Annotated in this window: 371 protein-coding genes, 9 tRNA genes, 2 other RNA genes and 1 pseudogene; 213 read left to right on the forward strand and 170 right to left on the reverse strand. The window is 71.8% G+C overall.

The genetic code is table 11. The features are described from left to right. Nucleotides 1-565: integrase core domain-containing protein (locus MJ604_RS10325; protein WP_243058262.1), on the forward strand; the 565-nt coding region annotated here is incomplete at its 5' end. Nucleotides 566-578: 13 nt separating this feature from the next. Here MJ604_RS10325 and MJ604_RS10330 read toward each other — a convergent pair. The 3 genes from MJ604_RS10330 to MJ604_RS10340 are packed head-to-tail and all read right to left on the reverse strand — an operon-like array spanning nt 579 to nt 2,575. After that, entirely contained in the window at nt 579-1,229 is a 651-nt protein-coding gene (locus tag MJ604_RS10330; RefSeq protein ID WP_243058263.1) for an N-acetyltransferase, read from the reverse strand. A gap of 12 nt (nt 1,230-1,241) precedes the next feature. Next, on the reverse strand, nt 1,242-1,724 hold the full coding sequence (locus MJ604_RS10335) for a GNAT family N-acetyltransferase (protein ID WP_243058264.1): 483 nt from the start codon (nt 1,722-1,724) through the stop codon (nt 1,242-1,244). Continuing rightward, the gene (locus MJ604_RS10340) at nt 1,721-2,575 is read right to left on the reverse strand and encodes an alpha/beta hydrolase (protein WP_243058265.1); all 855 of its coding nucleotides are present in this window, start codon (nt 2,573-2,575) and stop codon (nt 1,721-1,723) included. Before MJ604_RS10340 ends, MJ604_RS10335 begins: the two co-directional genes overlap by 4 nt. Nucleotides 2,576-2,664: 89 nt before the next feature. Between MJ604_RS10340 and MJ604_RS10345 the strand changes: the two genes are divergently transcribed. Together MJ604_RS10345 and MJ604_RS10350 are read left to right on the forward strand one after the other, a co-directional pair. Further along, nucleotides 2,665-3,282 (forward strand): TetR/AcrR family transcriptional regulator, encoded by a 618-nt coding sequence (locus MJ604_RS10345; RefSeq protein WP_243058266.1) that lies wholly within the window; start codon nt 2,665-2,667, stop codon nt 3,280-3,282. After that, a complete protein-coding gene (locus MJ604_RS10350) occupies nt 3,279-4,031 on the forward strand; it encodes a septum formation family protein (protein ID WP_243058267.1) in 753 nt (250 codons plus the stop codon). Before MJ604_RS10345 ends, MJ604_RS10350 begins: the two co-directional genes overlap by 4 nt. Here the strand turns inward: MJ604_RS10350 and MJ604_RS10355 are convergent. Beyond that, entirely contained in the window at nt 4,017-5,495 is a 1,479-nt protein-coding gene (locus tag MJ604_RS10355) for an MFS transporter (RefSeq protein WP_243058268.1), read from the reverse strand. The two genes, MJ604_RS10350 and MJ604_RS10355, sit on opposite strands and share 15 nt — an antisense overlap. A gap of 99 nt (nt 5,496-5,594) precedes the next feature. Between MJ604_RS10355 and MJ604_RS10360 the strand changes: the two genes are divergently transcribed. Together MJ604_RS10360 and MJ604_RS10370 are read left to right on the forward strand one after the other, a co-directional pair. Further along, nucleotides 5,595-6,047 carry a MarR family winged helix-turn-helix transcriptional regulator gene (locus tag MJ604_RS10360; RefSeq protein WP_243058269.1) on the forward strand — a complete coding sequence of 151 codons (453 nt, stop codon included), beginning with the start codon at nt 5,595-5,597 and terminating at the stop codon, nt 6,045-6,047. A 98-nt stretch (nt 6,048-6,145) separates the two neighbouring features. Continuing rightward, nucleotides 6,146-7,966 (forward strand): calcium-binding protein, encoded by a 1,821-nt coding sequence (locus MJ604_RS10370; protein ID WP_308194128.1) that lies wholly within the window; start codon nt 6,146-6,148, stop codon nt 7,964-7,966. Here the strand turns inward: MJ604_RS10370 and MJ604_RS10375 are convergent. Next, the gene (locus MJ604_RS10375) at nt 7,954-8,421 is read right to left on the reverse strand and encodes a Dps family protein (RefSeq protein WP_243058270.1); all 468 of its coding nucleotides are present in this window, start codon (nt 8,419-8,421) and stop codon (nt 7,954-7,956) included. The two genes, MJ604_RS10370 and MJ604_RS10375, sit on opposite strands and share 13 nt — an antisense overlap. A gap of 149 nt (nt 8,422-8,570) precedes the next feature. Here MJ604_RS10375 and MJ604_RS10380 point away from each other — a divergent pair, with 149 nt between their 5' ends. Next, entirely contained in the window at nt 8,571-9,245 is a 675-nt protein-coding gene (locus tag MJ604_RS10380) for a DUF4396 domain-containing protein (RefSeq protein WP_243058271.1), read from the forward strand. Between the two features lie 112 nt (nt 9,246-9,357). Next, nucleotides 9,358-9,777, forward strand: a complete 420-nt coding sequence (locus tag MJ604_RS10385; protein ID WP_279235796.1) for a DUF2243 domain-containing protein — start codon at nt 9,358-9,360, stop codon at nt 9,775-9,777. Nucleotides 9,778-9,785: 8 nt separating this feature from the next. Here the strand turns inward: MJ604_RS10385 and dnaB are convergent, their stop codons facing one another. Beyond that, complete coding sequence (gene dnaB / locus MJ604_RS10390) at nt 9,786-11,075, reverse strand: replicative DNA helicase (RefSeq protein ID WP_374458350.1); 1,290 nt, start codon at nt 11,073-11,075, stop codon at nt 9,786-9,788. 620 nt (nt 11,076-11,695) lie between these two features. Here dnaB and MJ604_RS10395 point away from each other — a divergent pair. Next, the gene (locus MJ604_RS10395; protein WP_243058273.1) at nt 11,696-13,024 is read left to right on the forward strand and encodes an MATE family efflux transporter; all 1,329 of its coding nucleotides are present in this window, start codon (nt 11,696-11,698) and stop codon (nt 13,022-13,024) included. Between the two features lie 102 nt (nt 13,025-13,126). Here the strand turns inward: MJ604_RS10395 and rplI are convergent, their stop codons facing one another. The 4 genes from rplI to rpsF all read right to left on the reverse strand — a co-directional run bounded on the left by rplI (nt 13,127) and on the right by rpsF (nt 14,963). Next, complete coding sequence (gene rplI / locus MJ604_RS10400; RefSeq protein ID WP_243058274.1) at nt 13,127-13,573, reverse strand: 50S ribosomal protein L9; 447 nt, start codon at nt 13,571-13,573, stop codon at nt 13,127-13,129. Between the two features lie 14 nt (nt 13,574-13,587). Further along, nucleotides 13,588-13,824, reverse strand: a complete 237-nt coding sequence (rpsR, locus tag MJ604_RS10405) for a 30S ribosomal protein S18 (RefSeq protein WP_011758085.1) — start codon at nt 13,822-13,824, stop codon at nt 13,588-13,590. Between the two features lie 184 nt (nt 13,825-14,008). After that, nucleotides 14,009-14,572: a single-stranded DNA-binding protein gene (locus MJ604_RS10410; protein WP_243058275.1), complete on the reverse strand. Its 564-nt coding sequence runs from the start codon at nt 14,570-14,572 to the stop codon at nt 14,009-14,011. Between the two features lie 100 nt (nt 14,573-14,672). After that, entirely contained in the window at nt 14,673-14,963 is a 291-nt protein-coding gene (rpsF, locus tag MJ604_RS10415) for a 30S ribosomal protein S6 (RefSeq protein ID WP_028643766.1), read from the reverse strand. Between the two features lie 166 nt (nt 14,964-15,129). On the opposite strand from rpsF, the gene MJ604_RS10420 reads away from it, so the two are divergent. Both MJ604_RS10420 and MJ604_RS10425 read left to right on the forward strand, forming a co-directional pair. After that, entirely contained in the window at nt 15,130-15,996 is an 867-nt protein-coding gene (locus MJ604_RS10420; protein WP_243058276.1) for a serine/threonine-protein kinase, read from the forward strand. 20 nt (nt 15,997-16,016) lie between these two features. Further along, complete coding sequence (locus tag MJ604_RS10425) at nt 16,017-16,952, forward strand: threonine dehydratase (RefSeq protein WP_243058277.1); 936 nt, start codon at nt 16,017-16,019, stop codon at nt 16,950-16,952. Here the strand turns inward: MJ604_RS10425 and MJ604_RS10430 are convergent. Then, complete coding sequence (locus tag MJ604_RS10430; protein WP_243058278.1) at nt 16,945-17,697, reverse strand: DeoR/GlpR family DNA-binding transcription regulator; 753 nt, start codon at nt 17,695-17,697, stop codon at nt 16,945-16,947. The genes MJ604_RS10425 and MJ604_RS10430 overlap by 8 nt on opposite strands. Before the next feature lie 66 nt (nt 17,698-17,763). Here MJ604_RS10430 and MJ604_RS10435 point away from each other — a divergent pair, with 66 nt between their 5' ends. Both MJ604_RS10435 and MJ604_RS10440 read left to right on the forward strand, forming a co-directional pair. Further along, the gene (locus tag MJ604_RS10435; RefSeq protein WP_243058279.1) at nt 17,764-18,144 is read left to right on the forward strand and encodes a DUF4406 domain-containing protein; all 381 of its coding nucleotides are present in this window, start codon (nt 17,764-17,766) and stop codon (nt 18,142-18,144) included. 10 nt (nt 18,145-18,154) lie between these two features. Beyond that, complete coding sequence (locus tag MJ604_RS10440; RefSeq protein ID WP_243058280.1) at nt 18,155-18,952, forward strand: deoxyribonuclease IV; 798 nt, start codon at nt 18,155-18,157, stop codon at nt 18,950-18,952. On the opposite strand, the gene MJ604_RS10445 is transcribed toward MJ604_RS10440, so the two are convergent. The 5 genes from MJ604_RS10445 to MJ604_RS10465 all read right to left on the reverse strand — a co-directional run bounded on the left by MJ604_RS10445 (nt 18,949) and on the right by MJ604_RS10465 (nt 24,526). After that, nucleotides 18,949-19,266, reverse strand: coding sequence for a hypothetical protein (locus tag MJ604_RS10445; protein WP_243058281.1), 318 nt, complete (start codon nt 19,264-19,266; stop codon nt 18,949-18,951). The genes MJ604_RS10440 and MJ604_RS10445 overlap by 4 nt on opposite strands. A gap of 62 nt (nt 19,267-19,328) precedes the next feature. After that, on the reverse strand, nt 19,329-21,626 hold the full coding sequence (locus MJ604_RS10450) for a CHAT domain-containing tetratricopeptide repeat protein (RefSeq protein ID WP_243058282.1): 2,298 nt from the start codon (nt 21,624-21,626) through the stop codon (nt 19,329-19,331). 166 nt (nt 21,627-21,792) lie between these two features. Next, on the reverse strand, nt 21,793-23,451 hold the full coding sequence (locus MJ604_RS24235; RefSeq protein WP_243058283.1) for a S8/S53 family peptidase: 1,659 nt from the start codon (nt 23,449-23,451) through the stop codon (nt 21,793-21,795). 8 nt (nt 23,452-23,459) lie between these two features. Beyond that, nucleotides 23,460-23,921: a hypothetical protein gene (locus tag MJ604_RS10460; protein WP_243058284.1), complete on the reverse strand. Its 462-nt coding sequence runs from the start codon at nt 23,919-23,921 to the stop codon at nt 23,460-23,462. Then, the gene (locus MJ604_RS10465) at nt 23,921-24,526 is read right to left on the reverse strand and encodes an RNA polymerase sigma factor (RefSeq protein ID WP_243058285.1); all 606 of its coding nucleotides are present in this window, start codon (nt 24,524-24,526) and stop codon (nt 23,921-23,923) included. The genes MJ604_RS10460 and MJ604_RS10465 overlap by 1 nt, the downstream gene beginning before the upstream one ends. 169 nt (nt 24,527-24,695) lie before the next feature. Here MJ604_RS10465 and MJ604_RS10470 point away from each other — a divergent pair, with 169 nt between their 5' ends. Then, entirely contained in the window at nt 24,696-25,817 is a 1,122-nt protein-coding gene (locus tag MJ604_RS10470; RefSeq protein ID WP_374458346.1) for a lipid II:glycine glycyltransferase FemX, read from the forward strand. After that, nucleotides 25,814-26,884, forward strand: a complete 1,071-nt coding sequence (locus tag MJ604_RS10475) for an alanine racemase (RefSeq protein ID WP_243058286.1) — start codon at nt 25,814-25,816, stop codon at nt 26,882-26,884. Before MJ604_RS10470 ends, MJ604_RS10475 begins: the two co-directional genes overlap by 4 nt. On the opposite strand, the gene MJ604_RS10480 is transcribed toward MJ604_RS10475, so the two are convergent. Beyond that, nucleotides 26,845-28,287 carry a glycosyltransferase family 87 protein gene (locus MJ604_RS10480; RefSeq protein ID WP_243058287.1) on the reverse strand — a complete coding sequence of 481 codons (1,443 nt, stop codon included), beginning with the start codon at nt 28,285-28,287 and terminating at the stop codon, nt 26,845-26,847. The genes MJ604_RS10475 and MJ604_RS10480 overlap by 40 nt on opposite strands. Continuing rightward, nucleotides 28,287-30,554 carry a transglycosylase domain-containing protein gene (locus tag MJ604_RS10485; protein WP_243058288.1) on the reverse strand — a complete coding sequence of 756 codons (2,268 nt, stop codon included), beginning with the start codon at nt 30,552-30,554 and terminating at the stop codon, nt 28,287-28,289. The genes MJ604_RS10480 and MJ604_RS10485 overlap by 1 nt, the downstream gene beginning before the upstream one ends. A 190-nt stretch (nt 30,555-30,744) precedes the next feature. Here MJ604_RS10485 and MJ604_RS10490 point away from each other — a divergent pair, with 190 nt between their 5' ends. The 3 genes from MJ604_RS10490 (at nt 30,745) to MJ604_RS10500 (ending at nt 33,949) form a co-directional block, all read left to right on the forward strand. Further along, on the forward strand, nt 30,745-32,049 hold the full coding sequence (locus MJ604_RS10490) for an LLM class flavin-dependent oxidoreductase (protein ID WP_243058289.1): 1,305 nt from the start codon (nt 30,745-30,747) through the stop codon (nt 32,047-32,049). A gap of 176 nt (nt 32,050-32,225) precedes the next feature. Next, nucleotides 32,226-32,816 (forward strand): PadR family transcriptional regulator, encoded by a 591-nt coding sequence (locus tag MJ604_RS10495; protein ID WP_243058290.1) that lies wholly within the window; start codon nt 32,226-32,228, stop codon nt 32,814-32,816. Nucleotides 32,817-32,863: 47 nt separating this feature from the next. Beyond that, nucleotides 32,864-33,949 (forward strand): inositol-3-phosphate synthase, encoded by a 1,086-nt coding sequence (locus tag MJ604_RS10500; RefSeq protein ID WP_243058291.1) that lies wholly within the window; start codon nt 32,864-32,866, stop codon nt 33,947-33,949. Nucleotides 33,950-34,012: 63 nt separating this feature from the next. Here MJ604_RS10500 and MJ604_RS24240 read toward each other — a convergent pair whose 3' ends face one another. The 3 genes from MJ604_RS24240 to MJ604_RS10515 form a co-directional block, all read right to left on the reverse strand. After that, nucleotides 34,013-36,979 carry an Ig-like domain repeat protein gene (locus MJ604_RS24240; RefSeq protein WP_243058292.1) on the reverse strand — a complete coding sequence of 989 codons (2,967 nt, stop codon included), beginning with the start codon at nt 36,977-36,979 and terminating at the stop codon, nt 34,013-34,015. 53 nt (nt 36,980-37,032) lie between these two features. Further along, nucleotides 37,033-41,913 carry a putative Ig domain-containing protein gene (locus MJ604_RS10510; RefSeq protein WP_243058293.1) on the reverse strand — a complete coding sequence of 1,627 codons (4,881 nt, stop codon included), beginning with the start codon at nt 41,911-41,913 and terminating at the stop codon, nt 37,033-37,035. Nucleotides 41,914-42,000: 87 nt separating this feature from the next. Continuing rightward, nucleotides 42,001-43,422 (reverse strand): CCA tRNA nucleotidyltransferase, encoded by a 1,422-nt coding sequence (locus MJ604_RS10515; protein ID WP_243058670.1) that lies wholly within the window; start codon nt 43,420-43,422, stop codon nt 42,001-42,003. Nucleotides 43,423-43,521: 99 nt separating this feature from the next. Between MJ604_RS10515 and MJ604_RS10520 the strand changes: the two genes are divergently transcribed. The 7 genes from MJ604_RS10520 (at nt 43,522) to trxA (MJ604_RS10550) (ending at nt 52,217) form a co-directional block, all read left to right on the forward strand. Then, nucleotides 43,522-45,690, forward strand: a complete 2,169-nt coding sequence (locus tag MJ604_RS10520) for a DUF6049 family protein (RefSeq protein ID WP_243058294.1) — start codon at nt 43,522-43,524, stop codon at nt 45,688-45,690. After that, complete coding sequence (gene murJ / locus MJ604_RS10525) at nt 45,687-47,333, forward strand: murein biosynthesis integral membrane protein MurJ (RefSeq protein ID WP_243058295.1); 1,647 nt, start codon at nt 45,687-45,689, stop codon at nt 47,331-47,333. Before MJ604_RS10520 ends, murJ begins: the two co-directional genes overlap by 4 nt. A gap of 12 nt (nt 47,334-47,345) precedes the next feature. Beyond that, nucleotides 47,346-49,220: a protein kinase family protein gene (locus MJ604_RS10530; protein WP_243058296.1), complete on the forward strand. Its 1,875-nt coding sequence runs from the start codon at nt 47,346-47,348 to the stop codon at nt 49,218-49,220. Next, nucleotides 49,217-49,897: an RNA polymerase sigma factor SigM gene (gene sigM, locus MJ604_RS10535; protein WP_243058297.1), complete on the forward strand. Its 681-nt coding sequence runs from the start codon at nt 49,217-49,219 to the stop codon at nt 49,895-49,897. Before MJ604_RS10530 ends, sigM begins: the two co-directional genes overlap by 4 nt. A gap of 49 nt (nt 49,898-49,946) precedes the next feature. Then, nucleotides 49,947-50,657, forward strand: a complete 711-nt coding sequence (locus tag MJ604_RS10540) for a hypothetical protein (protein WP_243058298.1) — start codon at nt 49,947-49,949, stop codon at nt 50,655-50,657. A 74-nt stretch (nt 50,658-50,731) separates the two neighbouring features. Beyond that, a complete protein-coding gene (gene trxB, locus MJ604_RS10545) occupies nt 50,732-51,742 on the forward strand; it encodes a thioredoxin-disulfide reductase (RefSeq protein ID WP_243058299.1) in 1,011 nt (336 codons plus the stop codon). A gap of 151 nt (nt 51,743-51,893) precedes the next feature. Continuing rightward, a complete protein-coding gene (trxA, locus tag MJ604_RS10550; RefSeq protein WP_308043123.1) occupies nt 51,894-52,217 on the forward strand; it encodes a thioredoxin in 324 nt (107 codons plus the stop codon). Between the two features lie 72 nt (nt 52,218-52,289). Here trxA (MJ604_RS10550) and MJ604_RS10555 read toward each other — a convergent pair whose 3' ends face one another. After that, nucleotides 52,290-52,916, reverse strand: a complete 627-nt coding sequence (locus MJ604_RS10555) for a GNAT family N-acetyltransferase (protein WP_243058300.1) — start codon at nt 52,914-52,916, stop codon at nt 52,290-52,292. Between the two features lie 62 nt (nt 52,917-52,978). Here MJ604_RS10555 and MJ604_RS10560 point away from each other — a divergent pair, with 62 nt between their 5' ends. Then, nucleotides 52,979-54,193 carry a pyridoxal phosphate-dependent aminotransferase gene (locus MJ604_RS10560; protein ID WP_243058301.1) on the forward strand — a complete coding sequence of 405 codons (1,215 nt, stop codon included), beginning with the start codon at nt 52,979-52,981 and terminating at the stop codon, nt 54,191-54,193. Nucleotides 54,194-54,197: 4 nt separating this feature from the next. Beyond that, nucleotides 54,198-54,965, forward strand: coding sequence for a 1-acyl-sn-glycerol-3-phosphate acyltransferase (locus MJ604_RS10565; protein ID WP_243058302.1), 768 nt, complete (start codon nt 54,198-54,200; stop codon nt 54,963-54,965). Between the two features lie 30 nt (nt 54,966-54,995). On the opposite strand, the gene MJ604_RS10570 is transcribed toward MJ604_RS10565, so the two are convergent. From MJ604_RS10570 to rpmH, 8 genes are all read right to left on the reverse strand, one after another. Continuing rightward, nucleotides 54,996-55,943: a ParB/RepB/Spo0J family partition protein gene (locus tag MJ604_RS10570; protein WP_243058303.1), complete on the reverse strand. Its 948-nt coding sequence runs from the start codon at nt 55,941-55,943 to the stop codon at nt 54,996-54,998. Continuing rightward, a complete protein-coding gene (locus MJ604_RS10575) occupies nt 55,940-56,884 on the reverse strand; it encodes a ParA family protein (protein WP_308194129.1) in 945 nt (314 codons plus the stop codon). The genes MJ604_RS10570 and MJ604_RS10575 overlap by 4 nt, the downstream gene beginning before the upstream one ends. 122 nt (nt 56,885-57,006) lie before the next feature. Next, nucleotides 57,007-57,756: a 16S rRNA (guanine(527)-N(7))-methyltransferase RsmG gene (gene rsmG / locus MJ604_RS10580; protein ID WP_243058304.1), complete on the reverse strand. Its 750-nt coding sequence runs from the start codon at nt 57,754-57,756 to the stop codon at nt 57,007-57,009. Nucleotides 57,757-57,763: 7 nt separating this feature from the next. Further along, nucleotides 57,764-58,270 (reverse strand): R3H domain-containing nucleic acid-binding protein, encoded by a 507-nt coding sequence (locus tag MJ604_RS10585; RefSeq protein WP_243058677.1) that lies wholly within the window; start codon nt 58,268-58,270, stop codon nt 57,764-57,766. Between the two features lie 11 nt (nt 58,271-58,281). Then, nucleotides 58,282-59,286, reverse strand: coding sequence for a membrane protein insertase YidC (gene yidC, locus MJ604_RS10590; RefSeq protein ID WP_308194130.1), 1,005 nt, complete (start codon nt 59,284-59,286; stop codon nt 58,282-58,284). A gap of 3 nt (nt 59,287-59,289) precedes the next feature. Continuing rightward, nucleotides 59,290-59,568, reverse strand: a complete 279-nt coding sequence (yidD, locus tag MJ604_RS10595; RefSeq protein WP_243058305.1) for a membrane protein insertion efficiency factor YidD — start codon at nt 59,566-59,568, stop codon at nt 59,290-59,292. Then, nucleotides 59,565-59,915, reverse strand: coding sequence for a ribonuclease P protein component (gene rnpA / locus MJ604_RS10600; RefSeq protein WP_243058306.1), 351 nt, complete (start codon nt 59,913-59,915; stop codon nt 59,565-59,567). The genes yidD and rnpA overlap by 4 nt, the downstream gene beginning before the upstream one ends. A 31-nt stretch (nt 59,916-59,946) precedes the next feature. Then, nucleotides 59,947-60,084, reverse strand: a complete 138-nt coding sequence (gene rpmH, locus MJ604_RS10605) for a 50S ribosomal protein L34 (RefSeq protein WP_011758123.1) — start codon at nt 60,082-60,084, stop codon at nt 59,947-59,949. A gap of 567 nt (nt 60,085-60,651) precedes the next feature. On the opposite strand from rpmH, the gene dnaA reads away from it, so the two are divergent. The 12 genes from dnaA (at nt 60,652) to MJ604_RS10665 (ending at nt 74,298) form a co-directional block, all read left to right on the forward strand. Beyond that, nucleotides 60,652-62,106 (forward strand): chromosomal replication initiator protein DnaA, encoded by a 1,455-nt coding sequence (dnaA, locus tag MJ604_RS10610; protein ID WP_374458347.1) that lies wholly within the window; start codon nt 60,652-60,654, stop codon nt 62,104-62,106. 401 nt (nt 62,107-62,507) lie between these two features. Beyond that, entirely contained in the window at nt 62,508-63,647 is a 1,140-nt protein-coding gene (gene dnaN / locus MJ604_RS10615; RefSeq protein ID WP_243058307.1) for a DNA polymerase III subunit beta, read from the forward strand. A 29-nt stretch (nt 63,648-63,676) separates the two neighbouring features. Continuing rightward, on the forward strand, nt 63,677-64,585 hold the full coding sequence (gene gnd, locus MJ604_RS10620; protein ID WP_243058308.1) for a phosphogluconate dehydrogenase (NAD(+)-dependent, decarboxylating): 909 nt from the start codon (nt 63,677-63,679) through the stop codon (nt 64,583-64,585). A 7-nt stretch (nt 64,586-64,592) separates the two neighbouring features. Further along, complete coding sequence (gene recF, locus MJ604_RS10625) at nt 64,593-65,705, forward strand: DNA replication/repair protein RecF (protein WP_243058309.1); 1,113 nt, start codon at nt 64,593-64,595, stop codon at nt 65,703-65,705. After that, nucleotides 65,698-66,219 carry a DUF721 domain-containing protein gene (locus MJ604_RS10630; protein WP_243058310.1) on the forward strand — a complete coding sequence of 174 codons (522 nt, stop codon included), beginning with the start codon at nt 65,698-65,700 and terminating at the stop codon, nt 66,217-66,219. Before recF ends, MJ604_RS10630 begins: the two co-directional genes overlap by 8 nt. 263 nt (nt 66,220-66,482) lie before the next feature. Next, nucleotides 66,483-68,603 (forward strand): DNA topoisomerase (ATP-hydrolyzing) subunit B, encoded by a 2,121-nt coding sequence (gene gyrB / locus MJ604_RS10635; protein WP_374458348.1) that lies wholly within the window; start codon nt 66,483-66,485, stop codon nt 68,601-68,603. 53 nt (nt 68,604-68,656) lie between these two features. Then, nucleotides 68,657-71,311, forward strand: a complete 2,655-nt coding sequence (gyrA, locus tag MJ604_RS10640; protein ID WP_243058311.1) for a DNA gyrase subunit A — start codon at nt 68,657-68,659, stop codon at nt 71,309-71,311. After that, nucleotides 71,311-71,829, forward strand: coding sequence for a DUF3566 domain-containing protein (locus tag MJ604_RS10645; protein WP_243058312.1), 519 nt, complete (start codon nt 71,311-71,313; stop codon nt 71,827-71,829). The genes gyrA and MJ604_RS10645 overlap by 1 nt, the downstream gene beginning before the upstream one ends. Nucleotides 71,830-71,899: 70 nt before the next feature. Then, nucleotides 71,900-71,976: transfer RNA gene (locus MJ604_RS10650), tRNA-Ile, on the forward strand. 45 nt (nt 71,977-72,021) lie between these two features. Next, the gene (locus MJ604_RS10655; protein WP_243058313.1) at nt 72,022-72,147 is read left to right on the forward strand and encodes a DLW-39 family protein; all 126 of its coding nucleotides are present in this window, start codon (nt 72,022-72,024) and stop codon (nt 72,145-72,147) included. Nucleotides 72,148-72,170: 23 nt separating this feature from the next. Continuing rightward, nucleotides 72,171-72,243 (forward strand) — tRNA-Ala (locus MJ604_RS10660). Between the two features lie 279 nt (nt 72,244-72,522). Further along, a complete protein-coding gene (locus MJ604_RS10665) occupies nt 72,523-74,298 on the forward strand; it encodes an ATP-binding protein (RefSeq protein ID WP_243058314.1) in 1,776 nt (591 codons plus the stop codon). Between the two features lie 29 nt (nt 74,299-74,327). Here MJ604_RS10665 and MJ604_RS24245 read toward each other — a convergent pair whose 3' ends face one another. Beyond that, nucleotides 74,328-75,275: an HNH endonuclease signature motif containing protein gene (locus MJ604_RS24245; protein ID WP_243058315.1), complete on the reverse strand. Its 948-nt coding sequence runs from the start codon at nt 75,273-75,275 to the stop codon at nt 74,328-74,330. 106 nt (nt 75,276-75,381) lie between these two features. On the opposite strand from MJ604_RS24245, the gene MJ604_RS10675 reads away from it, so the two are divergent. Genes MJ604_RS10675 through dcm form a run of 6 tightly spaced genes read left to right on the forward strand, consistent with a single transcriptional unit; the run spans nt 75,382 to nt 84,415 of the window. Further along, a complete protein-coding gene (locus MJ604_RS10675) occupies nt 75,382-77,988 on the forward strand; it encodes a Z1 domain-containing protein (protein ID WP_243058316.1) in 2,607 nt (868 codons plus the stop codon). After that, the gene (locus tag MJ604_RS10680; RefSeq protein WP_279235761.1) at nt 77,981-78,991 is read left to right on the forward strand and encodes a PD-(D/E)XK motif protein; all 1,011 of its coding nucleotides are present in this window, start codon (nt 77,981-77,983) and stop codon (nt 78,989-78,991) included. Before MJ604_RS10675 ends, MJ604_RS10680 begins: the two co-directional genes overlap by 8 nt. Further along, on the forward strand, nt 78,975-80,819 hold the full coding sequence (locus MJ604_RS10685) for a hypothetical protein (RefSeq protein ID WP_243058318.1): 1,845 nt from the start codon (nt 78,975-78,977) through the stop codon (nt 80,817-80,819). The genes MJ604_RS10680 and MJ604_RS10685 overlap by 17 nt, the downstream gene beginning before the upstream one ends. After that, entirely contained in the window at nt 80,816-81,703 is an 888-nt protein-coding gene (locus MJ604_RS10690) for a hypothetical protein (RefSeq protein ID WP_243058319.1), read from the forward strand. The genes MJ604_RS10685 and MJ604_RS10690 overlap by 4 nt, the downstream gene beginning before the upstream one ends. Nucleotide 81,704: 1 nt before the next feature. After that, complete coding sequence (locus MJ604_RS10695; protein WP_243058320.1) at nt 81,705-82,451, forward strand: hypothetical protein; 747 nt, start codon at nt 81,705-81,707, stop codon at nt 82,449-82,451. Between the two features lie 50 nt (nt 82,452-82,501). Continuing rightward, on the forward strand, nt 82,502-84,415 hold the full coding sequence (gene dcm, locus MJ604_RS10700) for a DNA (cytosine-5-)-methyltransferase (RefSeq protein WP_308194131.1): 1,914 nt from the start codon (nt 82,502-82,504) through the stop codon (nt 84,413-84,415). Between the two features lie 5 nt (nt 84,416-84,420). Here dcm and MJ604_RS10705 read toward each other — a convergent pair whose 3' ends face one another. Then, nucleotides 84,421-85,710, reverse strand: coding sequence for an ATP-binding protein (locus tag MJ604_RS10705; protein ID WP_243058322.1), 1,290 nt, complete (start codon nt 85,708-85,710; stop codon nt 84,421-84,423). 27 nt (nt 85,711-85,737) lie between these two features. On the opposite strand from MJ604_RS10705, the gene MJ604_RS10710 reads away from it, so the two are divergent. Next, nucleotides 85,738-86,250 carry a very short patch repair endonuclease gene (locus tag MJ604_RS10710; protein WP_279235764.1) on the forward strand — a complete coding sequence of 171 codons (513 nt, stop codon included), beginning with the start codon at nt 85,738-85,740 and terminating at the stop codon, nt 86,248-86,250. Between the two features lie 31 nt (nt 86,251-86,281). Next, nucleotides 86,282-86,660, forward strand: an RNA gene (gene rnpB / locus MJ604_RS10715) — RNase P RNA component class A. Between the two features lie 169 nt (nt 86,661-86,829). On the opposite strand, the gene MJ604_RS10720 is transcribed toward rnpB, so the two are convergent. Next, a complete protein-coding gene (locus tag MJ604_RS10720; protein ID WP_243058323.1) occupies nt 86,830-87,648 on the reverse strand; it encodes a site-specific integrase in 819 nt (272 codons plus the stop codon). A 211-nt stretch (nt 87,649-87,859) separates the two neighbouring features. Here MJ604_RS10720 and MJ604_RS10725 point away from each other — a divergent pair. From MJ604_RS10725 to MJ604_RS10735, 3 genes are all read left to right on the forward strand, one after another. Then, nucleotides 87,860-87,935, forward strand: a tRNA-Ala gene (locus MJ604_RS10725). A 219-nt stretch (nt 87,936-88,154) separates the two neighbouring features. After that, the gene (locus MJ604_RS10730; RefSeq protein WP_243058324.1) at nt 88,155-92,492 is read left to right on the forward strand and encodes a PKD domain-containing protein; all 4,338 of its coding nucleotides are present in this window, start codon (nt 88,155-88,157) and stop codon (nt 92,490-92,492) included. Nucleotides 92,493-92,671: 179 nt separating this feature from the next. Beyond that, nucleotides 92,672-99,877 carry an Ig-like domain-containing protein gene (locus MJ604_RS10735; RefSeq protein WP_243058325.1) on the forward strand — a complete coding sequence of 2,402 codons (7,206 nt, stop codon included), beginning with the start codon at nt 92,672-92,674 and terminating at the stop codon, nt 99,875-99,877. A gap of 3 nt (nt 99,878-99,880) precedes the next feature. Here MJ604_RS10735 and MJ604_RS10740 read toward each other — a convergent pair whose 3' ends face one another. Both MJ604_RS10740 and MJ604_RS10745 read right to left on the reverse strand, forming a co-directional pair. Further along, a complete protein-coding gene (locus MJ604_RS10740) occupies nt 99,881-100,594 on the reverse strand; it encodes a sterol desaturase family protein (protein ID WP_243058326.1) in 714 nt (237 codons plus the stop codon). Then, a complete protein-coding gene (locus MJ604_RS10745) occupies nt 100,591-101,310 on the reverse strand; it encodes a FadR/GntR family transcriptional regulator (protein WP_243058327.1) in 720 nt (239 codons plus the stop codon). Before MJ604_RS10745 ends, MJ604_RS10740 begins: the two co-directional genes overlap by 4 nt. Before the next feature lie 60 nt (nt 101,311-101,370). Between MJ604_RS10745 and MJ604_RS10750 the strand changes: the two genes are divergently transcribed. The 4 genes from MJ604_RS10750 to MJ604_RS10765 are packed head-to-tail and all read left to right on the forward strand — an operon-like array spanning nt 101,371 to nt 104,397. Beyond that, nucleotides 101,371-102,135, forward strand: a complete 765-nt coding sequence (locus MJ604_RS10750) for an SURF1 family protein (protein WP_243058328.1) — start codon at nt 101,371-101,373, stop codon at nt 102,133-102,135. Then, entirely contained in the window at nt 102,132-102,557 is a 426-nt protein-coding gene (locus MJ604_RS10755) for a DUF3817 domain-containing protein (protein ID WP_243058329.1), read from the forward strand. Before MJ604_RS10750 ends, MJ604_RS10755 begins: the two co-directional genes overlap by 4 nt. Further along, nucleotides 102,554-103,381: a patatin-like phospholipase family protein gene (locus MJ604_RS10760; RefSeq protein WP_243058330.1), complete on the forward strand. Its 828-nt coding sequence runs from the start codon at nt 102,554-102,556 to the stop codon at nt 103,379-103,381. The genes MJ604_RS10755 and MJ604_RS10760 overlap by 4 nt, the downstream gene beginning before the upstream one ends. Then, complete coding sequence (locus tag MJ604_RS10765) at nt 103,378-104,397, forward strand: 1-acyl-sn-glycerol-3-phosphate acyltransferase (RefSeq protein WP_243058331.1); 1,020 nt, start codon at nt 103,378-103,380, stop codon at nt 104,395-104,397. The genes MJ604_RS10760 and MJ604_RS10765 overlap by 4 nt, the downstream gene beginning before the upstream one ends. 41 nt (nt 104,398-104,438) lie before the next feature. On the opposite strand, the gene MJ604_RS10770 is transcribed toward MJ604_RS10765, so the two are convergent. Next, nucleotides 104,439-105,023 carry a hypothetical protein gene (locus MJ604_RS10770; protein ID WP_243058332.1) on the reverse strand — a complete coding sequence of 195 codons (585 nt, stop codon included), beginning with the start codon at nt 105,021-105,023 and terminating at the stop codon, nt 104,439-104,441. 159 nt (nt 105,024-105,182) lie between these two features. Here MJ604_RS10770 and MJ604_RS10775 point away from each other — a divergent pair, with 159 nt between their 5' ends. Together MJ604_RS10775 and MJ604_RS10780 are read left to right on the forward strand one after the other, a co-directional pair. After that, a complete protein-coding gene (locus tag MJ604_RS10775) occupies nt 105,183-105,695 on the forward strand; it encodes a peptidylprolyl isomerase (RefSeq protein ID WP_243058333.1) in 513 nt (170 codons plus the stop codon). A gap of 33 nt (nt 105,696-105,728) precedes the next feature. Then, nucleotides 105,729-106,628, forward strand: a complete 900-nt coding sequence (locus tag MJ604_RS10780) for a rhomboid family intramembrane serine protease (RefSeq protein WP_243058334.1) — start codon at nt 105,729-105,731, stop codon at nt 106,626-106,628. 360 nt (nt 106,629-106,988) lie between these two features. On the opposite strand, the gene MJ604_RS10785 is transcribed toward MJ604_RS10780, so the two are convergent. After that, nucleotides 106,989-107,447 (reverse strand): cell division protein CrgA, encoded by a 459-nt coding sequence (locus MJ604_RS10785; protein ID WP_243058335.1) that lies wholly within the window; start codon nt 107,445-107,447, stop codon nt 106,989-106,991. 84 nt (nt 107,448-107,531) lie between these two features. Here MJ604_RS10785 and MJ604_RS10790 point away from each other — a divergent pair, with 84 nt between their 5' ends. Next, nucleotides 107,532-108,350 (forward strand): DUF881 domain-containing protein, encoded by an 819-nt coding sequence (locus MJ604_RS10790; RefSeq protein WP_243058336.1) that lies wholly within the window; start codon nt 107,532-107,534, stop codon nt 108,348-108,350. Here the strand turns inward: MJ604_RS10790 and pknB are convergent. From pknB to MJ604_RS10825, 7 genes are all read right to left on the reverse strand, one after another. Continuing rightward, nucleotides 108,304-110,088, reverse strand: coding sequence for a Stk1 family PASTA domain-containing Ser/Thr kinase (pknB, locus tag MJ604_RS10795; RefSeq protein ID WP_243058337.1), 1,785 nt, complete (start codon nt 110,086-110,088; stop codon nt 108,304-108,306). The two genes, MJ604_RS10790 and pknB, sit on opposite strands and share 47 nt — an antisense overlap. Nucleotides 110,089-110,098: 10 nt before the next feature. Beyond that, nucleotides 110,099-111,523, reverse strand: a complete 1,425-nt coding sequence (locus MJ604_RS10800; protein WP_243058338.1) for a protein kinase — start codon at nt 111,521-111,523, stop codon at nt 110,099-110,101. Then, the gene (locus MJ604_RS10805) at nt 111,520-112,995 is read right to left on the reverse strand and encodes a penicillin-binding protein 2 (RefSeq protein WP_243058339.1); all 1,476 of its coding nucleotides are present in this window, start codon (nt 112,993-112,995) and stop codon (nt 111,520-111,522) included. The genes MJ604_RS10800 and MJ604_RS10805 overlap by 4 nt, the downstream gene beginning before the upstream one ends. Then, entirely contained in the window at nt 112,992-114,380 is a 1,389-nt protein-coding gene (locus tag MJ604_RS10810; RefSeq protein ID WP_243058685.1) for an FtsW/RodA/SpoVE family cell cycle protein, read from the reverse strand. Before MJ604_RS10810 ends, MJ604_RS10805 begins: the two co-directional genes overlap by 4 nt. 76 nt (nt 114,381-114,456) lie before the next feature. Continuing rightward, a complete protein-coding gene (locus tag MJ604_RS10815; protein ID WP_243058340.1) occupies nt 114,457-115,767 on the reverse strand; it encodes a PP2C family serine/threonine-protein phosphatase in 1,311 nt (436 codons plus the stop codon). A 3-nt stretch (nt 115,768-115,770) separates the two neighbouring features. Then, entirely contained in the window at nt 115,771-116,241 is a 471-nt protein-coding gene (locus MJ604_RS10820) for an FHA domain-containing protein (protein ID WP_243058341.1), read from the reverse strand. Beyond that, nucleotides 116,242-116,961, reverse strand: a complete 720-nt coding sequence (locus tag MJ604_RS10825) for a DUF3662 and FHA domain-containing protein (protein WP_243058342.1) — start codon at nt 116,959-116,961, stop codon at nt 116,242-116,244. A 190-nt stretch (nt 116,962-117,151) separates the two neighbouring features. On the opposite strand from MJ604_RS10825, the gene MJ604_RS10830 reads away from it, so the two are divergent. Together MJ604_RS10830 and MJ604_RS10835 are read left to right on the forward strand one after the other, a co-directional pair. Then, a tRNA-Leu gene (locus tag MJ604_RS10830) sits at nt 117,152-117,234 on the forward strand. 111 nt (nt 117,235-117,345) lie between these two features. Next, on the forward strand, nt 117,346-118,116 hold the full coding sequence (locus MJ604_RS10835; protein ID WP_243058343.1) for a hypothetical protein: 771 nt from the start codon (nt 117,346-117,348) through the stop codon (nt 118,114-118,116). A 4-nt stretch (nt 118,117-118,120) separates the two neighbouring features. Here MJ604_RS10835 and MJ604_RS24250 read toward each other — a convergent pair whose 3' ends face one another. Beyond that, a complete protein-coding gene (locus MJ604_RS24250; RefSeq protein ID WP_243058344.1) occupies nt 118,121-118,975 on the reverse strand; it encodes a M23 family metallopeptidase in 855 nt (284 codons plus the stop codon). A 71-nt stretch (nt 118,976-119,046) separates the two neighbouring features. Here MJ604_RS24250 and MJ604_RS10845 point away from each other — a divergent pair, with 71 nt between their 5' ends. After that, nucleotides 119,047-120,288 (forward strand): D-arabinono-1,4-lactone oxidase, encoded by a 1,242-nt coding sequence (locus MJ604_RS10845; protein ID WP_243058345.1) that lies wholly within the window; start codon nt 119,047-119,049, stop codon nt 120,286-120,288. Between the two features lie 18 nt (nt 120,289-120,306). Beyond that, nucleotides 120,307-121,191, forward strand: a complete 885-nt coding sequence (locus tag MJ604_RS10850) for a formylglycine-generating enzyme family protein (protein ID WP_243058346.1) — start codon at nt 120,307-120,309, stop codon at nt 121,189-121,191. Here MJ604_RS10850 and MJ604_RS10855 read toward each other — a convergent pair. Continuing rightward, entirely contained in the window at nt 121,158-121,688 is a 531-nt protein-coding gene (locus tag MJ604_RS10855; protein ID WP_243058347.1) for a potassium channel family protein, read from the reverse strand. The genes MJ604_RS10850 and MJ604_RS10855 overlap by 34 nt on opposite strands. A gap of 101 nt (nt 121,689-121,789) precedes the next feature. Here MJ604_RS10855 and MJ604_RS10860 point away from each other — a divergent pair, with 101 nt between their 5' ends. After that, nucleotides 121,790-122,743: a YhjD/YihY/BrkB family envelope integrity protein gene (locus MJ604_RS10860; RefSeq protein ID WP_243058348.1), complete on the forward strand. Its 954-nt coding sequence runs from the start codon at nt 121,790-121,792 to the stop codon at nt 122,741-122,743. Here MJ604_RS10860 and MJ604_RS10865 read toward each other — a convergent pair. From MJ604_RS10865 to MJ604_RS10890, 6 genes are all read right to left on the reverse strand, one after another. Then, nucleotides 122,655-124,001, reverse strand: coding sequence for a hypothetical protein (locus tag MJ604_RS10865; protein WP_243058349.1), 1,347 nt, complete (start codon nt 123,999-124,001; stop codon nt 122,655-122,657). The two genes, MJ604_RS10860 and MJ604_RS10865, sit on opposite strands and share 89 nt — an antisense overlap. Next, the gene (locus tag MJ604_RS10870; RefSeq protein ID WP_243058350.1) at nt 123,998-124,588 is read right to left on the reverse strand and encodes an HdeD family acid-resistance protein; all 591 of its coding nucleotides are present in this window, start codon (nt 124,586-124,588) and stop codon (nt 123,998-124,000) included. Before MJ604_RS10870 ends, MJ604_RS10865 begins: the two co-directional genes overlap by 4 nt. Before the next feature lie 347 nt (nt 124,589-124,935). Continuing rightward, nucleotides 124,936-127,518, reverse strand: a complete 2,583-nt coding sequence (locus tag MJ604_RS10875) for a LuxR C-terminal-related transcriptional regulator (RefSeq protein WP_243058351.1) — start codon at nt 127,516-127,518, stop codon at nt 124,936-124,938. 147 nt (nt 127,519-127,665) lie between these two features. Then, complete coding sequence (locus tag MJ604_RS10880) at nt 127,666-128,076, reverse strand: hypothetical protein (protein ID WP_243058352.1); 411 nt, start codon at nt 128,074-128,076, stop codon at nt 127,666-127,668. A gap of 135 nt (nt 128,077-128,211) precedes the next feature. After that, nucleotides 128,212-130,803, reverse strand: coding sequence for a LuxR C-terminal-related transcriptional regulator (locus MJ604_RS24255; RefSeq protein WP_243058353.1), 2,592 nt, complete (start codon nt 130,801-130,803; stop codon nt 128,212-128,214). Between the two features lie 122 nt (nt 130,804-130,925). Beyond that, nucleotides 130,926-131,417 (reverse strand): DUF1269 domain-containing protein, encoded by a 492-nt coding sequence (locus tag MJ604_RS10890; RefSeq protein WP_243058354.1) that lies wholly within the window; start codon nt 131,415-131,417, stop codon nt 130,926-130,928. Nucleotides 131,418-131,596: 179 nt separating this feature from the next. Between MJ604_RS10890 and MJ604_RS10895 the strand changes: the two genes are divergently transcribed. After that, nucleotides 131,597-131,785, forward strand: coding sequence for a hypothetical protein (locus MJ604_RS10895; RefSeq protein WP_243058355.1), 189 nt, complete (start codon nt 131,597-131,599; stop codon nt 131,783-131,785). A 3-nt stretch (nt 131,786-131,788) separates the two neighbouring features. Here MJ604_RS10895 and MJ604_RS10900 read toward each other — a convergent pair whose 3' ends face one another. Continuing rightward, nucleotides 131,789-132,862, reverse strand: a complete 1,074-nt coding sequence (locus tag MJ604_RS10900; RefSeq protein WP_243058356.1) for an AI-2E family transporter — start codon at nt 132,860-132,862, stop codon at nt 131,789-131,791. Between the two features lie 87 nt (nt 132,863-132,949). On the opposite strand from MJ604_RS10900, the gene cls reads away from it, so the two are divergent. Both cls and MJ604_RS10910 read left to right on the forward strand, forming a co-directional pair. Then, entirely contained in the window at nt 132,950-134,440 is a 1,491-nt protein-coding gene (gene cls / locus MJ604_RS10905; RefSeq protein ID WP_243058357.1) for a cardiolipin synthase, read from the forward strand. 57 nt (nt 134,441-134,497) lie between these two features. Next, a complete protein-coding gene (locus MJ604_RS10910) occupies nt 134,498-135,148 on the forward strand; it encodes a hypothetical protein (protein WP_243058358.1) in 651 nt (216 codons plus the stop codon). Nucleotides 135,149-135,158: 10 nt separating this feature from the next. Here the strand turns inward: MJ604_RS10910 and MJ604_RS10915 are convergent, their stop codons facing one another. From MJ604_RS10915 to MJ604_RS10940, 6 genes are all read right to left on the reverse strand, one after another. Continuing rightward, on the reverse strand, nt 135,159-135,932 hold the full coding sequence (locus MJ604_RS10915) for an ABC transporter permease (protein WP_243058359.1): 774 nt from the start codon (nt 135,930-135,932) through the stop codon (nt 135,159-135,161). Next, on the reverse strand, nt 135,929-136,672 hold the full coding sequence (locus MJ604_RS10920; RefSeq protein WP_374458349.1) for an ABC transporter ATP-binding protein: 744 nt from the start codon (nt 136,670-136,672) through the stop codon (nt 135,929-135,931). The genes MJ604_RS10915 and MJ604_RS10920 overlap by 4 nt, the downstream gene beginning before the upstream one ends. Next, complete coding sequence (locus MJ604_RS10925) at nt 136,669-137,004, reverse strand: DUF1048 domain-containing protein (RefSeq protein ID WP_243058360.1); 336 nt, start codon at nt 137,002-137,004, stop codon at nt 136,669-136,671. Before MJ604_RS10925 ends, MJ604_RS10920 begins: the two co-directional genes overlap by 4 nt. A gap of 1 nt (nt 137,005) precedes the next feature. Continuing rightward, entirely contained in the window at nt 137,006-137,335 is a 330-nt protein-coding gene (locus MJ604_RS10930) for a PadR family transcriptional regulator (protein ID WP_243058361.1), read from the reverse strand. Nucleotides 137,336-137,502: 167 nt separating this feature from the next. Further along, nucleotides 137,503-139,824 carry an MMPL family transporter gene (locus tag MJ604_RS10935; protein ID WP_243058362.1) on the reverse strand — a complete coding sequence of 774 codons (2,322 nt, stop codon included), beginning with the start codon at nt 139,822-139,824 and terminating at the stop codon, nt 137,503-137,505. Nucleotides 139,825-139,861: 37 nt separating this feature from the next. After that, complete coding sequence (locus MJ604_RS10940) at nt 139,862-140,455, reverse strand: TetR/AcrR family transcriptional regulator (RefSeq protein ID WP_243058363.1); 594 nt, start codon at nt 140,453-140,455, stop codon at nt 139,862-139,864. A gap of 117 nt (nt 140,456-140,572) precedes the next feature. Here MJ604_RS10940 and MJ604_RS10945 point away from each other — a divergent pair, with 117 nt between their 5' ends. Beyond that, nucleotides 140,573-141,949, forward strand: a complete 1,377-nt coding sequence (locus MJ604_RS10945) for an NAD-dependent malic enzyme (RefSeq protein ID WP_243058364.1) — start codon at nt 140,573-140,575, stop codon at nt 141,947-141,949. A gap of 98 nt (nt 141,950-142,047) precedes the next feature. Here MJ604_RS10945 and MJ604_RS10950 read toward each other — a convergent pair whose 3' ends face one another. Continuing rightward, nucleotides 142,048-143,007 (reverse strand): type IV toxin-antitoxin system AbiEi family antitoxin domain-containing protein, encoded by a 960-nt coding sequence (locus MJ604_RS10950; RefSeq protein WP_243058365.1) that lies wholly within the window; start codon nt 143,005-143,007, stop codon nt 142,048-142,050. Nucleotides 143,008-143,170: 163 nt separating this feature from the next. Continuing rightward, nucleotides 143,171-145,159 carry an MMPL family transporter gene (locus MJ604_RS10955; protein WP_243058366.1) on the reverse strand — a complete coding sequence of 663 codons (1,989 nt, stop codon included), beginning with the start codon at nt 145,157-145,159 and terminating at the stop codon, nt 143,171-143,173. Nucleotides 145,160-145,222: 63 nt separating this feature from the next. On the opposite strand from MJ604_RS10955, the gene MJ604_RS10960 reads away from it, so the two are divergent. Beyond that, nucleotides 145,223-145,702, forward strand: a complete 480-nt coding sequence (locus MJ604_RS10960) for a MarR family winged helix-turn-helix transcriptional regulator (protein WP_243058367.1) — start codon at nt 145,223-145,225, stop codon at nt 145,700-145,702. On the opposite strand, the gene ppgK is transcribed toward MJ604_RS10960, so the two are convergent. After that, nucleotides 145,678-146,433, reverse strand: a complete 756-nt coding sequence (gene ppgK / locus MJ604_RS10965) for a polyphosphate--glucose phosphotransferase (RefSeq protein ID WP_243058368.1) — start codon at nt 146,431-146,433, stop codon at nt 145,678-145,680. The two genes, MJ604_RS10960 and ppgK, sit on opposite strands and share 25 nt — an antisense overlap. 55 nt (nt 146,434-146,488) lie before the next feature. On the opposite strand from ppgK, the gene MJ604_RS10970 reads away from it, so the two are divergent. Further along, on the forward strand, nt 146,489-147,244 hold the full coding sequence (locus tag MJ604_RS10970; protein ID WP_243058369.1) for a maleylpyruvate isomerase family mycothiol-dependent enzyme: 756 nt from the start codon (nt 146,489-146,491) through the stop codon (nt 147,242-147,244). Nucleotides 147,245-147,263: 19 nt separating this feature from the next. Here the strand turns inward: MJ604_RS10970 and MJ604_RS10975 are convergent, their stop codons facing one another. Continuing rightward, complete coding sequence (locus MJ604_RS10975; protein ID WP_243058370.1) at nt 147,264-151,409, reverse strand: Ig-like domain-containing protein; 4,146 nt, start codon at nt 151,407-151,409, stop codon at nt 147,264-147,266. A 173-nt stretch (nt 151,410-151,582) separates the two neighbouring features. On the opposite strand from MJ604_RS10975, the gene MJ604_RS24405 reads away from it, so the two are divergent. Both MJ604_RS24405 and MJ604_RS10985 read left to right on the forward strand, forming a co-directional pair. After that, entirely contained in the window at nt 151,583-153,019 is a 1,437-nt protein-coding gene (locus tag MJ604_RS24405) for a fatty acid desaturase (RefSeq protein ID WP_243058371.1), read from the forward strand. Beyond that, entirely contained in the window at nt 153,000-153,563 is a 564-nt protein-coding gene (locus MJ604_RS10985) for a TetR/AcrR family transcriptional regulator (RefSeq protein WP_243058372.1), read from the forward strand. Before MJ604_RS24405 ends, MJ604_RS10985 begins: the two co-directional genes overlap by 20 nt. Here the strand turns inward: MJ604_RS10985 and MJ604_RS10990 are convergent. Further along, on the reverse strand, nt 153,560-153,886 hold the full coding sequence (locus tag MJ604_RS10990; RefSeq protein WP_243058688.1) for an Ig-like domain-containing protein: 327 nt from the start codon (nt 153,884-153,886) through the stop codon (nt 153,560-153,562). The two genes, MJ604_RS10985 and MJ604_RS10990, sit on opposite strands and share 4 nt — an antisense overlap. Beyond that, nucleotides 153,886-154,746, reverse strand: coding sequence for a GTP-binding protein LepA (locus MJ604_RS10995; protein WP_243058373.1), 861 nt, complete (start codon nt 154,744-154,746; stop codon nt 153,886-153,888). Before MJ604_RS10995 ends, MJ604_RS10990 begins: the two co-directional genes overlap by 1 nt. Nucleotides 154,747-154,817: 71 nt before the next feature. Here MJ604_RS10995 and MJ604_RS11000 point away from each other — a divergent pair, with 71 nt between their 5' ends. Beyond that, on the forward strand, nt 154,818-156,206 hold the full coding sequence (locus MJ604_RS11000; RefSeq protein WP_243058374.1) for an MFS transporter: 1,389 nt from the start codon (nt 154,818-154,820) through the stop codon (nt 156,204-156,206). Here MJ604_RS11000 and MJ604_RS11005 read toward each other — a convergent pair. The 3 genes from MJ604_RS11005 to MJ604_RS11015 are packed head-to-tail and all read right to left on the reverse strand — an operon-like array spanning nt 156,193 to nt 157,729. Further along, on the reverse strand, nt 156,193-156,813 hold the full coding sequence (locus MJ604_RS11005) for a pyridoxamine 5'-phosphate oxidase family protein (protein ID WP_243058375.1): 621 nt from the start codon (nt 156,811-156,813) through the stop codon (nt 156,193-156,195). The genes MJ604_RS11000 and MJ604_RS11005 overlap by 14 nt on opposite strands. Beyond that, nucleotides 156,810-157,274, reverse strand: coding sequence for a GNAT family N-acetyltransferase (locus MJ604_RS11010; RefSeq protein ID WP_243058376.1), 465 nt, complete (start codon nt 157,272-157,274; stop codon nt 156,810-156,812). The genes MJ604_RS11005 and MJ604_RS11010 overlap by 4 nt, the downstream gene beginning before the upstream one ends. A gap of 35 nt (nt 157,275-157,309) precedes the next feature. Beyond that, nucleotides 157,310-157,729, reverse strand: coding sequence for a VOC family protein (locus MJ604_RS11015; protein ID WP_243058377.1), 420 nt, complete (start codon nt 157,727-157,729; stop codon nt 157,310-157,312). 54 nt (nt 157,730-157,783) lie between these two features. On the opposite strand from MJ604_RS11015, the gene MJ604_RS11020 reads away from it, so the two are divergent. Beyond that, nucleotides 157,784-157,954, forward strand: coding sequence for a hypothetical protein (locus MJ604_RS11020; protein WP_243058378.1), 171 nt, complete (start codon nt 157,784-157,786; stop codon nt 157,952-157,954). Next, nucleotides 157,951-158,106 (forward strand): hypothetical protein, encoded by a 156-nt coding sequence (locus MJ604_RS11025; protein WP_243058379.1) that lies wholly within the window; start codon nt 157,951-157,953, stop codon nt 158,104-158,106. Before MJ604_RS11020 ends, MJ604_RS11025 begins: the two co-directional genes overlap by 4 nt. 4 nt (nt 158,107-158,110) lie before the next feature. Here MJ604_RS11025 and MJ604_RS11030 read toward each other — a convergent pair whose 3' ends face one another. After that, on the reverse strand, nt 158,111-158,962 hold the full coding sequence (locus MJ604_RS11030) for a hypothetical protein (RefSeq protein WP_243058380.1): 852 nt from the start codon (nt 158,960-158,962) through the stop codon (nt 158,111-158,113). After that, nucleotides 158,962-159,807 carry a formyltetrahydrofolate deformylase gene (purU, locus tag MJ604_RS11035; protein ID WP_243058381.1) on the reverse strand — a complete coding sequence of 282 codons (846 nt, stop codon included), beginning with the start codon at nt 159,805-159,807 and terminating at the stop codon, nt 158,962-158,964. Before purU ends, MJ604_RS11030 begins: the two co-directional genes overlap by 1 nt. A gap of 76 nt (nt 159,808-159,883) precedes the next feature. Between purU and MJ604_RS11040 the strand changes: the two genes are divergently transcribed. The 3 genes from MJ604_RS11040 to MJ604_RS11050 all read left to right on the forward strand — a co-directional run bounded on the left by MJ604_RS11040 (nt 159,884) and on the right by MJ604_RS11050 (nt 164,201). Continuing rightward, nucleotides 159,884-161,113 carry a M15 family metallopeptidase gene (locus MJ604_RS11040; RefSeq protein ID WP_243058382.1) on the forward strand — a complete coding sequence of 410 codons (1,230 nt, stop codon included), beginning with the start codon at nt 159,884-159,886 and terminating at the stop codon, nt 161,111-161,113. A 116-nt stretch (nt 161,114-161,229) separates the two neighbouring features. Further along, nucleotides 161,230-162,192, forward strand: a complete 963-nt coding sequence (locus MJ604_RS11045; RefSeq protein ID WP_243058383.1) for an NADPH:quinone oxidoreductase family protein — start codon at nt 161,230-161,232, stop codon at nt 162,190-162,192. Nucleotides 162,193-162,251: 59 nt separating this feature from the next. Beyond that, nucleotides 162,252-164,201: a M13-type metalloendopeptidase gene (locus tag MJ604_RS11050; protein WP_308194132.1), complete on the forward strand. Its 1,950-nt coding sequence runs from the start codon at nt 162,252-162,254 to the stop codon at nt 164,199-164,201. 120 nt (nt 164,202-164,321) lie between these two features. On the opposite strand, the gene MJ604_RS11055 is transcribed toward MJ604_RS11050, so the two are convergent. Continuing rightward, nucleotides 164,322-164,714 (reverse strand): hypothetical protein, encoded by a 393-nt coding sequence (locus tag MJ604_RS11055; RefSeq protein ID WP_243058384.1) that lies wholly within the window; start codon nt 164,712-164,714, stop codon nt 164,322-164,324. Nucleotides 164,715-164,764: 50 nt separating this feature from the next. On the opposite strand from MJ604_RS11055, the gene MJ604_RS11060 reads away from it, so the two are divergent. After that, complete coding sequence (locus tag MJ604_RS11060) at nt 164,765-165,460, forward strand: 2-phosphosulfolactate phosphatase (RefSeq protein ID WP_243058385.1); 696 nt, start codon at nt 164,765-164,767, stop codon at nt 165,458-165,460. Further along, nucleotides 165,457-165,906, forward strand: coding sequence for a pyridoxamine 5'-phosphate oxidase family protein (locus MJ604_RS11065; RefSeq protein WP_243058386.1), 450 nt, complete (start codon nt 165,457-165,459; stop codon nt 165,904-165,906). The genes MJ604_RS11060 and MJ604_RS11065 overlap by 4 nt, the downstream gene beginning before the upstream one ends. A gap of 22 nt (nt 165,907-165,928) precedes the next feature. Here MJ604_RS11065 and MJ604_RS11070 read toward each other — a convergent pair whose 3' ends face one another. From MJ604_RS11070 to MJ604_RS11080, 3 genes are all read right to left on the reverse strand, one after another. Then, nucleotides 165,929-166,519, reverse strand: a complete 591-nt coding sequence (locus tag MJ604_RS11070) for a hypothetical protein (RefSeq protein ID WP_243058387.1) — start codon at nt 166,517-166,519, stop codon at nt 165,929-165,931. A 71-nt stretch (nt 166,520-166,590) separates the two neighbouring features. Beyond that, nucleotides 166,591-166,986: a hypothetical protein gene (locus MJ604_RS11075; RefSeq protein ID WP_243058388.1), complete on the reverse strand. Its 396-nt coding sequence runs from the start codon at nt 166,984-166,986 to the stop codon at nt 166,591-166,593. A 57-nt stretch (nt 166,987-167,043) separates the two neighbouring features. After that, the gene (locus MJ604_RS11080; RefSeq protein WP_243058389.1) at nt 167,044-167,580 is read right to left on the reverse strand and encodes a hypothetical protein; all 537 of its coding nucleotides are present in this window, start codon (nt 167,578-167,580) and stop codon (nt 167,044-167,046) included. Between the two features lie 119 nt (nt 167,581-167,699). On the opposite strand from MJ604_RS11080, the gene MJ604_RS11085 reads away from it, so the two are divergent. Genes MJ604_RS11085 through MJ604_RS11095 form a run of 3 tightly spaced genes read left to right on the forward strand, consistent with a single transcriptional unit; the run spans nt 167,700 to nt 171,477 of the window. Continuing rightward, nucleotides 167,700-169,784, forward strand: coding sequence for a RecQ family ATP-dependent DNA helicase (locus tag MJ604_RS11085; protein ID WP_243058390.1), 2,085 nt, complete (start codon nt 167,700-167,702; stop codon nt 169,782-169,784). Between the two features lie 41 nt (nt 169,785-169,825). Continuing rightward, on the forward strand, nt 169,826-170,977 hold the full coding sequence (locus tag MJ604_RS11090; protein ID WP_243058391.1) for a CDP-glycerol glycerophosphotransferase family protein: 1,152 nt from the start codon (nt 169,826-169,828) through the stop codon (nt 170,975-170,977). A 53-nt stretch (nt 170,978-171,030) separates the two neighbouring features. After that, nucleotides 171,031-171,477: a hypothetical protein gene (locus tag MJ604_RS11095; protein ID WP_243058392.1), complete on the forward strand. Its 447-nt coding sequence runs from the start codon at nt 171,031-171,033 to the stop codon at nt 171,475-171,477. Here MJ604_RS11095 and MJ604_RS11100 read toward each other — a convergent pair. Then, nucleotides 171,474-172,871 (reverse strand): NAD(P)/FAD-dependent oxidoreductase, encoded by a 1,398-nt coding sequence (locus MJ604_RS11100; RefSeq protein ID WP_243058393.1) that lies wholly within the window; start codon nt 172,869-172,871, stop codon nt 171,474-171,476. The genes MJ604_RS11095 and MJ604_RS11100 overlap by 4 nt on opposite strands. Nucleotides 172,872-172,895: 24 nt before the next feature. Between MJ604_RS11100 and MJ604_RS11105 the strand changes: the two genes are divergently transcribed. Continuing rightward, the gene (locus tag MJ604_RS11105; protein WP_243058394.1) at nt 172,896-173,942 is read left to right on the forward strand and encodes a hypothetical protein; all 1,047 of its coding nucleotides are present in this window, start codon (nt 172,896-172,898) and stop codon (nt 173,940-173,942) included. A 129-nt stretch (nt 173,943-174,071) separates the two neighbouring features. On the opposite strand, the gene MJ604_RS11110 is transcribed toward MJ604_RS11105, so the two are convergent. From MJ604_RS11110 to MJ604_RS11120, 3 genes are all read right to left on the reverse strand, one after another. Next, on the reverse strand, nt 174,072-175,535 hold the full coding sequence (locus tag MJ604_RS11110) for a DHA2 family efflux MFS transporter permease subunit (RefSeq protein WP_243058395.1): 1,464 nt from the start codon (nt 175,533-175,535) through the stop codon (nt 174,072-174,074). An 89-nt stretch (nt 175,536-175,624) separates the two neighbouring features. Further along, nucleotides 175,625-176,113: a glutathione peroxidase gene (locus MJ604_RS11115; RefSeq protein ID WP_243058396.1), complete on the reverse strand. Its 489-nt coding sequence runs from the start codon at nt 176,111-176,113 to the stop codon at nt 175,625-175,627. 35 nt (nt 176,114-176,148) lie between these two features. Next, on the reverse strand, nt 176,149-176,439 hold the full coding sequence (locus MJ604_RS11120; protein WP_243058397.1) for a DUF2249 domain-containing protein: 291 nt from the start codon (nt 176,437-176,439) through the stop codon (nt 176,149-176,151). Between the two features lie 55 nt (nt 176,440-176,494). On the opposite strand from MJ604_RS11120, the gene MJ604_RS11125 reads away from it, so the two are divergent. Genes MJ604_RS11125 through MJ604_RS11150 form a run of 6 tightly spaced genes read left to right on the forward strand, consistent with a single transcriptional unit; the run spans nt 176,495 to nt 184,518 of the window. Next, nucleotides 176,495-177,190: a metalloregulator ArsR/SmtB family transcription factor gene (locus MJ604_RS11125; protein ID WP_243058398.1), complete on the forward strand. Its 696-nt coding sequence runs from the start codon at nt 176,495-176,497 to the stop codon at nt 177,188-177,190. Further along, entirely contained in the window at nt 177,187-178,257 is a 1,071-nt protein-coding gene (locus MJ604_RS11130) for a hypothetical protein (RefSeq protein ID WP_243058399.1), read from the forward strand. The genes MJ604_RS11125 and MJ604_RS11130 overlap by 4 nt, the downstream gene beginning before the upstream one ends. Then, entirely contained in the window at nt 178,254-180,770 is a 2,517-nt protein-coding gene (locus MJ604_RS11135) for a multicopper oxidase domain-containing protein (RefSeq protein ID WP_243058400.1), read from the forward strand. Before MJ604_RS11130 ends, MJ604_RS11135 begins: the two co-directional genes overlap by 4 nt. Before the next feature lie 33 nt (nt 180,771-180,803). Then, nucleotides 180,804-181,223, forward strand: a complete 420-nt coding sequence (locus MJ604_RS11140) for a hypothetical protein (protein ID WP_243058401.1) — start codon at nt 180,804-180,806, stop codon at nt 181,221-181,223. After that, complete coding sequence (locus tag MJ604_RS11145) at nt 181,220-183,874, forward strand: DEAD/DEAH box helicase (RefSeq protein ID WP_243058402.1); 2,655 nt, start codon at nt 181,220-181,222, stop codon at nt 183,872-183,874. The genes MJ604_RS11140 and MJ604_RS11145 overlap by 4 nt, the downstream gene beginning before the upstream one ends. Further along, on the forward strand, nt 183,871-184,518 hold the full coding sequence (locus tag MJ604_RS11150) for an SWIM zinc finger family protein (RefSeq protein ID WP_243058403.1): 648 nt from the start codon (nt 183,871-183,873) through the stop codon (nt 184,516-184,518). Before MJ604_RS11145 ends, MJ604_RS11150 begins: the two co-directional genes overlap by 4 nt. A 16-nt stretch (nt 184,519-184,534) precedes the next feature. On the opposite strand, the gene MJ604_RS11155 is transcribed toward MJ604_RS11150, so the two are convergent. Both MJ604_RS11155 and trxA (MJ604_RS11160) read right to left on the reverse strand, forming a co-directional pair. Further along, nucleotides 184,535-185,086, reverse strand: a complete 552-nt coding sequence (locus MJ604_RS11155) for a TetR/AcrR family transcriptional regulator (RefSeq protein WP_243058404.1) — start codon at nt 185,084-185,086, stop codon at nt 184,535-184,537. Nucleotides 185,087-185,105: 19 nt separating this feature from the next. Beyond that, entirely contained in the window at nt 185,106-185,486 is a 381-nt protein-coding gene (gene trxA / locus MJ604_RS11160) for a thioredoxin (RefSeq protein ID WP_243058405.1), read from the reverse strand. Between the two features lie 186 nt (nt 185,487-185,672). Between trxA (MJ604_RS11160) and MJ604_RS11165 the strand changes: the two genes are divergently transcribed. The 6 genes from MJ604_RS11165 to MJ604_RS11190 are packed head-to-tail and all read left to right on the forward strand — an operon-like array spanning nt 185,673 to nt 193,382. Continuing rightward, nucleotides 185,673-187,196 (forward strand): carboxyl transferase domain-containing protein, encoded by a 1,524-nt coding sequence (locus tag MJ604_RS11165; protein ID WP_243058406.1) that lies wholly within the window; start codon nt 185,673-185,675, stop codon nt 187,194-187,196. A gap of 5 nt (nt 187,197-187,201) precedes the next feature. Then, nucleotides 187,202-189,091, forward strand: a complete 1,890-nt coding sequence (locus MJ604_RS11170; RefSeq protein ID WP_243058407.1) for a biotin carboxylase N-terminal domain-containing protein — start codon at nt 187,202-187,204, stop codon at nt 189,089-189,091. Next, the gene (locus MJ604_RS11175) at nt 189,084-189,992 is read left to right on the forward strand and encodes a hydroxymethylglutaryl-CoA lyase (RefSeq protein ID WP_243058408.1); all 909 of its coding nucleotides are present in this window, start codon (nt 189,084-189,086) and stop codon (nt 189,990-189,992) included. The genes MJ604_RS11170 and MJ604_RS11175 overlap by 8 nt, the downstream gene beginning before the upstream one ends. Continuing rightward, entirely contained in the window at nt 189,989-191,086 is a 1,098-nt protein-coding gene (locus MJ604_RS11180; protein ID WP_243058409.1) for a hypothetical protein, read from the forward strand. Before MJ604_RS11175 ends, MJ604_RS11180 begins: the two co-directional genes overlap by 4 nt. Then, a complete protein-coding gene (locus MJ604_RS11185; protein ID WP_243058410.1) occupies nt 191,083-192,168 on the forward strand; it encodes a hypothetical protein in 1,086 nt (361 codons plus the stop codon). The genes MJ604_RS11180 and MJ604_RS11185 overlap by 4 nt, the downstream gene beginning before the upstream one ends. Next, complete coding sequence (locus MJ604_RS11190; RefSeq protein WP_243058411.1) at nt 192,168-193,382, forward strand: hypothetical protein; 1,215 nt, start codon at nt 192,168-192,170, stop codon at nt 193,380-193,382. Before MJ604_RS11185 ends, MJ604_RS11190 begins: the two co-directional genes overlap by 1 nt. On the opposite strand, the gene MJ604_RS11195 is transcribed toward MJ604_RS11190, so the two are convergent. Beyond that, nucleotides 193,343-193,972 carry an EcsC family protein gene (locus MJ604_RS11195; protein ID WP_243058412.1) on the reverse strand — a complete coding sequence of 210 codons (630 nt, stop codon included), beginning with the start codon at nt 193,970-193,972 and terminating at the stop codon, nt 193,343-193,345. The genes MJ604_RS11190 and MJ604_RS11195 overlap by 40 nt on opposite strands. 35 nt (nt 193,973-194,007) lie before the next feature. Here MJ604_RS11195 and aat point away from each other — a divergent pair, with 35 nt between their 5' ends. Both aat and MJ604_RS11205 read left to right on the forward strand, forming a co-directional pair. Beyond that, nucleotides 194,008-194,700, forward strand: a complete 693-nt coding sequence (gene aat / locus MJ604_RS11200) for a leucyl/phenylalanyl-tRNA--protein transferase (RefSeq protein ID WP_243058413.1) — start codon at nt 194,008-194,010, stop codon at nt 194,698-194,700. Between the two features lie 5 nt (nt 194,701-194,705). Beyond that, nucleotides 194,706-195,311, forward strand: a complete 606-nt coding sequence (locus MJ604_RS11205; protein ID WP_243058414.1) for a hypothetical protein — start codon at nt 194,706-194,708, stop codon at nt 195,309-195,311. Between the two features lie 2 nt (nt 195,312-195,313). Here the strand turns inward: MJ604_RS11205 and MJ604_RS11210 are convergent, their stop codons facing one another. Next, nucleotides 195,314-195,631, reverse strand: a complete 318-nt coding sequence (locus MJ604_RS11210) for a rhodanese-like domain-containing protein (protein ID WP_243058415.1) — start codon at nt 195,629-195,631, stop codon at nt 195,314-195,316. Nucleotides 195,632-195,639: 8 nt separating this feature from the next. Continuing rightward, a complete protein-coding gene (locus tag MJ604_RS11215; protein ID WP_243058416.1) occupies nt 195,640-196,506 on the reverse strand; it encodes an Fpg/Nei family DNA glycosylase in 867 nt (288 codons plus the stop codon). A 59-nt stretch (nt 196,507-196,565) separates the two neighbouring features. Here MJ604_RS11215 and MJ604_RS11220 point away from each other — a divergent pair, with 59 nt between their 5' ends. The 5 genes from MJ604_RS11220 (at nt 196,566) to MJ604_RS11240 (ending at nt 200,374) form a co-directional block, all read left to right on the forward strand. Next, nucleotides 196,566-196,820 (forward strand): hypothetical protein, encoded by a 255-nt coding sequence (locus MJ604_RS11220; protein WP_243058417.1) that lies wholly within the window; start codon nt 196,566-196,568, stop codon nt 196,818-196,820. Nucleotides 196,821-196,966: 146 nt separating this feature from the next. Continuing rightward, nucleotides 196,967-198,154, forward strand: a complete 1,188-nt coding sequence (locus tag MJ604_RS11225; protein ID WP_243058418.1) for an ATP-binding protein — start codon at nt 196,967-196,969, stop codon at nt 198,152-198,154. Between the two features lie 18 nt (nt 198,155-198,172). Continuing rightward, nucleotides 198,173-198,541, forward strand: coding sequence for a VOC family protein (locus tag MJ604_RS11230; protein WP_243058419.1), 369 nt, complete (start codon nt 198,173-198,175; stop codon nt 198,539-198,541). After that, complete coding sequence (locus MJ604_RS11235) at nt 198,538-199,329, forward strand: glycerophosphodiester phosphodiesterase family protein (protein WP_243058420.1); 792 nt, start codon at nt 198,538-198,540, stop codon at nt 199,327-199,329. The genes MJ604_RS11230 and MJ604_RS11235 overlap by 4 nt, the downstream gene beginning before the upstream one ends. Before the next feature lie 106 nt (nt 199,330-199,435). Then, the gene (locus MJ604_RS11240; RefSeq protein ID WP_243058421.1) at nt 199,436-200,374 is read left to right on the forward strand and encodes a DUF5926 family protein; all 939 of its coding nucleotides are present in this window, start codon (nt 199,436-199,438) and stop codon (nt 200,372-200,374) included. Nucleotides 200,375-200,487: 113 nt separating this feature from the next. Here MJ604_RS11240 and MJ604_RS11245 read toward each other — a convergent pair whose 3' ends face one another. Next, the gene (locus MJ604_RS11245) at nt 200,488-200,970 is read right to left on the reverse strand and encodes a MarR family winged helix-turn-helix transcriptional regulator (protein WP_243058422.1); all 483 of its coding nucleotides are present in this window, start codon (nt 200,968-200,970) and stop codon (nt 200,488-200,490) included. Nucleotides 200,971-201,054: 84 nt separating this feature from the next. Between MJ604_RS11245 and MJ604_RS11250 the strand changes: the two are divergent. Continuing rightward, a pseudogene (locus MJ604_RS11250) lies at nt 201,055-201,845 on the forward strand (SDR family NAD(P)-dependent oxidoreductase). Nucleotides 201,846-201,850: 5 nt separating this feature from the next. Here the strand turns inward: MJ604_RS11250 and MJ604_RS11255 are convergent. The 4 genes from MJ604_RS11255 to larB form a co-directional block, all read right to left on the reverse strand. Next, on the reverse strand, nt 201,851-203,059 hold the full coding sequence (locus MJ604_RS11255) for an arginine deiminase (protein WP_243058423.1): 1,209 nt from the start codon (nt 203,057-203,059) through the stop codon (nt 201,851-201,853). 81 nt (nt 203,060-203,140) lie between these two features. Continuing rightward, complete coding sequence (locus tag MJ604_RS11260; RefSeq protein ID WP_243058424.1) at nt 203,141-203,725, reverse strand: TMEM165/GDT1 family protein; 585 nt, start codon at nt 203,723-203,725, stop codon at nt 203,141-203,143. Further along, a complete protein-coding gene (gene larC, locus MJ604_RS11265) occupies nt 203,725-204,882 on the reverse strand; it encodes a nickel pincer cofactor biosynthesis protein LarC (protein ID WP_243058425.1) in 1,158 nt (385 codons plus the stop codon). Before larC ends, MJ604_RS11260 begins: the two co-directional genes overlap by 1 nt. Then, nucleotides 204,879-205,562 (reverse strand): nickel pincer cofactor biosynthesis protein LarB, encoded by a 684-nt coding sequence (gene larB, locus MJ604_RS11270; RefSeq protein WP_243058426.1) that lies wholly within the window; start codon nt 205,560-205,562, stop codon nt 204,879-204,881. Before larB ends, larC begins: the two co-directional genes overlap by 4 nt. A 69-nt stretch (nt 205,563-205,631) precedes the next feature. On the opposite strand from larB, the gene MJ604_RS11275 reads away from it, so the two are divergent. Continuing rightward, a complete protein-coding gene (locus MJ604_RS11275; RefSeq protein ID WP_243058427.1) occupies nt 205,632-206,402 on the forward strand; it encodes a VOC family protein in 771 nt (256 codons plus the stop codon). 21 nt (nt 206,403-206,423) lie between these two features. Here MJ604_RS11275 and MJ604_RS11280 read toward each other — a convergent pair whose 3' ends face one another. Next, on the reverse strand, nt 206,424-207,275 hold the full coding sequence (locus MJ604_RS11280) for a prephenate dehydratase (protein ID WP_243058428.1): 852 nt from the start codon (nt 207,273-207,275) through the stop codon (nt 206,424-206,426). A 34-nt stretch (nt 207,276-207,309) separates the two neighbouring features. Between MJ604_RS11280 and MJ604_RS11285 the strand changes: the two genes are divergently transcribed. From MJ604_RS11285 to MJ604_RS11300, 4 genes are read left to right on the forward strand one after another with little or no spacing between them, the layout of a single operon-like run. Then, nucleotides 207,310-207,723, forward strand: coding sequence for a hypothetical protein (locus MJ604_RS11285; RefSeq protein ID WP_243058429.1), 414 nt, complete (start codon nt 207,310-207,312; stop codon nt 207,721-207,723). 9 nt (nt 207,724-207,732) lie between these two features. Beyond that, nucleotides 207,733-208,374, forward strand: a complete 642-nt coding sequence (locus MJ604_RS11290) for an HAD family hydrolase (RefSeq protein WP_243058430.1) — start codon at nt 207,733-207,735, stop codon at nt 208,372-208,374. A 9-nt stretch (nt 208,375-208,383) separates the two neighbouring features. Beyond that, nucleotides 208,384-208,773: a DUF4446 family protein gene (locus tag MJ604_RS11295; RefSeq protein ID WP_243058431.1), complete on the forward strand. Its 390-nt coding sequence runs from the start codon at nt 208,384-208,386 to the stop codon at nt 208,771-208,773. A 9-nt stretch (nt 208,774-208,782) separates the two neighbouring features. Beyond that, entirely contained in the window at nt 208,783-209,250 is a 468-nt protein-coding gene (locus tag MJ604_RS11300; protein ID WP_243058432.1) for a nitroreductase family deazaflavin-dependent oxidoreductase, read from the forward strand. Here the strand turns inward: MJ604_RS11300 and MJ604_RS11305 are convergent. The 7 genes from MJ604_RS11305 to MJ604_RS11335 form a co-directional block, all read right to left on the reverse strand. Then, nucleotides 209,237-210,586 (reverse strand): MFS transporter, encoded by a 1,350-nt coding sequence (locus MJ604_RS11305; RefSeq protein WP_243058433.1) that lies wholly within the window; start codon nt 210,584-210,586, stop codon nt 209,237-209,239. The genes MJ604_RS11300 and MJ604_RS11305 overlap by 14 nt on opposite strands. Before the next feature lie 137 nt (nt 210,587-210,723). Next, nucleotides 210,724-211,401, reverse strand: coding sequence for a response regulator transcription factor (locus MJ604_RS11310; RefSeq protein ID WP_243058434.1), 678 nt, complete (start codon nt 211,399-211,401; stop codon nt 210,724-210,726). After that, nucleotides 211,398-213,890 (reverse strand): DUF4118 domain-containing protein, encoded by a 2,493-nt coding sequence (locus MJ604_RS11315; protein ID WP_243058435.1) that lies wholly within the window; start codon nt 213,888-213,890, stop codon nt 211,398-211,400. Before MJ604_RS11315 ends, MJ604_RS11310 begins: the two co-directional genes overlap by 4 nt. 2 nt (nt 213,891-213,892) lie before the next feature. Beyond that, nucleotides 213,893-214,507, reverse strand: coding sequence for a potassium-transporting ATPase subunit KdpC (gene kdpC / locus MJ604_RS11320; protein WP_243058436.1), 615 nt, complete (start codon nt 214,505-214,507; stop codon nt 213,893-213,895). 1 nt (nt 214,508) lies between these two features. Next, nucleotides 214,509-216,485 (reverse strand): potassium-transporting ATPase subunit KdpB, encoded by a 1,977-nt coding sequence (gene kdpB, locus MJ604_RS11325; RefSeq protein WP_243058437.1) that lies wholly within the window; start codon nt 216,483-216,485, stop codon nt 214,509-214,511. Next, the gene (gene kdpA / locus MJ604_RS11330; protein ID WP_243058438.1) at nt 216,482-218,131 is read right to left on the reverse strand and encodes a potassium-transporting ATPase subunit KdpA; all 1,650 of its coding nucleotides are present in this window, start codon (nt 218,129-218,131) and stop codon (nt 216,482-216,484) included. The genes kdpB and kdpA overlap by 4 nt, the downstream gene beginning before the upstream one ends. A gap of 835 nt (nt 218,132-218,966) precedes the next feature. Further along, nucleotides 218,967-220,538, reverse strand: a complete 1,572-nt coding sequence (locus MJ604_RS11335) for a diacylglycerol kinase family protein (protein ID WP_243058439.1) — start codon at nt 220,536-220,538, stop codon at nt 218,967-218,969. Between the two features lie 80 nt (nt 220,539-220,618). Between MJ604_RS11335 and serS the strand changes: the two genes are divergently transcribed. The 5 genes from serS to MJ604_RS11360 are packed head-to-tail and all read left to right on the forward strand — an operon-like array spanning nt 220,619 to nt 224,590. Next, nucleotides 220,619-221,893 carry a serine--tRNA ligase gene (serS, locus tag MJ604_RS11340; protein WP_243058440.1) on the forward strand — a complete coding sequence of 425 codons (1,275 nt, stop codon included), beginning with the start codon at nt 220,619-220,621 and terminating at the stop codon, nt 221,891-221,893. Next, nucleotides 221,890-222,726, forward strand: coding sequence for an HAD family hydrolase (locus MJ604_RS11345; RefSeq protein ID WP_243058441.1), 837 nt, complete (start codon nt 221,890-221,892; stop codon nt 222,724-222,726). Before serS ends, MJ604_RS11345 begins: the two co-directional genes overlap by 4 nt. Next, nucleotides 222,723-223,202: a GNAT family N-acetyltransferase gene (locus MJ604_RS11350; RefSeq protein ID WP_243058442.1), complete on the forward strand. Its 480-nt coding sequence runs from the start codon at nt 222,723-222,725 to the stop codon at nt 223,200-223,202. Before MJ604_RS11345 ends, MJ604_RS11350 begins: the two co-directional genes overlap by 4 nt. Next, a complete protein-coding gene (locus MJ604_RS11355) occupies nt 223,199-223,999 on the forward strand; it encodes a Cof-type HAD-IIB family hydrolase (RefSeq protein WP_243058443.1) in 801 nt (266 codons plus the stop codon). The genes MJ604_RS11350 and MJ604_RS11355 overlap by 4 nt, the downstream gene beginning before the upstream one ends. An 18-nt stretch (nt 224,000-224,017) precedes the next feature. Beyond that, entirely contained in the window at nt 224,018-224,590 is a 573-nt protein-coding gene (locus MJ604_RS11360; RefSeq protein WP_243058444.1) for a hypothetical protein, read from the forward strand. 22 nt (nt 224,591-224,612) lie between these two features. Here MJ604_RS11360 and MJ604_RS11365 read toward each other — a convergent pair whose 3' ends face one another. Genes MJ604_RS11365 through MJ604_RS11380 form a run of 4 tightly spaced genes read right to left on the reverse strand, consistent with a single transcriptional unit; the run spans nt 224,613 to nt 227,165 of the window. Beyond that, a complete protein-coding gene (locus MJ604_RS11365) occupies nt 224,613-225,200 on the reverse strand; it encodes a bacterial proteasome activator family protein (protein WP_279235776.1) in 588 nt (195 codons plus the stop codon). 28 nt (nt 225,201-225,228) lie between these two features. Beyond that, complete coding sequence (locus MJ604_RS11370; RefSeq protein WP_243058445.1) at nt 225,229-226,206, reverse strand: NAD(P)H-quinone oxidoreductase; 978 nt, start codon at nt 226,204-226,206, stop codon at nt 225,229-225,231. A gap of 24 nt (nt 226,207-226,230) precedes the next feature. Next, the gene (locus tag MJ604_RS11375; RefSeq protein ID WP_243058446.1) at nt 226,231-226,563 is read right to left on the reverse strand and encodes a DUF6457 domain-containing protein; all 333 of its coding nucleotides are present in this window, start codon (nt 226,561-226,563) and stop codon (nt 226,231-226,233) included. Nucleotides 226,564-226,607: 44 nt separating this feature from the next. After that, complete coding sequence (locus MJ604_RS11380; RefSeq protein WP_243058447.1) at nt 226,608-227,165, reverse strand: molybdenum cofactor guanylyltransferase; 558 nt, start codon at nt 227,163-227,165, stop codon at nt 226,608-226,610. Nucleotides 227,166-227,183: 18 nt separating this feature from the next. Here MJ604_RS11380 and MJ604_RS11385 point away from each other — a divergent pair, with 18 nt between their 5' ends. The 4 genes from MJ604_RS11385 (at nt 227,184) to MJ604_RS11400 (ending at nt 229,549) form a co-directional block, all read left to right on the forward strand. Beyond that, a complete protein-coding gene (locus MJ604_RS11385; protein WP_243058448.1) occupies nt 227,184-227,948 on the forward strand; it encodes a carbon-nitrogen hydrolase family protein in 765 nt (254 codons plus the stop codon). Nucleotides 227,949-227,959: 11 nt separating this feature from the next. After that, nucleotides 227,960-229,021 (forward strand): hypothetical protein, encoded by a 1,062-nt coding sequence (locus MJ604_RS11390; RefSeq protein WP_243058449.1) that lies wholly within the window; start codon nt 227,960-227,962, stop codon nt 229,019-229,021. An 80-nt stretch (nt 229,022-229,101) separates the two neighbouring features. Continuing rightward, entirely contained in the window at nt 229,102-229,341 is a 240-nt protein-coding gene (locus MJ604_RS11395) for a biotin/lipoyl-binding carrier protein (RefSeq protein WP_243058450.1), read from the forward strand. A gap of 120 nt (nt 229,342-229,461) precedes the next feature. After that, a tRNA-Ser gene (locus MJ604_RS11400) sits at nt 229,462-229,549 on the forward strand. Between the two features lie 102 nt (nt 229,550-229,651). On the opposite strand, the gene MJ604_RS11405 is transcribed toward MJ604_RS11400, so the two are convergent. Continuing rightward, on the reverse strand, nt 229,652-230,080 hold the full coding sequence (locus MJ604_RS11405) for a hypothetical protein (protein WP_243058451.1): 429 nt from the start codon (nt 230,078-230,080) through the stop codon (nt 229,652-229,654). 64 nt (nt 230,081-230,144) lie between these two features. Between MJ604_RS11405 and MJ604_RS11410 the strand changes: the two genes are divergently transcribed. Together MJ604_RS11410 and MJ604_RS11415 are read left to right on the forward strand one after the other, a co-directional pair. Further along, entirely contained in the window at nt 230,145-230,621 is a 477-nt protein-coding gene (locus MJ604_RS11410; RefSeq protein WP_243058452.1) for a hypothetical protein, read from the forward strand. 63 nt (nt 230,622-230,684) lie between these two features. Further along, a tRNA-Ser gene (locus MJ604_RS11415) sits at nt 230,685-230,775 on the forward strand. A gap of 600 nt (nt 230,776-231,375) precedes the next feature. Here the strand turns inward: MJ604_RS11415 and MJ604_RS11420 are convergent. Both MJ604_RS11420 and MJ604_RS11425 read right to left on the reverse strand, forming a co-directional pair. Then, nucleotides 231,376-232,398, reverse strand: a complete 1,023-nt coding sequence (locus tag MJ604_RS11420; protein WP_243058453.1) for a TrmB family transcriptional regulator — start codon at nt 232,396-232,398, stop codon at nt 231,376-231,378. Nucleotides 232,399-232,530: 132 nt separating this feature from the next. Beyond that, nucleotides 232,531-234,351, reverse strand: a complete 1,821-nt coding sequence (locus MJ604_RS11425; protein ID WP_243058454.1) for a phosphoenolpyruvate carboxykinase (GTP) — start codon at nt 234,349-234,351, stop codon at nt 232,531-232,533. 340 nt (nt 234,352-234,691) lie between these two features. Here MJ604_RS11425 and MJ604_RS11430 point away from each other — a divergent pair. Both MJ604_RS11430 and MJ604_RS11435 read left to right on the forward strand, forming a co-directional pair. Continuing rightward, a tRNA-Arg gene (locus MJ604_RS11430) sits at nt 234,692-234,764 on the forward strand. Between the two features lie 179 nt (nt 234,765-234,943). After that, nucleotides 234,944-237,469 carry a family 78 glycoside hydrolase catalytic domain gene (locus MJ604_RS11435; RefSeq protein ID WP_243058455.1) on the forward strand — a complete coding sequence of 842 codons (2,526 nt, stop codon included), beginning with the start codon at nt 234,944-234,946 and terminating at the stop codon, nt 237,467-237,469. 138 nt (nt 237,470-237,607) lie between these two features. On the opposite strand, the gene MJ604_RS11440 is transcribed toward MJ604_RS11435, so the two are convergent. Both MJ604_RS11440 and MJ604_RS11445 read right to left on the reverse strand, forming a co-directional pair. Then, a complete protein-coding gene (locus tag MJ604_RS11440; RefSeq protein ID WP_243058456.1) occupies nt 237,608-238,135 on the reverse strand; it encodes a cupin domain-containing protein in 528 nt (175 codons plus the stop codon). An 11-nt stretch (nt 238,136-238,146) separates the two neighbouring features. Next, the gene (locus MJ604_RS11445) at nt 238,147-239,076 is read right to left on the reverse strand and encodes an MBL fold metallo-hydrolase (protein WP_243058457.1); all 930 of its coding nucleotides are present in this window, start codon (nt 239,074-239,076) and stop codon (nt 238,147-238,149) included. Nucleotides 239,077-239,196: 120 nt separating this feature from the next. Between MJ604_RS11445 and MJ604_RS11450 the strand changes: the two genes are divergently transcribed. Next, nucleotides 239,197-240,465 carry a multidrug effflux MFS transporter gene (locus MJ604_RS11450; RefSeq protein ID WP_243058458.1) on the forward strand — a complete coding sequence of 423 codons (1,269 nt, stop codon included), beginning with the start codon at nt 239,197-239,199 and terminating at the stop codon, nt 240,463-240,465. Here MJ604_RS11450 and MJ604_RS11455 read toward each other — a convergent pair. Further along, nucleotides 240,356-241,291 carry a LysR family transcriptional regulator gene (locus MJ604_RS11455; RefSeq protein ID WP_243058459.1) on the reverse strand — a complete coding sequence of 312 codons (936 nt, stop codon included), beginning with the start codon at nt 241,289-241,291 and terminating at the stop codon, nt 240,356-240,358. The two genes, MJ604_RS11450 and MJ604_RS11455, sit on opposite strands and share 110 nt — an antisense overlap. A 41-nt stretch (nt 241,292-241,332) precedes the next feature. Between MJ604_RS11455 and MJ604_RS11460 the strand changes: the two genes are divergently transcribed. Then, nucleotides 241,333-242,256, forward strand: coding sequence for a LysR family transcriptional regulator (locus MJ604_RS11460; protein ID WP_243058460.1), 924 nt, complete (start codon nt 241,333-241,335; stop codon nt 242,254-242,256). On the opposite strand, the gene MJ604_RS11465 is transcribed toward MJ604_RS11460, so the two are convergent. The 10 genes from MJ604_RS11465 to MJ604_RS11510 form a co-directional block, all read right to left on the reverse strand. Then, on the reverse strand, nt 242,246-244,447 hold the full coding sequence (locus MJ604_RS11465; protein ID WP_243058461.1) for a DUF6351 family protein: 2,202 nt from the start codon (nt 244,445-244,447) through the stop codon (nt 242,246-242,248). The genes MJ604_RS11460 and MJ604_RS11465 overlap by 11 nt on opposite strands. 91 nt (nt 244,448-244,538) lie before the next feature. Next, nucleotides 244,539-245,294 (reverse strand): hypothetical protein, encoded by a 756-nt coding sequence (locus MJ604_RS11470; protein ID WP_243058462.1) that lies wholly within the window; start codon nt 245,292-245,294, stop codon nt 244,539-244,541. A gap of 86 nt (nt 245,295-245,380) precedes the next feature. Then, a complete protein-coding gene (locus MJ604_RS11475) occupies nt 245,381-246,004 on the reverse strand; it encodes a class F sortase (protein ID WP_243058463.1) in 624 nt (207 codons plus the stop codon). Between the two features lie 6 nt (nt 246,005-246,010). Beyond that, nucleotides 246,011-246,772, reverse strand: a complete 762-nt coding sequence (locus MJ604_RS11480; protein ID WP_243058464.1) for a DUF4397 domain-containing protein — start codon at nt 246,770-246,772, stop codon at nt 246,011-246,013. A gap of 118 nt (nt 246,773-246,890) precedes the next feature. Further along, entirely contained in the window at nt 246,891-248,195 is a 1,305-nt protein-coding gene (locus tag MJ604_RS11485; RefSeq protein ID WP_243058465.1) for an FAD-binding oxidoreductase, read from the reverse strand. After that, nucleotides 248,192-249,319 carry an FAD-dependent monooxygenase gene (locus MJ604_RS11490; RefSeq protein WP_243058466.1) on the reverse strand — a complete coding sequence of 376 codons (1,128 nt, stop codon included), beginning with the start codon at nt 249,317-249,319 and terminating at the stop codon, nt 248,192-248,194. Before MJ604_RS11490 ends, MJ604_RS11485 begins: the two co-directional genes overlap by 4 nt. A gap of 9 nt (nt 249,320-249,328) precedes the next feature. Next, the gene (locus tag MJ604_RS11495) at nt 249,329-250,288 is read right to left on the reverse strand and encodes an alpha/beta hydrolase (protein WP_243058467.1); all 960 of its coding nucleotides are present in this window, start codon (nt 250,286-250,288) and stop codon (nt 249,329-249,331) included. After that, nucleotides 250,285-251,070, reverse strand: coding sequence for an ATP-binding cassette domain-containing protein (locus tag MJ604_RS11500; RefSeq protein WP_243058468.1), 786 nt, complete (start codon nt 251,068-251,070; stop codon nt 250,285-250,287). Before MJ604_RS11500 ends, MJ604_RS11495 begins: the two co-directional genes overlap by 4 nt. Nucleotide 251,071: 1 nt before the next feature. Next, nucleotides 251,072-252,163, reverse strand: a complete 1,092-nt coding sequence (locus tag MJ604_RS11505) for an ABC transporter permease (RefSeq protein ID WP_243058469.1) — start codon at nt 252,161-252,163, stop codon at nt 251,072-251,074. Between the two features lie 5 nt (nt 252,164-252,168). Then, the gene (locus MJ604_RS11510) at nt 252,169-253,161 is read right to left on the reverse strand and encodes a sugar ABC transporter substrate-binding protein (RefSeq protein WP_243058470.1); all 993 of its coding nucleotides are present in this window, start codon (nt 253,159-253,161) and stop codon (nt 252,169-252,171) included. A gap of 205 nt (nt 253,162-253,366) precedes the next feature. Between MJ604_RS11510 and MJ604_RS11515 the strand changes: the two genes are divergently transcribed. From MJ604_RS11515 to MJ604_RS11545, 7 genes are all read left to right on the forward strand, one after another. Then, a complete protein-coding gene (locus MJ604_RS11515) occupies nt 253,367-253,657 on the forward strand; it encodes a putative quinol monooxygenase (RefSeq protein ID WP_243058471.1) in 291 nt (96 codons plus the stop codon). Between the two features lie 167 nt (nt 253,658-253,824). Next, the gene (locus MJ604_RS11520) at nt 253,825-254,805 is read left to right on the forward strand and encodes a fumarylacetoacetate hydrolase family protein (protein WP_243058472.1); all 981 of its coding nucleotides are present in this window, start codon (nt 253,825-253,827) and stop codon (nt 254,803-254,805) included. A gap of 1 nt (nt 254,806) precedes the next feature. Continuing rightward, nucleotides 254,807-256,150 carry an NAD-dependent succinate-semialdehyde dehydrogenase gene (locus tag MJ604_RS11525; protein ID WP_243058473.1) on the forward strand — a complete coding sequence of 448 codons (1,344 nt, stop codon included), beginning with the start codon at nt 254,807-254,809 and terminating at the stop codon, nt 256,148-256,150. Further along, nucleotides 256,147-256,569, forward strand: coding sequence for a VOC family protein (locus MJ604_RS11530; protein WP_243058474.1), 423 nt, complete (start codon nt 256,147-256,149; stop codon nt 256,567-256,569). Before MJ604_RS11525 ends, MJ604_RS11530 begins: the two co-directional genes overlap by 4 nt. After that, complete coding sequence (locus tag MJ604_RS11535) at nt 256,566-257,513, forward strand: VOC family protein (RefSeq protein ID WP_243058475.1); 948 nt, start codon at nt 256,566-256,568, stop codon at nt 257,511-257,513. The genes MJ604_RS11530 and MJ604_RS11535 overlap by 4 nt, the downstream gene beginning before the upstream one ends. Continuing rightward, a complete protein-coding gene (locus MJ604_RS11540; protein WP_243058476.1) occupies nt 257,513-258,244 on the forward strand; it encodes an SDR family NAD(P)-dependent oxidoreductase in 732 nt (243 codons plus the stop codon). Before MJ604_RS11535 ends, MJ604_RS11540 begins: the two co-directional genes overlap by 1 nt. 39 nt (nt 258,245-258,283) lie before the next feature. Further along, nucleotides 258,284-258,658 carry a VOC family protein gene (locus tag MJ604_RS11545; protein WP_243058477.1) on the forward strand — a complete coding sequence of 125 codons (375 nt, stop codon included), beginning with the start codon at nt 258,284-258,286 and terminating at the stop codon, nt 258,656-258,658. 4 nt (nt 258,659-258,662) lie between these two features. On the opposite strand, the gene MJ604_RS11550 is transcribed toward MJ604_RS11545, so the two are convergent. The 6 genes from MJ604_RS11550 to MJ604_RS11575 are packed head-to-tail and all read right to left on the reverse strand — an operon-like array spanning nt 258,663 to nt 263,431. Further along, complete coding sequence (locus MJ604_RS11550) at nt 258,663-259,061, reverse strand: hypothetical protein (protein WP_243058478.1); 399 nt, start codon at nt 259,059-259,061, stop codon at nt 258,663-258,665. 43 nt (nt 259,062-259,104) lie between these two features. Next, the gene (locus MJ604_RS11555) at nt 259,105-259,893 is read right to left on the reverse strand and encodes a nucleoside hydrolase (RefSeq protein WP_243058479.1); all 789 of its coding nucleotides are present in this window, start codon (nt 259,891-259,893) and stop codon (nt 259,105-259,107) included. Further along, nucleotides 259,890-261,110 carry a glycoside hydrolase family 1 protein gene (locus MJ604_RS11560; RefSeq protein WP_243058480.1) on the reverse strand — a complete coding sequence of 407 codons (1,221 nt, stop codon included), beginning with the start codon at nt 261,108-261,110 and terminating at the stop codon, nt 259,890-259,892. Before MJ604_RS11560 ends, MJ604_RS11555 begins: the two co-directional genes overlap by 4 nt. A 59-nt stretch (nt 261,111-261,169) precedes the next feature. Beyond that, complete coding sequence (locus MJ604_RS11565) at nt 261,170-262,198, reverse strand: LLM class flavin-dependent oxidoreductase (protein ID WP_243058481.1); 1,029 nt, start codon at nt 262,196-262,198, stop codon at nt 261,170-261,172. A 37-nt stretch (nt 262,199-262,235) separates the two neighbouring features. Then, nucleotides 262,236-262,883, reverse strand: coding sequence for a hypothetical protein (locus MJ604_RS11570; RefSeq protein ID WP_243058482.1), 648 nt, complete (start codon nt 262,881-262,883; stop codon nt 262,236-262,238). An 8-nt stretch (nt 262,884-262,891) separates the two neighbouring features. Next, nucleotides 262,892-263,431, reverse strand: a complete 540-nt coding sequence (locus tag MJ604_RS11575) for a hypothetical protein (RefSeq protein ID WP_243058483.1) — start codon at nt 263,429-263,431, stop codon at nt 262,892-262,894. 128 nt (nt 263,432-263,559) lie between these two features. Between MJ604_RS11575 and MJ604_RS11580 the strand changes: the two genes are divergently transcribed. Next, complete coding sequence (locus MJ604_RS11580) at nt 263,560-264,708, forward strand: S9 family peptidase (protein WP_243058484.1); 1,149 nt, start codon at nt 263,560-263,562, stop codon at nt 264,706-264,708. Nucleotides 264,709-264,711: 3 nt separating this feature from the next. On the opposite strand, the gene MJ604_RS11585 is transcribed toward MJ604_RS11580, so the two are convergent. Further along, on the reverse strand, nt 264,712-266,910 hold the full coding sequence (locus MJ604_RS11585; protein ID WP_243058485.1) for a family 78 glycoside hydrolase catalytic domain: 2,199 nt from the start codon (nt 266,908-266,910) through the stop codon (nt 264,712-264,714). Nucleotides 266,911-267,071: 161 nt separating this feature from the next. On the opposite strand from MJ604_RS11585, the gene MJ604_RS11590 reads away from it, so the two are divergent. Continuing rightward, nucleotides 267,072-268,913, forward strand: coding sequence for a phosphoenolpyruvate carboxykinase (GTP) (locus MJ604_RS11590; protein WP_279235783.1), 1,842 nt, complete (start codon nt 267,072-267,074; stop codon nt 268,911-268,913). A gap of 10 nt (nt 268,914-268,923) precedes the next feature. Here the strand turns inward: MJ604_RS11590 and MJ604_RS11595 are convergent, their stop codons facing one another. Both MJ604_RS11595 and MJ604_RS11600 read right to left on the reverse strand, forming a co-directional pair. Further along, a complete protein-coding gene (locus MJ604_RS11595) occupies nt 268,924-269,301 on the reverse strand; it encodes a DUF4267 domain-containing protein (RefSeq protein WP_243058487.1) in 378 nt (125 codons plus the stop codon). Between the two features lie 9 nt (nt 269,302-269,310). Next, on the reverse strand, nt 269,311-270,030 hold the full coding sequence (locus tag MJ604_RS11600; protein ID WP_243058488.1) for a phosphatase PAP2 family protein: 720 nt from the start codon (nt 270,028-270,030) through the stop codon (nt 269,311-269,313). Nucleotides 270,031-270,158: 128 nt separating this feature from the next. On the opposite strand from MJ604_RS11600, the gene MJ604_RS11605 reads away from it, so the two are divergent. Both MJ604_RS11605 and MJ604_RS11610 read left to right on the forward strand, forming a co-directional pair. Then, entirely contained in the window at nt 270,159-270,752 is a 594-nt protein-coding gene (locus MJ604_RS11605) for a TetR/AcrR family transcriptional regulator (protein ID WP_243058489.1), read from the forward strand. 1 nt (nt 270,753) lies between these two features. Next, the gene (locus MJ604_RS11610; protein WP_243058490.1) at nt 270,754-270,900 is read left to right on the forward strand and encodes a hypothetical protein; all 147 of its coding nucleotides are present in this window, start codon (nt 270,754-270,756) and stop codon (nt 270,898-270,900) included. Here the strand turns inward: MJ604_RS11610 and MJ604_RS11615 are convergent. From MJ604_RS11615 to MJ604_RS11625, 3 genes are all read right to left on the reverse strand, one after another. After that, nucleotides 270,893-271,903, reverse strand: a complete 1,011-nt coding sequence (locus MJ604_RS11615; RefSeq protein WP_243058491.1) for a LacI family DNA-binding transcriptional regulator — start codon at nt 271,901-271,903, stop codon at nt 270,893-270,895. The genes MJ604_RS11610 and MJ604_RS11615 overlap by 8 nt on opposite strands. Nucleotides 271,904-271,925: 22 nt before the next feature. After that, nucleotides 271,926-272,138 carry a hypothetical protein gene (locus MJ604_RS11620; RefSeq protein ID WP_243058492.1) on the reverse strand — a complete coding sequence of 71 codons (213 nt, stop codon included), beginning with the start codon at nt 272,136-272,138 and terminating at the stop codon, nt 271,926-271,928. A gap of 88 nt (nt 272,139-272,226) precedes the next feature. After that, a complete protein-coding gene (locus MJ604_RS11625) occupies nt 272,227-274,980 on the reverse strand; it encodes an alpha-amylase family glycosyl hydrolase (RefSeq protein WP_243058493.1) in 2,754 nt (917 codons plus the stop codon). A 138-nt stretch (nt 274,981-275,118) separates the two neighbouring features. Here MJ604_RS11625 and MJ604_RS11630 point away from each other — a divergent pair, with 138 nt between their 5' ends. Beyond that, nucleotides 275,119-275,700 (forward strand): hypothetical protein, encoded by a 582-nt coding sequence (locus MJ604_RS11630; protein WP_243058494.1) that lies wholly within the window; start codon nt 275,119-275,121, stop codon nt 275,698-275,700. Between the two features lie 31 nt (nt 275,701-275,731). Here MJ604_RS11630 and MJ604_RS11635 read toward each other — a convergent pair whose 3' ends face one another. After that, nucleotides 275,732-276,904 (reverse strand): acyl-CoA dehydrogenase family protein, encoded by a 1,173-nt coding sequence (locus MJ604_RS11635; RefSeq protein ID WP_243058495.1) that lies wholly within the window; start codon nt 276,902-276,904, stop codon nt 275,732-275,734. Between the two features lie 71 nt (nt 276,905-276,975). Here MJ604_RS11635 and npdG point away from each other — a divergent pair, with 71 nt between their 5' ends. The 3 genes from npdG (at nt 276,976) to MJ604_RS11650 (ending at nt 279,078) form a co-directional block, all read left to right on the forward strand. Further along, nucleotides 276,976-277,653 carry an NADPH-dependent F420 reductase gene (npdG, locus tag MJ604_RS11640; protein ID WP_243058496.1) on the forward strand — a complete coding sequence of 226 codons (678 nt, stop codon included), beginning with the start codon at nt 276,976-276,978 and terminating at the stop codon, nt 277,651-277,653. 227 nt (nt 277,654-277,880) lie between these two features. Next, nucleotides 277,881-278,543, forward strand: a complete 663-nt coding sequence (locus tag MJ604_RS11645; RefSeq protein WP_243058497.1) for a PQ-loop repeat-containing protein — start codon at nt 277,881-277,883, stop codon at nt 278,541-278,543. A 73-nt stretch (nt 278,544-278,616) separates the two neighbouring features. Further along, a complete protein-coding gene (locus tag MJ604_RS11650) occupies nt 278,617-279,078 on the forward strand; it encodes a PGPGW domain-containing protein (protein ID WP_243058498.1) in 462 nt (153 codons plus the stop codon). Nucleotides 279,079-279,090: 12 nt separating this feature from the next. Here MJ604_RS11650 and MJ604_RS23870 read toward each other — a convergent pair whose 3' ends face one another. The 3 genes from MJ604_RS23870 to MJ604_RS11665 form a co-directional block, all read right to left on the reverse strand. Beyond that, a complete protein-coding gene (locus MJ604_RS23870) occupies nt 279,091-279,927 on the reverse strand; it encodes a hypothetical protein (protein WP_279235784.1) in 837 nt (278 codons plus the stop codon). A 70-nt stretch (nt 279,928-279,997) separates the two neighbouring features. Further along, complete coding sequence (locus MJ604_RS11660; RefSeq protein ID WP_243058499.1) at nt 279,998-281,170, reverse strand: 4-hydroxybenzoate 3-monooxygenase; 1,173 nt, start codon at nt 281,168-281,170, stop codon at nt 279,998-280,000. A 36-nt stretch (nt 281,171-281,206) separates the two neighbouring features. Further along, the gene (locus MJ604_RS11665; RefSeq protein ID WP_243058500.1) at nt 281,207-281,947 is read right to left on the reverse strand and encodes an IclR family transcriptional regulator; all 741 of its coding nucleotides are present in this window, start codon (nt 281,945-281,947) and stop codon (nt 281,207-281,209) included. Nucleotides 281,948-282,017: 70 nt separating this feature from the next. On the opposite strand from MJ604_RS11665, the gene pcaH reads away from it, so the two are divergent. From pcaH to MJ604_RS11695, 6 genes are read left to right on the forward strand one after another with little or no spacing between them, the layout of a single operon-like run. Further along, complete coding sequence (pcaH, locus tag MJ604_RS11670; RefSeq protein ID WP_243058501.1) at nt 282,018-282,770, forward strand: protocatechuate 3,4-dioxygenase subunit beta; 753 nt, start codon at nt 282,018-282,020, stop codon at nt 282,768-282,770. Further along, complete coding sequence (locus MJ604_RS11675; RefSeq protein WP_243058502.1) at nt 282,767-283,282, forward strand: protocatechuate 3,4-dioxygenase subunit alpha; 516 nt, start codon at nt 282,767-282,769, stop codon at nt 283,280-283,282. The genes pcaH and MJ604_RS11675 overlap by 4 nt, the downstream gene beginning before the upstream one ends. Before the next feature lie 8 nt (nt 283,283-283,290). Then, complete coding sequence (locus tag MJ604_RS11680; RefSeq protein WP_243058503.1) at nt 283,291-284,355, forward strand: lyase family protein; 1,065 nt, start codon at nt 283,291-283,293, stop codon at nt 284,353-284,355. After that, nucleotides 284,352-285,074 (forward strand): alpha/beta fold hydrolase, encoded by a 723-nt coding sequence (locus MJ604_RS11685; protein WP_243058504.1) that lies wholly within the window; start codon nt 284,352-284,354, stop codon nt 285,072-285,074. The genes MJ604_RS11680 and MJ604_RS11685 overlap by 4 nt, the downstream gene beginning before the upstream one ends. Further along, nucleotides 285,071-285,442, forward strand: a complete 372-nt coding sequence (gene pcaC / locus MJ604_RS11690; protein WP_243058505.1) for a 4-carboxymuconolactone decarboxylase — start codon at nt 285,071-285,073, stop codon at nt 285,440-285,442. Before MJ604_RS11685 ends, pcaC begins: the two co-directional genes overlap by 4 nt. 34 nt (nt 285,443-285,476) lie before the next feature. After that, entirely contained in the window at nt 285,477-285,671 is a 195-nt protein-coding gene (locus MJ604_RS11695; protein ID WP_243058506.1) for a hypothetical protein, read from the forward strand. Here the strand turns inward: MJ604_RS11695 and MJ604_RS11700 are convergent. After that, nucleotides 285,668-286,537 (reverse strand): LysR substrate-binding domain-containing protein, encoded by an 870-nt coding sequence (locus tag MJ604_RS11700; RefSeq protein WP_243058507.1) that lies wholly within the window; start codon nt 286,535-286,537, stop codon nt 285,668-285,670. The genes MJ604_RS11695 and MJ604_RS11700 overlap by 4 nt on opposite strands. A gap of 70 nt (nt 286,538-286,607) precedes the next feature. On the opposite strand from MJ604_RS11700, the gene MJ604_RS11705 reads away from it, so the two are divergent. Genes MJ604_RS11705 through MJ604_RS11715 form a run of 3 tightly spaced genes read left to right on the forward strand, consistent with a single transcriptional unit; the run spans nt 286,608 to nt 289,056 of the window. Continuing rightward, a complete protein-coding gene (locus MJ604_RS11705) occupies nt 286,608-287,777 on the forward strand; it encodes a thiolase family protein (protein ID WP_243058508.1) in 1,170 nt (389 codons plus the stop codon). Next, the gene (locus MJ604_RS11710) at nt 287,774-288,427 is read left to right on the forward strand and encodes a 3-oxoacid CoA-transferase subunit A (protein WP_243058509.1); all 654 of its coding nucleotides are present in this window, start codon (nt 287,774-287,776) and stop codon (nt 288,425-288,427) included. Before MJ604_RS11705 ends, MJ604_RS11710 begins: the two co-directional genes overlap by 4 nt. Then, entirely contained in the window at nt 288,424-289,056 is a 633-nt protein-coding gene (locus MJ604_RS11715) for a 3-oxoacid CoA-transferase subunit B (RefSeq protein ID WP_243058510.1), read from the forward strand. The genes MJ604_RS11710 and MJ604_RS11715 overlap by 4 nt, the downstream gene beginning before the upstream one ends. A 3-nt stretch (nt 289,057-289,059) precedes the next feature. On the opposite strand, the gene MJ604_RS11720 is transcribed toward MJ604_RS11715, so the two are convergent. Further along, nucleotides 289,060-291,219, reverse strand: a complete 2,160-nt coding sequence (locus MJ604_RS11720; protein WP_243058511.1) for an alpha/beta hydrolase — start codon at nt 291,217-291,219, stop codon at nt 289,060-289,062. Then, entirely contained in the window at nt 291,216-292,295 is a 1,080-nt protein-coding gene (locus MJ604_RS11725; protein WP_243058512.1) for a class I SAM-dependent methyltransferase, read from the reverse strand. Before MJ604_RS11725 ends, MJ604_RS11720 begins: the two co-directional genes overlap by 4 nt. 103 nt (nt 292,296-292,398) lie before the next feature. Here MJ604_RS11725 and MJ604_RS11730 point away from each other — a divergent pair, with 103 nt between their 5' ends. Next, the gene (locus tag MJ604_RS11730) at nt 292,399-295,140 is read left to right on the forward strand and encodes an AAA family ATPase (RefSeq protein WP_243058513.1); all 2,742 of its coding nucleotides are present in this window, start codon (nt 292,399-292,401) and stop codon (nt 295,138-295,140) included. Between the two features lie 9 nt (nt 295,141-295,149). On the opposite strand, the gene MJ604_RS11735 is transcribed toward MJ604_RS11730, so the two are convergent. From MJ604_RS11735 to MJ604_RS11750, 4 genes are all read right to left on the reverse strand, one after another. Next, nucleotides 295,150-295,626 (reverse strand): hypothetical protein, encoded by a 477-nt coding sequence (locus tag MJ604_RS11735; RefSeq protein ID WP_243058514.1) that lies wholly within the window; start codon nt 295,624-295,626, stop codon nt 295,150-295,152. Nucleotides 295,627-295,635: 9 nt separating this feature from the next. Next, nucleotides 295,636-297,009: an NAD(P)-binding protein gene (locus MJ604_RS11740; RefSeq protein ID WP_243058515.1), complete on the reverse strand. Its 1,374-nt coding sequence runs from the start codon at nt 297,007-297,009 to the stop codon at nt 295,636-295,638. 33 nt (nt 297,010-297,042) lie between these two features. Further along, complete coding sequence (locus MJ604_RS11745) at nt 297,043-297,381, reverse strand: lipopolysaccharide assembly LapA domain-containing protein (protein WP_243058516.1); 339 nt, start codon at nt 297,379-297,381, stop codon at nt 297,043-297,045. Nucleotides 297,382-297,477: 96 nt separating this feature from the next. After that, a complete protein-coding gene (locus tag MJ604_RS11750) occupies nt 297,478-297,987 on the reverse strand; it encodes a cupin domain-containing protein (RefSeq protein ID WP_243058517.1) in 510 nt (169 codons plus the stop codon). Nucleotides 297,988-298,073: 86 nt separating this feature from the next. Here MJ604_RS11750 and MJ604_RS11755 point away from each other — a divergent pair, with 86 nt between their 5' ends. The 10 genes from MJ604_RS11755 (at nt 298,074) to MJ604_RS11800 (ending at nt 310,294) form a co-directional block, all read left to right on the forward strand. Next, on the forward strand, nt 298,074-298,988 hold the full coding sequence (locus MJ604_RS11755) for an ABC transporter ATP-binding protein (RefSeq protein WP_243058518.1): 915 nt from the start codon (nt 298,074-298,076) through the stop codon (nt 298,986-298,988). Beyond that, the gene (locus MJ604_RS11760; protein WP_243058519.1) at nt 298,988-299,806 is read left to right on the forward strand and encodes an ABC transporter permease subunit; all 819 of its coding nucleotides are present in this window, start codon (nt 298,988-298,990) and stop codon (nt 299,804-299,806) included. The genes MJ604_RS11755 and MJ604_RS11760 overlap by 1 nt, the downstream gene beginning before the upstream one ends. Nucleotides 299,807-299,947: 141 nt before the next feature. Continuing rightward, entirely contained in the window at nt 299,948-303,205 is a 3,258-nt protein-coding gene (gene recC / locus MJ604_RS11765) for an exodeoxyribonuclease V subunit gamma (RefSeq protein ID WP_243058520.1), read from the forward strand. Further along, on the forward strand, nt 303,202-306,450 hold the full coding sequence (locus tag MJ604_RS11770; protein WP_243058521.1) for a UvrD-helicase domain-containing protein: 3,249 nt from the start codon (nt 303,202-303,204) through the stop codon (nt 306,448-306,450). The genes recC and MJ604_RS11770 overlap by 4 nt, the downstream gene beginning before the upstream one ends. Next, entirely contained in the window at nt 306,447-308,192 is a 1,746-nt protein-coding gene (gene recD / locus MJ604_RS11775; protein ID WP_243058522.1) for an exodeoxyribonuclease V subunit alpha, read from the forward strand. Before MJ604_RS11770 ends, recD begins: the two co-directional genes overlap by 4 nt. 209 nt (nt 308,193-308,401) lie before the next feature. After that, nucleotides 308,402-309,031 carry an amino acid-binding protein gene (locus MJ604_RS11780; RefSeq protein ID WP_243058523.1) on the forward strand — a complete coding sequence of 210 codons (630 nt, stop codon included), beginning with the start codon at nt 308,402-308,404 and terminating at the stop codon, nt 309,029-309,031. A 76-nt stretch (nt 309,032-309,107) separates the two neighbouring features. Next, nucleotides 309,108-309,368, forward strand: coding sequence for a hypothetical protein (locus MJ604_RS11785; RefSeq protein WP_243058524.1), 261 nt, complete (start codon nt 309,108-309,110; stop codon nt 309,366-309,368). Further along, entirely contained in the window at nt 309,365-309,763 is a 399-nt protein-coding gene (locus MJ604_RS11790) for a phage holin family protein (protein ID WP_243058525.1), read from the forward strand. Before MJ604_RS11785 ends, MJ604_RS11790 begins: the two co-directional genes overlap by 4 nt. Continuing rightward, on the forward strand, nt 309,756-309,992 hold the full coding sequence (locus MJ604_RS11795) for a DUF3618 domain-containing protein (protein WP_243058526.1): 237 nt from the start codon (nt 309,756-309,758) through the stop codon (nt 309,990-309,992). The genes MJ604_RS11790 and MJ604_RS11795 overlap by 8 nt, the downstream gene beginning before the upstream one ends. Then, complete coding sequence (locus tag MJ604_RS11800; protein ID WP_243058528.1) at nt 309,989-310,294, forward strand: DUF4235 domain-containing protein; 306 nt, start codon at nt 309,989-309,991, stop codon at nt 310,292-310,294. Before MJ604_RS11795 ends, MJ604_RS11800 begins: the two co-directional genes overlap by 4 nt. A 3-nt stretch (nt 310,295-310,297) precedes the next feature. Here MJ604_RS11800 and MJ604_RS11805 read toward each other — a convergent pair whose 3' ends face one another. From MJ604_RS11805 to MJ604_RS11815, 3 genes are read right to left on the reverse strand one after another with little or no spacing between them, the layout of a single operon-like run. After that, nucleotides 310,298-311,602, reverse strand: a complete 1,305-nt coding sequence (locus MJ604_RS11805) for an MFS transporter (RefSeq protein WP_243058530.1) — start codon at nt 311,600-311,602, stop codon at nt 310,298-310,300. A gap of 18 nt (nt 311,603-311,620) precedes the next feature. Continuing rightward, on the reverse strand, nt 311,621-312,958 hold the full coding sequence (locus tag MJ604_RS11810) for a dienelactone hydrolase family protein (protein WP_243058531.1): 1,338 nt from the start codon (nt 312,956-312,958) through the stop codon (nt 311,621-311,623). A 43-nt stretch (nt 312,959-313,001) separates the two neighbouring features. Next, nucleotides 313,002-313,445, reverse strand: coding sequence for a nitroreductase family deazaflavin-dependent oxidoreductase (locus MJ604_RS11815; RefSeq protein WP_243058533.1), 444 nt, complete (start codon nt 313,443-313,445; stop codon nt 313,002-313,004). Between the two features lie 55 nt (nt 313,446-313,500). Between MJ604_RS11815 and MJ604_RS11820 the strand changes: the two genes are divergently transcribed. Beyond that, the gene (locus MJ604_RS11820) at nt 313,501-314,418 is read left to right on the forward strand and encodes a 1,4-dihydroxy-2-naphthoyl-CoA synthase (RefSeq protein ID WP_243058535.1); all 918 of its coding nucleotides are present in this window, start codon (nt 313,501-313,503) and stop codon (nt 314,416-314,418) included. Here MJ604_RS11820 and MJ604_RS11825 read toward each other — a convergent pair. Next, the gene (locus MJ604_RS11825; protein WP_243058536.1) at nt 314,412-315,059 is read right to left on the reverse strand and encodes a class I SAM-dependent methyltransferase; all 648 of its coding nucleotides are present in this window, start codon (nt 315,057-315,059) and stop codon (nt 314,412-314,414) included. The genes MJ604_RS11820 and MJ604_RS11825 overlap by 7 nt on opposite strands. A gap of 122 nt (nt 315,060-315,181) precedes the next feature. On the opposite strand from MJ604_RS11825, the gene MJ604_RS11830 reads away from it, so the two are divergent. The 3 genes from MJ604_RS11830 to MJ604_RS11840 are packed head-to-tail and all read left to right on the forward strand — an operon-like array spanning nt 315,182 to nt 317,630. Further along, nucleotides 315,182-316,330, forward strand: coding sequence for a GTPase family protein (locus MJ604_RS11830; protein ID WP_243058538.1), 1,149 nt, complete (start codon nt 315,182-315,184; stop codon nt 316,328-316,330). Then, nucleotides 316,327-316,947 carry a bifunctional 2-polyprenyl-6-hydroxyphenol methylase/3-demethylubiquinol 3-O-methyltransferase UbiG gene (locus MJ604_RS11835; protein WP_243058540.1) on the forward strand — a complete coding sequence of 207 codons (621 nt, stop codon included), beginning with the start codon at nt 316,327-316,329 and terminating at the stop codon, nt 316,945-316,947. Before MJ604_RS11830 ends, MJ604_RS11835 begins: the two co-directional genes overlap by 4 nt. Next, nucleotides 316,944-317,630 (forward strand): NAD-dependent deacylase, encoded by a 687-nt coding sequence (locus tag MJ604_RS11840; protein WP_243058541.1) that lies wholly within the window; start codon nt 316,944-316,946, stop codon nt 317,628-317,630. The genes MJ604_RS11835 and MJ604_RS11840 overlap by 4 nt, the downstream gene beginning before the upstream one ends. 53 nt (nt 317,631-317,683) lie before the next feature. Here MJ604_RS11840 and MJ604_RS11845 read toward each other — a convergent pair whose 3' ends face one another. Further along, the gene (locus MJ604_RS11845) at nt 317,684-318,451 is read right to left on the reverse strand and encodes a TetR/AcrR family transcriptional regulator (protein WP_243058542.1); all 768 of its coding nucleotides are present in this window, start codon (nt 318,449-318,451) and stop codon (nt 317,684-317,686) included. Nucleotides 318,452-318,572: 121 nt separating this feature from the next. Here MJ604_RS11845 and MJ604_RS11850 point away from each other — a divergent pair, with 121 nt between their 5' ends. From MJ604_RS11850 to MJ604_RS11870, 5 genes are all read left to right on the forward strand, one after another. After that, the gene (locus tag MJ604_RS11850; RefSeq protein WP_243058543.1) at nt 318,573-320,735 is read left to right on the forward strand and encodes an MMPL family transporter; all 2,163 of its coding nucleotides are present in this window, start codon (nt 318,573-318,575) and stop codon (nt 320,733-320,735) included. A gap of 68 nt (nt 320,736-320,803) precedes the next feature. Continuing rightward, nucleotides 320,804-321,352, forward strand: a complete 549-nt coding sequence (locus MJ604_RS11855; RefSeq protein WP_243058544.1) for a hemerythrin domain-containing protein — start codon at nt 320,804-320,806, stop codon at nt 321,350-321,352. Further along, nucleotides 321,349-322,056, forward strand: coding sequence for a hypothetical protein (locus MJ604_RS11860; protein WP_243058547.1), 708 nt, complete (start codon nt 321,349-321,351; stop codon nt 322,054-322,056). The genes MJ604_RS11855 and MJ604_RS11860 overlap by 4 nt, the downstream gene beginning before the upstream one ends. 27 nt (nt 322,057-322,083) lie before the next feature. After that, the gene (locus MJ604_RS11865) at nt 322,084-322,905 is read left to right on the forward strand and encodes a hypothetical protein (RefSeq protein WP_243058549.1); all 822 of its coding nucleotides are present in this window, start codon (nt 322,084-322,086) and stop codon (nt 322,903-322,905) included. Then, a complete protein-coding gene (locus MJ604_RS11870) occupies nt 322,887-323,495 on the forward strand; it encodes a hypothetical protein (RefSeq protein WP_243058550.1) in 609 nt (202 codons plus the stop codon). The genes MJ604_RS11865 and MJ604_RS11870 overlap by 19 nt, the downstream gene beginning before the upstream one ends. Here MJ604_RS11870 and MJ604_RS11875 read toward each other — a convergent pair. Further along, a complete protein-coding gene (locus MJ604_RS11875; protein WP_243058551.1) occupies nt 323,425-325,455 on the reverse strand; it encodes an acyltransferase family protein in 2,031 nt (676 codons plus the stop codon). The genes MJ604_RS11870 and MJ604_RS11875 overlap by 71 nt on opposite strands. A gap of 76 nt (nt 325,456-325,531) precedes the next feature. Here MJ604_RS11875 and MJ604_RS11880 point away from each other — a divergent pair, with 76 nt between their 5' ends. Further along, nucleotides 325,532-326,677 (forward strand): acyl-CoA dehydrogenase family protein, encoded by a 1,146-nt coding sequence (locus MJ604_RS11880; protein ID WP_243058553.1) that lies wholly within the window; start codon nt 325,532-325,534, stop codon nt 326,675-326,677. A 3-nt stretch (nt 326,678-326,680) separates the two neighbouring features. On the opposite strand, the gene treZ is transcribed toward MJ604_RS11880, so the two are convergent. The 3 genes from treZ to glgX are packed head-to-tail and all read right to left on the reverse strand — an operon-like array spanning nt 326,681 to nt 332,864. Then, nucleotides 326,681-328,417, reverse strand: a complete 1,737-nt coding sequence (gene treZ, locus MJ604_RS11885) for a malto-oligosyltrehalose trehalohydrolase (RefSeq protein WP_243058554.1) — start codon at nt 328,415-328,417, stop codon at nt 326,681-326,683. Beyond that, on the reverse strand, nt 328,414-330,675 hold the full coding sequence (treY, locus tag MJ604_RS11890) for a malto-oligosyltrehalose synthase (RefSeq protein ID WP_243058556.1): 2,262 nt from the start codon (nt 330,673-330,675) through the stop codon (nt 328,414-328,416). Before treY ends, treZ begins: the two co-directional genes overlap by 4 nt. A 2-nt stretch (nt 330,676-330,677) precedes the next feature. Further along, nucleotides 330,678-332,864 (reverse strand): glycogen debranching protein GlgX, encoded by a 2,187-nt coding sequence (gene glgX, locus MJ604_RS11895; RefSeq protein WP_243058692.1) that lies wholly within the window; start codon nt 332,862-332,864, stop codon nt 330,678-330,680. Between the two features lie 123 nt (nt 332,865-332,987). On the opposite strand from glgX, the gene MJ604_RS11900 reads away from it, so the two are divergent. From MJ604_RS11900 to thpR, 3 genes are read left to right on the forward strand one after another with little or no spacing between them, the layout of a single operon-like run. Beyond that, entirely contained in the window at nt 332,988-334,430 is a 1,443-nt protein-coding gene (locus MJ604_RS11900; protein WP_243058557.1) for an MDR family MFS transporter, read from the forward strand. 52 nt (nt 334,431-334,482) lie between these two features. Beyond that, entirely contained in the window at nt 334,483-335,214 is a 732-nt protein-coding gene (locus MJ604_RS11905) for a VIT family protein (protein WP_243058558.1), read from the forward strand. Nucleotides 335,215-335,227: 13 nt separating this feature from the next. Continuing rightward, nucleotides 335,228-335,896, forward strand: a complete 669-nt coding sequence (gene thpR, locus MJ604_RS11910; protein WP_243058559.1) for an RNA 2',3'-cyclic phosphodiesterase — start codon at nt 335,228-335,230, stop codon at nt 335,894-335,896. Here the strand turns inward: thpR and MJ604_RS11915 are convergent. Beyond that, a complete protein-coding gene (locus MJ604_RS11915) occupies nt 335,860-336,621 on the reverse strand; it encodes a GTP pyrophosphokinase family protein (RefSeq protein WP_243058560.1) in 762 nt (253 codons plus the stop codon). The genes thpR and MJ604_RS11915 overlap by 37 nt on opposite strands. A 55-nt stretch (nt 336,622-336,676) precedes the next feature. Here MJ604_RS11915 and MJ604_RS11920 point away from each other — a divergent pair, with 55 nt between their 5' ends. The 4 genes from MJ604_RS11920 to MJ604_RS11935 are packed head-to-tail and all read left to right on the forward strand — an operon-like array spanning nt 336,677 to nt 339,709. Beyond that, nucleotides 336,677-337,813: an NAD(P) transhydrogenase subunit alpha gene (locus MJ604_RS11920; RefSeq protein WP_243058561.1), complete on the forward strand. Its 1,137-nt coding sequence runs from the start codon at nt 336,677-336,679 to the stop codon at nt 337,811-337,813. Next, nucleotides 337,813-338,124: an NAD(P) transhydrogenase subunit alpha gene (locus MJ604_RS11925; RefSeq protein WP_243058562.1), complete on the forward strand. Its 312-nt coding sequence runs from the start codon at nt 337,813-337,815 to the stop codon at nt 338,122-338,124. Before MJ604_RS11920 ends, MJ604_RS11925 begins: the two co-directional genes overlap by 1 nt. Further along, on the forward strand, nt 338,124-339,503 hold the full coding sequence (locus MJ604_RS11930) for an NAD(P)(+) transhydrogenase (Re/Si-specific) subunit beta (protein WP_243058563.1): 1,380 nt from the start codon (nt 338,124-338,126) through the stop codon (nt 339,501-339,503). The genes MJ604_RS11925 and MJ604_RS11930 overlap by 1 nt, the downstream gene beginning before the upstream one ends. Before the next feature lie 29 nt (nt 339,504-339,532). Then, nucleotides 339,533-339,709: a hypothetical protein gene (locus MJ604_RS11935; RefSeq protein ID WP_243058565.1), complete on the forward strand. Its 177-nt coding sequence runs from the start codon at nt 339,533-339,535 to the stop codon at nt 339,707-339,709. A 114-nt stretch (nt 339,710-339,823) separates the two neighbouring features. On the opposite strand, the gene upp is transcribed toward MJ604_RS11935, so the two are convergent. After that, nucleotides 339,824-340,465: a uracil phosphoribosyltransferase gene (gene upp / locus MJ604_RS11940; protein WP_243058566.1), complete on the reverse strand. Its 642-nt coding sequence runs from the start codon at nt 340,463-340,465 to the stop codon at nt 339,824-339,826. Nucleotides 340,466-340,582: 117 nt separating this feature from the next. Here upp and MJ604_RS11945 point away from each other — a divergent pair, with 117 nt between their 5' ends. From MJ604_RS11945 to MJ604_RS11955, 3 genes are read left to right on the forward strand one after another with little or no spacing between them, the layout of a single operon-like run. Then, nucleotides 340,583-341,068: a tRNA adenosine deaminase-associated protein gene (locus MJ604_RS11945; protein WP_243058568.1), complete on the forward strand. Its 486-nt coding sequence runs from the start codon at nt 340,583-340,585 to the stop codon at nt 341,066-341,068. A 23-nt stretch (nt 341,069-341,091) separates the two neighbouring features. Beyond that, nucleotides 341,092-341,532 (forward strand): nucleoside deaminase, encoded by a 441-nt coding sequence (locus MJ604_RS11950; RefSeq protein ID WP_243058693.1) that lies wholly within the window; start codon nt 341,092-341,094, stop codon nt 341,530-341,532. A gap of 12 nt (nt 341,533-341,544) precedes the next feature. Next, on the forward strand, nt 341,545-341,688 hold the full coding sequence (locus MJ604_RS11955; RefSeq protein ID WP_243058576.1) for a hypothetical protein: 144 nt from the start codon (nt 341,545-341,547) through the stop codon (nt 341,686-341,688). Here the strand turns inward: MJ604_RS11955 and MJ604_RS11960 are convergent. Both MJ604_RS11960 and MJ604_RS11965 read right to left on the reverse strand, forming a co-directional pair. Then, complete coding sequence (locus tag MJ604_RS11960) at nt 341,649-342,323, reverse strand: hypothetical protein (RefSeq protein WP_243058577.1); 675 nt, start codon at nt 342,321-342,323, stop codon at nt 341,649-341,651. The genes MJ604_RS11955 and MJ604_RS11960 overlap by 40 nt on opposite strands. Nucleotides 342,324-342,364: 41 nt before the next feature. After that, a complete protein-coding gene (locus tag MJ604_RS11965) occupies nt 342,365-343,441 on the reverse strand; it encodes a class I SAM-dependent methyltransferase (protein WP_243058578.1) in 1,077 nt (358 codons plus the stop codon). A gap of 76 nt (nt 343,442-343,517) precedes the next feature. On the opposite strand from MJ604_RS11965, the gene MJ604_RS11970 reads away from it, so the two are divergent. Next, complete coding sequence (locus MJ604_RS11970; RefSeq protein WP_243058579.1) at nt 343,518-344,426, forward strand: LysR family transcriptional regulator; 909 nt, start codon at nt 343,518-343,520, stop codon at nt 344,424-344,426. Here the strand turns inward: MJ604_RS11970 and MJ604_RS11975 are convergent. Further along, complete coding sequence (locus MJ604_RS11975; RefSeq protein WP_243058580.1) at nt 344,395-345,228, reverse strand: LLM class flavin-dependent oxidoreductase; 834 nt, start codon at nt 345,226-345,228, stop codon at nt 344,395-344,397. The two genes, MJ604_RS11970 and MJ604_RS11975, sit on opposite strands and share 32 nt — an antisense overlap. 9 nt (nt 345,229-345,237) lie before the next feature. Further along, complete coding sequence (locus MJ604_RS11980) at nt 345,238-346,227, reverse strand: LacI family DNA-binding transcriptional regulator (protein WP_243058581.1); 990 nt, start codon at nt 346,225-346,227, stop codon at nt 345,238-345,240. A gap of 78 nt (nt 346,228-346,305) precedes the next feature. On the opposite strand from MJ604_RS11980, the gene MJ604_RS11985 reads away from it, so the two are divergent. From MJ604_RS11985 to MJ604_RS12010, 6 genes are read left to right on the forward strand one after another with little or no spacing between them, the layout of a single operon-like run. Further along, nucleotides 346,306-346,857 (forward strand): TRAP transporter small permease, encoded by a 552-nt coding sequence (locus tag MJ604_RS11985; protein ID WP_243058582.1) that lies wholly within the window; start codon nt 346,306-346,308, stop codon nt 346,855-346,857. After that, a complete protein-coding gene (locus MJ604_RS11990; RefSeq protein ID WP_243058590.1) occupies nt 346,854-348,128 on the forward strand; it encodes a TRAP transporter large permease in 1,275 nt (424 codons plus the stop codon). The genes MJ604_RS11985 and MJ604_RS11990 overlap by 4 nt, the downstream gene beginning before the upstream one ends. Continuing rightward, complete coding sequence (locus tag MJ604_RS11995; RefSeq protein ID WP_243058592.1) at nt 348,125-349,054, forward strand: shikimate dehydrogenase; 930 nt, start codon at nt 348,125-348,127, stop codon at nt 349,052-349,054. The genes MJ604_RS11990 and MJ604_RS11995 overlap by 4 nt, the downstream gene beginning before the upstream one ends. Next, complete coding sequence (locus MJ604_RS12000) at nt 349,054-350,085, forward strand: DctP family TRAP transporter solute-binding subunit (RefSeq protein WP_243058594.1); 1,032 nt, start codon at nt 349,054-349,056, stop codon at nt 350,083-350,085. Before MJ604_RS11995 ends, MJ604_RS12000 begins: the two co-directional genes overlap by 1 nt. 31 nt (nt 350,086-350,116) lie before the next feature. Continuing rightward, nucleotides 350,117-351,103 (forward strand): phosphotriesterase, encoded by a 987-nt coding sequence (locus tag MJ604_RS12005; RefSeq protein ID WP_243058596.1) that lies wholly within the window; start codon nt 350,117-350,119, stop codon nt 351,101-351,103. Further along, on the forward strand, nt 351,103-352,869 hold the full coding sequence (locus MJ604_RS12010) for a bifunctional sugar phosphate isomerase/epimerase/4-hydroxyphenylpyruvate dioxygenase family protein (protein WP_243058598.1): 1,767 nt from the start codon (nt 351,103-351,105) through the stop codon (nt 352,867-352,869). Before MJ604_RS12005 ends, MJ604_RS12010 begins: the two co-directional genes overlap by 1 nt. 3 nt (nt 352,870-352,872) lie before the next feature. On the opposite strand, the gene MJ604_RS12015 is transcribed toward MJ604_RS12010, so the two are convergent. Beyond that, nucleotides 352,873-353,886 carry a LacI family DNA-binding transcriptional regulator gene (locus MJ604_RS12015; RefSeq protein WP_243058600.1) on the reverse strand — a complete coding sequence of 338 codons (1,014 nt, stop codon included), beginning with the start codon at nt 353,884-353,886 and terminating at the stop codon, nt 352,873-352,875. 204 nt (nt 353,887-354,090) lie between these two features. Between MJ604_RS12015 and MJ604_RS12020 the strand changes: the two genes are divergently transcribed. The 10 genes from MJ604_RS12020 to arr all read left to right on the forward strand — a co-directional run bounded on the left by MJ604_RS12020 (nt 354,091) and on the right by arr (nt 365,969). After that, entirely contained in the window at nt 354,091-355,620 is a 1,530-nt protein-coding gene (locus MJ604_RS12020) for a sugar ABC transporter ATP-binding protein (RefSeq protein ID WP_243058602.1), read from the forward strand. Beyond that, the gene (locus MJ604_RS12025; protein ID WP_243058603.1) at nt 355,617-356,660 is read left to right on the forward strand and encodes an ABC transporter permease; all 1,044 of its coding nucleotides are present in this window, start codon (nt 355,617-355,619) and stop codon (nt 356,658-356,660) included. Before MJ604_RS12020 ends, MJ604_RS12025 begins: the two co-directional genes overlap by 4 nt. After that, entirely contained in the window at nt 356,657-357,754 is a 1,098-nt protein-coding gene (locus MJ604_RS12030; RefSeq protein WP_243058604.1) for an ABC transporter permease, read from the forward strand. Before MJ604_RS12025 ends, MJ604_RS12030 begins: the two co-directional genes overlap by 4 nt. A gap of 5 nt (nt 357,755-357,759) precedes the next feature. After that, nucleotides 357,760-358,794, forward strand: coding sequence for a rhamnose ABC transporter substrate-binding protein (gene rhaS, locus MJ604_RS12035; RefSeq protein ID WP_243058605.1), 1,035 nt, complete (start codon nt 357,760-357,762; stop codon nt 358,792-358,794). Nucleotides 358,795-359,014: 220 nt separating this feature from the next. Then, the gene (locus MJ604_RS12040; RefSeq protein ID WP_243058606.1) at nt 359,015-359,371 is read left to right on the forward strand and encodes an L-rhamnose mutarotase; all 357 of its coding nucleotides are present in this window, start codon (nt 359,015-359,017) and stop codon (nt 359,369-359,371) included. A gap of 1 nt (nt 359,372) precedes the next feature. Next, a complete protein-coding gene (rhaI, locus tag MJ604_RS12045; RefSeq protein ID WP_243058608.1) occupies nt 359,373-360,536 on the forward strand; it encodes an L-rhamnose isomerase in 1,164 nt (387 codons plus the stop codon). Between the two features lie 4 nt (nt 360,537-360,540). Next, nucleotides 360,541-362,586 (forward strand): bifunctional aldolase/short-chain dehydrogenase, encoded by a 2,046-nt coding sequence (locus MJ604_RS12050; protein ID WP_243058610.1) that lies wholly within the window; start codon nt 360,541-360,543, stop codon nt 362,584-362,586. A 233-nt stretch (nt 362,587-362,819) separates the two neighbouring features. Then, nucleotides 362,820-364,295: a rhamnulokinase family protein gene (locus MJ604_RS12055; RefSeq protein ID WP_243058615.1), complete on the forward strand. Its 1,476-nt coding sequence runs from the start codon at nt 362,820-362,822 to the stop codon at nt 364,293-364,295. Continuing rightward, nucleotides 364,292-365,524: an alpha-hydroxy acid oxidase gene (locus MJ604_RS12060; protein ID WP_243058617.1), complete on the forward strand. Its 1,233-nt coding sequence runs from the start codon at nt 364,292-364,294 to the stop codon at nt 365,522-365,524. The genes MJ604_RS12055 and MJ604_RS12060 overlap by 4 nt, the downstream gene beginning before the upstream one ends. A 19-nt stretch (nt 365,525-365,543) precedes the next feature. After that, on the forward strand, nt 365,544-365,969 hold the full coding sequence (gene arr, locus MJ604_RS12065) for an NAD(+)--rifampin ADP-ribosyltransferase (RefSeq protein WP_243058618.1): 426 nt from the start codon (nt 365,544-365,546) through the stop codon (nt 365,967-365,969). 9 nt (nt 365,970-365,978) lie between these two features. On the opposite strand, the gene MJ604_RS12070 is transcribed toward arr, so the two are convergent. Continuing rightward, complete coding sequence (locus MJ604_RS12070) at nt 365,979-366,926, reverse strand: hypothetical protein (RefSeq protein WP_243058620.1); 948 nt, start codon at nt 366,924-366,926, stop codon at nt 365,979-365,981. A gap of 86 nt (nt 366,927-367,012) precedes the next feature. Between MJ604_RS12070 and MJ604_RS12075 the strand changes: the two genes are divergently transcribed. Continuing rightward, complete coding sequence (locus MJ604_RS12075; RefSeq protein WP_243058622.1) at nt 367,013-368,887, forward strand: CocE/NonD family hydrolase; 1,875 nt, start codon at nt 367,013-367,015, stop codon at nt 368,885-368,887. Here the strand turns inward: MJ604_RS12075 and MJ604_RS12080 are convergent. Further along, nucleotides 368,884-369,303: a MarR family winged helix-turn-helix transcriptional regulator gene (locus MJ604_RS12080; RefSeq protein ID WP_243058625.1), complete on the reverse strand. Its 420-nt coding sequence runs from the start codon at nt 369,301-369,303 to the stop codon at nt 368,884-368,886. The genes MJ604_RS12075 and MJ604_RS12080 overlap by 4 nt on opposite strands. 98 nt (nt 369,304-369,401) lie before the next feature. On the opposite strand from MJ604_RS12080, the gene MJ604_RS12085 reads away from it, so the two are divergent. The 6 genes from MJ604_RS12085 (at nt 369,402) to MJ604_RS12105 (ending at nt 372,594) form a co-directional block, all read left to right on the forward strand. Continuing rightward, nucleotides 369,402-369,980 carry a TIGR03086 family metal-binding protein gene (locus tag MJ604_RS12085; protein WP_243058626.1) on the forward strand — a complete coding sequence of 193 codons (579 nt, stop codon included), beginning with the start codon at nt 369,402-369,404 and terminating at the stop codon, nt 369,978-369,980. Between the two features lie 42 nt (nt 369,981-370,022). Next, nucleotides 370,023-370,112 (forward strand) — tRNA-Ser (locus tag MJ604_RS12090). 102 nt (nt 370,113-370,214) lie between these two features. Further along, a complete protein-coding gene (locus MJ604_RS12095) occupies nt 370,215-371,153 on the forward strand; it encodes a hypothetical protein (protein WP_243058627.1) in 939 nt (312 codons plus the stop codon). A gap of 9 nt (nt 371,154-371,162) precedes the next feature. Then, nucleotides 371,163-371,288 (forward strand): hypothetical protein, encoded by a 126-nt coding sequence (locus MJ604_RS23880; protein WP_279235792.1) that lies wholly within the window; start codon nt 371,163-371,165, stop codon nt 371,286-371,288. A gap of 26 nt (nt 371,289-371,314) precedes the next feature. Next, the gene (locus MJ604_RS12100; RefSeq protein ID WP_243058629.1) at nt 371,315-371,842 is read left to right on the forward strand and encodes a gamma carbonic anhydrase family protein; all 528 of its coding nucleotides are present in this window, start codon (nt 371,315-371,317) and stop codon (nt 371,840-371,842) included. Continuing rightward, complete coding sequence (locus MJ604_RS12105; protein WP_243058630.1) at nt 371,839-372,594, forward strand: crotonase/enoyl-CoA hydratase family protein; 756 nt, start codon at nt 371,839-371,841, stop codon at nt 372,592-372,594. The genes MJ604_RS12100 and MJ604_RS12105 overlap by 4 nt, the downstream gene beginning before the upstream one ends. Here MJ604_RS12105 and MJ604_RS12110 read toward each other — a convergent pair. Next, on the reverse strand, nt 372,591-372,917 hold the full coding sequence (locus MJ604_RS12110) for a hypothetical protein (RefSeq protein WP_243058632.1): 327 nt from the start codon (nt 372,915-372,917) through the stop codon (nt 372,591-372,593). The two genes, MJ604_RS12105 and MJ604_RS12110, sit on opposite strands and share 4 nt — an antisense overlap. An 88-nt stretch (nt 372,918-373,005) precedes the next feature. Between MJ604_RS12110 and MJ604_RS12115 the strand changes: the two genes are divergently transcribed. Together MJ604_RS12115 and MJ604_RS12120 are read left to right on the forward strand one after the other, a co-directional pair. Further along, nucleotides 373,006-373,881 (forward strand): MoxR family ATPase, encoded by an 876-nt coding sequence (locus MJ604_RS12115; protein ID WP_243058633.1) that lies wholly within the window; start codon nt 373,006-373,008, stop codon nt 373,879-373,881. Next, nucleotides 373,878-375,245: a VWA domain-containing protein gene (locus MJ604_RS12120; protein WP_243058634.1), complete on the forward strand. Its 1,368-nt coding sequence runs from the start codon at nt 373,878-373,880 to the stop codon at nt 375,243-375,245. Before MJ604_RS12115 ends, MJ604_RS12120 begins: the two co-directional genes overlap by 4 nt. Nucleotides 375,246-375,272: 27 nt before the next feature. Here the strand turns inward: MJ604_RS12120 and MJ604_RS12125 are convergent, their stop codons facing one another. The 7 genes from MJ604_RS12125 to MJ604_RS12155 form a co-directional block, all read right to left on the reverse strand. Beyond that, a complete protein-coding gene (locus MJ604_RS12125; protein WP_243058635.1) occupies nt 375,273-376,544 on the reverse strand; it encodes a hypothetical protein in 1,272 nt (423 codons plus the stop codon). Beyond that, entirely contained in the window at nt 376,541-377,422 is an 882-nt protein-coding gene (locus MJ604_RS12130; RefSeq protein WP_243058636.1) for a hypothetical protein, read from the reverse strand. Before MJ604_RS12130 ends, MJ604_RS12125 begins: the two co-directional genes overlap by 4 nt. Beyond that, on the reverse strand, nt 377,422-377,766 hold the full coding sequence (locus tag MJ604_RS12135; RefSeq protein ID WP_243058638.1) for a hypothetical protein: 345 nt from the start codon (nt 377,764-377,766) through the stop codon (nt 377,422-377,424). Before MJ604_RS12135 ends, MJ604_RS12130 begins: the two co-directional genes overlap by 1 nt. A gap of 73 nt (nt 377,767-377,839) precedes the next feature. Further along, nucleotides 377,840-379,090 (reverse strand): hypothetical protein, encoded by a 1,251-nt coding sequence (locus MJ604_RS12140; protein ID WP_243058642.1) that lies wholly within the window; start codon nt 379,088-379,090, stop codon nt 377,840-377,842. Continuing rightward, nucleotides 379,090-379,386, reverse strand: coding sequence for a hypothetical protein (locus MJ604_RS12145; RefSeq protein ID WP_243058644.1), 297 nt, complete (start codon nt 379,384-379,386; stop codon nt 379,090-379,092). Before MJ604_RS12145 ends, MJ604_RS12140 begins: the two co-directional genes overlap by 1 nt. 60 nt (nt 379,387-379,446) lie before the next feature. Continuing rightward, nucleotides 379,447-380,628 carry a pyridoxal phosphate-dependent aminotransferase gene (locus MJ604_RS12150; RefSeq protein WP_243058646.1) on the reverse strand — a complete coding sequence of 394 codons (1,182 nt, stop codon included), beginning with the start codon at nt 380,626-380,628 and terminating at the stop codon, nt 379,447-379,449. 106 nt (nt 380,629-380,734) lie between these two features. Continuing rightward, a complete protein-coding gene (locus MJ604_RS12155; protein WP_243058647.1) occupies nt 380,735-382,192 on the reverse strand; it encodes an FAD-binding protein in 1,458 nt (485 codons plus the stop codon). Between the two features lie 114 nt (nt 382,193-382,306). Here MJ604_RS12155 and MJ604_RS12160 point away from each other — a divergent pair, with 114 nt between their 5' ends. Both MJ604_RS12160 and MJ604_RS12165 read left to right on the forward strand, forming a co-directional pair. Next, nucleotides 382,307-383,248, forward strand: a complete 942-nt coding sequence (locus tag MJ604_RS12160; RefSeq protein WP_279235889.1) for a TlpA disulfide reductase family protein — start codon at nt 382,307-382,309, stop codon at nt 383,246-383,248. Between the two features lie 215 nt (nt 383,249-383,463). Continuing rightward, nucleotides 383,464-384,954: a potassium/proton antiporter gene (locus MJ604_RS12165; protein ID WP_243058649.1), complete on the forward strand. Its 1,491-nt coding sequence runs from the start codon at nt 383,464-383,466 to the stop codon at nt 384,952-384,954. A 14-nt stretch (nt 384,955-384,968) separates the two neighbouring features. Here the strand turns inward: MJ604_RS12165 and MJ604_RS12170 are convergent, their stop codons facing one another. The 3 genes from MJ604_RS12170 to MJ604_RS12180 all read right to left on the reverse strand — a co-directional run bounded on the left by MJ604_RS12170 (nt 384,969) and on the right by MJ604_RS12180 (nt 386,045). Beyond that, entirely contained in the window at nt 384,969-385,469 is a 501-nt protein-coding gene (locus MJ604_RS12170) for a LytR C-terminal domain-containing protein (protein WP_243058650.1), read from the reverse strand. Between the two features lie 12 nt (nt 385,470-385,481). Beyond that, entirely contained in the window at nt 385,482-385,778 is a 297-nt protein-coding gene (locus MJ604_RS12175) for a type II toxin-antitoxin system VapB family antitoxin (protein WP_243058651.1), read from the reverse strand. A 108-nt stretch (nt 385,779-385,886) separates the two neighbouring features. After that, the gene (locus MJ604_RS12180) at nt 385,887-386,045 is read right to left on the reverse strand and encodes a hypothetical protein (protein WP_243058652.1); all 159 of its coding nucleotides are present in this window, start codon (nt 386,043-386,045) and stop codon (nt 385,887-385,889) included. A 129-nt stretch (nt 386,046-386,174) separates the two neighbouring features. Between MJ604_RS12180 and MJ604_RS12185 the strand changes: the two genes are divergently transcribed. After that, nucleotides 386,175-386,624 (forward strand): nuclear transport factor 2 family protein, encoded by a 450-nt coding sequence (locus MJ604_RS12185; RefSeq protein WP_243058653.1) that lies wholly within the window; start codon nt 386,175-386,177, stop codon nt 386,622-386,624. 69 nt (nt 386,625-386,693) lie between these two features. Here the strand turns inward: MJ604_RS12185 and eccCa are convergent, their stop codons facing one another. Beyond that, complete coding sequence (gene eccCa / locus MJ604_RS12190; protein ID WP_243058657.1) at nt 386,694-390,671, reverse strand: type VII secretion protein EccCa; 3,978 nt, start codon at nt 390,669-390,671, stop codon at nt 386,694-386,696. 61 nt (nt 390,672-390,732) lie between these two features. Between eccCa and MJ604_RS12195 the strand changes: the two genes are divergently transcribed. From MJ604_RS12195 to MJ604_RS12220, 6 genes are all read left to right on the forward strand, one after another. Continuing rightward, entirely contained in the window at nt 390,733-392,070 is a 1,338-nt protein-coding gene (locus MJ604_RS12195) for a hypothetical protein (protein ID WP_243058659.1), read from the forward strand. A gap of 150 nt (nt 392,071-392,220) precedes the next feature. Then, nucleotides 392,221-392,520 (forward strand): WXG100 family type VII secretion target, encoded by a 300-nt coding sequence (locus MJ604_RS12200; protein ID WP_279235893.1) that lies wholly within the window; start codon nt 392,221-392,223, stop codon nt 392,518-392,520. A 14-nt stretch (nt 392,521-392,534) separates the two neighbouring features. Continuing rightward, on the forward strand, nt 392,535-392,831 hold the full coding sequence (locus MJ604_RS12205) for a WXG100 family type VII secretion target (protein WP_243058661.1): 297 nt from the start codon (nt 392,535-392,537) through the stop codon (nt 392,829-392,831). Nucleotides 392,832-392,910: 79 nt separating this feature from the next. Beyond that, complete coding sequence (eccD, locus tag MJ604_RS12210) at nt 392,911-394,263, forward strand: type VII secretion integral membrane protein EccD (protein WP_243058662.1); 1,353 nt, start codon at nt 392,911-392,913, stop codon at nt 394,261-394,263. Between the two features lie 3 nt (nt 394,264-394,266). Further along, nucleotides 394,267-395,691: a type VII secretion protein EccB gene (eccB, locus tag MJ604_RS12215; RefSeq protein ID WP_243058663.1), complete on the forward strand. Its 1,425-nt coding sequence runs from the start codon at nt 394,267-394,269 to the stop codon at nt 395,689-395,691. After that, nucleotides 395,691-396,887 (forward strand): S8 family serine peptidase, encoded by a 1,197-nt coding sequence (locus tag MJ604_RS12220; RefSeq protein ID WP_243058695.1) that lies wholly within the window; start codon nt 395,691-395,693, stop codon nt 396,885-396,887. The genes eccB and MJ604_RS12220 overlap by 1 nt, the downstream gene beginning before the upstream one ends. Nucleotides 396,888-397,153: 266 nt before the next feature. Here the strand turns inward: MJ604_RS12220 and MJ604_RS12225 are convergent. Next, nucleotides 397,154-397,242: transfer RNA gene (locus tag MJ604_RS12225), tRNA-Ser, on the reverse strand. Nucleotides 397,243-397,346: 104 nt separating this feature from the next. On the opposite strand from MJ604_RS12225, the gene ffs reads away from it, so the two are divergent. Together ffs and MJ604_RS12235 are read left to right on the forward strand one after the other, a co-directional pair. Beyond that, an RNA gene (ffs, locus tag MJ604_RS12230) (signal recognition particle sRNA small type) lies at nt 397,347-397,437 on the forward strand. Nucleotides 397,438-397,584: 147 nt separating this feature from the next. Beyond that, nucleotides 397,585-398,888 (forward strand): DNA polymerase III subunit gamma and tau (locus MJ604_RS12235; RefSeq protein WP_243058665.1); only part of this gene is annotated, 1,304 nt, incomplete at its 3' end.

Raw genomic sequence — 398,888 nt, forward strand, 5'->3', positions numbered from 1 at the left:
CTACGAACGCGAGCGACCCGGCGAGCTGGCCCACATGGACGTCAAGAAGCTCGCCCGGATCCCCGACGGCGGCGGCTGGCGTGCCCTGGGCCGCGGCGACGGGTCGATCCAGCGCGACCGGTCCACCCGGGTCGGCTTCGACTACGTCCACTCGCTGGTCGACGACCACTCCCGCTACGCCTACTCCGAAAGTCTGCCCGACGAGAAGGGCCCCACCTGTGCAGGATTTCTCGAACGCGCCATCGCCGACTTCGCCGCGGCCGGCATCGCTCAGATCGAGCGCCTGATGACCGACAACGCCTGGGCCTACCGATACTCGCTGCGCGAGACATGTGCGGTCCACGGCATTCGGCAGGTGTTCATCAGGCCGCACTGCCCCTGGCAAAACGGGAAGGTCGAGCGACTCAACCGAACCCTGCTCACCGAATGGGCCTACCGGCAGGTCTTCACCGACAACGCCGAGCGCGCCGCTGCACTTGCGCCCTGGCTCGAGTACTACAACACTCAACGCCGCCACAGCGCACTCGGAGGGCTCCCACCCATCAGCCGACTGCGACCAACCTGATGGCTGGGTACAGCTAGTCGGTCGTCCAGACCATGGTCTGCTGGTGCATCCGCTTCCCGTCGTGGCGTGAGCCGGGGACGACGGGGTTGTCGCCGTGCTTCTCGAAGCCCATCCGCGCGAAGAACTTCACCGCCCGGGTGTTCTCGGCCGACGTCTGCAGGTAGCACCCGGGCGACCCGACCTCGCGGAGCCGGTCGAACCACAGGTTCATGACACCGTCGGCCGCGCCGGTGCCGCGCGCGACCGGCAGCAGGTCGATGTGCAGGTGCGAGGGCCAGCGCGGGTCGGAGAGCTCCCCCGCCGTCGGCTCCCGGCGCACCTTGAGCACCAGCGCGTCCCAGGCCGCCCGGACGAAGAACCGCCGCGACTCACGCCGCCGGAACAGCCGGTACTTCTTGATCACCGCCGTCAGCCGCTCCTCCTCGCTGGGGAACCGGCTGTCGTCGACGCACCCGACCAGGTAGCCCGCGAGCTGTCCGTCGACCACCGCGACGAACGCCGACTCCGGCTCGAGGTCGAGGTACGGCGTCAGGTACACCTCGTTGAGCGACTCCGTGTGGCCCCACACCTCGGACCCGGGCGCGCCCTCGCCCGCGCCGTCGAACAGCGCGACCAGGCCGGCGCGGTCGGCGGCGGCGTACGGGCGGACCTCCACGTGTGTCATGGGCCAAGACTGTCAGGCCGCGACCACGCGCCGCCGCTCGACCGGGAAGGTCCAGCTGACGCTGGCACCGTCGAGCGTCCGGTCGGCGCCCGGCGCCTGCCGGGCCACCATCCGGGGTACGGCGCGGTTGCCGGCACCGGTGTAGACCTCGACCTGCTCGATGCCGCGGGCGGCCAGGTCGGCGAGCAGCGCCGTGGCCAGCTCGGAGCCGAACCCCTGCCGCTGGTGACCGTCCGCGACCAGGATGCCGAGCTCGGCGGCCCGCCCGGCCCGCGCCCACATCCCGTGCGCGACCAGCTCGCCGCCCACGAACCCGAGCAGCGCGACGCCCCGGGTCGCCTCGGGCAGCAGGCCGTCGACCACCGGGCGCGACGGGTGCGCGCCGATCGCGGTCTGGAAGCGCTGGTACGCCGACTCCGCGGACAGCCCGGAGAGCAGGGCGACCAGCGCCGGGCGGTCGCGCCGGGTCGCGGCCCGGATCCGCAGCGCGCTCATGTGTCCAGGAACCCGACGGTCGCCGCGACCACGTCGGGGTCGCGCAGGATCCGGTTGTGGCCGAGCCCGGTGGTCTCCAGCAGGGTCGCGTCGGCGCCGTACGCGCCGAGGATCGGGTCCGACTGGCCCCGGTCGACGACCCGGTCGCCGGCGTCGTGGATGACCAGCAGCTCGCGCCCGGGCGCGCGGCCGACCGAGAAGCGCTCCCAGATGCTCGGGTCGCCGGCGAACCAGGTGCGCTCGATGGCCCGGCGCAGCTCGCGGTTGACCGTGGGAGAGGCGCCGAGCGTGGCGCAGAACGTGTCGACGAGGAACCCGAAGTCGCCCATCCCGCTGATGGCCACCACTCGGTCGGCGGCGAGACCCTCGCGCACGGCGTACAGCGACACCGGGACGCCGAACGAGTGCGCGACGACGCCCTCGAACGGTCCGTGCCGCCGGGCGATCTCCTCGATCACCGCCTGGTGGTCGAGGATCGTGCCGACCGCCCCGGGCGACGCGCCGTGCCCCCACGCGTCGTACGCGACCGGGCTCAGGCCGGCGTCGAGCAGCGCGGTCACGACGGCGGCGAACCGCGACGCCCGGGCGCCCCAGCCGTGCACCAGCAGCACGGGGCGGCGGCCGTCGCCCCAGGCGTAGGTGACGACCGGACCGATGCGGTCCCGGCGGGCCGCGTCGTGGACCTCGCGCTCGTCGTCGCGGACCGGGACCGGCTTGCCGGGTCGGCGCCACAGCTCGAGCGCGAGCCGGCCCCCCAGGCCGGGTGCGACCCGGGCGGTGGCGTTCAGGGTGGTGCCGATCGCGGCCGGCACGCCGTGGGCTCGCTGCGGCGGGTTCAGGGTCTGCGTCATGGGTCCCTCCCCGGGATGAAAAAACAATACGAACGATCGTACTATTTGTTTGTCCCTCCCCACCAGACCTCCGACATAGGCTGTGACCCATGGACCAGCAGGTGACCGACGGCCGCCTCCGCCGCGGTGACCAGACCCGCCGTGTGGTCCTCGGTCGCGCCGTCGACGTGGCGTCGGTCGACGGGCTGGACGGGCTCTCGATCGGCCGGCTGGCCGGCGAGCTCGACATCAGCAAGAGCGGTCTGATCGCCCACTTCGGGACCAAGGAGGAGCTCCAGCTCGCCACGATCCGGGCCGCCCGCGCGATCTTCGTGACCACGGTGATCCAGCCGGCGCTGGCGCACCCGCCGGGCAACGAACGGCTGCGCACGCTGCTCGAGGGGTGGCTGGCCTACTCCAGCGACCGCCGGTTCCCCGGCGGCTGCTTCTTCGCACGGGCGTCGCACGAGTACGCCGCCCGACCCGGTGCCGTGCGCGACGCGCTCGCCCAGGTGGACGAGGAGTGGGTGCGGCTGATCGCCGAGACCGTCGCGCAGGCCCAGGAGGCCGGTGAGATCGAGCCGTCGGTCGACCCTGCCCAGCTCGCGTTCGACCTCACGGCGTTCCTCGACGCGGCGAACCTGCGCTCGCTGCTCGGCGACGACAGCGTGTACGAGCGGGCCTACCGGTCCATGCGCGACCGCCTGGAGTCGGTGGCGCTGTCGTGATCCGCACGCTCGTCCTCGCCACGGCGCTCGTCGCCGGATCCCTCGCCGGCCCGGCTCACGCCGGCGACCGCGGCGGCCGTGGTGAGGTGGACGGTCCGGCGTACCAGATGCCGCTCGTGGGCGAGTGCCACCAGGTCACGTACGCCGCCCTCGCGTACCAGAGCGAGCCGAGCCCGGCCGTCGACTGCGCGACGAAGCACACCGCCCTGGTGGTCGCGTCGGTCCAGCTGCCGGCCGGCACCGACTGGAGCGAGGGCAGCGCCGACCTCGCCGCGGCGCAGACGGCGTACTGCGTGCCGGCGTTCAAGCGCGCGGTGGGCCGGTCGTGGCGGGTGATCGCACGGTCGGCGTACCTGTGGTCGTACTGGATCCCGACCGAGGAGCAGCGCGCCCACGGCGCGAGCTGGCTGCGGTGCGACGTCAACCGGCGCACCTACCGCGAGCTCCTCCCGGTCGGGGCGACCCCGCTGCTGAAGCGCGACACCCTGCCGCGCAACGTCCAGCGCTGCCTCCAGGTCCGCGCCGCAGGGTTCGACGAGAGCAGCTGCTCCGGCCGGCACACCCACCGCGTGGCGAAGGTGCTCCCGGTGCCGGGCAGCGGCTACCGCACCACGTCCGGCTTCCTGAGCTACGCCACGGCGCACTGCCCCGGGGCGCGGAAGTCCCGCACGTGGTACGCCACCTGGCGCAGCCCGGTCGGCTGGAACGCCGGGGACCACACGCTGGTCTGCTACCTACCGGCGCGTTAGCTCCGGCTCGTCGACCAGCGGGACCGCGTGCTCGATCGCGTCCTCGGCTGCCCGGCTCGCCTTGGTCGGGATCAGCACCGCGATCAGGGACGCGAGCGCGGCGACCGCGGCACCGATCAGCAGGCCGGTGACGAAGCCGGACTCGCTCGGGATCTCGACGCCCCCGAAGCTCGTGGTCATCTGGGCGAGCACGACGCCGATGACGGCGGCCGAGATCGTGGTGCCGATCGAGCGCATCAGCGTGTTCACGCTCGTCGCCGACCCGGTCTCGGAGATCGGGACCGAGCCCATGATCAGCGCCGGCATGGCGCCGTACGCGAAGCCGACGCCGGAGTTCGCGACGCAGACCGCGACCATCAGGCCCCACGTCGAGCCCATCAGCACGATCGCAGCGAGGTAGCCGATCGAGATCACGGCCGCGCCGAGGGCGAGGGTGACCTTCGGGCCACGGGCATGGGAGAGCCGGGCGCCGAGCGGCGACACGAACATCATCATGAAGCCGCCGGGCGCCATCCACAGGCCCATCTGCAGCATGTCCTGGCCGAGGCCGTAGCCGGTCTCGGTCGGCAGCATCATCAGCTGCGGGACGATCAGGCCGAGGGCGTACATCGAGATGCCGATGACCAGCGACGAGGCGTTGGTGAGCAGCACGACCGGGCGGGCGGTGACCCGCAGGTCGACCAGCGGGTCGCTCGTGCGCAGCTCGAACCAGCCCCACGCGAGCAGCACGACGACCGCGCCGACGAGGAGGCCGACGGTGGTGGTGCTGTCCCAGCCCCAGTCGGCGCCCTTCGAGATGCCGAGGAGCAGGAACAGCAGGCCGAGGCCGAGGCCGACGGCGCCGATCGGGTCGAAGCGCGAGGTCGAGGTGACCGGCGCGGCCGGGACCAGGAACCAGATCAGCGCGAGCACGCCGATGGCCATCACGGCGGAGGCCCAGAACAGGGCGCGCCAGTCGGAGTACTCCGCGACCGCGGCGGCGGCCGGCATGCCCAGCGCGCCGCCGATGCCCATCGAGGCGCTCATCAGGGCGATCGAGGAGCCGAGCTTCTCGGGCGGCAGCAGGTCGCGCATCGCGGAGATGCCGAGCGGGATGACGCCCATCGCCGCGCCCTGGAGCGCGCGACCGGCGATCATCAGCGTCACCGACGGCGCCAGCGCGCAGACGATGGAGCCGGCCACCATGAAGAGCGCGCAGATCAGCATGATCTTGCGCTTGCCGTACAGGTCGCCCAGGCGGCCGCTGATCGGCGTCGCGATCGCGGCGGCGAGCAGGGTGACGGTGATGATCCAGGACGCGTTGGAGGCGCTGGTGTCCAGGAGCCGCGGGAGGTCCCCGATCAGCGGGATGACCAGGGTCTGCATGACCGCGGCGGTGATGCCCGCGAAGGCGAGGACCACGACGATCGCGTTGGGACGGACCGGGGCGGCGGGGCTCGCGGGGCGGGACAGGACCTGGGACACGTTTGTGTACGATACATATGATGTGCATGATGCACAATCTGGGCTCCGCGTGATCCACGTCGCACGGGCCCTAGGCTGACGCGCGACACAGGAGGGTGCATGCGGGACCGCTACGACGAGCTCGAGCGCGAGACGACGCTGCTCGGCCGCTACCTCATGCCCCACCGCCGCTTCTCCGGCTCCGAGGAGCGCCTGGAGCGCAGCGCCTACACGCTGCTCACCCGGATCAACGCCCAGGGGCCGATGTCGATCGGCGAGCTCAGCGACGCCCTCGGCCTCGACGTCTCCACGCTCAACCGGCAGACCGCCGCGATGACCAAGGCCGGGTACGTCGAGCGCGTGCCCGATCCGGAGGGTGGCCTGGCCCGCAAGTTCCGGCTCACGGAGGTCGGCGCCGACCGCCTCGAGTCCGACCGGCACGCGAACATGGCCGGCCTGCGCCGGGTGCTCGTCGACTGGACCGACGGCGACGTCGACACCTTCGCGGCGCTGCTGCGCCGCTTCAACACCGACATCGAGCGCCTCGACGGGCGGCCCTGGCCCCGGGACTGACTCCCCGGCCCCAGCCTCAAGTCGGCTCCCAGTCGGCTTCAAGGGGCTCCGACGAGTCTGTCGTCATCACCCGACAGACCCGAACTGGAGCACCGATCGTGACCCGCACCCTCCGCCGCCCCGGCACCCTGCTGCTGGGCGTCCTCCTGGTGGCCGCCACCCCCGGCCTCACCCCCGCCGACGCGCGACCCGCCAAGCCGAAGTGCGACGTCTTCGTCGCCACCATCGTCGGCACCGACCGCCCGGACGACATCGTCGGCACCGCGGGTGACGACGTGATCGTCGGCCGCGGCGGCGCGGACGAGATCGACGGGGGCGGCGGCAACGACGTGATCTGCGGCGACGCCGGCAACGACACGCTGCGCTCCAGCGCCGACGGCACCAGCACGCTGTGGGGAGGCACCGGGGTCGACACCCTGTTCGCCCACGGCGACGGTGACGCGCTGCTCGGCGACGACGGCAACGACGACCTGTTCGCGGACGGCCGGTTCACGCTGCTCACCGGCGGGCCCGGCAACGACTTCCTCAGTGGCAGCGACCACCCCGACCACATGGACGGCGGTCCGGGCGACGACGAGCTCGACGCGCGCGGCGGTGACGACGTCGACGTACGCGGTGGCGAGGGCAAGGACCTGCTCCGCGGCGGCGAGGGCGCCGACATCCTCAAGGGCGACGCCGGCAACGACACCGTCCGTTCCGGCGGCGGCGAGGGCGGCCACCTGTACGGCGGTCCCGGCAACGACGTCATCGTCGGCGAGGGCGACATCGAGGCGCTCCTCGGCGGTGCCGGCAACGACTCGCTGAGCACCATCGGCGAGACCGCGCTGCTCGACGGCGGTGCCGGCAAGGACGAGATCACCGGCGGCGACCACGCCGACACGATCGACGCCGGCCGCGGCGACGACGTGGTGCGGGCCGGCGGCGGTGACGACGAGGCCGTCGAGGGCGGCACCGGCAACGACCGGATCGACGGCGGCGGCGGTCGGGACGTCCTCCACGGCGATGCCGGCAACGACGTGCTGCGCTCCGGCCCCGGCGGCGGCGACCACCTCTGGGGTGGCACCGGCAACGACAGCCTCGCCGCCGAGGCCGACATCGTGGCGCTGCTCGGCGAGGCCGGCAACGACAAGCTGACCACGAAGGCGGACACCACCCTGCTCGACGGCGGGGACGGCGACGACAAGATCACCGGCGGCCCGTACGCCGACACGGCCGAGGGCGGCGCCGGCAACGACAAGATCACCGGCGGCGCCGGCAACGACGACCTCAGCGGTGGCACGGGCATCGACTCCTGCTCCGGTGGCGACGGCACCGACGTCTGCGACGGCGGTACGCCGGGCCCGCAGCTGCCGACGCCGGACGACCCGGACACCTGCGCCGCCGACGTCGAGACCAAGATCTCCTGCCGCGGCGACGGGCTGCCCCAGCGCTGGACGGTGACCTTCCGCGGCGTCACGTCGTACCTGCCCGCCCCCGGCGAGCACGAGGAGATCACCACCTGGTCGTTCACGACCGTGCTGTCGGCCCGGCACGAGTACAACGGCGAGGTGCAGTTCCGGGCTGACCCCGGAGCCACCGGGACCTACTCGGTCGAGGGGTTCAACGACGACTGCACCATCACCGGCTCCGGCACCCTCGACGACGGCGACCTCAGCGTCGGCCTCTGGATCACCCCGGCCGCCGGCACCTACGAGTGGGACTGGGCGGGCCCGTACTCCGCGGACGACAGCACCTGGACCTGTCCCGACGAGGTCATCGAGGGCCGCAGCACCCCGGTCGACGCCAAGGAGATGGTCGGCGGACTGGAGTTCGAGTTCGACGACACGGGTGCGGTCACCGGCCACCGCGTCGTCGAGGGCATGAACGACCAGGTGCACGACTACTCCTGGACGCTGACGCCGCTGGGTCAGCGGGCGTAGCCCTCGGCCGCCACCAGCCAGGCGACCTTCTCGACGGCGAGGATCGCGCCGTTGAGGAGGTCGACGCTGGCCGGGTCCAGCCGCTCGACCTCCTCGCGTGCCGCCTGCACGGCGGCGACCGCCCGGCGGATGCCGCGGACGACGTGCGCAGCGGCCACGTCGACCGGGACCTCTCCGCTGGGCGCGGGAGCCAGGGTCGTGCCGGCGGCGACGTCCGCGGTCCGCCCGTTCGGGACGCCGCCCAGCGCCCGCATCCGCTCCGCGAGCTCGTCGGCGCGGGCGGCAGCCTCGCCGGCGACCGCGTCGAGCGTCGCGTGGAGCGAGGCGAACCCGGGTCCGACCACGCACCAGTGCAGCTGCTTGGCCTGCGCCTGGAGCTCGAGCAGGTCGGTGAGCACCGGCTGCAGGCAGGCGGCGGCGCGGCGGAGGTCGGACGGCGTGTCGAGGAGGGTCATGACGCCGATCCTGGCGAGCGAGCCGGAGCTCGGCATCACGCGCCGCACGTAGTCCGCGCGGTCTCCGGACCGGCGCCGCCTACGTGGGGAATATACCCCCTAGGGGTATCGTTCCTGTCACAGGACACGATCGAGGGGCGGAGCCAGCGATGAGCGAGGCGAACCAGCACGTGCACCACGCCGGTCACGACCACACCGGCCACGGCAACGTGAACACCATGGCGATCAGCGCCACCCTGCACTGCCTCACCGGCTGCGCGATCGGCGAGATCGCCGGCCTGATGATCGGCACCGCGCTGGGGCTGAGCACCGCGTGGACCGTCGTGCTGGCGGTCGGCCTGGCGTTCGCCTTCGGCTACACCCTGTCCACGCTGCCGCTGCTGAAGGCCGGGCTGGGCGTCGGCACCGCCCTGAGCGTCGTGCTGGCCGCCGACACCCTCTCCATCGCCACGATGGAGGTCGTCGACAACGCCGTCATGGCCGTCATCCCCGGCGCGATGGACGCGGGGCTGGTCAACCCCGTCTTCTGGCTCGCGATGATGCTGGCGCTCACCGTGGCGTTCTTCGCCGCTTGGCCGGTCAACCGGTACCTCCTGGCGCGCGGCAAGGGTCACGCCCTCACCCACCGCTTCCACGGCGACGCGGCCGAGGCCGTGGGCGCCCGCAGATTCATCCCGTCGTTCGGGACCGGCGCGCTGGTCGCTGTCATCGTCGCCTTCATGCTGGGCGGCCTGGTCGTCTCGATCGCCGACTCGGTCGGCGACTCGGTCGGCGGCGAGGAGACCGGCGGCAGCGGCGGCCAGCACGCTGCCGGTCATGGGTGAGTCCGGAGTTCGCTGACGCTCGATGCGCAGGACTCTGCACCTGGTGCTGCCCGCACCTGCAGGGATCGGTACCTGACGGGTACCTGCTCGCCAGGGCCGAGCGTGGCATCACCTGGTGAGCCACGTCGAGGACTACCCGACCGACACCGTGGCGGGGCTCGAGGTCAACACGCTGGCCGACGGTCTCTTCCACGTGGCGACCTGGATCTTCCTGCTGGCCGGCTCGATCACCGCCATCACGGCATGGCGCCAAGGGCGCCTCGCCCCGAGCTGGTCGTTCCACGTCGGGCTGGTCCTGGTCGGCTGGGGTGTCTTCAACCTGGTCGAGGGGATCGTCGACCACCACCTCCTGGGCATCCATCACGTCCGCGACGACGCCGGGTCACCCTCCTCGTGGGACGTGGCGTTCCTGGTCTTCGGCGCCCTGCTGGTCGTCGGCGGATGGCTGCTGCACCAATGCGGCCTCGCGGCCATGGAGCGACAGCGGGCGGAGTCGTCGGCACCCGCGAGCGTCGACCCTCGCCCGCACTGATCCGCCGGTCAGTGCGCCATGTCGACGAAGCGCGAGTAGTGGCCCTGGAAGGCCACGGTGATGTCGCGGGTCGGGCCGTTGCGGTGCTTGGCGACGATCAGGTCGGCCTCGCCGGGGCGGGTCGACTCCTTCTCGTAGACGTCGTCGCGGTGCAGGAGGACGACCATGTCGGCGTCCTGCTCGATCGAGCCGGACTCACGCAGGTCGCTGACCATCGGCCGCTTGTCGGCGCGCTGCTCGGGACCACGGTTGAGCTGCGAGAGCGCGATGACCGGGACCTCGAGCTCCTTGGCGAGCAGCTTGATCTGGCGGGAGAACTCCGAGACCTCGAGCTGGCGGGACTCGACCTTCTTGCCCGACGTCATCAGCTGGAGGTAGTCGATGACGACCAGGCGCAGGTCGTGGCGCTGCTTGAGCCGGCGGGCCTTGGCCCGGATCTCCATCATCGTCATGTTCGGGGAGTCGTCGATGAACATCGGCGCCGACGAGACCTCCCCCATCTTGCGGGCGAGCTTGGCCCAGTCGTCGTCGTTCATGTTGCCGTTGCGGATGTGGTTGAGCGGCACCTTCGCCTCGGCCGAGAGCAGGCGCATGGTGATCTCGGAGCGCGTCATCTCGAGGCTGAAGAAGACGCTGGTGAGGTTGTTGTGGATCGAGGCGGCCCGGCAGAAGTCGAGCGCGAGCGTGGACTTGCCCATCGCGGGACGCGCGGCGACGATGATCATCTGCCCGCCGTGGAAGCCGTTGGTCAGGTCGTCGAAGTCCGCGAACCCGGTCGGCACGCCGTAGATCCCGGCCTCTCGGTTGGAGATCGCCTCGATCTCGTCGAGGACGCCGTCCATGATGTCGCTCAGCGGGGCGTAGTCCTCCGCCGCGCGCTTGTCGGTGACCTTGTAGACCTCGGCCTGGGCCTCGTCGACGATGTTGTCGACCTGGCCCTCGCCGGCGTAGCCGATCTGGACGATCTTGGTGCCGGCGTTGACCAGCCGGCGCAGGATCGCCTTCTCCCGCACGATCTCGGCGTAGTAGGCGGCGTTCGCCGCGATCGGCACGTTGGCCGAGAGCGTGTGGAGGTACGACGCGCCGCCGACCCGCTGGAGCTCACCGCGACGCTGGAGCTCGGCGGCGACGGTGACCATGTCGACCGGCTCGCCGCGACCGTAGAGGTCGATGATCGCGTCGAACACCGTCTCGTGCGAGGGCCGGTAGAAGTCCGTCCCGCGGATCGCCTCGGTGACGTCGGCGATCGCGTCCTTCGAGATCAGCATCGCGCCGAGCACGGACTGCTCGGCGGCCATGTCCTGCGGCGGCGTGCGGTCACCCGGCGAGGTCGGCCGCTCGCCGGGCTCGTACGGCGCGGGCCCGTCGCCCCACTCGTCCATCGGCGGCTCGGGGATCCCCCGTGCATCCTGTTCGACGCTCACACTCGCCCTCTCGACCGGCTCGTCTCGATCATCTGTTCGAACACTAGGAGGCGGCGCCGACAACGAGGATCCGTCGTCTGCGCCGCCTCTACGATTCGGCCCAGCGCGGGGTCTCCCCCGTCCATCGCGTGCGACGCTATGCCGCCGGGCTATGTCTTCGGAAGTGCCGTATCCACAGGGCATGTGGATAACTGGTGCGGCCCCGTGGACGACACGCGGCGGCGTGTGTACCCAGATGGGGACAACCTGTGGACAGAACGTGCGCGGCGGTCCGAAACCACGGCCTGACCTGCGTGAACGCGTTTTCACAGCTGTGGGCGGAAAATAGTTCGCACCGAAGCGCGGTTCACCTGGAGGCCATCTCACGGCCACCGGACGCTTTGTCGACATAGCGTCCGATCCGCGGTATCCCCATTGTCATCCACAGGTGTTGAGGACTAGTCAGGTAGGAGTCAGATGAGAGCCCTGTCTCTTACGATGACTAGGCTGCGCCTGTGAAGGACAGCCGGGACCGGGAGATCCTGCGGCTCGCCGTCCCGGCCTTCCTGGCCCTGGTCGCCGAGCCGCTGTACCTGCTCACCGACGCCGCGATCGTCGGCCACCTCGGCACCGCCGAGCTGGCCGCCCTCGGGCTCGCCGCGGTGGTCCTCCAGACGATGGTCGGGCTGTGCGTCTTCCTCGCCTACGGCACCACCGGCAGCGTGGCGCGCCACCTCGGCGCGGGGGACCTGCGGGGCGCGCTCACCCAGGGCATCGACGGGCTCTGGCTGGCGGTGGCCATCGGCAGCGTCGTCACCGTGCTCGGGGTGCTCCTGGCGCACCCGCTCGTCAGCCTGTTCGGGGTCTCGGACCACGTCACCGACCTGGCGGCGACGTACCTGCGGATCGCGTTCCTCGGGACCGGACCGCTGCTGGTGATGCTGGCCGCGACCGGTGTGCTGCGCGGCCTGCAGGACACCCGGACCCCGCTGGTGGTCGCGGTCGCGGGCAACGCGCTCAACATCGTGCTCAACCTGGTGCTGGTCTACCCGGTCGGGCTCGGCCTGGCCGGGTCCGCGCTCGGCTCGGTGCTCGCCCAGGTGGCGAGCGCCGCGGCGTTCGTCGTGGTCGTGGTGCGCGCGGCCCGACGGCACGGCGCCCCCCTCCGCCCCGACCTGCCGGGCATCCGCGCGGCGGGCCGCGCCGGCGTACCGCTCGTCATCCGCACGCTGACCCTGCGCGCCGCGCTCCTCGTCACGACGTACGCCGTGACGCTCGCCGCGGTCGGCGCCCGCGACCAGGAGGTCGACCTCGCGACCCATCAGCTGGCGATGACGATCTGGGGGTTCCTCGCGTTCGTGCTCGACGCGATCGCGATCGCCGCCCAGGCGATCACCGGGCGCGCGCTCGGCGCGGGCGACGTCGCCGGGACCCGTGAGCTCACCGCCCGGATGGTGCGATGGGGCGTGTGGAGCGGGGTGGTCACGGGGCTGCTGCTGGCCCTGGTCAGCCCGGTGCTGGGCCGGCTGTTCACCGGCGACGCCGCCGTGCTCGACCTGCTCACTCCGGTGCTGCTCGTCGCGGCCCTGGGCCAGCCGGTCGCCGGCGTGGTGTTCGTGCTGGACGGCGTGCTGATCGGCGCCGGCGACGGGCGGTACCTCGCGTGGGCCGGGCTGCTCACCCTGGTCGTGTACGCCCCGGTGGTGCTGGCCTTCGCCGCGGCCTCGGCCGGGCTGGTCGCGCTGTGGGCGGTGTTCACCGTGGTGTTCATGGGCGCCCGCCTGGTCGTGCTGCTGCTCCGGGCTCGCGGCGACGCGTGGATGGTCACCGGCGCGACGGTCTGATCTCCACGTCAGTGGAGGTCACCTCGACAACGCGTCAGGGGCCGCCCTCCCGGAGGAGGACGGCCCCTGACGTTGGAACGTTGCCGCTGCGCTGAGCTGAGGTCAGGCCGGGATGACGTTGAGGGCCACCGTGGCGGACACCTCGTCGTGCAGCTTGACCGACACCTCGTGGGAGCCGAGCGACTTGATCGGGTTCTTGACCACGATCGTGCGCTTGTCGACCTGCTCGCCCGATGCCTCGGTCAGCGCGCCGGCGATCTCGCCGGTCGTGACCGCACCGAAGAGCCGGCCGCCGGCACCCGAACGGACCTTGACGCTGACCGCCGAGGCCTCGAGCTTGGCCTTGATCTGGGCGGCGTGGTCGTGGTCGCGGACGGCACGCGAGGAGCGGGCCGCCTTGATCGACTCGACGGTCTTCTCGCCACCCTTGGTCCACCGCAGCGCGAGGCCGCGCGGAACCAGGTAGTTGCGGCCGTAGCCGTCCTTCACCTCGACGACGTCGCCGGGGGCACCGAGACCGGTGACTTCCTGAGTCAGGATGAGCTTCATGTTCTCGGCTCCTCTCAGCGACCGGTGGAGGTGTAGGGCAGCAGGGCGACCTCGCGAGCGTTCTTGACCGCGATGGCGACGTCCCGCTGGTGCTGGACGCAGTTGCCGGTCACGCGACGCGCGCGGATCTTGCCGCGGTCGGAGATGAACTTGCGGAGCAGGGCGGTGTCCTTGTAGTCGACACCGGTCGCCTTCTCCTTGCAGAACTGGCAAACCTTCTTCTTGGGCTTGCGAATCACTGCCTTGGCCATTGTGGTGCTTCCTTTCTAGAAGCCCGGCCGGAGCCGGAATGGTTGAGGGTGAACGGATGGTGGTGTTGCTGGGATCAGAACCTGGCCTGGTCTCGATACGCGCGTCAGGACTTCGCTTCGCTCAGTCCTGGCGCTCCTCGACCGTCCCGCCTGGCCCGTGCCTCGCTTCGCGAGGCACGGAGCGTTAGAACGGAGGCTCGTCCGAGCCGACGCCCGGGGCACCCCAGGGGTCGTTCGCGGGCGCGGCCTGACCGCCACCCTGCTGAGGAGCCGGAGTCGCCCACGGGTCGTCGCCGCCGGACTGCTGCTGCCGGGGCTGACCGCCCTGGCCGCCGCCCTGGCCGCCGCCCTGGCCGCCGCCGTAGCCGCCGCCACCACCCGAGCGCGAGGCCCGGGTGACCTTGGCGGTGGCGAACGCGAGCGCGGGGCCGACCTCGTCGACCTCGAGCTCCACGACCGTGCGCTTCTCACCCTCGCGGGTCTCGTAGGAGCGCTGCTTCAGGCGGCCCTGCACGATCACGCGCATGCCGCGCTGCAGGGACTCGGCGACGTTCTCCGCGGCCTGGCGCCACACCGAGCAGGAGAGGAACAGCGCGTCGCCGTCCTTCCACTCGTTGGTCTGGCGGTCGAAGGTGCGCGGCGTCGACGCGATCCGGAAGTTCGCCACGGCCGCACCCGACGGGGTGAAGCGCAGCTCCGGGTCGTCGACGAGGTTGCCGACCACCGTGATGACGGTCTCGCCTGCCATGAATGCTCCCTAAGCGTTGGTTCTGATCAGAGTCGTCCGACCACGTCCGCACATCGTTGCCGCTGGCACCGACGGAGGGAAGTGGTCTTCCACAGGTCAATCAGTGAGCGTCGGGACGCATGACCTTCGTGCGGAGGATGGACTCGTTGAGGGTGAGCTGACGGTCGAACTCCTTGACCGTGGCGGGCTCGGCGTTCAGCGTGATGACGGCGTAGATGCCCTCGGCGTTCTTCTTGACCTCGTAGGCCAGCCGGCGGCGTCCCCACACGTCGACGGACTCGACAGAGCCGCCGTCCTTACGGATCACGTTGAGGTACTTGTCGAGCGAACCTTCGACGGTCCGCTCCTCGATGCTCGGGTCAAGAATGACCATCACTTCGTAGGCACGCATGTCGTTCTCCACCTCCTGTGGGCTAGGCGGCCACGGACTCTCCGTGGCAGGAGGAAAATGCGTCTGCTCTCGCGCCACCCGTCGGAGGGAGGACGCAGAGAACGCCCAAGGCTAGCAGCGGGCGCGCCGACCCATGAATTCGTCGCCGACGGGGTAGGAGCAGGCCGTGTCCCACCGTACGACGCTCCCGCCGGTCGCCGGCCGCTACGACCTCCTCGACCAGGTCGGCGCCGGGGCGATGGGCTCGGTCTGGCGGGCCCGCGACCTGCGCACCGGCGAGCTGGTGGCGGCCAAGGTACTGGGCGCCCACGACAGCAGCATGCTGCTGCGGTTCGTGCGCGAGCAGTCGGTCCGGATCGCGCACCCGCACGTGGTCGCGCCGACCGGGTGGGCGGCCGAGGACCACCGCGTGGTGTTCACGATGGACCTGGTCCGCGGCGGCTCCCTCGAGGCGCTGCGCGCCGAGCACGGCCCGCTGCCCCCGTCGTACGTCGCGGTGCTCCTCGACCAGCTGCTCCAGGCGCTGGAGGCCGTCCACGCCGCCGGCATCGTGCACCGGGACGTGAAGCCCGCGAACCTCCTCCTCGAGCCCGGCGGACCGCACCTGCGGCTCGGCGACTTCGGCGTCGCGGTCGTGCTCGACGACGTGCGGCTCACCCGCGGCCCCGGCGTGGTCGGGACCGACCGGTACATGCCGCCGGAGCAGGCGGCCGGCGCGCCGCCGGACCCGCGGCAGGACCTGTACGCCGCCGGCGTCGTCGCGGGCGAGCTCCTCGGCGACCGGACCGGCCCGCTGCGGCCGCTGCTCGACGCGCTGACCGATCCCGACCCGGAGCGCCGGCCGCCGACGGCCGCCGAGGCGCTGGCCCGCCTGCGCCGGATCGACGTCCCCCACGACCGGCTGTGGCCCGAGGTGCCGGACCGGCTCGGCGAACCACCCACGCCGCGCCACCGGTGGGCGAACGCCGTGATCGCGGCGTCGCTGGTCGTGATCGCCGCGTGCGTGGTGGCGAACCTGTTCCTGCTGTTGTGATCCCTCGCTAGCGTGGCCGGGTGGACCTCGCCGACCTCGCCGCCGCCCGCGAACGGGTCGCCGAGCACGTGCCGCCGACGCCCGCCCGCCGCTGGCCGCTGCTCGAGCGCACGACCGGCACCGAGACGTGGGTGAAGCACGAGAACCACAACCCGACCGGCGCCTTCAAGGTCCGCGGCGGCGTGAACCTCTGCGCGCGGACCACCAATACCCCGGGCCTGATCTCCGCGAGCCGCGGCAACCACAGCCAGAGCCTGGCGTTCGCCGGGAGCCGGTACGGCGTCCCCGTGACGATCGTGGTCCCCGAGGGGAACTCGCCCGACAAGAACGCCGCCACCGAGGCGTTCGGCGCGGAGGTGGTCGTCCACGGGCGCGACTTCCAGGAGTCGCTCGAGCACGCCGGCAGGCTCGCCGAGCAGCGTGGGCTGACCGTGGTGCCACCGTTCCACCCGTGGCTGGTGGAGGGCGTGGCGACGTACGCCGCCGAGCTGCACGAGGCCGTCCCCGACCTCGACGTGGTCTACGTGCCGGTCGGGATGGGCTCCGGGATCTGCGCGAACATCGCGGTCCGCGACCTGCTCGGCCGCGACACGGAGATCGTGGGCGTCGTCGCCGAGAACGCGCCGGCGTACGCCCTGTCCTTCGAGGCCGGCGAGGTCGTGCCGACGCCGTCCGCGGACACGTTCGTCGACGGGGTCGCGTGCCGGACGCCCGACCCGGAGGCGGTACGCCGGATCGTGGCCGGCGCGGCGCGCATCGTGCGGGTGTCGGAGGAGGCGGCCGCGGAGGCGATGGCGCTGCTGTACCGCAGCACCCACAACCTGCCCGAGCCGGCCGGGTCGCTCGCGCTCGCCGGACTGCTCGCCGAGAGGGACCGGGTGGCCGGCCGGCGGGTCGCGGTGGTCCAGACCGGCGGGAACGCGGACTTCGACGTGCTCGCGCGCGCGTTCAGCTGAGGATCTCGACGCCTGCGGCGCGCAGCTCCGCGACACCGCGCGGGTCGGCGCCGGAGTCGGTGATGACCGCGGTCGCGGCCGCGAGCGGGATCACCTCGAACGCCGAGGCGGCGCCGATCTTCTCGCCGCTGCCGAGCACGTAGGTCTCGGCCGAGCGCTCGGACCAGGCGCGCTTGATCGCCGCCTCGTCCGCGTCACCCGTGGTCAGGCCGGCGGTCGGGTGGATCCCGGTGACGCCGAGGAAGAAGGCGTCGGCGCTGACGCGGCCGATCGCCTCGTGCGCGACCGCGCCGGCGGCGACCACGGAGTGCTTGAACAGCCGGCCGCCGATGATGATCACCTCGACGGTCGGGTGGGTGGCGAGCTCGACCGCGATCGTCGGGCTGTGCGTGATGACGGTGGCCCGCAGGTCCGGGGGCAGCTGCCGGGCGAGCTCGCGCGCCGTCGTACCCCCGTCGAGGACGACCGTCTGGCCGGGCCGGACCAGCGCGGCCGCCGTCCGCGCCACCTCGGCCTTGGCGCCGGTGCCGATCGAGGTGCGCGTCGCGAAGTCGGCGACCGCCGGGGAGGCGGGCAGCGCCCCGCCGTGCACGCGGTGCAGGAGGCCGTCGGCGGCGAGCTCGCGCAGGTCGCGGCGGATGGTGTCCTCGGAGAGCCCGAGCTCCGCGGCCAGGTCCTTGGCCACCACACGGCCGTCGGCGCGGAGCGTGGTGAGGATCAGGTCCTTGCGTTGGGCGGCGAGCACGGGGCACACCCTATCCTGCACGTTCGTACTTGTTTTTGCACGTTTCTGCACGTTATTGTCGACATCATGACCACGCCCCTGCTGATCCTGATCGCCGGCCCCTACCGCTCCGGGACCGGTGACGACCCCGAGCTGATGGCGGCCAACCTGACCGCGCTCGAGACCGCAGCCTGGCCGGTGTTCCGGGCCGGGCACGTGCCGATGATCGGCGAGTGGGTGGCGCTGCCGGTGCTGAGCAGCGCCGGCGCCGCCGGACCGCTCGACCCGATGGCCGAGCAGGTGATGTACCCGACCGCGCACCGGCTGCTCCAGCACTGCGACGGCGTGCTCCGGCTGCCCGGTGACTCGACGGGCGCCGACCAGGACGTCGCGATCGCGCGGGAGCGTGGCATCCCCGTCTGGCACCGGGTCGAGGACGTGCCGGGGTACGTCGGAGGCGCCGCCTAGGCTTGGTTCCATGAGCATCGCGATCGGCGCCCACGTCGACCAGACCGACCCGATCGCCGAGGCGAAGGCCCGCAACGCACCGCACGTGCAGCTCTTCCTCGGCGACCCGCAGAGCTACAAGGGACCGGTCTTCAGGTACGACGGCGGCGCCGACGCGCTCAAGGCGGACGCCGAGGCCGCGGGCGTCGGGCTGTACGTGCACGCGCCGTACCTCATCAACGTCGCCACCACGAACAACCGCCAGCGGATCCCGAGCCGCAAGCTGCTCCAGCAGCACATGGACGCCGCCGCGTCGATCGGCGCACGGGGCCTGATCGTGCACGGCGGCCACGTGCAGGACGACGACGACCCGGCCAAGGGGTTCGACAACTGGCGCAAGGCGATCGACGCGACCGACATCAAGGTGCCGCTGCTGATCGAGAACACCGCCGGCGGCACCAACGCGATGACGCGCTACCTCGACCGGATCGCCGGCGTGTGGGACGCGATCGCGGCGACCGAGCAGTTCGACCAGGTGGGCTTCTGCCTCGACACCTGCCACGCGCACGCGGGCGGCAACCCGCTCGAGACGATCGTCGACGACGTCCGCAAGATCACCGGCCGGATCGACCTGGTGCACGGCAACGACAGCCGCGACGAGTTCGACACCGGCGCCGACCGGCACGCCAACCTGGGCGCCGGCAGGATCGACCCGGACCTGCTCGCGGCCGTGATCCGTGACGCCGGTGCGCCCGTGGTGCTCGAGACCCCGGGCGGCGCGACCGAGCACACGGCCGACACCGAGTGGCTCCGCTCGCGCCTGGGCTAGGTGTACTGATCGGGCACGAGGACGACGAGGTCGCGGACCTCGTCGCACCCCTGCCGGTCGACCCGGCGCCGCACGAGCCGCAGCGGCCGGTCGTCGGCGTGGTGGTGCCCGAACACGAGGAACACGAACCCGTGGTCGCCCTCCTCCAGCGGCACCAGGTGGCCGGGTCGGTCGATGAGGTGCCAGCGGCTCAGCCCGAGCCCGCGCCGGCGGAACTTCACCGCGAGCCGGGTCCCCGGCGTGACCGTGAGGACGTGACCCGGCTGGGGGTCATGGAGGACCTGGGTGGGGGCTGGCTTCGTCGTGACCGACATTCGTGGCTCTCCTCGTCGCTGGGTGACGTGGAGGAGGAGCGCGTCCCAGATCGCCTGATACGTCAGCCGAAGCAGATCAGTGGCACGGGAGCGGTGTCGGCCGAGACGGCCGGCACGGCCTCCGCCAGTGCGGCGGCGGGCTCGAGCCCGGCGGCCAGCCGCTGGTGCACGGCCACCAGGACGTCGTACGCCGCCTGGTCGTTGACCGCGGCGGGCGACGCGATCACGCAGCGGGCGCCGGCGTGCAGCCAGGCGGTCGTCATGCCGAGCAGCTCCTCGCCCCAGCGCACGTTCGAGCGGCCGACCTCGCAGGCCGAGAGCAGCACCACGTCGGGCGCACGCCGCAGCCTGTCGATGTCGTAGCCGAACCACGGTCCGTCGGCGAGCTGGAGACCCGAGAACAGCGGGTTCTCCGCCGAGTGCCGGCCGTGGGCGGCGACGTGCAGGACGTCGACGCTCTCCGCGAGCTCGCAGACGGCATCGGCGGTCGCGGCCGACTCGGTCAGCACCCGCGCGTCGCTCCACTCCTTCGCAGCAGCGGTGACCTCGTCCTCCGCGCGCGCGACCCGCGGGCCCGCCACGAACCCGGCGGACGCGGACCGCAACGGCGTCGTACGCCGTGCCAGCCACGACGTCGCGCTCTGGGCGACGGTGACCGGGCGACCGGTGAAGCCTGGGAGCAGGGTCCACGGCACACCAGCGAGCACGCCCGACGGCGTGAGCACGACACTCCGCCGGCCGACTGCCTCGAGTACCGGCGCGACCAGGCGCTCGGAGAACGCCTGGAGCCGGTTCGCCAGCTCCTGCCGGACGAACCGCCCCATGGCGTCGGGCATCTCCGCCGCGGCAACGTCCAGGTCCGGAAGCAGGCCGCCCAGCGGGTCCGTGATGGCCGACCGCTTCCCGAGGTCGACCCACGCCGTCTCCTCCGTCGTCACCACCAGCGCGACCACCTGCGCGGCGGTCGCGACGTACGCGACCAACGCGGTGTCCGCGTCCAGGCTCCCCCGCAGCTCGTCCAGCGTCGCCGGCTCGTCCACCTCGCCCGACCCTCGGTGCTGCCACGCCCGCTCGCGGACCCGCTGCCGCAGCTCGGCCTCGCGCTCCGGATCGCGCTGGCCACCCTCCGCGGCCATCTCGCGGAGCTCGGTCAGGTCGGAGACGATCTGCTCGTCCTCGGGCGCCCGCACCGGCTGCACCCGGCTCGCGAGCATCCGGGCGCGCTCGGACCACTCGAACAGGACGTGCGGCCGGCCAGATGCGACCGCGAGGGTCAGACCCCGCGCGGCGAGGCGTACGCCGTGTCCGGCTACCCCCGTCTGCAGATCCAGCGAGCCGAACGAGCTCTGCCACTCGTGGAGGTCGGCCAGTCCGGCGCGCACGTGGTGGAGGGCGTCGGCCCGCCGACCCGAGGCAGCGGCGAGCTCGGCCCGCACGTCGCGATCGGTCAGGCGTACCCCGATCGGGCCGCGCCGTGTCGAGCCGACGAGTCGCAGGGAGGACCTGGCGCCGGCAAGGTCACCGCGACGGGTCAGCACCTGGACCACACCGAGTCGGGCCAACGCCGCGTCCCAACGCAGGCCCTGGTCGTCCAGCTCCTGCGCCAGGTCCGCCCCCCGCCTGGCCAGCGCGGGCCCTCGTCCTCCGGACTCGACCTCCGCGGTCAGCAGGGTCGCCTCGGCGCGCACCTCCCACGCGCGTGCCTCGGTGCGCCGGAACCGACGAAGGGCGAGCCGAGCCGCCTCGCGAGATGCCCGCGGGTCGCGGGCGACCAGGCTTCTCGCCAGCGCCAGCTCGGCTTCGCCACGCCGCTGGTAGAGCCTGCGTCGCCCGTACGCGGTCGCCGCAGCAGCCAGGGCCACGGCGCCCTCCTCGTGGAGCCCCGCAGCGGTGAGCACCTCGGCTCGATCCTGCTCGACCATGGCCGTCATGACCGGGCCCTCGGCCGCGACGGTCGGGTAGGCGGTGGCGAAGTCCCGCAGCGCGGCGACGAGATCACCTGCGAGGAAGTGGGTGTAGCCGAGATTGTGCAGCGCTTTGGCTGCGCCGTACGCGTCATCCGCCTCACGGAAGGCCGCGAAGGAGCGCTCGAAGTCGGCGCCGGCGGCGACGACCTGCCTCCGCTGGAGATGGACGTTCCCACGGTTGAGATAGACGTTGGCGATGCGGCTCGACTCGTCGAGCCGCATCAGCGCCTCGTCGAAGTGCTCCATCGCGGGCGAGGTCTCGCCTCGCAGCATCAGGATCAGGCCCAGCTGCGCATGCAGCCCGCCCCGGCTGGACTCGTCGACGTCGTCGTAGGAGAGGACCTCGTGACACAGGCCCATCGCCTCGGCGTGCTCGCCCATCTCGGACAGCACATAAGCGAGGCTGGCTGCGATGCGAACACCCGTGTCCGAGTGAGCCTCACCCGTGCGGACGGCATCAGCGCGAGCCTGCTCGAGGAGGCGGCGCGCCACCCGGTGCCGTCCACGGTAAGCGGCGTGTGCGCCGCGTTCGTGCAGGACCTGGAGGGAGCTCACGCCCTCATGATCGCGCCAGACCGGTCGCCGTGGACACCGCGTTCCATGCTGCGGTGACCGCCGTTGCCGCATCGACGGGGGCGCCCACAGGCTCGGGAGCCTCCACCATCGCGGCCGCGACGTCTCCGGCGACGATCGGCGCGCTGAACGACGTGCCCGTCCAGACGCCGAACCCGCCACGGAAGTCGTCCGGGTCGATCGCCTCCCGGATCCGGTTGAACACGCGCGTCCGTGCCACCGGCTCGTACCCGCCTCGGAACGCGGGCATCGTGCTCATCACGGAGGCGCCCGCCGCGCGGGTGCTCACCCAGGGGCCCGTGTTGCTGAACATCGCCTCCGTCCGATTCGGGTTGAGCGCACCGACGGACACGATCGGTGCGATCGAGGAGTCGAACGGGATCGGGCCGACCCCCTCGGACCATCGGGCGAAGGCTGCTGGGAACGACGGCCGGCTGGTGGCGTCGTTCCCCGCCGAGGCGACCACGGCGACGCCGTTGCGGGCCATCTCCTCGAGGATGGCGTACATCGTCGGATCGAAGAGCTCGTCCTCGGGCGTCTCGTGGTAGTAGCCCATCGACAGACTGAGCACGTCGATCGCGTGGCCGCCTGGCTCGCCGGCGCGGTGCCGGCGCGCCAGCTCCGCGATCTGGGCGAGCGTCGCCACGAGATCGGACTCCACGATCGGCCCGTCCGACGGCATGATCCGCCACGAGATGATGTCGGCGTCGGGGCAGCGCTGACGGATCAGGCCGGCGATGAAGGTCCCGTGCCCGGAGAGCGGATCGATGGAGCCATCGAGCGCACCGGACTGGTCCCCGTCGTCCTCCGGCGCGATCGACGTCGCATCGGAGTATCCGATGGGCTGCCCGTCGAGGGTGACGTTCTCCTGGACGATGCCGTCGAGCCACGGGTGCGAGCCGCACCCGGTGTCGAGGATGGCGACCACCGGACGGCGCCCGTTGATGGCCTCGTCCGGTCGACGGAGCGGCGGCTCACCGACGTAGGCGACCGGCTGGCGTCCGCCTAGACCGATTCTCAGGTACGACTCGACCGCAAGGGAACGGCGTGCATCGGCCATGGGCTCGCCGTGGTGCAGCGGCTCGCCATGGTGGAGAGGCTCACCGTGGTGCAGCGGCTCGCCATGGTGGAGAGGCTCACCGTGGTGCAGCGGCTCACCATGGTGGAGAGGCTCACCGTGATGCAGCGGGTTTCCTCCGATCGACGGCGCCACCAGGTGGTCGAGACTGACGCCCTTGACCGCCTCGGCCCCGAACTGCGCCCGGGTCTGTTGCAACAGCGTCCAGGCATCGGGCGCGATCGTGGCTCGGTTCGACGCGACGACCAGTCGCGCCGGCAGGTAGCCGAACTTCAGGTTCGCGGTCCGCGGATCCTCCCGCTCGAGCACGACGTCCCACCCGAGCGGCTCGGCGACGAAGCGAAGCACCTCGATCGCCCCATCGACGGCGACCGACTTCGAGATCAGCAGCCTGGGGCCGACGTACACGGTCGGCCGCGGGACCACCCCGTTGACGATGAGGGCGGTCGCCGGATCGAGGATCCGGCCCTGCGCCGGAGCGATCACCGTGCGATGAGGCGGTCGCGGGTCGTGATCCAGGGGCCTGCGCTGCTTGCGGGCGGGAGTCTCGGGCTTCTCGGGGTCCACGGGATTCCTCAGATCTCGAAGGTGGGGGTGGCGAAGGCGGGGCGGCTGGTGTCGTGCGGCTCGATCCGCAGCCGCAGCATCCCGAGCGGCAGGTCGGTCAGCTCGAAGCGACCCGAGTCGCTGACCACGGCGCCGTGGCTGGCAGGCTCGGAGCCGGCGATGGCACGCACGGTCATCGGCTCGGGCGGGACGATCCAACCGTCCACGCGGGAGCGGGCGCCGTCGACGGCGACCCGCAGCAGCAGGTCGGTGTCGCCGTGCACGAAGCGGAGGGTGTACGCCGTGGAGCCGCGGACGCCGGCCAGCTCGGTGGACCGCTCGACCAGCTCCATCAGCTCGACGTCGAGGTCGGAGGCGGCCATCGCGGCCGTGGCCTGCATGGCGGTGACCAGGTGCTCGGGGACGGGGTCGTTCTTCTCCCACACGTCCCGGACGATGGCCAACAGGGCCTCCCTGCTCAGGTCGCTCATCACACGCCTCCTGCCTGCATCAGCGCCACGCGCAGCTTCGCCAGGCACCGGCCCCGGGTGGGACCGATGCTGCCGACCGGCATGCCGAGCTCGGTGGCCAGCTCCCGGTAGTCCGGCCGGTTCTCGAACGCCACGATCCGCAGCAGCCTCCGGCACCGCTCCGGAAGACCGTCCACGGCCGCCCAGATCCGGTTGCCCTCGTCCTCCTGCAGGACACTCTCCTCCGCGGAACGCTGGCGCGGAAGCATCGGCGCGAGGTCCTCGTCGTCGACCGGGGTCGCGCGGCTCGAGCCCGCGCTGCTCACCCGCCACGCCTCGCGGCGGGCGGTGGTCGTCAGCCAACCGCCGACCGCGACCGGGTCGACGATCGCCGCGCGGCGGCGCACCAGCGCCAACCACGTCGTCTGGATGACGTCCTCGGCGGCCTGCTCGGAGAGCCGGTAGGCGCGGACGACGTGCCACAGGACCGGCGTCATCACCGACACCAGGTCGTCCAGGCCCGCGGGGTCCCCCGCGACCCAGCGGTTGAAGCCGTCGGTGGCCTGACTCCAGACCGCGCCCGGGCGCGCGGAGTCGTACGGCGGCCCCGCTCCGATCCTGGTCATGGGACGACCTGCTCCCCGCTGTCGCTCGATCATGATCACGGCCTCGAGGAGGCTCGCGACCGCTCCCTGATACATCCTCCACCTACATATTCGGCCGGGACACGTCCTTCGTTCCTCGCCCGGACCGGGTGAGGAATGGGCGTCACCCCGGCTTCGGTAGCCTTCCACGGTGCTGACCGTCCGGGAGATCACGGCGAGCGACCACGTCGATTTCATCCGTGGCCGCCGCTCGGCGAGCTTCCTGCAGACCCCCGCCTGGGGCCGCGTGAAGTCCGAGTGGCGCCGCGAGTCCATCGGCTGGTTCCGCGGCGGCGAGCTGGTCGGCGCCGGCCTGGTGCTCTACCGCCAGCTGCCGAAGGTGCGCCGGTTCCTCGCCTACCTGCCCGAGGGCCCGGTGCTCGACTGGTCCGACGAGGACCTCGCCGCCTGGCTGACACCGATGGCCGCGCACCTGAAGTCGCAGGGCGCGTTCGGTATCCGGATGGGACCGCCCGTGGTGACCCGGCGGTGGGACACCGCGACGGTCAAGGAGGGCATCGCCGACCCCGCCGTACGCCGCCTCGGCGACCTCCCGCCCACCGAGCGCAGCCCCGAGGGCGCCCGCGTCGTCGCCCAGCTCACCGAGCTCGGCTGGCGCCCGCCGCCGGAGGGCGGCGGCTTCGCGGCCGGCCAGCCGCGGCACGTGTTCCAGATCCCGCTCGCCGGGCGCTCCGAGGCCGACGTCCTCGCGGGGATGAACCAGCTGTGGCGGCGCAACATCAAGAAGGCGGCCAAGGAGGGCGTCGAGGTGGTCTCGACGGGATCGACCTCCGGGCAGGACCTGGAGGCGTTCCACGAGCTGTACGTCCACACCGCCCAGCGCGACCACTTCACGCCGCGCCCGCTGTCGTACTTCCGCACCATGATCGAGGCGCTCGGCGCCGAGGACCCCGACCGGATCCGGCTGTGGTTCGCCCGCCACGAGGGCACGCTGGTCGCCTCCACGATCGCGATCCGCGTCGGCGCGCACGCGTGGTACTCCTACGGCGCCTCGTCGACCGAGAAGCGCGAGGTCCGCGGCTCCAACGCCATCCAGTGGCAGATGATCCGCGACGCCATCGCCGCGGGAGCCGACGTCTACGACCTGCGCGGCATCACCGAGACCCTCGACGCCGACGACCCGCACATCGGGCTGATCCAGTTCAAGGTCGGCACCGGCGGCGAGGCCGTCGAGTACGTCGGCGAGTGGGACCTGCCGCTGAACAAGGCGCTCTACGCTGCGTTCGACATGTACATGCGGCGGCGCGGATGACACTCTCCCTGACGGTCGACGGCGATCGCTGGCGCGCGCACCTGCGCGCCGTCGCCGACGGCACGCCCGGCCTGGTCCCGGTCGCGAAGGGCAACGGCTACGGCTTCACCAACGGCCGGCTCGCCCGCAAGGCCGCGTGGCTCCACCAGCAGACCGGGGCGGTCGACACCCTCGCGGTCGGCACGTACGACGAGCTGCCGCAGGTCGCGTCGCGGTACGACGGCCGGCTCCTGGTGCTCACCCCGTGGCGGCCGTTCGGCGCGGCGCTCGAGATGGACCCCGCGCTCGACCGCCGGGTGATCCACACCGTCAGCCGCCTCGACGACCTCACCGCGCTGCTGGCGCGCGACCCGGACGCGCGCTACGTGCTCGAGCGGGCCACCAGCATGCTCCGCCACGGGCTCACCGCCCGCGAGCTCTGGGCGGTGCCCCGCGTGCTCGCCGACCTGCCGAAGTCCGGCCTCCAGGGCGTCGCGCTGCACCTGCCGCTCGCCCACGGCGCGCACCTCACCGAGGTGCAGCGACTGGTGAACGACATCGTCGCGGCCGCGCTGCCGATCGACACCGTGTGGGTCAGCCACCTCAGCGCCGCCGAGCTGGCGACGCTGCGAGCGACGTACCCCGACTACACCTTCCGCCCCCGCATCGGCACCGACCTGTGGCTCGGCGACCGCAGCGTGCTGCGGGTGACCGCCACCGTGCTCGACGTGCACGCGGTCGAGCGCGGCGACGCCTTCGGCTACCGGCACCGTACGGCGCCCAAGGCCGGCCACATCCTGGTGGTGAGCGGTGGCACCGCCCACGGCATCGGCCTCGAGGCGCCGACCGGCGACGCGTCCATCAAGTCCCGCGCGGCGACCCTGGCGCGCGGCGGCATGGACGCGGCCGGGTTCGTGCGCTCGCCGTTCTCGATCGACGGCAAGCAGCGGCTGTTCGCGGAGCCGCCGCACATGCAGGCGTCGATGCTGTTCCTGCCGCACGGCGCGCGGGTGCCCGCGGTCGGCGACGAGGTGGACGTGCGGGTGCGCTACACCGCGACGGCGTTCGACCGCGTCGTGATCGCGTAGCCGGACGCGCGCACGGGGTCGTGGCGCGGGTACCAGATGTCGCGCACCACCACCGCCACGAGGTACAGCTCGGCCGCGACGCGGATCAGCGTCGCCGCCCAGTAGAAGCCCGGGTCGCCGCCGGCGGCGGGTGCGAGGAAGCCGCCGAGGTACCACCACACCGAGGCGAAGTAGACGAGCTCGCCGGCCTGCCAGATCAGCAGGTCGCGCCAGCGCGGCCGTGCGATCACGGCCAGCGGGAGCAGCCACAGGACGTACTGCGGCGAGTACACCTTGTTCACGATCAGGAACCCGGCCACGATCAGGAACCCGAGCTGCGCCAGCCGCGGCGCCGACGGTGACGTCATGCCGAGCACCAGCACGCCGACGCACCACGCGCCGAAGAACACCCACGACCCGACGTTGATCGTGTGCGGGTCGAACGCGAACAGGTGACCGGTCCGGTCCACCGCCTGCTGCGCGACCAGCCACAGCGACCCGAGATCGGCCCCGCGGTCGGAGTTGAACGACCAGAAGACCTTCCACTGCTCCGGCCCCGAGAGGTACGCCGGCAGGTTCGCCAGGACCCACGCCCCGGCGGCTCCCAGCGTCGCCAGGCCGAAGTCGCGGATCCGCTTGTTGCGCAGGCAGATCACGAGGACGCCGCCGAGCAGGAACAGCGGGTACAGCTTCACCGCCGTACCCAGCCCGATCAGCACGCCGGTGAGCAGCGGCCGTTCGCGCGCCCACGCCCACAGCGCCGCGGCGACCAGCGCCACCGCGAGTATGTCCCAGTTGACCAGCCCGGTGAGCAGCAGCGCCGGCGAGACCGCGAACGCGGCGGCGTCCCAGGGCCGGCGCGGGTTCACCCCCGCGAGCAGCCAGGTCGTGAGCAGCGCGAGGATCGCGAACCCGATCGCGTTGACCGCGACGAAGATCCGCTTCTCGCGCTGCACGTCCACGGTCGACGCGACGTCCCCGGTCGACTGCTGGTAGCGCTCCTCGATGTCCGGCGACCCGCTCAGCCAGTGCGTGACCCAGGCGGTGCCCCAGGCCCAGTAGGAGATCCCGACGGGGTACTCCATGACCTCGAAGCGTGCCCGGGTGCCCGGGTCGTCGCTGTAGGGCCAGTTCAGCTCGGCGAAGCCGCGGCCGGTGTAGAGGTAGGGCAGGTCGGAGTAGCACATGTGGGTGTAGCGGGCCTGCCCGTCACCCCAGGTGTCCTGGAAGCAGTTGTTCTTCTGGAACATCCCGAGCGCCATGCAGACCGCGGTCAGCGCCAGCAGGACCCGCACCGGCGTCCACCACGGGTGCCGGCTCGCGCGCGGGCCCATCGGCCCCCCGACACCGTCGCTGAGCGCGGTGACGACAGGGTCGTCGACGGAGGGGTGAACCCAGTCACCGCTCCCCGTCGACGTCGGCATCAGCGGCGCCGAGCCCGGCCGCGCGGGCGCGGCGACTTCGTCGCGCCGCCGGACGGCGTGGCCGTGCCGGTCGGCGTCGGGTCGTCGGTCGGCGACTCACACCCGAGCAGGCCACAGCTGGGCGACTCCGTCGGGGTCTCGCTCGGCGTCGGGGTCTCGCTCGGCGTCGGGGTCTCGCTCGGCGTCGGGGTGTCGCTCGGAGTCTCCGACGGCTTCGGCGTCTTGGTCGGCTTCGGCGGGGCCGTGGTCGGCGAGTGGCCGGGCGACGGCGCCTCGCCGTCGACGTACGCCGGCTCCGGGAACTCCTCGACGTCGAGGCCCTCCATGTCCCGCTTCATGACCGCGGTCCAGGTCTGGGCGGGGTAGGTGCCACCGAAGAACGGCTCGAGGTACCCGTCGAGCGGCTCGGCGCCCTTGCCGCGCACGTAGACGACCGAGGTCGCCAGCTGCGGGGTGAAGCCGCTGAACCAGGAGGAGACGACGTCGCCGTCGCTGTTGGTCGAGGTGCCGGTCTTGCCGGCGGCCGGCCGGCCGAGCTCCTGGGCGGCGTACCCCGAGCCGTACTCGACGACCTGCTGCAGCGCGTAGGTGACGTCGGCGGCGATGTCGGGCTCGACGGCGTCCCGGCTGTCGACCTTGTGGCTGTAGAGGCGCTCGCCGTTGGCGTTCGTGACCTTCTCGATGATGTACGGCTGCGCGGCCTCGCCGTTCGCGGCCAGCGTCGCGTAGGCGTTGGCCATGTTGATCGGGCTCACGGTCGCGCTGCCCAGCGCGACGCCGGTGACCGGCTCGAGGCCGGGCGTGGTCATCGGGAAGCCGAGCAGGTCCTGCGTGGCCTCCTTGCCCGGCAGGCCCATGTCGTTCATCGCCTGGATGATCTTCTGCGGGCCGTTCTCCATGCCGAGCGTCATGTCGATGAACGCGGTGTTGATGGAGTCCTCGGTCGCCTTGATCATGCTGACCGCGGAGCCGAAGCTCTCGTTGCCCTGGTTCTCGACGTCGCCGCCGTCGGGCAGGTAGTACGGCGAGTTGCCGTCGAAGGTGTCCTTGAGGGAGTAGCCGTCGCGGATCGCCGCGACCAGCGCGAACGGCTTCAGGGTCGAGCCGGCCTGGCCGCCCGAGACCGCCCAGTTGAGCTGCGACTTGAGGTAGTCCTGGCCGCCGAAGATGCCGCGGACCGCACCGGTGCCGGGCTCCACGCTGGCGACGCCGACGTGCAGCTCCTTGTCGCTGAGGCCGTCGGGGCGCGCCTCGGCGACACCCTCGGCCGCGGCGTCCATCGCCTTCTCGGTGAACGTGGTGGTGACCCGCAGGCCGCCACCGTCGATCTCGTTCTCCTTGAAGCCGAGGCGCAGCAGCTCCTTGCGGACCATCGTCAGCACGTGGCCCTTCTGGCCGGCGTACCGGCTCTCGGCCTCGATCCTCGGCAGCTTCGGGAGCTTCTTGGCGGCCTGCTCGGCCTCCTCCGCGGTGATGTTGCCGGCCTCGGCCATGCCGTCGAGGACGTAGCCGTAGCGGGCCTTGAGCGCGGCCTTCGAGTCCTTGCCGTTGGCCGGGTCGAAGCGCGTCGGGTTGTTGATGACGCTCGCGAGGACCGCGGACTCCCGCAGCGAGAGGTCCTCGGCGTCCTTGGCGAAGTACGCCTCGGAGGCGGCCTGGACGCCGTACGCGCCGCGGCCGAAGTAGATGGTGTTGAGGTAGCCCTGGAGGATCTCGGTCTTGCTCATCGAGCGCTGGATCTTGAGCGAGAGGATCGCTTCCTTGACCTTGCGCTTGTACGTGCGCTCCTGGCTGAGGTACAGGATCTTCACGTACTGCTGCGTGATGGTCGAGGCGCCCTGGGTGGTGTCGCTGGCGGCGTTGTTGAGGAACGCGCGGATCATGCCCTTGGGGTCGAGGCCCTTGTCGGTCCAGAAGGACCGGTTCTCGGCGGCGACGACGGCGTTCTGCAGGTTCTCGGGCATCTCCTTGATGCCGATGACCTCGCGGTTCTGCACCGCGAAGCTGCCGATCTCGTCCTTGCCGTCGGCGTAGAAGACCTTGGTGGTCTGGGTCTCGAAGTCCTTGTTCGGGTCCGGGATCTCGATCGAGCGGTACAGGAACACGAAGCCCGCAGCCGCGATCAGCGCCATCACCAGACCGGTGATGCCGACCCACTTCAGCACCCGCAGCGTCTTCTGCTTGCGGGTACGGGGAGGCTTCTTCCCGGGCTTCTTGCCGGGCTTCTTCTTCACAGCGGGGCCGGCGGCCCTGCGCGTACCACTCACGTCGTAGGCTCCGCGGGTCGGGGTCTGGTGCGCTCGTCAGCGTACGGGCCACGCGGGCAGGGGCCCAACACGACGCGGCGCGACGCGCGAGCGGGCAGGCGGGCTCTCGTGAGGGAGTTCACAAGATCACGCAGTGGCCCTCGGGAGCCTCTCAGGAATCGTTCATCGCCCGCTCAGCGTTGGGGGCGGCATGACCGACTACGGGCACGAGCTGCAGTTCGGCACGTTCCTCACGCCCGACGCCGCGCAGGCCGACCGGGTCGTGGAGCTCGCGCTGCTGACCGAGACGGCCGGGCTGGACCTCGCGACGTTCCAGGACCACCCGTACCAGCGGCGCTTCCTCGACGCCTGGGCGGTGATCGCGACCGTCCTGGCCCGTACGTCGTCGCTGCGCGTCACCGCGAACGTCACGAACCTGCCGCTCCGCCCGCCCCACGTGCTCGCCACGACGGTCGCCAGCCTGGACGTGCTGAGCCGCGGCCGGGTCGAGCTCGGCCTCGGCGCGGGCGCGTTCTGGGACGGCATCGTGCAGATGGGCGGCCCCCGCCGTACTCCCGGAGAGGCGCTGCGGGCGCTCGACGAGGGCATCGGCGTCGTGCGCGCGACCTGGGAGCGCGGCCCCGCCCCGGTGCACGACGTCCAGGTGTGGATCGGCGCGATCGGGCCGAGGATGCTCGAGCTGACCGGGCGGGTGGGCGACGGCTGGCTGCCGAGCCAGTCGTACGTGCCGCCCGAGAGCCTCGCCGAGCGCAACGCCCGGATCGACGACGCGGCCACCGCCGCGGGCCGCTCACCGGTCGACGTACGCCGGCTCTACAACGTCAGCCCGTCCGCCGACCCGGCGTGGGCGGAGTGGCTCGCGGAGCTCGCGCTGACCGAGGGGATGAGCACGTTCATCGTCGGCAGCGACGACCCGGCGGCCATCCACCGCTTCGGCGCCGAGGTGGCACCCGCCGTGCGCGAGCTGGTCGCGGCCGAGCGCGCCGGGGCACCGTCCCCCGCCCGCGCCGAGCCCGTGGTCGCGGGCGTCGGGAGCCACCTCGTCGACGTCCACGACCACCTCCGCGCGGAGCTGACCCAGGTGCTCGACCTGGTCGGCCAGGTCGAGGCGGGCACGCTCGACGCCGGCCGCGCCCGCGGCGTGATCAACGAGATGACGATGCGGCAGAACGAGTGGACGCTCGGCGCCTACTGCCAGTCGTACTGCCGGCTGGTCGCCACCCACCACACCATCGAGGACTCGTCGGTGTTCCCGCACCTGCGGCGTCGCGACCCGAGCCTCGGCCCGGTGCTCGACCGGCTCGAGCAGGAGCACCACGTCATCCACGGGGCGCTCGAGGACGTCGACCGGGCCCTGGTCGCGGTCGTGTCCGGCCCCGACGGGCTGGTCGAGCTCCGGGCCGCCGTGGACCGGCTGGCGCAGACGCTCACCGAGCACCTGGCGTACGAGGAGACGCAGCTGGTGGGGCCGTTGGACCGCTACGGCTTCGGCTGAGCACACCTCTGAGCACACCTCTGAGCACACCTCTGAGCACACCTCTGAGCACACCTCTGCGCACACCTCTGAGCACACCTCTGAGCACACCTCTGAGGAGGCCCATCGGCGGTCGGGCCTCAGACCTGAGACAACCGGTGTACACATCTGCGTGATGTATCGCTACGATATGTCGCATGGCACGTCGTGCGGAGACCATCGAGCTGGCAGTCCTCGGACTGCTGCACGAGGGACCCATGCACGGCTACGAGCTGCGCAAGCGGCTCAACCTGATGCTCGGCTGGGGCCGCGTCCTGTCGTACGGGTCGCTCTACCCCACGCTGAAGAAGATGCTTCGCGCCTCCCTCATCGAGGAGACGATGGCCACCAAGACCCCGGGCACCCCGGTGTCGAAGCGGCCGCGCATCACCTACCAGGTCACCGAGGCGGGCACGCGTGAGTTCGAGCGCCTGATGTCGGAGGTCGGTCCCACCGCGTGGGAGGACGACAACTTCGACATCCGGTTCGCCTTCTTCTCCTCCACCGACATGGAGATCCGGCTGCGCGTCCTCGAGGGCCGCCGCACCCGCCTCCAGGAACGGCTGGACCGGGTCCAGAGCCAGCTCTCGATGACCCAGAAGGAGGTCGACCGGTACGCCGCCGAGCTGCAACGCCACGGTGTCGAGTCGGTCGAGCGCGAGGTCCGCTGGCTGTCCGACCTGATCAACGCCGAGCGCAGCGGCGAGCAGCACCCTGCACCACCCCCCGAGGTCAGCGGCCAGAAGTAGCCGGCTCGCCCTCAGACATTCAGATTCATTCAAGGAAGGAAACCCCGATGGGTTCGGTTCGAGTAGCAATCGTGGGAGTTGGCAACTGCGCCACCTCCCTGATCCAGGGCGTGCACTACTACAAGGACGCCGACCCCGCGGGCACCGTCCCGGGTCTCATGCACGTGACCTTCGGCGACTACCACGTGTCCGACGTGGAGTTCGTGGCGGCGTTCGACGTCGACGACAAGAAGGTCGGCAAGGACCTCTCCGAGGCCATCAACGCCTCCGAGAACAACACGATCAAGATCTGCGACGTGCCGACCATGGGTGTCGACGTCCTGCGCGGCCACACCCTCGACGGCCTCGGCAAGTACTACCGCGAGACCATCGAGGAGTCGGCGGCCGAGCCGGTCGACGTCGTCGCGATCCTCAAGGAGCGCAACGTCGACGTGCTCGTGTCCTACCTCCCGGTGGGCTCGGAGCAGGCCGACAAGTTCTACGCCCAGTGCGCGATCGACGCCGGCGTGGCCTTCGTCAACGCCCTGCCGGTCTTCATCGCCTCCGACCCGGAGTGGGCCGCGAAGTTCGAGGCCGCGGGCGTCCCGATCATCGGTGACGACATCAAGTCCCAGGTCGGCGCCACCATCACCCACCGCGTGATGGCGAAGCTGTTCGAGGACCGCGGCGTCCGGCTGGACCGCACGTACCAGCTCAACGTCGGCGGCAACATGGACTTCAAGAACATGCTCGAGCGCGAGCGCCTGGAGTCCAAGAAGATCTCCAAGACCCAGGCCGTCACGTCGAACCTCACCGGCCCGCTCGCCGGTCTCAAGGACGACCGCAACGTCCACATCGGTCCGTCGGACTACGTCGCCTGGCTCGACGACCGCAAGTGGGCCTACGTCCGCCTCGAGGGCACCACGTTCGGCGAGGTCCCGCTGAACCTCGAGTACAAGCTCGAGGTCTGGGACTCCCCGAACTCCGCCGGCATCATCATCGACGCGATCCGCGCCGCGAAGATCGCCAAGGACCGCGGCGTCGGTGGCCCGATCATCTCGGCGTCGTCGTACCTCATGAAGAGCCCGCCGGTGCAGCTGCCCGACGACGAGGGTCGCCGCCGCGTCGAGGCCTTCATCCGCGGCGAGGAGTGATCCTCCGCTAGCACCTAGAACGGCCCCCGGGACCTGGTCCCGGGGGCCGTTCTGTTCGGGTCGTCAGCCCAGGGAGTACCGGCCGCGCACGACGGTGCGGTTGCCCGCCAGGTCGAGCGCGACCGCGCGGTAGCGCACCTGGTCACCGACGACGCGGGTCGTGACCCGGCAGGAGTCGATGCCGGAGATCCGGTCGCGGGCGATGCAGCGGAGCTGGGCGGGCGCCTGGGCGATCCGGCGCACCGTCACCTTCGGGTCCTTCCGGTCGACGCGGATGCCCTTGACGACGACCGTCGCCCGGCCGCCGTCGTCGGCCAGGACCGTGCCGGTGGCGCGCTGGGCGCGCTTGCGGCTCTTGCCGAGCACCACGGGGTCGGGGCAGTCACCGGCGAGCGGGGCGGTCGTCGACGCGCAGGTGAAGGTGACCGTCACCGGGGTGCGGTACCAGCCGTTCACCGGCTCCCGCTTGCTCGACACGGTGGCCGTGATCGTCGGGTCGTCGCGGTCGGCCGAGGCGGACGAGCCGCCGAACCGCTCGCTCCCGGAGTACGTCGCCGTCACCTCGTGTGCCGCGCCGGGGGCGATGACGTGGTCCAGCGTGGCGGTACCGCCGGCGAGCGGCGCCGTACCCACCGAGACGCCGTCGACCGCGAACTCGACCTGGCCACCGGGAGAGCCGGCGCCCGGGGCGACCACGGCGACCGAGGCCGTCAGCGACTCGGGAGAGATCGTCAGCGCGAGCGTGGTGCCGGCCTTGACGACGTCGATCCCCTGGGACGCCGTACCGGCGGAGACCGTGCACGCGCCGGGATCGGTGAACGTGACGACGCCGGCGGCGATCGAGCAGGTGCCGGAGGCGGTGATCGTGGCCGCGCCACCGGACACGGCGGGGGTGTAGGTGCTGCCGACCGGCGGGTTCACCGGGGCCGTGGTCGTGAACTCCACCGCCGGGGAACCGGGTCCGACCACGACCTCCTGGGTGGCGCTCGCGCCGAGGTAGTCGGCGGTGCTGCCCTGGTCCGCCCGGATCACGCAGGTGCCGGCGGCGGTGAACGTCACCACCCCGCCCGCGAGCGAGCACACGCCGGCCGACGCGGTCGCGACCTGGATCGTCACCTGTCCACCGGAGGAGCTGGTGGCGGTCGGGGTGTAGCTGTCACCGACCTTCGCGCCGTCCGGCGGGGTCGAGGTGAAGGAGACGGACGGCGCGCCCTTCGAGATCGTGACGGTGTTCTCGGCCCCGACCGTCGCGGTGGCGGCGTTCCCGGCCTGGACACGGAACGAGTAGACACCGGGCGTGGTCGGCCTGCCCGACAGCACCCCGGCCCCGCTCAGCGTCAGTCCAGGAGGCAGCTCGCCCTCAGCGAGGGTGAAGGTGGCGTCCCCATCGGCGGTCCAGGTGTGCGCGAAGGTCACGCCCACGGCACCGGTCGCGGGCGCGGTCGAGTCGTCGATCTGCGCTGCGGGCGCGAACACCGCGACGTCGTACGGACCCCGGTAGGTGAGGAAGCTGGGGTCCTCCAGCGGGTGGACCGGCTCGCCGAGCTCGAACTCGGTGGCACCCATCGGGGCCAGCTCGGTCCCGCCAGGTGCGAAGCGGCGGAGCTGACCCACGCCCGGGTCGGCGACCAGCACGTTCCCGTCGGCGTCGAGGACGAGCCCGTACGTCGAGTCGACCTCGCTCCACGGCACCGGGTCGCCGGCCCCGTCGGCGAGCACCGAGAGCTCGCTCGTGAAGGCGCCGCCGGTGTAGAGGTCTCCGCTGGTGGTGGTCGCGACGTCCCACAGGCCGAAGAAGCCGAACACCGCGTCGAGCGCCACGCCCGGGCCTCCGGACGCGGGAACCTTGATCAGGCTCTGGAACCCGTTGGCCCCGTAGAAGCTGTACGGGTCGGTGACGAACAGGTTGCCCGACGGGTCGAGGGCGATGCCCGCCGGAGTCACAGCGCCGGTGTTCACGAGCTCGCGGTCCCCGCCGTCGTGGTCCATGACGTAGACACCGCCCACGTCCTCGGAGAAGTCCGAGACGTAGACGCGCTCGGCGTCGGCGGCCACGCCGTACGGGACGTACAGGTCCGTGGCCAGGACCTCCTGCTCCATCCCGTCGGCGCTCACCTTGATCAGCCGGCCCTCGGGCGGGGCAGCCGTGTCGATCTCCTGCCGCGGCTGGTCGGCGATGTAGACGTTGCCGTCGGGGTCGACCGCCACGCCCTGCGGCGATCGCAGGCCGCGGCCGACGAGCGACGGCGCGCCACCGTCGGCGGGGAACCGCCACACCTGGCCGTGCTGCGGGTCGGCGACGTAGGTGTCTCCGAACGCCGCCGGCTCGGCGTACCGGGGCACGATGCCGACGCCGTACCCGTTCGCCCCCTGGTAGACCGCGCTGCCGTCGAGCCCGACCTCGGAGTCCTGGTCGTAGCAGGTCGTGCCGAAGGACATCGTGACCCGCCCCGCGCACCCAGAACCCGGGGTCGACTCGTCGACGAGGTCTCCGTCCTGGTCGTAGATCGCGTCCGCGCCGTCACCCGAGACCACGACGTTCCCGTTCGGGGCGACCCACAACGAGCTCGGCGCGTCGATGGTGGCGAAGTCCTCGATCTCGAACAGCCGGGGGAACTCGACGTAGGCGTACCTCCGGATCACGTCCTGGGCCGGGTACGACGCGTAGACGGTCCCGTCGGGGCCGACGGACACCCGGTTCGCCGGATCGCCGTCCACCTGGCCGTCGTAGCTGCCGTCGGGGTTGTAGTGGAGGAGCCCGTTGTCCGTGGCGACCCACAGGCTGCCGTCGCGACCGGCGGCGACGTCGTTCAAGGCGGGGACGGCGTTGAGCCTGACCCAGCTGTCACCGCCGGCGGCCGGGTGGACCACGACCTCGTCGAGGTCGCTGTCGGCGACGAGCAGGTCGCCCGGCTGCAGCACCGGAGGCAGCGCCGCCTGCGCCGCCGGCGCGAACGCGATCAGTGCGAACGCCGGGGCGAGCAGCACCGAGAGGACTGTGGACAGGACGAGGGCGCGACGACGAAGCACCGAAAGAAGGTAAAGGAAACCCTTCGGCTTCGAAGGAAGTGTCTGGACCGCCGTCAGCTCGGGAAGTACCGGCCCCGCACCACCGTCCTGTTGCCCGCCTTGTCGAGGGCCACCACCCGGTAGCGCACCCGGTCGGCCAGGTTCCGCGTGGTCACCGTGCAGTCCTTGATGCCCGACAGCTTGTCGCGCGCGACGCACCGCAGGACGCCGGGGTCATCGATCCGGATCGCCCGCTTGATGCCGCGGACCTTGACCTTCGGCTTCACCTTGTCGATCCGCACCGTCACGTCGACCTGGTCAGCGCCACCGTCCTCGGCCACGATGCCGAACGAGAGCGGCTGCTTGCCGCGCCGGTTCTCGGTCAGCGTGATCGGGTCGGGGCAGCCACCGACGAGCGGGGACGTGCCGAGCTCACAGCTGAACGTGATCGTGACCGGCGTGCGGTACCAGCCGAACTCGCTGATCGGCTTCCGGCTCGTCACCTCCGCCGTGATCGTCGGATCGGTGCGGGAGACGGCGGTCGACGACGAGCCGAGGTGGTCCGCGGAACCGGCGTACGTCGCCGTCACGGAGTGGGCCTCGCCCGTGTCGAGCACGCCGGTCAGCGTGGCGACGACGTCACCCGCCCCGTCGACGAACAGCTGACCGGTGCCGATCGGGGCGCCGTTGTCGCTGAACACGACCTCCCCGGTCGGCGTACCGCCGCCGGGCGCCACCACGGTGACGGTCGCGACGACGACGTCGCGGTCGATGTCCACGTCGAGCTGCGTGGCGGCCTTCTGCACCGCGATCTCCTGCGTCGCGTCGGCGTCACCCGCGGTGGCCTGCACGGTGCACGGGCCGGCGTGCTGGAAGGTGACGGTGCTGCCGGTGACCGAGCACCCACCGGTCACGGCGAGCTCGATCTCGCCGCCAGCCGGGATGGTGACCGCGGTGACGGCGTACTGCTGGCCCACCAGGGCCGGGCTCGGCAGGCTCGAGGTGAGCTGCACCGTCACCGGCGCCTTCTTCACGGTGATGGACTGCGTGATCGGGCCACCCGTGAAGCCGGACGCGTCCGCGCGGACCACGCACGTCCCCGGGGCGTCGAAGTGCACCAGGGTGCCGTCGAAGCTGCAGACCCCGGTGCCCGAGCTCGGGTCGATGCCGAGGTACGGCGCCGGCGCGTTGGTCGTGGGGCGGTAGGTCCCACCCACGACGGCCGAGGCCGGCGGGGTGGAGGTGAAGCCGAGAGGCGTGGTCCGGGCCGCGACGGCGATCGTCCTCGTCCGCTCGGGCGCGGGCAGGTAGTCGTCGTTCCCGGCCTGGTTCGCACGGATCACACAGCTGCCCACCGCGTCGAGGCGGACGGAGCCTCCGACCAGGGAGCACACGGCCGACGAGGCGGCCGCGACCGTCACGACCACGGTCTCCCCCGAGGCGCCACCGGTGGCGGTGAGCGGGAAGACGTCGCCGGGGAAGGCCGAGGAGGGAGCGGTGGTGACGATGGTGATCGCCTGCGCGCCCTTCCCGACCGTGATCGTCCGGGTGGTGGTCGGGGCCGCCAGGTAGTCGGTGTTCCCGGGGTGGTCCGCGTCGACCTCGCAGTCACCGGCGTGCAGGAAGGACACCGTCGTGCCGGACACCGTGCACAGTGCCGGCGTGCCGCTGCTGAACGTCACGGTGCCACCCGACGTGGCGTCCGCGGACACCGTGTCGTGGCCCCCGACGACCGCGTCCGACGGGACGTCCGAGGTGAACGCGATCGTCTGGGCGCCCTTGCCGATCGTGAAGGTGTGCTCGACCTGGGGCGCAGCGAGGTAGTCGGCCGAGCCCGCCTGGTTGCCGCGCACCACGCACGTGCCCACGTGCGTGAACGACAGGTGGTCGTCCGTGAGGGTGCAGTGGTCCGACGACCCCGACGCGAGCGACCACGCAACCGGGCCACCCGGGGCGGTCGCGGTGAGGTCGTACTGTCCGCCCACGGTCGCCTCGTCCGGCGGGGTGGGATCGAACGTGATCGCCTGCGCGACCTTGCCGACCTCGATCGTCTGCGTGGCGGTCCCGGCCTCGTACTCGTCGTCGCCCGCTTGGGACGCCTCGATCACGCAGCTGCCGTTCTGGTCGAAGTGCACGACGGCGCCGACGAGGTGGCAGATCTCCGAGTCGGGGTCGATCGACAGCTCGACCGCATGGGGAGACCCACCGCCGGTGACCACCGGCTCGTACTCACCACCCGCCACCGGGACGGCTGGCGGCGTTCCGAAGGTGATCGTCTGGTGCTTCTTGGTGACCGTGATCTCCTGCTCAGGCGCGTCCGTGTAGTCGCTGTTGCCGGGAATCCCGACCACGGTGCAGACGCCCGGCGCCTTGAAGTCGATCTCGTTGTTGTCCCAGTCGTACTCACAGACCGTGCCGTCCCCTTCGACGTAGAAGTAGGCCGTCGGGTCGTTGAAGGTCGGCTGGTAGCTGCTCCCGAGCTCGGCCGGCGACGGGCTGGCCGAGGTGAAGACCATCGGGATCGGTCCGACGGTGACGACCTGGGGAGCCGAGATGCCGGTCGCGTGCTCCTCGCTCGAGGCCTGCCGGCCGTACACCCGGCAGTCACCGACGTGCCGGAACGTCACCACGCCGCCGGCGACGGTGCAGACGGGATCGAAGGGGAACGAGTCCATCAGGCCGCCGACGGTGACCGACAGAGGGTTGCCGGTGGTGTCGTCGCCCTCCACCTCGGGCTCGTAGGTGTCCCCGATGACGGCGCCGGTCGGCGGGTCGGAGGTGATGACCACCAGCTGAGGGAGCTTGCTCACGACCAGGTACTGGGTCGCCGTCCCGGCGGCGTAGGTGCCGTCGCCGGCCTGGTCGGCGCGGATCTCGCAGGACCCGGCCTTGAGGTACGTCACGACGAGGGTGTCGGCGTCGAACGAGCAGCTGGCGGCTCCGCTCTGGAGCGAGTAGGTGATCGGGTTGCCCGACGCCCCACCGGTCGCGGACACCGTGAAGGTGCCTCCCGGGTACGCCCCCCCGGGCTGTGGCTCGAAGGTGATCTCCTGCGGCAGTCCGGCCACGTCCACGGTGATCTCGTCCGTCGCGACCGCCCGGCCGGGGTTGGCCGCCTGGATCCGGAACGTGAAGCTCCCGACCTCCGTGACCTCACCGGAGAGCTCACCCGTGGTCGGGTCCAGGCTCAGGCCGGTCGGCAGCTCGCCCGAGTGGACCGAGTACGTCACCCCGAGGCTCCCGGGGTCGGTCGCCTCGAAGGTGTAGTCGTAGTCGTCGCCGCTGGACGCGCCGGTGTCCGGTGACTGCGCCGTGAAGGCGGGCGTCGGGACGTACGTCGCGAGCTCGGCCAGCGACGGCACGGACACGGGCGGCTCCCAGGAACCCGGAGCGGTCTCACGGAGGATCACGCCACCGGCCTCGTCATAGGCGAGGTTGATGTGGCCCGCGGCGTCGACAGCCAACGCGCCCACCGCCGAGGTGAGGTTCTCCAGCGTGGACGACACCCCGGTCGCGGGATCGACCTTCACCAGATGGGTCGTCTGGGCGGCCAACAGCTTCCTGGTCGGATGCCAGGCGAGGGCCTGGACCCCGGCCATGGTCTTGACCAGCTCAGCGCCGCCGCCGATGACCTTGCGTACCGCGAGGTTGTCGGAGAAGTAGACGCTGCCGTCGGGGCCGACCGTGATCGAGGTGATGGCGTTGTACCCGCCCAGGCTGGTCGCCGTACCCCCGGGCAGGACGCGCAGCAGGTCTCCGTCGACGTTGCCGACGTAGACCTCGTCGTCGGGACCGACAGCGATGGCGGTCAGGGTGCCCAGGCCGTAGGCGAGCTGGGTCTGCCCGTCGGATCCGTCCCCCGCGATCTCGATCACCTCGTCGCCGGCGGCCACGAGGACGTCTCCGTCGTTGTCCACCGCGAGCCCGCCGATCGAGCCGAAGCCGCCGGCGACCACGCTCGTCGAGCCGTCGTCGTTGATCTGCAGGACCTGGCCGCCGAAGGACGCGCCGAAGCGGCTGCCGACCGGGTTCGCCAGCGGCGGTACGACGGCCACGCCGCTCGGGTGCAGCAGCGGGTCGTCGGTGGCGACGTCGGTCTGGATCGAACGGTCCGCGTCGAACCGCACGACTCGGTCGTTGAACAGGTCGGCGGCGTAGAGGACGCCGGTGGCGTCGTCCAGCGCCAGAGCCGCGGGCGTGTCGAGGTCGGTGCCGAAGGGCGTCACGCCGCCCGCTCCGTCGCTCTCCCAGATCTGGTCCGCGCCGTCGTCCGCGACGATCGCGTGGCCGTCGGCGGCCACCTCGACCGCGCGGATGTTGATCGGCGTGCTGCCGAACGGAGCGTCCGGGTCGTTGCTCAGCTCCGGGATCTCCACACGGTTCGTGCCGTCGGGGTCCAGGCGGACGACGTACTCCCCGTCGGTCAGCGGGAGCTCACGGGCGACGATGTCGCCGTCCGAGGCCACGGCGAGCGCGGGGTACCACGGCACCGGCCAGTCGTCGAAGAGGTTCTCGATGACCCCGCCGGTCAGCGGCACCCGGCCGATGCCGCCGAAGCCGGTGCCTGCGACGAGGACGTTGCCCTCTCCGTCGAGCGCGAGCGTGGACAGTCCCGAGACGTAATTGAAGAAGTTCAGCTGCTCGACGCCGGACCCGTCGGCGTGGACCAGCTGGATGTCGCCGCTGTTCATCTCGCCGACCACGACGTCGCCCTCGGGGGTGACCGCGAGCGGCCCCGGGGCGTCGAGCCCGGTCGCCAGGACCCGGTCCGGGCCACCGTCGGCCGGGACCACGATCACCTCGCCGTGCCCGCTGTCCGCGATGACCAGGTCACCCGCTTCCAGCCCGAGCGGGTCCGCCGCGTGGGCGGGAGCGGCACTCAGGCCGACCAGGGCGATGGTCTGCACGACCAGGGCGAGGACGACGGCGGGCAGCAGTGCGAGTCGGCGCAACACTCAGAAAAAGGTAAAGAAGACACTCAGCGTCCGCAGGAGTACGCGAGTCAACGGTCGCTGCGGTCTGGACCACGCGTCGTCGGCGAGCTACTGACGCTCGGCCCACCAGGCGAGGAGGGCGCCGCGCGCGTCCTCCTCGCTCATCGGGCCGTGATCGAGCCGCAGCTCGAGGAGGTGCTGGTAGGCCAGGCCGACCTCGCGGCCGGGGCCGATCCCGAGGATCTCCATGATCTGGTTGCCGTCGAGGTCGGGGCGGATGGCGGCGAGCTCCTCCTGCTCCGACAGCCGGGCGATCCGCTCCTCGAGGTCGTCGTACGTGCGCTGCAGCCGGTCCGCCTTGCGCTTGTTGCGCGTGGTGGAGTCGGCGCGGGTGAGGATGTGCAGCCGCTCGAGCTGGTCACCGGCGTCGCGCACGTAGCGGCGTACGGCGGAGTCGGTCCACTCCCCGGAGCCGTAGCCGTGGAAGCGCAGGTGCTGCTCGACGAGCTGGCCGACCGCCTCGATCTCGTCGTTGGAGAAGCGCAGCGCCTTCATCCGCTTCCGGGTGATCTTGGCGCCGACGACGTCGTGGTGGTGGAACGTGACGGTGCCGTCGTCCAGGAAGCGCCGGGTCCGGGGCTTGCCGACGTCGTGCATCAGCGCCGCGAACCGCGCCACGAAGTCCGGGCCGCCGCCCGGAAGCCGCGACTCGAGGTCGATCGCCTGCTCCAGCACCGTCAGCGTGTGCTCGTAGACGTCCTTGTGCCGGTGGTGCTCGTCGCGCTCCAGCTTCAGCGCGGGCAGCTCGGGCAGCACCAGCTCGGCGAGCCCGGTCTCGACGAGCAGCGCCAGGCCGAGGCGGGGGTACGGCGCGCAGATGAGCTTGACCAGCTCGTCGCGAACCCGCTCGGCGGAGATGATCTCGATCCGGCCGGCCATCGCGGTCATCGCCGCGACCACCTCGGGCGCGACCGCGAAGCCGAGCTGCGCGGCGAACCGCGCGGCCCGCATCATCCGCAGCGGATCGTCGGAGAAGGAGTCCTCGGGACGTCCGGGGGTGCGCAGCACCTGGCCGGCCAGGTCGACGATCCCGCCGTACGGGTCCTCGACCACGCGGCCCGGCACCCGCACCGCCATAGCGTTCACGGTGAAGTCGCGGCGCCCGAGGTCTCCGTCGAGCGAGTCGCCGAAGTCCACGTCGGGCTTGCGGGAGTCGGGGTCGTAGGACTCCGAGCGGTACGTCGTGATCTCGACCTGCCACTCGTCCTTGCGGCACCCGATGGTGCCGAACGCGCGACCCATGTCCCAGATCGCGTCCGCCCACCCCTTGAGGAGCTTCTCGGTCTGCTCGGGACGGGCCGAGGTCGCGAAGTCGAGGTCGTTGTGCTGCCGGCCGAGCATCGCGTCGCGGACCGGGCCGCCCACCAGGGCCAGCTCGTGCCCGGCGTCGGCGAAACGGCGACCGAGCTCGTCGATCACCGGCGCGATCCGGTCCAGCTCCGCGGTCACGGCGCGCTGGACGTCGGCCATCTGGAGCGGCGGGGGTGGGGCGTCGGGCACGGGAGTCAACTCTAGTGGGCCGAGCCCCGGTGCCCCGATTCGCGCAGGGTCGGCCAGTAGAGTCGCTGCGTGCTTCGCCCGGTGTCGCTGCTGCCTGCCCTCGTGGCGGTCGCGACCCTCGCGGCCGGTCTGCTCGTCGCGTCCCCGGCCTCGGCGGCCCCGGCGGCCCCGCGCTCCACGACCGAGGCGACCACCCCGCTCCTCGTCACCATCGACAGCATGAGCCCGTCGGTGGTCCCGAGGAAGGGCAAGATCCGGGTCAGCGGCACCGTCACCAACGCCGACGAGGAGACCTGGTCCTCGATCTCGCTCTACGCGTTCATGGGTGACCAGGGCCCGATGACCACCAGCAAACAGCTGTCCGACGCCGCGACCGCTCCGGAGGACGCGCTGGTCGGCCAGCGGATCACGACCGAGGGGACGTACGACGAGGTCACCGAGCTGCGTCCGGGCGAGTCCGCGACGTACTCGATCGCGGTCCCGCGCGCGGAGCTCGAGCCGTACCTCGCGGGCGACGGCGTCTACTGGTTCGGGGTGCACGCCCTCGGCTCCACCGAGGAGGGCGGCGACCTGTTCGCCGACGGCCGGGCGCGCACGTTCCTCCCGCTGATCTCGAGCGCGGGTCGCCCCGTGGAGACCGCGGTGGTCATCCCGCTGCGCCGGCAGATCCTGTACGCCCCCGACGGCAGCATCGACGACGTCGAGTCGTGGACCGCGTCGTTCTCGTCCGGCGGCGCGCTGCGCGCCCTCGTCGACCTCGGCATCGCGTCCGGCTCGCAGCCGGTCACCTGGCTCGTCGACCCCGCGGTGATCGACGTCGCGCGCCGGCTCGAGGCCGGCAACCCGCCCCGCTCGCTCGCCTCCACCGTCACCGACGACGACGGCGACGGTGACGGTGACGGCGGCGGCGAGGACGGGTCCGAGTCCCCGTCACCCTCGGCCACGCCGACCGAGGGCGAGGACGGCGAGGAGGAGGTCCCCGAGGAGGAGCTCGACCCGAGCACCGCCGCAGCGGCCGAGGCCGCCGCCAGCTGGCTGGAGCGGCTGCACGCGGGCCTCGAGGGCAACCAGATCCTCGCGCTGCCGTACGGCGACATGGACGTCTCGGCCGCGGCGGAGATCGACCCGGGGGCGTACCGCCAGGCCCGCAAGCGCGCGACCGGCGACCTCCAGCCGTGGGGACTGTCGACGACGCCCGCGGTCTCCTCGCCCACCGGCTACCTCAGCGTCGACGGGATCCAGCTGACCGACCCGGGCACGACCCTGCTCGTCACCGACAAGATGTTCAGCTCCGCGAACCCACCGGCGATCGCGCACACCCCGGGGCACACGCTCGGCGTCACCTCCTCCGGCGCCGTCAGCGGTGGGCCGGGACCCGACGACCGGCGCTCGGCGGTCGCGATCCGGCAGCGGATCGTGAGCGAGGCCGCCGTCCGCGCGCTCACCAGGGCGCGCAAGCCACTGCTGGTCGCGCTGCCCTCGACGTGGCGCCCGAACCCGGTCGACGGCTTCTTCAACGGACTCGACCTGCCGTGGATCGACCTGACCTCGGTCGCGTCCGCCCTGCAGCGGGTGGGCAGCGAGGTCGACTCGGCGGACCTGGACTACCCCGAGACCCAGGCCCTGCTCCAGCTCGACCCGGCCGCCTTCGCGGCCGCGACCGACCTGGCCGACGCCGGGGAGTCGCTGCAGAACCTGCTGACCGACAACGACGAGGTCGCCGGCGAGGTGCTCGACGAGTCGCTGACGACCACGTCGTACTCCGACCGGCTGCGGCCCGACTCCGCCCGCGTCGCGGCGTACCGCTCCCGCGCCTGGATCGCCGCCCGGCTCGGCGCGGTGCACGTCGAGGCGCCGCGAGCCGTCATCCTGTCCAGCGGCAGCGGCCGCTTCGCGGCCACCGTCATCAACACGCTCGACGAGCCGGTGACGGTGAAGATCCAGGCCCAGGCGGAACCGCCGCTCCAGGTGGAGGTCCCCGCCGAGCCGCTCGAGCTCGGACCGAACGCCCGCACGACCGTGCTGCTCAACGCCTCGTCGTCGGGGCTCGGGGTCCGCACCGTCACGCTGCGGATCACCGACACCGACGACGTTTTCCTCGGCTCGTCCGACTCACTGCCGATCCGGTCCAACCGGGTCAGCAGCGTGATCTGGCTGATCATCGGCACCGGCGTCGCGCTGCTGTTCGGCGCGATCCTGGTGCGCCTGTACCGCAGGATCCGGGCGGCACGCGCATGAGCGAGACCGAGCAGCAGCGGGTCCTCGCGAACACCGCCGTGATGGCGGCGGGCACGATCGTGTCCCGGATGAGCGGCTTCGTCCGCTCGACGCTGCTGATGGCCGCGCTCGGCCTGCAGCTGCACGCCGACATCTTCAACATCGCGAACACGATCCCGAACATGCTCTACATCCTGCTCGCGGGCGGGATGTTCAACGCGGTGCTCGTCCCGCAGCTGGTGCGCTCGATGCGCAACGACCCCGACGGGGGCGAGGCGTACACGAACCGGATCGTCACGCTCGCCCTGCTGTTCCTCGGCGGGGTCACGGTGCTGCTCGTCGTCGCGGCACCCTGGCTGATGCAGCTGCTGCTCGACGCGGACTTCAACGACCCGGAGCTGGCCGCGCAGCGCGAGTCCGCGATCGCGTTCGCGCGGTACTGCCTGCCGCAGGTGTTCTTCTACGGGATGTTCGTGCTGCTCGGGCAGATCCTGAACGCCCGCGGGAAGTTCGGCCCGATGATGTGGGCGCCGATCGCGAACAACGTCATCTCGGTCGCGGTCCTGGTGATCTACCTGTTCACCTTCGGCCCGGCCGAGGACGTCTTCGGCGCGTTCTCCGAGGGTCAGGAGCTCCTGCTCGGCCTCGGCGCCACGCTCGGCATCGCCGCCCAGCTCCTCGTGCTGCTGCCCTACCTGCGTGGCGTCGGCTACCGGTTCCACCCGCGCTTCGACTTCCGGCACACCGGCCTGGGCCACACGCTGCGGCTGGGCACGTGGACGGTGCTGTTCGTGGTGGTCAACCAGATCGCGTACATCGTGGTGGTGAAGCTCGCCTCGAGCGGAGCGCTGGGCGGCGACGGCACCGGCTACACGGTGTACTCCGGAGCCTTCCTCCTGGCGATGGTGCCGCACTCGATCATCACGGTGTCGCTGGCGACCGCGATCCTGCCCGGCATGTCGGCCAAGGCCGCCGAGCACGACCTGGACGGCCTGGCGCGGATGCTCGCCGAGACGCTGCGAACGGCGCTCGCGGTGGTGATCCCGTTCGTGCTGCTGCTGCCGTTCATCGCGACCGACCTGTCGAACGTCGTCTGGGGCCACGGCGCCTCGGCCCCCAAGTTCGACCTGTTCGTGCCGTCGCTCGCACTGTTCGGGCCCGGCCTGCTCTTCTTCACCGTCCACTACCTGATGCTGCGGGGGTTCTACGCGATCGAGCAGACGCGCACCGTGTTCTGGATCCAGTGCGCGGTGGGCGCCACGAACATCGTGGCCGCGGCGCTGCTGGTGCGGGCCACCAGCGCCGAGCAGACCTCCCCGGCGCTGGTCGCGTCGTACGCCGCGGCGTACCTGGTCGGCGCGGTCATCTCGTACGCCGTGCTGAGCCGGACCCTCGGCGGCCTGCGTACGGCGGCCCTGGTGCGGTTCGTGGTGCGCACGCTGATCGCCGCCCTGGTCTCGACCGCCGCTGCCGCGGGCGCGGCGTGGCTGCTGCACCAGCTCGTGACCGACCCGCACTGGCTGGTCGCGGCCGTCTGGCTGCTGGTCGTGACGGTCGTCGACGTCGCGGTGTTCCTCGTCATGGCCCGGCTGATGCGGCTGCGTGAGGTGACCGCCGTCGTCGACACCGTGACCCGCCGGTTGCCCCTCCCCCGGCGCTCCTGACAACGTCCTACGATGACCGTGGACGGGGAAGCGGACGAGGGGAGCTGCGTGCCGAGCTCGATCCGGCCCGGCGACGTGCTCGCCGACCGGTACCGCCTGGTCGACCTGCTCACGGAGAGCGGGGGCGGCCGGTTCTGGCGAGCCCACGACCGGGTGCTCGAGCGGCACGTCGCGCTGCACGTGATCCCCGCCGACGACGAGCGCGCCGACGCGCTGCTCGAGGCCGCGCGGCGCTCGGCGACCGTCCACGACCGGCGGCTGCTGAGGGTGCTCGACGCCGACCGGGCAGACGGCCTCTGCTACGTCGTCAACGAGTGGGGCTCGGGCGACTCGCTCGACATCATGCTCGCCAGCGGCGGGCCGCTCGGTCCGCGCCGGGCCGCCTGGCTGGTCTCCGAGGTCGCGGCGTCGATCGCGGTCGGCCACGAGGCCGGGGTGGCCCATGGACGGCTGATCCCCGAGAACGTCCTGGTCGACCACTCCGGGTCCGTGCGGCTGATCGGCTTCGCGGTCGACGCCGCGATGCACGGGCTCGGGCCGGGCCGGGTGTCGGCCGACGTGGCCGACCTCGGCGGGCTGCTCTACTGCTCCCTCACCGGCAAGTGGCCCGGCACCCAGTCCGCGCTCCCGCCGGCGCCGATCGAGGGCGGCCAGGTGCTGCGCCCGCGCCGGGTCCGCGCCGGGATCCCGCGCTCGCTCGACGCGCTGTGCGACGAGGTCGTGAACCCGTACGCCGGCGCCTGGGGCGACCGGCTGCGCGAGACCCACGACCTGGCCACCGCCCAGGGCATCGGCGACTACCTCTCCGCGTTCGTCGGCGACCCGACGGGGCTGGCCGCTGCTGAGGCGGCTGCCGGGCACCGCGACACCGAGGCGACCGTGACGCTGCCGGCGATCCCCGACCCGCCGGTCCGCGAGCCCGAGCCCGTGGCGCAGCCTGCACCGGCGCCCGAGCCGGCACCGGAGCCCGAGCCGGCGCCGGAGGAGCCCCCGGCCCCCGTCGACCAGCCCACCCAGGCCGGGCTGCCGATCTTCGACGACGAGAACGACGACGTCTCGTGGATCACCGCCCGGGCCGAGGCCGCGCCGCCTCCGCCGCCGTTCGAGGAGCCGCCCGAGCGGCCGCTGTTCGCCCCGGCGTCCGACGCCACCCGGACGCCACGCAACCCGGCCTCGGCGACCCCGGCCGCCGAGTACTGGCCGTTCGGCGACCCCGGCACCGGCACGACTCCGGTCGCTGCCGGCGCCGAGGCTCCCGAGGAGGAGGTCCCCGGCCGGAACTGGCTGCGGCTGGCCGCGGTGATCGCCGCCTGCCTGATCCTGCTGGTCGGGATCGTGGTCGCCTACAACCTCGGCCGCGGCCGGACCCCGCTCGGTGCGGTGCCCGACGACGACACGGCCTCGTCCCCCTCGGCTCCCACGAGCAGCGCGGCAGTCGACCCGCAGCCCCTCGAGGGCGTCACCGCGACCGACTTCGACCCGCAGGGCGAGCCGCCCGACGAGAACCCCGAGCTCGCACCCCTGGCGGTCGACGGCGACCCGGCCACGACGTGGCGAACGGCGACGTACCTCCAGAACCTCGGGCCCGGCGGCCTGAAGACCGGCGTCGGGCTGCTCCTCGACCTCGGCGAGGTCCACGACGTGGCCGCGGTCGACCTGACGTTCGTGGGCGAGCCGACCAGCTTCTCGATCTACGTCACCGACGAGGCGCCCACCGCGATCCAGGGCCTCGAGCCCGCCGCGACCGGCACCGCCGACACCACCCGCGCCCGGATCACCCTGGACGCGCCCGTCAGCGGCCGTTTCCTCACGCTCTGGCTGACGTCGATCCCCGCCGTCTCAGACGGCTTCCGCGGCGAGGTCGCCGAGATCACGGTCCGCGGATGAGCACCGAACCCACCGACCACGACCTGCTGCGCGCCCACGTCGACGGTGACCCGGACGCGTTCGGCATCCTCTTCCACCGGCACCGCGACCGGCTCTGGGCGGTCGCGCTGCGCACGATGGGCAACCGCGAGGATGCCGCCGACGGGCTCCAGGACGGCCTGGTGGCGGCGTACCGCCGGGCCGGCACGTTCCGCGGCGACGCCGCGGTGACCACCTGGCTGCACCGTGTCGTCGTCAACGCCTGCCTCGACCGCATCCGCGCCGCGAAGGTACGCCGCACCGAGGTGCTGCCCGACGACCTCGAGGAGTACCGCGACCGCGGCTCGCTCGCGGCCGCGACGCCCGCCGCCGAGGATCCCGCCGACCTGTCGGTCCGCGAGGAGCGGCGCCGGCTCGTCCTCGACGCGCTGGGCGAGCTGCCCGCCGAGCAGCGGGCGGCCCTGGTGCTGGTGGACATGGAGGGGTACCCCGTCGCCGAGGCCGCCGCGATGCTCGACTGCGCCGTGGGCACGGTGAAGTCGCGCTGCTCGCGCGGCCGCGCCCGGCTCGCGGAGCTGCTCGGCCCGCTGCTCGCCGACGGCTCGAGTGAGGCGGACCACGTCGTACCTCGGAACCCGGTCCCGCCCGCGCCCGTCGAATCCGACGATGCCCCGCGCGGGCCACCGACCCCCGCGTGACCACCCGCCCACCCGACCGCCTACCCGACTCCCGAGGAGGTGAACACCCATGACCGACGAGGACCAGGTCCGACGCCTGCTGGCCGAGGCCCGGCACGACGAGCCGATGCCCGACGACGTCGCCGCCCGGCTCGACGGGGTGATCGCCGACCTGCGGGAGGACAAGGCGCCGACGGCGCCGGTCGACCACGCCGCGCTCCTGCGCCGGCGCCGGGTCCGTTCCTGGGTCCTGGCCGCCGCCGCGGTCGTCGTCGTCGGCATCGGGATCAACCAGGTCGACTGGTCCGGGATGTCCATGGGCGGCGCCGACGGCAGCGGAGACAGCTCGGCCGCCGAGGCGGACGCCGGCTCGGTCCCCTCGACCGCGCTCGAGTCGGCCCCCGAGTCGCCGGCCGACGACGACGCTGCCCGGGCGCGCGGCGAGCTCCAGTGGCGCGAGGCCCGCGCTCGCCTGGGCCGGGACGACCTCGCCAGGCAGGCGATCGCGCTGCGGGCCACGCTCCCGGGGGTGACCCTGTCGTCCGCCACAGCCGAGGCGCAGGAGGAGTACGACTCCGATGGCACCGACTCCGGGGGCCTGAGCTACGACGTGCGGTGCGAGTTCGCGCCGACCGGGCCGGGTCGCGTGGTCTCGGTGACGTACGACGGGGATCGGGGCTGGCTGGTCTACCGGGCGCCCCAGGGCGAGTCCCAGGTCGTCGACCTGTACCTCTGCGGCCGGTCGAAGCCCACCCGGTCGATCACCCTGCCCGCCCCGTAGCCGGGAAGATTCCTCGCCTACGATCGGTTGTACTGGTCGCTGACCGCAACCCGATCCGAGGAGAGCCCTGATCCATGTCCGACGTCCGTGATGTCATCGTCATCGGCTCCGGCCCCTCCGGGTACACCGCCGGCCTCTACACCGCCCGCGCGAACCTGAAGCCCCTCGTCTTCGAGGGCTCCGTGACCGCCGGTGGCGCGCTCATGAACACCACCGAGGTGGAGAACTTCCCCGGTTTCCGCGACGGCATCATGGGCCCGGCCCTGATGGACGAGATGCGCGCCCAGGCCGAGCGCTTCGGCGCCGAGCTGGTGGCCGACGACGTCGTCGAGGTCGACCTCACCGGCGACGTCAAGGTCGTGAAGACCGCCACCGACACGTTCCAGGCTCGTGCGGTGATCCTGGCGATGGGCTCGGGCTACCGCAAGCTGGGCCTGCCGCGCGAGGAGGAGCTCTCCGGCCGCGGCGTCTCGTGGTGTGCGACGTGTGACGGCTTCTTCTTCCGCGACCAGCACATCGCTGTCGTCGGCGGCGGCGACTCCGCGATCGAGGAGGCGACGTTCCTGACCCGGTTCGGCTCCAAGGTCTCGCTGATCGTGCGCCGCGACGAGCTGCGCGCCTCGAAGATCATGCAGGAGCGTGCGTTCGCCGACCCCAAGCTCGAGATCATCTGGAACTCCAAGGTCGCCGAGATCAACGGCGCCGACCGGCTCGAGTCGCTGACGCTCGAGGACACCGTCACCGGCGAGACCAGCAACCTGCCGGCCACCGGACTGTTCATCGCCATCGGCCACGACCCGCGCTCGGAGCTGCTCCCCGGCCAGGTCGACCTCGACGAGAACGGGTACGTCGTCGTCACCCACCCCTCGACCGGCACCAACCTGCCCGGCGTCTTCGCCGCCGGCGACCTGGTCGACCACCACTACCGCCAGGCGATCACCGCCGCCGGGACCGGCTGCGCGGCCGCGCTGGACGCCGAGCGCTACCTGGCCGAGCTGGACCACGCCGCGTCCGGTCCGCGGGACGCCCAGGACCGCGCCGACGCCGAGATGGTCACCGAAGCAGTCCAGACCGCCGGGGCGTAGCCGGAACGCGCCAGCGGACCGACTGACGGTGGGCGTGTCGAGACCCGTCACGCGTCCGCTCGAGATCACCCAGCGCGCCGGGGAACAAGCGCCCCCGGCCTGCTGTTGACTGTGATCAGACCTCAGAGTTCACCGAAGAAGGGAATCATCCGTGGGCAACATCAACGCTGTGACCGACGCCGAGTTCGACGCGCAGGTCCTCAAGTCCGACAAGCCGGTCCTCGTGGACTTCTGGGCGGAGTGGTGCGGCCCGTGCCGCCAGGTCGCCCCGATCCTCGACGAGATCGCCTCGACCCACGGTGACAAGATCACCTTCCTCAAGATGAACGTCGACGAGAACCCGGTCACCCCGTCGAACTACCGGGTCACCGGCATCCCGACGATCAACGTCTACCAGGGCGGCGAGGTCGTGAAGACCATCGTCGGTGCCCGACCGAAGGCCGCTCTCCTCAAGGAGCTCGAGGACCTGGTCTGAGGTGCGGGCTCGGACTGAGCTTGCGAGGTCCGAGCACCCGTCACCGACGTTGAGGCGCTCCGCGCCGAAACGCTAGTTCTGAGCCCGTGAGGCCCGCGTCGACTTCGGCGCGGGCCTCAGTGCTCCCAGGACCTTGTCGAGCGCGGCGTCGACCTCGTCGCGCCAGGTGAGCGTCGTGCGGAGCTCCATCCGCATCCGGGGGCTCGTCGGGTGCGGCCGGTGCGTCTTGAAGCCCACACCGCCCAGGAAGTCGACCGGCACCACGCACCGGCCGGTCCGGCCGCGGGCGTCGCCGAAGGCCTCCACCGCGCCCACGTCCCCACGCTTGATGAGGTCGCGCGCCATGCCCTGCACGAGCATCCGGCCCAGCCCGCCGCCCTGCCACGCGGGATCGACGTACGCCGTGGTCAGCAGCACCGCATCGGGCGAGACCGGGGCGGTGGGGAAGGCCGCGGCCCCCGGCACGAACGCCTCGGGGGCGTAGACCAGGTAGCCCACCGGCACGTCGTCGACCAGCGCCACCCGTCCACACGAGCCCCACTCGCGCAGGACCTCCGAGACCCAGGCGTCCTTCTCCGCGGTCGGATCGCCCACGCGCTCGCGGCGTACCGGGTCGAGCTCCCAGAACAGGCAGGAGCGGCAGGGCGTCTCGAACGCGGCGAGGTGGTCCAGGGTCAGCCGGACGATCTTGCGTGACATCTCACCTCCCGCGAGACGGAACCCATGAGCCATGGTAGGCACCGGCCTGCGAGGATGGCGGCGTGCGCAAGATCCGACAGAGCAAGAAGCTGCAGAACGTCCGGTACGACGTGCGTGGGCCGATCCTCGTCGAAGCACAGCGGCTCGAGGCCGAGGGTCACCACATCCTGAAGCTCAACATCGGCAACACCGCACCGTTCGGGTTCGACGCTCCCGAGGCCATCGTGGCCGACATCGTGCACCACCTGCCCGACTCGCAGGGCTACAGCGACAGCCAGGGCATCTACCCGGCGCGCACCGCGGTCGCGCAGTACTACCAGAGCCGCGGGCTGCGCGACGTCAACGTCGAGGACATCTTCATCGGCAACGGCGTCTCCGAGCTGATCACGATGGTCCTGCAGACCTTCCTCGACGACGGCAACGAGATCCTGGTGCCGGCGCCGGACTACCCGCTGTGGACCGGCGCCGTCACGCTCTCCGGCGGCACGGCCGTGCACTACGTGTGCGACGAGAGCAACGGCTGGAACCCGGACCTCGCCGACATCGAGGCCAAGATCACCGAGAACACCCACGGCCTGGTGATCATCAACCCCAACAACCCCACCGGCGCGGTCTACAGCGAGGAGACCGTCAAGGGCCTCATCGACATCGCCCGCCGGCACGAGCTGGTCGTCTTCGCCGACGAGATCTACGAGAAGATCATCTTCGACGACGCGGTGCACCACCACGCGGCGACGTACGCCGGCAACGACGTGCTCTGCCTGACCTTCAGCGGGCTCTCGAAGGCCTACCGGGTCTGCGGCTACCGCGCCGGCTGGGTGATGATCTCCGGGCCGAAGGAGGTCGCGGAGGACTTCCTCGAGGGCCTCACCCTGATGGCCAACATGCGGATGTGCGCCAACGTGCCCGCGCAGCACGCCATCCAGACCGCCCTGGGCGGCTATCAGTCTGTCGAGGAGCTGATCGTGCCCGGCGGCCGCTTCTACGAGCAGAGCATGCTCGCCAGCAGGCTGCTCAACGAGATCCCCGGCGTCAGCAACGTGGCTCCGCGCGGTGCGCTCTACTGCTTCCCGCGGCTCGACCCGGACGTCTACCCGATCGAGAACGACGAGACGTTCGTGATCGACCTGCTGCGCGCCAAGAAGATCCTGGTCACCCACGGCACCGGCTTCAACTGGCCGCGACCGGACCACTTCCGGTTGGTCACGCTGCCCGACGTGCACGTCCTGGAGGAAGCGATCGGCAGGATCGCTGAGTTCCTGGCGACCAGGCGCTGACGGCATGCGCGACCTCACCTACCCCCCGGTCATCGGCACCGCCAAGACGGCGTTCCGCCTGCTCGGCCAGCGCTTCGACATGACCGGCACGGAGCACGTCTCGCGCGAGGGCGGAGTGCTGCTCGCGTGCAACCACATCAGCTACGTCGACTTCATCTACGGCGGTCTGGCTGCGAACCCGTCGCGCCGCCGCGTGCGGTTCATGGCCAAGCGCGAGCTGTTCGCGCACAAGCTCTCCGGCCCGCTGATGCGCTCGATGCACCACATCGAGGTCGACCGCGGCGCCGGCGAGGCGTCGGCGCGCACCGCGGTGGAGTACCTCCGCGCCGGCGAGGCCGTCGGCATCTTCCCGGAGGCGACCATCTCGCGGGCGATGGAGCTCAAGGAGTTCAAGACCGGCGCCGTCCGGATCGCTGCCGAGGCCGGGGTCCCGCTCGTCCCGGTCATCCTCTGGGGCACCCAACGGCTGATCACCAAGGACCACCCCCGCGACTTCTCGCGCGGCAAGACCATCGCCATCCGCGTCGGTGCGCCGATGCACCCGACCGGGGCCGACCCGGTCGCCGAGACGGCGCAGCTGCACGCGGTGATGACCGACCTGCTCGACGCGACGATCCGCGCCTACCCCGACGCCGAGCAGCCCCCCGGCTCCTGGTGGCTCCCGGCGTCGTACGGCGGCGCGGCGCCCACGCTGGACGAGGCGGCCCGGCTCGACACCGAGGAGCGCCGCAGGCGAGCCGAGCGTCGTGCCAATAAAGAGACTGGGCGATAAGTCGACAAACCGACTTATCGGTTCATCGACCTAGATCGGACGGTCGTCCCGGTCCCGCGGGTCCATGATGTCGACGATCCGCTGGAGGTCGTCCAAGGTCGCGAACTCGACGGTGATCTTGCCCTTGGCCCGGCCCAGGTCGACCTTGACCCGGGTCTCGAGGCGGTCCGACAGTCGTTCGGCGAGGTCGGAGAGCCCGGGGGCCACCGGCTTGGCCCGGGTCGCGCGCGGTGCCGGTGCGTCGGGGTCACGGACCGCGACGATCTCCTCGAGACCCCGCACGCTGATGCCCTCGGCGACCACCCGCTGGGCGAGACGGTCCTGCAGGTCCGAGTCGTCGATCGCGAGCAGCGCGCGAGCGTGGCCGGCCGAGAGCACGCCGGCGGCGACCCGGCGCTGCACGGCGGGGGTGAGCTTGAGCAGCCGGAGGGTGTTGCTGATCTGCGGACGGGAGCGGCCGATCCGCTGGGCGAGCTCCTCGTGGGTGCAGCCGAAGTCGTCGAGCATCTGCTGGTAGGCCGCGGCCTCTTCCAGCGGGTTGAGCTGCGAGCGGTGCAGGTTCTCCAGGAGGGCGTCGCGGAGCATGTCCAGGTCGTCGGTCTCCCGGACGATCGCGGGCACCGCCTCGAGCCCGGCCGCCTGGGACGCGCGCCAGCGGCGCTCGCCCATGACCAGCTCGAACTCCTCCGGCCCGTGCTTGCGCACCACGATCGGCTGCAGCACGCCGATCTCGCGGATCGAGTGGACCAGCTCGGCCATCGCCTCCTCGTCGAAGACCTGGCGCGGCTGCACGCGGTTCGGCGTGATCTGACCGACCGGGACCTCGGCGAAGTACGCACCGGCCACCGGCGTCAGGTCGCCCTGGTCCGGAGCGGTGTCGACGGACGGCCCGCCCTCGTCGGCGGGACCGGTCGGGATCAGGGAGCCCAGGCCCCGGCCGAGCCCGCGGCGCTGCGGCGGGCGGTTGGCGGCGTTCATCTGCTGGGCGCTCCCTTGGTGGCGATCTCGCGCGCGGCCTCGAGGTAGGACAGCGCTCCCGGTGATCCGGGATCGTAGGTCATCACCGTCTGGCCGTACGACGGGGCCTCCGAGACCCGCACCGAGCGCGGGATGAACGTCTTGAGCACCTGGTCGCCGAAGTGCTCGCGCACCTCGTCCGCGACACCGGCCGCCAGGCGGGTGCGGGCGTCGTACATCGTCACGAGGATCGTGGAGACGTCGAGTCCCTGGTTCAGGTGCGCGCGGACCATCTCCACGGTCTCGAGCAGCTGGCCGAGGCCCTCGAGCGCGTAGTACTCCGCCTGGATCGGGATCATCATCTCGTTGCCGGCCACCAACGCGTTCAGCGTCAGCAGGCCCAGCGAGGGCGGGCAGTCGACGAGCACGTAGTCGAACCGGTCCTCCCCCGCCTCCTCGGCGGTGCCGACCAGCGGGTGGCCGTGGATCGCCTTGCGCAGGCGGCTCTCACGTGCGACGACGGAGACCAGCTCGATCTCGGCGCCGGCCAGGTCGATGGTGGCGGGCACCACGAACAGGTTCTCCGACTCGGGGCTCGGGCTGGACACCTCCTCGAGCGGCACGCCGTCCACGAGGGCGTCGTAGGTCGAGGGGACGCCGCGGCGGTGCTCCACCCCGAGCGCCGTGGACGCGTTGCCCTGGGGATCGAGATCGACGACGAGCACGCGCTGGCCCAGCTGCGCGAGCGCGGCGGCCACGTTCACGGTCGAGGTGGTCTTGCCGACCCCACCCTTCTGGTTCGCGACCACGAAGATCCGGGTCGCCGACGGCCGGTCCAGCGGCGGACGCAGCCGAGCGCCGTGCCGGGCCAGGACCGTGTGCTCCGCGGCCTTCGCCAGCGGGGTGCCGGGATCGTGGTCGAAGTCCGGTGCGGCTACCGCGATGTCCTCGGCGGTACGCACCCGGAACGCCGTTTCACGTGAAACATCGGCGGCGGGGTCGTTATCCCCCGCTTGTGGATGAACTGGGTCGGTCTGTGGAAAACCACGCTCAGGGGGCAGGCCTTCACCGGTGGAAAACTCGGTCACGCCTGACGCCTCCGGTTCGATCGGCCGCCCTTGCGGCTCGCACGCTTCTTCGATGGTCCACCGCTTCGCGAGGGCGGAAGCGGCCAAGATACCTGGGCCGGATCGGCCCAGGCCACTCGTAGCGCCAGAGTGGGGGAGATCTCGCCGTCGGCCCCGAGCTCGAGCACCTCCGGCGACGCGCAGCCCCACCTGGCGAGCTCGTCCCGCGCCGTCTCGATCTCCTCGGCGACCGAGCTCCCCTTCATTGCTACCAGGGCACCGGTTGGCGCCACCAGCGGCATCGACCAACCGAGCAGCCGCTCCAGGGGCGCGACCGCGCGCGAGGTGACCACGTCGAACCGGCGCTCTCCGTGGATCGCGTCCGCGCGGCCGCGCACGACCTCGACCGTGCCCAGGTCCAGCGCGACCGCCACCTCCTCCAGGAAGGTGGTCCGGCGCAGCAGCGGCTCGACGAGCGTCACCGCGAGGTCCGGCCGTGCGATCGCCAGCACCAGGCCGGGCAGGCCGGCACCGGACCCGATGTCACACACGGTGGCGTCCTGAGGAATGAGGTCAGCCAGCAGCGCACAGTTGACCAGGTGCCGATCCCACAACCGCGGGGCCTCACGCGGCCCGATCAGCCCACGCACCACGCCCTCGGTCGCCAACAGCTCCGCATAGCGCTCGGCCAGCGGAAGGCGCTCAGACGAAAACACCCTCCGCGCCACGTCGGGCGCGGAGGGTGTTTCACGTGAAACATCGTTCATGGGGCCATCACGCCGGGAGGACCACCACGTAGCGACGCGGTTCGACGCCCTCGGACTCCGAGGTCAGTCCCGCCGCGGCGACCGCGTCGTGAACGACCTTGCGCTCGAAGGGCGACATCGCGCTGAGCGAGACCGACTCGCCGGTCTCCTTCACCTGCGCGACGGTCGCGTCGGCGAGCTTGACGAGCTCCTCACGCTTCTCGGCGCGGTAGCCGGAGATGTCCAGCATCAGCCGCGACCGCTCACCCGTCTCCCGGTAGACCGCCAGCCGGGTCAGCTCCTGCAGCGCGTCGAGGACCTCGCCCTTCGCGCCGACCAGCTGGTTCAGGTCCGCACCCACGATGGACACCGCGGCGCGGTCGCCCTCGACGTCCATGTCCAGGTCGCCGTCCAGGTCGGCGATGTCGAGCAGCTCCTCGAGGTAGTCGGCGGCGATGTCGCCCTCCTGCTCGAGCTGCTCGACGCGCGAGGTGGGCGCGTCGTCCTGCGTGGCCGTCTCCACGGCGTCGGTCACTGCCTCGTCACTCACTGCTGCTCCCCCTCGGGACTCTGATCCGTGGCGGGACGCGGCCCGCTGGACTTCTTACGCTGCTCTCGGGACTGCTTCTTCGGCTGCTGGCGCTGCTGCGGCCGGCGCTCGGTCGGCTCCTCGACCTCGGCCACGACCTCCGCGGCGGGCGCCTTGCCGTGCTTCAGGGCCTTCGCCCGGTCCCGGTCCTCCTTCGCCTTGGCGGCCGAGGTCCCCGGGGCGGGGTTGTTGCGGATCACGTAGAACTGCTGACCCATCGTCCAGATGTTCGAGGTGGTCCAGTAGAAGAGCACACCGATCGGGAAGGCGATGCCACCGACGGCGAAGACGACCGGGAGGACGTACAGCAGGATCTTCTGCTGCTGGGCGTACGGCCCGGACAGCGCGTCGGCCGGCATGTTCTTGCTCATCAGCTGGCGCTGGGTGGTGAACGTGGTCGCGGTCATCGCGACGACGAGCAGGGCCGCGACGAGCTGCACCGCGGCGGAGCCGCCGTTGTCGAGGAACGTCGCGCTCAGCGGCACGACCCCGAAGAGCTCGGACTCGCCGAAGCTCTTCGCGAGCTCGTCGGTGAGGAAGTGGATCCCGTCGCCGTTGGCCGCGTGGTGGTCGAGCAGCCGGAACAGCGCCAGGAAGATCGGCATCTGGATCAGGATCGGCAGGCACGAGGCGAACGGGTTGGTCCCGCTGTCCTTGTACAGCTTCATCGTCTCCTGGGCGAGACGCTCACGGTCGTGGCCGTACTTCTTCTGCAGCTCCTTCACCTTCGGCTGGATCAGCTGCATGTTCCGGCTGGACTTGATCTGCTTGACGAACAGCGGGATCAACGCGGCGCGCACCGTGATCGTGAGGCCGATGATCGACAGCACCCAGGTGCCGCCCGCGTTGGGGTCCATCTGGAGGACTTCGCTGAACAACCAGTGCCACCCCACCAGGACGGCAGAGATGACGTAGTACAGCGGCGTCATGATCAGGTGGCCGATGTCGCCGAGGATTCCCACGGATCAGGCTCCTTGCTGGGGTGAGGGAGATGAGCCCGCTCGCGGGCGGGAAGATCGATCGGGCACCGGGTCGTAGCCACCGGCGGCCCAGGGGTGACACCGCGCCAGCCGGCGCGCGGACAGCCACGACCCGCGCACGCTACCGTGCTCGGTCACCGCCTGGAGCGCGTACGCCGAGCAGGACGGGTGATAGCGGCAGACCTGCCCGTAGAGCGGGCTGATGAGCAGTCGATAGGCGCGCAGGAACCCGATCAGCAGGTAGCGCACCGGGTCGTACCTCATCCACTCACCTCCGCACGCACCCGACGAAGGCAACGCTCGAGATCGGCGCCGAGTTCCGCGTACGACGCGGTGGCGGCTGCGGGCAGCGCCCGGACCACGAGCACAGCAGAGCCCGGGAGCGACGAGAGGTGCTCCCGGGCCAGGTGTCGCAGTCGGCGCTTCACGCGGTTGCGAGTGACGGAGTTCCCCACGGCCTTGCTGACCACGAAGCCCACGCGCGGCGTCTCGGTGAGCGACGGATCGCTCGCCAGATGCACCACGACGGTGCGCGCTCCGCTACGGCGACCCTTGCGGGTCGCCTCACGAAACGAGGCACCGTCGGTCAGGCGGTGAGCCGAGGACAGCACGCGGCTGACCTGGGTCCGGCCGGCTGGGCCGTCAGACAGCGAGGCTCTTGCGGCCCTTGCGGCGGCGCGAGGACAGGATCGCGCGGCCCGCACGGGTGCGCATACGCAGGCGGAAGCCGTGCACCTTGTGACGGCGGCGGTTGTTCGGCTGGTACGTGCGCTTGCTCATGGGCTTCTCTCCATGGTGTTGTCAGGGCAGTCACGCCGGGCCGGAGCGGCACGGTGCTATCAGAGCCTTTCGGCTGGCACCGCGCGCCCACGAACCAGCGCCCAGATTCGAGCTGGGTTCAAGCTCTGGGCACTGCTCTGTCGTGGACATGCGGCACCGGTCGACACCGGGTGACCGAGCAACGGTACGCGCTGGGATTCCACAGGGTCAAACCGACGTCGACCAGGTCCGGGTCGGCCTGTGGATGACGGGTTGCCGCAGCCGTAGGCGAGTTGTTACGTTCGCGGCTACCGAGGTTCCCCGCCGCCCCTCGGACCGCACCGGATCCGCACCACGTGTGACCGCCGCCACATCCCTGGCAAAGCCACGCTGACCTGCGAAAACACCTCTCCGATGCGCCCGTCGCGCGGTCTCGGACCGGCTCTTTCCACAAGGCGAGGGTCGGGTTCACAACCTGTGGACAAAGTTGTGGAAGCGACTGGCCTCGAACGGCTGGCCGGTTCTCCTGCGCAAGTCGGAGCGACCGGCGACGATAAGGCCCTTCGAACGGCCGAGACAACCTAGGAAGTGGGAACGGTGGAGCAGAGCACCTCGGACCTCAGCATCGCGTGGCGAGGCGTGGTGGACGACCTCCAACCGAACCAGCGGGCCTGGCTGCGCGCCAGCGAACCGGTGACCCTGCACGAGAGCACCGCGATCGTCGCGGTCCCCAACGACTTCACCCGCAACCAGCTCGAGGGCCGGCTGCGCGCCCAGCTGGAGGACGCGCTCACCGTGAGGTTCGGTCGCGAGATCCGGATCGCGGTGACGGTGAACCCCCAGCTCGAGGAGCTGGTCACCGCCCCGGCGCCCGCGGACCTCACCGATCCGTCGACAAGTCAAGAAAGCGACATGTCGACAAATGAGGTGGAGACCGTCTCCCCCGCACCCGTGCCGGCGGCGTCGCTGCCGAGCGACTCCGGTGCCCGCCCCGCGAACGCGCTCGAGACCCGCCTCAACCCCAAGTACACGTTCGAGACCTTCGTCATCGGCTCGTCCAACCGCTTCCCCCACGCGGCCGCCGTCGCCGTCGCGGAGGCGCCGGGCAAGGCGTACAACCCGCTGCTCGTCTACGGCGACTCGGGACTCGGCAAGACCCACCTCCTGCACGCGATCGGTCACTACGTCCGCTCCCTCTACACCGGCGCCAAGGTGCGCTACGTGTCGAGCGAGGAGTTCACCAACGAGTTCATCAACGCGATCCGCGACGACCGGCAGGACCGGTTCAAGCGCCGCTACCGCGACGTCGACGTGCTGCTGATCGACGACATCCAGTTCCTGGAGGGGAAGACCCAGACGCAGGAGGAGTTCTTCCACACGTTCAACACCCTCCACAACGCCAACAAGCAGATCGTGCTCACCTCGGACCGCGCGCCCAAGCGGCTGGAGGCGCTCGAGGACCGGCTGCGCAACCGGTTCGAGTGGGGCCTCATCACCGACGTTCAGCCGCCCGACCTCGAGACCCGGATCGCGATCCTGCGCAAGAAGGCCGCGATGGACCGGCTCACCGCGCCGCCGGACGTGCTCGAGTTCATCGCGTCGAAGATCCAGACCAACATCCGCGAGCTCGAGGGTGCGCTGATCCGGGTCACCGCCTTCGCGAACCTCAACCGCCAGGAGGTCGACATGACCCTGGCCGAGATCGTCCTCAAGGACCTGATCCCCGAGGGCGGCGAGCCGGAGATCACCGCCGCGCTGATCATCGCCCAGACCGCGGCGTACTTCGGGCTCTCGATCGAAGAGCTCACGGGGCCCAGCCGCGGCCGGCACCTGGTGATGGCCCGTCAGATCGCGATGTACCTCTGCCGCGAGCTCACCGACCTGTCGCTGCCCAAGATCGGCGCCCAGTTCGGCAACCGCGACCACACGACGGTGATGTACGCCGACCGGAAGATCAACCAGCTGCTCGCCGAGCGCCGTGCCGTCTTCAACCAGGTCAGCGAGCTCACCAACCGGGTCAAGCTGCAGGCCCGCCAGGCCTGACGTCGGCCCGATCGGCCCGATCCGTGTCGTTCCCCAGCTGTGGACGACCTGTGGGTGGCCGTCACTCGCCGCGGGAGAAGCTGTGGACGAGCGGTCCGAACACCGATGCGCGCACCGCCGCCTCCACACGATCGCCGAGTCGTTCATTTGTCGTTCCACAATCACTGTGCACCGGACGAACCGCACCTGACCTGCGGAAACAGTGGTTATCCACAGATTCCACCGCTCCTATTACTCCGACCTACCTCTAGACATCTCGATCGCCCGTGAACATCCACCCGGGCCCCTTCCTGGGGACAACTCCCGGACGTCCCCGCTGCATGGCAGGATGCGCATCCCAAGATTTCTCCCGAGATCTGTAGTTCCTGACCCGTAGTTCCGACAGAACCGAAGGAACCATCGTGAAGTTCCGCGTCGAGCGCGACGTCCTGGCCGATGCCGTCGCGTGGGCTGCCCGCAGCCTCCCGGTACGCCCCAGCGTCCCCGTCCTGGCCGGTCTGCTCATCGAGGCGACCGACGAGGGCCTGGTGCTCTCCACCTTCGACTACGAGACCTCCGCGCGAGCCACCCTCGCCGCCGAGGTCAGCGACGAGGGCCGTGCCCTGGTCAGCGGTCGGTTGCTCGCCGACATCTGCCGCAGCCTGCCCGCGAAGCCGGTCGAGATGGTGCTCGACGGTGCCCGCGTCTCGCTCACCTGTGGCTCCGCCCGGTTCAGCCTCCAGACGATGCCCGTCGAGGACTACCCGAGCCTGCCGGACATGCCGGCCGCGACGGGGACGGTGGCGAGCGAGGCGTTCGCCCACGCCGTCGCCCAGGCGGTCACGGCCGCGGGCCGTGACGACATGCTGCCGGTGCTGACCGGCGTCCGCATCGAGATCGACGGCTCGACGATCTCGCTGCTCGCCACCGACCGCTTCCGCCTCTCGCACCGCGAGCTCGACTGGAGCCCGCGCACTCCCGACGAGTCCGCGGCCGCGCTGGTCCCGGCCCGCGTGCTAGGCGACACCGCCAAGTCGCTGACGGCGGGCGGCGAGGTGACCATCGCGCTGGCGAGCACCGGCAGCGGCGAGGGGATCATCGGCTTCGAGGGGCACGCGCCGGGCGGTCTGCGCCGTACGACGACCCGCCTCCTCGACGGCGAGTTCCCGAAGGTCCGCAGCCTCTTCCCGAGCGAGCACCAGACCACGGCCCTGGTCGACCGCGCCGCGCTGATCGAGTCGGTCAAGCGCGTCTCGCTCGTCGCGGAGCGCAACACGGCGGTCCAGCTCGCGTTCAGCGACGGCGTGCTGACCCTGGACGCCGGCTCCGGCGACGAGGCCCAGGCATCGGAGTCGATCGAGGCGAGCATCAACGGCGAGGACATCACCACGGGGTTCAACCCGCAGTTCCTCCTCGACGGGCTCACCGCCATCGAGCAGCAGGTCGTCGAGCTCGCGTTCACGCAGGCCTCCAAGCCGGTCGTGATCAGCGGCTCGGTGGCGGACGGGGAGACCGACCCCGCGTTCCGCTACCTGCTGATGCCGCGCCGCCTGCTCTCCTGAGGCGTCACCCACAGGGCTAGGGTCGCGGTATGGAACTTGGACTCGTCGGTCTCGGCAAGATGGGCGGCAACATGCGCACCCGGCTGCGCAACGCCGGGCACACGGTCGTCGGCTACGACCGCAACCCCGACCTGGCAGACGCGGACAGCCTCGCGGCAATGGTCGACCAGCTCCCCTCACCCAAGGTGGTGTGGGTGATGGTGCCGGCCGGCGACCCGACCCGGGACACGATCCGCGAGCTGGGCGAGCTGCTCGGCGACGGTGACCTCGTGGTCGACGGCGGCAACTCGAAGTGGACCGACGACCAGGCGAACGCCGCGCAGCTGGCCGAGAAGGGCATCGGCTTCGTCGACTGCGGCGTCTCCGGCGGGGTCTGGGGCCTGGAGAACGGCTACGCGCTGATGTGCGGCGGCTCCGACGCCGACGTCGCGAAGATCCAGCCGGCCTTCGACGCGCTCAAGCCCGAGGAGGGCGGCTTCGTGCACGCCGGCAAGAAGCCGGGCGCCGGGCACTTCGCGAAGATGGTCCACAACGGCATCGAGTACGCCATCATGCAGAGCTACGCCGAGGGCTGGGAGCTGCTCGAGAAGGTCGACCTCGTCGACAACGTCACCGAGGTGTTCGACTCGTGGCGCTCCGGCACGGTCATCCGCTCGTGGCTGCTCGACCTGCTGGTCGCCGCCATCGAGGAGGACACCCACCTCGACAAGATCGCCGGCTACGCCGAGGACTCCGGCGAGGGCCGGTGGACCGTCGAGGCGGCGATCGACAACGCCGTGCCGATGAACGTCATCGCCGCGTCCCTGTTCGCGCGCTTCACCTCGCGTCAGGACGACAGCCCCGCGATGAAGGCGATCGCCGCGATGCGCAACCAGTTCGGCGGCCACGCCGTCCACACCGAGCCGCCGGTCGGCGGCGACGCCCACCCAGCGCCGTGACCCGTTCGTGTACGTCTCGCACCTGACCCTGCACAACTTCCGTTCGTACGTCGCGGCGGACGTGGAGCTGTCGCCGGGCGTGACCGCGTTCATCGGTCGCAACGGTCAGGGCAAGACGAACCTCGTCGAGGCCATCGACTACCTGTCGCGGCTCGCGTCGCACCGGGTCGCCTCGGACGCGCCACTGGTGCGCGCCGGCGCCGACCAGGCCGTCGTGCGGGCGGCCGTCGTCCGTGACGGGCGGACCGCGGTGCTCGAGGTCGAGCTCAACCCGGGCAAGTCGAACCGGGCCCGGATCAACCGCTCGCAGCTGCCCCGGGCACGCGAGCTGGTCGGCCTGGTGCGCACGGTGGTGTTCTCGCCGGAGGACCTCACGCTCGTGAAGGGCGACCCGTCCGACCGTCGCAAGCTCCTCGACGACCTGCTGGTGCTGCGCACGCCGCGTCTGGCGGGGGTCCGTGCCGACTACGACCGGGTGCTCAGGCAGCGGAACTCCCTGCTCAAGACCGCGCGGATGAGCCGCGGGGCCCTCGACACCCTCGGCGTCTGGGACGACCACCTCGCGCGCACCGGCGCCGAGCTGCTCGCCGAGCGTCTCGCGCTGGTCGACGCCCTCCGGCCGTACGTCGGCAAGGCGTACGAGACCGTCGCGCGGGGCGCGACCCGCGACGACGCCGACATCGAGTACAAGCCGTCGTTCGACCTGGAGGGGCGTACCGGCCACGACGAGCTCACCGAGGCGCTGCTCGCCGAGGTGGAGCGGCGCCGTCCCGACGAGGTGGACCGGGGCGTCTCCCTCGTGGGCCCGCACCGCGACGAGCTGCTGCTGCGGCTGGGCGAGCTCCCGGTGAAGGGCTACGCCTCGCACGGGGAGTCGTGGTCGTTCGCGCTCGCCCTGCGGCTCGCGTCGTACGACCTGCTCCGCGCCGACGGCGACGACCCGATCCTGATCCTCGACGACGTGTTCGCCGAGCTCGACACCGAGCGCCGCGCACAGCTCGCCGACCTGGTCGCCGGTGCCGAGCAGGTGCTGGTGACCGCGGCGGTCGGCGCCGACGTGCCCGAGGCGCTGGCCGGCGTCCGCTACCGGGTCGCCGGCGGGGAGGTCACCCGTGAGTGACCCGGAGGAGCCGGCGGTCGAGCGCCAGGACGACGGTCTCGACCTGGCGAAGGCGATCACCCGCGCGACCGCGAAGTCGACCCCGGCCGCACGCAACCGGCCGCGCAAGAAGGACAGGCCGGCGCGGGGCCGGGTGACCGGTGCGCACCCCGACGACCGCGACCCCCAGCTCCTGGACAGCACCCTCGGGCGGCTGGTCGCTGACCACGGCTGGGAGCTGGACCTGCGCGTGCACGGCGTCTTCGGCCGCTGGGCCGAGCTGGTGGGCGACGAGGTCGCGGCGCACTGCACCCCCGAGTCGTTCGCCGACGGCAGGCTCGTGGTCCGCACCGACTCCACGGCCTGGGCCACCCAGCTGCGGCTCCTCGCGCCGACCGTCGTACGCCGCCTGAACGAGGAGCTCGGCCACGGCACGGTGACCGTGATCGACGTCCTCGGGCCGCACCTGCCGACCTGGAAGAAGGGCCCTCGCTCGGTGCGCGACGGGCGCGGACCGCGCGACACCTACGGCTAGCCACACCCCGGGTCGTCAGGAGGCTGCCTGAGGCGTCCCAGCGGCCCCGCGACCATACCGGGCCCTGTCCGCACCCCTCCTGGGCGCTCGGAGACGCGCTCACGGGGCCCGTGTGGCCCGATTTCCTCCACAGACACCCCTCCTGTGGAGGCGCACACGTGGAATCCGGCCCGCAGAGGGCTATCATGGCCGATGGCCGTCCAGCCCTGGTGCTGCGGCCATCTCCATGTCACGACAGGTCCACAGCCGCAGAAGAGGTACGCGTGAGCGACGTCAATCCCGTCGAGCCGGACGAGACCACCGCCCCCGAGGCGGAAGTGGCGGCGAACGTACCCGCCAACCGGGTCGACACCGAGTACGACGCCTCCGCGATCCAGGTCCTCGAGGGCCTCGAGGCGGTCCGCAAGCGCCCCGGCATGTACATCGGCTCGACCGGTGAGCGCGGCCTGCACCACCTGATCTGGGAGATCGTGGACAACGCGGTCGACGAGGCGCTCGCCGGCCACTGCGACCGGATCGTGCTGACCCTCCAGCCCGACGGCGGCGTCCGGGTCGAGGACAACGGCCGCGGCATCCCGACCGGGACCGCCCCGGGCCAGGAGCTCCCCGCCCTGACGCTCGCCCTCACGGTGCTGCACGCGGGCGGCAAGTTCGGCGGCGGCGGCTACAAGGTCTCCGGTGGTCTGCACGGCGTCGGCGTCTCGGTCGTCAACGCGCTGTCGACCCGGGTCCTCGCCGAGGTCAAGAACCGTGGCCACCTGTGGCGCCAGAGCTTCAGCGTGGGCGTGCCGGACGGCGACCTCGAGGAGGTGCGGCCGATGGAGGACGGCGAGGCCACCGGCACCGCGATCACGTTCTGGGCCTCGCCCGACATCTTCGAGACCACGACGTACTCCCTCGAGACGATCACCTCCCGCATCCGCGAGATGGCGTTCCTCAACAAGGGCCTCGAGATCGTCGTCCGCGACGAGCGGCCGGCCGCGGACGAGATCGTCGACGCCGTCGAGGACGACACCGTCGACGACGCGGTCGACCAGCGCCCCGACGAGATTAAGCGCGGCGAGGCGGGCGGCATCGAGCAGGTCTTCAAGTACGAGCGCGGCCTGGTCGACTACGTCGAGCACATCAACCGCAAGAAGCAGGCGGCGAACCCGACGATCATCTCGTTCGAGGCCGAGACGCCCGACACCGTCGAGAACCACATGAGCCTCGAGGTCGCGATGCAGTGGAACGTCTCGTACAACGAGTCGGTCCACACCTTCGCGAACACGATCAACACCCACGAGGGCGGCACGCACGAGGAGGGCTTCCGTGCGGCGCTGACCTCCCTGGTCAACAACTGGGGCGAGGAGTGGGGCCTGATCAAGAAGAAGGAGGACCGGGTCTCGGGCGACGACATCCGCGAGGGCCTGACCGCGATCATCTCGGTCAAGCTCGGCGAGCCGCAGTTCGAGGGCCAGACCAAGACCAAGCTCGGCAACACCGAGGCCAAGGGCTTCGTGCAGCGGATCGTCAACGACCAGCTCGGCGCCTGGCTGGAGCAGAACCCGACCGAGGGCAAGGACATCGTGCGCCGCGCCCAGGCCGCCGCGACCGCGCGCATGGCCGCGCGCAAGGCGCGTGACCTCGCGCGCAGCCGCAAGGGCCTGCTCGGCGGGGGCGGCCTGCCCGGCAAGCTGTCGGACTGCCAGTCGACCAACCCGTCCGAGTGCGAGGTCTTCATCGTCGAGGGCGACTCCGCCGGCGGCTCGGCACGTCAGGGCCGCGACCCGCGGATCCAGGCGATCCTTCCGATCCGCGGCAAGATCCTGAACGTCGAGAAGGCGCGCATCGACAAGGTCCTGGGCAACCAGGAGGTCCAGTCGATCATCTCCGCGCTGGGCACCGGCATCCAGGAAGAGTTCGACATCGAGAAGCTGCGCTACCACAAGGTCGTGCTGATGGCGGACGCCGACGTCGACGGCCACCACATCAACACCCTGCTGCTCACGCTGCTGTTCCGCTTCATGCGCCCGCTGATCGAGGGCGGCTACGTCTACATGGCACAGCCTCCGCTCTACCGGCTGCGCTGGAACAAGCCGCACGAGCACGAGTTCGTGTACTCCGACTCCGAGCGGGACGCGCTGCTGCGGGCCGGCCAGGAGGCCGGCAAGAAGCTGCCGAAGGAGAACCCGGTCCAGCGCTACAAGGGTCTCGGCGAGATGAACGCCAAGGAGCTGTGGGAGACCACCATGGATCCGGACCAGCGCCTGATGCTGCAGGTCACCCTGGACGACGCGGCGCACGCCGACGAGATCTTCTCGATCCTCATGGGCGAGGACGTCGAGCAGCGCCGCTCCTTCATCCAGCGCAACGCCAAGGACGTCCGATTCCTGGATATCTAGACGTCTAGCGACAGTCCTAGATTCCAGTAGAGCCGACGAGAGAGAACCAGATCGTGACTGAAACCCCCACTGACGGCGGCGGTACTCCCCCTACGGGCGGCCGGATCGAGCCGGTCGAGCTGCAGACCTCGATGCAGCGCGCCTACATCGACTACGCGATGGCGGTCATCGTGGGTCGCGCGCTGCCCGACGTACGCGACGGGCTCAAGCCCGTCCACCGGCGCGTGCTCTACGCGATGTACGACGGCGGGTACCGCCCCGACCGCGGCTTCTCGAAGTGCTCGCGCGTCGTCGGTGACGTCATGGGTCAGTACCACCCGCACGGCGACACCGCGATCTACGACACCCTCGTGCGCCTGGCGCAGCCGTGGGTGATGCGTGCGCCGCTCGTGCAGGGGCAGGGCAACTTCGGCTCGCCGGGCAACGACTCCGCCGCCGCGATGCGGTACACCGAGTGCCGGATGGCGCCGCTGGCCATGGAGATGGTCCGCGACATCGACGAGGAGACCGTCGACTTCCAGCCCAACTACGACGGTCGCTCCGAGGAGCCCGTCGTCCTGCCGGCCCGCTTCCCGAACCTGCTGGTCAACGGCTCGGCCGGCATCGCGGTCGGCATGGCCACCAGCATCCCGCCGCACAACCTGCGCGAGGTCGCCGAGGGCGCGAAGTGGGCCCTCGAGCACCCCGACGCGACGCGCGAGGAGCTGCAGGACGCGCTCATCGAGCGGGTCAAGGGCCCCGACTTCCCCAACGGCGCGCTGATCGTCGGCCACCAGGGCATCGAGCAGGCCTACCGCACCGGCCGCGGCTCCATCACCCAGCGGGCCGTGATCGAGGTCGACGAGGACGCCAAGGGCCGCACCTGCCTGGTGATCACCGAGCTCCCGTACATGGTCAACCCGGACAACCTGGCGCTGAAGATCGCCGAGCTCGCCGACTCCGGCAAGGTCCAGGGCATCTCCGACGTCCGCGACGACACCTCCGACCGCACCGGCCAGCGCCTGGTCATCGTGCTGCGGCGCGACGCCGTCGCCCGGGTGGTGCTCAACAACCTGCTCAAGCACACCGAGCTGCAGACCAACTTCAGCGCCAACATGCTGGCGCTGGTCGACGGCGTGCCGCGCACCCTGTCGATCGACCAGTTCATCTCGAACTGGGTCACCCACCAGATCGAGGTCATCCGGCGTCGTACGGAGTTCCGGCTCCGCAAGGCCGAGGAGCGCGCCCACATCCTGCGCGGCCTGGTCAAGGCGCTCGACATGCTCGACGAGGTCATCGCGCTGATCCGGCGCTCCCCCGAGGTCGACGACGCCCGCCAGGGCCTCATCGCGCTGCTCGAGATCGACGAGCTGCAGGCCAACGCCATCCTCGACATGCAGCTGCGCCGCCTGGCGGCCCTCGAGCGCCAGCGGATCATCGACCAGCTCGCCGAGATCGAGCTGGAGATCGCGGACCTCAAGGACATCCTCGCCAACGTCGCGCGCCAGCGGTCGATCGTCGCCGAGGAGCTCGACGAGATCGTCGAGAAGTACGGCAACGACCGGCGTACCCAGATCATCGCGGCCGACGGCGACCTCTCGATGGAGGACCTGATCCCCGACGAGGAGCTCGTCGTCTCGATCACCCGCGGCGGCTACGCCAAGCGGACCCGCGCCGACCAGTACCGCACCCAGCGCCGGGGCGGGAAGGGCGTGCGTGGCGCGACCCTGCGCGGCGACGACGTCGTCGAGCACTTCATCGCGACCACCAACCACCACTGGCTGCTGTTCTTCACCACGGCCGGCCGGGTCTACCGCACCAAGGCGTACAACCTGCCCGAGGCGTCGCGGGACGCCAAGGGCGGGCACGTCGCCGGGCTGCTGTCGTTCCAGCCGGACGAGAACATCGCGCAGGTGCTGGCGATCCGCGACTACGAGCAGGCGCCGTACCTCGTGCTGGCCACGCGCAAGGGCCTGGTCAAGAAGACCCGCCTCGGCGACTACAACAGCCCGCGCCAGGCCGGCGTCATCGCGATCAACTTCCGCGACGACGACGACGAGCTCATCGGCGCCGAGCTGGTCAGCGCCGAGGACGAGATCCTGCTGGTGTCCCGCAAGGGCCAGGCGGTGCGCTTCAAGGCCGACGACGGCCAGCTGCGACCGATGGGCCGGGCGACGTCCGGCGTCCGCGGCTTCGACCTCGGCGGCGAGGACAAGGTGCTCTCGATGTCGGTGATCCGGGCCGCGCAGGCGGCGACGGAGGAGTCAGAGGAGAACATCCAGTACGTCTTCACGATGACCGACGGCGGCTACGCCAAGCGCAGCCGGATCAGCGAGTACCGCCTGACCAACCGCGGCACCAAGGGCGTCAAGGCGATGACCCTGACGAACGAGGACCGCGGCGGCCTGGTCGGCGCGTTCATCGTCGAGGACGGCGACGAGATCCTCTCGATCACGCAGGGCGGCCAGGTCGTCCGCAGCCCGATCAACGCCGACTTCCGGCCGACCGGACGCTCGACACAGGGCGTGAAGTTCGTGACGCCGAAGTCCGGTGACGCGGTCGCGGTCGTCGCCCGCTCGGTCGAGGCGCGTGACGAAGATGAGGACGCCGTCGAGGCAACCGATCAGGTCGCCGAGTCGTCCGATACGGGTACGGATGCAACAATCGATGGGTCCGCCGGTGCGGAGCCCGAAGCCGGGTCGGACACCGACGGAGAGAGTGAGAGCTGATGACCGACGGCCAGGACACTGCCGTTCGCGCTCCCCTGGGCGAGCGGATCTCGGCAAAGCTGTCGAACGCGGCCGACGAGCACCGCGCGAACGCCGCGCCCGAGTCCACCAAGAAGGCGAAGAAGGCCGCGTCCGGGCGCAAGCCACCGCGTCGCGCCCGCCTCCGGCTGACCCGCATCGACCCCTGGTCGGTGATGAAGACCTCGTTCCTGCTGGCGATCGCGTTCGCCGTGGTCACCGTGGTCTCGGTCTTCATCATCTGGTCGGTCCTCGCGGCCGCCGGGGTCTGGGACTCCATCAACGACACCGTCCAGGACGTGGTCGGTGGCGAGGAGGCGGCCGGCTGGGACGTCGAGAAGTACGTCGGCATGTCCCGCGTCATGGGCTTCACCATGCTGGTGGCCGTGGTCGACGTGATCCTGATCACCGCGATCGCCACCCTCGGAGCGTTCCTCTACAACATGTCGGCGGCGCTGCTCGGCGGCGTGGAGCTGACGCTTGCGGAGGACGAGCGCTGAGCACCGGCCATCGCGCCGGCCCCGTTTTGTCGGTCGTTCGACCGCTGGGGTAGTGTTCAGCCTCGGTTCGGGGCCTATAGCTCAGACGGTTAGAGCGCTTCCCTGATAAGGAAGAGGTCACAGGTTCAAGTCCTGTTAGGCCCACCACCCGGCCCGGTCGCTCGGGCGAAGCCCGATCCTCTGGGAGTCACCATGAAGAAGATCCTCCTGCTGGTCCTCCTCGTGGGTGTCGGCCTCGTCGTGAAGCGCAAGATCGACGAGGGCAAGAAGGAGCAGGCCCTCTGGGCCGAGGCGACCGACTCGGTCTCCCGCAGCTGATCCTGGCTCCTCCCGGTCCACCCGGGGCCTTGGCGCAATTGGTAGCGCACCTGCTTTGCAAGCAGGGGGTTAGGGGTTCGAGTCCCCTAGGCTCCACTCGATGAAACCGCAGGCCAGCCTGCGGTTTCCTTCGATTTCGGGACTATCCCCCTGCTGTTGCATGTATTGCTGTGGGGGACGGGGACGGGTGGGGGAATCCCCTTGTGGCCAATCGGGCGCCTGGGAGGGGATCTTGAGGGCCGCGGTCAGATCTCCGAATATGCAATCAGGTTCAGAGCCGGCCTCCGGCGTGAGTCGTGGATGTCTGTCGCTAGGATTCCGGTCGAGACGGCCGCGGCTCCCAAGGCCCTACGTGAAGCCGAAAGGATCCTGCCAATGGTCGAGGGTTCGATGCCTAGTCCGCCTGTTCCGGACTTCCTCCGCGCTAAGAGTGATCGCGCCGTCAAGAGGGAACTGCGGGGCATCCTTCAGAGCTACCACCACTACTGGGATGTCCTTGCGGAACTTCTCCAGAACGCGCGGGATGCGATCGAGCGGCGGAAGGCTCTGCAGGCCGCCTCGGGCCTCCCAGTCGACGCTGGCAAGATTCACGTCATCGTTGACGCGACGCAAAGGTCGATCGAGGTAGTCGACAACGGCACGGGTATCCCTGCTTCCTTCATCGAAGAAGTTCTTGCTCCCGGAGGCGGGGACAAGTCGTCTACCGACGACGAGGTGGGCGAGAAGGGCGTCGGTCTGACGTATGTAGCCTTCAGCGGAGATGAATTCTCGCTGTCCACCGTTTCGGCCAACGATGCGACATCGTGCACCCTCACTGGTGCGTCTCGGTGGGTGACCGCGGACGATCAGTCCGTTCACCCCCCAAAGTTCGAAGTGCTCCAGACTTCAGGCGCACCCGACGGTTTCGATGGCGGCACTTTCACTGCGATCCGAGTCGCCGGCATTCCTCAGCGATCGTCGACCGACCTGTTCTCGCTCACAAGTGAGCAATTGAAGTGGATTCTCCGAACACGCACTTCACTTGGGGACACGCATGTGGTGCTCCGTGGGGAGTCGCTTCCAGATACCCAAGCGACGTACTCGTGGACTTCGGTAAACGGGGAGCACTTGGTTGCGCCGCTCGAGCTTGGGTATCCGGAGCTCGCGGGTGCGTCAGCGCTTCCTATTGAAGAGGTCAATAGCCACTTGGTCGGGAAGACCGATGCAGCTTCGAGGAAGTACCTCTCCGGGAAGGTGGTGACAGGGCACAAGGTGATCGGCACCGGGGCTGACGTCCTGCGTGTTTTCGGAGTCATGCTTCCTGGCAACAAAGCCGTTGATGCCTTGGCGGAGGCGTACCACTTGGGAGAGGACGCCGACGACGCGAGCCCGATGGTCAATGCGGGCATCTTCGTTGTCACGAAGTCGATGCCGACAGGCGTCCAGATCTCCCCCGCGCAGCGGGGTGCATATCCGGCCTACTACAAGCGCTGCATCTTCTTGGTGGAGTCAGATCGCATCGACTTTGACCTGGGTCGCAAGTCGATGCACTGGCAACACGAGCGCCGACTCCAGAACGCTGTGGCGGACCTTTTCGTTCAGTTCGAACGGGTCGCCAAGTTCCAGGCGCCCTCCGAGGACTCGCCGATCGCGCCGACGCCGGAGACATCCGCGGAGCGCAAGCTGCGCATTAAGAAGATGTGGGAGGAGGCGGAGGGGCGGCATCCCCTCGGATGGCCAGGTGTGGCCTTCGAAAAGGTTCCGACGAATCAGGAGGCCGCGGTCGCGGCCCTCTTCCACGAGCTCCTCGGTGCACAGAAGATCAAGGACATCCGGCCGCTTGCTGCTGGGTACGCGACGCAGTACGACCTGCTGGCCCATTACGTGGGCGGAGGAACCGAACTGCCAATCGTGATCGAGTTCAAGGACAAGCTGGAGAGCGTTCTTGCAGACTTCCGTGACGGCGTAAAGTCGATCGGTGATATCGATCTCTTGGTGTGCTGGGACGCTAACCAGAGCAAGATCGCGGAAGTTGGTTTGCAACTTGACCCTGAGCCTGCCCCGCCCTATGACGGAGTGACCCACCAGTTGCACCTTCCCGCCGAGATTAGCCCCGAGCCCATCCCGGTAATCGTGCTTAAGAGTCTTCTGGAAAAGTCGGTCGTGTCGTAGGAGAGCTTTGGCCGAGTCAGTCGGAACGCTCACCCTGTTCGGTGCTCGGACCAGTGGCGACTCAGCCAAGTGACTTGGCTGTCGCCAAGTTCTGCTCGAAGCCGCCGGCCTTCGAGCTTGGAGTATTGCGGGTATCGCGCAAGCGGGTCTGCGACGTCCACCCGAAGCGTCGTCGGATCGACGGCCAACCAGCCATCGTCGAACAGCCGGTGGATGTCACGACGGAGCAGCAACCCACCGTGTTCGTGATGGACGCCCAGTTGCGCGTAGCTGTACAGATGCCCGGCCTCCAGCGCGCGTGCCGGCGCCCCACCGGTGAACGCACAACTTTCTCCTTGTCGCGCGAGGAGGTGCTCTCGGAACTGACGCTGGCCCCGACGTACCCGAACGATCTCCAAGCGATGGCCTTGGGGAAAGAAGAGGTCAGGATGGCGATGATCGACACGTTCGACCGCGCGGTCAGCTCCCTTCGCGGCGATGGCGGCTCGGAAGTCATCCCACCGCATGGCCCGCATGCTCAACTGGCTGCGCGGCGACTCACACAGCGAGCGGAGATCAGGTCCTCGGAGCAGGTTGTCCAGTGACGTCCACGCTGCATCGTGCCGAGAGCGGTACTCGGTGACGATGACGGACTGGCTCGTGGGTACATCGAACTCAGCGCCACACTTGTAGCACTTGTAGAGTGGGCTCTTGTTCTTCCTGGCCTTGATCCCGGCCATGGCGCAGGCAGGACACTTGAAGAGGAGCTTCTCCTTGGTCTCCTGTGTGATCTCCTCGACCACCGAGATGCCGAGCAAACGGTCCTTGTCCCATAGGGCGATGCGATCACCGGGCCTGACGTTCGCATGGTTCGGGACGGTGCTGTCCCAGGTGTAGTAGACGTCGACCTGGTCGTCGTATCCGGCGTTGCCGCCGTGCTGCCGGTTGTCGCCGACTGTCATCAGCAGCCACGAACCCGGTCCCGTCCCGCCATCCACCTCTGAAGCTTGGCATTAGGACGGCCGCGCGGTGCAGATTCCTCGGTATCCGTCAGCCCTCGCCTATAGCCTGACCGGGTTCCGAGGTAACGAGAGAGGAAGCCGCGTGGAGCTGACCACTCGTGAGCAGGCAGCGCTCGGTCAGATCGAGATGCTGATCAGGCAGGGCAAGTCCGAGACCGAGGCAGCGGAGACGCTGAAGGTCTTGCTCGTCGGTGAGGCGGTGCTCGTCGACAAGGTCGTCCGGTTCCGGCATGAGGTCGCAGAACAGCGACGGACCATAGCGACGACCCACGCTCTGTTCGACCCCGAGGAGGAGGGCGAGCCCTGGTACGGGGGCCCGGGCGAGTATGATGTCTTCTGGCCGGATCTCCGCGCTGCTCTGGAAGCCGATCCCTCGTGGGTCGATGCCGTACCGAGCCTCGACGAGGCCTCGACAGACATCGTTGGACTCTTGGCGGATCCGCACAGCCCGTCGATCCGGACCCGCGGCCTCGTGCTCGGCTTCGTCCAGTCGGGCAAGACCGCCAACTTCACGGCGACGATCGCCAAGGCGGCCGATGCCGGATATCGGCTCTTCATCGTGCTGTCGGGTGTGCACAACTCCCTGCGTCGGCAGACCCAGTTGCGCATCGACGAGCAACTCGTGGAGCGGTATCCAACACGATGGGTGCCCCTCACCGACGAGCAGCGGGACTTCGGCAAGCCCGTGAAGGCGCTGCCTCTCCTGGGGGCCCCGGATCTCCGTTGCATCGCTGTCGTCAAAAAGAACGTGTCGCGGATGACTCACCTGCGGGACTGGCTCAGGGAGGCTCAGAAGCACGGCGGCCTGGAGAACTGTCCTATCCTCATCATCGATGACGAGGCCGACCAGGCCAGTCCGAATGCCGCGAAGGATCCTGAGCTGGATCGGACGAGGATTAACGAGCGATTGACGGAGTTGCTCGCACTCCCGAGAGTGGCCTACGTCGGTTACACGGCGACACCGTTCGCGAATGTGCTCATCAACCCCGCCGACGCGGCGGACATCTACCCACGGTCGTTCATCTACGCGCTGCCGAAGCCACCTACCTACTTCGGTTCGCGGGAGCTCTTCGGGGCGTCCGTGTCGGAGGACGAGTCCACGACCTCGGATCAGCCGCACGACATGATCCGGATCGTTCCGGACGATGAAGCTGAAGAACACTCCACGAAGAGTCTGCTCGCCGATGGCCCTCAGGTGACAGATTCGCTCGGCGAAGCGATCCGATGGTTCGTACTGGCCACGACGGCGCGGCGCGTGAGGTCCGGCGTCGCCAAGCACTCGAGCATGCTGATCCACACCACGATGCGCGTCGATCCGCAGCTCGCCTACATCGATCCGATCAGGTCGTTCGTCAAGAAGCTCGGGGTCGAGATCCTAGAGGGCAATCTGGCCCCGCTTCGAGACCTGTGGGAGCAAGAGAGCCTTGCGGAGCCGGCCTCGCGCCACGGACTCCGGTCGATGTCCTTCGACGAACTCGTGCCCGCACTCTCGATCACAGTCGACGAGCTCAAGGTCCTGGCGGACAACGGATTGTCGACCGATCGTCTCGTCTACGACCACGAGCCTGCCACCGTGATCGCTGTCGGCGGCAACACACTGTCTCGCGGGCTGACCCTGGAAGGTCTCGTCTCCTCGTATTTTCTGCGCAGTTCGAACACTTACGACACCTTGCTCCAGATGGGCCGCTGGTTCGGATATCGCCCGGGGTACGGCGACCTGCCACGCATCTGGACGACCCAACAGTTGGCCGACGACTTCGAGTTCCTCTCGGAGATCGAGGACGCCCTCCGGACTGAGATCACCAGGTACCGGACGATGGACAACGCGACTCCCGCCAACCTCCCCGTCCGCATCGGGCTCCATCCGCGCATGCAGGCGACGGCCAGGGTGAAGATGCACTTTGCGATCCGCGGAGAGGCGTCGTATAGCGCTCAGCGACCGCAGACGACCTACTTCGCGCATCGCGACGAAAGGACGATTGCTTCGAATCTTGGCGCTGGGCGCAAGTTGCTAGAGGGCGCGAAGGCCGCCGGAGTGGTCGAGGACGTCCAGGACAGCAGAGTGATCATGCGCGATGTGCCGGTGGACCTCATCCGTAGGTTCATACGCGACTACGCGTTCCATCCGGATAGCGAGATGACCTCGGACCTGTTGCTCAAGTACATCGACGGGCAGGCCAAATGTGGAGCTCTCCAGGTCTGGAACATCGCTGTCATGGGGATCCAGAAGCCGAAGAGCACTGTCCCACTCGGTCTGGACGCAGAGAGCGCGCTGATCACACGATCGAAGTTGAAGCGGCCCAGCACGGGAACGCGTGCGGTCATCGGAACCCTCATGTCGAAGCCCGACCGGGTGGCGGACCTTCTTCCCGCCGCGTCGGTGACGACCGCGACAACTGATGAGGAGCTGCAGGCCGCCCGCGACGAAGACGGCCGTGGACTCTTGGTTCTCTATCCGATCGACAAGAGATCCGAACCCAAGGCGAGCACCAAGGGACGAGTCGCCCTGGACGCTGTCGGTGACCTCCTCGGCGCTGCATTCTGCTTCCCGACTGCCGCTCAGAACAGTGAAGCTGCTGACACGATCCAGGTCGACGTGAGCCAGATCCAGGCCACTGACGACGAGGGCTTCCCCGCGTATGAGGACTTGGAGGGTTCACAGGACGAGGTGGACCTCGATCATGCCTAGTCAGGATCTCGAGGGGGTATGGACGGTCCTCGCGACAACACCTCCGGCGTCCGGCATCGAGGTCGCACCGACTGGCAATGCCGTCGCTGCCGGTGAGGTCCTTGTAGGAGTGGATCACCTCAGCCGACGTCATCTGCTCATCCCGCTGCTCCCAGGAGAGGCCGCCCGAACTGACACCAAGGGCCGTGGCGTCCACCTCGCCCGGCTGAGCCACGGCAGCACCGTCTACCTCACGGTCCTCTGCCTCCTTCCGGAGCTCCATCACGTATTCACGCAGTTCTGTCGCGAACTCATGGAGACGGTCGCAGGAGCCACGTCGCCCGCGAAGGAGACCGCGGCCGCTATCGACCGGTGGCGTGTGCTCTTCTCGGACGCCGATCGACGCGGCCTCGCCAATGACGAAGTGCTCATCGGACTGCTCGGAGAACTCCTTGTCGTGGAGCGTCTGCTCGGACTAGGGGCCCCTGCCGACCTCCGGTTTTGGGGCGGTCCGTTCAACGACATCCACGACCTCCGGAGCGCATCGCACGCGATCGAGGTCAAGGCGACCTCGGTCCGTGAGGGACGCATCGTCTCGATCTCGAGCGTCGATCAGTTGCAAGAACCCGCCGGCGCCGATCTCCTCTTGGTCCACATCCGGCTCGACAGCGATCCTGGCGGATTCAACCTGCCCGATCTGGTCGGCCGCAATCTCGATGCCGGGGCCGATCGCGATCAGATCGACCGCCGGCTCGGCGAGCTACGCATCGTTGCGAGTGATCTCGCCCCGTATGCAGGACGCAGGTTCACTGTCGCGGACAGTCGCGTCTACGACGTCACCAGCTACGCGTTCCCACGTCTGCTGAGATCGTCCTTCAGCGGGGGGGACATCCCATCGGGGACGCTGCGGATCAGCTACTCGATCGACCTCACGAACGAACCGCCCAACCCACTCCAACAGGCAGAGATCGACCTCGCCCTGACCGCACTCGCCACGGAGGCTGCCAGTGAAATGGATCCCTGAGCCGAAGCCGCCGACAGGCGGACTCGCCGCTGAGGGCTTCTACAAGTTGTTGGGCCGCCCTCGGCTCGATCCCCTCACGGTCCTGGTCCGGGAGACCGCGCAGAATAGTTGGGATGCCCGACTCCAGAACGACCTGCCCGTCGACTTCAGCATCCAGGGCTGGGTTCTCGACGACAAGGAACGACGAGCACTGCGCGACAGGGTGTTCGTCGATGCCGGCCGAGTCAAGGGCACTTCGCTCGCGGCGGAGCTGTCCCATCCGGTACTGCTCGGCCTCTACATCACGGACCGCAACACCAAAGGCCTCGGCGGCCCGCTCCAGGCCGATCAGGCCGACGCGCAGAACATCTACGACTGGGTCGACTTCGTCCTCAACGTCGGTGAGGCGAACACGCAAGGGCACACCGGTGGAACCTACGGGTTCGGAAAGACGATCTCCTACGTCGTCTCGGGAGCAAACGCCGTGGTGATCCACTCGCGGACCATGTACCGCGGGCGCATCCAAACGCGACTCATCGCCTGCGCGATCGGAGAGAAGTTCGCGCGTGGTGGCAAGCTGTTCACCGGTCGCCATTGGTGGGGAGAGACCGGCGATGAGGCTCCGCTCCCGGTCACTGGAGCGGAGGCAGACCGCATCGCGACGGCGATCGGCATGCCCGCGTTCGACGAAGGCGAGACCGGCACCAACCTCCTCGTCGTCGCACCTGATCTCGGTGGTCGTACGCCAGAGCAGGCGATGAGGTTCATCACGGAATCGGTGACTTGGCATCTCTGGCCGAAATTGACCCCGCGTAAAGGACGCGCCGATCCGATGACGATCCATGTCACTTGGAACGGGGAGCCGGTGCCAATCCCGCGTCCGGAGGATCGACCGCCCCTCCACGGGTTTGCGCAAGCGTTCAGAGCCGTGCTCGACGGCGAGGTCGCCAAGGATGTGCCCGGTCTCAAGGTGGACCCGATCCAATGTCTTCGGCCGAAGGCGCGGGTCGGCACCCTCGCCACCTTGCCGCTGATCCATCGTGATCGAGTTCAGGTGGACGACGGTCACGACCCGGACGATCCCGACTCGCCACGCGCCGCAGCAGCGATCACCGGCGTATGTCACCACGTCGCTCTGCTGCGGACGCCCGAGCTCGTCGTCGACTATCTGGAGGGACCGCCGCCGCCGGAGGGCGGGACCGAGTGGGCAGGCGTGTTCCGCGCGGAGGACGACCAGGACAAGCACTTCGCCCCGGCAGAGCCGCCGACGCACGACTCGTGGAATCCCGAGCTCCTCCCCAAAGGGCAGGGACGAACGATCGTCAACGTCGGTCTTCGCGAGATCAAGTCCGCGCTCGAGAACCGCTGGGCCAGTCGCAAGAGATCCAGTCACGCCGATGTTGCCAGCACCGCGCTGATCGCCGATGAGCTGGCCCATCTGGTCGGAACGGTCGATGGCCGGGGCCGGGGTCGGCGCCGCAAGGAGACCGGAAGTACGACGCCGGGCGCGGTGAGGCCGAAGGTGGACTTCGTCTACTCCGGCCCGATCGAGATCGCCGGCGAACTGGCGACCCTGGCTCGCGTGCGGATCACGCCGGCGCCGTCCTCACAAACCACTCGGCTTCACATCGCGGTCGCGGCTGCATTGGATGGGAGCTCGGCCGATACCGCACTCGACCCGTCTCTGGCCCTGGTAGCTGCGAAGGTAGCGGGCGAACCGGTCGATGTAGGCGGCCGGAGTCATGCCCTGACGCTGAGCCACTCGAGCTCTGTGGAGGTCGAACTTCTGGTACGCCGCGGGCCCGAGACGACGGTCCTATTCGACCTCGAGGCGGAGCCCGTTCGGTGAGGCGACCGATCGTTCCCTTCCTGACCCCGCCGGAGGCGGCCGTCAGCCACGGCGGGTGGCTCTTGCGCTCCGGGGAGGAAGACATCCCCCTCCCGACGGAGGTGCCGCACTGGGACTACCAGACCACGCTCCAATTGGCGGCACCCGTGTCTGTCGATCGCCGCACGGTCACCGAGGTCTGCCACCTCGACCGGGAGAGTGGACTTGCTGTCCTGGTGATGGTCAAGTCCAGCCATACCAATGCGGAGATCCTCGCCGCGCGTCTCGAGCTGCCGATGGCAGACACCTACGACCTCGCCGTCGAGCTCCAGCTGGATGGTCCGGAGCTCGGCGGTCGACTGACGTTGACCACGCTTCTCGTCGTCACTGAACCGAAGCCACTCGATCGGCTCGCGCCCCAGCACCCCGGAAGCATCATCTGGCGCACCAGTCACTGGACCGACCTGGAAGGTGTGGGGACCCAGTTCCCGACGGACACCGTCGACTTCGCGGCAGCCGGCATGGATCCCGATGCCGGCTGGCAGTTCAGGATCGACCTCGCCGACCCGGACGCGCGATTCATGGCAGCGGCACGACTGACCCTGAACTCCGGTCATCCCGCGATAGTTCGTCTGCTCGCCGGCGCCAAGGATGCAGGCACGGAGCAGCTGCTGCGCACTCTCAATTGGGATATCACCCGGCAGATGGTCTTCGCGGGATTGGACAGTGACGACGTGGTCGGGCTCGAGATCGACCATGACGCCACGAGCGTCGCCGCAGTGTTGCGCAACCTCCTCGGTCGGATATGGCCGACGGTCAGTACAGCGACGCTCAGGGAGTGGCGGCGATCCGATCCGTCGCGCATCGAGATCCATCTCCAGCACAATGTGAAGTTGGTGAAGTGATATGGGCTCTTTGCTTTATCCGCGGTTGCCTAGAGCAATCGCGCAGAGCCTGATCCTGGCCAGGACGAACGCGCTGCTGAGCGATCTTGCTGCAGAGTCCGTGCTCTCCCATCCCGACGCTGAGCCGTCAGCCACCGGTGGCCATCCCGTCGACGCGGACCGGCTCGGCGAGGTCCGACTGGCGATCCGGCACATCGCCGAAGAAGCTGGTTATCCGCGTCCGCTCGGCACGTCGACCCAGAGCTTCGACCGCCCATGCGGATCATCGCTCTTTCGACTCATGGACATAGTCCCGGCCGATGCGGCCGAGGAAGGCGTGTGGTCGTTCCTCACTCTGGTCGTCGTCCCGGAGATCGGACCATGGCGTTTCCCCGGGCGCTCCGAGGAACGCTTGCTCGGCCGTCCACGCAACGTCCTCCGCAGGACGTGGTGGCGTGCATGGGCCCTGGGGCCGGACTTGGAACGCGCACCGGACGGGTGCACCCCGCTCGGCGAGGACGAGTCCGTCCAGATCATGGAGCGGCCTTCATTGGGAGGAAATCGCCGAACCGCGCGTGCACTACAAGCGGCGTTGTGGCGTGCGGAACAGACGGGGCTGCCGGCGGCTCGCTCCGAAGTCATGCGTGAGCTGGCGCGCCGCCTTCGAGCCGTCAAGTCTCATATCTCCCTAGATGCACTCGACGACGACGCCCTGTCGGATCTGCTTGACCGCCTGACAGGTGAGGCATTGAAGAGTCTGAGCGCCTAGCTCGGCCCGGCGCCGCAGCCTTGTCGGTCGCCGACCCTAAACTCTGCCTAGTGACAGCCACGAGCCCGCCGATTCATCACCGCATCGATCGTGGTCAAGCGTTGCGCCTCCCACCGCACGAGGATCACTGCGACGAAGTCGAAGGTTTGGTTGTCCTCGCCCGCCGCTTACGGAAACAGAACCCGGGGCAGCTGCTCGCAGCAGATCTCTTCTCCGGTGCGGGCGGAATGAGTCTTGGCCTCGAGCACGCGGGAATGAAGGTCGTCTTCGGTGCCGACTTCGATTCCGAGGCGCTTCAGACTCACGCGCACCACTTCGGCGGCATGTCCGTCGGATGGGATCTCGGCGATCCCGCCAAGGTGGAGGAGGTCGGTCGGATCCTTCGCGCGATCAACATTGACGTTCTCGCGGGAGGCCCTCCGTGTCAGCCGTTCTCTAAGGCGGGCCGTTCCGGAATGCGCTACCTCGTACAGCACGGACTCCGAGAACCCCATGATCGGCGTCGAGACCTATGGCAGTCATATCTGGAGATCGTGCGGCTCGCCAAACCCCGCGCCGTGATCATGGAAAACGTTCCTGATATGGCGCTGGACCGCGAGATGTTCATCCTTCGCTCCATCGTCCGCAGGCTCGAGGATTGGGGCTACTCGGTCCAAGAGCGCGTTGTCGACACCTACCGGTACGGGGTCCCTCAGTTCCGGCAGCGCCTGATCCTCGTCGCGCTCGCGGGCGGCTTGGAGTTCGAGTGGCCCGCGGAGTCCAACAGGAAGGTCACGCTGGGGAACGCGATCCGTGACCTGCCGCCTGTCGGTCCCAAGGAAGGATGGCTCTCGGACGAGACGCGTCAGGTCTGGCGAAGGTACGACGGACCGCGGACCGCGTTCCAGCGGGAGATGCGAGCGGGAGTGCCGACAGGTCAAACCGATCGGATCTACGACCACGTCACTCGTCGTGTTCGGGACGACGACGTCGAGGCGTTCGAGTACCTGGACACGAAGACGAAGTACTCGGAGCTCCCCGACGAGCTGAAGCGGTATCGGGACGACATCTTCGACGATAAGTACAAGCGTCTCGACGCCGACGACCTTTCTCGAACCATCACGGCCCACATAGCCAAGGACGGGTACTGGTACATCCACCCGGAGCAGAACCGGACCCTGACGATCCGGGAGGCGGCTCGGATCCAGACCTTCCCCGATCACTTCCGCTTCGCCGGGCCACCGACAGCCGCATTCCGACAGATCGGTAACGCCGTACCACCCCGCCTGGGTCTGGCCATCGGATCCGCCGTAGCGCGCATTCTCGAAGACGGAGCCCGGGACGTCGCGGTGACGACCGAGATGACGCGGTCGGCCCTCGCCCGGTGGGGTCGCGAGTCGCACTTGGTGAGCCTGTGGTTGAGATCGGGCTCTCGCTGGCTGGTCGTGCTCGGCGACGCACTACTTGGGGACGAGTCGCAGACCACCGCGGCGGCCCTGTGGCCACTGCTTTCGAAGTGGTCGACGCCCGAACACTTCGTCACCGAATCCGACCGTGTCCTCGAAATCGGTTCCTGGCTACAGAAGGACCACGAGGTGCACGCGCTACTCGAGCTCGCCCGGACTGTCATGGCTGAGGGCGGCTCGCTCGACGACGATCACCTCGCACAACAGGTAGCGCGGGGTCTCCTGCGTCGCGCTGCCTCCGAACTCGCGATGATCGCCGACCCGGAAGGGGAGGAACCGGTGATCGCGAACACGGCAGCGCTCCGTGTCGCCGGGCGCTTCTTCCAGGGGACGGAGCGTTGGCTCAAGAACCGCAACTCAGATGGACGAATCGCTGTCAGCAGCCTCATCGGATTCGACGAGGAGAGTCGCCAGGCCCAAATCGCATTGATCGAACTCGGAGCGCGACTGTGCACGCCGAAGGCCCCGGGATGCGAGGCGTGTCCGCTGAACCAGTGGTGTCGCTACGCGGAGCGCTGACGCAGTCAGAGATCGAGCTGCTCGGCCAGTGCAGGATGCCGTGCGCGCAGAGTCTCAACGACACCACGGAACTCCGCCAGGGACGAGTCCTCGAGAAGTGCCGCCTTCAGCGCGATGCCGACGTCCCGCAGTGCCGTCTCAGATGCCTTCGAACTCTTCGTGGTCGAATCGGGTCGACCACCGGAGTTTGCTGACCGCCGGTAGGCGTCGTCTGCCAGCACGCAGAGCTCTTGAACGGGACGCTCCAGCATCTGACGGAGCGCGGGCGGTAGGTCGACACTCATCTTGGCCACGTTGATCTGGAATGACTCATCCAGGTCGGTGTGGAAGTCGATCGCTCCGCGTGCCAGCTTCATGTGCTCGTCGATGCCACGAAGACCCGACCATCCACCGTGTTGTACCAGCCGGTCCGCGCGATAGATGTAGAGCCCCTGCTGACGGTTCCACTTCAGGGGTCCGGACAGCCTCTCGAACTCCTCAAGTGACGAGAAACGATCTCGCGCTGGAAGCACGACTCCTCGGAAGCGGACCTCGGACGAGCCATTGGCGGTCTCGATCTCGAAGACGTGCTCCTCAAGCACCGTCCGTTCCGCCTCGTCGGGTGCGAACGGATCCCAAGGGCGGAGCTTCTCGTCATCGACGCAGATCACGACTTCGCCGCGGCCGGGGACGTCGCCGGCGATGAAGCGATGGAAGACCATGGCCAGATGCTCTGCTGTCTTACTTGCCAATGACCGGAGGCGACGGCGGCCCCACCCGCTCTCCGCATATCGCTCGGGCAGGACCCGATCGAGGTCCTCCCAGACAACCACGGTCCCCGGCGACTCGCGCAGAAGATCCTTCGCGCGCTCGATAGCAGCCGACGTCTCTCCGGCAGTGATGTCCCACCGATCGGTTCGGGCGATGCGGTTCAGGTCGAGTGTCATCACGTTGAATGTCGCGCGCTTGGGAGTGGTCCGTGTGACCACGGTCAGCCGGCGGCACTGCGAGAAGGTGCCGGTCTTCAACCCGAGTCCGAAGCGACCCAGCTCGTTCGTCTCGTAGCTACGCCTCGTTCCGAAGCGCATGGCTTCGATCAGGGCACGCTCCGTCATGCCGTCGCCGTCGTCGCTGATCAGCACGTAGGAGCCATTGGGTTCGAAGTGTGTATACACGTTCACCCGCGACGCGTTGGCGGTAACAGAGTTGTCGACCAGATCAGCGATCGCGGTCGGGAAGTCGTACCCGATGTCGCGCAGGGAGCCGGTGAGCCGCGCAGCAGACGGCGCGATCTCGTACGTCGTGGTTCCCGTCACCGGATCGATCCTCCTAGTGTTGAAAGCATGCCAGGCGAAGATGATCCCATCTGGATCCATCGCGGCGTGTCTGACCCAGCGTATTTCGTGCCACCGACAGCGGAGCCGCCCGTTACACCCGCCGTACGCCGCACGATGATGTCGAACAGGGGCCGAGACACTGGTCCTGAGCTGGCACTCCGGTCACTTCTGCATCGATCGGGCCTCCGGTTCCGGGTCGATCATCCTTTGCCGTTCGATCGCCGCCGACGCGCCGACATCGTATTCACTCGAGTGGGTCTTCACGTCTTCGTGGATGGTTGCTTCTGGCACGGTTGTCCGGAGCACTTCGTACTGCCTAAGACGCGGACCGAGTTCTGGAGTCAGAAGATCGAGACGAACCGTGTTCGAGACCGCGACACCGACGCTCGACTCCAAGCTCTTGGCCTCACTTCACTCCGCATCTGGGAGCACATAACGCCGGTGGAAGCAGCTGCGCTAGTCGCCCAGACCTATCGCGGCTGCTTGGATGCAGACCCGGCTCGGCATTCCGTTGGATGACCGCGAGTCGTCGTATGCTTACCGGCGCGGATGGGCTGGCCGGGCGATCGCGTCGCACTCTTCGGAGGACGTCGAGGAAAGTCCGGGCTCCACTGGGCAGGGTGGCTAACGGCCACCCGAGGTGACTCGCGGGACAGTGCCACAGAAATCAGACCGCCTCTCTCCGGAGAGGTAAGGGTGAAACGGTGGTGTAAGAGACCACCAGCGGTCTGGGTGACCAGGCCGGCTAGGTAAACCCCACCTAGAGCAAGATCAAGAAAGTTCGGCGCCTTCGGGCACCGGATGCGTGCACGTTCGAGGGCTGCCCGCCCGAGTGCGCGGGTAGATCGCTGGAGGCCGTCGGTAACGGCGGTCGGAGATGGATGGTCGCCCCTCTTCGGAGGACAGAACCCGCCATGGCTGCGTGGGATGCATGGCCAGCTCGAGCCTGCCAGCTCGGCCGCTGTTGCCCCGTGCTGGCCGGCGAGGGTGAGAGCGGTGTGCCGAAGGTGGTGGATCGTCAGGTCTGGCCGCCCGGCGGCTTCGCGAGCGGGACGGTAGCGATCCATTAGGTAGCGCGCGCTCATGTGGCCTGTGCGATCACCTGGGAAGAGAAGTCCCGCCGGGCCCGCCGCAGTGTGCTCGAGCAGGTGCTTCTGCAGCATCGGCAGGAAGTGCGGAGGGATGTGTACGGTCCGGATGCCGCTCGCCGTCTTTGGGGCGCTGATCGGCCGGCCGCAGACGGAACAGGCGCCTGGAGCGTCGCGCCGGCTGTTCTTTGTCTACCTTCCGGGTGACGTCGATGCGCCCGGTCATGCCGTCCACGTCGGATCGGCGCAGCTCGAGCGCCTCGCCCTCTCGCAGTCCGACGAAGGCGGCGAGCACGACGAAGAGCTTCAGCCGCTCGGGCATCTGCTCGATGATGACGGCGAGCTCGTCGAAGGTCGCCGGCTTCGCAACACGCTTCACCCGCGAAGTGCTCGCGCCGCGGATCTTCGGCGGAGCGCGGTGGATGAGCTCGTCCTCCTCCGCCGCTTGGAGGAGTGACCGGAGGAGTCGATAGGCGGCCGCGTTGGTGGCCTCGGTCCTCTGGTCGAGCGATCCGCGCCAGGACTTGATGTCGGCGAGGGTAACGTCGACGAGCGGGGTGTCGCGGAACGTCGGCAGGATGCGTGACTGCAGGAGCTGTCGGTAGCCGGCCAAGGTGTTCGGCCGGAGGTCGCGCTCGGAGAGGTAGCGCTCGGCGTAGCCGCCGACAGTATTGACGGCCGCCTCGTGCTGGCGCCACTCTTCCGCGTCCTGCCGTGCCCGCGGTGGGGTCCATGTGTCATGGTCGATGAGCGCGCGCTCAGCGGCGAGCCATGCCTCGGCGTCCATCTTGGTGCCGAGCGTCCGGGAGTAGCGGATGCCGTCGGGCATGGCGTACCGCGCCCGATACGTCACCTCGCCGGATCTGGCTGACGCGTCGCTCGACCTCACCGAACCCTCTGCGCCGCGCCATCCCGAGCCCTCCCGATCGCCAACCCCATGCTGCGATGGCAGGGACACTATGCCGTGGGGGACTGGTGGGGGAAGCGACGGACAATTGGGGCATCAGATGACCAGCCCTGAGCTGCGCATTTGTGCTCAAGGGTCCTCTTGCGAGGCATCCTGCACCTGGCTTTGCAAGCAGGGGGTTAGGGGTTCGAGTCCCCTAGGCTCCACCACCTCCGTTCGTCGAACCTGCTGAGGTCGGCCGCTTCTCGTCAAGGGCGCGCAACGGCCCCTTCTCCCCCGATCCGGGCGGTGCGGCGGCCCTCGACGGCAGCTCACCACCGGACCGGACCACCTCGCGGTCCCATGGACGCCCGTCCCGGGGAGCCCCTACTTTTCTTCTCCGGGGCCGGACGTCGGATGCGTCGGCATCGACGACCGGAGGTCACGTCATGCCGTCTGCAGGTCGACTGGGAGCGCGCCGCCTCACGGCGCTCGGCATCCTCACTGCGCTGGCCGCTGCGTCGCTCGTCGGTGTGACCGCTGCACCGGCCGCGGCGGGCTCGCTGAGCATCTCCAACCCGACGCCGATCATGATCCCCGACTCGGGTGATGCCAGCCCGTCGCCCGCGGCTGTCACCGTCAGTGGTCTCAGCGGGGTGACCAGCAAGGTCACCGTGCAGCTGACCGGGTTCACGCACGACTACCTGCAAGACGTCGGTGTGCTGCTCGTGGCGCCCAGCGGGACCGGGGTCATCCTCCTGAGCGACATCGCTCAATCACACGACGCTTCCGACAACACCATCGTCTTCGACGACGAGGCGACCGGGGGCGTGCCCAACGCCGACCTGGTCGACGGCGTGTACCGACCCTCGAACGACGGTATCGCGATCGAGCCCGACGTCTGGGGGGGCGCACCCGCCGGGCCCTACGGCGGCGCGCTGTCCGACCTCATTGGAGAGGACCCCAACGGAAGCTGGAGGCTCTTCGTCACCGACGAGAGCGCGGGTTCGGGCGGAGAGATCACCGGTGGGTGGACCCTGAACGTCGAGTCGGCCGTGCCGGCGATCAGCGCGGGCGGGCCGTACACCGTGCCCGAGGGATCGGGCGTCGAGCTGGCCGCCTCTTTCAACCTCAGCGGAGCGACCTATGCCTGGGACGTAGACGGCGACGGGCTGTACGACGACGCCACCGGCGCGAACCCGACCGTGGCCGCTGCCACCCTCGCCGCGATCGGGCTGGGTGACGGACCGGACAGCAGCAACGTCCGGGTCCGGGCCTCGGTGGGCGACGTGGTCGAGACCTCGTCGGCCACGATGCTGACGGTCACGAACGTCGCCCCGACCGCCACCCTCACCAACGGCGGGCCCGTCGAGGTGGGGAACACGACCGACGTCACCTTCAGCGGCCAGGCGGACCCCGGATCGGCGGACCCGGTCGCCGGGTTGCGCTACGCCTACGACTTCGACGACGACGGCGACTGGGAGGTCGGTGACGGCACGTACGCCGGCGGCAGCACCTCCAGCTCGGCCACGGTGCCGGCGGCGGTGCTCGACGAGGGCGGACCCCACGACGTTGCGGCCCGCGTCGTCGACAAGGATGGCGGCTTCGCCGACTACACGACCGCGATCCTCGTGAAGACCCCGCCGGTCGCACGAGCGGGCGATGATCAGGTGGTCGCCGCGGGCCAGTACGTGACACTCGACGGGACCGCATCCGGCGACAGCGACGGGGACTCCCTCACCTACGCCTGGACCCAGATCTCCGGGCCTCCCGTGACCCTCGGCGGCGCCAACACCGCGAGCCCGACGTTCTCGGCACCGACCGATCCGACGAACCTCTCCTTCCGGCTGACCGTCAGCGACGGGCAGTCAGGGGTGATCGACGACATGGCGGTCCGCGTCAACGGCGCTCCGGTCGCCGATGCCGGGAGCGACCTCGTGGTCAGCGCCGGCGACGCCGTCGAGCTGGACGGCTCAGGCTCGAGCGACGCCGACGGAGAGGGCCTCACCTATGCCTGGACCCACCACGCCGGGGAGTCCGTGACCCTCGACGACCCGGACACGGCGACGCCGTCGTTCACCGCGCCGGCCGCGGGCAGCACGGTCACGTGGGAGCTCACGGTGAGCGACGGCTTCCAGTCGGACGACGACCTCGTGACCGTGACGGTCAACACCCCACCCGCCGCCGAAGCCGGCGACGACCAGCGGGTGATCGCCGGCGAGACGGTCCACCTGGACGCCTCCGCCTCGAGCGATGCGGACGCCGACTCGCTGACCTACGTTTGGACGCAGGCGACCGGTGACCCGGTCACCCTGCACGACGCGACCACCGCGACGCCGTACTTCACCGCGCCGGTGGCGGGAAGCGTCATGACGTTCGAGCTCTCCGTGTACGACGGGCTGGTCGAGACCGACTCCGACGAGGTCGTGATCACGGTCAACCAGGTCCCGACCGCCGATGCGGGTGACGACCAGGTCGTGCAGGACGGCGCAACGGTCGGGCTGGACGGCAGCGAGTCCACGGACGACGACAGCGACACCCTGACGTACTCCTGGGACCAGCTCTCCGGCCCTGCGGTCGTCGTGTCCGGTGCGGGCACCGCCGCGCCGAGCTTCACGGCCCCGACCGGTCCCGCCACCCTGACGTTCCGGCTCGTCACCAACGACGGGGTTCAGACCGACCTCGACGTCGTGTCGATCCGGGTCAACGGGCGCCCCACGGCCGACGCGGGCGGCGACCTCGTCGTCAACGCCGGCGACGAGGTGCACCTCGACGGCACCGGCTCGAGCGACCCGGACGGCGACACCCTGACGTACGCGTGGGTCGAGACCACCGGAGTCGGCGTGACCGTGACCGGCGCGAACACGGCGTCGCCGTCGTTCTCGGCGCCCGCCGCCGGAAGCGTGCTGACCTTCGACCTCACCGTCAGCGACGGCGCCCGCACCCACACGGCCGAGGTGACGGTGATCGTCAACCGTGCGCCCGAGGCCGACGCCGGATCGGACCAGCTGGTCAACCACGACGACAGCGTGACCCTCGACGGCTCCGAGTCGAGCGACCCGGACGGCGACACCCTGACGTACGCCTGGGAGCAGATCGGCGGTGGGACCGTGGTGGCGTTGGACGGCGCGAACACGGCGACGCCCGCGTTCACGGCGCCGTTCGGCCCCGACGTACTGGTGTTCGAGATGACCGTGCACGACGGTCACGGCGGGAGCGACAGCGACAGGATCACCGTCACCGTGAACGCGCCGCCCGTCGCAGATGCGGGCGACGACCGGTCCGCGGCCGCCGAGGAGGACGTCCACCTCGACGGGTCCGGTTCGTACGACCCGGACGGCGACACCCTGACCTACTCGTGGGAGCAGACCGACGGCCCGACGGTGACGCTGGTCGGCGCCGCCACCGCGACCCCGTCCTTCGTGGCGCCCGCAGGGAGCGCTCCCCTGACGTTCGAGGTGACCGTGGACGACGGCAACGGCGAGTCGGACACCGACAGCGTGTCCATCTCGCGCAACCGTGCGCCGACCGCTGACGCCGGGGACGACCGGGGGGCGCACGCCGGCTCAGGCGTGACGCTCGACGGGTCCGGGTCGAGCGACCCGGACGGCGACGCGCTCACCTACAGCTGGGCGCAGACGGGCGGGCCGACCGTCACCCTGGGTGGCGCCACGACCGCGCACCCGTCATTCACGGCGCCCGGCGCGGGCAGCACCCTGACCTTCGAGCTCACGGTCGACGACGGGCTCGTCACCGACACCGACACGGTGTCCGTCACGGTCAACCCCGCGCCGTCCGGTGACACCACCAAGCCGGCGGCGACGGTGACCAGCGCTGCCGGCGCGCTGGTCAACGGCCCGTTCGTGGTGGACATCGGGTTCTCCGAGGCCGTCACCGGACTCACCGCCGGTGACCTCGAGACGACCAACGCGTCGGTCTCCGGCCTGACCGGGTCCGGGGCGTCGTACCAGGTGACCGTCACCCCCCTGGCCGACGGCGCCGTCACCGTGACGGTGCTGGCGGGCGCCGCAGCGGACGCCGCGGGCAACGCGAGCACGACCTCGAACCCGTTGACGCGCACGTACGACGGGACCGCGCCCACCGTCGCGGTTGACTTCGAGACGGACCTCGCGGATGAGCTCGTCTTCGCGGTCACGGCCAGCGAGCCGGTCGGCGAGCTCGCCGCCGGTGACGTCGAGATCACCGGTGACACGGGCGCCGACGAGGTCGTGGTCGCGCGGATGGGTGACCGGGCCTTCGAGGTGCGGGTGTCCGGGATGACGACCACCGGGACGGTGGGCGTGCGCCTCGCGCCAGGGGTGTTCCAGGACGCCGCCGGCAACGGGTCGGCGGTCGCCGAGGCCGCGACGACCTGGACCGCACCGGCGCTCCCGGTCCTCGCCCTGGGCACCGAGCACAGCTGCATCCGCTCGGTCGGAGCGCGGTTGGCCTTCACCGTGGAGTCCGAGGCACCGTTCACGCTCGACGTGAGCTCGAGCCCGGCAGCGCGACTCGACGGCACGGTCCTCACGCTGCTGCCGCGGGGCGCCGGCGTCGAGGCCGTCACCGTCACCGTGACGAACGCCGCGGGCAGCACCACCATGAGGGTCCGGGTCGTGTCGGGCACGGCAGGCGACGACCGGCTGCGAGGCAAGGCCGGCACCGACGTGCTCATCGGCCGAGCCGGCCACGACCGGCTGTCCGGTGGTCCCGGTGACGACCTGCTCTGCGGTGGCCGTGGCGAGGACGTGCTGCGTGGCGGGGCGGGGACGAACTGGCTGTTCTAGCCGTTCGCGAGAGCGGCGCCACTCCTCCGAGCTCGCGCAGCGCACCGCGCAGCCGTTCCTGCCGGGCAGGGCGCAGGCATTTAGGTCAACTAGTGACGGAATCTCCCTGACCGTGTGAGGCTGGCTCGAGCCGAAGGTTGGGAGACTCCATGGCCGGCACCACGCGTACCCCCCGGTGGATGGCTGCGCCGGTCGCAGCACTCCTGCTGCTCGGCGGCCTGACGACCATCGCAGCCGAGGCTGCACCTCCTGCGCCACGCACCTGCCTCGGTGCGCCGGTCACGATCCACGGGACGCCCGGCGACGACGTGCTGCGCGGGACCCGCGGCCCGGACGTGATCGTGGGCGGTGGAGGTGACGACCGCATCACCGGCCGTGGTGGCAACGACCTGATCTGTGGCGGACCGGGGCGCGATCGGATCGCCGGGTCCGCGGGCGCGGACCGGCTGGACGGCGGCGGCGGGAAGGACGCGCTCACCGGAGGGCCGGGCGACGACGCGCTCAACGGCGGCGCCGCCCGGGACCGGTGCGTCGGCGGGCCGGGCAAGGACGTCCTCCAGCACTGCGAGGGCCCGAACGCCGCCCCGAAGGCGGTCGCGGATGCGGCGTCGACCGACGAGGACACCGCGGTCACCGTGGCGGTCCTGGACAACGACTCCGACTCCGACCGCGACCGGCTGGTCGTGTCCGCGGTCGAGGACGCCCCTGCCCAGGGTGAGGTCACGGTCCTGAAGGACGGGACCGGCGTGAGGTTCGACCCGAGCGGTCAGTACGACGCCCTCGCCGGCGGCGCGACCGCGACGCGCACGTTCTCCTACACCGTGTCGGACCGCCACGGCGGCACCGACACCGCGAAGGTCACCGTCACGATCACGGGACTCGACGACCTCCCCGCAGCGGGCGACGACACCGCGACCGTGACGGAGGACGCCGGCGCGACCGCGATCGACGTACTCGCCGACGACGGCGACGCCGACGGTGGTCCGGTGACGATCACCTCGGCGACGCAGCCGGACCACGGCACGGTGGTCGTGGCGGACGGCGGCAGCGACCTGACGTACGCGCCGGATGCGGACTACTGCAACGACGGGACGCCGACCGACGACTTCACCTACACCGTGACCGGCGGCTCCACCGCGACGGTCGAGGTGACGGTGACGTGCGTCGACGACGCACCCACGGCGGTCGACGACACGAGGACGGTGGCCGAGGACTCCGGAGCGACCGCGATCGACGTGCTCGCCAACGACACGGACCCGGACGACGGGCCGCGCTCGATCACCGCAGTGACCCAGCCGGCCAGGGGCTCGGTGACGTTCACCGCGGCCGGCCTGAGCTACCGGCCGAGCTCGAACTACTGCACGAGCGGTTCGACCACCGACGACTTCACCTACACGCTGAACGGCGGGTCGACGGCGACCGTGCGGGTGACGGTGACGTGCGTCGACGATCCGGCGTCCGCGTTCGACGACGCACCCGCGGTGGCCGAGGACTCCGGCGCGACGACGATCGACGTGCTCGCCAACGACAGCGATCCCGAGGGCGCGCAGCTGACGATCACCGCCGCGACCGACCCGGCCAACGGCACGGTCGTGGTCGCCGGCGACCGCAGGAGCCTGACGTACGAGCCGGACGCCGACTACTGCAACGCGGGCCCGACCACCGACACCTTCAGCTACACCATCGACGGCGGGTCGACGGCGACCGTCCGAGTGCGGGTGACGTGTGTCGACGACCCGGGTGTCGCGACCGGTGACACGGCGACCGTCGTCGAGGACGTGGCGACGACGATCGACGTGCTCGCCAACGACGTCGACCCGGACGGTGGCGTGATCACCGAGGTGACCCAGCCGGCGCACGGGACGGTGACCATCACCCACGCCGGCAGCGACGTGCGCTACGAGCCGGATGCGGACTACTGCAACGACGGGACGACGACCGACGACTTCACCTACACGGTGAACGGTGGTTCGACCGCGACGGTCGAGGTGACGGTGACGTGTGTCGACGACGACCCGACGGCGGTCGACGACACGAGGACGGTGTCCGAGGACGCCGGCGCCACCACGGTCGACGTGCTGGCCAACGACACGGATCCGGACGGCGGCGCACTGGAGATCACGGGGACGAGCGACCCGACGCACGGCACGGTGGTCGTGGCGGGTGACGGCAGCGACCTGACGTATGCGCCGGATGCGGACTACTGCAACGACGGGACGACGACCGATGACTTCACCTACACGGTGAACGGTGGTTCGACCGCGACGGTCGAGGTGACGGTGACGTGTGTCGACGACGACCCGACGGCGGTCGACGACACGAGGACGGTGTCCGAGGACGCCGGCGCCACCACGGTCGACGTGCTGGCCAACGACGCCAACGCCGACGGTGGTCCGCAGACGGTCGAGTCGGTGACGCAGCCGACGAACGGGTCGGTGGCGTTCACGGCGGCGGACCTCAGCTACACCCCGGACGCGGACTACTGCAACGACGGCACGACCACCGACGACTTCACCTACACCGTGAACGGTGGTTCGACCGCGACGGTCGAGGTGACGGTGACGTGCGTCGACGACGACCCGACGGCGGTCGACGACGTCACGACCGTCGCCGAGGACACCCCGACGACGATCGACGTGCTGGCCAACGACACCGACGACGACGGTGGGCAGCTGACGGTCACCGGCGCGAGCGACCCCACGAACGGCACGGTGGTCGTCGCGGGCGACGGCAGCGACCTGACGTACACGCCGGACGCGGACTACTGCAACGACGGCACGACCACCGACGACTTCACCTACACCGTGAACGGCGGCTCCACCGCGACCGTCGAGGTGACGGTCACGTGTGCGAACGACGCCCCGGTCGTCGACCTCGACACCGGGAGCCCGGGCATCGACTCGGCGGCGACGTTCGACGAGACGAACCCGCACGCCGGCAACGGCGTCCTGGTCGCACCGGACGCGCAGGTCTCCGACTCGGACGACACCAGCATCGAGTCGGCCACCGTGACGCTGACCGACCGGCTCGACGGTGACGCCTTCGAGTCGCTGTCCGCCGACATCCCCGCCGGCAGCGGGATCACGCTCGTCGGCGGCTCGTACGACGCGGCCACGGGGACCCTCGCCTTCACGGGGACCGCGTCGAAGGCGGACTACACGACGCTGGTGCAGTCGATCCGCTACGACAACACCCAGAACCCGCCGGACCCGACCTCGCGCACGATCACGGTGACCGTCGGCGACGGAGACCTGACCTCCGACCCCGCCGACGCGGTCGTCGAGGTCCGCCCGATCAACGCACCTCCGGGCCTGGACCTGGACACCGTCGGCGCAGGTGACGACTCCGCCGTCACCTTCGTCGAGGACGGCGGCGCGGTGGCGATCGCCCCGGACGCTGCCGTGAGCGACAGCGACGACACCGACCTCGAGTCGGCGACCGTCGTGCTCACGGCCCGGCCGGACGGCAACGGCGCTGAGTCCCTGGAGTTCACGATCCCGCAGGGCAGCGGGATCTCGGCCGGCAGCGGGTACGACGCCGCCACCGGGACGCTGAGCTTCACCGGCACCTCGACGCTGGCGAGCTACGAGGCGCTGATCCGGTCGATCCGCTACGTGAACACCGACGACGACCCCGATGCGACCGACCGGACCGTCACGGTCACGGTCGACGACGGCCTCGCCGAGTCGTCGAGTCGCACCGCCACGGTGTCGATCACCGCCACCAACGACGAGCCGACCCTCGACCTGGACAGCAACGAGGCCGGCACCGGCTCCGCAGCGGCGTTCACCGAGGGTGACGCCGCCACGGCGCTGGCACCGGACGCGTCGATCGCCGACGTCGACAGCGCCACGCTGGTCTCGGCGACGATCACCCTCACCGCCCGCCCGGACGGCGGGTCCGAGTCGCTGGCGGTGACGATCCCCGGTGGCAGTCCCATCTCGATCGTGGGTGGCGCCTACGACGCGGGCACCGGCGTGCTCGCCCTCAGCGGCACCGCGACGAAGGCGCAGTACGAGGACGTCATCCAGACGCTGACCTACGCCAACACCGACCAGGATCCCGACGGCGCCAGCCGGAGCGTGACGGTGACCGTCAACGACGGCGACGCCGACTCCGCGGCGTCGACCGCGACGGTGACCGTTACCCCGGTCAACGACGCCCCCGCGGTCGACCTCAACGGCGCCGGCGGCGGCATCGACTCCGCCGCGGCGTTCACCGAGGACTCGGCGCCCGCGAACCCGGGATCCGGGGCGGTCGCCCTCGCCTCGCTCGCCGTCGTCACCGACGTGGACAGCGCGAGCCTGACGGGCGCCACGATCACGCTCACGAACCACCCCTACGCGGCCTCCGAGTCGCTGTCGGTCGTCACCAGCGGCACCTCGGTCGTGGCCGCGGTGTACAACTCGGCCACCGGCGTCCTGGCGCTGTCGGGGAGCGCGTCGAAGGCGCAGTACCAGCAGGTCATCCGGACCCTGAAGTACGACAACACCAGCAACACCCCGGGCACCGCCGACCGTGACGTCACCGTCGTCGTCACCGACGCGGGTCCCCTCGCCTCGCCGGTCGCGCACGCCACCGTCTCCGTGACGGCGACCAACGACGCGCCGGTGCCCGTCAACGACACCTTCGACGGCTCGAGCTCGGCGGTCGGCAACACCGCGCTCGCGGTGGGTACCTCGCACAACGAGCCGAGCAAGACCTTCGACTGCACGATCCCCACCACCTGCAGCGTGCTGACGCGCGGCACCGACGACTCCGACCCCGACGGGCCGGGACCCCTGGTGGTCGGACCGACCGGTGCGCAGGCGATCACGACCGCGGACGGCGGCAAGGTGACGCTGGAGGCCGACGGCAACTTCACGTACTTCCCGGCCGCCAACGATCCCGGGTGCGCCGACGGCTCGGACTCCTTCAGCTACACCCTGTCCGACCAGGGCACCAACGGCACCGCCACCGGCACCGTGACGATCGCGGTCGCCGACTGCGTCTGGTACGTCGACAGCGCGGTGGCCGGTCCCGGAACCGGCACCAGCACCGATCCGTTCAAGACGCTCGCCGGCATCAACGGCGCCGGCGGTGCCGGTGACGCGGACGGGACCGGCGACACGCTGATGATCCTGACCGCGACGTCGTACACCGGCGGGCTGCCGCTGGAGGGCACCCAGGCGCTGCGCTCCAAGCGTGCGGGCCTCAGCGTCGGCGGATTCACGGTGGTGACGGCGAGCGGCGCGAGCAACCCGACGATCAGCAACGCCTCGGGTCCCGCGCTCGCGCTGGCCTCCAACAACGCCATCCAGGGCGTCGACCTCGGCACCACCCCTGCCGGCAGCGCCGCGCTGTCCGGGAGCTCGGTCGGCACCGCGACGATGAACACGACCACCTCCGGGGTCATCAACAACACCACCGGCGGCGCGGTCGACATCTCCGGGGGCACCGTGGCGATGACGTTCACGAGCGTCACGTCGAACGGCGCCACCGGCGACGGGATCCGGCTCGACAACGTGGCCGGCACGTTCACCGGGTCGGGCGGGTCGCTGCAGAACGCCGGCGGCGAGGACGTCGACCTCAGCGGCAACGGGTCCTCCGACGACGTCGCCTTCACCTACAACGGCACCATCACCGACGACGTGGGAACGCTCGTCAACGTCTCCGGCCAGAACGGCGGGACCAAGGACTTCAACGGGTCCATCACCGACGGCAACGACGGTGACGGCAGCGGCATCTCGCTGGCGAGCAACACCGGCGCCACGATCCGCTTCGACGGCGGGGTCACCCTCTCCACCGGTGCCAATGCTGCCTTCTCCGCCACCGGCGGTGGCACCGTCGTGGTCGCCGACACCAACGCCGCCGGCAGCGCTCCGGACAACGTCGTCACCACGACGAGCGGAGCAGCCCTCACCGTCACGAGCACGACCATCGGTGCGGACGGCCTGGACTTCACGTCGATCTCGGCGAACGGCGCACCCAAGGCGATCACGCTGAACACGACCGGCTCGGCGGGCGGCCTCACCGTGAGCGGGACCGGAACGGCCGGCTCGGGCGGCACGGTCCAGAACAGCTCGACGCGCGGTGCAGAGCTGATCAGCACCTCCGCGGTGAGCCTGTCCAACATGAACTTCGTGAGCGCCAACAGCAGTGCGGACGGTGGCGGCGGCGGGGCGTGCGACGACCTCGTGATCACGGCGTGCAACGCGGCGATCTACCTCAACAGCGTCACCGGTGCCACGCTCAACCGGATCAACCTGAGCGGCACCATGGTCGAGAACGGGATCACCGGCGTCGGCGTCTCGGGCCTGGTGATGTCGAACAGCTCGATCACCGGCGCCGGCAACGAGGCACACGAGAGCGGGATGGAGCTCCAGAACCTCTCCGGCACGAGCTCGATCACCGACACCGAGATCTCGTTCTCGGAGACCAACAGCATCGACATCGTGAACACGGACGTCGGCCTCAACCTGACCCTCGACGGCGTCACCCTCCGCGACACCCAGACGGTCTCATCCGGGGGCGCGTCGAACGGCAACGGTGAGGGCGGCCTCCAGTTCCGGAGCTTCAGCTCCGCGGGCGGTCAGCCGACCACGAACCTCGACATCGTCGACAGCTCCCTGCTGCGGCTGCGCACCCAGGCCGTGCAGGTCGTCGGTGAGGACGACTCGATCGTGAACGTCGACATCACCGGGACCACCATCGACTCGGGCAGCGACATCGGGGCCGGCATCGACCTGAACGGCAACGACACGGCCGCGGTCCGGTTCAACGTGATCGGCAATCCGCTGATCCGCAGCCAGGGAGGGTCCGCGGTGAACGTCACGTCCTTCCTCAACGCCAGCATCATGGGACGGATCAACAACAACACCGACATCGAGGTGAACAGCATCGGGTCGGGGATCCGTGTCCTACCCCAGGAGTCCAGCACGGGGGTCGTCGAGGCGCGGAACAACGTGATCACCATGAACCCGGGCAACAACAGCACGCCGATCGACAGCCAGGCCCGCTTCGAGGACGCGCGCCTCGACCTGACCCTGGACAACAACACCACCACCGCCGACACGTTGGCGTTGGCGGACATCAACATCACTGCCGGTTCCTCGCTCGCCGGCGAGACGAACGTGGTGTGTGCGGACGTGAAGAACCACACCGCGGTCCCGCCCGGTGGGAACACGCTCAGGTCCCTCCGGCTCCGGGTCTCGGACCTGTCGAACACCATCCGGATGTACCTCGAGGGCTTCGTCACGGACTCGGAGTCGACCTGGGACGCGCCCGCGCGCAGCAACTCCCCGACGGCCGGGCAGAACGTGAACCTGAGCATCACCGGCTCCGGAGTGTTCCCCAGCGCGCCGCCGGGTGGCGTGTGCGCGGAACCGACGAACGCGATGCCGTGACGATCAGGTGCTCTCGCGGGCGTGCAGGTCACGCACGGTCGGCGACGTCTTCACCGTGCTCGGGTCCGGGTAGGTGCCGAGCAGCCGGTCCGCCGTACCGGCCGTGGTGACCGTGAACCAGTAGTGCTCGTTCTTGTAGTGGTGCAGCCGGTGGTTGCGCCACACCGAGCGGAACCACCGCGAGCGCGGCCGGTAGTCGCTGTGGACGAGGTAGTGGGTCCACTCGTAGCCGAGCTTGAGGCCGTAGACCGACACCAGCAGCGTGAGCATGCTCGAGGCCGTCGGCGTGACCAGCCACGCGACGACGACGTACGCCGGCAGCAGCCAGGCCAGCGCCCGCCAGGGGATGAACACCAGCGGCAGGTCGCGCGGGTCAGCGTGGTGCTCGCGGTGCTTGCGGGCGAGCAGCGAGTCGATCTCGACCGGGCCGACGCTGCGCGGGCGCCAGTGCAGGATGCCCACGTGGATCACCCACTCGATGAGGGGGAACGCCGCGACCAGGCCGACGGGGATCAGCAGCTCCCACCAGCCGCCGCCGGCGACCGCGATCCGCGCGACCACCGCGGCGACGAGGAACGACGAGATCATCCAGGGGCTCGGCGCCCGCCAGAACGCCCGCCAGGCGCCTGCGAGCGAGACGTTGGTGCGCCGGGACCCGGTGATCCGGGCCTCGTCGGCCGCCAGCCTCTCGGCGGCCAGTCGGTCGATGTCGGTCATGACTCCTCCAGTGCCTCCAGGGCGGACAGGATCGAGGTCGTCGCCGGGCGGAGCACGTGGTCCGCGGCGGCGCGGGCGGTCTCGGGGTCACCGGCGCCGATCGCGGCCGCGAGCAGCCGGTAGGCGCCGGGCTGGCCGACCTCGGCGGCCATCAGCGGCGCGAGCGCCTCGAGCGCCGGCTCGTACGCGGCGCGCAGGCTGTTGAACAGCAGCCGGAAGACGATCGAGTCGGCGGCGTCGACCACGTGGTCCCAGAACGCGAGCGCGTGCTGCTGCTGCTCGACGCCGTCCTCGGTCGCGGCCAGGGCGTCGACGGACTCGGCGAGCAGCGCCTCGAGCGCCGGTCCACCCCGCTCGGCGGCCAGGGCCGCCACCCCCGGCCCGACGGCCAGGCGGGCCTCGAGGATGCTGCGGGCGACCGCGGCGTCCACCCGGCCGCCGCGGACCAGCAGCATCGGCAGCAGGTCGAGGCCGCCGTACCGCCGGAAGTCGCGCACGGTGGTCGCACCGCCGTGGCGGACGTCGAGGAGCCGGGTCTGGGCCATCCGCTGCAGCGCCTCGCGGACCGCCGGGCGGGAGACCCCGAGCACCTCGGCCAGCCGGCGCTCGCTCGGCAGCGCCTCCCCGACCTCGATGCCGCCGTCGACGACCTCGGTCAGCACCTGGTCGAAGACGGCGTCGGGGACGGAGCGACGGGTGACGGGCTGGAGCGGCATCGCCCGACCGTAACAGGAGGTCAGGTGGTCTGACCAGTGGCCGCCGCGTACCCTGAGGGGGTGTCCAGCAAGCTCGCCCCGCGGTTCTGGGGCGCCCACCTGCTGGCGCTCGTCCTGGTCGGTACGGCGTTCGCGCTCGGGCTCTGGCAGTACGGCGCCTGGCAGGCGCACCGCGAGGCGGAGGCGACCGACCTGACCGGCGCGACCGCGGTCCCGATCGCCGACGTCCTCGGCCCGGACGACCCGTTCCCGGGCGACCAGGTCGGCCGGTCGGTGCTCGTGACCGGGGAGTGGGTCCCCGGCGGCACCGTCTACGTCTCCGGGCGCGAGCACGACGGCAGCTCCGGGTACTGGGCGGTGACCCCCGTGTCGGTGGCCGGCGGCGACGCCGCGATCCCCGTGGTGCGCGGCTGGGTCCCGACCGTGGAGGAGGCGCCGGCGCCGCCGACCGGACCGGTCACCGTCGAGGGCCGGCTCCAGCCCGGCGAGGGCACCGGCGAGATGGACGACGACCCGGCCGACGACGTCCTCCCCCAGCTGCGCCTGGCCGACGTCATCCAGCACGTCGACCAGGACCTGTACGGCGGCTACGTGGTCGCGACCGACCCGGGTGACGGGCTGGAGGCCGCCAGCCTCGAGCAGCTCCCCGAGGTGAGCGCGACCACCAGCCTCAAGAACTTCCTCTATGCCCTCGAGTGGTGGATCTTCGGGCTGTTCGCCGCGTTCATCTGGTGGCGGTGGGTGCGCGAGGTCACGGAACCGGCAGCCCCGGCGGTGGCCGGCGACGAGGCGGCGCAGGACGACCCGGTACCGTCGGGATCGTGAGCGAGAAGCCCTCCGTCGACCCCGATCTCCGGCGCCCGCTGCTGGCCTACCGCGTGATGGCCACGATCGTCGGAGTGCTGCTCGTCGTGCTCGTCCTGATCGGCGTACCGCTCGCGAACTTCGACGGCACCGGCATGTGGGGCATCTTCCCCAGCACGCCTGAGATCTGGGAGGCCGGCTCCGGCGCCCACGACCTCGGCGAGGCGATCACGGAGTACCTCGGCGTCGCGCACGGCTGGCTCTACATGATCTTCCTGGTCAGCGCCTTCATCCTCTCGCGCAAGGCGCGGTGGCCGATCGGCTTCACGCTGGTGACCCTCGTCTGCGGCACCATCCCGATCCTCAGCTTCTGGGCCGAGCACCGCGCGACGGCGCGGGTCCGTGCCGAGCACCCCGCCCGGGTGGAACACTCGCCGGTGTGACGACTGCGTTCGTGCTCGGCGGCGGCGGGGTCCTCGGCGCCGTCGAGGTCGGGATGCTGCGCGCACTCTTCGAGCGCGACATCCGTCCCGACCTGGTCCTCGGCACGAGCATCGGCGCCCTCAACGGCGCCCTGGTGGCCCGCGAGCCCGGCCTCGCGGTGATCGACAAGCTCACCGCGCTGTGGCAGTCGGCGGCCGGCTCCGGCCCCGACGTGTACGGCGACAGCCCGCTGCGCACCGTGCGCCGAGCCGTGAAGACCGGCACCCACCTCTGGTCGTCCAAGCCGCTGCAGCAGGCGCTCGAGGAGGAGTTCGGCGACGTCACCATCGAGGAGCTGCCGGTGCGGTTCCAGGTGTGCGCCGCCAGCATCGAGCGCGCCGCGGAGCACTGGTTCGACTCCGGCCGGCTGGTCGACGCGGTCGTCGCGAGCGCCGCCGTACCGGGTCTGCTGCCGCCGGCGAAGGTCGGCGACGAGCACTACCTCGACGGCGGCATCGTGAACTCGATCCCGCTCGGCCGGGCGGTGCAGCTCGGGGCGTCGCGGGTGTTCGTGCTCCAGGTCGGCCGGATCGACCGCCCGCTGAGCGTGCCGAAGCGGCCGTGGGAGGTCGCGCGGGTGTCGTTCGAGATCGCCCGGCGGCACCGCTTCAACCGCGAGCTCGAGGAGCTGCCGGCCAGCGTCGCGGCGCACGTGTTGCCGGCACGCGGTACGTCGACGAAGGACGACACGCTCTTCGGCAGCCGCGACTTCGCCGGCGTGCAGGAGCGGATCGACGAGACCTACGAGGCGTGCGTCGAGTACCTGGACGAGCACCTGCCATGACCTGGGTGCTGCGGCGGATGGTGATCGCCCCGCTCCTCGTGCTCGTGGTCGCGCTGCTGTGGATCACGCTGCCGCTGTGGCTGATCGCGGCGTGCGCCGCGTCGCCGATCCTGCCCGGGCGGTTGCGGCCGCTGCGCGTCATGTGGGTCGCGATCCTCTACCTCACCTGCGAGGCGCTCCTCCTGGTCGTCATGTTCGGGCTGTGGGTCGCCTCCGGCTTCGGCTGGAAGCTGCGGACGCCGTACTTCGAAGGCATCCACTACGACCTGGTGCAGGGCACGATGTGGCTCTTCTTCCGCGAGGCGCGCCGGGTGCTGCGGCTGACCATCGCGACCGAAGGTCCGGCGCCGGACGCGCACCCCGGCCGCCCGATCCTGGTCTGCTGCCGGCACGCCGGACCGGGCGACTCGTTCGTGCTGATCCACACGCTGATGGCGTGGTACGACCGCGAGCCGCGCGTGGTGCTCAAGGACACCCTGGCGTGGGACCCGATGATCGACGTGGTCCTCAACCGGATCCCGGCGCGCTTCATCACGCCGAACCCCAAGGCGGGCGCGGACCTCGAGGCGCAGATCGCCGAGCTGGCGACCGGGCTCGACGAGAACGACGCCTTCGTGATCTTCCCGGAGGGTGGGAACTTCACCCCCCGGCGCCGGCAGAGGGCGATCGACCGGCTGCGCAGGCTCGGCATGGAGCGGATGGCGCAGCGCGCCGAGCAGATGATCCACGTGCTCGCGCCGCGACCTGGGGGCTTCCTGGCCGCGCTGGACGCCGCGCCGGACGCCGACGTGGTGCTGGTCGCGCACACCGGCCTCGACCACCTGGTGTCGGTGTCCGACGTGTGGCGTGAGCTGCCCATGGACAAGCGCATCGTGATGCGGTGGTGGCAGGTGCCGCGCTCGGAGATCCCGGAGGCCCGGGAGGAGCGGATCGACTGGCTGTTCGCCTGGTGGGAGCAGATCGACGCCTGGATCGAGCAGAACCGGCCGGTGGATCTCTCCACCGGCCGGTCCTAAGGGCTGAGGAACAGGCGCTCGCTCCTCGACCAACGATCTCCTTACGGCGCCTTGTCGACGTCGACGACCTCGGCGGGCGCGTCGGGCGTCGTGGCGGGGTGCGGGGTGTCGGCCGAGTCGGCGATCGCCTCGGTCGGGGAGGCCCCACCCTCGTCCTTCGGCGGCACCGGGCGGGCCGGAGGCGCGGGGGTCGGCGTGTAGGAGGACTGCCAGTTCTGGCTCTCGGAGCCGCTGCGCAGCTTGTTCGCGACGAACGCCGCGAGCGCGGCGATGCCGGTCACCAGGACGAACTTGCGGAAGCGGTGCTTCTTCTTCGGCTGGGCGATCTCGTCGGCCTTGGTGGCCACGGTGTCGGCGGCCTGCTGGGCCTTGTCGGCGGCGAGGGCCGCACCCGTGGCGACCTTCTCGGCGGCGAGCGCCGCGCTCGAGGCGATCACCGGCGCGGCCTTGGCCTTGGCGTCGGCGAGCGCGGGGCCGGCCTTGGCCTTGGCGTCCGCGAGCGCCGGGCCGGCCTTGTCCTTCGCGGTGGCGACGGCCGTCTCCAGCTGGGGCTTCACCTGGTCGACGTACTGGCTGACGGTGTCGCTCGCCTGGTCGAGGAGGGACTTGTTCTTGCGCAGACCCATCTGGCACTTCCTCTCGTCGTGTCCTGTCTCATTCGATCATGGCACCCGGCCCCGAACCAGAGGCGCGGGGCGGACGGCTGGCGGCACGTGCAAGGATCGGACGGCACAACCAGATCGAGGTACGCCCTTCCGTGTACCCCTTTGACGTGAGAGGCACTCATGGCTGACCTGCAGGCCGTACTCAAGACCAACCGGGGCGACATCACGCTCAACCTGTTCCCGGACCACGCCCCCGAGACGGTCGCGAACTTCACCGGTCTCGCGGACGGCTCCAAGTCCTACGACGCCGGCAACGGCCGCTCGGGCCCGTTCTACGACGGCCTCGGCTTCCACCGCGTGATCGAGGGCTTCATGATCCAGGGCGGCTGCCCGCTCGGCACCGGCACCGGTGGCCCGGGCTACACCTTCAAGGACGAGCCGCACCCCGAGCTCACCTTCGACAAGCCGTACCTCCTCGCGATGGCGAACGCCGGCCCGGGCACCAACGGCTCGCAGTTCTTCATCACCGTCGGCGCGACGACGTGGCTGAACTTCAAGCACACGATCTTCGGCGAGGTCGCCGACCAGGCCGGTCGCGACGTCGTCGACGCGATCGCCGCGACCGCGACGGGCCCGGGCGACCGCCCCGTGGACCCGGTCGTGATCGAGTCGGTCGAGATCGTCCGCGGCTGACCCTTGACCGAGGTTCCACCCTCCGAGACCGGGGTGCCGACCTGCTATCGGCACCCCGGCCGGGAGACGTACATCCGCTGCCAGCGCTGCGACCGGCCGATCTGCCCGGACTGCATGCGCGACGCGTCGGTCGGCTTCCAGTGCCCGACCTGCGTGGACGAGGGCACGAAGGCCACGCGCAGCGGCCGGACGGCGTACGGCGGGCTGCGGCCCACGAACGCCTCGGTCACCTCGATGGTGCTGGTCGCCATCAACGCCGCCGTGTGGTTCGCGATCTTCGTGACCGGCGGCTCCGGCAGCCGCCTGGTCGAGGTCCTCGGGCTGCGGCCCAGCGGCCTGTGCGACGTCGGCAACGGGTACGTCAACGTCCGGGTCGGTGAGTCTGTCTGCTCGGCCGGTGGCGGCGAGTGGCTGCCCGGGTTCGCCGACGGCGCCTACTGGCAGGTGCTGACGTCCGGGTTCACCCACGTCGCGATCACGCACATCCTGTTCAACATGCTCGCCCTCTGGGTGATCGGCCCGCAGCTCGAGCTCGCGCTCGGCCGCGCCCGGTTCCTGGCGCTGTACCTGCTCTCGCTGCTCGCCGGCTCGGCCGTCGTGCTGTGGGCCAGCGGCGAGTACCAGATCACCCTCGGCGCGTCCGGCGCCATCTACGGCCTGTTCGCCGCGCTCCTGGTCGTGGCCCGCAAGGTCGGCGCGGACATGCGCTCGCTCTGGGCGCTGATCGCGGTCAACGTGTTCATCACGTTCGCGGTGCCCAACATCTCCTGGCAGGGCCACCTCGGCGGCTTCGCCGGGGGCGCCGTGGTCGCCGCGATCCTGGTCTACGCCCCGCGCGGCCCCCGGCGTACGACGTTCCAGGTCTGTGGACTCGTCGCGGTCGCCGGTCTCCTCGCGCTGGCGATGATCCTGCGCGCGGCCGCCCTCGCCTGAGCTGCCCCGCCCGCCCGAGCCGCTCCCGCTTGTAACGCGGGGTTTGACCCTCTGGTCACCCCGAAATCTCAGGGTCACCAGAGGACTGAACCCCGCGTTACAAGGGGCGGTTTGCCGAGCCGCGCGGCGGGGGAGATTCTCCACAGTTGTGTACACAGCTGTGGAGAACTACACGCATGTAGTTCTGCACAGGCTTGTCCCCAGATGTGAAGAAGCCGGCCGGTCCGTGAGGACCGACCGGCTTCTGTGGAGAACGAGCTGTCTCCGGTGGGTACGGGGCCTCGACACGCCGGTCGCGACCTCGCAGGCTCGGTCGCGAGCTCGCTCGACCACCATCGAGTGAGTCCGCTGGCGCGTCCGCTACTCCCAGCGCGTGGCGAAGGTGAAGCCGATCGCCATGAACCCGATGCCGACGAACAGGTTCTTCTGCCCCAGGTCGTTGAAGACCGGGATGCTCGAGATGTCGTCGCTGAAGATGTAGTAGGTGCAGATCCAGATCAGCCCGACCAGGAAGCAGCCGAGCATCCCGACCACGACACCGCGGCCGCGGCCGAGCGGGGTCGAGGGGTGCGCGGAGACCATCAGGCCGAGGAAGATCAGGCCGAAGCCGATCAGGTAGTTCCAGTTGCCGAGGTCGGCCATGAACTTCGGGGAGCCGGCCTCGGGGACCGGGAACGCCGTCGGGTCGACCCGGACCGCCACGTAGTAGTAGGCCATCCACGCGATGCCGAGGACCATCGCCACCAGGGCGGCGATGAACCGCTTCGTGAAGATGGGACCCCGGACGGGGGCGAGAGGATCCAGATTGGCCTTGGCCACGGGGTGCTCCTGGGGTCGTTCGTGATGCGTGACATGTCGTCGCCGGTGCGGAGGATGCACGGGCTCCGGGCTACCTTAGTCGTCGTGACCGGTGGATCCCACGCGCGGCCCCCGGAGCCGTCCGGCTCGGAGGGGACTTCGTCGCGCCTGTTCCGCCGTACGCCGCGCCGCCCGCGCGGCCGTTGGCGCGTGGGGACGCCGCTGGTCATCGCCCTCTGCGGCGGCCTGTTCGTCGTGAGCGCCGCGAACAGCGGCGGCACCGACCTGCGCCCCGGGCGCTACACCGATCTCGCGGCGCTGGTGAAGGACGAGGCCGACGAGACCGCCGAGCTGAAGGCCAAGGTCTCCGACCTGAACGACGAGGTCTCCTCGCTGAGCCGGTCGATCAGCGACCGCGACGTGAACCGCTACCAGCGCAAGGTCTCCGAGCTCCGGGACCCGGCCGGCCTGGTCGAGCGCCGGGGCCCGGGCATCACGGTGACCCTCTCGGACGCTCCCGAGGACGTCATCAACTCCACGACCGGCAACATCAACCCGCTGCTCGTGCACCAGCAGGACATCCAGGCCGTCGTCAACGCGCTGTGGAAGGGCGGAGCCACCGCGGTCACCATCGCGGGCCAGCGGATCGTGTCCACCACCGGCATCCGGTGCGAGGGCAACGCCGTCCAGCTCCAGGGTGTGCCGTACCCCCAGCCCTACGTCATCCAGGCGGTCGGCACCCAGGCCGACCTGTTGATGGCGCTCGAGGACGACGACTACGTCTCGTCGTACCGCGAGGACGCCGGGGACCCCGACATCTCGGTCGGCTGGGACCTCGAGCTCGAGGACGAGGTCAGAGCCCCCGGCTTCGACGGCCTCACCGACCTGAACTTCGCCGTCCCGCTCGCGACTCGCGGGAGCTGACCGGCGGCAGCCCGCGCTCGGTGATCGGCGGGATCGTCTCCGTCGGGGTCTCCGACGGCGTCTCGCTCGGCGTCTCGCTGGGCTCCACGAACGACGACACCTCGATGGTCACCGTCGAGCCCTCGGTCGGGGTGTCCCCCGCCGCCGGGCTCTGCTTGATCACGGTGCCGGCCGGCTCGGTGGTGTTGGCGTTCTGGATCACGCGCGGCACGAAGCCGGCGTTGCGGATCTCCTGCTTCGCGTCGGCCTCGGTCATCCCGACGACGTCCGGGACCTCCTCGCGGCCGTCGGAGAAGGACACGATCACCGTGGTGCCCTCGGCGACGATCTCGCCCTGCGACGGGTCGGTCGCGACGACGACGTCCTTGAGCTCGTCCGACTCGACCTCCTTCAGGGTGACGTCGAAGCCCATCGCGACCAGCCGGTCCTGAGCGTCGAGCTTGTCCTGCCCGATCACGAAGGGCACCTCGACCTCCGGCTTCCCGAGCGAGATCACGTAGCTCACCGGGGTGTCCGGGTCGACGAACTCGTCCGCCGACGGGGTCTGGCTGATGATCTTGCCGGCCTTGACCGTGTCGCTGTTCTCGCGCTCGGTCGGGCCGACGGCGAGGCCGGCGTCCCCGATCGCGGCGCGCGCCTGCTTGTCGGTCAGGCCGATCACGCTCGGCACCGACACCTGCTCGGGCGGCGACTCGAACAGCCGCGGCATGAGGTACGCCCCGGCCGCGATCAGCACCACGAGCAGCAGCCCGAGCGCGATCCACAGTCCGGTGCGGCTCCCGGAGTCGTCCTCCTCGGGCGGGTACGCCGCGACCGCGGCGGTCTGCCCGGTGTACGCCGGCTGCTCCATCGGGACCGCCGGCGGGATCGGGGCCTGCACGGGCAGCCCGGAGAGGTACCGCTCGATGTCGGTCCGCATGGCGGCCGCCGACTGGTAGCGGTCCTCGACCCGCTTGGCCAGCGCCTTCATCACGATCGCGTCGATCTCGGGCGCGAGCTCGGTGTCGTGGTCCGACGGGGGTACGGCGGGCTCGCGGACGTGCTGGTAGGCGACCGCGACCGGGCTGTCGCCCACGAACGGCGGGCGCCCGGTGAGAAGCTCGTAGAGCAGGCAGCCGGCGGAGTAGACGTCGGAGCGCGAGTCCACGGTCTCGCCGCGGGCCTGCTCGGGGGAGAGGTACTGCGCGGTGCCGACCACGGCCGCGGTCTGGGTCATCGTCGACGACGCGTCGCTGATCGCGCGGGCGATGCCGAAGTCCATCACCTTCACGTCGCCGCTCGGCGTGAGCATGACGTTGCCGGGCTTGATGTCGCGGTGGATGATCCCCGCGCGGTGGCTGTAGTCGAGCGCCGACAGGACGCCGCTGGTGATCTCGAGCGCGCGCTCGGGCAGGATCTTGCGGCCCTCGCGCAGGATGTCGCGCAGGGTGCGGCCGGCGACGTACTCCATGACGATGTAGGGCTGGGACACGCCGGATCCGTCGGCGGCCGGCTCCTCGCCGGTGTCGTAGACGGCGACGATCGCGGGGTGGTTCAGGGACGCCGCCGACTGGGCCTCGCGGCGGAACCGCGCCTGGAACGTCGCGTCGCTCGCCAGGTCCGTGCGCAGCCGCTTGACGGCGACCACCCGGCCCAGGCGGCTGTCGGTGCCCTTGCGGACCTCGGCCATGCCGCCCCGGCCCAGGAGCTCGCCGAGCTCGTAGCGCCCGCCGATCAGGGGCGGTTCTTGGTTGCTCATCCAGGGTGCCTTAGCTGCTCGGGGACGTGCTGTCGTCGGGGGTGGGCGTCGCGGAGTCGGTGGGGGTGGGAGTCGGGGTCGGGGTGTCCGACGGCGGCGGCTGCGGACCCCAGTAGCTCACGGTGATCGTGTCGCCCTGCTCGACCCGGCCGGTGGGGTTGAGCGCCGAGACGTCGCCCTCGATCCGGTCGCCGGGGTTGTCGACCTGGACGCTGTTGACCCGCAGGCCCAGCTGGCCGAGCTCGCGCTCGACGTCGCCGAGCGGTCGGCCGACGTAGTCGCCGGCGTTGAGCGTCACCGAGGTGTCCTCGGTGGTCGCCTCGGACGTCGGCTCGCTGGGCGTCGAGGACACGGTCTCGCTCGGGGTCTGGCTGGTCTCCTCGTCGGAGGGGTTCTCGTCGTCGTCGCCGCTGGTGATCAGCAGCACGACGAGGATCGCGACCGCGACCAGCGCGATCACGGCCAGCACCGGCCACACGGCACTGCGCCGGCGCTCCTCCGGCTCGTCGACCACCGGCATCGTGGTGGTCACCGGGGGCGGCGGTCCGGGGTGCACGGGCGCGACGGCGGCGGGCACGATCTTGGTCGCGGCGGTCGCCGGGTGCCGCAGCGCCTCGGCCAGGGCGTCGCCGTCCTGGAACCGGTCCTGGGGCAGCTTCGCCATCGACCGGTGCACGACGGCCGCGAGGTCGCTCGGCACCGAGTCGGGCAGGTCCGGCACCGGCTCGCGCAGGTGCGCCAGCGCGGTCGCCACGGCGGTGTCGGCGACGAACGGCCGGGTCCCGGCCAGGCACTCGAACGCCACGACGCCGAGCGAGTAGACGTCCGACGCCGGGGTGGAGGGCTGGCCCTGCGCCTGCTCGGGCGAGAGGTACTGCGGCGTACCCATCACCTCGCCGGTGCCGGTGAGGCCCATGCCCTCGGCGGCGCGGGCGATCCCGAAGTCGGTGACCTTCACCCGGCGGTCGGGGGTCACGATGAGGTTCGCGGGCTTCACGTCGCGGTGCACGATGCCGGCGGCGTGCGCGGCGCCGAGGCCGTCGGCGGCCTGGGCGAGCAGCTCGCGCACGGCGGCGGGCGACATCGCGCGGCCGCCCTGGATCAGCGCCGACAGCGGCTGCCCGTCGACGAGCTCCATGACGAGGTACGGACGGTGCGCGCCCGAGCCGTCGACGGTGTCGGTCTCGCCGAAGTCGTAGACCGCTGCGATGTTCGGGTGGTGCAGCGACGCGGCATGCCGAGCCTCGGTCTCGAAGCGCGCGCGGAACGTCGGGTCGTCGGCGTACTCCTGCTTGAGCAGCTTGACCGCCACCTCGCGGCCGAGCGTGGTGTCGGTCGCGCGCCAGACCTCGCCCATCCCGCCGGTGGCGATCCGGGCATCGAGTCGGTAGCGACGCTCGTTGTCGGCGTAGCCGTGCACCGGGGTCTCGCTCATCGGATCACCGCTTCCATGACTGCCTTCGCGATCGGGCCTCCGTAGACACCGCCGGCGATCTCACCGCGCGGGATGTCGGCCTTCTGGATCATCACCGCGACGGCCACCTCGGGGTTGTCCGCCGGGGCGAACGAGATGAACCACGCGTACGGCGGCACCGCGTCGATGCCGCTCTGGGCCGTGCCGGTCTTGCCCGCGACCGAGATGCCGTCGATCGCGCCCGGCGACGCCGTGCCGTCGTCGACGGTCGCGACCATCAGCTTCGTGACCTCGCGGGCCGTGGTCGACGAGACCGCCTGCGAGAGCTCCTCCGGGTCGGTCTTGCTGAGCACGTCGAGGTCGGCGGACTGCTGCTCGTCGACGAGGTACGGCTTCATCACCGTGCCGCCGTTGGCGAGCCCGGCGGCGACCATCGCCATCTGCAGCGGGGTCGCGGCGACCTCGAACTGGCCGAAGCCGGTCTGGCCGAGCTGGGCGTCGTCGAGACCGTCCGGGAACACCGACTCGACCTGCGGGAACAGGTCGTCGAGGTAGCCGCGGTTGAAGCCGAACGCCTCGGCGGTCTTCAGCATGTCCTCGGCCCCGACCTCCTCGGCGAGCTGGGCGAACGTCGTGTTGCAGGACTGCTCCATCGCCTGCGTGAACGGGATCTTGGTGTTGTTGGCACCGCACGAGCGGCCCTCGTTGTCGATCAGGCCGGTCTCTCCCGAGGTCAGCGGGAGCTGGTAGGTCACGCCGCCGGGCACCTGCGAGTCGGCGTCGTACAGGCCCGCCTCGATCGCGGCGGCCGCGGTGACGACCTTGAACGTCGAGCCGGGAGGCAGCCGGGTCTGGATGGCGCGGTTGACCAGCGGCTCGGCCGGGTCCTCGTTGAGCTTCTCGTACGTCCGGGCGACCGCGCCGAAGTCGTGCGAGGCCATGTCGTTCGGGTCGTACGTCGGCAGCGACACCATCGCCAGGACCGCGCCGGTGCTGGGGTCCAGCGCGACCACGGAGCCCTGGGTACCGGGGCCGAGCGCCGAGAGCCCGTCGTACGCCGCCTGCTGGGCGTCGGGGTCGAGGGTGAGCAGCACGTTGCCGCCCTTGGTCGGCTTGTTGCTGACCAGGTCGATCAGCCGGGTGACGAACAGCTGCTCGTCCTGGCCGGACAGGATGTCGTTCTGGGTGCGCTCGATGCCGGTCTGGCTGAAGTAGGAGAACCAGCCGGTGACCGGGGCGTAGAGGAACGGCTTCGGGTAGGTGCGCTGGAACTTGTACTCGTCGTCGGACGGCACGCTCTTCGCGATCGCGGAGTTGCGGCCGACGACGATCGCGCCGCGCTCGGCGGAGAACGACTCGTTGATCGCGCGCCGGTTGCGGACGTCGTCGTTGAGCGCGCCCGCGCGCCAGTACTGCAGGTAGGTGGCGTTGACGAGCAGCGCCAGGAACAGCACCAGGCAGAAGATCGAGATGGTCCGGATCGGCTTGTTCATCGGATCGCCTTCACCACCTGGGTGGCGTCGGAGTCGATGGCCGCGGTGTCGTCGGACAGCTGCGGCACCGGCCGACGCGCCTGGTCGGAGATGCGCAGCAGCAGCGCCACGATCACCCAGTTCGCGATCAGCGAGGAGCCGCCGTACGACAGGAACGGGGTGGTGAGGCCGGTGAGCGGGATCAGGCCGGTGACGCCGCCGATGACGACGAACACCTGCAGCGCGATCACGCTGCCGAGACCGGTGGCGAGCAGCTTGCCGAAGCCGTCGCGGCAGATCAGCGCGGTGCGCAACGCACGCTCGACGATCAGGCCGTACATCATGATCACGGCCATGACCGCGGTCAGGCCGAGCTCCTCGCCGATCGCGGCGATGATGAAGTCCGAGTTCGCGAACGGGACGCGGAACGGGTCGCCGTCACCGAAGCCGCGGCCGATCATGCCGCCCCAGCCCATGCCGAACATCGCCTCGACCGGCTGGAACGCCTTCTCGCTGGTGCCCTCGCCGTAGAAGTCGAACGGGTTCAGCCAGATCTGGAAGCGCTCGCGGACGTGGCCGAAGAGGGCGTACGCCGCCAGCGCGCCGCCGACGAAGAGCATCCCGCCGACCACCAGCCAGCCGGGCCGCTCGGTCGCGACGTACAACATGATCAGGAAGATCCCGAAGAACATCAGGCTGGAGCCGAGGTCGCGCTGGAAGACCAGGATGCCGAGGCTGACCAGCCACATCACGAGGATCGGGCCGAGGTCGCGGCCACGCGGGAGGTCGACGAACAGGACCCGGCGGCCCGCGAGCGCGAGCGCGTCGCGGTGGAGCACGAGGTAGCCGGCGAACGCGATCACCAGCAGCACCTTGGCGACCTCGCCGGGCTGGAAGCTGAACGGGCCGACCTGGATCCAGATGCGGGCGCCGTACACCGCCTTGCCGATCCCGGGGACCATCGGCAGCAGCAGGAGCAGGATCGCGGCCAGCGCGGACGTGTAGGTGAACCGCTGCAGCACCCGGTGGTCGCGGATCGCGACCAGGGTGACCACGAACAGGATCACGCCGAGCGTCATCCAGATCAGCTGCTGCTGGGCGTAGTCGTGCTTGCGGCCGACCGCCTCCGCGGCGAGGTCGAGCCGGTGGATGACCGCCAGCCCGAGCCCGTTGAGAGCGGCGACGAGCGGCAGCAGCACCGGGTCGGCGTACGGCGCGACCACGCGGATCACGACGTGCGCGCCGATGACCAGCGCGGCCAGCCAGCCGCCGTACCCGAGCAGGTCGGTCGGGACCTCGCCCTCGACGCCGAGCCCGACCGCGGCGTACGCGCCGATGCCGACGGCGAGCGCCAGGACCAGCAGGAACAGCTCCGCGCCCCGGCGACGCCGGTGCACGAAGCCCATCAGCGAGCTGTTGTTCTGCGCCGACTTCTGCGCCGACTTCTGGGCCGACTTCTGGGCCGACTTCTGGCCTGCCATCTCAGCCACCCGTGCTCTCGACGGGCTCCTGCCGGGCCGCGAGGTCCTGCACCTTGGCCTCGGCGTCGACCGGGTTGTCGTAGACGATGCCCTCACGGACCCGCTCGGCCTCGATCTCGCTGAGCCGGTCGATCTCGACGTCGGAGCGCATGTAGGGCTCGGAGAGGTCGAAGCCCGCGATCTCGGAGTTCAGGCCGCGGTAGATGATGACGAAGCCGTCCTCCTCGCCCACGTAGTACTGGTCCTGGCTCCACGACCAGGCCACGGCGAGCGCGATCCAGGCCAGGCCGATCACCACGAGGGCGGCCATCGCGCGCTTGAGCCACATGAACCGGCGCGGCGCCCGCGGGGCGTAGCGCGCCTGCTCGGGGTCGATCGGGTCGGTGGTGATCGCGAACGGTACGCCGGGGGGCGGGTCGAGGATCTCGGCCTGGATCGGCTCCAGCTCGCCGGTGTCGCCCGCGCGGTGGCCCCGGAACAGGCTGGACATGCCGCTCATCGGGCCGCGCTGCTTGATCGGCCGTGGGTCGGCCGCGGCGCCGACGACGAGCGGCTCCACGCTGACGCCGTTGTCGGGGGCGTCGGCGTCGACGACGTCGGCGACCAGGCAGGTCACGTTGTCGGAGCTGCCGGCGTCCAGGCTGGCGCGGACCATCTCGACCGCCGCGTAGTCCGGGCTGCCGGTGCTCAGGATGTCGGCGAGCCGGCGGTCGTCGAGCACGCCGCTGGCGCCGTCGCTGCACAGCAGGATCCGGTCGCCGACCGCGAGCTCGATCACGAACAGGTCCGGCTCGGCCTCGTGGACGCCGTCGAGCGCCTTGAGGATGAGGTTGCGGTGCGGGTGGACCCGCGCCTCCTCCTCGGTGATCCGGCCCTCGTCGATCAGGCTCTGCACGAACGTGTGGTCGGCGGTGAGCTGGGTGATCTCGCCGCTGCGGTAGAGGTAGGCGCGGCTGTCGCCGAGGTGGCCGAGGCCGATGCGGGAGCCGTCGAAGAGCGCGACGGTCGCGGTGGTGCTGGTGCCGTCGAGCGCCGGGTCCTCGTCGACCAGCTCGCCGATCCGGTCGTGCGCGCGGTGCAGCGCACCGGCGACCCGGGCCAGCAGGTCGTGGTCGGGGTCCGTCGAGGGCGGCGCGTCGAGGCGGCGCAGCTGCTGGATCGCGGTGCTGGACGCGACGTCACCGCGGGCGGCGCCACCGACGCCGTCGCAGACCGCGATCAGCCACGGGCCGACGTACCCGGAGTCCTGGTTGTCCTTGCGGACGCGACCCACGTCGGACGTGGCGGCGTACCGCAGGCGGAGATCGCTCATCGGCTACTTCCTGAGCTCCAGGATCGTCTTGCCGATGCGGACCTGCGTGCCGAGCGTGATCGTCGTGGGCTGGGTGATCCGGACGGTGCCGACGAACGTGCCGTTGGTCGAGCCGAGGTCCTCGACGAACCACTGGTCGCCCGAGGCCGCGATGCGCGCGTGGCGCGTGGAGACGTAGTCGTCGTCCAGGCGGATCGCAGCGTCGGTGCCGCGGCCGATGAGCACCGGCGCGTGGGAGAGGTCGGCGCGGGCGCCGACGTTCGATCCGGCGGTCACGATCACGTGGCTCGGGGCGCCACGGCCCTTCTTGGGCTGCTTGGCGGGCTTGGGCGCCTTGCCGCCGGTGCCGCGGGCGGCCTCGGGGACGCGCGCGCCGAACATGTCGGAGCGGATCACCGAGATCGCGGACAGCACGAAGATCCAGAGGATCGCGAGGTACGCGACCTTGATGAGGAACAGCGTCAGCTCCGACATTCAGCCCCCCTCGACGACGCGCACGGTCATGACGGTGGTGCCGATCTTGACCTGGGAGCCGTCGCGCAGGCGGGTGCGCGAGATCCGGTGGCCGTCGACCAGCATGCCGTTCGTCGAGCCGAGGTCGTGCACCTCGATGTTCAGGCCGTCACCGCTCTCGGTGGTCGAGCCTGTCGAGACCGTGAACTCCACGTGTCGGCGGCTCACGCCCGGGTCGTTGATGCGGACGTCCGCGTCGGTGCCGCGGCCGACGACCAGCCCTGGCGGCTGCAGCGGGTGCCGGGTGCCGTTGACCTCGAGGACGGCGCGTGCGCGACCGACCTGCGTGTGCGTGGCGTTGCCGGTGACCTTGGCGTGCGCCTGGCTGCGGATGCGGAACCGGCCGGTGGTGAGGTCCTCGGCGGGCTCGAACGCGATGCTGACCGGGCCGGGGAACACGTAGCTCTGCTGGTCGGCGTGCTCGCGCACCTGCCGTCCGAGGTCCTCGGCCAGCGCGCTGTCGTACGGCGCCAGCCGCTCCAGGTCGGTCTGGGACAGCTCGACGTGGAAGTCGTTGGGCACGATCCGGCGGTCGCGGGAGAGGATCTGTGCGTTGTTGTCGCACTCGCGCTGCAGAGCAGCGGCGATCTCGACCGGCTGGACCGCCGAGCGGAAGGCCCGTGCGAACGCGCCCGAGATCATCTGCTCGAGCTTGTGCTCCAGCTTCTGGAGACCGCCCACGCTGCCCTCCTTCCGTCCCCTGTCATCGGTGGTCGTGCGCGGACGGGGTCCGGGCACGCGTGCCACCCCGACCGGTGGCCGGGTGCCCCGATCGTATCGGTGCCCCCGTACCCGGGCCGGGACCCTCCATGGCCTGCCCGCCCCGGTTTGGGCCAAACCCAGCCGCTGGGATAGCCTTGCTCCGCTTCACGCGCGAGTGGCGGAACGGCAGACGCGCTGGCTTCAGGTGCCAGTGTCCGAAAGGGCGTGGGGGTTCAAATCCCCCCTCGCGCACGTGAAGAAGGCCCGCAGGTCATCGACCTGCGGGCCTTCTGTCATCTCTGACCGTGCGGAGCCTTCGCAGCCCGGATGTATCTCGGGCCGGCCCTCGGCGCTCCTCCCGACATGCCACTCGACACGTCGGACCTCGTCGACCTCGACCTCTGGTTCTACAACCTCGACAACGGTCGACCCGACCAGGTCGTGCAGGAGGAGCTCGAGGCGATCGCGAGCACCGAGCCCGCGTTCATCGGGACCTGCGAGGCGATCGGCTACGTGTTCGACCCGCTGCCCCGGCTCGAGCTGGTGCGGGACCGGTCGACGCCGAGCCGGGCGAACATCGCGACCTGGGTCCGCAAGGACCTGGCCGGCGACCTCGAGCAGCGCTGGCTGGACCTCTCCACGACCTGGCCCAGGACCGACCGACCGGGCACCCACGAGCCACGCAGCTTCCAGCGTGTCCTGGTGGGCCGGATCCCGGTGTTCACGGCGCACCAGCCGCCACCGCACGTCGGGACCGCCACCGCGGTCGGCCAGCAGGAGGGGGTCGACGCGCTCACCCGGGCGATCGCGCCGTGGCACCGCTCGGACTGGACCCGGCGCGTTCCCGCCGAGCAGGAGCAGGCCCGCGAGCGACCGCGGGTGCTGCTGTGGGACGCGAACCGCCGGCCCGGCGACGCGGGACCGGGTCCGACGCTGCTGGCCCGGCAGGTCCACGGCCGCTCGGTCGGGCACCGCATCGACGGCGCCGTCGTGAGCGGGGTCACCCGGGTCTCCCGGGTCGACTACCCCGAGCAGGTCGCGGGCGTGCCGCTGGGCTCGGACCACCACCACGCGTTCCGGTTCACGCTGAGCGTGCACCGGCGGTGGGTCGAGCCGTCGTCGGACCGCCGGTGACCGGCTAGGGCCGCAGGCCGCGCTGCTGGAGGGCGGTGTAGGGGTCGAGCGGTACGTCGCCGCTGCGGATCTCGAAGTGCAGGTGCGGGCCGGTGACGTTCCCGGTCCCGCCGACCTCGCCGACGACCGTGCCGGTGGCGACCGGGTTCCCCTCGGCGACGTACAGCTGCGACAGGTGGGCGTACCAGGTCTCGGTGCCGTCGGGGTGGGTGATCTCGATCTTGTTGCCGTAGGCGCCGTCCCACCCGGCGAACGAGACGGTGCCGCCGGTCGCGGCGCGGACCGGGGTGCCGGTCGGGGCGGCGAAGTCGAGGCCGGTGTGGGTGCTCGACCAGTGGCTGCCGGACTCGCCGAAGCGTGCGGTCAGGTGGTAGCCGGTCGTGGGGAGCACCCAGGTGGCGCCGCCGGTGAACCAGCTCATCGGCGACGGGGGCATCGTGCGGAGCATCGCCGCGATCTGCCGGTCCGCCCAGGTCTCGCGCTGGATGGTCGTCGGCTGCTTGCGGGCGGCGAGCGGGGCCCGTCCCGCCTTGTCGGGGCGTGCGGCCGGGGTCGCGGCCGGGGACGGCGGAGCGGCCGGCTTCGCGGGGCGTGCCTCGCTGCGGGAGGGCTTCGCCGGCTTCGACGGGGCCGGACGAGACGGCTCGGGCTCCGGGGTCGGCGTCGCGACGGGGGGTGCGGCGAGCGGAGGGGGGTCCGCGACCGCGACGGCGCTGGGGGTGTCGGGGCTGACCGTGTGGAACAGCTGCGCCCCGGTGAAGCCGACGTACGTGACCGCGCCGACGGCGAGGGCCGTGAGCACCGTGTGCAGGCCGAACCAGGAGCCGGCAGCCACGGCGTCCGTGCTGGGGTCGGGCACTACTACCTCAAGTCGGTCGGGGGAATGACTCAGCAGGTCCCATCGGCGCCGCATGCGCGATGCTGAGCGTTGTGACGAAGAACTGGGCCGGCAACCACGAGTACGCCGCGGCACGGGTGCAGGAGCCCGCGTCGGTCGGCGAGCTCCAGGACCTCGTCGGGAGCGCGGAGCGGGTGCGCGCGCTCGGCACCCGGCACTCCTTCACCGACGTGGCGGACACGACCGGCGACCTGGTCTCCACCGCGGGTCTCCCGGTCGAGATCGAGCTCGACGGCGACCGGCAGCAGGTGCGCGTCTCCGGCGGTGTCCGGTACGGCGACCTCGCGGCGACCCTCCAGGAGCGCGGCTGGGCGCTGGCGACGATGGCGTCCCTGCCGCACATCTCCGTCGCGGGAGCGGTCGCGACCGGCACCCACGGCTCCGGCGACCGCACCGGGTCGCTGGCGGCGGCCGTCGCGGGCCTCGACCTCGTCGGCGCGGACGGCGCGCTGCGCAGCACCCGCCGCGGGGACGACGACTTCCCCGGCCACGTCGTCTCCCTCGGTGCGCTCGGCGTGGCGACCCACGTGATCCTCGACGTGGAGCCGACGTACGACGTGCGCCAGGACCTCTACACCGACCTGCCGTGGGACGTCGCGGTCGCGCACTTCGACGAGCTGACGAGCAGCGCCTACAGCGTCAGCCTCTTCACCGACTGGTCCAGCGGCCGTGTCGGCCAGGTCTGGCTGAAGGGCCGCGGGGACAGCGCGCCGCCCGACCTGTGGGGCGCGCCGGCCGCGACCGCCACCCTGCACATGCTCTCCGGCGCCGACACCGCCGCGGTCACCCGCCAGGGCGGCGTCGCCGGCCCGTGGAACCGCCGGCTCCCGCACTTCCGGATGGAGTTCACCCCGAGCCGTGGCGAGGAGCTGCAGAGCGAGTACCTCGTCCCGCGCCCGCAGGTCGGCGAGGCGATCACCCGCCTGCGCGGGCTGGCGTCGCTGTTCGAGGGGCTGCTCCAGGTCACCGAGGTGCGCACGATCGCCGCCGACGACCTCTGGCTCAGCGGGGCGTACGGCGGCGACGCGGTCGGGCTGCACTTCACGTGGGTCCGCGACGTGCCCGGCGTGTACGCCGTGCTGCCCCGCATCGAGGAGGCGCTGCTGCCGCTCGGCGCGCGCCCGCACTGGGGCAAGTGCTTCCTGGCGACCGCCGAGCTGCTGCGGCCGGCGTACCCCCGGATGGGCGACTTCCACGACCTGGCTGAGCGGCTGGACCCCAGCCACAAGTTCCGCAACGCGTTCCTCGAGCGGCACCTCGGTCTGGCGCTCTGAGGTGTGTAGGAAGGACCTGTGACCCGCAAGATGGTGCTCGTCCCGGGTGGGACCACGACGATCGGCAGCGACCGCTTCTACCCCGAGGAGCGGCCGGTGCGGACGGTCACCGTGAGTGACGTGCACTGGGACGCGCACCCGGTCACCAACGCCGAGTTCGCGCGCTTCGTGGAGGAGACCGGACACGTCACCGTGCCCGAGATCGCCCCCGACCCGGCCGACTTCCCCGGGGCCGACCCGGCGCTGCTCGTCCCCGGCTCGCAGGTCTTCACGCAGACCGCCGGCCCCGTCCACCTCGGCGACTGGACGCAGTGGTGGCGCTGGCAGCCGGGCGCGTCCTGGCGCGCGCCGGAGGGCCCGGGCAGCTCCTGGGAGGACATCGCGGACCACCCGGTCGTGCACGTCGGCTGGGAGGACGCGACGGCGTACGCCGCCTGGGTGGGCAAGGACCTGCCGTACGAGGACGAGTGGGAGTACGCCGCCCGCGGTGGGCTGGTGGGCCGCGACTTCGCGTGGGGCGACGAGCTGTCGCCGGGCGGGGCGGTCCTGGCCAACACGTTCCGCGGCCCGTTCCCCTGGCGCAGCGAGGATCCGGACGGGTTCGACCGCACGTCGCCGGTCGGCAGCTACCCGGCCAACGGGTACGGCCTGCACGACATGATCGGCAACGTCTGGGAGTGGACGCGCACCCGGTGGACGCCGACCCGGGCCGCCGAGGAGCCGGCCCCGTGCTGCGGCGGCTCCGCCCGGCCGATGCTCGAGACCGACCGGATGGTCACGAAGGGCGGGTCACACCTGTGCTCGCCGGACTACTGCCAGCGCTACCGCCCGGCCGCGCGGCAGGGCCAGGGGGTGCGGGACTCCACCTCTCACGTGGGCTTCCGCTGCGTGTCCAGGTCCTGACGCCGGCTCTCGGCCTTCGCGGTCGCCCGGCTGCGGACCTGGTGACCGAGCGTGGTCGCCGCGGTCGTGAGGATCGCGACGTTGAAGACCATCTGCACCAGCACCAGGGCGCGGGCGCCCTGGCCCTCCGCGTGGATGTCGCCGTAGCCGATCGTCAGCAGTGTGGTCATCGTGAAGTAGAGGGAGTCGATGCGGGTCTCGAGCCCGACGATCTGGCCCGGGTCCGCCTCGGCCATCACGTAGAAGATGAGCGCGAAGCCCATGACGGCCACGGCCATGGCCAGCGCCAGGCGGTCGATGTTGCGGCTCTGGTCGGCCATCTGCTGGCGGACCTCCCACACGACCATGAACGCGAGCAGGATCAGCGCGACGGCACCGAGCGCCAGCTGCGCGACCTCGGTGCGACCGATCTCGCGGGTGAGCGGGATCGTGAAGTACACGACGGACAGCAGCACCACGGCCACGATGAACCGGAGCACGCGCCGGACTGGGGACATGGTCGCCTCCTCCATCTGCCGGTTTCACCCGCTACGGGTGAGCGGTGAGAACACCGCTCCAACCACGCTGTCCTCATCCTGCCGGATCGACCGGCCAGAGCATGGGAGGCGAGCACACGATGGACGTCGCCGCGTGGCGTGAGCGGGCGACCGCGACGTACCAGCTCCGCCGGGACCAGGCCAAGGACCTCGTCGACCGGATCCCGATCCTCGGCCGGCTGCTCAACGAGGTCATCCGGATCGAGTTCATCGACCGGTGCATGCTGATCGCGGCGCAGGGCCTGCTCGCGCTGATCCCGATGCTCGTGGTGCTCGCGGCATTCCTGCCCGACGTCACGGCCGCCGGCATCCAGTCGTTCTCCCAGGCGGCCGGCCTCGGCGATCGCGGCGAGGGCCAGGTGACCGCCCAGGTGAGCCCCGACCAGGTGCGCGCGCAGACCGGCTTGATCGGGCTCGCGATCGTCGTCTTCTCGGCGACCAGCTTCGCCCGCGCCATCCAGCGGATGTACGAGCGGATCTGGGAGCTGTCGCACATCGGCGGCGTCGGCGGTGCGCGCCGCTGCTTCCTGTGGCTGATCGGGTGGCTGATGACCCTGCAGCTGGTCGGCTCGCTGCGCGTGCTGATGGGTGGCGTCGACGGGCTGATCGCCGACGGCTTCCGGATCGTGATCCAGGCCCTGATGCTCAGCGCGCTGTGGTGGGTGACGTCGTGGGTGCTGCTCTTCGGCCGGGTCCCGTGGCACAAGCTCGCCCTGGGCGCGGTGCTGACCGGCGCCTTCGGGCTGCTCTACAACCGCGGCTCGACGCTCGTGATGCCGGCGTACGTCAACGCGAACGCCGACCAGTTCGGGACGCTCGGCGTGATCCTCGCGGTCTCCACCTGGCTGATCGGCTTCGCCGCCGTGATGGTGGCCTCGGCGCTGGTCGGCCGGGTGGTGTCGGAGGACCCGACCGTGGGCCGGCTGGTCAGCTCGGGCCTGGAGCTGGCGGGGGAGGTACGGCGTCAGCTGGTCCGGCTGCGGCCTCGGCCGGACGAGCCAGCAGCTCCACGATGAGCAGCAGCACCCCGGCGACCACCAGCAGCGTGATCGTGAACCCGCCCGTCGGGTGGTCCGCCATCGCGTAGAGCAGCAGCGCGAGGCCGAGCACCACGATCCGGATCATCGTCCGGTTGGCGTCGAGGAAGACCCCGAACCGGCCGGTGTTCAGCCCGACCCGGTTGCCGCCGCCGCGGGCCCAGGCGATCGCTCCCGACGTACCGCGCCGCAGCGCCAGCGCGTTCCGACCCGTGCCGGAGACCCACGCGATGAACGCGATCGCGAGCGTCAGCACCAGGATCGCGCGCAGGTTGAGCCGGATGAACCACACCATGTTGTCGTAGAACGCCGCGGCCGCGTCCTGGGGCAGCACGTCGGTCGGGATCGCGTCGAGGTAGACCACGCGGAACGCGTTCAACGCGACGCCGAGCAGCAGCATCGAGGCCGCACTCGCGAGTGCGGCGGTGATCAGGGCCCGCCGCCGCGAGCGGGCGACCGCGACGGCGCCGCCGAGCAGCAGCAGGGCCACGATCGGCAACGCGGTGTTGAGCCCGTTGAGCACGCGGAACGCGCTCTGCGCGGTGGCCAGGTCGTCGGACTGGAACAGCGTCAGCTGGAGGTTGATCGCCGGCAGCTGCCCGGCGAGGCTGAAGCCCGACTCGACCAGCCGCTCCTTCACCTGGTCGACCACCGGCCCCAGGTTGATCGCGACCGTGTTGTCGGTGACGTCCACGAGGTCCGACCCCTCGCCGGTGAGGACGGTGACGAGCTGGGCGTGCGCCTCCCGGTTCGCCTCCACCCAGGCCTGCTGGAACCGGGACGACTCGACGATCTCGAGCACCTTGTCCTCGACGAAGCCGCTGATCGCGTTGTTCAGCGGTGTCGAGAGGGCCTGCAGGCTGGTCGCGGCGAGCGGCGGCAGCCCGAGGTCGGCGAGCGCCTTCACGGCCTCCTCGGTGACCGCCTCGACCTGGAGGCGGGTCATGATCTCGGCGGTGATCTTGTCGGCGACGGCGCTCTGGATCGCCGGGTCCTGGGCGAGCGGCTCGATCGACTCGACGTACCGGTCGGTGTCGGCGACCTCGTTGTGCACCCACCGCGCGACGACGCCGAGCGGCAGCAGCACCGCGAGCAGCAGGATCAGCACGCCGCTGACGACCGGGCGCCACCAGCCGGTGCGCCGGCTCTGCTCCTGTTCCTGTGCCTGGAGCCGCGCGACCTCCGCGCGCAGCGCCTCGAGCTCGGCGGTGGTGGCGGGGTCGGGCTTGTTCGTCATGACGGAACCCTCTCGGAGCGGAGTCGGAAGGCGGCCATGGTGGCGAGGGCCCCGGCGAGGACCAGCCAGATGGCGACGAACCAGATGAGCAGCGTGAACGACAGGTCGGTGTACACGATCAGGAAGGCGCCGGCGGCCATGCTGATCAGGCCGATCGTGACGTCCCAGCCGCGCCCGCCCGAGCCGGGGCTGACGACCGCGCCGATGACGTCGATGAGGCCGGAGATGAGCCACCAGACGCCGAGGATCATCCCGAGCACGAGCACCGACTGCAGCGGCTCGCGGAGCACCAGCAGGCCGACCACCAGGGCGACCCCGCCGGAGAGCCCGACCAGGGCCCGCATCCCGACGTCGAACTTGCTCATCCCGAGCGCCTGCACGATGCGGTAGATGCCGCCTACGATCAGCTGGATCGCGATCAGGACCGCGAAGACCGCGATGGTCTCGTCGGGCCAGACCATCATCGCGACGCCGAGCCCGAGGGTGACCAGTCCGTAGGCGAGCACCAGACCCCAGTGCTCGGCCATCCGGTTCAGGCCGGTGATGACGTACGTGTCGGAGCTATCGGGTTCGACGGCGTGGCTCATGGGAGCGATCTTTCGCCCCCGGGGCTGTGAGCCCCTCGCCCGAATCGGGTGGACCTGGGGAGGGTGGGTCTCGATACGCCGGCCACGACCTCCTTCGTCGGGCTACTCGACCTGGCCGGTTCGTGTGCTCCGAGCACACGGCAGCTCGGTCTCGATACGCCGGTCACGACCTCCTTCGTCGGTCGTGCGGCTACTCGACCTGGCTGCCGGCCCCCGGGTCCTCGCACGCTCGGGCCGGGGCAGCTCGGTCTCGATACGCCGGTCACGCCCTCCTTCGTCGGTCGTGCGGCTACTCGACCTGGCTGCCGGTTCGTGTGCTCCGAGCTTCGCTCGGAGCACACGGCAGCTCACAGCAGGTTCATCGAGCGCGCGACGGCGAGGGCGGCGCTGCGGCGGTTCACCGAGAGCTTGCTGTAGAGGCTCGAGACGTGCGTCTTCACGGTGTTCTCGGAGACGAAGAGCGTCGCCGCGATGTCGGCGTACGTCGACCCGCGGGCCAGCTCGTTGAGCACGTCGCGCTCGCGCGGGCTGAGCGTGGGTGCGAGCGCGCCCGGCGGCAGCTGGGCCCGCTCGTGCGGCAGCGCGGTCGTCGGGGAGAAGAACGTCGAGATGCCCGCCATGCCCACGGTCCCGCCGACGAGCTCACGCACCCACGGCGACGGGTGGTTGCCGGCGTACCGCGCGAGCAGGTCGGCGACCGGGCTGCCGTGCCGGCTCCAGCCGAGGAACGGCACCGCGTTGCGGCGCACCTCGGTGGCCACGACGCCCTCGAACAGGAGGTCGCGCGCCGCGTCCTCGTCGCGCAGCCCGTCGCGCAGCTGGGCAGCGGTGATCAGGGCCAGCGCGCGCACCGGCGGCTGGGCGCAGGTGGTGCCTGCGGCCGCCTCCTCGAAGCGCGCGACGGCGGTACGCCGGTCGCCGGCGAGGTCGGCCCGGAGCCCGGTGACGAGCGCGGCCTCCGGGACCGCGCCCCGGCTGGTGAGGACCTGGGAGAGGCGCGACAGCGCGGGCTGGTCGCCCGAGAGCGCGGCGAGGAACGCGCGCTCGAGATCGAGCGCGGTGGCGAGGTGGTCGGGCAGCTCCGGGATCTCGAGCGGCACCTCCAGCGCCCGCTCGGCGGCGGAGACCGAGCCGGCGGCCAGCGCGAGCCGGGAGCGGCGCATCCGCGCCCAGAACTTCGTGGTCGGGTCGGCGGCGTGCAGCGGGAAGTCCGGCATCGGCGCCTCGATCCCGGAGACGGCCGACGGCAGGTCGACGAACGTCGCTAGCTCGCGGACGAGCCGGACCCGGCTCGCCGAGTAGGGCGCGACCAGCGGCAGCTCGTCGAGCATCGCGATCAGCTCGTCGGCGACCTCGATGGCGGCGGCCTCGCGGCCCTGCAGGAACTCGCTGAACGCCACGTGCGAGAGCGCGATCGCGGTGAGCGCCGGCAGGTCGCGCGAGCGGCTGAGCTGGAGCGCGCGCGTCAGGGTGGCGCCGGCGCCGTCGAGGTCGCCGAGCCAGTTCTGGGTGACCGCGAGCTCGGCCAGCAGGATCGGCAGCATCGGCGAGGCCTGGTCGGGCGGGTCGTCGGCGAGGACGCGCTTGGCGTGCCCCACCGCGGCCGGGATCGACTCGAGGCCGAGCCGGGCCCGCATCAGCTGGGCGGTCGCCACCTGGAGCGTGGAGGTCGTGGTGTCCGGCAGCGGATCGCTGACGACCCGGTCGAGCCAGTGCCGGGCGCAGCTGATCGAACCGATGACCCAGCGCTCCAGCGCGATCGCGAACCACGAGGCCGGGTTCACGTCAACGGCCGACGGGTGCTGCAGCGCGAACGCGTTGATGCCGTCGCCGTGGCCGCGCAGCAGCAGCGTCGGCCCGTGCTCGGCCAGCAGCGCCGCGGTCGTGGCGTGGTCGCCGACCGCGACCAGCCGGCGGAACGCGCCGTCGGTGTCGCCGCGCGCGACGTCGAGCTGGACGGCCCGGGCCACGGTGGCGGCCGCCCGCATCACGTCGACACCGCCGGCCGCCGTACGTCGGCGCACCACCTCGGTCAGCAGCGGGTGGATGGCGTAGCGGACCAGCTCGTCGTCCTCGACCGCCGTGCCCTCGGCGTGCCCGGGGGCCGGGATCCGGGTGACCAGCAGGCCGGTCGACTCGAGCTCGGCGAGCACCTCGCCGGCGAGCGTGTCGTGGGAGAGGTGAGCGGCGATCGCGGGGGTGACGTACGGCTCGCTCGCGACGCACAGCAGCACGTGGCGCTGCCGGGGCTGGAGGCTGGCGAACACCTCGCTGGCGACCCGGTCGGCGACCGAGACCCCGCCCTCGGCGTACCGCCGCGCCACGTCGAGCGGGTCGGGGGCGGCCGCGACCGCCCGGGCGGTCAGCACGACCGCGGCGCACCACCCGCGGGTGCGCGGCGCGATCGCGCGCGCGACCTCGGCGGCGTCGGTGTGCACGTGGGCCGCGACCAGCGCCGCCTCCTCGCCCTCGTCGAGGCGGAGCAGCTCGCCGCGCAGCGCGGTGTACTGGCCGAGCAGCTCGGGGGCGAGCCGGGTGAACGGCAGGTCCCAGCGCGACAGCATCAGCATCTGCAGCGACTCGGGGTCGGTGTCGAGCAGCGCGTCGAGCGCGCGGACCGTCGGCAACGGCAGGTCGTGGGCGTCGTCGACGACGACGAGCCCGGGCTGGGTCTCCACCAGGGCGAGCAGCCGCTCGGCGGTCCAGGAGGCGTCGGCCCGCACCCAGGCGACCGGCCGGTCGCCGGCGCGGTGGAGCCAGCCGCTCACGCCGAGGGTCTTGCCGGAGCCGGCCGGGCCGACCAGCACCGTCATCGGCGCCTCGGTGGCCTCGTCGAGGTGGGACCAGAGCCGGGGCCGGGGGACGAACGCGCGGGGCAGGCGGGGAAGATGCTCCGCCGCCTTCGTGCGCGCACGTGCGTTGCCCGCCATCCGCCCTCCCGCCGAGTGGAGCGATGTCCGGCACGTTACACCCGTTCGGGTGGAGATAGCGCCGCTCGCGGTCGGAATCTAGGGGTGGGCAGGACTAGTAGGACTCACCCGCGGCGGGTGAGACCAGGATGATCTTCGGTCGGTGGCTCAGGTGTTGCGCAGCAGCGACGTCAGGGCCCAGATCACGGCCACGTCGACGGCGATCACGAGGATCGACCACACGGGGTAGTAGGGAACGAACGCGAAGTTGGCGACCGCCGAGAGGATCGCGACCAGGATGCCGGTCGCGAGTGCCCAGGTCTGGCCGTAGAGGACCGCGATGCCGACCGCGACCGCGGCGGCACCGAGGAGCATGTGGATCCAGCCCCACCCGGTGAGGTCGATCGAGTACACGTAGTCCGGCGAGGTGACGAACACCGTGTCCTTGAAGACGGCCGAGAGGCCCTGGAGGAACTGGAACAGCCCGACCATGGCGAGCAGCACGCCGGCGAACGCCGCGATGCCGTAGGCCCAGGCGCCCTTCGTGGTGTTCTCGTAGTCCGGGCGGGGAGTGCTCATCTGGGATCGTCCTCCGGTGCGTGGGCGTGCCGTCGGTCTGGACCGTAGGTCACCCGTCGACCACGACGGCTCACCCGGAACGGACGAAACGGATGGGACCCGGTACGCCGGTCACGGCCTCCTCCGTCGGTCAGCTCACAGCAGACCGCGGGCCCGGGCGACGCGGAGGGCGTCGATGCGGCGGTCCACCTCGAGCTTGCGGTAGATCGAGGCGAGGTGGGTCTTCACGGTGTTCTCGCTGACGAACAGCGCGCGGGCGAGGTCGGTGTTGCCGCCGCCGAGGGCGAGCTGCCCGAGGACCTCCTGCTCGCGCGGCGTGAGCAGCGCGCGATCCTCGGCCGCGTCCGCCGAGCGCGCCGCCCGGTGCGGGGTGAGGTCCGGGTACGGCCGCGGGTGGTTGCGCAGCGCGGACGCCGCCTCGGCAGCGAACGGGTGGCAGTCGGGGGCGTCGGCGTGGGTCGCGATCAGGTCCACGAAGCCGGGGCTGATCATCGCGCCGATGGTGAGCATCCACAGCATCCGCTGGGGCGCGGCCCGGCAGAGCAGGTCCGGGACCAGCGCCAGCGCGGTGTCCACGCTGGCGGCCGAGCCCATCCGGTCCAGGAACGCGATCCGGGCGACGGCCGCACCGAGCGCGACGGTGACCGCCACCTCGGCCGGGTCGCGGAGCAGCACGTCGAGCATCCGCACCGCGCGCTGCTCGTCCCCGCCCAGCCCGGTGACGACGGCCTCCGCGAGGGCGGCCTCGGCGGCCAGGCCCTCGCGCCGGAAGTCGTGGACGACGACCTCGAGCCCCGCACGATCGCCCATCGCGGCCACGATCAGCAGCCGCACCAGCCCGTCGACGCGCTGCAGGAACCGCGGCAGCAGCTCGGGTACGTCGCCCCGCCCGTCGAGCAGCCGGCGCGCGGCCTCCACCTCGCCGGTGGCGGTCAGCACGCAGGCGCGCAGCAGCCGGGCGTACACCAGCGCGAGCGGATCCAGCTGCTCGCGCGGCGTGGCGTCGAACGCGAGCAGCGCCTCCGCGGCCCGGTGGAGCCGGAGCGCCTGCAAGGCGCTCCAGCCGCAGACCAGGTGTGCCCGGGCGGCGGAGATGTCGGCCGGGAAGCCGAGGACGCGGCCCATCGCGAGCGACCGCTCGGCGGTCACCAGGGCGGTCTGGTACGCCTCGGCCTGCATCTCGAGCACCGCCCGCTGGGAGAGCGCCCCGCGCTCCATCAGCGGGGCGTCGACCCGCTGGACGTACATCGCGGCGTCCTGGAGGTGGATCGCGGCGACCTCGAGCTCGCCGAGCCACCCCTCGAACGAGGCCAGCTCCAGCGTGAGCCAGGTGGCGCGCAGTGGCGAGATGCCGGAGATGTCGTGGGCGCTGACCTCGCCGTCGTGCCGGCAGCCGAGCACCCGCCGGGCGCGCGCGAGCGCCGGCGCGGCCTCGCGCCAGCCGTACCGCGCCAGCCACAGCTCGAGCGCCGCGAGCTCGGCGTCGACCTCGCGATGGGTGCCGCCGCCGAGGCTGCGGGCGTCGGCGGCCAGGGCCCGGTCGATGGCGGTCTTGGCGGCGTCGACGCGGTTCTGCGACCGGAGCACGGTCGCGTGGAGGACCAGCAGCTCCTGGTGCCGGGAGCGGATGTCGACGGGGATCGCGGCGAGCGCGTCCGCCACGACGTCGGTGCGGCGGGCGACGAGCAGGTCGATGGAGAACTCGCGCAGCACCCGCAGCTGCAGGTCGAGGTCACCGGTGAACCGGGCGTGGTGCACCGCGCGCTCGGCGTCGCGGCGGTCGACGTACTCCGCGGTGGCGCGCTGGTGTGCCTCGATGACGCGGGTCCAGTCCGGCCCGCCGGGGGCGGTACGCCGGCGCAGCAGGTCGAGGAGCAGCGGGTGGTGGGTCCAGGAGGCAGTGCCGTCGGGTCCGTCGCGGTGCGCGGTGACGAGGAGCCCGGTCGCGGCGGCGCTGTCGAGCAGCTCGCCAGCGCGCGGGATGCCGGACAGCAGCGCGGCCTCGTCTGCGGTCAGCTCCGGCTCCTGGCAGGTCGCGACCAGGACCTGCGACAGCTCGGCCGGCAGTGGCTCGAGCACCTCCCGCAGGAGGTAGTCGAGCAGGGGCTGCCGAGCGGCGGCCAGGGCGGAGCGGGGATCGGCGCCCTGACCGGACGCCTGCAGGGTGCGGGCGCCGAAGACCAGCGCGGCGGCCCAGCCGCGGCTCTGGCAGAGGATCGAGGTGACCTCGTCCGGTGCCGCGTCGGGGTGGTGCGCGACCACCAGGTCGGTGGCCTCGGCGTCGGTGAAGTCCAGGCCGTTGCGGGGGAGGGTCCGGACCTGCCCGGCGAGCGTCAGGGCGACCGGGAGGAAGTCGAGCTCGCGGCGGCTCAGCAGCAGCACCCGCACGACATCGGCGTTCCTGGTCAGCGCGGAGGCGAGCAGCGCCGCCGAGTCTGGGTCGAGGAGGTGGGCGTCGTCGACCACGAGCACCGACGGCCGACCGAGATGGGCGGCGAGGTCCGCCGGCTGGTCGGCCCGCAGCCAGGCCACCGGCTGCCCGCCCTGGACGGCCTTCTCCGCCCAGGCCGCCGCGGCCGCGGTCTTCCCGGACCCGGCCGGGGCGACGACGACGCTGACCGGTGTGGCCGGCACCCGCTCGAAGAACGCGTCGAGACGGCGGCGCTCGACGTACAGGAACGGCGGCGGTGGCGGCGCGGTGGTCGACCGGTACACGCTCCCGCGCACCGGTGCTGTCCTCCTCGCGGCTCCCATCCGCCCTCCCCACTTCTGGCACGAGTGTCGAGGGTGCGGAACTTCCCAGCAACCCTGTCCGCATTCCGGCCCGATGACCGCACGGACGACACCCGTCAGTCGGCGAAGACCTCCCGCAGCGCGGCCTCCTGCTCGGCGGTGAGGTTGGTGAAGATCAGCTCGCCCTTCGGGCCCGTGGCGAACGCGTCGTGGATCTGGTCGAGCGCAGTGTCGGAGGTGAGGACGAACAGCGCCGACGTCCCGGGGGTCACGGTGTCGCGGACCCGGTTGATGAAGGTGTCGTCGATGCCGACGTCGGCCAGCGCGCCCGCCAGCGCGCCGGTGGCCGCGCCGATCGCCGCGCCGAGCAGCGGCATGAAGAAGATCAGCCCGAACAGCAGCCCCCAGAACCCGCCGCCCAGGGCTCCGGAGGCGGTCGTGCTCGGGCTCAGCTGGTGGGTCCGCGGCTTGCCCTGGCCGGGCTCCCACTCGACGGTTGCGGCGTCGTGGAGGACGAGCTTGTCCTTGCGTGCGAGGGACTTCAGGAGCTGCGCGGCCTGGGCGGCGCCGTCGACGGTGTCATACCTCCACACGGTCAGCGTGGCCATCGCTGGGTCTCCTCGGGACGGTTCGGGCGTTGCTCCCACGGTCCCCGCTCCTCGCCGGGTGGCGCCTCGCCCGTTTCCGGTGAGGCGTACGGCGCGGGTCCGGCTTAGCGTCGGAAACCGAGGCTGCCGGGTGGGTGGCTGGATCCAGGGGACACCGGGCGGGCGCTGCGATGACGAGGATGCTGATCCGTGTGGACGCGGAGCTGACGGACGAGCTGTCGGGCGCGTTCCCCCACCTGGTCGCGCGCACGCAGCGGGCGACCACGCTGACCGGTGAGATGGCCGACCAGGAGGAGCTGCAGGGCGTGCTGAGCCTGCTGAGCTCCCTGGGGATCTCGGTCGTCGAGGTCGTCGCCTTCCCCGACTGAGGCTCAGGTGACCGGCGCCTCGGCGTCCGGCTCGTCCTGGTTGGAGATCAGCGGTCTGAGCCACTTCGTGTCCGGGTCGGCGTCGACGAGCAGCGCCTTGGCGAACAGGGTCAGCGGGATCGCGAGGATCGCGCCGAGCGGGCCGATCACCCAGGTCCAGAAGATCAGCGAGAAGAAGCTGAGGGTCGTCGACAGCCCGACGGCGTCCCCGACGACCTTGGGCTGGATGACCGACTGGATCACCACGTTCAGCACGCAGTAGACCGCGATCACCGCGAGCATCAGGCTCGGGCCGCCCTCGAGGAGCGCCAGGATCGCCGGCGGGATCAGCCCGATGACGAACCCGATGTTCGGGATGTAGTTGGTGATGAACGCCAGCAGGCCCCACGTCAGCGCCAGCGGCACCCCCAGGATCACCAGCGCGGCGGTGTCGAGCACCGCGACGATCAGGCCGAAGACGGTGGCGACGCCGAGGTAGCGACGGGTGCCGTGGGCGAAGTCCTCGAGGCCCTCGATGATCGCCGGCTTGGCCGCCCGGGCCCGCTCGAGCTGGCGCGGGAAGCTGGTGCCGTCGACGGTCATGAACAGCACCAGCGCCAGGATGAAGAAGAGGTTCGAGACGAGGCCCATGAGCTCGCCGAGCAGGTCCGCGATGAACCCGCTGAGCTGCCCGATGTCGAACGAGGAGCCGACCTTCTCGATCTGCGCCTGGTCGACGCCGACGTCCTTGAGCCACTTCGTGAGGTCGTCCAGCCGGGACGTGAACTCGTCGGCGTACGTCGGCAGCAGCGTCGCGAACCGCGCCACCGACACCAGCACGGCGAGCGCGAACAGCACGACGCCGATGTAGACGACCGCGATGCAGACGGTCGACGCCACCCAGGACGGCATCTTCTTGCCGAGCCACCGGCGCAGCGGGTGCGCGAGCACCGTGAGGATCAGCGCGAGGAACAGCGGCGCGAAGATGTCCGCGATGCCGCGCAACCCGGCGATGACGATGGTCGCCGCCGCCAGGCCCACGAGGACGAGCACGCCGCGGGGGAGGGCCGATGTCCGGGCAGGAGTGGTCGACGACACGCCCACATCGTGCGGGTGCGGCACCGCTCCCTGGCTCACCCGACTCGGGTGACCTCCGACGTCCGCCGGATCTCTAGCGTGTCCGACATGTTCGAGTGGGGGCCGACCCAGGGTGCGATCCTGGGCGCGATCATCTTGGCGATCGAGATCGTGATCATCGCCGCGGCCCTGGTCGTGCTGCCGGGTGGCCGGCGCCCGCAGACCGCGATGGCGTGGCTGCTGCTGATCATCGCCATCCCGCTGTTCGGCTTCCTGCTCTTCCTGCTCTTCGGCCGGACCACGGTGGGGAAGAAGCGCCGGGCACAGCAGGAGGAGGTCAACGAGGCGATCCTCGCCGCCGCTCACCTCGAGGACATCGAGGACGAGCACAAGCGGCTCGAGCTGCCGCCGCTGGTGCAGACGTTCGCGAAGCTGAACCGGCGGCTCGGTGTCCTCCCGCTCAGCTTCGGCAACACCGTCGAGCTGATCGAGGACTACCAGGCGCAGATCGACGCGATGACCGCCGAGGTCGCGACCGCCACCGACTACGTGAACGTGCAGTTCTACATCTCGTCGTGGGACCACGTGACCGCTCCGTTCTTCGAGGAGCTCGTGCGCGCCACCGAGCGCGGCGTGACGGTCCGCTTCCTCTTCGACCACCTCGGCTCCAAGGGCATCCCGGGCTACAAGGACTTCCTCAAGAAGCTCGACGGGACGAAGATCCAGTACGCGCCGATGCTCCCGATCCGGCCGTTCAAGGGCGAGTTCCGCCGGCCCGACCTGCGCAACCACCGCAAGATCCTGGTCGTCGACGGCCGGGTCGCCTTCAGCGGCTCGCAGAACCTCATCGAGGCCTGCTACGACAAGCCGAAGAACCAGAAGCTCGGCCGCGCCTGGGTCGAGCTGATCGCGCGGGTCGAGGGCCCGGTGGTCCAGGAGCTGAACGTCGTCTTCGCGACCGACTGGTTCACCGAGACCGGCGAGAACCTCGGTCACGTCATCGGGTCCGTCCCGCCGCCGCCGTCCGACCGCCCCGGCGCCCTGACGGGCGTGGGCGTGCAGGTCGTGCCGAGCGGTCCGGGCTTCGTCACCGAGAACAACCTGCGGCTGTTCAACTCGATGATCTACTCCGCGGAGAAGCGGCTGTCGCTGACCAGCCCGTACTTCGTCCCCGACGACTCCCTGCTGTACGCCGTCACGACCGCCGCGCAGCGCGGTGTCGAGGTCGAGCTGTTCGTGGGCGCGACCGCCGACCAGTTCATGGTCGCCCACGCACAGCGGTCGTACTACGAGGCGCTGCTGACCGCCGGGGTCCGGATCTGGCTCTACCCGGAGCCGTTCGTGCTGCACGCCAAGCACTTCTCGGTCGACGACCAGGTCGCGGTGGTCGGCTCGAGCAACATGGACATGCGGTCGTTCGTCCTCAACTACGAGGTCGTGATGATGATGACCGGGCCCGAGGTCGTCGCCCGGCTCGCCCAGGTCCAGGACACCTACCGCGCGCTCTCGACCGAGCTCACGCTCGAGGAGTGGCAGCGGCGCAGCCGCGGCCAGCGCTACCTCGACAACCTGATGCGGCTGACCGCGACCCTGCAGTAGCCCGCGAGACCGCGCCGAGATACCGGGCCGAGATACTGGCCCGAGATACTGGGCCGCATGGCGCGCCAGATGAACCGGAGCAAACGCAACTCGCTGCTGCTGCTGGTCTTCCTCGCGGTCGTGGTCAACCTGCCGCTCCTGCACAGCACCTGGACCGACTCACGCGTCCAGGCCGACGGCGTCGACGTGACCGCGACGGTCACCGACGGGTCGACCCAGGACGGCAGCTGGGTGACGTTCCGGTTCCCCGAGGACATCGACCCCGACCAGCAGTCCTGGCACGCCGAGGTCGACCAGGAGACGTACGACGAGGCGCAGCGCACCGGTGAGCTGCAGGTGCGCGTGCTCGAGGACGACCCCGCGGCGTTCCGCGTCGACGGCCAGGTCGAGAGCAGCATCGTGCTGGTCTTCACGCTGGTCGCCGACCTGATCCTGCTGCTGGTGTTCGTGCTGCTGTGGCGCTCCAGCGGCCGGCTGCGCGGCCAGCTCCAGGCGATCGCCCTCCAGGACGTCGAGCGCGGCGACGCCGACGTACTCCTGGAGCGCCTGCAGGGGGAGGAGTACCTCATCAGCGGCGACGTCCTCGAGCTCGAGCCCGGCCGGGTCGTGCTCGACCTCGGCAACCGCAGCGTCGTGGTGCTGCTCGACGGCCACGCGAACCCGGTCGGCTACCAGCAGTCGGCCCGGGTCCGCGCTCGGCTCCTGTGAGCCGTTCGCGTCACGCGGTCTTGCGGCGGTACGTCGCGGTCGCCAGCGCGTAGGCGAGGACCAGGATCGCGACGCACCAGGCGACGGCGACCCAGCCGTCGGTGCCGACCGGCTGCTGCTCGAAGAGGCTGCGGATCGTGTTCACGATCGGGGTCACCGGCTGGTGCTCGGCGAACGCCTGCACCGGTGCGGGCATCGTCTCGGTGGGCACGAATGCCGAGCTGATGAACGGCAGGAACATCAGCGGGTAGGCGAACGCGCTCGCGCCGTCCACGCTCTTCGCGGAGAGACCGGCGTTCACCGCGAGCCAGGTCAGGCCGAGGGTGAACAGTGCCAGGATCCCGGCGACCGCCAGCCAGGCCAGCGGTCCCGCTCCGGTGCGGAAGCCCATCAGCACGGCGACGGCGACCACGATCACCAGGGAGACCGCGTTCGCGAGCAGCGACGTCAGCACGTGCGCCCAGAGCGCGGCGGAGCGGGCGACCGGCATCGACTGGAAGCGCTCGAAGATCCCGCTCTGCATGTCCGTGAACAGCCGGACGGCGGTGTAGGTGACGCCGGAGGCGATGGTGATCAGCAGGATGCCCGGGAGCATGTAGTCCACGCTCGCGGCGTCGCCGGTGTCGATGGCGCCGCCGAACACGTAGACGAACAGCACCATGATCGCGACCGGCATCACCGCGGTCGTGATGATCGTGTCCAGGCTGCGGGTGATGTGCCGGACCGAGCGGCCGGTGAGGACCGTGGTGTCGGCGATCGTGTGGTTGAGGGAGTGGGTGCTCATGCCGCTTCTCCGATGATCGCGAGGAAGATCTCCTCGAGGGTGGGCTGCTTCTCGACGTACTCGACCGTCGCGGGCGGGAAGAGCCGCTTGAGCTCGGCCAGCGTCCCGTCGGCGATGATCCGGCCGCCGTGGAGGATCGCGATCCGGTCGGCGAGACGCTCGGCCTCGTCGAGGTACTGCGTGGTGAGCAGGATCGTGGTGCCCCGCTCGGCGAGCGCCTCGACGGTGGTCCACACCTCCTGGCGCGACTGGGGGTCGAGCCCGGTGGTCGGCTCGTCGAGGAAGATCACCGGCGGGTCCCCGATCAGGCTCATCGCGATGTCCAGGCGGCGGCGCATCCCTCCGGAGTACGTCGCGACCCGGCGCGCGCCCGCGTCGGTCAGGTCGAAGCGCGCCAGCAGGTCGTCGGCGACCGCGACCGCGTCCTTGAGGTGCCGCAGCCGCGCCACCAGCACCAGGTTCTCCCGGCCGCTGAGGTTCTCGTCCACGGCCGCGAACTGCCCGGTGAGGCTGATCGTCTCGCGGACGTCGGCCGGCCGGGTGGCGACGTCGAAGCCGCCGATGGTGGCGGTCCCGGCGTCGGCCTTCAGCAGCGTGGCGAGGATCTTGAGCACGGTGGTCTTGCCCGCGCCGTTCGAGCCGAGCAGGGCGACGATGCTGCCCGGCGCCACGTCGAGGTCGACGCCGCGCAGCACCGCCAGGTCGCCGTACGACTTCTCGAGGCCCTGCACGCGGATCACGATCCGGCCGCCTTGTCGATGGCGTCGTTCAGCCGCGCGCGCTCCTTGTCGATCCAGTGCTTGCCGCTGTACGCCGCGGCGAACGTCTCGGCGAACTCGACCGGGTCGTCGCCGACGATCGCGCGCACCGACGTGCCGTCCACGGCCGCGCGCTCCCACAGGTCGGCGAGGTCGACGAACATCGCGACGCTCGTCTCGCCGTCGACGATGCCGCCGTAGTACATGAGGTACCGGTGCAGCGCCTTGGCGGTCGCGCCGTACGGCTCCGGGAGCGCGTCGATGCGGGCCTTGGCCGCCTTGTACTGCTTCTTCTGCTTCATCCACTTGGCCATGTCAGCTGTCTCCCTTTCGGAGCTGCTCCAGTCGTTCCGACAGGAAGCTCCACGTGGTCCAGAACTCGTCGAGGTACGCCTGTCCGTCGGCGTTGAGGGTGTAGACCTTGCGCGGCGGTCCCTTCTCGGACGGGACCTTCTCGACGTCGACGTAGCCGCGCTGCTCGATCCGGATCAGGAGGGCGTAGATGGTGCCCTCGGCGATCTCGGTGAAGCCCTTGTCGCGCAGCCAGGACGTGATCTCGTACCCGTACGCCGGCCGGCCCGCGAGGATCGCGAGCACGATCCCCTCCAGGGTTCCCTTGAGCATCTCGGTGACCTGCTTGCCCACGGGTCGCTCCTAACTACTCAGTGATGTTGACTACCGGTAGATAGTGACACTGAATAGCGGCGGACGCAAGCTGCACGACCTGGAAATGACCCAGGGGCTCGCGGGCGTGATCCCGCGAGCCCCTGGCTCTGTTTGTTTCGGCGTTCTTTCGGCGTTCGCCGGCCTGGCTAGACCCGGCTGTCGGCCGTCAGGTCGTCGAGCTCGTCGTCGATCGAGCGGCCCTTGAGGTGCGGCCGGTCGAGGTTCTCGCCCTCGACGTCGACGTTCGGCAGCAGCCGGTCGAGCCACTTCGGCAGCCACCAGGCGCGGTCGCCCATGAGGTAGAGCAGCGCCGGGATCAGCGCCATCCGGACGACGAACGCGTCGAACACGACGGCAACGGCGAGGGCGAAGCCCATCGACTTCACGATCGGCTCGTCCTGCAGCATGAACGCCGCGAAGACGGCGGTCATGATCGCGGCCGCGGCACTCACGACCCGGGCGCTGTTGCGGAACCCGTCGACGACCGCCTCCTTCATGGAGTAGCCGTGGACGTGCGCCTCGCGGATCCGGGTCACCAGGAAGACCTGGTAGTCCATGGCGAGACCGAACACCACGCCGATCAGGAAGATCGGCATGAAGCTGACGATCGGCTGGCCCTCCATCAGGCCGAACGCGCCCTCCTGGAAGACCGCGACGGTCGCGCCGAGGGTGGCGAGCACCGACAGCAGGAACCCGAGGGTCGCGGTCAGCGGGACCAGGATGGAGCGGAACACGATCATCAGCAGCAGGAACGCCAGCCCGATGACCACCGCGAGGTAGATCGGGAGCGCGTCGCTGAGCCGCTCCGACACGTCGGTCGTGATCGCGGTCAGACCGGTCACGCCGGTCGTCGTACCCGTCTCGGCCTCGATGCCGGCCTGGCCGTCGCGGAGATCGGCGAGCAGGTTCTCGGTCTCGGTCTCGTCCGGCCCGGAGGCGGGCGTGATCATGATCTGCGCGCCGGTGCCGGCCTCGTTCATGGCCACGACCTGGGCGTTGGCCACGTCCTGCTGGCCGGCTGCCCACGCGGTGACCTCGCCGATCGCGGCGCCGCGGTCGGCCTCGGCGACGTCGGTGGCGTCGACGACCACGAGCAGCGGACCCTCACGGCCCGGGCCGAAGGCCTCGGCCATCAGGTCGGAGGCCTGGCGCTGGGTCGTCTCGACCGAGGCGGTGCTGTCGGTCGGGAAGGCGAGGTGCAGGTCCTTGAGCGGCAGGGCCAGCGCGCCGAGGCCGACGACGACGAGCAGCACGACCGCGACCGGCCGGCGGCCGACGAAGCGCGCCCACCGGACGCCGTTGTTGAGGAGGTGGCCGTCGGGCTCGCGCCGCGGGCGGTACTTGCGGACCTGGCCGCCGAACGACTTCGACTTGAGCATGCCGAGGATCGCGGGCAGGAGGGTCAGCGCGACCAGGACCGCGATGAACACGGTGGCGGCTGCCGCGAGGCCCATGGCGGTGAGGAACGGGATCCCGACGACGGCGAGGGCGGAGAGCGCGATCAGCACGGTGAGGCCGGCGAACACGACGGCCGAGCCGGCGGTGCCGACGGAGACGCCGATGGCCTCCTCGCGGTCGTCGGTGTGCTCCAGCTCGGTGCGGTACCGGGCCAGGATGAACAGCGTGTAGTCGATGCCGACGGCGAGGCCGATCATCGTCGCCAGCATCGGGGTGCTGGAGCCGATGTCCATGACCGCGGTCATCGCGGTGATGCCGGTCATGCCGAGCGCGACGCCGAACATCGCGGTGATGATCGGCAGGCCGGCGGCGACCAGCGAGCCGAAGGTGAGCAGCAGGACGACCAGGGCGATCGCGATGCCGATCAGCTCCGAGGAGGCACCCGGCTCGCTCATCGCCGACGTACCGGAGCCGTTGGCCTCGGCGGTCAGGCCGTTGTCCCGGGCGGACTCGAGCACGTCGAGCAGCGCCTCCTGGGTGGCGGGCTCGACGTCAGCGACCGTCTCCACGTCGTACTGGAACGAGATGATGCCGACCTGGGCGTCCGCGGTCAGCGGGCTCAGCGCGGCGGCGTTCGCCTTCGCGACGTCCGGCGGCGTGCCACTCTGCCGGGCGGACTCGAGCATCGCCTGGCGCTGGGACTTGGCGGCGTCGACCGGGTTCTCGATCGGCGCGTCCTTCGCGACCTGCGGGAGGTTGCGGAGGTCGGCGACGAGGGAGTCGACCGCCTTGACGTACGACGGCTCGTCGAGCGAGTGGCCCTCGGGCGCCGCGACGACGACGTTGACCGAGGCCTCGTCGAAGGCGTCGGTGACGTTCGGGAACAGCTCGGCCTGGAGGTCGGCGGCCTTCTCGGACGGGATGCCCGGGATCGAGAAGGAGTCGGTCATCGGCTTCGACATGGTCGCGGCGACGGTGCCGACGGCGACCAGCGCGACCAGCCAGGCCGCAATGAAGAACGGCCACCGCCGGTAGGCGGTCTTGCCGAGCTTGTAGAACAGGGTGGCCATGGTGGCGATCTCCTGGGTTCGGGTTGAGCAGGGAAGGTCAGGCGAACAGGGCGCGGGCAGCGCCCAGGTGCTCGTCGAACACGTCGACGAGGGTGCGGCTCTCGTCCTCCTGGGCGAAGGCCTCGAGCGCGGAGTCGAAGAGGGTGAGGACCAGCCGCAGCAGGAGCCGGGCGCGGAACGGCTCGAAGCCGTCGCCCTCGCGCTCGAGCACCAGCGCGGCGAACTCCTCGGAGACGATCTCGAACCGCTGGTGCGCTGCTGCGAGCATCCGGGGGTCACGGGTGAGCACCCGCCGGCCGAGCTCGATCGACTCGCGGTCGGGCTGCTTGACCGAGAGCACCAGGTGGGCGAGCTCGGTCAGGTCGTCGACGAGCTTGCCGTGCGGGCCGCCGGCGCGGAACGCGTCCACGGCCGACTCGGGGATCTCCGGGATCTCGCCGAGGACGGCGTCGGCCTTGCTCGGGAAGTAGTTGAACAGGGTCCGCCGCGAGACGCCCGCCGAGGCGGCGAGGTCGTCCATGGTGAAGCCGTCCAGACCGTGCTCGTCGGTGAGCACCTGGGCGCAGCGCGTGATGCGGCGGCTGGTCTCCCACCGCTTCTGCTCCCGCAGGCTCGTTGCACTCTCGGTCATGGAGTGCATTCTTGCATTATCAACCAAAGAGTGCAAACTTGTGGCGGCCGTCACACGATGCCAGGCATTGCCGATGACGACTTGCCGGTAACCGAGCCGGGGGGAGAGGGTCGGGGCATGGCCGCCACCGCGTCGTCGTACTCGATCACCATGCGTCTCCACACTGACCCTGACCACGGGGTCGTCGGTGCCGTCGCCACGGCGATCGCGCAGGCGGGTGGCGTGGTCACCGCCATCGACGTCACCGACTCCAGCCACCAGCGCCTCGTCGTCGATGTGACCTGCTCGGCGGCCGACGCCGAGCACGCCCAGGACCTCCAGGTCGCCGCGGCCGCAGTCGAGGGCGTCGAGGTCTACCGCGTCAGTGACCGGACCTTCCTGCTGCACATCGGCGGCAAGATCGAGGTGACGTCGAAGGTGCCGCTGCGTACCCGCGACGACCTGTCGATGGCCTACACCCCGGGCGTCGGGCGGGTGAGCATGGCGCTGGCCGAGAACCCCGAGGACATCCCGAAGCTGACGGTGAAGGGCAACTCGGTCGCGGTCGTCACCGACGGCTCGGCGGTGCTCGGCCTCGGCAACATCGGGCCCGGCGCGGCGCTGCCGGTGATGGAGGGCAAGGCCGCGCTGTTCAAGCGGTTCGCCGACATCGACGCCTGGCCGATCTGCCTGGCCTCGCAGGACACCGACGAGATCGTGCGCGCGGTCGAGATGATCGCGCCGGGCTTCGGCGGCATCAACCTCGAGGACATCGCGGCCCCGCGCTGCTTCGAGATCGAGCGGCGGCTGCGGGCCTCGCTGGACATCCCGGTGTTCCACGACGACCAGCACGGCACCGCGATCGTCGTGCTCGCCGCGCTGACGAACGCGCTGCGCGTGGTGAAGAAGTCGCTCTCGTCCGTGCGCGTGGTCGTCTCCGGCGGTGGTGCCGCCGGTACGGCGATCGTCACGCTGCTGATCGCGGCCGGCGTGACCGACGTCGTCGTGGTCGACCGGGCCGGTGCCCTGTCCGCCGACGACGAGTCGCTGTCGCCGGCGCACCGTGAGCTCGCGTCGGCCACGAACCCGCGCCGGGTCCGCGGCTCGTTGCACGACGTCCTCGTCGGCGCCGACGTCTTCATCGGCGTGAGCGCGCCCGGCGTGCTCAAGGCGGAGTGGATCCAGGAGATGGCCCCCGACGCCGTCGTCTTCGCGCTGGCCAACCCCGACCCGGAGGTCGACCCCGCCGAGGCCGACAAGTACGCCCGCGTCGTCGCGAGCGGTCGCTCGGACTACCCGAACCAGATCAACAACGTGCTCGCGTTCCCCGGGGTCTTCCGCGGCCTCCTCGACGCCCGCGCCTCCGAGGTCACCATCGACATGCTGCTCCGCGCCGCCGAGGCCATCGCCCTGGTGGTCAAGGACGACGAGCTCAACCCGAACTTCATCATCCCGACCGTCTTCCACCCCGACGTCCCCAAGGCGGTCGCCGCCGCCATCCGCGGCGACGGCTGAGGTCTACTGTCGGTTTCACCGGTGCACCGGTGAAACCGTCACTTCCTGGGCATTGCAACGCCTGAGAAGTGACAGAACTGCCTGAGGAGTACGGATGATCAGGCAGCAGACAGCGGCGGGAACAGCTCGGCACGGATCATGGCGGCAGTTCGTGCCGGGTGCGACAGATCGGACCAGTCGAGGCGGATGCATCTCCACCCGGTCAGTCGACACACCAGCGTCTCGCGCTTCTTCTCGGCGAAGACGACATCGCCGGCCCGCTGCCCCGGCCGAAGCAGCTTCTCGTACTTCACCTTGCCGTCGAACTCCAGGTAGACCCCCAGGGATGGCCAAGCGAAGTCGACGCGGGCGACCTCTCGTCCCGAGGCATCGACGATCGAGTACTGCGGCTCGGGCGCGGGCAGCCCAGCGCTGAGAATCAGGTGCAAGGTGCGACTCTCGCCCACCGACTCGACCCGCTTGTCGGCGCGGTGCAGGACCAGGCTGGTGCGGAGTGAGTTCGGCCAATGCTCCATCACCGCGTACCTCTCGAGAAGCTCCTCCTTGGTGGTCATCCCGCAGTGCAGGAAGTGATTGACCACGACGAGGCCGGCCTCGGCCGTTGCGACCGTGGTCACCTCGAGCGCGAGACGCGTCGGCGTCATGACCTGAAGGCCGTGCCGCGGCGTGACGTCTCCGGGGAGCAGCCGGCCGCAGTGCTGGTGCACGCCGGCCTCATGTCGACCCGCCTTCTCGTCGGGCCGCGTGACGTGGACGTCGGTCAGGTCGAGGCCCCAGGTGGGCGCGTCGTACTCGGGGAGGCCCGACACGTGCGACAGGACTATCCGGGTCCGCGCCTGTTGGTGCACCGCCCGGGCGCGAAGGCCGTGGCGGCCCGCCGGATCGAGGCCGTCGTGCGTGGACTTGTCGGCGTACGCGCCTCGTCGCACCTTGACCAGCACCCCGTCGCTCACGAGCCGGCGGATGGACCGGTCGTCGTGTCCGTGGGCGAGCAGCGTCTTGCGCAGGTAGATCGGCGCGTTGCGCGGATCGTCGGCCGGTCGCTCGGGCGGAATCATCATGCCGTCACGTCTTCCCGGAGGCATCGCTCACGACGCCAGGAAGCAACGGACCTGTGGACAGCCCCTCACGTCGGGCCGACTACTCAGCCTCTCCTGGCACTTCCTGGGCGTTGCATCGGCTGAGAAGTGACGGATTCACCGGTGCACCGGTGATTTCGCCTCACACCCGCCGCGGCCACCAGAACCGGTCGCCCAGCAACACCGCCATGGCCGGCACCAGCATGGTGCGGACGACGAGGGTGTCGAGGAGTACGCCGACGCAGATGATCGTGCCGAGCTGGGCGAGCGCGACCAGGGGCAGGACGCCGAGGACGGCGAAGACCGCGGCGAGCAGGATGCCGGCGCTGGTGATCACGCCACCGGTGACGGTGAGGGCGCGGAGCATGCCCTCGCGGGAGCCGTGGGCCTCCGCCTCCTCGCGGGCTCGGGTGACGAGGAAGAGGTTGTAGTCGACGCCGAGGGCGACGAGGAACAGGAACGCGAAGAGCGGGATCTTCACGTCGATCGCCTCGAACCCGAACACGCCGGTGAAGATCCACCACGAGGCACCGAGCGCCGCGACGTAGGTGCCGACGACCGACAGCACCAGCAGCACCGGGCCGAGCAGGGACCGCAGGATGATCACGAGGCCGAGCAGCACCATGCCGAGGATGATCGGCAGGATCAGCAGCATGTCGCGGGCGGCCGCCGTGCGGGCATCGAGCGACTCCGCCTCGGTCCCTCCGACGTACGTCGAGGGCAGGTCGGCCACCGCGTCGCGGATGTCCTCGACGGTCGAGCGCGCCTCCTCGGAGCCCGGCTCGGCGGTGAGCACGACGTCGAGCTGGGTGACGCCGGCGCCGGAGGCGGTGACACGGGCCGACTCGACCCCGCCGACCCCGGACACGAGCGGCATGATCTCGTCCTCGGACGCCTTGGTGACCACCTGGGTCGGCTCGAGGTTGCCGGCCGGGTACGACTCGGCGAGGCGCTCGCCGGCGGTGACCGCCTCGGGGCGGTCGAGGAGCTGGTCGGCCTCGTCGAGACCGAACCGCGCTCCGGCGAGGCCGCTCGCGAGCACCGCGAGCAGCAGGATCGTGCTGACCAGCACCGCGCGCGGACGGCGCGAGACCAGCTGGCCGACCTTGTGGAAGAACGAGTCGCTGTCGACCGCGGCCTGGTCGCCGTGGTGGGGGACCTTGGGCCAGAAGACCCAGCGCCCGAAGAGCACGAGGGTCGCGGGCAGCACCACCAGGGCGAAGGTCGCGGCGACCACGATGCCGACGGCGCACGCGACGCCGAGCGCGCGGGTGGAGGGCACCACGGACAGCACCAGGGCCAGCACCGCGAGGAAGACCGTGAGCGCGCTGCCGATCACGGCCTCCGACGTACGCCGCAGCGCGTGCGCCATCGCCGCGTGCCGCGACTCGGTCGAGCGCAGCTCGTCGCGGTAGCGGGAGATCAGGAGCAGCGCGTAGTCGGTTCCGGCGCCGAAGACCAGGACGGACAGCACGCCGGTCGTGGTCCCGTCCCACGGCAGCCCGACGGCGTCGAGCGTCTGGGTCGCGGCGACGACCGCGAACCGGTCGGCGACGCCGACGACGACCAACGGGATCACCCAGAGGATCGGGCTGCGGTAGGTGATGACGAGCAGGACGGCGACGATCAGCATCGTCGCGAGCAGCAGCCGCATGTCGGCCCCGTCGAACACCTTGCCGAGGTCGGCGCGGATGCCGGCCGGCCCGGTGACGCCGACGCTGACCCCGTCGGGCGCGTCGGCGCGCAGGTCCTCGCGCAGCGCGTCGACCTTCTCGCCGATGTCGTCGGCGTTGCCCCCCTCGATCGGGATCACGGTGAAGACGGCCGTGCCGTCCTTCGACGGGATCAGCTCGCCCTCGGCCTGGTCCTCGATCTCGCCAAGAGCGGTCTCGGACAGCTTCCCGAAGTCGGCGGTCCACAGCACGATCGCGGCCTCGGTGGCCTCGTCGGGCAGCTCGTCGAGCAGGTAGGCCGCCGACGTGCTGTCGGCGTTCTCCGGCAGGTTGTCACGCGAGTCCGTCGCGTGCTCGGCCTCCCCGACGCCGCCGATGAGGGCGACGGCGAGCAGGATGGGGAGCAGGGCGAACAACCAGGCGGTACGGCGACCGGTGATGATCGGCGCGAGGGCCACGAGAACTCCTGACGAGTGGCGTACGATACCTAAGTAACTTAGCAACTAAGTGGGTGAGTGAAAATGTCAGGTCCGGCCAGCGCCTTCACCGACAGCTGGGAGCAGACCGGCAGCCTGATGGCGCTGCGGGAGGCGATCGAGCGCGGCGGCCGGCTGCGCCACGTGATCGCGCGCCGCGCCGGGCTCTCCGAGAGCGACCTGGTCGCGATGGAGCACCTGATGCGCGAGCCGCTCGGTCCCGGCGAGCTCGCCCGCATCCTCGACGTCACCACCGCTGCCTCCACGGGCCTGGTCGACCGGCTCGCCCAGCGCGGTCACGTCCAGCGGCACCCGCACGAGCTCGACCGACGCCGTACCCAGGTCGAGGTGACCCCATCCGGGCGCGAGGAGGTGCTGACGCACCTGCTACCGATGTTCCTGTCGCTCGACCGGCTCGACAAGTCGTTCGACGACGCGGAGCGCGCGGTCGTCGAGCGCTACCTGCGCGGGGTCGTCGCGACCTTCGACGAGCTGGAGGCTCAGCCGCCGCCCTCGGAGGCGTAGAGCGCGGCACCGACCACACCGGCCTTGTTCAGCAGCGTCGCCGGCACGATCTCGGTGTCGATGTCGAGCAGCGGCAGGAACTCCTCGGAGTCCTTGCTGACCCCGCCGCCGACGACGAACAGCTCGGGGGAGAACAGCATCTCCAGCGTCCGGTAGTAGCGCGTCAGCCGCGCGGCCCATGCCTCCCACGACAGCTCCTCGCGGGTGCGCGCGCTGTTCGCCGCGCGCGACTCGGCGTCGTGGCCGTCGATCTCGAGGTGCCCGAGCTCGGAGTTCGGCACCAGCAGCCCGTCGTTCACCATCGCCGAGCCGATCCCGGTGCCGAGCGTGGTCACGATGACGAGACCGTTGCGCCCGCGCGCGGCGCCGTACCGGACCTCGGCCAGCCCGGCCGCGTCCGCGTCGTTGACGACGTGCACCTCGCGACCGGTCGCCTCGGTGAACAGCTTGTCCGCGTCGGTCCCGATCCAGGCCTTGTCGATGTTCGCCGCGGACAGCACCACGCCGTGTCGTACGACGCCGGGGACGGTGACGCCGACCGCGCCCGTGCACGCGGGGAACTTCGCCAGCAGGTCGACGAAGATCTCGGCGATGTTCTCGGGCGTCGACGCCGCGGGGGTGCGGATCCGCTCCCGCTCGGCGGCGAACTCGCCGGCGTCGAGGTCGACCGGGGCGCCCTTGATGCCGGTGCCGCCGAAGTCGATGCCGAAGGGCTGCTCGGTGCTCGCCATGGACCCAAACCTAAACCGTTGGGCCGATCGCGTCCGCACCTGTCACGCTCGGTGGGTGCCCACCGAGCTCCCCCTGACCCGGCACCTGGAGGGTCTGCGCGCCGCGATGATCGCGTTCGTGCGGTACGCCGACCGGGCCGGTCTGCGCGCGCCGGTGCCGACCTGTCCCGGGTGGACCGTGCGCGACCTGGTGGCCCACCAGGGGATGGTGCACCGCTGGGCGGCCGCGCTGGTGCGTGGCGAGCACGACGTCGTACCGGACGCGATCGAAGCGGCGGGCCGCGCCGAGCCCGACCCGCTCGAGTGGCTGCGCGACGGCGTCATCGAGCTGGCCGAGACGCTGACCCGCGCACCCGCGGACACGCGGGCGATCGTGTTCCTGAACGACGCTCCCGCACCGCGCGAGTTCTGGGCGCGTCGGCAGTGTCACGAGACCACGATGCACGCGGTCGACGCGCTGTCGGCCGCTCTTGGGAGGCACCCGGACCCCGCCGAGACCTGGATCGAGACCGACCTCGCGGTCGACGGCATCGACGAGCTGCTCGGCGGCTTCATGACCCGACCGCGCTCCCGGCTGCGCTGCGACGAGGACTCGGTGCTCGTCGTCGCGCCGGACGACGCACCGGACTGGTGGCGGGTCGACCTCAGCCCCGGGCCGGCGGTGACCACCCGCCGGGTCGGACCGCGCGAGGACGGCGACTGGGCGCTGAACGGCACCGCGGTCGACCTCTACCTCGCGCTCTGGAACCGCACCGACCGCCCGAGCCTCGACGACACCTGGCGCGAGCGGGCGGCCGTGACCTGGTCCTGATCGACGTCGGCCGGCGGGCTCACGGGGTGGGGATGACGGTGATGTTCATGAAGCCGGTGGCGCCGGTGTTGGTGGTGTAGGTGACGAGTGGGAGGGCGCCGCTCCAACCGGGTGCCGGGGTGTAGGTGAAGTCGCCGTCGGGGTCGATGGTCAGGGTGCCGGTCGCGGGGTCGGTGTGGCTGGTCACCGAGAGCGTGTCGTCGGGGTCGATGTCGTTGGTCAGGACGTTGCCGGTCGCGGGCGTGTCCTCGGCGACCGTGACGATGTCGGCGATCGTGATGGTCGCGTCGTCGACGGGGGTGACGGTGATGTGCACCGTGGCGATCGCGGTGCCGCCGTGCCCGTCGTTGATCCGGTAGCTGAAGGATGCGGGGCCGGAGTAGCCGGACGCGGGGGTGAAGGTGATCGTCGACCCGTTGTAGAAGGCGATGCCGTTGGTCCTGGCCGTGAGCGCGTCGATCGCGAAGGTGTCGCCGTCGGGGTCGGAGTCGTTGGTGAGCACGTCGGCCGCCGCGATGACGATCGGGGTGTCCTCGTCGGTGGTGAAGCTGTCGTCGTGGGCGACGGGTGCGTCGTTGACGGACGTGACGGTGATGCTGATGAAGCCGGTGGCGCCGGTGTTGGTGGTGTAGGTGACGAGCGGAAGGGCGCCGCTCCAACCGGGTGCCGGGGTGTAGGTGAAGTCGCCGTCGGGGTCGATGGTCAGGGTGCCGGTCGCGGGGTCGGTGTGGCTGGTCACCGAGAGCGTGTCGTCGGGGTCGATGTCGTTGGTCAGGACGTTGCCGGTCGCGGGCGTGTCCTCGGCGCCCGTGACGATGTCGGCGATCGTGATGGTCGCGTCGTCGACGGGGGTGACGGTGATGTGCACGGTGGCGATCGCGGTGGCGCCGTGCCCGTCGTTGATCCGGTAGCTGAAGGATGCGGGGCCGGAGTAGTCGGACGCGGGGGTGAAGGTGATCGTCGACCCGTTGTAGAAGGCGATGCCGTTGGTCCTGGCCGTGAGCGCGTCGATCGCGAAGGTGTCGCCGTCGGGGTCGGAGTCGTTGGTGAGCACGTCGGCCGCCGCGATGACGATCGGGGTGTCCTCGTCGGTGGTGAAGCTGTCGTCGTGGGCGACGGGCGCGTCGTTGGCCGCGGTGACGGTGACGTTCACCGTGGAGGTCGCCGTGGCGCTGTTGCCGTCGTGGATCGAGTAGGTGAACGAGGCCGGCCCGGAGTAGTCCGCGGTCGGGGTGAAGACCAGGTTGCCGCCGACGGCGTCGAGGCTGCCGTTGACCGGGCTGCCGACCGAGGAGACGGAGAGGGTGTCGCCGTCGACGTCGGTGTCGTTGGCGGTCAGTGCGGTGAGGGGGAACGGGAGGGACAGCGTCGTGTTCTCGTCGATGGTGTAGCTGTCGTCGTGGGCGACGGGTGCGTCGTTGACGGGCGTGACGGTGATGTCGAGGGTTCCGGTGGCACCGGTGCTGGTGGTGTAGGTGGCTGTCTCGGTGCCGTGCCAGTCAGGGGCCGGGGTGTAGGTGAAGTCCCCGTCGGGCTCGATGGCGAGGGTGCCGTGATCGGGGTCGGTGTGGTCGGTGACGGTCAGCGCGTCGTCGGGGTCGATGTCGTTGGTCAGGACGTTGCCGGTCGACTGGGCGTCCTCGGCGACCGTGACGGAGTCAGTGACCGTGACGGTGGGGTCGTCGACGGCCGTCACGGTGATGTTCACCGTGGCGGTCGCCGTGGCGACGTTGCCGTCGTGGATCGAGTAGGTGAACGAGGCCGGCCCGGAGTAGTGCGCAGTCGGGATGAAGACCAGGTTGCCGCCGACGAGGGCGAAGCTGCCGTTGACCGGGCCGCCGACCGAGGAGACGGAGACGGTGTCGCCGTCGACGTCGGTGTCGTTGGCGGTCAGTGCGGAGAGGGGGAACGGCAGGGACCAGGTCGTGTCCTCGTCGATGGTGTAGCTGTCGTCGTGGGCGACGGGTGCGTCGTTGACGGGCGTGACGGTGATGTCGAGGGTTCCGGTGGCACCGGTGTTGGTGGTGTACGTGACCGTCTCGGTGCCGTGCCAGTCGGCGTCCGGGGTGTAGGTGAAGTCCCCGTCGGGCTCGATGGCGAGGGTGCCGTGATCGGCGTCGGTGTGGTCGATGACGGTCAGCGCGTCGTCGGGGTCGGGGTCCCTGTCGTTGGTCAGGACGTTGCCGGTCGACTGGGTGTCCTCGGCGACGGAGACGGAGTCAGTGACCGTGACGGTGGGATCGTTGACGCGGACGGTGACCGTCGCGCTGTCGCTCGAGCCGTGACCGTCCGAGGCGGCGTAGGTGAACGAGTCGGTCCCGCGGTAGCCGGGGTCCGGTGTGTAGATGATGCTCCCGGCCGGGCTCAGGACGAGGGTCCCGTGCGAGGGAGGGGTCACCAGCTCCGCGACCAGGGAGTCGCCGTCGCCGTCGACGTCGTTGGCGATCACGTTGCGGGCGACGGGGGTGTCCACACCGGTGGTGTAGCTGTCGTCGTGGGCGACGGGTGCGTCCTCGACCGGGTCGACGGTGACCGTGACGGTGACCGCGCTCGACTGCAGGTCGCCGTCGTCGGCGCGGTAGGTGAAGCTGTCGGTGCCGTGGAAGTTCGGGTCCGGCGTGTAGGTGACGGTGCCGCTCGGGTTGACGACGACGATGCCGTGCACCGGGTTCGTGACCAGGTCCGCGACCAGCGGGTCGTCGTCGACGTCGGTGTCGTTGGCGAGCACGTCGAAGCTCGTCGCGTCGTCCTCGTTGATGGAGTAGTCGTCGGCAGTGGCGACGGGTGCGTCGTCGACCGGGGTGACGGTGATGGTCAGGGCGCCGATGGCGCCGGTGTTGGTGGTGTAGCTGATGGTCGGGACGGTGCCGTTCCAGTCCGCTTCAGGGGTGTAGCGGTAGTCGCCGTCGGGGTCGATGGTGACGGTGCCGTGGGCCGGCGCGGTGTGGCTCGTGACGGTGAGGGGGTCGTCGGGGTCGGTGTCGTTGGCCAGGACGTTGCCGGTCGCCTCGGTGTCCTCGGCGACCGTGACGGCGTCCGCGACCGTGACGGTCGGCAGGTCGGCGGGTGGAGCAGCGTCGACCCGGACGTCGCGCTCGGCCCGTCCGGTCAGCCCGTCGACGTCCTCGATCTCGATCAGGACCCGGTGCGCGCCCGGGGTGGCCGACGCTCTCGCCTGCACGGCGATCGCCCGGATCGCCCGCTGGTACGCCGCTTCGCTCGCCCGGCCCACGAGCTCGAGGCGACCGGCGCCGGCGTCGTAGCTCGCGGTGATGCCGTCGGCGGTCGTCGCGGCGAGACCGATGCCCACCGCGGTACCGCCCGCGACGGTCACCGTGGCTCGGGTCAGCTCGGAGTCCGGGTCGACCACCTCCGCCTCCGGGGCGAGGAGGGCGGAGGAGCCGCCGGCGATGACAGCGGTGGCGCCGCCGCCCGGCCGGACGACCGGGCGGACCGCCGGGGGCGAGACCGTGATGCGCAGCGACGCCGGCGGGCTCGTGTCCGAGCCTCCGTCGGCCTCGCCGCCGTCGTCGGTGAGGACCACCCGGGCGGTCGCGGTGCCGTGCGCGCCCGGCGCCGGGGTGTAGGTGAGCACACCGTCCGCTGAGACGGCGGGCAGCCCGCCCGCGGCGAACAGGTCCGCGTCGGAGACCTCGTCGACCTCGAACGTCAGCTGCTGGCCGTGCTCGTCGGGCGCTCCGGCCTCGACGTCGGCCGCCCAGCCCGCGACGACCTGCGCCCCCGCGTCGGCGGCGACGACCTGGTCGGGTCCGGGCGTGAAGGACGGCGCGTCGTTCACCGGGACCACCTGGACGCGTACGACGGCGCGGTCTGTGCGGCCCCGGCCGTCCACGGCGCGGTAGACGAGGCGGATGGCGCCGTTCACGTCGGCATCGGGTCGGAGGCGAAGGCCGCCCCGGGCGCCGAGGCGGACGGTCGCGCCGCGAGGCTCGGCGAGGACCTCCGCGCGGAGCCGACCCGTGCCGTGGTCGTTCGCGAGCACGCCCGGGCGCGCCAGGCGCAGCACCGCGTCCTCGAGGATCACCGCGCGGTCGTCGCTCGCCACCGGACGCGGAGCCGGCTTCGCGGCGGCCGGGCCGGGGTTCACGACAGCCGCGGCGAGGGCGATCGACGCGATGACGCCGAGCGGAACAGACCTGCGCACCGAGTCTCCCGAGCCTGAGGACGTCAGCCGTCCCACCTGGGCTCAGGCTAGCCGTCCGGGGCGTCGGCGCGTCGCCGATTGCACGGATCGTCCTTGACAGATGCAAGGGTCTTGTCAAGGACCCTTTACATTTCGTAGTCTGATGTAAAGCGACCGAACTTGGAGGCATGGGGATGTCCGAACAGATCGCGAACAGCACCGTCCCGGACGGATCCACGGTGGCGTGGCGGGACCGCAAGCGGTACCTCTGGCTGATCGGGCTGGTGGTCCCGTCCCTGGCCTTCATCGGCTACGGCCTCTGGGCGGCCACCGGCTGGGGCATCTGGTTCTGGATCGGCCCGGTCGTGATCCTGGTGATCGTCCCCGCGATCGACCTGGTCGCCGGCCTCGACCGCTCGAACCCGCCCGACGACGTGATCGAGGCGCTCGAGCAGGACCGCTACTACCGGTGGATCACCTATCTCTTCCTCCCGATCCAGTACGCCGGCTTCGTTGGTGCCATGTGGTTGATCGGCGGTGGCGACGACCTGTCGACGCTCGCGAAGATCGGGCTCGCGGTCTCCATCGGCTGCATCGGCGGCATCGGCATCAACACCGCGCACGAGCTCGGGCACAAGCGCGAGGCCAACGAGCGCTGGCTGTCGAAGATCGCCCTGGCACAGAGCTTCTACGGCCACTTCTACATCGAGCACAACCGCGGCCACCACGTCCGCGTCGCCACCCCGGAGGACCCCGCGTCGTCGCGGGTCGGCGAGAGCTTCTACCAGTTCTGGCCGCGTACGGTGATCGGCTCGCTGCGCTCGGCCTGGCGGCTCGAGAAGCGCCGCTACGCGCGCCGCCAGCAGCACCCGTTCCGCCTGGGCAACGACGTGCTCAACGCCTGGCTGATGTCCGCGGTCCTCTGGGGCGCGCTGGTCGCCTGGCTCGGCGTCGAGATCCTGCCGTACCTCCTGATCCAGGCCGTGGTCGGCTTCTCGCTGCTCGAGGTCGTGAACTACATGGAGCACTACGGGATGCTGCGCCAGAAGGTCGGCGTCGGCGACCGGCAGCGCTACGAGCGGGTCGACCCCACGCACTCGTGGAACTCCAACAACATCGCCACGAACGTGCTGCTCTACCACCTCCAGCGCCACAGCGATCACCACGCGAACCCGACCCGGCGCTACCAGTCGCTGCGCGACTTCGAGGAGTCGCCGGTGCTCCCGACCGGGTACGCCGGGATGATCGTGCTCGCGATCGTGCCCGCGGTCTGGCGCCGGGTGATGGATCCGCGGGTGCTCGCGCACTTCGACGGCGACATGTCCCGGGCCAACATCTCGCCGCGGAAGCGGGACAAGGTGCTGGCGACGTACCCGCCGCCGGCGGCTCCTGGGGTCTCGACGAGCCCGACCACCGGAGCGGAGACCTCGACCACCGAGGACGTGCTCGCCGCGCGGTGTCCGGGCTGCGGGTACACCTACCGCGTCGAGGAGGGCAACGAGCTCGAGGGCTTCGCGGCCGGGACCGCCTGGTCCGAGGTGCCCGACGACTGGTGCTGCCCGGACTGCGGGGTCTGGGAGAAGGTCGACTTCCGATCCCTAGAATCGGTGCATGGTCTCCACGACGCGTGATCGCATCGTCGAGGCCGCGGTCGCGCTGACCACGGAGTCCGGCTGGTCCGCGGTGACCATGGCCGCGATCGCCGAGCGGGTGGGCGTCAGCCGGCAGACCGTCTACAACGAGCTCGGGTCCAAGGAGGGCCTGGCCGAGGCGATGATCCTGCGCGAGCTCGCGCGGTTCCTCGCGGTGGTCGAGTCCGCGTTCGACGCGCACCCCGACGACCTGGTCACCGCGATCCGCGCGGCGACGTACGGCGTCCTCGAGCTCGCTCAGGACAACAAGCTGCTGCACGCGGTGGTCTCGGCGACGCACGGCGCGGACACCGAGCTGCTGCCGCTGCTGACCACGCACGCCGAGCCGCTGCTCGCGGCCGCCAAGGTGGTGGTGACCGAGCGGGTCGCGCCGTACGACACCGGGCTCGAGGGGGAGCGGCTCGACGTCGCGATCGACGTGGTGGTGCGGGTCGTGCTCAGCCACGTGATGCAGCCGTCCGGTCCGCCGGCCGAGGCCGCCGACGGCATCGCCTGGCTCGCCGGTCGCGCGCTCCGGGCCTAGGGCATGTCTCCCACGTCGATGGCCTGCGACGCGCCGACGGTGACGCGCACCCAGCCGGCGTCCGTGCGGCCGCCCCGGTCGCGGATCGTGTAGCGGAACCGCGCCTCGCCGGTGAACCCCGGCGTGGGCACGTAGATCCCGTGGCCCCCGATCATCCGCACGGAGCCGTGGGTGGCGCGGGTGGCGGCCAGGTCGACCACCGCGAGCCGCCGGCCGCGGTCGTTGCGCAGCAGCTCCTCGTAGTGCACCGTCAGCAGCGAGTCGGCCGGCGTCGACAGGCGATCCGCGCGGGCGACCGGCAGGTGGCCGGCGTCGATGAGCATCACGCCGCCCGGCGCGCCTCGGCCAGCTCGACCGCCTCGCGGAACGCCTTGGTGACGTACGGCGGGACCGGCAGACCGCGCCGGTGCGCCCAGAGCAGCTCGCGCTCGACGCGGGACATCTGGGCGGCGAAGTCGTCGGCGTCGCGGTCGATGCCGAGGGAGAACAGCAGGTCGCCGAAGTCGGCCTTCTGCCTGTCGTTGTTCGCGCCGACCGGGCCGAAGGAGAAGGTGCGCATCCGGCGGACCATCCAGCGCTGCCAGGTGCCGAGCTCGGTCCAGAGCCCGCGGGCGGAGAGCTGGTAGAACGCGTAGTGCCCCGGCTCCTGGCGCTTGATCGGGGCGATCACGGTCTGCGCGATCGCGTCCTCGCCGAGCTCGACGACGCCCGCGTGGAGCAGGTTGTAGGCGAGCACCGCGGACCGCTCGGTGGCCATGCCGGTCAGGTAGTAGAGCATCCGGCACACGTCCTGGAACGCCGGCAGGTGCGCGAGCGCGCCCAGGATCTTGAGCTTCATGCCGACCGAGGTGAGGTCGGCCTCCGCCGCCGGCCGGCCGAGGTGCATCTGGAGCTCGTCGAGGATCAGCCCGTGGCGCGTCTCCTGCGGCTGCCACACCTCGGCGTAGAAGCGCCGGTCGATCTCGGGCGGATCGGGCAGCAGCGTGGTCAGCTCGAGGACGTTGCGGTCGACCTCGAGCTCCACGCGCGCCATGTAGTCGAGGACGTGGCCGTAGCGGCGGTCCAGCTCACGGGGGCGGCGTACGGAGTAGTCGACGCTCGCGAGGTCGATCGGCGGGTGCTCGAGACCGAGGCGATCGACGTGGTCCGCGAGCCGCGCTGCGGTCTGGGACGCCTGGGCCATTGCTGAATCTTAGAGGGGGGAGACGGGGGCGTTCATCGGGGTTTCCCCCGATCTCTCCTAGGCTCTTCGGAGTGAGCGACTCGGCGGGACTGGCAGGCGTGCGCCTCGGTACGGCGGCCGGGCGGGGCGTGGTGCTCGCCGCCGTGCTCGGCTCCGGCATGACGATGCTCGACGGCACCGTCGTGAACGTCGCCCTGCACACGATCGGCGAGGACCTCGACGCCTCGCTGGCCCAGCTGCAGTGGATCAGCAACGGCTACCTGCTGGCCCTGAGCAGCTTCATCCTGCTCGGCGGGTCGCTCGGCGACCGCTTCGGCCGCCGCCGCGTCTTCGTGGTCGGCACGATCTGGTTCGCGGTCGCCTCGCTCCTGTGTGGCGTGGCGCCGAACGCCGAGGTGCTGATCGCCGCGCGGGTGCTCCAAGGCGTCGGCGCCGCGCTGCTGACCCCGGGCAGCCTCGCGATGATCCAGGGCGCGTTCGTCCCGGACGACCGGGGCAAGGCGATCGGCGCGTGGTCCGGGCTCGGCAGCATCGCGGCCGCGATCGGCCCGTTCGTCGGGGGTGCCCTGGTGCAGTACGCCGACTGGCGCTGGATCTTCCTCATCAACCTGCCGCTCGCGGTGGCCACCGTCCTCATCGCGCAGCGGGCGGTGCCCGAGACCAAGGACCCGAACGCCCCCCGTGAGATCGACCTGGTGGGCGCGCTGCTCGCCGCGCTCGCGCTCGGCGGGCTGACGTACGCGCTGATCGAGTGGGGCAGCCCGGTCGCCCCGTGGGCGCTGGTCGTGATGGTGCTGGCGGTGATCGGCTACGTGCTCGACGAGCGGCGCAGCGACCACCCGATGCTCCCGCTCGGGATCTTCGCGAACCGCAACTTCAGCGCCGCGAACGCGATGACCCTGGTGGTGTACGCCGCGCTCGGTGCGGTCCTGTTCTTCCTGGTGCTGCAGCTGCAGACCGTCGCCGGGTACGGCGCTCTCGAGGCCGGCATCGCGACCCTCCCGATCACGATCTGCATGCTGTTCCTCGCCTCGAAGGGCGGCGAGCTCGGCGCCCGGATCGGCCCGCGGATCCCGATGACGGTCGGGCCGCTGGTGATGGCCGCGGGCACCCTCCTGCTGCTGCGGGTCGGCCCGGACGTGAACTACTGGACCGACGTGCTGCCCGGCCTGACGATCTTCGGCCTCGGCCTCGCGCTGATGGTCGCGCCGCTGACCGCGACGGTCCTCGCCTCCGCGGCCGACGAGCACGCGGGCATCGCCAGCGGCGTCAACAACGCGGTCGCCCGCGCCGGGTCGCTGCTCGCGGTCGCGGCGTTGCCGGTCGCGGTCGGCCTCGGCGGGGAGGAGTACACCGACGCGGTGGCCTTCGACGCGGCCTACGGAACCGCGGTCGTGGTCTGTGCGGTGCTGCTCGCGGTCGGCGGGCTCGTCTCGTGGGCGACGATCAGGAACCCGTGAGCCGCTGCACCGAGGGCGGCACCGGGAGGTGCTCGGCCCAGGGAGCCGGCTGCGGCGGGTCGAGCACGGTGCGCACCGGCACCAGCCCGCTCCACACACCGGGGTCCGCGTCGGCCTCCTCGGGCGTCGCCGGCCAGCCGCCGCTGATCTTCAGCAGCCAGTTGTCCGTGTCGATCGGGAGCGACAGCGCCATCGACGCGGCCAGCTCCTTGCGCGACGAGGGGCGCACCTCCGCCGTACGTCCCGGGATGATCGCCTCGGAGAACACGTCGAGCGCCGAGTCGTCCACGCGGGTCAGCGCACCGCGGATGGTCGCGGAGCGGTAGTTCACCGAAGACTCGAACGTCGTCGGCGCCACCGCGAGCGCGTCGACCGCGAACACCGTGAGGACCGCCGGCGCCCCGGCCGCCACCGCGCGCAAGGCCCCGGCGCCGGTCGAGCCGTGCAGGAGGACGCGGTCGCCGTCGCGCGCGTAGAGCAGGGGGACGGCGAGGGGCAGGCCGTCGGCGACGGTCGACAGCACCCCGGCCCACTGGGAGTCGAGGAAGGAGTCGAGGGCGGCGCGGTCGGTGACGCCGTACTCGGCCAGGCGGTTGAGCTCGGTCATGCCAGGGAGCGTGTCATGAACGTGCTCCACGGGCTGAGCACGTAGTCGCCGAACGGCCCGCACTCGGCGAAGCCGCGGCGCGCGTAGAGCGACCGGGCGGCCGCGAACCCGTCCGGCGTCCCGGTCTCGAGGCTGAGCCGGGTCATGCCGCGCTCGGCCGCGACGCCGACGAGGTGGTCGACGATCGCCGTTCCCACGCCGCGTCCGCGGGCGGCCGCGGTGGTGTGCATGGACTTGAGCTCGCCGTGCCCGTCGCCGAGGTCCTTGAGCGCGCCGACGCCGAGCAGCTCGCCGGCGTGGCGGTAGCCGACGAACGTCACCGACGGGTGCCCCAGCGCGTCGACGTCGAGCGCGTGCACCTCCTCGGGCGGGCTGAGCTCGTTCATCAGCTCCAGGTGCGTCTCGAGCAGAGCTCGTACGTCGGCTGCGCGCGGGTCGTCGGCCGTGATCGTTCCCTCCACGAGGTGGACGGTAGAGGTGGACGGTTTCGCGTTTGTTACGTGACGAAGATGCAGAACGGGTGGCCGGCCGGGTCGGCGAACACGTAGAGCGGCTCGTCCGGGTCGTCGGTGCGGTCGAACAGCACGGCGCCGCCGAGCTCGAGGACCCGCAGCCGCTGCTGCTCGAGGGCGTCGGTGTCGGCGACGCCCAGGTCCAGGTGCACCATCATCTGCTGGTCGCCGGACCGGTCCGGCTCCGGCGTCCACACCGGCGGGACGTACTGGGGGTTCTGCTGGAAGGCCAGGCCGTGGACGCCGGCCGGCGCGCGGAGCACCAGCCAGTCCTCGCCCTCCGCGGGCGTCTCGTCGCCGGGTCGGTAGGAGTACCCGAGCAGGTCGCGGTAGAAGTCGCCCAGCACGCGGGGCTCGCGGCAGTCGAGGACGGTCTGCAGGAGGGACGGGTACGGCGCGCTCATCTCGTCACCGTACGACGCTCGACTCTAAGTCGAGTAACACGCTAGACTTTATTCATGAGGAGGTCGGAACCACTCGACGTCGCACTGCTCGCGACCGGCGGCATCGTCCTCGTGGCGCTCGCGCTGACCGAGAGCTACGGGCAGCTGGTGGCCGCGCTGGCGGCGTACGCGATCGCGTGGTGGGTCCTCGGCCTCGAACGACCGCGATCGGGGGACTCGAGATGAGGAACAGCACCGTCGACCTCGCCCAGCTGCGGCAGCGGCGCGAGGCCGTTCGCACCAAGGAGCTCGCCGAGCTCCTGGAGCGACGCCCCGACCTGTGGGGCGTGCACCTGCCGGCGGACCTGGCGGCCGAGTACGTCCTCTGGTCCGCCTGACCGGTCAGGCGCAGCCGATCGGCTCCGTGGTCGCCGGCCACCGCTGGACGTCGGACGGGTCGTCGAGGCTCACGAGGTACGCCGCCTTCGGGTGGTCCCCCAGCCACAGCGCGCGGCCGTCGCGCTGCCATCCGGTGTCGGTGGCGTGGGCGGGCAGCGTCGCCGACGAGTCGGGCGTGGTGGTGAGGTAGTCGCTGAGCTCGCCCGAGTCGCCGCCCAGGTACGCGTCGTAGGTGCGGTCCCAGTCGGTGCGCTTGCCGACCCAGAGCCAGGTGAGGTCCTGCCAGTCGCAGTGCTCGGCGCCCGGGAACGACACGACCTCGGACGTCGGCACCGGCGAGCCCGCCGAGTCCTCCCACACCTCGAAGCCGAGGTCCTCGGCGACCTCGACGCCCAGCTCTGCCGGATCGCAGGTCGCCCACGCCTCGACGCCCCAGCCGGTGTCGTCCTGGTAGTCGGTGACGTCGTCGTGCACGACCACCGCGGCCTTGGTCTGCTCGCCGACGTCGTACGACAGCAGGGCGCGGCCGTCGTCGACCCGCTCGACCCGGTAGCCGTCGTCGGGCATCGCCGCCCACTCCTCCTCGAGCCAGTTGTCGAGCGCGTCCTGCGCGGAGTCCTGGACCTCGACGAGCCCGTCGTCGTAGCCCGCACCTCCACCGCGCCGCGGGTCGCCGGCGCACTCGAGCGCGAGCCCGGCGGCGCCGGAGGCCTCGAGCGCGGTGGCGCGGTCGCGGTAGTCGAGCTCGACGAACATCGGGCCGTCGTACGGCGCACCCGCCGGGTCGGCCTCGAGCGCGGCCTCGGAGCCGCACCCGGCGAGGAGCAGCGCGGCGAGGAGGACCGCGGGTCGCATCAGCGGAAGACCACCGTGCGGTGGCCGTTGAGCAGCACCCGCGACTGCGAGTGCCAGCGCACCGCGCGCGAGAGCACCTGCGCCTCGACGTCACGCCCGGCGCCGACCATCGCGTCCTGGTCGTAGCCGTGGTCGATGCGCATCACGTCCTGCTCGATGATCGGGCCCTCGTCGAGGTCACCGGTGACGTAGTGCGCGGTCGCGCCGACGATCTTCACGCCGCGGTCGAACGCTTGGTGGTACGGCTTCGCGCCCTTGAAGCTCGGCAGGAACGAGTGGTGGATGTTGATCGCGCGCCCGGACAGCTCGCGACACAGCCCGTCGGACAGCACCTGCATGTAGCGCGCGAGCACCACCAGCTGCACGTCGAGGTCCTTGACCAGCTCGAGCAGCTGCGCCTCGGCCTGCGGCTTGGTGTCCGGCGTGACCGGGACGTGGTGGAACGGCACGCCGTACGACGCCGCCATCGCGCCCGCGTCGGGGTGGTTGGAGACCACCGCGGGGATCTCGATCGGCAGCGAGCCGGTGCTGGTGCGGAACAGCAGGTCGTTGAGGCAGTGCAGGTGCTTGGAGACCATGATCAGCGTCCGGTACGGCGCCGCCGCGTCGTGGATCTCGACGTGCATGTCGAACCGCCCGGCGACCTCGGCGAAGTCCGCCCGCAACCCCTCGACGCCGGCCGGGGCCGGCACGTCCACGTCGATGCGCATGAAGAAGCGGCCGCTCAGGCGGTCACCGAACTGCTGGCTCTCGAGGATGTTGCCGCCGCGCTCGGCGAGGAACCCGGAGACGGCATGCACGATGCCGGGCCGGTCGGGACACGAGAGGATCAGCACGAAGGACACGGAGTAACTCTGGCACGTCCCGGGGTTGCCGACCGGCCGCAGGGGTAGACGTACCCTGGACGACGGGGAGGCACGGATGCGACTGGGGCGCGCACTCGGAGCGGCGACGCTGGCACTGGCGATCGCCGCGACCTCGGCCTGCTCCGGCTCGTCCGAGGCCGGTGACCCGGCGCCGGACGGGACGACCAGCGCCGCGGCCGCGACGCCCTCGCCCGACGCCGAGCCCGGCGCGGAGCCCACGCTCGACCCCGCGCACGCCGTCGACCCGCCCGGCAGGCGCACCGGCCTGATCGCGCCGGCCGACATCGTCGTCAACGGCGCCTCGACCATCCCGCAGGAGAAGGTCGCCGAGATCGAGAGGCTCCGGGGCGTCGAGGACGTCGAGCGGATCTCGCTGGTCCAGATCCCGGTCGAGAACCGGTCCCTCAGCATCGCGGCCGTGGACCCGGCGACGTACCGGAACTGGATCACCGACACCGACGACGCCAAGTTCGACGACGCCTGGGAGCGGGTCGCGGCGGGCGAGCTGGCGATCCCCGAGAAGACCGTGCGCCGGCTACCGGTCGACGACAACGGGTTCCTCCCGCTCGGCAGCACCAGCGACGCCCCGCAGGCGCACGTCGGGGCGTACACCGAGCAGTCCTGGCTGGTCGACGCGGTCGTGAACGACACCTGGGTCTCCACGCTCGACATGACCGAGGGCAACGCGCTGCTGATCCGCACCGGGGGCGTCGCGCCGGAGCCGCTGCGCAAGCCGATCCAGCAGATCCTCGCCGGCACCGACGCCACCGTGTCGATGACCGACGCCGTCGCGCGCAACGGACTCGACCCGGGCGTCGTGCAGACCGCGGTCGTCGTCGGCACCATCGCCGACGCGGTCGGCACCTACCGCTACTCCGTGCTGTCCGGCGGTCGGATCGCCCCCGACCCGGCCTGGGTGCGCGAGCACATCGTGACCGCGCCGGTGCCGATCCTCGGGAACGTCACCTGCAACAAGCTGCTGATCCCGCAGCTGCGGGCCGCGCTCGAGGACGTCGTGGCGCAGGGCCTGGCCGACAAGATCCATCCCGACGACTACGCCGGCTGCTACAACCCTCGGTTCATCGCCGGCTCCACGACGCTGTCCAACCACGCGTTCGGACTCGCCGTCGACCTCAACGTCGCCGGCAACGAGCGCGGCACCGTCGGCGAGATCGACCGCGGCGTGGTCGCGATCTTCGAGCACTGGGGCTTCACCTGGGGCGGCGACTGGGCCTACACCGACCCGATGCACTTCGAGATGAACCAGCTCGTCCAGCCCCGCTAGCGTCCTGAGTCGGAAGTCCGTGCGCGTCGCGCGTGCTCAGGGTGCGTGCCACGGGTGCGCGAAGCGCACCCGGAGCATTTGATTCAGGACACCAGCCACGCGCTAGCGTCGGGGCCATGCGTGCCGTTCGAGTCGTCAGCACCACCGGCCCCGCCGACGTCGTCGTGGGCGACGTCCCCGAGCCGGCGCCCGGTCCCGACGACGTCCTCGTCGAGGTGCATGCGGTCGGGGTCTCGTTCCCCGACCTGCTGCTGAGCAAGGGCGAGTACCAGCTCAAGCCGGAGGTGCCGTTCACCCTCGGCGTCGACTTCGCCGGCACCGTGGTCAGCGGACCCGGCTTCGAGCCCGGCCAGCGGGTCGCCGGTGTGGGCGGGTACGGCGGTGCGGCCGAGCGGGTCGCGAACCCGGCGATGTTCACGTTCGCGCTTCCCGACGAGCTGTCGTACGACGAGGGCGCCGCGCTGCCGATGAACTACCTCACCGCGCAGTTCGCGCTCGCCGAGCGCGGCCAGCTGAGGGCCGGCGAGACCGTGCTGGTGCACGGCGCCGCCGGTGGCGTCGGGACCGCGACCCTCCAGGTCGCGAAGGGGTACGGCGCCCGCACGATCGCGGTCGTCAGCACCGACGAGAAGGCCGAGGTGGCGCGGGCCGCCGGCGCCGACGAGGTCGTGCTGCTCGACGGGTTCAAGGAGTCGGTGCAGGAGCTCACCGGCGGCCGGGGCGTCGACGTCGTCCTCGACGTGGTCGGCGGCGACGCGTTCACCGACTCGCTGCGGGTGCTGGGCACCCAGGGCCGGCTGCTCGTGGTCGGCTTCGCGGCCGGGCAGGGGATCCCCGAGGTGAAGGTGAACCGGCTGCTGCTCAACAACGTCGACGTGCGCGGCGTCGGCTGGGGTGCGTACGCGATGCTGCGCCCCGGCTACATGCAGGAGCAGTGGGCCGAGCTGGTGCCGATGATGGCCTCCGGCGTCGTGAAGCCGCCGATCGGGGCGACGTACGACCTGGACGGGTTCGGGCAGGCGCTGCTGGACATGGCCGACCGCAGGACGCTCGGGAAGTCGGTCGTCCGCGTCCGCTGACGTTCGCCCTGCGCGAAGGCTGGCGACGGATCCCAGGGCCGACGGTTAGGGTCGGCACCGTGAGCACTCTCGACGCGGCCCGCTCGGGCATGGACCCCGCCATCCGTCCGCAGGACGACCTGTTCGGCCACGTCAACGGACGCTGGCTCGACGAGACCGAGATCCCGTCCGACCGCTCGAGCTGGGGTCCGTTCGTCCAGCTCGCGGATGCCGCGGAGGAGCAGGTCCACGCGATCATCGAGGACCTCGCGCGCCAGGTCGCCGCGGGTGCCGCGGTCGGCGACGACGCCCGCAAGATCGGTGACCTGTTCGCGTCGTTCATGGACACCGAGACCATCGACGCCAACGGCATCGCGCCGGTCCGGCCGTGGCTCGCCAAGGTCGACGCCCTGCAGGACGTCGGCGAGCTCGGCGCGTTCCTCGGCGGGTTCGAGCGGATCGGCGGCCACGGCCTGTTCGGGTCGTACGTCGACACCGACTCCAAGAACTCCGACCGCTACCTCTTCAACCTGCTCCAGGGCGGGCTCGGGCTGCCGGACGAGTCGTACTACAAGGACGAGAAGTTCGCCGAGGTCCGCGAGAAGTACGTCGCCTACCTGACCCGGCTGTTCACGCTCGGCGAGCACCCCGACCCCGCCGCCGCGGCCGCGACCGTGCTCGCGATCGACACCAAGCTCGCCGACGGGCACTGGGAGCGCGCGGAGACCCGCGAGGTCCAGAAGACCTACAACCTGATGACGAAGGCCGAGCTGGCCGAGCTGTGCCCGTCGTTCGACTGGGACGGCTACGTCGCCGCGCTCGGCGGCAACGACGCGACGCTCGCCGAGGCGTGCGTGCGGCAGCCGTCGTACTTCGCGCACCTGTCCGGCGTGATCGACGAGGTGCCGGTCGAGCAGTGGCGCGAGTGGCTGCGCTCGCACGTGCTGCGCGCGGCGGCGGCGTACCTCACCGACGACTTCGTCGAGGCCAACTTCGACTTCTACGGCCGCACCCTCAACGGCACCCCCGAGCTGCGGGCGCGGTGGAAGCGCGGGGTGGCGCTGGTCGAGGGCGCGATCGGCGAGGCCGTCGGCAAGGAGTACGTCGCGCGGCACTTCCCGCCGCGGTCCAAGGCGCTGATGGACGAGCTGGTGGGGAACCTGCTCGCCGCCTATCGCCAGTCGATCTCCAGGCTCGACTGGATGACCGACGAGACCAAGGAGCGCGCGTTCCAGAAGCTCGAGAAGTTCCGCACCAAGATCGGCTACCCCGACAAGTTCCGCGACTACTCCGCGCTCGAGGTCAGCGCCGACGACCTGTTCGACAACGTCGCCGCGGCGTCGGCCTTCGAGACCGACCGCGAGCTCGCGAAGATCGGTGCGCCGGTCGACCGCGACGAGTGGTTCATGCTGCCGCAGACCGTCAACGCCTACTACAACCCCGGCACCAACGAGATCTGCTTCCCGGCCGCGATCCTGCAGGCGCCGTTCTTCTCCCCGGACGCCGAGGAGGCCGAGAACTACGGCGGCATCGGCGCGGTCATCGGCCACGAGATCGGCCACGGCTTCGACGACCAGGGCGCGCAGTACGACGGCGCGGGCAACCTCAACGACTGGTGGACCCCGGACGACAAGGCCGCCTTCGAGCTGAAGTCCAAGAAGCTGATCGACCAGTACGACGCCTTCGAGCCGCGCAACCTGCCGGGCGAGCACGTCAACGGCGCGCTCACCGTCGGCGAGAACATCGGCGACCTCGGCGGGCTGACGATCGCGCACACGGCGTACCTCATCGCCCGTGGTGGAACGGCGTCGGTCGAGGAGCGCCGGGCGCTGTTCTCGAACTGGGCCTACTGCTGGCGGACCAAGCGCCGCAAGGAGCAGGAGCAGCAGTACCTCACCATCGACCCGCACTCGCCCTCGGAGTTCCGCGCGAACATCGTGCGCAACCTCGACGAGTTCCACGAGGTCTTCGAGACGGTCCCCGGCGACGGGCTGTGGCTCGACGCCGAGGACCGCGTCCGGATCTGGTGACCGCGTCTCGCGGTCCGCGTCTCGCGCGTCGGCTTCGCCGCCGCGCGGGCCGCGAGATCGGTCTCGGGCTTGATCGGTCAGCGGTGTGGTGCAGGTAGGCGCGAGGGCTGCGGGCCGCTGCTAGCAGCGCGCGAGATCACCGACCAGGAAGTCGCCGCCGGCACCCTCGCCGGTGATCTCGCCCATGCCGGCGGTGAAGTAGTCGCCGCGCTGCCAGACCAGCGACTTCACGCCGGACAGCCGGCCGGCCGCCGTACGGAAGGTGGCGTCGACCCGCTCCTCGCCGCGGGTGCGCGACATCCCGGCGACGTGGGCGTGGCTCGCGCCGCGGTTGTCGAGGCGGACCTTCACGCGGATCCGGCCGTCGCCGAGCGGCTCCTTGCAGAGCTGGAGCTTCGCGCCGTGGGTCCTCATCGAGGTGGTCCAGGCCGCGTGGGCGGCCGGGCCGGTGAGGGTCATCGTGGCGAGCAGGAGGCAGGTGAGCGCTCCGAGGACGGTCAGTCGCTGGGTCATGCTCCCGGTCTATCCGCAGGCAGGCATGGGGAAACCTCTAGGGTCGCGGGGTGGGCGTGCGATTCGAGTGGGGTCCGACCGGTGCGGCGGCGACCGCCGCGCCGTACACCGTCGTCGTGGACGTGCTGTCGTTCACCACGACGCTGTCGGTGGCCGTGGAGCGGGGGATGACGGTCTACCCGTTCCGCTGGAAGGACGAGCGGGCCGAGGCGTACGCCGTGGAGCGCGACGCCGTCCTGGCCCGCGGTCGCTCCGAGCGGACCGGCGTCAGCCTGTCCCCGGCGACGGTGCGGGCGGCCGAGGGTGTCGAGCGGCTGGTGCTGCCGTCGCCGAACGGCTCGGCGATCGCGTTCGGGCTCGCGGAGACCGGTGCGACCGTCGTCGGTGCCTCGCTGCGGAACGCGACGGCCGTCGCCCGGTGGCTCGCTGGCAGGGACGTCGCGGTGATCGCGGCGGGCGAGCGCTGGCCGGACGGCTCGCTGCGTCCGGCCGTCGAGGACCTCTGGGGCGCCGGCGCGGTGATCGCGGGGCTCGTCGACCTGGGCGCCACCGAGCTGACGCCGGAGGCGCGGACGGCCGAGCGCGCCTTCCGCGCCGCGGACCTTCCCGGCGACCTGGTCGCCTGCACGAGCGGGCAGGAGCTCGTCGACCTGGGCTTCCCGGGGGACGTCGACATCGCTGCCGAGCTCGACGCGGCCGACGTCGTACCCGTGCTCCGCGGTGACGCGTTCGAGGACGCGCGATGACCGGACCCCGTGACGCGGCGACCCGCAAGGCCGACACCCTGCGGATGTGGGCGACGCCCGAGATCGACGTCTGGGTGGCGACCGCCTCACCTGAGGGCGAGGCGCACCTCGTGCCGCTCTCGCTGGCGTGGGTCGAGGAGCGGTTCGTGGTCGCGCTGCAGGCGAGTGCCCGCACGGCGCGCGACCTGCGCGCGAACGGCCGGGCCCGGCTCGCGGTCGGGCCGACGCGTGACGTGACGATGATCGACGCGGTGCTGGAACGCGAGGTGCCGGTGTCCGAGGACGCCGGCCTGGGCGTCGCGTACGCCGCCCAGGCCGACTGGGACCCGCGGGGCTCCGACGGCTACGTCTTCCTCGTGCTGCGCCCGGAAAGGGTGCAGGCCTGGCGAGAGGCGGACGAGATCGCCGGCCGGACCGTGATGCGCCGCAGGTCCTGGCTGGTCTGACCCAGCACCTGGTCCAGCGGGGTCAGCTGGTCGCGTTGATGCACATGACCGCCAGCCGCAGGGTGTCGGTGCTCGCCTTGGCGTTGGTGCCGCCGGCCCACCACGACGTGGACGACGAGCCGCCGCCCGGGTAGACCTGCACGGCGGTCCACTGACCGTCCCACAACGCCCCGGCCCCGGTCGCGACCTTGCCCTGGGGGCACTGGGCGTTGACGGTGCCGAGCTGGTTGGCGTTCACCGAGACCGACGCCGTGACGACCTCGTAGCCGCTGACGCCGTTCGCGCCCGGGGCTCCCGCGGGCCCGGCCTCGCCTGCGGGCCCGGCAGGACCGGGCGCCCCGGCAGGACCCGGCGCCCCGGCGGGCCCGGCCGGACCCACGTCCCCCTGGGGTCCGGCCGGGCCGGTCTGGCCGCTCTGGATCTCGGCGATGGCCGCCGCGGACAGGTCGAGCGACTCGAGCGTGCCGTTCTTGATGTCCTTCGTCGTGACGGTGTTGTCCTTGATCTGCTTGCCGGTGATCAGCTTGGCGGCCATCGCTCCGCTCGAGAACGACAGGGCCAGCGCGACGGCAGCGATCAGGATGACGGGCAGGGTGCGTGGGATACGAGGCATCCCGCGACGCTAGGCCGGTCACCCGACCACTGCCATGGACCGACCGGGCTACCGCGGTCCTGGGGTCGGCCTCAGCAGCGCGCGACCATGCCCAGGCGGAGCATGTCGCCGGCCGCACCGCCGTTCGGCTCGTGCGTGGTGACCCCGGCCTCGTCGCCGCGGGCGAGCACCAGGGACTTCACGCCCGACACGGCGCCCGCCTCGGCGCGGACCGCCACCTCGTGGAAGCTCCCGTCACGGTCGCGGAACAGGCTGATCCGGTGCGCGTGCGCAGCACCGCGGTTGTCGAGGCGGAGCTTGACGCGCGTGGAACCACCGCTCAGCGGCACCTTGCACACCTGGGCCTTGGAGCCGTGGATGGTGCCCCAGGTGGTCCACGCGGCGTTCGCGGCGGGCGCCACGAGGACGAGGGCGGTCAGCAGGAGGCCGGTGAGTGCGCCGAGCGCGGTGAGGCGGGTCGTTGTCATGCCCGGAGGTCTCCCCCCGTCAGCCCGCCGCAAACGCGCCCGGCGCGCGCTGCCGGGTCAGCTGAACCGCTGGTAGCTGACGGTCGGGAAGTACAGCGTGGTCGCCCCGCCACCACCGTCGCTCACCCGGAGCGTGAGGGTGTGGTTGCCCTTGGGGATCTTCGTGCAGAAGGACACCGACGCCTGGTCGAGGACGTTGTTGTAGGTGAAGTACTTCGTGCCCTCGCTGGTGCCGACGCCGTCCTTGTAGAACGACACCGACGTGAGCTCGCCCGCGCCTCCGCTGGACGCCATCGCCGTGAGCGTGACGAGGACCGTGTCGGTGCCCTTCTTCGGGCCCTTGACCTGCCACTGGGAGCCCTCGACGTCGGTGGTCGTGCCGGAGGCGACGCTCTGGAAGTCCATGCTGCGGTAGAAGAGGCCGAGCGACGGGCCGCCGTTACACGTGGAGACGAGGGCCTTCTGGGCCGGACGGGCCGGCATCTTCGTGGCGCCGTCGTCGGCCGTGGCCGTCGATCCGGTCAGGGCCGCACCGCCGATGAGGGCGAGTGAGGCGGCGCCGGCTGCGGTGAGGGTGCGGAAGGTGGTGATCATGGCTGCTCCTGATCTCCGGCGGCCCTGAGTGGGCCGCGACACGGTTGAAGAGCGACCCCAGGCTGGTCTAGATACCCACCCGTTCGGGCCATGTCCGTGGCGGCTGGTAGACACTCGGCATGACCCGAGACCGCGCCGAAGCCCACCTCCGCGCGCTGGTCGGCAGCGACAGCGCGGTGCTCCGCGAGGACCAGTGGTCGGCCATCGAGGCGCTCGCCGTACGCCGTCAGCGCGCCCTCGTCGTCCAGCGCACCGGGTGGGGCAAGTCCGCGGTCTACTTCGTCGCGACCCTGCTGCTGCGCGAGCAGGGCGCCGGCCCGACCGTGATCGTGTCGCCGCTGCTCGCGCTGATGCGCAACCAGATCGCGGCCGCCGAGCGGGCCGGGATCCGCGCGGTCACCATCAACTCCACCAACATCGAGGACTGGGAGCCGATCCAGCAGGCGATCCTCGACGGCGAGGTCGACGTGCTGCTGGTCAGCCCGGAGCGGCTCAACAACCCCGGCTTCCGCGACGAGGTGCTGCCGCGGCTGGCCGCGACCTGCGGGCTGCTGGTCGTCGACGAGGCGCACTGCATCTCCGACTGGGGCCACGACTTCCGGCCCGACTACCGCCGGATCCGCACCCTCCTGGGCGACCTCCCGGAGGGCATCCCGGTGCTGGCCACGACGGCGACCGCGAACGCCCGCGTCACCGCCGACGTCGCCGAACAGCTCGGCACCGACGTGCTCGTGCTGCGCGGCTCGCTCGACCGCGAGTCGCTGCGCCTGGGCGTCGTCCGCCTCAAGACCGCGGAGCAACGGCTCGCGTGGCTCGCCGACCACCTCGCCGAGCAGCCCGGGTCCGGCATCGTCTACTGCCTCACGGTCGCGGCCACCCAGGAGATCGCCGACTACCTGCGCTCGCGCGGCCACGAGGTCGCGGCGTACTCCGGCCAGACCGAGACCACCGAGCGGCAGGCGCTCGAGCAGGACCTCATCACCGGCCGGGTCAAGGCGCTGATCGCCACCAGCGCCCTCGGCATGGGCTTCGACGCGACGCTCGGCTTCGTGGTCAACATGGGGGCGCCCGCGTCGCCGGTCGCCTACTACCAGCAGGTCGGCCGCGCGGGCCGCGGCACCGACGAGGCGACGGTCGTGCTGCTGCCGGCGATCGAGGACCGCGACATCTGGGCCTACTTCGCCTCGCTCGCGTTCCCGCGCGAGGAGCAGGTCCGCCAGACGCTCGAGGTGCTGGCCGCCGAGGGCCGGCCGCTGAGCACCGCCACCTTGGAGACGTACGTCGACCTCAACCGCAACCGCCTCGAGACGATGCTCAAGGTGCTCGACGTCGACGGCGCCGTCCGCCGGGTCAAGGGCGGTTGGGAGTCCACCGGCCAGCCCTGGTCGTACGACGAGGAGCGCTACCGCCGCGTCAGCGAGGCGCGCGAGCGCGAGCAGCAGGCGATGCTCGACTACATCGCCACCGACCGGTGCCGGATGCGCTTCCTGCGCGACCAGCTCGACGACACCCCGCAAGATCCTGGGGAGGCCGCCGACTGCGGCCGCTGCGACAACTGCGGCGGCCTGTCGCTCTCGGACGCGGTCTCCGACGCCGCCGTCGCGGAGGCCGAGGCGCGGCTGTCGCGGCCCGGTGTCCCGGTCGAGCCCCGCAAGATGTGGCCGACGTCGCTGGCCAACCTCGGCATCGACCTCAAGGGCAAGATCGCCGAGGGCGCCGAGGAGGGCCGCGCGGTCGCCCGGCTCACCGATCTCGGCTACGGCCAGGCGCTGCGCGAGCTGTTCGCGCCGGCGACCGAGGACGGACCCGTCCCGCTGCCGCTGGTGAACGCCGTGATCGAGGTGCTCGGCGACTGGCGGCCGCCGGTCGACGCGATCGTCGTCGTCGAGTCCCAGACCCGGCCCACGTTGACCGCCGACCTGGCCTCCGGGCTCTCGCGCTACCTGCGCGTGCCGGTGGCCGGCCGGTGGGCGATCGCCGACCCCGACGTCGCGCCGAGCCAGGGCTCCTCGAACTCCGCGCAGCGGGTCGCGGCGGTCGGCCGGCGCTTCACGTTGCAGGCCGACGAGTCGCTCGAGGGGCAGCGGATCCTGCTCGTCGACGACCTCGTCGGCACCGGGTGGACCCTCACGTTGGCGGCTCGCGCGCTGCGCCGGGCGGGTGCGGCCGAGGTGCGCCCGCTCGTGCTCGCCTCGACGACCTAGCCGATGCGGCCGATCGGGGGGTCAGGCCGTAAAATCTGCGAGTGAACCACGCAGTCCTCGCCTATTTCGCAGACGACACCACCCGTAGCTACCAACTCATCCAGTGGCTGCCCGTGCTGGAGCTCCTCGACCAGCAGCACCCGGTGGGCATCGTGGTCCGCAACGAGGAGACCGAGGAGCTGCTGCGCTCGCGGACCCACCTGCCGCTCATGATCGCGCCGTCGTTCCGCGAGCTGACCGAGATGTACGCCGCGCACGACGCGGCCGTGGTCCTCTACTGCAACAACTCGATGCTGAACTTCCAGTCGCTCCTGGACGGGCGCAAGCTGCACGTCCACATCAACCACGGTGAGAGCGACAAGCAGAGCATGGCCAGCAACAACGCCAAGGCCTACGACCGGGTGTTCGTCGCCGGACAGGCCGCCGTGCAGCGCCACGAGCTCGGCCTGCTCGAGTTCGACACCAGCCGGCTGGTCCGGATCGGCCGCCCCCAGCTCGACCTGCGTCCGCCGGCGCTGCTCGAGCCGAGCGAGCGCCGTACCGTCCTCTACGCGCCGACCTGGGAGGGCGACGCGGAGTACAACGACTACACCTCGGTCGACACCGTCGGCATCGAGATCATCCAGGCGGTGCTCGCCGTGCCCGGCGTGCGCGCGGTCTACAAGCCGCACCCGAAGGTGACCACCAGCCAGAACCCCGCGATCAGCGGCGCGCACCAGGCGATCCTCGCGATCCTCGCCGAAGCCGCGCAGCGCGAGCCCGAGGCCGGCCACCGCGCGATCACCAGCGGCGACATCCTGGCCCTGATGCCCGACTGCGACGCGATGATCACGGACGTCTCCTCGGTCGGGCTGGACTGGCTCTACCTGCGCACCGAGCGGCCGATCTTCATCACCGACCGGCACCACGACGCCGACCGGCTCCGCCAGGAGGTCCCGGTGAGCCGGTGTGCCGACGTGATCGACGGCGTGGAGGGGGTCGACGTCGTCGACCTCGCGGCCCTGATCACCAGCCGCCTCGAGCACGACGAGCACCACCTCGCCCGCGTCGCGATGCGGCACCACTACTTCGACGACGTCCAGGTCGGCGACAGCACGACCCGGTTCATCACCGAGGTGGCCGAGCTGATCGCCCTGCGCGACCGGCTGGTCGGCGCCGAGGGCGTCCGGCAGGGCGAGGCGATCATCGCCTGAACCGGGTACTCGTACTCATGTGACGCGGTGACCGCCCGGCCTAGCGTCGCGGCGTGACCCGGAACCGGCTGCCCGTTCGTCTGATCGTCCTCGGCGTCGTGGCGGTGCTCGTCGTCACCGGTGCGGCGGCCGCCTTCGCCGTCCTCCGCTCCGAGCCGTCGCCGTTGTACGACGCGATGCGCTCGGACCCGATGGCGTCCGAGGAGCTGCCGGGGATGGAGATCGAGTACGACCGCAGCTCGGACCGGACCGAGCCCCTGGGCATCCCGTCCCCGGCGACGGTCGACCGCTCCTGGACCATCACCGACGGGACGACGGAGCCCGAGAAGCTCGCCGAGCTCGCTCACCTCGCACAGACCTCCGGGTGGCGCCGCGGCCCGGACCCGGTGTTCTGCGGCTGGCAGAAGAGCGTCGACGGCCAGGACCTCTGCCTGGTGATCCGGTCGGGGGTCGGCGAGGGCGTGGTCCTCGTCGAGATCTCCGAGGACATCGGCTTCTAGGCGAGGTACGCCGCGACCGCCCGGGCCGCCCGCTCGCCCGACCAGACCGCCCCGTTCAGCGTCGCCCGGTTGTGGAACCGCGCGGTGTGCTCGCCCGCGAAGAACGCCGCGCCCTCGGGGCGGGCCTCGACGCCGGCGATGTCCGTCATCGTCCCGGCCCGGTAGTAGGAGTACGTCCCGCGCGTCCACGGGTCGTCGACCCAGCGGTCAACGCGGGCGAACCCGCCGTACGCCGCCCGCGAGCCGGCAAAGATCGTGTCGAGCGCGGCGAGGTAGGTGTCGGCCAGCGGCGCGGGCGCCTCGCCGTGCACGGGGGCGCCCGTCGCGTCGGGCATCGCGCGGGCGCCGGTCAGGCAGACGGTCAGGTCGCCGTCCGGCCAGGTCCAACCGGGCACCAGGTCGGTCACCGACTCGCCGCTGCCGGCCGGGTCGAGGAGCAGGTGCACCTTCATGCCGACCCCCATCCCGAGGGACCGGATCGCCCGCCGCTTCCGCGGGGAGAAGCCGGAGCGGGACAGGTCGACGTGCGCGAGCGCCGCGAACGGCAGCGCGAGGACGACGACGTCCGTGTCGACCGCGCCCTCCTCGAGCTCCAGGCGGTAGCCGCGCCCGCGCCGCTGGATCGCCGTCAGCACGGACCCGAGGTGGACCGACCCTTCCGGCAGCCGGTCCGCCAGGGTGGTGGCGATCCGGTCGGTGCCGCCGGTCACGACGTAGCGCTGGTCGTAGCTGCGGCCCTCGGTGCCGAGGTCGAGGACCGCCATCAGCGCGCTGGCCTCGTCGACCGGCGCGGTGTAGTCGGTCTCGAAGTACGTCCGCAGGAAGTCCGCGTACGCCGGTGCGCGCGCCTCGACGTACCTCTCGATCCAGGCCGCGACCGTCATCCGGTCCAGCCGCGCCGGGTCGACGTCGCGGTGCTGCCGGGCCGCCTCGCGCCAGATCGCGGCACGGCCGCGGAACACCTGCTCGCGGGTCAGGTCCCGGCCGTCGAAGCGGAACGTCGGTCCGCCCGCCGGCCACGTGCGCTCGAGGTCGGCGAGCGGCACCTGCAGCTCGCCGGCCAGGTCACGGATCGCGCGGTCGCCGGTGCTGATGAACTGGCCGCCGGCCTCGCAGCGCCGACCGCCCGGGAGGTCACGCACCGTGTACGCCCGCCCGCCGACCCGGTCGCGCGCCTCGAGGACGGTGACGGTGCGCCCGCTGTGGTGCAGCCGGTACGCCGCGGTCAGTCCGGCCAGCCCGGCGCCGACGACCACGATGCGCGGGCCGTCGCCGCGCGGCGGCGGCGCCGTACGGCACGAGGTCAGGGCGCCGGCGACCCCACCGAGGAGGACGCTGCGCCGGCCGACCGGGTGCACCCGCCGATCATCGCGCGCGGGGCTGGGCAAGAACATAGAACACGTTCTAGTCTGCGACCCATGGACCGACCCCTGCGCGTGATCCAGTGGACGACCGGCAACATCGGACGGCGGTCGCTGCACGCGATCATCGGCCGGCCCGACATGGAGCTGGTGGGCGTGTACGCCCATGGCGCCGCGAAGGTCGGGAAGGACGCCGCCGAGCTGTGCGGCTGGCCGGAGCCGACCGGCGTGCTCGCGACCGACGACATCGCCGCGCTGCTCGCGCTCGGTGCCGACGCGTGCTGCTACAACCCGTTGTGGCCGAGCATCGACGACCTGTGCGCGCTGCTCGAGTCCGGGGTCAACGTCTGCTCGAGCGCCGCCTGGATCACCGGCGGCAAGCAGTCACCGGAGGACCTCGAGCGGATCCGCAAGGCCTGCGAGCGCGGCGGCACCTCGATCTTCGGCAGCGGCGCTCACCCCGGCATGACCAACATGGTGGGCATGGTGCTCAGCGGCTCGTGCGAGCGCGTCGACGAGGTCCGGATCACCGAGTCGGTGGACTGCTCGACGTACGAGAGCGCCGAGACCCAGACGGCGATGGGCTTCTCGCAGTCGCCGGACACCCCCGGACTCGCCGAGAACGTGCGCCGCGAGAGCGAGGTGTTCGCGGAGTCCGCGGCGATGATGGCCGACGCGATGGGCGTGACCCTGGACCGGATGACGTTCGACGTCGAGTTCACTGCCGCCACGGGCGACAGCGACCTCGGCTTCATGACGATCCCGGCCGGCACCGTCGGTGGCGTGATGGGCTACCACCGCGGCTGGGTCGGTGACCGCAACGTCGTCAGCGTCGGCTTCAACTGGACCATGGGCGAGCACACCGTGCCGCCCAAGCCGCTGCAGCACGGCCACGTCATCCAGGTCTTCGGCGTGCCGAACATGCGCACCGTCCTGCACTGCCTGCCGCCGAAGGACTGGACCGAGGGCTTCATGGACCTCGGGATGATCTACACCGCGATGCCGGTGACCAACGCGGTGCCGTACGTCGTCGCCGCCGAGCCCGGCATCGTGACGCTCGCGGACCTGCCGCCGATAACGGGCCGTCTCTCGCCGGTCGAGTAGCGAGCGCCAGCGAGCATATCGAGACCGCGACTGAGATCTCGATACGCCGGTCGCGAGCTCGTGCCTCGCTCGCGCGGCTACTCGATCTGGCTGCTGATCCCGGCCCGCGCAAGCGCGGGCCGGGGCAGCTCAGTGCCCGACGAGCACCGCCGGGTCGACCTGGTGCTCGATCTTCTTGCGGGGCAGGAAGAACGCGGGGATCAGGACCAGCGCGACCATGACGGTCGCGACGACGAAGACGTCGCCGAACGCGTCGGCCGTCCCGGCCGGGGTCGGGGCGGAGTCCTCGAGGCCGTTGGTGAGCAGCACCGTGAAGACCGCGGTACCGATCGAGGCCGCGACCTGCTGGATCATGTTCATCAGCGTGGAGCCGCGGGCGATGGTGTGCTCGCGCAGGGTCGCCAGCGCCGCGGACATGATCGGCATCATGGTGCCGCCCATGCCGAGGCCCATGATGAACAGCGACAGCAGCAGGAACGAGTACGACGTGGTGTCGGTCAGCGTCGCGAACATCGCCATGCCGGCGGTGATCACGAGGATGCTGGTGATCACGATCTTGCCGGGGCCGATCTTGTCGGCGAGCACGCCGGCGATCGGCATCGTGATCATGGCGCCGAGGCCCTGCGGGGCGAGCAGCAGGCCGGCGTCCATGGCCTCCTCGCCGCGGACCAGCTGGAAGTACTGCGGGAACAGCAGGCCGGCACCGAAGAACGAGATCGCGAACAGCGACATCGCGATGATCGCGACCGTCATGTTGCGGTTCTGGAACAGGCGCAGGTCGACGAGCGGGTGCAGGTTGCGGCGGTTCAGCGCCCACGGCACGAACGCGATGATCAGCACGATGCCGAGGGCGGCCGGGCCCAGGACCTTGGTGGCGAACACGGTGCCGGTCTCGGGGATCGTCGAGACGCCGTACAGGAAGAGCGCGAGACCCGGCGAGAGCAGCACCATGCCGAGCCAGTCGAACGACTCCGACGGCTCGACGTGGTCCTTCGGCAGCACGATCGCGGCGTAGATGATCGCGGCGACGCCGATCGGGACGTTGATGAGGAAGATCCAGTGCCAGCTGGCGGTGTCGATCAGCCAGCCGCCGAGGATCGGACCGAAGATCGGGCCGAGCAGCATCGGGATGCCCATGATCGCCATCACCCGGCCGACCCGCTCGGGGCCGGCGGCACGGGTCAGGATCGTCATGCCGAGCGGCATCAGCATGCCGCCGCCGAGACCCTGGACGACGCGGAAGGCGACCAGCATCGGCAGCGTGGTCGCCAGCGCGCAGAGCGCGGAGCCGGCCACGAACAGCACGATCGCGAGCAGGTAGAGACGCTTGGTGCCGAACCGGTCCGCCGCCCAGCCGGTCAGCGGGATCACCGCGGCGAGAGCCAGCGTGTAGCCGGTCATCGTCCACGCGACCTGCGCGGGAGTCGCGTCGAACTCCTGCTGGAAGGTCTGCATGGCGACGGTCACGACGGTGATGTCGAGGATCGACATGATCGCGCCGAGGACGACGACGCCGGCGACCGCGATGACGCCCTTGTCGAGCTTGTCCGAGGGGCCGCCGGTGGGGGCAGGGGCTTGGGTCTGCGTACTCACCGAAAGAGGCTAGGTGGCTCCGCCGACAGGTTCATCCGACTTTCGTCTCCGGCGGACGTGGGCTCGGTCACCCCCGGAGTGCAAAGTGGCTACTGAGCGAGGGTCTCGATCGCGTCGACGAGACGCGGGTCCTGGGGCTCCACGCGGGGGGAGTACCGGGCGATGACGGTGCCGTCGGCGGCGATGAGGAACTTCTCGAAGTTCCAGGTGACGTCGCCGGCCTCGCCGTTCTCGTTGGGGGCGTCGACCAGGCCGCGGTAGATCTCGTGCCGGTCGTCGCCGTTCACGTCGATCTTCTCGGTCATCGGGAACGTCACGCCGTACGTCGCCGAGCAGAACTCGGCGATCTCCTCCGAGGTGCCCGGCTCCTGCCCCATGAACTGGTTGCAGGGCAGGCCGACCACGGTGAAGCCGCGCGCGGCGTAGCGCTCCTGCAGCTCCTCGAGGCCGGCGTACTGCGGCGTGAGCCCGCACTTGCTGGCCACGTTGACCAGGAGCGCCGGCTTGCCGCCGGTCAGGTCGCCGAGGGTGGTCGGGGTGCCGTCGAGCCGCGCGATGGGCGTCGAGAGGATGCTCATGCCCCCGAGCCTAGGGAACGGCGCCACGCCGTCGGTCAGCGGCGCACCAGAGCGAGACGCCAGGCCTCCGGGCCGCGGTCGAGGTACTCCACGGCGTAGCGGCCGGGCGTCTCGGCCTCGACCTGCTGCAGCAGCGGGACGGGGTCGTGCGGAGCGACCAGCACCAGGCCCGCGCCGGGCGCCAGCGAGCCGAGCGCGCCCTTGATCGTCGCGTGCCGGATCGCGTGCGGGATCGCGCGAGCGTCGAGCTCCGGCAGCGCGGTGTCCGCCTCGTGGCAGCCGCAGCCGCTGGTCTCGGTGAGGCCCAGGTCGGGTCCGATCGTCATCTCGTCTCCAATGTCACATCCCGATCGGCTGACCGGGCCCGATCATTTTGGCACAATGATCTCCGTGGAAAATAACGAGCGGGAGAGACGTGGGCCACGTCCGGCCCGGACCGCCAGCGGACGCCGGCTCTCGCCGACCCGCGCCGCGCTGCTCGAGACCCTGCAGGTGCAGCCCGAGCCGACCAGCCTCCCGGCCCTGGTGAAGACCACCGGCCTGCACGACAACACCGTGCGCGAGCACCTCGAGGGCCTGCGCCGCAGCGGGCTGGTGCGCCGTACGAAGGCGCCGGCGACGGGACGCGGCCGTCCGCGCTGGCTCTACGAGGCCACCCCGCACAGCCACGAGGACCCGCGGCCCGAGTACGCCGGCCTGGCGGCTGCCCTCGCCGCGGTGATCGTCCGCACCAGCCCGGAGCCCGCCGCCGAGGCCCGCCGAGCGGGCGCCGACTGGGGCCGCCGACTGGCCGCCGGGACGGCTCCGGCCGAGAGCGCCGAGGCCGCGCGCCGCGGCGTCACGGCGATCTTCGAGGACATGGGCTTCGAGCCGGAGGCGGACGCCGACGTGCGCGAGCTGCGACTCACCCGCTGCCCGCTGCTCGAGGCCGCGCACCAGGAGCCGGACGTCGTCTGCTCCGTGCACCTCGGCATCGCCCAGGGCGCGCTCGAGCGGTACGACGCCCCGACCGACGGGCTCGAGCTGCTGCCGTTCGTCGAGCCCGGCGCCTGCCTGCTGAGGCTGGGCCGGCCGTGACCGTCGCCGCGCCGTCGCGGGCCGCCACCTGGCGGCCGCTGCTCGTCGTGCCGGCCGGCCTGTCGCTGCTCGCCGGCCTCGACGCCGCGCTGCTGCTCCTCGACCTGCCCGCGCCGGTCGACACCGAGCGGCTGCCCCAGGTGCACGGCGTGCTGCTCGTGCTCGGCTTCGTCGGCACCCTGATCGCCCTCGAGCGCGCGGTGGCGCTCGGCCGGCCCCTCGGACTCGCGGCGCCGGCGCTCCTCGGGGCCGGTGCCGTGCTGACCCTCTCGCCGGCTCCCCTGCGCGCGGGTCAGCTCGTGCTGGTCGCGGGCACCGCGGCGCTGGTCGCGGTGTACGTCCCGCTCTGGCGCCGGCAGCACGACGAGGCGGTGCTGGTGCAGACGCTCGGCGCCGTCGTCGCCACCGGCGCCGCGGTCCTCTGGGCCGGCGGGGTCGACGTACCCACCCTGCTGCCGTGGCTGGTCGCGTTCGTCGTGCTCACCATCGCCGGGGAGCGGCTCGAGCTGGCCCGGCTGGCGATGGGGCCGACCGCCGGGCCGGTGCTCGTCCTGCTCTCGACCGCACTGGCGGCGGCCGTCGTCGCCTCGCTCCTGGTCCCGCGCGCCGGATCGGTGCTCCTCGGCGCGGCCCTCGCCGTCCTGACCGGGTGGCTGGCGAAGCACGACGTCGCGCGCCGTACCGTCCGGTCCACCGGGCTGCCGCGCTACATGGCGGTCTGCATGCTCGCCGGCTACGCCTGGGCGGGCGTCGCGGCCGCGACCTGGCTGCTGTCCGGCGCGGTCACCGACGGCGCGCGGTACGACGCGGTGGTTCATGCGGTCTTCCTCGGCTTCACCCTGTCGATGGTGATGGCGCACGCGCCGGTGATCCTGCCGGCGGTGACCGGCCGGCAGGTGCGGTACGGCCCGGTGCTGTACGCCCCGGTCGCGCTCCTGCACGCCTCCCTGCTGGTGCGGATCTGGCTCGGCGATGGCCTCGACGTACCCCATGCCTGGCAGGTCGGTGCGGTGCTCAACATCGTGGCGGTGCTGGGCTTCCTCGGTGTGGCCGGGACGCGCGGATGAGCCGGGGCTTCTCCCCGTGGCGGGACCTGCCGGCGATCGCCTGGCTAGCCGCGATCCCGGTCGTCGCGTTCGCGCACCCGTGGATCCCCGAGCCGCGCTGGCTGCTGCTGCACCTGCTGCTGCTCGGTGCGGTCACCCACTCGATCGTCGTGTGGAGCCAGCACTTCACCGACGCGCTGCTGCACGTCCCGTCGACGCCGCGCCCGCGGCTGCTGGCGCTGCTCGCGTTCGGCTCGGTCGCGGTCATGGCCGGCACCCAGACCGCGGTGTGGCCGCTCACGCTCGCCGGCGCGGCGGCTGTCGCGAGCGCCGTGCTGTGGCACGCCGTCCGGCTGACCGGCCAGCTGCGCCGCGCGCTGCCCGCGCGGTTCGCCGGGGTGGTCCGCTACTACGTCGCCGCCGCTGCGCTGCTGCCCGTCGGCGCCACCCTCGGCGTGCTGCTCGCCCGCGGCCTCCCGGACCCGTGGCACGAGCGGGTGCTGCTCGCGCACGTCGCGGTGAACCTCCTCGGCTGGGTCGGCCTCACCGTCGCGGGCACCGTCGTCACGCTCTGGCCGACGATGCTCCGCACCCGGCTCGGCGCGGGCTCCGACGCGGCCCTGCAGCGCGCGCTCCCGGTCCTCCTCGCCGGCGTCCTCGTGACCGCCGGCGCCAGCGTGCTCGGCCTCGGGGTGCTCGCCGCCGCCGGGCTGGCGGCATACGTGGGCGGCGCGGTGCTGCTCGGCGTACCCCTCGTCGAGGCCGCGCGCCGCAAGCCCCCGACCAGCCACCCGGCCTGGTCGCTCGGCGCCGGCCTGCTGTGGTTGCTCGGCTGCCTGGTCGCCTGGGCGGCGATCCTCGCGACCTCCGGCGAAGGGGCCGGCGAGGGGGTCGGCGAGCGGTTCGGCGTGCTGGTGCCGTTCCTGGCCGTCGGCTTCGCGGCCCAGGTGCTGCTCGGCGCGATGGGCTACCTGATCCCGATGGCGCTCGGCGGTGGCGCGACGGCGGTGCGCGCCGCCAACGAGGTCCTCGACCGGGGCGGTGCGTTCCGCGTCGTCGCGGTGAACCTCGGTCTGCTCGTGTGCCTCCTGCCTGCGCCCAGCGCCGTGGTCGCCGGCTGCTCCCTGGTCGTGCTGCTCGCGCTGGCGGCCTCGCTCCCGCTCGTGGTCCTGGCGATCCGGGCCTCCCGGCGACGCCGGCCGACGGCCCGCGTCGGGGGCCGCGGCCGCTCCCTCGGGTCGGCCGTCGCCGGCGCGTCCGTCGTGCTGCTCGTGGTCGCGGCCGGAGTCGCGGTCGACCCCGGCGCACTCGGCTCCGGAAACGTGGTCTCGGCCGCCGCCGGCGTGGCGCCGACCGGGCACACGACCACGGTCCGCGTCGAGGCCGCCGACATGCGGTTCGTCCCGGCCGAGGTCGACGTACCCGCCGGTGACCGGCTGGTCATCGAGGTCGTGAACACCGACAACCAGCTGCACGACCTGGTGCTCGAGACCGGCGTCGACTCCGGACGGCTGGCGCCGGGTGAGGAGACCAGCGTCGACGTCGGCGTGGTCGGCCGCGCCCTCGACGGCTGGTGCTCGCTGGTCGGCCACCGGCAGATGGGCATGACGCTGCGGGTCAACGTGACCGACGGCGACCACCACCTGCACCACCTGGACACGCCCGAGTCCGACCACGACGCGGTCGACGCCGAGCTGCCACCGCTGCGCGGTCACGGGCCACAGACCCACCGGGTGACGATGACGGTCGGCGAGGTCGAGCGCGAGGTCGCCCCCGGCGTGACCCAGCGGCTGTGGACGTACGACGGCCAGGCGCCGGGGCCGGTCCTCCACGGCCGCGTCGGTGACCGCTTCGTCGTGACGCTCGTGAACGACGGGACGATCGGGCACTCGATCGACTTCCACGCGGGCGCCCTCGCCCCGGACCGCCCGATGCGCACCCTGGAGCCGGGGCAGTCGCTGACCTACCGCTTCACGGCCCGGCGCGCGGGCGTGTGGATGTACCACTGCTCGACGATGCCGATGTCGGTGCACATCGCCAACGGCATGTTCGGCGCGGTCGTGATCGAGCCGCGCGACCTCGCGCCGGTCGACCGCACCTACCTGCTCGTCCAGAGCGAGCAGTACCGCGGACCCGAGACCGTCGATGCCGACAAGATCGCCGCCGAGGATCCGGACGCCGTGGTCTTCAACGGCTACCCGAACCAGTACGACGCCGACCCGCTGCGGGTCGACGCCGGCGACCGGCTGCGGATCTGGGTGCTGGACGCCGGACCCAACCGGGCGACGAGCTTCCACGTGGTCGGCGGGCAGTTCACGACGACGTACGCCGAAGGTGCCTACCTGCTGCGCGAGGGCCCCGAGGTCGACGGCGGCGCCCAGGCGCTCGCCCTGATGCCGGCGCAGGGCGGGTTCGTCGAGCTCGAGCTGGACGAGCCCGGCCACTACCCGTTCGTCTCGCACGTGATGGTCGACGCGGAGCGCGGCGCCCACGGGGTCATCGAGGTCGCCGAGGCACGGGACCTTCGTCCCTGACCACCACGGGCCGGAACGGACCAGGATGGGCCCATGCTCACCGGGACCGTTGCCGATGTCGTCGTCCGACTGCCCAAGACCCTGCCGCTGACCACGACGGTCGCGGAGGCCCGGGCCGAGCTCGCCGACGAGCACATGCACATGCTGCTGCTGACCGCGGGCGGCTTCCTGATGGGCACACTCGTGCGCTCCGACCTGGCCCAGGTCGACAACGACGCCGACCTGGCGCTCGTGTACTCGTCCCTGAGCGGGCGCACCGTGCCGCCGTCGGTCAACGCCGAGGTGATGCGCCGGGTCCTGGTCGCCAGCGGCGACCGGCGCCGCGCCGTCGTCGACCGGGAGGGTCGGCTGCTCGGGCTGCTGTGCCTCAAGCGCCGGCTGAGCGGGTTCTGCAGCGACCGTGACGTGGCCGCCCGGGCACGGAGGGTGGCCCCGGCTAGTTTCTCTGCGTGAGCTTCGTCCCCGTCACCGGCCCGGCGACCTTCCGCGCCGCCGAGCCGCCGCGGGACGGGGTCGTGGAGTTCACCGACGACCGGCGCACGGTGAGCCTGCCGATCCGCGCCGCGCTGCCGGTGCTGACCAAGGCGCGCACCCGCGACGACCTGCACCCGACCGTCAGCCTGCTCTCCGGCGCCGCCCTCCTCGGCATGCGGATCGTCGCCGCCGGGAAGTTCGCGCCCGCGGGCAACCACTGGGCGGCCGCGGGGCTGGACCGCGACGACGAGGACCGCATCGCGATGCTCGCGAACGGCGCCGCCGAGGACGAGCGGCTGGTCCGCGACCTCGTCGACGCGATCGCCGACGCGATGCCGCGCGGGGCGCCGACCACGACCGCGCGTCCGGTCCACCGCACGAACGCGCCGACGTTCGAGCAGCGCCTCCAGGCGAGGCTGGCCCGGCACCAGCGCCACGACCCGCGTGACCTGCCCCAGCTGGTGACGATCTCGCTGCGGGTCGAGGCCGACGAGGAGGAGCTGGTCGCGGGCGCCGTACGCCTCGTGCCGCAGGCCCACGACGAGCAGAACCCGCTCCACCTCTGCGACCTCGCGCTGCTGTGGACCGACAGCCCCGAGGAGCACGGCTTCGGCGAGCGTGCCCGCACCCACGCGACGATCGCGCTGCGTACGGCGGCCGACGCGTGGCCGGTGCTCGACCGGCTGCTCGAGCTGCGGGTGCCGGACGAGCTCGTGCTCGACACCGACGAGCTGGTCAGCCTCCTCGACGAGGGGGTCGGCGCCCTGCGCGGAGCCGGCGTCGACGTGCTGTGGCCCAGGAGCCTCGGGCGCGACCTCACCGCGACCACGGTCCTCGACCGCGCCGACCGGGCCGACCGGGGGCCGCGCGAGGGGCCGCTGAACGAGCCGACGCTCGGCACCGAGGCGCTGTTCGCGTTCAACTGGCAGATCGCGGTGCACGGCGACCCGCTCACCCCCGAGGAGATGGACCAGCTCGCCCGCTCGGCGACCCCGCTGCTGCGGTTGCGCGGCAACTGGACCGTGGTCGACCCCTCGATCGCGAAGAAGGCGAAGAAGCGGCTGGTCCGCACCGTCCAGCCGGCCGAGGCGGTCGCCGCCGCGCTGACCGGCACCGTCCAGGTCGCCGACGTCGAGGAGCAGGTGATCGTCGGGGCGTCGCTGCTGAAGGTGCGCGAGCGGCTGCTCTCGGCCGCGACCCGCGACCCGGTCGACGCGCCGGCCGCGCTGCAGGCGACGCTGCGCGACTACCAGCGGCACGGGCTGACCTGGCTCGCCGAGATGACCGAGCTCGGGCTCGGCGCCTGCCTCGCCGACGACATGGGCCTCGGCAAGACGATCACCCTGATCGCCCTGCACCTGCATCGTGCGCAGGGTCCGACGCTCGTGGTCTGTCCCGCCAGCCTGCTCGGCAACTGGGAGGACGAGGTACGCCGCTTCGCGCCCGGCGTGCCGGTCGTGCGGTTCCACGGCAGCTCGCGGGACCTCTCCGCCGCCGGGTCGGGCTTCGTGCTGACGACGTACGGCACCATGAGGAAGGACGCCGAGACGCTCGCGGCGGTGCCGTGGGACCTGGTCGTGGCCGACGAGGCGCAGCACGTGAAGAACCCCCGCACGTCCACCGCCCGCGCGCTCCGCTCGATCCCGAGCGCGGCCCGCGTCGCGCTGACGGGCACGCCCGTCGAGAACGACCTGACCGAGCTGTGGGCGATCCTCGACTGGACGACGCCGGGGCTGCTCGGCAGCCGCAACGCGTTCCGCCGGGCGTGGGCGGCGCCGATCGAGTCGGGGCTGGACCCGGCCAAGGCGCGGCAGTTCGCGGACCTGATCGGGCCGTTCCTGCTGCGCCGCCGCAAGTCCGATCCGGGCATCGCGCCGGAGCTGCCGCCGAAGACCGAGACCGATCACCCGCTGCGGCTGACCCGCGAGCAGGTGGTGCTCTACGAGTCGTTCGTCCGCGACACGATGGAGCGGATCGAGCGCGCCGGCCCCGGTGACGACGTCGCCCGTCGCGGCCTGGTGCTGATGCTGCTCACCGGGCTAAAGCAGATCTGCAACCACCCGGCGCACTTCCTCAAGCAGAGCGCGACGAAGCTCAGCGGCCGCTCCGAGAAGGTCGACCTGCTCGACGAGCTGGTCGGCACGGTGCTGGCCGAGGACGGCGCGGTGCTGGTGTTCACGCAGTACGTCGCGATGGCGCGGCTGCTCGAGGCGCACCTGGCGCGGGCCGGCGTACCGCACCAGCTCCTGCACGGCGGCACGCCGGTGCGCGAGCGGGAGGCGATGGTGAAGCGCTTCCAGGCCGGCGAGGCGCCGGTGTTCCTGCTGTCGCTGAAGGCGGGTGGCACCGGCCTCAACCTGACGCGCGCCGACCACGTCGTGCACGTGGACCGGTGGTGGAACCCCGCCGTCGAGGAGCAGGCGACCGACCGCGCCTACCGGATCGGGCAGACCAAGCCGGTGCAGGTGCACCGGATGATCACCCGCGGCACGATCGAGGAGAAGATCGCCGAGCTGCTGACCCGCAAGCGCGCGCTCGCCGACGCGGTGCTGGCCAACGGCGAGGCTGCGCTGACCGAGCTCAGCAACGACGAGCTCCGCGACTTCGTGGCGCTGCGGAACGACCCATGAGCTCGGTCCTCCACCCCCGGCTGGCGCCGCGGCGCTCGACCGCCCGGGCGTCGACGTGGTGGGGCAAGGCGTGGGTGCGTGCGATCGAGGAGGCGGCGTACGCCGAGTCCGACCTGGTCGCCTCGCGCACCCTCGCGCGCGGCGGGCACGTCGGGCAGATCTCGACCGAGCCGGGCCGGTTCGTCGCATCGGTCGAGGACCGGCGCGGGCTGTGGACGGTCGCCGGCGGCATCCCGGTGCTCGAGGACGCTGCCGTCTCCGCGCTCGTCGAGACGGTGGCCGCGGAGTCCGGGCGGGTCGCGGCGCTGCTCGCCGGCGAGCTGCCGTTCACCCTCGTCGAGCACGCCGAGGAGGCCGGGGTCGAGCTGCTGCCGTACGGCGGTGAGCTCTCGTCGACCTGCACCTGCGACCACTGGACCGACCCGTGCACGCACGCCCTCGCGGTGCTGCAGCAGCTGACCTGGCTGGTCGAGGCGGACCCGTTCGTGCTGCTCCAGCTGCGCGGGCTCCCGCGCGACGAGCTGCTGGGTCGGCTGCACGCGCGCACCGAGCCGGTCGAGGACGCGGACGTCGACCTCGACGCGGCGGTGGAGGCGGCGCTGTACGCCGCCCGCCTGCTCGGCGACGCCGAGCCGCTGGGCTGAGCGCGAGCGCGTCCGCTCAGGGCCGCAGCGCCCCCAGCGCCATCCGGCTGAGCACCTCGCGCATCTGCGGGTCGGGGAGCAGCCCGCTGTGCGGGGTGGAGTTGATCAGCCCGAACGCCGCGTGCGCCATCGCCCGCGCTGTCGGGAGGTCGAGGCTCTCGTCGGTCAGCAGCAGCTGGCCGGCCCACAGGTCGACGTACTCCCGCTGCAGGCTGCGCACCCGCTCGCGCGCCTCGGCGGGGAGCGACTCCCAGTCGCGGTCCTGCACCACGATCAGCGGGCGGTGCCGCAGCGCGAAGTCGACGTGCCACTCGACGAGCGCCGCGAGCGGGTCCGCCTCCTGCGCGCGCTCGGTGCCGACGCGGAGCAGCTCCTCGCTGATCGAGACCAGCATCTCGGCCAGCACCGCCTGCTTGGACGCGAAGTGCTTGTAGAGCGCAGGTCCGGAGATCCCGCACGCGGCGCCGATGTCGACCACCGAGACCCCGTGGAACCCGCGCGCGGCGAACAGGTCGGCCGCGGTCGCGAGGATCTGGTCGCGGCGGCTGGTCTGCTCGGTCTGGGTCACGACCTCAGGTTAGCGGTCACTAACCCTGCGGGGCGCCGCCGTCCTGCTGCTCGGCCAGCTGGCGTCGTACGTCGTCCATGTCGAGGTCCTTGACCGCGGTGATCACCTGCTCGAGCGCCGGCGCGGGGAGCGCGCCCGGCTGGGCGAAGACGAGGATGCCCTCGCGGAACGCCATCAGCGTCGGGATCGAGGTGATCTGCGCGGCCGCGGCGAGCGACTGCTCGGCCTCGGTGTCGACCTTGCCGAAGACCACGTCCTGGTGCTGCTCGGCCGCGGCCTCGAACACCGGCGCGAACTGACGACACGGACCGCACCACGCAGCCCAGAAGTCGACGAGCACGATGTCGTTCTCCACGACGGTCTGCTCGAAGGAGTCGGAGGTCAGGGCGATGGCGGTCATGTGGTCCCAACGACGGGTGGGTCCGGGATGTTCCGCGGGTCGGTTTCCCCGGTCGACCGGGGAATCTGTCACTTGACGGCCGTTGCAAACCCCAACAACCGTCGGATTACCCGGTCGACCGGGTATTCCGACGCAGCGGAGAACCAGCCGGTGGACCCGCAGGTTAATGATCGCTAACCTAGCCGGGTGAGCAACCTGAGGGAGCTGGTGGACGAGCTCCGCGACCGCCTGGCAGCAGCGAGGCAGGGCGGCAGCGAGGCGGCGCGGCAGAAGCACACGGACCGGGGCAAGCTGCTGGTGCGTGATCGGGTGGACCGGCTGCTCGACCCGGGCAGTCCGTTCCTGGAGCTGAGCCCGCTGGCGGCGTACGACATGTACGGCGGGGGAGTGCCCAGCGCCGGCGTCGTGGCCGGCATCGGGCGGGTCAGCGGCCGCGAGGTCGTGGTGGTCGCCAACGACGCGACCGTCAAGGGCGGCACGTACTACCCGATGACGGTCAAGAAGCACCTGCGCGCGCAGACGGTCGCGGCCGAGAACCGGCTGCCGTGCATCTACCTCGTCGACTCCGGCGGCGCGTTCCTGCCAATGCAGGACGAGGTGTTCCCCGACCGCGAGCACTTCGGCCGGATCTTCTTCAACCAGGCCAACCTGTCCGCGAAGGGCATTCCCCAGATCGCCAGCGTGATGGGCTCGTGCACCGCCGGCGGCGCCTACGTCCCGGCGATGGCCGACGAGACCGTGATCGTGCGCAACCAGGGCACGATCTTCCTCGGCGGCCCGCCGCTGGTGAAGGCCGCGACCGGCGAGGTCGTGACGGCCGAGGACCTCGGCGGCGGCGACGTCCACGCGCGTACGTCGGGCGTGGTCGACCACCTCGCCGAGGACGACGCGCACGCGCTGGCGATCGTCCGCAGCATCGTCGGCACCCTCGAGCGCCGGCCCGAGGGACCGTCGTACGAGATCGCGCCGGTCGAGGACCCGCACGACGACCCGAGCAGCATCTACGACGTCGTCCCGTCCGACACCCGCACGCCGTACGACGTCCGAGAGGTCATCAGAAGGGTCGTCGACGGCAGCCGGTTCCACGAGTTCAAGAAGCTGTACGGCGAGACGCTGGTGACCGGGTTCGCGCACATCTGGGGCCACCCGGTCGGCATCGTCGCCAACAACGGCATCCTCTTCAGCGAGTCCGCCCTCAAGGGCGCGCACTTCATCGAGCTCTGCAACCAGCGCGGCATTCCGCTGGTGTTCCTGCAGAACATCACCGGCTTCATGGTCGGCCGCGAGTACGAGAACCGCGGCATCGCCCGCGACGGCGCCAAGCTCGTCACCGCGGTCGCCTGCAGCGTCGTCCCGAAGTTCACCGTCGTCATCGGCGGGAGCTTCGGCGCCGGCAACTACGGGATGTGCGGGCGCGCCTACGACCCGCGCTTCCTCTGGATGTGGCCGAACGCGCGCATCTCCGTCATGGGCGGCGAGCAGGCCGCGAGCGTCCTCGCGACCGTCGCCGGCAAGCCGGACGACGAGGAGTTCAAGGCGCCGATCCGCGAGCAGTACGAGACCCAGGGCTCGCCGTACTACGCGACCGCCCGCCTCTGGGACGACGGCATCATCGACCCGGCCGACACCCGCCGCGTCCTCGGCATGGGCCTCGCGGCCGCCGCGAACGCCCCGATCCCGACGCCGTCGTACGGCGTCTTCCGGATGTGATCGGCATGCAGACACTCCTCATCGCCAACCGCGGCGAGATCGCCCTGCGCGTCATGCGCACCGCCAGGCGGATGGGCATCCGCACCGTCGCGATCTACACCGACCTCGACCGCACCGCGCCGCACGTGCGCGCCGCCGACGAGGCCCGGCACGTCGTGAGCTACCTCGACATCGACGCCGTCGTCGGCGCCGCGAAGGCCGCGAACGCCGACGCCGTGCACCCCGGCTACGGCTTCCTGTCCGAGCGCTCGGCGTTCGCCAAGGCGCTCGAGGACGCCGGCATCACGCTCGTCGGCCCGACCGCCGACGTCATGGACGCGATGGGCCGCAAGGACGCCGCCCGCGAGATCGCGGTCGCCGCGGGCGTGCCCGTCGTGCCGCGCGGCGAGGACGCCGGGTTCCCGGTGCTGGTGAAGGCCGCGGCCGGTGGCGGCGGCAAGGGCATGCGCGTCGTGCGCGAGGAGGCCGAGCTCGAGGAGGCCAAGGCGGCTGCGGCCCGCGAGGCGCTGAGCGCCTTCGGCGACGACACCCTCCTCATCGAGAAGTACGTCGAGCGCGGCCGGCACATCGAGGTGCAGGTCATGGCCGACACCCACGGCAACGTCGTGCACGTCTTCGAGCGCGACTGCTCCACCCAGCGCCGGCACCAGAAGGTGCTGGAGGAGGCGCCCGCGCCGACCATCACCGACGAGGTCCGCGCGCTGGTCACCAGCAGCGCGGTCGCGCTGTCGAGGCACGTCGGCTACCGCAACGCCGGGACCGTGGAGTTCCTGCTCGACGACGCCACCGGCGAGGCGTACTTCCTGGAGATGAACACCCGCCTCCAGGTCGAGCACCCGGTCACCGAGGCGATCACCGGCCTCGACCTGGTCGAGCTCCAGCTCCGCGTCGCCGACGGCGAGCCGCTGCCGATCGGCCAGGACGACGTCACCGTGACCGGCCACGCGATCGAGGCCCGGGTGTACGCCGAGGACTCGTTCGGCGGCTTCCTGCCCCAGGCCGGGCGTACGTCGATCGTGCGGTGGCCCGGTCTCGATACGCTCGCCGGCGCTCGCTACTCGACCACCGAGAACTCTGTGAGAGTCGATCACGCGCTGGAGCCCGAGCAGGTCGTGAGCACGTCGTACGACCCGATGCTCGGCAAGGTGATCGTGCACGGCGCCGACCGTGAGGCCGCCCGCCGCGCGCTCGTCGACGCGCTCGACAACACCTCGATCCTCGGCCTCACCACGAACACCGGCTTCCTGCGCGCGCTGGCCGCGAGCGACGAGTTCCGCGACGCCACCATCGACACCGCGTGGCTCGACCGGCACACCGTCGAGGCGCCTGACGACGAGCTCCCGCGGGTGTTCGTCGCGTGGGTGAGCGCGATGCTCGCGGCGTACGAGGGCAGCGGGCCGTTCCAGTCCGACGGCTGGCGCTCCGGCGCCGACCCGGCGCCGACCATCGTCGAGCTCGACCGCCCGGTCGTCGTGGACCGGCACTCCGGCCGCGTCGATGACCTCGCGGTCCGCCAGGTGCACGCCGCCCACCACACGCTGACGCTCGAGATCGACGGCGCGCTGCGCAGCGCCGTGGTCAACGTGCAGCCGCACGTCGCCGAGGTCGCCTACGAGGGCCAGCGCTTCGTGTTCGAGCGGCCCGACGTCTTCGGCGACCACGCGGTGGTCTCCGACGGCGCGATCACCGCGCCGATGCCCGGGACCGTCCTCGACGTACGTGTCGCCGACGGCGACCGGGTCGAGGCCGGCCAGGTGCTCGTCGTGCTCGAGGCGATGAAGATGGAGCTGGCGCTCAAGGCGCCGTTCGACGGCACGATCGCCGGCCTGTCGGCCACCACCGGCGGCCAGGTCGCGCTCGGCCACACGCTGCTGGAGGTGACCCCCGATGAGTGAGCTGCCCGCCGCCGTCACGATCTACGAGGTCGGTCCCCGCGACGGCCTGCAGAACGAGAAGACGCTGGTGCCGACCGGTGTGAAGGCCGAGTTCGTGCAGCGGCTCCGCCTGGCCGGACTGCCGATCGTCGAGGCGACCAGCTTCGTGCACCCGAAGTGGGTGCCCCAGCTCGCCGACGCCGCCGAGCTGATGGAGCTGCTCGGCGAGGCCGGGCGCGACTGCCCGGTGCTGGTGCCCAACGAGCGTGGCCTCGACCGCGCGCTCGAGCTCGGCGCCCAGCACATCGCGATCTTCGGCTCCGCCACCGAGACGTTCGCGCAGAAGAACCTCAACCGCAGCCTCGACGAGCAGTTCGCGATGTTCGAGCCGACCGTGCGCCGCGCCCGGGACGCCGGGCTCGACGTCCGCGCCTACGTCTCCATGTGCTTCGGCGACCCGTGGGAGGGCGCCGTACCCGTCGAGCAGGTGGTGAGCGTCGGCAAGCGGCTGTTCGACCTCGGCGCCAGCCAGCTCAGCCTCGGCGACACGATCGGGGTCGGTACGGCGGGCCAGGTGACCGACCTCGTCGACGCCTTCACCGCCGCCGGGATGGACACCGACCAGCTCGCGATGCACTTCCACGACACCTACGGGCAGGCCCTCGCGAACACCCTGTCGGCGCTGCAGTCCGGCATCACGACGTTCGACGCGAGCGCCGGCGGGCTGGGCGGCTGCCCCTACGCCAAGAGCGCCACCGGCAACCTCGCGACCGAGGACCTGGTGTGGATGCTCACCGGTCTCGGCATCGAGCACGGCGTCGACCTTCGCGAGGTCGTGGCGACCTCGGTCTGGATGGCGGGGCACCTCGGTCGCCCCAGTCCCTCGGCGGTTGTGCGAGCACTGGCAGAATCCGGAGCATGAGCCGGAGGGTCTACCTGCACATCGGTGCGCCGAAGACAGGGACGACGTACCTCCAGGACCGGCTCGCGCTGAACGCGAAGACGCTCGCCGAGCACGACGTCCACTTCCCGACCACGTCGCCGATGGTCAGCCCCGGGCTCGCGCACTTCCGCGGCGCGCTGGACCTGCTCGGCCAGGACTGGGGCGGCGCGCCCGGGCACGCCGACGGCAGCTGGGACGCGCTGGCGCGGCGCATCAAGAAGCGCTCCGGCTCCGTCGTGGTCAGCCACGAGATCCTCGCGCCGGCCGCGCCCGGCCAGGTGGCCCGCGCGATGCGCGACCTCGCCGGCGCCGAGATCCACGTCGTCTACACCGCCCGCGACCTCGGCCGGCAGCTCCCCGCGGCGTGGCAGGAGAGCATCAAGCAGGGCCGGCGGTGGAGCTACAAGCGCTTCCTCGACCGGTACGAGAAGGGCCGCACCTGGTTCTACCGCGCGTTCGACGTCCCGCGCGTGCTCGGCACCTGGGGCGCCGGGCTGCCGCCGGAGCACGTGCACGTCGTGACCGTCCCGCCGTCGTCGTCCCGCGACCAGCACGGCGACCAGCTCTGGCAGCGGATGTGCGAGGTCCTCGGCATCAACCCGGCCTGGGCGCCGCTCGACAGCGACCGCTCCAACCGCTCGCTGGGCATCGCCGAGACCCAGGTGATCCGCCAGCTCAACCGCCGGATGGACCGCACCGCGCGCCGCGAGTCGACGTACGACGGGCTGATCCGCGACATGCTCGCCCAGGGCGAGCTGGTCAAGCGCGAGTCGGCCGCCGTACGCCTGCCTCCCGAGCGCTACGACTGGGCCGAGGAGCAGGCCGAGCGCTGGATCGAGTGGATCGAGGGCAGTGGCGTCGACGTGGTCGGCGACGTCGCCGACCTGCGGCCGGTCCGCCCCGCCGAGGACGTGCCCTACAAGGACCCCGACAAGGTCCGCGCCAAGCGCCAGCTCGGCAGCGCGCTGGACGCGCTGGCCGCGATGACCCGCGAGGCCGCCCGGCGACCCGACCCCGAGCGCCAGCTCACGCACCGGGTCCGCGCGCAGGCCCAGCGCCTCCGGGAACGATGACGGAAGACGGCGTGCACCGCGCCTGGGGCTGGGTCGCGCACCTGCAGGCCGGCGGTACGACGCCGTGGCGCGACTGGACCGGCGCGGGCGACCCGCGTGGCCGGATCCTGCCCGGTGCGCAGCAGCTGGAGCTGCTGCGCCGGCTCAACGGGGCCGGGCCGACCTCGCCGGAGCTCGCCGCTCGGGTGCTGGAGGCCAGCGCTCCCGGCCGCGGCCGCCCCGACCTCGAGCTCGAGGGTGCGGTGCCGCCCCTCGAGTTCGGCCCGCGACCGGTCGACCCCGCCGACCTGCCCGACGACGAGCTGATCCGGGTCGCCACCATGCTGCTGGCCGAGGACGTGCACGCGGCCGGGCTGCCCGAGACGGAGCACCCGCCGAGGAAGCGGTGGCGGCGCCGGAAGTACCGCCTCGAGGGCGACGTGGTCCTCACCGGCCCGATCCGTGCGGACCTGGTCCGGCACGGCCGCCCGCCGGGCGGCCGGGGCGCGACAGTGCTCGTGCTCGGCACCGACCTCGGCACGATGTACACCCACGCGTGGACCGCGCGCAGCCTCTCCGCGGGCGCCCCGAGCTGGCGCGAGTGGCTGGACCCGCACGTGAAGCGCGGCACCGTGCCCGGCCGGATCGACCTGGTGAAGGTCGCGAAGGCCTGGAGCGACCGGGTCGGCAAGGAGCGGGTCCGGATCGTCCTCGACCCGGCCGAGGTCCCGCGGATCATCGGCGTACGCCGGCCCGCGCCCGCCGCCGAGCCGCTGTCCGCGGACGCCACCGACCTGGCACGCCGGGTCGGGCAGGCGCTCGGGCTGCTCGCCGTCCCCACCGAGCGGCGGGCGCTGCTGCGCGAGACCCTGCGCCCGCGCCTCGCCGCGCTGCCCGGGGCGCCGCTGGTGCTGCCCGCCGAGCACCTCGAGCGGGTGCACGAGCGGGCGACCCACCTGCGTGATGCGCTGCTGCGCGCTGGATACCCTGTCCACGGCGATCTGGACAGCCTGCTGCCCGCTGATCGCGCCGGCGTACCGGAACCCTCGGACGCCGGAGTCCTGGCGCACGCCCTGCGCCTGCTGCTGGAAAAGAAGAGATAGTGGCCACACGAGTCCTGCTGCACGTCGGCACCCCGAAGACGGGGACGTCGTACCTCCAGGACGTCCTGTTCCGGAACCGCCGCACGCTCGCGAGCGCCGGGATCCTCTACCCCGCGGACCGCTTCGACGCGCACTTCCTGGCCGCCCTCGACCTGATGCGGCTGCCCTGGGGCGGCCTCGAGGCCGAGGCCGTCGGCGCCTGGGACGCGCTGGCCGAGAAGGTCCGCAAGCACCATGGCACCGCGATCATCAGCCACGAGATCCTCGCGACCGCCTCCCGCGCCCAGGCCGGCCGGGCGCTCAAGTCGCTCGGGCACGGCGACGGCACCGAGGTGCACGTGGTGCTGTCGGTGCGCGACCTGGTCCGCCAGATCCCGGCCGAGTGGCAGGAGAACGTCAAGCACCGGCAGGCGCTGTCGTACGGCAACTTCCTCGACCAGATCCGCAAGCCGGAGCGCGACACCCGGATCGCCACCTGGTTCTGGGGCGTCCAGGAGCTGCCGGACATCCTCAACCGCTGGGGCCACGACCTGCCGCCCGAGCGCATCCACCTGGTGACGGTCCCGCCGCGCGGCGGCCCGAAGAACCTGCTCTGGAAGCGTTTCAGCGTCGCCTTCGGGCTCGACGGCCTCGACCTCGACCTCGAGGCGGAGCGCGCCAACCCGTCGCTCGGCGCCCCCGAGACCGCGCTGGTGCGCCGGATCAACCGCGCCGCCAACCGTGAGCTCAACCCGGGCGACTACCGCCCGCTGGTCCGCGAGCTGCTCGCCCACCAGACGCTGTCGGCGCGCACCGGCTCGCCGCGGCTGGCGCTGCCGCCGGACGTGCACCCGTGGGTCTCCGAGGTGACCTCGTCGTGGATCGCGGAGATCGAGCGACGCGGGTACGACGTGGTCGGCGACCTGCACGACCTGGTCGGCGCGCCGCCGGTCACGCAGTACGCCGACCCGGACAACCCGTCCGAGAAGCAGGTCTCCGCCGCTGCGCTGGACGCGATCAAGGCGCTGCTGCTGGAGAGCGCGCGGCTGCGGCACAACGAGGAGCGGCTCGAGCACGAGCTGCTCGAGACCCAGAAGGCGCTCGAGCGGGCGTACCTGCGGCCGACGTACCGCTGGCGCGAGAAGCTGGTGCGCCGGCTGCAGTCCGGGTCCTACGGCCGCGGCCTGCTCAAGGCCTACCGGCGGGTGCGGGGCCGGAGCTCGCGCGCGGCGTAGTCGCCGACCTGCCAGGTCCGGAAGCCGTCGGCACCCATCCCGAACGCGCCGCCGACGATCGGCACCTTCCGCGCGATCGTGATCGCCAGCCGCTTGCCCGCGACCCGGGTCATCAGCTCGGAGGCGACCTCGGCCGACAGCACGCGGTCCAGCTCGGGGTCGTGCACCGGGGCCGTCGCGATCGCCATCGGCGGCGCGGGGAGCTTGCGCTCCGCGATCAGCCGGTCGACCAGGTCCTCCCCGAGCATGCTGGCGAGCACCGCGTTGCGGACCCGGGGGTCGTCGAGGTCGTAGCCGCGCAGGTGCGCGATCCCGGCGACCATCCGCGCCTGCACGAGCGCGAGCCCGGCGAGGTTGGCGGGCATCGTGAACGCCGCGGCCAGGACGCCGCCGAGCCCGGTGAGCAGGCCCTGGGCGCCGGCGTACCGGATGTGGGTGTCGATCAGCTCGTGCACCGCGGTGTCCACGTCGCCGCGCGCGACCAGCAGCGTGTCGGCGGTCGGCCGTACGGCGGTGATCGCGCGGTCCAGCGTGTCGCGCACGAAGCTCGCGGTGAGCTCGGGCTGCCGCTCCACCGCCTTCCCGCTCATGCGTCGATCGTACGGACTGCCACTACCTTCGACCCGTGACCCCCGAGGAGCCGCCGCCGACCCGATGGTCGTTCGGCGACCCGTCGGCGTACGACGAGCTCGACGACCTCGTGGCGATCGGCGCCGACCTCCAGCCCGGCACCCTGCTCGAGGCGTACCGCCGCGGGCTGTTCCCGATGCCGTCCGGGCAGCGCGGCGACCCGATGTACTGGTTCTGCCCCGTGCGCCGCGGTGTGCTGCCGCTGGACCGGCTGCGGGTCTCGCGGTCGCTGCTCCGCTCCTGCCGCGACTTCGAGATCCGCGTCGACACGGCGTTCGACGAGGTCGTCGCCGGCTGCGCGGACCCGACCCGGCCGTCCGGCTGGATCGACCGCGACATCCGGGCGGCGTACGGCGAGCTGCACCGGCTCGGGTGGGCGCACTCGGTCGAGACGTGGCGCGACGGCGAGCTGGCCGGCGGGCTGTACGGCATCGCGATCGGCGGGCTGTTCGCGGGGGAGTCGATGTTCCACCGCGTGCGAGACGCGTCCAAGGTCGCCCTGGTCGCGCTGGTCCAGGGCCTGGCCGACGAGCACGCCGCGGACCGGCTGCTCGACGTCCAGTGGCTGACCCCGCACCTCGCCTCGCTCGGCGCGGTCGAGGTGTCGCGAGCGACGTACCGCCGCCGGCTGGAGCGGGCGCTGCCGCTGCCCGCCCCTGGCCTGTTCGCCGCCGGCCCGCCAGGATGAAGTCCATGAGGACAACAGCTCGGAAGGCAGCCGTCGCGCTGGCGGGCACCGCACTGGCGCTCGGCACGCTCGTGGGGTGTGGCGACGACGGCGGCGACGGTGCGTCCAGCGCTCCGGACAACGCCTCGGAGGAGGACTTCTGCGAGGCGTTCGGCTCGTTCTTCACCGACATCCTCGGACAGGCGATGGAGGGTGACCCCGGCGACGCCGTGGAGGCGATCAAGGACTGGGCCGAGGAGATGCAGGACGTCGGCCTGCCCGCGGACGCCCCCGACGAGGTGCGCGACGGCTTCGAGGTCTTCGTCGACGCCGCCCGGGACCTGCCCGACGACGCCTCGCTCGCGGACCTGCAGACCCTCGGCGACGACCTCAGCGAGGCCGACCAGGAGGCCGGCGACGCGTTCGGCGACTGGGCCGCCGAGACCTGCCCCGACGCCGTGCCCGGCCTGTCGGACCTGCCTACGGACCTGCCGACCGACCTGCCGACGGACCTGCCGAGCGATCTCGAGTCGATGATGAGCGACCTGCCGACCGAACTGCCGACCGACCTGGACCCGAGCGAGCTCGAGTCGATGCTCAGCGAGCTGACCGCCTCGATGGACGCCGGCTAGGGCTAGACGACCTGGGGAGGCCGGCCGGTGTCGCTCACCATCGGGCGCCCGGCCGCTTCCCAGTCGAGCATCCCGCCGGCGAGGTTCACCGCGTCGACGCCCTGCTGCTGCAGCCAGGCGGTGACCTGCGCGGAGCGGCCGCCGACCTTGCACACGACGAGGGTCTGACCCTCGGGGATCTCGGCGTACCGCACCGGGATCAGCGACATCGGGATGTGCACCGCCCCCTCGATGTGCGCGTGCTCCCACTCGACCGGCTCGCGCACGTCGAGGACGACGAGCCCGTCGGGCAGCGGGTCGGGGACCTGGTCGATGCTCACGGTGGGGATCATTTGAGGAGCTTGCTCATCCTTCGGTCGGCCAGCGGCTTGCCGCCGGTCTGGCAGGTGGGGCAGTACTGCAGGCTGGAGTCGGCGAAGGACACCTCGAGCACGGTGTCGCCGCAGACCGGGCACGTCTGGCCGGCCCGGCCGTGGACCGCGAGGTTCGACTTCTTCTCGCCCTTGAGCTCGCTGGCGTGCAGCCCGCGGGAGCGCTCGACCGCGGCGCCGAGCGTGTCGCGCACGGCGGCGTACAGCGTGGCGAGCTCGTCGTCGGTGAGGCTGTTCGACGGCTTGAACGGCGACATCCTCGCGGCGTGCAGGATCTCGTCGGAGTAGGCGTTGCCGATCCCCGCGATCGTCCCCTGGTGGCGCAGCACGCCCTTGAGCTGCTTGCGCCCCTCCTTCTCGAGGATCTCCTGCAGCCGCTCGATCGTGAAGTCGTCGGTGAGCGGGTCCGGCCCGAGGCTGGCGATGCCCCGGACGTCCTGCGGGTCGCGGACGACGTACGCCGCCAGGCTCTTGCGGGTCCCGGCCTCGGTGATGTCGAGCCCCGACTGGTCGTCGAGCACCACGCGGAGCGCGAGGGTGGACTTGGTGCTCGGCTTCGGCGGGATCGTCGGGACCTCGTCACGCCAGCGCACCCAGCCCGCGCGGGCGAGGTGGAGCACCAGGTGCAGCCCGGAGGCCTCGATGTCGAGGAACTTGCCGTGCCGGCTGACGTCGTCGACCAGCGTCCCCTCGAGCGCCGACAGCGGCGGGTCGAAGGTCTTCAGCGCGCTGAACGCCGCGATGTGGATCTTCGCGATGGCGTGCCCGTCGAGCCGGCCCTTGAGGTCGAGGGCCAGCGCTTCCACCTCGGGCAGCTCGGGCACGCCAGTGAGTCTAGGCAGAACCGGTGACAGAGGTTGAGGACGAGGCGCATGATGGAGGGGTGACCGTCGTCCGCCCGCTGCCGGAGACGGGGTCGATCTTCCTCGACGCCCGTGGTGGCGACCGCGCGCTGCGGGCCACCTGGCACCAGGAGTCCGGCCTGGTGGTCCTCTCGCTCTGGCGCGACAACGTCTGCGCGGGCTCCTTCCGCCTGGCGATCGACGAGGTCCCCGAGCTGATCGACATGCTCCGCGCCGGCCTGGTCCGCTCCTACGAGTCCGCCCGCGACCGGATCAGCGCCGTCGAGTCCGCCTGACCGCTCCTGGGCCGTTCCGCTTGTAACGCGGTGTTCTGGAGTCTTCTATCCCCGCAATAACGGGGTGACCAGAGCCCATAACCCCGCGTTACAAGCGGCGGCGAGTTGTCTAGGAACAACGCTAGACACCTGGATATCGTCCTGACATGGACCCGATCCGGAACCCGTACGCGCCGGGAGCGGGGCAGCGGCCGCCGCTGCTGGCCGGGCGCGACCGCGAGCTCCAGCAGTTCGAGATCACGCTGGAGCGGATCGCGGCGGGGCGCCCGGAGCGCAGCATGGTGCTGTTCGGGCTGCGCGGCGTGGGCAAGACGGTGCTGCTCAACACCCTCCGCGGCCAGGCGGTACGCCGCGCCTGGGGGACCGGCAAGATCGAGGCGCGGCCCGACCAGAGCATCCGGATCCCGATCGCCCAGGCGGTGCACGCCGCGATCCGCGAGGTCGGGCACCGCCACCGCGACCCGGACCGCCCGGACGAGGTCGCGGGCGTGCTGCGCAGCTTCGCGCTCCGCACCGAGCTGGACGCCCGCAAGGGCAGGCGGTGGACCCCGCCGCTCGACGTACCCGCCACCAAGGGCCGCGGGGACTCCGGCGACCTCGAGCTCGACCTCGTCGAGCTGTTCACCGACCTCGGGGGGCTCGCCCGGGACCTCGGCGTCGGCGTCGCGCTGTTCATCGACGAGATGCAGGACATCGCGCCGGTCGAGCTCGCCGCCTTGTGCGGCGCCTGCCACGAGATCAGCCAGCAGGGCGCGCCGCTGATCGTGGTCGGCGCCGGGCTGCCGCACCTGCCGGTGGCGCTGGCCGCGTCGAAGTCGTACGCCGAGCGGCTGTTCCGCTACGTCCCCGTCGACCGGCTCCCGCGCGAGATGGCGAACCCGGCGTGGACGCGCCCGGCCGCGACCGAGGGCGTGCAGTTCGAGCAGGACGCCCTGGACGTGCTGTACCGGCTGACCGACGGCTACCCCTACTTCGTCCAGGCGTACGGCAAGGCCACCTGGGACGCGGCCGTCACCAGCCCGATCACGGTCCGCGACGTGCTCACCGCGGCCCCCGAGGCCGGCGCCGAGCTCGCCGTCGGGTTCTTCGGCGCCCGCTTCGACCGGGCGACCCCGGCCGAGCGCGAGTACATGAGCGCGATGGCCGACCTGGGCGCCGAGCACGGCGACGCCGCGATCTCGACCGCCGAGGTCGCCAAGCACCTCGACCGCAAGCCGCAGTCGCTGTCGCCCGCGCGCGACGGGTTGATCAAGAAGGGCCTGGTGTACTCCGCCGAGCGCGGGAAGGTGTCGTTCACGGTCCCGCACTTCGGGATGTTCCTCCGCTCCCGCTGAGGCTGTCATCATCACGTCATGGACCCCGTCCAGATCGTCCAGGTCGCCCAGCACGCCGACGACCTCGACCGCGCGACCGCGTTCTACACCGAGCTCCTCGGCGCGGCCCCGGTCGCGACGTACGACCCGCCCGGCCTGGTGTTCTTCGACGTCGGCGGCGTCCGGCTGATGCTCAGCACCGGCAGCGAGCGCGCGACGATCTACCTCCGCGTCGACGACATCGACGCGGCTGTGGCGCGGCTGCGCGACCACGTCGAGTCCGAGCCGCACGTGATCTTCGGGCACGACGACGACGCCCTCGGCCCGGCCGGCACCGACGAGTGGCAGGCGTTCCTGCGCGACACGGAGGGCAACCTGGTCGGTCTCGTGGAGCACCGCGCCCGGTGAGGCCGCAGGTCGTCGCCCATCGTGGCGCCAGCCACGAGAACGCCGAGCACACGCTCGGGGCGTACGTCGCCGCGCTCGACGCGGGCGCCGAGGCGCTCGAGTGCGACGTCCGGATGACCGCCGACGGCCACCTCGTGTGCGTGCACGACCGTGACCTGCGGCGGACGGCCAGTACCAAGGCCGCCGTCTCCACGATGGAGCTCGCCGAGCTGGACGAGCTCGACTTCGCCGCCTGGAAGAACCCCTGGCGCGAGCTCGACGACGAGGCGCCGGCCCGCGACGAGCGGCTCGACCGGGTGCTGACGCTGCGCACGCTCCTGGAGGTGGTCGCCGACTACGACCGCCGGGTCGAGGTGGCGATCGAGACCAAGCACCCGACGCGGTACGGCGGCCTGGTCGAGCGCCGGCTCGTCGAGCAGCTGCGCCACCTCGGCTGGGACCGGCCGGACTCCCCGGCGCGGGTGATGAGCTTCTCGATCTCGGCGCTGCGGCGCGTGGAGAGGCTCGCGCCCGACGTCCCGCTCGTGCAGCTGGTCGAGAAGGCGCGGCACTGGCCGGCGCTCAGCAAGGTGATCGGCAAGGACTGGATCGTCGGCCCGGGGATCCGCGAGCTCGACGACCACCGGAAGCTGGGGCCGCGGATCACCAGGGCGGGGCACGACCTGCATGTGTGGACGGTGAACACCCCCGCTCACCTGGACCTGTGCCTCGAGCTCGGGGTGAAGGCCGTGATCACGGACCGTCCGGCGTACCTGCTGGACCTGCTGGATGAGCGGGAGGCCCGCTGACGCGGCCGGTGTCTCGACACGCAGGTCGCGACCTCGTTCCTCGGTCGCGCCGCTCGCTCGACCACCACCATCGGGTCCGCGACGCGATCCCGATAGCCTCTGGCCCATGGCCAAGAAGTCCCGCACCAAGTCCCAGCCGAAGCCGTCGACCGAGGGCGAGGTCGGCCCCCGTCAGCCCTGCCCCTGTGGGTCCGGCAAGCGGTACAAGGCCTGCCACGGCGCCGCGGGCGATGCGCCGACGCCGTTCGTGAGCCGACCGTTCGAGGGACTGCCGTCGGAGTGCGACGTCGTCGCGATGCGCGAGCTGGTGCCGGCCGCCACCGCCGAGCTCACCCTGAAGGACTCCGACCGCAAGGTCGTGCTCTGCTCGCTGCTGCCGATGGCGGTGCCCGCGATGGTCCGGGCGAGCGGCGAGATCTGGCTGGGGCTGCAGGTCCAGCACAACTTCGGTGACCCCGCGCGCGACCTCGGCGCGGTGCTGACCAAGGCGCTGGAGTCCGAGACCGGCCTCGTCGGTCTCACCGACCCGCCGGGCGAGGGCCCGCGGCTGCAGGACCTCGTGAAGGGCGACCGGCTGGCGGTGACCGTGCACGACGGCTTCGACTTCTGGGTCGCCGACGTCGAGGACGAGGACGAGCGCGCGGCGTTCGCCGCCTCCCTGGAGCACGCCAACGCCGCGGCCATGCCGACCGCCCGCCTCACCACCGTGGAGTCGGCGTACTGGACCAACGTCGGCTCGAAGGAGCACCTGCGCTGGGTGATGCCGGAGCCCGAGGACCAGCTGCTCGACGCGCTCGCGCGGCTGCACGCGGCCGGCAAGGACGTGCTGGTCGAGGGCTCGCGGTTCGTCGGGATGTTCCGCGCCCACGGCCTGCTCGCGCCGGTCTGGGACCTGCCGGTCGGCACCGGCCCGGAGGCGCTGGAGGAGCCCGCCGAGCGGTTCGCGGCCGACCTGAAGGCCGCGCTCGCCGACGACTCCGACCTCACCGGTGACGAGCGCTCCGCGCGCTCGGGACTCGCCAACCGCCAGGTCACGATCCGCTGAACACGCCGTACGGCGTGGTGGTTGTGCGCCGCGCCGTACGGAACGTAGATTCGTCACGCTCGGTCGTTGTCGTGTCCCCCGTCGACAACGGCCGAGCCTTTTCGTGCCACGGCTCAGCCGGACGGCGCCCAGCCGCCCTCGTCGCGGATGGCGCGCGCGATCCGCTGGCTGATCTCCCGCAGCTGCCGCGTCTGTGACGTCGTGAGCCGGTCGAGGACGAGCCGTCGCACCACCTCCACGTGGCCGGGGGTCGCCTGCCGGACCTTCTCCTGCCCGTCCTCGGTGATGATCGCCAGCGTGTAGCGACCGTCGGTGGGGTCGGGTGTGCGGCGCAGCCAGCCGCGGGACTCCAGTCGCGCGGCCGCGCGCGACAGTCGCGTGAGCGTGCTGTTCGCGTAGCCCGCCAGCACGCTCATCCGGAGCGTCCCTTCAGGGGCCGCGGCGAGCGCGTACAGGACGCCGTACTCGAAGTGCGTCAGCTGGGCGTCGCGCTGGAGCTGGGCGTCCAGGGCGGGCGGCAGCCACTCGAGCACCGTCGCCAGGGCGGCCCAGGTCTCGAGGTCCTCGCCGGTGAGCTCGGAAGGGGAGTCGGGCATGGCCACAGCGTACGTGACTTGCTTGAGCAAGTCATCCGACCTACCGTTGACTTGTCTGAGCAAGTCAACGAGAGGAAGAGAAGCATGGATCTGGGGCTGACGGGCAAGCGGGCCTTCGTGAGCGGATCGACGCAGGGGATCGGGTACGCCGTCGCGCGAGCGCTCGCCGAGGAGGGTGCGGCCGTCGTCCTCAACGGGCGGACCGCTGCGGGAGTGGACGCGGCCGTCGAGCGGCTCCGGGCGGTCGTGCCGGGCGCGGACGTGTCCGGGATCGCGGCCGACTTCGTGGACCCGTCCCAGGTGCGCGGGCTGCTGAGCTCGCTCGGCGACGTGGACGTCCTGGTGAACAACGTCGGCGTCTTCGACGTCGCCCCGTTCGACCAGATCGCGGACGACGAGTGGCAGCGGTACCTCGACGTGAACCTCATGAGCGGGGTCCGCCTGTCGCGCCACGCGTTGCCCGGCATGCTGGCCCGGGGCTGGGCCGGATCATCTTCATCAGCAGCGAGTCGGGCGTGAACGTCCCCGCCGACATGGCGCACTACGGGGTGACCAAGGCCGGCATGCTCGCCCTGGGCAACGGCCTGGCCAAGCTCACCCGCGGCACGAGCGTCACCGTGAACACCATCCTGGGCGGACCCACGTACTCCGACGGAGTCGCCGAGGCCGTCGGCGGCATCGCCCGGGCGCAGGGGATGCCCGCCGAGCAGCTGAAGAGCGCGATCGCGGCGGGCAACACGACGTCATTGCTGGAGCGCTTCCTCGAGCCGACCGAGATCGCCCACCTCGCGGCCTACCTGGCGAGCCCGCTGTCGTCGGCCACCAACGGCGCCGCTCTCCGCGCCGACGGGGGAGTGCTCACCGGCGTGCTGTGAGCCGATCAGCTCTCGGTGAGCGGCGCCCGCTCGACCGGACAGCTCATGCACCGCGGCCCGCCACGGCCCGAGCCGAGCTCGGAGCCGGCGATCCGCACGACCTCGATGCCGGCCTCCTCGAGCCGCGCGTTGGTCTCGACGTTGCGCTCGTACGCGACCGCCACCCGCGGCGCGATGGCCAGCGTGTTGTTGCCGTCGTCCCACTGCTCGCGCTCGGCGGTGACCGGGTCCAGGCCGGTGTCGATCTGGTGCAGCGTGTCGATCTCCATCGCCTTCGCCGCGGCGACCAGGAACGGCTCGGCACCGGCCACGGAGAGGGCCCCGTCGCCGTCGCTGTCCGGCGTGACGGCGTACGCCGTCAGCGTGTCCGCGACGGCCGGGTACATCACGATCTTGTCGACGTCGACCATCGTGCACACCGTGTCGAGGTGCATGGTCGCGCGCTCCTGCGCGATCGGTACGGCGAGCACGGTGTGCGCGAGGCCGTCGTGGAAGACCTGGCGGGCGAACCGCTCGACGCCGGCAGGGGTGGTGCGCTCGCCGACGCCGACCGCGATCACGCCCGGCGCCATCAGCAGGACGTCGCCACCCTCCACGTGCTCGTACTGCCAGCCGTGGATCGTGCGCGAGCCGCGGAAGCGGGGGTGCTCGGTGTAGATCAGCTCGGTCAGCTGGGTCTCGCGCGAGCGCGCGGGCATCGCCAGCGACGTGATCGCGACCCGGTCGCGCACCCATACCGACGAGTCGCGCGTGAACAGCAGGTTCGGCAGCGGGTCGATGAGGAAGTCGTCGCTGGCGAGCAGCGAGGTGACCAGGCCGAAGCCGCCGCGCACCTCGTCGTTGCGGATCCCCGCGGTGAGGTAGCCGGTCAGCTCCTCCGGCGCCGCCTCGCTGAGGTAGCGCGCGAGGTAGGCGCGCAGGGTGTCGCCGAGGTGCAGACCGGCCAGCGCGGTGGTGATCGCGTGGTTGCGGGCGTCGTCCTGGGCGAGCGTCTCGGTGAGCAGCTCGGTGAGGTACAGCACCTCGACGCCGCGGTCGCGCAGCGCCTGGGCGAACCCGTCGTGCTCCTCCTGCGCCCGCGCGACCCACGGGATCCCGTCGAACAGCAGCTTGTCGTTGTTGCGCGGCGTGAGCCGCTTCAGCTCGTTGCCGGGGCGGTGGAGGAGGACGGTCTCGAGACGGCCGACCTCGCTGTCGGCGCCGTGGATGCTCATGACCGGCACTCTAGATGGCCAGATTCCACGGGCTCGCACGCTCCGCGCCGCTCGCCGGCACGAGCCCCTGGAGCCACCCACCTAGAAGAGCAGGCCGTACGCCGTGACCCCGGCGAGCACCAGGCACACGGCGGCGCCGATGTAGTGCAGGACGTGCAGCTTCACGAACCGCTGCAGCTGCCGGCCCGCGACCACCGCGAGACCGCTGACGACGAGCAGGGCGCCGAGGGCGCCGATGAACACCGAGATCGGGTTCTCGTACTTCGCGACCAGGGAGATCGTCAGCAGCTGCGAGAGGTCGCCCCACTCCGCGGCGAACAGCACGAGGAAGCTGGCGATCACGGCCTGGAGGCCGTGCACGTTCTTGGTCTCGATCTCCTCGCCCTCGCTGGCCTGGTGGCTGCGGCCCTCGCGGATCAGGATCACCGCGCCGGCGAGGAACATCAGGGCCGCCGCGGCGTGCACGAGGGTCTCGGGCAGGAACGACACGGCATGGCCGAGCGCGACCGCGACCACGGTCTGCACCAGGAACGCCAGGCTGACGCCGACCCAGACGAGGATCGGGCGGTACTTCGTCGCCAGCACCAGCGTCGCGAGGAACGTCTTGTCGGGCAGCTCGACGACGAAGATGGCCAGGAACGTCAGGCCGATGACTGCGGGGTCCATCAAGGGAGGAACTTCCTAGCGAGGGCGGTGGCTTCGGCGAGCACGTCTGCGACCGGGCGCCCGAGCTCGACCGCGGCTCGAGCCACGTCGTCGTACTCCGGCTGCGCGTTCACGACGGCGCCGTCGTGGCGGGCGATCTTGACGGCCACTGCTCGGCCGTCGACCTGGACCTGAACCATCTCACGCTCGAGCGCGTGCTTCGTCAGCGGCTGCTCGCGCAGCCCGATCGTCGAGGTCTGCCGGAAGATCGCGGCGCGGACGTCGGCCGCGCGGTCGGCGTCGACGAGGGCGCTCAGCGTGTGCGCGGGGCGTCCCTTCTTCATGAGGATCGGGGTCAGCCACGCGTCGGACGCGCCTGCCTCGAGCAGCGCCGCGATCACGTTCGGCCACACCCTCGGGTCGAGGTCGTCGACGTTGCACTCGAGCAGGAGCGGGCCGTCGGGGGTCGAGCCCGCCGAGGCGCCGACGAACAGCCGCAGCACGTTCGCGTGCCCCTCCGGGTCGCGACCGCCGGCGCCGACGCCGATCGCCTCGACCGTCATGGCCGGCTGCGGCCCGTACGCCGTCGCCAGCGTGGTCAGCAGCGCGGCGCCGGTGGGGGTGCAGGCCTCCATCGCGACGGGGCCGGCGTACGACGGGACGCCGCGCAGCAGCTCGGCGACCGCGGGCGGCGGCACCGGCAGCGTGCCGTGCGCGGTCCGGACGGTGCCCGAGCCGACGGCGACGGGGGAGACCGTGACGCTGGTCCCGTGGCCGTGGCGAGCGCCGAGGTGGGCGAAGCCGGCGCAGACGCCGACCACGTCCGCGATCGCGTCCAGCGCGCCGACCTCGTGGAAGTGCACGTCCTCCGGCGTGGTGCCGTGGACCGCTGCCTCGGCGACGGCGAGCCGCTCGAAGACCGCGAGCGCGGTGCCCTCGAGCAGCGGCCGGAGGTCGCGCCAGGCGCGGTGGTGACGGGACTCGGTGCCCTCGACGTGCACCCGGGTCGCGGCCAGCCCGTTGCGGCGTACCTCCTCGACGCGGAGCGTCACCGGCTCGGGCGTGACCGCGTCGATCGCGTCCTGGAGGACGGTGAGGGGTACGCCTGCGCCCACGAGCGCACCGAGCAGCATGTCGCCGCTGGCGCCCGCGGACGCGTCGACCCAGATCGCGGTCATCGCACGGTCTGCCGGGCGACCCGGGCGGCGTGCACCCCGGCGCCGTAGCCGTTGTCGATGTTCACGACCGTCACGCCGGGCGCGCAGGAGTTGAGCATGGCGAGGAGCGCGGCGATCCCGCCGAGCGAGGCGCCGTACCCGACGCTCGTGGGCACCGCGACCATCGGGACGCCGGTGAGGCCGCCGACCACGGACGGCAGCGCGCCCTCCATCCCGGCGACCACGACCAGGCAGTCCGCGGCCTCGAGCCGCTCGCGGACCGAGAGCAGGCGGTGCAGCCCGGCCACGCCGACGTCGTCGATCCGGTCGACCCCCGCGCCGTGCACGGCCACGGTCAGCGCGGCCTCGGCGGCGACCGGGGCGTCGGAGGTGCCGGCGGCGACGACCGCGACCGTGCCGCGCGGCTCGGGCAGCGGCCCGAGCGTCACCGCCCGGGCGACCAGGTCGATGTCCGCGTCCGGCAGCGCCCGGCTGACGACGTCCAGCGCCTCGGGCGCCAGGCGGGTCGCGAGCACGGCCCGCTCGGGGTGCTTCTCGTGGAGCGCGCGGAGGATCCCGACCACCTGGTCGGGCGTCTTGCCGGCGCCGTACACGACCTCGGGGTCGCCGGTGCGCGCCGCGCGGTCGACATCGACGCGCGCGAAGCCGAGGTCCTTGGTGCGGGGGTCCTGCTGGTCCACGAGAGGAACCTACTCGGCCGCCCCGGCGAGGGCATTGCCACTGTCGGTGGTCGGGTGTTCCCTGGGTCCATGTCCAGGTTCGAGAGGTATGCACAGGGCACGCCGAGCTACGTCGAGCTCGCGACGCCCGACCAGGAGTCGGCGAAGGCGTTCTACGGTCCCCTCTTCGGGTGGGACCTCGAGGACGTCCCGATGGGGGAGATGGGCACGTACGTCGCGGTGAGCAAGGACGGCGCCGCGGTCGCCGGGATCACCGGGCAGCCGCCGGGGGTGACCGACCATCCTGCGTGGTGGGCCGTCTACCTGACCGTCGACGACGTGGACGCGGCCACCGCGAAGGTCGGGCCGGCCGGCGGGCGGGTCGACGCCGAGCCGTTCGACGTCTTCGACATGGGCCGGATGTCCGCGATCGCCGACCCGACCGGCGCCCGGGTGAACCTCTGGCAGCCCCGGTCCTCGATCGGCACCGAGATCGCGAACGAGCCCGGCACCCTGATCTGGAACGAGGTGATCACCCCCGACGTGCCGGCAGCGACGACGTTCTACGCCGACGTCCTCGGCGTCGCCTGGGAGGACCAGCCGATGGAGGGCGGAGCGGCGTACACCTGCCTGATGGTCGAGGACCGCCAGGTCGGCGGGGCGATGGCGCCGCCGGACGACGGCATCCCCCCGCACTGGAACGTCTACTTCAACGTCGAGGACGCCGACGCCACGATCGCGCGGGCGACCGAGCTGGGCGGCAGCGTGGTCGCGCCGGCCTTCGACGTGCCCGGCGTGGGCCGGATGGCGGTGCTCGCCGACCCGCAGGGCGGCATGTTCAACCTGATGCAGAACCCGTAGCCGGGCCGGGAGCTGGCCGTCTCAGCTGACCTCGGCGCGGAACGGGTCGGCGGGGTAGACGCCGAGGATCTTCACCTCGGTGGTGAAGAACGACAGCTCCTCGAGCGCGTTCTTCAGGCCGACGTCGTCGGGGTGCCCGTCGACCTCGGCGAGGAACTGGGTGGCGGTGAACTCCCCGCCGACCATGTAGCTCTCCAGCTTGGTCATGTTCACGCCGTTGGTCGCGAAGCCGCCGAGCGCCTTGTAGAGCGCCGCGGGCAGGTTGCGCACGTTGAAGATGAAGCTGGTGACGACGGGGCCGTTGCCGGCCGGCGCCTCGATCAGGTCGCGGGACAGCACCACGAACCTGGTGGTGTTGTGGTCCTCGTCCTCGACGTCCGCGGCCAGGATCTCCAGGCCGTAGATCTCCGCGGCCAGCGGCGGCGAGATCGCACCCTGGGTCGGGTCGTCGAACTCCACCACCTCGCGGGCGGCGCCGGCGGTGTCACCGGCGATCACCGGCTTGAAGCCGTGCTCGCGGATGAGCTTGCGGCACTGGCCGAGCGCGTGCACGTGGCTGTGCACGGTCGTGATCGTGTCCAGCGACGACCCCGGGAGCCCCATCAGGCAGAACCGGATGCGCAGGAAGTGCTCGGCGATGATGTGCAGCCCCGAGTCGGGCAGGAAGTGGTGGATGTCGGCCACCCGGCCGGCGATCGAGTTGTCGATCGGGATCATCGCCAGGTCGGCGTCCCCGGACTCCACGGCGGCGAAGACGTCCTCGAACGACGCGCACGGCACCGACTCCAGGTCGGGGTAGTGCTCCATGCACACCTGGTGGGAGTTGGCGCCAGGCTCACCCTGGTAGGCGATGCGTCGTGTCACGCCCGCCATGGTTCCACGTCCCGCGTCGGGCAGGATGGGGCGTGTGACTGGTGGACGCACCGCCGCGTGGGTCCGCGCGCACCCCGCCGACGTGGTCGACTTCTTCGTCTACGTCGTCGTGCTGAACCTCGCGGTGGAGTACCTGCCCGCGGTGATCAGCGAGGGGTTCACGCTGTCGCTGCTGACCGCGGCCCTGCTCAAGGGGGCCCTCGAGATCGTCATCCGGCTCAAGGGCGCGATCGTGGGGCGGCTGCGCAGCGCGCAGACGCGCACCGGCAAGGCCGTGGCCGCGGTCTCACTGTGGCTCGTCGCGGTCGGGAGCAAGCTGGTCGTGCTCTGGGTGGTCGACGTCGCGTTCGGGGGGCGGGTCAGCCTGGGCGGCTTCATCCCGGTGACCCTCCTGGTCCTGGCGCTGCTGTTCTCGAGGTCCACGGTCCGGCGCCTGCTGTTCACCTAGGCTCGGCGCGTGCCGACGTACGACGCCTGCCTGATCGACGTGTTCGAGACCGTGCTCAGCGTGGACAACGCCCGGCACGCGATCCGGTTCGCGGCGCGCGCCGGCGTCTCCCCGGGCGGCTTCGCGTCCGCGGCCGCCGAGTGGGGCGCGAAGCTCACCGACGGCCGGGCGACCCTCGCTGAGGCGATCACGGCCGTCGTCCGTGGCAGCGGTGGCGAGCCGGAGGAGGACGAGGTGGCGGCGCTCGTCGCCGCCGACCGGGAGCTCATCATCGAGCTCGCGGTGCTCCACCCCGACACGGTCCCGTTCCTCGAGGAGCTGCGCGCCGCGGGGGTCCGGACCGCCTTCGTCAGCAACTGCTCCGAGAACACCCGGCCCCTGCTCGACGCGCTCGGGCTCAGCGACCTGGTCGACGAGCTGGTGCTCTCGTGCGAGGTCGGCTCGGCCAAGCCCGAGCCGACGATCTACCAGGTCGCGCTCGACCGGCTGGGCGTCACCGCCGACCGGGCCGTCTTCGTCGACGACCAGCAGCGGTTCTGCGACGGCGCGACCGACCTCGGGATCACCGCGATCCGGATCGACCGGCGCGGGACCACCGGCGACGTGAACACGCTGGCCGGGCTCGCCGATCGCCTCTTCGCTCGCGCCTAGGCTCATCGGGTGGAGATCCTCGCGCTGGCCGTCGCCGTCGTCGCCCTGCTGGTCGCGCTCGTGGCGGTACGCCGGGCCGGGCGCCCCCGCGGCGGCACGGGCGTCGACGCGATGCCCGAGGACGTGCACGGGCTGCGCCAGGAGGTCGCGGCGCTGCGCGCGGAGGGCACCGACGCGCTGCGGCACGTCTCGGTGGTGCGGTACGACGCGTTCGGTGACATGGGTGGTCATCTCTCGTGGTCGATCGCGCTGGCCGACGACGGGGGCAACGGGTTCGTGCTCACCTCGATCCACGGCCGCAGCGAGGCGCGGACCTACGCCAAGAGCGTCGCCGGCTGGGCGTCGGACCAGCAGCTGTCCCCGGAGGAGCTGGAAGCGATCGAGCGCGCCCGCCCGTAGGGTCGGCGCATGAAGCTGTTCACGCCGGTCGCGGTGAGGCTCGGTGCCCAGCCCTGGCTGCCGAGGTACGCCAAGCTCATCGTCGGGATGGACCTGTTCCTGCAGAGGATCACCCGAGGCCGGCTCAGCGTCATGGACTTCGCCGGGCTGCCGGAGCTGCTGCTCCAGGTGCCGGGGCGGAAGTCCGGCATCCTGCGCACGACCCCGCTCCTGACCGTCCCGCACGGTGACGGCTGGCTGGTCGTCGGCTCGAACTGGGGCCGCCCCGAGCCGCCGGCCTGGGTCGGCAACCTGGTCGCCGCGCAGGACCCGATGGTCACCTTCAAGGGCCGCACCATCGCCGTCGACGCCAAGCTCCTGGCCGGCCCGGAGCGCGACGAGAAGTGGGCGGTCGCCACCGCGACCTGGCCGAACTACGACAAGTACGCCCAGCGCACCGACCGCGAGCTGCCGATCTTCTGGCTCACTCCGCGATGAGCGACGGCGGGGGCGGCGGGACCACCCCGTCGGCCCCGTAGGCCCCGTCGGCCCCGTCGGCACCGCGGTGGTCGCCCGCGCGGGCGTCGGCGAGCACCTCGGCCGGGACGTGCTGCTCGAGGAAGCGGCGCGCCAGTGCCGTCGACGGGTGGATGAGCACCGTCGCGACGACGATGATGCCGGCGATGAGCAGCCAGCCGGTGGCGCCCCAGTTCATCGCGAGGAACGTGAAGACCGCAGGCGCCCACACCTTGCCGAGCGTCGAGGTCAGCCCCGCCGCACCCTGGTAGGCGCCACGGCGCCGCGGGTCCATCAGCTCGGCCTCGAAGGCCCAGCTCGCCGCCGACAGGTAGAGCTCGGCGCCGGTCACGGTGACGTGTCCCAGCCAGACCAGCGCGATCGTCACCCAGCCGACGGTGTCGTGGGTGAACAGCGTGATCAGGCAGGAGATCACGAAGAACGTCGACGACACCCGGACCGCGCGGAGCGCGGTCGGTACGTCGTGCACGCCGCGGGAGGCGGCCATCGGCAGGAAGATGCACATCACGGTGTTCGTCCCGAACAGGAACGCGAGCAGCACGTGGGGTGCGTCGGTCTCCTGCACCAGCCACAGCGGGATCACGATGTTCAGCAGCACCTGGTTGGTCCAGAAGACCCCGGTGAAGAACGTCGTGAGCAGCCAGCCGACGTTCCGCATCGGTCCCGGTCCCGGGATGGTGACCTTCCGCTCCTCCGGGGTGAGCTCGTCGTGCGACGCGTTCGGCAGCCGCGTCACGAAGACCGCGTTGACGAGGAACACGGCCGACGTGAACCACGGCACGGCCTTCAGGATGCTGTCCGAGTCGAAGGCGAGCGCGATGCCGCCGCTCATCGCGCCGAGCGTGAAGCCGAGGTTGAGCGCCGAGTACATGTACGCGCGGGACCGCACGCGCTCGTCGGCCGGCAGCACGTCGATCGTGTACGCGTGGAACGCGACCTGACCGAGGACGCCGATGACCTCCATGCCGATCGCCATCAGCAGGTAGCCCTGGAAGTCGTCGATGAACGGCCAGAACACGAACATCCCGGCCTGCCCGGCGGCGCTCAGAGCCCACATCTTCTTCGGGCCGAACCGGTCCACGAGCTTGCCCATCGGCAGCGCGACGAGGAACGACGCGACCCCGGCGATCGTGAGTCCGAGACCGACCTGGGCGGCAGACAGGCCGACGATCTGCGTGAAGAACACCGCGGACCCGGTCATGAAGGTGCCGTCGCCGAGGGCGAACAGCAACGACTGGATCGAGAGCCGGCCGGCGAGCGGGGACGGGGGGCGTGCGTGGCGCAGGACAGCGAACATCAGGGCGAACTCTCCCCTGTCCAGGTGGCCGGTGTCGCCGGGTTTTCCTGCTCGGGCTCGGCACGCCGGTCGCGACCTCGCGAGCTTCGCGCGGCTCGCTCGACCGCCATCAGCGGATCCGCTTTCGCGTCTCCGCCCTACGGTTCCAGCGTGTAGCCCAGGCCCGGTGAGGTGACCAGGTGCCGCGGGTGGGCCGGGTCGTCCTCGAGCTTGCGGCGCAGCTGGGCGGCGTACACCCGCAGGTAGTTCGTCTCGTGCTCGTACGACGGTCCCCACACCTCGCGCAGGATCCGCTCGCGGGGCACCAGCCGCCCGACGTTGCGCGCGAGCAGCTCGAGGAACGACCACTCCGTGGGCGTGAGGCGTACGTCGGCGCCGCTGCGCGCGACGCGCTTGCGGGCGAGGTCGATGGTGAGCGCCCCGACCACGACCTCGGACTGCTCCGGCTCGCCGGCCTGGCCGCGGCGCACCGCCGCGCGCAGCCGGGCCATCAGCTCGTTCATCGCGAACGGCTTGGTCACGTAGTCGTCGGCGCCCAGGTCGAGCGCCTCGACCTTGTCCTCACCGTGCTGGCGCGCCGACAGCACCACGATCGGCACCGACGTCCAGCCGCGGAGCCCGGCCAGCACCTCGGTGCCGTCCATGTCCGGCAGGCCGAGGTCGAGGACCACGACGTCCGGGTGCTCGGTGGCCGCGGCGTCCAGGGCGGACCGGCCGTCGGCCGCGGTCACGACCTCCCAGCCGTGCGCGCGCAGGTTGATCGCGAGCGCTCGCGCCAGCGCGGGCTCGTCGTCGACCACCAGGACCTTGCTCATCCGCGCCTCATGCTCGCCCGCGGCACCGCCAGGATCATCGTCAGCCCTCCACCCGGTGTGTCCTCGGCACTGAGCCTGCCACCGACCGCCTCGGTGAGCCCGCGCGCCACCGCCAGCCCGAGACCGAGCCCGCCGGCGGAGGTGTCGCCGAGCCGTTGGAACGGCTCGAACATCCGCTCCCGCTGCGCAGGCGGCACCCCGGGACCGCGGTCGACCACCAGGATCTCGATGGTGTCCGGCAGCACGTGGGCGAGCACGCGGACCGGCTCGCCCGCGGAGACCCGGACCGCGTTGCCGACCAGGTTCGCGACCACGCGCTCCAGGAGGCCGGCGTCGGTGCGCACCAGCGGGAGCGACTCCTCGACGTCGAGGACGACCGCGTCGGCCGGGTGCCCGGCGACCGCGAGCGGGAGCACCTCCTCGAGGCTGCGCGCGCGCAGGGTCGGGTGCAGCAGCCCGGACTCGATCCGGGACAGGTCGAGCAGGTTGTCGATGAGCCGCTCGAGCTGCTCGGTGGACGTCTCGACCGCGGCGACGAGCTCCTGCTGGTCGGCGGGGTCGAGCGAGCCGGACACCAGCCCGTCGACGGACGCGCGCATCGTGGCCAGCGGCGTTCGCAGGTCGTGCGAGACCGCGCGCAGGATCGCGGTGCTGGTCGCCTCGGCCCCTTCCAGGGCGGCGGCGCGCTCGTCGCGCTCGCGCAGCCGGCGGTACTCGAGCACCAGTCCCATCTGGACCGCGAACCCCTCGAGCACCCGCCGGTCCGACGCGCGCAGCGGCCCGCCGCAGAGCACGATCACGTGGTCGTCGTCGACGGTGACCCGGGTGTCGGCCTCCTCGGGCTCGCCAGCGGGCGAGTCCCCGCTCGAGGCGACCACGGTCCAGCCGGCCGCGCCGCGCGCGAGCAACGAGGCGGAGCGTTGTCCGAACGTCTCCTGCAGCCGGGCGACCACCGCCTCCGCGGTGTCCTGGCCGGTCAGCACCGAGCGCGAGAGGGAGCCCATCGTGGCCGCCTCCGTCCGGGCGCGGACGGCGTCCGAGGCACGCCGCGAGGCGCGGTCGACCACGCTCGCGACCCCGATCGCGACGGCGACGAAGACCACCAGCGCCACGACGTTCAGCGGCTCGGAGACCGTGAGCCGGTTGACCGGTGGGGTGAAGAACCAGTTCATCAGCACGAAGCCGCCGAGCGCCGCGACCAGCGCCGGCAGCATCCCGCCGACCAGCGCGACCAGGACGGTGACCGCCAGGAACAGGAGCACGTCGAGCGGCAGCTGGTCGGGGTCGTCGGACAGCTGGAGCACGAACGTCAGCAGCACCGGCAGCAGGACCGACAGCACCAGTCCGACGACCTGGCGGCGCCGGCTCAGCGGTGAGGCGTACCAGCGCGGCCGGCCGACCTCGGCGCCCTGCTCGTGCGTGACGAGGTGGACGTCGATGGTGCCGGCGAGCGACGCGATCCGCTCGCCCGTCGTACCGGTGAAGAGGCGGCGCACCCGCCCGTGCCGCGAGATCCCGACGACGATCATCGTGGCGTTCGCGCCGGTCGCGAAGTCCACGACCGCCTGCGACACGTCCTCGCCGGCGACGGCGTGGAACGTGCCGCCGAGCGAGGAGACCAGCTGCTGCGCCCGCGCGATCCGGGCCTCGTCGGGGTTCGCGATGCCGTCGCTGGAGATCACGTGCACGGCCAGCAGCTCCGACCCGGCCGCGCGCTGGGCCAGCCGGGCGCCGCGGCGCAGCAGCGTCTCGCTCTCGGCTCCACCGGTGACCGCGACGACGATCCGCTCCTTGGCCGGCCAGGTCTGCTCGATCCGGTGCGCGCGCCGGTAGTCGCCGAGCGCGTCGTCGACCCGGTCGGCGAGCCAGAGCAAGGCCAGCTCGCGCAGCGCGGTCAGGTTGCCGACCCGGAAGTACGACGTGAGCGAGGCGTCGATCTGGTCGGCCCGGTAGACGTTGCCGTGGGCCATCCGGCGGCGCAGCGCGTCCGGCGCCATGTCGACGAGCTGGATCTGGTCGGCGGTGCGGACCACGTCGTCCGGCACGGTCTCCCGCTGCCGGACGCCCGTGATCCGCTCGACCTCGTCGTTGAGCGACTCCAGGTGCTGGATGTTGACCGTGGTGATCACGTCGATGCCCGCGCGCCGGATCAGCTCGACGTCCTCGGCCCGCTTCTCGCGGACGCTGCCCGGCACGTTGGTGTGGGCGAGCTCGTCGACACAGACCACCGCCGGCTTCCGGGCGATGATCGCGTCGACGTCCATCTCGGTGAAGGTGGTGCCGCGGTAGGAGACCTCCGCACGCGGCACCACCTCGAGCCCGGCGACCATCTCGGCCGTGTGCTCGCGCCCGTGCGTCTCGACGTACCCGACGACGACGTCGGTGCCGCGCTCGCGCCGGCGGCGCGCCTCGCCGAGCATCGCGTAGGTCTTGCCGACGCCGGGCGCGGCGCCGAGGTAGACCGTCAGCCGTCCCCGACGCTCCTCCATGCTCACGATCCTGCCAGCCCCCGGATCGCGATGTTCAGCAGCAGCACGTTGACCCGGGGCTCGCCGAGGACCCCCCAGGTCCGCCCAGAGGTGTTCTCGGCGACCAGGTCGCGCACCTCGTCCTCGCTGAGGCCGTTGGCGGCCGCGACGCGCGGCACCTGCAGGGCGGCGTACGCCGGCGAGATGTCCGGGTCGATGCCCGAGGCCGAGGCCGTCAGCGCGTCCGGCGGTACGGCGGCCGGGTCGACGTCCTCGCGCTCCGCGATGGCCGCTCGGCGCTCCTCGATCGCGGCCACCAGGTCGGGGTTGTTCGGACCGAGGTTGGAGCCGTAGGTGCTGAGCAGGTCGTAGCCGTCGCCGGCTGCGGACGGCCGGTTGTGGAACAGCGCCGGGTCGTCGCCGGCCTGCCCGACGATCGCCGAGCCGACGGCCTCGCCCGTGTCGGTCGTGCGGGCGCCGGTCGCCGTGACCAGCGAGCCGTCGGCTTGCCACGGGAAGGCCACCTGGGCGACCCCGGTCACCAGCAGCGGGTAGCCGACCCCGAGCAGGAGCGTCATCGCGACGAGCACCCGCAGCCCGGCGAGGCTGTGGCGGAACAGTGCGTAGATGTCCAACATGTCAGATCCCCGGAATCAGTGAGATGACGACGTCGAGCAGCTTGATGCCCAGGAAGGGGGCCACCAGGCCGCCGATGCCGTAGATGAGGAGGTTGCGGCGCAGCAGCGCGGTCGCCGAGGACGGCCGGTACCGCACGCCGCGCAGCGACAGCGGGATCAGCGCGACGATGACCAGCGCGTTGAAGACGACCGCGGAGACGATCGCCGACTCGGGGCTCGATAGCTGCATGACGTTGAGGACGTCCAGCTGCGGGAAGGCCACGACGAACATCGCCGGCAGGATCGCGAAGTACTTCGCGACGTCGTTCGCGACCGAGAACGTCGTCAGCGCCCCGCGGGTGATCAGCAGCTGCTTGCCGATCTCGACGACGTCGATGAGCTTGGTCGGGTCGGAGTCGAGGTCGACCATGTTGCCGGCCTCCTTGGCCGCGGTCGTCCCCGTGTTCATCGCGACGCCGACGTCGGCCTGGGCCAGCGCGGGTGCGTCGTTCGTGCCGTCCCCGCACATGGCGACCATCCGGCCGCCCTCCTGCTCCCGGCGGATCAGCGCCATCTTGTCCTCGGGCGTGGCCTCGGCGAGGAAGTCGTCGACGCCGGCCTCCTGCGCGATGGCGGCCGCGGTGACGGCGTTGTCACCGGTGATCATCACCGTGCGGATGCCCATCGCCCGCAGCTCGTCGAACCGCTCCCGGATGCCGTCCTTGACGACGTCCTTGAGGTGGATGACGCCGAGCAGACGACCCGTCTCCCCCGATCTCTGGGCCACGACTAGCGGCGTGCCACCGGTGGAGCTCACCCCCTGGACCAGCTCGTCCAGCTCCGGCGTCGTACCTCCGGCCCACGCGGTGACCGCCGAGCCCGCGCCCTTGCGGATCTCGCGCCCGCCCGGCAGGTCGATGCCGCTCATCCGCGTGGTCGCGGTGAACTCCACCAGGCTCGCGCCGGCCGGGACCGGCCGGCGGTCGCCGACCAGTGCCACGATCGAGCGGCCCTCGGGGGTCTCGTCGGCGAGCGAGGACAGCAGGGACGCCTCGGCCAGCTCCTCAGGTGAGACACCGGCCAGCGGCAGCAGCGCGGAGGCCTGCCGGTTGCCATGCGTGATGGTGCCGGTCTTGTCCAGGAGGAGTACGTCGACGTCGCCCGCTGCCTCGACCGCGCGGCCGGACATCGCCAGCACGTTGCGGCGGACCAGCCGGTCCATGCCCGCGATGCCGATCGCGGAGAGCAGGGCGCCGATCGTGGTCGGGATCAGGCACACGAGCAGCGCGGTGAGCACGATCAGCGACTGGTGGGCGTCGCTGTAGTCGGCGACGAAGTAGAGCGAGCCGACGACCACGAGGAAGATCACCGTGAGCGTGGAGAGCAGCACGTTGAGGGCGATCTCGTTGGGCGTCTTCTGCCGCTCGGAGCCCTCGACCAGCGCGATCATCCGGTCCACGAACGACTGTCCGGGGTCGGAGGTGATGCGGACGACGATCCGGTCCGACAGCACGACCGTGCCGCCCGTGACCGCCGAGCGGTCGCCACCCGACTCGCGGATGACCGGCGCGGACTCGCCGGTCACCGCGGACTCGTCGACCGAGGCGACCCCTTCGATCACGTCACCGTCGCCGGGGATCCGTTGGCCGGCCTCGACGAGCACGACGTCGCCGGCGCGCAGAGCCGTGCTGGCGACCTCGTCGTACCCGCCGTCCGGGCGCCGTCGCTGGGCGGTCGTCTCCTGCTGGAGGGCGCGCAGGCTGGCCGCCTGGGCCTTGCCGCGGCCCTCCGCGACGGACTCCGCGAGGGTGCCGAAGAGCACGGTGAGCCAGAGCCAGACCGTCACGGTCCAGGCCATCGTGCTCGGGTCGAGCACCGCCATCACGGTGGTGGCGGCGGCGCCGATCTCGACGACGAGCATCACGGGGGTGCGCCACAGCTCCCGCGGGTCGAGCTTCCGGACGGCGCCGGGCAGCGCCTCGGACAGGTTGATGTTCACGACAGGGACTCCGCGATCGGGCCGAGGGCGAGCACCGGGACGTAGGTCAGGCCGACCACGACCAGGGCGACGCCCGAGAGGAGAGCCACGAACAGTGGCTTGTGGGTGGGCAGGGTGCCGGCGCTCGGCGGCAGGTGCTGCTGGCTCGCGAACCGCCCGGCCAGGGCCAGGACGAAGACGATCGGCAGGAACCGGCCGAGCAGCATCAGCAGCCCGAGCAGGGTGTCCCAGAACGGGGTGCCGGAGGTGAGTCCGCCGAAGGCCGAGCCGTTGTTGTTCGCGGCCGACGTGACGGCGTACAGCGCCTCGGAGAGGCCGTGCGGCCCGCTCTCCTGAAGCCCGGCGAGGCCGTCCTGCGCGGTGATCGCGACCGCGATCCCCGTCAGCACGAGCACCGGGGTGGCCAGGACGTAGAGCGCGACGAGCACGATCTCGCGCTGGCCGATCTTCTTGCCGAGGTACTCCGGCGTGCGGCCGACCATGAGCCCGCACAGGAAGACCGTCACGATCGCGAGCATCAACATGCCGTAGAGGCCCGATCCGACGCCGCCGGGAGCGATCTCGCCGAGCATCATGCCGAACATCGCGACGCCGCCGCCGGGGGCGGTGAGGGAGTCGTGCATCGAGTTCACGGCGCCGGTGGAGGTGCCGGTCGTGGCCGCCGCGAACAGCGCCGAGGCGGCGGTGCCGAAGCGGACCTCCTTGCCCTCCATCGCGCCGCCCGCGGCCGCCGGGGCGAGGCCGATGCCGGCCATCTCCGCCCAGGTCAGCAGGGAGATCGCGACGCCGAGCAGCAGCGCCATCACCGACACGACGGCGATGCCCTGGCGGCGGTCCTTCACGATCAGGCCGAACGCCCAGGCCATCGCGAACGGGATCACCAGCATCAGGAAGATCTGGACGATGTCCGTGAACGGCGTGGGGTTCTCGAACGGGTGGGCGGAGTTCACGTTGTAGAAGCCGCCGCCGTTGGTGCCGAGCTGCTTGATCGCCTCCTGGCTGGCGACCGGGCCGCCGGTGATCACCTGCGTGCCGACGGTGCGGTTGCCGACGAGGTTCTGGATCGCGCCGCAAGCCACCAGCACCAGGGCGGAGCCGGCCGCGATCGGCAGCAGCACGCGGACGGTGCCGCGGACCAGGTCGGACCAGAAGTTGCCGACCCGGCCGTCCTGCATCGACCGCGCGAGGCCGCGGGCGAACGCCGCGGCGACGGCCATGCCGACCGCCGCGGACACGAAGTTCTGCACGGTCAGGCCGGACATCTGGAACAGGTGGCCGACGGTGGACTCACCGGAGTACCACTGCCAGTTGGTGTTGGTGACGAAGCTGACCGCGGTGTTCCAGGCACCGTCGGCGGGGAGGGCGGCGTACCCGAGGCTCAGCGGCAGGTGCTCCTGCAGCCGGCCGAGCGCGTAGAGCCCGAGCAGGCCGACCAGCGAGAAGCCGAGCACGGACGTCGCGTAGGTCTTCCAGTGCTGGTCGGCGTCGGGGTCGACGCGCAGCAGCCGGTACGACGCGCGCTCGACGGCGAGGTGCCGCTGCGACGTGTAGGTGTGGGCCAGGTAGCGGCCGAGGAACGGGACCGCGACGGCGAGCGCGATGACGAGCACCGCGATCTGGCCGAGGGCGGGGGCGAGGCTGCTCACGTGAGCCTCCGATCCAGGGCGCCCGCCAGGAGGGCGAGCAACCCGAAGACCGCGAGGGTCAGCAGCACGTAGATGAGGTCGGACACGCCCCAGTCCTACGTCCGCAGGAGGCGCCTCCCCAGCCGTCTTGACGGTTCCTTGACGGCCTCCCGGCCGCCGTTGACGCAACCCTGACGGTGGGTGGTCTCGAGGCCCGCTTCGCTCACACCTCGACCACCGCCAGGGGGCGTCGGTGGTCGATCCTGTCGAGACCCCGGTGCTCGACTGTCTGCGTCGGCCGACGGGGACTCGCTGCTCGACCAGCGGGGGCGTCGGTGGTCGAGCCTGTCGAGACCCCGGTACCCGTCCGTCTGCGTCGGCCTACGGGGTCTCGCTGGTCGCTGGCGCTCGCTGCTCGACCAGCGGGGGCGGTCGGTGGTCGAGCTTGTCGAGACCCCGGTGCTCGTCCGTGTGCGTCGGCCGACGGGGTCTCGACGACGCTCGCTGGCGCTCGCTGCTCGACCAGCGGGGGTCCGTCGGTGGTCGAGCCTGTCGAGACCCCGCACCCGACTGTCTTGCGTCGGCCGACGGGGTCTCGACGACGCTCGCTGGCGCTCGCTGCTCGACCAGCGGGGGCGGTCGGTGGTCGAGCTTGTCGAGACCCCCGTGCTCGTCCGTCTGCGTCGGCCTACGGGGTCTCGACGACGCTCGCTGGCGCTCGCTGCTCGACCAGCGTGGGCGGTCGCTGCTCGACCAGCGGGGCGGTCGGTGGTCGAGCCTGTCGAGACCCCCGCACTCGACTGTCTGCGTCGGCCCACGGCGCTCGCTGGCGCTCGCTGCTCGACCAGCGGAGGGGCTAGCGCGGGACGCGCACCAGCAGCCGGCCGTGGACGCAGGTCATCCGCAGCTCCTTGCCGGGGCCGATCGAGTCGCCGTCGAGCTGGCGCGGGGTGTCGACCGCGGCGCGGATGACGATCGTGTGGCCGGTCATCCGGTTGATCAGCTCGTCGGTGCGCGACCGCTTGGCCAGCACCCGGTAGGCGAGCGGGATCCAGGACAGGAACTTCCGCGGGTGCAGCAACACGACGTCGAGCACGCCGTCGTCGATCGCGGCGTCGGGCAGCAGCGGCATGCCGGCCTGGAGGAAGCCGACGTTGCCGACCACGACGGTGCGGGCGCGGTGCTTGGTGAACTCGCCGTCATCGACGGAGATCTCCAGCCGGACCGCCGGGAACATGAGCGACTTCATCCCGGACAGGACGTAGGCGAGCCAGCCGACCTTCTTCTTGATGTCCTCGTTGACGCCCTCCATGATCGCGGCGTCGAAGCCCATCCCGGCCATCACCATGAAGTGGGTGTCGTCGAAGCCGTCGCCCGAGACCTCGACCAGGTCGATCGCCCGGTCCTGGCCGGTGAGGGCGACGTCGATCGCGGCGCGGATGTACAGCGGGATGTCCAGGTTGCGCGCGAGCAGGTTGCCGGTGCCGGCCGGGATGATCCCGACCGGGATGCCGGTGCCCGCGAGCTCGGCGCAGACCTCGCGGACGGTGCCGTCCCCGCCACAGACCAGCACCAGGTCGGCGCCGGCCACCGAGGCGGCCTCCGCCATGCCCGTGCCGGGGTCCTCGATGGTCGTGTAGTGCCAGGTCGGCGTCGACCAGCCGGCCTCGGTCGCCATCGAGGTCACGATCGACTCGAACTGGCCGACGTCCTCGACCTTGATCGGGTTCAGCACGACGGCGAGCCTGCGCTCGGAGCCGTACACCTGGGGCAGCGGCTCGACGCTCGCGGCGTGGCTGCGCGGCAGCGGGTTGTAGAGCGCGATGCCGAGCAGCACCATGCCCGCGCCGAGGGCGACCCCGCCGACCACGTCGGACGGGTAGTGCCGACCCAGCAGCACGCGGTCCAGGCAGACGAGCACGACGACCAGCGCGACGCCGGCGTACGCCGCCCGGCGCAGGTTGGCCCGCCGGACCAGCATCGACACCAGGATGATCACGATCCCGCCGAACGCGGCGATGCCCGAGGCGTGGCCGGACGGGTACGCGCCGTTGTGCAGCAGCGCCTCGGTGCTCTGCCACGGCGGGCGGTCGCGGTCGGTCAGCGCCTTGAGCAGCGTCGTCGTCAGCGAGGTCACGAGCATCACGCCGGCGGTGAAGTACGCCGCCCGGCGGTGCTTGCGGAACAGCAGGCCGGCGAGCACGACCGTGTAGATCGTCATCGCGACCGTGCCGAAGGCGATCTCGATCACCAGGAGCACGTCGTGCAGCCAGTCGGTGTCGGTCGCCCACGCCCGCGCGGACTGGCCGCGGTTGTCGAGGTCGACCAGCCAGGCCCACTCGGCCGCGACGCCGACGGCGAGCAGCCCGCAGAGCGCGAAACAGACGCCGGCCCAGGTCAGGACGAGGGCGCGAGGGCGGTCGAGCATGGTGGGAAGTATGCCCGGCGGCTCCGGCCATGCCCGAACTGGCGAGCGTGGTCGCCGTGGCCCCGGATAGCCTCTGTCCCATGATCGACCCACGCATCCTCCGAGACGACCCCGACCGCGTGCGCGCCGCCCAGGCCAAGCGCGGACTGTCCGACGAGGTCGTGGATCGTGCACTGTCCGCCGACGCGGCCCGCCGAACCGCGATCAGCGCGTTCGAGACCAAGCGCGCGGAGCAGAAGTCGCTCGGCAAGCAGGTCGCGCAGGCGCAGGGCGACGAGAAGCAGGAGCTGCTGACCCGCACCAAGGCGCTCGCCGCCGAGGTCAAGGAGCTCGAGGCCGCGCAGGGCGAGGCCGAGGCCGCGTGGAACGACGCGCTGATGAGCATCCCGAACCTCGCGGCCGACGAGGCCCCGGCCGGTGGCGAGGACGACTTCGTCGTGCTGGAGACGATCGGCACGCCGCGCGACTTCGCCGCCGAGGGCTTCGAGCCCCGCGACCACGTCGAGCTCGGCCGGATCCTCGGCGCGATCGACCTCGACCGCGGCGCGAAGGTGTCGGGCTCGCGATTCTACTTCCTCACCGGCGTCGGCGCCGAGCTCGAGTTCGCGCTGGTCAACCTCGCCAACGAGACCGCCCGCGAGCACGGGTTCACCCAGGTCATCGCGCCGTCGATGGTGAAGCCGCGCGCGATGGAGGGCACCGGCTTCCTCGGCCAGGCCGCCGACGACGTCTACCGCATCGAGGGCCAGGACATGTACCTCGTCGGGACCTCGGAGGTCCCGATGGCGGCGTACCACTCCGACGAGATCCTCGACGGCGCCTCGCTGCCGCTGCGCTACGCCGCGTTCAGCCCGTGCTTCCGCAAGGAGGCCGGCTCGCACGGCAAGGACACCAAGGGCATCATCCGGGTGCACTGGTTCGACAAGGTCGAGATGTTCGTCTACACGACGACCGAGGAGTCGTACGCCGAGCACCAGCGGCTGCTGGAGATCGAGAAGTCGTTCCTCGACAAGCTCGAGCTGGCCTACCAGGTCATCGACACCGCGGCCGGCGACCTCGGCCTGTCCGCGCAGCGGAAGTTCGACTGCGAGGCGTGGATCCCGACGCAGGGCAAGTACCGCGAGCTCACCTCGACCTCGAACTGCACGGAGTTCCAGACCCGCCGGCTCGACACCCGCGGTCGATTCGGCCAGGACATCAAGCCGGTCGCGACCCTGAACGGCACGCTGTGCGCGATCCCGCGCGCGATCGTGGCGATCCTCGAGACCCACCAGCAGGCGGACGGCTCGGTGCGCGTCCCGATGGCCTTGCAGAAGTTCCTCGGCCGCGAGGTCCTGGAGCCGGTCGCGACGTGAGCACTCCCGACGGCTGGCGACCGAAGCTGGTCGCCCTCGACATCGACGGCACCATCCTGAAGTGGGTCGAGGGCGCCGGCATGACCCACGAGGAGGTCGAGCCCGTCGTCAAGGACGCCGTACGCCGCGCCCTCGACGCCGGAGCGCACGTGGTGCTGGCCAGCGGCCGCTCGCCGCACGGCATGACCCGGGTCGCGGACCTGCTCGAGCTCCACGACGAGGGCCGCGAGCGGCTCTGGATCGTGGCGTCCAACGGCGCGGTGGTGTTCCGCTACCCGCCGATCGAGGTCGTCCACGAGGAGAAGTTCGACGCCCGCCCGGCGGTCGACGCGATCCTCGCGCGGCAGCCCAACGCGATCGTCGCGGTCGAGGAGCGCGGCGTCGGCTACCGGGTCAGCCGGGCCTTCCCCGAGGGCGAGCTGTCCGGCGACATGATCGTCACCGAGGTCGAGGACCTGCTGGCCGCCGAGGTCAGCCGCGTGATCATCCGCGACCCCGACGCGACCGCCGAGGAGTTCGTGGCGATGGCCGCCGACCTCGGCCTGCACGGCACCAGCTACGTCGTCGGGTGGACCGCGTGGCTCGACCTGGCTCCCGTCGGCGTGTCCAAGGCGTCCGGGCTCGAGCACGTGGCGCAGGCGCTGGGCATCGACGCCGCCGACGCGCTCGCGGTCGGCGACGGCCGCAACGACCTCGAGATGTTCGAGTGGGCCGGGCGCTCCGTGGCGATGGGTCAGGCGATCCAGGAGGTCCTGGACGCGGCGGACCACGTGACCGGCAGCGTCTACGAGGACGGCCTGGCCACCGAGCTGAGCCAGTGGTTCCCGGCGTGACCCTCCCGGAGACGATCACCAGCGAGCGGCTCCGGCTGCCGCTGTGGACGCCCGAGGAGGCTGCCGACATCCTCGCCGGCCGGCAGCGGCCGACCTGGCACCGCGACTACCCGCGCCAGGACGACCGGGATGCCGCGACCATGTTCCACCCCGGCGACCCGTGGGCGCCGCGGCACATCGTCCGCGGTGAGACCGCCCTCGGCTCGCTCGGCTTCTTCGGCCCGCCGGAGGCCGCGCCGGACCAGGTGCCCGAGGTCGAGGTCGGCTACGGCCTGGTCGAGGAGGCCCGCGGCTGGGGCTTCGCCACCGAGGCGCTGCGGGCGGTGCTCGCCGAGACCGACAGGGCAGGCGTGCGCGTGCGCGCCAGCGTCGAGCCGACCAACGCCGCGAGCATCCGGGTGCTCGCCAAGTGCGGCTTCACCGAGCTGCGCGGCGGCAACGAGGACGGCAACCTCGTGATGGCCAGGCCGCTGTGACCGCACCGACCCCGCGCCTGGTCGCGACCGACCTGGACGGCACCCTCGTCCGCAGCGACGGCAGCGTGTCGCCGTACACCGCCGACGTCCTGGCCAAGGTCGAGGCGCTGGGCGTGCCGGTCGTGTTCGTCACCGGCCGGCCGCTGCGCTGGACCGAGGAGGTCTTCGAGCACGTCGGCTCGCACGGTCTGGCCGTGGTCAGCAACGGCGCGCTGGTGTGGGACGTCGCCCGCCACCGGCCGGCTCTCGAGCGTCCGATCGAGCCCGCGCTCGGGCTGGAGATGTGCACGCTGCTGCGCAAGGCGCTCCCCGGGACGGTGTTCGCGGTCGAGACGCTGGACGGGATCGGCCTGGAGCCGGAGTTCCTGGAGCGGCACCGGGTCCCCGAGGGAGCCCGGCGCGCACCCGTCGAGGAGCTCTTCGACGAGCCGGCGCTCAAGCTGCTCGCGCGGCACGAGGACCTCGCGCCGCAGGAGTTCTGGGACGCCGCCGAGCAGGTGGTGCTCGGCCGGCTGGTGATCACCTGGTCCTCGAGCACGTCGCTGCTCGAGATCAGCGCGCCCGGCGTCACCAAGGCCTCCACGCTCGCGCTGCTGTGCGCGGACCTGGGCATCGAGGCCGCCGACGTGATCGCCTTCGGCGACATGCCGAACGACCTGCCGATGCTCAGCTGGGCGGGCACGTCGTACGCCATGGCCGATGCCCACCCGACCGTGACCGCGGCCGCCAGCCACGTCGCACCCGGGCACGACGACGACGGCGTCGCGCAGGTGCTGGCTGGTGTCTTCGGACTGTGATCTGTTGAGATGGATCTCGTGACCCGACGCCTGCTCGCCCTCCTGCTGCTCGCCTGTGCGGGCGTGCTCGCGATCGGCGTGCCGGCCTCCGCGGCGCCCGCGTGCGTCAGGAACGCGCCCCCGCTGGCCCAGCAGACGATCCGCGCCGACGCGGTCTTCGCCGGCGTCCTCGGTGAGCCGTCCACCAAGGGCGGGGTCGTCACCTACACGGTCGACGTCGCCGACATCTACAAGGGCGACGTCGGCGAGGAGGCCACCGTCTCGACGCCGGCCACGGCGAAGGAGTGCGGCCTCCCGGACCTCCTGGCCGGCGCGGAGTACGTGATCTTCGGGACCGTCGACGGCGACCAGTTCACGACGACCGCCGACAGCGGTACGACGAGGGCCACGGGCGCGCACGTCGCGCAGGTCGAGGAGCTGCTCGGCCCCCCGAGGTCGCCGACGCCGCCGGAGCCCGTCGAGGCCACGCTGACGATGGTCGCCGAGGAGGCGCCCACCGTGCAGCGGCTGGTCGCTCCCGGCTTCGCGCTGGTGATCGTCGGCCTGCTCGGCTTCGTCCTGGTCAGCGCGATCAGCCGCCGTCGCGCCTGAGGCGCGGGCCGCGAGACGTGCCTCAGAGGTACATCCCGCCGGACTCACCGGGCGTCTGCGGCGGACCGCCGGGAGCCTGCGGACCGGCGGCACCGGCGCCGGGCGGCAGGCCGCGGCGGATCTGCTCGAACTGGGCCCGCGCGGCCATCTGCTGGGCGTAGATCGCGGTCTGGATGCCGTGGAACAGGCCCTCCAGCCAGCCGACCAGCTGCGCCTGGGCGATCCGCAGCTCGGCGTCGGACGGCGTCGCCTCCTCGGTGAACGGCAGCGACAGCCGCTCCAGCTCCTCGACCAGCTCCGGGGCCAGGCCGGCCTCGAGCTCCTTGATCGAGGCCCGGTGGATCTCCTTGAGCCGGTTGCGGCTCGCCTCGTCGAGCGGCGCGGAGCGGACCTCCTCCAGCAGCTGCCGGATCATCGAGCCGATCCGCATCACCTTCGCCGGCTGCTCGACCATGTCGGTGACCGAGCGCCCGTCGTCCTCGGCGTCGCCGTTCTCGGCCGCGGCGGCGAACTCGGAGGCCGACATCTCGGCCATCGGCTGACCGTCGGGACCGACGATGACGACGCGCTGCTCCTGCTCGGGGGCGCTGTCCTGGGGTTGCTCGCTCATGCGCCCAACCTAGATGACTGCGTGCAACTTAGAGGGTCAGCAGAATCTTGCCGCTGTGCGCACCGCTCTCCATCAGCGCGTGCGCCGCGGCCACCTCCGCGAGCGGCATGGTGCCGTGCACGACCGGCTGGACCAGTCCCTCGGCGACCAGCGGCCACACGTGCTCGACGACCGACGCGCAGATCGCGGACTTCTCGGCGGTCGGCCGCGACCGCAGCGTGGTCGCGATGACCGCGCCCCGCTTGCGCAGCAGCTTGTTGATGTCGAGCTCGGCCTTGGTGCCGCCCTGCATCCCGATGATCACCAGCCGGCCCTCGGTCGCGAGCGCGTCGATGTTCCGGTCGAGGTACTTCGCGCCCATGTTGTCGAGGATGACGTCGGCGCCGTGGCCGTCGGTCGACTCCTTCACGACCTCCACGAAGTCCTGCTCGCGGTAGTCGATGGTCACGTCGGCGCCGAGCGCGGCGCAGGCCGCGCGCTTCTCGGGTGTCCCGGCCGTGGTGAGGACCTTCGCGCCGAGCTGGTGGGCGAGCTGGATCGCGAACGTCCCGATGCCGCCGGCGCCGCCGTGCACGAGCAGCGTCTCGTGCGGCTTCAGCCCGGCGACCATGAACACGTTCGACCACACGGTGGCCGCGACCTCGGGCAGCGCGGCGGCGGTGACCAGGTCGACGCCGGCCGGGACCGGCATCAGCTGTCCGGCCGGCACGGCGACCCGCTCGGCGTACCCGCCCGCGGAGAGCAGTGCGCACGCCTCGTCGCCGACCGACCATTCGGTCACGCCCTCGCCGACCGCCGCGACCGTGCCGCTGCACTCCATCCCGATGATGTCGGAGGCGCCGGGCGGCGGCGGGTAGAAGCCCTGGCGCTGCAGGAGGTCGGCGCGGTTGAGTCCGGCCGCGGCCACCTGGAGGACCACCTCGCCGGGACCCGCCTCGGGGTCGGGCAGCTCGGCGACGGACAGGACCTCGGGGCCGCCGGCCCCGTCGGCGATCACGGCACGCATGTGCCCAGCCTAGGAGCGGACCCCTCAGTCCCTCTCGAAGACCTCGCCGGTGTGGTCGACGCCGCTGTCGTCGGGCACCGGGACGCTGACCTCCTGGTCCACCGGGTCCGGTGCGTTCGCCGGGCGGTCCCAGCCGTCGGCGAGGCGCTGCACCTTCGCGGCGAGCGCCTCGATCGCGTCCGGGTCGGCGTCCGCCGCACCGGCGGCGAAGCCGAGCAGGTACGTCGTGATGGGCGCCGCCGGGCGGGCGACGTTGTGTGCGGCGGTCCGGGCCAGGTCGAGGATCAACCCTTCGTCCAGCTCGGTGTCGAGATCCAGGACGTCGCTGACCTCGTCGATCCAGTCGTGGAGGTTCACAGGAGCCAGATTTCCCTTCCCCGCGCCAGACCGCAACCCCCGGGTCAGTCCTGCGTCAGGTCGCGCAGGTCCGCCCACGTGTCGACGTCGCGGCCCTCGTCGCCGTCCGGCCCGATGTCGACGAGGTCGAGCGCGCCCAGCAGCCGGTGCAGCGGCATGCCGTGCTGGCCCTCGTGGTCGGGCCGGACGGCGACGAGCCGCGCCGCGTCGACGACCCCCGCCAGCTGCCGGCGGCCGTCGGCATCGGTCAGGAACGCGCCGTCGTGGCCGGCCGCCGCCTCCTGCAGCCGGCGGAATGTCCACGAGGACACCCGGGGCATGTCGACCGCCAGCAGGCCGACCGTGCGCGGCGGGTGCACCAGCGCGTCCAGCCCGGTGAGCAGCGCGGCGACCGGCCCGCCGTAGCGCGGGTTCTCCCGGGTGAACGTGACCGGCTGGGTGGTCGGGACCGGGTCGCCGACGACCACGACCTCGTGCGCGTCGATCAGGGCGTCGAGGGCGTGCTCGAGCAGGGTCCGGCCGAGGTACTCCACCGAGGCCTTGTCGGCGCCGTCGAGGCGCACCGCACGACCACCCGCGAGGACGATGGCCGAGAACGTCATGTGTGGCAGTCTCGCACCGTGGCCAGCCTGCACGTCGCCCTCGTCCAGCACGCCTCCGGGCTCGAGCCCGAGGCCAACCGCCGGCTGCTCGACGAGCTCACCCCGCCCGACGCCGACCTCGTGGTGTTCCCCGAGGCGTTCGCGCGGGACTTCGGCGAGGCCGGCTCCGACGTGAGCCCGTACGCCGAGCCGGTGGACGGCGCGTTCGCGACCGAGGTCGGCCGGGTCGCGACCGACCGCGGGGCGACCCTGGTCGCGGGCATGTTCGAGCCGGGCGCGGACCCGGCGCGGCCCTTCAACACCCTGGTCGTCCGGGGCGGCGCGGAGGCGTCGTACCGGAAGATCCACCTGTACGACTCCTTCGGCTACCGCGAGTCCGACCGGCTCACGGCGGGTCCGACCGATCCGGTCCTCGTCGAGGTCGGCGGGTTCACCGTCGGGCTGATGACCTGCTACGACCTGCGGTTCCCGGAGCTGGCCCGCGCGCTGGTCGACCGGGGCGCCGAGGTGCTGGTGATCCCGGCGGCCTGGGTGGCCGGCCCGCGGAAGGCCGACCACTGGCGGACGCTGGTCCGCGCCCGGGCCGTGGAGAACACCGTGTTCGTGCTCGCGGCCGGCCAGCCCGGCCCGCGCTACACCGGCCACTCACTGGTCGTGGACCCGCTCGGCGACGTGCTCGCGGAGGCGGGGGAGGATGCCGCGGTGATCACCGCGACCCTCGATCGCGAGACCCTGACCACAGCCCGCAGGACCAATCCCTCGCTCGCGAATCGCCGAATGTAACCTCACCTCCCGTGTCCAGGTCCGCTCCGCGTCGTCGTGCCGAACGTCCGCCGACGCGTCGGACGCGTACGGCGAGCGACGCGCGCAACCGCGCCGAGCGGTTCGCGGGCTCGCGGGCACCTGTCGTCCTCGGCGTCCTGGTCGTGCTCGCCGGGCTCGGCGCCCTGGTGACCTGCCTCGCCGAGCTCGGGCCCGCCTGGTTGTGCGGCGCGGGCTCGGTGGCGATCGCCACGGCGTACTCCTGGGCGCTCGCCGCGCGCACCGGCGGCCGGCCGATCGTGGTGGCCGTCCTGGCCCTGGCGATGGGCCTGGCCGTGGTCATCACCGACGACGACCGGCTGCGCACCGGCGCAGCCGTCCTCACCTGCGTCGTCTCGGCGGTGCTCGCGGTGATGGCGACGGTCCCGGCCGTGCGGTTCCTGCAGACCGTGCGGGAGGTGGCGATCGCGGTGGTGATCGCCGCGATCGGCGCGCTGGCGACGATCGGCTTCGAGCCGGTCGTGACCGTGACCCGCTTCGAGTACGTCACGCTCGGGCTGGCGATGGTCAGCGTCTTCGCGATCGTCTACCGCCTCGGCGCCGGCCTGCACGGACTCGGCCGCCGCGGCATCGTGATCGTGCTGATCGGCACCGGGGTGCTCGCGCTGACGCTCGCGTACGCCGAGCTGCTGCGCCGGTACGGAACGCCCGGCCTGGTCGGCAACCTGCTCGACGCCGCCGCCTGGACCCGGGACAACCTCGGCGCGTTCCCACGCCCGCTCGTGGCCGTCCTCGGGGTCCCCGCGCTCGCCTGGGGCGTCCACATGCGCGCCCGCCGCCGGCAGGGCTGGTGGGTCTGCGCCTTCGGGGTGACCGCGACCGTCCGGACCGCGAACTCGCTGATCAACCCGGCGGTGACCCTCGAGGAGGCCGCCCTGTCGGTGCTGTACGGCGTCCTCGTCGGCCTGGTCCTCGGGTTCATCGTGATCCGCCTCGACGTCGCGCTCACCGGGCAGCCGGGCAGCCGGAGCCGCCGCGCGGAGGAGGCGAGCGCGTTGCGCCCCGAGCCACCGCGCACCCGGCCGCTGCTCTGAGCTGCCCCGGGCCGAGCTCGCGTCGGGCGTAACGAGATCACAGTTGTCGGGTACGGGCCGGTAACGGCTAGGTTCGCTGCGTGGCCCGAGAACAAGTGACCGAGATCGTCGCGGAGATGGTCGCCAACGTGATGAGCGTGGCGGTCGCACCGGGCGACCAGGTCGAGGCCGGCGACACCGTGGTGCTGCTGGAGTCGATGAAGATGGAGATCCCGGTCCTCGTCGAGGTGCCCGGCACCGTCCGGGCCGTGAAGGTCGGGCCCGGCGACGTCGTCCAGGAGGGCGACGTGCTGGTCGAGGTCTCTGCTGCCCGGGACTGAGCCTGCGAAGGCGCGGAGCCCGCAGCGAGGCAGCCCGCAGCGAGGCTGACGAGCCGCGACCGGCGTCTCGGAACCCCGCGCCGACACCTACACTCGTCGCGTCCGGCCTGTGCCGGACACGGAGGGGTGCCGGAGTGGCCGATCGGAACCGCCTTGAAAGCGGTCGTAGGGAGACCTACCGCGGGTTCGAATCCCGCCCCCTCTGCCATCTGCCGCCCCGAGCCTGAGCTTGCGAAGGCTCGGGACCAGCGGCGAGGTCGAGGAGCCGCGCGACCGACGCAGGAGGTCGCGACCGGCGTCTCGAGACCAGCTACTCCGAGCCGCCCAGCTCGAGCTCGACGTCGTCGTACACGAGGTCGTTGACCCGCTGGGCGTGGTGTGCGAGGTCGACGAGCAGGCGGTGCAGCTCGCCACGGACCGCCTCGGCGTCGGTGCACTCCAGCACCTGGGGACCCAGCACGCTGAGCCGGCCGAGGAGCGCGGTGCGCTCCCGGAGCACGGTGCCGCTGCGGGCGACCAGCCAGCCGTCGTGCGGGTCCTCGGCCTCGGCGACCAGCTCGTCGCGGACCGCGGCCATCCGTTGCCGCACCGTCCAGCGCCAGCTGCCGAGAGCTGCTCCGGTCCGGCCAGGGGCGTCGAGCGCCTCGTGCAGCGCCTCGGTCGCGGCCGCCATTCCGGTCATCGTGACGGTCATGGTGCCTCCCGGGGGCCCGGCGCGGTAGGGGACTTCGAGTGTCACCCCGGAGCGGTCTCCTCACAACCCCGGTGAGCCGGGCAATTGCGGTGTCTTGTTCAATCAGTTCGTGACCGCCCCGCTCGACGACCTCCCCGTGTCCGACTATCGACTCGCGCCGGCCGTGGGCGTCCGGTTCGTCGGTGGCCTCCTGGTGCTGGTCGCGGTCCTGGTCTTCGCCACCACCGTCGTGGTCGGGCTCCTCGAGCTGCCGAGCTGGCTGATGCTGGCCGCCGCCGGGCTGGGCGTGCTCGCCGTCCTCGTGGGCGCGTACGTCGTCACGAAGCGGATCGCCGTGGTCCGGCTCGGTCCCGACGGCTACCGGGTCCGCCTGGTCCGCGGCGTCGGGGTTCCCGCGGCGGGCTGGAAGGAGGTCCGCGAGGCGGTGACCAGCACCGACGGCGTCGGCGCCCCGGTCGTGGTGCTGCGGCTGCGCGACGAGCGGACGACGACGATCCCGGTGCAGGTGCTGGCCGCCGACCGGGAGGACTTCGTGCGGGACCTGCTCACCCACCTGCGGCACGGGCAGGGCGTCCGTCCGCTCTGACCGCGGCCCGAGACCCTGATTGGTCACCCGCGCCACCCTCCTTGTAGCCTGTGCGGGCTGTCGGGAGGCGTCGCCTAGTCCGGTCTATGGCGCCCGCCTGCTAAGCGGGTTTGGGGCTACAACCCCATCGAGGGTTCAAATCCCTCCGCCTCCGCAGTCACGAAACCCCGCCCGGGGACACTCCTGGGCGGGGTTTCGTCCGTCCGGACACCATCTCACTGGACGGAGACTCATTGCGGACGGTGCCGGACCGCTCGAGCCCCGAGCGAGAAATGCGCCGATCTTGCGGAGAGTCGGTACCGCCACGCGAGGATTTGGGGTACAACTTTTCGCTGGACATCTTCCTTGCGTCCCTCCTTCACGTGACTGCAGCATCCTGCAGTTATGTGCAATGCACATTTCTGAGGGACCATTCCGTTCGTGCTACCGGCACTCCACCCACGACACTTGTCGTACCGGGTCTTCCGTGGGACCCGATGACGAAAAGGTGGATGAGGGAACATGAACATTGCTCGCAGGATTGCCGTTGGGATTCTCACCGCGACGCTGAGCTTCGGTCTCGTCGGTATCGCCGCTCCGGCCCACGCCGACTTCGTGTGGAGTCGCGCTGGGCGCTGACGCAGACCAGTGATCGATTGAGCCGGGGGCCCGACTCACCCCCCACCTTGTCCGGCCCCAGTGCCACCCCCCAGGCCCGGCTCGATCCTCAACGAGGACAGTGACCAACCGGTCACTGTCCTCGTTGCATTTGCCCCTAGGGCGCGTCGGGCGCCTCGGCTCCGGAGATGCCGAGCCGGCCGAGCGTGTAGCCGAGCTGGAACCGGGTCTCCGCCTCGAAGTCGTCCTTGAGGTCCGCCACGTAGCCGGCGTAGGTGCGTGGGCTGACGCCGAGCCGCTTGGCCGAGACCGGGTCGGAGTGGCCCTCGATCAGCATCCGCATCGTCATCGCGCGCTGCTCCTCGGCGATGCCCTTCACCACGGCGGCGTCCTGGCTGGTGAAGGGCCGGGCCCGCTCCCAGGAGCGCATGAACACGTCGACCAGGTAGGCCACGATCGTGGGCTCCCGGATCGCGAGTGCGGTGTCGCTTCCCGAGGGCGAGGGGATGATGGCGGTGCGCCGGTCGACGATGATCATCCGGTTGAAGAACTCGTCCTGTGTTCGGGTCTCGGCGCCGAGGGGGCTGATCGCGGCGACGTAGGCCCGGATAACGGTGCTGCGCCGGGCGCTGTGCTGGTAGAGGTTGAGGATCCGGACTCCGCGTTCCAGGAGCGTCCTCTCGGCCTCGGTCACCGGGACGAGGGCTTCGCTCAGCTCCTCGGCGGCGGGCCGTCCGGTCTGGGGGTGAGCTGCGAGCACCTCCTCCTCGGCCTCTGGGACGATCGTGTAGAGGAACGCCTGGATCTCTTCGTTCCCGTGCAGGTAACGGAACGGGCCGCGCTCGTCGGTGTTCGGCGCTCGGCGCCAGGTCTGCGTGAGTCCGGAGACGGCCTGGGCCCACTGCGCGGACTCCTGCAGCAGCTCGGCGCCCTGCTGGCTCAGGGGGGTGACCACCCGAGCGTGGACGAGCGCTGGATCCTCGGCGACCCAAGTGTCGGCGGTGGGGTCGAGACGAACCAGCCCGAGGCGCCTCAGCTGCTCCAGAGCGTCGTGCAGCTCACCGCCCGGCTCGAGACGCGGCTCGCCGGCGACGATGCCGCCGGAGCTGACGATCTCTTCGTAGAGCGCAGTGCTCGCGGACTCGAAGAGCGCGCGGTCCTCCGGGCCGTACGTGTCCACGCAGCCCTTCCCCTCTCGCCCGAGCCCCCGTTCCGACGTGTGCGCCCCGATCCTTCCATAGGGCCCAAACAAGTCGGGCCCCGTCCACGCGACGGGGCCCGACTTGGTTAAGAGACTGTCTCCATCAGCGGGTCATCCGCCGAGACGCGCACGCAGCCCGTCGAGCTCGGTCCAGAGGACGGCCGGCAGGTCGTCGCCGAACTTCTCGAACCACTCCTGGATCTGCGGGAGCTCGGCCTTCCACTCCTCGACGTCGACCGCCAGCGCGGCCGCGAGGGCGTCGGGGGTCATGTCCAGGCCATCCACGTCGAGCGAGTCCGGGGTCGGCACGTGGCCGATCGGGGTCTCGACCGCGGCCGCCTGGCCGTCGATGCGCTCGACGACCCACTTGAGGACCCGGCTGTTCTCGCCGAAGCCCGGCCACAGGAAGCCGCCCTCGTCGTCACGGCGGAACCAGTTGACGTAGAAGATCTTCGGCAGCTTCGCCGCGTCGTTGTCCTTGCCGACCGAGATCCAGTGGCTGAAGTAGTCGCCGGCGTTGTAGCCGATGAACGGCAGCATCGCCATCGGGTCGCGGCGCACCACGCCGACCGCGCCGACCGCGGCCGCGGTGGTCTCCGAGGAGAGCGTCGCGCCGAGGAACGTGCCGTGGGTCCAGTCGCGGGCCTCGAAGACCAGCGGGACGGTCGTCTTGCGGCGGCCGCCGAACAGGATCGCGTCGATCGGGACGCCGCGCGGGTCGTCGAACTCGGGCGCCAGGATGTCGCACTGCTTGATCGGGGTGCAGTAGCGGCTGTTCGGGTGGCTGGAGTCGAAGTCCGACTCCGGGGTCCACTCCTCGCCCTTCCACGAGGTCGCCTTGGCCGGCGGGTTCTCGAGACCCTCCCACCAGATGTCGCCGTCCTCGGTGAGCGCGACGTTGGTGAAGACCGAGTTGCCCTTGTTGATGGTGGCCATCGCGTGCGGGTTCGTGTGCTCGTTGGTGCCGGGAGCCACGCCGAAGAAGCCGTACTCCGGGTTCACCGCCCACAGGCGACCGTCGTCGCCGATCCGCATCCACGCGATGTCGTCGCCGATCGACTCGACCTTCCAGCCGGGGATGGTCGGCTTGAGCATCGCCAGGTTGGTCTTGCCGCACGCCGACGGGAAGGCCGCGGCGATGTACTTCACCGTGCCCTCGGGCGAGGTGAGCTTCAGGATCAGCATGTGCTCGGCCAGCCAGCCCTCGTCGCGGGCCATGACCGAGGCGATGCGCAGCGCGTAGCACTTCTTGCCGAGCAGCGCGTTGCCGCCGTACCCGGAGCCGAAGGACCAGATGGCGCGCTCGTCGGGGAACTGCACGATGTACTTCGTGTCGCTGCACGGCCACGCGACGTCGGCCTGGCCCGGCTCCAGCGGCATGCCCACGGAGTGCAGGGCCGGCACGAAGTCGGCGTCCAGCTCGGTCATCCGCTCGAGCACCGGGGTGCCGACGCGCGCCATCACCCGCATCGACGCGGTGACGTACGCCGAGTCCGTGAGCTCGATGCCGAACATCGGCTTCTCGGCCTCAAGGTGGCCCATCACGAACGGGATGACGTACATGGTGCGGCCGCGCATGCAGCCGTCGTACAGACCCCGCATGAGGGTCTTCATCTCGTCCGGGTCCATCCAGTTGTTGGTCGGGCCGGCGTCGCGCTTGTCGACGGAGCAGATGTAGGTGCGGTCCTCGACGCGGGCGACGTCGATCGGGTCGCTCGCCGCGTAGAAGGAGTTGGGCTTGATCGCCGGGTTGAGCCGGGTGAAGGTGCCGGTCGACACGAGGGCGTCGGTGAGCTCGGTCCACTCCTCGTCGGAGCCGGTCACCCAGTGGATGCGGTCCGGCTGGGTCATCGCTGCGACCTCGGTGACGAAGTCGAGGATGCCCTGGTGGGTCGTCGGGTGGGCCGTGGTGGCTGCCTGGGTGGCGGTCATCAGCTGTTCCTTCTCGCGCGCTTCGCGGATTCGTCCGGCGTCGTTGTCGGCGACTGGAGGTACCCCGAGAGCGATGCCACAAGCGCGCCACGACCCCCGTGAGTGGGGCGACAGTACCCTCGGATTCTCGCGGCGCGACATTGGATCGATCAATGGACCGTGGGACGCGTCACATCCCTTGTTTTGAGCGGGATTCTCGCTCTTCGAGGTACCTATCTTCGGCCTTTTCGAGACCCAAGCCGAGGGCCGGTGCGTGCGGCCGAGGGGTGGCCCGGATTTCGTCCCGTCCCGCGGCGTCGGCTATCCTCGTCCAGTCGCTCACCCGCGTGGTGGGCGATGGGCGCCTGTAGCTCAACGGATAGAGCATCTGACTACGGATCAGAAGGTTTGGGGTTCGAATCCCTACAGGCGCGCAGGACCGGAACCCGCACCGCCAGGTGCGGGTTCTCTGCATTTGCGACAGCCGCTCCGGGGACCTGCTCAGGTCAGGAGCCGGTGGGCCGGTTCCGCTCCCGACCCATCGGCGCGGGTGATCCCACCCATCGCCCCGCAGTCGGTTCCGCCGGGTGGTACGGCGCGGTTGGGTGGGCGGGTGACCGCACCCTCGCACCTGCACGCCGAGCACCGGAACGACGCCCTCGGGATCGGCGAGCGCCGGCCCCGGCTGTCCTGGCGGCTGCCCGAGGGGGCGACCCGCCAGCTGGCCTACCAGCTGGCCTACGAGCTGGCCGACGAGCTGATTGCGGGGGAGCGCGTCGAGTCCGACGCCAACGTGCTGGTCCCGTGGCCCGGCGACGCGCTGCGGTCCGGGGAGCGACGAGAGGTGCGGGTGCGGGTCTGGACCGACCTGGGCGAGAGCGACTGGTCGGTGCCGCTGGCGGTCGAGGCCGGGCTGCTCGAGGCCGCGGACTGGACGGCGCAGTGGGTGGCACCGACCGCGGAGCCCGGCCGGGCTCCGCAGCGGCCGGCGTACCTGCTGCGCGGGGAGGTCGTCGTCGACCGGCCGGTCCGGCGGGCGCGGCTGTACGCGACCGCGCACGGGATCTACGAGGCCACCATCGACGGGGTCCGGGTGAGCGACGACGAGCTCACGCCCGGGTACACCGAGTACGCCGTCCACACGCACGTGCAGACGTACGACGTGACCGCGCTGCTGGCCGAGGGCCGGCACGAGCTCGGCGCCCTGCTCGCCGACGGGTGGTACCGCGGCCAGGTGGGGATGACCCGCGCCAGCGACCAGTGGGGCGAGGTGACCGCGTTCCTCGCGCAGCTCGTCGTCGATCACGAGGACGGGACGCGCACGGTCCACGGCACCGGCGTGGGCTGGGAGTGGGCGACCTCGCAGGTCGTCGTGGCCGACCTGATCGAGGGCCAGCACGAGGACCGCGGTCGTACGCCGGGCGACTGGGCGCCGGTCGCCGTCGTCGACCGGGGGTACGACGCGCTGTCGATCTCCCCGGCGCCGCCGGTGCGCCCGGTCGAGGAGCTCCGCCCGGCGTCGGTGACCGGGCTGCGGCCCGGGGTGCACGTGGTCGACCTCGGCCAGAACATCAACGGCCGGGTGCGCCTGACGCTGCACGGCTCCGACGCCGTGCTCACCCACGCCGAGGCGCTGGGGCCGGACGGCGACGTGACCACCGACCACCTCACGCCGGACGTGCCGTTCCTGCCCGAGCCGCTGACCGCCGGACAGGTCGACCGGGTGGTCGGCGGCGGCGAGGAGTTCGAGCCGCGGCTGACGACGCACGGCTTCCAGTACGTCCGCGTCGAAGGCCCCGGGAGGCTGACGTGCGACGACGTTACCGGCGTCGTGGTGCACACCGACCTGGAGCCGCGCGGGTCGTTCGGGTGCTCCGACGAGCGGCTGCAGCGCCTGCACGACGCGGCGGTGTGGAGCTTCCGCGGGAACGCGTGCGACATCCCCACCGACTGCCCGACCCGGGAGCGCGCGGGGTGGACCGGCGACTGGCAGATCTTCGCGCCGACCGCGACGTACCTCTACGACGTCGCGGGGTTCTCGCTGAAGTGGCTGCGCGACCTCGTCGCCGTGCAGTGGGAGGACGGCAACCTCGGCAACATGGCGCCGATGCCGCCGGCCGAGCGCGCCGGGTTCCTGGCGAAGCTCAACGGGTCGGCCGGCTGGGGCGACGCGATCGTGCTGGTGCCGTGGGAGCTCTACGGGGAGTACGGCGACACCGCGGTGCTGGCCGAGCTGTGGCCGGCGATGGTGCGCTGGCTCGACCGGGCCGAGCTGATGGCCGCGACCGCGCACCACCCCGACCGCGAGCCGAACCCGTACGTCTGGGACACCGGCTTCCACTGGGGCGAGTGGTTGGAGCCCGGGGAGGACCCGGGGGACTTCCCCGCGTTCGTCGCGGCGGACAAGTCGATCGTGGCGACGGCGTACCTCGCCTGGTCGACGCGGCACGCGGCGGCGGTCGCCGGGGTGCTCGGCGACGAGGAGGCGGCCGCGCGCTACGCCGCGCTGTCGGAGGGCGTGGTGGCGGCTTGGCGGGCCGAGTTCGGGGTGCCGACCACGCAGGCGAACCTGGTGCGCGCGCTGCGGTTCGGGCTGATCCCCGACGAGCTGATCGACCGGGCGGTCGCCGACCTCGTCCGGTTGGTCCGCGAGGCCGGGACGCACCTGGGCACCGGCTTCCTCGCCACGCCCGACCTGCTGCCGGTGCTCGCCGACCACGGTCACCTCGACCTGGCCTACGAGCTGCTGCTGCAGGACACGACGCCGTCGTGGCTGGCGATGATCGACCGCGGCGCGACGACCGTCTGGGAGCGCTGGGAGGGCATCGACGAGCACGGCGTGCCGCACGAGTCGCTCAACCACTACTCGAAGGGCGCGGTGATCTCGTTCCTGCACCGGTACGTCGCCGGGCTGGAGCGTCTCGAGCCGACCTGGCGCCGGTTCCGGGTGCAGCCGCGTCCGGGCGGCGGCATCACGTGGGCCGAGGCCGAGCACGTGACGCCGCACGGTCCGGCGCGGGTGAGCTGGCGTGCGGGAGGGCCGACGGTGGTCGTCGTACCTCCGGGGTGTTCGGCCGAGGTGGTGCTGCCGTCAGGCCCGACCGTCGAGGTCGGGCCTGGCGAGCATCACCTCGGGTGAGGGTCTGGCTGCGGCTCAGACGCCGCGACCCCCGCGGACCCGGCCCAGGATGAAGAGAACGAGGGCGACGATGGCAAGGATGATCAGAATGGTCCACAACATGGACTGTCGGTGCCCAGTCGCCTGACCCGCGAAACGTCAGTCGCGCGGACCGCCGAGCGTCAGGCGGTCGAGCGGCAGCGTGGCGGTCAGCTCCTCGTCGAACTCGCCGTCGACGAGGATGAAGGCGACCGACGCGGTCTCGGTGCCGCGGTTGGCCCAGGCGTGGTCGGTGCCGCGCTGCACGACGACGTCACCGGCGCGCAGGGTGACCTCCGAGTCGTCGAGGACGAGTGTGATCTCGCCTGCGAGCACGATCCCGTAGTCGATCGTCGCGGTCCGGTGCACCGGCGACTGCAGGCCACGCTCGTCGAGGTGCCCGGGCGCGAACTCGTTGATCCGGATCTTCGTGCCCCTCGGGGGAGGAGGTACGGCGAGGGTGCGCTGCGTGGGCTCGTCGGGCTCGACCGCGCGGACCACGGCCGGCGCGCCCTCGGTGTTCCAGATCTCGTGGAAGAGCACCCCGTCGTCGGGCAGCTCGCGCGAGACCGGGACGGGACCGTCGGACAGGACGACCGAGACGCCGTCGGGAGTGTGGCCGGTGACGACCCGGCGTGGGGTACTCATGTGGTGGCCCTTCATGCGTGGGTGGTGATCGGACGGCCGCCGTTCAGCGCGACCATCTCGGACCACAGGTGCGGGATGTTGAGCGGGTGGCCGGCGTCGTAGTCGGTCGTCTCCGCGTATGCACGGTGCAGGTTGCAGACGACGCGCTCGCTCTCCGGCCAGTCCCGGTAGGGACTGTCGGCCGCGGCCTTCTGGGCGGCCTCGAGCGGGGTCAGGCCGGCGGCGTACGACTGCGCTGCGAGGGCGGCGATCCAGTCGACGTACTGCTCCTGGCGGTCCAGCAGCTCCAGGACCTGCTCGCCGCGGCGTACCGGGCCGTGCCCGGGCAGCAGCACCTCGGGGGCGAGCTCGCGCATCCGCTGGGTGGCCCGCTTGAAGCCCAGCATCGAGCCGTCGAGGAAGATCGGGTGGCCCCCGGCGAACGCGAGGTCACCGGCGAAGAGCACCTTCTCCTCCGGCAGCCACACGCCGATGTCGTGCGAGGTGTGGGCCGGCCCGAGGATCGTCAGCTCGACCGGGCGCTCCTGCAGGTGCAGCGTGATGTCGTCGGTGATGGTGACGTCCGGCGGCCGGACGACGAGGTCGCCGTAGTCGGCGGGCAGCTCGTGGGTCGCGGCGAGGCCGGCGCGCAGCACCCCGTCGCGGCAGTGCTGGTGACCGATGATCGTCGTGGTCTCGGGCAGGAAGCCGTTGCCGTACGTGTGGTCGGGGTGGCTGTGGGTGTTGACCGCGATGCGGGGACCGCGGGAGACCCCGGCGACCTCGGTGAGGAACGCGCGGTTGCGCTTCTCCGTCGACGTCGTGTCGACGATGACGGCGTCCCCGGACGCGTCGGTGACGACGCCGCAGTTGTTCACCATCCAGCCGCCGTCGGGCTGCACGAAGGCGTAGACGCCCGGCGTCATCTCCTCGAGGTACGCGTTGCCGTCATCCCAGGTCATGGGCTCAAGTCAGCCCCAGGCGGGCGCGTGCGACAAGGGATGGGGGCATCGCGTACGCCGATCACTGGCATCCGCGATCACCGCGTTCCGGCAGCCGCCGGTCGTTGCGAGACTCCGTCGGTGTCGACCCCGGAAGAGAAGGCTGTTCGCTGGCCCACCCTGATCGTGCTGGCCTCCCTCGCGGCGGTCGCTCCGGTCGCCACCGACCTCTACCTGCCGGGCTTCCCCGACCTCGGCGACGACCTCGGGGCCGGCGCGAGCGCCGTCCAGCTCACGCTCACGGCGTTCCTGGTCGGGCTCGCGCTCGGGCAGCTCGTCATGGGTCCGCTCTCCGACCGCTACGGGCGTCGCCGTCCGTTGATCGCCAGCGCCGCGGTGTGCGTGGCCGCGGGCGTGGTGTGCGCGCTGGCGCCGAGCCTCGGCGTGCTCGTCGGCGCCCGGTTCCTGCAGGGACTCGCGGGCGCGGGCGGCATGGTGATCGGCCGCGCGGTGATCTCGGACCTGGTGACCGGCCGGGCCGCGGCGAAGGCGTTCACGCTGATGCTCACCGTCGGCGGTGTCGCGCCGGTGCTCGCGCCGTTCGTGGGTGGGCTGCTCAGCACGGTCGTCGGCTGGCGCGGCATGCTCTGGACGGTCGCCGGCCTCTGCGCCGCGATGCTCGTCGGCGTCGTGGTCGTGCTGCACGAGACGCGACCGCCGGAGGCCCGCACCGGCACCGGCACGTCGTACGCCGGCGCGATCCGCACCGTCGCCGGCACGCGGGGCTACTGGCCGCCGGTCGCGGTGCTCGCGCTGTCGTTCGCGATGATGATGGCCTACATCTCGGCCTCGCCGTTCGTGTACCAGAACGTCGTCGGCCTCTCCGCGATCGGCTACGGCATCGCGTTCGGCGTCAACGCCGTCGGCCTGATCGCGACCGGCTGGGTCTCCGCGCGGCTGGTCGAGCGGGTGGAGCCGCGCCGGCTGGTGCGCGCCTGCGTGAGCGTGCAGGTCGTCGCGACCGCGACGTTCCTCGCGCTCGCCCTCGCCGACGCACCCACCTGGCTGCTGCCGGTCCCGATCTTCGTCGCGGTCTCGATGAACGGCGGCGTGATGGGCAACTGCGCCGCGCAGGCGATGTCGCAGGTGCGCGAGGTCGCGGGCACCGGGAGCGCGGTGCTCGGCTGCACCCAGTTCACGCTCGGTGCCCTGGTCTCGCCGCTGGTCGGGCTCGGTGGCGAGCACTCGGCCGTCGTACCCGCCGCGGTGATGACCACCGCGTCCCTGCTCGGGTGGCTGGTCAGCCGAGCTCGTCCTCGAGATCGACAGCCACGTCGTGGAGCAGGTGTCGCAGCCACACCACTGCCGGGTCCTTCTCGCGCCGCGGGTGCCAGTGTGCCGCCTCGGTGATCCGCACCGGCGCGACCGGAGTCTCGGCGACCGCCAGGTCGAGTACGTCGAGGCAGCGCCGCGCCAGTCGCGAGGGGACGAACGCGCACATGTCGGTGCCCGCGACCGCGAACGGCAGCGTCAGCAGGCTGGTGACCTGCACGAGCACGGTGCGTCCGGCGAGGCCCTGGTCCTCGACGGCGACCTCGAGCGGGCGGCGCTGGTCGCCGGCGGCCGCGAACTCCGCGACCGCGTGCGGCATCCGGCGCAGGTCGTCGAGGCTCAGCGCGCCGTCGCGCAGCATCGGGTGGTCGCGCGCGACCAGGCAGACGAGGCGGTCGGTGAAGACCGGCTGGGTGCGGCCGGGGAACTCGAAGCCGAGCGGCGCCACCACCAGGTCGCGCCGCATCAGCTGGGTCTCCACCTGGTCGCGGCGTACGTCCAGCGGGTCCAGCGCCAGCGTGCAGCCCGGCGCCTGCTCGGCGAACACCCGGGTCAGGGGCTCGGCCAGCACCGTCATGGCGTACTCCGACATGCTCACCGTGAACCGCTTGGTGCTGGTCGCGGCGTCGAAGTCGCGCTGGTTGCCGAGCAGTGCCTCGGCCGCCTCGACCGCCTCGGCGACCAGGGGCCGGAGCTCCTCGGCGAGCGGGGTCAGCTCGAACCCGCGACCGGAGCGCACCAGCAGCTCGTCGTCGAACTGCTTGCGCAGCCGGGTCAGCGCGCCGCTCATCGCCGGCTGGCTCATCGTCATCCGCTCGCCGGCGTGCGTGAGGTTCCGCTCCTCGAGCAGGACGTGCAGGGAGAGCAGCAGGTTGGCGTCGACGCCACGCAGCCTCTCCTTCACTGTTGCACCATAGTGACCACCGTCACCGGAGAGGAGGAGGGATGGCACTCGGAGGCACCGACCTCAATCTGCTGCTGCCGTTGAAGGTCCTCCTCGAGGAGGGCAACGTGACCCGCGCGGGTCAGCGGCTCGAGCTGAGCCAGCCCGCGATGAGCGCCGCGCTGGCGCGGTTGCGGCGCCGCTTCGACGACGAGCTGCTCGTCCGGACCGGCCGCGACTACGAGCTCACGCCGTTCGCCCGCGACCTGCTGCCGGAGGTCCAGCACGCGGTCCGCCTGATGGGGACGGCGCTGCAGCTCGAGGACGAGTTCGACCCCGCGACCAGCGAGCGCACCTTCCGCCTGGCGATGAGCGACTACGCGATCGCCGTCGTCCACGAGCCGCTGGTGCGGCTGGTCGAGGCCGAGGCGCCCGGGGTGCGGTTCAGCATCGGTCACCTCGGCCCGGAGTCACGTACGTCGGACACGCTGCTGCTGGACAACGACGCGGTGATCGCGCCGCTCGGCTTCGGCTTCCCCGGCCTGTCGCGGCCGCTGTGGCGCGACCGGATGGTGCTGATCGCCGACCGCGGGAACCCCCGGCTGACCGACGGCGCGCTGAGCCTCGAGGACGTCGCCGAGCTGCCGCACGCGGTCGGCTCCTTCGGTCCCGGAGTGCTCACGCCGGTCGACCGGGTCTTCGGCGACCACGGCATCGAGCGCCGGATCGCCCTGCAGGTGTTCGGGTTCCTGCCGCTGCCGTTCGTGATCGAGGGCACCGAGATGATCGGCGTGCTGCCCGAGCGACTGGCCCGGATGCACGTCCGCGACGGCGGCGCGATCGTGGTCGTCGAGCCGCCGTTCGGCCAGGTGGTGCTGCCCGAGGGCTACTGGTTCGCCCCGGACCGGCTCTCCGACCCCGCCCACCACTGGCTGTTCGCGCGGCTGGACGCGGTCGGCGTGGAGCTCGCCGGCGCTACCGCCTGAACGACTTCGACACCGGAGCCTTGCCGAGCGGCGTGCCGCCGTACACGACCTCGCCGGCGGCGTCCTGGTAGGTCAGCCACGGCACCGTGCCCTGCTGCAGGACCCCCCGCTCGTCGAAGTCGCACACGCCCGAGTCGAAGAGGTCCTCCAGCTGCGCCCACTCCTCGTCGGTGAACGTCACGGCGCCGTACGCCGAGCGCTGCAGCGGCTGGAGCTGGCACTTGTTGGTGTCGGTGGCGATGGAGTCGCCGGCGACCATGCGCGGCGTCGGGTTGACGTTGACGACGCCGTCGGGGCACAGCTTGTTCGAGAGCTTCACGCCGAACGGGTCGTAGCAGCGGTCGGACAGCGTGGCCGGCTTGTTGACGACGACCTTGCGAGCCAGCGACCGCTTGCTGTGGTCGGCGGCGACCTTGGCGAGCCAGGTGTCGACCGCCCGGAAGCTGTCGAGCTCGCAGTTCGCGTAGGCCTTGAACGTCACGGGGCCCTCCCAGATCAGCTGGTTGGCGTGGGTGCCGTGCTCACGGTCCAGGCGCTCGCGGATGGCGAAGGCACGGTAGGCGTCGTGGAACAGCCCCGGGTTGGGCCCGCGGCAGTCGATGATCGGGACCGTGTCGAGGTTGTTCGTCTCGTTGATGAGGCCCGTGCGGTAGGCGTTGGCGAGCGACGCCGAGCCACCGTTGTCGATGCGCTCCGCCACCGTGTTGGCGTCGACGTCGACACCGCCGACCCGGACGTTGACGTCCACGAACTGCGCCGGGGTGATGGTGCCGTCGAGCAGCGCCTCGAGGCCGTACTGGACACCCACGTTGTCCACGGGCAGGCGGACGTAGCCGTGGCCGAGCGCCTTCTCGGCGTCGTTCCAGAACTTCTCCTCCTGGGGGCCGAGCAGGTTGATCGCCGCGTCCTGGATCGTGCAGCGGACCCCGCCCGGGTTCGTCAGCGGGTGGTAGCGCTCGGCGTCGGTGACGCCCTTGCACGCGGTCGTGGGTACGGCGGCGTGGAACTGCGCCTGCTCCGAGACCCGGGCGTTCTGGACCCCGTCGGACCCGCCCATCACGGCGTTCCTCTGGGCCGGCGTCCAGGCGGTCTCCATGCCGACGCCGTCGAAGTAGCCGAGCAGCAGGTGGTAGTCGAGGAACTGGGTGGCGGTGCTGTACGCGTCCGGGAAGGAGCACGTGGGCAGCAGGCCGTCGTACAGGCCGGGGTAGGCGTTCGCCATCCACTGGATCGCGAGCGAGCCGCCCGAGCAGCCGGTGCCGATGGTCCAGCGCAGCGTGCCGTAGTTCTCGATCACGTGCTCCTTGGCCATCGCGATCGACTCGGCCTGCAGGGCGACGTTGCAGTTGTGGACGCTGTTGTCGAGGCTCGTCGACATCACGACGAAGCCCTTCGCGAGCGCGTCGTCGGTCGTCGCGCTGCCGGTCGTGCCGGGCGCCGTGCCGGTCTTGTGCTCGACGCCGCAGCCGCCGCCATGGGTGACGAGCAGCTTGTTGCTGAACTGCTTCTGCGGCTTCACGCCCGTCCACGGCTTGCCCGGCTGGAAGAGCGCGGAGACCTGGTACTGGTCGCGGTTCATGTAGCCGGTCTCGGTGCGCACGATGAACGGCACCGTGACCCCGGACTGGGTCTTGACGGTCTTCACGTCACTCGGCGGGTTCGCCGGGTCGTACGGCTGCAGCTTGGCGCCGGTGGCGGTCGGCAGGTACTGGTACGTGAACGTCGCCGGCTGGTTGCACTGCTCGTCGACCGCGCCCTCCTGGCACACCCACGGCTGGAGCTGCGGGCCGGAGAACATCGGGCCGCTGGCCGAGTGGTTGACCAGGGTGATCTTCGCGCCGCGGTCGCCGAGCACGGCGGTCACCACGTTCTTGCCCTCCGCGAGCCCGCTCACCAGGCCCTCGAAGCGGCCGTCGGCGCGGAACGCGAACCGGTCGGTCACGTCCTGCTCGCCCACCGTGACGTGGACCTGCTTCGCGGCCTTCCGGTTCGGGAGGTCGATCGCCACCAGCGCGGAGCCGCCGCTGACCAGGTCCGCGCGGCTCGAGAGGACCTCGATGGAGATCTTCTTGGCGGGCTTCGGTGCCCGGGCCTCGGCGCCCATCGGGACGGCGGCGACGAGCCCGGCGACGAGGGCGGCGACGAGCGGGGCGGCCAGGACGGAGCGGACGGCGATGGAGCGTGACCTCATGAGAGGGGAACCTACTCCGCGGTAGGCATCAACGGACGGAGATCGCCCAGATGTCACGCGCCGGATCGGTCGGGCCCACAGCGCGCGGCCGCTAGGGCAGGTCGACCTGGGCGGTCACGATCTCGTCCCGGTGGCCGCCCGTCAGGCGGACCCGCCAGGCGGAGCCGTCCGGAGAGCCGCACGGACGCTGGATCGCGACCGACGATCCGGGGTCGGAGCAGGCGAGGTTGCGCACCACGCTGTCCGCCTCCGCGCCCGCGACCTCCACGACGACCGGGCCGGCGTCGTCGGCAGCGACCGCAGGAAGCGCGACGGCCTGCACCAGCAGCCGCCCGGGCACGTCGGAGCTGACCTCCGTCACCCCGTCCAGGACGTACGTCGCCCGGACCAGCCGGCTCGGGCCGTCGACCGGGACGCGCTCCGACGTGGCGCCGGCGCCGAACCCCTCCGCGAGCACGGTGCCGTCCTCGGCGACCAGCTGGGAGTCGGTGACCCGGACGCGCTCCGACGTGGCCGGGCTGGAGAACGTGACCGAGCCGAGTGGCTCGGGTCCGCGGATCCACTGCGTGACCGCGACCGTGCCGTCGGCGCGGACCTCGCTGACCACCAAGGAGCCCTGGGTCGGCATGGTGCTCGGCGCGACCAGCCGCTCGGGGCCGTTCACGACCGCCTCGTCCTCGGCGGACGCGATCGCCCAGGCGACCAGCAGCGCATCGACGACCACCACCGCGGCGACGGCCGCCACCACCTTCCGGCGGATCGTGCGACGCGGGGGCTCGCCGTGGTCGGCAGCGGGTACGGCGACCGGTGGCTCCGCGGGTGGCGGCTCCTCGGGCGGCGGAGCCATCCGCGGCACCCAGCGCGGCCGCGGCCGCCGGGCGGTCCCGCGCGCTCGAGCCGGATGGCTCGGGGCGACGGCTCGCGAGGTGGGCCTCACGTCCGGCCCCGGCGGTGCACGTCGTCGGCTGCCACGGCGGTCACGACGGCGAGGTTCTGGTAGCCCCCGTCGCCGGCGACGTAGGGCGGGGCGCAGGTGACCAAGGTCAGGCGCCGCGCACCGCGCACCGAGAAGATCCGGTCGGCGTCGGCGAGGCCGTCTCGGGGCACCAGCCACCGGGACTCGACCGTGAAGACCTGCTGCAGGTGGCGGGAGCGAAGCCGGATCCGCTGACCCGCCCGGACCTCGAGCAGCTCGGCGAAGGCGCCGTACCCCTGGTCGACGGCGTCGACGTGGCCGGCGAGCAGGGTCGACCCGAAGGGATCCCCGACCTTCGAGCCGCCCGGCCACCACCCGGCCTGCGCGATGTCACGCGGCACGTCGAGCAGTCCGTTGCGGGTCGTCCCGGCCGGGCTGACCGGTACGACGGTCCCGCTGGGCAGCCGCACACTCGCAGGCGGCTCTGCGGGCGGCGCCCCGGCCCGCTGCGCCGCGCCGGCGTCGAGCGAGCGGTCCGCGGCAGGAGGCGTTCCGCCGCTGTCGCCGTCCGTGCCGGTGGCACAGGCGGTCATGCCGAGCACCAGCACGAGGACCGGCGAGGTGAGGCGGCGCGAGCGCACGGGGCCTCAGCCCGCCCCGAACGTCACCGGGTGCCATCTGACCAGGCCCGCCGTGCCCGTGGCGATCACTCGGGGGCGCACCGTCGAGGCGGTGCGGGCCTGCTCCTGGTGGGTGATGACGTTCATCGAGCCGTTCTGCGGCGAGCCGACGGCGTAGACCATCGTCACGGTGCCGGCCGGCAGATCCACGTCGAGCGGGCCGAGGATCGGGTCCTGGGTGGTACCCGCGGGAACCAGCTCCGCGCTGTGCGGGCCGGCCGGTACGTCGGCGACGGCGAACTCGCCGTTCGCGATGTTCTCGAACACGGTCTTGCCGTCCACCCGCACGTCGGCGGGTGGCACGGTCGCGGTGTGCGCGACCAGCACGCGCGCCGTGTCGGGCGCGAGCGCGGTGGTCGAGACCTGGTAGATGTCGGCGACCGGGTCGCCGCCGTCCTCCGCCGGAAGGTGGAGGACGAGGTCACTGCTGCGGTCGGGTCGAACCGTCACGGTCGCTGTCAGCGGCTGGCCCTGGCCAGGCACGAACCGGACCGTGTGCTCGCCGGAGGGGAGCGCGAACGGTCCGAAGACCTCGCCGACGCCGGCCTCGCCCTTCTCCTCGCCGTCGACCTCGACGGCGTACGTCACGCCGGGAACCGCCAGGACCACGAACAGCTCACCCTGCCGCGGTGCGGACGCCGCCGGTGACGAGGAGACGGAAGCCGTGGCGGCGGTCGCGGCGAGCACCATGGCGACGGCCCACGTCGCGAACGTGCGTGTGGGGGACATGGCGACCTCGTTCCCTCGGGCGAGATGCGAAAGTGCGGATGTACGAGGAGTACCCGCGCGTTCGCCCCCGAGGCCGTCCGCCGTTGGGATTACCCGATGTTAGGGAGCGGGCTCGAGGTCAGTCGGCGAGGTAGCCGACGAACAGCCGCTCCGGGTCGCGGTCGGCGTACACCTGCTGCAGCCGCGCCCACGCCTCGTCGGAGAGGCACCGGTGCCGGCGGCGACGGAGGTCGCTGTCGCCGAAGTACTGCCCCGCGGTGACCGGCTCGAGGTCGGCGACCGCCGCGGCCAGCCAGGCCTGGTTGGTCTCGTCGTCGGCCGGGTCCTCCCAGGGGACGTACGCCGCCAGGTAGATCTCGGACTGGACCGAGAACGCCATGTCCGGCAGCTCGCGCAGCGGCGCCATGCTGAACCAGATCGTGAAGGCCTTCTCGTTCGGCAGCGTCGTGTAGGCGCGGCGCATCGCCGGGACGACCTCGGACGCGGGGCCGGACAGCCAGGCGTTGTCGACCGCCCAGCGATGTCCCTCGGGGTTGTCCTCGAGCTGGCGGGCGCGCTCGGCCTCGGGAGTGGTCGGCTCGTTGTCGAGCACGAGGAGCGCGCGATCGAGCGCGGGGTTCTTGCGGAACGGCGCGAGCGCCTGGTCGGCCTCGTGCTCGTCGTCGACCATCGCCAGCGCGGTCACCAGCAGCACCGGGCCGAGGTCGGGGTCGGTCTTGGTGAGCGCGACTATCTCGACCGTGTCCGCGACGGTGGCGTGGGTGTCGTGCAGCCACGTCATCACCTCGTCGAAGTCGTCGAGGCGGAAGGCCTGCACGGTGTGCGCGAAGTGCCGCGGCAGCGGGCGGGTCTGGAGGTGGAACCGGGTGACCACACCCGGGAAGCCGGGGCCGGCGCCGCGCGCGGCCCAGTACAGGTCGGGGTTCTGCGTGGCGTCGGCGCGCACCAGCTCGCCAGCCGCGGTCACGACGTCGACGGCGACGACGTACTCCGCCGCCCAGCCCCAGCCGCGGGCGTTCCAGCCCTGGCCGCCCTGGAGCAGGAAGCCGCCGATGCCGACGGTCGGGCAGTGGCCGCCGAGGAAGAACCGGCCGCGCTCGGCGAGGTACGGCGCGAGCTCGGCGCCGCCCTTCGTGGACGGCGAGGCGGTCACGATGCCGGTGGCCTCGTCGTACGCCATCTCCTGCAGGCCGCCGAGGTCGATGACCAGGGCGTCGTCGCGCACCGACCACTGCGCCCAGCTGTGCCCGCCGGAGCGGACGGTGACCCGCCAGCCGCGGTCGCGCGCGAGACGTACGGCGGCCACCACGTCCGCCTCCGTCTCGGGTCGCACGACCGCGGCCGGCTGCCGGTCGGGGAGGCGCCGGTTGAAGATCCGGTCGACCCGCGCCTCCTCGAAGCCCTCGGCGCCGCGCTCGATCACGCCGGTGCCACCAGCGCGTGCAGCGTCTGGCCCATGATCCGGCCGGGGTCGGCGCCCTCGGTCTCGGGGTGGATCTCCCACTCGGCCAGGGTGAGGCTGTTGTCGAGCACCATCTTCACGCGCGGGAAGCGTCGCTCCATGAACGCCGGCAGGACCTCGTCGACCGGTGCGCCGGAGGTGAGCATCTCGGCGAGGATCACCGCGTCCTCGGCGCACATTGCCGCGCCCTGGGCGATCAGCGGCGGGCACGCGTGGGCGGCGTCGCCGATGATGATCGACCGGCCGCGGTGCCACGGGGAGTCGACGCAGATCGCCTCGATCCACTGGTAGTTGACGACCGCGTCGTCCGGCAGGCTGTCGCGGATCGCGCCCCACGTGCCGCCGTACCCCTGGCCGCGCTCCTTGAGCTCGGCGCCGCGCGGGCCCTCGCCGAGGTACGACTGGTCGAGGTTCTCCTCGAGCAGGAAGGCGTAGCAGAGGTCCTCGGAGATCGGCGTGTAGCCGGCCTTGTACTTCGGGCCGCCGTAGTACATCTCCGAGCAGTCCATCTCGGCGGGCCGCTTGGCGATCGTGCGCCAGATGCCCATGCCCACCGGCGTCGGCTCGGCGTCGATCCCGATCATGCCGCGCACCTTCGAGCGGATGCCGTCGGCGCCGACCAGCAGGTCCACGGTCTCCGTCGAACCGTCCGACAGGGTGACGGTGACGGAGTCGCCGTGGTCGTCGATCGCGGTGATCGTGCTGCCGAGGCGTACGTCGACGCCGGCCTTCTCGACCTCCTCGGCGAGGATGCCGGCGATGTCGCCGCGGACCGCCCCCATCGTGCCCGGCAGGTCCGGACCGCCCATCGGCGGCGTGGGGATCTCGGCGATCACGTGCCCGTCGGCGGTGCGCAGCCGCAGGTGGCTGAACGGGAAGCCGCGCTCGGCGAGCCGGTCGTAGATCCCGACCGACTGGAACGCCTTGAGCGCGTTGCCCTGCAGCGTGATGCCGTGGCCGACGCCGCCGAGGGTCGAGCGCTGGTCGACGAGGACGACCTCGACGTCGCGCTGACGCAGGGCGAGCGACAGGACGCCGCCGGTGATGCCGCCACCGACGACGAGGACACGGGTGAGGTCGGACATGTGAAGCTCCTAGGCAGTGAGGACGGGCGCCGCGACGGCGTCGGCGATGAGCTGGAAGGCGTGGCCGACGGGTTCGATGTCGGCGGGCAGGTTGAGGAACCCGTGCATGACGCCGGGGACGACGTGCCGCCGCAGCGGCACGCCGGCCGCGGTCAGCTGCTGCGCGAAGGGCTCCTCGGAGCCGCGCAGGTCGTCACCCTCGGCATCGACCATCAGGACCGGGCATAGACCGGTGAGGTCGGCGAGGGCGGGCATGGCGTAGCCGTCGGCGGTGTCCGGCGCTGCGCCCAGGTAGTTGGCGGTGATGCCGGCGGTGCCCTCGGCGGTGAACCGCAGCATCGGCGGGACCGTCGCGAGGATCGCGTCGACGGCCGCCGGCACCGGGGGCAGGGTCGGGTGGAAGACGCCGTACGCCGGCACGAGCAGCGCGGGCAGCCAGTCGTCCTCGTCGCGGAGCCGCAGCACGGCCCCGGTCGCGAGGTTGCCGCCGGCGCTGGCACCGCCGACGGCGATCCGGGCGCCGTCGACGCCGAGGCCGGTCACGCCGTCGCGGACCCACCGCACCACGGCCACGACGTCGTCAAGCGGCACGGGGTAGTGGACCCCGCCGACCGCCAGCCGATAGTCGACGCTGACGACGACGGCACCGGCGCGCCGGCACACCTCGCGCGCGGTGCGGTCGGCCTCGGGCATGTCGAGGTCGCCGCCCATGAACGCGCCGCCGTGCATCCAGACCAGCGCGGGGTGCGGCCCGGCGGTGTCGGGCGTGTAGATGCGCACCGGCACGGGACCGTGCGGACCCGGCACCCTGCGGTCCTCCGCGTCGACCGCGGGCGGCGGCGTCGCGTCGCGCCACTGCATGTACGCGTGGAACCGCTCCTCGAGCGCCGGGTCGGACATCAGCTGCTCGAAGGACTCGATGCCGTCGAGCAGCGGGAACCGCTCGACGTACGACGGGTGCAGGCTCACGCGCTCGCCTCGGCGAACATCGAGGGCCGCGAGCCGGTGATCCAGCCGACGATGTGGTCGCGGTCGGCGCCGGCGGTGGGCAGGTCGGCGACCTTCCTGCCCCGGTTGAGGATCACGATCCGGTCGGTGACCTCGTAGCAGAGCGGCAGGTCGTGGGTGACGACGACGATCGCGATGCCCGAGTCGGCCATCCGGCGGATCAGGCTCTCGACGTTCTTGGTCTGCTCGTAGCCCAGTGCCGCGGTCGGCTCGTCGAGCAGCAGGATGCCCTGCGACTCACCGTTCACGCGGATGGCGCTGCGGGCCAGGGCGACGACCTGGCGCTGGCCGCCGGACAGCATCTCGACCGGCCGGGTCATCGGCGCCGTACGGACGCCGAGGCGGTCCAGCTCCTTCTCCGACGTACGTCGCATCTCCTTGCGGTCGACGAACCCCAGCCAGCCGAGCGGCCCCCGGCGGAGCGTCTCCTGGCCGAGGTTGAGGTTGGTCGCGATGTCCTGCGGCTCCACCAGGGAGAGGTCCTGGTAGACCATCTGGATGCCGGCGTCGGCGGCATCGCTGGGCGCGTGGAAGGACTGCTCCACGCCGTGCACGTGGATGGTGCCGTGCGAGGGGCGGTGCGCCCCCGACATCACCTTGAGCAGCGTGGACTTGCCGGCGCCGTTGTCGCCGAGCAGGCCGACGACCTCCCCGGGCTCGACGTGGAAGTCGATGCCGTCGAGGGCGCGGACGAAGCCGTAGTGCAGCTCGATGCCCGAGAGGGCGAGAGCGGGCGTACCCATGTCAGACCTTCTTCTCGTGGACGGAGAGGTTCGCGGTCATCAGCCGCTCGGACACGGCGGTCTGCAGCAGCCGCTCGACGAGGAGCGACCCGAGCAGCAGCGCGCCGGTGCAGACCGTGGCCCAGTAGGGCTGGACGCCACGGATCGTGAGGCCGTTGCTGATCGTGGCGAGGATCAGCGCGCCGACCAGCACGCGCGGCAGGCTGCCGCGGCCACCGGTGAGGGCGACGCCGGCCAGCGCCACCGCGGTCAGCGCGTTGAAGATGATCTGCGGGCTGGCGTTGGGGTTGGCCTCGGTGACGACCGCGGTGCTGACCAGGCCGCCGAGCGAGGCGAGCACGCCGGAGAGCACGAAGCCCAGGACCTTGTAGCGGTCGGCGTGGATGCCGGCGCGGCGTACCGCCTCGGCGTTGCCGCCCACCGCCATCAGCCGGATGCCGTCTCGGGTGCGGGTCAGGAAGATCGTGCCGACGAAGAAGACCGCCGCGACGATGAACACCGGAGCCGGGATGCCGGCGAAGCTGTCGCCCACCTTGAGGTAGCGGTGCGTGCCCATGAACTCGAGCTGCGTCAGGCCGGGGAACGTGTAGCCGCCGGCGATGACCGCGGCCAGGCCCGAGAGCACCGAGAGCGTGCCGATCGTGACGATGATCGGGTTGAAGCCACGGATCGTGATCAGCCCGTTGACCATGCCGACGACGACGCCGGTCGCGAGACCGGCGGCCAGGCCGAGCCAGGTCGCGTGACCGTGGGTCAGCACCCAGCCGCACACGCAGCTCGCGACGGCGGCGGTGCCGGGGAGCGAGAGGTCCAGGACGCCGGTCATGATCCCGATGCCGACGCCGGCGGCGAACAGCGCCGTCAGCGCCGCGGCGTTCGCGATCAGCAGCGCGTTGTCGACCTTGAAGAAGTACGGCGAGCACCAGAACGCGAAGACCGCGATCAGCAGCCCCCACAGCACGAAGATGCCGCGGTCACGGAAGAACACCAGGACCGACACCGCGCGCGGCATGTCCTGGCCGGCGCCGGCCGGGGCCGGCGCCGAGCCGGGGCTGTTGCCAGCCCCGGCCACGGTCGCTTCTGAACTGGTCACGATGCTCAACTCTCCGCCTTGACGACCTTCTGTGGCGTGACGAGCTGCACGCCCTCGGCCTCCGGGTCCTCGAGCATCTCGGTCAGCTTGTCGACGTTCTGCGTCATGTCGTCGGCGAACTGCAGCGCGACCACGGCGTAGAGGTCGCCGCTCTCGACGGCGGCGAGGGTCTCGTCGTTGCCGCCGGTCTCGGTGATGCAGGGGATGTCCTTGCCGGCGGCCTTGAACGCGCCGACGGTGCCGAGCGCGCCCTCGTCGTTCTGGGCGAAGACCGCGTTGATGTCGGGGTTGCCCTGGAGCGCGTTGCCGACGTCGGTCTGCGCGGCGCCGCGGTCGGTCACGGTGATGGTCGTGACGATCTCGGCGTCCGGAGCGGTCGCGGCGAGGGTGTCCTTGACGGCGCCCTCGTACTCCTCCTTGCCGGCGGTGCCGGGAGTGGACTCCGCGAACAGCACCTTGGCCTGACCGTCGTACTTCTCGTTGATGCAGTTGCCGAGCTCGGTGCCGGCGGCCTCACCCTGGGCGGCGTAGTCGATGGTCGCGAACGAGATGCCGGACTGCATGCCGTCCATGCCGTACGCCTCGGGCGTGCCGTTGACGACCATCGGGACGCCCTTCTCCTGCGCGATCGGCAGCAGCGAGGCGGCGGCCTCGGGAGCGACCATGATCGCCCAGACGGCGTCGGCCTTCCCGCTCTCGATCGCGGTCTGCAGGTCGGTGACCTGCTTCTGCGGGTCGAGGTTGGGGTCCTGGATGACCACCTCGTAGCCCTGCTCCTCGGCGTAGTGCTTCACGCCCTCGGAGAGCTGCTGCATGGCGGGGATCTTCAGCGCCAACGGCGAGAAGACGAGGGTCTTGGTGTCGCCCGAACCCGAGTCGGAGTCACTGCCTGCGGCGGGCTGGGTGTCGCTGCTGCCACAGGCCGCGAGCAGCGCGAGGCTGCCGACGGCGAGGGCGGCGGTGGCCACCTTGCCCAACGTGTTGGAACGGGACGTCATGAGTTCTCCTGGTCCTCGACGGCGGCCCCGCTGGCCGCCCTGTGTGGTCCGTCACAGGAAACCGCCGGTCGCGGGGATGCAGAACCCCGATCGGAGTGATGCCTGCCATAGCCGCCAGTGCTTTCCGCGGGCCCTCCGAGCCGACCTAGCGTGATCGGGCCAGCACTGGAACACCCATGCCACGAACCGCACACAGGAGACACCCATGGCTTTCGTCGTCAGCGCCACCTGGACCGCCCAGCCCGGTCAGGAGGGCGTCGTGCTCGACGCGATCGAGAAGCTCGGCCCGCTGTCGCGGGAGGAGCCCGGCAACCGCGTCTACCAGGCGTTCCAGGACCCGGCCGAGCCGCTCGTGTTCCGTCTGTTCGAGATCTACGACGACCAGGCCGCGGCTGACGCGCACTGGGCCTCGGACCACTTCAAGGAGTTCGCGCTCGACCAGGCCATCCCCGTGCTCGCCACCCGCGAGCGCGCCTTCTACGAGACGATCGGCTGAGTCGTGGTTGCCGCCGAACGGTCATCATGGGTGGCCCGTGCTCCGGGTGCGTGCATCGCAAGGCGCCGGAGCGAAGCCGTACCGGGTCGTCCAGCGAGCGACGGCAACGCCGCGGGGTGCGTGGCCGGGGTGCGGGACGCCCGACGACCGTTCGGTGGTGACCACTGATGCGTCTTGCCACCTTCCGCCGGCACACCGACGAGCCGCACCTGCGGCAGGTCGGCCTCGTGCTCGGTCAGGGCGACCACCTCCGCGTGCACCCGTTCGACGCCGGCTACGACCTCGTCGAGCTGCTCGCGGAGTCGCCCGAGTGGCGAGACTCCCAGGCCGACGTCGCGGCCGCCGGCGACGGGTACGCGCTCGACGAGATCGTGCTGCTGCCGCCGGTCTACCCGGTCGCGATGCGCGACTTCCTCACGTTCGAGGCGCACGTCGACGGCATGGAGCGCGGCCACGGCAACCCCGGCCCGCCGGCCGCCTGGTACGACGCCCCCGTCTTCCTCTTCATGGCGCCGCACGCGGTGACGGGCCCGTACGACGACATTGCGATGCCCCCGGACACCGAGCGGCTCGACTTCGAGCTCGAGATCGCCGCGATCGTCTGCCGCGACGTCCGCGACGTGACGCCCGGCGAGGCGCGGGCCGCGATCGGCGGGTACTGCGTGATGAACGACTGGTCCGCGCGCGACGTCCAGGGCAAGGAGATGTCGCTGAAGCTCGGGCCGTCGAAGGGCAAGGACTTCGCGACCACGATCGGCCCGTGGGTGGTGACCGCCGACGAGCTCGACGACTGCCGCGACACCGACGGCTTCCTCGACCTCGAGATGACCGTGAAGGTCAACGACGAGCGGATCGGCGGCGACCGGTCCGGCCACATGGGCTGGTCGTTCGAGCAGCTCGTCTCGCACGCGTCCCGCGCGTCGTGGGTCAAGGCCGGCGAGGTGCTCGCCTCGGGCACCTGCGCCTCCGGCTCGCTCGCCGAGTCGTGGGGCCGCACCGGCTCGCTGACCCCGCCGCCCCTGCAGGTCGGCGACGTCGTCGAGATGACCATCGAGCGGCTCGGCACGATCCGCAACACCGTCGTGGCGGGCGAGGAGCCCGTCGCCGCCGTCGCCCCCGCCCGGCGCCGCGTGCGTGAGGAGGTCTGACGTGCAGGTCGTCACCCGCAACCCCGCGACCGGCGAGGAGCTCGCGGCGTACGACGCGCACGACGAGGCGGGCGTCGAGACGGCCCTCGCCGAGACGCACGCCGCGAGCGGCGTCTGGGCCGCGACGCCGCTCGACGGGCGGCTGGCGCTGCTGCGCGGCGTCGGCAAGCTGCTGACCGAGCGGCGCGAGGAGTACGCCGCGCTGATCACCGCCGAGATGGGCAAGCCGCTCGCGGAGTCGCTCGGCGAGATCGACAAGTGCGCGTGGAACTGCGAGGTCGTCGCCGACCTCGCGCCCGCGTGGCTGGCCGACCACGAGGTCGCGTCGGGTGCGTCGCGGTCGTGGCTGTCGTACGAGCCGATCGGCGTCGTGTTCGCGGTGATGCCCTGGAACTTCCCGTTCTGGCAGGTCCTCCGCTTCGCGTCCGCCGCCCTGGCGGCCGGCAACGCCGCACTGCTCAAGCACAGCCCGGACGTCACCGGCTGCGCGCTGGCGATCGAGGAGCTGTTCGCGGACGCGGGTGCCCCGGCCGGGCTGTTCCGCTCGCTGGTCGTCGCGGCCGACGACGTCGCGGAGGTGTCGCGCCGCGTGGTCGAGGACCCGCGGATCGCGGCGGTCACGCTGACCGGCAGCGAGCGCGCGGGCTCGTCGATCGCCGCCGTTGCCGGCGCCTCGATCAAGAAGACCGTGCTGGAGCTGGGCGGATCCGACCCGTACGTCGTCCTCGCGGACGCCGACCTGGAGGTCGCCGCAGCGACCGCCGTGAAGGCGCGGTTCACCAACACCGGCCAGAGCTGCGTGTGCGCGAAGCGGTTCATCGTCCACGAGGACGTCGCCGACGCGTTCCTCGAGCGGTTCGTCGACCACATGTCCCTGCTCGAGATCGCGCCGATGGCGCGCGAGGACCTGCGCGACGGCATCCTGCGCCAGGTCGCCGAGACCGTCGCCCAGGGCGCCCGTCTCGTCGTCGGCGGCCGCGCGATCGACGGTCCCGGCTGGTACGTCGAGCCGACGCTGCTCACCGACGTCGCGCCCGGCATGACCGCGTTCGACGAGGAGACGTTCGGCCCGGTCGCCACGATCACCCGCGCCCGCGACGACGACCACGCGGTCGAGCTCGCGAACGCGACGACGTTCGGCCTCGGCGCCTCGGTGTGGGGCTCGTCCGAGCACGCGCTGGCGGTCGGCCGGCGGATCCGCTCGGGCGCGCTGTTCGTCAACGCGATGGTCGCCTCCGACCCGCGGCTGCCGTTCGGCGGCATCGGCCGCAGCGGCTACGGCCGCGAGCTGTCCGCCGAGGGCGTCCGCGAGTTCACCAACGTCCGCACGGTGGTCGTCGCATGAGGCTGGACCACGTCGGCCTCAACGTCGCCGACCTCGACGCGATGACCGCCTGGTACTGCTCGTCGCTGGAGCTCGCGGTCGAGTTCGAGTTCGCGCTCGACCACGTCGACCTCCGGGGCGCGATGCTGTGCTCCGCCGACGGACACCGCGTGGAGCTGCTGACCCGCGCCGGCAACACCGCCGGCCTCCAGGCCGCGAGCCCGGTCGAGGCCGCGCTGACCCGCGGCTTCGGGCACGTGGCCGTCGACGTACCGGACGTGGACGCGGCGTACGACGCGCTCGTCGCCGCCGGCGCGGCCGACCGGATGTCGCCGCGCCCCTCACCCGAGCCCGGGGTCCGGATGGCCTACGTCGCCGACCCCGAAGGCAACCTCATCGAGCTGCTGGACCGCACCACACGACAGGGAGAGAAGTCATGAGCCACCTCAACGAGCACGGGATCACCCACCTGCGCCACGTCGACCTCGCGGTCAACGACTACGAGACGCAGCGCAGCTTCTACAAGGACACCTGGGGGCTGACCGAGGTCGGCACCGACGGCAACCTGTCGTACCTCGCGGCCGAGGGGTCGCCGGAGCAGTACGTGATCCGGCTGCGCCAGGGCGAGGACAAGCGCCTCGACCTGATCTCCTTCGGCTCCGAGAGCGTCGAGAGCGTGGACGCGCTCGCGGCGAAGCTCGGCAGCCAGGGCGTGCAGCTGGTCAGCGAGCCGGACAAGCTGCAGACCGCCGGCGGCGGCTACGGCTTCCGCTTCTTCGACATCGACGGCCGCACCATCGAGATCTCGACCGACGTCGAGACCCGGCAGCACCGCGCGATCGAGGAGGGCGAGGCGATCCCGGTCCGCATCTCGCACGCGGTGATGAACAGCAACGACCCCAACAGGACCCGCGACTTCTACGCGAACGTCCTCGGCTTCAAGCTGTCGGACACGCTCTGGGGCCAGCACATGGGAGAGATGATGCACTTCATGCGGTGCAACGACTGGCACCACAGCCTGGCGATCGCCCGCGGCCCGCACACCTCGGTGCACCACGTGTCCTTCGAGATGCGCGGACTCGACGAGTACATGCGCGGCACCGGTCGCGTGATGCGCGCCGGCATCAAGAAGATCTGGGGCCCGGGCCGCCACAACGCCGGCAACAACACGTTCACGTACTTCCTCGACCCGTCGGGCAACACCATGGAGTACACGACCGAGCTCGAGAAGATCGAGACCGACGAGTGGCACCCGGCGGTCTACGACATCGCGGACCCGATGACCCAGGACGTCTGGGGCACCGCCGACCCGATGTCGGAGATCATCGCCCGCGACTCGTTCAACGACCCCGACAAGGGTGTCTTCGTCGCTCCGCCGGTCTGATGGGTGACCTGTCCGGCAAGGTCGTCGTCGTCACCGGCGCGGCCCGCGGCCAGGGTGCGGCCGAGGTCTCGGCGTTGGCCGCGGCCGGGGCCACGGTCGTCGGCACCGACGTCCTCCCCTTCGAGGGGCGACACCTCGACGTGACCGACCCGGAGGGCTGGGCCTCCCTCGCCGAGTCCCTGCGGGAGGAGTACGGCGCGGTGCACGCGCTGGTCAACAACGCCGGCGTGGCCGCCCGCGAGCGGCTGCCTCATGTGTCGCTGGACGCCTGGCGCCAGACGTTCGACATCAACGTCACCGGGCCGATGCTGGGCATCCAGGCGCTCGTGCCGCTGATGCCGCCCGGGTCGTCGATCGTGAACATCTGCTCGGTGGCGGCGGTCTCCGGCCACGCGGCGGCGGCGTACACCTCCTCGAAGTGGGCGCTGCGCGGCCTGACCCGCTCGGCCGCCCTCGAGCTCGGCTCGACGCGCGGCATCCGGGTCAACGCGGTGATGCCCGGCCTCATCGACACCCCGCTGATGGAGTCGGCGCCGGACGCGTTCTTCGACGCCGCGGTCGCGGAGATCCCGCTCGGCCGCGTCGGCGTGCCGGCCGACATCGCGCCGACGGTGGTGTTCCTCGTGTCCGACGACTCGACGTACTACAACGGCGCCGAGCTGGTGATCGACGGCGGCCTCACCGCGCACGTCTCGCACAAGGCGATCGCGGACGCGACCCGGGCTCGATAGCGGTCAGGAACTGACCTGATCGGCTCCTAGCGTGGAGCCATGGACTACAGGATCGAGCTCATCCCACTCGCCGTCGGGGACGTCGACCGGTCGGTCGAGTTCTACGGCACCACGCTCGGCTGGAGCGTCGACCACGACCAGGTGGTCTCGCCGGACCTGCGCTTCGTGCAGGTGACCCCGCCGGGGTCGGCCTGCTCCATCTGCTTCGGCATCGGTCTCGACATGATGCCGACCGGGTCGTCGCAGTTCATCCAGGTCGTCGTGGACGACGCCGACGCGGCGCTGGCCGACCTGCGCGGGCGCGGCGTCGACGGTGAGGGCGTCGACGAGCAGCCGTGGGGCCGGTTCGTCTACTTCACCGACCCCGACGGCAACCGCTGGGCGCTGCAGCAGATCGTGCGGCCCGCCGCCTGACCGGTCAGCTGCTGATGGAGCAGTAGCTGGTGTCGTAGCCCCGAGTGCCGGGTTGGCAGAAGGACTCGCTCGCCCGCCAGGTCGTGCCGACGATGGTCAGGGTCGAGACGACCAGCAGGACCGCGCCGCCGCCGATGAGCGTGGCCGCGCGCCCGCTGCGGGCGCCGAGGACCAGCACGACGACACCGGCTCCGGCCAGGATCCACTGGGTGATCCCGCCGGCATTGATCCAGCGTTCCGTGGTGCCGCACGGCGGGCACCCGGTCTCGGTGCAGCTGTAGTTGTTCGTGCAGTCGGTCATCATCCCGAACCCGACGGCGAACCATCCGAGGCTGCCGAGCAGCATGCAGACGCCGATCGCGAGGGACACCAGGACGACGCCGAGCACGTACGAGATGCGCATGGTGCGAGTCTCGCCGCGAGCGGGGCCGACCGGCTGAGTACTCCTACTCAACTCCCGCGTGGAGCGACAGCTTCGCGACCAGGTCGCCGACCAGCAGGCGTACGTCGACGCCCGTGCAGACGCGCCGCTTGTCGTACCCCGTCCAGGTGCAGGTCGAGTCGTCGAGGGCGGTGACGAGGACCGGCGGGCTGTCGCCGAGCGGCCACACCTCGCCGAGCTCGATGAAGTCGGGCAGCGGGAGCTCGACGTACTGCCGCCACAGGAACTCGCCCACCTCGCCGGCGTCCCCGAGCCAGCGCTCCAGCTCGGAGACCGTGACCGCCGCCTGGCGGTAGCTCTCGACGGGGAACTGCGTGATCGGCAGGCAGGCGTGGTCGAAGACCGCGGTCGCGGCCTCGGGGTCGGTGTCGCGGTTGTACTCCTCCCGACCGGGGTCGATGCTGCCGCCGACCCACACCAGGTGCATCCGGGTCGCGATCGCGGGGTCGGTCGCGAGCGCCTCGGCGACGTTGGACAGCGGACCGCCGCAGACGACGTACAACGGCAGGTCGTCGTCGGCGAGCGCGGCGTCGACGATCGCCCGGCCGCCGTCGCCATGCACGGGTACGTCGAGGCCGAGCAGCTCGACCAGCTCGTGGGCGACGGCCGCCCCGTCGGGAGGCATCGACCGCGGCGAGCCGAACCTCGGGTCAAGCCCGGTGCTGGTGACCGCGACGACCCGGTTCGCCGGCGACAGCAGGTGGTGCGCGAGGGCGACCAGCCCGTCCGGGTCACCGGCCCAGTCGTTGTCGACGACGACCCGGCAACGAGGCCGGATCCGCAGACCGGTCACGACCGGAAGGACTTCACCAACGCGGCATAGACACCGGCGCTCGGCTTCGGCGTGCGCTCGAACGTCTCCCGGTCGACCTCGTGCAGCCCCAGCTGGTGCTGGTAGCCGAAGACCCACTCGAAGTTGTCGAGCAGCGTCCAGTGGATGTAGCCCAGGACCGGCACGCCCTCGTCCATCACGGCGTGCAGGCCGGCGAGCGACGGCTCGAGGAAGTCCGCGCGCTGGGTGTCGTCGGAGGTGCTCATGCCGTGCTCGGTGACCAGGATCGGCACGCCCGCGACCGAGTGCGCGTAGCGGACCGCGCCCGCCAGCGACAGCGGCTCGATGGCGGTGCCCATCTGGTTCACCGGCACCCCCTCCGCGGGCGGCACCTGGCCGGCGCCGTCGTACGGCACCTGCTCGTAGTTCTGCACACCGAGGAAGTCGTCGTCGCGGGCCAGCTCCAGCCAGCGCCGGTAGACCTCCGCGCGCTTGCGGTCGCGCACCGACGCGTCGTCGCCCTCCACGACGTCGTCCATCACCGCGAGCGAGAACCCGACCGGCAGCTCGGGCCGCCGCGCCTTGATCACCGCACGGGCGGCGACGTGAGCGGCCTCGAGGCCGTCCTCCATCGGGGTCAGCTCCTCGGGGAGCACGACGTTCGCGAGGCGGTACGCCGGCACCCCTGCCTTCTCGCTCGCCGCTTCGAGCGTCGCCCGCTCCACCTGGCGCACGAAGTCGGGCAGGTTCAGCCAGGACAGCAGGTGCGGGAGGTTCGGCTCGTTCAGCGTGACGGCGTACGCGATCCTGTCGCCGAAGCGCTCCATCAGCTTGTCGCAGTAGCGCGCGAAGAGCGCGGGTGCCTCGGGGTCGAGCCAGCTGCCGCGCATCGCGAACCAGTGCGGCGCGGTGAAGTGGTTGAACGTCACGACCGGTGCCAGTCCCTGCGCGAGACACTCGTCGACCATCGCCTCGTAGCGGTCGAGCGCCTCCTCGTCCCAGGCTCCCTCGGTGGGCTCGACCCGGGCCCACTCGACCGAGAAGCGGTACGCCGTCAGGCCCATCGCGACGACGAGGCCGATGTCCTCGCGCCAGCGGTTCCAGCTGTCGCACGCCTTCCCGGACGGCTCCTGGAACACCGTGGGCGTCACCAGCTCGGCGAACCAGGTGTCGCTGTTGTCGTTGTCGCCCTCGATCTGGTGGCCGGCGCCGGCAGCGCCCCACAGGAACTCGCTCATGGGGACCAGCGAACGTCGCCTACGTCACTTCCGGAAGCAGCGCTTCGCGATACCTGGCATCAGATGTCGGCGACGAGCGGGGCCACCTCGGTGCCGAGCAGCTCGATGCCCCGCAGCAGGTCGCCGTGGGCGAGACGAGGGTTCGTCATCTGCAGAGACAGCCGGTCGACGCCGCCGAGCTGCTCGGAGACCCGGCGGATCTTGTCGGCGACCGTCTGTGGGTCGCCGAGGAAGAACGCTCCGTTCGGTCCGGAGGTGGCGTCGAACTGCTGCCGGTTCGGCGCGGAGAAGCCGCGCTCGCGGGAGACCTTGGTGAACATCTCGTGCCAGCCGGGGTAGATCGTGTCCGCGGCGGTCGCGGTGCTCTCGGCGACGAACCCGAAGACGTGCAAGCCGACCTTCAGCCGCTCCGGCGGGTGTCCGGCCTCGGCGCCGGCGCGACGGTAGAGGTCGACGAGCGGGGCGAACTGGCGCGGCTCACCGCCGATGATCGCGACCATCAGCGGCAGGCCGAGCCAACCGGCTCGCGCGAACGACTCCGGCGTACCGCCGACCCCGACCCAGATCGGCAGGGGGTCCTGGACCGGACGCGGGTAGACGCGCTGACGGTTCAGGGGCGGCCGGTGCCGGCCGGACCAGGTGACCTCGTCCTCGTCGCGGATCCGGAGGAGCAGCTCGAGCTTCTCCGAGAAGAGCGTGTCGTAGTCGGCGAGGTCGAGCCCGAACAGCGGGAACGCCTCGGTGAACGAGCCACGGCCCACGACGAGGTCGATCCGGCCCTTCGAGATCAGGTCGAGGGTCGCGAACTGCTGGAACAGGCGCACGGGGTCGACCGCGCTCAGCACGGCCACGGCGCTGCCGAGCCGGATCCGCTCGGTCCGGGCGGCGGCGGCCGCGAGGATGACCGGCGGCGCGGAGTCGTAGTACTCGCTGCGGTGGTGCTCGCCGATCCCGAACGAGTAGAGCCCGCTGCGGTCGGCGAGCTCGATCTCCTCGAGCAGGTGCTCCATCCGCTCCACGGGCCCGACCACGTGGCCCGTGCTCGGGTCGGTGACGGTGGAGACGAAGCTGTCGACGCCCAGGTGCATGTACAGGATTCAACCACCCACGCGGGCGCCGACCGCCTCAGCTGTTCTTGCGCTCCCGCTTCTTGGCTGCGGCGAGATCGCTGAGGCGCGCGGCGTCGGCGCGTGCCTCGGCGGCGGCCCGCTTGGTCTCGCGCGCCTGCTCCAGCTCGGACTTCGGCTTCGCCTGGCGGGTCTTCTTCCTCGCGGTGGCGGCGGAGGTGGCGGCCCTCTTGCGCTGCTCGGCGGAGGTGGTGCGCGTCGAGGCCTTCTCGTTCGCGGCCGCCTTCTTGGCCGCGGCGGTCCTGGTCGCGGCGGCCTTCGCCTGCTGCTTGCCTCGAGCCTCGGCGACGTCGGCCTCCTCGAGGCCGGAGGCGGCGCGCTTCTGGGCGGCCGTGCGCTTGCGGGCCGCCTGACGACGGCCGGCGGCGGCGGTCTCGCGCGCCCGGTCACGCCGTACGCCGGCCTCGTCCTCGAGCTGCGCTGCGGTCGCGAGCTTGGCGGACCGGTCGAGCCGGTCCGCGCCGCGCGTGGCGATCTCGTCGTCGCGGAGGATCGAGCCGGCGAGCGTGTCGGCGGTGCCGATGACCCGGTCCAGGCCGAGCCGGATCGGGGCGTCGTCCGGCAACCGGCCGGACAGGGTGTTGCCGACGACGGCCAGCGGCAGCCGGGCGAGCTCGTAGGGGAGGGCGATGAGGGTGCGGATCATGGTGGTCCTCACTTCGTGATCTGGTCGCGCAGCTGCGCGGCCTGCTGGTCGGCGGCGGCGGCTTCGCGCTGGAGGCGAGCCGTCTCCTGGGCGGTCTGCTGCTCGGTGCGGTCGGCGTCCTTCTCGAGCGCTTCGGCCTCGCGGAGGCGGCGCTCGGCCAGCGCGTCGGCCTCGCGCTCGGCGGCCGCGCGTCCCGCGGCCTCCTGCCGGTCGGCGGCGTCGGCGGCGGCCGCGTGCTCGGTGGCGCGCTGCTGCTCGGCGACGGACTTCTCCCGGGCGGCCTGGGTGCGCGCCGTGGTCTCGCGCTGGGCCGCCTCCCGGTCGGCCTCGCGGATCTCCTGGGTGGCCTCGGCGCGCTTCGCGTCGGCGACGGCCTCGTCGGCCACGGCCTCCTTGCGGTTGCGGGCCTCGGCCTGCTGCAGCTGACCCTCCTCGACGAGGTCGTCCTTGCCGGTGACCGCGCCGACGACCTCCTTCGCCTTGCCGGCGACGCTGTCGAACATGCCTTCGCGGGCCTGAGCCGCCTTGTCCGTGCTGTCGTTGGTCATGTCCATCGGTGCCCGATCCACCTGGCTCCAGACGAGATCGGCGCTGTGACACGTGCCTCCTTGCGCCGATACCTCGCATCACGAGTCGCAGGTTCCGCTCACGGGTGACGCCCGGCACAGTCGGGGACATGTTCGAGTACTTCACCGGCCCCAAGTACGTCTGGAACCTCGGCGTCTGCGCCACGCTCAACAACGGCGGCGCGATCGACGAGGTGGACCGGGCCTGCCGGCCCGCGCGCGAGGCCGCCGACGTCGACTCGGGCAGCACGATCTTCATGCAGTCGTGGAAGGCCGTCGCCGACCAGGTCGCCGACCAGGCGCGCGCCTCCGAGGCAGCCGGCCACCTGCGTACGGCGGGGCAGCAGTGGTACCGCTCCGGCCTCTACATCTGCCAGGCCGAGCGGATGCTGAGCAACACCGACCCCGGCCGCCGCGAGTTCTACCAGCAGGCGCTGGACGCGTTCGAGAAGGTCTTCGAGATCGCCGACCCGGCGACCACGCGCGTGGAGATCCCCTTCGAGGGCACCACGCTGCCCGCGTACTTCTCCAACGCCAGCAAGGCCGGCGAGCCGGTCCCGACCGTGATCATGTGGAACGGCCTCGACTCCACCAAGGAGCACATGTACACGTCGGGCTGGGCGCAGGAGATGCGCGAGCGCGGCGTCTCGGTGCTGATGATCGACAACCCCGGGTCCGGTGAGGCGCTCCGCTTCCAGGACCTCACGTCCCGCATCGAGTCCGAGGAGTGGGCGAAGGCCCAGGTGGACTGGCTCGAGTCCCGCGCGGATGTCGACAGCGACCGGATCGGCCTCGTCGGCTGGTCGCTCGGCGGCTACTACGTCCCGCGCGCCGCGGCGTTCGAGAAGCGGATCAGGTTCATCGCGGTCTGGGGCGCCAACCACAACTGGGGCGAGGTGCAGAAGAAGCGCCTGCAGCGCGAGGGCGAGAACCCCGTCCCGCACTACTGGGAGCACGTGCTCTGGGTGTGGGGCTTCGACGATGTCGACACGTTCATCGCGTACGCCGAGGGCGTCAACCTCAACGGTGTCGTCGACAAGATCACCGTGCCGTTCCTCATCGCGCACGGCGCGAACGACCGTCAGATCTCGGTCGACTACGCGCACCAGTCCTACGACCAGGCGGTGAACAGCCCGAAGCGCGAGCTGCGGATCTTCACCGTCGAGGAGGGCGCGGCCGAGCACGTCGGCCTCGACCACATGCCGCACATCAACGCGTACATCGCCGACTGGGTCGAGGACACCCTCGCCGGGCTCTGACGCTCAGAGCTCGCGCTCGGTCCCGTCCGGCAGCGAGAGCAGGCCGGTGACACCCGGCGGCAGCGTGACGTCGACGTCCAGCTCGTCGTCGGTGAGCTCCCAGCGCACCGAGACGGTGCCGTGCCGGGTCTCGAGCGAGGCCTCGGCCCAGGTCAGCCCGCCACCGGGGCGCGGCGCGACCAGCACGCGGGAGTAGCCCGCCTCGAGAGGCGCGATGCCCGCGACCGTGCGGTGCATCCAGTCGGCGACCGCGCCGAGGGCGTAGTGGTTGAAGCTGGTCATCTCGCCGGGGTTGATCGAGCCGTCGGGGAGCATCGAGTCCCAGCGCTCCCACACGGTGGTCGCGCCCATCGTCACGGCGTACAGCCACGACGGGCACGCGCGCTGCATCAGCAGGCCGTACGCGTCGTCGACGCGGCCGGTGCGCGTCAGCGCCTCGGTGACGTACGGCGTGCCCGCGAACCCGGTCGAGATCCGGTGCCCGCTCGCGGCCACCAGCTCGGCGAGCCGTCGGCCGGCCCGCTGCGACGTCGCCTCGTCGAGCAGGCCGAAGACGATGGCCAGCGTGTAGACGGTCGTGCAGTCGGACGTGATCGTTGCGTCGGCGCTCACGTAGGCCTCGTTGAAGGCCGACCGCGTGCGCTCGGCGATCGCGCGGAACTCCGCGTCGTCGCGCCCGAGCACCACGGCGGCGTCGGCGAGGATCCGCGCGGAGCGGTACTTGGCGGCGGTCGCGACGACGGACGGGTCCGCCTTCGCCGCCCACGGCTGGTCCGGCGGAGCGTCGGGATCGAGCCAGTCGCCGAACTGGAAGCCGGTGTCCCACAGGCCGTTCGGCGAGGACAGCGCCTCGACGCGCCGCACGTGCCCGGCCATCGAGTCCCACTGCCGCTCGAGGACCGACGCGTCGCCGTACGCCTCGAAGAGCGCCCACGGGACCCAGACCGCGGCGTCGCTCCAGATCGCGGCGGTGTCCGGCGCCGGCACGCCCTTCGGGTGCGGCACCTTCTTGAGCACGTCGGGCACCACGAACGGCACCTGGTCGTCGGCGTGCGCCTGCTCGACGGCGAGGTCGAGGAGCCAGTCGGAGAGGAACGCCTCGACGTCGTAGAGGTATGCCGCGGACGGCGCGAACACCGCGAGGTCGCCGGTCCAGCCGAGCCGCTCGTTGCGCTGCGGGCAGTCGGTCGGCACGTCGAGGACGTTGCCGCGCAGGCCCCACACGATGTTGCGGTGCAGCTGCTCGAGGTCCGGGTCGGAGCACGCGAAGGTGCCGGTCCGGCGCAGGTCCGAGTGCACGACGACCGCCTCCAGGGACGCGGGATCGACCGGCCCGGTGACCTCGACGTACCGGAACCCGTGGAACGTGAACGTCGGCTCGAAGGTGTCGTCGCCGCCGCTGAGGATGAACCGGTCGGTGGCCTGCGCGTCGCGCAGCGGCCGCACCCCGAGCTCGCCGTCCTCGAGCACCTCGGCGTGCCGTAGCCGGATCTCGTCGCCGCGCGGGCCGCGCGCGCTGAACCGCACCCAGCCGACGAGGTTCTGCCCGAAGTCGACCAGCGTCCGGCCGGACGGTGACGTCCAGACCCGCTGCGGGCGCAGGGACTCGTGACGGACCGCCGGCGGGCCGACGTACGGCGTCAGCAGACCGGTGTCGAACGGCAGCTCGTGGACCGGGTGGAACTGCGACTCGGGCCCCTGGGCCGCGAACGTCTCGCGGCGCCGGGCGTCGATGGTCTGCCCGTCGTAGAGGTCGTCGGCGAGCGTCTCCGACGGCCCGGCCTCCCAGGTGTGGTCGGTGCCCACGACCTGCCGGTGGCCGTCCTCGAAGCAGACCTCCAGCTGAGCGATCAGCCCGAGCCGGTCGCCGTACAGCGCCCGGCCGCCCTGGAAGCCGAGCCGGCCGCGGTACCAGCCGTTGCCGAGCGTCGCGGTGATCTCGGTGCTGTCGTCGAGGAGAGCGGCGACGTCGTGCGTGCGGTAGCGCAGCCGCCACTCGTAGGCGCTCCACCCCGGTGACAGCACGTCCGCGGCGACCGGCGTACCGCCGAGACGGACCTCGTGCACGCCGAGGCTGCTGACGTGCAGCAGCGCCTCGGTGACGGGGCCGTGGCCGGCGTCGAGCTCGACGGTACGGCGGAACATCGGGGCGGTGAGGTCGACGGCCGGAGTGACCATCCGGGCCTGCCACGTGACGGACATGCCGCCACGCTAGGAGCGCGCCCGGCGGTGCGGAACGGCGTTGCTCGTGATGGGAGGCATCGGCGGCCGAGGTGACGTTGGTCCCTACCCGACGGTGCCGGGAGACGGCAGGGTGGGTACGGTGCCGCAACGGACGGGCTTGACCGAAAGGCGTGCAGTTCATGGTCGATGTGCAGAGCGTGCTGGATGAAGCGGGCGTGACGAACTCCCAGGTGCGTGAGTACGTCGCGCACTGGGCGGCGATCACCGAGCCGGAGCGGATCGAGGTCGTCAGCGCGGCCGACGACGCCCGGCTGGTGCAGGAGGCGCTCGACGCGGGCGAGCTGCTGCCCGCCGGCGAGGGCCTCTACTACTCGCGCAGCTACCACAAGGACACCGCGCGCTCGGAGGAGCGCACGATCGTCGCGACCAGCAACCCCGACGACCGGGGCGTCTACAACAACTGGCGCCCGGCCGACGAGATGAAGCCGATGCTGATCGAGCGGATGCGCGGCACCTCGCGTGGCAAGACGATGTACGTGATCCCGTACCTCATGGCCCCTCCGGGCTCGCCGCTCGAGCAGTTCGCCGCCGGCGTCGAGCTCACCGACACCCGCACGGTCGTGCTGCACATGATCCGGATGTCGCGGGTGGGCGCGCAGTACGTCAACGAGCTCGCCGAGCCCGACAGCTTCGTGCGCGCCGTGCACGTCACCGGCGACCTGCCGAACCTCGGCCAGGGCACGCCCGACGACCAGCGCTACTTCGTCACCGTCGCCGACGAGCGGACGATCCTGCACTACGGGTCGTCGTACGGCGGCAACGCGCTGCTCGGCAAGATCGCGCACGGCCTGCGCCAGGCCTGCTACGACGGCTGGGCGTCGGGCGGCTTCCTCGCCGAGCAGTTCATGCTGCTCGGGATCATCGACAACCAGACCGGCAAGCGCTACCACGTCTGCGGCGGCTTCCCGAGTGCGTCGGGCAAGACGAACCTCGCGATGACGCTGGCGCCGGACGCGCTCGGCGACCGGTACCGCGTCGAGTTCTACGGCGACGACATCGCGTGGCTGTGGGTCAATCCGGACGACGGCCGGGTCTACGGCATGAACCCGGAGAACGGCGTCTTCGGCGTCGCCAAGGACACCAACGAGAAGACCAACCCGACCGCCCTGGACTCGATCCAGCCGGGCAGCGGCGCGATCTTCACCAACGTCGCCTACAACCCCGGCACCCACGAGGTCTGGTGGGAGGGCAAGACCAAGCAGCCGCCCGCCGACGTGACCGGGTGGCAGGACTGGAAGGGCGAGCTGATCTCCGAGCGCGAGCCCGGCGACACCTCCCCGTGGGCGCACCCGAACAGCCGCTTCACCACCACGCTTGCCAACGTCCCGAACGTCGCGTCGAACTTCGAGGACCCCGCCGGCGTCCCGATCGACGCGATCATCTTCGGCGGCCGCACCAGCGACCGCGAGCCGCTGGTCCGTGCGATCCATGACCTCGCCGAGGGCGTGTACGACGGCCTCACGCTCGGCGCCGAGGCGACGTTCGCCGCCGAGGGCGTCGACGGCCAGCTGCGCTACGACCCGATGTCGATGCGGCCGTTCATGGCCTACTCCGAGGGCGAGTACGCCGCGCACTGGCTGCGGATCATCGGCCAGGCGACCGACCAGCCGATCTTCGCGCACGTGAACTGGTTCCAGCGCGACCCCGAGGACGGCCACTTCCGCTGGCCCGGCTACCGCGAGAACCTGCGCGCGCTGCTGTGGCTGTGCCAGCTCAAGGACGGTCTCGTCAGCGGCCGCGAGACGCCGGTCGGCGTACTCCCGACGAAGGACGAGCTGCGCCTCGACGGCCTCGAGATCGACGCCGCCGACCTCGACGTGCTCCTCACGATCGACACCGAGCGGTGGCGCCAGGAGATGGGCTTCCGCGAGGCGCACCTCGAGCAGTTCGACAACCTGCCCGAGGAGATCTGGGAGGCGCACCGCCGGGTCGCGGCCGCCCTCGACGACTCCGACGACTGACCGCTCCGCGTCAGCGGCGCGGGCGGAGGGCGCCCCAGAGGCCGACGCCGATGCCGACGACCGCGCCGCCGAGGCCGATCGCCTTCTGGGACCCGGTCATCTGGTCGTGGACGGCCAGCCCGCCGAGCAGGTCGGCGGCGTCGGCGCCACCGGAGGCGAGGAACCAGCGCCGGGTGTCGGTGCCGCGCAGCGAGGTGACGACGAGAGCGCCCCCGATCAGGGCGTCGCGGTAGCCCATCGAGCGCAGCAGCAGCCGTGTGGTCGGGACCGGATCCTCGTCCTTGTCGCCCCAGAGCTGGTTCGCCCGCACCGGGGAGACGAGGAACGAGACTCCGGACGCGAGGCGGATGGACCCGGCGACGAGGCCGGCGCGGTCGACGCGTGACATGGCCGGAGGCTAGCGGTTGGTGCGGCTCCGGGTCAGCCACAGCGCGCCGAGGACCAGCGCGGATCCGGCGATGCCGTCGAGCCAGTAGTGGTTCGCGGTGCTCACCACCACGAACAAGGTCGCCAGCGGGTGCAGCAGCCACAGCCAGCGCCACCGGGTGTGGCACGCGGAGATCATCACGACCGCGATCAGCAGGGCCCAGCCGACGTGCAGGCTGGGCATCGCGGCGTACTCGTTCGACATGCTGCCCAGCACGGGCGCCTGGTAGATCGAGATCCCGCCGGCGTGCCCGGTGTCGACCATGCCGAGCGAGGTGAGCAGCCGCGGCGGGGTCACGGGCACGAGCACGTGGAAGACCAGCGCCGCACCGGTCGCGGCGAGCAGCGCGCGCTTCGCCCAGTGGTACGCCGGGTGCCGGTAGCGGTACAGCCACACCAGCACCGCGATCGTCAGCGGGAAGTGGACCGAGACGTAGTAGCGGTTGGCCAGGTCGATGAGCCAGTCGTGGCCGAGCGCCCAGACCTGCACCGACGCCTCGGTGGGCATCCGCAGCCAGCGCTCGGCGTCGAGGATGCGGTGCGCGTGGGCGTCGGCCTGGCCGAGCTCCTGCGCCGCCAGCATCCGGCCGAGGTTGTAGAGGAGGAACGCGCCGAGCACCTGGGCCAGCTCGCGCAGCACGTCCGTGCTGGCGGTACGCCGCGAGCTGGGCGCGACCGTGCTCACCGCCATGTGCGTCGTACGTCCTCTCGAGATAACTTACATCTGTAAGATAGCCGGGGATCGGGTAGAACCCCACATCGGGTCCGACCCGGTTCACGGGCCGAACTCATCGGCTGTCTCGCGGAGAAGGAGGGGCGATGGGCGCGCCAGATACCTCCGACCTGACCTCCCCTGTTCGGCCTTCCGCGGATCCGCGCAGTGCGCGGAGCCGGGCGCAGCTCGCCGACGCGCTGCGGGTGCTGCTCGCGACCCGCGATCCCGAGGACATCTCCGTCTCGGCGCTCTGCGCCCAGGCGGGCGTGAGCCGGCCGACCTTCTACCAGCACTTCGCCAGCGTCGACGACGTCGCGGTCGCGGGGGTCGAGCGGCGCTTCGTGCAGCTGAGCGCGGAGCTGCCCGACGGCCCGGACGCGTCGTACCGCCTCGTCACCCGGTTCCTCGAGGAGCTCGACGCCGAGCGCGGCACGTGGCGACGCACGATCGGCACCGGCTCGGCGTTCGCGGGGTCGCGCGACGCCGTCGAGAACTGGTTCGCCGCCCGCCTCGCCGAGCGCGCGCCCGCCGCCAGCCCCACCGCGGTGCGGTACGCCGCGGCCGGGTTCTTCGGCGTCGTCCGGGCGTGGCTGCGCGAGGACGACGGGCCGCAGCGGCGTACCGCCGACGAGCTCGCGACCGACCTCGCGGAGGTGTCGGCCCGGGTGCTCGGGCGGGAGAGCGGCCTAGGCTGCTGACATGAAGACGCGATTGAGCTGCCCGTGCGGTGAGGTGATCAAGGGCCAGGACGAGGACGAGCTGGTCGAGCTGACCCAGCAGCACCTCGCCGAGGCGCATCCGGGGATGTCCTACGGCCGCGACGAGATCCTCTTCATCGCTACCTGACCGGCGCGGCGGTGCTCTCGCGCACGACCAGCTCCGTCGGGAGCATGACCGGGTCCGGTTGAGCGCCGTCCATCACGGCGGCGATCGTCGCGACCGCGGCGCGGCCCTTCCCGGCCACGTTCTGCCGCACCGTGGTCAGGGGCGGCCGGCTGTTCGCAGCCGGTGTGCTGTCGTCGAACCCGACGACCGAGACGTCGGCCGGGACCTGCAGGCCGAGCGACTCCGCCGCACGGATGGTCGCGAACGCGAACGCGTCCGAGAAGCAGAGCACGGCGGTGGGTCGGTCCGGCCGGTCGAGCAGCGCGCGCGCGCTGTCGAACGCCGCGGTGCTGGGGTGGTACGGCGTCGTGACCACGACCGGCTCGATCCCGGCGGGGTCGAGCGCGTCGTGCCAGCCGAGCATCCGCTCGCGGGCGGGGTAGTTCAGCATCTCGGGGTCGGTCTCGAGGGTCACGATCCCGATCCGGCGGTGACCCAGGTCGAGGACGTGCTCGGCGGCCAGCCGCGCGCCGCCGCGGTCGTCGACGTTGACCGAGGCGGTGCCCTCGCTCAGGTTGTGGTCGACCACGACCATCGGGAGCTTGCGGCGCTCGAGCCAGCCGATGTCGGGAGCCGTCGGGTCGCAGATGTAGACGAGCACCCCGTCGACGGCGACGTCGCGGGCGGGCACGAACGACTGCGTGGCCGACGACGGCATCACGGTGAGCGCCATGCCGCGGCCGGCGAGCTCGTCGGACACCGCGGCGAGGAAGGCCGCGGAGACGGCGTCCTCGAACGCCTCGCTCAGGCTGCCGTTGATCAGCAGCCCGACGGATCCGGTGCGCCCACGGGCCAGGGCCCGGGCCGACGGGTCGGGGCCGACGTACCCGAGCTCGTCGGCGGCGGCCAGGATCCGCTCGCGCAGCTCGGCCGAGAGCTGGTCGGGCCGCGAGAACGCGTTCGACACCGTCATCCGGCTCACGCCGACGCGGTCCGCGATCGACTGGAGGGTCACCTTGGCCATCGGGACCCAGTATGAGTGGTGCTCACGCCCGGCTCGTGCGGCAGGTCTCGGCCGGCCGGGGCTCCATCCATCGGGCGAGGGCGTGCAGGGCCGCGGCCGAGCGCAGCCGGGTGCCGGCCAGGCGGGGTTCCCGCGGCTCGGGGTCGGGGACGACGGGGGCGTCGGGGCGGGCGCTGCCCGCGGTGGCGCGAGCCGCGTGGACGGCCAGCTGGCCGGCGATGGGGTCGAACGTCATGGCTCCTCCTTCGTGGACTCTTGACCGGTACAGTAGTCCACCACGCCTTTACCGGTCAAGTGACCGGTAAAGATGACGTTCGGCGGAGTCAGTCCGCGGGGACGACCGAGGGCTCGTGCGTGATCGGGTCCCAGGTGAAGACGTAGCTGCCGCCACCCTCGGGCACGACCAGCGTCAGGTTGCCGCCACCCGCGGCTCCCCCGGAGCCGTAGTTCACGGTCCACGAGTCGTCGATCGCGACCTTCCAGTCGTAGCTCCCGGCGGGCAGCGTGAACGTGCCGTGCCACAGCCCGTCGCCGGCGTCGAACGCCAGGTGCGTCGTGTCGCAGCCGGGTTGCCAGTCCTCGGGGCAGCCGAGCTCGCTCTGGAGGCTGCCGGCGACCGTCACCGAGTCGACGCTCGGCTCCGGAGCGGAGACGAAGACCTGGATCGTCCTCGTCACGGTGGATCCGCTCGGCTCGGTCAACGTCGCGCGGTAGCGGACCGAGGTCCCGCGCGCGAGGTCGGACACGTCGTCGACCACGGTGTACACCGGCGCCGACGAGTCCCGGCCGAGGCTGGTCCACGGACCGCCCTCGACCGAGCGCTGGAACCTGACCACCTGGAGCGGCCGCTCCGGGTCGACGGTCGCCGTGACCGTCACCGGGTAGACGTCGCCGACCCCGCCGTTGGGAGCCGGCGACGTCACGCGAAGCACCGTCTCCGGCACCCGCACAGTGATCGGCGACGTGCCGCGGGTGTGCCCGGCGTTGTCGAGCACCGCCGCCCGGTAGCTGACCCGGTCGCGGGGCAGCAGGTCCGTCGCGGTGTCGTCGAAGACCCGGTAGGGCGCGGTGTCGTCGACGCCGATGGTCTGCCACCGGCCGAGGGGCTCGAGGCGCCGCTGGAACGTCACCTCGTAGAACGACGAGCCACGCACGTTCGCGCGGACCGCGATCCGGCCGTCGGAGACGTTGCCGGTCGTGACGCCGAGCCGGGTCTGGGGCGCCCGCTTCGACCGCGGGATCTTCGTCCTCGACTCGTAGACGACGCTCGACAGCCCCGGGACGAGCACGTCGAGCCGGCGCTCGGCGTTCGTCGTCAGCGTGGCCGGACCCTCGCCGTACACCTTCCGGAACGCACCCTTCGGCACCCACGTCGGGATCGTCGCCGATCGCGCCTGGGTGCTGTTGTTGAGGACCACGACGTACTCGCGCTGCTGCGCGTGATCGATCCGCGAGAACGCGAACAGTCCCGGACGCTTCTCGTGGAAGCGGACCTGCTGGGCGCCGTCGGCCAGCGCCGGGTGCTCGGAGCGCAGCGCTGCGAGCGCAGCGATGTCCTCGTACAGCGGATGGTCGGTCACGAAGTTGTCGTCGGCGCCGGTGTTGTCGGTGCCGAGCTGGTCGCCCTGCTGGTACTCCTCGACCTGGCTGGCGAACATCGTCTGCCGCGCGGACTGGTCACCGCCGAGCCCGGCGAAGCCCTGCTCGTCGCCGTAGTAGACGACCGGGTTCCCGCGCGAGAGGTACATGAGCTCGTGGGCCAGCCGGTCGCGCGCCAGCAGCTCGGCGTCGTCGGCGCCGGGGTTGTCGGTCTTCAGGAAGTAGCCGATCCGGCCCATGTCGTGGTTGCCGAGGAACGTCGGCAGTGAGTACGCGTTCGAGTCGGAGTCGGTGTAGACGTCGTCGTCGAGGAAGAACTTCACGAGCCGCTTGGTGCGCACGCCCTTCGAGGCGAAGTCGCGGGCGGCGGCCTGGAACGGGAAGTCGAGGATCGCCTGCATCCGGTCGCGGGTCGTGTAGTGCGACGTGAACTGCTTCGCCGCCAGGTCGTAGCCGTCGAGCGCGACCTCGCCGAACATGAAGAAGTCGGGGTTGCCGTCGGCTGCGGCGATCTTCTGCAGGCGCGGGCCGAACTCCTGCCAGAACTCGTCGTTGACGTGCTTCATGGTGTCGATGCGGAAGCCGTCGATGTCGAAGTCCTCGACCCACGTCTTGTAGATGTCGACCATCCCGTCGACGACCTCGGGCTTCTCGGTGAAGAGGTCGTCGAGACCGAAGAAGTCGCCGTACTGGCTGTCCTCGCCGGTGAAGGTCGTGTTGCCGCGGTTGTGGTAGTTCGTGACGTCGTTGAGCCAGGCCGGGACCTTGAGGTCCTCCTCGCCGGCGTCGAGCTCCGGCACGTACGGGAACGACCTCTCCGGGTCGAGCTCGGGGAACTCCTCGGTGCCGGCGTGGTCGCGGTCGTCGAAGACGTCGCCGGACGCGTCGCGGTAGGGCACGGCGTCCTTCGAGACGTATGCCGTGCGGTCGCCGTCGGTGTAGCCGATGACGTCGGCGGTGTGGTTGGTGATGATGTCGAAGAACACCTTGATGCCGCGCTCGTGCGCGGCGTCGACGAGGTCGGTGAGGTCCTGGTTGGTGCCGAGGTGCGGGTCGACCTGGGTGAAGTCGGTGATCCAGTAGCCGTGGTAGCCGGCGGACGGCCCGTCCTCGAGCTGGACCGGCTTGTTCTCGAAGATCGGTGTCAGCCAGATCGCGGTCGTGCCCAGCCCCTGGATGTAGTCGAGTCGCGAGCGCAGGCCGTCGAGGTCGCCGCCGTTGTAGAACCCCTTGCTGGTCGGGTCGAAGCCGGTGGTGTTGGGGTCGCCGGCCAGGCCGCCGGTGTCGTTCGCGGGATCGCCGTTCTCGAAGCGGTCGCCCATCACGAAGTAGAAGTTCTCGCCGGTCAGGTCGGGGCGCGGCATGTGCCGCGCGTAGGAACCGCCGGTGTCGGGCTCCGCCGAGGCCGGCGGGGCGGCGATGCCGAGCGCGACGGCGACGGCGAGCGGGGTGGTGAGGAGGGCGAGGCGACGATGCATGAAGACTCCCGAGAGGTGACCTGGATCACGTTGGGAGCAACCTAGGCGGGGCCGCCGACACAGGCAAGGGAGGTTTGCCCGCCCCGTGACGGGGCACGGGGGCGGGAGGAGGGAGCACCCCCACACGAGGAGCTCCAGATGAAGCACCGCACCGCCCTAGCTGCCGCCGCGACCGCCGCTCTCTGCTCGGGGAGCATGCTCGCCGCCGTCCCACCCGCCGGCGCGAACGGTGACCACGACGGCGACCACGACGGGTACGACGTCGTCATCCCCCTGACCGAGCGGGCCAGCAAGCAGCTGCGCGACGGGCAGAACCGGGTCGCCGCGACCGGCAAGGCCGACGCGTGGGCCGACGACGGCCAGGTCGTGCTGAGCTTCCCGGTCGCCGGCGGCGACCACCGTCGTCACGGCGACGGCGGGGACCGCGCGATGGCCCTCAAGGGCGGGGTCGCCTACACCGGCGCCGGCCCGGACATCACGTGGGAGCGCCTCAAGGTCAAGGACAACGGCGTGATCACCGCGCAGCTGCGTGACGGCACCCGGTCCGCGATCCTCCGGGTCGCCGGCGACCGGCACCACCGCGGCGGTGACCACGGGGGTGACCACGGCGGCTACACGCTGGTGCTCACCGCTGTCGGCGCGGCGTCGCTCAACAACGCGGCGCAGGGTGCGCCGTTCTCCGCGGGCGACGCGTTCGCCGGCGGGAACGACTGCCGCTGAGCCCGCTCCGACCAGCGCAGCGGCTGTTCGGTCAGTCGGTGGCGCGGGACAACGTGCCCGCGCCACCGCGGTCGAGGGAGCGCCCGATCACCATCCGCTGGATCTGGTTGGTGCCCTCGAAGATCTGCATCACCTTGGCCTCGCGCATGAACCGCTCCACCGGGAAGTCGCGCGTGTAGCCGTAGCCACCGAGCACCTGCACCGCGTCGGTGGTCACCTTCATCGCGTTGTCGGTCGCGACCAGCTTGGCGATCGACGCCTCCCGGCTGAACGGCAGGCCCTGGTCCTTCAGCCGCGCCGCGTGCAGCATGGTCGCGCGCGCCGACTGCACGGCGGCCTCCATGTCGGCCAGCACGAACGCCAGGCCCTGGTGGTCGATGATCCGCTCGCCGAACGTCTCGCGGTTCTTCGCGTAGGCGACCGCGTGGTCGAGCGCCCCCTGCGCGAGACCGGTCGCGACCGCCGCGATGCCGAGGCGCCCCGAGTCGAGCCCGGCGAGCGCGATCTTGAGGCCGTCGCCCTCGGCGCCGAGCAGCCGCTCGGCCGGGACGCGTACGTCGTCGAAGCGCATGGTCGCGGTCGCGGAGCCGGTGAGGCCCATCTTCTGCTCGGGCGGGTCCGCGAACAGCCCGTCGGAGTCGGCGTTCACCAGGAAGCACGAGATGTCGTTGCGGCCGTCGCCGGTGCGCGCCATCACCTTGTAGAAGTCGGCGTGCCCGCCGTGCGTGGTCCACGCCTTCGCGCCGGTGATGACGTACTCGTCGCCGTCGCGGCGAGCGCGCGTGGTCATCGCCGCCGGGTCGGAGCCGGCGTGCGGCTCGGAGAGGCAGTAGGCACCGAGCAGCTCGCCGCCGAGCATGTCCGGCAGCCAGCGCTGCTTCTGCTCCTCGGTCCCGGCGGTGGCCAGCCCGAAGCAGCTCAAGGCGTGCACGGAGACGCCGACGCCGACGCTCGACCACACCGAGCCGATCTCCTCGAGCACCTGGAGGTAGACCTCGTACGGCAGCCCGCCGCCGCCGTACTCCTCCGGGTAGGGCAGGCCCAGCAGGCCGGCGCGCCCGAGGGTGCGGAACGCGTCGCGCGGGAAGGTCTCGGTGCGCTCCGCCTGGGCGACCTGGGGGCCGAGCTCGTTGGTGGCGAGATCGCGCACCAGCGCGATCAGGTCGACGGCCTCTTCGGTGGGGAGCAGGCGAGATGCGGGCATGCCCCCAGTGTGGCGCGTGACACCTCCCGGCGGCCTCCCGGGTGTGGGCGCGGGCTGAGAGAGTGGCCGCCATGACGAACCTCCCCGAGTCCCTCGCAGGTAAGACCGTCGCCGTCCTGGGCGGCACCGGCCCGCAGGGTCGCGGCCTGGCCCGGCGGTTCGCCGCCGCCGGCGTGCCCGTCGTGATCGGCAGCCGCAGCGCCGAGCGTGCGAGCGAGACCGCGGGCACCCTCGCCGAGGCGACCGGCGGCCAGGTGAGCGGCGCCGACAACGCGGGCGCTGCTGCGGCCGGTGACATCGTCGTGGTCGCCGTCCCGTGGGACGGGCACGGCGAGCTGCTCGCCGAGCTGGCCCCCGCGCTCTCCGGCAAGGTCGTCGTCGACTGCGTGAACCCGCTCGGCTTCGACAAGCAGGGCGCCTACGCCCTGCCCGTCGAGGAGGGCTCGGCCGCGCAGCAGGCGCAGGCGATCCTGGCCGACAGCACCGTGGTCGGTGCGTTCCACAACGTCAGCGCGGTGCTGCTCGAGGACCCCGAGGTCGCCTCCGTCGACACCGACGTCCTGGTGCTCGGCGACGTCCGCGAGGCCACCGACCTGGTGCAGGACCTGTGCGGCACGATCCCCGGCGTCCGGGGCGTGTACGGCGGCCGGCTCCGCAACGCCCACCAGGTCGAGGCGCTCACCGCCAACCTGATCAGCGTGAACCGCCGCTACAAGGCGCACGCCGGGGTCCGGGTCACGGACATTTAGGCGGTTTCACCGGGATGTGCGGGAGATCACCCCGCCTGACGGGCTGTCGACCTTAAATTCGGTCGGGAAGTGCCCGATAGGACGGTAAGATCTTCGGTGAACCGGTCGGCTGACCATCCGCCGCCGGTCCCACCCCTAACCGCTTCACACGACGCGGTCGTCTGCCACCTCGGTGGCGGCGGCCGCGTCGTCATGTGCGCGCCCCGGCGCAGAGAGACAGAACCACCGTGAACATCACCATCGCGACCGTGCTCGGCCTCGCCGCCACGCTGCTCGCGTTCGCCTGCACCGTCCCCCAGCTCGCCAAGCTGATGCGTGGCCGCTCCGCCGCCGGCATCAGCGTCGCCGCGCTCGCGAACTCCACGATCAGTGGCATCGCCTGGACCGTCTTCGGCCTCGCCGAGGGCGAGGTGTGGGTCGCGCTGCCGGCGCTCGTCGCGCTGCCCGCGACCGCCGGGGCGATGGTGCTGGCCTGGCGCGACGGCGGCAGCCGCGCGCGGATGTGGCTCCCGGTCGTCTGGCTCACCGTGATCCTGACCGCGACCGCGCTGGTGCCGCTGGCCGGGATGGTGCCGATCACGGTCGTCCTCGGGTGCTCGGTCGCGCTGCTGATCACCCCGGCCGCGATCACCGCCTGGCGCAGCCACGACGTGTCCGGCATCGCCGCCTCCGGCTGGGTGATCCTGGTGTTCGACGCGCTGCTCTGCGGTGCGTACGGCGTGATCGCCGGTGTCGACGCCAACGTGCTCTACGCGATCACGGCGACCGTCGGCGCGGTCGCGATCCTCACGCGGATCAGCCTCCCGGCCCACGTGCACGCCCGGATCGTCCCGCTGCCCGCGGGCATCGACCCGAACGTGCACCGCGAGGACCTCAGCCTCGCGGCCTGACCGGTCGGTGGTGCGAGGCTCGCCCCGCTCACACCTCGACCACCGGTTTGCCCGGTTCTGACAGGCTGACGCCATGAAGGACCGGGTCCGGCGGGTGGTGCTGGAGGTCGTCGGCTGGATGCTCGTCGTCGCCGGGGTCGCCGCCCTGGTGCTGCCCGGGCCCGGCCTGCTGATGCTGGCCGGGGGCCTGGTCGTGCTCTCGCAGGAGTACGAGTGGGCCGAGCGCCGGCTCGATCCGATCAAGGTGCGGGCGCTGCGTGGCGCCGCCGAGGGCGTCGAGAACTCGCTGCGCATCGCGATGTCGGTGACCCTGGCCCTCGGCCTGATCGCGTGCGGCGTGCTCTGGATCTGGGGCCCCGAGGACCCGCCGTCCTGGTGGTCGCTCAGCGACATCCTGTGGCTTCCGGGCGGCGCCGCCACCGGGGTCACCCAGATCGTGTCCGGGCTGATCGCGTTGAGCCTGATCGTCTACAGCTACCGCCGCTTCCGCGTGCGGGGGGAGCCAGTCCCCGAGCTCCCGTCGGACGGGGACTGACTCCTCCTCAGGTCACGCGCGCCCGGTGCTGCAGATCGGGAGCGGCACGAGGTCGCACGGGTCGGGCAGTCCGGGGATGTTGCCGCCCCCGCCGCCCCCGCCGTCGTCCCCGCCGCCACCGTTGTCCGGTACGTCGCAGATGGGCAGCGGCAGGCCGAGGTCGCAGACCGGGTCGAGCACACCACCCGGGTCCGGGATCTCGCCACCGCCACCGCCGCCTCCGGGGTTGGCCTGGTCGCAGATGTCCTGCGGGAGGCCCGCGTCGCACAGCGCCTGGATCGGGCTGGTCCCGCCCGCGCCCGGCGGCAGGGTGGCCGCGTCGCAGATCGCCTGGGGCAGGCCCGCGTCGCAGAGCGCCTGGATCGGGCTGTCGCCTCCGCCGGTCGGGATCGGCAGCGTCTCGAACGCGTCGCAGATCGCCTGCGGAAGACCCGCGTCGCATGCCGGCTGCAGTGGGCCGTCGGTGCCGCCACCGCCACCGCCGCCACCGCCGCCGCCGCCGTCACCGCCGGCCCGGCACTTCTTCAGCTTGGCCTGGGCACGCGTGAGCTTCTTCTTGGCCTTCGCCTGCTGCTTCTTGGCCTTCTTCAGCTTCTTGTCCGCGGCCTGGCGCTGCTGGACGCTGTCGGCGTTCCGCTTGGCCTTCTTCGCCTTCTTGACCTTGGCGTTCGACTTCTTGACCGCCTTCTTGGCGGTCTTGACCTGCTTCTTCTCCTTGGCGCACGACGCCGCGCGCTCTCCGCTCGGTGCGCCGCTCGCAGCGTGGGCACCCGTGCTGACCAAGCCGGTGAGGGTCAGCGCGAGCGCGACCCCTCCCGCCAGGACCAGCCGCACCGCGTACCTGATCATCCGACCTCCCTCATCCGGTGCGACGGGATGTGCCCTCCGTCACACTGGCTCAAACGCCGGTCTAGCCAGGTCAGAAGCCGATCGGCAGGCCCGCGTAGTTCTCGGCCAGCCCGGCCGCGCCCGCGCGGCTGCTCGCGACCCAACGCAGCTGCGACAGCTGGAGCTCGCGGTCGAAGGGGTCGTCGTTGCTGTGCAGCATCGTGGTCATCCACCACGAGAAGTGGGTGCACCGCCAGACCCGGCGCAGCGCGGCGTCGGAGTAGGCGTCCGCGAGCGCGGCGTCGCCCTTGAGCAGCGCGGTTAGCGCCGGTGCGAGCAGCGCCACGTCCGCGACGGCGAGGTTGAGGCCCTTCGCGCCGGTCGGCGGCACCAGGTGCGCGGCGTCGCCCGCGAGGAACAGCCGGCCGTGCCGCATCGGCTGCTGCACGAACGACCGCATCGGCAGCACGCTGCGGTCGGTGATGGTCCCGGTCGCCAGCTCCCAGCCGTCCTGCCCGTGGCCGAGCCGCGTCGCGAGCCCGTCCCAGATCCGGTCGTCGGACCAGGTCGCGACGTCGGTGTCGTTCGGCACCTGGAGGTAGAACCGCGAGACGCTCGACGAGCGCATCGAGTGCAGCGCGAAGCCGTCGGGGTGCCAGGCGTAGATCAGCTCGTCGGTCGAGGGGGCGACGTCGGCGAGGATGCCCAGCCAGGAGTAGGGGTAGGTGCGTCCCCAGGTACGCCGCACGCGCTCCGGTACGGCGCCGCGCGACGGGCCGAACGAGCCGTCGCAGCCGACGACCACGTCGGCCTCGAGGCGCTGCGAGGCGCCGTTCGCGTCGGTGTAGGTCACCGACGGCCGGTCGGTCTCGAGGTCGTGCAGCGCGGTGTCGGAGATCTCGTAGACGAAGGCCTGGCTGCGTGCGTGGGCCGCGGCGACCAGGTCCTTCTGCACCTCGGTCTGGCCGTACACCCAGACCGACCGGCCGACGAGGTCGACGAAGTCGAGGTGGTGCCGCTCGCCGGGCCACTGCAGGTAGATCCCGTGGTGCTGGTCGCCCTCGCGCGCCAGGCGGTCGCCGAGTCCGATGTCGGTCAGCAGGTCGACCGTGGACTGCTCGAGGATGCCGGCCCGGATGCGGCTCGCGACGTACTCCTCCGAGCGGGTCTCGAGCACGACGGACTCGATGCCGTCCGCGGCCAGCAGGTGGGAGAGCAGCACGCCGGCCGGGCCCGCGCCGACGATGGCGACTTGAGTTCGCATGCCGCGAGTCAACGGTGGGTCAGGCGGGCGCTGCCATCACTCGCTTCCACTGGCCGAAAGTGCGCGCCCGATGCCGCGCGAGGCGACCTGGAGCGCGCCGACCAGCCGCGGCCGCTCGCGGCCGAGCGACGGGAGCACCATGCCGAGCGCCGCGACCACGTCGTCGCCGCGCCGGATCGGCACCGCGACCGAGCAGCCGCCGAGGCTCATCTCCTCGACGGTCGTCGCGTAGTCGTCGCGCAGCACCCGGGCGAGCTGGCGGCGCAGCGTCCCCGGCTGGGTGATCGTGTACGCCGTCACGCGCGGCAGGTCCGCGAGCACCGCCTGCTGCACGTCGGCCGGCGCGTGCGCGAGCAGCACCTTGCCGACGCCGGTCGCGTGCATCGGCAGTCGCGAGCCGATGCTGCTCACGACCGGGACCGAGGCGTGGCCGGAGAGCCGGTCGAGGTAGAGCACCTCCGTGCCGTCGCGCACCGCGAGGTGCACGGTCGCCAGCGTCGCGCCGTACAGGTCGTGCAGGTACGGCGACGCGAGCTGCCGCAGCCCCGTCTGCACCGGCGCGAGCAGGCCGAGGTCCCAGAGGCGGCGGCCGACGACGTACTCCCCGGACGGCGTCCGGGCCAGTGCGCCCCACGCGACCAGCTCGCCGACCAGCCGGTGCGCGGTCGGCAGCGGCAGCTCCGCGTGCCGGGCCAGCTCGGTGAGCGTCAGTCGGCGGTGGTGCTCGTCGAACGCGGCCAGCAGCGAGAGCGCGCGGGACGTGACCGAGGCAGCCATGGACCCAGTCTTCCACTCACCGGAAGCAGTCGGTCGTCTTTCCCGCGTGCGGCTCCCTAGCGTTCGGCAGGTGACGGAGACCCAGGGCGACATCAGCGCCGAGATCGAGGCGATCTCGAAGGAGTACGACGCGTCCGGCACCGTGGAGCACGGCGTCCGGCTGGACTACCCGCCGTACCGCTCCAGCATCCTGCGGCACCCGACGAAGGCGCCGTTCCAGCTCGACCCGGAGGAGCTGGAGCTGTGGGCGCCGGTCTTCGGGCAGCGCGACGTCGACCCGCTGGAGGCGGACCTCACGATCCAGCACCGCGGCGAGCCGGTCGGCGAGCGGATGACCGTGACCGGGCGGGTGACCGACGGCGAGGGCCGGCCGGTGCGCCACCAGCTGGTCGAGATCTGGCAGGCCAACGCGGGCGGGCGCTACATCCACCAGCGCGACCAGCACCCGGCGCCGCTCGACCCGAACTTCACCGGCATGGGCCGCTGTCTCACCGACGGCGACGGCACCTACCGCTTCACCACGATCAAGCCCGGGCCGTACCCGTGGCGCAACCACCAGAACGCCTGGCGGCCCGCGCACATCCACTTCTCGCTGTTCGGCACCGAGTTCACCCAGCGGCTGATCACCCAGATGTACTTCCCGGGCGACCCGCTGTTCGCGCTCGACCCGATCTACCAGGCCATCGTCGACCCGGCCGCGCGCGACCGGCTCGTGGCGACGTACGACCACGACCTGACGACGCCCGAGTGGGCGACCGGGTACCGCTGGGACATCGTGCTCACCGGCTCGCACCGCACCCCCGTCGAAGGAGACGTCGAGTGACCGCCGCCCCCACGCCCGGCCAGACCGTCGGGCCGTTCTTCGGCTACGCCCTGCCGTTCGACGGCGACAGCGAGCTCGTGCCCCTCGGCCGCCCGGACGCGGTCCGGCTGACCGGGCGGGTGCTCGACGGCGCCGGCGAGGGCGTGCCCGACGCGATCATCGAGCTCTGGCAGCTCGCACCGGACGGTTCGGTCCCGCGGGCCGAGGGCTCGTTCCAGCGCGACGGCTACACGTTCACCGGGTGGGGCCGGGCGTCGACGGACCGCACCGGACGCTACTCGTTCACGACCCTGCGCCCGGGCGGGCCAGCGCCGTACTTCGGGCTGACGATCTTCGCCCGCGGCCTGCTGCACCGGCTCTTCACCCGCGCCTACCTCCCGGGCGCCGCGCCCGCCGGGCTGCGGAGCCTGGACGCCGAGGCCGACGACCGCGGCTTCGTGTTCGACATCCGCCTCCAGGGCGAGGGCGAGACCGTCTTCCTGTCGTACACGCACGACGCCGTGCCCCTTTAATGGGGTCCATGGCGGACCTGTTCTGGCCGGGCGACGAGCGCGCCGACGGGCACTTCACCGACGCGGCCTTCCTCCGCGCGATGGTCGAGGTCGAGTCGGAGTGGCTCGGCCGGGAGCTGGAGGTGCCCGAGCTCGACCCGGCCGCAGCCGAGGCCGGCGGCAATCCGGTCATCGCGCTGGTCCGACTCCTGCGCGAGCAGGACCTCGAGGTCCATCGTGGGCTGACCAGCCAGGACGTCGTCGACACGGCACTGATGCGGATGGCGATGCACGCCGTCGCCGACGTGCGCCTCGACCTGGCGGCCATCGGCCACGGGTTGACGGGGCTGGCGGAGCAGCACCGCGACACCCCGATGGTGGCGCGGACGCTGACCCAGCACGCCGTCCCCACCACGTTCGGCTTCCGGGTCGCGGCCTGGCTGACCGCGGTGCTGGACGCGGACGAGGACCTGGCCCGGCTGACCTTCCCGCGGCAGCTCGGCGGCGCGGCCGGCACCCGCGCGGCGATGGTCGAGCTCGGTCGCGAGCTGCCGACCGGCATACCGCGCTGGCACACGACCCGCGCTCCGGTCACGCGGATCGGCGACGCGCTGGTCGGCTGCACCGACGCCTGCGCGCGGATCGCGAACGACGTCGTCACGATGTCGCGTCCCGAGATCGGCGAGCTCGCCGAGGGCTCCGGGGGCGGCTCCTCGACGATGCCCAACAAGGCGAACCCGGTGCTGTCCGTGCTGGTCCGGCGCGCCGCCCTGACCACCCCGCAGCTCGCCGCGACGCTGCACCTCGCCGCAGCGCAGCAGGTCGACGACCGCGCCGACGGTGGCTGGCACGCCGAGTGGGCGACGCTGCGCGACCTGGTCCGCCGCACGCTGGTCGCGGTGTCGCAGACCGCGGACCTGGTCGCCGACCTCCGCGTCGCCCCGGACCGGATGGCTGCGAACCTCGCGGCCGCCGGCGATGCGGTGCTCGCCGAGCAGCGCAGCATGACCGACGACCCGGCGCCGACGTACCTCGGCGACGCGGGGGCGTACGTCGACCAGGTGGTCGCGCGAGCGAAGGCGGCTCTCGGATGAAGCCGGTGCTGGTGCTCGGGCCCTCGCTGGGCACGTCGTCGGTCACGCTGTGGAGCGCGTGCGCCGCGCTGCTCGCGGACGACTTCGAGGTGCTGGGCTGGGACCTGCCCGGCCACGGTGACGAGCCCGTCGTCGGCGACGTGACGATCGCGGACCTGGCCCGCGGCGTCCTCGACGAGGTCGAGGGGCCGTTCTTCTACGCCGGCGACTCCGTCGGTGGCGCGGTCGGGCTGCAGCTCGCGCTCGACGCGCCGGACCGGGTCCGCGGCGTGGTCGCGCTCTGCACCGGCGCGAGGATCGGCACCGCCGAGGGCTGGACTGAGCGCATCGAGCAGGTCCGCGCGTCGGGCACCCCGTCGCTGGTGAGCGCGTCGGCCGGGCGCTGGTTCGGCCCCGGGTTCGTGGAGCGCGAGCCGGACCGCGCGTCGGCCCTGCTGCACGCGCTGAGCGACGCCGCCGACGAGGGCTACGTCGCGGTGTGCGGCGCGCTCGCGCAGTTCGACGTGCGTGACCGGCTCGGCGAGATCGCCGTACCCGTGCTGGCCGTGGCGGGCGCCGAGGACGCGGTCTGCCCGCCCGACCTGCTGCGCGAGATCGCCGACGGCGTACCGGGCGGTCGGTACGCCGAGCTCGCCGGCGTCGCGCACCTCGCGCCCGCCGAGGCCCCGGATGCGGTGGCCACCCTGATCCGCGAGCACTGCCGGGAGGCGATCCGATGACGTACGACGACGGCATGAAGGTCCGACGGGAGGTGCTCGGCGACGAGCACGTCGACCGGGCGACCGCGAACGCCACCGACCTCACGCGGGAGTTCCAGGAGCTGATCACGACGTACGCCTGGGGCGAGATCTGGACCCGCCCCGGCCTCGACCGGCGCAGCCGCTCGATGATCACGCTGACCGCGCTGATCGCCCGGGGGCACCACGAGGAGCTCGCGATGCACCTGCGCGCCGCACGGCGCAACGGGCTCACGGTCGACGAGATCAAGGAGGTGCTGCTGCAGAGCGCGATCTACTGCGGCGTACCCGACGCGAACACCGCCTTCCGGGTCGCGCAGCAAGTCCTGTCCGAGGAAAACGGTCCGTAGGTACACTCGGCGTACTCGGACGAACGGGGACGTCATGTTCACCTACTTCTTGATCGCTGCTGCGGTGGTGCTCGTCGGCGCCGCGATCTGGGTCCAGGTCCGCGGGCGCAACCGTCCCGGCCGGCACATCACGCAGAACGCCCCGATGGACGACACCAAGAACTCGTGGGCCAAGTGGCAGCACGACGCCACTCAGAACGGCCAGATCTCCGGCGGCGGCCCGGCCTAGACGCAGCGCTCCACGATCGCGGCCACCTGGCGGGCGGCCGGCGACGCGTCGGCGCGTGCCGCCAACGCGAGGTCGATGGTCGGCGCGTCGGTGAGCGCGACGTAGGCGACGCCCTCGAGGCCGAGGGAGCGCACCGGCTCGGGCACCAGCGCGACGCCGAGGCCGGCGGCGACGAAGACGACGAGGGTCGCGGTCTCGGACGCCTCGAGGACCGAGGCGGGCTGGAAGCCCGCGGACGCGCAGGCCTCCAGCACGCGCGCGTGGATGGACGAGCGGTGGCCGGACGGGTGCATCACGAACGCCTCGTCCTTCAGGGCGGCGAGCGAGATCCGGCGCCGGCCGGCGAGCGGGTGCTGTGCCGGCAGCACGGCGACCAGGCGCTCGGTGCGCAGCGTGCGGGCGCCGAGGCCGGGCTCGGGCGGGCGCAGCAGCGCGAGGTCGTAGGTCCGGTCGGCCAGTCCCGCGACCAGCTGGGGCGACAGCAGCTCGCCGCGCAGCTCGAGCTCCACGCCGGGCAGCTCGCGGCGTACCTCCTGGGCGACCCGGGGGAGGACGTCGTACGTCGCCGTCCCGACGAACCCGACCGAGACCCGGCCCGCATGGCCCGAGGCCAGCGCGGCCATGTCGTCGCGGGCGCGGTCGACGTCGCCGAGCACCGCGCGCGTGTGCCCGACGAAGCGCGTGCCGGCCTCGGTGAGGTCGACCCGGCGCGTGGTCCGGGTGAACAGCTCGACGCCGAGCTCACGCTCGAGCTGCTTGACCTGTTGCGACAGCGCCGGCTGGGCGAGGTGCAGCCGCTCGGCGGCGCGGCCGAAGTGCCGCTCCTCGGCGAGCACGGCGAACGACCGCAGGTGCCGCAGTTCCATGAATTCAGGTTATCAATCGAGCATGATTCAGTATTGGAGATGATCGGCGGTGCCGACCTAGGCTCGCGGCATGAGCTCCGCGTTCCTGTACGCCGCCGCCCGCACGCCGTTCGGCCGCTTCGGCGGCGCCCTCGCCGAGGTGCGCCCCGACGACCTGGCCGCGATCGCGATCCAGGGCGTGCTGGCGAAGACGCCCGACCTCGATCCCGCCGCGATCGGCGACGTCGCGTGGGGCTGCGCCAACCAGGCCGGCGAGGACAACCGCAACGTCGGCCGGATGGCCGTGCTGCTCGCCGGGCTGCCGGTGTCGGTGCCCGCGACGACGGTGAACCGGCTCTGCGGCTCGTCGCTCGACGCCGCGATCATCGGCTCGCGGGTGATCGAGTCCGGCGACGCCGACGTCGTGCTCACCGGTGGCGTCGAGTCGATGACGCGGGCGCCGTGGGTCCTGCCCAAGCCGTCGCGCGCGTTCCCGGCCGGCAACGTCACGGCGGTCTCCACGACCCTCGGCTGGCGGCTGGTGAACGAGAACATGCCGGCCGAGTGGACGGTCTCGCTCGGCGAGGCCAACGAGATGCTCGGCGACCGGTTCTCGATCTCGCGCGAGCGGCAGGACGAGTTCGCCGCCCGCTCGCACAACCTCGCGGCGGCCGCGTGGGACGCCGGCTTCTACGACTCCCTGGTCGTGCCGGTGGCGGACCTCGCCCGCGACGAGGGCATCCGCCCCGGGTCGACCGCCGAGAAGCTGGCCGGGCTGAAGCCGTCCTTCCGCAAGGACGGCACGATCACCGCCGGCAACGCGTCCCCGCTCAACGACGGCGCCTCCGCCGTCCTGCTCGGCTCCGAGAACGCCGCGATCGGCGTCGACCCGATCGCCCGGGTCGCCGGCCGCGGTGTCGCGGCGGTGGAGCCGCAGCTGTTCGGCTACGCGCCCGTCGAAGCCGCCGACCGGGCCCTCGCCCGGGCGGGGATCACGTGGGACGACGTGAGCGCGGTGGAGCTCAACGAGGCGTTCGCCGTGCAGTCCCTCGCGTGCGTCGATGCCTGGAAGATCGATCCGGAGATCGTGAACAGCAAGGGTGGCGCGATCGCGATCGGTCACCCGCTCGGCGCGTCCGGCGGCCGCATCCTCGGCACGCTCGCCGCGCGCCTGACCGAGTCCGGCGACCGGTACGGCGTGGCCGCGATCTGCATCGGCGTGGGCCAGGCGCTGGCCGTCGTGCTGGAGAACGTGTCGTGAGGATCTGCGCCAGCGCGGCCGAGGCGGTCGCCGGCATCGAGGACGGCTCGACCGTGCTGATCGGCGGGTTCGGGATGGCCGGGATGCCGGTGGCGCTCATCGATGCGCTGATCGAGCAGGGCGCCTCCGACCTGACCGTGGTGTCGAACAACGCCGGGAACGGCGACACCGGCCTGGCCGCGCTGCTCGCCCAGGGCCGGGTCCGCAAGATGATCTGCTCGTTCCCGCGCCAGCACGACTCGTGGGTGTTCGACGGGCTCTACCGCGCTGGGAAGATCGAGCTCGAGCTGGTGCCCCAGGGCAACCTCGCCGAGCGGATGCGCGCGGCCGGCGCGGGGATCGGCGCGTTCTTCACCCCGACCGGGGTCGGTACGCCGCTCGCGGAGGGCAAGGAGACCCGGGAGATCGACGGGCGGACCTACGTGCTCGAGTACCCGATCCGCGGCGACGTCGCCCTGGTCGGCGCGCACCGCGCGGACCGGATGGGCAACCTGGTGTACCGCAAGACCGCCCGCAACTTCGGGCCCGTGATGGCGACGGCGGCCGCGACGACGATCGCGCAGGTCAGCAGGGTCGTCGAGACCGGTGACCTCGACCCCGAGGCCGTCGTGACGCCGAGCATCTACGTCGATCGGGTGGTGGCCGTATGAGCCTCAGCAAGGACGAGATGGCCGCCCGGGTCGCGGCCGACATCCCGGACGGGTCCTTCGTGAACCTCGGGATCGGCCAGCCCACGCTGGTCGCCGACCACCTCACCTCCGGCTCCGGCGTCGTGCTGCACACCGAGAACGGCCTGCTCAACATGGGCCCGGCCGCGGTCGGCGACGCCATCGACCCGGACCTGACGAACGCCGGCAAGCAGCCCGTCACCGAGCGGCCGGGGTCGTCGTACTTCAGCTCGGCCGACTCGTTCGCGATGATGCGCGGCGGCCACCTCGACGTCTGCGTGCTCGGCGCGTTCCAGGTCTCGGCGTCCGGCGACATCGCCAACTGGCACACCGGCGAGCCCGATGCGATCCCGGCCGTCGGCGGCGCGATGGACCTCGCGATCGGTGCCAAGCGGGTGTTCGTGATGATGACGCTGTTCGCCAAGGACGGGACGCCGAAGCTGGTGCCGTCGTGCAGCTACCCGCTCACCGGCGTCGGCTGCGTCGACCGCGTCTACACCGACGTCGCGGTGTTCCAGGTCGGCGCCGGCGGTGTGCAGGTGCTCGACACGTTCGGGATCACGTTCGACGAGCTCGCGGAGCGCCTCGACGTCTCGCTGCGGCCGGCCTGAGCCCTACACGAGCTCGGCGAGCAGTCGCGCGGCTCGCTGAGCACCGCCGGTCTCCACCGGCCGGTACGCCGTGGTGTCCCGCCCGAGCTCACGGAGGATCGCCGATGCCAGCGCCTCGGGATCCCGCGCGACGTCGTAGTCGAGGCAGGTGCCGGCGCCGTACCGCTCGAGCCGGCGGCGGACATGGAAGCTCTGCTCGAAGTGGTGGCGCAACGGGAGGTAGAGGAAGGGCTTGCGCAACGTCGCCAGCTCCATGCAGGTCGTCAAGCCACCCTGGACCACGGCGATGTCGCAGGCGGCCAGGCGGCTCGTCAGGTCGGGCAGGAAGCCGTGGACCCGCGCGCCCTGACGTCGCGGCAACGACCGCGGGTCGATGCGGGGACCGGCGACGATCTCGAAACGCAGGCCGGGGTCGAGCCGGCGTGCCAGTGGCACGGCATCGAGCACGCGGCGCAGCAGCGGGGTTCCCACCCCGGAGCCGCCGACGCTGACGACGCACACGCGCTCGTCGCTGCGCCAGCCGAACCGCTCGCGCAGCTCGGCCGGATCGCCGAGCACGGACGGTTCGAACCCGGTCACGTACCCGACGAAGTCGAAGTTCTCCTCGGTCCACGACCGGATCGACGGCAGCCCGGGCCCGAAGCTGTCGGGCACCACGTCGTCGGGGTTGCCGACGAAGATCGAGTGGTCTCGCAGCCGTCGGTAACGGGCCCGGTGCTCGATCATCTCGGCGTTGAGGTCGGCCGTCAGAGCGGCCTCCTCCGCACCGCCGTCGGGCATCGGCAGCCAGCCCACGAAGTCGGTGAGCCAGGCGTACGCCGAGCGCTTGAGCCGTGGGTTCTCATGGAGGAAGTAGTCGACGTCCCAGGCCTCGTCGCCGATCACGAGGTCGTAGGGCTCGGTCTCGAGCAGCTCGTCGAGGACCATGAAGTTGTTGACCAGGATCTCGTCCATCCGGCGGATCGCCTGGAACGCGTGCAGGTCGTGCTCGCCGCACTCCGCCTCGATGTGCCCGGACTCGCTCGCCAGGTGGGCCGATGCCGGGTGGATGCGCTCGCCGTGGTGCGCCAGCACCCGGGTGACCGGGTCCTGGGCGAGCCAGTCGACCTGGAGGTCGGGGTGCAGCTCGCGCAGCGCACCCGCGACCGCGACGTCGCGGCGCGCGTGGCCCAGGCCGATCGGGGAGGAGATGTAGAGCGCCCGCTTCGGTCGCGCGAGGCTCCGGGTCCGGCCCCGTGGCGTCGTGGGCGCGAACCGCTCGGCGAAGTCCCGGATGAGGTGGTTGATCCACACCGGCTCCCGCCCCGGCAGGCCGTGGCCGCCGCCCTCGGCGAGCACGAGGTCGCCGGCGGTGAGCTCGGCGAGCCGCTCGCCGATCTGGTGGCCGCGGATCCGGTCGTCGGTGCCGTGCACGACCAGGACCGGGCACTTCACCCCGGCGCAGAGCGGCTCGACCGAGGCGCAGGTCGCGCCGTCGCAGCCGAGCCGCCCGGCAGTCGTGTCGACGAGCGTCCGCGGCCCGACGTCGAGACCCCAGGCGATCGAGTCCTCGATCTGCTTGGTCGAGTGCGGCTCGGAGTACATCGTGGTGAAGAAGAACTCGAGGAAGTCTCGATAGTCGCCCTCGAGCCAGTAGTGCTTGTTGTACTTGGCCCAGCCGCGGGCGTGCGGATGACGGTCGGACCAGCCGAACTCCTCCCGAGCGTCGTCGTGCACCCCCAGCCCGCAGGCCGGGGCGATCGAGAAGAGCCCCTCGACCCGGTCCGGGTGCCCCGCGGCGACGTGCACCGACCAGGTGCCGCCGCAGGACAGCGACACCAGGACGGCCCGGTCGACGCCGGCGTCGTCCATGACCGCGACGGTGTCGGCGGCGTACTCCACGTCGGTGTACGCCGCCGCCCCCACCGGTCGGCCAGAGGCGCCGCTGCCGCGCCCGTCGAACGTGACGACGCGGAAGTGTCGGGCCAGGTAGGGGACCTGTGCCTTCCACATGCGCGACGGCACGATCGACCACGTCGGCATCAGCAGCAGGGTCGGCGACCCGGTGCCGTACGACGCCCAGGCGAGCTCGACGCCGTCGCGCACCGCGACGCCCGACCGGTCGGGGAGCCGCGCCCGGGCGGCCGGGTCGACGGCGTCGCCGTACGGTGCGGGCAGGGTCACTTCCGCACCTCCAGCACATTGTTGAACGGCGTCTGCGCGGCGATCCGGAACTGCGTGAAGCCGGCGGCCGTCACGATGTCCCGGATCCGGGCGGGGCCGGCCTGGGTGCCGATCGCGAGCCCGACGTCCTGGGAGAGCGACGAGGGCGTGCACAGCAGGGTGGAGAACCCATAGTAGGCCCGACCGACGGGGTTGAAGTTGTCCTCGATCCGGTCACCCGCGGCCGGCTCGACGATCATCCAGGTGCCGTCGTCGGCGAGCATGTCGTGGACGCGGCGGGCGCAGCCGACGGGGTCGCCCATGTCGTGCAGGGCGTCGAAGATCGTGACCAGGTCGAACCCGGTGCCCGACACCTCCGTGGCCTTCGCGGCGGCGAACTCCACCCGGTCGGAGACGCCGGACTCGGCGGCGCGGTCCTGGGCGACGCCGATCGAGCCGGGGTGGGCGTCGCTGCCGACGAAGCGCGACTCGGGAAAGGCCTGTGCCATCAGGATGGTGGACGACCCGTGCCCACACCCGATGTCGTGCACCCGCGCGCCGCGCTCCAGCTTCGGGACCACGTCGGTGAGCGCCGGCAGCCAGGTCGACACCAGGTTGGCGGCGTAGCCAGGGCGGAAGAACCGCTCGCAGCCCTCGTGGACGTCGTGGTTGTGGTCGCCCCAGCCGAGGCCGTCGCCGTCGCGGGCACGGTCGAAGATCTGCGAGGCGTCGCTGATCGTCCCGAAGGCGATCTGGAAGAACCCGGGCAGGTACGCCGGGCTGCTCGAGTCGGTGAGCGCGACGACGTGCTCCGGGGGCAGGGTGAAGCGGCCGCTCGCCGGGTCGTAGCGCACGAAGTCGCCGGCCGCCTGGGCGGCGAGCCACTCGGCGGCGTACCGCTCGCCGGTGCCGGTCGTCTCGGCGAGCTCGGTGGCCGTCCGCGGACCATCGGCGAGCGCGCGGTAGTAGCCGAGCCGGTCGCCCATGACGACGAGCGCGCAGTTGAGGGCGGCCCCGACCTCGTCGACGGCGCGGAAGACGAACGACATCAACGCGTTCTCGTCGATCACGGGAGCGGCGGTGGCGTGGGTGGTCATGGTGAATCTCCTGAGGATCGGTGCAGGCCAGGTGCCGGCGTCCCTCCGACCGTGGATCGGCGACGGCACCCGTCGCATCGGGGGTCCCCCCTAGACTCCGAAGATGCTGGTCGGGCGGCTGCCGGCCCAACGCGACGTCGAGGCTCTGCTCGCGGGTGCACGTCTCGGTCAGAGTGGCGTGCTTGTGGTCCGGGGCGAGGCAGGGATCGGCAAGAGCGCCCTGCTCGAGGATGCGGTCGCGCGTGCAGAAGGGCTCCGGGTGCTCCGGACGAGCGGGACGGAGTCCGAGCACGACCTGCCGTTCGCCGGCCTCGCCACCCTGCTGCGTCCGCTCCACGACCGGATCGACGACCTGCCGGGTCCGCAGGCCGAGGCACTCGGGGTTGCGCTGGCGCTGCGCGCTGGCGCCGGTCGAGACCGGCGCACCGACCGGTTCGCGGTCTCGGCCGGAGTGCTCACGCTGCTGACCCGGGTGGGCGAGGAGTCCCCGACGGCCGTCGTGGTCGACGACGGTCACCTGCTGGACCGGCCGTCGGCCGAGGCGCTGGCCTTCACGTGCCGCAGGCTCCTCGCCGATGCGGTGCTGGTGCTGGTGGCCGTGCGCCCGGACGAGACCGACGCCTGGGACGGCCTGCCGACGCTCGACGTCGGTCGTCTGGGTCCGGCCGAGGCGCGCGAGCTGGTGTGTTCGCTGAACCTGCCGCTGGTCGAGGAGCAGGTCGAGCGGATCGTGCAGCTGGCGGACGGCAACCCACTGGTGCTGCACACGCTCGCGGGAGAGCCGGACTCGCTCGTCGGCCTCCCCGACCTGCCCGTCGGCGCCGCCACCCTCTCCTCCGTGGCGACCGCCGCCTTCGGCGTCCGGCTGGAGCGGCTGGAACCCGCCGCCCTCGAGGCGGTGCGGGTCGCCGCGGTCGCGGGCGAGGACCTGGCGGTCGTCACCCGTGCCTGCGCCGTCGCGGGGGTGCCGGCCGGGAGCCTCGCCGGTGCGGAGGAGGCGGGTCTGCTCACCGTCGGACCGGGGCGGGTGGCTTTCGTCCATCCGCTGGCGCGGACCGCGGCGTACGCGGACGCGCCGGCCGGCGTACGTCGGCGGCTGCACGCGCAGGTCGCCGAGGTGCTGGGCGCCGGCGACGTGGACCGGCGGGCCTGGCACCTGAGCGCCGCGGCCCTGGGGCCGGACGAGGCCGCCGCCATCGAGCTCGACGGGGTGGCGGCGCGGGCCGCCGCCCGGGGTGCGCACGCCGTCGCCTCCTCGGCGAGCGAGCGGGCGGCGCAGCTCTCCGAGGGGCGTGCCGACGCGGGACGCCGGCTCCTGTCTGCTGGAGAGTCCGCCTGGCTCTCCGGTGACGATGCGCGTGCCGGACGGGTGCTCGACGAGGCCCTCCGGCGTGTTGACTCGCCGACGCTGCGGGCCCGCACCCGCGCTGTCACCGGCCTGGCGGCCCTCCGGGCCGGCCGGCTCGGACCGGCGTACGCCGACCTGGTGGCGGCAGCCGAGGAGGCCGCGGGTGACGCCGTCGGGGAGGCGCTGCTGCTCTACGCCGAGGCGATCGAGGTCTGCTACTACCAGCTGGACGTCCCGGGGGCGACCGCCGTCGCGGACCGGGTCGAGGCCCTGCTCTCCGGCCCCGCCTGCGGCCCGCGGGCCGAGGCGATCGCCTCGATCGCGGTCGGCGTCGCACGCACGCTGGCCGGTGGATCCGGGGTGGAGCATCTGCGTCGCGGCGTCGCGCTGCTGGCCGTCCTCCCGATCGACGAGCCGCGCGCCCGCTCGGCGTGGGAGCTGGTCGGGCCGCTCTATCTGCGCGAGTCGGGCGCGGGACGCGAGCTCGTGCAGCGCGCGGTGACCGAGCGCCGGGAGGCGGCCGCGATCGGCGACCTCCCGCACCTGCTCTTCCACCTGGCCCGCGTCGACGCCACCGGTGACCGGTGGACGCGCGCGGAGGCGTCGTACGGCGAGGCGGCGGCGTTGGCCCGCGAGAACGGCCAGGCCACGGAGCTCGCGGCCAGCCTCTCCGGCTTGTGCTGGTTGCAGGCCCGCCAGGGCCGGGTCGAGGAGTGTCGCGCGACGGGCGCGGAGGCGCGTCTGGTCGGCGAGGCGCGCGACGTGCACGTGGCCACGGCGTGGGTCGACCTCGCCCTGGCCGAGCTCGACCTCTCACTCGGCTCGGTCGCTGACGCTGCGACCGGCTTCGCTGCCGTGATCCGCCTGCTCGCCGAGCGCGAGGTCGGCGACCCGGACCTGTCGCCGGTGCCGGAGCTCGTCGAGGCGCGGTTGCGGGCCGGCGACGACCCGCGCACCGATCCGGCGGTGGACGACTACCTGCGCCGCGTCGAGCTGAAGGCGCGTCCGTGGTCGCTCGCGCGCGGCGCCCGCGTCCGCGCCCTGCTGTGCGCCGACGACGAGGCCGACGCGGCGTTCGAGGCGGCGCTGAGCCACCATGCGGCCGCACCCGAGCCGTTCGAGGCGGCTCGGACCCGGTTGCTGTACGGCCAGCGGCTGCGCCGGATGCGGCGCCGAGTCGACTGCCGCGAGCACCTGCGGACGGCGCTCGACGAGTTCGAGCGTCTGGGAGCGCGGCGCTGGTCGGACGTGGCGCTCGCTGAGCTCGACGCCAGCGGGCTCGCCGTACGCCGTCGGGAGACCGGTCCGGTCGTCGACCTCACCGCGCGCGAGCTGCAGATCGCGCTGCTCCTCGCGGACGGACACACGACCCGTGAGGCCGCGGCCGCACTGTTCCTGAGCCCCAAGACGGTGGAGCACCACCTGCGACACGTCTACACCAAGCTCGACATCGGCTCGCGCGCCGAGCTCACCGAGCGGATGCGGGCGCGGGGCTGAACGGATCGCTCAGGAGAGCTTCGTGAACCGCATCTGCCAGTTGAGGTACCAGCTCTCACCTCCGTCGTAGGAGAAGGACTGCTGCCACAGCGGCTGGTCGGCGAACCACTCGAAACGCACCTGCGCAGGGCGCCCGGCGATCGTGTCGGTGGCCTCGAAGACGCCGTGGCCGTCGACGAACCGGCCCACCACCGGGACGTCCAGGACGCCGGGCGCGCGCGTGGAGCTCCACCAGATCCGCCAGCACTGGTCGCTCGGGTCGAACAGCCGCAGCGTGAACCCGACGAACGGCTCGCCGCCGTCGGACGGCGTCGCCACCGTCATCTCGTCGGTGTGGCCAGCGCCGTTCAGGATCGGGCCGACCTCGCTGACCGCGTCGAACTCGACCCACTCGGTGCACCCCGGGTCGGTGGTGTCCACGAGCTTGCGGTTGCGGACCGACCACCGGCCGAAGATGAAGTCGAAGTCGTGCTGCGAAGAGGTCATGCCGCGACGCTAGAGACGACCACCGACAAGCTCGGCCAGCCGCGCGATGCCGGGTCCCGTGTGCGCCGCCAGCCGGGCGAGCGCGTCGTCGAGCTCCGCTGACGGCACGGTGTCGGGAGCGACCCGGGCCGGGTTGAGGGCGACCCTGCTCGCCCACTCCCTGATGTCGGGCTCGGCACCGAACGACGCGGTCGCGCGGAAGCCGGTCACGTTCATCACCGCCCAGTCCTCGAGCGTGTTGCCGTACGACGACGGCGGGCACAGCCGGTTCTTCTCGGTGTCGTCGTCGCGGGTCGCCTCGACGTACCCGGTCACCGCGGCGCCGAAGCAGGGGAACCCGGCGCGCACGGCCTGGAGCGTGATCCTGTCGGGCTGCCAGAGCGGGATCCGGCCGGGCAGCTTGAGCCCGTCCGCCGCGCAGTGCACGACGATCGCGTCGTCGGCGATCGGGACGTCGCCCTGCTCCATCTCGAGCCGGCCGCGGTGGACCGCGCGGATGTGGCCGCGGCGGACGACGTTCTCGATGCTCTGCAGCTGCTCGAGCTCCCAGGTGCCGAGGGTCGGCGCCTTCGCCATCGTCGGCGTGACGGCGGGGTCGATGCGGAGCATGATGCCGAGCTCCTCGAGCCGCAGGAACAGGTCGGGCAGGGACGGCGCGGCGGCCGACGCCTCGAGCATGTTCGCGACCATGGCGAGGTAGATCGCCGGGTTCGGCTGGATCAGCGCCCGGTTGAGCATCCACGGGTCGCGCGGGCGCACCCAGCAGATCGCGTCGGGGTCGACGCCGTGGGCCAGCAGCCAGATGCAGGTGTCGGTCGCGGTCTTGCCGGACCCGACCACGACGTACTGGCTCGGCGCCTCCTCGACGCCCACGACACCGTTGGCCGGGATGACGTGCACGTCGTCGGCGACCGCGAACGGCGGCGGCGTCTCGGCCGGGATGTCGGGGGAGAGGTAGCGCGCGTCGACGACCCGGGTCGTCTCCGAGACGGCGTACGTCGTGCCCGACACCCGCGAGGTGACGGCGCGGTCGTGGTAGTCGCAGCCGCCGTACAGCTCGACCCTCCCGGTGTCGACCATCCGCTGCAGGGCGCGGCTGTAGTACGCCGTGATCGTCGGCTGGTCGGCGCGCTCGTGCAGCCCCGCCTCCGGGCCGTGCTCCTGGAACCGGCCGCCGAGCACGGTCGACGGGACGCCGTAGAACGTCGAGGCCTGGTGCAGCCGGACGAACGGGTACGCCGACAGCCAGTGCCCGCCCGCGGCGTGGCGCCGGTCGACCATCGCCACCCGCACGTCGGCGTGGTCGATCAGCGCGTCGGTGAAGGCCATGCCCATGGCGCCGGCGCCGACGACGAGGTAGTCGGCCACGATGGTGCGTGTCACGCTGTCACGAAAGCACCGCGGGACGGGCTACGTCTACCGGCGGTCGCGGTGGACCCGTCGGCGCAGCTGCAGGATCCGCAGCGAGCCGACGACCGCGGTGAGCGCGATCCCGATCACCGCGGCGATGAGCAGCGCCACCGAGAGCGGGGTGCTGCCGTCCCAGACGAGGAACGACAGGTGCACGTCCTGGGTGTTCTGCGCGATGAAGATGACGAGCAGGAGCAGCAGCACCGCGGCCGCGACGACCGCCACCCACGCGCCGCTGGTCCGCGACCGGCGTAGCGGGTCCTGGGCAGGGCGGTCCTGGGCAGGGCGGTCCTGGGCAGGGCGGTCCTGGGGGGTCGGCTCGGCGTGCGGCTGCTGCTCGGTCATGTCCGAGCGGTACCCGGTCGTCTCCCGTCGAGACACCCGGAACGGCCCCCGAAAAGACGCATCAGGGGCCGTTCCTGGTGTCTCGTCGGTCCCGGATCAGTCCGGGATGGCCGACGGCGAGCCGGTGCGGGTCAGCGACGAGATGTAGATGACGATCGGGACGTCGCCCCGGTTGCTGGCGTGGTGGACCTCGCCCTGCTCCTCGACCAGCCACTGGCCGGGCTTCACGTGGACGGTCTCGCCGGGGCCGATGTTCTTCATCAGCGTCGGGTCGTCGCCGCGACCCTTCATCAGCTGGGCGCGCCCGGTCTCGACGGTGTAGGTGAGCACGCCCTCGGCGACGTACCCGAGCTGGGTGCCGGGGTGGTGGTGCGACGCGAGCTCGGCGCCCGGCATCACCACGACGCGGGCCAGGCCCAGGGTGCGCTTGGGGGCACCGGAGGGGCCGGGGGCCTCGGCGAGCGGGTCGCGCGTGACGGTGACCGGCTCGCTGGCGCCGGCCCGGGCGGCCGTGTCGTCGGCGGCCGTCGCGGACACCGCGATGCCGGCGCCGAAGCCGGCGGCGACGAGGGAGAGGCTCGCTACGGGGAGGAGGAGTCGCTTCATGCGACGAACCCTAGGGACATTGTCAGGGGTTGTCTCAGGGATCCGCCCCGATGTCGGGACCCGTTCGCCGCAGCAGGCTTGGGCCCATGATCCGTGCCCACCAGCTCACCAAGCGCTTCGGCGACCGGACCGCCGTCGACGGCGTCGACTTCGTCGTCGAGCCCGGTCGCGTGACCGGTTTCCTCGGCCCCAACGGCGCCGGCAAGTCCACGACGATGCGGATGATCCTCGGCCTCGACGCGCCGACGTCCGGCACGGTGAGCGTCAACGGTCATCGGTACGCCGCTTCGCCCGCGCCGCTGCGCGAGATCGGCGCACTCCTCGACGCGCACGCCATCCACCCCGGGCGGTCCGCCCGTGACCACCTGCGGTGGATGGCGGCGTCCAACGGCATCCCGACCACGCGCGTGGGCGAGGTGCTCGACCTGGTCGGCCTGGAATCGGTCGCCGGTCAGAGGGCGGGCCGGTTCTCGCTCGGCATGGGGCAGCGACTCGGCATCGCGGCGGCGATGCTCGGCGACCCGCCGGTGGTCGTGCTCGACGAGCCCGTCAACGGACTCGACCCCGAGGGCATCCGTTGGGTGCGCACCTTCGCGCGCCAGCTCGCCGACGAGGGCCGGACCGTCTTCATCTCCAGCCACCTGATGTCCGAGATGGCGCTGATGGCCGACCACCTGCTGGTGATCGGCCGGGGCACGATCCTCGCGGACTGCTCGATGGCGGAGTTCATGTCCGACCACGCGGCGTCGTACGTCCGCGTGAAGGCGCCCGCCCTCGGCGACGCCGCGAACCTGCTGCGCGGTCGCGGCCTGGACGTCTCGCGCGTCGACGACGAGATCCGGGTCACCGGCCTCGACGCCGCGGCGATCGGCGACACGCTGTTCAAGCACGGCCTGGCCGTGCACGAGCTGACGCTGGTGCGCTCCTCGCTCGAGGACGCGTTCATGACGCTGACCGCCGACAGCGTCGAGTACCACGCCGTCGTGGAAGGAGCCGCGTGATGTCCGCGTCGGTGATGGAGTCCGGGACCGTCGTCGAGCGCACCGACGTCGCGCGCCCGTCGTTCGCTGCGGTGCTGCGCGCGGAGTGGCTCAAGCTGCGCTCGGTGCGCTCGACCTGGTGGACGCTGGTCACGACGTTCGTGCTCGGCGCCGGCCTGACCACGCTGATCTGCTGGGGCAACGCCGACTGGCTGGCGTCCTCGGAGGCCGACGAGTCGCCGGGCTCGTTCATCACCTGGGGGATGATGATCGCCCAGATCACCGCGGTCGTGCTGGGTGCGCTGGTCGTCACGACGGAGTACGGCACCGGCATGATCCGTACGACGTTCGCCGCCGTCCCGTCGCGCGGCCGGGTGCTCGCCGCGAAGTCCGTCGTGGTCGTCGCGCTGCTCGGCGTCGTCGGCACCGTGACCGCGTTCGTCGGGTACGCCGGCGGCAACTTCTTCCTCGACCGCGAGGGCATCGGGCTGTCGCTGTCCGGGGACGTCCTCCGCTCGATGTACGGCTCGGGCCTGTACCTCGCCGGCATCGGGCTGTTCACGGTCGCTGTCGGCTTCCTCATGCGGCACACCGCGGGCACGATCTCGAGCGTCCTCGCGCTGATGCTGATCCTCGGCAACATGGTGAACCTGATCCCCGGCGCGTTCGGTGAGTGGGTCACCAAGCTGATGCCCGGCAACGCCGGCTCCGGGATCTCCACGCCGGTCTCGTTCAACCCGAACCTGCTCGACCCGTGGGTGGGCTTCGCGGTCTTCTGCGCGGAGACGGCCGTGCTGCTCGCGGCGGCGTACGTCGTGGTGAAGCGGCGCGACGCGTAGATGGGCCGGTGTCAGTTTCACCGGTTCACCGGTGAAACTGGCACTTCTCGGCCGTTGCAACGCCTGAGAAGTGACGGAATCACCGGTGAACCGGTGATTCCGACAACCGGCCCTGTCGGACCGGCCGAATAGGGTCACCCCGTGACCCTGCAGATCCACCGAGCCGCGCGCACCGACGCGCTCGCCGAGCGCCTCGGGGATCTGCTGGCCACACCCCTCGACGACCCGTTCGCCGAGGAGGTCGTGGTGGTGCCGGCCCGCGGGGTGGAGCGCTGGCTGACCCAGCGCCTCTCGCACCGGCTCGGCACCGGCCCGCGCGGCGGCGACGGGGTGTGCGCGGGCGTGCGGTTCCTCAACCCGCGCAGCCTGGTGAGCCTGCTGCTCGGCCGTGAGCGCGACGACCCGTGGGACCCCGAGCGCCTCGTCTGGCCACTGCTCGCGACCATCGACGACTGCCTCGGCGCGCCCGGGTTCGAGACCCTCACCGCGCACCTCGACGGCGAGATGCGGCGCAACCGGCGGTACTCCGTCGCGATCCGGCTGGCCGGCCTGTTCGCGTCGTACGCCGTCCAGCGGCCCTCGCTGATCACCGGCTGGCGCGTGGGGGACGACGGCGACCTCGCCGACGACCTGCGCTGGCAGGCCGAGCTGTGGCGCCGGCTCCTCACCCGGGTCGACGCCCCCGCGCCCGACCTGCGGCACGCCGAGACCGTCGCGGCGCTGCAGGCGGGTGGGGCCGACCTCCCGTTGCCGGGGCGGCTCAGCCTGTTCGGCCACACCCGGATCCCGGTGACCGAGGTCGAGCTGCTGGCCGCGCTCGGCGAGCAGCGCGACGTGCACCTGTTCCTCCCGCAGCCCTCGCCGCAGCTCTGGGACGACCTGGCCGGCCTCGGTGGCGTCGTGCCGCGCGACGAGGACACCTCCGCCGAGCGGGTCGGCCACCCCCTGCTCGCCTCGCTTGGCCGCGACGCCCGCGAGCTGCGCCGCACCCTCGACGGCGTCCCGGCCGAGCTGGTTGCCCCGACGAGCCCGACCGACGCGTCGATGCTCGGCTGGCTCCAGCACGACCTGCGTGCCAACCACGCCCCGACGTACGACGAGCGCGCGGCCCGCCACCTCGACCCGGCCGACCGGTCCCTCCAGGTGCACGCCTGCCACGGCCCGGCCCGCCAGATCGACGTGCTCCGCGAGGTGCTGGTCGGGATGCTCGAGGACGACCCGACGCTCGAGCCGCGCGACATCCTCGTGATGTGCCCGGACATCGAGACGTTCGCGCCGCTGATCTCCGCGGGCTTCGGGCTCGCGACGACCGACGGGCACCCCGCGCACCAGCTGCGCGTGAAGCTCGCCGACCGGGCGCTCACCAGCACCAACCCGCTGCTGTCGGTCGCCGGTGACCTGCTGGAGCTGTCCGGCGGCCGGGTGACCGCGGCCGACGTGCTGGACCTGGCGGCGACCGAGCCGTGCCGGCGCCGGTTCGGGCTCACCGACGACGACCTCGACCGGGTGAGCCGCTGGGTCGCGCAGGCGGGCGTGCGCTGGGGGATCGACGAGGAGTCGCGCAAGCAGTTCCAGATGGACCGGTTCCCCCACAACACCTGGCGGATGGGCCTCGACCGGATCCTGCTCGGCGTCGCGATGAGCGGCGACGACCACCGCTACCTCGGCCGCGGGCTGCCGCTGGACGACGTCGGCAGCAACGAGATCGACCTGGCCGGCCGGATCGCCGAGCTCGTCGACCGTCTCGACACCTGCCTGACCGGGCTCGCCGAGGCGACCACGGTCGCGGAGTGGACCGACCGGCTGCGCGCCGGCGTCCGCGGCCTGACCGACGTCGCGGCCGACGACGCCTGGCAGCTCCCGCAGTTCGAGCGCGAGCTGGCCCGCGCCGCGGCGTCCGCGCACGAGGGCGAGATCGAGCTGCGGCTCTCCGACATGCGGGCCCTGCTGCAGTCGCGGCTGGCCGGCCGGCCCACGCGGGCGAACTTCCGCACCGGCACGCTCACCGTCTGCACCATGGTCCCGATGCGCTCGGTGCCGCACCGCGTGGTCTGCCTGGTCGGCCTCGACGACGGCGTCTTCCCGCGCGCGGGCGCGGTCGACGGCGACGACGTGCTCGGCCGGAGGCCGCTCACCGGCGAGCGCGACGCCCGCAGCGAGGACCGGCAGCTGCTCCTCGACGCGGTCCTCGCCGCGAACGAGCACCTCGTCATCACCTACACCGGCGCCAACGAGCAGTCCGGCGCGCGCCGGCCCCCCGCCGTACCCCTCGGCGAGATCCTCGACGCCGCCGACCGCTGCACCGCCGAGCCGGTCCGCACGCACGTGCTCACCGAGCACCCGCTGCAGCCGTACGACGCCCGCAACTTCGTGCCGCAGCGCCCGTTCAGCTTCGACACCGCCGCCCTCGCCGGCGCGCGGTCGGCCTGGGGTGAGCGCCACGAGCCGCCGCCGTTCCTCACCGGCGCGCTGCCGCAGCGGCGGCGCGAGGACGTGTCGCTCGCGGACCTCAAGGCGTTCCTCGGTCACCCGGTGCGCGCGTTCGTCCGCGACCGGCTCGACGTGGCGACGCCCTTCGCGCCCGACGACCTCGCCGACGCGATCCCGGTGGCGTTGGACAGCCTCGAGAAGTGGCAGATCGGCGACCGGCTGCTGCGCGAGCTGCTCGCCGGGCAGGACCCGGTCGCGGTGATGACCGCCGAGCAGCTCAGCGGCACGCTGCCGCCGGGCGGCCTCGGCACCGGTGCGTTCAACGAGGTCGTCGAGGAGTGCCAGAAGCTCTGGGCGCGCACCGCCGAGATCCGTGACGGCGAGCGCCGGTCGGTCGACGTGGACGTCGATCTCGGCGACGGCCGCCGCCTCACCGGCACCGTGCCCGGCGTCTACGGCACCCGCGTCGTGTCGCTCGGGTACTCCCGCCTCAATGCCCGCCAGCGCCTCCACGCCTGGGTCGACCTGCTTGCGCTGAGCGCGTCGTACCCCGACCAGCACTGGACCTCCCACGCCGTCGGCAAGGACCGCGCCGGGCCGAAGCGCGCCCTGGCCGGGCCGCTCGACCACCGCGCCGCCGACTGGCTGCGCGACCTGGTCGACCTGCGCGACCGTGGGCTGTGCGCGCCGCTGCCGGTCCCGGTGAAGACCGGCGCCGCGTGGGCGGAGGCGCACCTGCGCGAGCAGATGGGGCAGGACCTCACGCCGTACGCCGCCGCGAACCGCGAGTGGGAGACCGACCCGTTCAACCAGTTCGGCATCCAGGGCGAGGACGCCGACGGCTACCACCAGCGGGTGTACGGCGCCCGCGCGGCGCTCGACGTGCTGGTCGAGGCCGGCCTCGGTGACGTCGCGTGGCGGATCTGGGAGCCGCTGCTCACCGGCGCCGAGAAGGTGGGCCCGCTGTGAAGCCGTTCGACATCACCGCCGACCTCCCCACCGGCACCGTGCTGCTCGAGGCGAGCGCCGGCACCGGCAAGACCTGGACGATCGGCGCGCTCGTGACGCGGTACGTCGCCGAGGGGCACGCCACGCTCGAGCAGATGCTCGTGGTGACGTTCGGCCGCGCCGCCAGCCAGGAGCTCCGCGAGCGGGTGCGTGCCCAGCTCGTCGAGGCGGAGCGGGTGCTCAGCGACGACCCGGCCGCGGGCGACGTCTCCGACTCCGACCTCGTGCAGCTGCTGCGGTCGTGGGGGCCCGACGAACGTCGGCTCGGGCACCGCCGGGTCACGGAGGCCCTGGCCGGCTTCGACGCGGCGACGATCGCGACGACCCACCAGTTCTGCTCGCTCGTGCTCGACTCGCTCGGCGTCGCCGGCGACACCGACTCCCGCGCCCGGCTGGTCGAGGACCTCGACGACCTGGTCAAGGAGACCGTCGACGACCTCTACCTCCGCGCGTTCGCGTTCGACCCGAACGGCCCGGTCTTCGACCACGCCGAGGCGCTGGCGATCGCGCGCACCGCGGTCGGCGATCCGCAGGCCCGCCTCGAGCCCGCCGGTGAGGACCGCTCCACGCCGGCCGGTCGCCGCGTGAGCTTCGCCGACGCCGTCCGCACCGAGCTCGACCGGCGCAAGCGCCGCCTCGGGATCCTGTCGTACGACGACCTGCTCACCCAGCTCGCCGATGCGCTCGCCGACCAGGATGGCGCCGCGGCCCAGCGGATGCGCGCGCGGTGGAGCATCGTGCTCGTCGACGAGTTCCAGGACACCGACCCGGTGCAGTGGCAGGTGCTCGACCGGGCCTTCTCCGGCCACGCCACGATGGTGCTGATCGGCGACCCGAAGCAGGCGATCTACGCGTTCCGCGGCGGCGACGTGACGACGTACCTCCAGGCCGCCGCGACCGCCACCACCCAGCAGACGCTGTCGGTGAACTGGCGCAGCGACGCCCCGCTGCTCGACTCGTTCCAGGCGCTGCTGCGCGGTGCCGCGCTCGGCGACGAGCGGATCGTCGTGCGCGACGTGGAGGCGCACCACCGCGAGAGCCGGCTGTCCGGGGACGCCGCGCCGTTCCGGGTGCGCGTGGTGCGGCGCGACCAGTTCCGCCGCAGCGGCAACGCCACGCTGCCGGTCGCGCAGGTGCGGCCGCACGTCGCCCAGGACCTGGCCCTCGACGTCCGCAGGCTGCTCGCCTCCGGGGCGACGTACTGCGACGAGCCGATCCGGCCCCGCGACATCGCGGTGATCAGCTACCGGCACGCCGACCTCGCCGACGTGCGCGAGGCGCTGCTGGCCCAGGGCGTGCCGGCCGTGATCGCGGGCGGCGGCAGCGTGTTCGCGACCCCCGCCGCGGTCGAGTGGCTGACGCTGCTGGAGGCGCTGGAGCAGCCGCACCGCAGCGCGCGGGTCCGCTCGGCCGCGCTCACCTGCTTCCTCGGGCACACCCCGGCCGAGCTCGACGACCGCGGCGACGACCTGACCGACGAGGTCGCGGACACCCTGCGCACCTGGGTCGAGCTGTTCACCAGCCGCGGCATCGCTGCGGTGCTCGAGGCCGCGAACGTCGCCGGCCTGCCCGAGCGGGTCCTCGCCGAGGTCGGCGGCGACCGCCGGCTCACCGACCTGCGCCACATCGGCGAGGCGCTGCACGAGGTCACGCTCAACGAGCGGCACGGCCTGGTCTCCCTGCTGACCTGGCTGCGCGACCAAGTCTCCGAGGGCCGCGCCGGGCGCGGGGTCGAGCGCACCCGCCGGCTCGACTCCGACGCCGCGGCCGTGCAGCTGGTGACGATCCACGCGAGCAAGGGGCTGGAGTACCCCGTCGTCTACCTCCCCGCGCTCTCCGACCGGTTCGTGCCGAAGCCGACCCGGCCGCTGTTCCACGACGACGACGGCAACCGCTGCCTGAACGTCGGGTCCGGCGGCGCCGACTGGAGCGACCACTGCCGGCGCTGGGCCGACGAGGAGGCCGGCGAGTGGCTGCGGCTGCTGTACGTCGCGATCACCCGCGCCAAGTCCCAGGTCGTCGCCTGGTGGGCGCCGACCAAGAACGCCGTCGCCTCGCCACTGCACCGGATGCTGATGCGAGACGCCGAGTCGACGGACGTCCCCGACAGCCCGCCTGTCCCGAACGACGACGACGTGGTCGCACTGTTCACCCGCTGGCGCGACCGCGGCGGGCCCTCGCCCGAGGCGGCCATCCACGCCGACCCCGGCGCCGATCCGCCACGCTCCGCCCCGCCCGAGCTCGCCGCCCGCGCGTTCACCCGCGAGGTCGACACCGAGTGGAGGCGTGCGTCGTACTCCTCGCTGAGCAAGCTGGAGACGACCGCGGCCGTGACCAGCGAGCCGGAGGTCAGCGCCAAGGACGACGAGGAGCTGGAGCCGGCCGCCCTGGAGTTCGTGCCGCCGGCCGACGACGTGCCGTCGCCGATGGCCGGGCTGCCGGTGGGCGCGACGTTCGGCTCGCTCGTGCACGCGGTGCTCGAGCACACCGACCCCGACGCCCCCGACCTGCGCGCGGAGCTGCTCGGGCACATCGACGAGCAGCTGGGCTGGTGGCCGGTCGACCTCGACCGCGAGGAGCTCGCCGACGCGCTGGTCGCGGTCTGCGACTCGCCCCTCGGCCCGCTCGCGTCGGGCCTGACGCTGCGGCAGCTGTCGCTCGCCGACCGGCTCCGGGAGATGGACTTCGAGCTGCCGCTCGGCGACAGCCGGCTCGGCGACATCGGCCCGCTGCTGGAGCGGCACCTGCCGCCCGGCGACCCCGTGCGCGAGTACGCCGGCGCCCTCGCCGGGCCGCTCGGCGAGCAGACCCTGCGCGGCTACCTCACCGGGTCGGTCGACGTGGTGCTCCGGCTCCCCGGCCCGCGCTACCTCGTCGTCGACTACAAGACGAACTGGGTCGGTCCGACCGACGCGCCGCTGACCGCGCACAGCTACCGCCCCGAAGCGCTGGACGCCGCGATGGGTCACTCCGACTACCCGCTCCAGGCGTTGCTGTACGCCGCGGTGCTGCACCGGTTCCTGCGCTGGCGGCAGCCCGGGTACGACCCGTCCGTGCACCTCGGCGGGGTGCTGTACCTCTACCTGCGCGGCATGTGCGGCCCCTCCACGCCGCTCGTCGACGGTGCGCCCTGCGGCGTGTTCGCCTGGCAGCCGCCCGTCGCCCTCGTCGAGGGGCTCTCCGACCTGCTGGACGGTGTCCGATGACGGAGCTCTTCGAGCCGGTCGGCGAGCACGACTGGCGGATCGCGACCACCGCGACCGGCCTGCTCGCCGCCTTCAACGAGGCCGGCGTGCTGACCTCCTCCGACGTCCACGTCGCGACCCGGATCGGCGCGCTCGGCGGCGAGGCCGACGAGCGGGTGCTGCTCGCCGTCGCGCTCGCGGTCCGGGCGGTACGCCGCGGCTCGGTCTGCCTCGACCTCTCCGCGGCCCGCGAGACCGCGCCAGAGCTGGCCTGGCCGGACGAGTGGCCGATCGAGCAGTCCCCACTGCTCACCGCGGGCGTGATCCGCTGGGAGCGGGGGCTGCTCTACCTCGACCGCTACCACCGGCTCGAGACGCAGGTCCACGACGACCTCGCCGCCCGCCTCGCGCTCGCGCCGCCTCCGGTGGACGAGGCCCGGCTCGACGCCGCGCTCGCTCGCCTCGGGGGAGACCACTTCAGCGACGAGCAGCGGGCGGCGGTCGTCGCCGCGCTGCGCCGACGTACGACGATCCTGACCGGGGGCCCCGGCACCGGGAAGACCACCACGGTCGCCCGGCTGCTCGCGCTGCTCGCCGACCAGGCCGGCGGCGGTCTCTCGATCGCGCTGGCCGCGCCCACCGGCAAGGCCGCGACCCGCCTCCAGGAGGCCGTGGTCACCGAGCTCGAGTCCGTCGCGCGGACCTGGCCGGAGGCGGCGGGCCTGGTCGGCCGGGTCGACGGGCTGACGCTGCACCGGCTGCTCGGCTGGCGGCCCGACAACGCGACCCGGTTCCGCCACGACCGCAGCAACCGCCTGAAGTACGACGTGGTCGTCGTCGACGAGTCCTCGATGGTCGAGCTCACGATGATGGGCCGCCTGCTGGAGGCGCTGCGCCCCGAGAGCCGGCTGGTGCTGGTCGGCGACCCGCGCCAGCTCACGTCGGTCGGCGCCGGCGCGGTGCTGAGCGACCTGGTCGCCGGGTTCGAGGGCCGGACCGACTCGCCGGTCGCCGCGCTCAACGTGAACTTCCGCTCCGAGCAGGACATCAAGGAGCTCGCCACCGTGCTCCGCGACGGCGACGCCGACGACGTGCTCCGGGTGCTGCGCACGCCGTCGGAGCAGGTGTCGTTCGTCGAGGCCACCGACCAGGCCTCGATCGAGGCCGCGCTGCGCCCCGACTCCCTTGCCGCCGCCCGCGCCGTCTGGCAGGCGGCCGTCGCCGAGGACCCGGCCCGCGCGCTCGACGAGCTCGACCGCTACCGCCTGCTCTGCGCGCACCGCGAGGGCCCGTACGGCGTCCGCCGTTGGAACCAGCTCGTCGAGCGCTGGCTCGCGGAGGACCCCGAGGTCGAGATCTACGGGCTTTGGTACGTCGGCCGCCCGCTGCTGGTCACCAGCAACGACTACGCCCTCGACGTCTACAACGGCGAGACCGGCGTGGTCGTGCGCCAGGGTGGTCGGCCGCGCGCGTTCGTCGCCGGCTCCGAGCGGCTCAAGGAGTTCGCGCCCGGTCGCCTCGACGCGGTCGAGACCATGCACGCGATGACGATCCACAAGAGCCAGGGCAGCCAGGCCGACCGGGTCACCGTGCTGCTGCCCGACGAGGGCTCCCGGCTGCTCACCCGCGAGCTCTTCTACACGGCCGTCACCCGCGCCCGGCACCACGTGCGCGTCGTCGGCAGCGAGGCCGCCGTACGCGCCGCCGTCGAGACCCGCGCGCAGCGGGCGACCGGCCTGCGGCTGCGCCTGGCCGAGGGCTGAGCTGGCGTCGCGCGGCTGCTGGTTCACCATGTTAAGTGGGCGAACCGTCACTTCTCATGGCGTGCACGCCGTGTGAAGTGCAGGTTCACCCACATCACATGGTGAACCTGTGACGCCACGCCGCCACGCCGCCACGCCCCCCACCCCCACCGGCCGAGGGCTGAGAACTCAGAAACCCCACCGCAACCTGCTCCGGCTAGGGTCGAGACATGCCGTACCTGCTGCGCGTGGAGCTGCCCGACGTCCCGGGGTCGCTGGGGCGGCTGGCGAGCGCCATCGGTATGTCCGGCGGTGACATCGAGGCGATCGAGATCGTCGAGAAGCGGCACGGCGACGGCATCGCCGTCGACGACGTGCTCCTCGAGATGGCGCCGAACGCGATGCCCGACTCGATCGTGTCGGCCTGCAACGCGCTCGACGGGGTCCAGGTCGTCTGGATCAGCCGGTACGCCGCCGGCGGCAACCTGTTCCTCGACCTCGAAGCCGTGGAGGAGCTGACCGCCGATCCCGAGGGCTCGCTGAACCGGCTGGTCGATCTGCTGCCGGTCACGTTCCGCGCGGACTGGGGCGCGCGCGTCTCGAAGATCGACGGCGTCGTGCACGCGACCGCGGCAGCCCCGTCGGAGCTGGCGTGGCAGCAGATCGAGCGCGCCGAGCTGATCGAGTCCGACGACGAGAACGCGATCGTCGCCGCTGCCCGGCTCAACAAGTCCGAGATCGTGGTGATCGGCCGCCGCGGCGGCCCGGAGTTCCTCGACTCCGAGCTGGCCCGCCTCGGCCACCTCGTCGGCCTGGCGATGTCGATCTCGCGCACCGCGAACAAGGCCACCGCGCACTAGCCACGACGGGCGCATGCCGCCAGCCCCGATGGGCACTGCTGATCCAAGAGCAGATGCCGCACGGTTGGAGGGTCAGATGGCCAAGTTGTCGTTTCTCGCGGGGTTCGGTGCCGGCTACGTGCTGGGTGCGCGGGCGGGCCGCGAGCGCTATGACCAGATCGCAGACAAGGCGCAGGGCGTGTGGCGCGACCCGCGCGTCCAGGAGAAGGCCGACCAGGCCCAGCACCTGGTGAAGGAGAAGGTCAGCGAGGCGGGCTCCGCCGCCGGTGACCTCGCCACCGCCGCCGGCGCCAAGGTGACCGGGCACGGCGACGTCAGTGGACAGGCCACGCCGTGACCCACTCCACCCAGTCGACCGGTGACCTGGTCTCCCAGCTGTCGAGCGAGATCTCGACGCTGGTGCGCGACGAGCTCCGGCTCGCGCAGGTCGAGGTCACCGGGAAGGCCAAGAGGGCCGGCATCGGCGCCGGGATGTTCGGCGCGGCCGGCGTGCTCGCGCTGTACGGCGTGGGCGTGCTGATCGCGGCCGCCGTACTCGCCCTGGCGCTCGTCCTCGACGCCTGGCTCGCCGCGGTGATCGTCGGCGTCGTGCTGCTCGCGATCGCCGGCGTGGTCGCGATGCGGGGCAAGCGCGAGGTGGCGCAGGCGGCGCCGCCCGTGCCGACCCAGGCCGTCGAGAACATCAAGGCGGACATCGACACGGTCCGCCACCCCAGGAGGGACCATGAGTAACGGCACCAGCCCGGATGCCGCCGAGCTCCAGGCGGAGATCGAGCGGACCCGCGAGGACCTCGCCGAGACCGTCGACCAGCTCGCCGCGAAGCTCGACGTGAAGTCGCGCGTGCGCGAGCGCGTCACCAGCCCGGACGGCAAGCCGACCCCGGCCGTGACCAGCGTCGGCGCGGGACTGGTCGCGGGCCTCGCCGCGATCGTGCTGCTGTGGCTGTGGGGTCGCCGATGAGCGCCGGGAAGCCCGAGAAGAAGACCAGCAGGAGCGCCAGCCTCCTCTACCGGCCGTGGGGCCTGGTCGCGAGCCTGCTCGGCGGCCTCGTCGCCGGCCAGATCTTCCAGCAGGTCTGGAAGCGGCTCGACCCGCAGAGCGCCGACGCCCCGCCGAAGCCTCTGGAGTCGGAGTACCGGCTGCGCAAGATCCTGATCGCAGCCGCCATCCAGGGCGCGATCTTCACCGTCGTCCGGGCGCTGATCAACCGCGGGGGCGCGCGCCTCTTCGAGCGCTGGACCGGTGAGTGGCCCGGCGACTGACGATCAGCGCACCGAGCGGATCCGGGTGACGAACACCGAGCCCAGGATCGCGGAGGCGAACGCGCTCGCGTAGACCGCGCAGTACCCGACCGAGAACGCGTCGCCGTTGGTCTCGGTGAGCCCGCCGAACGCCTCGACGACCACGAGGATCACGCCGGCGATGCCGGGCGCGACCACCTGCGGCAGGGCGTTGGCGATGTTGATGACGCCGAGGTCCTTGCCGCGGTCGGCGGCGCCCGGGAGCACCTGGGTGATCAGCGCGAAGTCGACCGACGTGTAGATGCCGTACCCGATCCCCATCACGACCGCCGCGACGACCGCGGCCGGCCACGTCTGCGCGACCGCGAGCAGCCCGGACGCGAACGCGCCGACGATCCCGGACCAGATCACGAACACCTTGCGCCGGCCGCTGCGGTCGCTCCAGATGCCGAACGTCACCGCGGTCACCATCAGCGCGAGGGCGTACGTCGCCGTCAGCACGAACACGCTGTCCTCGGCCTCGTCGGACGTCATGCCGATCGCGTCCTGCAGGTAGTAAAGGAGGTACAGCAGGCCGAGCGCGTTGCCGAGGTTGACCAGGAACCGGGTGATCCAGGCCCACGCGAAGTCGGGGTGCTCGCGCGGCGAGACCCAGAACGACCGCACGAACGCGCCCCAGTCGAACGGCTCCGGCCGCTCATCGGGGGCGAGCGGGAGGTCGCGGGAGCCCAGGCAGTACGGCACCGCGAGCACGAGCAGCACGACCGCGGTGACGGCGTACCCGGCCGCGATGCTGCCGGTCGCCGATGCGATGCCGACGCCGCCGACCACGCCGAGGGTCTGCGCGAGCGCGAGGATGCCGCCGATCTTGCCGCGCGACCCGACCGGGACCTGGTCGGGCACGGTCGCGGTGATCGCGGCGAGCATCGCGTTCAGCGTCGCCTGCACGCCGCACCAGCCGAGCGCCATCACGACGACGTTGTCGGCGACGGCGAGCAGGAGCAGGGACAGCGCACCACCGACCGCGCCGCCGACCACCCACGGGAGGCGGCGGCCGGCGCGCAGCGTCGTCCGGTCCGAGAACGCGCCGAACACCGGGTTGCAGACGACCGACACGAACGCGCCCAGGCCCAGCACGACCGCGAGCACCAGCTTCTTGTTCGCCTCGTCGATCGACTCCGCCTGCTGCGCGAGCAGCACCTGGATCGGGCCGAAGAACCCGGCCCACAGCCCGATGCTGGCCAGCGTCAGGTACGCGACCCAGCGACCCGGCGGGTTGTCCGTGGGCTCGGCGAGGGCCGAGCGGCGCGCGCCTGTGTCCGTCGTCACAGGCGCAGGATGGCACGGCTAGCAGCCCACGTCCGCGATGTCGCCGTTCTCGACGCCGCCGAAGGAGTACGCCGAGCAGTAGTAGCTGCTCAGCAGCTCGTCGCGCTGGAGCCTCACCGGCTTCCACACGCCGTTGCCGACGGGCTCGAGGTAGCGGAACGAGGTGTCGAGCAGCGGCGCGGCCGACGCGCCCTTGAGGTAGTGGGCGAGCCAGCGCTGCACGTACACGCTGGTGAGGTCCTGGCCGTACCGGCTGGCCGGCAGCACCAGCGGGATGTCGGTGTACTCCAGGTGGGTCGACGCGCGCGGCACGACGAGCATGGTGTCCACGCCGGCCTTCTCCCAGGCGTCGTACCCGGTCGCCCGCTCGCGGCCCGGGTCCGGCTGCACGCCGGCGGGCGTCGGCTCGAAGAAGTACTCCGACTGGATCGCCAGCGCCGGCACCCGGGGGGTCACGCCGTCGCTGCTGAGCTTGTCCAGCGCGACCACGGTCGCGACCCGCTCGTCGGTGCCCTGCACCTGCGAGACGGCGGTCGCGCCGAGCGAGTGCCCGACGATCGCGACCGGCTTCGCGTCGTACGACCGCCAGAACGGGTTGTACGGCGACGTCGAGCTCGCACCCTCGGAGTTCTCGTTCGGGTACTGGCGCTTCGGGCGCGACACGAAGAAGTCGAGCGCGTCCTCGGTGCCGGTGGTGAAGTTGCCGAGCTGCTGCGACGGGACGCCGTGGCAGTCGAGCGGGTTGCAGAACGGCACCATCGGCTGGTTCAGCGGCGAGTCCTCGTGCGGCAGCGTCTCGCTGGTGCCCTGGCCCTGGACGTCGTAGGTCAGCACGACGTAGCCGCGCTCGGCGAGGTCCTGGGCGAGCCACTCGTACATGCCCTGCGAGCCCTGGATCGAGCCGGTCGTGATGACCACGCCGGGGAACGGACCGGTCAGCTTCCTCCCCGTGTACGGGTCCGTGGCTCCCGGCAGCGGACGCCACACGGTGCCGCGCAGGAGAGCGCCGTACCGGTTCGTGAACGCGACGCGGCGCGACTGCCCGCGGGTGTCGGTCCAGCCGGCGCGCAGCGGGTTGCCGACGTTCCAGCCCGGGACCAGGTTGCCCGCGGTCAGCGACAGGCGCAGCGGCGACGCGACCTGGGTGAGCAGCTGCTCGACGTACCGCCCCGTCGTCGCCGCGATCAGCGACGGGAGGTACGCCGGGTTCTGCAGCTGGCCGCCGGGACCGGTGATCCGCCCGTAGGAGTCGGCCATGTTCTGCAGGTCGGCCTGCGGGTCGGCCGGCGCGGCCGAGGCCGGGGCCGCCAGGGCGGCGGTGACGACGAGCGAGAGGGCAGCGGTCAGCAGGCGCATGGTCGCTCAACGAGCGACCCGCGCCCCGGTGACGTCAGGTGCGTCAGACCCGCTCGAGGAGGAAGACCGGGATCTCCCGGTCGGTCTTCTCCTGGTACTCGGCGTACGGCGAGTACTGCGCGACCGCTCGCTCCCACCACGCGGCGCGCTCGTCGCCCTCGGCGATGCGGGCGCGGTACGTGTGCTTCTCGCCCTTGTCCTGGAGGTCGACCTCCGGGTTGTTGAGGAAGTTGTCGTACCAGGCCGGGTTCTCCGGCGTGCCGCCCTTGGACGCGACCGCGGCGTACACACCGTCGTGCTCCACTCGCATGACCGGGTTCTTGCGGAGCTTGCCGGACTTGGACCCGACCGACGTGATCACGACGATCGGCCACTCGGGCTTGCCCTGGAGGATGTTGGCCCGCTCGCCGTTGGAGGACTCGAACTCCTCGACCTGGTTGCGGACCCAGTCCCACTGACTCGGTTCGTACTCGCCTTGAAGTGCCATACCTGAACAATGCCCGGTCGAGCCGTGCGCATTCCCCGGCGATAGCGTCTCCTCCATGAGCGCAATCGACGGGGTGTCGGAGATCTTCGACGCCGAGCAGTGGGACGCGGTCCCGGGCTTCGACGACCTGACCGACCTGACCTACCACCGCGCGAAGGCGCACGGCACGGTCCGGGTCGCGTTCGACCGCCCCGACATCCTCAACGCGTTCCGCCCGCACACCGTCGACGAGCTGCTCCGCGTCCTCGAGCACGCGCGCACCTCCAGCGACGTGGGCTGCGTGATCCTCACCGGCAACGGCCCGAGCGCGAAGAACGGCAAGTGGGCGTTCTGCACCGGCGGCGACCAGCGGATCCGCGGCCGGGCCGGCTACCAGTACGCCGAGGGCGAGACCGCCGAGACCGTCGACAAGGCCAAGCTCGCGCGGCTCCACATCCTCGAGGTGCAGCGGCTGATCCGCTTCATGCCGAAGGTCGTCGTCTGCGTCGTCCCCGGCTGGACCGCCGGCGGCGGCCACAGCCTGCACGTCGTCTGCGACCTGACCCTCGCCTCGCTCGAGGAGGCGCGCTTCAAGCAGACCGACGCCGACGTGGGCTCCTTCGACGGCGGCTTCGGCTCGGCGTACCTGGCCCGCCAGGTCGGCCAGAAGTACGCCCGCGAGATCTTCTTCCTCGGCCAGGAGTACTCCGCCGAGGACGGCATGCGGATGGGCACGGTCAACAAGGCCGTCCCCCACGCCGAGCTCGAGGCGACCGCCCTCGAGTGGGGCCGCCTGATCAACGGCAAGTCGCCCACCGCGCAGCGGATGCTGAAGTACTCCTTCAACCTGCTCGACGACGGCCTGGTCGGCCAGCAGCTCTTCGCGGGCGAGACCACCCGGCTGGCCTACATGACCGACGAGGCCCAGGAGGGCCGCGACCAGTTCCTCGAGAAGCGCGAGCCGGACTGGTCGCCGTACCCCTGGTACTACTGAGTCGCCGGCTGGGCGGCGATGACGATCGCGCCCGGCAGCTCGTCGTCGGGCCGCATCAGCAGCTCCGACTCGATCCGGAAGCCGGCCTCGCGCAGCCACTGCGAGATCTGGGCCGGCTGCCGGCGGTGGCTGTCGACCCGGATCGGGCGGCCCGAGTAGCCCTCGGTCGTCGTGCGTGTTCCCTCACCGACGTGGAAGCCGACCAGCACCGGGCCGCCCGGGCGCAGCACCCGGTGGAACTCCGAGAACGCCTGAGGCACCAGCTCGTCGGGCACGTGGATCACCGACCAGAACGCGAGCACGCCGGCCACGGAGTCGTCGGCCAGGTCGAGGTCGGTCATCGTGCCCACCTCGAACCGGAGGTCCGGGTGGTCGCGTCGTGCGACCGCGACCATCGCGGGGGACAGGTCGATGCCGAACGCGTCCACCCCGAGGTCGTGGAGGTGCCGCGTGACGTAGCCCGGGCCGCAGCCGAGGTCTGCGACGGGACCGCCGCCGGCCTCGCGCACCAGCTCGGCGAACAGGGACAGGCTCGCGCGCAGGGCGGGACTCCCCTCCAGCAGACCGCGGACCTGGTCGGCGTAGGCATCAGCGTCGGCGTCGTACGACGTCCGGGTGTCGTCCAGCCAGTCATCTGTCATCGAGGGGTGGACCGGCCGGGCGCCGCCGACTCATCGGTGCGGGTCGTCCGCCTGAGGCGGGTGTATAGACACTCGAGAGGCGGACGACCAGGAATTTAGGAGCCCTCTGAGACCATTTCTGCATGGCGAAGCCCACGGACGCGTGGTTCGGCCAGGCCTTCGGGAAGGCCTGGAAGGACAAGGCGGAGGAGATCGGTCGGTTCAACCTGGCCATCTTCGGCAAGACCGGCGTCGGCAAGTCGACGTTGGTCAACGCGATCTTCGGCGAGGAGATCGCGGCGACGGGCATCGGCCAGCCGGTCACGAAGGCCGCGCACCTCTACCTGCACCAGAGCGGGACGCTCGGGGTGCTCGACACCCGGGGTCTCGAGGTCGGCAAGGACAACGCGGAGCTGATCACCGAGCTCCAGGACTACCTGCACGGGATGCGCCGACGGGCGCTGTCGGAGCAGGTGCACGTGGCCTGGTACTGCGTGCGGGCCGGAGACCGGCGCTTCGAGCCGAGCGAGGCCGACTTCATCCGGGCGCTGCACGCGATGGGCCTGCCGGTGGTGATGGTGCTGACCCAGGTCCCGAGGTCCCTCGGATCTGGGGGAGGCGACCGGGTGCACCCCGACGCGGAGGCGCTGGCGGCGCACATCTCGGCGATGAACCTGCCGATCCAGGACGGCCTGATCCACTACACGATGGCGAAGGCCGACGAGTTCACCGGGCAGGCGGCGTACGGCCTCCAGGAACTCCTCGATGCCACCTTTCAAGGCGCGCCCTCCGGCGTCGCCCACGCGATCACGGCGGCGCAGCAGATCGACTTCGACCGCAAGCAGGAGCGAGCCGAAGCGGCGATCAAGCTGGCGACCGGGGCGGCAGCAGCCGCCGGAGCCTCCCCCATCCCCTTCTCAGACGCCGCCATCCTCGTCCCCATCCAGCTCGGGATGATGGCGTCCATCGCGGTGACGTACGGCATCTCGATCGAGCGGTCGACGGCCGCCTCGATCGCCGCCACCGCGGCGGCGACCACGGCCGGCCGGTCGGTGGTCGGCAACCTGCTCAAGTTCGTGCCCGGCGCCGGGACCGCCGTCGCCGGCACGATCAACGCGACCGTGGCGAGCACGTTCACGTACGCGATCGGCCATGCCTGGGTGAGGGTCTGCGAGCGTCTCGCTCGCGGTGAGCTGCGAGCGGTCGGAGGGGCCCTCGACAGCGACAAGATCCACCGCCTGTTCATGGACGAGTTCAAGGCACAGGCGAAACGGAGGTCGCTGAAGAAGTGAGCACGCGGTGGGAGCGGATCGCTCGGGAGACCGCCGGGGAGGACTACGCGAGGGAGTACGCCGAGCGCTTCCGCGCGCTCGCGGCGCGCGGTGAGGACGTGCACGGCGAGGCGGCGTTCCTGGAGGCGCTGGTGCGGGCTCCGGCGCGGGTGCTGGACGCCGGCTGCGGCACCGGCCGGATCGCCGTACGCCTGCGCGAGCTGGGGTACGACGTGGTCGGCGTGGACGTCGACATCGCCATGCTCTGGGTCGCCGCGGGCGACAAGCCGGAGATCGAATGGCTGTGGGCGGACCTGTCGACGCTGGACCTGGAGGCGACGTTCGACGTCGTCCTGGTCGCAGGCAACACGATCCCGCTGCTCGAGGAGGGCACGCTGGCGGCCACCTGCGAGCGGCTCGCGGCGCACACGGAGCCCGGCGGGCTGGTCATCTGCGGCTTCGGGTTGGACGAGGCGCACCTGCCGCCCGGCTGCCCGGTGACGACGCTGACGGACTTCCAGGCGGCGATGGCGCTGGCCGGGCTGGACGACGTGGTCGAGTTCAGCAGCTGGGACCGGGGTGAGTTCGACCCCGCTGGTGGGTATGTCGTCTCCGTGCACCAGAGGCCAGAAGAGTGAGGGTCGTCGTGCTGACCGGCGCCGGCATCTCCGCGGAGAGCGGCGTACCGACGTTCCGGGACGCCGACGGGCTGTGGGAAGGGCACCGGGTCGAGGACGTCGCGACCCCGGAGGCGTTCGACCACCAGCCGTCGGTCGTGCACCGGTTCTACGACGCCCGCCGTGCCGCGCTGCTCGCCGTCCAGCCGAATCCCGCGCACCACGCGCTGGCCCGGCTCGAGGCGGCGCTCGGCGACGACCTGCTCGTCGTCACCCAGAACATCGACGACCTCCACGAGCGCGGCGGCTCGACCCGGGTGCTGCACATGCACGGGGAGCTGCGCTCGGCGCTCTGCCGCGGCTGCGGCGGCCGCTCCCCGTGGGACCACGAGCTCGCGGACCTGCCGCCGTGCCCGCGCTGCGGGGTGACCGAGCTCCGCCCGGACGTCGTCTGGTTCGGCGAGGTGCCGTACGAGATGGAACGGATCCAGCAGACCCTCGACCGCACCGACCTGTTCGTCTCCGTCGGCACCTCCGGTGCGGTCTACCCCGCCGCCGGCTTCGTGCAGTACGCCGGCCGCCGCGGCGCCCGGACGCTCGAGCTGAACCTGATGCCCAGCGAGGGCACGCACCTGTTCGACGAGGCCCGGCACGGCCCGGCGTCCGAGCTGGTGCCCGCCTGGGTGGACGAGGTTCTGGGGTAGTCCCTGACGTTTCCGGGGTGGATCCGGGCGATCGACCCCGAGAACGTCAGGGACTACCGCCCCGAAGAATCGGCGAGCCGGGCGCGCACCATCGCCTCGAGGCGCGGCCAGTCCTCGGCGAGCCCCACGCGCGGGACGAAGTTGCGGATGGTGTCGATGAACATCTCGCCGGACTCGATCACGCGCGGGTCCATGTGGCCGAAGACCTCGAGTGCGACCACGCCGTAGAGCGCCGTCCAGCCCTGCATGTAGACCCAGATCAGGCCGCGCTCGTCGGGCTGCAGGCCCTCGGTCTCGGCCGGGATGACCGGGTCGGTGACCGCGTCGCGGACGGCGGGCGGGAGCTCGTCGACCGCGGGGATCGGGTGGTGGTTGTGCTGCCACAGGGCGCGCATCTGTCCGGTGAGCAGGTGGCCCGACGAGGCGAGCGTGAGCATCTCCCGGCGGATGCAGTTGGCGTCGGCGACGGGGTTGGCGAACACGAGGCCGAACTCGCGCGGGTTCGCCAGCGCCCACTGGCGGAACTCGGTGGTCGACATCAGCAGCCGGCCGGCGTAGTCGTCCTCGGGGAGCTCGTCGGCCGCGGCGCGGAACCGCCCGGTCGCCGCCTTGTCGATCTCGAAGGCGACCAGGTCGACGAGCTCCTGGTAGTTCGCCACGTAGCGGTACAGCGCCGGCGGGGTGACGCCCATCCGCCCGGCCACCGCACGCAGGGAGAGCTCGGCGCCCTCGGCGAGCAGCTGCCGGGACACGGCGACGATCTCGTCGTACGTCTCCTCGCGCTGGCGCTCGCGTCGAGTCGGCTGCCGCAGCGTCCCCATGTGCTCTCCCTTCCGGGCGAGATCTTGGCACCCGACCGTTGACGAGTGGAGTTTACACCGTTTACGGTTAACACCGTTCACAAACTTGTCGGGTGTTCACGAACGACGTGAGGAGACGGTGATGCTGGATCGATGGGGTGGCTTCGTGGCCCGCCGGGCGGTGCTGGTGCTGATCACGGCGGTGCTGGTCACCGTCGGTGCCGCGGCCTACGGCAGCGGGGTCTTCGACTCCCTCAGCCAGGGCGGGTTCGACGACCGCGGCTCGGAGTCGGCGCGCGAGCTCGACGCGGAGCGGGACACGTTCGGCAACCGCTCGGTCGACGTCGTCGCGATCTACGCGAGCGACGAGCTGACCGCCGACGACCCGGAGTTCCGCGGCGCGGTCGAGGACGTGCTGGCCGGGCTCCCGGAGGGTACGACGGCGCAGGTCGTGCCGTACTGGGCCGCTCCCGAGGCCGGGCTCGTCTCCGGCGACGGCCACGCCGCGCAGGTGCTGATCTCGCTGGCCGGTGACAGCCAGGACGAGTACCTCACCCACTACGACGAGATCGAGCCGGGTCTGCACGCCGAGGGCATCGACACCGAGCTCGCGGGGTCGTTCGCGGTCTACAACGACGTCAACGAGATCACGTCGGAGGACCTCGAGCGCGCCGAGCTGATCTCGCTGCCGCTGGTGATCCTGCTGGCGCTGCTGATCTTCGGCAGCGTGGTCGCGGCGCTGATGCCCGCGATGGTGGGCGTGGTCGCGATGGTGGGTGCGCTGGCCGTCGTACGCCTCCTGACGAACGCGACCGAGGTCTCGGTGTTCGCCGTGAACGTGATCTCGCTGCTCGGCATCGGCCTCGCGATCGACTACGCCCTGTTCGTGATCAGCCGGTTCCGCGAGGAGCTGGCGCTGCTGCCGGCCGACCACCCCGACGCGTCCGCGATCGCGATCCGCCGCACGATGGCGACCGCCGGCCGCACCGTGATGTTCTCCGGCCTCACCGTCGCCGCGGCGCTGGCGAGCCTGCTGATCTTCCCGCAGGCGTTCCTCAACAGCATGGGGTACGGCGGCATCGCGGCGGTGCTCGTCGCGATGCTGGCCGCCCTCACGATCCTGCCCGCGACGCTGAAGCTGCTCGGCCGCCGCATCGACGCCGGCCGGCTGCCCTGGCGCCGCCACCAGGCGGTCACGGGTGCCGACGAGCACGGCCGCTGGGCCCGGCTCGCGCGCGCGGTCATGCGTCGCCCCGTGGTCGTGATCGTCGTGACGGTCGCCGCGCTGCTGGTCATCGCCTCGCCGTTCCTCGGTGCCCGCTGGGGCAGTGTCGACCACCGCGTGCTGCCCGAGGACGCGCCGGCCCACCAGGCGCAGGTCCTGCTCAGCGAGGAGTTCGGCGCGGAGACCTCGACCGCGAGCCTGCTGCTCCAGGGCACCAGCGAGGCGGACGTGACGGCGTACGTCCGCGCGGCCGAGCAGGTGCCGGGCGTCGTGCTCGTCACGCCGGTCGACCAGTCCGGTGACACCACGCTGCTGCGGGCGACGTGGGAGGGCAACAGCCAGTCGGAGGCCTCGCAGGCGCTCGTCGAGGACCTGCGCCAGCTGGACCCGGGCTCCGGCACCGCGCTGGTCGGCGGGCTGACCGCCGACACCGTGGACCTGATCGACTCCGTCGGCGCGCACCTGCCGTGGATGGGCCTGATCGTCGCCGTCGTGATGCTCGGCCTGCTGTTCGTCGCCTTCGGCTCGATCGTGCTCCCGGTGAAGGCGGTGGTGATGAACCTGGTCTCGATCACGGCGTCGTTCGGCGTCGTCACCTGGATCTTCTCCGACGGCCACCTGGCCGAGCAGCTCGGGTTCGTCTCCCAGGGCTACCTCGACGCGACGATGCCGATCCTGATGCTGGCGATCCTGTTCGGCCTGTCGATGGACTACGAGGTCTTCCTGCTCTCGCGGATCCGGGAGCAGTACGACCTCACCGGCGACAACGACGAGGCGGTCGTGACCGGCGTGCAGAAGACGGGCCGGATCATCACCAGCGCCGCCCTCCTGCTGGCCGTGGTCATCGGGGCGTTCGGGTTGTCGGGGATCGTGTTCATGAAGATGCTCGGCATCGGCATGCTCGTCGCGCTGCTCATCGACGCGACCGTTGTACGCGCCATCCTGGTGCCGGCCACGATGAAGCTGCTCGGCCACTGGAACTGGTACGCCCCCGGCCCGATGCTGCGCTGGTGGGAGCGGCACGGCTTCCGCGAGAGCGACGCGGAGCAGCCGGAGCGGGAGCCGGTCGGCGTGGCCTGACGGCGTGGCCTGACGGCGTGGTCTGAACCGGTCTGGTCGCCGTTCCGGGACGGGCCTACCGTCCCGGAATGGCCCCGACCGTCCCGACGTCGACGAACCGGGTCGTCCACGACGGGGTACGGCGGGACCTGGCCCGGCTCGACGCGGCGCTCGGTGGCTTCCAGGACGGTGACGCGGGCCGGGCGCGCGACCTCGAGCGCGCCTGCGCCACGCTGCGAGCGGAGCTGACGAGGTACCACGAGCACGAGCACGACCTGGTCGGGCCGGTGCTCGCCCGCTTCGAGGTGGACCCGGCGCTGCTGGCGACCCTGGAGTGCGAGCACCACGCGACGGCCGACGCGCTGCGCGAGGTGGCCGAGGCGCTCGGCCACCTGGTCCAGCACCCCACCGCCCGTGCGGCGCACGAGGCCCGGCGGGTGGCCGACGCCGCTCGCGAGGTCGTCGACCAGTACCTCGTCCACCAGGAGCGAGTCGTCGAGCCCAGGCTGGTCGACCTGCACGGAACGGCGGAGTGGAGGGCGGTGGAACGGCGGCTGCGGGCGCGGCTACAGACGCGAAGTCGCCGGGGTCTGGCACGGTTGGGGCGCAAGCACGCCAACCCAAGGAGACTTCCATGACCCGGATCGGACTCGCTGTCGCGAGTGTCGGCCTCGCCACCGCCCTCACTGCCTGCGGCGGGAGCGACAGCTTCACCGACCAGTCCGCCGAGGACATCGCCAACGCCTCCAAGGACGCGATGGGCGACCTGAAGGCGGTCAAGGTCGCCGGCTCGGTCACGACCAGCGGGCAGCAGGTCGACATCGACGTGCAGACCAACGCCGAGGGCGACTGCGTCGGCAGCATCGGGATCGACGGCGCCAGCGCGGAGATCGTCGGCGTCGAGGGCAGCACGTGGTTCCGCCCGAGCCAGGAGTTCTGGGAGAAGTCCGCCGGCGAAGCCGCCGAGCAGATCATCACCCTGGTCGGCGACAAGTGGGTCGTCGTCCCCGAGGGTGAGGACGGGTTCGGTCAGTTCTGCGACCTCGACGAGCTCCTCGACCAGATGCTCAAGGACGACGACGAGGACGACAAGGCGACGTTCTCGAAGGGCGACACCGAGGACATCGACGGCGACGAGGCGATCGCGATCGACCAGGAGGACCCCGAGGACGGGACGTCGACCGGCTACGTCCTCGTCGACGAGCCGCACTACCTCGTGAAGATCGAGAAGACCGACGGCGACGACTCCGGCAGCGTGACGTTCTCGGAGTTCGACGAGGACTTCGACGCCGAGGCGCCCGCGGAGGAGGACACCATCGACCTCGACAACCTGTCGAGCTAACGTGAGCGGATAGCAGGAGGACGGACCATGCCCGAGGCCACGCAGCCAGTTCCCACTGAGACGAGCGAGTCCGGGCCACTGGCCCGCCGCGGCCTGGTCATGGGCGGTGTCGCCCTGGCCGGTGCCGCGGTGGCCGGGGTCGCGACGGCCGATCCGGCCGTCGCCGGCCACAACACCAACATCGCCTACGACACGCAGACGGTCGTGCACACCGACGTCACGAACACGACGGCCGGCAGCACCCGCATCTCCTCGAACATCTCCGGCACCGCCGCGTTCGTGGCGCTCAACAACTACCCGGTCGGGATCAGCCGGCCCGACGGCATGCTCGGCCGCACGATGTACACGACGTCCAACTGCGCCGGGGTCGCGGGCTCCTGCGAAGCCGCGTCCGGCGGCATCGGCGTGCTGGGCACGTCGGTCGCCGCGACCGGGGTCGGGGTGTACGGCTACAGCGGCTCCGCGGTGCCGAGCGACCCGGCGCCGGCGGGCACCGGCGTGTACGCCTCGGGGCCGGCGTTCGGTCTCGTCGCCGAGGCCCGCAACGACGACGGCGTCGCGGGTCGGTTCCAGGGCGACGTGACGGTCGAGGGCACGCTCGAGGTCGAGGCGCTGCAGGTCGCGGCGAGCTCCAGCGGCGTCACCAAGACGACCAAGGCCGCGAAGACCCTCACCCTGACCTCGGTCGCGCTCGACGCCGCCAGCTTCGTCGTGGCGACCCTGCAGGCGCCGAAGAAGGGCGTGTACGTCGCCGCGGCAGTCCCGCACCCCGCCGACGGCACCGTCACGATCCACTTCAACCAGAAGGCTCCGAAGGGCACGAAGGTCGGGTGGCTCGTCGTCAACTGATCGTCGCTCTCGTCATCGGCCTGGTCGCCGGCCTCCTGCTCGGGGTCGCGATCGGCCGGCTCGGGAGTGACGACGACCCGGCGGTGGCCGTCCCCGAGGGCGACACCGGCTACCTGCTCGCCGTGCAGGAGCTGCGCACCACGCTGGCGGCGTACGGCGCGCTCGCGCAGTCGATCGACGACCACGAGCAGGTGCGGGCGCTCGGCGCCGCGCTCCAGCGCCAGGAGTCGTCGCTCGACGACGTCGCCTCGCGCGCCCGGGCGCTCGGCACCGACGCGGGTGACGCGCTCGCCGTCCTCGCCGAGACGGTCCGGGACCGGGCCGCCGTGGTCCGCGAGCTCGCGCTGCCGGAGGACACCGCGGAGGAGGGCGTGCTCGCGATGCAGGCGCTGGGCCGGGAGGCGGGGGTGCGGGCCGCCGGCATCGAGTCGGCGCTGGCGTCCGGGGCCCTGGCCGACGTGGCCGCCGCGGTCGAGCGGCCCTGGCCGCCCGCGGGCGCCGAGGGCGGGGACACCCCGGTCAGTCGTGCGGGAGCACGCCGTCCACACGCAGCAGGTCGGGCAGCACGTGCTCGACCCAGTCGACGCTGAGGTGGTCGCCGTTGGCGTACACCATCCGCCCGCCCGCGACCACGGGACAGCGCCGGTCCAGGCAGACCAGCGGCGTGATGTCGACGTACGTCGCACCCGCGTCCCGGGCCGCCTGCCGGATGAGCCGGTTCGACTCGCGGACCGGCTCGATCTCCTCGTCGGTGCAGGTCGCCATCGTCGCGTCCAGGTCGGTCAGGCAGTCGATGGGATCGAAGTCGAAGCGGGTGGTGTCGGCGATCAGGCGGACGTCGGGCGTCCCCTCCTGGAGCTCGGCGACCAGGCTGTCGACGCCGGCGCGCCACACCTCCGCGCGGTCCTCCTCCGGGACGACGTAGTTGCCGGGCATCCCGCGGCCGCTCACGTAGACGACGTCGGGGTCCAGCTCCTTGATCTTGTCGGTCGCCCAGCCGCGGAACGCCGTGCACTCGTCGTACGGCCGCGAGAGGTCGTCGGTCACCAGCGGCACGTCGTACGGCACGCACCCGAGCTTGATCAGCGGGACGACCCGGTAGCCGTGCTCCTGCCCGATCCGGTCGAACGCCGGCAGCCACTGCCCCGCGTGGGAGTCGCCGAGCACGACCAGGGTGCGGTCGCTGTCGACGTCGCCGATCGGACAGATCCGGGCGACGCTGCGGTCGTGCCCGACGAAGCACTTGTAGCGGAAGTTCCACAGGTCGTGGGCGAGGTCGTCGACCTGCGCGATGCTCTCCAACGGGAACGCGACCGGCGCCTCGTCGTCGGCGAGGCCCAGGGAGACCGCCAGCTCGTCCGCCACTGGCACCTGCTCGGAGCGCAGTGACTCGTACTGCTCCATCTCGTCGAGGCGCTGCTCGAGCTGGTGGGTCGCGACCGCCCGGCCGCCGATGACCGCCGCCGCCACGACCGCGATGGCGGCCGGCCACAGCAGCAGCCCGCGCGGACGGGAGGCGCGGAACCAGCGGCCGTTGCGGACCGGGTTCTCGACGAGGTAGTAGCTCCCGACCGACAGCACCAGGGTGATGCCGAGCAGCACGGGGGTGCTGGCGTGCGGGTCGCCGTACACGAGCACCGGCCAGTGCCAGAGGTAGATCGAGTACGACAGGTCGCCGACCCAGGTGAGCGGCCGGACCGACAGCAGGCGGCCGGCTCCGTCGCCGGCGCCCGTGCCGGCGGCGAGCAGCGCGGCGGTGCCCAGGACCGGCAGCAGCGCGTGGTACCCGGGGAACGGCGTCGCCGCGTCGAACGCCAGCACGGCGAGCACGACCGCCGCGAGGCCCGCCCACCCGAGCACCGTCCGGGAGCGGGACCCGAGCCGCGCGAGGTGGGGCGCGCTGATCGCCAGCAGCGCGCCGGCTCCCAGCTCCCAGCCGCGGGTCAGCGAGGAGAAGTACGCCGCGGTCTCGTCGGTGCGGGTGAGGACGACCGACCACGCGAGCGACGCCAGGCAGAGCACGCCGAGCACGGCAGCGATCCTGCGGGGGGCGACCGCCAGCAGCAGGATCAGGAGCGCCGGCCAGACCAGGTAGAACTGCTCCTCCACCGCCAGTGACCAGAAGTGCTGGACCGGCGAGGGCGGCAGACCCTCGGCGAAGTAGTCGGTGCCCAGGCGGGAGAACCGCACGTTCGCCAGGAACGCCGCCGCCCACGCCGCGTCCGTCGTGATCCGCTCGACCGCGCGGTAGGAGAGCTCGGCGGCGGCGTACGCCACGATCGCCACGAGCACCAGCGTCGACGCGGGGAGGATCCGGCGGGCCCGGCGCGCGTAGAAGCCGCCGAGGCTGATCCGCCCGTCCCGGTCCTTCTCCCGCAGCAGCAGCCCGGTGATCAGGAACCCGGAGACCACGAAGAAGACGTCGACGCCGACGTACCCGCCGGTGAATCCGGGCAGGCCGGCATGATCGGCGACCACGGCGAGGACCGCGATCGCCCGCAGGCCCTGGATGTCCAGCCGGTTGTGGCTGGGTGTGGTGGTCGGCGACATCGCACGGACCTTAACCCGGCGCCCGGCCGATCCGGGGATCGCTGGCTCCTGGTTACCGAAGAGTAGTATCCGGCCCATGAAGCGCTCCATCTACGACGAGGACCACGAGGCGTTCCGCGCCTCCGTGAAGGAGTTCCTCGACCGGTCGGTCGTCCCGCACGTCGAGCAGCACGCCGCGGACAAGGCGATCCCACGCGAGTTCTGGCTCGAGGCGGGCAAGCAGGGCTTCCTGGGCCTCGAGATCCCCGAGGAGAACGGCGGCGCCGGCGCGGACGACTACCGCTTCAACGCGGTGGTGTTCGAGGAGCTGAACAAGGTCAACGCCGCGCTCGGCTCGTGCGTCGGCATCCACGCCGACATCACGGCGCCGTACCTCGTGGAGCTCGGCACCGAGGAGCAGAAGAAGCGCTGGCTCCCCGGCGTCGCCGCCGGCGAGATCCTGCTCGCGATCGGCATGACCGAGCCCTCCGGTGGCTCGGACCTGGCTGCGCTGAAGACCACCGCAGTGCGCGACGGCGAGCACTGGGTCGTCAACGGCTCGAAGACGTTCATCACCAACGGCTACTCCGCCGACCTGGTGATCACCGCCGTGCGCACCTCCCCGGAGAAGAAGGCGCGAGGCATCACGCTGTTCGCGATCCCCGCGACCGCCGAGGGTTACTCCCGCGGCCGCAAGCTCGACAAGGTCGGCCAGGACGAGTCCGACACCGCCGAGCTCTTCTTCGAGAACGTCCGCCTCACCGACGACGACATCGTCGGCGAGCTCGACGGCGGCTTCATCCACATGATGCAGAAGCTGCCGCAGGAGCGGCTCGGCTGCGCGATCTCCAACCTCGCCCACGCCCGCCAGATCCTCGAAGAGACGCTGGTGTACGCCAAGGAGCGCAAGGCGTTCGGCCAGGGCATCGGCTCGTTCCAGCACAACAAGTTCCTGCTCGCCGAGCAGTTCACGACCGTCGACGTCGCCCAGGCGTACGTCGACCAGTGCGTGGTCGCCCACGACGCCGGCGAGCTCACGCCGATCGACGCGGCCAAGGCCAAGTGGTGGACCTCGCAGGTGCAGAACGACGTCCTCGACCACTGCGTGCAGATCTACGGCGGCTATGGCTTCATGAACGAGTACCGCGTGGCCCGCGCCTGGCGCGACGCCCGGGTCTCCAAGATCTGGGCCGGCTCGAACGAGATCATGAAGGAGCTGATCGGGCGCGACCTGGGCCTGTGAGCCTCAGCCGGCGACCGCGCCGGCGTGAGCCGGGAGCACCAGGCGCCCCTGGTCGAGCCTCGCGCCGGCCGGTGAGGTGAACAGCACGTCGGTGGCGTCGGTCGGGACCGTCGCCTCGGCGTCGCCGAAGTTCACTGCGACCAGCAGGTCGCCGCGGCGCATCGTGAAGACCCGCGTCTCCTCGTCGGCGGTGCACGCCACCGACCCGAACGCCGGGTCGGTCAGCTCCTGACGCTCGCGGCGCAGCCGCGCCAGGTCCCGGTAGACGTCCAGCAGCACGGCGTGCCGGCCGCGGGTCGCCTCGGACCAGTCCAACTTCGAGCGCTCGAACGTCGCCGGGTCCTGCGGGTCGGGCACGACGGCGGGGTCCCAGCCCATCCGCTCGAACTCCGCGATCCGGCCCTCGGCCGTCGCCGTCCCGAGCTCCGGCTCGGGGTGCGAGGTGAAGAACTGGAACGGCGTCGAGGCCGCCCATTCCTCGCCCATGAACAGCATCGGCGTGAACGGGCCGCACAGCGTCAGCAGCGCCGCGCACGCGAGCTGGTCGTCGTCGAGGACCTCGGTCATCCGGTCCCCGCGCGCCCGGTTGCCGATCTGGTCGTGGTTCTGGCTGCACACCACCAGCCGCCAGGTCGGCATCGCGCGCAGGTCCACGGGGAACCCGTGCGCCCGGCCGCGGAACGACGACCAGGTGCCGTCGTGGAAGAACCCGCGCTCGCACACCTTGGCCAGCGCGCCCAGCGGCTCGAAGTCCGCGTAGTAGCCCTCGGTCTCTCCGGTCAGCGCCACGTGGACCGCGTGGTGGAAGTCGTCGCTCCACTGGGCGTCGAGCCCGTAGCCGCCCGCCTCGCGGGGCCGCACCAGCCGCGGGTCGTTGAGGTCCGACTCCGCGATCAGCGTGAGCGGCCGGCGCAGGTGCGCCGACAGTGCCGCCACCTCGACCGCCATCTCCTCCAGCAGGTGCTGGTGCGTGGCGTCGTTGAGCGCGTGCACGGCGTCCAGTCGCAGCCCGTCGACGTGGTAGTCCTCCAGCCACATCCGCACGTTGTCGAGGATGTAGCGCCGGACCTCCGCCGAGCCGGGGCCGTCGAGGTTGAGGAGGTCGCCCCACGTGTTCGCGCCCTGCTTGAGGTAGGGCCCGAACTCCGGCAGGTAGTTCCCCGACGGTCCGAGGTGGTTGTAGACGACGTCCTGGATCACGCCCAGGCCGGCCGCGTGGCAGCCGTCAACGAACCGCTGGTAGCCCTCGGGACCGCCGTACGGCTCGTGGACCGCGAACCAGCCGACACCGTCGTAGCCCCAGTTGTGGGTGCCGTTGACCGCGTTGACCGGCATCACCTCGACGAGGTCGACGCCGATCTCGCGCAGGTGGCCGAGCTTGCCGAGCGCGGCGTCGAACGTCCCCTCCGGGGTGAACGTGCCGATGTGCAGCTCGTAGACGACCGCGCCGGCCAGCTGGCGGCCGGTCCACGTCACGTCATTCCAGACGTGCGCGGACGGGTCGTGGGTTCGCGAGCGCTGGTGGACGCCCGCCGGCTGACGCCGCGACCGCGGATCGGGCCGCGGCGTGTCCGAGTCGTCGATCAGGTATCCGTAGTCGACCCCTCCTTCCGAGATGTCGGGGATCGGTCCGGCCGGCGTCCACCAGTCGCCGGCGCCGCGCTCCATCTCGACGGTCTCATCGCCCACCGACAGGCGGACCCGGGTCGCGTTCGGCGCCCACACGTCGAAGGACGTCACGACTGCTCCTCGACCAGGAGGGCGACGGGGTGGGTCGCGAGCAGGTCGGCCAGCCGCCCGGTGGTGGAGGACCCGGTGAGTACGTCGTGCCACCTGCCGGGCGGCAGCTCGAGCGTCGTGTCACCCCAGCCGCCGGCAGCCGCCAGCCCGACGGGCAGCCGGGTCGCCACCGCGACCGCGCCGCCGCGGTCGAACGCGAGGACGTGGCCGGCGGCGCTGCCGCTCGCGAGCACGGGTGCGTACGTCGTGAAGAGCTCGGGCCGGTCGCGGCGCAACCGCAGGGCGCTGGTGGTGACGTGCAGCTTGTCGGCCGCGTCGTCGCCGTCCTCGCCGGCGAGGATCGCGACCCGCTGGTCGAAGTCGACCGGGCGTCGGTTGTCGGGGTCGACCAGGGAGGTCTCCCACAGCTCGCTGCCCTGGTAGACGTCGGGGACGCCGGGCATCGTCAGGGCGACCAGCTTCGCGGCGAGCGAGTTCGAGCGGCCCGGCTCGTCCACGCGGGCGCACAGGTCGGCGAGCACGCGGCGCACGTCGTCGGACTCGAAGATCGCGTCGACGGCGCGGTGGACGGCCGCTTCGTACGTCGCGTCGGGCTCGGTCCACGTGGTGCGGTCGCCGGCCTCGCGCATCGCCTTCTCGGCGTACCCGTGCAGCCGGTCCGGGAGGTCGGGCAGGTGGTCGGGCGTCCAGGCGCCGAGCACGGCCTGCCACAGCAGCGCGCCGAAGCCGGGGTCGGGGACCGGCGCCAGCCGGAGCAGCTCGTCGAGCGCGGCCGCCCAGACGTCGGGCATCTCGGCGAGCGTGGTGATCCGGGCGCGGACGTCCTCGCCGCGCTTGGTGTCGTGCGTGGAGAGTGTGGTCATGGCGTACGGCCGGTCCCGCTGCCGCAGCGTCATCGCGTGGTGGAAGTCGTCGACGCCGATCGCGAACACCGCCGGGTCGCCACCGACCTCGTTCAGCGAGGTGAGTCGGGACCAGCGGTAGAACGAGCAGTCCTCGACACCCTTGGCCATCACCATGCCGCTGGTCTGCTGGAACCGACGCGCCGCCGGGGTCCAGGGGTCCGACAGGACCGGGAGCAGCTCGTCGAGGGTCGCGGCCAGGTCGGGTCGGTGCTCGCGGGCGAGCGTGAACGCCTCGTCGAGGTGCTCGCGTCCCTCGGGCAGGTAGGAGCGGTAGACCGGGAAGCAGGCGAGCAGCTCGGCGACCGCGTCCTCGGTGTGCTCGTCGCCGTCGAGCTCGCGGTTGATGCGGCGCACCTCCGAGTGCAGGATGCCGTCCGCGACCGCGCGCTTGTTGTCGTGCACCATCGCGGCCCAGTCCACGGGCGCGCCGCGGAGCGAGGTCTCGAGGGCGTCGAGCGGCTTCTCGCCCAGGGGGTCGGTGAGCACGCGGTCGACCAGCGCGAGAGCGTCGTACCCCGTGGTCCCGGCGGTCGCCCAGGACGCGGGCAGCGTCTCGCCGGTCTCGAGGATCTTCTCGACGAGCACGTAGCTGTCGCCGGTGAGGTCGGCGAGGTCGTCGAGGTAGCGGCCCGGGAAGCGCAGCCCGTCGGGGTGGTCGACGCGCAGCCCGTCGACGAGCCCCTCCTCGAACCAGCGGCGGATCTCCGCATGGGTCTCGGCGAAGACCTCGGGGTCCTCGACGCGGACGGCGGCCAGCGTGTTCACCGCGAAGAAGCGGCGGTAGTTGAGGCCGTCGTCGGCAACGTGCCAGTTCACGAGCTCGTAGTGCTGCTCCTCGAGCGTCGTGGTGCCGGGCGCCATCGGGAAGCGGTGGTGGTGGTAGCGGACCTCGCCGTCCCCGGAGTCCGACAGGGCCACCTGGATGGCGTCCTCGTCGTCGTCGCCGACCACCGGGATCCGGATCTTCCCGTCGCCCTCCTCCCAGTCGATGTCGAACGCCGTCGCGTGCTCGGACTCGCGTCCCAGCCGCAGCAGGTCCCACCACCACGGGTCCTCGGACGGCGTGGCGACGCCGACGTGGTTCGGCACGATGTCGACGAGCACGCCCATCCCGAGCCGGCGCGCCTCGGCGGACAGCGCGGCCAGGCCCTCGGCACCGCCGCGCTGCGGGTCGACGTGGTCGAAGGCGACCACGTCGTACCCGTGCTGGCTGCCCGGCTCCGACGCGAGCAGCGGGGACAGGTAGACCCAGTCGACGCCGAGGTCGTGCAGGTACGACAGCCGGCGCGCGGCCTCGAAGAGGTCGAACTCGGGTGTGATCTGCAGGCGGTACGTCGACACCGGGATGCGCATCGTCAGGCCTTTCGCGCCTGCGCGACCGACGCGGCGACCGACGAGTCCGGCTCGGCCTCGGGCTCGCGGTGCTCCCGCAGCACGACCATGCTGCGGTGCGGGATCGTGAAGGTCTCGCCTGCCGCGAAGGTGCCGTCCTCGTCCGCGGAGCCGCCGGTGTCGATCACGACGTCCCACGCGTCGGCGTACTCGTTCGGCGGCAGCGTCACCGTGGTCTCGCCGTCGGCGTTGAAGTAGAGCAGGAAGTGCTCGTCGACGATCCGCTGCCCGCGGGCGTCGCGGCCGGCGATGCCGTGGCCGTTGAGGTACATGCCCAGCGCCTGGGCGCCGTCGGTCCAGCCGCCGTCCTCCATCGGGCGCCCGTCGAGGTGGAGCCACACGATGTCGTTGAGCCGGTCGCCGTCGCCGCCGTCGGGCACCCGCACGGTGCCGCCGGTGAAGAAGCGCTTGCGGCGGAACGTCGGGTGGTCGCGCCGCAGCCGCGCCACGGCCGCCGTGAACTCGACCAGGGGCTGGTCGGCGTCCTCCCAGTGCACCCACGAGAGCTCGTTGTCCTGGGCGTAGGTGTTGTTGTTGCCCTGCTGGGTGCGGCCGAGCTCGTCGCCGTGCAGCAGCATCGGGACGCCCTGGCTCAGCAGGAGGGTCGCGATGAAGTTGCGTTGCGACCGGGCGCGGGCGGCGAGGATCTCGGGGTCGTCGGTCGGGCCCTCGGCGCCGTGGTTCGAGGAGCGGTTGTGGCTCTCGCCGTCGTTGTTGTCCTCGCCGTTCGCGTCGTTGTGCTTCTCGTCGTACGACACGAGGTCGCGCATCGTGAACCCGTCGTGGGCGGTGACGAAGTTGATGCTCGCGACCGGCCGGCGCCCCGAGTGCTCGTAGAGGTCGGAGGAGCCGGCGATCCGCGACGCGAACTCGCCCAGCGACGGCTCGCCGCGCCAGAAGTCGCGGACGGTGTCGCGGTACTGGCCGTTCCACTCGGTCCACTGGGGAGGGAAGCCGCCGACCTGGTAGCCGCCGGGGCCGATGTCCCACGGCTCGGCGATCAGCTTCACCTGGCTGACGACCGGGTCCTGCTGCACGAGCTCGAAGAACGTCGAGAGCCGGTCGACCTCGTAGAACTCGCGCGCCAGCGTCGAGGCGAGGTCGAACCGGAAGCCGTCGACGTGCATCTCGGTCACCCAGTAGCGCAGCGAGTCCATCAGCAGCTGCAGCGAGTGCGGGTGGCGCACGTTGAGGCTGTTGCCGGTGCCGGTGTAGTCCATGTAGTAGCGCTGGTCGTCCTCGACGAGCCGGTAGTACGCGGCGTTGTCGATGCCCTTGAAGCTCAGCGTCGGGCCGAGGTGGTTGCCCTCGGCGGTGTGGTTGTAGACCACGTCGAGGATGACCTCGATGCCCGCCATGTGCAGGTCCTTGACCATCGACTTGAACTCCTGGACCTGCTGGCCCAGTCGCTGCTCGTCGACCGCGATCGAGGAGTACGCCGCGTGCGGCGCGAAGAACCCGAGGGTGTTGTAGCCCCAGTAGTTGCGCAGGCCCTGGTCGAGCAGCGTGCTGTCCTGGATGAACTGGTGGACCGGCATCAGCTCGATCGCGGTCACGCCGAGCTTGGTGAGGTGCTCGGTGACCGCGGGGTGGGCGACGCCGGCGTAGGTCCCGCGCAGCTCCTCCGGCACGTCGGGGTGCAGCTGGGTCAGCCCCTTGACGTGCGCCTCGTAGATGATCGACTCGTTGTAGGGGTAGTCGAGCCGACGGTCGCCCTCCCAGTCGAAGAACGGGTTGATGACGACGCCGTACGTCATGTGCGGCGCGGAGTCGTCGTCGTTGCGCGAGTCGCTGTCCTCGGGGGCACCGAAGTCGTAGGAGAACAGCGCCTGGTCCCAGTCGATCTCGCGCGCCGTCGCCTTGGCGTACGGGTCGAGCAGCAGCTTGTTGGGGTTGCAGCGCTGCCCCTGCTTCGGGTCCCACGGGCCGTGCACGCGGTAGCCGTAGCGCTGCCCCGGCTGCGCGGTCGGCAGGTAGCAGTGCCAGACGAACGCGTCCACCTCCGACAGCGCGATCCGCGTCTCGGCGCCGTCGGCGTCGAAGAGACAGAGCTCGACGCGCTCGGCGACCTCGCTGAACAGCGCGAAGTTCGTCCCGCTGCCGTCGAACGTCGCCCCCAACGGATAGGCGCTCCCGGGCCAGACCTCCACCACGTCCTCCACCTGCAGTCCTCCACTTGGATCGATCAAAACACACAGGTACCCGTTGGGGGACGGCCCGAACCATGGACGGCGCCGGGAACACGACCCGACCGGCGTAGGTTGGCGATCGTCGTGGCAGTCAACGAGGTGAGCAGGGCGAGCGTCGGCCTGCGCAGCGAGCGCGGCCCGGTGCTGCTCGCGGTCATGCTCAGCATGAGCCTGGTGGCGATCGACTCGACGATCCTCGCGACCGCCGTGCCGGCGGTCGTGAGCGACCTCGGCGGCTTCTCGCAGTTCCCCTGGCTGTTCTCGGTCTACCTGCTGACCCAGGCCGTCACCGTGCCGATCTACGCCAAGCTCGCCGACCTCTACGGCCGCAAGCCGGTGATGCTCGTCGGCATCGGGCTCTTCGTCCTCGGCTCGCTGCTGTGCGGGATCGCGTGGGGGATGACGTCGCTGATCGTGTTCCGGGCCCTGCAGGGCATCGGGGCGGGCGCCGTGCAGCCGATCGGCCAGACCATCATCGGCGACATCTACACCGTCGAGGAGCGGGCGAAGGTGCAGGGCTACCTCGCCAGCATCTGGGCGATCTCGGCGGTTCTGGGACCGACGCTCGGCGGGCTCTTCTCCGACTACCTGTCGTGGCGCTGGGTGTTCCTGGTGAACCTGCCGGTCGGCATCGCTGCCGCCGTGATGTTCTGGCGCGGCTTCCACGAGAACGTCGAGCGCCGCCAGCACCGCATCGACTACGCGGGCGCCGTGCTGCTCACCGTCGGCGGGCTGCTGCTCCTGCTCGCGCTGCTCGAGGGCGGGGTGCGCTGGTCCTGGACGTCGGCCACGAGCATCACGCTGTTCGCGGCGGCCGTCGTCCTGCTGACCGGGTTCGCGTTCGTCGAGCGGCGTGCAGCCGAGCCGGTGCTGCCGTCCTGGGTGTTCCGGCACCGCGTGGTCGTCGCGGCGATGACCACCACGCTGATCGTGGGCGTGCTGATGATGGGCATGACGACGTACGTCCCGCTGTACGGCCAGAGCGTGCTCGGCCATGGCGCGGTCGCGTCCGGCCTCGCGCTCGCGGCGATAGCGCTGGGCTGGCCGCTGTCGGCGTCGAACTCGGGCCGCCTCTACCTCACCGTCGGGTTCCGTACGACGATGCTGATCGGCGGCGCGGTGTCGACGGCCGGTGCGTCGCTGCTGCTGCTCGTCGGTCCTGGCAGCTCGATCTTCGTGCTGGCCGCGCCCTGCTTCGTGATGGGCCTGGGCTTCGGGCTGGTCGCGAGCCCGGCGATCATCGCCGCGCAGTCCGCGGTGTCGTGGCAGCAGCGCGGGGTCGCGACGGGGTCGACGATGTTCTCGCGCTCGATCGGCAGCGCGGTCGGTGTGGCCGCCTTCGGCGCGATCGTGAACGGCGTGGTCGCATCGCACGTCGGAGGCGGCATACCCGATCTCGAGCACCTGACGCCGACGGTCCTGGAGCCCGCGATCCACGCGGTGTTCGTGGCGTCCGCGGTCGTCGCGGTCGCGCTGCTCGTCGTCGGGTTCCTGATGCCGCGCCGGATCGAGGAGCCGGAGGCGTGAGGCAATCCAAACCTTGGTTGCGGCACCCCTCCGAGCGGCGTTGGATGCGGGCATGACCGCAGAGCTGGACGTCCCGGTCGGCCCCCACGACAGCGAGCCGCACCAGGGCGGGTTGAACAACCGCCTGAACTGGCTGCGCGCCGCCGTGCTCGGCGCGAACGACGGCATCGTGTCGACCGCCGGCATCGTGATCGGCGCCGCCGGTGCCACCAGTGACCGCACCGCGATCGTGATCGCCGGTGTCGCGGGCCTCGCCGCCGGCGCCATGAGCATGGGTGCGGGGGAGTACGTCTCGGTCAGCACCCAGAAGGACTCCGAGCTCGCGCTGCTCGCCAAGGAGCGCCGCGAGCTGCGCGACGAGCCGGACGAGGAGCTCGCCGAGCTGGCGGGGATCTACGTCGAGAAGGGGCTCAGCGAGGAGCTCGCCCTCGAGGTCGCCGAGGCGCTGACCGCGAAGGACGCGCTCGCCGCGCACGCCGAGGCCGAGCTCGGCATCGACCCCGACGACATCGCCAGCCCCTGGCACGCGGCCTGGGCCTCGATGCTGTCGTTCACGATCGGCGCCCTGCTCCCGCTGCTCACGATGACGCTCGGCGACTCGGGCTACCGACTCTGGCTGACGGTCCTGGCGGTCGTCGTAGCGCTCGGGTTCACCGGGTTCGTCAGCGCCCGCCTCGGCTACGCCCGTCCGGGCCCGGCCGTTGCGCGCAACATCGTCGGCGGGCTGTTCGCCATGGCGGTCACCTACGGCATCGGATCCCTGCTGGGGACCCAGATCGGGTGAGAGCGCGGCCCTGATGCGCCTCTTCGTCGCCCTGGTCCCGCCTCCCGAGGCCGTCGAGCACCTCGACGCGTTCCTCGACGTACGCCGGTCGGCGGGGCAGTTCCGCTGGGCGACGGCCGAGCAGTTCCACGTGACCCTGGCGTTCCTGGCCGACGTGGAGCAGCGCCGGCTCGACGACCTGGGTGAGCGCCTGGAGCGAGCGGCAGCGAAGCGGACCGCGTTCGAGACCGCGATCGCCGGGGGTGGTGCGTTTCCGAACGCCGCCCGCGCGCGGGTGATCTGGGCGGGTCTCGACCTCGACGAGGGCGCTGGGTCTCGAGACGCCTCGCGCGCTCCGTCGCTTCGCTCCGACACGAGCCGACGCTCCTCAACCTCCGCCGCTGATCGCGGTCCTCGCGAGCTCGGCCCGCGGCGGCTCGAGCTCGATCGGCTCGCCACCGGCTGCCGGGCCGCGGCCAACCGCGCCGGCGTACCCGTCGACGGTCAGCGGTTCCGCCCGCACGTCACCGTCGCGCGGCTCGGGCACCCCGCCGAGGTGTCGAGCTGGGTCCGGCTGCTGGACGGGTACGCGGGTCCGCGCTGGACCGCGGACCGGGTCACGCTCGTGGATTCCCACCTGGGGGAGGGGCCGCGCGGACGGCCGCGCTACGACCCGGTCGAGGAGTTCCCGCTGTCGGGCTGAGCCCCGATCCGCCGCAGCGCGGCCAGCAGCGCCGCGTCCGGCGACTCGGTGGGCATCCCGTCGACGACGTCGGCCGGGAGCGGGTCGAGGCCGCGCACCTCCTCGTGCAGCCGCTCCATGTCGGAGTCGAGCGCGTACGCCGTCTCGGCCGCGTCGCGGAGACCCGCGAGGAGCTCGGCCGGGACCTCCCGCCGGTACTTGTAGTAGATCTTGTGCTCGAGGCTCGCCCAGAAGTCCATCGCGACCGTGCGGAACTGCACCTCGACCCCGACCGGCCTGGTGCCCTCGGACAGGAAGACCGGCACCTCGACGAGCGCGTGGAGGCTGCGGTAGCCGTTCGGCTTCGGCTCGATGATGTAGTCGCGCACCTCGACGATGCGGATGTCGGGCTGGTGGGCGAGCACGTCGAAGACCCGGTAGACGTCCGAGGTGAAGCTGCACACGACGCGGACGCCCGCGACGTCGACCACCCGTTGCCGGATCTCGTCGAACGACGGGTGGTCGTCGAGGTCGAGTCCCTTGCGCTGGATCTTCTCGAGGAGGCTCTCCGGCGACTTCAGCCGCGACGTGACGCTCTCGATCGGGTTGTAGTCGTGCAGGTGCAGGAACTCGTCACGCAGGATGTTCAGCTTGGTGACCACCTCGTCCATGCCGAAGCGGTGCTCGAGCATGAAACGGCGGAAGTCCTCCTCGCTCGAGGCGCCGCTCTGCGGATGGGTGGTCACTTCGCCACCCTACGAAGTCCCAGAAGTTGGCCCGGACTCGGCTAGGTTGCGACGGGTGAAGATCGCGGTAGCCAGGGAGACCAGGGACGGCGAGGCCCGGGTGGCGATGGTGCCCGAGCTGGTCGGCAAGCTGACCGGGCTGGGTTACGACGTCCTGGTCGAGCCCGGCGCGGGTGCGCACGCGCTGATCGCCGACGCCGACTACGAGTCCGCCGGCGCGACCGTCGACGCGGACGCCGTCGAGAAGGCCGACGTGCTGGTCTCGGTGCAGCCGCCGGGGACCGACGTCGTCCGCCGGCTGCGCAGCGGCGCCGCGACCGTCTCCTTCCTGCCGACCGGGCAGGAGCCCGAGATCGTCACCGCGCTCCGCGACGCCGGCGTGACGTCGTTCGCGATGGAGCTCGTCCCGCGCATCTCCCGCGCCCAGTCGATGGACGCGCTGTCCTCGCAGGCGCTGGTGTCCGGCTACCGCTGCGCGATCGTCGCGGCCGGGATGCTGCGCCGCTTCTTCCCCCTGAACATGACCGCGGCGGGCACGGTTCCGCCGGCCGAGGTCGTGGTGCTCGGCGCCGGTGTCGCGGGACTGCAGGCGATCGCGACGGCGAAGCGGCTCGGCGCGGTCGTGAAGGCGTACGACGTGCGCGCCGCCGCGGCCGAGGAGATCCGCTCGATGGGCGCGCAGGCGATCGACCTCGAGCTCGACACCCTCGAGGGCGCGGGTGGCTACGCCCGCGAGATGACCGAGGAGCGGGCCGCGCTGCAGATGGAGCGGCTGACGCCGTACGTCGCGAACGCGGACGCGCTGATCACCACGGCGGCGGTCCCCGGCCGCCGGGCGCCGGTGCTGGTCACCAGCGCGATGGTCGAGCAGATGCGGCCCGGCTCGGTGGTGGTCGACCTGGCCGCGGAGAGCGGCGGCAACGTCGAGGGCGCGGTCGCCGGCGAGGTGGTGCGGATCGGCAACGCGCAGGTCTGGGGCGGGCGGAACGTGCCGTCGCAGATGCCCGGCCCCGCCTCGAAGCTGTACGCGCAGAACATCGTCAACATCGTCACGCTGATGACCAGCTCCACGGACGAGGGAGGCGCGTTCCTGCCGGACTTCGACGACGAGATCGTCGCGGGCTCGTGCGTGACCCACGACGGCGTCATCCGGCACGAGCCCACGCGAGCGGCCCTGGAAGGTGGCAACTGATGGACGAGGCAGTCGTCTGGCTGACGATCTTCATCCTGAGCGTGTTCGTCGGGATCGAGGTGATCTCGAAGGTGTCCTCGACGCTGCACACGCCGCTGATGTCGGGCGCGAACGCCATCCACGGCATCATCCTGCTCGGCGCCGTGCTCGTGACGGGCTCGACGGACAACGACGTCGCCCTCGTGGTCGGGCTGGTCGCGATCGTGCTGGCCGCGGTCAACATGGTCGGCGGCTTCGTGGTCACTGACCGGATGCTCCAGATGTTCGTGCGCAAGAAGAAGCCGGCGCCGACCTCGGGAGAGGGCGCCTGATGCCGACCTGGGTGCAGCTGGTCAACCTGCTCTGCGCGATCTGCTTCGTCCTCGCGCTCAAGGGCCTCTCGGGTCCGAGGACCGCGCGCGCCGGCAACCTGCTCGGCGCTGCTGCCGCGGTCGTCGCCGTCGTGCTCCCGTTCATCTACCTCGACCTCGAGCACGTGCCGCTGATCGTCGCCGCGATCGCGGTCGGCTCGGTCGGCGGTGTCATCGGCGCCCAGAAGGTGCAGATGACGCAGATGCCCCAGATGGTGGCGCTGTTCAACGGCGTCGGCGGCGGCGCGGCCGCGCTGGTGGCGCTGGTCGAGCTGCACGAGATGGTCCCGCACGCGGATGCCGTGAACTGGTTCGTGCTCGCCGCGACCGCCTTCACGATCGCGGTAGGCGCGGTGTCGTTCGCCGGCTCGATCGTCACCTTCGCCAAGCTCCAGGAGCTGATGACGTCGCGGCCGGTGATCTTCCCGGGCCTGCCGATCGTGTTCGGCGCCTCCGGGATCGCCGCGATCGTGCTCGGGGTGCTGACGGTGACCCAGCCGGCCGTGTGGATCGGCATCGCGCTCGCGCTGCTCGGCCTGCTGGTCGGTGTGCTGCTGGTGCTCCCCGTCGGCGGCGCCGACGTGCCGATCGTGATCTCGCTGCTCAACGCGTTCACCGGCCTGACCGTCGCCGCCGGCGGCTACGTGCTGTCGAACGTGGTGCTGCTGGTGGCCGGCACCCTGGTCGGCGCGTCCGGCACGTACCTCACGCTGCTGATGGCCAAGGCGATGGGCCGCTCGGTCGCGAACATCCTCTTCGGCGCGCTCAAGGGCGGCTCGACGCTCGGCGCCGGCGAGGCGTCGGACCGGCCGGTGCGCAGCGCGGGTCCCGAGGACGTCGCGATCCTGCTCGGGTACGCCGAGCGCGTCATCATCGTCCCCGGCTACGGCCTGGCCGTGGCCCAGGCCCAGCACACCCTGCGCGAGCTGGTCGACGTACTCAGCGCGCGCGGGACGCAGGTCGACTACGCGATCCACCCGGTCGCCGGCCGGATGCCTGGACACATGAACGTGCTGCTCGCCGAGGCGCAGGTGCCGTACGAGCAGCTGGTCGAGATGGACGACATCAACGGCGACTTCAAGCACACCGACGTCGTGCTGGTCGTCGGCGCCAACGACGTCGTGAACCCGGCCGCGAAGACCACGCCCGGCGCCCCGATCTACGGCATGCCGATCCTCGACGCCGACGAGGCGAAGCAGATCGTGTTCATGAAGCGCTCGATGCGCCCCGGCTTCGCGGGCATCGAGAACGAGCTGCTCTTCGACCCCAAGACCACGCTGCTGTTCGGCGACGCGAAGGACTCGCTCGGCAAGCTGCTGAACGCGGTCAAGGCCCTGTGACGTCTGAGCCCCTCTGTCGTTGGAGGGGCATGACGGACGATGAGGACGACCGCCTCGGCCGCCCCGACGGGCACCGCTACGACGCCCCCGAGTCGGACGAGACCCGGGTCAGCAAGGAGTGGGTCTACGGCGCACTCGGCCTGCTGGTCGTGGTGCTGATGGTGCTGATCGCCACCGGGAAGGTGCAGATCTTCCCGGGTGGGTGATCCGCGCTGTCGGAATCCCCGGTCGACCGGGGATTCCCTCGCTTGACGGCCGTTGCAACGGCCTACAGGTGACAGTTTCCCCGGTCGACCGGGGATTCCTGTGACGCGTGGGACTCAGCCCACCACGCCGTACAACCGGTCCCCGGCGTCGCCGAGGCCGGGGACGATGTAGCCCTTCTCGTTGAGCTTCTCGTCGAGGGCGGCGGTGACGACGGTGACGGGGACGTCGAGCCCCTCGAGCTCCTGCTCCAGGCGCGCGCAGCCCTCGGGGGCGGCGAGCAGGCAGATCGCGGTGATGTGGTCGGCGCCCCGGTCGGTGAGGAACTTGATCGCCGCGGCGAGGGTGCCGCCGGTCGCGAGCATCGGGTCGAGCACGTAGCACTGGCGGCCGGACAGGTCCTCGGGCAGGCGCTCGGCGTACGTCGACGCCTCGAGGGTCTCCTCGTTGCGGATCATGCCGAGGAAGCCGACCTCCGCGGTCGGCAGCAGCCGCATCATCCCGTCGAGCATGCCGAGGCCGGCGCGCAGGATCGGGACCACGAGCGGGCGGGGCGTGGCCAGCGTGGTGCCGGTCATCGGGGACACCGGCGTCACGATCTCGTGGGCGGTGACGCGGACGTCGCGCGTCGCCTCGTAGGCCAGCAGCGTGACCAGCTCGTCGGCCAGCCGGCGGAACGTCGGCGAGTCGGTGTTCTCGTCGCGGAGGTGGGTCAGCTTGTGGGCAACGAGCGGGTGGTCGACGACGTGCGTGCGCATGGTCGAACCCTAGGGCACGCACGACCCACTCGCGCAGCCGCAAAGGGGTTGGCCCCGCACCGCTCGTCTGACACTCTGGAGGACGGGCGAGAGGCGAGCGAGGACAGGAGGACCGACATGAGCGACCAGCTGGACGGAGTCGACTTCGCACTGGCCGCCTACCGCGAGGAAGGTGTGTGGACGGTCCAGGAGCTCGTCCACGACGTGCTCGAGGACGTCGACAAGCTGTCGCACGCGCTGCGCCGGTTCCCCGGCGACGGCGGCGCGGTCGGGCTGGTGGCGATGGACGAGGACTTCTTCGTGATCGTCCGTGTGGCCGGTCCGACGACCCGGGTGCTGCTCTCCGACATCACCGCGGCCGACGAGTGGGAGCTCGCCAGCTCCGCCGTCGAGTTCCTCGGCCTGCCGCCGCCCGAGGACGAGGACGACCAGGCCCCGGCCGGCGACCTCGACCTGCTCGGCGACCTCGGCATGCACGCGATGGACATGGGCGTGCTGCTCGACGACTTCGACCTCTACCCCGACGAGATGCTCTCGGACGTCGCGCGGCGGCTCGGCTTCGGCGAGCTCTTCGACGACGCGGTCGGCCTGACCTCTGCGTGAACAGGCAGGCCTGGGAGGCGGCGATGCTGGCCGCCCTCGACGAAGCGCGGTCTGCCCTTGCGACGGGCGACGTCCCCATCGGCGCCGTCGTCATCGGCCCGGACGGTAGGACCGTCGGCCGCGGGCGCAACGTCCGCGAGGCCGAGCACGACCCCACCGGCCACGCGGAGGTGGTCGCGCTGCGCGAGGCCGCCCGCGCGCGCGGCGAGTGGCGCCTCGAGGGCCACACGCTGGTGGTCACGCTCGAGCCGTGCACGATGTGCGCCGGCGCCGCCGTGCTCAGCCGGGTCGACCGCGTGGTGTTCGGCGCGTACGACGAGAAGGCGGGCGCGGTGGGCAGCCTGTGGGACGTGGTCCGCGACCGGCGGCTCAACCACCGGCCGGAGGTGCTCGCCGGTGTCCTCGCCGACGAGTCGACGACGCTGCTCGAGGCCTTCTTCGCCGAGCACCGCGGCACGCCCTAGTACGGTTCCCCCATGAACGAGACCGTCGCGCTGATCGTGGCCTGCGCGGTCGCCGTCGTGCTGATGGCGGGCCTGGCGTACTGGGGCCTGCGTGCGATGGGGATGAACTCGGACTATCAGGGTCGCGTCGACGACGCCGACGACGACCTGGAGTAGCTCAGCTCGACCTCCGGCGTACGACGCGTCGCCGTCTCGATCCCCGTGACCAGCAGGTCGCGCAGCCGGGCGTCCGGGTCGGCCGACGCACCGGTCGCGATGCCCAGCACCGAGCACCGGATCATCGTCGGCGCGGTGTTGCGGCGGAACTGGGCGGACGTGATCGGGCCTGGCGTCAGGAACGTGCGCGACCACGCCACGGCCATCGGCACGTCGGCGAGCGCCTGACGCATCGCATCGACACCGTGTACCTGGTCCGGGCCGAGCTCGACGGCGAGCTCCTCGCAGCGGATGAGCCCGGAAGCCAGTGCACGCTGGCGTTCCTCGGGTACGTCGAGGATCGCCTCGACCGCGACGGCCGCGACCAGCGACACCTCCCAGCCGAGCCCGTCGCCCTGCACGCCGACGACCGACGGGATGTGCTCGACGAGGCCCCGTCGCCCGTGGTCGCTGGTGCTGTCGTTGACCAGCCGGGCCAGCCCGGCCAGCAGCGGGTGGGTGCACTGCGGCTGGTCGCTCCACTTCTCGCCGGCCAGCACCGACGCCATCTCCATGAAGCACGCGCCCGAGCGCGGGGTTCGGTGCTTGCCGCGGGCGAGCACCGGGAGGCCGTCAGGAACCACGTTTTTGGCCATACCTCACGATCCGCCTGCACCGGCGCCCGCGCAAGGGGGTATCAGGGCCGCACCTCGTAGACATTGTTGAACGGCGTCTGCGCGGCGATCCGGAACCGGGTGAACCCGGCCCGCTCGACGACGTCGCGGATCCGCGCCGGACCGGCCTGGGTGCCGAGCGCCGCCCCGACCGGCTGCGACAGCGAGGCCGGGGTGCAGAGCAGCGTCGAGAAGCCGTAGTAGGCGCGACCGACGGGGCTGAGGTTGTCCTCCACCCGGTCGCCGGCGGCCGGCTCCACGATCATCCAGGTGCCCTCCGGGTCGATCGCCTCGCGCACGTGCCGGGCCGCGCCGAGCGGGTCGCCCATGTCGTGCAGGCAGTCGAACATCGTCACCAGCTCGTAGCCCGCGCCACCGAACTCGGTGGCCGACGCGACCTCGAACCGGGCACGGTCGCCGACGCCGGCCTCGCCGGCGCGCTCGCGCGCGGTGGCGACGGACCCGGCGTGGTAGTCGAAGCCTGAGAACGTCGAGGCGGGGAACGCCTCGGCCATCAGGACGGTCGACGACCCGTGGCCGCAGCCGACGTCGGCGACCCGCGCCCCACCCCCGAGCTTCTCGACGACGCCGTCGAGGGCCGGCAACCACTCGGCCACCAGGTTCGCGGCGTAGCCCGGCCGGAAGAACCGCTCGCAGCCGTCGTGCACGTCGCCGGTGTGCTCGTGCCAGCCGACGCCGGTCGCCGAGCGGGCGGCCTCGATCACCCGGTCCGCGTCGTGGACCGTGCCGTAGGCGATCTGGAAGAACCCGGGCAGGTACGCCGGACTGGTCTCGTCCGCCAGCGCCACGGCGTGCTCCGGCGGCAGCGTGTAGCGGCCGGAGGCGGCGTCGTACGTCACGAACTGTCCGGCCGCCTGGGCGTTGAGCCACTCCCGGGCGTAGGGCAGGCCGGTCTCGGTGCGCGCGGCCAGCTCCTCCGGCGTCGTCGGGCCGTGGGCGGCGAGGTCGCGGTAGTAGCCGAGGCGGTCCCCGAGGTGCACGAGCGCGCAGTTGAGGGTGGCCCCGACCTCGTCGACGGCGCGGAACACGAACGCCATCAGCTTGTCGGTGTCGATCTGGGTGGTTGCGTCGGTGGTCATCCAGTGACGGTAGGAAGCCGCGCCATTAGCATCAACACTGATCACTTGAGGGAGTGAAGTGAAACTAATAGGTCAGGTGCGCGCCGTCCGGGTGCTCTGCGAGGTCGCGGAGCAGGGCTCGTTCTCGGCCGCGGCGCGATCGCTCGGGATGACCCAGTCGGCGGTCAGCCAGCACGTCGCCGGCCTCGAGCGCGAGGTCGGGCTCCCGCTGGTCGAGCGCGGGACCCGGCCGCTCGAGCTCACGGAGGCCGGTGCCGTCGTGGTCCGGCACGGACGCGCCATCGCCACCCATCTCGGCAACGCCGAGCATGCACTCGACGAGATCAGCGGCCGGCTGGCCGGCCGGCTCCGGGTCGGCAGCTTCCCGACCGCGCTCACGACCTTCGTGCCGTCGGCGATCGCGCGGTTCCGCGAGGAGGCGCCCGAGGTGGTGCTGACGATGGTGGACGACCACATGCAGGGCCTGGTGCCGCGGCTCGAGCACGGCGAGCTGGACCTGGCGGTCATCTACGAGAATCCCGTCCTGCCCGGCGGGGTGCCCGCCGGGCTCGAGCTGGTGCCGCTCTTCGACGACCCGTACCGCGTCCTGCTGCCCGAGAGGCACCGGCTCGCCCGGCGCCGGAACCGGCTGCGACTCACCGACCTCGCCGAGGACGCGTGGGTCGGAGGCCGGGTCGGCAGCACCTGGTTCCGGATCCTGCTGCACGCCTGCCGGACCGCCGGCTTCGAGCCGCGCACCCAGCTGGCGACCGACGACTACCGGGCGGTGCAGGCGTTCGTGGCCGCGGGCCTGGGTGTCGCCGTGGTGCCCGGGCTGGCGGCGACCAACCCGCTTCCCGGGGTCGAGGTGCGCGACCTCGCGGCCGGAGGTCCGGTGCGCCGCATCGGCGTCGCCCACCTGTCGGGGACACCGTCGGTGCCCGTCCGCGCGATGACCGCGATCCTGCGCGACGTCACCGGACGAGGGGCACGACCTCGCGCATGACCCGCTCGAGCTGACCCTCGTGGTCGGCGACCGGCCACAGCAGGAGTTCGTCGACCCCGGCTGCGGCGTACGCGCTCAGCAGCTCGGCGCAGGCCTCGGGTGGTCCGACGGGCAGCTGCGCGGCCAGCTCGTCCTCGGGCCGGTTGAGCAGCGCCGACAGCCGGGTCAGCCAGTCGCGCCGCTCCCGGTCGCTGTCGGTCACCCAGGTCCACATGGTCGCCACCGCGCAGGTGAGGTCCGGCGGCAGCGCCGACCGTCCGGCGGCGACCAGGGCCGGCGTCGTGTTGTACGCCGAGGCCAGCCACCCGTCGCCGAGCCGAGCGACCCGTCGCAGTCCGGCGGCCGACCCCCAGCTCGCGACCCAGATCGGCACCGGACGGGCCGGCCGCGGCTCCAGCGAGTCGAGGTACGACCGTACGTCCCGCACGGCCGCCTCGAACCGTGGCCAGCGCTCCGCGAAGTCCAGCCCGGCCAGCGCGTAGTCCGCGGCCGACGACCCCGGTCCGACGCCGAGCGTGAAGCGCCCGCCCGACACGGTGGCGAGCGCGGCCGCCGCCTTCGCCGTCGCGGCCGGGCCGCGGACGACCGGCAGCGCGGCCGTGGTTGCCAGCCGGAGGTCGCCGCTGGCCTCCACGACGCTGGAGAGCGCCACGATCCCGTCGAGCCACGGGCGGCTGAAGACCAGGTGGTCGTTCGCGGCCAGGGTGCTGAACCCCAGGCCGGCGGCGGTGCGGGCGTACGACGTCAGGCCCGGCAGGCCCGAGCCGAGATCGGCGAGCGGCAGATGCGCGCCGTAGCGCATCTGCCGAACCTAGGCCGTCGCGACCGTCCCGGTCGACCCGCGCAGCACGAGCTCGGTGGGGAGCACGACGCGCGGCGGGTCGTCGGCGGCGCGCGACCCGGCGGTCAGCAGCAGCTCCACGGCCGTGCGCCCGAGGTCGGTGTGGGCTCCGCCGAGGGTGGTGAGGCCGGGTGTGCACACGTCCGCCGCGAAGATGTTGTCGAAGCCCACCACGCTCACGTCCTCGGGCACGCGCAGGCCGCGCTGGGCCAGCCGCTGCATCACGCCGATCGCGAGCAGGTCGTTGTGGGCGACGACCGCGGTGGCCCGGGCGTTGACGGCAGCGTCCGCTGCCGCGCCGCCCTGGGTGACCTTCGGCGTGAACGGGCCGATCCGGCGTGCACCCACGCCGATCTGCTCGGCCGCCCGCTGCAGCGCGGCCCACCGGGTGCTCGCCATCCAGGAGTTCCGCGGTCCGGCGAGGTAGACCAGGTCCCGGTGGCCGAGCGAGGCGAGGTGGGAGACGACCTGGTGGCACCCCTCGACGTGGTCGAGGACGACGCTGGTCAGGTCGGGCAGCTCCCGGCTCATCAGCACCACGGGGCGCTGTGCCGCGACCTGGCGCAGGTTCTCGTCCGGGAGCCGGCTGGCCGCGAGCAGGAACCCGTCGACGGCCGGGGAGAGCCGCTGGATCTGCTCCCACTCCACGCGCGGTGACTCCTCCGCGTTGACCAGCAGCAGCGTGTACTCCGAGACCCGGGCCCGCATCTCCGCGCCGCGGATCATCTCGAAGTAGTGCGGGTTCGCGATGTCGGAGACGACCATCGCCACCGTGTGGTGCTTGCCCGAGAGCAGGGCACGCGCGTGCGGGTTGGGCCGGTACCCGAGCTCCGCCGCGACCGCGACGATGCGGTCCCGGGTGGCCGCCGACACCCGCCCGGGCTGGGAGAACGCCCGGGAGACGGTCGAGGTCGCGACGCCGGCGGCGGCGGCGACGTCGTAGATCGTGGGGCCGGACACGGGCACAGCCAACGCGATCTGGCAACAACTTGGCAACCCCTTGCCATCATTTGCCACGGGTCCGTACGTTCGGCCGCTGTGACCGCCGACACACTGCACGCGACCCGGCTGCCGGGCTGGTTGACCCGGACCGGCCGAGTGCTGACCGCCATCGAGCTGAGCATCGGCGTCGCCGCTCTCCTCATGATCTTCGGGCTGGTGCTGCTCCAGGCGACCCAGCGCTACCTGCCGTTCGACGGCTGGCCATGGACCGGCGAGCTGGCCCGCTTCTGCCTGGTCTGGCTGACGTTCGTGGTCGCGGGCGTCCTGGTCACCACCGACTCGCACATCTCCATCGAGATGATCGACCTGGTGCCCGGCGAGATGATGCGCCGGGTCGTGCGCGTCATCTCCTGCCTGGTGATGGCGGCGATCGGCCTCGCGCTCTGCGCCGAGGCGTGGGAGCTCTGGCAGACCCAGGACATCCTCAAGTCGCCCGCGATGCGGATGCCGATGTCGTGGCTCTACCTGGTCTCGATGGTCGGCTTCGTCAGCGTCGTGCTCCGCTCGCTCATCGCCGCGGTCCAGTACGCCGTCGTCGGAGCGCCCGCGCCGGCGTACGCCGACGAGGAAGGGCTGCCGACCGCATGAGCCTCGTCGTCCTCTGCCTGCTGATCGCCGCGCTGCTGGTGATCCGCGTCCCGATCGCGTTCGCGTTCTTCGGCCCGTGCCTGGTCTGGATGCTGACCAACGACCAGTCGACCGGCCTGGCGCTCCGGCTGGTCGCGAACTCGATCGCGAGCTTCCCCCTGCTCGCCGTGCCGCTGTTCATCCTGCTCGGCTGCGTCGCGAACCAGGCCGGCATCGCCGACCGCCTCTTCGACTTCGCGCTGGCCCTGCTGGGCCGGGTGCGCGGCAACCTGGGCTACGTCAGCGTCGGGGCGAGCGTGGGCTTCTCGTGGATGAGCGGCTCGGCGGTCGCCGACGCAGCCGCGCTCGGCAAGGTGCAGATCCCGGCCATGCTCCGCGCCGGCTACCCGCGACCGTTCGCCCTGGGTGTCGTCGGCTCGTCGGCACTCATCGCACCGGTGATGCCGCCGAGCATCCCGGCCGTCATCTACGCCGGCCTCGCGGGCGTCTCGACCGGCGCACTGTTCGCCGCCTCGGTCGTGCCCGCGATCCTGATGGCCGTCGGTCTCTGCATCGTCGTGTTCCTCTGGGTGCGCCGGATGCCCGACCTCGAGCGCACGGAGTTCAGCTGGGCACGGGTCCGGTACACCGGCCGCCGGGTGATCGCGCCGCTGGGCGCGCCGATCGTGATCCTCGGCGGCATCCTCGGCGGGTACTTCACGCCGACCGAGGCGGCGGCCGTGGGCGCGGCGTACATGTTCGTCCTCGGCTTCGCGTTCCGCACGCTCAAGGTCCGCGACCTGCCGAAGGTCCTCGTCGAGGCCACGGTGACGACCTGCAGCATCATGCTGATCGTCGCCTCGGCCAGCCTGCTGGGCTACATCTTCGCCCGCGAGCGGGTGCCGCAGGAGATGTCCGAGGCGCTGCTGGGGATGACGAGCGACCCGACCGTCTTCATGCTGATCGTGCTGGCGCTGTCGTTCGTCCTGGGCACCGCCCTCGACGCGGTCGCGGTGCTGACGCTCACGGTGCCGATCCTGCTGCCGATCGCCACCCAGTACGACGTCGACCCGATCGCGCTCGGCGTGCTGATGATCCTGTCCCAGATGATCGGGCTGCTCACGCCCCCGGTCGGCACGGTGATCTTCGTCCTGCAGGCGATCGCCAAGGCCCGGATGTCCGAGGTGTTCTGGGGCTCGCTGCCGTTCCTCGTCCCGCTCACCCTGCTCTGCCTGGGGATCGTCTTCTGGCCGGACGCGATCCTCTACCTCCCCGACAGGCTGGGGCTGTGAGCGCCCCGCAGGAGCGGCGCTCCTGGCTGGCCGGGCTGATCGGCCACGGCGTGGGGCCGTCCCTGACGCCCGAGCTGCACGAGCGGGAGGCGGCGCGGCAAGGACTCCGCTACGTCTACAAGGTCGTCGACCTGCCCGACGGGACGGTCGAGCCGACGCGGCTCGAGCAGCTCCTGGACGGCGCTCGCGACCTCGGGTTCGACGGCCTCAACATCACCCACCCCGTCAAGCAGGCGATGGTGCCGCTGGTCGACGAGTGCGCCCCCGCGGTGGCCGCGATCGGTGCGCTCAACACGGTCCTGATCCAGGACGGCCGGACGACCGGGCACAACACCGACGTCACGGGGTTCGAGCGCGCCTTCGCCGACGACCTCCCCGACGCCGACCGCGACACCGTCGTGCTCCTCGGCGCCGGTGGCGCCGGCACCGCGGTCGCCCACGCCCTGGCCGACCTCGGCGTACGCCGGCTCCTGGTCGTGGACCTCGACGGGGAGCGCGCCGGCGCGCTCGCGCGGACGCTGGCCGACCGCTCGGTCGCCGTCGACCTGGTCGCCGCTACCCGCGATGACCTCGTCACCGCGCTCGCCCGGTCCTCGGGCCTGGTCAACGCGTCGCCGATGGGGATGGCCGCGCACCCGGGGTCGCCGGTGCCCGCCGACCTGCTCCACCCCGGGCTGTGGGTGGCCGACATCGTCTACCGCCCGCTGGACACCGCGCTGCTCACCGTCGCGCGACAGCGTGGCTGCACCGTGCTGAGCGGCGCCGGGATGGCCGTGCACCAGGCCGCCGACGCGTTCGAGCTGATCACCGGCCGCCCGGCCGACCGCGGGGCGATGCACCGCGACTTCGACGAGCTCGTGGCGGCCGAAGCCGCCACGCGCATGGGGGAACCCGCTCGGGACACCACCGGAGAAAGGAACCGATGATGGCAGTGCAGAACAAGAGGAGGGGCACGGCGCTGGCCGCCTGCCTCGTCGCGCTCCCGATGGCCCTCGCCGCGTGCGGCGACGACGAGGACAGCGCCGGCGGCTCCGAGGCCGGCGGCGAGGTCACGATGCAGCTGGCCCACAGCTACACCGAGACCCAGCCGCAGCACCGCTGCGGCGCCCAGGTCATCGCCGACGAGGTGGCCAACGCCGACGTCGGCCTGACCATCGAGGTCTTCCCGGCGAGTGCCCTCGGCGCGGACGCCGACCGGATCGCGTCCGTCGTGTCGGGCGACATCGACATGGACATCCAGGGTGCGTCCGCCCTGGGCGCGGTCTACGAGCCGGTGTCGGTGCTGGACGCGGTGTACGCGTTCGACGACAGCGACCACCTGGCCCGGTACTTCGACGGTGACGCCTCCGACGACCTGCTGCAGGGCTTCGAGGACGAGGCCGGGGTGCACACGCTGGGCGCGTGGTCGGCCGGGATGCGCGAGTTCACCGCCAACGAGCCGATCCGGTCGCCGGAGGACCTCGACGGGCTCCGGATGCGGTTCCCGAACTCGCCGCAGTACCTGATGAACGCCGAGGCGCTGGGCGCCGACGCGACCGAGGTCGCCTACGAGGAGCTGTTCCTCGCGTTGCAGCAGGGCACCGTGGACGGTCAGGAGAACCCGATCACGAACATCGCGGCGAGCAGCCTGCAGGACGTCCAGGACTACATCTCGATGTCCGACCACCAGGCGAACTCGAACCTGGTGATCATCGGGGTGGATGCCTGGAACGACCTCTCCGAGGAGCAGCAGGATGCACTCGACGACGCCGTGGAGGCGGCCGAGGAGCAGGTGCCCGGCTGCGTCGCGGAGGACGAGGAGGCGACCCTCGCCGAGTGGACCGAGAGCGGTGACATGGAGGTCGTCGACGACGTCGACGTCGAGGCGTTCCGCACCCAGGCCGACGCCTACCTCCGCGAGAACTTCAACGAGGAGCAGCTCGCGATCTACGAGGCGATCCGGAGCGAGGCGAACTAGAAGTGGTCACCACCTCGGGCGGCGGTCAATGATGCCGGGAGAGGTCCAGACGTTCCGGGGGCCGGTGCGACCGGACGACCTGGGCACGACGCTCATCCACGAGCACGTGTTCGTCGGCCACCAGGAGCTCGACCTGAACCTCCCCCACCCCGAGTGGAGCGAGGAGGCCGCGATCGAGACCGCGGTCGGCGGGTTCGAACGGCTGTGGGAGCTCGGGATCCGCACCGTCGTCGACCTGACCGTGCTCGGTCTCGGTCGCGACGTCGCCCGGGTGCGCGAGGTCGCCTCGCGCACCCGGGTGCAGCTGGTGGCGTCGACCGGCTACTACACCGCGGACGTGCTGCCGGCGTACTTCTCGACGCACGGTCCGGGCCGCCTCGTCGGCGGTCCGGACCCGCTGGTCGAGCTGTTCCGGCGCGACATCGAGATCGGGATCGCCGACACCGGCGTGCGGGCCGGGATGCTCAAGGTGGTCACCGATCGAGCCGGCGTCACCCCCGACGTCGCCCGGGTGATGGAGGCGGCCGCCACCGCCCACCGGCGTACCGGCGTCCCCATCACCACCCACACGCACGCGCCGTCCCACAGCGGCCGGGCCCAGCTCGCGTTCTTCGGCGAGCGCGGGGTCGCGCCGGAGCGCCTGGTGATCGGCCACTGCGGGGACTCCGAGGACCTGGACTACCTGCGTGAGCTGATGGACGCCGGGGCCACGATCGGCATGGACCGCTTCGGCATGGAGCACGTGCTCCCCGACGCCGCCCGGATCGCGACCGTCCTGGCGTTGCTGCGCGAGGGGTACGCCGACCGGATGGTGCTCTCGCACGACGCGGCGTTCTTCAGCCGCGTCACGCCGCCGTCGTGGCGGGCCGCGAACGTCCCGCACTGGAACATGCAGCACCTGCCCCGCCGGGTGCTCCCGGCGCTGCTCGCCGGCGGCGCCACCGAGTCCCAGGTGCACCAGATGATGGTCCTCAACCCCGCGCGGGTGCTGGCCCCGTCGCCGCCGGTCGAGGCCTGATGCGGACCTCGATCGCCACCGTCTGCCTGAGCGGCACGCTGACCGAGAAGATGCAGGCGGCCGCGGAGGCCGGCTTCGACGGCGTCGAGGTCTTCGAGCCCGACCTGGTCGCGACCCCGGCCAGTCCCGAGGAGGTCCGCGCTCTGGCCGCCCGACTCGGCCTGAGCCTCGACCTCTACCAGCCCTTCCGCGACGCCGAGGGGGTGAGCGAGGAGGAGTTCGGCCGGGTGCTGCACCGGGCACGGGCGAAGTTCCACCTCATGCAGCGCCTGGGGATCGACACGATGCTCGTGTGCAGCAACGTCGGCACCGCGACCGTCGACGACGACGAGGTGTCCGCCGAGCAGCTGCGCCGCCTCGGGGACGTGGCTGCCGAGCACGGCGTCCGGCTGGCCTACGAGGCGTTGGCCTGGGGGCGTTACGTCGACGACTACCGCCGCGCCTGGCGGATCGTGGAGCTCGCGGACCATCCCGCGGTCGGCGTCTGCCTGGACAGCTTCCACATCCTCTCCCGCGGGCACGACCCGGCGGCCATCGAGGACATCCCGGGCGCGAAGGTCTTCTTCCTCCAGCTCGCGGACGCGCCGGCTCTCACCCTGGACGTGCTGTCCTGGTCGCGGCACCACCGTCTGTTCCCGGGCGAGGGCGCGTTCGACCTCGGGGCGTTCGTCGGCCACGTGCTGCGGACGGGGTACGACGGCCCGCTCTCGCTCGAGGTCTTCAACGACGTGTTCCGGCAGACCGACGTGCACGACACGGCCCGCCAGGCGCGGCGGTCGCTGACCTGGCTCGAGGACCTGGTCGGCACCCGCCCGCTGCCGCCGGTCGGAGAGCCGGTGGCGTTCGACTTCGTCGAGGTGCGTGCCGAGGACACCGGCGAGGTGGACGTGCTGCTCGGTCAGCTCGGCTTCACGTTCCGCGGGCGACACCGCAGCAAGGACGCCCGGCTGTGGAGCGAGGGCACCGCGCGCATCGTCTGCAACGAGCAGCACGCCCGGGACCGGGCGCCGACGCTCGCCGCGGTCGGCTTCGAGGTGCCCGACCCGGCCGCCTCGGCGGATCGGGCGCGGGCCCTCCAGGCCCCCACGGTCTACCGCCGCACGCTCGCCTCCGAGCAGGAGCTGCCGGCGTTCCGCGCCCCCGACGGCACCGAGGTCTTCCTGGCTCCGGTGGCGAGCGGCGAGGCGCCGTGGGTCCCGGAGTTCGGTGGTGGGCAGGAGCCCGGACCGGCTCTGTTGACCGGGATCGACCACGTGAACCTGGCGCAGCCCTGGCAGGCCTTCGACGAGGCGGTCCTGTTCTACAGCAGCCTCCTCGGCCTCGTCGCCGAGAGCAGCAGCGAGGTCGCCGCCCCGAACGGCCTGGTCCGCAGCCAGGTCGTCCGCTCGGCGACCGGCGCGTGCCGGCTCGCCCTCAACGTGGCGCCGCTCGTGTCGCGCGACGGCTTCCCCCAGCACGTCGCGTTCCGCACCGACGACGTCGTCGCGGTCGCCCGTCGCGCGATCGACCGCGGGCTCCGGCCGCTGGCGATCCCGGCCAACTACTACGACGACCTGATGGCCCGGTTCGACCTCCCGGCGGACGAGGTCGAGGCGATGGCGTCCCTCGGGCTGCTGCACGACCGCGACGCGTCGGGCGAGTTCACGCACTTCTACACGGCCACGGTCGGGGGCGTGTTCTTCGAGGTCGTGCAGCGCCGCGGTGGGTACGACGGCTACGGAGCGCCGAACGCCGGGGTCCGGTTGGCCGCGCAGCACCGCGGCTGACCGTCAGCCCAGCGTGGACGCCCGCGCGACCAGCTCGGGGGTGAACAGCACCTGCCGGTGCCCGTGCGCCGGGTTCGCCGCCTCGTCGAGGACCAGCTCGGCGGCGGTGCGGCCGAGCTCCTGCCGCGGCTGCCGCACGGAGGTGAGAGGTACGGCGGCCGCGGCCGCGAACTCGATGTCGTCGTACCCCACGATCGCGAGGTCGGCGGGCACCTGCTGGCCGGCGCCGATCGCCTGCTGCAGCAGGCCGAGCGCGACCAGGTCGTTGGCGCAGAACGCCGCGGTCGGGCGGCGCTGGGCGGCCATGCCGGCCAGGCGCTGGCCGGCCTCGCGGCCCTGCGCGACGTCGAGCGCGGTCGTGGAGATCTCGACCAGGTCCTCCCGGGGGAGGCCGGCCGCCTTCCACGCGGCGCGGGCGCCCTGGCGCCGGTCGCGGACCTGGCCGAGGGTGGCCGGGCCGCCCACGAACGCGACCCGCTCGTGGCCGCGGTCGATGAGGTGCTCGATCGCGAGCCGGCCGCCGAGCACGTCGTCGACCGCGACCGAGCAGAACGACTGGTCGGACCTGGTGCGGTCGACGATCACGACCGGCGTACCGCGCTGCGCGAGCTCGTCGAGCGCGGGGGAGTCGGGGTCGACCGGCGTGACCAGCACGCCCTGCACGCGCTGCTGCTCCAGCAGCGCGAGGTGCGAGTGCTCGCGGTCGGAGGAGTTGCGGCTGTTGAACAGCATCAGCGAGAGGTCCGCGGCCTCGGCGGCCACGTCGATGCCGGCGGCGACGTCGGTGAAGAACGGGTTGCTCGCGTCGAGCATCACGTAGGCGAGGGTCCGGCTGGTCCCGGCCCGCAGCTGCCGGGCCGACTCGTTGCGCACGAACCCGAGCTCGGCCATCGCCCGCTGCACCCGCTCCCGGGTGTCCGGGCTGACCCGGTCGGGGCGGTTGAGCACGTTCGACACCGTGCCGAGGGAGACGCCGGCATGGGCGGCGACGTCCTTCACCGAGGCGCTGCGTGCCATCCGACCCCTCCCTCCTTGAAACGATCTAGCAGAGGATACGGCCTCGGTCAGACCGGCCGTTGTCGAATCGTGTCCGAGGATTTTTCTCGGGACCTGTTGACTCTTGTGACGGTCGCCACTTACGTTGACGTCACAAGATTGAAACCTTTCAACAAATCGTTTCAACGACAGATCGCTCTCACCGCTACACCTCCAGGAGACCCGATGACCGACAGCCCCGCGCTCGTGCTGCGCGACGTGGCCAAGTCGTTCGGCGCCGTCGTCGCACTCCGCTCCGGAAGCCTCGAGGTCGAGCCCGGCTCGATCCACGCCCTCGTGGGCGAGAACGGCGCCGGCAAGTCGACGCTGGTGAAGATCGTGGCCGGCGTGCACCGCCGCGATGCCGGCACCTTCCAGCTGCACGGCACCGACGTCGACTTCGGCTCGACCGCCGAGTCCAAGGCCGCGGGCGTCGCGGTCATCTACCAGGAGCCGACGCTGTTCCCGGACCTCTCGGTCACCGAGAACATCTTCATGGGCCGCCAGCCGCTGGGCCGCGGCCGCCGCATCGACCGCGCGGCGATGTACGCCGAGGCCGAGCAGCTGTTCAACCGCCTCGGTGTCGCCATCGACCCGCGCCGCCCGGCGAAGGGCCTGTCGATCGCCGACCAGCAGATCATCGAGATCGCCAAGGCCATCTCGCTCGACGCGAGCGTGCTGATCATGGACGAGCCGACGGCGGCGCTCTCCGGCGTCGAGGTCGAGCGGCTGTTCGCGGTGGCCCGCAGCCTCCGCGACGAGGGCCGCGCGCTGGTGTTCATCTCCCACCGCTTCGACGAGGTCTTCGAGCTCTGCGACACCGTCACCGTGATGCGCGACGGTGACTACGTCTCCACCGACGCGATCGCCGACACCTCCGTCGACCGGATCGTGTCCCGCATGGTCGGCCGCGAGGTCGCCGAGCTGTTCCCCAAGACCACCGCCGAGATCGGCGACGTCGTCCTGGAGGTCGATGGCCTGAGCTCGCTCGGCACGTTCCACGACGTGTCGTTCACCGTCCGGTCCGGCGAGATCGTCGGCCTGGCCGGCCTCGTCGGTGCCGGACGCAGTGAGATCGCGCGCGCCGTCTTCGGCGTCGACACGTACGACACCGGCTCGGTCCGGATGTCCGGGAAGTCGGTCGCCGCCCACAAGCCCCGCGCGGCGATCCGCGCCGGCATCGCGTTCGTCCCCGAGGACCGCCGCAAGCAGGGCCTGGTCACCGACGCGTCGGTCGCGCGCAACGTCGCCGCGGTGATCCGCCGCGGCCTCACCCACGCCGGCCTGCTCACCAACCGCGACGAGAACCGCGCCGCCGGCCCCTGGGCGGGGCGGCTCGAGGTGAAGACCAGCGCCCTCGACATGACCGCCGCGACCATGAGCGGCGGCAACCAGCAGAAGGTGGTGCTGGCCAAGTGGCTGGCGACCGAGCCGAGGCTGCTGATCATCGACGAGCCCACCCGCGGCATCGACGTCGGCACCAAGGCCGAGGTGCACCGGCTGCTGTCGGACCTCGCCGGTCAGGGCCTGGCGATCCTGATGATCTCCTCCGAGCTCCCCGAGGTGCTCGGCATGGCCGACCGCGTGCTGGTCGTCTGCGAGGGCCGGATCACCGCGGAGCTCTCCCGCGACGAGGCCACTCCTGAGCGCGTCATGCACGCCGCCACCGCGAACGTCACCCACACCGGCGAGCTCCACCAGGAGGCCACAGCATGAGTGACACCCTCCTCGTCGAGCCCAGCGCCGTGTCGCCGACCCAGCGCGTCGTCGGCGGCCTGCTCCGCTCCCGCGAGATCGCGGTGGGAGCCGTGCTCGTGCTGGTCGTGGTGCTGACCACGATCAAGAACCCCAACTTCCTGTTCAGCAGCGACGGCTGGCGCGACCTGCTGCTCTCGCCGTCCCTGCTGCTCCTGCTCGCGGTCGGCCAGACGGTCGTGATCATCACCCGCAACGTGGACCTGTCGGTCGGCTCGATCCTCGGGCTCACGGCGTACTTCACCGGGAAGCTCTTCGTGGACCACCCGGGCCTCCCGATCTGGGTCGTCTTCCTGGCGGGCACGGCGATGGGCGCGCTGCTCGGTCTGGTCAACGGCGCCCTGGTCGCGTTCGGCAAGGTGCCGGCGCTGGTGATCACCCTCGGCACGCTCTACATCTACCGCGGCATCTTCCTGAGCTGGGCCGGCAGCGACCGGATCAACGCCGGCGACATGCCGAGCGACTTCCTCGCCCTCGGCACCAAGACGATCCTGACCATCCCGGTGCTGACGATCATCGGCTTCGTCGTGCTCGCCGCGGTGGGCTACTACCTCTACACCGCCCGCGGCGGCCGCGAGCTCTACGCGATCGGGTCGGACCCGGACGCCGCGGTGCTCTACGGCCTCCCGACGAGGACGCGGGTGCTGAGCGCGTTCGTCCTGTGCGGCGCCCTCGCCGGCCTGGCCGGCGTCGTGTACGCCGCGCGGTACGGCACCGTGAGCTCCGGGGCCGGCTACGGCATGGAGCTGCAGGCCGTCGGCGCCGCGGTCATCGGCGGCGTCGCGATCTTCGGTGGCAGCGGCACCGTCTGGGGCGCCGCGATCGGCGCCTTCCTGCTGGTCACGATCAACCGCGCGCTCCCCGTGGTCGGCATCTCCGACTTCTGGCAGCGGGCCGTGGTCGGCGCGCTGATCATCGCCGCGATCGTCCTCGACCGGGTCTTCTCGGCCCGGGAGGAACGCCGGCTCGTGGCCGCCCGCGACGAGATGAGGAAGTCATGACCTCCGCGACCCTGGACCGGAGCGCCTCGCGCACCTACCCGGCGTACTCCCGCCCGCTGTGGCGCCGCGCGCTGTTCACCCGCGAGTTCGCGGTGATCGCGCTGCTGATCGCCGTGCTCTTCTACTCCAACGCCAACGTGCCGAACTTCGACAGCCCGTTGACGATGTACTACCTGTTCCTCGACATCGCGCCGATCCTGCTGATCGCGCTGCCGATGACGATGATCATCATCACCGGCGAGATCGACCTGTCGGTCGCGAGCGTGGTCGGCCTGAGCAGCGTCCTCGTGGGCGTCCTGCACCAGGACGCCGGGATGTCGATCCCGGTCGCCGGCGCGGTCGCGATCCTGGTCGGCGCGGTGTGCGGAGCCTTCAACGGCTTCCTGGTGGCGTACGTCGGTCTCCCGTCGCTGGCCGTCACCATCGGCACCCTCGCCCTCTACCGCGGCATCGCGGTCGGCCTGCTCGGCACCAAGGCGGTGACCGACTTCCCCGAGAAGTGGACCGACCTGGCCAAGGAGCGGATCACCGAGGGCTCGTCGTACCCGATGATCCTGGTCCCGTTCCTCGTCCTCGCGATCGTGTTCGTGGCGCTGCTGCACTTCTCGCCGTTCGGCCGCGGCGTGTACGAGATCGGGCTCAACGACGAGGCCGCGCACTTCAGCGGCGTCGACGTGGAGCGCACGAAGTTCTGGCTGTTCGTGATGGCCGGTGCGGTCTCGGCGTTCGCCGGCATCTACTACACGCTGCGCTTCGGCAGCGCCCGCGGCGACAACGCCACCGGCCTCGAGCTCCAGGTCATCGCGGCCGTGCTGCTCGGCGGCGTCTCCATCTTCGGCGGACGCGGTGCCCTGCACGGCGTCCTCGCCGGCGCCGTCCTCATCGGCGTCATCTCCAGCGCGATGCGGCTGGAGAGCTACACGGTCAACGTCATCAACATCGTCATCGGCACGCTGCTGGTGCTCTCGGTGATGTCGACCAGCCTCCTCGCGTGGGTCCAGGGCCAGCTGGCCCGCCGACGCGTGTCCCACAGCTCGGAAACCGGTCAGCGCCGACAGGCGGCCGCGGCCACTGATAGCACCAACGAAAGGTGAGCACCATGAAGATCCGGAACGGGCGCCTCTCCGCCCTCGCCGCGCTGGCGCTCGCCGCCAGCATGGCGCTGACCGCGTGCGGCAGCGACTCCGAAGGCGGCAGCGACAGCGGCGACGGTGGTGGCGGCGCAGCCGCGATCACCATGCTGCCGAAGAACCTCGGCAACCCGTACTTCGACACGAGCACGGCCGGCGCCGAGAAGGCCGCCGACGAGTTCGGCGGGTCCATCGACGAGGTCGGCCCGGACGCCGCGTCCCCCGACGCCCAGGTCCCGTTCATCAACACCGCCGCCCAGCAGGGCGTCGACGCGCTCATCGTCTCGGCCAACGACCCGGAGGCGCTCTGCGACGCCCTCGACGAGGCCAGCTCGGCCGGCGTCAAGGTCGTCACCTTCGACTCCGACACCAACCCGGAGTGCCGCGACCTCTACATCAACCAGGCCACCGCCGAGGGCATCGCCAAGTCGCAGGTCGACCTGATCGCCGAGCAGATCGGTGACGCCGGCGAGATCGCCATCCTGTCGGCCGCGGCCAACGCGACGAACCAGAACGCCTGGATCGAGATGATGGAGACCGAGCTCGAGGCCAACCACCCCGACATCGAGCTCGTCGACACGGTGTACGGCGACGACGACGACCAGACGTCGTTCGACAAGACCGCCGCGCTGCTGCAGTCGCACCCGAACCTCAAGGGCATCATCTCGCCGACCACCGTCGGCATCGCGGCCGCCGCTCGCTACCTGTCGACCTCGGAGTACAAGGGCAACGTCGCGCTGACCGGTCTCGGCACCCCGAACCAGATGCGTGACTACGTCAAGGACGGCACCGTCGAGGCGTTCGCCCTCTGGAACCCGGGCGACCTCGGCTACCTGGCCGCCTTCGCCGCGCAGGCGCTGGTCGACGGCGACATCTCCGGCGAGGAGGGCGACACCTTCGAGGCCGGCGACCTCGGCGAGTTCACCGTCGGCGCCGACGGCGTCGTGCTCCTCGGTGAGCCGTTCGTGTTCAACGCCGACAACATCGACGACTTCGACTTCTGAGCGCCCCTCTCCCGGAGCTAGCTCCGGGAGATGGGCGGGCGCCAGGTCGAGTGGTCGCGCGAGTGAGCTTGCGAGCTCGCGACCGGCGTATCGAGACCCCCGCAGCCAACGCACCTACCGGGTGCGGGGGTCTCGACAAGCTCGACCAGCGAATGAGGTCTCGACCAGCTCGACCAACGATTTCTCAACCCACCCGTCCCCACACCGGAAGGCCGGATCGATGCCGCGCGTCTGCTTCCAGCTCCAGGTCAAGCCCGACCGGATCGCTGAGTACAAGGAGCGGCACGCGGCGGTCTGGCCGGACATGCTCCGGGCGCTCCACGAGACGGGTTGGCACAACTACTCGCTGTTCCTGCGCGAGGACGGTCTCCTCATCGGCTACTTCGAGACCCCCGACTCCGTCGCGGCCGCCCAGGCCGGGATGGCCGCCACCGACGTGAACGACCGGTGGCAGGCCGAGATGGGGGAGTTCTTCGAGGAGCTCGACGGCCGGGCCCCCGACGAGGGGTTCCTGGTCCTGGAGGAGGTCTTCCACCTGGAGGACCAGCTCATCGGCACCGACAGAGAAGTGAACTGACATGAGCACGTTCAGCGAGATCGCCCCGCTGCTGGAGGGCCAGGCCATCGAGGTCCCCTCGTGGGCCTACGGCAACTCCGGCACCCGGTTCAAGGTCTTCGGTACGCCGGGAACCCCGCGCACCGTGGAGGAGAAGGTCGCCGACGCCGCGACCGTGCACCGCTTCACCGGGCTCGCGCCGTCGGTGGCCCTGCACATCCCGTGGGACCTGGTCGACGACTACGCCGCGCTGCGCCGCTACGCCGAGGACCTCGGCATCCGGCTGGGCACCATCAACTCCAACACGTTCCAGGACGACGACTTCAAGCTCGGCGCCCTGACGCACACCGACAAGACGATCCGCCAGAAGGCGATCGACCACCACTTCGAGTGCATCGAGGTCATGAACGCGACCGGCTCGCGTGACCTGAAGATCTGGCTGGCCGAGGGCACCAACTACCCGGGCCAGGGCGACATCCGCGGCCGGCAGGACCGCCTCGCGGAGAGCCTGCGCACGATCTACGACCGGCTGTCGGACGAGCAGCGGCTGGTGCTCGAGTACAAGTTCTTCGAGCCGGCGTTCTACCACACCGACGTCCCGGACTGGGGCACGTCGTACGCCCACGTGGCCGCCCTCGGCGAGCGCGCGATGGTCTGCCTCGACACCGGCCACCATGCCCCGGGCACGAACATCGAGTTCATCGTCGCCCAGCTGATCCGGCTCGGGAAGCTCGGCTCGTTCGACTTCAACAGCCGCTTCTACGCCGACGACGACCTCATCGTCGGGTCGGCAGACCCGTACCAGCTCTTCCGGATCATGTTCGAGTGCATCCGGGGCGGCGCGTTCGGTCCCGACAGCGACGTGGCCTACATGCTCGACCAGTGCCACAACATCGAGAAGAAGATCCCCGGCCAGATCCGGTCGGTCCTCAACGTGCAGGAGATGACGGCGCGCGCGCTGCTCGTCGACCGTGACGCGCTGACCGGGGCCCAGGAGAGCGGCGACGTGCTGCTCGCCAACGAGATCTTCATGGACGCCTTCTACACCGACGTACGAGCCGACCTCGCCGCCTGGCGCGAGGGCCGGGGCCTGCCCGCGAACCCGATGCGGGCCTACCTCGAGAGCGGCTACCAGGAGCAGATCGAGGCGGACCGCGTGGGCGGTACGCAGGCAGGATGGAACTGAACCGATGAGCACGCCCGCCAAGAACGCAGCTCAGGAGCTGATCGCCCGGTCGAACCGGCTGGGCGCGGACCCGAAGAACACCAACTACGCCGGGGGCAACACCTCCGCGAAGGGCACCGAGACCGACCCGGTCACCGGTGAGCCGGTCGAGCTCGTCTGGGTCAAGGGCTCCGGGGGCGACCTCGGCACCCTGCAGGAGTCCGGCCTGGCCGTGCTCCGCCTGGACCGGATGCGCGCGCTGGTCGACGTCTACCCGGGCATCGACCGCGAGGACGAGATGGTCGCGGCGTTCGACTACTGCCTGCACGGCAAGGGCGGTGCCGCGCCGTCGATCGACACCGCGATGCACGGCCTCGTCGACTCGGCCCACGTCGACCACCTGCACCCCGACAGCGGCATCGCGATCGCGACGGCCGCCGACGGTGAGGCGCTGACCCAGAAGATCTTCGGCGACAAGGTCGTGTGGGTGCCGTGGCGCCGCCCCGGCTTCCAGCTCGGCCTCGACATCGCGGCGATCAAGGAGCAGAACCCGAAGGCGATCGGCTGCATCCTCGGTGGCCACGGCATCACCGCCTGGGGCGACACCAGCGAGAAGTGCGAGAAGAACTCGCTCTGGATCATCCGCACCGCCGAGAAGTACATCAAGGCGAACTCCAAGAAGGACCCGTTCGGCCCGCGCGTGAAGAAGTTCGAGCCGCTGAGTCCCGCCAAGCGCCGCGCCCGCGCCGCCGAGCTGGCCCCCACCCTGCGCGGCGTGGCGTCACAGGACCGTCCGATGGTCGGCCACTTCACCGACGACAAGGTCGTGCTCGACTTCCTCGCCAGCCGCAACCACCAGCGCCTGGCCGAGCTCGGCACGTCGTGCCCGGACCACTTCCTGCGCACCAAGGTGAAGCCGATGGTCGTCGACCTCCCGGCCGACACCCCGCTGGAGAAGGTCAAGGCCCGCGTCGCCGAGCTGCACGAGGCCTACCGCGCCGACTACGCCGGCTACTACGACCGCAACAAGGTGAAGGGCTCGCCCGCCATGCGCGGCGCCGACCCGCTGATCATCCTGGTGCCCGGCGTGGGCATGTTCTCGTACGGCGCGAACAAGCAGACCGCCCGCGTGGCCGGCGAGTTCTACGTCAACGCGATCAACGTGATGCGCGGTGCCGAGGGGCTCTCGACGTACGCCCCGATCGACGAGGCGGAGAAGTTCCGCATCGAGTACTGGGCGCTCGAGGAGGCCAAGCTCCAACGGATGCCGAAGCCGAAGCCGCTCGCCACCCGCGTCGCGCTGGTCACCGGTGCCGCGTCGGGCATCGGCCTCGCGACCGCGCAGAAGCTCGCGGCCGAGGGCGCCTGCGTCGTGATCGCCGACCTGTCGCTCGAGAAGGCGCAGTCCGCCGCGGCCGAGATCGGCTCCGCGGACGTCGCCGTCGGGGTGCAGGTGGACGTCTCCGACGCCGCCGCCGTGCAGGCGATGGTCGACGAGACCGTGCTCGCGTTCGGTGGCGTCGACCTCGTGGTCAACAACGCCGGCCTGTCGCTGTCGCGCTCGCTGCTCGACACCACGGAGCGGGACTGGGACCTCCAGCACGACGTGATGGCCAAGGGCTCGTTCCTCGTCGCCCAGGCGGCGGCGCGCGCGATGATCGACCAGCGGATGGGCGGCGACATCGTCTACATCTCGTCGAAGAACTCGATCTTCGCCGGCCCGAACAACGTCGCGTACGGCGCCGCGAAGGCCGACCAGGCGCACCAGGTCCGGCTGCTCGCGGCCGAGCTCGGTGAGCACGGCATCAAGGTCAACGGCGTGAACCCCGACGGCGTCGTCCAGGGCTCGGGGATCTTCTCCAGCGGCTGGGGCGCCAACCGGGCCGCGGTGTACGGCGTGAAGGAGAAGGACCTCGGCAAGTTCTACGCGCAGCGCACGATCCTCAAGCGCGAGGTGCTGCCGGAGAACATCGCGAACGCCGTCTTCGTCCTCTGCTCGGCCGAGCTCAGCCACACCACCGGTCTGCACATCCCCGTCGACGCCGGTGTTGCGGCGGCCTTCCTGCGATGACGATCCCGACGTCGGTCGAGCTTGTCGAGACCTCCGCAGCCGACGCGCTGCCGTGCCTGCGGGGGTCTCGACGACGCTCGCCAGGGCTCGCTGCTCGACCTACGGGTGGATGCGATGAGTGAGCCCCACGTTGGTCGAGCTTGTCGAGACCCCCGCAGCCGACGCGCTGCCCTGGCTGCGGGGATCTCGACGACGCTCGCCAGCGCTCGCTGCTCGACCTACGGGTGGATGCGATGAGTGAGCCGATCCGCGTCGCAGCGGTCGACCTCGGCGCGACCAGCGGCCGCGTCATGGCCTGCCGGGTCGGCGCGCGGACGCTGCACCTCGAGGAGCTGCACCGGTTCCCGAACGGCGCCGTGCCCGTGCAGGGCGGCCTGTTCTGGGACGTGCTCGGGATCCACCGCGAGCTGCTCGCCGGGGTCCGGGAGGTCGCCCGCACCGGGCCGCTCGACGGCATCGGCATCGACTCGTGGGCGATCGACTACGGCCTGCTCGACGCGCGCGGCGGACTCCTCGGCAACCCCCGCAGCCACCGGGACCCGCGCACCGAGGGAGTGCCGGCGCGGGTGCGGCGCACCGTCTCGGATGCGGAGCTGTACGACGTCACCGGGCTGCAGCAGCTGCAGTTCAACACGATCTACCAGCTCGCGTCCGAGGCGTCGTTCGACGGCGTCGACCGGATGCTGCTGCTCCCGGACCTGCTGACCTACTGGCTGACCGGAGAGGTGGGTGCCGAGCGCACCAACGCCTCGACCACCGGTCTGTACGACGTTCGCGCGCGCGACTGGTCACTCGACCTGACCAAGCGGCTCGGACTGCCCGGCGCGATCCTGCCGGCGCTGCGCGAACCCGGGTCTGTGGTGGGCCCGGTGCTGGCCGAGGTGGCGGAGTACGTCGGCGTCGCCGGCGTACCCGTCATCGCGGTCGGGTCCCACGACACGGCGTCCGCCGTGGTCGCGGTGCCGGCCGAGGAGGAGTCGTTCGCGTACATCTCCTCGGGCACGTGGTCGCTGGTCGGGCTCGAGCTCGAGGCGCCGGTGCTGACCGAGGACGCGCGGCTCGCGAACTTCACCAACGAGGGCGGCGTCGACGGCACCGTCCGGTTCCTCAAGAACGTGATGGGGCTCTGGGTGCTGTCGGAGTCGCTGCGCACGTGGGCCGACAAGCGGCTGCGCGACGTGACGCTGCCCGGCCTGCTGGCTGGCGCGACCGAGGCCCCGCCGCTGCGCACGGTCATCGACATCGACGACCCGCGGCTGCTCGCTCCCGGTGACATGCCGGCGCGGATCCAGCAGCTCGCGCAGGAGGCCGGCGAGCCGATCCCGCGCACCCCGATCTCGATCACGCGGTGCATCGTGGACAGCCTGGTGCTCGCGTACCGGCGCAACGTCCGCACCGCCGCCTCGCTCGCGGGGCGGGGCGTCGACGTCGTGCACCTGGTGGGCGGCGGCTCGCAGAACGCGCTGCTCTGCCAGCTCACGGCCGACGCCCTCGGCGTCCCCGTGCTCGCCGGGCCGGCCGAGGCGGCCGCGCTCGGCAACGGACTCGTGCAGGCCCGCGCCCTCGGGGCGGGCCTGCACGACCTCGCCGCCATGCGCGCGCTGATCCGGCGTACTCACGACGTACGCCGCTACGAGCCCCGACCGGGGCTCGACTGGGACGCGGCGGAGTCGCGCCTGAACGCCAGAGATGATGGAGTCGGACGATGAAGCGGCAAGCGCCCAAGCCCCGTGACCTGCGGCCTCTGCTGAAGTTCAAGAAGCCGACGATGTCGGCGCGCAAGCGGCGACTCGACGCGGCGCTCACCGTCGACGACCTGCGGGCCATCGCGAAGCGGCGTACGCCCAAGGCCGCCTTCGACTACACCGACGGCGCCGCCGACGGTGAGGTGTCGTTGGGCCGGGCGCGCGAGGCGTTCGGCGACGTGCAGTTCAACCCCGCGATCCTGCGCGACGTGTCGAAGGTGGACACGTCGCGGGTGGTGCTCGGCGAGTCGGTGGCGTGGCCGTTCGGCATCGCGCCCACGGGCTTCACCCGGATGATGCACGCCGAGGGCGAGATCGCCGGCGCGCAGGCCGCGAAGGCGGCCGGGATCCCGTTCTCGCTGTCCACGATGGGCACCACCTCGATCGAGGACGTCGCGGCCGCGGCGCCGGGCGGGCGGCACTGGTTCCAGCTGTACATGTGGAAGGACCGCGACCGGTCGATGGCGCTGGTCGACCGCGCCGCGAAGGCCGGGTACGACACGCTGCTGGTGACCGTCGACGTGCCGGTCGCGGGAGCGCGGCTGCGCGACGTGCGCAACGGCATGACGATCCCGCCCACCCTGACCCCGAAGACCGTCGTGAACGCGATCCCGCGGCCGGAGTGGTGGTGGAACTTCCTCACCACCGAGCCGCTGGCCTTCGCCTCGCTCGACGCGTGGTCCGGGACCGTCGCGGACCTGCTCGACACGATGTTCGACCCGACGGTGACGTACGCCGACCTCGCCTGGATCAAGGAGCAGTGGCCCGGCAAGGTCGTCGTGAAGGGCGTGCAGACCGTCGACGACGCCCGCCGGCTCGCCGACGCGGGCGTGGACGCCGTGCTGCTGTCGAACCACGGCGGCCGGCAGCTCGACCGCGCCCCCGTGCCGTTCCACCTGCTGCCGCAGGTCGTGCAGGCGGTCGGGAAGGACGTCGAGGTGCACCTGGACACCGGGATCATGTCGGGCCAGGACATCGTGGCCGCGGTCGCGCACGGCGCGGCGTTCACGCTGGTCGGGCGCGCGTACCTCTACGGGCTGATGGCCGGCGGCCGCCCGGGCGTCGACCGGATGATCGAGATCCTCACCGGCCAGATCACCCGCACCATGCGGCTGCTGGGCGTCGCGTCGCTCGACGAGCTCAACCCCGAGCACGTCACGCAGCTGGTGCGGATGGCGCCGCGTCCGCTGTAGGGGCGGCTACGGTCGGCACATGACTGAGCCGGTGCCGTTCGAGGTCTACCAGGACGGCGTGTACCTCCACGGGACCAAGGCCGACCTGAGGACGGGCGACCTGCTGGTGGCGGGTCGGGAGTCGAACTTCGAGGCCGGCCGGATGATGAACTACATCTACTTCACCGCGACCCTGGACGCCGCGACGTGGGGCGCGGAGTTCGCCCTGGGGGAGGGGCGCGGGCGGATCTACCTCGTCGAGCCGACCGGTGAGTTCGAGGACGACCCCAACGTCACGGACAAGAAGCTGCCCGGCAACCCGACCCGGTCGTTCCGCAGCCGCGAGCCGTTGCGGGTGGTCGGCGAGGTCGAGGACTGGGTCGGGCACGCGCCGGAGAAGATCCAGGCGATGCGCGACGGCCTCGATGCGCTGCGGCAGCGGGGCGAGGCCGTCATCTACGACTAGCCCCCGCGGTCAGCCCTGCGGCTCGTCCACGACCTGGTAGAGGTCGTCGTTCCAGGTGAAGTAGACGACCTTGTTGCCGTCCGGCCGGTCCTCGACGTAGGGGACCAAGGGGGAGCCGCCGGTGGTCAGGGTCGCGACGACCTCGGGGGTCCCGCCGATCGGCAGCCGCACCAGCTCACGGGTGCACGGGGATGGGCACCCCTGCTGCCACCGGAAGTAGTACATCGTCCCGTCCGAGCTCACCGCCGGGACCCACTGGCGCCACCCGTCCTCGTTGTAGAGCTCGACCGACTGCTTGGTCTCGATGTCGTAGAGGTTGAGGCTCGTCGTCCCGGTGTCGTCCAGGTATTCCCACAGGTAGGTCGCGTACCTGCCGTTGACCTGGCCGGCATAGGCGTCGTACCAGTCGCTCGACGCGGAGGCGAGCGTCCGGAGCTTGTGGGTGACCCGGTTGTAGAGGACGACCGTGTGGTACGGGTAGCCGAACTGCCCGCGGAGCTTGGTGCCGTTGTAGAGCAGCCACGGCCCGCTCACGCTCAGCGACCCGCGCACGCGGTAGTCGAGGCGGTGGTTCACCTTCTTCGGCAGTGCCGAGCGCTTCCCCGTTCCGAGGTCGAAGCGGTTGATCCGCGGATGGTTGTCGCGCAGCTGCTGGACGTAGAAGGCGCTGCGCCCGACGATGCCGCCGCTCAGGCCCTGGGTCCGGGGCGCGTTCACCTTGACCCGGGGTCCGGCTCCGCGCTGGACGTAGAAGTTCGAGCGCTCGGGCTCGCTCCCGGTGACTCGCGCCCAGCCGAACCACGCACCGTTCGTGGCGGGAGCGCGCTCGATGACCGCCGGATCGTCCTTGACCGGAACCGGATCCACCGGCGCGGCCCACCCGGCGGTCGCGACCGCGGCCGTCGCCACCAGGGTGAACACCGACAGGGCCCGGCCGACGCTGCGCGATGTCCTCATGCACCAACCGTGCCCGACCAGCACGCCAGCAAACAACGCGCCTGGCCTGCACGTAACCCGCCGTTACAACTTCTCGTTGGTCCGGCATGAGCCACCGGATCCTGACTCGTCTCGCCGCCGCGTTCGTCGCAGGTCTCCTCGTGAGCCCGCTCCCGGCGCTGGCCTCCTCAGGCCCCGCCCACGGGGCGGTGCCGCAGGCGCGGACGGGCTGGGAGCCGCGTCCGGCGACGTACCCGAACACGGTGAAGCAGACCGACCTCGCGATCCCGATGTCGGACGGCACGGTGCTCCGCGGCGACCTCGAGCTGCCCGCGGATGCCGACGGCCACGCGATCGACAAGCGCTTCCCGGTGATCGTCACGATCACGGCGTACAACAAGTCGTCGGGCGGCCTGAGCGGCGGCCTGACCGGCGGCAACCCCAGCTACCTCGTGCAGCGCGGCTACGCGCAGCTCACCGTCGACGCGCGTGGCACCGGCAGCTCCGAAGGCACCTGGGCGGCGTTCGACAAGCGTGAGGACCAGGACGCCGGCGAGATCGTCGAGTGGGCGCACTCGCGCCAGCGCCCGTGGAGCAACGGCCGGATCGGCATGAGCGGGCCGTCGTACCTCGGGATCAGCCAGATCTTCGCGGCCGGCGCCCGGCCGGCGGGGCTGAGGGCGATCTTCCCGCAGGTCCCGGCGTACGACGTCTACCGCGACGTGGTCGCGTCCGGCGGCGCGATCGACGTCGGCTTCATCCCGCTCTGGCTCGGGCTGGTCACCGGCACCGGGATCATCCCGCCGGCCGTGACCGCCACCGACCCGGAGTCCGGCTTCGGCGCGCTGCTCGACCACCTGACCGCGGCGGCGACGTTCACGGTCCCGCTGATGCTCGAGGCGGTGACCGGCGGGGATGCGGCCTACGACGGCGAGTTCTACCGCGACCGCTCCCCGGAGCGGGTGATCAACCGGGTGCAGGTGCCGACGTTCCTGGTGGGCGGGGAGTTCGACATCTTCCAGCGCGGTACGCCGCTGCTGTTCGAGAACCTCCAGAGCCGCGGCGTTCCGGTGAAGATGATCATCGGCCCGTGGAACCACCTCGAGGGGTCCTCGGCCGCCGACATTGACCAGGCGGGCTACGGCAGCCTCGGCGAGCTCCAGCTGCGGTGGTTCGACCGCTACGTGCGCGGCGTGCCCGACCCGACGCTGGACGCCGACATCGCGCCGCTCACGTACTACGAGCAGGGCAGCGGCGACTGGACCCAGGCGAAGCGCTGGATGGGCGACCAGCACGCCGAGCAGTTCCGGCTCACCGGCTCGGCGGCCGCGGGCGGCGGGATCGGCCTGCTGACGCGGGGCAGGACCGTCGACGGTCGCGCGTACGTCCCGCCGGTCCCGGTCTCCGGGCTGTGCACCCGGTCCGCCAGCCAGTGGACCGCCGGCGTGCCGCAGGCGCTGCTCGCCGACCTGCCGTGCTGGACCGACAACGGGCCCAACGACAAGACCGGGGTGGTCTTCCAGACCGATCCCCTGACCGAGCCGCTGCGACTGCGCGGGCCGATCAACGCCCGGCTCTACACCTCCTCGCCCAGCGGCGACGGCATGCTCTCGGTGTCGGTGTCCGACGTCGCACCCGATGGCACCGTCACCCGGCTCACCGGCGGCTGGCAGGTGATCTCGCACCGCGCGCTCGACAAGGGCCGCACCCGGTTCCTCGACGGCAAGATCGTGCAGCCGTACCACCCGTTCACGCGGGCGGCGAAGAAGCCGCTCGGCGCCGGGGAGATCGCCCCGATCGACGTCGAGGTCTTCCCGACCGCGGCCCGGATCGCGCCGGGGCACCGGCTCCGTGTCGCGATCCAGGCGTTCGACGTCCCGCACCTGCTGCCGAACGCCACCGACCTGCCGCGCGCGCTGACGGTGCTCAAGATCTTCACCGGCCCCGACCACCCGTCGGTGCTGACGGTCCCGGCGCTCTAGACGAGCCGGCCGAGCAGCTCCTGCAGGCGCCGGCGGTCGCGGGCGGGCAGTGCCTGCACCAGGTGCCGGCGTACGGCGTCGGCGTGGACGGGCCGTGCCCGGACGGTGGCGGCGCGGCCCATGGTCGTCAGGCGTACCTCCGCGCCTCCCGGCACCTCCGAGCGGGCCACCAGGCCGCGCTCGGCCATCCGGCGCAGGTGATGTGACAACCGGCTGCGGTGCCAGCCGGTGAGCGCGCAGAGCTCGCTCTGGCGGAGCACGCCACCGTCGGCATCATGTAGACGTGTCAACACCGTGAAGTCCGGATCGGAGAGGCCGGTCGCCTCGGTGACCTCCGCGCTGACCTGCGACAACGCTTCCGAGGCGGCCTGCCAGGCGTCCCAGAGGGCCCGCTCGTCGTCGGTCAGCTGCTGCACGGGCCCATCCTAGGGCGCCTCGTTGTCACGTCAACGCGGTGGATGTTGTCATGTCAACGAATCCGATGAGTTTTCGCGCCGCGGCGGGTCGTCCTGGCATGGAGACCATCGACTTCGGCCCCGCCACGAGCGCGGTCGCCCACCTCGTGCGCGGTGTCCGCGACGACCAGCTGGGTGCGCCGACCCCGTGCCCGGACTACACGGTCGGCGACCTGCTCGACCACCTCGGCGGACTGGCGATCGCGTTCCGCGACGCGGCCACCAAGGACACGCCGCCCGGGGGCGCGCAGCCGCAGGCGGACGGCGCGAGCCTGGACGACGGCTGGCGGGGCCGGATCGCCGCCGACCTGGACGCGCTCGCGGCCGCCTGGCGAAACCCGGCGGCGTACGCCGGGATGACGATGGCCGGCCCGATCGAGATGCCGGGCGAGGTCGCGGCGCTGGTCGCGCTGGACGAGGTCGTGGTGCACGGCTGGGACCTCGCGCGGGCGACCGGCCAGGACTACGCGCCCGACGAGGGGGTCGTGCTCGCCTCGCTGGGGTTCGCGCAGAGCTTCGAGGTGCCCGAAGGCGTCACGGACGGTCCGTTCGGCGCGCCGGTCGCCGTACCCGCCGACGCGCCGGCCCTGGACCGGTTGGCCGGCGCCACCGGGCGCGACCCGGGCTGGACCCCCTGACCGATTTCTCGACCGCCGAGGGCCTCCGGTAATCTCTCCCGCGGTGGCGTGTCCGAGCGGCCGAAGGTGCAACACTCGAAATGTTGTGTGGGGTCAAACCCACCGTGGGTTCAAATCCCACCGCCACCGCCATGAGAACCCCCGGAGAGCCGAGCTCCCGGGGGTTCTTCCATGTCCGGGTCGCCCGAAACGGGGGACTGACGCCACCCGTTGCGAGGACTAGCGTGGCTCGGCGTGACCGGATCGCGGAGATCGCTCGCGTCGTTGGCCGTCCTGGCGCTCCTCGCCGCCCCGCTCACCGCCTGCGGCAGTGACGGGGAGATCTCGTTGCCGACGCCCACCGGGTCGGTCACCTTCTCGCCCACGCGCACGCCGTCGCTCCCGTCGCTGCCGACCCGCACGCCGTCCGAGTCGCCGTCCGAGACCCCGAGCGAGACCCCGCCGCCGAGCGAGACCCCGTCGGAGGCGCCCTCCGAGACACCCTCCGAGACGCCGTCGGAGTCCCCGACCCCGACGCCGACCCCGAGGCCGACGAGGACGCCCACCGAGACCGTGACCGTCACGGAGTCGCCGACCCCGTCGGAGACGCCCACGGAGACCCCCACGGGGACCCCCACGGAGCCCCCCACCGAGACACCCTCGGAGACCGCGACACCGACGCCCTCGGAGTCGCCGAGCCCGTCCGAGGAGCCCGAGGCGGACGAGACGTCGAGCGACGTGGAGGAGGACCCGGCGCCGGCCTGGGTGTACTGGCTGTTCGGCCTGGTGCTGCTCGCCGCCGCGATCGGGATCCCGCTGTACCTGTGGACGAAGCGCCGCAACCGGTGGCGTGACGACCTGGGTGCCGCCGAGGCGGACCTGGTCTGGCTGGCCCGGACCCACCTGCCGGAGCTCCGGCTGAAGGCCGACTCGCCCGACCGGGTCACCGGCGGCTGGGAGGTCGCCGGCGAGGGCCGCGCCAGCGCCGCCGAGGACCACCTGACCGCGCTCGAGGCCTCGGCGCCGAACGACTACGCCGCCGCGCAGGCGCGGACGCTGCGCGACGCCGTCCGCGCCGCTCGCGGACGCCTGGCCGCCCTGGACGGCGCCACCGACGCCGCGAGCGTCACGGCCACGCTCGACGCCGCGATCGCCGACCTCGAAGCCGCGCTCCGACCGCCCGCGCAGGCGTAGGTTGGCGCTGTGCGCACCCAGGACGAGCGTGACCAGCAGACCCTCGACATCGCCATGAAGGTGTTCGGTGCCGGTGTCTGCGCGCTGCTGCTCTTCCTCCTCATCCTCGTGGGCAGCGCCCTCGTCGGCCGCTGAGCTCGGCCGGGGTGTGGAATGACCCCATGCCGAGCTTCGAGTTCGAGGGCAAGCGGCCCTCCGTCCACCCCGAGGCGTTCGTCGCGCCGACTGCTACCCTGATCGGCGACGTGACCGTCGAGAAGGGCGCCAGCGTCTGGTACGGCGCGGTCCTGCGCGCCGACATCTGCACGATCGTGGTCCGCGAGGGCGCGAACGTGCAGGACAACTCGGTCCTCCACGCGGCGCCGGGCGAGACCCTGGTGATCGGGCGCAACTCCACCGTCGGGCACGGCTGCGTCGTGCACTGCGCCGAGGTCGGCGAGCAGGCGCTGGTCGGCAACGGCTCGACGCTGCTCGACCACGCGACCGTCGGCCCGCGCACCCTGGTCGCCGCCGGGTCGGTCGTCACCCCGGGCACCCAGCTCCCCGGTGGGATGGTCGTCGCGGGCATCCCCGCGAAGCCGACCAAGCCGATCGAGGGCACCTCGTCGGAGTTCTGGGTCGAGCAGAACCCGCCGTACTACCAGGAGCTCGCCCAGCGGCACCGCGACGGGGCCAAGGAGGTCTCGTGAGCGTTCGCGTCGAGGTCGACGGCCCGGTCACGACCGTCGTGATCGACCGGCCCGAGGCGCGCAACGCCGTCGACGGGCCGACCGCAGTGGCGCTCGCGGACGCGTTCCGCGCGTTCGACGCGGACCCGGAGCAGCGGGTCGCAGTCCTGTACGGCGACGGCGGCACGTTCTGCGCGGGCGCCGACCTCAAGGCGATCGGGACCGAGCACGGCAACCACGTGACTGAGGGAGGGGACGGCCCGATGGGCCCGACCCGGATGCGGCTGTCCAAGCCGGTGATCGCCGCGATCGAGGGGTACGCCGTGGCCGGCGGCCTCGAGCTCGCGCTGTGGTGCGACCTCCGGGTGGCGGGCGGCGACGCCGTGCTGGGCGTGTTCTGCCGGCGCTGGGGCGTGCCGCTCATCGACGGCGGCACGGTCCGGCTCCCGCGGCTGATCGGCGAGAGCCGGGCGATGGATCTCATCCTCACCGGCCGCCCGCTCGACGCCTGGGAGGCCGAGCGGATGGGGCTGGTCAACCGCGTCGTCCCCGTCGGCACCGCCCGGGCCGAGGCCCTGGTGCTTGCGCACACGCTCGCGGAGCTGCCGCAGGAGTGCCTGCGCCAGGACCGGCTCTCGGTGCTCGAGCAGGCCGGCCTCTCCGAGGACGAGGCGATGGCGAACGAGCTGCGGCACGGGATCGTCTCGCTCGAGGCGGGCGCGATCGAGGGCGCGGCCCGGTTCGCGGGCGGCGCCGGTCGGCACGGGGCCTAGGCCGGCGGCTCGTCCAGGCAGAGCGCGACCAACGTGGTCGCACCGCGCGCGGTGAAGATCCGCCAGCCGGTGTCGAAGTCGACGAAGCGGAGCCTCCCTGCGGGAGAGCGGACCACGGCGGACAGCGGCTGCTGCCCGGGATCGAAGCCGGTCGTCGAGCAGGTGTGCGCGTCGAGCATCCGGTAGGTCCGCGTGGAGCTGTGGTCGACCGAGGGCGGCGCGGGCGACGGCCCGAGCGCGCCGAGTGCCAGGACGGCCCCGGCGACCGCGACCTTGACGCCGGTGGTCGCCAGGCGGGCGGGGCGAGGCAGTCCCTGCGGCATCGGTCCTCCTTGCGGTCTCCGGGCCAACGAGCAGGACCGCCGGGAGGTGACGGGCCGCATTGATCCAGGGATGGGTGAGGATGGGGGCATGCCGCAGCCGAGCCCCTGGTTCTCCTCGCCCACCGACGCCGTCGACCGGCTGGCCACGTCGGGCTACCTCGCCGACCCCGCCACCGCGACCACGGCGTACCTCGCGGGCGCCCTGGAGAAGTCGCTGCTGGTCGAGGGGCCGGCCGGCGTCGGCAAGACCGAGCTGGCCAAGGCCGTCGCGAGGGTGACCGGCGCCGAGCTGGTGCGGCTGCAGTGCTACGAGGGCCTGGACGAGGCGCGCGCGCTGTACGAGTGGAACTACAAGAAGCAGCTGCTGCGCATCCAGTCGTCGCAGGGGGCCGACCAGACCTGGTCAGAGACCCACGACGACATCTTCACCGACGAGTTCCTGCTGACGCGGCCGCTGCTGACCGCGATCCGCCGCGAGCAGCCGACCGTGCTGCTCATCGACGAGGTCGACAAGACCGATGTCGAGGTCGAGGGGCTGCTGCTCGAGGTGCTGTCGGACTTCCAGGTCACGATCCCCGAGCTCGGCACCATCGCCGCCGTACGCCGTCCGTTCGTGGTGCTCACCTCGAACGCGACCCGCGAGCTGTCGGAGGCCGTCAAGCGGCGCTGCCTGTACCTCCACCTCGAGTACCCGGACGCCGAGCGGGAGAAGGAGATCGTCACCTCCCAGGTGCCCGACCTCGAGGACCGCGTCGCCGCCCAGCTGGTCGCTGCGATCGGGCAGCTGCGCGAGCTCGACCTCAAGAAGGCGCCCTCGATCGCCGAGTCGGTCGACTGGGCGCGCACGCTGGTCGCGCTGGAGATCGGTGAGCTGGACGAGAAGGCGATCACCGACACCCTCGGTGTCGTGCTCAAGCACGCGTCCGACCAGGAGCGGGCGATCAAGGAGCTCCGGCTCAGGTGACGTCCGGACTCGTCGACCGCCACATCTCCTTCCTGGAGGCGCTCCGCGCCGCCGGGATGTCGGTGTCGCTCGCCGAGGACCTGGACGCCGTCGCCGCGCTCTCCGCGGTCGGCTGGGACCAGCGCGAGACGGTGCGGACGGCGTACGCCGCCACCCTGCTGAAGAAGCAGTCCCAGCGGCCGACCTTCGACGCGCTCTTCGACCTCTACTTCCCGCGGATGGTCGGGGACGGGGTCGCCCGCGAGCAGGAGGACGACCCCGGCGGGGTCGCCGACAACGCCGAGGCGCTGTCGCAGTTCCGCGACCAGGTCGTCGACGCGCTGGCCGAGGGCGACCGGCAGTCGATGCTGGACGTGGCGGCGGAGATGCTGGCGCGCTTCGGCGCGATGCCCGGCCGCGGGCCGGGTCTGTCGTCGTGGTCGGCGTACACCGCGCTGCAGCGGGTCTCGCCGCAGGAGCTGGTCGACCGGATCGCGCAGGCGCTGCTCGGCGAGGGCCGCCTCGAGGACGCCCGGGTCGAGGCCCGGCGCCGGGTCGGGGAGCTCACCGGGCTGGTCGAGGCCGACGCCCGGCGCCGGATCGCGGAGGAGAAGGGGCCGGAGCACGTCGCGAACGTCGCGATCCGCCCCACCATCGACCGGCTCGACTTCATGGCCGCCCGTCGCACCGACCTCGAGGAGATGCGGCGCGAGATCTACCCGCTCGCGCGCCGGCTGGCGACCCGGCTGACCCAGGAGCACCACGCGCGTCGCCGCGGCCCGCTCGACTTCCGGCGTACCGTCCGCGCCTCGCTCTCGACCGGCGGCGTCCCGCTGGTCACCCACCACAAGCCCAAGCGGCCGCACCGCACCGAGCTCGTGGTGCTCTGCGACGTGAGCGGCTCGGTGGCGAACTTCGCGCAGTTCACGCTGCTGCTCGTCTACGCGCTGCGCGACCAGTTCGAGAAGGTGCGCGCGTTCACGTTCATCGACCACGTGCACGAGGTGACCCACCACTTCCGCCCGGGCGCCGACCCCGTCGACGTGATGGCCGACCTGGCCGCCAGCACCGCGCACGCGGCGCTGTGGGGGCGCACGAACTACGGGCGGGCGCTGACGAAGTTCGAGGAGCAGTACGCCGACGCGCTCGGCCCGAAGTCGTCGCTGCTGATCCTCGGTGACGCCCGGTCCAACTACGCGGACCTGCAGCTCGACGTGCTGAAGCGGCTGGCCGGCTCGGCCCGGCACGCGTGGTGGCTGAACCCCGAGCACCGCCGGCACTGGGACACCGGCGACTCCGCGGCCAGCCGGTACGGCGACGTCGTGCCCATGGTGGAGTGCCGCAACCTCACCCAGCTCGGTGAGTTCGTCCACGACATCCTGTAGCCCCGAGCCTGGTCTCGCTGGCGATTGCTATTCGACCGACGACGACGCGAGGTAGCCGAGCTCCCGGAGCCGCTCCAGCTCGCCGCGCAGCGCCGGATGCGTCGCCGCGTCGGCCGCGCGGGCGCCGGCCACGTAGTCGTCGCCGTCGACCACGACGGCGAGCCGGTTCTCGGTGTCCGCGTTGACGAGCGCGCCGAGCTGCGCCACGGGATCGCGGCGGTCCTCGAGCGACAGCACGTGCACCCCGCTCGGCAGCCGGGGGACCAACGCAGGCGGGGCGCCGACGGTGACCACCTGGTCGACGACGAACGGGTCGTGACCGTCGAGGGCGGCGATGTCGACCGCGGTCACGCCGCCGTGGCCCGCGCCGACCAGCGTCACCCGGGCCGGCTCGGTCCCCGCGCCGACGGCGGCCTCCAGTGCGCGCACGACCAGGTCGGCGTACCCCTGGTGGTCGCCGCTGACCAGCCGCAGCCGAGCGCCGTTGCCCTGGGGGCCGGGCAGGTAGGCGACGTAGCGGTGCGGCGCCACCTCGTGCACCGCGACCGGCTCGGACGTCGCGCCGAGCGTGGCGATCAGGTCCTCGAGCCCGCGCGGGCGCTCGCGGGGGAGGGTCGCCGGGACGGGCACGTCGGACGGCTGCCCCACGACCTCGCCCGCGACGTCGCGCAGCGCGGCGCCGAGGTCGGTCGGGAAGGCCTGCGCGCCGGCGGCCCGTAGGCCGCCGCGGGCGGCGGCCGACCACGACTCGCCGACCGGCACCCCGGCGGTGAGCAGCGAGCGCATCTGGAGCCCGTCGAGGAGCCCACCGCCGCTGGCGACGTGGTCCATCAGCTCGGGGTTGCTCGCCGCGAGCTCGTCGAGGTACGCCGCGACGCCGTCCCGGTCGAGTGCGTCGGTCTCGATCAGACCCGCGGAGACGACCGCGCCGCCGAGCGCGACCTCGGGCGCGAGGTAGCCGATCGCGCGGGCGGCGATCGAGCCGAGCGTGCGGTAGGCGGCTTCCTGCAGCTCGTCGATCCAGAGGTAGGTCTGCACGGTGGCCCGCACGATCAGGGCGTCGGCGGCGAGCTCGACGGAGCGGGTCAGCAGCCCGTGCTGCCCGGTGGTCGCGCCCCGGACCGCGTCGTCGAGCCGGGCGTACGTCGCCGGCGCGAGCTCGGCCGAGTCGGCGACCGCCGGGTCGCCGAGCACCTGCTCGCCGAGGCCGGCGCGGCCGCGCAGGTCGGCGCCGGAGCTGTCGAAGAGCGCGGCCAGCATCATCAGCTGCTCGTAGGGGCGGTCGTCAGTGGCGGTCACGGGGTCACCTCCGCGAGCACCGGCGCCAGCTCGGCCGCGAGGTCGCTCGGGTGCCTGGCGCGCACCTCGACCCGGTCGACGCCGTCGACCCGCCGCGGCCGCAGCGCCCGCCAGCCGTCGGCCAGCAGCACCCACGACACGACGCCGACGACGGTCGTGGCCGAGGTCGACACGTCGGCGACCAGTGCCCGCAGCCGGCCGGTCGGCTCGGTCGCGAGCGCGGTGAGGACCGGCACCAGCTCGAGGTCGTCGGCCACCAGGACCGACAGCAGGTCGGACCGGTGGGACCGGACCGCCTCGACGGCGGCGTCGACCAGCTCGTAGGGCAGGTCCAGCCGGCTCGGCGCGGCCGAGGGGCGGGACGCGTGGTCCTCGGGGAGCACGGCGACCCGCGCGAGCTCGTCGGCCCACTTCTCGGTCGGGAACCACGCGAGCTCGAACACCAGCCCGTCGGTCGTGGCCAGGCTGGCGACCGCGCCCTCGCGCTGCCGGTGCCAGGCGCGCACGCGGGACGTCCCCACGGACACGTCGAGATCGATCGCGACGGTGGGCGTGGCGAGCAGGCCGACCGCGCCGAGCAGGCCCTCGTCCGCCACGGTGTCGACCAGCAGCCCGCGCCTGGCCAGGGACGAGCGTGGCTCGTGGAGCGCCTGGACCGCGGCGGCGTACGCCTCGTCCTCGCTGTCGGCCGGCGTCCGGCCGAGCCGTCCGCCGAGGGTGAGGTCGGGCTCGCCCGTCACGTCGAAGGGCAGCGGCGCGCCGCCGGCGCTCTCGGCGAGCACGCGCAGCTCGGGGAGGGTCAACGAGATCCGTCGCGGCAGCGACGCGAGGAGTCCGAGGGGTGCCGCGGGCGGCGTACCGAGGTCGATGATCGCCATCAGCGGCCCGGGAGGTCGAGGGTCAGCCAGTCCTTGTGCCCGGACGGCGGGACCTCGCGTCCGCCGTCGGCGCGGCGCTCGGCGTCGGCGATGGCCTCCTTGAGCCGGTCGACCTCGACCACGTGCGTATCCATCGACTCGGCGGCGTCGTCGTGGCGCGACGCGACGTCGCGCAGGTGCGTGGCGCGCTCGCGGATCCGCTCGGCCAGCGCGTCGGCGGCGCGTCCGGCCCAGCCGGCGCTCTCCGTCTGGGCGACCAGCCGGTCGGCCAGCGCGCGGAGGTCGACGCCTTGTTCTCGTAGCCGATCAGCGTGTCTGCGCATCACGTCGGTGTCGCCGTACATGACCCACCTTCCCTCCGAGATCGTTCGGGTGGTCCGTCTTCGCATTCCCCGTATCCCCACCACGAAACGCCCGTCACGGTGCGCGCACGACCTGGAAGACCTGGCTCGTGACGGTCGCAGGAGCCCGCCCCGGACCGGCCAGGAACCCGTCCGCGTGCAGGCTCTCGAGCTGCTCGCGCACCGACGGATCGGTCGACGCGTCGGCTGCCGCGGCGCCCTCGACGTACGGCGCGTACGCGTGGCGGTCGACGATGCCGGGGCCGCTCTCGGCCTCGAACCGCACGGTGACCTGCTCGACGGTGTCCGGGTTGGGCGCGCCGTCGGTGAGGGGTACGACGTCGCCCTGGTGCTCCAGCGAGAGGACGTGGCTGCCGTCGGGGAACGACGGCACCTGAGCGGTCGGCGACCCCGCCGTCACGACGTGCGTGACGTCGAACTCGCTGCCCCGACCGAGGATCGCGGCGGCCGCCATGCCGCCCATCGAGTGCCCGACGAGCAGCACCGGCTCGTGTGCGGCGACACCGGCCTGGGCCATCGCGTCCAGGATGCCCTGCTGGTACGGGTCCTCCCGCCCGGCCATCAGCTGGAAGTCGGTCGGCAGGTCGCGGACGTCACCGTCCTGGGTCCACGGCAGCGTGGCCATGTCGTCGGTGCCGGGGAGGTACACGATGTGCCGCGGGCCGTCACCGCCGTCGATGGTCTGGATCTCGATCGTGCCGTTGAGCGGCGAGCCCGCCTCGGGCGACAGCGCGGCCACGCCCTGCAGGTGCGTGACCAGTCCCTCGAGGTCGGCGGGCTGGGCGCTGGGCTGCCGGCCGATCCGGGTGACCGCGGCGGTGCCGGCGCCGCCGTACGCCGCCGCGAGCAGGCCGGCCGTCAGTCCCGGTTGGAGGCCGTTCAGGAGGTTCTCGACGACGACGTCGGGCATGCCGGGGACGACGGCGAGCGCGACCAGCGGCGTGCGGGCGAGGGTCCGGTCGACCTGGTCGAGGTGCGCCTGGGCCGCGGCGTCGGCGACCTCGAGGGCGGTGAGCGCGGCCCGGACGAGCACGGCGTCCGCCTCCCACGCGCAGGACTCGACGAGCAGGCCGTCAGGCCCGGTCGTCGCGGCGAGGACGGTCGCCTCGGCCTCGGCGAACGTCAGCGGTGACAGGGGTGCGGACGCGAGCAGGGCAGGGTCGGCCATGGTGCGGGCTCCGAGGGTGGACCAGCCGCGCAGCGCGCTGCCGGCGTCGTCGAACGTCGCGGCCAGCGCGCGGATCGCGTCGTGCACCGCCTCGATGCCGCCGGCGCCTCCGGTGACGTCCGTGATGTCGGCGGACATCAGCCGAGCCCCACGACGTCGAGCAGTGACGGGACGAGGTCGGCGAGGTCGTCGAGGTGGTCGACCCGGCGGGCGTGCCGGTCGAGCGCCTCGGCGGCGTCGTCGTGGAGCAGGGCGGTACGCCGCAGCGCGGTCGCCCGGTCGCCCACGTGGTGCCGCATCGCGTCCGCGGTCAGGCCCTCCCACGGGACCCGGTCGGCGCTCGCGACGAGCCGGGCGGCGAGGTCCCGGACCTCGTCGGCGCGCTCGCGCAGGTCCTCGGCCAGGGCCCGGATCCGGGTGGTGTCTGCGTACATGGCGTCCCCCTTCGGTGATCGGTCACCGCAGGGTCGCCGGGCTCCGGCTGTGGAGAAACGTCAGCGGTCGAGCGCTGTGGAGAGCCGCTCCAGGGACTCCTCGATCACGCTGCCGGGGCCGGCGAAGCTGAGCCGCACGAACCGGTGGCCGTCGACGGTGTCGAAGTCGACCCCGGGGGCCATCGCCACGCCGGTGCGCTCGAGCAGCTCGTGGCAGAACCGCATGGTGTCGTCGGTCAGGTGCCCGACGTCGGCGTAGACGTAGAACGCCCCGTCGGCGGGCGCGAGCTCGGTGACCCCGATCCGCGGTAGCCCGTCGAGGAGCAGCCGGCGGTTGCCGGCGTACCGCCGCACGTGGCCGTCGAGCTCGTCGTACGACGCGTCGCTGAAGGCCGCGAGGCAGGCGTGCTGCGCGATCACTGGCGGGCAGATCGTGAAGTTGCCGGTGAGGATGTCGACCGCGCGGCGCAGCCGGTCGGGCACGAGCATCCAGCCGATCCGCCAGCCGGTCATGGAGAAGTACTTGGAGAAGCTCGAGAACACGACTGCCTCGCGGCTGGTCTCCCAGGCGCTGCGTGCCAGGTGGGGCTCGGCGTACTCGATGCCGTGGTAGATCTCGTCGCTGATCAGCTGGATCCGCTCGGCCTCGCAGTAGCTCGCGAGGGCCGCGAGCTCGCTCGGGAGCAGCATGGTGCCGGTCGGGTTGGCCGGGCTCGCGACCACGAGGCCCTTGATGTCTCCCCCTGATGACGCGAGCTCCTGGAGCTGGTCCACCGTGGGCTGGAAGCGGGTCTCCGGGCCGGTCGGGATCTCCACGACCTCGCAGCCGAGTGCGGTCAGCACGTTGCGGTAGCAGGGGTAGCCGGGCCGCGCCATCGCAACGCGGTCGCCGACCTCGAACGCCGCGAGGAACGCCAGCAGGAACCCGCCACTGCTGCCGGTCGTCACCACGACCTCGTCGGGGTCGACGTCGATCCCGTGCATCCGCTTGTGATGCCCGGCGATCGCCTCCCTGAGCTCGAGGATGCCCGCGGCCGGCGTGTAGCCGAGCGGGTCGGTCCCGTCCAGCAGCCGCTTCGCCTCCGCGCGCACCGGCGCCGGCGCCCCGGTCATCGGCTGGCCCGCCAGCAGGTTCAGCATGTCCCCGTGCGTCCGCTGCCGCTGGGTGGCCGCCGCGAGCAGGTCCATCACGTGGAACGGCGGCACGTTGGCCCGGCTGGCCACCTGGAAGCGGTCGGTCATGGGGCGAGGCTACGCGGTGTCGGAATCCCCGGTTGACCGGGGAAACTGGCACTTGACGGCCGTTGCAACGGCCGTCAACCGTCGGGATCCCCGGTCGACCGGGGATTCATGCACGGCTTCCCGCAGCGTGCCGCCCAGCCCGCCGCCCGAAGAACGACCCCTCACCCAGCTGGGTGCCGGAGCAGTAGCCCTTGCCGTCCTGGGCGATGTTCGACGCGCACGCGCCGGCGGCGTACAGGCCGGCGATGACGGAGCCGTCCGACCGCAGCGCTTCGCCGTCGACCGAGACGCGGATGCCGCCGAGGGTGAAGCCGGCGTACATCGCCTTGCCGAGCCGCAGGTCGAAGGCCGCCCACGGGCCGGTGTCCTGCGGGGCGAGCCAGTCGGCGGACTTGTGGAAGTCGAGGTCCTCACCGGCGGCGGCCATCTTGTTGTAGCGCTCCAGCGTCGCGGCCACGGAGCCGGCGGGCAGCGAGAGCGCGGACTCGAGCTCGTCGATCGTGTCGTACGCGTCGATCATCGGCACCAGCATCGAGTAGCTCGCGAGCTCGCCGTGCTCGCTGTCGACGATCAAGTACGCCGCCGAGTGCGGCTGCTCCATCACGAACTGCGAGGTCCGCGAGTGGTAGCTGTCCTCCGCCACGAACCGCTCGCCCTGCTCGTTCACGATGAAGCCGGTCATCAGCGTCGACGGCGGGTAGAACGGCGCCGTGATGAACGGCTCCTCCATGTGCTTGAGCTCCGCACCGGCCGAAGCGCCGAGGCGGATGCCGAGGCCGTCGTCGTACGTCGACCCGAGCGTGAACAGCTTCGAGCCGAGCGCCGGGGTGTACTCCGCGACCATCTCGGGGTTCATCACGAAGCCGCCGGCCGCCATCACCACTGCGGAGGCGGCGATCACGCCGGACTGCTCGAACGACCGCCACGCGACGCCGACCACGGACCCGGAGTCCACGACGAGGTTGGTCGCGCCGGTCTCGTAGCGGACCTCGACGCCGGCCTCCTCGAGCCGGTCGCGCAGCAGGTCGAGCACGATCCGGGTGCCCTCGGTGTCGCCGGGGACCGGCACCTTGTGCCCGCGCGGGGCCGGCACCGCCTGCTCCTTGAACGGCCACACCTTCTCGTTGCCGGTGAACATCAGCCCCTCGGTGCCGGGCTGGATCACCGCCTTCCCGGGGAAGAACGACCGCTCGAACTCGAAGCCGAGCGCCTCGAGCCAGTCGAAGTGCTCCACCGAGCCGTCGCAGTAGGCGCGGATCTTGTCGTGCTCGGGCTCCTTGGACACCGAGACGAGGTACTTGTACATCTCGTCGGCGCTGTCCTCCCACCCCGTCGCCTGCTGCACCGCGGTACCGCCGCCGAGGTAGAAGTGCCCGCCCGACATCGAGGACGTCCCGCCGTGCACCGCGGCACGCTCCAGCAGCAGCACCCGCGCGCCCTCGCGGGCCGCCTCGAGCGCGGCGCAGCCGCCGGCGATCCCGAACCCGACGACGACGACGTCGTACGACGGCGCCCCGTCCAGGGCCGAGGCGGGGAGGACGTTGGGAATGGCAGTGTTGCTCATGCTCGTACTCGCTTCGCTCCGTGCGCGCATGAGGCACGCGCCGCACAGTCTCGAATGATTCGCTCGCTGCGCTCGCTCATGCGCTCAATCTAGAACATGTTCCAGTTTCGTGCGATGCTGACCGGCGTGGTGATCCTCATCGACGTCGACGGCCGCGAGCACCAGGTCGAGGTGAAGGACGTCGGCCTCTGCTGGGGTGACGTGTGCATCCCGAAGGCCGGCCTCGAGGACCTCGACGACTGGGCTGCCGGCGCCGGCTACCTGGTCGCGCGCGACACCGACGTGGTCGCGCTCGCGCCCTCCGCCGAGCTGCACCACCGCGAGACCGCCGACGGCCGTGCGCCGGAGCTGACGCTCAACGACGTGGACGGCAACCCGGTCTCCTTCGACGACTTCTCCGGACACAAGCGGGTGCTCGTGACCTGGGCGTCGTGGTGCGGCTGCCGCCACGAGCTCGGCGGCTGGCAGCAGCTGCAGGACGAGCTCGCCGACAGCGGGCTGAAGCTGTTCTCGGTCGCGCTCGACGCCGACCCCGAGGACAGCCGGCCGTGGATCGAGGCCGCGAGCCCGTCGTACCCGGTCGCGGTCGACACCGCCCACGTCACGGCGGAGAAGTACGGCATCACCAACGTCCCCTCGGTCGTCTGGATCGACGAGCAGGACCGGATCGTGAAGCCGCCGACGATCGCGCCGGGCGACGACCAGTTCGTCGACTTCACGAAGATCAGGGCCGACCAGCACCACGACCTGCTGCGCGCGTGGGTGCGCGACGGCGTGCTGCCGGAGAGCGCCGCGGGGACGACGCCGGAGCGCACCGACGAGGAGCAGCTCGCCCTCGCGCACCGGCGGATCGCGGCTCACCTGCAGCGGGCCGGGCGGACCGAGGACGCCAAGCGGCACCTCGCCACCGCCCAGGAGCTCTCCCCCTGGGACTGGACCGTGCGCCGCGGCGGCATCGCGATGACCGGCGGCGACCCGTTCCTCGGCGAGGAGTTCACCTCCTTCTGGGAGGAGTGGGACGCCTCCGGGCGTCCTGGCTACACCCCGACGGTGTGAGGGCCCCTCGCCCCGGCGGGCGGCCTGCTGCGCGCCGCCCAGCACGACGCTGGCTGCGTTGCCGTCGCTCGAAGGACGTCCAGCCTGAATTCGCTCCGGCGCCTTGCCATCGCACGTTCTGGACGACGCCCGCGACGGCTGCACCGGGGCGACGGGCCCTCCGAGCGGCACCGATAGACTGCGTACCCGCCGCCCCGACGCAGCCGAGGTGACTCTTGTCGTTCGACGTCCACGAGCTCGACACGTTCGTGCTCGTGGGGTCTGCCGTGACGCTGCTGGCCATCCTGGCCGTGCGGGTGACCGCGGGTGCCGGCCTCCCCAGTCTGCTGATCTACCTGCTGATGGGCGTCGCGCTCGGCGAGCAGGGTCTCGGCATCGAGTTCGAGAACGCCGAGGTCGCGCACGCGCTCGGCTTCATCGCCCTCGCGGTGATCCTGGCCGAAGGTGGTCTCACCACCTCCTGGCGCGAGATCAAGCCCGTGATGCGGCTCGGGGTCTCGCTGGCGACCATCGGCGTCGCCCTCTCCGTGGCGATCGTGGCTCTCGCGGCGCACTTCCTGCTCGGCCTGTCCTGGCAGGTGTCGATCCTCCTCGGCGCGGTCACCTCGCCCACGGACGCCGCCGCGGTGTTCTCCGTGCTGCGGCACCTGCCACTGCCGCGCCGGCTGACCGGATCGCTCGAGGCGGAGTCCGGGCTCAACGACGCGCCCACGGTCGTGCTCGTGACCCTCGTGTCGACCGGCGCGGTCTACGACCACGGTGTCCTCGCGGTCGGCGGCATCATCCTCTACGAGCTCGTCATCGGCACCGCGATCGGCCTCGCCGCCGGCTTCGGCGGCGCCTGGATCATGCGCCGGGCCGCGCTGCCGTCGTCCGGCCTCTACCCGCTCGCGGTCATGACCCTCGCGTTCCTGGCGTACGGCGGCGCCGCTGCGGTGCACGGGTCCGGCTTCGCGGCCGTGTACGTCGCCGCGCTGGTGCTCGGGAACGCCGACCTGCCGCACCGGGTGGCCACCCGCTCGTTCGCCGAGGGTGTCGCGTGGCTGGCCCAGATCGGGCTGTTCGTGATGCTCGGGCTGCTGCTGTCGCCGGGACGGATCACCCTGCACACCGTCGGCCTCGCGATCGCCGCCGGCCTGGTCCTCACGCTGGTGGCCAGACCGATCTCGGTGCTGGTCAGCGCGGTCGTCCAGCCGATGGCGAAGCGCGAGCTCGCCTTCCTGTCGTGGGCCGGCCTGCGCGGCGCGGTCCCGATCGTGCTCACCACGATCCCGCTCGCCGAGGGCGTGGAGGGGTCGACCGAGCTGTTCGACCTGGTGTTCGTGATGGTGATCATCTACACGCTGCTCACCGGGCCGACGCTGCCGTGGGTGGCGCGGGTCCTCAAGGTCGCCCGCCGCTCCGAGCCCCGCGGGCTCGAGATGGAGGCGGCACCGCTGGAGAAGGTCGCCGCCGACCTGCTGCAGGTGACGATCAGCCCGGTGTCGCAGATGCACGGCGTCGAGGTCGGCGAGCTCCGGCTGCCGCGCGGCGCCTCGGTGTCGATGGTCGTCCGCGACGGCGAGACGATGGTGCCCGAGCGGCGTACCGTCCTGCGCCACGGCGACGACCTCATCGTGGTCACGCCGCGCCGGCTACGCGAGAAGACCGAGGAACGGCTGCGCCAGGTCAGCGAGCACGGTCGCCTCGCCCAGTGGCTGGGCTGACGCCCCAGCTACAGCTAGGCGATCGGCGGGCTGCAGATCTCGGCGTCGGACTCGACGACGACCGCCTTCTTGCCCTTGACCAGCTTCTCGAAGTCGTCGCCCACCACGACCGCGACGCCGTCGCCGGGCGGCTGGCGGCGCTGGACCTCGACGTCGTCGCCCAGGTGGCTGGCCACCAGGGCGACCGCGGGGCTCTCGGGGTCGAGCGTCCAGATCTGGACGACGCCGACCTGTCCGGGCACGTTGCCGCTGCTGCCCTCGGCGAAGCCCACGTCGGTCAGCAGCTGCATGGTCCGTCCGGCCAGGCCGTCGCGGTCACTGGCGTTGTAGACGCTGATCGTGACGTCCTGCGGGAACACCTTCTCGCCGGCGTCGATGGTCTTGTCCACGCAGATCGGTGTGTCGACCTTCGCGGGCAGCGGTTTCATCGCGGCCGTCCAGCCCCACAGGCCCGCGATCGCCAGCACCACGCAGAGCACGGAGAGGGTGATCGCCGTCCGCGCTCCCCTCGACATCAGAGGCACGCTCTACGCCCCCATCGAGTGGACGCGCGCGTGCAGCACGTTGCGCTGCTGCAGGGCGGCGCGCAGGGCCCGGTGCAGTCCGTCCTCGAGGTAGTACTCGCCCTCCCACTCGACCACGTGGGCGAACAGGTCGCCGTAGAACGTGGAGTCCTCGTCGAGCAGCGCGGCGAGCTGCAGCGTGTCCTTGGTCGTGACCAGCTGGTCGAGGCGCACCTGGCGCGGCGGCACCGCCGCCCACGCCCGCGAGGACAGCCCGTGGTCGGGGTACGGCCTCCCGTCACCGACGCGCTTGAAGATCACGCGGCGACTATAACGACGGCCCCCGCACGCGGGATCACCCGCAAAGGGCGGCTAGCGGACCCGGTCGACGGTCTCGCACGCGTGCGCGACCTCGCTGGTCCGGGCCCGCTAGGCCGACCAGCGCACCGCTTCGTCGAAGTAGTCCGCGAGGGCGTGCACGCCGCGCAGGTCGGTGCGCTCCTCCATCAGGCTGGTGATCGCCTGGGCGTGCCGCAACCGGAGGTTGGTACGCCGCTCGCGGAGCTGGTCGGTCGTCTTCTCGTCCATGTCGGCCTCCTTGACTGGGCTTCTGCACTGATCGTGCCGAAGTCAGGTCGCCGGGACGTTGACGCGACGTTACGAGGAGGTCAACGAACTTCGTGACGTCGCGGCAAAACTAGAATACGTTCTAGTTTTGTGGACGACGTGACCCAGATCAGCCAGCTGAAGTACCGCTACCTGCGGACCCTGGACACCAAGAAGTGGGACGAGTTCGAGGCGTGCTTCCTCCCGGACGCGACCGGCGACTACAACGGCCTGCTCTTCGACGACCGCACCGCGCTGGTGGCCTACATGAAGGAGAACCTCCCCGAGGGCTTCCTGACCATGCACCAGGTCCACCACCCCGAGATCGAGGTGGACGGCGACACCGCGACCGGCCGCTGGTACCTCCAGGACAAGGTCATCGTCCCGGCCTTCCAGTTCATGCTCGAGGGCGCGGCGTTCTACGAGGACCGCTACGCGCGCACGCCGGAGGGCTGGCGGGTCGCGCACACCGGCTACCGGCGCACGTTCGAGGTGACGTACGACCTCAAGGACCTGCCCGGCACCAAGGTCAACGGCCCCGGCGAGCACACGCACAAGTAGCGAGGACGCGTCAGCGGACTCGCCGATGGTGGTCGAGCGTGTCGAGACCCCGTCAGCGCAGAGGCGACATCACACCGACGGCTCGCGCCAGGCCATCTGCACGACCTCGACCCCGCGGTCGCGGGTGACCAGGCGACCACGTCCCGGCGCGGCCGGCTGCGGCTTCACGTTGCCGAGCAGCGGGCCCTCGTCCGGGCTGCCGGAGAGCAGCAGGCCGGGCATCGCGAGGTCGCGCAGCGACTGGATGATCGGCTCGTAGAGCGCCCGTGACGCGCCGCCCGAGCGGCGCGCGACCACCAGGTGCAGGCCGACGTCGCGGGCCTGGGCGAGCAGCGGCTGCAGCGCCTGCAGCGGCGAGCTCTGCTGGGTCGCGACCAGGTCGTAGTCGTCGACGAGGACGAACACCTCGGCGCCGCTCCACCACGACCGGTTGCGCAGCTGCTCGGGCGTGACGTCGGGGCCGGGGATCCGGGACTCGAGGTACGACGCGAGGTCGCGGATCGCCGCCTGTGCCTGCGGGGCCGACGTCAGGTAGTGCAGGAGGTAGTCCTCCGGCACCTCGCCGAGCAGCGAGCGCCGGTAGTCGACGACGACGAGCTGCGCCTGGTCGGGCGTGCGGGTCCGCATCATCTCGTCGGCGTACGCCCGCAGCACGCTGCTCTTCCCGGACTGGCCGTCGCCGAGCACCAGCAGGTGCGGCTCCGCGTCGGCGTCGATGCCGACCGGGCCGAGGTCGCGCTCGCGGATGCCGAGCAGCAGCCGCCGGTCGTCGGGAGCCAGGTCGCGGACGTCGGCCAGGTCGATCCGCTCGGGCAGCAGCCGGAGCTTCGGGCCGCTCGGGCCGGTCCAGGCGGCGGCGACCCGCTTGACCAGGTCGTCGACGCCCTCGCCCAGGCTCTCGACGTCGGCGGACGAGTCGATGCGCGGCAGCGCGGCGAGGAAGTGCAGCTTGCTCTGCACGAGACCCCGGCCGGGGCGGCCGGTGGGGACCAGCGCGGCGACCTTGCGGTCGATCTCGGAGTCCATCGGGTCGCCGAGCCGCAGCTCGAGCCGGGTGCCGAACTGGTCGCGCATCGCGGCGCGGAAGTCCGCCCACCGGGCCGCCCCCGCCACGATGTGCAGGCCGAAGGTGAGGCCCCGGGTCGCGAGCTGCTGGATCTCCAGCTCGAGGTCGTCGAAGTCGGCGCGCAGCGTGCTCCAGCCGTCGATGACCAGGAACACGTCACCGTACCCGTCGTCGACGCGGCCCGCCGCCCGGCGCGATCGGTAGGTCTCGATGGAGTCGATGCCGTTGGCGCGGAAGTACTCCTCGCGGCCGTCGACGACCCCGCGCACCTCGGCGACGATCCGGCGGACGACGTCGGGCTCGCTGCGGGTGCCGACGCCGGCGACGTGCGGCAGGTCGACGTACGGCGAGAACGTGCCGCCGCCGAAGTCGAGCACGAAGAACTGCGACTCCAGCGGCGTCGTGGTCAGCGACAGGCTCGCGACGACCGTGCGCAGCAGCGTGCTCTTGCCGCTGCGAGGTCCGCCGACGACCGCGGCGTGGCCGCCGGAGCCGCCGAGGTCGACGGTGAGGGTGTCGCGGCACTGCTCGCGCGGGCGGTCGACGGTGCCGAGGGGCACGACGAGGCCGCCGAGTGCGCGCCACTGCGGGGAGACGAGGCCGAGCCGGGGGTCCTCCACGAGGTCGGCCAGCAGCGCGTCGAGCGAGTCGGGCAGCTCGAGCGGCGGGAGCCAGACCTGGTGGGCGGCCGGGCCCTGCCCGGTCATGTGGCGGACGGCGATGCCGAGCAGCGACTCCTGGTCGCCGGGCTGCTCGACGACGACCGGCTCGGGATCCGGCTCCGGCTCGGGGACGTCGAGCGCGAGGACCTCCGAGATCGTGAACGGCAGGATGCCCTGGATGTGGCCGCCCTCGTCGCGGCGTACCCGCACCCGGCCGGACGGCGGACCCGAGACGTACGCCGCCTTGAAGCGCAGCATCGTCGACGGGTCGGGCTTGAGGTAGCCGAGCCCGGGGTCGGCCGGCAGCTCGTAGGCGTCCGGAACGCCGAGGACCGAGCGCGACTCCGCGGCGCTGAACGTGCGCAGCCCGACCCGGTAGGAGAGGTGCGACTCCAGTCCGCGCAACCGGCCCTCCTCCAGGCGCTGCGAGGCGAGCAGCAGGTGCAGGCCGAGCGAGCGGCCGAGCCGGCCGATCGCGACGAAGAGGTCGATGAACTCCGGCTTCGCCGACAGCATCTCGGAGAACTCGTCGACCACGATGAACAGCGACGGCATCGGGGCGAGGTCCTCGCCGGCCAGCCGGGCCTTCTCGTAGTCGCGGATCGAGGCGAAGTTGCCGGCCTCGCGCAGCAGCTCCTGGCGGCGCACCATCTCGCCGGACAGCGCGTCCTGCATGCGGTCGACGAGCGTGAGCTCCTGGGCGAGGTTGGTGATCACCGCGGAGACGTGGGGGAGCTCGGACATGCCGGCGAACGTCGCGCCGCCCTTGAAGTCGACGAGCACCATGTTCAGCTGCTCGGGGGAGTGCGTGAGCGCCAGCCCCAGCACCAGCGTGCGCAGGAACTCCGACTTGCCGGAGCCGGTCGCACCGATCACCAGGCCGTGCGGGCCCATGCCCTGCTGGGCGGACTCCTTGATGTCGAGGTGGACGACGGTGCCGCCGTCACCGACGCCGATCGGGACCCGCAGCCGGTCGCGTGCGGGCCGGGGACGCCAGGCCGCGCCGGGGTCGAACGTGCGTACGTCGCCGAGCGCGAGCAGCTCCATGAAGTCGGCCGGCCCGGTCAGCTCGCCGCTGCTCGACTCGACGGTGCCGGTGGCGACCGCGTGCAGCGGCGTCAGCCGGCGGGCGAACGCCTCCGCGGTCGCGGTGCTGCACTGGTCGGCGCGGGCCTTGATCGGCTCCTCGCGCAGCCGCAGCGCGTGGACGGGGTAGCGCCCGTCGGCGGCCGGCTCGCCCGCGAACTGGATGCGCAGCCGCGTGGAGTCCTCGAGCTCGTCCCACCGCGCGGGCAGGTCGAGCAGCGTGACGCCGTGCACGCCGTCCGGCGGCACGACGTGGTTGCCCGGCGGCAGCTCGCCGCCGTCGATCACCAGCAGCAGGTGCGGGGTGGCGGGCCGCTCGTCCGCGCCGAACCGGGGGCGCTCGCTGAGGTCGGGTGGCAGCAGCGGGGCCAGGTCGGCCAGCGACGTGGCCACCATCCGCATCGGCCCGACCGCGTCGGACTGCTGCGCGCTCTGGCTGTGCGGCAGCCACTTCACCCAGTCCCAGTGCGCGAGGTGCTGCTCGGAGGTCAGCACCGCGACCACCAGCTGCTCGGGGGAGTGGAACGCCGTGGCCGCGCAGATCAGCGAGCGCGCCAGGGACCGGGCGGGCTCCTCCGGCCCGCACACCTCGACCCGGTCGAAGGCGCGCAGGTCGATCGACGCCGGCAGGTCCGGCTGGAGCCGGTGGACGACGAGCAGCCGGTGCAGCGCCGAGGCCGCGGCCGGGTCGACCTGGTCGATCGGCGTGCTCTCGGGGGGCACCAGCTCGAGGGCGAGCGGCTGCGCGCACACGCCGTACCGCACGTGGAGGAAGCCGGGGTCGGACGAGCTGCGCTCCCACACGCGGGACCGCTCGTCGGCCAGCGGCGGCAGCGCGGCCGGCTCCGGGTGCTGCCAGGTGAGGGCGCGGCGCTGCTGGTCGGCGGCGTCGCGGGCGACCTTGCGGACGGTGGCGAGGTAGCGGAGGTACTCGGTGCGCGAGCCGGTCACCTGCTGCGCGCGCTGCTTGCGCTGCCGGTCGATCTGCACGATCACGAAGCCGAGCGTCGCGAACAGGAACATGCCCGCGGCGATGAAGCCGCGGCCGCCGGTCGAGCGGCCCATCGTCGCCACCAGCACGATCGAGCCGAGGCTGCCCAGCATCGGGATCGCGTTCATGAGCACGCCGCTCGCACCCTCGTTGGGCTCGATCTGGGGCGGCGGCTGGAGGTCGATCCGCCCGGTCGGCATCTCCGGCGCGTCGAGCCGGGTGCCGCGCAGCGTCGTAGTCACGGGCCTTGCATACCCCCGCGGAGCGGGGTTGACGCCTGGGAAATCCGGGGAAGGTGCGCCCGTGGACATCCTCGCTCTCTCGGTGCACGGCCCCGCGGGCGTCCTCGACCTGGCCGTACCGGCCAGCGCCGACGCGGCGGACGTCGCCGAGGAGTACGCGCGCCGCTCCGGCCTGGCCTCGGTGCCCGAGCTGCACACCCGCACCGGCGCCCCGATCCCGAGCGGCACCGAGCTGACCCGGGCGGGGATCGGCGCCGGCGACCTGCTGGTCGCGACCACCGGGATCACGCCCGCCGTGACCTCGCGGGGGGTCTCGCACCAGGAGGTACGCCGGGAGCCGGGCGGGCTGTCCACCCTGTGGTTCTGCGTGGCTGCTGCGGCCGCCGCGCTCGCGGGCTGGTGCGCGCGCACCGAGCCGGAGCCGACGGTCTGGGTGCTCCTCGCCGCGGCCGCGATCGGCGTCGTGCCCACCGGTCGGTTCGCGGCGCACCGGGTGGTCGCGGCGCCGGCGTTCGCGGCGGCCGCGGCGTTCGCCGCCGCGTGGGACCCGCACCCGGTCCGGCTGCCCATGGTCCTCGGTGTCACCGGCCTCGCGGCCGCGCTCGCCGCCGCGGTCGGTCGGGCGCTGGCGCCGCGCGCGGAGGAGGCGCTGCGGATCTGGATCATCGTGGGCGCCGGCGTCTTCGTGCTCACGGGTCTCTGCGCCCTGGCGGGGGCGCCACCGCGGATGGCGTGGGCGCTGCTGCTGATGGGCGCGCTGCTGGCCGCGCGCTTCGTGCCCGGCCTCGCGATCGACGTGCCCGACCAGTACCTCATCGACCTCGAGCGGCTGGCGGTCACCGCGTGGTCCGCGCGCGAGCAGCCGAGCGGGAAGCGCGGCCGCTCGGTCGTGCCGGTCGACGCGGTCGGCGTGGTCGCGGCCCGTGGGACCCGGCTGGTCACCGCGGCCTGCGCCGCGATCCTCGTCGTCGCGGTGGTCAGCTCACCGCTGCTGCTGGCCACCGCCACCCTGCCGATCGACCGCGTCGGCGCCCGGTGCCTGGTCGGCTTCGCCGGCGCCGGGCTGCTGCTCGCGGCCCGCAGCTACCGGCACGCCGCCGCCCGGGCCCTGCTGCGTACGGCGGGCCTGGGCTGCTGGGTCGCGCTGCTGGCCGTCCTGCTCGGCGACCTGCCGGACGGCACCGCCCGCTGGTTCGTCGTCGGCGCGGTCGCGCTTGCCGTCGTCCTCGTCGTGGTGGCGGTCGCGGTCGGCCGCGGCTGGCGCTCGGCGTGGTGGTCGCGCCGGGCCGAGGTGGCCGAGAGCCTCAGTGTCGCCTTCGCCCTGGCGTCGGTCGTGGTGGCCGTCGGGTGGTTCCGCCAGCTGTGGGAGCTGGCGAGCCTGTGGGAAATGAGTTCTTGAGGTTTACCTCAGGGGGGCCCGGGTAATCGACCGTCTGTCCGGCTCGGGCCGACACCGAACCGGTATCGCCATACATACATCGAGAGTCTCGAAGCGGTGGGAAGCCGCCACGGGGGAAGGGTTGGCGACATGTCGCAGGGCGCACCGGAGATGGGACAGGGTGAGGGCACACTCACCCGAGCGGCAGGCTTGGTGGCCGATGCCAAGGCAGACTTCGACAGCTTGAGCAACGCGCTCTCGGGCCAGATCCAGGGGCTCCAGGGCCGCTGGGCCGGCGCCGGTGGGTCGGCGTTCTTCTCGCTGCACACGGCGTGGACCGAGAAGCAGATGGTCATCACCAACGCCCTCAACGAGTTCGAGGCTTCGCTGACGTCGACCGAGCGCGACAACGTCAGCACGGACCAGAGCCAGTCCTCGAACTTCAACAACTACGCATCCCGCCTGGGCTGAGGAAGGTGACTGAGATGTCTCTCGACGGACTCCGCGTCAACCACGCAGGTCTCGACACCGCGGCCGACGACCTGGCCCGTGCGGTCAAGCAGATCGACGACCGCCTGAACCGCCTCGAGTCGGAGCTCGCGCCGCTGCGCAGCGACTGGACCGGTAACGCCCAGCAGGCCTACGTGGTCGCCAAGACCAAGTGGGACACGGCGATGCAGGAGATGAAGACGCTCCTCGCCGACACGAGCGCTGCTGTCGTGAACTCCAACGCCGAGTACCGCGCCGCCGACGCGCGCGGTGCTGCGTCGTTCGAGATCTGACGACGACACCAGACACGAGGGGGCTGGCGCACCGGGCGCCGGCCCCTTCGCGACGACAGATGGTCTGAGGGAGGGGACGATGAGTCAGGCGACCGTGAGCACGTCCGGGATGGTGCGGGTGACCGTCGCCTCCGGCACTCGCCGCGTGGACCTCGTCCTCCCCGGCGCCGTCCCGGTCGCCGAGCTCGTGCCCGAGCTGGCGCGCAGCGTCGGCCTGCTCGACCCGGCGACCGTGTACGGCGGCTACCGGCTGGTGACCGCCGACGGGCGTCGCCTCGAGCCGGACGCCGGCCTGATCCTCCAGGGCATCGAGGACGGCGGCGTCATCACCGTCGCCGCCGGCGTCGACGACGAGCCGCCACGTGTCTACGACGACGTGGTCGAGGCGATGACCGACGTCGTCGAGCACGACCTCAAGCCCTGGGACCCGACGTCCGGGCGGGCGACCGCCCTCGCCGCCGCCGGGATGCTGATGGCGCTCGGCGCGATCGCGCTGCTGATCCAGCGCGGCTCGGTGCTCGCCGGCGTCGCCGCGGTCGTGGTCAGCGTCGCGCTGGTCACCGGTGCGATCGTGCTCTCCCGCGCCCAACGCGAGCCGCAGGCCGCCGTGGCGGTCGCCTGGACCGGCTCGCTGTACGCCGCGGTCTCCGGGCTGATGCTCGTCACCGACGACCCGTTCTTCGGGATGCCGGTCGCGGCGGCCGGGGCCGGCGCGATGGCAGCCGGCCTGGTCTGCCTGCTCGGCCTCGGCGAGGGCCGGGCGCTGGTGATCCCGCCGGTCGTCGTCGGCGCGATCTTCCTCGCCACCGGCCTGGTCATGCAGGCCGCCGAGTTCGACCCCGCGATCGTGCTCACCGTCGTGCTCGTGCTCGTCGTGATGGCGGGCAGCGTGTTCCCCTGGCTGGCGCTCGGTGTCACCGGCACCGCCGTCGACCAGCTCTACACGACCGCGGACATCACCGCGGAGCCGCGCGAGATCGACCCGGCCCGCGTCGGCACCGACGCCCGGGTCGCCCACGAGATCCTGGTCGCGGTCACCGCGACCGTCGGCCTGCTGCTGGTGCTGCTCGCGCCGCTCGCGGTCTCGCTCGGCGTCTCCGGAGCGATCCTCGCGGTGCTCTGCTGCGTGGTGGTCATGCTGCGCACCCGGCAGTACCGCACCGGCACCGAGGTGCTGGTCGGTCTCGTCTCCGGCATCCTCGGGCTCGCCTCGATCGCGGTCTCGACGCTGGTGCTCCACCCGGACTGGCGGCCCACGGTCGCGGTCGTGCTCGCCGGCAGCGGTGCCGCCCTGCTCGCGCTGACCCTGCTGCCCGCGACCCCGTCGGTACGTCGCGGCCGTCTCGGCGACGTCGCCGAGAGCGTCGCGCTGCTCGCGCTGCTGCCGCTGCTCGTCGTCGCGGTCGGCCTGTTCTCCGCGATCCGCAGCTGACCCATGGCCACCAAGAAGGACCTCGTCGAGGCGTACTCGTTCAGTCGACGCCGGCTGGTCACCGCATTCGTGTCCGGAGCACCCGGCGGCCGCGAGGTCGAGCCGGCCAGGCCCGGCCGCACCATCGTCGGCGGGCTCGCGCTCGCCGTACTCCTCGTCGCCGGAGCCGCGATCGCGGGCGTCTTCGCGCCGCGCACGCCCGACGACTGGACCGAGCACGGGCTGATCGTCTCCAAGGACACCGGCCAGGCGTACGTCATCGTGCCCGACTCCGAGTCGAGCGAGATCGAGCTGCGTCCGGTCATCAACATCACGTCGGCGGCGCTGATCCTCGGGCCGGACGTCGAGCCGATGCTGATCTCGCAGGACACCATCGACGACCAGCAGATCGGTGAGGACATCGGGATCCTCGGGGCGCCGGCCAGCGTCCCCGACGCAGGCCTCCTCGTCGACGACGGGTGGACGGCGTGCACGGCCGCGGGCAGCGGCATCCGCACCCGCGTCGCGGTCGAGCCCTCGGTGTTGCCGGCGTCCGGGCAGCAGGTGCTGGTCGAGAGCGACGGTGAGTACTGGCTGATCGCGCAGCCGGCGGAGACCTCCACCGGCCGCAGTGGCGCCTACGCCTACCAGGTGGTGCGCCAGGAGGGCGACCGCGACGAGACCGACCCGATGCTGCTCGACCTCGGCGCCGGCACGCTCGGCACGGCGGTGCCGGTGCCGCGGGAGTGGCTGGACCTGTTCCCGCGCGGCGCCGACCTCGACTACTCCAGCGTGGAGGTCGAGGGGCTCGGCGACCCGCTCGGCTACAGCGACGACGCCATCCCGGCGGGCGCGCGGGTGGGCGACCTGCTGACCGCCGACGGCCGCACCGTGCTGCTGCTCGAGGACGGGCCGGCGCTGCTGGACCCGTTCGCCGCCACCGTCTACGAGCACCTGGCCACCCCGGCCGGCTTCCACGAGCCGCTGCCCGCGTCGAGCTTCCCGGGCCTCGACTTCGAGGACCCGCCGCTCGCGGACTCGCAGTGGCCCACCGAGCTCCTCACCTCCCTCGACGGCCCCGCCGAGCCGTGCGCCCAGCTGTTGGCCGAGCCCGGCGCCGCGCCCCTCGCCCAACTCGCGCAGGCGCCCGGCGACGACGCCAGCGCCGCCGGCCTCGGGCCGGAGACCAAGGCCGCGACCGTCGACCCGGGCCGAGGGGCGTACGTGCTCTCCGGCGGATGGACCGACAGCGACGCAGGAGCGCCGTACGTCATCGACGGGAAGGGCCGGGCCAACCCGCTCGGCGGCACCGGCGCGGCCGAGCAGCTCGGGTACGCCGGCCACCCCGTCGTCGTGGTGCCGGACAGCTGGATCGGGCTCTTCGAGGACGGCGTCGAGCTCTCCGAGGACGCGGCGCTCTGCCCGCCCGGGAGCACCTCGTGCGAGTGATGCTCGCGGGCGCGCTGCTCCCGCTCGCCCTGGTGTCACCCGCGTCCGCCGAGACCACCGGGTCACCGTGCACGGGCGTGAGCCCGGGGCAGACCGTGGTGCCGGTCGACGGACCCAGCGAGCCGCTGGTCACCCTCGGGATCGCCGACCTCCAGGACCGCGTGCCGGCCCTCGGCGCCGGTCGGAACGTCGCGGTCGTCGACTCCGGCGTGTACGACGGCGCCCGGCTCGACGTGCTGGCGAGCGAGTCGTTCACGGGGAGCCGCGAGCTGCTGGACGGTCACGGCACCGCCGTCGCCGGCGTGATCGCGGGGCAGCCGCGCGAGGAGGGGCAGGCCGTCGGCATCGCGCCGCGCGCGAGGATCATCGACGTCCGGGTGTACGACGAGGCCGGCGACGGCCTCGACCCGGACCGCGTCGCGGCCGGGCTGAACTGGGTCGCCGACAACGCGAAGCGCTACGACATCGCCGTCGCCAACGTCTCGCTCGCGTTCGACCGCGACGTCCCGGCGATCGAGCGCGCGGTGCGGCGGCTGTGGAACCGCGACGTCGTCGTGGTGGCGTCGTCCGGCAACCGGCCCACCGAGGAGGGGGAGCCCGGCCTCCCCGAGCTCGCGGCGCCGATGAAGCCGGGGGAGGACGCCGAGGGGCTGTTCCGCCCCGCGGCGTACCCGCACGTCCTCGCGGTCAACGCGAGCGGCCGCCCGGGCGAGGACGTCACGCAGTTCGTCGTCCAGAACTCCGACACCGACCTGGCCGCGCCCACGTTCGGGCTGGTGTCGCTCGCGGTGACCGGTGACTACTGCGTGATCGACGAGATCGCGACCTCGTGGTCGGCGGCCGTCGTCAGCGGCGTGGTCTCGCTGTTGCGCTCGGCGTACCCGAAGGACACCGCCGCCCAGACCGTCGCCCGGCTGCTCGAGACCGCCAACGGCACCGCCGGCACCCGCACCCGGCTGACCGGGCACGGCGTCATCCAGCCGCTCGAGGCCCTCACCCGCCCGCTCGCCCCCGCGTCCGACGGCACGCTCGCGTACGCCGCCGCCGACACCGACCAGCCGCGCGCCACCGCCCCCGAGCCCGCGGACGACCTGCTCGCCAGCACCCGCGACGACGCGGTGTGGTGGGGGCTGATCGGCGGCGGCGTGCTCGTGGTGGCGCTGCTGCTGCGGCCGGTCCTGTCGCGGCGCCGCTGAGCGGATCTCGAAATGCACGAACGGCGCCGCACCTGCGTGCGACGCCGTTCCGTGTGGCGGAGGTAGGGGGATTCGAACCCTTCCCGAGATCGGGGGAGCGCTCTTGACCCAACCCGCGAACCACGAACGGCGCCGCACCTGCGTGCGACGCCGTTCCGTGTGGCGGAGGTAGGGGGATTCGAACCCTTCCCGAGATCGGGGGAGCGCTCTTGACCCAACCCGCGAACCACGAACGGCGCCGCACCTGCGTGCGACGCCGTTCCGTGTGGCGGAGGTAGGGGGATTCGAACCCCCGAGGGCTATTAACCCAACCCGCTTTCCAAGCGAGCGCCATAGGCCACTAGGCGATACCTCCGCGGAGGAGGTTACCGGTCGGCGTACGGCGCCGTGAAATCGGCCGGGTGGGCGACCGAGGGGCCCGTCTTGGTCTGCTCCCGGCCCTCACCTAGACTTCGGGCCAACCCCCCGTGTGGCGGCACCTCGCCCAACTCCCCCAGGGCCGGAAGGCAGCAAGGGCAAGCGAGCTCTGTCGGGTGCGCGGGGGGCCTTTGCATGTCCGGGTCCGGACAGCTGAAACCCGGGGTTACGGGACTACCCACCCCGTTCCGGCAGGGTGAGTAGTCCCCGAAACCCCGCGTTGCACGTGGTGCCGGCCGCCCCGCTACCGACTGTCGGGGGCTGTGGTTAGGGTTCATGCGTGGAGTCACCCCTCGCGCTGTACCGCCGCTACCGGCCCGAGACGTTCGCCGAGGTGATCGGTCAGGACCACGTCACGGAGCCGCTGCGGTCGGCGCTGGCCAACAACCGGGTGAACCACGCCTACCTCTTCTCCGGCCCGCGCGGCTGCGGCAAGACCACGAGCGCGCGGATCCTGGCGCGGGCGCTCAACTGCGAGCGGGCGCCGATCGCCGACCCGTGCGGCGAGTGCGAGAGCTGCCGCGACCTGGCGCGCGGCGGTCCGGGGTCCATCGACGTGATCGAGATCGACGCCGCGTCGCACGGTGGTGTCGACGACGCGCGCGACCTGCGCGAGAAGGCGTTCTTCGCCCCGGTGAAGAGCAAGTACAAGGTCTACATCATCGACGAGGCGCACATGGTGAGCCCGCAGGGCTTCAACGCGCTGCTCAAGCTCGTCGAGGAGCCGCCGCCGCACCTGCGCTTCATCTTCGCGACCACCGAGCCGGACAAGGTGATCCCGACCATCCGGTCGCGCACGCACCACTACCCGTTCCGGCTGATCCCGCCGCGGCTGCTCTCGTCCTACCTCTCCGACCTCTGCGAGCGCGAGGGCGTCTCGATCGACCAGGCGGCGCTCCCGCTGGTGGTCCGCGCCGGCGCGGGCTCGGCCCGCGACACCCTGTCGGTGCTCGACCAGCTCCTCGGCGGCGCCGGCCCGGCCGGGGTCACCCACGAGCTCGCGACCGGACTGCTCGGCTACACGCCCGACACCCTGCTCGACGAGGTCGTCGACGCGTTCGCGGCCGGCGACGGCGCGGCGGTGTTCGGGGTCGTCGACAAGGTCGTCGAGACCGGCCAGGACCCGCGCCGCTTCACCGAGGACCTGCTCCGCCGCCTGCGCGACCTGGTGATCGTCGCCGCGGTGCCCGACGCCCCCGCGACCGGCCTGATCGACGTCTCGGAGGACCAGGGCGAGCGGCTGGTCGCCCAGGCCGCCCGCTTCGGCGCCGCCGAGCTGAGCCGCGCCGCCGACATCGCCGCGACCGGCCTGACCGAGATGCGTGGCGCGACCGCGCCCCGGCTGCTCCTCGAGCTGCTCTGCGCGCGGATCCTGCTGCCCGGCGCCGACCACGCCACCGACGGCGTGCTGGCCCGCCTCGACCGCCTCGAGAAGCGGCTCACGATCACGGGTACGCCGACGCCGACCGTCGCGGCCCCGCAGCCGCCCGCCCAGGACCGTCCGGCCCCACCGTCGTCGCGCCCGGCCGCCCCCGACCCGGCCGCCGAGCGGCCCGAGCGGCCCGAGCCGGCCGCCCCGCCCCC

The organism is Nocardioides sp. SR21 (assembly GCF_022761125.1).
GTDB lineage: Bacteria > Actinomycetota > Actinomycetes > Propionibacteriales > Nocardioidaceae > Nocardioides.

Excerpts from the sequence above, each read along its gene's own strand:
- MJ604_RS10330 (WP_243058263.1), bottom strand. The coding sequence starts at position 1,229 with ATGACACACGTGGAGGTCCGCCCGTACGCCGCCGCCGACCGCGCCGGC.
- MJ604_RS10335 (WP_243058264.1), bottom strand. The coding sequence starts at position 1,724 with ATGAGCGCGCTGCGGATCCGGGCCGCGACCCGGCGCGACCGCCCGGCG.
- MJ604_RS10340 (WP_243058265.1), bottom strand. The coding sequence starts at position 2,575 with ATGACGCAGACCCTGAACCCGCCGCAGCGAGCCCACGGCGTGCCGGCC.
- MJ604_RS10345 (WP_243058266.1), top strand. The coding sequence starts at position 2,665 with ATGGACCAGCAGGTGACCGACGGCCGCCTCCGCCGCGGTGACCAGACC.
- MJ604_RS10360 (WP_243058269.1), top strand. The coding sequence starts at position 5,595 with ATGCGGGACCGCTACGACGAGCTCGAGCGCGAGACGACGCTGCTCGGC.
- MJ604_RS10375 (WP_243058270.1), bottom strand. The coding sequence starts at position 8,421 with ATGACCCTCCTCGACACGCCGTCCGACCTCCGCCGCGCCGCCGCCTGC.
- MJ604_RS10380 (WP_243058271.1), top strand. The coding sequence starts at position 8,571 with ATGAGCGAGGCGAACCAGCACGTGCACCACGCCGGTCACGACCACACC.
- dnaB (WP_374458350.1), bottom strand. The coding sequence starts at position 11,075 with ATGGCCGCCGAGCAGTCCGTGCTCGGCGCGATGCTGATCTCGAAGGAC.
- rplI (WP_243058274.1), bottom strand. The coding sequence starts at position 13,573 with ATGAAGCTCATCCTGACTCAGGAAGTCACCGGTCTCGGTGCCCCCGGC.
- rpsR (WP_011758085.1), bottom strand. The coding sequence starts at position 13,824 with ATGGCCAAGGCAGTGATTCGCAAGCCCAAGAAGAAGGTTTGCCAGTTC.
- MJ604_RS10410 (WP_243058275.1), bottom strand. The coding sequence starts at position 14,572 with ATGGCAGGCGAGACCGTCATCACGGTGGTCGGCAACCTCGTCGACGAC.
- rpsF (WP_028643766.1), bottom strand. The coding sequence starts at position 14,963 with ATGCGTGCCTACGAAGTGATGGTCATTCTTGACCCGAGCATCGAGGAG.
- MJ604_RS10435 (WP_243058279.1), top strand. The coding sequence starts at position 17,764 with ATGACCACGCCCCTGCTGATCCTGATCGCCGGCCCCTACCGCTCCGGG.
- MJ604_RS10440 (WP_243058280.1), top strand. The coding sequence starts at position 18,155 with ATGAGCATCGCGATCGGCGCCCACGTCGACCAGACCGACCCGATCGCC.
- MJ604_RS10445 (WP_243058281.1), bottom strand. The coding sequence starts at position 19,266 with ATGTCGGTCACGACGAAGCCAGCCCCCACCCAGGTCCTCCATGACCCC.
- MJ604_RS10460 (WP_243058284.1), bottom strand. The coding sequence starts at position 23,921 with ATGAGCGACCTGAGCAGGGAGGCCCTGTTGGCCATCGTCCGGGACGTG.
- MJ604_RS10465 (WP_243058285.1), bottom strand. The coding sequence starts at position 24,526 with ATGACCAGGATCGGAGCGGGGCCGCCGTACGACTCCGCGCGCCCGGGC.
- MJ604_RS10475 (WP_243058286.1), top strand. The coding sequence starts at position 25,814 with ATGACACTCTCCCTGACGGTCGACGGCGATCGCTGGCGCGCGCACCTG.
- MJ604_RS10480 (WP_243058287.1), bottom strand. The coding sequence starts at position 28,287 with ATGCCGACGTCGACGGGGAGCGGTGACTGGGTTCACCCCTCCGTCGAC.
- MJ604_RS10490 (WP_243058289.1), top strand. The coding sequence starts at position 30,745 with ATGACCGACTACGGGCACGAGCTGCAGTTCGGCACGTTCCTCACGCCC.
- MJ604_RS10495 (WP_243058290.1), top strand. The coding sequence starts at position 32,226 with ATGGCACGTCGTGCGGAGACCATCGAGCTGGCAGTCCTCGGACTGCTG.
- MJ604_RS10500 (WP_243058291.1), top strand. The coding sequence starts at position 32,864 with ATGGGTTCGGTTCGAGTAGCAATCGTGGGAGTTGGCAACTGCGCCACC.
- MJ604_RS10515 (WP_243058670.1), bottom strand. The coding sequence starts at position 43,422 with ATGGCCGACGTCCAGCGCGCCGTGACCGCGGAGCTGGACCGGATCGCG.
- murJ (WP_243058295.1), top strand. The coding sequence starts at position 45,687 with ATGAGCGAGACCGAGCAGCAGCGGGTCCTCGCGAACACCGCCGTGATG.
- MJ604_RS10530 (WP_243058296.1), top strand. The coding sequence starts at position 47,346 with ATGACCGTGGACGGGGAAGCGGACGAGGGGAGCTGCGTGCCGAGCTCG.
- sigM (WP_243058297.1), top strand. The coding sequence starts at position 49,217 with ATGAGCACCGAACCCACCGACCACGACCTGCTGCGCGCCCACGTCGAC.
- MJ604_RS10540 (WP_243058298.1), top strand. The coding sequence starts at position 49,947 with ATGACCGACGAGGACCAGGTCCGACGCCTGCTGGCCGAGGCCCGGCAC.
- trxB (WP_243058299.1), top strand. The coding sequence starts at position 50,732 with ATGTCCGACGTCCGTGATGTCATCGTCATCGGCTCCGGCCCCTCCGGG.
- MJ604_RS10555 (WP_243058300.1), bottom strand. The coding sequence starts at position 52,916 with ATGTCACGCAAGATCGTCCGGCTGACCCTGGACCACCTCGCCGCGTTC.
- MJ604_RS10565 (WP_243058302.1), top strand. The coding sequence starts at position 54,198 with ATGCGCGACCTCACCTACCCCCCGGTCATCGGCACCGCCAAGACGGCG.
- MJ604_RS10570 (WP_243058303.1), bottom strand. The coding sequence starts at position 55,943 with ATGAACGCCGCCAACCGCCCGCCGCAGCGCCGCGGGCTCGGCCGGGGC.
- rsmG (WP_243058304.1), bottom strand. The coding sequence starts at position 57,756 with ATGAACGATGTTTCACGTGAAACACCCTCCGCGCCCGACGTGGCGCGG.
- yidD (WP_243058305.1), bottom strand. The coding sequence starts at position 59,568 with ATGAGGTACGACCCGGTGCGCTACCTGCTGATCGGGTTCCTGCGCGCC.
- rpmH (WP_011758123.1), bottom strand. The coding sequence starts at position 60,084 with ATGAGCAAGCGCACGTACCAGCCGAACAACCGCCGCCGTCACAAGGTG.
- gnd (WP_243058308.1), top strand. The coding sequence starts at position 63,677 with ATGGAACTTGGACTCGTCGGTCTCGGCAAGATGGGCGGCAACATGCGC.
- MJ604_RS10645 (WP_243058312.1), top strand. The coding sequence starts at position 71,311 with ATGACCGACGGCCAGGACACTGCCGTTCGCGCTCCCCTGGGCGAGCGG.
- MJ604_RS10655 (WP_243058313.1), top strand. The coding sequence starts at position 72,022 with ATGAAGAAGATCCTCCTGCTGGTCCTCCTCGTGGGTGTCGGCCTCGTC.
- MJ604_RS10665 (WP_243058314.1), top strand. The coding sequence starts at position 72,523 with ATGGTCGAGGGTTCGATGCCTAGTCCGCCTGTTCCGGACTTCCTCCGC.
- MJ604_RS10680 (WP_279235761.1), top strand. The coding sequence starts at position 77,981 with ATGCCTAGTCAGGATCTCGAGGGGGTATGGACGGTCCTCGCGACAACA.
- MJ604_RS10695 (WP_243058320.1), top strand. The coding sequence starts at position 81,705 with ATGGGCTCTTTGCTTTATCCGCGGTTGCCTAGAGCAATCGCGCAGAGC.
- MJ604_RS10710 (WP_279235764.1), top strand. The coding sequence starts at position 85,738 with ATGCCAGGCGAAGATGATCCCATCTGGATCCATCGCGGCGTGTCTGAC.
- MJ604_RS10720 (WP_243058323.1), bottom strand. The coding sequence starts at position 87,648 with ATGCCCGACGGCATCCGCTACTCCCGGACGCTCGGCACCAAGATGGAC.
- MJ604_RS10730 (WP_243058324.1), top strand. The coding sequence starts at position 88,155 with ATGCCGTCTGCAGGTCGACTGGGAGCGCGCCGCCTCACGGCGCTCGGC.
- MJ604_RS10735 (WP_243058325.1), top strand. The coding sequence starts at position 92,672 with ATGGCTGCGCCGGTCGCAGCACTCCTGCTGCTCGGCGGCCTGACGACC.
- MJ604_RS10740 (WP_243058326.1), bottom strand. The coding sequence starts at position 100,594 with ATGACCGACATCGACCGACTGGCCGCCGAGAGGCTGGCGGCCGACGAG.
- MJ604_RS10745 (WP_243058327.1), bottom strand. The coding sequence starts at position 101,310 with ATGCCGCTCCAGCCCGTCACCCGTCGCTCCGTCCCCGACGCCGTCTTC.
- MJ604_RS10765 (WP_243058331.1), top strand. The coding sequence starts at position 103,378 with ATGACCTGGGTGCTGCGGCGGATGGTGATCGCCCCGCTCCTCGTGCTC.
- MJ604_RS10770 (WP_243058332.1), bottom strand. The coding sequence starts at position 105,023 with ATGGGTCTGCGCAAGAACAAGTCCCTCCTCGACCAGGCGAGCGACACC.
- MJ604_RS10775 (WP_243058333.1), top strand. The coding sequence starts at position 105,183 with ATGGCTGACCTGCAGGCCGTACTCAAGACCAACCGGGGCGACATCACG.
- pknB (WP_243058337.1), bottom strand. The coding sequence starts at position 110,088 with ATGAGCAACCAAGAACCGCCCCTGATCGGCGGGCGCTACGAGCTCGGC.
- MJ604_RS10800 (WP_243058338.1), bottom strand. The coding sequence starts at position 111,523 with ATGAGCGAGACCCCGGTGCACGGCTACGCCGACAACGAGCGTCGCTAC.
- MJ604_RS10805 (WP_243058339.1), bottom strand. The coding sequence starts at position 112,995 with ATGAACAAGCCGATCCGGACCATCTCGATCTTCTGCCTGGTGCTGTTC.
- MJ604_RS10810 (WP_243058685.1), bottom strand. The coding sequence starts at position 114,380 with ATGGGCTTCGTGCACCGGCGTCGCCGGGGCGCGGAGCTGTTCCTGCTG.
- MJ604_RS10815 (WP_243058340.1), bottom strand. The coding sequence starts at position 115,767 with ATGAGCGATCTCCGCCTGCGGTACGCCGCCACGTCCGACGTGGGTCGC.
- MJ604_RS10820 (WP_243058341.1), bottom strand. The coding sequence starts at position 116,241 with ATGTCGGAGCTGACGCTGTTCCTCATCAAGGTCGCGTACCTCGCGATC.
- MJ604_RS10835 (WP_243058343.1), top strand. The coding sequence starts at position 117,346 with ATGCCACTCGACACGTCGGACCTCGTCGACCTCGACCTCTGGTTCTAC.
- MJ604_RS10855 (WP_243058347.1), bottom strand. The coding sequence starts at position 121,688 with ATGTCCCCAGTCCGGCGCGTGCTCCGGTTCATCGTGGCCGTGGTGCTG.
- MJ604_RS10860 (WP_243058348.1), top strand. The coding sequence starts at position 121,790 with ATGGGAGGCGAGCACACGATGGACGTCGCCGCGTGGCGTGAGCGGGCG.
- MJ604_RS10865 (WP_243058349.1), bottom strand. The coding sequence starts at position 124,001 with ATGACGAACAAGCCCGACCCCGCCACCACCGCCGAGCTCGAGGCGCTG.
- MJ604_RS10870 (WP_243058350.1), bottom strand. The coding sequence starts at position 124,588 with ATGAGCCACGCCGTCGAACCCGATAGCTCCGACACGTACGTCATCACC.
- MJ604_RS10875 (WP_243058351.1), bottom strand. The coding sequence starts at position 127,518 with ATGGCGGGCAACGCACGTGCGCGCACGAAGGCGGCGGAGCATCTTCCC.
- MJ604_RS10880 (WP_243058352.1), bottom strand. The coding sequence starts at position 128,076 with ATGAGCACTCCCCGCCCGGACTACGAGAACACCACGAAGGGCGCCTGG.
- MJ604_RS10890 (WP_243058354.1), bottom strand. The coding sequence starts at position 131,417 with ATGGCCACGCTGACCGTGTGGAGGTATGACACCGTCGACGGCGCCGCC.
- MJ604_RS10895 (WP_243058355.1), top strand. The coding sequence starts at position 131,597 with ATGCTGATCCGTGTGGACGCGGAGCTGACGGACGAGCTGTCGGGCGCG.
- cls (WP_243058357.1), top strand. The coding sequence starts at position 132,950 with ATGTTCGAGTGGGGGCCGACCCAGGGTGCGATCCTGGGCGCGATCATC.
- MJ604_RS10910 (WP_243058358.1), top strand. The coding sequence starts at position 134,498 with ATGGCGCGCCAGATGAACCGGAGCAAACGCAACTCGCTGCTGCTGCTG.
- MJ604_RS10915 (WP_243058359.1), bottom strand. The coding sequence starts at position 135,932 with ATGAGCACCCACTCCCTCAACCACACGATCGCCGACACCACGGTCCTC.
- MJ604_RS10925 (WP_243058360.1), bottom strand. The coding sequence starts at position 137,004 with ATGGCCAAGTGGATGAAGCAGAAGAAGCAGTACAAGGCGGCCAAGGCC.
- MJ604_RS10935 (WP_243058362.1), bottom strand. The coding sequence starts at position 139,824 with ATGGCCACCCTGTTCTACAAGCTCGGCAAGACCGCCTACCGGCGGTGG.
- MJ604_RS10940 (WP_243058363.1), bottom strand. The coding sequence starts at position 140,455 with ATGACCGAGAGTGCAACGAGCCTGCGGGAGCAGAAGCGGTGGGAGACC.
- MJ604_RS10945 (WP_243058364.1), top strand. The coding sequence starts at position 140,573 with ATGGCCGCCACCGCGTCGTCGTACTCGATCACCATGCGTCTCCACACT.
- MJ604_RS10950 (WP_243058365.1), bottom strand. The coding sequence starts at position 143,007 with ATGATTCCGCCCGAGCGACCGGCCGACGATCCGCGCAACGCGCCGATC.
- MJ604_RS10960 (WP_243058367.1), top strand. The coding sequence starts at position 145,223 with ATGTCAGGTCCGGCCAGCGCCTTCACCGACAGCTGGGAGCAGACCGGC.
- ppgK (WP_243058368.1), bottom strand. The coding sequence starts at position 146,433 with ATGGCGAGCACCGAGCAGCCCTTCGGCATCGACTTCGGCGGCACCGGC.
- MJ604_RS24405 (WP_243058371.1), top strand. The coding sequence starts at position 151,583 with ATGTCCGAACAGATCGCGAACAGCACCGTCCCGGACGGATCCACGGTG.
- MJ604_RS10985 (WP_243058372.1), top strand. The coding sequence starts at position 153,000 with ATGGTCTCCACGACGCGTGATCGCATCGTCGAGGCCGCGGTCGCGCTG.
- MJ604_RS10990 (WP_243058688.1), bottom strand. The coding sequence starts at position 153,886 with ATGCTCATCGACGCCGGCCACCTGCCGGTCGCCCGCGCGGATCGCCTG.
- MJ604_RS10995 (WP_243058373.1), bottom strand. The coding sequence starts at position 154,746 with ATGGCCCAGGCGTCCCAGACCGCAGCGCGGCTCGCGGACCACGTCGAT.
- MJ604_RS11005 (WP_243058375.1), bottom strand. The coding sequence starts at position 156,813 with ATGACCGAGCTCAACCGCCTGGCCGAGTACGGCGTCACCGACCGCGCC.
- MJ604_RS11015 (WP_243058377.1), bottom strand. The coding sequence starts at position 157,729 with ATGAGCGCGCCGTACCCGTCCCTCCTGCAGACCGTCCTCGACTGCCGC.
- MJ604_RS11020 (WP_243058378.1), top strand. The coding sequence starts at position 157,784 with ATGAGGAGGTCGGAACCACTCGACGTCGCACTGCTCGCGACCGGCGGC.
- MJ604_RS11025 (WP_243058379.1), top strand. The coding sequence starts at position 157,951 with ATGAGGAACAGCACCGTCGACCTCGCCCAGCTGCGGCAGCGGCGCGAG.
- MJ604_RS11030 (WP_243058380.1), bottom strand. The coding sequence starts at position 158,962 with ATGCGACCCGCGGTCCTCCTCGCCGCGCTGCTCCTCGCCGGGTGCGGC.
- MJ604_RS11040 (WP_243058382.1), top strand. The coding sequence starts at position 159,884 with ATGCGACTGGGGCGCGCACTCGGAGCGGCGACGCTGGCACTGGCGATC.
- MJ604_RS11045 (WP_243058383.1), top strand. The coding sequence starts at position 161,230 with ATGCGTGCCGTTCGAGTCGTCAGCACCACCGGCCCCGCCGACGTCGTC.
- MJ604_RS11055 (WP_243058384.1), bottom strand. The coding sequence starts at position 164,714 with ATGACCCAGCGACTGACCGTCCTCGGAGCGCTCACCTGCCTCCTGCTC.
- MJ604_RS11065 (WP_243058386.1), top strand. The coding sequence starts at position 165,457 with ATGACCGGACCCCGTGACGCGGCGACCCGCAAGGCCGACACCCTGCGG.
- MJ604_RS11070 (WP_243058387.1), bottom strand. The coding sequence starts at position 166,519 with ATGCCTCGTATCCCACGCACCCTGCCCGTCATCCTGATCGCTGCCGTC.
- MJ604_RS11075 (WP_243058388.1), bottom strand. The coding sequence starts at position 166,986 with ATGACAACGACCCGCCTCACCGCGCTCGGCGCACTCACCGGCCTCCTG.
- MJ604_RS11080 (WP_243058389.1), bottom strand. The coding sequence starts at position 167,580 with ATGATCACCACCTTCCGCACCCTCACCGCAGCCGGCGCCGCCTCACTC.
- MJ604_RS11085 (WP_243058390.1), top strand. The coding sequence starts at position 167,700 with ATGACCCGAGACCGCGCCGAAGCCCACCTCCGCGCGCTGGTCGGCAGC.
- MJ604_RS11100 (WP_243058393.1), bottom strand. The coding sequence starts at position 172,871 with ATGTTCTTGCCCAGCCCCGCGCGCGATGATCGGCGGGTGCACCCGGTC.
- MJ604_RS11105 (WP_243058394.1), top strand. The coding sequence starts at position 172,896 with ATGGACCGACCCCTGCGCGTGATCCAGTGGACGACCGGCAACATCGGA.
- MJ604_RS11115 (WP_243058396.1), bottom strand. The coding sequence starts at position 176,113 with ATGAGCATCCTCTCGACGCCCATCGCGCGGCTCGACGGCACCCCGACC.
- MJ604_RS11120 (WP_243058397.1), bottom strand. The coding sequence starts at position 176,439 with ATGACGATCGGACCCGACCTGGGCCTCACCGAGACCAGCGGCTGCGGC.
- MJ604_RS11125 (WP_243058398.1), top strand. The coding sequence starts at position 176,495 with ATGATCTCCGTGGAAAATAACGAGCGGGAGAGACGTGGGCCACGTCCG.
- MJ604_RS11135 (WP_243058400.1), top strand. The coding sequence starts at position 178,254 with ATGAGCCGGGGCTTCTCCCCGTGGCGGGACCTGCCGGCGATCGCCTGG.
- MJ604_RS11140 (WP_243058401.1), top strand. The coding sequence starts at position 180,804 with ATGCTCACCGGGACCGTTGCCGATGTCGTCGTCCGACTGCCCAAGACC.
- MJ604_RS11150 (WP_243058403.1), top strand. The coding sequence starts at position 183,871 with ATGAGCTCGGTCCTCCACCCCCGGCTGGCGCCGCGGCGCTCGACCGCC.
- trxA (WP_243058405.1), bottom strand. The coding sequence starts at position 185,486 with ATGACCGCCATCGCCCTGACCTCCGACTCCTTCGAGCAGACCGTCGTG.
- MJ604_RS11170 (WP_243058407.1), top strand. The coding sequence starts at position 187,202 with ATGCAGACACTCCTCATCGCCAACCGCGGCGAGATCGCCCTGCGCGTC.
- MJ604_RS11175 (WP_243058408.1), top strand. The coding sequence starts at position 189,084 with ATGAGTGAGCTGCCCGCCGCCGTCACGATCTACGAGGTCGGTCCCCGC.
- MJ604_RS11180 (WP_243058409.1), top strand. The coding sequence starts at position 189,989 with ATGAGCCGGAGGGTCTACCTGCACATCGGTGCGCCGAAGACAGGGACG.
- MJ604_RS11185 (WP_243058410.1), top strand. The coding sequence starts at position 191,083 with ATGACGGAAGACGGCGTGCACCGCGCCTGGGGCTGGGTCGCGCACCTG.
- MJ604_RS11195 (WP_243058412.1), bottom strand. The coding sequence starts at position 193,972 with ATGAGCGGGAAGGCGGTGGAGCGGCAGCCCGAGCTCACCGCGAGCTTC.
- MJ604_RS11205 (WP_243058414.1), top strand. The coding sequence starts at position 194,706 with ATGAGGACAACAGCTCGGAAGGCAGCCGTCGCGCTGGCGGGCACCGCA.
- MJ604_RS11225 (WP_243058418.1), top strand. The coding sequence starts at position 196,967 with ATGGACCCGATCCGGAACCCGTACGCGCCGGGAGCGGGGCAGCGGCCG.
- MJ604_RS11230 (WP_243058419.1), top strand. The coding sequence starts at position 198,173 with ATGGACCCCGTCCAGATCGTCCAGGTCGCCCAGCACGCCGACGACCTC.
- MJ604_RS11240 (WP_243058421.1), top strand. The coding sequence starts at position 199,436 with ATGGCCAAGAAGTCCCGCACCAAGTCCCAGCCGAAGCCGTCGACCGAG.
- MJ604_RS11245 (WP_243058422.1), bottom strand. The coding sequence starts at position 200,970 with ATGCCCGACTCCCCTTCCGAGCTCACCGGCGAGGACCTCGAGACCTGG.
- MJ604_RS11255 (WP_243058423.1), bottom strand. The coding sequence starts at position 203,059 with ATGAGCATCCACGGCGCCGACAGCGAGGTCGGCCGTCTCGAGACCGTC.
- MJ604_RS11260 (WP_243058424.1), bottom strand. The coding sequence starts at position 203,725 with ATGGACCCCGCAGTCATCGGCCTGACGTTCCTGGCCATCTTCGTCGTC.
- larC (WP_243058425.1), bottom strand. The coding sequence starts at position 204,882 with ATGACCGCGATCTGGGTCGACGCGTCCGCGGGCGCCAGCGGCGACATG.
- MJ604_RS11275 (WP_243058427.1), top strand. The coding sequence starts at position 205,632 with ATGTCCAGGTTCGAGAGGTATGCACAGGGCACGCCGAGCTACGTCGAG.
- MJ604_RS11280 (WP_243058428.1), bottom strand. The coding sequence starts at position 207,275 with ATGGCGGGCGTGACACGACGCATCGCCTACCAGGGTGAGCCTGGCGCC.
- MJ604_RS11300 (WP_243058432.1), top strand. The coding sequence starts at position 208,783 with ATGAAGCTGTTCACGCCGGTCGCGGTGAGGCTCGGTGCCCAGCCCTGG.
- MJ604_RS11305 (WP_243058433.1), bottom strand. The coding sequence starts at position 210,586 with ATGTTCGCTGTCCTGCGCCACGCACGCCCCCCGTCCCCGCTCGCCGGC.
- MJ604_RS11310 (WP_243058434.1), bottom strand. The coding sequence starts at position 211,401 with ATGAGCAAGGTCCTGGTGGTCGACGACGAGCCCGCGCTGGCGCGAGCG.
- MJ604_RS11315 (WP_243058435.1), bottom strand. The coding sequence starts at position 213,890 with ATGGAGGAGCGTCGGGGACGGCTGACGGTCTACCTCGGCGCCGCGCCC.
- kdpC (WP_243058436.1), bottom strand. The coding sequence starts at position 214,507 with ATGTTGGACATCTACGCACTGTTCCGCCACAGCCTCGCCGGGCTGCGG.
- MJ604_RS11335 (WP_243058439.1), bottom strand. The coding sequence starts at position 220,538 with ATGCTCGACCGCCCTCGCGCCCTCGTCCTGACCTGGGCCGGCGTCTGT.
- serS (WP_243058440.1), top strand. The coding sequence starts at position 220,619 with ATGATCGACCCACGCATCCTCCGAGACGACCCCGACCGCGTGCGCGCC.
- MJ604_RS11365 (WP_279235776.1), bottom strand. The coding sequence starts at position 225,200 with ATGAGCGAGCAACCCCAGGACAGCGCCCCCGAGCAGGAGCAGCGCGTC.
- MJ604_RS11370 (WP_243058445.1), bottom strand. The coding sequence starts at position 226,206 with ATGCGTGCCGTGATCGCCGACGGGGCCGGCGGCCCCGAGGTCCTGTCC.
- MJ604_RS11380 (WP_243058447.1), bottom strand. The coding sequence starts at position 227,165 with ATGACGTTCTCGGCCATCGTCCTCGCGGGTGGTCGTGCGGTGCGCCTC.
- MJ604_RS11425 (WP_243058454.1), bottom strand. The coding sequence starts at position 234,351 with ATGACCGCCACCCAGGCAGCCACCACGGCCCACCCGACGACCCACCAG.
- MJ604_RS11440 (WP_243058456.1), bottom strand. The coding sequence starts at position 238,135 with ATGAGTACCCCACGCCGGGTCGTCACCGGCCACACTCCCGACGGCGTC.
- MJ604_RS11445 (WP_243058457.1), bottom strand. The coding sequence starts at position 239,076 with ATGACCTGGGATGACGGCAACGCGTACCTCGAGGAGATGACGCCGGGC.
- MJ604_RS11460 (WP_243058460.1), top strand. The coding sequence starts at position 241,333 with ATGGCACTCGGAGGCACCGACCTCAATCTGCTGCTGCCGTTGAAGGTC.
- MJ604_RS11465 (WP_243058461.1), bottom strand. The coding sequence starts at position 244,447 with ATGAGGTCACGCTCCATCGCCGTCCGCTCCGTCCTGGCCGCCCCGCTC.
- MJ604_RS11470 (WP_243058462.1), bottom strand. The coding sequence starts at position 245,294 with ATGGCTCCGCCGCCCGAGGAGCCGCCACCCGCGGAGCCACCGGTCGCC.
- MJ604_RS11480 (WP_243058464.1), bottom strand. The coding sequence starts at position 246,772 with ATGTCCCCCACACGCACGTTCGCGACGTGGGCCGTCGCCATGGTGCTC.
- MJ604_RS11490 (WP_243058466.1), bottom strand. The coding sequence starts at position 249,319 with ATGTCCGACCTCACCCGTGTCCTCGTCGTCGGTGGCGGCATCACCGGC.
- MJ604_RS11500 (WP_243058468.1), bottom strand. The coding sequence starts at position 251,070 with ATGGGTACGCCCGCTCTCGCCCTCTCGGGCATCGAGCTGCACTACGGC.
- MJ604_RS11510 (WP_243058470.1), bottom strand. The coding sequence starts at position 253,161 with ATGACGTCCCGTTCCAACACGTTGGGCAAGGTGGCCACCGCCGCCCTC.
- MJ604_RS11515 (WP_243058471.1), top strand. The coding sequence starts at position 253,367 with ATGGCTTTCGTCGTCAGCGCCACCTGGACCGCCCAGCCCGGTCAGGAG.
- MJ604_RS11520 (WP_243058472.1), top strand. The coding sequence starts at position 253,825 with ATGCGTCTTGCCACCTTCCGCCGGCACACCGACGAGCCGCACCTGCGG.
- MJ604_RS11530 (WP_243058474.1), top strand. The coding sequence starts at position 256,147 with ATGAGGCTGGACCACGTCGGCCTCAACGTCGCCGACCTCGACGCGATG.
- MJ604_RS11535 (WP_243058475.1), top strand. The coding sequence starts at position 256,566 with ATGAGCCACCTCAACGAGCACGGGATCACCCACCTGCGCCACGTCGAC.
- MJ604_RS11540 (WP_243058476.1), top strand. The coding sequence starts at position 257,513 with ATGGGTGACCTGTCCGGCAAGGTCGTCGTCGTCACCGGCGCGGCCCGC.
- MJ604_RS11545 (WP_243058477.1), top strand. The coding sequence starts at position 258,284 with ATGGACTACAGGATCGAGCTCATCCCACTCGCCGTCGGGGACGTCGAC.
- MJ604_RS11550 (WP_243058478.1), bottom strand. The coding sequence starts at position 259,061 with ATGCGCATCTCGTACGTGCTCGGCGTCGTCCTGGTGTCCCTCGCGATC.
- MJ604_RS11560 (WP_243058480.1), bottom strand. The coding sequence starts at position 261,110 with ATGAGCGAGTTCCTGTGGGGCGCTGCCGGCGCCGGCCACCAGATCGAG.
- MJ604_RS11565 (WP_243058481.1), bottom strand. The coding sequence starts at position 262,198 with ATGCACCTGGGCGTCGACAGCTTCGTCTCCACCGTCACCGACCCGAGC.
- MJ604_RS11570 (WP_243058482.1), bottom strand. The coding sequence starts at position 262,883 with ATGATCCGCACCCTCATCGCCCTCCCCTACGAGCTCGCCCGGCTGCCG.
- MJ604_RS11575 (WP_243058483.1), bottom strand. The coding sequence starts at position 263,431 with ATGACCAACGACAGCACGGACAAGGCGGCTCAGGCCCGCGAAGGCATG.
- MJ604_RS11580 (WP_243058484.1), top strand. The coding sequence starts at position 263,560 with ATGTTCGAGTACTTCACCGGCCCCAAGTACGTCTGGAACCTCGGCGTC.
- MJ604_RS11585 (WP_243058485.1), bottom strand. The coding sequence starts at position 266,910 with ATGTCCGTCACGTGGCAGGCCCGGATGGTCACTCCGGCCGTCGACCTC.
- MJ604_RS11590 (WP_279235783.1), top strand. The coding sequence starts at position 267,072 with ATGGTCGATGTGCAGAGCGTGCTGGATGAAGCGGGCGTGACGAACTCC.
- MJ604_RS11595 (WP_243058487.1), bottom strand. The coding sequence starts at position 269,301 with ATGTCACGCGTCGACCGCGCCGGCCTCGTCGCCGGGTCCATCCGCCTC.
- MJ604_RS11600 (WP_243058488.1), bottom strand. The coding sequence starts at position 270,030 with ATGGCGGTGAGCACGGTCGCGCCCAGCTCGCGGCGTACCGCCAGCACG.
- MJ604_RS11605 (WP_243058489.1), top strand. The coding sequence starts at position 270,159 with ATGGGCGCGCCAGATACCTCCGACCTGACCTCCCCTGTTCGGCCTTCC.
- MJ604_RS11610 (WP_243058490.1), top strand. The coding sequence starts at position 270,754 with ATGAAGACGCGATTGAGCTGCCCGTGCGGTGAGGTGATCAAGGGCCAG.
- MJ604_RS11615 (WP_243058491.1), bottom strand. The coding sequence starts at position 271,903 with ATGGCCAAGGTGACCCTCCAGTCGATCGCGGACCGCGTCGGCGTGAGC.
- MJ604_RS11620 (WP_243058492.1), bottom strand. The coding sequence starts at position 272,138 with ATGACGTTCGACCCCATCGCCGGCCAGCTGGCCGTCCACGCGGCTCGC.
- MJ604_RS11625 (WP_243058493.1), bottom strand. The coding sequence starts at position 274,980 with ATGCATCGTCGCCTCGCCCTCCTCACCACCCCGCTCGCCGTCGCCGTC.
- MJ604_RS11630 (WP_243058494.1), top strand. The coding sequence starts at position 275,119 with ATGAAGCACCGCACCGCCCTAGCTGCCGCCGCGACCGCCGCTCTCTGC.
- MJ604_RS11635 (WP_243058495.1), bottom strand. The coding sequence starts at position 276,904 with ATGCCCGCATCTCGCCTGCTCCCCACCGAAGAGGCCGTCGACCTGATC.
- npdG (WP_243058496.1), top strand. The coding sequence starts at position 276,976 with ATGACGAACCTCCCCGAGTCCCTCGCAGGTAAGACCGTCGCCGTCCTG.
- MJ604_RS11650 (WP_243058498.1), top strand. The coding sequence starts at position 278,617 with ATGAAGGACCGGGTCCGGCGGGTGGTGCTGGAGGTCGTCGGCTGGATG.
- MJ604_RS23870 (WP_279235784.1), bottom strand. The coding sequence starts at position 279,927 with ATGATCAGGTACGCGGTGCGGCTGGTCCTGGCGGGAGGGGTCGCGCTC.
- MJ604_RS11660 (WP_243058499.1), bottom strand. The coding sequence starts at position 281,170 with ATGCGAACTCAAGTCGCCATCGTCGGCGCGGGCCCGGCCGGCGTGCTG.
- MJ604_RS11665 (WP_243058500.1), bottom strand. The coding sequence starts at position 281,947 with ATGGCTGCCTCGGTCACGTCCCGCGCGCTCTCGCTGCTGGCCGCGTTC.
- MJ604_RS11680 (WP_243058503.1), top strand. The coding sequence starts at position 283,291 with ATGGCGGACCTGTTCTGGCCGGGCGACGAGCGCGCCGACGGGCACTTC.
- MJ604_RS11685 (WP_243058504.1), top strand. The coding sequence starts at position 284,352 with ATGAAGCCGGTGCTGGTGCTCGGGCCCTCGCTGGGCACGTCGTCGGTC.
- pcaC (WP_243058505.1), top strand. The coding sequence starts at position 285,071 with ATGACGTACGACGACGGCATGAAGGTCCGACGGGAGGTGCTCGGCGAC.
- MJ604_RS11695 (WP_243058506.1), top strand. The coding sequence starts at position 285,477 with ATGTTCACCTACTTCTTGATCGCTGCTGCGGTGGTGCTCGTCGGCGCC.
- MJ604_RS11700 (WP_243058507.1), bottom strand. The coding sequence starts at position 286,537 with ATGGAACTGCGGCACCTGCGGTCGTTCGCCGTGCTCGCCGAGGAGCGG.
- MJ604_RS11705 (WP_243058508.1), top strand. The coding sequence starts at position 286,608 with ATGAGCTCCGCGTTCCTGTACGCCGCCGCCCGCACGCCGTTCGGCCGC.
- MJ604_RS11715 (WP_243058510.1), top strand. The coding sequence starts at position 288,424 with ATGAGCCTCAGCAAGGACGAGATGGCCGCCCGGGTCGCGGCCGACATC.
- MJ604_RS11725 (WP_243058512.1), bottom strand. The coding sequence starts at position 292,295 with ATGACCACCCACGCCACCGCCGCTCCCGTGATCGACGAGAACGCGTTG.
- MJ604_RS11730 (WP_243058513.1), top strand. The coding sequence starts at position 292,399 with ATGCTGGTCGGGCGGCTGCCGGCCCAACGCGACGTCGAGGCTCTGCTC.
- MJ604_RS11735 (WP_243058514.1), bottom strand. The coding sequence starts at position 295,626 with ATGACCTCTTCGCAGCACGACTTCGACTTCATCTTCGGCCGGTGGTCG.
- MJ604_RS11745 (WP_243058516.1), bottom strand. The coding sequence starts at position 297,381 with ATGACCGAGCAGCAGCCGCACGCCGAGCCGACCCCCCAGGACCGCCCT.
- MJ604_RS11750 (WP_243058517.1), bottom strand. The coding sequence starts at position 297,987 with ATGAAGCGACTCCTCCTCCCCGTAGCGAGCCTCTCCCTCGTCGCCGCC.
- MJ604_RS11755 (WP_243058518.1), top strand. The coding sequence starts at position 298,074 with ATGATCCGTGCCCACCAGCTCACCAAGCGCTTCGGCGACCGGACCGCC.
- MJ604_RS11760 (WP_243058519.1), top strand. The coding sequence starts at position 298,988 with ATGTCCGCGTCGGTGATGGAGTCCGGGACCGTCGTCGAGCGCACCGAC.
- recD (WP_243058522.1), top strand. The coding sequence starts at position 306,447 with ATGACGGAGCTCTTCGAGCCGGTCGGCGAGCACGACTGGCGGATCGCG.
- MJ604_RS11780 (WP_243058523.1), top strand. The coding sequence starts at position 308,402 with ATGCCGTACCTGCTGCGCGTGGAGCTGCCCGACGTCCCGGGGTCGCTG.
- MJ604_RS11785 (WP_243058524.1), top strand. The coding sequence starts at position 309,108 with ATGGCCAAGTTGTCGTTTCTCGCGGGGTTCGGTGCCGGCTACGTGCTG.
- MJ604_RS11795 (WP_243058526.1), top strand. The coding sequence starts at position 309,756 with ATGAGTAACGGCACCAGCCCGGATGCCGCCGAGCTCCAGGCGGAGATC.
- MJ604_RS11800 (WP_243058528.1), top strand. The coding sequence starts at position 309,989 with ATGAGCGCCGGGAAGCCCGAGAAGAAGACCAGCAGGAGCGCCAGCCTC.
- MJ604_RS11810 (WP_243058531.1), bottom strand. The coding sequence starts at position 312,958 with ATGCGCCTGCTGACCGCTGCCCTCTCGCTCGTCGTCACCGCCGCCCTG.
- MJ604_RS11815 (WP_243058533.1), bottom strand. The coding sequence starts at position 313,445 with ATGGCACTTCAAGGCGAGTACGAACCGAGTCAGTGGGACTGGGTCCGC.
- MJ604_RS11820 (WP_243058535.1), top strand. The coding sequence starts at position 313,501 with ATGAGCGCAATCGACGGGGTGTCGGAGATCTTCGACGCCGAGCAGTGG.
- MJ604_RS11825 (WP_243058536.1), bottom strand. The coding sequence starts at position 315,059 with ATGACAGATGACTGGCTGGACGACACCCGGACGTCGTACGACGCCGAC.
- MJ604_RS11830 (WP_243058538.1), top strand. The coding sequence starts at position 315,182 with ATGGCGAAGCCCACGGACGCGTGGTTCGGCCAGGCCTTCGGGAAGGCC.
- MJ604_RS11845 (WP_243058542.1), bottom strand. The coding sequence starts at position 318,451 with ATGGGGACGCTGCGGCAGCCGACTCGACGCGAGCGCCAGCGCGAGGAG.
- MJ604_RS11850 (WP_243058543.1), top strand. The coding sequence starts at position 318,573 with ATGCTGGATCGATGGGGTGGCTTCGTGGCCCGCCGGGCGGTGCTGGTG.
- MJ604_RS11855 (WP_243058544.1), top strand. The coding sequence starts at position 320,804 with ATGGCCCCGACCGTCCCGACGTCGACGAACCGGGTCGTCCACGACGGG.
- MJ604_RS11860 (WP_243058547.1), top strand. The coding sequence starts at position 321,349 with ATGACCCGGATCGGACTCGCTGTCGCGAGTGTCGGCCTCGCCACCGCC.
- MJ604_RS11865 (WP_243058549.1), top strand. The coding sequence starts at position 322,084 with ATGCCCGAGGCCACGCAGCCAGTTCCCACTGAGACGAGCGAGTCCGGG.
- MJ604_RS11875 (WP_243058551.1), bottom strand. The coding sequence starts at position 325,455 with ATGTCGCCGACCACCACACCCAGCCACAACCGGCTGGACATCCAGGGC.
- MJ604_RS11880 (WP_243058553.1), top strand. The coding sequence starts at position 325,532 with ATGAAGCGCTCCATCTACGACGAGGACCACGAGGCGTTCCGCGCCTCC.
- treY (WP_243058556.1), bottom strand. The coding sequence starts at position 330,675 with ATGCGCATCCCGGTGTCGACGTACCGCCTGCAGATCACACCCGAGTTC.
- MJ604_RS11905 (WP_243058558.1), top strand. The coding sequence starts at position 334,483 with ATGACCGCAGAGCTGGACGTCCCGGTCGGCCCCCACGACAGCGAGCCG.
- thpR (WP_243058559.1), top strand. The coding sequence starts at position 335,228 with ATGCGCCTCTTCGTCGCCCTGGTCCCGCCTCCCGAGGCCGTCGAGCAC.
- MJ604_RS11925 (WP_243058562.1), top strand. The coding sequence starts at position 337,813 with ATGGACGAGGCAGTCGTCTGGCTGACGATCTTCATCCTGAGCGTGTTC.
- MJ604_RS11930 (WP_243058563.1), top strand. The coding sequence starts at position 338,124 with ATGCCGACCTGGGTGCAGCTGGTCAACCTGCTCTGCGCGATCTGCTTC.
- MJ604_RS11935 (WP_243058565.1), top strand. The coding sequence starts at position 339,533 with ATGACGGACGATGAGGACGACCGCCTCGGCCGCCCCGACGGGCACCGC.
- upp (WP_243058566.1), bottom strand. The coding sequence starts at position 340,465 with ATGCGCACGCACGTCGTCGACCACCCGCTCGTTGCCCACAAGCTGACC.
- MJ604_RS11945 (WP_243058568.1), top strand. The coding sequence starts at position 340,583 with ATGAGCGACCAGCTGGACGGAGTCGACTTCGCACTGGCCGCCTACCGC.
- MJ604_RS11950 (WP_243058693.1), top strand. The coding sequence starts at position 341,092 with ATGCTGGCCGCCCTCGACGAAGCGCGGTCTGCCCTTGCGACGGGCGAC.
- MJ604_RS11955 (WP_243058576.1), top strand. The coding sequence starts at position 341,545 with ATGAACGAGACCGTCGCGCTGATCGTGGCCTGCGCGGTCGCCGTCGTG.
- MJ604_RS11960 (WP_243058577.1), bottom strand. The coding sequence starts at position 342,323 with ATGGCCAAAAACGTGGTTCCTGACGGCCTCCCGGTGCTCGCCCGCGGC.
- MJ604_RS11965 (WP_243058578.1), bottom strand. The coding sequence starts at position 343,441 with ATGACCACCGACGCAACCACCCAGATCGACACCGACAAGCTGATGGCG.
- MJ604_RS11975 (WP_243058580.1), bottom strand. The coding sequence starts at position 345,228 with ATGCGCTACGGCGCGCATCTGCCGCTCGCCGATCTCGGCTCGGGCCTG.
- MJ604_RS11990 (WP_243058590.1), top strand. The coding sequence starts at position 346,854 with ATGAGCCTCGTCGTCCTCTGCCTGCTGATCGCCGCGCTGCTGGTGATC.
- MJ604_RS12000 (WP_243058594.1), top strand. The coding sequence starts at position 349,054 with ATGGCAGTGCAGAACAAGAGGAGGGGCACGGCGCTGGCCGCCTGCCTC.
- MJ604_RS12005 (WP_243058596.1), top strand. The coding sequence starts at position 350,117 with ATGCCGGGAGAGGTCCAGACGTTCCGGGGGCCGGTGCGACCGGACGAC.
- MJ604_RS12010 (WP_243058598.1), top strand. The coding sequence starts at position 351,103 with ATGCGGACCTCGATCGCCACCGTCTGCCTGAGCGGCACGCTGACCGAG.
- MJ604_RS12015 (WP_243058600.1), bottom strand. The coding sequence starts at position 353,886 with ATGGCACGCAGCGCCTCGGTGAAGGACGTCGCCGCCCATGCCGGCGTC.
- MJ604_RS12020 (WP_243058602.1), top strand. The coding sequence starts at position 354,091 with ATGACCGACAGCCCCGCGCTCGTGCTGCGCGACGTGGCCAAGTCGTTC.
- MJ604_RS12025 (WP_243058603.1), top strand. The coding sequence starts at position 355,617 with ATGAGTGACACCCTCCTCGTCGAGCCCAGCGCCGTGTCGCCGACCCAG.
- MJ604_RS12030 (WP_243058604.1), top strand. The coding sequence starts at position 356,657 with ATGACCTCCGCGACCCTGGACCGGAGCGCCTCGCGCACCTACCCGGCG.
- rhaS (WP_243058605.1), top strand. The coding sequence starts at position 357,760 with ATGAAGATCCGGAACGGGCGCCTCTCCGCCCTCGCCGCGCTGGCGCTC.
- MJ604_RS12040 (WP_243058606.1), top strand. The coding sequence starts at position 359,015 with ATGCCGCGCGTCTGCTTCCAGCTCCAGGTCAAGCCCGACCGGATCGCT.
- rhaI (WP_243058608.1), top strand. The coding sequence starts at position 359,373 with ATGAGCACGTTCAGCGAGATCGCCCCGCTGCTGGAGGGCCAGGCCATC.
- MJ604_RS12050 (WP_243058610.1), top strand. The coding sequence starts at position 360,541 with ATGAGCACGCCCGCCAAGAACGCAGCTCAGGAGCTGATCGCCCGGTCG.
- MJ604_RS12055 (WP_243058615.1), top strand. The coding sequence starts at position 362,820 with ATGAGTGAGCCGATCCGCGTCGCAGCGGTCGACCTCGGCGCGACCAGC.
- MJ604_RS12060 (WP_243058617.1), top strand. The coding sequence starts at position 364,292 with ATGAAGCGGCAAGCGCCCAAGCCCCGTGACCTGCGGCCTCTGCTGAAG.
- arr (WP_243058618.1), top strand. The coding sequence starts at position 365,544 with ATGACTGAGCCGGTGCCGTTCGAGGTCTACCAGGACGGCGTGTACCTC.
- MJ604_RS12070 (WP_243058620.1), bottom strand. The coding sequence starts at position 366,926 with ATGAGGACATCGCGCAGCGTCGGCCGGGCCCTGTCGGTGTTCACCCTG.
- MJ604_RS12075 (WP_243058622.1), top strand. The coding sequence starts at position 367,013 with ATGAGCCACCGGATCCTGACTCGTCTCGCCGCCGCGTTCGTCGCAGGT.
- MJ604_RS12085 (WP_243058626.1), top strand. The coding sequence starts at position 369,402 with ATGGAGACCATCGACTTCGGCCCCGCCACGAGCGCGGTCGCCCACCTC.
- MJ604_RS12100 (WP_243058629.1), top strand. The coding sequence starts at position 371,315 with ATGCCGAGCTTCGAGTTCGAGGGCAAGCGGCCCTCCGTCCACCCCGAG.
- MJ604_RS12110 (WP_243058632.1), bottom strand. The coding sequence starts at position 372,917 with ATGCCGCAGGGACTGCCTCGCCCCGCCCGCCTGGCGACCACCGGCGTC.
- MJ604_RS12115 (WP_243058633.1), top strand. The coding sequence starts at position 373,006 with ATGCCGCAGCCGAGCCCCTGGTTCTCCTCGCCCACCGACGCCGTCGAC.
- MJ604_RS12130 (WP_243058636.1), bottom strand. The coding sequence starts at position 377,422 with ATGGCGATCATCGACCTCGGTACGCCGCCCGCGGCACCCCTCGGACTC.
- MJ604_RS12135 (WP_243058638.1), bottom strand. The coding sequence starts at position 377,766 with ATGTACGGCGACACCGACGTGATGCGCAGACACGCTGATCGGCTACGA.
- MJ604_RS12140 (WP_243058642.1), bottom strand. The coding sequence starts at position 379,090 with ATGTCCGCCGACATCACGGACGTCACCGGAGGCGCCGGCGGCATCGAG.
- MJ604_RS12145 (WP_243058644.1), bottom strand. The coding sequence starts at position 379,386 with ATGTACGCAGACACCACCCGGATCCGGGCCCTGGCCGAGGACCTGCGC.
- MJ604_RS12150 (WP_243058646.1), bottom strand. The coding sequence starts at position 380,628 with ATGACCGACCGCTTCCAGGTGGCCAGCCGGGCCAACGTGCCGCCGTTC.
- MJ604_RS12155 (WP_243058647.1), bottom strand. The coding sequence starts at position 382,192 with ATGAGCAACACTGCCATTCCCAACGTCCTCCCCGCCTCGGCCCTGGAC.
- MJ604_RS12160 (WP_279235889.1), top strand. The coding sequence starts at position 382,307 with ATGCTGACCGGCGTGGTGATCCTCATCGACGTCGACGGCCGCGAGCAC.
- MJ604_RS12170 (WP_243058650.1), bottom strand. The coding sequence starts at position 385,469 with ATGTCGAGGGGAGCGCGGACGGCGATCACCCTCTCCGTGCTCTGCGTG.
- MJ604_RS12180 (WP_243058652.1), bottom strand. The coding sequence starts at position 386,045 with ATGGACGAGAAGACGACCGACCAGCTCCGCGAGCGGCGTACCAACCTC.
- MJ604_RS12200 (WP_279235893.1), top strand. The coding sequence starts at position 392,221 with ATGGGACAGGGTGAGGGCACACTCACCCGAGCGGCAGGCTTGGTGGCC.
- MJ604_RS12205 (WP_243058661.1), top strand. The coding sequence starts at position 392,535 with ATGTCTCTCGACGGACTCCGCGTCAACCACGCAGGTCTCGACACCGCG.
- eccD (WP_243058662.1), top strand. The coding sequence starts at position 392,911 with ATGAGTCAGGCGACCGTGAGCACGTCCGGGATGGTGCGGGTGACCGTC.
- eccB (WP_243058663.1), top strand. The coding sequence starts at position 394,267 with ATGGCCACCAAGAAGGACCTCGTCGAGGCGTACTCGTTCAGTCGACGC.
- MJ604_RS12220 (WP_243058695.1), top strand. The coding sequence starts at position 395,691 with ATGCTCGCGGGCGCGCTGCTCCCGCTCGCCCTGGTGTCACCCGCGTCC.